Source organism: Natronococcus roseus, from assembly GCF_043677095.1.
Classification (GTDB): domain Archaea; phylum Halobacteriota; class Halobacteria; order Halobacteriales; family Natrialbaceae; genus Natronococcus; species Natronococcus roseus.
The window spans coordinates 56,630-439,642 of sequence record NZ_JBHLJR010000005.1 but is presented as its reverse complement, the minus strand read 5'-3'; the positions used below and the strand labels follow the sequence as shown (position 1 = coordinate 439,642).

Here is a 383,013-nt window from a genome sequence, read left to right as displayed (position 1 = left end):
TTCAGAGAGGCCACCGATATTGGAATGATCGCGGTTCGATTCCGCGAATCGGCGTTCAGGCGGCCACAGCGGCGGGGTCCCTCCCGTACCCATCCCGAACACGGAAGATAAGCCCGCCTGCGTTTCGGGGAGTACTGGAGTGGGCGACCCTCTGGGAAATCCGATTCGCCGCCACCACTCATACTCTTAGAGCCCGCACAGCAACCGCTGTGTGGGCTTTCCGTATTTATGCCCCTATCGCGACAGAAACGTCTCTGTAGAGCATAGCAAGTATTCAACACCCATCAGACCATCAAACATATTTGGGCCCGTTCTTATGCGAGACCGGTGAGATAGTCGTACATATGTCGAACTCACCGAACCACGACGTTGCCTCCGTTTTTGAACTGTTGTCGCGCTCCCGATGTCGGTACACCGCCTGTTACTTTTTGCAAAACCAGCACACGTCGATCGAGCAGTTGAGCCGTCAAATTACCGCCTGGGAACGGGAGTGTCCGCCGGACGCGGTAAGCGAAGCGGAGCGTCATCGTGTGAGGACGTCGCTGATACATCACCATCTTCCCCGACTCACCGAGCACGGACTCGTCGAGTACGATCGCCGAAGCGGGGACGTTACGAGCACGGCGACGTTCGAGTCGATGCGCGATGAGATTCGGCGGGTGCGCACGCTCGACGATGGACCGGTTCCCGACGAGGAACCGGTCGATTCGGTCCTCTACGCGGAACCGCTAACGGAAGGATCACCGACTCCGAGCGAGTGACGACCGTCGCTCGGAGCAACGCGACTGCCGAAGACGGTGAGTCAGATTCGAACCGTCTCGAGCGCGTTCGGCGATCGGCACTGGTCGGCGCAGTCGCTCGAAAGAACTGAGCTGTCGCCCGGAACACTAACGTCCAGCGTCATTCCGTGGCGGCATGCCGCGTCGGCTGGCTAACCCTCGTGCCGGGCGGGGGACTCGGTCCCCAGACGTGACGGGAATCCGTCACGGTCGAGATGTCACGTGCCCGGGTTCGCCGTACTGTCATCGCACCCGAATGGGTTCGCTCGGACGGGGACTAAAGGCACGTATTTCTGCTAGATTGCTGGGGCGTTTAAGTCTTGTTTGCGGCTCCTGTTGGCGGGCGCTGGTTAATTCGGTTTCGAGACGGGCGCATTGAGAGCGGTTACCCGTCTCCCTCCGGAATGTTGTACGTACTCGGATCCGATTCCGGCGGAATTCCGGATCCGTCGCCCGGCTGTTCGGCGAGGTAGGAGAACTCGCCCTTGCTGTCCGGGGCAGCCCCCTGCGTCCACGGTGCTTCCGGATCCGACTGTGGGTCCCGCCTGGTCGACATGAACGAGTAGTTGACCTCCTGGTTTTCCTCTTCCTGCGGGAAACTCGCCGGAACTGGAACCGGGTCCTCGAGCGACTCGAGCGCGGCGAGCCACTGGTTCTGGTGCATCGTGTCCCGCGCGATGAGATACGAAAGCATGTCCTGCATCCCGGGGTCGTCGGTATACTCGTAGAGACGGGTTGCAAGGGTACGTCCGGTCCCTTCGGCCATCACGTTCGCGTAGAGGTCGCCTGCGAGATTTCCGGAGGCAACCACGTAGCCGCCGGAGAACGGAACGCCGTTGCTGTCGACGGGCATCGCCGACTGGCCTGCCGAGAGGAACTGGCGCGGGTTTTGTCCGGTCATCGATGCGGCGGTCGATGCGACGTCTTCGGCGTCCTCGCTCATCCGTTTGGACGAGCCGCGGAGGTTCTTCGTGATGGCCGTCGCGAGCATTTCGATGTGGCCGAGTTCCTCGGTTGCGGTCTCCATCAGTAGGTTTCGGTACTCCTCGTACTCCTCCGGGAGCGCCCACGCTTGGAACATGTACTGCATCGCGACGCGCATCTCGCCTTCCTGCCCGCCGATCGCCTGCTGGAGCAGTTTCGCGAAGTGCGGGTCCGGTTCGTCGACGGTAACCTCGTACTGGAGCTCAGGTTCGTGAAAGAACATCCACCAATCGGGGCCACAGCGATCGAAATAAAACTGGTACTTGAATGGATAGCTGATACGTTGGTCCTTGTAGCCGCATGGCGAACGATTATCCATCCGTTGGTGATGCTACTGTGGACGTGAATTCGATACACCGACACGGTACTCGATCGATGTCGCGGCGGGCATTCGCCAGGTACGGTGTCCTCATAGCGGGACTCATCACCGGCGGCTCGGGGACGGCCGCGGGGACGCCCCGAGAGAACGCAGCGTCCGAACGGAGCGAGATCGAAGAGGGAGTAATGGCTCCCTACCAGGTCGTGCCCGAATCCCAGGTGACGGTCGTCGAGCCCGATATCGGGTGGCGGCCGCGGGGACTCGAGTCCCACGAAGCTTACGTGATCAGCTACGACCACGCCCCGTCGTTGCGAGCGGTCCTGTTGACCGATCGTCCGCTTCGCGCGGATCGGTCGCTGACGATCGGCGAGACGCGAGAAGCGGTGACGGAGACGAATCGGTCCCTCGTTGCCGTCGGTCTCGAGGCCTGATACGACTGTCGGAGGACAGTTCCGGGACAGTCACGAACGGAACGCGGTTGGATCGGAAAACGGGAACGGCAATCCGTACGGACGGTTCCGTCCTCGGGTGCGGCGGGCCGATCGGCGGTCGCTCGTCGTCGGGACCGACTCGAGGAGTCGATCGCCGCTCAGTAGAAGTACTCGTCCTCGGAGAGCTGGACGTACCGTCCGTCGCGGTAGGAGAACTTGCGTTTCTTGTAGGCCGCGAGCAGTTTCGTCGCGCCGATACCGGCGGAGTAGGTCTGCTCGAGGATCGCCGTATCCGTGCCGGAGCCCTGCATCCCGTTGATGACTTCGAACGCCCGGTCCCAGTCGTCGGGCTCGTACTCGGCGACGATGTCGGCGAAGGCGACGTTACGAATGATCTCGTCGCCGATGGCGCGTTTCCAGACCTCGTTGTAGTTCTCGAGCGAGTCGGTCGCGGCGAGACGTCCGGCGATCTTGCCCGTCCGCACGGCGACGTGGTAGCCGCCCTCGTGGAACGCCGACGTGGTGCCCATCGCGCCGCCGGCGACGGCGATGTTCGCGCCGACTGGCGAGTCGATCGGCCGCGTCGAGGAGATCGGGTACGTCTCCGTCCCTCTCGATTTCCCGCGGTCTTCGACGATCGGAATGTCCTCCTCGATGTCGTACTCGTCGCCGTACTCCTGTTCGAGCAGCCGACGGATGTACTCGGCTCCCGACGGGAGCTGTTCGTCGGTCGGTTCCAGCAATGCGTAGGCAGCGGGGTCGGAAACGTCCTCGAGGGTCATCCCGATCGGCATCGTCAGGCCGACTCGGGCGACGGTACCGTCGTTTGGGAACACCCACGGGTAGGCGGTTTCGCCCGGCATGTACCCCCACCAGAACTTGAGTCGATCCTCCTCGAACAGTTCGGGGGGAAACTCCCGGTACTCCTGGTAGGCGATGTGATTCGCCTCCGGCGGCGAGAGGTGGTCCGAGACGCTCCGTCCGGGCGGGGTGAACTGGTCCAGCGCCTCGAGGGTGATCCGTCGCTGCGGGCCGTCCGCGAGGACGACGTACTGAGCCTCGAGCTGGTCGCCGTTCGAGAGGGTCAGCGTGTGGGTCGGTCCCTTCGGGCTCGAGGCGCGTAGATCGGTCTCGAGGGATTTGACGCCGGTTCCGACCCGGAGGTCGGCGCCGGCGTCCGCGGCACGCTCGTGGAGCCAGTCGTCCATCCGGGCGCGGTGGAAGGTGTACCCGAACCTGGGGTAGTCAGCCTCCATCCCCGTCGTCGTCAGTTCGAGCTGGCTCGACGGTCCGACGAATTCGGTGGTCTCGAGTTCCTGGTGGATGACGTCGTCGGGAATCTCCCGATAGTCGAAGTCCATGATGTCGATCCAGTAGTCGAGCATGCCGGCCGCGTCGGTCGAGTCCGGGCCGAGTTCGTCACGGTCCTCCCGCGGGACACCCTGTTCGAACAGCACCGTCTCGGCGCCGTGTGCGGCGGCTCGCTCCGCCGCACAGGCGCCTGCGGGGCCGCCGCCGACGATCGCGACGTCAACGCGTTCCATACTTCGTTGGGACTGGACGGGCCGTATTAAACTGTCTGAAGTTCGGATCGACCACCGGCGGCGGTACTCCCCGCGAACTGAACGCTTTTGGGGACACCGCTCGAGGCACCGGATATGCCCGCTACCGACGAGACGGATCTGCTCGTCCTGCGCAAGGGAACTCACGGAACGCCGATCGAACGGTACGCCGAGACGCTCCGGGATCGGCTTCCCGACCGAACCGTCGAACTCGCCCGCACGCCGACTGCCGAGCGCGAACTGATCGAGGACGCCCGCTTCGTCACCGGGATGACCCTCGAGGAGGAGCTGCTCGAGGTCGCCGAGGAGCTCGAGGTCTTCGCCTGCGCCTACGCGGGGACCGGCCATTTGCCACTCGACCGACTCCGAGAACGCGGCGTCAGGGTGACCAACGCCTCGGGCGTCCACGGGCCGAACATGGGCGAACACGTCCTCGGTGCGATCTTGCACTTCACACGCCGGTTCCACGTCGCCGAGCGCAGGCAGCGCCGACGGGAGTGGCGCCACTACCAGGCCCACGAGCTCCAGGGGTCGACGGTCACTATCGTCGGTCTGGGCGCGATCGGACGGGCGACCGCCGAGCGCCTCGAGCCGTTCGACGTCGAGACGATCGGCGTCCGCTACAGCCCGGAGAAGGGCGGCCCCACCGACGAGGTCGTCGGTTTCGACGACGAGCCGTTCGAGGACGCGCTCGCCCGGACCGACTACCTCGTGCTCGCCTGTCCGCTCACCGACCTCACGCGGGGGTTGATCGACCGCGAGGTCATGATCACGCTCGATCCCGGGGCCGTGATCGTCAACGTCGCCCGGGGGCCGGTGATCGACACCGACGCGCTCGTGGAGGCGCTACGCTCGAGCTGGATCCGTGGGGCCTCGCTCGACGTTACGGATCCGGAGCCGCTGCCCGAGGACCACCCGTTGTGGAACGTCGGGAACGTCCAGATAACGCCCCACAACGCCGGGCAGACGCCCCAGTACTACGATCGGCTGGCCGACATCGTCGCGGAGAACGTTCGCCGGTTCGACGACGGTGACGACGAACTCCGGAACCAGGTCGTTCCCTGACACGGTTTACTCTACGTCGTTTCCGATGCAACCACGATCCGGGAAGCGGTTGCGCCGATATATCGGTACATGATTCGGCTCGAAGCGCTCGCGAGTTCCAACTGTAGCTTTTTGACTCGTGGGCACCCAGATCGGGTATGGGATCCCGACCAATGGAACTGACTCGATTTCCGACAACCCGTCCGGAACGGAGGGAGCATCGATGACGCTAACGTTCGATGGGACGGTGATCGTCCCCGCGGCGGATCCGGACGACGGCGAACGGACTGCCCGGGCGCTGCAGGGGCACCTCGAGCCGTCGAGCACGGTGATCGCCGTCAACGTCATCGAGAAAGCGGGTGGCGGGATCGACAAGGCACCGATGGAACAGCGCGAGGATCACGCCGGCGACATCTTCGAGCGGATCAGGAGCGTCCTCGACGAGTCCCCCGCCGCGGTCGAGACGGAGGTACTGTACGGCACCGACGTCGTCGAGCGGATTTTCGAGGCTGCCCGCGAGGAGCAAGCTGACGCCGTCGTGTTCAACGCTCGAGAGGGCAACCGGATCGCGGAGTTTCTCACGGGCAACGTGGCGAGACGGCTGGTCAAGGAGGCGTCCGTCCCGGTCGTTGCCCTCCCACAGACGGAACCCTGACCGTCGACGGCGCCTACTCGTCGATTTGGGTCAGCCGACCCAGAAGCCAAGATCCGTTTTCACCGAGAGAGACGGCGTTCGAACCGGAACCGACGTCGACCACGTTAGTCTCGACCAGTTTCGGAAGGTGAACGTGGTGAAGCGAGAACCGAACGCGACGACGCGTTCCGATAACTACGTCGCCGACGCTGGCGACCGACCTGCTCTCGGAGCCGTCCTCCGCAAGCACCACGTGGTCTACGAGGTCGTCTACCGAAACCGGCGCGTCGGATTCCGCGAGGCGCCGGAGGACGAGACGCCGGCGCCGGTTCGCGAGGAGGTCGAACGTCGCACCCGTCTCGTCGGCGGCTTCGGTCGACGGAGCGGTCAACGACTCCGGATCGGAGATGGCGGGAAGCATCGTTCGTTGGTGGGGTCGTCCGTACTTTTGCGCCGCGCCAAACTGTGATGGAGGGGCGCCGCAACTCCGGATTCAGGTCGGTCGCTGCAGATACGTGGTACGAACGGAAACTACAGAAACAGGACGTCGGCCGGCGACCGGGCTACAGGTAGCCGTTCTCGAGCAGCAGTTCGCCGTTCAACACACTCGCACCCGCGGCGCCGCGGATCGTGTTGTGCGCGAGACAGTTGTACTGCAGGCCGAACGACGACTCGCGGAGCCCGCCCGCGGCGACGGCCATCCCGTCGCCAAGCGAACGGTCGAGGCGGGGCTGTGGGCGGTCGGGCTCGTCGAAGACGTGGATGAGTTGGTCGGGCGAGGAGCGAAGCTCGAGTGAGGGGTAGGAAGCCATCGCGTCGGCCGCGTCCTCGGCCGAGAGCTCCTCCGCGGTCTCGACCCAGACGTTCTCGAGGTGGCCGTCGATCGTCGGGATGCGGTTACAGGAGGCGGCGACCTCGACGCCGTCGTGGCTGAGTTCGGCGCCGTCGAACTCGCCGAGCAGCTTGCGGGACTCGGTCTCGAGTTTGTCTTCCTCGCTGCCGATGTAGGGAATCGCGTTGTCGATGATCTCCATCGAGGAGACGCCGTCGTAGCCAGCGCCGGAGACGGCCTGCAGCGTCGCGACGTGGACTTTCTCGAGGCCGTAGTCGGCAAGCGCCGCAAGGGTGGGGACGAAGGTGATCGTCGAGCAGTTGGGGTTTTTGACCATCGCACCGTCCCAGCCGCGCTCGTCGCGCTGGACCTCGAGCAGGTCGAGGTGGTCGGCGTTGACCTCCGGGATCACGAGCGGAACGTCGTCGGCCATCCGCGCGTTCGAGGAGTTCGAGGACATGACGTACCCCGCCTCGCAGAACGCGGGCTCGACCTCGCTCCCGACGCTCGAGGGGAGCGACGAGAACAGCAGGTCGACATCGTCGGGGACCTCGTCGGGATCGGTCGCCGAGACGACCGTCTCGGCGACGTCCTCGGGGATGGGGCCCTCGACGCGCCACTTTGCGGCCTGCCGATAGCTCTTGCCGGCGCTTTCCTCGCTCGCGGTTAGTGCAGCGATCTCGAAGTCGGGATGCGGGTCGAGAAGCTGAATCAGTCGCTGTCCGACGGCTCCAGTCGCGCCGAGTACGCCAACTCGTACTGCCATTTTCCCGTCTCTCGGGGTCGTATCCGCAAAACGGTTTGGATTTCCGCGGCTGCTGCCGTCGGTCGGAGGCTGTCGGCTCGTAGACGGCCGTATAGAAGAGATTAAGAAAACGGAGTCGGTCATATCGACTGATGCAGTACTACCGACGCCGACGCGACGCAGGTACCGCAACGGCAGCGTCCCCCACCCTCCGCTCGGGGTGGTCGCAGTGACGAACTCGACGGCCGGTCTCGGCGACCTCGGCCTGTTCGAGACCCGCTTTAGCACCGGCGCGACGGTCGTCGCGGTGCTCGCTGTGGTGCTTGGGATCGCCCTCGGCGTGATGGGATACCAGGAGATGAGCCTCCCGCTCGCCGGAGAGCTCTCGATCATCACCGGAATGGTCGGGCTACTGTTCGGACTCTTCTTCGGGATCGTCGCGTTCGTCGCCGCGGCCTACATGGACTCGGGCTACGGCGACGACCACGGGCACTGAACTGCTCCTCGAACCGACTCCACTCTTCGACCGACGCGACGCTATCGACTCTCGTCTCCGATTTTCCGGGTAAGAACTCGAGTTATGCCGCTGTTTCGGCGCCTTTCTTCCGTGTGACGTAGCCGGCGATCCGGTTGCGGACGCCCTTGGATTCGACGTTCGTCAGCTTCGTGACGCTGTCCTTGTTCTGTTCGAAGTCGGTCGTGAACGCCTCCGGGTACCGCTCCAGCAGGAGGTTCCCGGTCTTCTTGACGTAGGCCGGTTTGATTGCCATACAGGTGGCTTTCCCGAGCGCGCCCTAAAGCCATTCGTTCTTCGGCGGCGTAGCGGGTGTGCCACGAGCGACGACACCGGATCCGTCGTCACCACTCGGCGTGTTCGCGCACGCGCTCGAGAGCTTCGCGCTCGCGGGGGCTCCCCGCGCGGTCGACGACCGAGGCGTAGTACTCCAGTCGCTCCCGGAGCGCCTCCTGGTCGTACGCCGGCACGCCCAGACGGGAGGCGGCGACGGTCGCCTCGATCACGGCGCCGAACCCGCGATCGATCGTCGTCACCGTCTCCGCGACGACGTCGGTCTCGAGGGGCCGGAGCGTCCACTCCTCCCACTCGGTTTCCCCTTCGGTTCCCGAGTCGACCCGCTCGACCGCGACGCGTACCCAGGCGTTCGCCGACTCGAGGAGCGGGTCGTCGAACTCGCTGATCGAGAGCGCGGCGTCGGCGAACGCGACGGGGTCGACGGTGAACTGGACGTAGCCCTCGCCCTGCCGGTGGAAGTTCCGTCTAGTTCGGGTGTTTCCCCACGTCGTCGCGGTAACCCGATCGCCGTCCCCGTCGGCGAACAGCCCGAGCGGGGCGGCGTTCCAGCGGTCGTTCGGTCCGAGCGTCGTTACGATCGACTCCGTGACGCCCGCAAGCGAGACGGGCCACTCGACGGTATCGGGATCGGCGCTTGCGTTCGTACTCGCATTCGCGGTTCGGTCCGAGTGCTCGGTCACAGTGTCACCGTTTCGTGCTCGAGGGCGATGAACAGTCCGGCGGCGGTCAGATCGGCCGTCGTCCCCGGATTAATCCCGCTGTCGACGAGTTCGTCGGCGAACGCCTCGACCGTCTCGCGATCGGTCTCGAGCGCGTCGCGCTCGACCAGGGCAGCCGCTCGCTCGGTCACCTCGGCCGCGACGGCCTCGCCGCTGCGGTTCGCGACGAGCGTGTCGGGTCGCTCCGCGAGCAGAGAGAGAAAGACCGCGGCGGTTCGCTCGAGGATCGGCCCCTTTGCGTCGGCGAGCCGTTCTGCTGCCGCGAAGGAGCGTTCGAACCCGGTGACCCACTCGCGGGCGACGTCGTCGCCAGGGACGCTACGGTCCATCACGTCGAGCAGCGTGAGCCCGCGCTCCTCGAGGATCGGAACCGCGGCCGCGCCGCGTCGAACGTCGAGCGGAGCCATCCCTTCGGGCGGATCGGCGACGAAGACGTCGACGTGTTCGAACGACCGGTAGAACGCGGCCGCGTCGGCGACGGTCGTCCCCTCGAGGACGCCCTCGACGACGGGCTGGGAGAGGTCGTCGCGGGCCGCCCGCACGAGCGGGACGAGCAATAGCAGTGCGCCGAACTGGGTGTTGCCCCCCTCCTGGACGGCCATTCCCTCGACGGCCCGCTCGAAAGCGGGACCGACGGCCGCGCCGTTCGCGGCCAGTTCGAGCCCGTCGCGGGCGCCGACGGCTCCCGCGAGGAAGTGTTCGAACCGCAGGTCCTCGAGATCGCGGTGGCGATCGACGTTGCCCGGTTTGGGCGTCCCCGCGACCTCGAGCAACAGTGCGAGTTCGGCGGTGCGATCGGGCGCGGCTCCGTACATACGGTCGTCTACGGTAGCCCGGGATAGAAGTACGTCCCTTTCGTCGCTGCGAGAACGATCTCGGCTCGGAGCCGCGAGCGACTACGACGGCCGAACGGCGGTAAACTTCCCGTCTCTGTCCACGTAGATCGTTTCCCCGTCGACGACGGCGTCGATCGGGAACCCGTCGCTCCAGTGGGCGTTGTCGAACGCGAACGTCCAGCGCTCGCTCCCGTCCTCGAGATCGAAGCCGACGAGTTCGTCGGGCGAGGATCGGCCGCGACGGCTGTGGGCGATGACCACGAGATCGCCGACGATCGTCGGCTTGCCGTAGGCGTGGGTCTCCCGATCGTTCCACGGCGCGTCCGCGCCGGTGCTCGAGAGCGTGTATCGGCCGTGAGTGACCGCCGTGTCGCCGACGGCCGCGCTGTCGAAGGCGTCGCTGACGGTCTCGACGACCTCTCGTGAGCCGACGTCGAAGACGTCGACTCCCTCCTCGGTGGGGGTTTCGACGAACAGGGCGTCTTCGGTGGCCGCCAGCCCGCTCGCGGTACGGCCCGATTCCAGATGATCCGTCCACAGGACCTCGCCCGTCGTCGGATCGAGCGCCGCGAGCCCGTCCGCACTCGCGCCGGACTCACTTCGTCGCTTGTCGAGCAGCACCCAGACCGTTCCGTCGGCGACGGCCACTGTTCCGTTCCTCGAGTGGAACCCGTAGGCACCCTTGCCGGCCTCGGTCTCGACGTCGACCGTCTCGTGCTCCCAGCGGAGCGATCCGTCAGTCGCGTCGTACGCGCGAAGCGTTCCCTCGACGCTCACGTAAACCGTTTCGAAGGCGACGACGGGCGAGGAGACCAACTCGGCGTCGTCGAACCCTTCGCTCCAGCGAACCTCGCCGGTTTCGGCCTCGAGCGACGCGACACCTTCGCCCGCGACGTAGACGCTGTCGTCGGCGACTGCCGGGGTTCCGGACGCCTCGATCGCGTCGGCCGTCCACCGGAGGCTGCCGTCCGCGGCGTCCAGCGAGTGGATCTCACCGTCGGTCTGCAGGAAGACCGCACCCTCGACGACCGAAGCCGGACCGCTGTGTTCGTACTGCCAGGCGATCGCATCAGGTCGTCCGATCCCGTCGCTCGAGGGGACGTGTCGACAGTTTCCGATCGTCCCACCGTGTGAGGACCAGCCCTTCGGTTCGGATTGGTCGGGGGTTACGGGGACGTCGGGGGATTCGTTCGCGCTACTCGTTCCGACTGCTGCGAGGGCGGTTCCGGTTGCGAGCGCTGCACTCGAGACCATCACCGATCGTCTATTCCATTCACCCATACAGACTTTCACATTTTCCAACTATATGTCCTTTGTGGAATTCTGAAATTACAATATAACTTGACTGTATGGTGGATAGGAAAATGGCTGCAAGTCCGTTTGCCCGCGGCTTCGGGCTGAACGCCGGCTCAGGAGTCGGGGCCGTCGGTCGTCTCGTCGTCCCGGTGTTGGATCAGTGCCTCCTCGATCGTCAGTTCGCCCGCAGCAACTCGCCGGGCCAAGACCTCGTCGATCGCTCGGTTCGTCTCGCTGTGCTCGCGGGCCCGATCCTTGATCATCTGCAGCTCGCCCGCGGTCGGTTCGATCTCTCGACGTTCGACCGGCTCACCCTCGAGACGGGCGATGTTCACGGCCGCGAGCACGTCGCCCATTCCGCGCGCGCCGGTACCGAGGTAGGGCGTCGTTCCCGTCTCGTCGACGAGTTCGACGCGGACGTCCTCGAGGTCGTTAATCAGCGTCGAACTCTGGAGCCGAGCGCCGTCGCCGATCCGAACGACGGGCGAGGCGGCCTCGGCAACCTCCCGCTGAATGGCGTCGACGGCGTCGGAGAGCGGGACCTGGAACGCGGCGACGACCATCTCGCCCGCCAGCACGGCGATGCCGGGTTTCCGTCCGGGGTCGACACCGACGATCGTTCGGCCGCCCTCGCCGCGGGCGGTCGTCAGCGCTTGATCGACCGCCCGGCGAGGTGCGTCCGGGTCCGCGACGACCGTCTTCACGTTCGGGAACGTCTCGGCGTAGTCGGCGCCGGTGACGACGACGGTCGTCTCCTCCGGCAGCGGCTCGTCGGGTTCGACGGTCGTAAACGCGGCGCCGCGTTCGCGCAGCTCGTTGACGACGCCGTGGTACACCTCGAAGTCTGACGTGGCGACGACGATCACGCTCTCCCTTGGATGCCGATTCGAATAAACGTACGCGAACCACCGCCGACCGGGGCGGATTTCATGAGGTTTTTGCGCGGTGGCGAGCAATATCGCCCGTGAACGACGAGCCGATTCCGACCGGTTGTGGGCCGATCGACGAGCTGCTGGGCAATGGGTTCGAGCGCGGGACCGTCACGCAGCTGTACGGGCCGCCGGCCGCCGGCAAGACGAACCTCGCGCTGTCGGCTGCGGTCGAGACCGCTGTCGCGGGCGAGACGGCCGTCTACATCGACACCGAGGGACTCTCGATCGACCGCTTCGAGCAGTTGCTCTCCGCGAGGGTCGACGAAGCCGAGGACGTCGAACGCGTCGCCTCCCGGATCGTCGTCGAGGAGGCGCTCGATTTCGAACAACAGGAGGAGGCCGTCCGGGACGCCGAGGAGTTCGCCGACCGCGCCTCGTTGATCGTCCTGGACAGCGCGACCGGCTTCTACCGCCTCGAGCGAACCGGCGAAGGCGACGACGGCGAGGCACTGCGCGGGGTCGCCCGCCAGATCACCCACCTGCTCTCGCTGGCGCGCAAACACGACCTGGCGGTCGTGCTCACGAACCAGGTCTTCTCGGACCCCGATAGCGATCGAACCCGTCCGCTCGGGGGCAACACCTTGGAGCACTGGACGGGCACCGTGCTCCGGATCGAGCGCTTTCGGGGTGGCAACCGCCGGGCGACCCTCGAGAAACACCGCTCGAAGGCCGTCGGCGACTCGGTCCAGTTCCGGATTACGGAAACGGGCCTCGAGGGCGGGGACGGCGACGGGCTTCGCTGAGCCTACGAAGACCGCGAGCGGTTCCGTGCCCGGTCTCGCCCCGCGGCTCGAGCGGGTATCGGTTCGGGACCGAGAACCGGCCAGCCAGCGTCAGGCTTGACTGCGACGGAATCCAGCCACGAGGACCCGCGAACTCCTGTAGAGGACGACGACTCCGGCACCCCCGACCAGGAGCCCGAGCGCGACGATGCCCCAGCCGAATCCGCCCAGCGCTGCCGACAGCCCCGCCCACGCGGCGACCGCCAGCGCGGCGAACGCGAACGCCGTCAACAGCGCGTACCGAACGAGCGCGACGCGGGGCGACCCCCGCCCGAGCGCCTCGAGGCCGCCCAAGTGGACGGCAGCGGCCTCGACGGCGATCTGGAGCCCGATGGCTATCGATACCGCGACCACCAGGAACCCGGCAGCCGGAGGGAGCTGGTCGACGCCGGCGAGCTCGAGGACGCGGCCGACGACGAAACTCAGCACCGTCATCGAAGCCGCCATCGCCGGGATTCCGATCAGCACCGCAGCACCGAGGTAGACGAGACTCGGAACCACCAGCGAACGTCGTTCGATTGACATACGATCAGTCGTTCGTGTCCTCGCAAAAGATTGTCGGTCACCGAGGAATAGTAGATAGCGAAGAGATAATCACTACCATAGTTAGCTGCCAAGAGCAGTGTGCTGAATACGGAGAAGGCAGTCCTCAGAATTGACTAGCCCGTATCAGTCCCTTCAATCACGATATCGGAACGATAGTGTTTATATTCCAGAAAATATACGGTACAAGAATCCATGGGTGAGCATCACTGTACAGATTGTGATATCGAAAACGAGAATCAGTCTACTGGCGAATTGTCGGATCAGTAGTGAATATCTGCCAGTACAGTATCAATCTGTGCTTGGAAATCGCATACGATGGTCCATTCATACATTCGGCCTGTTCCATCTAACCTATCAAAGAGAGAAGTACTTTGCATCCAACTGTAGATTTCGTGCTCGTCTTTTTGCGGATACGCCCGCTTCATAAGGTATGTTTTCTGTCGATACCGCCGGTACTCGCGGATAATGGCCTGCTCCCATGTAACGCCACCTGCATCGTCTTCGATAATCGGAACAATTGCATCTGCGTGGTCTGCTATTACTTTGAACTTACTGTGACCTTCAAGATCGGTATCTGACGTGCTAAGGAATTCATCCATACGAACCGCTGCATAGTCTGCCACGTCCCACGAATGCGCCGCGTCCTGAAAATCATCGATTCGGTCTTCTCGTTCATCTCCAAAATTTCCGAGAACGAAGATGAGGCCATCATATTGAGGACGAATGGAGTGTAGTTCGGAATCTAGTTTATTAACAGCCTGCCGCTCAACAGGAGTGAGCCCCTCGAGCCCCAATCCAGGGTGATTAATTCCGTTCATTACGCGTGACCTAGCGACCCGGTAATAAAAGACTTATGACTGGATCCACACAGAACAATGTGGTTCCTACCACAACACTTTTCTCTGAGGCTGTTATATCTCAGGACAGATATGGGAGACAACACACTGTCACTACCAATGGATGCCTGTAGACGACGAACGCTAGTATCGATTCGCAGTTGACCAGTTCGTTAAATATACCCGTTCCACACGGCGAGCTGCATACCGAATACCATCAAGACGACCAATTCCCAACGATTACGTTGGGACAGAAAGTCGGCGGAAACGCCGACAAAGCCCATGTATAAGCACAAACGCGACGAAACAGAACCAACCGAGAACACAACGCACGACCTTGATAGCGGTCCGAAGGGGAATCGTGATGCAGAATTAGCCGGCCAGCGACGTGAATTGCTCAACCTCGTCACCCAAGAAACAAGATTTGAAATCATTCAGAATATTGTGGGACACCCTGCACAGCTCCCGACACTCAAAGAGCTTGACTACTTCATGCCGGGGGTCTCGAAGAGCACTATTCGGAATCACCTAGAGCGACTCGTCAAGCGCGGGGTTGTCGAGCAGGTAGAATTACCTAAAGATGATCGAACGCGTGATTTGCCGCATGTGTTCTATGGATTGACTGAGGAAGGTCGGGAAATCCTTGAAACAGCCGACTTACTCCGTGCAGAACGGAGTTTGCAAGAGACTACAATGAAGACACAGCTCACGCCAGGTGTAGAGAAATATATGGAAGCACCACGTCCGGAGTGGATACCCGCTCGACCTATAGATACTGAGGAGTTGGAATAGCCAACATATCCACCTTTTTATGAGAGAGCGAGCATCACGGTAGAGAGAATCGGAAAACCCCTATATCAAGACTGAGGGGAAGATGATGTAATTAACCGATTGATGTCGGGTATCATATGATGCTTCATGCTTTCCTTTGCTTAGAGTATGGTGCGACCCAACTGTATGCAGAAATTCTCCAATAGTTACTTCGAACTTGTGCACGACTTCATATGAGAGGTGCGCTGTACATCCAGCACGCCCCCCTTCCTATATCATCGGTGGTTGAAATAACAGCGTTGGGTACGCTTTCGTAACGAATCAACCAGCCCGGACTCATCACTAAGACCGAATAACAAAACTACCGAGAACCCTCGCGTTTGCGACGCGAGACCCTGCTTGTCGACGGTAGGGCGACAAAAAAGCCGTATACGGAAACGGCGCGGTCGGACCGGTTTACAGCTCGTTGAGCTTCCGCAGTAGCTGGCCGCGGTACTCCTCGTCGTTGGTGACGCCCTTCAGCTCGAGGACGTTCCGCTCGAGCTTATCGAGCGCGACGCGGAAGCCGTTCTCGGCGCCGTACCCCTCGCCGGTGCCGGCGACCTGCCCCTTGTTGGTCCGCAGGCGGATCTGGCACTGCACCAGGGGGGTCCCCCGGAGCTTCTCCTTGTGCTCGGAGAACCGGACGTGGGCGTGCATCACCTGCATGTCGGCGTACTTGTCGGCGACGTCCTGGATGCTCTCGGTGATCCCCTCGCGGGTGATCGTATCGAGCATCGAAATGTTGGTGATCTGGACGTCCATGTGCTCCTCCTCGGTGAAGGTGAGCGCCCGCAGCACGTCGGTCTTGGTGATGACGCCGATGACGACGCGGTCGTCGTCCTCCGGAGTGACCATCAGGCCCGCGTAGTCGTCGTCGAGCATGGTCTCGACGGCCTCCTTCGCGGTTTTGTCGAGGGAGGTTGTCCGGACGGGACTGTTCATGATGTCGTAGATCGGAACGTCGAGCATCCGGTCGGTGTCGCCGACGCGGTCGCCGACCGTCGTCTTGTTGTTCTCCCGGATGACGAAGTCGGCGATGTCGTGGGTCGTGACGACGCCCGTCAGGAAGCCGTTCTCGTTCAGAATGGGAAGCCGCGAGATGCTGTGTTCCCGCAGGTGGTTGATCGCCTTGCCGATGCCGTCTTTCTCCTGGAGCGTTACGGGGTCGGAGGTGTAGATGTCGTCGACGGTGAGCGCGTCGAGATTCTCGAGAACTGCCTCCAGGATCGCGTCGTCGGTGATGACGCCCCACAGCTCCTCGTTCTCGAAGACGGGTGCGACCTTCGAGTTGCTCTCGATGAGCATCCGGGCGGTCTCCCGGACGTTTTCCTGGCGGTCGATCTTCGGTGCCGGCGAGTTTCGGCTCGGTTTGATCAGTGCCGCGACCTTCGCGTCGTCCTCGACGTGGGACTGGAGGACCTCGCGCTCGCTGAGGACGCCCTCGTACTCCCCGTCGTTGGTGACGATGATCCCCTTCGGGTTGCCGTCCTCGAACGTCGAACGGACCTTACCCATCCGCGTGCCAACGTCGACTTCGATAAACTCCTTCGTCGCGATATCAGCGATATTCATCGTTCGAGTCGTCCTACTCACGCCGGCGTATTTAACGTACTGCACGGTGCTGCCGGCTGGGATCATGGCCACCATTCTTTGACCCACCCTCCGTATTCGGCCCATGGCACCCGATATCAGCGTCTTCGGACGGTACACCTACCTCGCGACCGAGCTGTTCTGGGGCGCGATCGCGTTCCTCCTGCTCCGTCGCGCGAACGCGCTCCGGCGGGCGGGCGCGACGATCCTCGCGCTGTACCCGATCGCTTACGTCTGGGACCGTTACACCCTCGCCGTCGGCGTCTTCGACATCAAGCTCCGGACCGGGATCGACGTCGCCGGCATCCCGCTCGAGGAACACCTCTTCATGGCGGTCGTGCCGGGGCTCGTGATCGCCTTCCACGAGACGCTGTTCGGCTCGGAGTAGGTACCACCTACAGGGTATGTGCAACCGCGAAGCTCTTGGTTCCCTACCACTTGAAGTGGAACGATGGGAAACCGCCGCTCCGCGAGTCCGACCGCGGAGCAAGGAGAGACCGACCGAGGGCTGCTGCGCGGACTGGTCAGGTTCGCCGTCGTCGCGGCGCTGCTCGGTGCGATCGTGCTGGCCGGCGCCGCGTACGGGCCGGCGCTCGTCGACGACCTCGAGCAGTTCGACGACGTCGACGAGATCGAGGTTGGAACGCAGCCCTCGCCGAGTTCGGAGCCGCCGCCGACGGACGAACGTGATCCCGAGACGACGGACCCGAACGACCCGAACGAATCGAGCTACGAGACCGACGTCGAGACCGTCGTCTCCGACGACGTCGAGGACTTCGTCCACGCCGAGGTCAACGACCGGCGGGCCGAACACGACCTCGAGTCGATCGAGTGGGACGGCACCGTCGCCTCGGTCTCGCGAGCCCATAGCGGGGATATGGCCGAGCGGGAGTACTTCTCGCACACGAACCCCGACGGCGACCAGCCCTACGACCGGTTCAGCGACGTCGAGGACTACTGCCAGGGGTACGGCGAGAACATCGCGATGACCTGGATCGACAGACCGGTCGAACAGTCGGGCGACGACGGCACCGTCGAACACCAGACCGCAGAGGGGCTCGCCGAGGGCCTGGTCAACCAGTGGATGAACTCCACTGACCACCGCGAGGCAATCCTGGAGGAGAACGTCCCCTACGGCTGGGACCGCGGCGGCGTCGGCGTCTACGTCGCCGACGACGGCCAGGTGTTCGCGACGCACAACTTCTGTCACGAGTGGTAGCTCCCGCGGCAAGTCCCACACTCTTGGCGTTCCCGTCCGTAGCACGGCTATGGACACGACGCGGCTCTCGACGGTCCTGCTCTCGATCTACCGGACCGCACAGGACCGAGAGATTACCTTTCTCGCGGCCGGCTTCGCCTACTACGCGTTCGTCTCGCTGATCCCGATGGTGCTGCTTGCCCTCGTCGTCGGCTCGCTGTTCGGCGGCGAGGACGCCGCCGAGCGGCTGGTGCTGGTCACCGGAGACCTCCTCCCGCCGGCCGGCGAGGACCTGGTCGCGGAGGCGCTGACGACGGAGTCGGGACGCAGCCAGGCGACGGTCGTCGCGCTCGCGATCGCCTCCTGGGGCGCCCTCAAGGTCTTTCGCGGACTCAGTCGGGCGTTCGACATGGTCTACGACGAGGTCGCCGACGACACGTTCCTCGACGAGGTGCGGGACGGGTTCACGGTGATCCTGGCCGGCACCGGCGCGATCGTGTTGATGATCGTCATCGGAGCGATGCTGGGGATCGCCGCGGACGTGATCCCGCTGGCGGGTCTCGCGAGCTGGATCACGCTGCTGGCCGGTCTGTTTCTGGTCTTCCTACCGATCTACTACGTCCTCCCTCCGATCTCGGTTACGGTTCGGGAGATCCTCCCCGGGACGGTCGTCGCCGCCGTCGGCTGGACGATCCTGCAGGTCGGCTTCCAGCTCTACGCCGCCAACGCCGCCCAGTACGCGGCCTACGGCGCGGTCGGCGCGGTCATCCTCTTCGTTACCTGGCTCTACTTCGCCGGCATCCTGATCCTCCTGGGGGCGGTGGTCAACGTCGTCCTCTCGAGCCCGACTCTGGCCGAGGAAGGAGAGGTGCCGGACCCCCTCTGAACGAGAGCCGGCGCGAGATCCCCGTCCCACCTCGAGCGAAAGCAAAGCGGACTCGAGCGCCCACACTAGCCGACCAGCGTGATGAGCACGAACAGGCTGGCGACGGAGGCGACCGTCGTCGCGAAGACGTTCAGCGAGGCGAACTCGGCGTCGCCGCCGAGCTCGTTCGCGTAGACGTACGTCGACACCGCGGTCGGCATCCCGAGCATCACGACACCCGCGGTGAAGGTGGCGCCGTCGACGGCGAGCAGCGAGAACACCGCCCACGCGAGCAGCGGCATACAACACAGCTTCAGCGCGACGACCGAGCCGACGGCCTCGAGGTCGACGGCGTCGGCGTCGATCTGCAGGGCGGCGCCGACGCACAGCAGCGCCAGCGGGAGCGCGAGCGATCCGAGCGCGTCGAGGCCGACGACGACACCTCCCGGGAACGTCACGCCGACCGAACCCACCGCGAGGCCGGCGACCAGCGCGAGCAACACCGGGTTCGTCGCGAGGTTCCGGAGTTCGCGACCGATCGCGGCCTCGGCCGCCCCGAACGCGCTGAGCACGACGATCGTCAGCGGCAGCTGGACGAGAGTGACGAACCCCAAAATCACGCTCGCGATGGCGGTGACCTGCGCGTCGAACGTCGCCGCGACGAGCGGGACCCCGAGGTAGCCGAGGTTCGAGTGGTACGACTGGATGATCGCAACGCTCTGTCGGTCGGTCGGGAGTCGGTTCCGGTAGGCGACCCAGGCGATGGCACCCGTCGCGAAGAGCACGACGAGCGACCCGACGAACAGCTCCGCCGAGAGCAGGTCGCCGATCGACTGGTCGTAGGTCGCGACGAACACCAGCGCCGGGAGAGCGACGTAGTAGGCCGTCGCGTTGAGCCGGGCGGTTCTGGCGGCGTTCAACGCGCCCGAGGACCGAAGCCCGGTCCCGACCAGCAACACCGCGAGCATCGCCAGCAGCCGACCGAGAACCTCCATACGCGCTCGAGTCGATCCCGACTTTTCTACCGTTCGATCCCGGTTCGGGTCGGTCCGTATGACGGACCGTTGTCGTTCGGTACCGGTGATCGCTGTCCCCGGCCGAGCGATCACCGGGAAACCGCTCCACCGATCCGTATCAGCTCGTTCGGAGGAACTGGTCCTCGTACGCCGGCTCGTCCGCCCGGAGGTGACACAGTGCGAGCGACCGCGGCGGCAGGGATGCGAACCGCTCCGCGACCGTCGAGAGTGCGGCGTCCAAGCCGATCTCGTCCTCCCGAACCGCGAGCGTCACGAGCAGGTCTGCGGAATCGGCGCGCGTTTCGAGGGTCGATTCCAGCTGGTCCCACGAACCGACCGACCGGAACTCGGCGCGGACGTCGATCTCGACGAGATCGAAGAGCGTCCGGTAGTGATCGACGTTCCGTTCGAAGACGTACACCGTGACCGGAAGCTCGAGCCGCGCCGACAGCTGCTTGAGGTTGTAGACGGCCTCGTAGAACCCCCCGTGGTGGTCGACGTGTTGGGGGATCACCAGCCGGAGACGGGCGAGCTCCGACGGCTGGCGAGCGAGTCGGAACAGGTAGATCGGCATCGATGTTCGGGCAACGAGCTCGGTGGCCGTCTCACCGTCCGTCGCTTCGTTAGCCCTGAGGTCCCACTCGGGTACCAGCAGATCGGTGTTTAGCTCCGGTGGGGCTCGCACGATCTCGGCGGTGAGGTCGCCGTTCTCGACCGATTCGGTCCTGACCGCAGTGTGCGCCGCGATCCCGGACTCGGCGATTCGATCGGTAATCGACGGTCGGTCGCGTTCGCGTTCGTCGCCGCCCCCCTCGCTACCGGTCAACAGGAGGGTAAGCGGCTTGTTCCCGTATCGGTGTTTGAGCGCGCACGCGACGGTCACAAGCCAAAGCACGTGGTCGTCGTCGCCGTCTACCGGAAGCAGTATCCTCGGGTCGATCGTCCTGTCCTCGCTCGTCTCGGCTCGTTCGAGGAACGGAAGGCCACTCGAGCTGCCGTCGGCGTCGCCGTCGGACGACGATTCGGCTGTCGACTCGCGACTGCGGCCGCGGCCGCGCCGCCGGGACAGCACCCAGTAGCCGATGACTGTGGCGAGAACGACGCCGGTCACAACGGCGACGACGACAGACGGTGTTGTCTCTATCATCGGTTTCGTTCCGAAAGGGGCGCGATCGACCGCCTTCGAACTCACATTACTCGAGGGTGGTCCTCGCGCAGATTGACATCCTCCTCCGCCTGAAGACGGAGGAATCCCGAGGTTGGGATATTAGGGTTTGCAGTCCACCACCTCTGCCCGAGGTTGGAATCCTCGGGAGAGGTCATAGAGGTGGACTGCTGGCTGTGCCAACCAACCGGTACTCCTATCTCCACCCAAATCGGGTGCAGACTCGGAGTTACTTTCGTTGATGTCGAGACGGATGTTCTCCGCCCCGTTCACGTCCGCGTTGAACGCTGCATCACAGTCCTCACACACGTACAACCCGCGTTCAACACGCTGACTGTCGTTTTCTCTACCGCAGGCGCAACACGTCTTGCTCGTGTCGCGTTCGGACACTTCCACGACCTCGATTCCCTCGACCTTCGCCTTGTATTCGAGAATCGAGGTAAATCGGTCAAACGCCCACCCGTGCAGGTCGAGGTTGCCATGTTTGCCCCAGTTCTTCGACTCGCTGTTCTCGTCCTCGCGGACGCCTTCCAAATCCCCGACGTTAATCTGGCCAACAGCCTTCTCGACACACCGCTGGACGATGTGTTTCGCTAAGGAGTGGAAAAAGTGAGTGCGACGTTCCGACCACTTCGCGTGGAAACGTGTGGCTCGTTCACCACCGCTGTCGTCGCACTTGGCGATTTCCTTCGGGAAGTAGTAGCCGTCCTGTTTCAAGCGGTTGCCGGGGTACAGGTCGGCGTCCTCGGTGCTGTACGCGACGGCGGCGAAGTTGCTGATGCCGAGGTCGATACCCGCTGTCTCGTCGCCGGGAGCGTTGGGAGTCTCGATCTCGTCCTTGCAGACGAGGTGTAACTCCCATCTCCCCTTTGCTTGGTCGTAGACGGCGCGGACTTGTTGCAGGTTTTCAACCTCGACGTCGGGGCGCGTCTCGTACTCGACAAGAATGTACTCCCACGCTTTCGGATGTTCCTTGTGATTCGCCCCTTTTGAAAGGCGAACACGATTGTTTTTGGTGTCGTGGCGGATGCCGTTTTGTTTCCACGTCACCGTGCTTCGTGGGTGTTCTTCGTGGACGCGGCGGCCCTCGTCGTTGTAGTAGTTTTCTTTGCGGTAGCCGGGCGGATTGTCCCTGTCATCGTCACTGGCGTACCACGAGTTGAAAGCTTCAGCGAGTTCCTCCAGAACCCGCTGACTGGACTGTGAGTGCAGTCCCTTGTACTTTGGATGGGTCTTCAACTCGTCTTTTAGCTCCTCGTGGTCGGGAATCTCGCCTGTCTCCTCCCAGACTTCTCGGGAGTGATAGTTGGCGACGTTCCAGAGCTTGCTGGCACTCCACCCGTGACGGTCGAGCGACTCCTCAACCTGTGAGTGGTTGCGGATTTTCGCTCGATAGGTGCGGTGGACTTCCAGCATTCTGAACGTCTGTATAATCGCTTATAGTCGCTTCTCTTGAAAAATTTCGGATTGGGAAGGGTGGAATATCCAGCGGTGCTATCGACGGTGGACTGTGGAATGGGTTGTCGGATTCATCCCGCGCCTAAAGGCACGGGTATTCTCCTTGCTTTTTATAAGCGTACCCACTCACGCCTCGAGAAGCCGCTGAAACCGTCGCTGGTGGGCACAGATCGCGAGAACGCCGAACCCGAGCAGGCCGAGCTGGAGGGGCTCGATTCGAACGACCACCGTCGCGACGCCGAGCGGAAGCGGCGGCGAGTCGATCACCCAGTCGGGAACCTGGGCAGACCAGAACAGAAGTCCCGCACCGAGCGCGAGCAGGAGTCCCGCACCGAGCGCGGCCAGTCGATCGGGATCGGCCGACCGGGACCGACACGCTGCCTGCTCGAGGGCGAGCTGAGCCGCGAGAACGGCTCCCAGGAATCCCGTCGCGACGATCGGTCCTGCCGGCGAACCGACGGTTTCGGCGAGCAACAACCAGCAGATCCAGCCGGCGGTCGCCACGAGCGAGAGTCCGAGCCACCGCGGTCCGCGGCGGAGCCGCCGGCTGCCGACGACGGCGGCGACGACCCGTGCCCGCAGGAGCGCTCCGCCGACCAGCACGACGACTCCGATCAGCGCCGTCGTCACGGTCCGCGAACCGACCGCGAGGACGAACCAGACGCCGACCGAGACGGCCTCGACTGCCCCGGCCGAGAGGGCGGCGGTCGCACCGAGGACGTGCTGGCGTCTCGTTCGTCCGAGGACGTCCGGCTGTCGGAGCACGCTCATACACTACCGTTCGACGGCATCCGTTTCGTTATGCGATCGTTATTTTCGGTTTCGGGGGACTGTTACTGCCCCCGTTTACTGGGCCGAACGTGTTCGGCAATCTTCTCGAATAGCCGGCGAATTCTACTCCTTGTGGTCCGTTACTCCCCTGCACGATAGGTCGATTCGTTGGATAAACCTATGTATCGTGATGTAGTTGGCCGGTGTATGGAAGAGACCGAATCTGATAGGACGATGTCGGAACTCGTCGTCAAGGAACTGGTCGAGCAGGGACTCGACTCCTCGATGCGAGACTCCATTCTCGAGGCCGTCGAGGAGTCCGAGGGCGACACCGGCGGCTCGCGCAACCTGCCGATCGCGGGTGCGCTGGTCGGCGTCGGCGCCGCGCTCGGCTACCTCGCGGGCCGAGAGTCGACCGACCTCGAGGACGTCTCCCTCGAGGACGTCGAGGAGCCCGAGATCATCGACGACGTGACGGGCGGCGACGAGGACGAGGACGCCGAGAGCGAGTCCGAGGAAGCCGAGGCCGAAGCAGCCGAGGCGGAAACCGAGACCGAAGCCGACGTCGAGGACGGCGGCTCGTCGGGTATACTCGGTCGACTGCTGCTGGCCGTCGGCCTGCTCGTCGGTCTCGCCGTTCTGCGCCGGCGCTTCGGCGGCGACGCCGACGAGGAGTGGGAGCCGATCGAGGAGTTCGAGCCGGCGACCGAGATCGACGCCGACGAGGACGACGAGTTCGAGGGTGTCGACGAGGACGAGGAGCTCGAGGCCGAGACCGACGACTCCGAAGAGTAGATCCCACACCGCTTTCTTCACCGTTTTCGCTCCCGATAGCGACGCCGTCCGACGAAGGAGCTAAGGGGGCGACGCCGACACACTCCAGTCGATGGAGACGACTCACCGCGTCGTCGTCGGCGACGCTCGCGAGCTCTCGCAGGTAGACGACGACTCCGTCGAACTCGTCGTCACGTCCCCGCCGTACCCGATGATCGAGATGTGGGACGAGCTGTTCGCCGACCTCGACCCGTCGATCGGAGACGCCCTCGAGGACGGCGACGGCCGAGCCGCCTTCGACGCGATGCACGCCCAGCTCGAGCCCGTCTGGGACGAACTCGAACGCGTCCTCGTCGACGGCGGCATCGCCTGTATCAACGTCGGGGACGCGACCCGAACGGTCGACGGCAGCTTTCGAGTGTACCCCAACCACGCCCGCGTGCTCGAGGCGTTCGAGTCCCGCGGGTTCGATCCGCTGCCGGACGTGCTCTGGCGCAAGCCGGCAAACAGCGCGGCCAAGTTCATGGGCAGCGGGATGATCCCGCCCAACGCCTACGTCACCCTCGAGCACGAGTACGTGCTGATCTTTCGCAACGGCGGCGACAGCCGTTCGTTCGAACCCGGCGCCGACCGCCGGTACGAGGCAGCCTACTTCTGGGAGGAGCGAAACCGCTGGTTCACCGACGTCTGGACCGACGTCCGCGGCGAGCTCCAGGCTCTCGAGGACGACCACGAGGAGCTCCGGGCGCGGTCGGCGTCTTACCCCCTCGAGATCCCCTACCGGCTGATCTGTATGTACTCGGCGTACGGCGACACCGTCCTCGACCCGTTCTGGGGAACGGGAACGACCTCGCTGGCGGCGCTCTGTGCCGGCCGAAGCTCGATCGGCTACGAACTCGAGGAGGCCTTCCGCGAGGTCTTCGCAGACCGAGTCGAAAGCGCGTCAGCGCTCTCACGGACGATCGGGCGACGACGCCTCGAGCGCCACCGCGAGTTCGTCGAGGGGCGTCGAGCCGAGGGCGAAGAGCCGTCCTACGACGCCGTCCACTACGAGACGCCCGTGATGACGAAGATGGAACGCGAGATCCGCTTTCGGGAAGTCAGCGGGATCGACACCCTGGAATCGGACGACGGCTACCGTGCCGTTCACGAACCGCTCGCGCTCGAGTAGTGCCGGCAACCCGGGCGACGCATCCGGGACCACCAGCGTTTTGCATGGGGACCACACCCATACGATCGATGGATACCGACGTCGATCCGGACCGATTCGACTCGAGACGCTCGACGGCCTACGCCAACCGCGGGATGGTCGCGACCAGCCAGCCCCTCGCCGCGGAGGCGGGCCTGTCGATCCTCCGAGAGGGCGGCAACGCCTTCGACGCCGCGGTCGCGACCGCGGCCGCACTCAACGTCGTCGAGCCGACCTCTACGGGACTGGGCGGGGACGTCTTCGCGCTGTATCGCACCGCCGACGGCGAGGTCGGCGCGATGCGTTCCTGTGGCCCCGCCCCCGCCGAGGCGACGATCGAGAACGTCCGAGGTGCCCTCGAGGATGCCGACGATATCTCGGAGTACTACCCCGAATCCCGTGGGTACGCCGTCGATGGCGATTCCGATGGAGCGGACCTCGAGATGCCGTTTCTCGGTCCCCACGCCGTGACCGTTCCCGGGACGGCCCGCGGGTGGGAGGCCACCGTCGAGGAGCTGGGGACGCTCTCGCTCGCGGAGGCGCTCGAGCCCGCGATTCACTACGCGACGGAGGGGTATCCCGTCTCACCGATCATCGCGGGCCACTGGGCGGGCGCCGAGGAGCTCTTCACCGACGAGCACGCCCGCGAGGCGTACCTCTTCGACGACGAGGCGCCCGACGTCGGCCAGACGGTCACGCTGCCGCGACTGGGCGACTCCCTGAAACAAATCGCCGAGGAGGGCGCCGACGCCTTCTACGAGGGTGAGATCGCCGACGAGATCGTCGAGGAGATCCAGTCCGCTGGCGGCTTCATGACCCACGAGGACCTCGAGGAGTTCTCGCCGGAGTTCGTCGAGCCCGTCAGCACGACCTACAACGGAGTTGAGGTGTACGAACTCCCGCCGAACAACCAGGGACTGGTCGCCCTCGAGGCGCTGAACATCGCCGAGGAGATCGGCGCGGGCGAATACGACTACGACTCGCCCGAGCGCGTCCACGCCTTCGCCGAGGCGATGAAGCTCGCGTTCGTCGACGGCCACCACTACATCACGGATCCCGAGTTCGAGGAGGCCCCGCCGTTGGCCTCGAAGGAGTACGCCCGCGAGCGCGCCGCGGCGATCGGCGACTCGCCGATCCAGGATCCTGAAGTCGGCGTGCCGACGAAGGCGGCCGAGGACGCCGACACCGTCCTGCTCACGGTCGGCGACGAAGAGGGGAACCTCGTCTCGTACATCAACTCCCGCTTCGCCGGGTTCGGCAGCGGCCTGGTCGCGGGCGACACCGGGATCGCGCTCCAGAACCGCGGGGCCTCGTTCTCGCTGGATCCCGACCATCCCAACAGCCTCGAACCCGGCAAGCGTCCCTTCCACACGCTGGTCCCCGCCGTCGCGAAGCTCGACGAGGACGACTGGCTCGCCTTCGGCGTCATGGGCGGCTACATGCAGCCCCAGGGCCACGTCCAGGTACTCTCGAATCTCGTCGACTACGGGATGGATCTCCAGGAGGCCCTCGATCGCCCGCGCTGGCGCTACCGCGAGGACGGCAGTCTGGGGATCGAGGAACGGCTGTCCGGCGCCGCGAAGCTCGCCCGCAAGGGCCACGACGTCGGCGTCCTCCCGCCCGTAATGTTCGGCGGCGCACAGGCCGTTCGGCGACGTGGTGAGACGCTCTCGGGCGCGACCGAGCCGCGCAAGGACGGAACGCCGATCGGCTACTGAGTCGTCTCCGCCCGTTTCGTGGACGAACCCACCGCCCCCTCCCGGTTGAACCGTCGCGACGTTTTTATCCGCGCCGACCCCAGCGAGGGTATGGATGCCGGACTCGAGGTCGACGGGGCGAGACCGGTCCGCGTGCTTGTCGTCGGCACCGAACCCTGGGCCGAGACGGCGACGACCACTCTCGAGGATCGGGACGGGTTTCGGACGATCACGGGGGGTGGATCTGCGACCGTACTCGAGCGACCCGACACCGTCGACTGCGTCCTGACGAACGATCGAACCGCCGTTCGGGAGATCGACGGCAGACACCCCATCGTCTACGTCGCCGACGACGTCCTCGAGGCCGACGTCGAGGGGGTACTCGCCGACGGTGCGACCGACGTCATTGATTCACGAACGAGCGAGCGGTCGGCGCTGCTCGAGCGCCGGCTCCGACTGGTGGCGCCGGACTCGCCGGACCGGGTACCAACCGACCAGGGAAAGGCGTGGCACCGATCGCTGCTCGAGTGTTCGTCGGACCTGTTGCTCGTCTTCGACCCGTCGGGACGACTCACCTACACCGGCCCCGGAATCGAGCGCGTCACCGGCCTCGAGCCGTCCGAGTTCGGGAGCGCCCGGCTGTTCGAGGGGATTCATCCCGAGGATAGGGCAGCCGTCGACGATTCCCTCGACACTGTCCGGACCGATCCGCCGGGCGAAACGCGAACCGTCACCTATCGCTATCGCGGCGAGGACGGCTGGCGCGTTCACGAGGCAGTTCTGACGAACCGCCTCGAGGATCCCGCCGTCGGCGGCGTGGTCGCGTCGATACGGGACGTCACCCGTTCCCGCCCCCTCGAACGGGAGCTCTCCGAGTCGTTCGAACGGGTCAGCGACGCCTTCTACGCGCTCGATACGGACTGGCGGTTCACCTACGTCAACGGTCGGGCCGAGGAGCTACTGGGCCGGCCGCGATCGGAGCTGCTCGGCGCCGACGTTCGGGAGCTGTTCCCCCACGGGTTCCGCTCGGAGCTGTTCGATCGGTTCGCCGACGCGATGGAGCACCAGGAACGAGTCTCGTGGGAACGGTACTCCGAGTCGCTTGGGGTCTGGATGGAGATCCACGCTTACCCCTCTGAAACCGGCCTCTCGGTGTACTTCAGGGATATCACCGATCGGATCGAGCGCGAGCAGGAACTGGCCGAGCGGACCGAACGGCTGCGGATGGTCGTCGAGAACGCGCCGGTCATTCATTACGTCATCGACGCCGAGGGGACGATCACGCTCTCGGAAGGGCGGGGGCTCGAGAACATCGGCTTCGAGGCGACCGACGCCGTCGGCGACTCGTTCTTCGAGCTCTTCGAGGAGTATCCTGCGATCCGAGCCGACGCCCGCGCGGCTCTCGAGGGCGAGTCCGTCCACGGCCAGCGTCGGATCCTCGATCGGGTCTTCGATTCGTGGTACCGGCCGATCGTCGAGGACGGCGAGGTCACACGGGTGATCGGCGTTGCGATCGACGTGACAGAACGCGTGCAGTACCGGGAGGCGTTAAGCACCCTTCACGAGGCGACCAGCCACTTACTGACCGTCGATTCGAAGGACGACGCCTGCGAGTACATCGTCGCCGTCGCCGACGACGTCCTCGATCTCGACAGCATCGTCTTCCGGTTCGACGAACAGCGCAACGAGCTCGAGCCGGCCGCGTACTCGAGCGATCTCGAGCGAGCGATCGGGACGCCACCGCGTTTCGGGCCCGGCGAGGGGATCACGTGGGAGACGTTCGCCACCGGCACGCCGTCGGTCTTCGAGGACGTTCGAGAGTCGGAACGGGTCTACGACGAGTCGACGAACGTCAGGAGCGGCCTCTACATTCCCCTCGGCGAGCACGGCGTCTTCGCCGCGGTGTCGACCGCAGCCGACCAGTACGACGAGGACACCGTCGAGCTGGTGAAGCTGTTCGCGACGACGGCGAAGGCGGCGCTCGACCGGATCGGCCGCACCCGCCGGCTCCACGAGAACGAACGGGAGCTGAAGCAACAGAACCGGTACCTCGAGCGGGTAAACGAGTCGAAGCAGATCCGCCAGGATATCGAGGAACACCTGCTGCGGGCCGATTCCCGCGAGGCCATCGAGCGCGGGATCTGTACCACACTCGCCGAGACCGAGCACTGCTCGTTCGCCTGGATCGGCGAGCCCGATCCGAGCGGCAGCCGGATCAGACCGCGGAGTCATGCCGGGCTCGACCGGGGCTATCTCGAGGCGGTCACGGCGACCGCCGTCGACGACTCCGCCGCGGAGCCGGCCGGCCGAGCCGTCCGAACCCGCCGTCCGGTCGCCGTCGACAACGTCGCCGACAGCGTGGGGGACGGGACGTGGCGAACCGACGCGCTCTCGAGGAGCTTTCAGTCGGTGATCTCGGTCCCGCTCGTCTACGACGGGCACCTATACGGCGTCCTCTCGGCGTACGGCGACGACCCGAACGCCCTCGACGACCCGTTCGGGTCGATGCTCGCGGATCTCGGCGACAGCATCGCGTACACGATCGACGCCATCAAGCGAAAGAACGCGCTGCTCGAGGAGCGCGTCACGGAGGTCGAACTCGAGATCGGGGCCGAGTCGCCGCTGTGTCGGTTCGCGGACCGACTCGACCGCCGCGTCGCGTTCGAGGGAGCGACGCTACAGGATGACGGCAGCGCGCTCGCGTTCGTCTCCCTCGAGCCCCCCATCGACGGCGCGGATATCGACGCGTCCGTTGACGGGATCGACGACCCGGCCGTGCTCACCGACTCGGATCAACAGACGCTCGTTCAGCTCCGGATAACGGGGCCGTTTCTCGGCAGGATCGTCGCCGACCACGGCGCCACGCTGCGGGAACTCGTCAGCGACGACTCGGGTCACCGGGCGGTCGTCGACCTCCCGGCCGGGCTCGAGCTTCGGACGGTGCTGTCCGATATCACCCGTCGCGGCCTCTCGGCATCGATGGTCGCTCGCCGTGATCGGCCGTCCGGGGACGGTGCCTCGCTCGGGGGACCGGCTCGGAAGGCGTTGCTCGACCAGCTCACGGCTCGACAGCAGGAGGTCGTTCGAACGGCGTACCACAGCGGATTCTTCGAGTGGCCCCGGCGGACGACGGGCGAGGCCGTCGCGGACTCGCTTTCGATCTCTCCGCCGGCGTTTCACAAACACGTCCGCTCCGCCGAACGGAAGCTCTTCGCGACGCTGTTCGAGGGCGTGACGATCGACGGTTAATCAGTTAACCCCGACGGTCGGCCGTCGTTACACGGTTAACGAGCAGACTCTTTGCTCTCAGTCGAGAAGAGTCGACGACGACTCATAGTGGGGTACCATGACTGAAACGACACCGCAACCGCTCTCCGAATCGACAAACGACTGCTACGTCGTCCAGTACGACCGACTCGACACCAGCCCGCTCAGCGTCACGATCGCCGAGGCGGTCGCGACCTACCGCGGGACCGACGCGACGGAGCTCGAGCCGCTGCACTACGCCGTCAACGCCGACGCACTCGAGCAACTGTTCGAGCCGCGAGCCGACGGCCTCCGGACCGGCGGTTCGGTAACCTTCGAGTACAGCGACTGTTTGGTCACCGTTACGGCCGACGGAGAGATCCGAATTACGACCGCGTAAGCTCACAGTTCCCGACACTTCAGATGCGAGTGGTACGGCGTACTATGGTGTATAAACACATTATATTGTAATTATTCGTCCCCCGGAAGAGCTATACCTGCTCGATCGGAAGGGCCGATACCATGTCAGACCACACCACCCAGACCATGAAAGACGTCAGTCACACGCCGCCCGCCGGCGAGTCCGTGACGAACGTCTGGAACCGCGGCCGAGACGACGACGAGTAATCGGTCCCTTCTCGCGGTCGCTCCCAGTTCACTCGAGTCGCGACTTCTCGAATCGTTTCCTCGAGCGGAGCTACCCAATAGTACTCGACTTGGACGTAAACAGGAGGGTCGGAACGAGCGTCACCTTACACGCCGTGCAGCCCCGACCAGGTGGACGGTTCCGCCGGCCCGATATCTGTTTTGTGGTTTGCGGTCGCTCGAGATCGCTCGGAACGGTATCGACCGTCGGCTCGAGGCCGTCAGCGCGCTCGAGTTCGTCCGGATTCCCTTCGTGCCTAACCGCTTTGCCACTGTTTGCAGCCATTGTTCCCTCCGCAGACGACACCGACAACCTCGGCGGTTGTCTCGAGGATAGACCCGTCTTACGCTTTCGATCCTAAGAAAGCGCGAGCTACTGCTGTAGAACAGGTCCTTCGGGAAAACAGCGAGCCGAATTGAATCGGCTGCATCCTTCCTTGTCACACGCTCCCTGCAGAAAATAATGTGGAGGGTTCCGGCATAAGCTTTGTCACTCGATCATACCGGCCTCCCGGTCTCGAGGAACACTGCACGAAACCTCGTAGAGCGGTACCGCTTCTGAAGCGGAGCGGTAGCTCTACCGAAATATGTAGTAGCTGATACGACGGCCTGTTCCTCGTTCAACACATGCAGATATGCCATCAGATAGTGCCGTGAGGTTGTTTTTCGTAGTATATCGGAGGTGTCGAAGCATCGGTCACCACAGAAGGAGCAAGCCGGCGAGAAGGAGTGCCAGCTTCAGCGACGCGAACGCCGCCTCGTACCCCTCGAGCAGCGACTGGACGCGCGCCGAGTCGTGTTCGACCGCCGTCAGTATCGAAAACTGGATCAAACACGCCGCTGCGAGCCAGTTCGTGGCCGCGACCGAGAGGCCGTACGCGAGTGCCAGCATCGCCACGAACAGGCTGAGAACGCGACCGAGTTCCATACGGTACCTCAGGGTACACCCGGTCTTGGTGGTTCTGATCGGTACACTACCCGTAGTGGACAGCCCGATTCGTCGGTCGTTCACCGAAAGTAGACACCGCATCTCTTGATAGCAAGGCAGCTGCCCTCGCGTCATGATCTCATCGTGTTAACCCTTGCCGCGTCCGTCGCTCGTGGATTCCGGGAACTCATCAACACCGTCGCGCTCGAGCTCGAGGGAACTCTAATCGAGGCGGTAGTCGTCGGTCACATCGAGGCGCGACAGTCAGTTCTGACACCGCTGGGGCCAGAAATCAGAACGTCCGATGCTCGAGGAGAGTTGTTGTGAATCGCCGGAGCGACTGCTCGGTTTCGGCTTCCCGAGACAGGGGTCGGGCGGCAAGAAGGATGGTCGAAGACTCGAGTATCGACGATTATACCGTTCGGATTTGTACGATGAATTAAAGACGTTGCTTGTAATTCCGAATGGTAGCTGCGATAAGAGGGTGTACAGGAGATTAAGTACTGTGACAAATTCTAAATTACCAAAAGGGCTATGCGAACTGGTTTTCCAGTGAAATAGCTGCAGTCTCTACTTCGAATATTTTCGAGCCAGTGAAGACAGATAATGGTAATTCCCGCCCCTCTGCTGCATACTTTTCTTGCCAGAGTTCGGCCAATGCTTTCAAATCCGCTGCCCTCACCAACCGGATATCAGTTCCAACTTGCATTTCTAATTGTAATGCGTTCGATGGTGCTTTGTCCGTAAACTCAGGGGCAATAATGAGGAACCACTCTACATTGTGCTGCTGACTTTTCGTGTCAATATAGTTCTTAATCTTACTCCGCGTATCGCTTCCTAAAGCAAACTTTTGGCGGCGACGTTTATTATCCCAGAGAAGCCACTGGTTGTCCTGTTCGATCTCACCATCTGCAACCACGCCAGTCGCCTGTTGTCCAAGTTGATTTGTCTCCTCAAGATTGAATACTTCTCGGAAGATCTCCCCAGTTGCATCCTCAAAGAGTATATCTAGCTTTTCTGAAAGGTCATCAGCATCGATGAGATCCTGAAGCTGCGGAGGAACCTCAGTAACGGCACCATCTGCAATATCTTCATACGAATTTAAATACAAATCAATCTTCTCGTCCTCACCCTCAACCGAATTTTGAGACAACTCAAAGTACTCAATAATTGCAGAAACCATTTCGTCTGTCTTCAGCTTATGTGCATCGAGGCCATACTGATCGACGATATCTTTGAGATCATCCTTCGGAACTACTTCCCTCAATAACTCACTCGGATAGATATTCGCCTGAATAATATTCTCCCGACGGTTCTCATTTTTGCCGTAGTTTTTCCCTCTGATATCGAATTCCTCGCGAGCCTCAATCAGAATCGACTGACGGTCGAAGACATCGAGAGTCCTGAGCATCTGGCGGTAGTTCTCGTCGGACATTTCGTAGTACAACCAGTCTCGGATTTCGTCAGCATAATCTTCAGGGATTCCGACGAGTTCATCGTAATTAGGATCCCCAACCTCATAGATGAGTGCTTGCTCCTGGAGTGACCAAACTCCTTTCTCAATAGTATCATGGGCGTGTTCAGGACTGTCAGATCGTGTTACTTTTGGAAACCGGTCAAGTGCAGACAGTCGCTGGAAGAAATCAAGCCAAGTGTAGTACTCATGCTTGACATCTGTTGCGTTGTTATGAACTTCGAAATAACTGAACACCATATGGAGTTCAGAATCGTCGATTTGGTTCTCATAATCGACAGCAGCTTGCGCAAGGTGAAGGAGATCATCAGCTTCGGAAAATGAGTCCTCGTCATAGGACTGAATGAGGTCCCGTTGCCAATTTTGAACAGCGTCTATCAACTCTGCCTTTTCCATGTTGTACTCAGGCTGCTGGATGAGTTGTCTGAGAATACCATACCGGATAACGAGGGCTTGGTATGGCGAATTATTGATTTCGCTGAGTCTCGGGGGAGTGAAGTTGTTGAGTTCTTGTCTGAGGCGCTCTTCAGCGGCGAGCGCTGGAACATATTCTTTTAGATACAACTCTCTATCAGAAAACCCATTGTGCTTGAACTCTTCTGGATTAAAGTTATCAGTTTTAGATTTAGTATTATCGTTAATAAACCGTTTCCGTTCATAGCTATTCCAACTCCGATCAATTAGCTCGTATAGCTTCATCTGTTTTGATTGGTTATTGTTGGGTATACTTCAATATAGGTGCACAACTAGCTATCAATGCACCCCTATGATGTATGAATTTTACACTCTGTAGTCTATTATAAAGTGTTGCCTTTTGTTGAGCGTCGTGTTTTGTTACTCGTGTTCTATACTGAACTCGAACTCTACGACCAATACTACATAAAGAAACGGCGCTGCCAGCTACTGCTCCTCAGCCGGCTGGGAACCGGCCAGTAGTCGGTCCGTGTCCAACACTGCGGACAGTCCTGCTCGTGCGGATTTCGTCAATGTTTATCGCCGACTGGCCGTACTCGCAACACTTGACCTCGCTAGTTGATTTCCCTTCCCGGAATCCGTCGTTGGAGACCGTCGTTTCGCTTTTGATGATCGGTACTCGGTTTCGTGGGCAGGTGCATCGCGCATGCCAGAGCCCCTCTGGTTTATGATTAACACTACAGGAATTCGAGGAATAATCGCAAACACCCGTGTCTCGAAATGTTTTATGCGAAAATGTAAAGAATTAGCTAGGTGACTGAGGAGGGTTTCGAACCGCCGGAAGAGCTTCGCTCTTCCGTGCCCTCGATCGTTCGCTCCGCTCACTCTCGAGGACCTACGGGTTCTCTGCCTCCCCGGACACTTTCGGCGTTGCCACTCGTCTTCGACGAGTGTCTTTTTTGAAAAGTGCCCGGGGAGGGCTCCGAACCCTCGATCTCCGCATGTCCCAGGTCCGAGGCTCGGCAGTCCTCTAAAGGGACACGGAGGCTTCCAAGGCGGAACCGCACCGAATCTCTGAACCCTATGAGTGCGGCGCTATGTCCAGCTAAGCCACCCGGGCTCGTTTTTGAGTAGTGCGGTCTGTTTCTTTAACCTTCCCTTTCGCGTCGGCCGTGCAAGCAGAACCCACGCATTTATCACCGAATCTACCCAACGCCGGATATGACCGTTCCCGTCATCGTTCGATCCGATCTCGGCGACGAGGAGGTCCAGACACGGGTCTCGCTCGGCGGTGACGACGAGCTCTTCGTCGCGGACTCGAGCAGTATCGTCTACCGCGCGGAGGGGTTGCTAACCGACGAGTCGACCGAGGAACTCACCTACGACGCAAACCGGCTCACCGTCTCGGAGGGGCGCCGAAAGACGTCACTCGCCCTCGAGTACCCCCTGTCCGGCACTGCCGAGGTCACTGTTCCCGCGAGCAAGACCGACGACGTTCTCCGACCGGTGCTGGCGGGCGTGTTGCGAGCCAACGACGTTATCGACCCCGACGAGTCGCTCATCGAGGTCTACCGGTTCAGCGAACTCACCCTGATCCTGACCGACCGGCGGCTGATCGAACACGTCGGCACGGCAGTCTGGGACGAGGGGTACGAGGCCTACCACTTCCGGGACGTGACGAACCTCTCGTTCGAGGAGGGCGACGTCGCGACCCGTATCGTCCTCGAGGTCGACGGGCGCCCCCAGCGGATCAAGGCGCCCAACGACGCGGCCGACGACCTCCGCGAGCGACTCAAGCGGGCGCTGGTCGCCTACTACGAGCGCACGTCGGAACCCGTCTCCGAGGAACCGGACCCGCTCGAGGAGTCCCAGGAACGTGGCGAAGAGCCGACCGAACCGCCCTCCCGGTCGAGGCGAGCCGTCCGTTCGGAGCCGGCGCGAGCCGACGGCCAGCGGGCCGCCGTCGAGTCGCGACCGCCGATGGCCGGAACCGCCGACGGCGCGACGGCCGACGCCACCCAGAACGTCGCGCGGGCGGCAGTCGCCGACTCCACCGGCTCCGACGGCGACGATGCGGCGAGTCAGGAGGTCCTCGACCGACTCGAGGCTCTCGAGGACGCCATCGAGCGCCAGAGCGAACGGCTCGAGGCCCAACAGCAGACGATCGAGCGACTCATCGACGAACTTCGTCAGGGACGATAGCGGGCTACTCTCGGCCCGTCACCTTCCGAATACAGGAGGAGCCGTACGGACCGAGTTCGCCGCTCTCGAGGTCGATAAAGTAGCCCGTCGAGAGCCCCGATCCGCAGCGCCGACAGGAGAACTCGCCCTCTTTCGTGATCACGTCTTGATCGAACCGCACGTACTGGCGGCTCTTCGGTCGGACGATTCCGTCCTCTCGCTCGATGATCCCGCGAAGTTCGGCCTCGTCGAGGATCGTCCGGGCGACCGTCGGATCCGTGGTGACGGTCTCGATCCGGTCGACGACGTCCGGTAGGGGCAGCGATTCGTGCTCGAGTCGCTCGAGCAGCGCCAGCCCGAGTTCGACGCGGTCGTCGGTCGGATCGACCGCACGCTCGTCGCCGTTCATCGCCGAACACTGGCCTGCCGGAGCGAATAAACGTTGTGTTGAGGCGGGTTTCGGATACTCTCCTTCACCTCGAGCGTACGCAGGAGTCCGGAGGTGCTACCGAAGTGGCTGCGATGGACTATCGAAACGGATCGCTACAGTCGATGACGACGCCGTGTTGGGGACAGACGTACTTGCAGTGGCGCTTGAACATCGGCGCCTCGCAGTGCGGACAGGTGGGGGCGCCCGCGGCTCCGCTCGTCGGCTCCGAACTCCCGGCGTCGTCGCTCATACGGACTCGTTGGCTCGACTCCCTCAAGTAGCTCCCGCTCACTCGGAACAGGCGGCGATCCGGCGCACCCGCTGTGCCATCGCCGGCCTCGTAACGGCGCGGATGAGCGTCGTCGCCGGCCGATACGTGACCTCCCCCTCGCTGGACTTGGTCGCGGTCAGCGGCCACAGTCCGGGCGCGTGGAAGGTGAGCTGACAGCGTCCCGTCTCGTCGGTTCGGACGGCCTTGCGTCGGCTGGAGACGGTGGCGCCCTCGATCGGGTTCTGCAGTCGGTCCCGAACGCGGACCGTCACGGGTTCGCCGAGCAGTACCTCGTCGGTGTCGACCTCGAGGACGAGCGATCGCGTCGTTTGCATGCTGAACGTTCGCACGCCACGATAAAAATGGTATCACCTGAACATGATGGGGTACAAGGTCGTTCGCTCGGGCTTGCGAGAAGTCGAAACGGCGACCGCGCTCAGCTACCGCCCGTCAGCACTCGCTCCAGCCACAGGACTCGCAGGTCTTGCAGCCTTCGGAGTAGTACAGCGACAGCGAGCCACACTCGGGACACTCGGGGGACTCGCCGGCGTCGATGAGATCCTGGATCGCATCATCGTCGTCGGCCGACGCGCCGGCGGCGGCCGCGCCGCCGTCGGTCTTCGGTCCGTCGACGACGTCCGCATCCGCGTCGGCCGCGTCCTCTAAGGTCTGCTGGGTCGGGTACGGTTTGTCGATTTCCTCCTCGAGGTAGCGGCGCATCGCGGTGCCGATGGCGTCAGGGATCGACTGGATCTGCTCGCCCTTGTCCCAGGCCACTTTGGGGCTTCGGGTGCCACAGAGTTCGTCGACGATCTCTTCGGGGTCGACGCCCGAGCGAAGCGAGGTCGAGATGACCTTCGCCAGCGCCTCGGTAAAGGAGTTCGTAAAGCCGCCGGAGTGGCCGATGTTCGCGAACAGCTCGAACGGCTGGCCCGTCTCGGGGTCCTCGTTGATGGTGACGTAGACCTTCCCGTAACCGGTGTCGATGCGCTGGCTGACGCCGTGGAGGGCGTCGGGTCGCTCGCGCTTCTCGGTGAAGTCGACCTGGACGGGCTCGCGGTCGTCCGCCTCGTCGACCAGCGAACCGACGTCGTCCTCGAGGATCTCCTGGACGTTCTCGCTCTCGAGGAACGCCTCGAGGCCGCCGAAGATCTCGTCGATCTGCTCGACGAGCGCCTCGGCTGCCTCGGTCTCGTCGGCGAAGTCGGCATTGTCCGCGCGCGTGGTCAGTACCTGCTTGCTACGAGTGCCGTCGCGGTAGTAGGTGACGCCCTTGCCGCCGTGCTCGTAGATGTACTCGAAGACGTCCTTGGCGTCCTCGAGCGTGGAGTCGCTGGGCGCGTTGACCGTCTTCGAGATCGCGGAGTCGACGCCGGCCTGACAGGCGACCTGCACGCCCGCGTGTGCCTTCGCGGAGAGATCGCCGGTCGTGACGAACAGTTCGCCGATCGCGTCGGGCACCGTCGAGAGCCCCTCGACGCCGTTGAACTGGTTGGTCGCCATCTGCTCCTGGGCCTCCTCCTTGACCGCGTCGACGTCGATACCGTTGTCCTCCAGCACCCGGAGGAAGTAGTCGTCGAACTCGACGAGCATCTCGTCGCCCTGAACGTCGTCGGAGACGTTCTTGTAGTAGGCGACGTTGTAGATCGGCTCGCAGCCGCCGGTGGTGTTGCCGACCATGCTCGTGGTGCCCGTCGGCGCGATGGTCGTCGTGTTGTGGTTGCGGATCGGGAACCCGTCGGCCCAGTCGTCGGCGTCCTCGCCGGTCTGGTGTTCGAACCACTCGCGGTACTCCGTCGGGTTCGCGTACTTGGACTCGTCCCACTCCTCGAAGCTGCCTCGCTGCTCGGCGAGTTCGTGGGAGGTCCACTTCGAGGTGTGGTTGATGTGGGTCATCAGCTGGCGGGCGACCTCGTTCGAGGTCTCGCTGCCGTACTCCATGCCCAGCTGGATGTACAGCTGGGCGAGGCCCATGATGCCCAGGCCGATCTTGCGCATCTCCCGGACCTTCTGTTCGATCTTCTCGACCGGGAAGTCGCTCATCGTGACGACGTTCTCGAGGAAGCGCGTCCCCATCTCGATGCGACGGTCGAACTCCTCGAAGTCGACGGCTTCCTCGAGGAAGGCCTCGACGGCCGCCTCGAGGTCGTCGTACTCGTCGCCGTGTTCGTCGTACCAGACGCGCCAGTCCGGCGCCTCGAGATCCGCGAGCGTCGAGAGGTTGATGTGCCCGAGGTTACAGGCCTCGTACTCCTCGAGTGGCTGTTCGCCACAGGGGTTCGTCGCGAGGATGCGGTGGTCGGGGTGTTTCTCGACGTCGAAGGAGTGCTGTTTGTTCACTCGCTCGAGGTAGATCACGCCGGGCTCGCCGTTCTCGTGGGCGCCCTCGACGATGTCGTCCCACAGCTCCTCGGCGGGAATCGACAGCTCCTCGCCGACCTCGACGTACTCGCCGAGGCCGAACATCTCGTAGAGCTCCTTCGTCTCCGCGGTCGCGACGTGGGGCTCCTCAGTACGGGGGTTGGTGAACGTGAACTCCTCGCCGTTCTGCAGGGCCTCCATGAAGTCGTCCGTGACGCCGACCGAGATATTGAAGTTCGAGAGGTGGCCCTCGACGGCGTTGCGAAGGTGTTTGGGAACGCGACCCTCGTCGTCGATCAGTTCGCGGGCCTCCTCGAGGGCCGCCTGGAAGGAGGTGTGGGTGTAGTCGTCGGGGTCGTTCAACCGCAGCGTCTCGGCCAGGGAGACGTCCTTGTTCTTGGCGTGGATGAACTGGATGACGTCCGGGTGGGAGACGCGCATGACGCCCATCTGGGCGCCCCGTCGGGCGCCGCCCTGGGCGATCGTCTCGCACATCTGGTCGTAGGTGCGCATGAACGTGATCGGGCCGCTGGCGATGCCGCCGGTACTTCCGACCGCGTCGCCGTAGGGGCGAAGCCGCCAGAAGGCATACCCCATGCCGCCGCCACTCTGAAACACCTGAGCGGCCTCTTTAGCGGTCTGGTGGATGTCGTCAATGTCGTCCTCGGGGGAGTCGACGAAACACGCCGAGAGCTGCTGGAGCTCGTCGCCCGCGTTCATCAGGGTCGGCGAGTTCGGCATGAAGTCGAGGTTCGCCATCATCTCCTGGAACTCCTCGGCGACGTCCTCGACGTGTGCACGGACCTCCTCGGGCAGTTCGGGAACGACGGTGTCGTAGGCGAACTTGTTAACGTTGTAGATAGAGAGCGCGGCTTCGGCCTCGTCGTCCGCCGTGGTGCCCGCCCCGAAGACCTCAGCGGCGAGTTCGTCCCGCCGCGGGTGGTCGGGCTTGAGCTGGTCGGGCGTAACCGTAATCTCGAGGTCGCGTTTTTCGGCCTCGAAGACGGCCTCCGCGAGCGCGATGTTCTTGCCGACGCGGTCGAACAGGTCCTCCTGGCTCTCGACGAGTTCGCCGTCGGCGTCCTTGCGGAGGTATCGGGCGGGGAGAATGTTGTCGTAGGCGTTGGCGGTCAGGCGCTCCTCGAGGGTATCCCCCTCGGTGCGCTTGATCGGGAGGGTGAGCTCCTCCGCGGAGAGGTCGGATTCGCTCATGCGCGGGTCACCTCGAGGGTAGCCCGCCGACGCGTGCAGATTCCGTCGCGGGTTCGGGTCCTGGCGTGGGTCATTTCTAACGAAGGTTCGATATTCATGCTTTCCTCATAAACATACTGTTCTACCTCTACCTATGTTGAGGTAGTACAAGTGTGGTTGTTTAGATGTTACTATGGGATAGGGCTTCTTTCGCTCCAACTGGGGCGATATTATTGTCGTTAGTGGATACGAGGTGGACGGTCTTAACAGTTGGCGGACGCCTCTAGTAATTTAGATGACATCCGTGATACTACCGTGAATCACAATGGCAAAACGGAAGTTGACCGGGATTCCGTAGCTGCCACTTGGCCCTCTTGTTCTCAGGATCGATATTATTGGTCCTTGATAGCGGTGAAAAAGCCACTTCCAATATTTTGCAAACTTTAATACACTGGGTTTGTGTACCCTAAATCACGCCACCACTCATTGTAGTGTGTGGCAAAATATCAGAATGTCGCTCCGACTGTGATCGCAGTCAGGAACGATGTTCGAGTACCAGTGCGGCTAACCATAGAATCACTGCGAGGGGGATAAGAAGGATCCCGACCCACTCACCAAAGTAGACGAGGTCCGCGACACCGCCCCACGCGAAGATCTGTGGTACTTCCCTTACGATTATTATTCACCTCCGCCTTCTTCCTGACACGCTTGCTATATTCACGGTCAGTCATTTGTGGCGAAAGTTCGGTATTCATGCTTTCCTCATAAACATACTGTTCTACTTCCACCTGTGTTGAAGTAGTGAAGCCTAGATTGTATACGCACCTGTAATACAGGTGGCTGACAAGCGAAACGGTTCTTGAGTATCTATTATTAATCACCTCGCCAGCGGTCTCATCATTTTCAGAGTAGGCTAAGAAGGATTTTCACACGGTATTTATCTTAATTGAACCTGCTGTTCTACGCTGCCGAACACTAATCAAATACAAGAACTGTATTGTCTGGTACTCATTCAATATATCCAGAAAGACTACATAGTTGCCGTGCGGGGTGGAACGTATGCTCGATCCACTGACGTCCAGCACGGGCTTGCTCGCCCTGGCCGCCCTCGCCCTCGTCCTGGTTACGATCCTCGCTGTTCGAGTCGCGATCAAACTCGCCGTCCGCGTCGGCCTCGTCGCCGGCGTCGCCCTCGCGGGGCTCTACACCGTCGGCGTTATCGGATAAGGTACCGGTAGTTACGCGACGGTACCAGAAAGCGGTAGCTACGGATTCGACGGTTCTGCTCAGGCTGGCAACACGGAATTGCCACGCCCTCCCCACCCGATTCACTCGGTCGCGTTGCTCCCTCGTTCATCCCTCGCGACGGCTTCGGCGAACGGCTCGCAGATTGCTCACGGTTCCCTGCAGTCACCGTTCGCTTTCCGAGGCGCTCATGCTATTCGCGCCTCGCTCTGCTCGCCGTCCGCCAGCGCGCGCCACCGCAACGCAGGTCGCTCGGTCGGGAGTAACAGACCGTCGCGTCGAGTATAGCCGAACCGATCTCGTCACAGCCCCTCGAGGAAGTTCTCGATCACGTCGTGACCGACGGCCGTGAGCACGCTCTCGGGGTGGAACTGCACGCACTCGATCGGGTGCTCGCGGTGGCGCACGCCCATGACCAGCTCGGTACCGTCGTGGTCGGCCGTCGCCGTCACCTCGAGGCAGTCGGGTACCTCCGTTGCGACCAGCGAGTGGTAGCGGCCGGCCCGGAACCCCTGCTCGAGGCCGGCGTAGACGCCCTCGCCGTCGTGATCGACCGCCCAGGCCTTGCCGTGGACCGGGTCGGGCGCGCGGCCGACCGAGCCCCCGTAGGCGTAGACGGCCGCCTCGAGGCCGAGACACACTCCGAGCGTCGGTACCTCGGGGCTGACCTCCCGGAGGACGGCCGTCGAGACGCCGACGTCGCGGTCGTTCTTCGGGTGACCCGGGCCGGGGCTGACGATGATTCCGTCGGGGTCGACGGCCCGGACGTCCTCGAGCGAGGCCGTATTCTTGCGCACCTCGGTCTCGGTGCCGGGCTGCTGGCTGACGTACTCGACGAGGTTGTACGTAAACGAGTCGTAGTTGTCGATCACGAGGACCCGGACGGGCTCTCCCTCCGACTCGCGTTCATCCGCAGTCCCGGTCGCGCTCATTGCCCCACCTCTGGGGTGGCCTCGGTCCGTTCGTCCTCGATCTTCTCGAGGGCGGCCAGCACGCCGCCCATCTTCTTCTCGGTCTCCTCGTACTCGGCGGTCGGGTCGCTGTCGGCGACCAGCCCGGCGCCGGCCTGGACGGTGATTCGATCGCGGTCGCCGTCGGCTCGCGGGTTCCCCGCTCGCTTATCCGCGGCGCGTGGCGCCGCGCTCTTCTCGACGGTGGCGGTCCGAATGACGATCGCGAAGTCGGCGTCGCCCGTCCAGGAGTAGTAGCCAACTCCGCCGCCGTACAGCCCGCGGGGTTCGGCCTCGAGGTCGTCGATGATCTCCATCGCGCGGATCTTCGGCGCGCCCGAGAGGGTGCCCGCGGGGAAGGCGGCACGGGTCGCGTCGAACGCGTCGGGGGACGCGGTCGCCCGGGCTGTCGAACGTGGTTCGGCAACGTCCGCGTCCTCCGCTAGCTGGCCCGTCACCGTCGACTCGATGTGCTGAACGTGGCTGTACTTCAGGACGTTCATGAACTCGTCGACCCGCACCGATCCGGGCTCGGCGACCCGGCGCACGTCGTTGCGCGCCAGATCGACCAGCATCGTGTGCTCGGCGCGTTCCTTCTCGTCGGCCAGCATCTCGCCGGCTAGTCGGCGGTCCTCGACGGGGCCCGACCCGCGGTCGCAGGTGCCCGCGATCGGGTTCGACATGATCTCGCGCCCGCGCACCGAGACCAGCGTCTCCGGGCTCGCGCCGACGACGGTCAGGTCGTCGTGCTCGAGCAGGTACATGTACGGCGAGGGGTTGATCTCCCGCATCGCCTCGTAGAAGCCGATCGGGTCGACCTCGCCGTACAGCTCCCGGGTCCGTGAAATGACGCCCTGGTAGATGTCGCCGTCAAGGACGTGCTCCTTCGCGCGGCGGACGCTCTCCTCGTACGCCTCGCGCGAGCCCGCCCGCTCGTCCTCGCGAACGAACCCACCCGCGTCCGGCTCCGGGGCCTCGCCGAGGGTCCCGGCGACGTCGGCAGCCTCCGCGAGCAGTTCGTCGTAGACCGCGTCGGGATCGTCGCCGTCCTCGAGAACGGGCGTGAACACGAGCGAGACCGTTCCGTCGCGCTCGTCGAACGCGAGCGTCTTCGTCGTCAGGACGAACTGCGCGTCCGGAAAGCGCGAGTCGGGGCGCTCGCAGCCGACCTCCTCGAGCCAGAGGTCGTAGACGGCGTCGTAGGCGAGAAAGCCGACCAGCCCGCCCTCCAGGTGCTGGCGGTCGTGCTCCGGGAAGTTCTCGAGTCGGACGTCCGGCAGGGCGGCCCGGAGGGTGTCGACCGTATCCCCGTCGGGATCGCTCTCGAGGGACTCGAGCGGCGGGTTCGCCGAGAGGGCCTCGACCGACGCCCCCTCGGGCCCGACGGTGACGACGGCCTCGGGATCGTAGCCGACGTAGGAGTACCGGGCGTGGCGATCCGCTCGGGTGGCGTTGGGTCGGAAGGCGCCGTCGGGATCGCTCGAGGCGGTCTTTTCGGCGCTCTCGAGCAGGAAGGCGTACGGCGAGCGCTCGCGGTCGCTTCCCGCCGAACGGCCGGTCAGGGCCGCGTACGCGGCGAGCGGCGACGTCTCGACCTCGAGTTCGGCGACGGCCCGGACGACGACGGGACGGGACTCGCCGGCCTCGACGTGCTCCCGGAACGCCTCGCGGTCGATGTCGAGTGCGACCGATCCAGTTGTCGCTCGTTCGTCGTCGCTCATGATCGGAGGATCGGCGCGGTCGCAGTCTTCGCTCGTTCGACGAATGTCCGAATCGCCTCGGGATCCGTTCGCCCCTCGGCGTTCTCGATCCCGCTCGCGACGTCGACGGCGAACGGGTCGACCGCCCGAACCGCCTCGGCGACGTTCTCGGGGGTCAGCCCGCCGGCGAGCACGAGCGGGGAGTCGAGGTCCGCCGCGAGTTCGCGGGTCAGTTCCCAGTCGTGAGTCTCGCCGGTGCCACCGCCGCCCTCGGCCGCGGGGGTGTCGACGAGCAGCCCGTCGGCGACCGCGTCGTACGCCTCTGCGGTCGCCGCGTCGCTCTCTCCGGCCTCGAGGACGACGAGCACCGTCGCGTCGACAGCCTCGCGGACCGAGGCCACCTCGTCGGGCTCGAGCGTCCCGTGAAGCTGGACGGCGTCGGCGCCGACGCGCTCGACCAGCTCGATCGCCGCCTCGGGCGTCTCGGGCATCGTCACGAGCACGGTCGTCACGAACGGCGGCGCGGCCGCGGCGAGGGAACGCGCGCGCTCGGGCTCGATCTCGCGGTGGGTGTCGACGGGGACCTCGGAGATGAGCCCGACGGCGTCGGCGCCCGCCTCGACGGCCGCCTCGAGGTCGCCCTCGCAGGTGGTGCCACAGGCCTTCACCCGCGTCATCGTCCCTCCTGGGTCGGCGTCCGGGTTCGGTTCTGCGCACAGAGGTCCTCGAGCTTGGCCGCGGCGTCTCCAGCGTCGATAGCCGCGCGGGCCGCGTCGACACCCGCGGCCAGCGAGTCGACCTCGCCCGTGACGTAGACGGCCGCGCCGGCGTTCGCGAGGATCACGTCCCGCTTCGCACCGCCCACGTCGCCCTCGACGATGCCGCGCATGTCGGCCGCGTTCTCGGTCGGCGAGCCGCCCGCGATCTCCTCGATGGCGCGTTCCTCGAGTCCGAGGTCGGCCGGCTCGAGGACGTACTCCTCGACGTCGGTTCCCTCGACCTCCGCGACCTTCGTTCGGTCGTGGATCGCGATCTCGTCGGTGCCCGCGCCGTGGACGACTAGCGCGCGCTCGACGTCCATGCGCGAGAGGGCGTCGGCGAGCACCGGGACGAGGTCGGGATCGTAGACGCCGACGACCTGCGCGTCGGCGCCCGCAGGGTTGGTCAGCGGCCCGAGGACGTTAAACAGCGTCCGCATGCCGAGTTCCTTGCGCGGACCGATGACGGCCTTCATCGCCGGGTGGAAGACGGGCGCGAGCATGAAGCCGATCCCGTCGCGCTCGATGGCGTCCTCGACGGCCGGCGGTTCGGCCTCGATCTCGACGCCGACCTCCTCGAGCACGTCCGCGCTCCCAGACGACGACGAGACGGAGTAGTTGCCGTGTTTGGCGACTGGAACGCCGGCGCCGGCGGCGACGATCGCGCTCGTCGTCGAGACGTTGATTGTGTCGTAGTCGTCCCCGCCCGTGCCGCAGGTGTCGACCAGCGGCGTCCGGGCAGGATCGATCGTCAGCGCGGCCTCGCGCATCCCCTGGGCGAAACCCGCGATCTCGGCCTCGGTCTCGCCTTTCGCCCGCAGCGCCGCCAGCAGCGCGCCGATCTGGGCGTCGGTCGCCCCCTCGAAAACGGCCGTCGAGGCCGCTCGAGCCTCCTTCTGTGTGAGATCCTCCCCGTCGGCCACCCGTTCGATGAACTCCTGCATAGTGAACACCAATGTACGTAGTTGTCTTACAATGACCAAATAAGTACACTAACTTAAGCGTGTCGCCGGACCGTGGGGCCGAGTTACGCACAGCGGACGATTCGAAACCTTCAATTACGGTGGCGGGCAACGAACGAGTGCAGGCGAGGTGGCGCCCGACGCCACGGACGCGAAACCAGGCGGGTTGGTGGTCTAGTCTGGTTATGACACCTCCTTGACATGGAGGAGGCCGGCAGTTCAAATCTGCCCCAACCCATTTCTGACGAACTAACACGACGAACGCAGTGAGGAGTGCGTTCGCCAGAAATTGGTAGGCAGTTTGAACCAGGGAGTGAAGCGAACGAAGTGAGCGGAACGACCGTGGTTCAAATCTGCCCCAGCTCCTCGTTGGTAGACTGACAAGCGACGCGTGAAGCGATCTACTACCGCACGACCCTCTCTCACCGAGACTCGAGCGCCCGTCGTTCGAGCCATCACCACTCGAGTCCCTTCCCTTCGATCGAGAACCGTCCCCAAACCCGTCCGCTCACGGTCGCTCCCGCCGATATTGTGTTTCATGGCCAACACTTTTCCACGGCATCGGACTAGAACGGAACGGTATGAGCACTAAATCCGCAAGTCCCACGGACTACGGCCTCGGCGGCAGCACGAACTGGCTGCTCGGCGGCGCGATCGGAGGTGTAGTCGGGTCGTTGCTCTTCGGCGTCCTGCTGTGGGTCGTCGATCCGGCGATCGTCACCGACACTATCCCCGGGATCTACGGCTTCGATCCCGACGGTGCGACGCTCGGCTGGGTGTTCCACCTGTTCCACGGACTCGTCCTCGGGCTCGTGTTCGGGTTCCTGATCTCGCGCGAACTGATCCTCGGTACGATCACCGCGGACACCCAGTTCGACGTCCTCGAGGAGACCGGCCTGACGGTGCGGTTCGTCCTCGCCGGCTTCGTCTACGGACTGGCGGTGTGGGCGCTGCTCCCGGTCATTGCGGGTACCGTCCTGATCTCGATCGGGGGCGCCGACCCCGTCTTCCCCGCGATCGCCGTCGAGACTCTCGTCGGCCACCTGCTGTACGGTTCCCTGCTCGGGGCGCTGTTCTCGGTGTTCGTCGACACCGAATCGTCCGCCGAGGACGTCGAAACGCCGTTCGACGACGCGTCCGACGCCTAGCGCTCGAGGCGTGCGATCGTTTCCCCGTCCCGTTTTTCGACCTCGACTAACCCGTCATCCGCGAGATCCGACAGGAGCCCCTCGAGCCACTCCCGGCCGTACTCTCCGTTGGGAGCGTAGTCGACCCGGATCCGGTGGCCGAGCGCGTCGAGCCCGAGTTCGTCGTACTCCCGCAGCGTTCCGATGACCCGTCCGCGGAACTGCCGACGGCTCCCCTCGAAGCTGGGCTGGGTCGGCACGTCGGGTGCCGTGAAATCCCCGGTCTCGTAGGCCGAACACCACTCCCGCCAGGGACAGCCGACCTCGTCACAACGGGGCGTCTGCCGGCAGGCGACCCCGCCGAGTTCCATAACGGCGTTGTTCCAGACCCTCGAGCGTCCCGCGGGCATGAGTTCGTTCGCCCGCTCCTCGAAGGCCGAATCGTCGTCGGGGACGTCGAAGGCCCGATAGAGGACGCGTTTGACGTTGGTGTCGACGACCGCGTTCCCGCTGTTGAACGCAAAGCTCGCGACGGCGTTCGCGGTGTAGGGACCGACCCCCATCAGCTCCTGGAGCTCGGCTGGCGTCTCCGGAAACTCGCCGCCGTACTCCGCCTCGACCTGCCCGGCGGCTTCGTGGAGGTACTTCGCGCGGTTGTTGTAGCCGAGGCTGTGGTCGGTCCAGAAGCCGACGACGTCGGCCCGATCCGCGGCCGCCAGCTCGGCGGTCGTCGGCCAGCGCTCGAGGAAGTCCTCCCAGGCGTCGACGACCCGGTCGAGCTGGGTCTGCTGGCTCATCACCTCGCTGACGAGGATCTCGTAGGCGTCGTCGGTCTCCCGCCAGGGGTACGACCGGTGGTCGGCCTCGTACCACGCGATCAGCGACTCGCGGACTGGCTCGAGATCGTCGGGTACCGACGGCTCGTCGGCCCCGGAGTCGACGTCGGCGTCGGCATCACTCATCGGCCGTTCTAGCGACTCCCCCGGCTTACGTCTACTGAATCGGCCTGCGATTCGAACGCGCTCGAGGAGCCTCGTCGGACGAGCACGAAAGGTCTATCCGCTCCGAATGAGTCCGCTCCCGTATGAGTCTCGACGATCTCAACGACGACGTACAGGAGTCCTACGCCGACGTCGGCGACGAGCTGACGGTCACGCTCGATCGCGAAACGAGAAACGAACTCGCCCTGCTCGAGTCGGCTCTCGAGCCCGAGGCGACCGACGAACTCGTCCGCCGGGCGATCCACATGCTGTTCCAGACGACCGTCGAGAGCGGGAAACTCGACTTCCAGCTGCGCTCGGGCTACGACGTCACCTACGACGAGTACCTCTCCGGGATGACCTACGACGAGATGACCGGCGCCGACCAGTACCCGAGCATGGACGACGAGCGACGCTACCAGTTCTAACCGACGAGCGCGAGCGGCGGCCTCAGTTCTTCGGGGCCGGAAGCCTAACGGAGAACGTCGACCCCTCGCCGGGCTCGGAGTCGACCCGGATCTCCCCGCCGTGGCGCTCGACGATCCGCTGACAGAGCGCGAGTCCGATCCCGGGTCCAGCGTGGTCGTCGACGGGGTGGAGCCGTTCGAACACTTCGAAGACCCGATCGGATTCGCCGTCGGGGATCCCGATTCCCTCGTCGCTGACCGAGACGATCCACGTCTCGCCGTTCCGTTCGGCCTCGACCTCGATCTTCGGGGGCGTCTCGCCGCTGTACTCGATCGCGTTCTCGAGCAGATTCTGGAACAGCTGTCGGAGCTGGCTGGCGTCACCCTCGACGCGGGGCAAGGAGCCGACCGAAAGCACCGCGTCGCTTTCCTCGAGCCGGAGCCGGAGGTCGTCGCGTACGTCCTCGAGGACGTCCTCCAGGTCGACGGGCTCGAGGGGCTGGCCCTGGTTTTCGACCCGGGAGTACGCGAGTAGCCCGTCGATCATCTCGCGCATTCGGTCGGCGCCGTCGACGGCAAACGCGAGGAACTCCCGTCCGTCCTCGTCGAACGCCGTGGCGTAACGGTCTTCGATCAGTCGAAGGTAGCTCGAGACCATCCGTAACGGCTCCTGGAGGTCGTGAGACGCCGCGTAGGCGAACTGCTCTAAGCGCTCGTTCGACTTCTCGAGGCGGTGGTTGGATCGCTCGAGGCGCTCGTTCGTCCGCGCGAGTTGCGCGTTCGTCTCCTCGAGGCGCTGCTGGTAGCGCTTGCGCTCGGTGACGTCGATGATAACGCCCTCGAGGGTCTCGACGACGCCGTCCTCGACGACCGCTCGCCCCGTTTCCTTGACCCACCGTTTCGCTCCGCTCGCGGTCTCGATTCGGTAGGTCATCGAGAACGGCTTCCGATCGGAGACGTTCGCCTGGATCCGCTCCCAGAGCTCCCCGCGATCCGTCGAGCTGACGACGTCGGTGCCCCACTGTACGTCCCCCCGCTCGAGCGTCGTCGAGCTGTAGCCGGTCAGTTCCTCGCAGCCCTCGCTGACGAACTCCATCGGCCAGCCGCGCTCGTTCCGACAGCGGTAGACCATCCCCGGGACGTTACTCATCAGCCTGGAGAGCTCCCGCTCCCGATCGCGGAGCTCCTGTTCGACCCTGCGCTGGTCGGTGACGTCGCTCGCGATCCCGACGATCCGATCGACGGTGCCGTTCTCGTCGCGGATCGGCACGGCGCGATCCCGAACCCAGCGGACCTCGCCGTCCGGTCGAACGACGCGGTACTCCTCGTCGTACGTTCCCTCGCGCTGTTCGGACAACGCCTCGCGGACGCGGTCCCTGTCCTCGGGGTGGATCGCGTCGACGAACGACGACGGGTCCTCGTACAGCGAGTCGCGGTCCCGACCCCAGACCTCCTCGTAGGCCGGATTCACGTAGAACATCTCCGCTTTCTCGGGGCTGCTCAGCCAGACCACCTCCGCCACGTTCTCCGTGACCTGGCGGAACTTCGCCTCGCTCTCCCGGAGGTCGGTTTCGATCCGCTTTCGCTCGGTGATGTCGACGAACGAAAACACTGCCCCCGATATCTCGCCGTCCTCACGCAGTGGCGTCCCGCTCACCGAGAGCCAGATCCGTCGTCCGTCGGCACGCTCGAGCCCGATCTCGAGGTCGTGGATCGTCTCGCCGTCGGAAAAGACCCGTCGGGTCGGAATCTCGTCGGGTGAAAACGGCTCTCCGTCAGGTTTCACGGGATCGAGGCCGGCCGTTCCGCCGGCGAGGTCCTCGAGCTCGTCGGCCGCGTACCCCGTGATCCCCTCGGCTCGTCGGTTCATCCGCTCGAACGAGCCGTCGGGGCCGAGCGTGACGATTCCGGTCGGATTCGTCTCGATGATCCGGTCAGTGAGATCACGCTCCTCGCGCAGGCGCCGTTCCCGTGCTTTCTGCTCCGAGATATCCCGGAAGTACACTGACAGCCCCGTCTCCGAGGGGTAGACGTGGATCTCGAACCAAGTCTCGAGCGGTTCGGGGTAGTAGAGTTCGAACGAGGACGCCTCCTGGCGCTCCATGGCGCGTTCGTACTCCGTGCGGAGTTTCGAGTCGGCGGCCCACTCGAAGACGTCCCAGACGCGCTCGCCGACCAGTCCTCGACCCGTGACATCGATCAGCTCCGCCGCGCGCTCGTTGACGTGCGTGAACCGCCACTCGGCGTCGAGCGCGTAGAAGGCGTCGGTCACCCGGTCCAGTATCTCCTCGAACTCGGTCTCGATTCGTTTCCGGTCGGTGACGTCGGTCAGCGCAAAGACCACGCCGGGACGGTCCATGCCGTCTGTTCGCAACGGCGCAGCGTCGACCGAGAGCCAGACTCGCGTTCCGTCCGGGCGGGTCGCGCCGAGCTCCACGTCGGTGACCGGTTCGCCGGTCTCAAGGACCCAGTCGAACGGGAAGTCGTCGGTCGAGATCGGCTCCCCGTTCGCGTCGACGAGCCCCCAGCGCGGGTCGTCGTGGGCGACGTCGGCGATCTCTGTACGACTCCGTTCGAGAATCTCCTCCGCTCGCTCGTTCGCGAACTGCAGCGTTCCGTCGGCGTCGACGACCGTGACCCCGACGGGGCTCCGTTCCAGAAACTCCCCCTTGCGGGTCCACTCCCCGCCGAGTTCGACGTCCGCGTCGTCGGACGCGGACTCGAGCGCGCCAGCGAGGACGTTCGCGATCGTCCGCAGGGTCGCGGCGTCGTCCGCATCGAACGCGTTCGGTGCCGCGGCGCGAACCTCGAGGACGCCCCAGGGGTCGTCGGTGCCGACGGGCGCCCAGAGCCCGCTCCGGACGTCGCGCTCGAGCAGCCGATCTGGCCACTCGGGTTCGCGACCCGCTCGCAGCTCGTCGACGGCGACGGGCTCGCCGCGGGCGATCGCCCGTCCGACGGGCGAGTCCTCGGGGTCGATCGCGACCGTCGCCGACGCGGCGCCGTCGCTCGTTCCCGTGCTCCGGCGACATACCGCACGGTCGCCGCGGGGGAGCCGCTCGAAGACCAGACAGGCGTCGGCCTCAAGGGCCCCCGTGGTGGCGTCGACGACCGCGTCCAGCAGCTCCTCGGCGCCCTCGATCCGGAGCGCCAGCTCGGACAGCTCCGCGACGATCGCCTGCGGGCTCGAGCGGTCGGTGAACGCTGCGTCGTCTCGGGACGAACTCATTCCGAACTCATCGTTGCTTCGGACGGATAAGGAGGATGGCCAGTTCTCAGTCGTCGATCAGCGCCGCACTCGAGAGCGCCTCGTCGATGTCGGCCTCGGCCATCTTCTCGATCAGGGCGTCGACGACCTCCTCGCGTTTGCCCTTGACGAACTTGATCGAGCCGACGACGAGGTGGCCGCCGCCGGAGACGCCACCGCCGGGGATCTCCTCCTCGAGCTCCGAGACCATGTTCGGGATGTCGAGGCGAACGCCGTCCGAGCGCAGGACGGCGAAGTCGGGACCGTAGCCGACCGTGATCACGGGGTCGCCGGTCTCCTCGATCTTTCGGTCGTGGATCTCGCCGGTGGTCTTGCCCGGCGCGGGGTAGGTAAAGCGGTGGGCGTAGTTCTCGACGTCGATCCCGTAGAGGTGGGCGCCGTTGTCCAGCTCCTCGTGTTCGACGTGGGGCATGGCGGCCTCGAGCTGTTCGTCGACCTCCCCGCGGGCGCGGTCGGCGAAGAACGACACCAGCTCGCGGTGGCGCTCCTCGTCGTCGGAGTCAACCTGGAGCAGGTCCTGGATCAGCTGATCGCCGGAGTTGTACCGAAGCCAGAAGGCGGCGTAGTCTAGGGCCTCGCTGACGTCCTTGAGCCGCTCCTCGTCGTACCCCTCCTCGGCGGCAAGGGCGAGGTAGTCGTCCATCGCGTCGGCCTTCGAGCGATCGGAGAGACCGGCGACGGCGGGGATGTGACGGAGCTCGTCGGTCATCTCGGGGTAGATCATCCGGGCGAGTTCGACACAGAGCATCCCCGTCGTGATGCGGTAGTCCTCGTCGTGGAGGTAGGGGTTGACGTGGGCGTCGAGCAGTCCGCCGACCGCGTCGGGATCCGGGTGGTGGTGGTCGAGCGCGACGATGGGGATGTCGTAGTGGGCCAGCGTCTCGTAGGCCGGGACGTCCTCGGCCGTCGAGCCGTTGTCGAGCATCAACAGGAGCGGAAGCTGCTGGCCGTGTTTCTCGCGGTCCTCGAGCGCGAAGTTCAGATCGCGCGTGGCGTCTTCCATCTCGTAGAACGGCGCCTTCGCGGGCAGGCGTTTGATGAGGTGTCGGGGGGCGTCCTCGTCCTCGTGGACCTCGCTGATAAACCGCTCGAGGGCGATCTGGACGGGGACGGCGGCGCACATCCCGTCGCCGTCGGCGTGGTGGCGCACCCGGATGGGGCGTCCCTCGAGAACGGTTTGGCGAAGCAGCGTCGCGACCTCCTGTAGGTTCGGACGGAGCTTCTCGAAGGCGGGCCAGTCGATCAGCGGCTCGACGTCGTGGGGCTCGGCGCGTTCCTCGAGGGCGGCCTCGAGTCGCTCGCGGGCTTCCTCGGCGTCCTCGCCCTCGAGCTTCGAGAGGCCGTCGACCTCGATCTGAACCGACCCCTCGCGGTGTTCGGGCATCCCCGTGACGCGGACGACGTCGCCGACCTCGATGGAGGGGTAGGCGCGGACGCCCGCTTCTTCGAAGGCGGCACAGGGAACGACGCCCTGCTCGTCGGCGACGTGGAAGATCGTCGGGCCGCCGGTCTGTTTGACCTGGACGATCTCGCCCTCGACGTGGATCTGGTCGCCGACATTGGCCTCGAGGCGGTCGGTACCGGTCAGCGAGTACTCCCGGGAGACCGACTCGAGGGTGTACTCCTCGACGTCGACGGGTTCGAACGCTATGTCGCCGTTCTCGCGGATCGATTCGAGCTCGACGACGAGCTCGTCGCCGACGGCGTAGGTGCCCTCGAGGACGGACTCGTGGACGAGTCCGGAGATCGAATCCGAGAGGTCGACGAAGACGCCGTAGTCGACGATACCGTTGATCTCGGCCAGATACGGCCGGTCCTGTTCGAGGTCGTCTGCGGTGCAGTCGGCAGCGAGATCGTAGACGACGGAATCCCCGTCGTCCGCGCCGGAGTCTCCGGCGGGCTCAACAGTCATCGTTGCCCGTTGTTTGGGACGGGCGCGTATAACCCTTGTTAAGCCTGCCGACCCGCTGGGTGGCCTTTCGGAACGTTTAGCAACCGGAAGCCCGGAGGGAGGGGTATGGGGCTGTTCGACGCGCTGTTTCGCTCGAGCGAGGTTCTCGGCATCGCCGAGGAGACCCTCGAGTTCGCCATCGAGTCCTCCGAGGCGGCCCACCCGGACGAGTATATGGGCTTTCTGCGGGGTACCGAGGCTCGCGAGCTCGGACTCGAGCAAAGCGGGCTCATTATTACGGACGTACTCGTCGTGCCGGGAACCGAATCGAACAGCGTCAGCGCGACGGTCCGGACGAGCCAGATCCCCAACGACGTGAAAGCGCTGGGGAGCGTCCACTCCCATCCTAACGGCGTGCTCCGTCCCAGCGGCGCGGACCTGGAGACGTTCGGCCGGGGGAGCGTTCACGTCATCATCGGCGCTCCCTACCGCCGAAGCGACTGGAAAGCGTTCGACTCCCAGGGACGACCGACGACGCTGAACGTGATCGACGTTGAACTTCCGGAAAGCGACGAGTTCTTCGACTTCACACAGGCCGATATCGACGAGGACCTCCAATGACTCCCAACGCGACTTGCTCGCTCGAGGCGACCGACGAGTCGGACTCCGATCGACGACCGGTGACGGCGACGGCGGAGGCGCGATCATCGACATGAGCCGCGGCCGAACCGTCATCGCGCAGGGAACGTTCGACATCCTCCATCCGGGACACGTCCACTACCTCGAGGAGGCCGCCGCCATGGGCGACGAGCTGTACGTGATCGTCGCCCGGAAGGCCAACGTCGATCACAAGGAGGCGCCCGTCTGTCCGGCGAGCCAGCGACGGGACGTCGTCGGCGCGCTCGAGGCCGTCGACGAGGCCCTCCTGGGCCACGAGGAGGACATCTTCGTCCCGATCGAGGAGATTGATCCCGATGTGATCGCACTCGGCCACGACCAGCACCACGACGCCGACGCGATCCGAACGGCGCTCGAGGGACGCGGCGTCGACTGCGAGGTTCGTCGAGCGAGCGCGCGCGAGCCGGCGGCCGACGACGAGATCCTGTCGACGCGGCTGATTATCGATCGAATACTTGAACGCCGCGGCTGAGCCCGCTCGCGGGGAGGGAGCGATAGTTAGCTAACCGCCGATGTGGAAAATATATCTACGGTGAAAAACGTAGGTGGAGGCAATATAATCCCCTTCTTTCCGACGCAGAGCCAACCGGCGTCGACGAAACGGTCGGTAGCTCGCGTCTCCGGCGTTCGGGCCCATTTGGGTGAGACAAATCTTGCCTCTTCCTACGGCCCATGTTTCGGAATTCTCGGGGTAGAGGGCCTGAAACCCGCAAACTTTTGAGGGCGGAGTACGGAGTATGTCGGTATGCAGACGAACTCCACTCGCAGGCGGTTTCTGGCGGGAAGCACGACTGCGGGAATCGTCGCCGTAGCGGGCTGTCTCAGCGAGACGGACGGCGACGAGAGCGACGACCCGAACGGTGACGACGCCGACGATCACGACGGCGACGACGCCGAGGACACCGACGACGCGACCGACTACGCTGACGCCGAGTACGAGGTCTGGGCACTCGATCAGGGGACCGACAACATCCACATCTACGAACCCGGCGAGGGCGACGCCGAGTTCGATCTGAAGACGACTGTCGACCTGAACGAGCTCGAGGGCGTCCCGGAGGAGGGCGTCGTCCCGCACATGATCGACTTCAGCTCGGACTACGAGTACGCCGCCATCGCGTGTACGGCCGGCCAGCGCGTTCTCGTCTTCCGAACCGAGGGCTGCGAGCTCGTCGGCAACGTCGAGACCGGCCCCGGTTCGCACATGGCGATCTTCTCGCCCGACGACGAGTACATCCACGTCGACGTGATCGACGAGGAGGCGGTCGCTCGCGTCGATGCCGACCTCGAGAACGAGTCCTTCGAGGAGGTCGACCGCCTCGAACTGGCCGAGGACGAGACGGTCCAGGAGGCCGGCATCGAGTCCGCGAACCCGATCTGTCACCAGTTCGATGGGCAGGGACGATCGCTCCACACGCTCGGCCCGAGCTACCACGACGCCGGCGTCGTCATCGTCGACCACGACAGTTTCGAGGTCGAACGGGCCTACTCCGGCGACGAACTACCGGCTAACTGTGGAACCATGCCCCACTTCGAGGACGGGAAGTTCTACCTCACCGCCGGGCTGCCGTCGGATCCCGACGAGGGCGAGGACGGCGTCGGCAAGTACTACGTCTACGACGTCGAGGAGGACGAGATCATCGTCGACGGCGAGAGCACGGAGGGCGTCGACGCCCACGGCTTCTGGTTCACTCCCGACGGCGAGGAGCTGTGGGTGCTGAACCGCGAGACCAACGACGGCGTCATCGTCGATCCGGAGACCGACGAGGTCGTCGAAGAGATCGAGGCCTTCGGGCCCGCCCAATCCGACGATCCCGAGGATCGCGACGCACCCGACATCATGTGGTCCTCGCCGGACGGCGAGTACATGTTCGTCACCCTGCGCGGTCCCGTCCCGCTGTCGGGCGACCCCCACGCCGCGACCGGCGTCACGCCAGGTTTCTCGGTGCTCGATATCGAGAGCCGCGAGATCGTCGACGTTGTCGAGCCGGATCCGATCGACGACTACGAGGAGGAGGAGCTGCAGGCCGCACGAGACGAGGAGGACGACGCGCCCGCGATTCCGGACTTCCACGGGCTCGGCGTTCGCGTGTTCGGTGACGGCGACGGCGAGATTCCGAACTCGCCGCCGTTCTGATCGGCACCGCTAATTTTTGCTGACGCAGGACGGCGGGAGCCGTATCGAGTCCACCGTATGGCCGGTCTCGACGAAGTGGTCGATCGCCTTCCGCGAGACCTCCTGCTGGGTGTCCCCGTCGTCCGTACTCGCCCGCCAGTCACACTCGAGACAGTACTTGTGCATTCCTCGCCCTGTTCGGTAGTCGGGGACGGGTCCGGGAAAGACCCGTGCAGGAAATCGAAGGGAGGCTACTCCCGCTTGACGCCGGGGTTGGTCACGGCGCCGTTCGACGCCGAGTCGAAGTCGCGGCCGTACTTCGCCAGCACGCCGGCGTCGTAGGCCGGCTCGGGCTGGTCCCACTCTTCTCGTCGAGCCTCGAGTTCCTCGTCGCTGGCGTCGACTGCGAGGGTCCGCTCCGGAATGTCAATGATGACCTCGTCGCCGTCCTCGAGCAGGCCGATCGGGCCGCCGACGGCGGCCTCGGGCGCGACGTGGCCGATCATCGGACCCCGCGTCGCACCGGAGAACCGGCCGTCGGTGATCAGCGCGACGTCGTCTTCGTGGCCGGCGCCGACGACCGCGGCGGTGACGCCGAGCATCTCGCGCATCCCCGGTCCGCCCTGGGGACCCTCGTTGCGGATGACGATCACGTCGCCGCTCTCGATGTCGCCCTCCTGGACGTACCGCATGGCCTCCTCTTCGGTCTCGAAGATCCGGGCGGGACCCTCGTGGTGGAACTGGTCCTCGCCGGTCGCCTTGAGGACGGCGCCGCCGGGGGCGAGATTGCCCGTCAGGATCTTGATCGCGCCCTCCTCCTGTTTGGGCTCGTCGACGGTGTAGAGGAAGTCGGCCTCGATCTCCTCGTCGGCTGGGAGCTCGCGCTCGGCTTCGAGATGCTCGAGCTCCTCGGCGATCGTTCGCCCCGTGACGGTCATGGCGTCGCCGTGGATCAGGTTCGCCTCGAGCAGTCGCCGGACGACGATCGGCACGCCACCGAGCTCGTGGAGGTCGTTCATCACGCTGTTGCCGCCGGGCTGAAGGTCGGCGATCTTCGGCGTGCGCCGGGAGATCTCGTCGAAATCCTCGATCTCGAGGTCGATCCCGGCCTCGCGAGCGAGCGCCAGCAGGTGGAGGACGCCGTTGGTCGAGCCCCCGATCGCGGTCTGGAGCGCGATGGCGTTCTCGAAGGACTCGCGGGTGAGGATGTCGGAGGGACGGCGGTCGGCCTCGACGACCTCGACGGCGAGTTCGCCCGCGCGCTCGGCGACGTCGTAGCGCTCCTCGTCCTCCGCGGGCGGGGAGGCGCTGCCCAGCGGGGCGAGGCCGAGGGCCTCCGAAACCGAGGCCATCGTGTTCGCGGTGAACATCCCGCCACAGGAGCCGGCGCCGGGACAGGCGCTGCGCTCGAGATCGTCTAACTCCTCGGCGTCCATCTCGCCGGTGCCGTAGGCGCCGACGCCCTCGAAGACCTGAACGATGGTGACGTCACGGCCCTCGTGCTCGCCGGGCATGATCGACCCGCCGTAGAGGAACACGGAGGGGAGATCGGTTCGGATCGCGGCCATCATCATGCCGGGCATGTTCTTGTCGCAGCCCCCGATTGTGACGAGCCCGTCCATGCGCTCGCCGAAGCTGACGAGTTCGACGCTGTCGGCGATCAGCTCCCGGGAGATCAGCGACGCCTTCATCCCCTCGGTCCCCATCGAGATCGCGTCCGAAATCGTGATCGTGCCGAACTCGATGGGCATCCCGCCGGCGGTGTCGGCGCTCTCGAGGGCCGAGTCGGCGACGTCGTCGAGGTGAACGTTACACGGCGTGATGTCCGCGGCCGGGTTCGCCACGCCGATCATCGGCGAGGAGAGGTCCTCGTCGTCGAACCCCATCGCGCGAAACATCGCGCGGTGGGGGGCCTTCTCGGCGCCCTCCGTGACCTCGCGGCTCTGGAGGCGCTCGTCTTTCCCGTGGTCGAACCGATCGTCGCTGCTCATGGTCGGCCCTTGTCTCGAGGGGACATAAGTCACGCCTTCTCCTCAAGGGTTGCTGGCGATCGGGTGCCGGCTCCCGGGTTCGGTCGTCGGTCATACTGTCGGGCGGAAGTCAGAGAGAAGTCGATCGCGAGTTCGCGGCCGTTGCCTCGGGAAACGGCCACAGCTGAGCGATCGATCTTCGAATAGTTCCGTCCGACAGTATCAGTGGCTCGGAGTCTCGAACCGGGTAGCCGCCTTCCGAAGCGCCTCCCGAGTGTCGATGCTCTCGAAGGTATCCCCGCTCACACTCTCGAGTTCGCCCTCGTCGACGACGACAGTGTCGAGTTCTTCCAGGGCCGCGAGGATCCGCCCGTCCTCGCCCTCGAGGGCGTCGGCGCAGGCCCGGGCCATCGGCTCGGTTCGGTAGACCGCCTGGGTCGTCTGGTACCAGCCGTCATCGAGCTCGACGAGCGCCCCGTCGCGGCCCTCGGCGCGGTCGGCCAGCGCCTCGAGCAGGGTAGGGTCGACGAACGGCATATCACAGGCCACGACCGCGGCGTACTCTCGGGTGGCCGTCTCGAGCCCGACGGCGATCCCCGCGAGGGGTCCGCGATCGGGTTCGGGATCGGTCGCGAACGCGACGGGCTCGGGGAAGTCGACCATCGCCGCCTCGATCGCCTCGCGCTGGTCCTCGCGACAGTTGATTACGAGTTCGTCACAGACCGTCGCGAGCCGATCGGCGACCCGCCTGATCATCGGCGTTCCCGCGAGCTCCGCTACTGCCTTGTCGTCCTCGCCGAACCGGGTCGAGTAGCCGCCCGCGAGGACGACCCCCGACAGTGATCGCTGGGAGTGGGAACTCATAGTCGGCGCTTGGAGTGGGGAGCCGTAATACCTGTCGGGGACGATGCGAAACCGACCGTTCGTCCGATCCGCTGCCCGTACCGGATGCTAGCTGAGGAACATAGATAATAATTACACACAAATCATGAACCAGTGATCACAGCAACATTTACCCCCCGAACCCGTGGCAAGTACTGTGGAGACAGATACCAAATGTCAATGAACGCTGTCGTCTATCAGGGACCGCACGAGGTAGCCGTCGAGGAAGTCGACGAGCCGGAGATCCAGCATCCGAACGACGTGATGGTCGACATCACGACGACCTGTATCTGCGGGTCGGACCTCCACATGTACGAGGGCCGAACCGCAGCCGAGGAGGGGATCGTTTTCGGCCACGAGAATATGGGGATCGTCAGCGAGGTCGGCGACGCCGTCTCGACCCTCGAGGAGGGCGACCGCGTCGTCATGCCCTTTAACGTCGCCTGTGGCTTCTGTCAGAACTGCGAGGACGGCTACACGGGCTTCTGTACGAACGTCAACCCGGGCTTTGCCGGCGGCGCCTACGGCTACGTCGCGATGGGGCCGTACAAGGGCGGCCAGGCCGAGAAACTTCGGGTCCCGTACGCCGACTTCAACGCCCTGAAACTGCCCGAGGGAGACGAACACGAGGACTCGTTCGCCTTGCTCGCCGACATCTTCCCGACGGGGTGGCACGGCACCCGACTGGCGGACCTCCAGCCCGGCGAGTCGATCGCCATCTACGGCGCCGGCCCCGTCGGTCTGATGGCCGCCTACAGCGCGAAGATCCAGGGTGCCTCGGAGATCTACGTCGTCGATCGGGTGCCGAGCCGCCTCGAGATGGCGGAAGACCACTGCGACGCTCACGCGATCAACTTCGAGGAGGGCGACCCCGTCGACCAGATCGTTGAGGCACACGGCGACCAGGTCGACAAGGGCGTCGACGCCGTCGGCTACCAGGCGATCGACCCCGAGACGGATCCGGGGGACGACGCCTACGACCCCGCCCGCGAGAACCCCGCGGTCGTGCTCAACCAGCTGATCCAGACCGTGCGGCCGACGGGACAGCTTGGCATCCCGGGACTGTACGTCCCCTCCGATCCCGGCGGACCCGACGAGATGGCCCAGCAGGGCCGACTCGGTATCGACTTCGGGAAGCTCTTCGAGAAAGGTCACAAGTTCGGTACCGGCCAGTGTAACGTCAAGCAGTACAACCGCCAGCTCCGCGACATGATCATCGAGGGGCGGGCCGACCCCAGCTGGGTCGTCTCCCACCGGGTCGACCTCGAGGAGGCCCCCGAAATGTACGAGCGCTTCGACGACCGCGAGGAGGGCGTCATCAAGGTCCTGCTCGAGCCCTGAAGCCGACGGTCGCCGACGATTTTTGCGCGATCTCCGCCCGAGAGCGTGCCGGCTACGGAGTTTTACCGCTTCGCTGCCTACCCCAGTTGTTCATGCAGTACGCCGACCTCGTCGAGTCCTATCGCCGCATCGACGCGACCGCCTCGACCGACGAGAAGACCGCGATCGTCGCCGAAACGCTCGCGGACGCAGCGACCGACGAGCTCGAGATGCTCCTGCCGCTGTTTCGCGGGAAGGTAACGCCGGCGTACGAGGGGGCCGATCTCGGTATCTCCTCGAGTCTCACCCTAGAGGCGATCCGCAAGGCGACCGGCGTCGCCGAATCCGAGATCCGAACGACGTGGCGCGAGACCGGGGACCTCGGCACTGCCGCCGCCGAAGCCGTCGCAAACCAGACCCAGCAGACGCTGTTTTCGGCCGAGCTGACCGTCGGATCGGTCTTCGAGACGCTGCGGGACCTCCTCGAGTACGAGGGCGAGGGCAGCCAACAGCGCCGTATCGACGCCGTCGCGAAGCTGCTCTCGAACGCCGAGCCCGAGGAGGCGCGCTACGTCGTTCGCACCGTTCTGGGCCATCTCCGGATCGGCATCGGCGAGGGGACGATCCGGGACGCACTCGCTCGGGCCGAACTCGACGGGAGCGACGAGGCGACCGACGCCGTCGAGTACGCCTACCAGCTCACGAACGACTACCCGCTGGTCGCCCGAACGGCCCGCGAGTCGGGCGTCGACGGCCTCCGTGACCTCGAGATCGAGCTGTTCCGGCCGCTGCAGGTGATGCTCGCCGATTCGGCCGACAGCGTCGAGGACGGGATCGACGCGGTTGCGACGAGCGACGGGCCGCTGCTGGCCGAGTACAAGTACGACGGCGTCAGGGTTCAGATCCACAAGGACGGCGACGAGGTGCGGGCGTTCACCCGGCGTCTCGAGGAGATCACCGAGCAGTTTCCCGACGTCGTCGAGAGCGTCCGTACGCGCGTGGCCGCCGAGCGCTGCATCCTCGAGGGCGAGATCGTCGGCTACGATCCCGACGCCGGGGCGCTGACGCCGTTCCAGGAGCTCTCGACCCGGATCACACGCGAACACGATATCGAGGCGGCAGCCGAGGAGACGCCGGTCGTCGTCTACCTCTTCGACCTGCTCTCGCTCGAGGGCGAGTCGCTGCTCGAGGAATCGCTCGAGGAGCGCCTCGCTCGCCTCGATTCCGTCCTCGAGCCCGAGGAGTGGGCGATCGAACCGGCACAGCACGTTCGCTTCGATCGCGCGGATCCCGAGCCGGCCCGCGAGCTCTACGCGGACGCCCTCGCCGCCGGCCACGAGGGGCTGATGTGCAAGAACCTCGAGGTTCCGTACCAGCCGGGTCGGCGCGTCGGCTACATGCTGAAGGTCAAGCCGACGATGGAGCCCCTCGACGTCGTCGTCACCCGCGGAAAGTACAGCGAGGGCCGCCGAAAGGGCAAACTCGGTCGGCTCTACCTCGCCTGTCGCGACGCCGAACGCGACGAACTCAGCGAGGTCGGCCGGCTGGCGACGGGGTACACCGACGACCAGCTCGCCGCCCTCACCGACGCGCTCGAGCCGCTGATCACCGGGACCGACGGCCGCGACGTGAGGGTTCGTCCGGAGGTCGTCCTCGAGGTCGAGTACGAGGAGATCCAGTCCTCGCCGACGTACGACTCGGGCTACGCGCTGCGGTTCCCCCGATTCGTGCGCCGGCGGGAGGATCTCTCGGTGTCGGACGTCGACACGCTCGAGCGGGTCGAGACGCTGTTCGAGACGCAGTAGCGACTCGTCATCCCTCGACCGAGACTGTTTCACTTTCACTACGGTTGGCGACGGTTTATCCGACCGTCGCCCGTTACTACGAGACGTCCCAGTTCGACGGCAAACGACCGGTCCCGACGCGGAATTCGGGATTACTGTATCGCCGGACCGAGTGGCAACGCTCGCGCCCACTACGTCCGCAACGCCCCATCACGAGTCGTCGACGACGGCGACCGAAGGACCGCCGATGCCGTGATCTCACACCTCAAAATGAACGAGTTCGACCCCAATCCGACCGACCGTATCGACACCGCCGCTCCGAACCGCCGCCCGCTCGCGGGCCGCGAAACGCGGGTCCACGACGACCATCCGTTCGGAGCTGAGCGCTATAGTAACAACTGAAACGGTTTGCACACCGATCGCACAGCAGTCGTGCGATCGGGTGCGCACTGACTTTCAGTGGCTACTATAGTGTCCGACCTCGGCATCGTTCTGATCGTCGTCGGCCTCTGTCTGATGCTCGCGTCCGGACTGCTCGCGCCGGTTATTAGATCCGGCTTCGCGCACGGCTCCGGAGGCGTCGACCGGTGACCGTCGGCTGGTGTTCGCCGCTCGGCGGCCCTCGCTACGACGGACCGGGGGTCGGCGAAACAGCACGCGAGGACCGCCGTCTCGAGGGTCGTGACCGAGAGCCGTCGACGAATCGAAGACACGTTGTGGATGTGGACGTCGCGACCGAGTGCAAGCACGCCGCCCATCATCGTCTCGGCCGTACTGCGGAATAGCACATGCGTCGAGTTCGCCTCGGAGACGGGATCCGGTTCGATCTGACGAACGGCGAGACCGTCGTCTGCGACGGCGAGCGCTCGAGCGACGGGATTCGCGTGCTGAGTCACGCCCACGGCGATCACCTCTACCGGGAGGATCCTGGGGCGGTGATCTGTTCGGACGTGACGGCGGCGCTCGCGCGGACTCGACGCGAGGACACCCCGCTCGAGCGGACGACCCACTCCGCCGTCGACCTTCACGACGCCGGCCACGTCCCCGGCTCGCGCGCGACTCACATCACGGACCCGGACGGGACGACCTACTGTTACACCGGCGACTGCTCGACGCGAGACCGGTTCTACCTCGAGGGGTTCGATCCCGACGCCGTCGACGCCGACGTGCTCGTGATCGAGGCGACCTACGGCGAGCCGGAGTACGTCCTGCCGCCCCAGGAGACCGTCGAGGCCGAGATCGTCGACTGGCTCGAGGACACCGCAGATCGTCCGGTGCTCCTGTTCGGGTACACGCTCGGCCGGGCCCAGGAACTGCAGCTTTTGGTGAATCGATCCTCGCGGGATCGGCTGTTCGTCACGCGGGCGACCGAGCGGATCAACGCGGTCGTCGAGGAGCACTACGACGTCGACTTCGATACACGGCGCTACCGCGACGAGACGGAACTCGGCGCCGACGACGCGCTGGTCCGCGACGCCGACGCGATCAAGGCCGGGTTTTCCGGGTGGGCGATCAACGACAGCTTCCGGTACCGCGGCGACTACGACGTGACGTTCCCGCTGTCCGACCACTGCGATTTCACCGAACTCGTCGACGTCGTTCGCGGCGTCGACCCCGACGTGGTCTACACTCAGCACGGCTCCGCCGCGGCGCTCGCGACCCACCTCGAGACGGTCGAGGGCTACGAGGCGTACCCGCTGGTCCGCAACCAGCGCTCGCTCGGTGACTTCTGAGTCGGTCGGAAAGCTGACGTCGGTCTCGGACGCTACCGCCGGAGCCAGACTCGCGGATGGTCCTCGCGGAGGTGGTCCTGGTACCGTTCGATCAGGGCGGGGTAGGCGTCGTCGACGGCGTGCCACTCGCAGTGCTCGCAGGTTCGCTCGACGACGTCGGTCGTGCTGGCGACGTAGGCGCCGTTTCGCTTCGTGTTCATTGTCGGTGATCCGGCGGCGGGCCGTCGGATACCCGCCCTCGACGACGCACCGTCATGGGTCTGTTGGATCGAGAGCCGTTTTCAGTGCCGTTGATACGTCTTCACGCCGACAACGGAAAGGCGTATGTCGGCGTCGGTACTACCCGTCACCGTGTGCAAGTACTGTAACTACTCGTTCACCGACGGCTGGGGCCAGCTGCTCGAGTACGACGACGTCTACCAGAACGCCCTCCCCGAGTCGGTGACGACCCAGTCGACACACGGGTTTCACGAGTCCTGGGACGAGCTCAGCGACGAGCTCGAGTCATAGCGGGAACGGGTCGGCCCAGCTCTCGGCCCCGTCGCGTTCGTCCGGATCGACCAGCATCGCCTCGAGCTCCTCGCGAATCCGCTCCTCGCCCATCTCGCGGCCGATGAACACGAGCTGCGTTCGCCGGTCGTCGTCGGGTCGCCACTCGCCGATCGGTCCCGCCTGCACCGCGGGACCGGCCTGACTGAGCCCGATCACCTCCTCGCGGCCGGCGACGTGACAGACCCCCTTCGCGCGGATGATCGAGCCGTCCCACTCCTCGAGCCACTCGCCGAGCTCGTCGGGTCGGAACGGGTCGTCGGCCCGGAAGACGAACGAGGAGACGCCATGGAGGTCGGCGGCGGAGTGGCCAGGGCCGTGCTCGTGACTCCCGTGACCGTGACCTTCGCCGCGCAGCTCGCGTTTCCACCCCTGCGAGCGCTTCGCGTCCTCGAAGTCGAACCTCCCCGTCCCCAGCACGAGGTCGGGATCGATCTCGGAATACGTCGTTCGCACCCGTTCGGCCCGCGGCTGAAGCCGATCGACGACGGTTTCGATCTCCTCGAGGACGTCGTCGGGAACCATGTCGGTCTTGTTCAACAGGAGGACGTCACAGAACTCGATTCCCTCGACAAGCACCTCACTCAGTGGCCGCTCCTCGTCGGGTTGGGCACCCTCGGGGAGCGTCGCGCCCGCGTCGAACTCCTTCCAGAAACCGTAGGTGTCGAGGACGGTGACCATCGTATCGAGGCGAAACTGCTCAGTCGGATCGATCTCGCTTTCCTCGGTGCCCTCGAGAAAGACCCGCGCCACCGGAATCGGTTCGCTGATCCCCGACGATTCGACCAGCAGGTAGTCGAACTCGCGGCTCTCGGCGAGCCGGCGGGCCTCCTCGAGCAGGTCGCCCTGCAGCCGACAACAGATACAGCCGTTCGAGAGGTCGATCACCCCCTCCTCCTCGTTCTCGCGGGCGATCAGGTCCGCATCGATGTTCACCTCGCCCATGTCGTTGACGATCACCGCGATCTCGTGCCCCGCCTCGTTCGTGAGCAGGTGGTTGACGAGCGTCGTCTTGCCGGCTCCGAGATAGCCGCTGACGATCGTTACCGGGATCCGATCGTCGTCTGGTCCTGTCATAGCGTACCGTACAGCACGGAAGCCGGCTACTAAACGCCCTTGGGTCGGGCTCGGTCCGATCCGACTGCCGTCGCGATTTCGGCACGTATCGAGACGAGGAACGACACACTGTCGTATATTCGGAAGAACGGAACCCGACGGCACCTACTGAGTTTACCCGAGTGCTCCGGAGGGATCTGGCGGCCCCGGTTGTCGACACGTACGCGAGGGTACCGCCCGTTTCGTCACCGCGGGACGACGTACTGCTAATATAACTGTTCTTTATGCTCGGCGTCGCGTGCTGTGGTATGCAACCGTCCGTCCGTACGACGCAGGACAGCACTCGAAACACACAGCAACCGGGCGGGAGCGCCGTGCCGATCGGTCGGGAGGACTGCGATGGGCGATAACTGCCTGTCGGCCGTCGGCGACCGCGTCCTCCTCGGTCGCCTCGACCACCCGCGAACCGATCGGGCTCGACGAATCGCCGTCGTCGGCGACCCACACGTCGCGACTCGAGCGTCGGGGACCTACCGCGTCTTTCACCGGACCGAGCAGCGACTTCGGGCCGTGATCGACGACGTCAACGATCGGGACGTCGATCTCGTGGTGTTCCCCGGCGATCTCACGAAGGACGGCGAGCCGTGGAACTACGACCGGATCGACGTCCTCCTCGAGGACCTTACGGTACCCTTTCTGGCGACGCCGGGCAACCACGACCTCCGGAAGCAGGGAGACGACCACCGCTGTCCGTCGACGGCGACGTTCGCGGAACGGTACGCCGGGGGGTCGCTTCCGGCCCGCTACGATCTCGACGGGCTCAATCTCTTCGTCCTGAACAGCGCAGCCGGCCGGAACGGGCCGTACACCGAGACCCACCGCGGTCGGATCTCCGACGACCAGCTCGAGTGGCTCGACGAGGGGCTTCGGGACGCGTCGACGCCCGTCGTCGTCTGCCATCACAACCCGATCCCGCTGGTCAGCGAACCGCTCTGTGAGACCGACACCTGGAAGTGGTTCACGATGAGCGAACGGGATCGATTCCAGTCGATCCTCGAGACCCACGGTGTCGGACTCGTCGTCTCCGGTCACCACCACCTGCCGTCGCTCGTGAAACGCGGTGGCGTCCGACAGCTCATCGCCCCGGCGGTTGCCTCCTACCCGCAGGCGTACTGTCTGCTCGAGATCGATGCGACCGGGACGAACGTCTGGCTGATCTCTCACGCCGACGAGACGGGGCGGGACGAGGCCTACCGGCTCATGACCGAAGGGCCGGCGTTTCGCCGGACGCTGCTGGGGATCACCGAGACGACGATCCAGGATGCACCGATGCTGTACGAGCCGCCGCGGATCGCCGGGGCGCCGCTGACGGACTGATCGCTGCGAACGCGGATCAACTCGAGTCCGTCGTCCGTGTCTGTACGCTACGGCCGTCGAGGAAGTGTTTCGGGATGGGGCCCGCACCGAACGAGGGACGACTCTCCGCCGAGACCCCTCACGCGTCGATCGTCGACTCGGCCATCACGTCGACGACGTTGCCGGCGATCGCGGCCGTTCGACGAACGCTCTCGAGAGCCGTTCCGTAGGCGTACGCGTCCGGATCGGTACTCTCGCGGAGCGTCGCGTCCAGTTCGTCGACCGTCTCGGAGACCTCGTCGACAGTTGCCGTCACGTGTCCGATCTCCCCGGCGAGTGCGAGTTCGAGCGCTCGTCGCGCGTTCGCCCCCGCGAGCTCGAGCGGATTCCCGACGTCCTCGATCAGCGGCCCGGACTGCTGTACGGCGACGCTCGCGATCCGCTCGGCGTGGTCGGCGACGCGTTCGAGCTGTCGGGCGATTCGATAGTCGCGAAACGCCGAGGTCCGGTCGGTGCCGAGCCGGTTGATCTCGTGGACGTCCTCGAGCCCGCGGTGAAAGCCCCGGCTCACGAACGCGAACAGCCGGTCGACCTCGTCGTCCCGATCGATCACTCGGCGGGCGAGTTCCTCGTCGTTCCGGGTCAGCGCATCGAGGGCGTCGGCGTGCATCTCGAGGGCGAGCTGCCGCGTCTGGAGGAGGGTCTGTGGCAGCGAGACGTCGTCGACGTCGAGCAGGTCCTGGACGACGAGTCGGTCGCCGGTATCCTCGAGGATCTCGACGCCGACGAGACGCCCGACCGTCCGGTCGAGGTCGCGTCGCCGCTCGGGATCGAGTCCGTCGGAACCGACGACGGTGATCCGATCGCAGCCGACGGCGTACGCCGCGCGGACGCGTCGAACGATCGTCTCGTCGCCGACTGCCGTCGCGTCGATCGTCGCACACCGATCCTGGTCCGGGATCGACTCGGCGGAGGCGACGACGCGATCCTCGTGGGGATACAGGTGCATCGACATCCCCGACTCGAGGTCCTGTTCGAGCGCCCACTCCTTGGGCAGCGAGACGACGAACGTGGAGTTGCCGGCCAGCTGGACCTTCCGTTCGACGGGGTCCCAGCCGGTCGTCGATCGATACTGGCTCATCAGTAGATCAGTTCGTCGTCGTTGTCGACCATGTACAGCGTTCGCGCGGCGATGTTGACCGCGTGGTCGCCGACGCGCTCGAGGTCCCGGATCGTCAACAGCGTCCGGGAGACGTCCTCGAGCAGCGACTCGTCGCCGACCTCCGTCGCGAGGAGATCCTCGACGACGAGCTCACTCGCCCGCTTACAGCGCGCGTCGACCTCGTCGTCGGTCGCCGCGACGTCGTACGTCGACGGGGCGTCGTCGGTCGTGTAGGCCTCGACGGCGTCCTCGACCATCCCGACCGTCTGCTCGCCGATCGCCGAGATATCGATATCCGGATACCGGCTCCCCTGGCCGCGGTCGGCGTACTCGGCGATGTTTACGGCGAGGTCGCCGATCCGCTCGAGATCGGTGATGATCTTGAACGACGCGGCGATAAATCGCAGATCTCCCGCAACGGGCTGTTGGAGCGCGATCAGCTCGATGCAGCGTTGCTCGAGCTCGAGGTACAGCTCGTTGAGCTCGTGGTCGCCCTCGATGACGTTCTCGGCGAGGTTGGCGTCCCGCCGTTCGTAGGCCTCGAGCGCCCGCCGGAGACGGTGGCAGGCGAGGTCGGACATCTCAACGACGTTCGTGCGAAGCGCCTCGAGCTGGCGCTGGTAATCCGTTCGTGACATGGTTAGCCGAACTTGCCGGTGATGTAGTCTTCGACCCGTTCGTCCGCCGGATCCTCGAAGATCGTCGCGGTGTCGTCGAACTCGACGAGCTCCCCGCCGGTGAGGAAGACGGCCGTCTTATCGGAGATGCGGGCCGCCTGTTGCATGTTGTGGGTGACGATGATGACGGTGTACTCCTCGACGAGTTCGTCGATGAGGTCCTCGACTTTCGACGCGGCGACGGGATCGAGCGCCGACGTCGGTTCGTCCATCAGGAGAACTTCCGGGTCCGGAGCGATCGCGCGAGCGATACAGAGCCGTTGTTGCTGGCCGCCGGAGAGGTCGAGCCCGCTCGAGTCGAGCTGGTCGTTCACCTCGTCCCAGAGGGCTGCACCGCGCAGCGCTTGCTCGACGCGCTCGTCGACGTCCTCGGTCTTTCCCTGGACGTTCAGCCCGTAGGCCACGTTGTCCCGGATCGATTTCGGGAAGGGATTCGGCTTCTGGAAGACCATCCCGATCTTCCGGCGCAGCGCGACGGGATCGACGTCGTCGTCGTAGACGTTCTTGTCGTGGAAGTCGAGTTCGCCGCTGACGCGACAGGCGTCGATCTGGTCGTTCATCCGGTTGACACACCGAAGGAACGTCGACTTTCCACAGCCGGAGGGACCAATGATCGCGGTCACCTGCCGTTCGGGAATCTCGATATCGATTCCGTCTAAGGCCTGCTCGTCGCCGTAGTAGACGTCGAGATCGGTGGCCTCGACGACGGTTTCGTTGGCCGTCATCTGCTCGTGAGTTCTGTCAACCGATACCTCCGTCGAGATCAGTGACTCGGTGTCGCTCGTGGTGTTGCTTGCCATGTTAGTAGCTCCGTTCGTATCGGTTTCGCACGAAGAACGCGACGCCGTACATCGCGAGGAGGATCGTCATCAGCACGGCGATCCCCATCGCGGCGAGGTACTGCAGTTCGATCTCGGGCAGGAACGCCCACTCGTAGATCTGGGTCGGCATCGCACCGAAGCGGTCGAACGGACCGGGGTAGTGTCGCATCCCCCAGACGGTTCCGACCATGAGCAGTGGTGCCGTCTCGCCGATCGCTCGAGCGAGCGCCAGAATCGTTCCGGTGACGATGCCGGGCATCGCCGATGGGAGGACGACGCCGCGAACCGTCTGCCACGGGGTCGCTCCCGTCGCTAGCGAGCCGTTTCGCATGCCGTCCGGCACGGCACGGAGGGCCTCCTGGCTCGCGACGATAACGATCGGCGTCACGAGCAACGCGAGTGCCAGCGCACCGGCGATCAGGATCGGTCCCAGCCGCATCGCGTTCACGAAGACGCCCAGCGCCAACAGCCCGTAGACGACCGAGGGAACGCCGGCGAGGTTGGTCAGGTTCGCCTCGATCAGCCGCGTGGTTCGGGTATCGGGCGCGTACTCCTCCAGGTAGACGGCGGTTCCGACGCCGAGGAAGAACGAGAAGAACAACGTGAACACGAGCAGCCACGCCGACCCGATCATCGCACCGAGGAAGCCGGCGTTAGCCCAGTCGCTCGAGCCCGCCTGAGTGAGGAACGTCCCGATATCGATTTCGAAGACGACGACGCCGATCAGCGTGTCGAGGACGACGTCGGCGATGAGCAAGGCGAGCATAACCACGCCGAACAGCGACGCGCCGACGAGGGTGATGTGGAAGAGTCGATTCTTCCGTTTCACCCAGCGCAGATCGACGTCGCTCATCCACTCGCGGACGTTCCCTCGTTCGGTGTCGGTACTCATCGGTACTCCTCCCGGTAGCTTCGTTTCACGTAGTCGTTTACGAGGTTCGCTGCGAGCGTCATGATGAACAACGCCAGACCGACCGCGAACAGGGACTGGTACTCGACCGATCCGACAAGCATCGTCGACCGGGTCGAGTCGACCATGAACGCGGTCATCGTCTGGATCTCGGCGAACGGGTTCGCGGTCAGTCGCGGCGTGACGCCCGCCGCGAGCGCGACGGCCATCGTTTCGCCGATGGCTCGAGACACCGCGAGAATGTACGACGCCATCACGCCCGAGATCGACGCCGGCAATACGACGCTCGTCGAGACCGTGTACTTCGATGCGCCGAGCGCGTACGCCCCGTTTCGTAACTCGTCGGGAACCGACGACATCGCGTCCTCGGAGATCGACGCGACCATCGGAATCGTCATGATGCCGACGACGATCGCTCCCGAAAGTGCGCTGAATCGGCCGACGTCCTGTCCGAGTGCAGCCGCGAGCGGTCCGACGATGTTCGGGGTAATGAACGTCAGCGCGAAGAATCCGTAGACGATCGTCGGCACGCCGGCTAGCACCTCGAGCGTCGGCTTGAGGTACTTACGGGTCCCCGGCCGAGCGTACTCCGAGAGGTACAGCGCCGTCGCGGTTCCGATCGGGATCGAGACGAACGCCGCGCCGACGGTGATCAGCAGCGTTCCGGCGACCAGCGGCAGGACGCCGAAGCGCGGATCGTCAGCGTGGGACGGTCGCCACTCCGTGTCGAGCAGGAACTCGGTGATCGCGACGCGCTGTTCCGGAACGAGGCTGAACTCGGTTACGAGGCCGACGAGCCACTCGTGAAAGCGCACGTCGTAGAAGAAGTGAAACGCGTTGTCGAACAGGACGGCGAAGATCGCCACCGTCGTCAACACGGTGACACTCGTACACCCGAACAGGAGTCGGCGAACGCGGCGGTTTCGACGCCTGTCGGCGTCGGCACCGTCGTCGATGATCTCCGAATCCGGGCCTGTTTCTGTGCTCATTCTGACTCAGGTAGTTACTCGTCGGCTTCGTCCCCGTCGTCGGCGTCCTCGACGTCGAACTCTTCCTCGCCGGGCTCGCCGCCCAGTTCCTGGAAGTAGCCGACGCCGCCCCAGCCGAAGGCGTACTGATTGTCGGCGATCCCCTCCATGATCGAGTCGGTGTGGGTGTGGGCGCTGTAGTCCGTCCGGATGGAGCCGACCTCGCCGTTGATCTCCTCGGTGAAGTAGTCGAAGGTCCCCGAGTCGCTGTCGCGGCCCCAGAGTTCGATCTCCTCGTCGGGGTAGTCGTCGTCGAGGTCGCTCCACATGTCGACGTCGGACTCGTACTGCCAGATCGCGTGGAGCTCGTCGAGCGAGACTTCCTCCATCCAGTCGTTTTCGCCGTGTTTGACGACCGAGAGTCCGTCCCAGCCGATCTCGTAGGAGCTGTACTCGACGCCGTTTTCCTCGGCGAGCTCCGCCTCCTCGTCCATGATCTCGCGGCTCGCGCTCTGGACGTCGGAGTCGCCCTCCGCGAACGCCTCGAACCCCGCACCGGTCCCCTCGGGATCGACGTAGATGTTCGCGTCGGGGTACTCCGCTTCGAAGGATTCGCCCGCTGCGTCCGTTACCGGTGCGACGGTGTTGCTGCCCGAGCAGTCGATGTCGTCGTCGACCGCGTCCCCGTCGGGTTCGATACCGAGGTCGTCGAGGACGGCCTGGAACTCCTCTTTGTTCTCGTCGCGGACCTCGTCCGTCGCCGCGTAGTATCCGGTGTCGCGGGAGAAGTCGTGTTGCCCCTCGAAGTAGTGCTGTACGAACGCCGCGAGCGTATCCGGCTTCTCTTCTAAGCTCGCGTGGTTCACGTAGATAAACAGCGGGCGCGTCAGCGGCGAGTAGACGCCGCTCTCGATGTTGTCCTCTGTCGGGTGGTAGTACTCGCCGTCCTCGTCGCTCTCGACGGCGACCGTCGCGATCGTCGCGTCGGTTTCCGCCGCATCCTCGAGAAACGCCGTACACCCCGCGAGGCTCGCGAGCCCTGCCGCACCCGCGCCGGCCAGGAACGTTCGTCGCGATTTACCCCCGATTCGCTCGGTTGCGGACTGTTTGTCCGTCATCAGGTAGACGATCCGATGGAACGTATAAAGACGATGCTAATATCTATATAGCACAGCGAGTACCTCAATAGAGCACTCTATAGCCGAGCATAGATCGCCGTCGATGTTCACCGTCTTACCCCGAGACTACGACCTCGCACAGAATAGCCCCACAACCGCTCTAACTGCCTTCCCGGACGGAGCGATCGGCGACTAAATCGGTGGCCCTCGGACACTCGAGTGGCGTTACAGCTCTAGAGAGGGACCCCGTACCCGACCACACCGGTATTGTCTACTATATATCCATACGTTATTCACGGTATTAGTACAGTGAGGTATGATATAGTCGGGAGTTCGCTCCTCCTTTCTCGACCGGACTACTGCACCTCGAGACAATCTCTATAGACACAGTCAGATTTATAGTGTGGTCGCCAGAATCGGATCAGTATGGAGACGCGCAAGATCCAGGTGACCGGGGGCTCGACCTACACCGTTTCGTTGCCGAAGACGTGGGCGACGGCGAACGACGTCAGCAGCGGGATGTCCGTCGAGATCTACGCCGAGAACGACACGCTCCTGATCACCCCGCAGAACGACGTCGACCATCAGGAGGGAACCCTCGAGGTCGCCTCGCTCGACGACGAGCAGTTAAAACGGGCGGTCCTCACGATGTACGTCAGCGGCTTCGACGTCATCCGTCTGGAGGCCGGACGGATCACGACCGAGCAACGACGGGCGATCCGCAGTGCGATCCAGGGACTGATCGGGGTCGAGGTCGTCGAGGAGCAAAGCGGCTGTGTCGTCATCCAGGATCTGCTCGACTCCGCGGAGCTGTCGATCGTCAACGCCGTCTCCCGAATGCGCCTGATCGCCTCCTCGATGCTTTCCGACGCCCTCACGGCCCTGGTCGAGAACGACGACGACGTCGCCCAGGACGTCATCGAGCGCGACGACGACGTCGACCGGCTCTTTCTGGTCGTCTCGCGGATCTTCCGGGCGACGCTTCGCTCGCCCGGGGCCGCCGAGGGGCTCGGCGTCTCCCGCGAGGACTGTTTCGACTACCACTCGAGCGCTCGCCAGCTCGAGCGCGTCGCCGACCACGCCGTCAAGATCGCCTGGCTGGCGCTCAGACTCGAGGAGGTCCCCGAGGACGTCGCGGACGCGCTGTTGGCCCTCCACGAGGATGCGGCGGCGATCATCGAGCGGTCGATGGACGCGCTGTTCGCCGAGGGGAGCGACGAGGCCACCAGGAACGGCCACCGCGCGCTCGAGGCCGTTCCGGAGATCGACGAACACACACGTCACGTCGACGAGCTCCTCCGTGATCTCGATCCCGTGCAGGCCCAGTCGCTCGGCCTGGTGCTCGACTCGCTCTCGCGCAGCGCCGACTACGGTGGTAACATCGCCGAGACGGCCCTGCAGAAGGCCGCGCCCCGCCCCTGATCGACCGCCAGCAAGCGAGCGTCGTCGATCGTTGCCAGCGTCGAAACCCCCTTCCCGGACGGATTCCTACGGCGAGAACAGATGACTACGGCGACCGTCAGCGCGGGTGCGCGCCTCCACTTCGGCTTTCAGAACCTCTCGCTCGCCCGACGACGCCTCTACGGCGGTATCGGGGTCGGCCTCGAGCGACCGCGGGTGACCGTCACTGCCGAACCCGCCCCGACGGTCGCGGCCTCGGACTCGCTCCTCGAGCAGTACGCCCGTCGGACCGTCGACGTTCTGGCGGTTCCGGGCGTCGACGTCGTCCTCGAGGAGCGACTCCCTCGCCACGTCGGCCTGGGCAGCGGCACTCAGCTCGCACTCGCCGTGCTCGCGGCGACCGCACGGGCCCACGGCCTCGAGCCCCGGGTTCGGGAGCTGGCGCCCGCGATGGGTCGGGGCGGCCGCAGCGGAATCGGCGTCGCGACGTTCGAGGGCGGCGGGTTCGTCGTCGACGCGGGCCACCCGACCAGTCGGTTCACGACCGACCCGCCCGCGGAGGGCGACTGGACGGTCCCCCCGGTCGTCGCCCGCCACGACCTGCCCGAGGAGTGGCGCTTTCTGATCGTCGTCCCCGACGCCGACCCCGGACGCAGCGGCGAGAACGAGGACGCCAGCATGCGCGCTGTCGTCGAGCGAGCCGATCCCGCCGTCGCCGACGAGCTCGCGGGCGTGGTCACCCGCAAGCTTCTGCCCGCCGCGGCCGAGGGCCGCCTCGAGGCGTTCGGCGAGGCGGTCGCCGAGATCGGCCGCAAGAACGGCGCCTGGTACGCCGACGCCCAGGGCGGAGTGTTCCGCCCGCCCGCGGGCGAGCTCGTCGCGACCCTCGAGGACTGTCCCGTCCTCACGGGCGTCGGCCAGTCCTCGTGGGGGCCGGTCGTCTACGGGCTGACCGACGCCGACCACGCGACGGAGGCCAGGGGCGCGGCCCAGGACGCGCTCGAGGACCGCGGGCTCGGCGGCGAGGTCGTGCTCTCGGCTGCCGCGAGCGGGGGAGCGACTGCCGACCTCGAGACCGGTCGGACGTAAACGAGGCCGACGGGTCGGCTCGGAACGTCCCTGCTGTCCGCTCGAGCAGGCCATCTGAGTCCTTCTCGGTAGTTGGGAGGGAAGCGTCCGATGCCGTCGATCTCGTCCTCGAGACCACCGAACGACACGGAACGAGTAGCGGAGTTAGGCAACGGCTGAACCGGTCTCTCTCGGTTTTCGTTCCGTTGAAACGGACCGAAACAATGATTCCGATATAGTTGCGAGTAGCGCTATGGAAGACCAGCGACGGGACCGGCTCCTCCCTGACGATGGGGGGCTCGGCTACACTCTCAGGAGGCTTCCAGTCCAAGTCTACTGGCGTCTTGCCCCGCGGTACGCCCGGCTCCGTCGCGACCACGACGTCGATCGGTACGCGGCCCCGACCGATCCCTACCGGGTGATCCGGATCGACCCCGACCGGATCGTCCGCCACACGAACCGACCGTACCCACCCTGGGAGGGTACCGTCGACCGCTGTGGAAGCGTCGCCCGCGGCGACTGGGACCGCCCGAGCGAGGACTACCGCAAACCCCCCAGGTTCGAGGACCGCCTCGAGTTCGAGGCGTTCCGCGCCCACTTCGAGGATGGAATCCCCTGGGCGGAGACGGCCTACATCGGGGACAAAGCCGAACGGGTCGAGGCCGGCGAGAAGGAGAGCCGGTACGGCGACACGCTGGAGGAGATCGTCGACTTCTACCGGGGGTACGACGCCCTCTACGAGTCGATCGCGAGCGAGGGCTACCGCTCACAGCGGGAGCTGCTCGCCCGCGGCGAGGAACGAAAACGGTTCCTGACGGCGATCGGCAACGAGGTCGCGATCGACGTCGCCCGCGACGGCGAGCCGCTGTTCGTCGACGGCTCCCACCGGCTCTCGATCGCGAAGCTGCTCGAGCTCGACGCGATCCCGGTCGTCTGCTACTACCGCCACGCCGACTGGATGCGCGTTCGGGAGGCGGTCCATGCGGCCGATTCGCCCGCAGACCTCGACGAGGACCGCCGCCGACTGCTCGCCGTCGACCACTTCGATCTTCGGGACCTCGCTCCCCCGACGTAGCCCTCCCCGTCGCTGTCGCGGTTCCGTGGTTTTCGCCGGTCGAGGGAGTACCGTTGGGAGGACGAGCGAGGGAGTTTTGTCGCTGTGCGTGCGTACCTGGGGACATGCAGTTTTGCGACGACTGCGGTTCGATGATGAAAGCCGACGGCGACCGCATGATCTGTTCGAACTGCGGCGCCTCGAGCGAGCGCGACCGCGAGGCCGAAAGCGAGTTCGTCACGACCGAGTCCCAGACCGACGGCGAGATAATCGAGTCCAGCGAGGACGCGAACTTCGAGGGCAAGCCCAAGGCGACCGACGTCGTCTGCGACGAGTGTGGCACCCAGGAGGCGTGGTACACGCTCAAGCAGACCGCCTCCGCCGACGAGCCGCCGACCCGATTCTTCAAGTGTACCGAGTGTGGCCACCGCTGGCGCGGGTACAACTGAGCGCTTACTTCCAGACCAGTCCCTCGACGGTCGCCGTCAACACCGTCTCTCCCGCGTCGTTCTCGCAGTCGACGGCTGCCACGAGGTCGTACCGATCCTCGAGTTCCTCGTAGCTCCACGTACAGACGATCCGTTCCTCGGTGTACACCGGTCGGCGGAACTCGAAGCTCATCGAGGAGGCCAACACCTCGAGGTCGCCCCCGATCTTCGTCGGCACCGTCGCCGTCAGCAGGCCGTGGATCAGCAGCCGTCCCTCCTCGTCGGGTTCGATGTGACGCGGTTGGGTGCCCCGCGAGAGCTCGGCGAACTGCCGAACCTCCTCGGTCGTGAACGTGCGCTCGAACCCGTGAGTCTCGTCCTCGGTCGGTCGGTGCATACGGTCTCGTTTCACACCCCGACGCGATCCACCTCGAGCTTTCGGCCGCGTCTCGAGTCCGCCCTCGGAGGCAATACTCGTCCACTCCCTCGCCAACCGATTCGAATAAAGATCCTAATACAGACCCTATCCGATTGGAGATACTACACCAGTGGTACGGCACACCAGAATATTGATTATTTGTAAACGGTTAGCATTATATTCTTTAGACTGATGTGGATATACCATGTACCACGAAACGTTCGACTGCGTTCCGCGCGGATTCCACGACGGACTGTTACTCGAGTCGGATCGAGAAACGAGGGTGGACCCCGACCGTCCCGACGATCCGAACCTCGAGGTGCGCGTCTGAGATGTCCGGCGGCGAGCCGTCCGACCCGGCCGCGGCCGACGTCCGCGGCGGACCCGAGCGGGCCCTCTCGGTGCTGACGTTCGGCTACTTCGTCGGGTTCGCCGGCGTCGTCGTCTACGGCCCCGTCGCCTCGGAGTTTCAGGACGTGCTCGGACTGTCCGGGCTCCTGCTCGGGCTGCTCGTCGCCGCGCCGCAGCTGACGGGGTCGCTGCTGCGGATCCCCTTCAGCGCGTGGGCCGACAGCGTCGGCGCAAAGAAACCCTTCAGCGTCCTCCTCGGACTCTCGGTCGTCGGGATGGGCGGGCTGCTCGCGATCCTGGTGTCGGCCTACCCAGACGGGTTGACGCTCGCCCACTACCCGCTGATCTTCCTGTTCGGCTCGCTGAGCGGCTGCGGTATCGCCGCCTTCTCGGTGGGGATCACGGACACCGCCTACTGGTACAGCTCGGAGCGACGCGGGACGATGCTTGCGCTGTTCGCCGGCCTCGGCACCACTTCGCCGGGACTGTTCACCATCGTCTCCCCGGTCGCCCTGCTGGCGCTCGGGCTGACGGGGACGTACGCCGCCTGGTTCGTCTTCCTCCTCGTGGGGACGACCGTCTTCGTCGTCTTCGCCGTCGACTCGCCGTACTTCCAGTACCGCAAGCGCGGGCTCGAGGAGGCCGAAGCCAAGAGGCGCGCTCGGGACGCCGGCCAGGAGCTGTTCCCGACTGGCGACGCGATGGCCTCCATTCGGAAAGCGGCGACCATCCCCCGCTCGTGGCTGCTGACCGCGATGTTCTTCGTCTCCTTCGGCGGCTACCTTGCGCTCACGACCTGGTTCCCCTCCTACTGGAGCAACTTCCACGGGCTGGACCTCCGCACGGCCGGCGTCGTCACCGCGCTCACCTTCACCCTTCTGTCGGCGCTGTTCCGGGCCGCCGGCGGGGCGGTCAGTGACCGGATCGGCGGCGAGGTGACGACCGTCGCAAGCTTCGGCCTGGTCGTGCTCTCGACGGTGGCGCTCATGGGCACCGGCAACCTCTACGTCGCGATCCTCGCAACCGTCGTTCTCGGTGCTGGGCTGGGGATCGCCAGCGCGGCGATCTACCAGCTCCTCCCGCGGTACGTCCCCGAGGCCGTCGGCGGCGCCTCGGGACTCGTCGGGGGGCTCGGCGGCTTCGGCGGGTTCGTCGTCCCGCCGCTGCTGGGGCTGTTCGTCGACGTCCAGGGCGTAAGCGGGTACGCGACCGGGTTCGTCGTTTACTTCGTACTCGGGCTCGGCGCCCTCGCCATCGCCGTCTCGCTGTACCGCTCGGAGCCGACGACCGTTCCGACGGAGACGCCCGCCCCGGCGGGCGACTGAGCGCTCGAGCGCGATCCCAACTACTCGAGTCGCTCCCGAACGAGGGGCGCAACGTTCACAACCGTCCGCCCGAACTCTCGAGTGAATGGCAGACGGGCCGCGACTTCCCGGCGTCGAGGACGACGAAGACGATGAGGACCCCATAATCCTTCACGTCGACGCCGACTGCTTCTACGCCGCCTGCGAGCGACTGCGCGAGCCCGAACTCGAGGACGACCCCGTCGTCGTCGGGATGGGGTACGAGCCCGGCGAGACGAACGGGGCCGTCGCCACCGCCAGCTACGAGGCCCGCGAGTTCGGCGTCGAGAGCGCGCAGGCGATCTCGACGGCCCTCGAGCGACTCCCCCGACGCGCCGCTCTCGACCCTGACGCCGCGGATCACGACCCCGAACTCGTCGAGTCGGAAACGGGCCACTACCGCACTGTCGACCTGGACTACTACGAGTCCGTCGCGAACGAGGTCCAGGAGATCCTCCACGACTGCGCCGACGTCGTCCGCGAGGTGAGCATCGACGAGGCCTACCTCGAGGTCACCGACCGCACCGCCTGGGAGGTCGCCGACGGCTTCGCCCGCCACGTCAAGGACCGCATCCGCCGCGAGGTCGGCATCGTCGTCAGCGTCGGCGCGGCGCCGACGATGAGCGCGGCCAAGATCGCCAGCGACTTCGACAAACCCGACGGGCTGACCGTCGTCCGCCCCGGCGAACTCCGCGAGTTTCTGGCCCCGCTCGAGGTCGACCTGCTCCACGGCGTCGGCCCCGTCACCGCCCGCGAGCTGCGGGAGATGGGCCTCGAGACCGCCGGCGATGTCGCCGCGGCCGACCCCGAACCGCTGGTCGAACGCTTCGGCGAGCGGGGCCGGGAGCTGTACGACCGCGCCCGCGGGGACGACGACCGCCGCGTCGAACCGAAGGGTGACCCCAAGAGCTTCTCGCGGGAGTCGGCGTTCGCCGAGCCCGTCAGCGAGCCGGCACCGAAGTACGAACAGATCGAGACGCTGGCGGCCGCGGTCGCGGACCGCGCCCGGCGAGAGGGCGCCCTGTACCGGACCGTCGGCGTCAAAGCCGTCGAGCCCCCCTTTGAGGTCAACACGCGCGAGCGATCGCTGCCCGGCCCGATCGACGAGCCGGAACTGGTCGAACGCATCGCTCGAGAGCTATTCGCTGAGTTCGAACGAGAGCCGGTCAGAAAGGTCGGCGTCAGGGTCGCAAACCTCGAGTTCGCCGCGGCCGATCAGACCAGTCTCGACGGCTGGGCGGGGACCCCCGATACCGAAGCCGAACCAGTTGACGGAACCGGTGCCGACCGGGACGGCGATCCGAACCACGGGGAGGGCCAGTCCTCGCTCGAGGACTTCTGACTATCCCACGAGCGTCGCGACGCCCTTCGTCTGGCGGTAGTCCCGCCCGAGGATCGCCTCGAGGCGCGCGACGAGCGCCTCCCGTTCGGTATCCTCCCACTCGCCGGGCTCCCTGATCGGGACGACCAGAAAGCCCCGCCCGCGGATCTCCGTGGCGTGGAGTGCAGACATCTCGAGGTCGATCCGGTCGCGCTGGGTGGTGTACCCCTCGAGGACGCGGTCGGTTGCGCGCTCGCCGACGGGCATCAGGATGTGGGCGTTGATCGCGCGCAACTCGGCGTCGAAGTAGCGCTCGAGGTCGTCGTACTCCCGATCGGTGGGCGTTTCGCCGGCCGGCAGCGTACACATGTGGACGTAGCTGGCGAAGAGGTTCTCGAAGACGGGTTCGTCCCGCGGGCCGCTCTCGAAGCCGACCTCGCGGAGAACCGCCCGCAGCGGCTCGACCTCGGGGGCGCCGAAGGGGACGCCCGCGTCGGCGCCGCCGTGGACGCCGGGGTGGTCGCCGATCAGGTGAAAGTCCGCGTTGGCGTCGCCGTAGCCGAAGACGGCGGCTCGATCGCCGGGCGGGCTCCGGTCGAAGGGCGGTCGCATGCCGAACGGGTTGCTCGTCCTGTCGGTGACGTTTTGCACGCCCCGAACTGAGGGGGTCGGCTCCCATAACGACCGCGGTTGGACGCGAGCGACTCGAGGCGTTCGGGGGAGAATTTATCAACGATCGGGAACCAGTTATCCCGGATGTACCAGTACGGTCACTACGGCGCCGCCCTGCTCGCGTACGCGCCGATCGGCGCCGTCGTCGCGCTCGCCGGCTTCGAGGCCGTGGCGATCGTCGGCGGACTCGTCTGCGTCTCGCTGTCGACGCTGCCCGACGTCGATCACCGACTGCCGTTCGTTGCACACCGCGGCCCGACCCACACCCTCGTCTTCGCGGCGCTGGTCGGGGCCGCCCTCGCCGCGGCCGCGGCCGTCCTCGTCGAGGCTGCGTCGCCGCTGATCGACGTCGCGTTCGTCGGCTTTGCCTTTCTTATTGGGACGCTCTCGATCGGCTCGCACCTGCTCGCCGACGCGCTGACGCCGATGGGAATCAGGCCGTTCTGGCCCGTCTCGAGGCGACGGTACACGCTGAACGTGACGCCCGCGAAGAGCCCGGTGGCGAACTACGCGTTGCTTCTCGTCGGCGTCGCGGCGACGGCCGGGGCTGTGGGAATCGTGGTCACGGCCGGATAGCAGTAAACGGTCGTACTCAGTTCTCTATTTGGCAGTCCGGTGAAAATCGCATTACGCATCGGTCAAGCAGGAATCGGCTCGGTTCAGCGACCTCTCCTGTGGTGGCGCGCGCTGTCGGCCGACCGAGCCCGAGCGAGGGCGGACGGCGACGTTGGGCGAGGGACGAACGAGCGGAGCGCGGCGCGACGCGCCGCGGACAGGTGAACGGCCAGCGGCCGTGAACCCACAAGCGAGTGAGTCGGCTGGGGAGGGCGTGGCGATCCGTGTGTTCGTGTGACAGGAGCTGTTCTCCGGAGTGAGTATCGCGAAAGCCCCTGGTCCGCTCGCCTCTCGAGCGCGCCAGCCCCTCTCACTCCCACCCGGGGGTGGTTGACCGGTACTGCAGACTCGACATCGGACGTTCCACTCGCAGCCCGCGTGTAACGGCCGATCGACTCACTTTCAGAGAACGGATCGAACAACGAACCCGTCTTCCCACCGACCGAGAAGCAAAGGAGAGCGATCAGGCGTCTCGAGTGCCGGTCGCGGATCGGCTCCGCCAGATTCCGACGGCGAAGGCGACCAGCAACGCGAGCGCGGCGACGAGGTAGAGGTCGTCCAGCAGCGGGCTGTAGGTCATTACGGCTTGACGGCCGAGGTAGGTGACCACGAGCGCCAGCACGGCCGACACCGAGAGCAGCCCCAGCAGCGGGGCGTCGTCGAAGCGCCACCGGCCGACCAGGACGGCGATGATCACCGACGCCAGCAGGGCGAGGGTGACGCCGTACTGGAGCAGCTGAACCGTCGGCGAGTAGCTCGAGACGAGGCTCAGGTCGGTCGGACTGAGCGCGACGTGGGCGGGCAGGGCGAGAAGGCCGAGCCCGAGCGCACCGGTAACGTGGCCGGCTCGCAGCGAGGCCGACCAGACGAGCGCGGTCGCGACGACGAACATCGAGAAGATCAGGACTGCGGTCCAAAAGTGCAGCGAGAGGATGTCCATCGTGTACTGGGTGACCGTCTCCCGGCCCAGAACGACCTGGATCGGCGTCAGGATCATCCCGCCGACGACCAGCGCCGTGACGCGTTTGTCGATCGACGGTGAGCGCCAGGCCGCGACCGCCGAGCCGATGATGGCGAAGCCGGCGAACATCGCGACGAAGCGGTGGAACCACTCGTAGAAACTCGGCAGGTTCGCGGGCAGGAGGTTGTACGGGCCGGCGTCACACTGGGGCCAGTTCGCCTCGCAGGCCAGTCCCGCACCGGTGGCTTTCGCCGCGACGCCGAGCAGGATCGTCGCCGCGACCAGCGCGAGCGTCGCCGCGAGCAGGTGTGGGAAGCCAACGCGAGCGATCAACGAGCGAAATCGGAGACCGGGAGTGTGGCTGTGGGTCGACACGGGCGTTCTGGCGAGGGTTAGGACCACCCGTATTTAGATTGTCCGAGTCGAGCCCGGTTCCGGGCGGATTCGCACCGTTCGTCCGACTCGAGCCGAACCGGTTCGTCGCATTCAAGGCTCGCCCTCACCAGCGCCCGGCATGGACAAACGCGACCGACTCGAGCGCTACCTCGAGGCCCGCGACCTCGACTCGATCTGGTTCGCCCGGCCGAACGCCTTCGCCTGGCTCACGGGCGGGAGCAACGTCGTCGACCGCGAGGGCGACGCCGGCGTCGCGGCCGTCGGCTTCGAGGGCGAGTTCCACGTCGTGACGAACAACATCGAGGCTGCCCGCATCGAAGCCGAGGAGCTGCCCGACCTCGACCGCGAGACGGTGACGGTCGAGCAGTTCCCCTGGCACGCGTCGTCGCTCCCCGAGGCCATCGCGGATCGGACCGGGGGCGAGCGCGCGGCCGCGGACATCGACGTCCCGGGACTCGAGGGCGTCGACCCGACCGAGCTCCGACAGCCCCTGACCGAGCGCGACCACGAGCGCTACCGCGAGCTCGGCCGGGAGACGGCGACGGTCCTCGAGTCGGTCTGTCGGGAGCTCGAGCCCGCCGACACCGAGCGCGAGGTCGTCTCGGCGCTGCGGGTCGGGCTCTCGGCCCGCGGGATCGAGTCGCCCGTCGCCCTCGCCGGCGGGAGCGAGCGCGCCCAGCAGTACCGTCACTACACGCCTACCGAGGCCGAACTCGGCGACTACGCGCTGGTTTCGGCGACGGCCGAACGGGGCGGCTTGCACGCCAGCTGTACCCGCGCCGTCGCCTTCGATCCACCCGACTGGCTCGGAGAGCGCCACCGGGCCGCGGCTCGCGTCGAGGCGACGGCGCTTGCGGCGACCCGGGAGGCCGCGACGAACGGCGGCACGGCCGGCAACGTCTTCGATTCGATCCGCGAGGCCTACGCCGCGGTCGGCCACGACGGCGAGTGGGAGCGCCACCACCAGGGCGGGGCCGCCGGCTTCGCCGGCCGCGAGTGGATCGCGACGCCGGACCACGGGGCATCGGTCCGGTCGCCGATGGCCTACGCCTGGAACCCGACGGTACAGGGCGCGAAAAGCGAGGACACCGCGCTCGTTACCGATACCGAGATCGAGGTGCTGACCGAGACTGGCGAATGGCCGACGCTCACTGCGACGGCCGTCGATCGATCGTTCGAACTCGAGCGGCCCGCGGTACTCGGACTCGAGGAGTAGATTGCTACCGGTCCGACTCCGGCTCGTCGTCGTCCGATTCGCCGCTGTCGATGTCCATGTCGTCCTCGAGGGCCATCGGATCGACGTCGTCGTCGGTCGACGTCGCATCGGTGTCGTCGACGGTGATCGTGACGGGCTCGAGGTCCTCCTCGAACCCGTCCTCGGCGTGTCGGTCGAGGACTCGATCGAGCGTGAAGATGGTGTTGAGCTCGTGCTGGACCTGGTCGACGACGCCGCCGACCAGCTCGCTGGGCTGGATCGCCGTGTACTCGTAGGGGTTGTTGCCGGCCCCCTCGCTCTCGCGTTTCTCCCGGCTGACGCGCTCCTCGTCGTGAAGCTCCGCCAGCGCCTCCCGGACGGTGCTCGGGTAGAGCCCGGTCCCCTTCGCGACCTCCTCGGAGGTGCTGCCCGGGTTCGCCAGCAAGTGGACGTAGATCTTCGCGCGCGTCTCCGTGTCGAGGATCCACGAGAGCAGATCGACGATCCGCTGGTCGACCTCCTCGACGGTCGGGGGGCGTTCGGTGCCCGTCCCGTCGGCCTCGAGTCGTTCGTCGTCCCCGCCCCCCTCGTCCTGGCGGTCGTCGGTGTCGTCTGAAGCCATGTCCCTCTCGTGGAGGACGAGGCCACCTGTATGGTTAAACCTTTGTGGAGATTCGGTTCCCGACTTCGCGTCGCTCAGACGCGCGTTTCGAGCAGCTTCTCCTCGTCGTCGATTCGGCGGTTGTGCAGCGCCCGCCCGCTCGAGCGATCGAAGAGATGGATCGCGGACTCGGGCAGTCGGGCGGCGTAGCGCTCGTCAGCTTGAACGTGGCGCATCCCGTCGACGATCGCGTTGATCGACAGCTCGCTCCCCTCGAACGTCGCCAGCAGGTTGTTCTCGTTACCCATCGGCTCGACGACGTCGACCGTGACCGGGAACGCGTGGTCGTCGGTCGCCTCGTCGAGAATCTCGACGTCCTCCGGGCGAACGCCGAGAACGAGTTCGGTCTCGCCCTCGAGCTCCTCCCGGATCGACGCCGAGAGCGGGTACGACAGCTCCGTTCCCTCGAGGACGAGCTCGTCGCCCTCGAGGGTCGCGTCGAAGAAGTTCATCGATGGTTCGCCGATGAAGCCGGCGACGAACAGGTTCCGCGGACGGTGGTAACACTCGAGCGGCGTCGCGACCTGCTGCAGTTTCCCGCCGTCGAGGATGGCGATCCGATCGCCCATCGTCATCGCCTCGGTCTGGTCGTGGGTGACGTACACCGTGGTCACGTCGAGGTCGTTCTGCAGGCGCTGAAGCTCCATGCGCATCCCCGCTCGGAGCTTCGCGTCGAGGTTGCTGAGCGGTTCGTCCATCAGGAACACCGACGGATCCCGGACGATCGCCCGCCCCAGCGCGACCCGCTGTTGCTGGCCGCCCGAGAGTTCTCCGGGCTTTCGATCGAGCAGCTCCTCGATCTCGAGCAGTTCGGCGGTGCGCTCGACGGAGTCGTCCATCGTCTCGGTGTCGAGGTCGGTCGACTCCTCGAGGCCGAAGCGCATGTTCTCCCGGACGGTCATGTGGGGGTACAGCGCGTAGCTCTGGAACACCATCGCGATGTCCCGTCGCTGGGCCGGCACGTCGTTGATGATTTCGTCGTCGATCGCGATCGCGCCCTCGGAGATCGTCTCGAGGCCCGCGACCATCCGCAGCGTCGTCGACTTGCCACAGCCGGAGGGACCGACGAGGACGAGGAACTCGCCGTCGTCGATCTCGATCGATACGTCGTCGACCGCGACGATCTCGTCGTCGCCGTCTGCGAAGCGCTTCGTTACGTTTTCGAGCGTGAGAGTTGCCATTGGTAGTGAGTGTGTCGTGGTCGTCTACGATGCACCGGTGATCCCCTTCGCGAACTGCCGTCCGAAGACGACGTAGATGAGGATCGTCGGCAGAGCGGCGATGAAGGCGCCCGCCATCTGGATGTTGTACTCCTGAGCCATCGATCCCTGGAGCTCGTTTAGCGACTGGGTCACGACGTAGTTCGACCGCGAGGTGACGAGCACCAGCGCGAACAGCAGATCGTTCCAGACCTGCGTGAACTGGTAGATCAGCGTCACGGCGAACATCGGCATCGACAGCGGGAGGACGATCCGCTTGTAGATCCCGAAGGCGCTGGCGCCGTCGATCTTCGCCGCCTCGATCATCTCGTCGTCGAGCGTCTTGTAGTAGGATCGGAACAGGATCGTACAGATCGGGATCCCGTAGGCGGTGTGGGTGACCGTCAGCTCGATCAAGTCCGCTCGGTTCGCGAGAAACGGCGCGAACGCGAGCAGCCCCGCGAGGTCGACGGCCGACCAGAACTGCCGTAGCGGCACCAGCACCGACTGATAGGGCAGGAAGACCCCAGCCAGAAAGAGCACGAGGATTCCGATCTGCCCCCGCCAGGACAGCTTCGTCAGCCCGTAGGCCGCGAGGCTACCCAGCAGCGCCGACAGGATCGTCGCCGGAACGACGAACAGCAGGCTGTTGACGAGCCCGCCCTGCATCGTCGCAAAGGCCAGCTCCCAGGGCTCGAGGGTGAACCACTCGGGGGTCGGCGGCGCCAGCGGCGTCGTCTGGACGAACCCCGTCTGGGTCTTGAACGCCGTCGTCAGCCCGCCCCACAGCGGGGAGAGGTAGAACGCGATCAGACCCAGCAACACCGCGTACAGCGCGGCTCGCTGGCTATCGATCGTCTCGAGAGTCGTCGCGAGTCGGCCCTCGCTCGAGGCCGATTCGGATCGCTCGGCAGCGGTCATCGGTGGTCACCCCCGCGACCGGGTTCGGTCGTTCGACTCCGTCGCACGGATCGTCCCGTATATCGTTTCATCAGAGATCACCTCGCTTGTACTGCATGTAGAGGTACGGAGCGACGACCGACAGCGCCATCAGGAAGAGGACGGTCGCGACCGCCGCGCCGTAGGCCCACTCGGTTCGCGAGAACGCGACCCGGAACATCATCACCGCGAGGATGTCCGCGGATCGCCCGGGCGTGTCGCCGAACATCACGAAGATGAAGTCGAACGCCTTCAGCGCGAACACCATCAACACGACCGCGGCGGAGGTCGTCGACGCGCTGAGCTGGGGGACGATCACGCGGCGGTACATCCGCAGCGAACTCGCACCGTCGACCTTCGCGGCCTCGTAGTGGGCGTCGGGGATCGCCCGCAGCCCCGCGAGGTAGACGACCATCGCGTAGCCGCTGAACTGCCAGGTCAGCGCGAAGATGATCGCCGCCAGCCTGGTCGTCGGATTGCCGATCCAGTCCATCGTCAGGAAGTCGAGCCCGATCGTACTGAGGAAGACGTTGATCGTCCCCGTCGAGGGGTTGTACATCCACGACCAGAAGATCGCCGTGACGACGAACGACAGCGCCATCGGTAGCAGGTAGATCGTCCGGAACGTGTTCTCGAAGCGGATGTTCTGGTCGACCAGGATCGCCAGCACGAGTCCGATCGCCAGCGAGACGACCGTGAATGCGACCAGCAGGACGACCGTGTTCCGAAACGCCGCGATAAACGAGGGGTCGTCCGGCATCTGTCTGTACATCTCGAGCGAGAGGCTCGTGTAGTCGGGCTGGGCGAGCCCGCTCCAGTCGGTCAGCGAGATGAGCAGGTTCCAGCTGACCGCGCCGTAGACGAACAGTCCGACCAGCAGCGCCGGCGGCAGCCAGAACGGAAGCGCCTGTACGGCGTCGCTGTGGCGCAGCCGCGAGGTCCTGCTTCCGCGACTCGAGGTCGTCCCCCCGTCCGCCCTGAGCGTCCGCTCGTCGTCTTCGGAGCCGTCCGTCCGTCCGCGGCGAATACGATCGAGTAGCCGACGTATATCAAATCCCATAAAATATCGTCGTGACTCCTCAGAAGATTCCGATCAGATCCTCGGTGGTCTCCTCGGGATCCCAGTTGTCGGTAAACACCGCGAACGCCTCCTCGACCTCGCTGGCCTGTCCCGGCTCGAGCCCGCTCCCGTGGGAGATCGACGTCACCTGCTCGTCGGAGTCCTCGAAGTCGTCCATCTGGTCCTGGAGGAACGGCGGGAACTCGTCGGTCGGGACATCGGTTCGTGGCGGGATCGACCCCTTCGGCGGGTTGAACCGCTCCTGGGCGTCGACGGTCGAGCAGTACTCGATCCACGCCTCGGTCGCGTCGGGCGAGGGGTTGTTCGCCGGCATGACGAACGAGTCCATCACCATCGTGTACACCTCCTCGGTGCCGGGGAACGGGATGTAGTCCCAGTCCTCGCCGTACTCGAAGTCGTCGGCGCCCTGGTACTCGCCGGCCGCCCAGTCGCCGTTGTGGTGGAAGGCGGCGTCGCCGGTGATCACGTCGGCGTTGGCCTCGTCCCACGAGACCGTGCCGGCGTCCTCGTTGTAGTACTCGCTGGTCTCCTCGACGAGTGCGAGCGACTCCTCGATCTCGGCCTCGAGTTCGGCCGCCTCGCCGTCGAGGAACTGCTGGAAGGCGTCGACGCCGTGTTGGCCGGTGAACACGACCTCCCAGAGCTGGAGCACGCCCCAGGGCTCCTGGGTCTGCTGGGTGAGCCCGACGTAGCCCGCGTCGTCGGCCGCCTCGAGCGCCTCGAGGAACGCTTCCGGGCTGTCGACTCCCTCGGGATCGACGCCAGAGTCCTCGAGCACCTCGACGTTGTAGAAGACGTTGTTCAGGCGGTGGATGTTGATGGGTACCGCCACGATGTCGTCCTCCGGACTGGAGACCTCGAGAACGCTCTCGAGGTACTCCTCTTCAGCCCCGTCTTCCCACAGCTCGCCGACCGGCTCGAGCGCCCCCTCGTCCGTGTAGGTTCGAAGCGCCTCCCCGGGCCAGATCTGGAACGTTCCCGGCGGATCCTCGTCGAGCACCCGGGTCTGGATCTCGGCGTCGATGGCCGCGCCGGCCCCACCCGGCGCCGGGTTCGACTCGACCGTGTACTCCGTCTCCGATTCGAAGCCGTCGACCAGCGCCTCGAAGGCCTCCTCCTCGCCGCCGGCAGTCCACCAGTGGACGACCTCGAGGTCGCCGTCGTCGTCCCCGTTCCCGTTTCCGTTCCCCTCGTCGTCGATCTCGTCCGGATCCTCGTCCTCGGCGCACCCTGCCAAGGCCGTCACACCGGCTGCACCTGTCGCTAGCAGATACTTGCGTCGTGTAACTGTCGTTCTGCTTACCATGACCTATTACAGGTAGTGTTTCCATGCCTAATAAACTTACTTATCTTTAACTCAAGATTGAGTAGCTCTCCGCTATCCTTCGATATTGGCCGTTTGAGCTGCAGGTCTTCAGACGAGGCGGGATCGGGAGCACGGAATCAATCCCGATTCACGCTCCGACGGGTTCCTCGATCCGAAGGTGGAGAAGGGAACGCGAAACGTGGTTATCGCTGCTGGAAAAGCGCGAGTAGATTCCTAGCTGTCGCGGACTTTTCGCTATCGTCGGGACGAGAGACCGGAACCGCCCGACTCTCCGAGATCCCCTCGGTCTGTCCGATCGTAAGCGTCGCCGTTCGGTCGCCGACGGACAGTTCGTACTCGCCAGCCTCGACGACCTTCGGCTCCGTTCCGGGTACGTCACCCGGAACGACCTCGAGCGTCGAGAGGTCGAGTTCGACCGTAACAACCTCGGAATCTCCCGCATCGACCTGCACCCGTTCGAATCCGACGAGGCGTCGGTGGGGTTGGAGAACGGAACCGTACGACTCCGTGTTGTACACTTCGACGACATGTTCGCCGTCCGTATCGCCCGCGTTTTCGACGGTCACTTCGGCCGCAACGGTCGGTTTCGACGAGGGAGAATCAACCGTGCTCGTCGAGAGGGAGAGTCCCGAGTACTCCCAGTCAGTGTAGGAGAGCCCGTGTCCGAACTCGTACTGGACCATGCCGTCCTCGGCGCCGACGGACTGACGGGGCGGGTAGTCGTCGTAAAACAGCGGCGTGAATCCGACGTTCGACTCCCACGTGAACGGCAGCTTGCCCGACGGGTTGTACTCGCCGAACAGGACGTCAGCGACGGCAACACCGGTATCGCTTCCGGGCTGTCCGGCGAACAGGATCGAATCGAGGTGCTGGAACGTTTCGTCCGTTCCTCGCGGGCTCCCGGCTAAGATGACGCCGACGAGCGGTACCTCATCCTCGAGTTCGTCCGCAAGCAGCGCAACGAGTTCCTGCTGTGCTTCCGGAAGCCGCATCCGGTCGCGGTCACCGAATCCTTCGTTGTGGGGTCCCTCGCCGAGGACAACGATGGCGGCACCGGTCGTCTCTGCAGCATCACTGATCGCGTCCGATTGTTCGTCAGTGAGATCGAACCGTCCGTTCTCGAAGTCCTGAACGGTGCCGTACGGATCCGCCTCGAACGACGTTGGAACGTGGGTGAACCGATCGCCGAGCCGGTCGGAGAGTTTGCCCGCAATCGTGTTCTGGCGCGGTCGCGGGCCGTCTTCGGTCGGTTCGCCTTCCTCGACGCCCTGCCAGCCAAGCGTCCAGCCGCCGTGTTGCATCAAGAACCGGTTCTCGGTACCGTTATCGATACCCGGACCGGTAAGCAGCACCTCCTCACTGCCGTCGAGCGGAAGCGTTCCGTCATCGTTCTCGAGCAGGACCACTGACTCCTTCGCGAGCTGTTCGGAGATGTCCTGTGCGCCGCCGACGAGAGCTTCGATTTCGGTTTCGTCGGTGTACGGTTCCTCGAGAAGTCCGACGTCACGTTTCAGCTCGAGGATTCGTCGCACCGATTCGTCGATACGCTGTTCGTCGATCTCGCCGTCCTCGACGAGTTCGATCGTCGTGTCGATGAACCGCGTCGGCGGGGTATCGGCGCCGCACATACACATGTCGATCCCCGCTTCCAGTCCGCCCCTGACGGCGCGTCGCCAGCCGTCCTCGGTGTCGGGTGCGTACTCGTGGTTCGAGATCTTTCGCTCGAAGTCGTCCCAGTCGGTGAGGATGACGCCATCGAACTCGTAGTGTTCTCGGAGAACCGTCGTGAGCAGCCACCCGGAAGCGTGTGCGGGTTTTCCGTTGACGGCACCGCTGTTTACCATCACGGTCTTTGCCTCTTCGAGCGCGCGTTCCTGGGGCGGGAACTGTCTCGTACGAAGGTCACGAAGCGACGTTCGAACGTGCGCTCGGTCGTTGCCGATGTTCGGCGTCCCGTAGCCGCTGAAGTGTTTGACCGTCGCCGCAACTCGGTCGTGGCACTCGAATCCGCGGGCACGAACACGCGCCATCTCCCCGAGAAGCATCGCATCCTCGCTGTGTCCCTCGAAAAACCGCCCCCAGCGCATATCCCGAAGAAGGTCGGCAGTCGGGCCGAAGTTCCAGTGACCACCCATCGCGGCGACCGACTCGCCGGTGTGCGTCGCAGCGGCTTCGACCAGTTCCAAGTCACGCGTCGCGCCCATGTTGAGTCGCTGTGGGAAGCTCGTACAGCCGTCGAGGAAGCAGTTCCCGTGCAGGGCATCGCCGCCCCAGATGAACGGTACGCCGTGGTCCGTGTTCTCGACGTTGTACTCCTGGAGGTCGTTGAGTCCGCTCACGAACTCCGTTCCATCCCGGGTCGGTCCCCACGATCCGCCGTGTAGGATCGACCCGATGTAGTGCTCGCTGAACAGATCACCGATCGTCTCGACGTCGTCGTGCGTTGTGAACGCTTCCTCCGGATCGAGCCCTTCCCCGTCCTCGCCGAGCGCGACCTGGGTCATCTGTCCGACTTTTTCGGCGAGGCTCATCTGCTGGACAAGTGTCTCGATCTCCCGGTTTCCCTCGTCCGCTCCGACGGTGTTTGCACCGGCTCCCACCGCCGCTGTCGTTGCTCCGGTTGCTTTCAGGAACGTTCGTCTCGACGTATCCGCCTTCGCTCGCTCGTGATCCTCGTTTCGATCAGTCGACATGCGACCTATGATAACTTACAACAGTATAAATAATCTTTTACGGAATAATCAAATAGTACCGATATAGTTACCAGTTGAATTCTTTTCCGAACGGAAATTCACATATGGACGGCTGACGGTAGCTTCCGAAATCACTCGTAAAGCTTCTCTTGACACCCCCTCAGCTGTCAGGAGCGGTACCGGTAGTGACTGTTCAACCCGACGGCACGGCACCACCGGTCGATTCGCCGCGCGGCCGTGACCGATCGATCTCGACTCGTGACGGTCACCGGTGCTGAGAGTTCGGTCGCGGAAGACGTAAACCGAATCGCGCTCGAGACCAGCGTGGATGGACGACGCACTGCGGTACCCGCTTCGCGGCGAGCACGGCGAGAAGGCGCTGCTCGTCGCCTGGCTCTGCGTGTTCGTCCACTCGATCGCCGTCCCCGTCCTCGCGCTCGTCCCGCTGGCGGGGTATCTCGTCTCGGTGTTCGCCGCGGCGCCCGATCCGGATCCCCCCTCGGCGCTCGAGCGGGGCGTCCTCTCCCGTGGCGTCGGCGCGGCCGTGCTCGGACTCGCCTACCTCGCCGCGCCGCTGCTCGCCGCGGGCGTGACGTTCCGATTGTTGCTCGAGACGACGCGAGCGCCGACGGGCGGCGACGCCGTCGTCGTGCTGGCCGGTTCGACGGCCGTGCTGTTCGCCCTCGCGGTCGCCGGCTACCTATTCCCGATCGGGATCGGAAACTACGCCCGTACGGGTTCGCTCCGGGCCGGCTTCGGCGGCCTCGGCGACGCGGCGGGCAACGCCGCCTACTTCGTCGGCTGGTGTTCCGGAGCGATCGCCTTCCTGCTCGGAATCGCCCTCTCGAGCGCGCTCGTCGAGATGGGCGGACTCTCGCTCGTCGTCGGCTCGCTGGTCGGCGCCTACGCGACGCTGGTCGCGACGCGACGGATCGCGCGGGGGTACGTCGCCGCGGTGGAGTGATCGGCCCGTCGCCTCGTTTTCCCTTTCCTCTACTCGAGCCCGTCGTCCTCGAGCGCACCCATTGCGAGCCAGGCGTTCGTCAGCGGGTGGTAGCCCGGCTCGACGGCCGTCCCGCGGTTCGGGTCGTCGCGCTCGTGGTCGCGGGTCAGGCGCTCGTACCAGTTACCGTACTTCGGGTTCCGGAGGTGCTCGAGCGAGTATTCCCAGAGGCGGTCGTACCAGTCGGCGTAGGCGTCGTCGTGGCGGCTCAACAGGGCGCTCGCGCCGATGGCCTCCGTGTGGACCCAGCCGTACTTGTCGGGGACGATCGGCTCGCCGTCGGCCTCGACCGTGTAGTAGAGCCCGCCGTGCTCGTCGTCCCAGCCGAGGTCGATCGCGGCGTCGAACAGTTCGATTGCCCGCTCGAGGAGCCACGCCTCGGACCGGTGGTCGGCGAGCAGGGCGAGGAGCTTCGCCCACTCGGCGTGGTGGCCGGGCTGGTAGCCCGGCGGGCGAAACTGGTGGCGCGGGCTGTCCTCGTTGTACGAGAGGTCGGGCTCCCACGCCTCGGTGTAGTGTTCCCACAGCAGGCCGTCGGTCGCGCTCGTCACCTCGCGGGTAAAGCAGTCGGCGACGGTGTAGGCGCGCTCGAGGAAGCGATCCTCGCCCGTCGCCTCGTAGGCCGCGAGCAGCGCCTCGCAGGCGTGCATGTTCGCGTTCTGGCCCCGATAGCTCGCGAGCTCCCAGTCGGGCGAGGCCCGGTCGGCGTACAGGCCGTGTTCGGGCTCCCAGAACCGCTCCTCGAGGACGGCAAAGGCGCGCTCGAGTTCACCCCGTCCGCCGGGAATCCCGGCCTGGTGGGCCCTGGCTCCGGCCAGCAGCGCGAACGCGTGGCCGTAGCAGTACCGCGTTCGGTCGGTCGGCTCGCGGCCCTCGAGCAGCCAGTCGTACCCCTCGCGGTCGGCGTCCCAGTGGGCCGTCGAGAGGAATCGGAGGCCGTGTTCGGCGGCGTAGCGACACCAGTCGGGACCGTCGGCGAGGACACCCAGGCTGAAGTTGTGGACGCCCCGGGCGGTCGCGACGAGGTGTCTCGTCTGCGAATCGTAGACGTGGCCGTCGCGTTCGTCGAGCTGGGCGACGTAGCCTCCGACCGACGTATCGATGCAGGCCGGGTAGTAGAAGTTCAGGACGTCCCGAAACTGGTGGCGAAGCCCCGTTCGGGTCCGGTAGACGTTCATGGCTGGTCGTATCCGACGGGATCATATAGTGATTCGGTCGACCGACCGTGACCGACAGACGAGTGACATCGAGGAGCGACTCGTTTCGATCGACACGGCAAACACGAGCGAGGTGACGGCCACCGCTGCTACTCCTCGAGGAGTGCCAGTATCCGGGTGACGTAGGGGCTGTCGTCCCAGCTTCGGTGCGAGCCGATCGCGCCGATTAGCATTCTCGCCTCGCCGTGGTTCAGATGGCCGTTCCGAACGTAGTCACGGACGGGTCGCGGCGTCGGGACGATGCGCGGCCCGTCGAGGACCGCGTGGATGAGCGGGAAGTTCGTCCCCCCGAACTCGTCGGTCAGAAAGCCGTCGACGCCGAGCGCGTTCGCGAGAGCGATCCCGTCGGTCTCGCCGTCGTCGAGGCCGAACGTCGGCCGTGAGTCCGCGGCATCGGAGCGTTCGTAGGGGTCCTCGACCGAGTAGTGGTCGCGGGCCGCGAGGACGTTGCTCGCAGCGGCGCCGTGGACGTCCCGATACTGCGCAATATCGCGGAGTTCCGTGATCACCTCCGGCGGCACGAACACCTCACACGACGTGAGGAGGCACTGGAGCGGGTCCGGGGCCGTATCGGTGTCGTAGTCCGCGTCGGCGCGGGGCACGGCGAGACTGACGAGCGCGCTGGTATCGGCGACGACCGTTCGGAGCCGCGGCCGGCCGCTCATCGATCGTCGTCCGCGGGATCGATCGTCACCGCGTCGCCGTCGTAGACGTCGACGTCGTCGGGAGCAGCGAGATCGAGCGGTTCGTCCTCGAGGTCGGCTTTGAGGAGTCGGAGTCGCTGGGCGGTCTCGGCGCCGACCAGCTGTTTGACCGTCTCGAACTCGAGCCGGTCGTCGTAGTACTTCCTCGCGACCAGCTCCTGAAACGTCTCGCTGTCCGCGGTCTCCTCGATGTACTGACGGATGGCCTCGACGAGGAGATCCGTTCGGTCCGTCTCGAAGAGTTCCGCGATCGCGTCGAGCCGGTCGACGAGGTACTCCGGCGACTGGAAGTGGACGCGTCGGGGATCGTCGCTCGCACTCATGTTATGTGCAACTTTTGCACATGGGTCGATAACCCTTTCGGTGCTTGTGCAACGTTTGCACATTCGATCCGAACACCCGCCGTCGAACGTATCGATCTTCCGTACTATGCGTTCCGTCGTCGACGATGGTACGGACCGATGGTTTCGAGCCGCTCGCGTGGCAGATACCGTTCGTTCCGATCGGCACCCTCGGAGACGACAGCTCGAGGAACGGCCGTCGGGTTCTTGGCGTCGCCCCTCGAGCGCCCACCTTCTTTAGGACCCCCTGAGTGGTCGGACACATGGAGTTCGGCATCATCGGTACGGCGGGAATCGCGCGGAAGTCGGTGCTGCCCGCGATCGAAGCGAGCGAGCACGCCGTCGGCGCGATCGCCTCGCGCGACGACGATCGAGCGCGGGCGTTCGCCGACGAGTTCGACGTTCCCCGGAGCTACGGCGCGTACGAGGACCTGCTCGAGGACGGCGGGATCGACGCCGTCTATATTCCTCTGCCGAACACCGCCCACGCCGAGTGGACGATCCGAGCCGCGGACGCCGGCCTGGACGTGCTCTGCGAGAAGCCGCTGGCAGTCGACGCCGACCAGGCCCGCGACGTCGCCGCCCACTGCGAGGATCGCGGCGTCACGCTGATGGAGGCGTTCATGTACCGCTACCACCCGCGAACCGAGCGCGCGATCGAACTCGCCCGCGAGGAACTTACGGACATCCGCTCGGTCTCGGCCGCGTTCAAGTTCCCGCTGTTCGACGATCCCGACAACGTCCGCCTCGATCCCGACCTCGCGGGCGGCTCGCTGATGGACGTCGGCTGCTACGCCGTCTCGGCCGCCCGCCAGTTCCTCGGCGAGCCCGACCGGGTCTACGCCCACACCCACGACTCCCGGGCTGTGGGCGTCGACACTGAACTCGCCGGCATCCTCGAGTACGACGACGGCGCCTCGGCTCGGATCGCCTCCGGGTTCGACACGCAGAAAGTACAGCGCTACCGCGTCGAGGCCGCAAACGGCTGGCTCGAGGTCGCGGACGCTTTCGACGCACCCCTCGAGGAACCGCTCGAGCTGGAGTACCGGATCGACGGCCGTCACGCCGTCGAGACGTTCGATCCCGTGGATCACTACCGCCTGCAGGTCGAGCGGTTCGCCGACTGCGTCGAATCGGGTGCGCGGCCCCGGACCGACGCCGACGAGGCGATCGCGAACATGCGGGTGATCGATGGGCTCTACGAGAGCGCCGAGCGCGGGGAGCTCCGGGCGCTCCCCTGAGAGAACTCAGTGCGTCTCGAGCAACAGTGACTCACAGAGGGCGTCGGTTCCCTCCTCCTCGCGCAGCCGGCGCTGCCGTTCGGCGCCGCTCTCGCGCTCGTAGATCTCGCGGATCCCGTCGATCCCCAGCCGTTCGCACTCCCGGTCGACGAGCTCGCCGAGGTCGACGGTTCCCTCGAGGTCACGGTCGATGAGGGAGACGTCCTGGCCGTGGCGGATCGCGCGCCACTTGTTCTCGTCGAGCAGTTCCCGGCGGTGCTGGTGGCCGGGGGTCCCGTCCTCGTACTCCTCGGCGAGGACCTCGACTAACGCGCGGGCGTACTCGACGAACGCCATCACGATGTCGGGGTCGGCCTGGCCGTCCGGCGTCCGCAGCTCGACGGTGCCGTGGGCCGTGTGGGGCCGAACGTCGTACCAGAGCTCGCCCCGGTCGGCGATGGCGTCCGTCTCGAGCATCCGTCGTTCGAACCGGTCGAAGTCGTCGAAGTCTTCGAAGTGGGTCGGCATTCCCGTGTTCGGTAGCGCCTCGAAAATCTTCGCGCGAGCGGACTGAAGCCCGGTGTCGAACCCGTTCCAGTACGGCGAGTTTGACGAGAGCGCGAGCAGGATCGGCACGTACCAGCGCAACTCGTTGGCGATCCAGACCGCCTTATCGGCGTCGTCGACGCCGACGTGGACGTGGACGCCAGCGGTCGTGTTGCGGTGCTGGGGGTACTGGATCCGGTCGAGCTGGGAGCGGTATCGGGGTTTCTCGGCGTGCTCGAGTTCGCGCCACTTCGCCAGGGGGTGCAGTCCCGCCGCGGCGATCCGATAGCCGTGGGTCTCGGCGTGGTCGGCCAACGCCTCTCGAACCGAAAGCAGCGAGTCGCGGGCGTCGCTCGGTTCCTCGATCAGCGGGGTCTGGCTCTCGATGACGAACTTGAACAGCTCGTGGTCGAGCCGTCCCTCGAGGATCTCGGGCGGATCGTGCTCGTAGACGAGGTCGTCGGTGCCGCTCGTCGGGCGGCCCCGTTCGTCGACGACGTAGAACTCCTCCTCGATCCCGAGGGTACCCATGCGCGTAAACGATTCCGGCGACCCGCGTTCCATTGGCTCCCGTTTTCGGCCGCGGCGATAAATACCGTTTGGACTTGGCGGGACGGTGGAAACGCGCCGCCGAAGCCCTAGTCGTCGGCCGGCGTCGCTCCGGCCGCACCGCCGGCTGCCGGTTCGCCGAGCATCTCCCGGAGGTCGGCCTCGGGCTCGCCGATCGGCCGCAGGCCGAACTCCTCGTGGAGCAGTTCGACGTTCGACTCGGTGAGAAACTCCGGCACCGTCGGCCCCAGCCGGATATCCTCGACGCCGAGGTAGAGCAGCCCCAGCAGGACGGCGATCGCCTTCTGCTCGAACCACGACAGCACCACCGACAGCGGGAGGTCGTTGACCCCGCAGTCGAACGCATCGGCGAGCGCGCCCGCGATCTTGACCGTCGAAATCGAGTTGTTACACTGGCCGAGATCGACGTAGCGGGGAATCTCGGTGCCGGGAACGGTCCCCATCTCGAGGTCGTTGAACCGGAACTTGCCACAGGAGGTCGTCAGCACGACGCAGTCGTCGGGGATCCCCTTGACGAGTTCGCGGTAGTAGTCCCGCCCGGGCGTCGGCCCGTCACAGCCCGCGACGACGAAAAAGCGCCGGAGCTTGCCGGACTCGACGGCGTCGACGATCTCGTCTACCCGGTCGAGGACGGGCTCGTGGTGGAACCCGGTCGTGACGGTCTCGTCGCTCTCCCAGTCGACCGCCGGCAGCTCATTGGCCCTCTCGATGACGGGTTCGAACGCGTAGTCGTCGATCGACTCGACGCCCTCGAGTCCGGTCAGCCCCGTCGTGAAAAAGCGGTCGCGGTACTCCTCCGTCGGCGGCTGGACGCAGTTGGTCGTGCCGACGATCGCGCCGGGAAAGTCCTGGAAGAGGAGTCGCTGATCGTGCCAGGCGCCGCCGACGTTGCCCTTCAGGTGGTCGAACGCCGCGAGCTCGGGGTAGCCGTGGGCCGGCAGCATCTCCGAGTGGGTGTAGACGTTGATCGGCTCGTCCTCGGTCTGCTCGAGCAGTTTCTTCAGTCCGTAGAGGTCGTGGCCCGTGACGAGGATCGACTTCCCCTCGACGGCGTTCTGGGAGACCTCGGTCGGCTCCGGAACGCCGAGTTCGGTCGTGTGGGCCTCGTCGAGCAGTTCCATCACGTCGACGGCGGCTTTCCCGGACCGCATCGCGAGGTCGACGTGGTCCTCCGTGTCGAAGTTGACGTTGGTCAGCGTCGAGTACAGCGCCTCGTGGACGAGGGCGTCGACGTCGGGATCGCGGTAGCCCATGTCGCGGGCGTGGGTCGCGTACGCCGAGATCCCCTTGAGTCCGTAGACGACGAGTTCCTGGAGCCCGTTGATGTCGGGCTCCTTGCCGCAGACGCCCCGAACCGTACAGCCACCCTCGGGCGTTTGCTCGCACTGGTTGCAGTCCATACTCGAGTTACGAAACGGCGACCACATAACAGCCGAGCGCGATTCCCGCGGGCTCGTAAGACCCGCAAAACGGGTTCGGGTTGGAGTTTATGTACCCACGTTATGACGGTCAGCGAAAGCGGACCGATCGGCCGTCGAACACCTCTCCTACGAACGCGATCCGACCCGACTACCGCGGGCGCGCGACGATCCCGAGGTGGTCCGCGTGGTAGTCGTCGAGCCGACGATACTCGAGAACGTCGTACCCCTCGGACAGCTCGTCGCGGACGTCGGCGAAGACGTCGCCGGGCTCGCGAGTCACGTCCTCGCTTCGAGCCTTGACCGCGAGCACCAGTCGGCCGTCGTCGGCGAGAAACCGTCGGTTCTCGAGGGCGACCCGTGCCTGGCCACGGGTCGCGACGTCCTGGATGAGGACGTCGACGTCGCTCTCGACGACGTGAGCGTACGTCTCGGGTTTCCGGGCGTCCTTGAGCAGCGGAAAGAGGCGGGAGCGGGAGTCGGCGGTCTCGAGGAGGTCCCGAACGGGCCGAGCCGCGAACTCGACGGCGTAGGTCGGGCCCGCGACGTCGGCGACGTGGCTGACGGTCGTGCCGCTGGCGGCGCCGAGATAGAGCACCGTCTCCTCGTCGCCGCCCGCGAGGCCGGTGTCCATCCCGAGCTCGAGCATCGCGCCGAGCTTCGACCGGTTCGGGTTCCAGGCGCGCCACTCGCCGTCGGTGGGCTCGCCGTAGACGGGCTCACCCCGCGTCGCGAGCTGTTCCTCACCGTCGAACTGACGGCGTTCGACGCCCGCGGGAAGCTCGTCGCTCACTCGTCGTCACCCCCGCTCTCGCCGCTTTCGTCATCGGCGGTTCGGGACTGAATCGTCTCGATACGCTCCTCGAGTTCGGCCTCGAGTTCGGGCTTGCGCTCGCCCGAGTAGTGATCGACGCGGGCCGCGATCGAGAGTTTGCCCGCGACCGCCCGCGCCGCGGAGCCCCGCTCGTCGGGGTGGGTGCCCCGTACCGCGTCGTGGGTGTAGATGATCCCGTGTTTCGGCGAAGAAGCGTGGCCCCGGAGGTGGGCGAAGAGGGCGTCCTCGGCGCCCAGCACCTGGACGGTTCCGCTGGGTTTCTTCGCGAGGGGCTCGAGGCCGCCGGCCAGCGAGATCAGCCGGGCCGCAAGCACGGGGCCGGCCAGCGCCGCGAGATTGGGGGCGACGGTCGGCGTCTCACGCTCGACGTACTCGCGGAGCGCCTCGGCCTCGTCGGCCAGCGAAACGACGCGCTCGGCTAGCGAACGAACCCGCTCGTGGTCGACGTCGCGCTCGGCGTCCTCGCCGGCGATCGCTCGAGCGTAGTCGACGCCCGATCCCGCGTCGGGATCGATCGTTCCCGCCCACTCGGCGAGTCGCTCGGCGAGTTCGTTCGCGGTTCTGGTACAGTCGTCCATCGTCCGCACCGCGTGGACGAGCTGTCGATCGTCGGCTCGTTCGGCTCGCTCGACAGCCTCGCGAGTCGCTGCCGTCGTCGCCTCCTTGAGCCGGTCGTAGTACTCCGCCTCGTCGCTCGCGAATCCCGCCCCGACCGCCAGGTTCGGCCAGTCTGCGGGCTCGGCGGCCGACCCGTCCGCGATCGCGACAGCCGCGCTCTCGCGGTCGCCGGCCTCGAGGTCGGCGAACCAGCCGCCGTCCGCGGGTGTCTCCTCGGTCATACCTCTCCTTGCATCTCGCGGCCGTAAGTCGTTCCCGATCCCGTGACGGGTGTCCGTCGACGAACCCGTTACCCCTCCCGATCGTCGATCCTGTCTATCGGGTCGGTCGCGTTCGCCTCCGGCAGGATATCCCCGAGCGCGGCGCCGAAGGCGCCGGCCGTCCAGATGACGGTGATCCGGCCGACCGCCTCCGCGGTCGTCGGCTCCCCCTCGAAAATTCGCCCCCACATGATCATCAACCCCGTCACTGTGACGAGCGACACACCCAGAATCCCGATTAGGCGGCGGGGAACGAACCCGAAGATCGGGTCCGCCACGCCGACGTCGCGGATGTCGGTCCAGTAGATCAGGGCGGTCGTAAGCAGCCCGACGAACAACACGTTCGAGATCAGGAAGATCGGGACCTCCGAGACGGTGGCCCCGGCGAGGTACTCGGCGATCTCGAAGACGCCGTCCTCGACGAGCAACGGGAGCGAGAGGAGGACGCTGCCGACGAACGCCTCGGCCATGTCGCGGGTCGTGTAGCGCTTGATGCCGTTCTCGACCGTGTAGGCACCCGGTACGCGGTGGGCGGCGTGGATTGCCTTTCGAACCTTTTTGCGCTCGTCCGGATTGTCGACGTACTCCTCGAGCTCCTCTAACTGCTCGACGAGCCGCTCGAGTTCCGGGTCCGTCGGGCGTTCCTCGGGCTCCGACGACTCCGTTCCGTCGACTCGGGTTCGGGACTCTCGATCGCGCATTCGAGACGAACGTCCGACGGTGGAAGCAAAAGGACGTCGACTCCGCGGGGGAGCGGTCGCAACCGCTCGTCGACCGTCAGACGCCGAACGCCGCCCGGAGCATGTCGCGGCTTCCGGGACCGAGGCCGACGGCGACGACGGCGACCAACAGTAGGTACGCGAACTGCGGACTCTCCTCGAAGATCTCCTCGTTGAACAGCCAGATGATGAACACGGGCGCGGCGAGCTTCAGGAGCGCGAAGGGCCACGCGCTGCCGATAACCTCCGCACTCTGGGGGAGCAACGCACTGGTGTACGTGACGATCGCGTCGTTGACGGGGTGTTTCGGCGTGTAGGTCATCCCCCAGACGTGCGACCAGTCGAGCATCAGCTGGTTCGCGAAGCCGTCGACGGCGTGGGCCCAGATGATGACGATCCCCATGTACCGGGTGCCTGCGTTCAGATCGGGCGCGAACCGCTCGATCCCGAGCCAGACCAGCGCGGTCGAGACGGTGGCGGCCGTAAGCACGATCGCCGGGATCGACGGGTAGAACGTCGAGTACGGCTGCGTCGCCGCGGTGTATCCGAGGAAGCCGAGCGTCGCCGCGAGCGCGACGGCGCCGACCCCGAACAGCGGGTACTCGTAGCCCGAGACGTACTCCCTCCGCTCGAGCCAGACCCCGGCGACGATCGCGACCAGCGCGACCAGGAAGACCGTGACGTAGATCAGCGGGCTGATCAGAAAGCCCGACCACGGCAGCTCGATCGCCAGCTCACCCGTGTCGCGGTAGGCCGCGACGTTCGCGTCCTCGACGGTTCGCAGGGCGCCGCCGAACAGCATGAACGGGAACAGCGCGAAGAAGCCCGCCCGGTAGCGCTCGATCTCGAGCCAGTCGATGATGAAGTAGATCCCGATCAACAACAACAGGAGCGTCGGGATGTAGCCGGCGTACGAGATCGCCGTGTAGCCGGGCTCTGCGGTCGGCCCGGCGTTGGCGCCGGCCTCGTTACAGGGTAGTTCGGCGCCGTCGGCCCACGCGACGCAGTTCCAGCCGTGAGCGTCGGCGACGACTGGCCCCCAGTAGTACTGCCAGATGAGATCGACGTACACTCGCTGTGGAAACGCCACCGCGAGGGCGACGACGGCGACAGCGAGCACGACGACGGTCGCGGCCCAGATTTTGACGGGCCCGAACCGTTCGATGTACTCGTCCATACCCGATACCCGTGGGAGCGACCGCTTACCGTTTCCGGTTTGCACTCCGAGAAAAACCGCCCGGCTACGGGTCGATCGCTCGCGCGGCCTCGAGCAGCTCGTCGTGAACCGCGCCGTTCGAGGCGACCAGCCCCTCGCTGTCGTGGCGCCAGCGCTCGCCCTCGAGATCGGTCACCTGCCCTCCGGCCTGGCGGATCGCATGGACCCCCGCGACGGTGTCCCACGGGTTCGCCCGCAGGTTCGTCGTGATCCCCTCGAGGGCGCCCGAAGCGACCATCGCGAGGCCGAGCTGGGCGCAGCCGAACCGCCGCATATCGCCGAATCGGGTGACGATCTCCCGGTTCGCCGCGGCGTACTGGTCGCGGTGGTCGAAGTCCCACCAGAACGTCGGCGAGACCGTCGCGGCCTCGGGGTCGGCACAGTCGCTGACCGCGATCGGCTCGTCGTTCCGGAACGCTCCCTCGGGACCGCTTCGGTACTCGTCCTCGAGGGCCGGACACACGATCGCCGCGCCGACGGGTTCGCCGTCGACGACCGCCGCGACGGCGGTCCCGAACGCCCGGATCCCCCGAACGAAGTTGTTCGTCCCGTCGATGGGGTCGACGATCCAGGCCGGACCCGACTTCGGAACCGCCTTTAGCTCGTCGTCCTCCTCGCCGACGACGGGATCGTCGGGGTAGGTCTCGCGGATCGCCTCGATCACCGCGACCTGGGCCTCGCGGTCGGCCCGCGTAACGACGTCGGTCTTGCCGTTTTTCGTCTCGACGTCCAGGCTCGTGCGAAACGCGTCGCCGGCGATCGCGGCGCCCGCTCGAGCCGCGCGGACGGCGGTGTCGGCCCGTCGGTCGAGTTCGTCGGAGTCACTCATTGGGCAGTCTCCGTGCTCGACGTCAAAAAGGGATCACGTTTCGACCCGCCCCTCGGCTCGAGTCGGCGTCCGTGGAGCGACGGTTCTCAAGGGGAACTGACCGCAACTACCGCAGTAGATGTTGCACAAGTTCGTTATTCAGAAATCACGTGAAATTCGCGTTAGGTATAGACGAGGGGGACTACGTATCAGTTCGGTCCGGCCACTCTTTCTGCGGAGGCACGCGCTGTCGGCCGGCCGAGCGTAGCGAGGGCGGTCGAGGATATCGTGCGAGGGATGAGCGAACGAGCACAGCGAGTGAACGAATCGGTTGGGGAGGGTGTGGCGATCCCCTGTGTTCGTGCGAGCAACGTCTGCTTCTATCGGTATTACCGCGAAAGCCCCTGCCGTTCTCGGGCGTTCTGACTCGCTGCGCGCGCTCCCTGCAGTCGCGTGCTTGCGTCGTCGGAACGCCCGAGAACGCCAGCCCCTTTCAGTCCCACCCGTGGTGGTTGGTCGGCACTGCAGATTCAACGCCAAACCGTACAGTGGCTACTCGTCGGTTGTGTTGCGTAGAAGTTTGCGAGGGCAAGAGACTCGCTCTTGCCGCACTGGTTGCCAGTGCGAGGGGAGGGAATCGAACCACGGTCGCAGGAAACCTGCTCCCTGATTCGATCCCTCCTGCATCTCGCTCCGTGCGATTTTGCACTTTGCTGCGATGCGAGGGGAGGGGATCGAACCCACGAACGTCTACACGAGCGGATCTTGAGTCCGCCGCCGTTGACCGCTTGGCTACCCTCGCACGCAGTCGACGGTTCGTAGCTGTCGTATGAATACCCTGCGGTTTCGTCTACACCTCGAGCCGGCGCTCGAGGCTGCTTCGCTCCGCTGATCTCCCGCCGAGAGGCTCGAGGAGGTGTCGCGCGCCGCAGTTGTGACACGCGTATCCCCCGTCGACGTGGGCGAAGAGGCGCTCGCCACAGCTCAGACAGCGTCCGTCCGAGTGCTTCATTGGCGTGACAGTCTTCCCCTCGGGGAATAAGCATTCCGACAACGGATTGCGGTTCTGGCGGAAGCGAACAGCCGTCGAGCGAAACGCACGGGACCCTCGAGCCCGAACGGTCACGCGATGGGAGTCGAACCGCTCGCGGACCGCACCCGACCGACGACCGACCACCGATGACCGACCACACCCGAGACTACACGGTCGCGCCGCCGATTTCGGGCTCGCCGACGGGGTGGGATCCCGACCGCGGGTCGTCCAACGGCTGGGAGCACGGCACGCTCCGGCGGGCCGTCGTCCACGGCGTGCGCCTGTTCAACGACGGCGAATTCCACGAGTCCCACGACTGCTTCGAGCTCGAGTGGTACAACTACGGGCGCGGGACGACCGAGAGCGCGTTTCTCCACGGGATGGTCCAGGTCGCCGCCGGCGCCTACAAGCGCGCCGACTTCGGGGACGACGGCGGGATGCGCAGCCTGTTCCGGACGGCGCTGCAGTACCTCGAGGACGTTCCCGACGACTACTACGGCGTCGACGTTCTCGAGGTCCGGGAGACCATGGCGGCGGCCCTCGAGGATCCGACGCGGATCGACGGCTGGCGGATCCCGCTGGACGGCGAGCGACCGACCGCGCGGGCGATCGATCGGGAGTACGCGGCCGACCTCGAGAACGGGCCCTGACGACCGCGTCGATAGCTCGAGACGGCGCGAGCGCTATCGGACCGAATCACATTTGAAGCCGAAGTTCGTACGACTGGTAATGAAAGTTGCACAGCTCGGGACAGGAACGCCCGAGATAGCGGTCGTTGCGGGAATCCACGGCGACGAACCCTGCGGGGTTCGCGCCGTCGAGCAGTTGCTCGACGAGAACCCGACCGTCGAGCGTCCGGTCAAGCTCGTGGTCGCCAACGAGAAGGCCCTCGAGCGGCAGGTCCGGTTCGTCGACGAAGATCTCAACCGGGCGTTTCCGGGCGATTCGGACGCCACTACTCACGAGGGACGACTCGCCGACGAGCTCGTCGACGAGCTGTCGGGCTGTTTCACGTTCTCGATGCACTCCACGCAGAGCCACGCCGAACCGTTCGCGATCGTCAACCAGGTCGACGAGCGGGCGAAGTCGATCTGTCCGCAGCTGCCCGTTCAGGCGATGGTCGAGACTAGCGAGTTCGCCGAGGGACGGCTGTTCTCCGAGATCGAAACCGTCGAGGTCGAGTGCGGGCTCCAGGGGTCGGAGACGGCGGCCCAGAACGCGCTTCGTCTCACCCGGTCGTTCCTGACGGCCGTCGACGCGCTGCCGGGCGATACGGTCGGGCGCGACCTGCCGGTCTACCGGCTGGTCGACTCGATCCCGAAGGGTGAGGCCGACAGCTACGAGGTGTTCGTCGACAACTTCACCGAGATCGAGCCGGGCGATCCGTTCGCCGCCGCCGACGGCGACACGCAGGTCGCGACCGAGTCGTTCTACCCCGTTCTCATGTCCTCCTACGGCTACCGCGACGTCTTCGGCTACGCCGCCGAGAAGCTCGATGTCGTGACGACCTCGAGCGCGGCCGATTGACGACCGGTCTCTACACGTGGACACGGGAGGTTCATCGGCTACCGGCTCGAGCATCGGTTTTCGGCTCGAGTCAGTCCGCGAAGCTCCGAGATACGCACAAGTTTCCCCGAGTGAGGAGGATTGATGCCTCGCCGTCCCCTTCGAGCGTACATGACAGCGACAGCACTCCTCGCGGTCGCGTTCGGGGAGCTGTTCCCGAACGGGATCAGCCACTACGCGATCGGGGGTCTCCTCGTGGGGCTCGGTACCGTCGTCATCTATCTCGGCACCGGTATCGCCGCCGGCGCGAGCACGTTCCTCGAGTCGACGCTCTCGTACGTCTCGAACCTCTCGCGATTCCAGCGGTACGTCCCATCGCGGGACTGGCGGGTCGTCTTCACGCTGGGGATCGTCGCCGGCGCGGCGATCTACGCCGTCACGTTCCAGTCCGGACTGATCTCGAGTTCGCTCCACCAGCCCGCGACGACCGGCCAACTCTACGATGTCGGCGGGCTGACGCTGTGGATGACCGAGGTTCAGCCCTGGCGGCTGTTCGTCGGGGGGATCCTCATCGGGATCGGCACCCGCGTCGGCAAGGGCTGTACGTCGGGTCACGGCGTCTGCGGCGTCGGATCGGCCTCGAGCGCCTCCCTCGTCGGCGTCGCGACGTTCCTGCTGATCGCGATCGGGGTCGCCCAGCTGGTGCAGGCGCTGGGGGTGAGTCCCTGATGAGCGGGATTCGAGCCGTGCGAGAATCCCGGAGACGCGAGCGGCGAGCGAAGCGAACCGCGAGCGACGAACGGGGGTGCCAGCGATGAGCGCCGACCACGAGCAACACCCGCTGTTCATGCCGCTGGTGTTCGTCGGCGGACTGATCTTCGGGTTCGGGCTCGGGTTCAGCCACATGGCCCAGCCCGAGATCGTGCTGAACTTCCTGCAGTTCGAGGACTTCGGGCTGCTGTTCGTCATGGGCGGGGCGGCGGTCGTTACCGGGATTACGTTCTTCGGCATCACGTACGTTCGAAGCAGCGCACCGTTTACTGGCGCACCCTACGCCCGTCGGCTGAAGACCCTCGACCGAAACGTCGTCCTCGGCGGCGGCATCTTCGGCGTCGGCTGGGGGCTCTCCGGGATCTGTCCCGGCGCGGCCTACGCCAGCCTCGGTGTCGGGAACGTCGCGATCCTCTACGGGATCGTCGGCATGTTCCTCGGCGCCTACGTTCAGGGCTACTGGCGGTCGGCCCGGGCTGAGGGCGACGCCCCGGCGTCGACGGCCGACTGACGACGGCGGTTCGAACCGCGGCCCGATAACCGGGGACGTAAGGTCTATCCGCGTCACGGCCGTAGCCGGAGTATGGACTTTCCACCGAACCAGGGGCTCGATCAGGACGAAGTCGACGAACAGGTCGCCGACGTGCTCGAGGAAAACGAGGTCGTCCTCTTCATGAAGGGGACGGAGCTGATGCCACAGTGTGGCTACTCCCGCCGAGCGCTCGGGCTGATCGACCAGTACCGCGACGACTACGAGACCGTCGACGTCCTCGACTCGCTCGACGAGTACCGAGCGGCCCTCGAGGACCACAGTGGCTGGGAGACGATCCCACAGACGTTCGTCGACGGGGAGTTCGTCGGCGGCTCGGACATCCTCGCCGAACTCGAGGAGCGCGGCGAACTGGCCGAGACGCTCGAGGCCGACGAATAACTAGCGGCGAGACCGAATTGAATTTATTCCTTTTCGAAATACCCGAATTTAATAGCAGGTCATATAAGCCACGCGACCGTACTGGGTACCAGCGACCGCTCCACACCTTCCCACTATGTCCACAGAGGAATCCAGACACGTATATCGGCTGCATTCGACCCTCGAACTGCCCCTCGAAGACCTCCACGACCACATCGACGAGGCGACGTACCCCGACGGGGTCTCGGACGTCGAGATCACGCGGCGAAACAACACGCTCATCCTGAAGGCCGTCGCCGAGGACGAGACGGTAAGCAAGTACACGCCGACCGCCCAGCTCAAGGCCAGCGTCACCGAGAACCGGGTCTACGAGGAAGATCCCGACGAGCGACACAACTCCTTTCGCTGGGACGAGGACGAGGAGGACGAGATCGAGTCCGAACTCGTCGAGTTCGCCGCGTTCAAGGGCGACCGCGAGACCGTCCTTCAGAACTCCCTGCTGCAGTACGAGATGTTCCTCGTTCTCTGTGAGATCGCCGAGGCCGCCGAGAAGGGCACCCTGACGGCGATCGCCGAGTTCGACGGCGAGCTCGAGGCGACCCGGATCGTCGAGGGCGAGCCCCGGCCGGCCGACATCGAGGTCGTCGAGGGGCCCCGAGATCACAGCTCGAGCCAGGGCGGCGTCAACTGGCGGGACAACAAGTTCATCAGCGACTGAGGCTCCGCAGGAATTCGTCCGCAGACGAAGCGAGACTAACTCCTCGTATCGACCACCGGTCGGTCGTACAGGGTTTCCGTCCACCTACTCTGTACGGATCGTGCTCTTCTCGAGCACTGCTTACGCCACAGCTACCGAACCGGACCGATCCGGCAGGGGCTGAGTCCTGTGGTCAGTCTGCCTCGATACCCCGCTCTCCTAACTGGGTCTTCTTCCCCGCAACTAGTAATCAGTCAGGTTTGCAAGCTGTTAACATAAACCGACCGAGAAGCTGTTCCGACCATGGATCAATCGGAGTCCGAGACGATCGCCCGAGTAGATACGTTTGCTCAGCAGGCTCGCCGACGTGCGAAGACCGAACGGGCAGCGGTCGAGTGGGCAATCGACGAACTCGGGTCCGAGATCACGATACAGGGGATCGACATCGATCCGCTCCTCGAGAAGGCAGAGCAGAGCCGTGAGAGTTTGCCAGATCGTCATCGGCGAGCCTACGACGCGATGGTTGAGACCTTCGACGTCGATCTCGATATCTACGAGGTGTACGTCTTTGCGTACCCGGAACTCTGCGGAGCGCTCAGTAACGACGGATCCGAAGGTGGTGGAGGCGGGTGTGCGAACGTACTCGTTGAGCCGTCGATAGCGACGTCCGATGCATCCAGACCCGACGCTCCGGCAACGGGCCCGCTCGTACTCAAGAACCGGGATATCACCGGACGGGGACTGCGACCGAAGTCGATTATCGAACAGCCACCGATAGACGACTATCACGGGTTTCTATCGGTCGACTCCTGCGGAACGGTCTCGATTTTCAAGGGCGTCAACGATCGAGGACTGGTCGTCGCGAATACGAACATCGACCGAGAGCAAGACGACGTTGACCGAGAACTACAGATCCGGAACGGGACCATCGTTCGCAGGATACTGGAGGAGTGTGCGACCGTCACAGAGGCCCGAACGCTACTCGAGTCGATTCCGACGTATCGACTGATGGGGCAAACGCTGTTTCTCGCCGACGAGGACGACGGTGTGATACTCGAGATCGACCCGATCGCGGAGGAAACCGCTGTCGAGGCCGGGCCTGTCGCAACGCGAACAAACCACTTCGTCCTCTCGGAGTCACCTGCAACTGAGAGTTCGACGGCACGTCTGAATCGGCTGTCGTCCCTACTCGAAGACGCCGATAGAATCGGGAGGGACGAGCTGTGGCGGTTCGCTCGGGATCATGTGAACGGGCCAGGTGACGACTCGATCTGTCGGCATCCCGAACCCGAAACGGACGAACCGAACGGCTTCGGACAACTGACAACCGCGAGTTCGGCAGTGTTCGAGGGCGGCTCTCCGGAGATCGAAGTCACGATCGGGAATCCATGCACGGCGGACCGCGTGCGGTGTTCGCTCGGTGGTGAGGTTCCGAGTGACCTTCGAACGGGGCGTCAGTGGCTCGCTCGGCGGTAGTCGCCTCGTGATGGGAACCATTCGAATTCAGCACGAAGATCGGCCGAGAGCGATCCGGAGTCGATGTACGTTCCCGGAACCGACTGTTTGTCGACGACCTACCCGACGCGAAAAAACACGACACGTTCAGCAGCGGCTGAGCCTCCCGGCAGCGCGAGCGTCTCGAGACCCGACTGACGGCAGCGATTTCCGTTCCGTCCCCGTACTCCGCGTATGGACGATCCGAGCAGCTACGGGATCGTCGGCCGACTCGCGCTCGCGGCGTTCGTCACCGTCGCGCCGACGATCCTCTTTCTCGGGCTGGTGCGGGGGTTAGAGCGACTGCAAAACGACGCGCTCGTCTTCGAGTTGCGTCGGCAGGGAACCCTCGAGCCGTCGCCGAACGACGACGTTCTCGCCGTGCTGGCAAACGGGCTCGAGTTCGACCGCGCCGACGGCTCGGGGCCGCGGTGTCCGACCTGCGGAGAACCGAACGGTGCCGACGAGCAGTGCTGCGGGGAGTGTCTGGCTCAGTTCTCGAACTCCTGACGGTCGAGTTCAGGAAATCGGTTCGAACCGGTGGAGGACGGCGGTGTTCTCGTCGTCCCACTCGGTGCCGTGGGTGCGTTCGATCCGCCGCTTGTAGGCCTCGAGATCCGACCACCCCTCCGCGCGGGCGTCCTCGTCGGTCAGATCGCCGAGCCGCCGTTCCGTCACCTCGACGAGTTCGAAGGTCGTCCCCTCGATCTCGAAGCTGTCGCCCTCCGCGGCGTGTTTGTCCCCGCGGTGGAGCTGGGTGATCTCGCCCTCGAGAGCGCTCGTTCGAAGCCGTTCGGCGGGCAGGAGGTCGCTCACGTCGATCGTTCCCATGGACGGACGTTCGGTCGCCGACGAACAACGGTATCGGTGACGCGAGTGTCCTACAGGCTGACCGGTTCCCCGTCGACGTACACCGTCTCGGGGTCTCGAACCGTCTCGATGTCCTCGCAGGGATCGCCGACGAGCGCGAGAACGTCCCCGCGGTTGCCGACCTCGAGCGTGCCGATATCGTCCGCAGGAACGGTTTCGGCGGCGACCCGGGTCGCAGCCTGGAGCGCCTCGTGCTCGCTCATGCCGACCTCCTCGACGAACAGCTCGAGTTCGAGGGCGTTCTCGCCGTGAGGGACCAGTTCGGGGCCGAGGAAGTCCGTCCCCGTCGCGATCGGGACGCCTGCCTCGTAGGCGCGTTCGACGGAGTCGAAGTGCGCTTTGCTGGCCTCCCGGGCCTTCTCGAGGCCGTAGTCGGGAACGCCGTGATCGCTTCCGTGCTCGAGCAAGCGATCCATGATCGACAGCGTGGGGACGAAGATCGCCCCCGTCTCGGCGAACAGCTCGAGACACTCCTCGTCGACCCAGAACCCGTGCTCGATGGTGTCGACGCCGTTTCGGAGCGCGGCCTTGATCCCGGGCGCGCCCTGGGCGTGGGAGGCAACCGGGATCCCGACCCGGTGGGCCTCCTCGACGAACGCCCGGATCTCGGCGTCGGTGAACTGGCTCTGGTCGGGAGTGTCCTTTTCGCTCAACACCCCGCCGGTCGTCATGATCTTGATGACGTCGACGCCGTCGCGGATCCGCTTGCGGGCCTCCTTGCGACACTCGTCGGCGCCGTCGGCCAGCGTCGCCAGCGAGCCGTCGCCGCTCGCGGCCCACTCGTAGGGGAGAAAGTGCGAGTCGCCGTGCCCGCCGGTCTGGCTGATGCTTTGCCCGCTCGTGAACACCCTCGGCCCCGGAATCGCGCCCTCGGCGACGGCCCCGCGAAGCCCGAGTCCGGTCGACGAGCCGACGTCTCGGACGGCGGTAAAGCCCGCCACCAGCAGCGACCGGAGGTCCGCGGTCGCCCGTGCAGTCCCCAGCTCCGAGGATTCGGTGGCCCAGACGAGCGGGTTCATCTCCCGGGTTCCCTGCAGGTGAACGTGGGCGTCGATCAGACCCGGAGTAACGGTGGGGTAGCTGTCGTGGGCGGCCGCCGACGGCACGGCGACGTCCTCCTGTGTCCCGACGGCGTCGATCCGCCCCTCGTCGTCGACGACGAGCCGTCCGTCCGACAGCGGCGGCTCGTCACGGCCCGTCACGACCACGTCCGCGTCGATAACTCGCATATCAAGACGTTCACAGCGGGGGCGGTTAGCAGTTGTGCGTTATCGCCCTTCTCCCTCGAGGGGATCTCGAGCGAGGACGGTCGGCCCGTCGTCCGTAGAACCGTTCGATGAGGGCGGGTCGTCTCGAGCGAGCGAGGCACCGAGCATCCGACCGAACTCCGAGTCGCCCTCGAACAGGAGTCGCACGGTCTCGCCGTCGACCGTGGCGATCGTCAGCTCGGTCGCGCGGGTTCGCGAGAGTCCGACGCCGTCGAACGCGGCGACGAACCGGGGCGTGCAGGCGAGGTTCCCCAGCCCGGCGACCGTCGCGGCCGCGAGTAGCGAGGGGGAGATCGAAGAGACGAAGGCCGCGAGTACGGCGATCGACAGGAGGAGAAAACCGCCGGCACCGATCAGGAACTGACGGACAGTCTGCTCGAGCCCAGTCATCGTGCGAACACGACGAGTCGCCGCGAGCGTCGTCGCGGCAACCGCCGCGAGCGCGGTCGTGAGCGCGCCGCCGATCGGTCCGACGCCGGCGGCGACACCGACCGCGACGAGGACGCCGATCGTCGCGAGAAGCGCTCCGACGGCCCCGACCAGGAGCGCGTCGTCCGTCCGGTAGCGGTACTGCCACCGGCGTCGGGGTCGGCTCCGGACCGAGCTAACGAACTCGTATCTGATGTCGGTGAGCGCGCCTCCCGCCGAGACACAGAGCACGCGCCGGTCGGTGAGGCCGACGGCTACCGGCTCGGATCCGGGCTCTCCGGGGAACGAACCGGTAGCGAGCGCCCGAACCGATTCGCCGTCGACGAGGTGTCTCGCGAGTCGGTCTTCGGCGAACGTCATCGACTCACCGTGTGAGGGGAACCGACAAAGTAAGCCACACCTTTCCTCGAGCGAGCGACGGTTTCGGAACCGAGCGGGGCCGGTCCGCGGTACGATCGGACGTGATCACGCCGTCGATCCTGACAAACGCTGTCGGGCGGTTTTCTGCTGGTAGTCGTTCATTATCCTCACCGTCATCGACACGGCTCTCGGACGAGACTCGGCGTACGGGATTTCGGTTCCGGCGGCGTCTACTCCCGTCCTACCTTTTTCCAGGGGGAGTCACCTTGCCGCGCCGGGGTCGTCGCGACGACGACGCGACGGCCACAGGAATCCCGGAACCGCCCGGACGAGCCGCGGGAGGGTCCCCAGCGAGAACAGGCCGAACTGCGAGAGGAGGCCGAGCGCGACCAGCGCCAGAAACAGCGGCGAGGTGACGTCGAACAGCAGCGGCTCGAGCGCCAGCGTCTCTCCCGCGGCGAGCACGGCGTCGGGGGTGAGCGACTGCGAGGCGAGCGCGGCGCCGACGACTGCAGTGATCGCGGCGGTCACCCACCGCGTCAGCACCAGCCCGAGCACCGCGGCGACGAGGCCGACCGCGACCGCAAGCCCCCACTCGAGGGGCCAGCCGCTCTCGGGGGCGAGTGCGGCGATCGCGGCGAGCGTGAGGGACGACCCGACGACGAACCCCAGAAGCGAGACGGCTGCCGACAGGACGAGGTAGCTCCCGAGACCGCCGACGATCGCGCCGAGTGCGGCGGCCGTTCCCGCGGCCGCGACGCCTTCGAGTCCAAGCGCGGCTCCGACCGCGGGGCCGACCAGATACCCGCCGCCGGCGCCCGCGGCGAGTCCGAGGGCGACGACGCCGTACACGGAGAGGGCGGTGCCGGAGAGCAGGAGGGCGATCCCGGCGAGGACGAACGCGACGGCGACCGCATCGATCATGCTGAGTATTCTCGAGCCCGGATAAATAAACGATTTGTTCACTCGTCGACAGCCGACCTGTCCGGTAGCCTCTAGCGTCCGGAGTTCCGTCAGAGGTTTCCGGTCCCACAAACGGTTTAACCCTCCTAATTATATCTAATTACAGTACGATGACCGAGAACTTCCCCGACTACGTCGACGTAAACTACGACGACGGCGAGGGCCAGGATCCCGAGGACTACCCGCACATCAACGACAAGATCGAGAAGGCCGTCGAGGTCACCCGACAGGGTCTCGAGCAGTACGAGAACCCCGCGGTGATGTGGACCGGCGGGAAGGACTCGACGCTCGTGCTGTACTTCGTCAAGGAGGTCGCCGAGCGGTACGACCTCGAGGTACCCCCCGCGATCTTCATCGACCACTACCAGCACTTCGACGAGATCCACGACTTCGTCGATGACTGGGCCGACCGATGGGATCTCGAAGTCATCTACGCGCGAAACGAGAACGTCGGCGACTACGTCGACGAGCACGGCCTCGAGCCCGGCGACGAGATCGAGATCGAGGAGCTCTCCGAGCAGAACCGCCACCACGTCCGGAACCTGCTCGAGTACGAGGAGGACACGTTCCCGTTCCTGCTCGACACCTACGTCGGCAACCACCTGCTGAAGACGGTCGCCCTGAACAACGCCTTGGAGGAACACAACATCGACGGCATCCTCTCGGGCGTCCGCTGGGACGAACAGGAGGCTCGCGCGGACGAGACGTTCTTCTCGCCGCGTCACGACCCCGACATCTACCCGCCCCACGACCGCGTCCAGCCCATCCTGCAGTTCGAGGAGGCCGCCGTCTGGGAGGCGTTCTGGAACTTCGTGGTGCCGGACACCGTCGCGGAGTTCCCCGACGAGGGCTACGTCCCCGAGGACAAGGACGACCTGCCGGAGGGCCTCGAGCCCCGCGACACGCCCGTCTCGCCGAAGTACTGGGAAGGGTTCCGATCGCTGGGTAGCGAGATCAGCACCGAGAAGACCGAGGACGACCCCGCCTGGCTGCAGGACCTCGAGGGGACGACCGAGCGCGCGGGCCGCGCCCAGGACAAGGAGGACCTGATGGAGCGTCTTCGCGATCTCGGCTATATGTAGGCGCGGTCACGGTCGAGTAGCGCCTCGAAACGGACTTTTCTTTCGACGCGATCGATGCCCCGGCAGTGCGTTTCATGCGTTCCCGTCGCGTCGATACCTCGATGACCGACGAAGACTCGAGAGCCATCGACGACGCGCACCGATCCCGTCCCGCGACCGAGGCGAGCTACGGAATCCCCGACGACGGCGACGAGCTGGTCCCCTGGACGTTCGTCGGCGAGACGCTAGCCGACGACCGGTCGTACTGGATCACGACCGTTCGCCCGGACGGATTTCCGCACGTCAGGCCGACCTGGGGCGTCTGGGTCGACGGGGCCTTCCACTGCGGGGGTGGGGAGGGGACCCGGTGGGTGCGCAATCTTGCGAAAACCGACGCCATCGTCGTCCACCGCGAGGACGCCGCGGAAGTCGTCATCCTCGAGGGCCGGGCCGAACGACTCGACGAGGAGACGGCCGACGCCGACCTCCTCGAGCGACTCGACGGGGCCTACGAGGAGAAGTACAACGTTCGGCACGGAACGCCGTTCTTCCGGGTCCGACCGGACGTCGTATTCGCGTGGTCAGACTTTCCGACGGACGCGACCCGCTGGACGTTCGAGGAGGAACCCTGAAACGACGATTCCGGCTACTTTGTCGCCCGGTACTGGCCGTGTTTGATCCCGATCAGCAGCATGATGCCGCCGAAGACCACCATCGACGGGACGACCATCATCAGGATATCGTCGGTCGTCATCATGTCCGAGGCGATCATCCCGACCGCGCCGAGCGTGATCAGCGCGATAAACGTCGCCGCCGTGGTTGGCAGATCGAACTCCATACGTAATCGTGGGACGGCGAACCCCCAAAGGGTATCGGAAACCGGCAGTTCGCTCGGCCTGACGCTCGAGCTGGGCCGAACGTATTCGGATCCGACAGCTCCGCCGAGCCACACGGCTCCGGAGATGGACGCGTTTCGGACCCCCTACGTCTCGAGGTCCGTCTCCAGCCCGTGTGCCGCTTCGACGAGCTCCCGCAGGCGTTCGACGAACCGAGCGGCGGGCGCGCCGTCGACGACGTCGTGGTCGACCGTCACGGTGAGATCGAGGAGCTCTCGAGACACGACCTCTCCGTCCACGAACCTCGGCTTGCGCTCGATGCCGCCGACGGTGAGCTGGAGCGCGTAGTTCGTCGGACTGATTCCCCAGCCGCCACCGGTACCGAACATGCCGATCGAGGTCACCGCGACGGTGCCGGCGACGCGCTTCCAGCGTCGGGGAAAAGTCCGGGGAAGCCGCCAGAACAGCCGTCGGACGGGACCCGGGAGTCGCAGTCCCGCGGTCGACAGCCCGCGCTGTCGTCCCGCGTTCGGATCCGTCTGGGCCGCTCGGATCTCGTCGTGAATCGACTCGAGCGAGCGTCGGTTCGCCGCCCTGAGAACGTGGGGAACGCCGATCCGTTCGCCGTCGACCTCCCGCTCGATCAGGACGTTCACGTCGACGTCCTCGAATCGGACGAGCCGTCCCCGCCAGTCGCGGTAGGTCTGGACGCGAGGATGGTCGTCGATCGCTCGAGCGAGACTGAAGACGAGAAATGCGGTGAACGACCGTCGCGTTCCAGTGTGCTCCTCGAGGTCGCGAATGCGCCGTCGAGCCTCGGTCACGTCGAGTTCGACGAGCCCGTGAACGACGCTCCGTCGGCCGGCAGTTCGCATGTAGTCGACGGTGCCGCGTCGCTGCAAGGGGAAGGGTTCGATCGTTGCGTCGCTCTCGTCCATAGTCGCCCCACCACGAGGACGACCATCCCGCTTTGCGCGCCGGGCCGATCAGTTCGACGGACGCACCAGGTTCGCCAGCGCGACCGCAAGTCCCAGCAGCCACCCCAGCGGGAACGCGATCGCGACCCACATCGCCGCGTAGGCCGCGCCAGCGAGTTCGAAGTTCGCCCGGAGCAGTTCGTTGATCCCGCCGACGGCCAGCGGCCCCTCGAGCAGCTGCACCGCGAACGCGTAGCTGGGCTCGAGGACGACACCCTCGAGCGACGGGGTCACGAGCGCGGCGACGACCGGGGGGAGACAGAGCGCGGTCAGCGCGAACGGGTACGCGAGCAGGACCGAGACGGATCGGCCGCCGACCCGCGAGCAGCCGGCCGAAAGCGCCGTCGCTCCCGTCGCGACTGCACTGGCTGCGGCAACTGCGAGGACAGCATCGGGCTCGAGCTGAAGGTGGGCGACGGCCGTCAGCCCGCCCCACGCGAGGACGGCGAGGCCGGTGACGCCGGCGACGCCGAGCCGGGTTCGGGTCGAGTCGAGTTTCGCCGCGTAGTAGCGGGTCGCGAGGCCGAGGACGGTGAGCGGGTAGGCGACGAGCAGACCGAGCGCGCCGAGGACGCCCCAGCCGTAGTAGCGGAGCTGCTGGGAGGTCGTCTCGGGGGTCCACCGACCCATGACGGCGTGGCCGCGGCCGCGCTGTCTGGGAAACCGAAGCGCCATCCAGCCGACGTGGAGCCGCCGAACGTCGGTCGCGATCTCGCCGAGGACGCCGGCGTCACCCCTCCGTGTGCGGGTTGCCATAGCGCCTGCGACGGCTCGAAAAGTGGTAAGCTTTCTTCCTATTCAGGAATTCGAACTGGTCGAGCCGGCAGCGCTCGAGTCAGTTCCAGGGGGCGAACTCGGGGTCGACCTCGCGGCTGACGTCGTCGACGTTGTCGATCGTGTCGACGTCGGAGCGGTCGAGCTCGACCATTAGCGACTCCCAGTTGTCCTCGAGGTGGTCCTCGCCGGTCGCCTTCGGGATCGCGGTGACGCCCTTCTCGCGCAGCCAGGCGAGGCTGACCTGGGCCTCGCTGACGCTGTGTCGGGCCGCGACGTTCTGGATCCCCTCGTGGTTGAACACCTGGCCGCGGGCCAGCGGCGAGTAGGCGACGACGTCGACATCGTACTGCTGACAGCGCTCGCGCAGGTCCGGCTGAGGGAGCAGCGGGTGGAGTTCGATCTGGTTGGCCGCGATCGGCGCGTCGCAGACGTCGATCGCCGCCTCGAGATCCTCGGCCATGAAGTTGCTGACGCCGACGTTCTCGATCAGTCCCTCGTCGTACAGCTCCGAGAACGCCGAGAGGGTCTCCTCGGGCTCGTACGCCCCGGCGGGCCAGTGAACGTACAGCATGTCGAGGGAGTCGACCCCGAGGCGGTCCATGCTCTCTCGAGCGGTCTCCTTGACGTCCTCGTAGCCGAGGTTGTCGGTCCAGATCTTCGTCGCGAGGAAGACCTCCTCGCGGTCGACGTCGGCGCTGGCGATCCCCTCGCCAACGGCCTCCTCGTTGTCGTAGGCCTGTGCCGTGTCGATGTGTCGGTACCCTTGCTCGAGGGCGTTCCGGACGCTCTCGGCGCACTGTTCGGGGTCGTCGTTCTCCCAGGTACCGAGGCCGAGCATCGGCAGGCCGTTCGACGTCGTCGGACAGAAGTCGGGAGCGATTTCGTCTACCATGTCCGAAGGATTCGTCAGGACCCGAAAAGGGGTTGGGATTGCGTGAGCAAGACGGGTAGCCCGACGTGCTACCCTGCCGCATAGTAGCAACTCATAGCGTGGGTCTGCGTTCAGGGGAGCCCTGAGGCAGCAGTTACGTATAGCGAACTTTTTTATCGGGGTCCTCCCTCGTTCGCTGCGCTCACTCGGTCGAACCTCGCCAAAAAACTTCGATGAAAAAAGGCCGCCGTCACGGGGTTTCACCCCGCTCCGGCGGTGAATCGCTCGCGGTGCTCGCGAACACCTCCGTAGCACTGATCGTTCCATTCGCACGTGCTACGTAACGATTCGCCCGATCCAGACCGAGTCCAGAGACCGCGATGCTGCACCGACAACCTCCGCTCGAGTCGCGCGCTACTGGTACATCCGCAGCGGCTGGGCCTGGGAGCTCTCCTCCTGGCTCAACTGTTGCATCTGGCGGGCGAACTGCTCGCGCTTCTCCCGGATCTCCTCGGCCCGGTCGACCAGCTCCGCCACGTCGATCGAGACGTCCGCGATCGGCGCGATCCCCTCCTCGAGCAGGACGGTCGCCGCCTCGGGGTCGGGAAACTGCGGGCTCGAGTCGACGATCAGCCCCAGACTGTCCTCGCCGCTCTGTGCGGCGCGGTCGAGCAACGCCCCAGTGGGTCCGCTGACGACGCCGTCCTCCGGCGGCGTCGCGATCCCGTGGTCCTCGAGCGTCTCGAGTTGGGATCCGGTGGCGACCCCGTACAGCGAGGGGGGCTCCTCGCGTTCAGCGGGAAGCCCGCTGAGGTAGATCGGCCGCACCTCCCGGGCGGCGATCCAGCTCGAGACGCAGTTCGCGACGCTGCCGACGGCCGGCGAACCGATCGGCACGTCACTCTGCAGCGCGATCAGGTCGTGAGCCTCGCTGGCGTAGAGCCGAACGGGCGGGCGTACCCGGCCGTCGCCGGCCCGGTAGGTCCCGACGCGGGGCAGCCCCTCACAGTCGACGCTGGCGTAGTACTCCATCTCGAGCTCGCGAATGAGGTGGTCGGTCGCGATCTTGCCGACGAGGCCGACGCCGGGAAACCCCTCGACGAACGTCGGCTCTTCGAGCGATACCTCGGAGTCCCGTATCTGAATCCCTGCCATGTGCTGACAATCGCGGGTGAGCGACATAAAGACGGTGCCGACGTGGGCGGCGCTTCGAAACCCACAAACAACGGGCTCCCGAATCCACGGGCAATGGAGCCACTCGAGCGGTACCGGCCGATCGTCGACGACTTCGAGGCGTTTCTCGCCGCCTGCGAGCGCCCGCTTGGCAACGCGGTCCGGGTGAACACGATCAAGGCCTCGGCCGACCGGGCGACGACCGCCCTCGAGGAGGAGGGCGTCGGCTACGAGGGTGCCGACTGGAACCCTCGAGTGCTGCGCCTCGAGACGGACTCGCCGGGCTCGACGTGGTCGTCGTTTCACGGATTTACCCACGGCCAGGAGGAGGTGTCGGCGGTTCCCGCGACCGTGCTCGAGCCTGAACCCGGCGAGCGGGTCTGGGACTGCTGTGCGGCCCCCGGCGGGAAGGCGACCCAGCTCGCGGCGCTGATGGACGACCGGGGGACCGTCGTCGCCAACGACAGCAATCTCGGGCGGATCTCGGCGCTGCGATTCAACGCCGAACGGCTCGGTGCGACGAGCCTCGCGGTCACGAACGACGACGCCCGCAACTACTCCCTCGAGCGGTTCGACTTCGAGGAGTTCGATCGCAGCCTCGTCGACGCCCCCTGTTCCTGCGAGGGGACGATCCGGAAGAACCCCGACGCGCTCGACGGCTGGTCGGAGGGCTACCTCGACGAAGTCTCGGGGATCCAGAAGGGGATTCTCGGGCGCGCCGTGCAAGCGACGCGGGAGGGCGGCACCGTCGTCTACTCGACGTGTACGTTCGCCCCCGAGGAGAACGAGGCGGTCGTCCAGCACGTCCTCGAGCGCGAGGACTGTCGGGTCGTCGACTTCGACCTCGGTCTCGAGCACTCGCCCGGACTCACCGAGTGGGACGGCGAGGAGTACAACGGGAGCCTCGAGCAGGCCGCGCGGATCTACCCCCACCAGAACGACACCGGCGGCTTCTTCGTCGCGAAACTGGAGGTGACCGCCTGATGGGTGATGACGCCTCGGACGGCACGAGTGCGGGCGACCTCGAGCAAAACGACGGCCAGCGCTTCGGCCGGCTGCCCGAAACCGCCGCGGAGCGGACCGTCGAGGGCCGAGCCAGCCGCGAGGAGGTCGTCGACTACTTCGCGGACCGCTTTGCGATCCCACCCGAGACGTTCGACGACTACACCTTCTGGGAGAAAGGGGCCGGCAAGATCTGGATCTACGGCGGCGACGCCCCTTCGCCGATCACTATCGAGGCGATCGGCATGACCTGTCTGCGAACCCGACAGGAGCACTGGAAGCCGACGACGGACTTCGTCCAGCGCTTCGGCAGGGAGGCCGGCGAGTGCGTGATCGAACTCGAGTCAGAGGAAGCACGGGCGTTCGCCGCGGGCGAGGATCAGGCCCTCGAGCGCTGGGACGGCGACTGGGGGTATCTGATCGCCGCCCATCGGATCGCGGGCGCGATCGAGCCGATCGGCGTCGGCCTCTACGTCCACGGCGAGTTGCGCTCGATGGTACCGAAAGGGCGCCAGCGGGAGCTGTGAAACGGTTGTAGGATCGGTGTCGTTCCGCTCGCACCGAGGGCGATTCTACAACCGAAAAGGGTTGTTAACCGAGATACAACCAGTACGTATCGTATTTCCAGACGTAGCCGAATATAATCGTCAGCGCTCGACGAGCGTCCCGCCCGCGAGACCCTCCCACTCGACGCGGTAGCCGAGTTTCGAGAGCACCGCGCTCGAGTCCCCGATCCCGTAGGATTCGAGCGTCGCCTCCGCCTCCGACAGCGACGAGCCGGCCTCGAGCTCCTCGCCGAGTTCCTCGAGCACCGACGGTCGAACCAGCGTTCGGCCGACCACTTCGTGCTCGGGGAAGGCGACGTCGGCCAGCGCGTCCTCGCTGACGCCGCGGTCGGCGGCCAGCGCCTCGAGGGTGCGGACGTCCGCGTCGGGTCGCAGCTCCTCGGGCAAGGCGGCCGCGCTGTCGGCGACGAGCTGGCGCTCGTACTCCCGGAGGACGTCGCGGACGTCCTTCAGCCGAACGCTGCCGGAGTAGGGGATCGCCCGGAAGTCCCGCGCCGAGATTTCCTCGCCGACGCCAAGCGACTCGTCGACGGCGACGACCAGCTCGACGTCCTCGAGTTCCGAGAGCTGGCCGAGCTTCTTTTCGACGTACTCGGGCGTCCAGAAGCCCATGATCTCGAAGAAGACCCGAAAGTCGCCGTGCGAGTAGTCGAACGCGAAGTCGGGGATCATCACTCGCGTTCCGGTCTCGAGCGGCTCGGGTTCGCGGACGAGCTCCCAGTCGAGCTCGAGGCTCGAGAAGCGCCCGGCGAAGTCGGCTTCGACGCCGCTGTCGAAGGAGACGTCGGCGACGGGCTCGGCGTCGGGCACCCGCACGGGATCGGCCTCGGAGAGCTCGAGGGTGCGTTCGGTGCCCCGGTCGTCGATCGTCGCCTCGAGGCGCCACTCGCTCGCTTTCGCGACCGTCCGCAGGAGGCGGGCGAACCGAGTCCCGTACCGACGGGTCGCGCGAAAGAGGTGGGTTGGACCCGTGACGACGACCTCGCGGTCGCTCAGATCCGTTTCGTTCGCGTCGTCCGTCTTCCGGATCTCGTACATCAGCCGAAGCCGCTTGATCGCCGAGACGAGCGCCTTCGGATCGCTCGACCTGACTCGTAACCCGGTGGCGTCGAACAGCGCCGTCTGGGCCAGCGAGAGGTTGTACTGGGCGACGAGGTTGTCTGGACCCCACCGCGGCTCGACCGCCGTGAGGACCTGCCGCTCCTCGAGGTCGGCGTACAGCGCCCGCTCGAGGACGTCGCTCGAGAGTCCGAGCCCGTCGGCCGCGCGGGCGAGCGCCGTCTCGCGCTCCTCGCCGGTGACGACGCCGACGGCCTCGGCCGCCTCGAACGCCGCCTTCCGTGCGCGTTCGGGTTCGATCGTCGCGTCGGTCTCGAAGCTCGCGTCGCGCTCGAGCAAGGCCGAAAAGCCCCGGACGAGCTTGAAGTGGTCGGCGTCGCGCTCGAGATCGGTCAGGGCGTCCTCGAGCTCCCCGCGGGTGTGGCCGACGTGACCCTGGTAGGTACCGACGACGCGGGCCGCGAGGGGACGGTGCTCGCGGCTCGCGAACTGCGGGTGGTACCCGCCGCCGGCTCTCGAGACGCGAAGCAGATCCTTCGTCAGCATCTGTCTCGAGTCGGTGTGCCGAACGCAAAAGTGGACCGACCGCGGGGATCGCGCGTTCGGATGGGCTACTGTCGGTCAGTTCCGGTGCGACCGCGATCAGCCCTGCAGTCACACCGGGAACTCGGTACAGCGGTCCGTCTCAGTCGTCAGCGGCCGACGCGTCGCCCGCGCTTGGCTCGGGAACGTCGGCGACGTCGGTGCCGGTGCTCGAGGTGGCGACCGTGACGGCGACGATCGCGGCGATACAGATCGGCCAGACGAACAGCGAGTAGTGTTCGGGCGTGATCCACCCCGCGCCGAACGTCGCCACCAGGCCGGTGACGATTCCGGCCAGGACGGCTTCGCCGGTCGTCCGCTCCCAGAACAGCATGAACAGCAGCGGGAGCCCGAACGTCGCGCCGAGCCCGACGTACGCGAACTCGATGATCTCGAAGATCGTTCCGGGCTGGACGAACGCGAGCGCGACGCCGCCCAGCGCCAGGACGCCGACGGTACCTCGCCCGAGCAGGATGAGTTGGGCCGGGCTCGCGTTCGGGTCGATCTTCTCCTCGTAGAACCGGGTGAAGTCGGAGGAGGCGACCAGCAGCATCGAGTCCGACGTCGAGAGGATCGCGGAGACGATCGCCGCGAGCAGGACGCCCGCGATCAGCTCCGGGAAGAAGTCGACGATGGCCATCATCGCGACGTTCTCGGGGTTGTCGACGGAGCCGTAGAGGACGCGGCCGGCGGCGCCGATCAGCAGCGGCACCGTCAGTCGGAGCGACTGGAAGGAGACGGAGATGACCGACGCGGGGCTGAGCAGCCGCTCCGAGCGGATCGCCTGGAGTCGCATCAGCGAGTGAGGTTGGCCGATGGTCCCGAACGCAAACGTCACCAGCCCGAGCGCCGAGAGCAGGAACGCCTGTCCAGCCAGCCCGGCGGACATCTCGAGCAGCGCCGCGTCCTCGACGGCCGCCGCCTCCGTGACGAACGCCGACCAGCCGCCGATCTCGGCGATCATCAACACCGGTAGCGTCACCGCGGCGACGAAGATGAGGATCCCCTGGAAGACGTCGGTCCAGATGGAGGCGTTAAACCCGCCGAGCATCGTGTACAGGCCGACGATGACGCCGCCGACGGTGATCGCGACCGCGTAGTCGATACCGATCCCGGTGTCCATCGCCTCGCCGACGGCGATGATCTGGGCGCCGACGTAGGCGCCCATAAACAGCAGGATCGAAACCGTCGCGACCACCCGAACGTACGTGCTGATCCTGGCGTCCTCGACCGCGAGCGAGAGGTGGTCGGCGATCGTGATGCTGCCCAGCTCCTCGGACTGGCGGCGAAACCGCGAGCCGACGTAGCGGTACATGAAGACGATGATGAAGATCATCGTGATCGAGAACCACAGGCCGTGGATTCCGGTCAGAAAGCCCATCCCGACCCAGGCGAAAAAGGTCCAGCCGCTGGCGACGGAGGACACTTCCGAGATCGCGACCGGCCAGGCCCCGACGTCCCGATCCGCGAGAAGGTACTCGGAAAGCCGATTCGTCTCGGTCGTCACGAAGAAGTACGCCCCGATCGCCAGCAGGATGAGCAGGTATACGCCGAAGGTGAGCTGGATCGTCGAGACCATCTCACCGCCTCCCCAGAACGGAGACGTAGCCGTCGTTGGTCGTTCGATCGATCCAGTACAGCACGAGCGTCGCGATCGGGAGCGCCACCATCACGAACAGCGCGATCGCGGTCCCCGTCGGTACTCCCAGCACCATGGGTGAAGATGGCACACAGCGACGGTATATAGCTATCGACTCGTCTGGAGTCGGGCGATATCGTCTCGAGTCCCGATCGCCTCGGAGTCCGGGAGCAAGCGCCCTCGCCTGAGGGTACAGGCCGGCTCGTTATGCCCGTGCCAGTCCCACTACGGGACGATGACTGGGAAACACACGTGGGCGATTCCGGAGGGGTACATCCCCGAGGAGAGCACCGGCCCCGAGCCCGAAATGGAGAGCCACGAGACCGTCTGCGTCCTGAACACGAACGACGAAGAAGCGACGATCGAACTCACGTGCTACTTCACCGACCGCGAACCCGTCGGTCCCTACGAACTGACCGTCCCCGCCGAGCGAACCCGTCACTTCCGGTTCAACGACCTCGAGGATCCCAAGCCGGTACCGAGGGGCGAGGACTTCGCGAGCGTGCTCGAGTCCGACGTACCGGTGGTCTGCCAGCACACCCGACTGGACTCGCGCCAGGCCGAGAACGCGCTGCTCACGACGATCGCACACCCCGGGGAGTAACTCGGTTCCGATCCCGAGACGCGATCGACTCGCACTCTCACCCGACGGGCGGCGCCGCGGGAGCGTCTCACTCCCCGCGCCGATTGCGCGCCGCCCACGGGCGGAGGATCGCGTAGACGGTTTCGGTCGTCGGAACCGCAACCCCGTGCTCCCGTCCCTTCCGGACGACCGCTCCGTGAAGCGCCTCGAGCTCCATCGGCTTCTCGCGGGTCATGTCGTAGTGTAACGACGAGTACGAGTCGTCGTCGAGCTCCGCCGCGAACGCCATCCAGCGCGAGACCGCGTCGTCGGGAAGGTCGACGCCGGCCGCCCGGCCGACGCTGCACACCTCCTCGACGATCCGCCGGTAGGCGTCCCACGACTCCGGCGTCTCCCGGATCTCGCCAAGCGGCAGCCGGACCGCCGCGGTCATCCCCGCCTGGGCGCAGATGAACGCGGCCTTCTCCCAGAGAGCCGTTCGGATCGCCGTCGAGAGCTCAGCGTCCATCCCGTCGGCGCGCTCGCAGAACTCGAGGAACCGCTCCGCCCGATCGCTGCGCGTTCCGTCCAGCTCGCCGAAGGTGATGGCGGCCGGACCGCCCGTCTGTTCGATCACGCCGGGCTCGGCGATCGTCGAGAACACGTACGCGACGCCGCCCATGACGCGATCCTCGCCGATTACGTCGGCGAGTCGCTCCTCGTTGTCGACGCCGTTCTGGAGCGAGATAACGGCCGTGTCCTCGTCGAGTAACGGCTCGAGCTCCCGGGCGGCCGCGGCCGTGTCGAAGGACTTCACGGCGAACAGGACGTAGTCACAGACTCCGATCGACGCGGGATCGTCGGTCGCCGAGAGGTCGGCCTCGAAGTCGCCGCGGACGCTGTCGACATGAAGGCCGTCCCGCTGGAGTGCCTCGAGGTGGGTTCCTCGAGCGACGAGGTGGACGTCCGCACCCGCGCGGGCGAGCCGACCGCCGAAGTACGCGCCGACGCCGCCCGCGCCGTAGACCGCGATCTTCACGCGAGACCGACCCCCCGCTGACGCTCGAGTGTTTCGTCGTCTCTCATCGTTCGGCGTTCGGTGCGGCCGGTGTTATACGTTGCCGGATCGCGCTGAGGTCGAACCGCGATCAGTCCCGACGCCTTCGGGAAGTCCGCTCCTCGGCGGTCTCGCCCGCGACGACCTCGTACAGCAGCGCCCGACCGCCGTCTGCCTTCGGGCGCAGGATCCGGCCCAGCCGCTGGGTGAACTCCCGTTCGCTGCCGCTGCCCGAGAGCACGACCGCGACGTTCGCGTCGGGGACGTCGACGCCCTCGTCCAGCACGTTCGAGGTCGCGATTCGCGTGTACGTTCCCTCGCGGAACCGCTCTAAGATCTCCCGGCGCTCCGCGGTCCCGGTCTGGTGGGTGATCGTCGGGATCAGGAACCGCTCGCTGACGTCGTACGCGAGGTCGTTGAACGCCGTGAAGACGATGATCCGCTCGCCGCGGTGGTCCTCGAGGATCCCCTCGAGGGCGTCGATCTTGGCCTGGCTGCCGTAGGTAATCTCGCGGGCACGCTGGCGCGCGAGCAGCGCCTCGCGGGCCTCGGGGTCCGACCCCGAGCGCTTGACGAGCTCTTGGTAATCCGAGCCGCTGGAAAACTGGATGTTCGACTTCGCCAGATAGTCCGCGAACACCTCCTGATTGCGGTCGTAGGCCTCGCGTTCCTCCGACGTGAGCGATACCTCGAGCCGTTTCACGTCGTAGGGCGCCAGGTGATCGCCCGCCAGCTCGTCGGGCGAGATTCGGTAGACCCGCGGGCCGACGACGTCCTCGATGATCTCGTGGGCGCCGTCGGGCCGTTCGAACGTCGCGGTCAGCCCCAGTCGCGCGGGCGCGGCGAGCAGGCGGGCGATCTCGCGGTAGCCCTCGCCGCCGAGGTGGTGGACCTCGTCAAAGACCACCAGCCCGAACCGATCGCCCACCGAGTCGGCCTTGAGGTAGGCCGAGTCGTACGTCGAGACGGTGATCGGCTCGAGTCGCTGCTCGCCCCCACCGAAGCGACCGATCTCGCGGTCGAACTCCCGCTCGAGCTCTCGTTGCCACTGCTCGAGCAGGTCGATCGTCGGGACGACCACGAGCGTCGGGGTCGCGAGGCGCTCGATCGCTTTCAGCGCGATGACGGTCTTCCCGCTGCCGGTGGGGAGCTCGAGGACGCCCGCGGGGGCGCGGTCGACGGGGAGTGTTCCGTCGGGTTCGAGGCCCGCCCAGCGGTCGGTCTCGAGCCAGGCCGACAGCGCCTCCTGCTGGTACTCGCGGAGTTCGTAGGCCGAGCGAAGTTCCGAGAGGCGGTCGGTTTCGAGCACCCGATCCCGAACGGCAACGTCCTCGAGCGCCAGCGCCGCCCGAAGCGGCGCGTACCGCAGGGCGGGAACGCGTCGGCCGCCCGATCTGGGATCCGACTCGAGTTCGGGAACCCGATCTCGTAGCGCCGACGCGAGTTCCGGAGTCGGTCCCTCGAGACGGACGGTACCGTCCTCGTACCGGAGCTCGATGGCCGCTTCCTCGACCGTCGGTGTCACGCCGAACACTGCGGTCGGCGGGCACATATATCGTCGGATCGCGCCCCGTCGAGTCCGGATCTCAACCCTTTTACCGCCGCTGGTCGTTGACCCGATCATGAGCGAAGACGAGGGCACGAACGCGTCAGCCCAGGGTGTCCCGTCCGAGGATCGACCCGACGACGGCGACGGCGTCGAGACCGACGCGGGCGACGAATCGGACGCGGAACCGACCGATCCGGAGCCGGAGACGGCCGGCGAGGAGAGCGAAGCCGACGAGGAAACCGTCGAGCAGCTCCGCGCCGAGCTCGAGGAGGCCGAGGCCGAGATCGAGGACCTCGAGAGTCGCCTCAAGCGCAAGCAGGCGGACTTCCAGAACTACAAGAAGCGCGCGAAAAAGCGCCAGGAGCAGATGAAAGACCGCGCGACCGAGGATCTGGTCGAGCGACTCGTCGGCGTCCGGGACAACCTCAAGCGCGCGCTCGAGGAGGACAGCGACGACGTCGAGAGCCTTCGGGAGGGCGTCGAAATGACGATGCGGGAGTTCGACCGCGTCCTCGCCGACGAGGACGTCTCCGAGATCGACCCCGAGCCCGGAACCGAGACCGACCCCCAGCGCCACGAGGTCATGATGCAGGTCGACAGCGACCAGCCCGAGGGGACCGTCGCCGACGTCTATACGCCGGGCTACGAGATGGGCGAGAAGGTCATCCAGAACGCCCAGGTGACGGTGTCGAACGGCGAACTCGAGGCCGCCGAAGACGGGGACGCTACGGAGTAATTCCTCGAGGCGCGAAGCAGCGTACCTGTTCTGTCTGCGAAACTGACCTCAGCACTACACCTGGGAATTGTTATTCGTGGTAGTAGCACGGAGCACAGCTGCGCTATCCGCTCCGCGAACCGACGCTGGACGAACCGACCGAAGACCTGCTCACGTGTCGTCACCCGTGGTATACGAAGAGGGTGCCACGGAGTAAACGATGAAACCGATAGCCGTGGCCCCAAAGATCATCCAAACCGGTCCGACAGTTCCGACGGAGACCGAAATGGCTAACAGAGCCAGTGCGACAGCGATTATCGCGGCCCGAATCGCACGCAGGTGTGCACCGAGTAGTGCATCGTCCATATCCCGTTCCGCTCCCGGATGGTAATATGTTTTATAGGGTTGCGGAGGGCGGATCGGAATCCCGAGTGAGTCGCTTGTACCGTGTGCTTGGCACCCTTCGACGACCGGGCACCGGCTCATGCAGTACCCACGTGGCGTACAGCGAGTCGGATCGTTCGGAGGTGGACCCGCAACTGGGTCCGGGAACCTCGCCTCACCTACCGGCGTGGAAACGGCCGAACGAAACGGAGTGCGGTGCTATCTATAGTAGCCGCTGAAATCAATGCACACCCGATTGCGCGGAGGCTGTACGATTGCTGTGTAATCGTTTCAGTTGTTACTAGAGGGGAACGTCTTCCCGCGCGCTGTGTTGTGCTGGACAGTACGATCGGCGACGCGAGAACACCGCGGGACGACTTCCCGTCGTAGCTCTACCTTGTAGCCAGAGGCACTTAAGTCGAGGATGGCGAGCGGCGGCACTCGAGGCAACTCACTCGAGCGAAGCGAGAGTGCCGTCACGGTCCCGCGGGCCCGTAGATCCCGTCGGCCTCCCCGCTCGGTCCGTCGCGAGGGCTCGTTCCGAGGAACGGACAGTAGCCGAACGAAAAGTCAGTATCCAGCTCGAGAGCTCTCCTCCCACCGTATCTGATGTAATCCAAAGTGCGCTCGATCGCTGTGATAAGCTTTAAACCAAAGTGAGCATTACCCGTCTCGTAATGACGAGCAACAAGATTCTCGGTATCGACCTCGGTACCACGAACAGCGCGTTCGCGGTCATGGAAGGAGGCGATCCGGAGATCATCGCCAACGGCGAAGGCGAACGGACGACGCCGTCGGTCGTCGCGTTCAACGACGACGAGCGACTCGTCGGCAAACCGGCCAAGAACCAGGCCGTCCAGAACCCCGATCGGACGATCCAGTCGATCAAGCGCCACATGGGCGAGGAGGACTACACCGTCGAGGTGGACGACGAGGAGTACACGCCCGAGGAGATCTCGGCGATGATCCTCCAGAAGATCAAACGCGACGCCGAGGAGTATCTCGGCGACGACGTCGAGAAGGCCGTCATCACGGTGCCGGCCTACTTCAACGACAAGCAGCGCCAGGCGACGAAAGACGCCGGCGAGATCGCCGGCTTCGACGTCGAGCGTATCGTCAACGAGCCCACTGCGGCGTCGATGGCCTACGGTCTCGACGACGAGTCCGACCAGACCGTCCTCGTCTACGACCTCGGTGGTGGCACCTTCGACGTCTCCATTCTCGATCTGGGCGGCGGCGTCTACGAGGTCGTCGCGACCAACGGGGACAACGACCTCGGGGGCGACGACTGGGACGAGGCGATCATCGACTACCTCGCCGAGGAGTTCGAGGCCGAGCACGGGATCGACCTCCGCGAGGACCGCCAGGCCCTCCAGCGGCTGAAAGACGCCGCAGAGGAGGCCAAGATCGAACTCTCCTCGCGCAAGGAGACCGACATCAACCTGCCGTTTATCACCGCGACCGACGACGGCCCCGTCCACCTCGAGGACTCCCTGACCCGGGCGAAGTTCGAGAGCCTCACCGAGGACCTCATCGAGCGCACCGTCGAGCCGACCGAGCAGGCCCTCGAGGACGCCGGCTACGACGAGGGCGACATCGACGAGGTCCTCCTCGTCGGTGGCTCGACCCGGATGCCCCAGGTCAGCGAGAAGGTCGAGGAGCTCACCGGCCAGGAGCCCCAGAAGAACGTCAACCCCGACGAGGCCGTCGCGCTGGGCGCGGCGATCCAGGGCGGCGTGCTCTCGGGCGACGTCGACGACATCGTCCTGCTCGACGTCACCCCGCTGTCGCTGGGGATCGAGGTCAAGGGCGGCCTCTTCGAGCGCCTGATCGAGAAGAACACGACCATTCCGACCGAGGAGTCGAAGGTGTTCACCACCGCGGCGGACAACCAGACTTCCGTGCAGGTCCGGGTCTTCCAGGGCGAACGCGAGATCGCCGAGGAGAACGAACTGCTCGGCGAGTTCCACCTCACCGGCATCCCGCCGGCGCCCGCGGGAACGCCCCAGATCGAGGTCACCTTCTCGCTCGACGAGAACGGGATCGTCAACGTCTCCGCCGAGGACCAGGGCTCCGGCGAGAGCGAGGAGATCACCATCGAGGGCGGCGTCGGCCTCTCCGACGATGAGATCGAAGAGATGCAGGAGGAGGCCGAGCAACACGCCGAGGAAGACGAGAAGAAGCGCCAGCGCATCGAGGCCCGTAACGAGGCCGAGGCGACGATCCAGCGCGCCGAGAAGCTCTTAGAGGAGAACGACGACCAGATCGACGACGACGTCCGCGCCGATATCGAGGCGGCGATCGAGGACCTAGAGGAGACGGTCGACGACGACGATGCGGACGCCGAGGACCTCGAGGACGCGACCCAGGAGCTCAGCACCGAGCTTCAGGAAATCGGCAAGCAGATGTACCAGCAGCAGGCCGGCGCGGCGGGTGCCGGCGGTGCGGCTGGCGGCGCCGCTGGCGGTGCGGCAGGTGCCGGACCCGGCGGCATGGGTGACATGGGCGGCGCTGCCGGTCCCGGCGGCGCTGCCGGTGGCGACGACGACGAGGAGTACGTCGATGCCGACTTCGAGGACGTTGAGAACGACGTCGACGAAGACGAGGACTGAGAGGACGAGTCTTCGTCTGCCCGCGAATCTTCGATTCGCGCTGTCGACGAGGACGACGAGAACTAACAGGACGAGCCGTCAACTAACCGCTGTAGTCGGGCCGCAAGCGCTGCGTGTTTCCGGTATTTTTCATCGAAGTTTTTGCGCGAGTGGTTCGCCCGCGGCGAACCCGACGCGGAAAAGTTCGGAACGGTCGTTTCAAGTGTCTCAACCGAGTACCGCCCACAACGAATGAGCGAGGATTTCTACGACGTTCTCGGCGTGAGTCGCGACGCGTCCGCCGACGAGATCAAGAGCGCCTACCGGGAGAAGGCCACGGAGTACCACCCGGACGTCAGCGACGATCCCGACGCCGAGGAGAAGTTCAAGAAGATCCAGAAGGCAAAGCAGGTGCTGACCGACGAGGAGAAGCGCGAGGCCTACGACCGAATGGGCCACGACCGCTACGAGCAGGCCGAAAAGCACGGCTACGACGCCGGCGGCGGCGGTGCCGGCGGAATGGGGGGCGACCCGTTCGGCGGCATGGGCGGCGGAATGGGTGGCGGCGGTCTCGGCGACATCTTCGAGCAGGTCTTCGGCGGCGGCGGCGGTCGCGGTCGCCAGCGCCCGCGCAAGGGCCGCGACCTGCGAACCGAACTCGAGATCACGCTCGAGGAGGCCTACGAGGGCGTCGAGAAGCAGTTCACGGTCGAGCGGCCCGAGGCCTGCGACACCTGCGACGGCGAGGGTCACCCGCCGAGCGCCGACGCCCAGACCTGCCCCGAGTGTCAGGGGCGGGGCCAGGTGACGCAGGTCCAGCAGACGCCGCTGGGCCGGGTCCAGCAGACGACCGCCTGTCCGCGCTGTGAGGGCGAGGGAACGCTGTACTCGGAGACCTGCGGCGACTGTCGCGGCGAGGGGTACGTCCGCGGCGAGGCGAGCCTAACCGTCGAGGTGCCCGCGGGGATCCAGAGCGGCCAGACCCTCCGGATGGAACGAGAGGGGTCGCCCAGTCCCGAGGGCGGTCCGCGCGGCGACCTGCTGATCGACGTTGCCGTCGCCGAGCACGACGAGTTCGAGCGCGAGGGCGACGACCTGCGCCACCGGTTCCCCATCTCGTTCCCGCAGGCGACGTTCGGCGACACGGTCCAGGTGCCGACGCTCGACGGCAGCGTCGAGTTCGACGTTCCCGAGGGCACCCAGAGCGGGGAGACGTTCCGCCTGCAGGGGAAGGGAATGCCCCGCCTGCGCGGTCGCGGCCACGGCGACCTCTACGTCAAGGTCCAGATCGTCACCCCCGACTCGCTCAACGAGGAACAGCGCGACGCCCTCGAGGCGTTCGCCGAGGCCGGTGGCGACGAGATCGAAGTCAACGAGGGGTTCTTCGAGAAGATCAAGCGAGCGTTCTGAGCGGGCTCTCGATGACGACCGTTCGGCTCGGAAGATAGTCTCGAACGCTATCAGTGCGAGTTTTCCCGAATCGTGATGTACGTGAACGCGCCATGTCCGAACAGATACTCTTGCTGGCGGGCGATTTCGTCGAGGACTACGAAGTGATGGTCCCGTTTCAGGCGCTCCAGGCCGTGGGTCACGACGTCCACGCGGTCTGTCCCGAGAAGGACGCGGGCGACCAGTGTCCGACGGCGATCCACGACTTCGAGGGCGATCAGACCTACACCGAGAAGCCGGGGCACAACTTCGAGCTGACCCACGAGTTCGACGCGGTCGAACCGAGCGACTACGACGCGCTCGTCGTTCCCGGCGGCCGCGCGCCCGAGTACCTCCGGACCTACGACGAGGTCCTCGAGACGGTTCGGCACTTCTTCGAGGAAGAGAAACCCGTCGCCTCGCTGTGTCACGGGCTCCAGATACTCGCAGCGGCGGACGTCCTCGAGGGCCGGACCTGCACGGCCTATCCCGCCCTCGAGGCCGATATGCGCCAGGCCGGCGCGGAGTGGGAAGAGGGCGTCGCGCGGGACGGCAACCTCGTGACCGCTCAGGCCTGGCCCGACCACCCCGAGTGGCTCGCGGCGTTTCTCGACCTGATCGGGACCGACCTCGAGCAGCCGGCGGAGGCGGCCGACGACTGACGCCCGCGAGTCGGCGCGCTTTTTTGCGATCGGCCCTCACTCGAGGGTATGAACGCCGCGACAGTCGACGACCTGCTCGCGCGAGAGCGACGCGGCGACCGGACGGCGCTGGTCGACGCGACCGGGCGCGAGTATGACCGCCACTGGCTGTGTACCTCCTCCTGGAAGGCCGGCAACTTCCTTCGTCACTCGGGGGTTCGCGAGGGCGTCACCGTCGGCGTCGTCGGCGAGGGACCCCTCTCGCTGCTCGCCTTCTTCGGCACGACCCTGCTCGAGGGGACCACGCGGTTCGATCCGTCGACCGACCTCGCCGACGACGAGCGGTTCCGAGCCCTCGTCGCGCCGACCGACGAGGGAGACGCCTACGAGCTGCCGCCGGGAGCCCAGCGGGTCTACTACGGCGACCAGCCCGACCAGCCGGGCGTCCATCACTTCGACGCCGGGCTCTGGAGCGAGAACCCCTCCTTTCCCCCGCTCTCGGTCGATCCCGGAACGGCCCTCGTCACCGATGGCGAGCGGACGCTGACCCACGGCGAGGCCCTCGAGGCGGCCCGTGGGGTCGTGGAGGAACACGACCTCGAGGCCGACGATCGGATCGTCGTCCGGGCGCCGCTGTCGAATCCTGGAACCGTCGTTGCCGGCGTGCTCGCGCCGCTGCTGATCGAGGGGACGATCGTTCTCACCGACGGGACCGAGAGCGACCGCGGGAAACGCGGGGAGGTCGCCGTCTCGAGCGATCCCGCCCCCGAGCCGGCCCGGATCGACGTCGAGAGAATCGACTACTGATATCGGAACGCACCGCCCCTTGCACAACCGTTTACTGGCTCTCCGTAGTAGGTCCGGTCATGCCAGACGTAGCCATCGTCGGCGGCGGTACAGCCGGACTGAGTGCGGCGCTTTTCACCGCGAAAAACGGCCTCGAGACGGCGGTCTTCGACACCGACGAGACGTGGATGCACAAGGCCCACCTGTTCAACTACCCGGGAATTCGCAGCATCAGCGGTAGCGAGTTCATGTCGGTTACTCGGGGCCAGGTTCAGGATCGGGGTGCTGACCTCCACATGACCGAGGAGGTGACCGACGTCGAGGAAACCGACGACGGGTTCCGAATCGAGACCGCCGACAGCGAGTACGAGGCGACGTACGTCGTGCTCGCGACCGGCGCCGACCGATCGATCGCCGAGGAGATCGGCTGCGAGTTCGACGACGACGATACCGTCGACGTCAATCTCAGCATGGAGACGAGCGTCGAGAACTGCTACGCGACGGGCGCGATGGTTCGCGCCGAGGAGTGGCAGGCCGTCATCGCCGCGGGCGACGGCGGCGCCGCGGCGCTCGCCATCCTCAGCGCCGAGAAGGGCGAACACTACCACGACTTCGACACGCCTGGCGACGTTCCGACGTTCGAATCGGAGTAGCCGCAATCCACCCTGCGTGTTCGTGGTCGGCGATTATTCGGGGGCGAGCGCTTTGACGTAGTATGAGCATCGACACACTCGAGGGGCTGTTCGTCTACAAACTCCGCCAGCAGTACTACGTCGAACGGGAACTCGTCGAGACCCTCGACGAGCTGGCGACGAGCGCGAACAACGGGCGGCTGCGTCAGAGCTTCGCCGACCACCGCGAGGAGACTCGAACCCAGGTCGAGCGACTCGAGGCCGTTTTCGAGGCGCTAGACGTCCAGGCGGAGACCCGGGAGGCGCCGATCCTCGACGCGATCGACGCCCAGCGGCGCGGCTTCGAGGCCCAGATCGACGACGAGGACCTGCTCGACACCGTCTACCTCAACGTCGGGCTGATGACCGAACGGGTCGAGATGACGACCTACGAGGGGCTGTCGATGCTCGCGACCGAACTCGGGCTCGACGAGACGGTCAGGGAGCCACTCGAGGCGAACTACGACGAGGAGCAGTCGACTCACGGCGAACTCGACACGCTGGCGGCCGCCTCGGAGATGAAGTCGCTATGGGATCGGTTGACGCCGTCGTAAGGGGTCTCGGCGGCTATCTCAGCCTCGCTCCGCGAGCCAGTCGGCGATCCGGGGCCATCCTCGCTCGTGGGCGACGTCCGCCACGGAGAGCCCGACGTGGCCGGTCGGGAGCTCGACGATCTCGGCCTCGTCACTTCCGATCGCCTCGAGAAACGGAACGCTCGCCTCCCGGGGGACGAACGTATCGTCCTCGCCGAGGACCAGCAGGGTCGGCGCGTCGATCGCCGACAGCTCGACCCGTCGACCGCCGAGCTCGAGCTCGTTCTCGATCAGTCGGTTCTCGAGGAGCAGGTCCCCGACGAACTCGCGGTAGAGCCGCGCCGGAATGTCGGGGCCGCCCTCGACCCACTCGAGTTTCCGTCCCTGTTCCTCGACGGACGCGGAATCCTCCAGTCGGTCCCAGAGTCGAAGCGGCGCGGTGACGGTGTACTCGACCGGCTTCCGGCACGCGAGGCCGACCTCGAGCAGCGGCGTCGGAACGGCGTCGAACACCCTCGCGATCCGCTCGTGATCGTGTCCAGCGGCGAGCGTCCGAAACAGCTCGAGATCGTCCCCGGCACGGAAGTCGATCGGCGGTCCCTGGAGGACGCGATCCGGAAACAGGGCGGCGTAGGCGACGACGGCGGGACGGACGTCGAGTAGCCGAGCAGGTGGACCGACTCGGTCCCCTCGCGCTCGCGGACGGCGTCGACGCAGTTCGCGAGAAACCGGGTCACGTAATCCTCGAGTCCGAGCGAGCGATCGATCGGCGAGGGATCCCCCCAGTCGACGACGTAGACGGGGATCCCGCGCTCGAGGAACCGGCCGACGACGCTTCGTTGCGGCGAGAAATTGAGGATTGACGGATCGTTGATGAACGCGTAGGCGACTACTACTGGCGTCGCGTCGGTCGGCCGTTCCGGATCGTACCATCGGAGTCGAACCAGGTGTTCCTCGTAGACCACGTCGTACGGCGTCTCACCCGGTTCGGCCGCGGCGAGTTGGAGCGTTCGATACGGCGCCTGTCCGAGCTTCCGAGGGGTTCGGACGGCTCAGTTCGTGAGCTGACGCGAGCACTGGAGGGGATCCATCTGTCGTCCGTACTCGAACGATCTACACGCTTGAGCCGCATCCTTGCAGGGTTCGACGCTTCGGAGTCGCGTCGTGGCTAATCCCCGGAGCGCGGGCGACCGGGGCTCGAGGCGGGCGGGGACGACCCGGTCGGCGGCTCGACGACTCCACTCTCACGCCGAAGCCGTCGCTCGGCGCGTCCGGCGAGGTTTTTCAGCAGGATGCGACCCGAAAACGAGAGCCTGTGGCGCAGTTTCCGGTAGTAGACCTCGCCCAGCTCGGCCTCGGGGACGGTCGTCGGCTCGAACGTCGGATCCCGAAGATTGGCGACGCCCTCGCTCAGCAGCGAGATCTGTCGGCTCACGGCGCGGTCGAAGACGTCCCACAGCGTGGCGCAGTCGTCGATCGCGACGTCGTCGTACGCGACGATCTCGCCGCCGTCGATCGATTCGTTCAGCCGCTGGAGCGTGGCGCCACACCGGTCCCGCCCGTCGTGAAACACCGCCGGTGGCCCCATCCCCCGGTAGGATCGAATGTCGGCGGGGTGGAAGCTCAAGACGCCGAATTCGGGTGCCTCGAGGATCGGGCCGCGAACGAGTCCGAAGCCGAAAAGCACCAGCGCGTCACACTCCTCGGCGACGCGGTCGACGACGTCGTCCGGGAACTCGTACCAGGCGCCGTCGGTTTCGGGCTCACACCGGACGTGGTCGGCGTCGGCGAGGACGGCGAGGTTCTCGACCGACCGGCGCCGCCAGAGCGGGCGCTCCTCGCCGATCAGCTTGGCGAGGTTGCGCTCCGCGAGCACGAGCGCCCACGCCCGCTGGCGCTCGAGCAGGTCGACGAACTGTCGGGCGTCCGCTAGCCCGATTCGGTTTCGCGTGTTCCACGCCTCGGGGTCGCCGTCGGCTTTCTCCTCGTTCGTGACGACCAGCGACACCGCCACGTCGTGGTCGGCTTGCAGCCGCTCGAGGGCGCGGACCTGCCACTCGTTGAGGTACGGATCGGCCAGGACCCCGATCGTCTTCGGCCCGGATCGTGTCATGGTACGTTCGTCCGCCCGTCTCCCCCTTAGTTACAGTCCCCGTGCGTTCGGTTACGGGCTCCGAACAGGGGCGGAAACCGGCTCGATACGAACTCGCCGCTGGTGTCCGAAGAGAGGAAAAGACGACGCCGACTACGACTCCGAGAGCAGTTCCTCGACGTACTGCTGTTCCCACTCTCGACGCGCCTCGAGTTCGCGCTTGCCCCGTCGCGTGACGGTGTAGAAGTTCGTCCGTCGGTCGACCTGCCCCTTCTCGACGAGTCCCTTGTCGACGAGCGTGTCGAGGTTCGGGTAGAGCCGCCCGTGGTGGATATCCTTCTCGTAGTACTCCTCGAGTTCCTCCTGGATCGCTAGCCCGTGGGGCTCGTCCTCGCCCTCGATGACGTACAGGAGGTCCCGCTGAAAGCCGGTTAAGTCATACATGTTTCCTCGATTGAGCTATTGATATAATACGATATCGGAATCGACCGATTTCGAATTGGGTCAGCAGTGCTCTCGACCGGACGGTCCAGAACGACGATCACCTCGTGAGGTCCACGTCGGTACCACGACATTCGGGACAGATTCGTTCGCCCCCGACTCTCGGATCCCCGTCGCGAATCCGCCAGTTGAGTTCGTTTGCGCCCCCGCTCCAGCGGCAGGTTCGACACTCGGATTGCATCGGCTTCGGTACGTCGTGTGAGGTGATACCTCTTTTCACACGATGGCGAACCGGTAGTCGGATCGAGACGAACTCGCGAGACGACTCTCACGGGTGCAAGCATCGAGCGCGCACACGGCGAACGGTCGGAACGGACGAACCGGCGACGCCCCCGCAGTGGCGTTGCGGTCGAACGAAACGGGACGGTACCGGGAACCGCTCACTCGGTCGTTGCGTACGGATCAGTCGGTCCGCTCTCCAGTACTTCGAACGACGTCCCCCCGCAGGAACACTGGCGGACACCGATCGGTTCGATCGCTCCGCCGTCCGACTGCCGGACTGCGAATACGTTTCCACACTTCGTACACGTTCCAGCAGCCCTGGTTTTGGACGCCATACACGTTGCATCACCATCAAGTAACATAAGGCGTCCGTGAATACAACCGTAGTACTCGAGTTGTTACTACGGGTGTAACAACTACGTCGTTCGGCGGGCAGATGGCGCGGTCGCGTTCGACTCTCCCTGTCGTCGGATCCGTATAGAGAGGGACGGACGGCGAGGGCAAGCCGGGTCGGTTGAGCCACGCCTCCAGTGGCCACTGAACGTCGTTGCACGCCCGCTCACGAGAGGACGCTCGGGGATCGGGCCGTTTTCGGTCTCCGGGCGCTGTCCGTGGGCAGTGTAAAAAGCGTTCCAGCCGTAGCTGTAGCGGCCGAACGCGCCGAGAAACCGCGCGAGGTGAAGTCCCGCTTCAACTCGCTCCGTGTGGTTCGTATCTGGTTCGTGGTGCGAGGTCGGTGGGATCGAGGGTGAAGGCATGACCTCTGACCGTTAGGGCAGTTCGAATAACTCCCCCACCGACCACCTGGTTCTACTTAGGGTGGTTACAATAATCTTTTTATTAGTTAGGTGTAATAAGAAGTTGCGAGCTGCGACTAAACATACTAGAGGGACCGCCGTTCAACTGCGGACCGATATGTCTCGCGTCAGAGCCACGGATCGGTACGGACGTTTCGACGAACCGACGATCCAGTCGCTCGAGGCGTGAGGTCGGACGCTTCGAAAGAGCAGCGATGGGGGGGAGGGGAGTGGCCGAGGAAACTCACGAGCGATGCCTGTCAGAGGCAGTATTCCACCGGCCATTTCACAAAATAACATACTGGAATAAATACTTTCTGCCCGGAGATACTGACGGTGGACATCGTCTGGAGCGGCGCTATGCTGCCGGGAACGATGCTCGAGACGACGTGAATCTCGAAGAACCGTGGCGAAAGACTGCCTGGCGTCGTCCGGGTTTCGTTCGTCGCGATCGTCTCCGGGTCGGGGCTCGTGATCGTGATGCAACGTTTCGGGCGAATCGGAGCGGAGAACGCGGGCTGTGCGGCGAAGTCGACGGCAACCCAGAGGACACGGCCCCCGTCACCGTAACTCGAGTTCGAACCCCCACGTTCCGTGCTCGCCGTACTCGTGTGCCGCTCGATACGTCCCGGGGTCCGGACACGAGTCCGTCAGCTCCTCGTCGACCGGCGCAATCGCGTACCGCTGTTCGATGGCGTCGCCCGGCTCGAGAACGGTCTCCACTTCGACGTCGTCGCGTGCGATCCGTCGCTCCAGTCGAGCACAGCCCTCCTCGTCGAGCAGGGCGGCGTCGACTTCGTCCGCCAGCCCGATCTCGAACGAGAGCGGATCGATGTCGTCGTCCACCGACGCGAGCGAGAGCGTTATTGCCGGATCAGTTTCGCTCGCGTCGGTCGCCTCACCGAGACAGCCGCTGCCGGACAGCCCGAGCGCGGTGCCGACGCCGGCGAGGACCGTCCGTCTGTTCATGGCCGATATCTGGCAAGTACGGATAAATCCCTTCTTCAAAGTGAAACGGCTGTTTCACTCTTCGGTTCGTCCACTGGGTCGCTCTCGAACGACCCGAACCGTCTCGTCGCGTCGCTCGTGAAAGACCGCGACGCAGTCGGGCGCTCGGTCGTCGAGTTCGATCTCGAGGACGTACTCGACGACGCCGAGACACTGCACGCAAAAGCTGTCCGGTTCGTCGACACCGATCGTTACCTCGAGTGTGTCGCGCTCGTACGAAACCGACTCGAGGACGAGCGCGTGACAGGGCGTCGGCGTTCGGATAACTCCCTCGAGGACGAGCGTGCCCCCGTCGAGCCGAGCCGTCGCCGCGTCGTCCTCGTCGCTCGCACAGCGCTGCTCGCGGCGCTCGATCGACGCCGTCGCGTCGTCCTCTCGGGCGACGACCGCGCCGAACCCGGTCGCGAGCCCGCCCAGCAGCGTTCGCCGTCGCATACTGTACCCGCCTACGGCGCGGGATAAATCGCTTTGCCGTCGTCGGGGGTCGCGCCCGGGGTCGCCCTCGATCTACCGGAGTCGGTGGATCACGCGCAGCAGAATCGAGGTCGCCGTCCCGATCCCGGGGATCCGCGTCGAGAGCGCGGCTGCAGCGAGCAACAGCAGCGCGCTCTTCGGTCGCCCGCGGGCGAACGCGAGCCCCGCGTCGATCACCGTCGAGACGATACTGAGCTTGTTCGCCGACGAGCCGCCGAAACCGCCGTTGCTGGTGTTTGTGGACATCGTACCCCTCGTAGGGGCGCCACGAGGAAATAGTACGCCCCTGAACCTCCAGGCGGAGACCGGACGGCTGGCCGACGCTTCGGTCGCTTTCGCCGAATCCGCTCGCTCCGGTGCATCGATCCAAGTCCGACCCCACGTCGGCACGCCTATTACTGTCCGACGCCGCGTTGGGAGTAGATGAGCGAACCAGCGGAGACCGTCGGATTCCTGGTCGCCGGCGAGCCCTCGCCGGAACAGCGCGCCGCCCTCGAGTGGTGTGCGGCGGCCGGGATCGACGTCGAGACGATCTCACTCGCGGCCGTCGCCGGAGGCGACGGCCGGCTCGCGGCGTACGACGTCCTCTGGTGGCACCGCGCCAAGCCGGCCGACGACGCCGTCGCCGAGGACGCAAGCGTCCCGATCGAGGCGTTTCTCACGGACGGCGGCGGACTCTTGCTGTCCCTGCGGGCGCTCGAGGCCGTCCCCGCGCTCGGGATCGATTCGGTCGGCCCCGACGCCGCGGGAACGGAGGAAGGGACGACGGGCCTGCTCGTGAAGTCGCTGCGCGCCGACCGTCCCGTCTTCGAGGGACTCGAGGGGCTGCGGGTGCCGACCGCCTCGCCGGAGGCCGAGCAGCCGTTCGCGCGCTACCAGGGGATCCTCCCGCATCGGGGTGCCGTCCTCGCGAGCACGCTCCGAACCGACGGGGAACGGCCCCACGAGACCGCGCTGCTCGGCTGGCGGATCGGCGACGGCGACGTCGCCGGGCTCGGAACGGGAGTTCGCTTCGACGGCCCCGTCCCCGTCCCCGAGGCGGCCGCCCGAAACCGGGACCGCCTGCTCCGGAACCTCCTCGCGGTGCTCGGTGGGGGGGATCGACTCCTCGAGCACGATCCCAAGGGAACCCCCGCGCTGTCGGCCGACCGCAAGCGGTTGGCCGACGACCACCACCGACCCCGGTATCACGTCTCGCCGCCGGGCAACTGGCTCAATGATCCGAACGGACTGATCAAGTGGAACGGAACGTACCACGCCTTCTACCAGTACAATCCCGGCGGTCCCCACCACGGCACGATCCACTGGGGCCACGCGGTAAGCGAGGATCTGGTGACCTGGGAGGACCGCCCGGTCGCGCTGACGCCCTCGCCCGACGGACCGGACCGCGACGGCTGCTGGTCGGGCTGTGCGGTCGACGTCGACGGCACCCCGCAGATCCTTTACACCGGGGGCCGGGACGACGTCCAGCTCCCCTGTCTGGCAACCGCAACCGACGACGAGCTGACGGGCTGGGAGAAGTCCCCGGAGAACCCGGTCATCAAGTCGGTCCCCGTCGAGCCGCGGCTTCGCTCGAGCGACCACTGGCGCGCGGAGTTTCGCGATCACAACGTCTGGCTCGAGGGCGGCGTCTGGCACCACCTCATCGGCTCCGGCATTGAGGACGGAGGCGGGACGGCGCTGCTGTACACCAGCGAGGACGACGACTTCACCGACTGGACCTACGAGGGGCCGATCCTCTCGGGTGAGGCCGAGACGGACGGCGTGATCTGGGAGTGTCCGGAGCTGCTCGACCTCGGCGAGAAACGGCTGCTGCACGTCTCGAACTACGAGGAGGTCCGGTACTACCTGGGCGAGTACGCCGACGGCTCGCTCGAGGTCGAACGAACGGGACTGCTCGACCACGGCGCGTTCTACGCGCCCCAGTCGCTGCGCGACGACGGCGGCCGGTGGCTCACCTGGGGGTGGATCAAACCCGATCGGAGCCCCGAGGCCCAGTGGGACGCGGGCTGGTCGGGCACCCTCTCGCTGCCCCGCGAGATCGACCTCGACGAGGCGGGTCGGCTCCGACAGCGCCCCGCGGCCGAGCTGACCGCGCTCCGGGAGGAGCGCGGCTACGACGGCTCCCCGGCCCTCACGGACGAACGCCACGACCTTCCCCTCGACAGTCGGTCGTTCGAGCTCCGGGCCGAGATCCGACTCGACGACGCCGACGAGTGCGGGCTCGTCGTGCGGGGATCGCCCGACGGCGAGGAGGAAACTCTGCTGCGGTACACCCGCGAGAGCGACCTCGTCGTCGACCGGTCGGCGTCGACGACCGACCACCGGGCCTCGAGCGAGCCGATCTCGATGCCTGTCACGCCGGTCGACGAGAGCCTGTCGCTGCGGCTGTTCGTCGACGGCTCGGTCCTCGAGGTGTTCGCCAACGAACGCCACTGCCTGACGACGCGGATCTTCCCGACCCGACCCGACAGCGACGGCATCGCGCTGTACGCCGTCGACGGACGGGCCGTTTTCGAGGATCTCGAGGTGTGGACGATGGGATCGGCCTGGCCGGACGTCGGGGCCGAATCGGAGCGGGAGTCGGAGCGCCCGGTCGGTCCGGAGAACTAGTACTCGCCGCCGCCGTCCCCGCCGCGGTAGGAAGCGAGTAGCGAGGGGAGTTCCTCGCGGGGCAGCGGCAGGTGGCCGTGATCCAGCACGCCGAGCACCCGCGTCTCGGCGCCGTCGACGCCCAGCCGAACCGTCGGGGCGAGGGTGCCCCCGAACCGACGCTGCTGTTCGTCGTCGGGCAGATGCGCGACGTCGTCCAGCGAGAGCCCGCGCAGGTCGTAGTAGTTGAAGAAGCTGCTGACGAGGATCTCCTCGCGGTGGGGATAGGCCAGCCAGGAGTAGGTCTGGAACGGCGCGCTCTCCGGATTGGTGAGCACGAGCCCCGACTCGTTCAGCGGGACGTACTCGCCGTGCAGCGAGTCCGCGACGAACCCGTACAGCGCGTCGTACCCCTCGAGCCCCTCGGCGAAGGTGTGCTCGTGACTCGAGAGGAAGAGGTAGTAGCGACCGTCCTGGACGACGACGTGCGGACGCTCGAGCTCCTGGTTCGTCCCGACGCCCTCGAGGATCGGCGACTCGAGTTCCCACTCGGTCGGATCGCCCGACGGCGAGACGGCAATCCCGACGCTGCCGTTGAAATTGAGGTGTTCGGGGTCGGCGTCGTACCGGTCGCTCTCGAGTTCGGGATCGGGAACCGGCGTGTTGGCCTCGAACAGCAGGCAGGTCTCGCCCGTCGCGGGATCCTCGAAGAACCAGGGGTCGCGGAACGTGTAGATCATCCCCCGGGATTGCTCCTCGCGCTCGTACTCGGTGCCGTCGGGCTCGAGCAGGATCTCGTGGTCGAACGGCCCCGAGATCTCGAGGCCGTCGTCGTCGTCGGCCTCGACGGTCCCCCCTGACCCGACGGCGAGGCGCTGGGTGTAGGTGAGGTCGGTCTCGTCACGGGTTCCCGAGGCGGTGTAGTAGAGGTACAGCCGGCCGTCGTCCGCCGCGGCCCCGCGACGGTCGTACAGCGCCGAGCCGGCCCACTGGCGCGAGCCGAACGCGGCGCCCTCCTCGAAGACCCTGCCGCCGCAGGTCCACTCCCGGCCGTCCCGCGAGTAGAAGTACCGGATCGTCGCCACGTCGTGGCGCTTGCCCGGCAGGAGGTCGGCCGGCGCCGTCAGCGAGAAGATCACGCGGTAGCCGTCGATCTCGGCGATCGTTCCGTCGCGGTTTCGAAGGAGCCAGGTGTCCCAGATGTGCAGGTCCGGATCGATATCCTCGGCGGGCGGGTAGACGACCGGCGCGAGCGTCTCCTCGCTGCGCCGGATCGCGGCCGCCTGCGAGCGCGTCCACCGCGAGATCGTCCGCTTCTCACGAGCGGACCGTGGGTCGTCGTGCATGCCGTAGCGTCCGCGAGCACGGTAGAAAAACGATGTGAACTCCGGCCGTTCTCGAGCCAGCCTACTGGTTGTCGAGTTCCGACTCCTCGCCGGGCGTCTCGGCGTCGTCCCGCGGCACGTCGATGCTGTCCGGGCTCTGGCCCATATCCTCGCCCTCCTGGATCGCCTTGGCCTCCTGTTCCATCTCCTCGACGTTCATCTCGAGCTCCTCGTCGATCTCGCCGAGGATCTCGCTGATGTCGTCGAGGCCGATCAGCTCGCGAGTTTCGTCGTCGAAATCGAGGCTCTCGAGCTGGCCGTCCTGTTGCTGGACGTCGCTCCCCGAGAGATGCTTGCCGTAGCGTCCGACCATCGACGTGAGCTCCTGGGGCATGACGAACGTCGTCGACTCGCTCCGGCCGATCCGTTCGAGCGTCTCCATTCCCTGATCGATGATGGCGCGTTCGCCCATCGATTCGGCGGATTTCGCCCGCAGGACCGTCGAAATCGAGTCACCCTGCGCCTCGAGGATCTGGCTCTGCTTCTCGCCCTGGGCGCGGATGATGTTCGACTGCTTCTCACCTTCGGCCTTCTCGACGGCGCTGCGGCGTTCACCCTGTGCCTCGAGGATCATCGCGCGACGTTTCCGTTCGGCGGAGGTCTGCTGTTCCATCGCGCCCTTGACGTCCGGCGAGGGCGTGACCTCGCGGACCTCGACGCTCTCGACGCGGATCCCCCACTCGTCGGTGGGTTCGTCGAGCTCCTGGCGGATTCGCTCGTTGATCATCTCCCGGCGGCTGAGCGTGTCGTCGAGCTCCATGTCGCCCAGGACCGCACGCAGCGTCGTCTGGGCGAGGTTCGAGACGGCGTTCTTGTAGTCGTCGACCTCGAGGAACGCCCGCTTTGCGTCCATCACGCGGATGTAGACGACGGCGTCCGCAGTAACGGGCGAGTTGTCCCGGGTGATCGCCTCCTGGGTCGGCACGTCGATCGTCTGGGTCCGCATGTCGAACGTGTAAACCCGCGAGACGAACGGCGGCACGATGTTCAACCCCGGCTGAAGCAACTTGCGGTACTCTCCGAAGACGGTCAGTGCACCCCTGTTGTAGGCGTCGACGATCTCGACCATCTGCCAGACCGTGATGGCCGCGACCGCGAGCACGAGGGCCCCGATGAATAGCATCGGATCGATCCCGGGATCCTCGAGCTGTAGGACTGTCGCCACCAGTTCGTTCATACTCGAATCAGGGGTTCCGTTCGAATAACTCTTCGTTCAGGAATATGTGAGAGAGTACCACTTTCCGGACGAGCTTGCCGGTATCGTCCGATTTCCACCGGCGGATCCGAGTCGCGAACCGGCGCGGGTCACTCCTCGGTAGTCGTCCCGCTCGCACGCAGGACGTTCGCTCGAGTTCGGCTCGACCCGTAGCCGACGCCGCGCCTTGGGAAGCAGGCACAACCCTTTCCGGTAGCGCTACCGTTGCTGGACGTATGAACGAACGGCTACTGGTTCCGATCGACGACTCGGATCCCGCTCGAGCGGCCCTCGAGGAGGCGACGGAACTGTTTGATCCCAAAGAGATCGTCCTGTTGCACGTTCTCGAGCTGGACGAGGTCACCTACGGCGCGGCCGGCGCCGCGGCGGACGGCATTCGGGAGGAACGCGAGGAGGAAGCCCGGGAGCTGTTCGACGACGCGCGGCGAACGCTCGGCGACGACGTCTCCGTCGAGACGGTGCTCGAGACGGGCGATCCGTCGTCGGTGATCGTCGACGTCGCCGAGTCCACGAACGTGGATCACGTCGTCATGGGGAGCCACGGACGGTCGGGACTCTCCGGAATCCTGGTCGGCAGCGTCGCCAAGAACGTCATCGGGAACTCGCCGGTCTCGGTGACGATCTCGCGACCGTAGCGATCGGTTCCGCCCTGTCGATCCTCGTTTTCGCTTCGCCTCGGCCCGATGGCGGCTGTCGGACCGACGCGCGCTCGTTCGAACGCCAACCGGCTCGCTCGAGAGCCCGCTCGTTTCTCGGCTCGTCGAAACGGTACCGTCTGGATCGTCCGAAACGATCGGCGATCGGTCCGCCGATTCAGTGCATCGCGGACTCGTCGATCTCCTCGGCGGGTTCGGGACCGAAGAACTTCAGCAGGACCGAGACGCCGACGCAGATCGCGCTCAGTCCGGCGATCACGACGAACCCTCGAGCGTAGCCGATCTCGCCGTAAATGTCCACAAACACGCCGAGGATCGGAAGCACGAGGAGGGTTCCGGCGCCGCCGATGCCCCCGATCCAGCCGGAGGCGCCGCCGACGGCGTCCGGCACGTATTTCGGGACGAGTTCGAACACCGCGGCGTTCGCGACGCCCATCCCGGTACCCAGTACCATCATCCCGACGAAGGCGGGGATTACGGCCTGGGAGACGGTGGCGATACCGGCGCCGATCACCATCACGGCGAAGCTGACGGCGGCGACGTTCTCGCCGCCGAACCGGTCGCTCAGGCTGCCGCCGGGAATTCTGACCAGCGAGCCGTAGACGACGAAGACACCGGCGAACAGCCCAGCCATCGAGAGCGTCATTCCGTGAAAGAGGTTCCAGTACGTCGGGTACCACGTCGTCAGCGCGGTGAAGCCGCCCCCGTAGGAGACGGTGTAGAGGAAGACGAGCACCCAGGTCCAGCGGTTCGTCGAGGACTCCTTCAGCGAGTCCCAGGTGCCGCCGCCAGGGAAGACCTCCTGGCCCATGTCCTCGGCGACGCTCTGTGCTCGGTCGCTGTCGAGTCCCCTGTCCAGAAGCTGGAAGTAGTACGGGTTCGCGCCGTAAACGAAGTACAGTGCGGTCGCGGCGAGCATGAAGACGAGCCAGCTCGAGTACGCGAGCGCCAGTCCCGCGACGCCGATGAGGAAGGGGATGACGGAGTTGATGATCCCCGGACCGATGTTCCCGGCGCCGCCGAAGACGCCCATCGCGAACCCCTGTTCGTCCTCGGGGAACCAGTAGGAGGTCTGGGCGATGCCGACCGAGAACGTCGCGCTGCCGGCGCCCGCCAGAATCCCGAATACGAGCAGCGGGACGTAGAGGTGGGAGCCGAAGTTGTCGGGGTAGAACAGAAACAGCGTCGCGACCAGTCCCACGAACCCGACGAGCGTCATTCCCAGAAGGATGAGAATGGGCTTTCGCGCACCGATGTCGTCGACCCAGGCGCCGAAGGGCACCCGGAGCACTACCTTGCTGATGTGGGGCGACGACAGCAGCAGTCCCAGCAGCGCCCCGGAGATCCCGAGCGCCTCCTGGAACGTCGGTCCCGCCACGCCGTAGAAGGCGATCGTGGTGAGTCCGGCGAAAAACGACAGCGTCGCCATGATCAATCCCCGTCTGGGACTCCCGGAGAGATCGTACTCGTCACTGTGTTCCGCGTCCTGAGTCATATGCGCACACAAAATTGTCTGCATAAGAACAATTCTCTGCCTTCACGACAAAGCACCCTTAGTGGGGGTAGGAGCTCTAAGAATTGCAGTCAGGATATTGGGTCGTCTAAATTTATCTGCTCGAGTATAATTTTCGGTTGCTCCCGGAGCGGCCGACGAGAGCAGGTGAGCACCCTTAAGAGCCGCCGGAAACAGGGTTCGCGTATGCAACCGCGCGACCTGTCCGACCACGTCGCCTACGAGGCGGGGCGAGGCATCGAGGAGGTCGCCCGCGAACTCGGGCGCGACCCCTCGGAGTTCATCAAACTCGCCTCGAACGAGAACCCCCACGGTCCCTCCCCCGCGGCCGCCGACGCCGTCCGGGAGGCGGCCGGGAGCATGAGCTCCTACCCCAAATCCGCCCACACCGACCTCGCCGACGCCGTCGCCGACCGCTGGGCCGTCGACTCCGCGCAGGTCTGGCTCGCAAACGGCGGCGACGGCGCGATCGACTACCTCTCGAGAGCCACCCTCGAGCCGGGCGACGACGTGCTCGTCCCCTCGCCGGGCTTTGCCTACTACGGGATGAGCGCCCGTTTCCATCACGGCGACGTCAGAGAGTACTCCCTCGAGCGCGAGGCCGACTTCGCTCAGACGCCCGAGACGGTGCTCTCGGCGTACGACGGCGAGCGGATCATCTACCTCACGAGCCCGCACAACCCCTCGGGGTCGACGATCGAACTGGCGGACGTCGAGGAGATCGCCGAACAGACCGGCGAGGACACCCTCGTCGTCGTCGACGAGGCCTACGGCGAGTTCGCCGACGTCGACAGTGCCGTGGCGCTGCTCGAGGGCCGGAACGGGTTCGAGGCCCGCGACGACGTCGCCGTCCTGCGGACGTTCTCGAAGGCCTACGGCCTCGCCGGGGTTCGACTCGGGTACGCGATCGTTCCCGACGAGTGGGCCGACGCCTACGCCCGGGTGAACACCCCCTTCGCGGCCAGCGAGATCGCCTGCCGTGCAGGGCTGGCGGCGATCGACGACGACGAACACGTCGAGCGAACCGTCGCGACGGCCCGGGACTCCCGCGAGTACATGCGCGATCATCTCGACGCGCGAGTCTGGCCCAGCGAGGGCAACTTCGCGCTCGCGGCGGTCGGCGACGCGACGGCCGTCGCCGAGGAGCTCCAGGAGCGCGGCGTCATCGTCCGGGACTGCTCGAGCTTCGGCCTGCCGGGCTGTATCCGGATCACCTGCGGCACCGAACGCGAAACCGAACGCGCCGTCGAGACGGTAAACGCCGTCCTCGAGGACCTAGAACTCGAGCGAGAACCGGAGGTGACCGACGCGTGAGGATCGCCGTCACCGGGACACCGGGAACGGGGAAGACCACCGCGACGGAGCTGCTCGAGGAACGGCTCGCTGACGGCGAGTCGGCGATCGAGGACGACGCCCTCGAGGTGATCCACCTCAACGAGACCCTCGAGAAGGAGGAACTCTACACCGCGATCGACCCCGATCGCGAGAGCAAGATCGCTGACCTCGACGCGCTGGCCGACCGCCTCGCCGACTACGAGCGCGCAGTGACCGAGTCCCACCTGGCACACCACTTCGAGGCGGATCGCGTCGTCGTCCTGCGTTGTGAACCGTCGGCGCTGAAGGAGCGCCTGCTCGAGCGCGGCGAGAGCGAGGCCAAGGCGACCGAGAACGCCGAGAGCGAAGCGCTGGACGTCGTCCTCGCGGAGGCGGTCGAAGAGCACGGCCTCGAGTCGGTCTACGAGATCGACACGAGCGACCGCGATCCCGAGGCGGTCGCGGCCGACCTCGAGGCCGTCGTCGCGGGCGACCGGGAGCCAAGCGCCGGCGAGGTCGACTTTGTGGGGTACCTCGAATGACGCTGGATCAGCTCCGTCCGTACGTCTCCGGAATTCTGGACCCGTTCGTCGAGGGGTTCGACCGGCTGGGAATGACGCCCAACGGCGTCAGCCTGCTGGCGTTCGGGATGGCGGTGCTGGCGGCGCTCGCTTTCATGCTCGGCGGGCGGGTGGCGCCGATCTGGTTCGTCGCGGCCGCGATACTGGTCTTTCTGAACGGCTGGCTCGACGTCATCGACGGGGCCCTCGCCCGCGAACAGAACGTCGCCTCCGCGGGCGGGGACCTGCTCGATCACGTCATCGACCGCTACGCAGACATCGTCATCATCGGCGGGCTGGCGGCCGGCGTCGAAAGCTACTTTTTGGGCTTTCTGGCGGTGACGGGCGTCGTGATGACCTCCTATCTCGGCACGCAGGCCCAGGCGGTCGGCCTCGATCGGGTCTACGGCGGGCTCATCGGCCGCGCGGACCGGCTGGTGATCATCGGCCTCGTCGGTTTCCTCGCCTACCCGATATCGGGCATCTACGGCGGACTCACGCTGATCGGCTGGCTGCTGGTCTTCCTCGCGGTCGTCGGCCACATCACCGCGCTCCAGCGCTTTTACTACGCCTGGATCGCCCTCGAGTAACCGTCCCGCTCGGCGCCGACTGCGGGGGACTGGGACCGCGCCGCATGGTTTATCACGTCCCGCGATATAGGTTCGGACATGGTTCAATGCGAGATGTGTGGCACCGAGACGTCGTCTCCGAAGACGATCAAGGTCGAGGGTGCGAAGCTGGACGTGTGTTCGAACTGTACGGAGTTCGGGACGGAGGTGAAACAGCCCAGTAGCTCGAGCTCCTCCACGAAGTACTCGACCAGTTCGAGCTCCTCGAGTTCGAGCTCCGGCGGGGCCACGAGCGGCGGGTCGACGTCCTCGAGTTCCGGCGGCTCGCGCCGCCAGGACATGTTCGACGACATGGACGAGCTGGCGACCGACTACGACGACCGCGTCCGCAACGCTCGCGAGGAGAAGGGACTGAGCCAGTCCGAACTGGCGAACGAGCTCAACGAGAAGGCCAGCCTCGTCCGGAAGATCGAGCGGGGTGATACGCTTCCCAGCGACAGCGTGCAGTCGAAACTCGAGAGCCACCTCGGGATCGAACTGAGCGCCGAGGGCGGCTCCGCGGAGGACTCGGAGTGGTCGGGCGGTTCGGCGTCGGGGAGCTACACCCTCGGCGACGTCGTCAAGCGCAAGGACTGAGACGGCCTGCTGTAGGCCAGTTCCGGCGAACCCGACGGGGTTCGGGTTCGCCGGCATACCTTACGGCGGGTCGTCCGATCGCGACCGACTCGCAAGCTATTTCTCTCCAGCGGGGGGCGTCTCTCGTATGTTCGTTCTCGTCAACCTCAAGACCTACCCGTGCGATCCGATCGAGGTCGCGGAAGCCGTCCGCGACGTCGACGACCGAACCGACGCCCGACTGGCCGTTGCGCCCCAGGCCGCTCACCTCGAGCGCGTCGCCGAGACGGGCGTCGAGACCTGGGTCCAGCACGTCGATCCGATCGATCACGGCAGCAACACCGGTCACACGCTCGCCGAGTCGGTCGCCGACGCGGGCGCCGACGGCACGCTGATCAACCACTCCGAGCAGCGCCTGAAGCTGGCCGATATCGACGGCTCCGTTCGCGCGGCCGGACGCGCCGGCCTCGAGACGGTCGTCTGTGCGAACAACCCGGCCCAGATCGGCGCCGCGGCGGCGCTCGGCCCCGACGCAGTCGCCGTCGAGCCGCCGGAACTCATCGGCACCGGCACCCCCGTCAGCCAGGCCGACCCCGACGTCGTCGAGGACGCCGTCGACGCCGCCGAGAACGTCGACGACGACGTCGCCGTGCTCTGTGGTGCGGGTATCAGCACCGGCGACGACGTCGTCGCGGCGGGCGACCTCGGCGCCGAAGGGGTCCTGCTGGCAAGCGGGGTCGCGAAGGCCGACGACCCGACCGCGGCCCTCGAGGACCTCGTCGAACCGCTGTAGCGGGAATCGTTTTTACGGATACCGGCCCAACCCGGAGGTATGTCACCGGATCACGCCGTCGCTGTCGCGCTCGAGAACCGACTGATGAGCAACGGGATTTACCTCACCGACGTCTCCTGGCCCGACGGCGGCGGTGACGAGGCGCCTCCCGACGGCGCGGCGCTCGACCTCGAGTACGAGACCGTCGCCGAGGCGCCGTTCGTGACGACCGACGAGGTGAGCTCCGTCGTCCGGATGCTGCTCGCGATCGCCGAGGAGCGAGACTGGACGCCCGGGCGGCTCGAGGTGACCTCGCGCTCGACCGACGGCGAGTTGCGGGGGCGCTGGCACGTCGAGGGGGAGTGGTTTGCGGGACTCGACGACGAGCTCTCGGAGGTGGAGTTCTCCCAGCGCGTGCTCGGAACGGTCACCGGGCCACCCGAGGCCGAGTAACCGCGTTCCGGCCCCGTGAGAACGAACCGAGACACCGATATGGACGCAGTCGCGAGAGTCGGGCATGGACACACCGGCCCGCTCGTCCGCGTTCTCGATCGACCGGGAGGGGCTTGCGCTCGGCGCGGTCGATCTCGCCTTGCTCGCCGCGATCATCGTCGTCGGCCAGCTGAGCCACGGCGTCGACCCGGTCGGGGAGCCGCTGACCGCCCTCGAGACGGTCGTCCCCTTCGCCGTCGGTTGGCTCGCGATGGCCCCGCTGGCGGGGCTGTACGCGCCCGGGGTCGCCGCCTCGCCCGCTCACACTGTCCGTCTGACCACGGTCGCCTGGGTCGCGGCGGCGAACGTCGGCCTGATCCTGCGGGCGTCGGCGCTGTTCGACGGCGGCGCAGTCTGGCCGTTCCCGCTCGTAATGACCGGGTTCGGTCTACTCGCTCTCGTCGGCTGGCGCGGGGCCTACGCGGTCTACGCCCGCTCCCGCCGCTGACCGCACCGAAACGGTTCCGCCCGACGACTCCGAACGCTGACCCTCCACCGGGACTCTCAGAAACCGAATAGGATGTTTTCTTGCTGATACGCCCCGTAGATAATATAATCATCGATCGTGTTCTTCCCCCGTTCGACGACCGACGAGCGCAGAGCGCCTCTATCGGGCTATTTTTTGGGCTTCAGCCGGTATATAGTCGGCGCGCTGTGAGGGATGGCTCCCTATCAAACCGATGGTTTCGCGCCTCAGAACATCGATATAAATTTCCCATAAGTTATGAAAATGGTTCCTCACTAATACGAGTTAGAAATAGGTCCGGTATCAGCTAATTATGGGAAACACTTATACCACTATTCCGCATAGTATAGAATACATTATGACTGGATACTACGACATTGTTCTCGGCCTCATCCCAGTCGCACTGCTCGGCATCACCGCTGCACTGACGTTCGTCGGTCTGTCAGTGACGGCGGCGATACCGGCCGGAGCGTTCGCCGCGATGGTGCTCATGGGCCACGCAATGTTCGTCAACACGCCAGTCGACTCGACGGAGGAGGTCCAGTCAGCGCCCCAGCCGCTCAACGCGGACTGAATCCGATCTCGAGCCGGTATCCCTTTCTCACTTCCCGCTGTTTTTCCCGGTGTGACCGACACCCTGTTTCTGACGAGCGAGGACGTCGACGGCCTCGCGACGCCAGCCGAGTACGTCGACGCCGTCCGCGAGGGGTACCGACAGCGCGGCGAGGGCGCCCCCGCCCAGCCCAGATCGAAGCTCGTTCGCGACGAGCCCGCGGGAATGCTCACCGGCTACACCGCCATCCTCCCCGACAGCGGCGTCATGGGTGGATACACGTACAGCGCCGGGTTCGGCGCCGAGGACGCCTGGTTCGTGTTGCCGCTGTTCGACGCCGACAGCGGGGCACCGCTGGCGCTGTTCGACGGTGCGAGCCTGAACCCGTTCAAGACCGGCGCGGCCGGCGCCGTCGGGGTCGACGCCCTCGCCCGCGAGGACGCCGACACGCTCGGGATCGTCGGCAGCGGCGCGCAGGCACGCGGCCAGCTGCGGGCGACGGCGACCGTCCGCGAGCTCGCCGACGTGCGGGTCTACTCGCCGACGGCCGAGAACCGCGAGGCGTTCGCGGCCGACTTCGACGCCGAGCTCGCGGCCGACGTCCGGGCGGTCACCTCGAGCGCCGACGCGGTCGCCGGTGCGGATATCGTCATCACGGCGACGCGGGCGAGCGAACCGGTGTTCGACGGGGACGACCTCGAACCCGGAACCCACGTCACGGCGATGGGCCAGTACGGGACCGACAGCCGCGAGCTGGATACGACGACGATCGAGCGGGCGACGTACGTTCCCGACCTCCGGGAGCGAGCGACCTACGACGCCGGCGCCTTCCTCGCGGCGCTAGAGGCCGGCGTCGTCGGCGAGGACGACGTCCACGCCGAACTCGGCGAGGTCGTCGCCGGCGTCACACCCGGGCGGACGAGCGACGAGGAGATCACCGTCTTCGACAGCGGCGGCACCGGGGTCGAGACGGTCGCAGCGGCGAACATGCTCTACGAGCGCGCGAGCGAGGAGGGGCTCGGCACGGAGATTCCGTTCGCGCCGGCCAGCGAGGCGCTGACGGGCGACTGATCCCGGCCTCGTGCTGTGACGAACGGTTTCGAGATCTGTCGGTATCGATCGGTTACGAATCGTTGCCGACGGTGATAGAATATATGGCGCTGCTACCGCCAGCTAACGTTAAATTGCCGGTGTAATTCCTGCGAAACCGTAGGGGCGTTCAAACGTTTCGATCCCTTACGGCGCCCCATGTCCCGCGCGGCCGAGCTCGCCGCGGTTCTCGAGACCCGCGACTCGCTTGCGATCGTCTGTCACGACAATCCCGATCCCGACTGTCTGGCCAGCGCGCTGGCTCTCGAGGCGATCGCCGACCACGCGGGCGTCGGCGACGTAGCGATCGCCTACGGCGGCGACATCTCCCACCAGCAAAACCGCGCGTTCGTCTCGGTCCTCGAGCTCTCGCTGCGAACCCTCGACGAGACCGAACTCGACGACTACGACGCCGTCGCGTTCGTCGACCACTCCCAGCCCGGGGCCAACACCGAGCTGCCGGAGACGTTCCGTCCGGATATCGTCGTCGACCACCACCCCGGCGACCCGATCGAGGCCGAGTTCGTCGACGTCCGCGTCGAATACGGCGCGACGGCGACGATCTTCGTCGAGTACCTCGCCGACCTCGGAATCGAGCCGACCCCCCGGCTGGCCTCGGCGTTGCTGTTCGCGCTCCACCGGGAGCGGCTCGACTTCGTTCGCAGTCCGACCCGCCGCGAGTACGAGGCCGCGCTCGCGGTCTACCCGGAGGCCGAGCTCGAGGCGCTCGACCAGCTGTACGGCAGCGCCTTCTCCGCGGCGACGCTCGACGCCATCGGTCGGGCGATCGCGACCCGCCAGCGCCAGGGGTCGTCGATGGTCGCCACCGTCGGCCGGACCGCCGAAACGGACGCGCTGCCACAGGCCGCGGACTACCTGCTCAACCTCGAGGACGTCGACACCGTGTTGGTCTACGGCGTCGTCGGCGACGCGATCCGGCTGAGCGCCCGGTCGATCGATCCCGAGATCGACATCGGCGAGGCGCTCGAGGCGGGCTTCGACGAGCTTGGCTCCGCCGGCGGCCACCACGACATGGCCGGCGGTCGGATCGAGCTGGCGGCGATCGTCGACGACGTCGATCCCGAGGCCAGAGATCTGCTGACCATCGTCGGGAGCCGGCTCCCGGACCGGTTCTTCGAGGCACTCGAGGGCGGGAGTTGAGCGTCACTCGATGTCGATGGCGTGCGAGTCCTCGCCGGGCTCGAGCTTGGGAAGGCGGATCGTCAACACGCCGTTGTTGACCGTCGCCTCGATCCCGTCGGCGTCGACGGGCTCGGGAAACGTGAGCTGGCGGCTGAACGACTCGAGTTCGCGCTCGCGACGGAGGTAGCTGTCGTCACGTCCGTCGGTCGTCCCGTGTTCGCGCTCGCCGCTGATGTAGAGGGTCTCGCCCGAGAGCCGACTATCCAGATCCTCGGATTCGTAGCCGGGAACGTCGACGGTGACGACGAACTCGTCGTCGTGATCGGCGAGGTCGAGCGTGGTCGTTCCGCTGCCGAACGCGAACTGCTCGCCCCGCTCGCTCTCCCAGTCTCTGGCAGCCTCCTCGAACTGGCGGTTCAGTCGGTCGAACAGTTCCTCGAGGTGGTCGAAGGGATTTCGTCGGCCGGCCATAGCAGTTCGACCCACTACCGGGGTCCTCGAAAAAGCCATTCACGGGTATCGGAACTGTCACCGACTCGGACGTGTCGGTTCGCGAACGCGGCAGCATCCAGGCTCGTCGTTTTCCGTCTTCCGACCCTCGCTTCGGGTATGACGAAAGCGCTGTTCGTTGTCAGCGAGGAAGGCTACTGGGGCGAGGAATGCATCGAGCCGCTCGAGACGCTCTCGGACGCCGGCGTCGAGATCACCGTCGCGACGCCGTCGGGCGGACCGCCCGAACTCGACGAGACCTCCGCCGACCCCGACGAGGTCGGGGAGGAGACCGCCGAGCACGTCCGGGAGGTCCACGAGAGCGACGAGCGCCTGAACGATCCGATCCCGACCGCGCAAGCCGACGGCGAGGCCTACGACGCCGTCGTCTTCCCGGGCGGCCACGGCACCGAGTGGGACGTCAACCAGGACAGCGACGCCCGCCGGCTCCTCCGTGAGGCCGTCGAGGGCGACGACGGGACGGCGCTGGTCGTCTGTCACGCCGTCGGCATGCTCGGGTTCGCCCGCGACAGCCAGGGCGCCTTTATCGTCAACGGCCGCGAGGTTACCGGCTTCCCCAACGAGTGGGAGGAAGACATCCTCGACGAGAACGACGTGATGCCGGACGGCCGCAAGCTCCCCTACTGGGTCGCCGACGAGGTCGAGGCCGCGGGCGGCGAGTTCGATCCCGAACTCGACGCCGACACGAGCGTCACCGTCGACGGCGACCTGCTGACGGCCCGCGGCCCCGAGTCCTCAAGCGCCGCGGCCGAGGCGCTGCTCGAGGAGCTCGACCTGTAGACCGGAACCGGGCCAGTTATCCCTCCGGATTGCCGAGTTCGGGTGTGACCGCCGACCCGACGCCGCCCGAGCGAACGACCGAGCTGCGGAGCGAGAGCTACCGGATCACCGTCGACGACGGCCGGGACTCGTTTTTCGCCCTGAGTATCGAAGACGCCGAAAACGAGGAGGCGTGGCTCATGTCCGACACCGTCTACGCCCTCGAGAGCATGCGGTAGCCGGTCCGGCACCGGCTTCCCCGTGGCGAATCAGTCCCTTTTTACCCCGCGCCGGGGAACGGCCACTATGAGCTTCGAGAAAGACGACGACGTCGTTCTACACGACGAGCACAGCGAGTTCGACGGCGAGACCGGCACCGTCACCCAGACGATGGAGTCGATGTTCGGCGACGTCACCTACACGATCAGCTTCGAGGACGGCCAGGAGACCGGCGTCCCCGAGGACTCCCTCGAGGCGGCCGACGGCGCCGACGAGGACGACGAGGAGTAACCCCGACCGAGGCGACCCGACGGTCGCCCGCTCGTTCCGAACCAGCGATCCGCACTGTATCCGCAGATGCCACAGATACCCCTTCACTACGTCGACTTGCGGGCGTTTTGCTACGCCACCGAGGACGAGAAACGCGTCGAGCAGGCGCTTCGGACCTTCCTCCCCGAGGAGTTCGAGATCGAACGCGTCGAGAGCGAGGGCCACTACGGCGACCGCATCCTGGTGCTGTCGGCCCGCGTCGAGAACGCCGACGACGTGCGCCACGTCCTCTCGCGGCTCGCCGACCTCGAGGACCTCGACGGCCTCCTCGGCGAGCTCGACGACCGCGTCACCGAGAACACCGAGCTCTTCTTGCGACTGGACAAGCAGGCCGCCTTCGGCGAGGAGGTCCGCCTCGGCGAGGGGATCACCTTCCGCGCGAAGGTCGAAGCCTACCCCGCCAAGAAGGACCAGGCCGTCGACAACGCCGAGGAGGTCCTCGAGCGACTGCGAGACGGGGAGTAGCCCTCGAGCGTAGCGTTCCGTCCGCCTGCCGACGCGAAACGGGAGCGCCCGTGCTGTAGCGCTTCGAACCCACCGATCAGCCCGTGAGCACGACATGATAGCGGTGTCAGTCGAGACGGCCGTCGAGATCGCGACGACGATCTTCGTCCTCGCGACGATGTTCTCGATCGGGATGGAGCTGTCGCTCGATCAGTTACTGGCCGCGCTCCGCAAGCGGCGACTGATGGCGAAATCGCTGGTCGTCAATCTCGTGGCGATCCCGGTACTCGCGTACCTGCTCGTCCGTCCGCTTTCCGTGGAGGCGGGGTACGCGGCGGGGATCGTGCTGATCGCCGTGGCTCCCGGCGCCCCTTTCGGGCCGAAGTTCGCCGAAATAGCGAACGGTGACATCGAGTTTGCCAGCGGCCTGATGGCGGTTCTCGGAATCGTCTCGGTCGTGACGATACCCGTCAGCCTGGCGCTGCTTCTGCCCGGAAACGTTGCCGTCGATCCGCTCGCGATCGGGTGGATGATCTTCGGTATTCAGCTCCTCCCGCTGCTGGCGGGAATGGGGCTCGACGTCCGGTACTCCGCCGTGACAAAATGGCTGTACCCGCCGGTACAACGGCTCTCCGATCTCTCGTTTCTCTTCTTGCTCGTCCTCCTGTTGGCTGCCTATAGCAACGAGATGGTCTCGCTCGTCGGCACGGGAACGCTGTTCGTTTCGGTCGTCATCATCGCCGTGTCGCTACTGCTCGGGTACGTACTCGGTGGACCGGGACGGAACACGCGGGAAGTGTTGGCGACGACGACCGCCGCCCGAAACGCTGCGATCGCGCTCTTCATCGCGACGACCAGCTTTTCCGATCCCGACGTGCTGATGGTCGTGCTGGCGTTTTCGTTTATCGGCGTCGTTCTCTCGGGACTCCTCGCCGGAAGGTGGAGGCGACTAACAACGTGATCCCAGAGCGTCTCGAGATCCGCTTTTCGAGTCCGGTCCGGGAGCCGATTCCTGTCACGTCCGCCCGTCTCCGTGAGGAATCGACCGATCTGACCCGCGACCTGGACCGGGTCAGGTACGGAGCGTGTGCGACTATTCGCTGGTACCTGTATCCCGGCACGATCCGGCGTCGTCCCGCGGTCGCTCCGGAAATGACTTACAGCAGACCGTACGACGATCCGGTATGCACGTTTCCGTCGTCGGTGAGGATCCCGTTCGCGACGCCGTCGAGACCGCGCTCGAGGACGTCGACGTCTCGGTCCGTTCGACCGGACCGGCAGCCCTCGAGGACGCCCGTTTTGCCGTCGTCAGCGACGTCGCCGGCGCGGCGACGTTCGAGCGAGCGAACGAGGCGGCGCTGGCGGGGGGGACCCCCTGGATCGCCGTCGAGATCGGTGGCGTCGGCGGCCACCCGATCGCGGAACTGGACGCCGCCGTCTCCGGGTTCGCCCCCGCGACGGGCTGTTTCGACTGTCTTCGCGCCCGCGTCGACTCACACCGCGAGTCCGCTGGGGACGAGCCCAGCGCCGACTCGAGCGCCGCTCGCTTCGCCGGCGCGCTCGCGGGTCGGGAGTGCGTACGGGTGCTGTCGGGCGAGGAGCGGTCGGTCATCGGCCACGTCGTCGAGGTCCCCCACAGCCGACGACGCGTCCTCCCGGTGCCGGGCTGTGACTGCGGCGGCGAACGGGATCGCTCCCTCGGGCGCGACGACGAGTCGTTCGATCTCGCACACGCCGTCGAGCACGCCGATCAGGCGATCGACGACCGGGTCGGGATCGTCAGCACGATCGGCGAGGTCGAGTCGTTCCCCGCGCCGTACTACCTCGCGACGACGGCCGACACGAGCGGGTACAGCGACGCCAGCGCGGCCAACCAGGCCGCGGGCGTCGACCCCGACTGGAACGCGGCGCTGATGAAGGCCGTCGGCGAGGGCCTCGAGCGCTACTGTGCCGGCGTCTACCGGGATCGCGAGTTCGAACACGCGAGCGAGGCCGATCTCGAGCGAGCGGTCTCGCCGACCGATCTCGTTCGACCTGACGACGCCCCCGAGTACGATCCCGACGAGGAGCACCGCTGGGTCGAGGGCGAGAGCCTCGAGACGGGCGACCGGACCTTTCTGCCGGCCGCGGCCGTCCAGTTCCCCCAGCCCGGCGAGCGACTCGTCCCCGCGATCACGACCGGTCTCGGGCTCGGTTCCTCGACGGTCGACGCCCTGCTGTCGGGGCTGACCGAAGTCCTCGAGCGCGACGCGACGATGCTGGCCTGGTACTCGACGTTCGAGCCACTGGGGCTCGCCGTCGAGAGCGAGACGTTCGCGGATCTCGAGCGCCGCGCGGCGAGTGAGGGACTCGCGGTGACGCCGATGCTCGTCACCCAGGACGTCGACGTCCCCGTGGTCGCGGTGGCGGTCCACCGCGAGTCCGCAGACGGCGACGGCGAGACGGAGTGGCCGGCGTTCGCCGCGGGCTCGGCGGCCGGGCTCGATGCCACCGAGGCGGCGACGGCGGCGCTGGCGGAGGCGCTACAGAACTGGATGGAGCTGCGCGGACTCGGCCGCGAGGAGGCGGCGGAGGCCTCGGCCGCGATCGGCGAGTACGCCTCGTTCCCCGAGCCCGCGCGGGCGTTCGTCGACGTCGACCGGACGGTTCCCGCGGCGAGCGTCGGGCCCGATCCGGTTCCGACCGGCCGCGAGGCACTCGAGGAACTCGTCGCACGAACGGTCGACGCCGGACTGGAACCTCGCGCAGCGCGGCTGACGACCCGCGACGTCGAGGGGCTGGGCTTCGAGGGCGTGCGAGTCGTCGTCCCCGGCGCCCAGCCGCTGTTCACCCGGGAGCCGTTCTTCGGCGAGCGCGCCCGGGCGGTGCCGGCCGAGCTCGGGTTCGAGCCCGCACTCGAGCGGCCGTTCCACCCCTACCCCTGATCCGCGTCGTCGTCGCCTTCGGAGCCGTCGTCGTGTTCCTCCTCGAGTTCCTCCTGTTCCTCCTCGGCTTCCGCCTCGTCCTCGGTGATCTCGAGTTCGATCTCGTCCTCGTAGAGGCTGATCAACACGAGGTCCGTTTCGTCGGTGATCGTCCCCATCTCCACCAGATCGTCGACCTCGTCGTCGCCGTGTCGGGTGACGCGGAACTGCTGATCTTCGCCCTCGATGTGAGGTGGAGCGACGCGCTCGCCGGGCGTGATAGTGAACGCTTCCTCGTAGCTCTCCCGGCCGTTGCCTCGAGCCACGGCGTCGAGGCTCACGTCGTACGGGTGATCCCCGTCGTTGGTGATCTCGACCGGAACCGGGCTCTGGAGGCTCCCCGTGAAGTGGTCCTGGACGCCGTCGATACAGCCCGCGAGACCGACGAGCGCGACGGTCCCGGCGGACTGCAGTACCCTGCGGCGGTTCACGCTCGATTCTCGGGGCCGAGCGACCGTCAGTATTACTTTTCGGCCCCGCTGTGAGCGGCTCCTTTCGAGGAGCGGCGACGGAGTTTAACATGTTAACGATCACCTACTCGGCAATCTATTGTGTGTAATAGGACGATGATTTGTGATAGAAAGCGACGGGTCGGCCGAGCGCGGCCGGTCCCGAGGGGACGCCGCGGGGGACGCGGGCAACGCGTCGAAACCGTCGGCGGGCGGCCGGACCGACGACTCGAGCGAGGGGTGAGCGACCGATGACGCGGAACACGACGATGACGGTGATCGGCGTGCTCTCGGTGGTCGCACTCGTCACGGCGGCGCTGGGACTGTACCGCGTGTTCTCGTTTGTCGGTGCGGCGACCATCCTGGCGGTGTTCGCGGTCGCGACGATCGAACGCAACGGGTCCGAACTCGATCTCGCGCCCTACACCGGACTGATCGGCATCCTCGGCGCGTTCTTCGTCGCTGGCCTGGCCGGAATCTGGCTAACCTGGGAGCCCGGCGTCACCGACTACAGCTACGTGCTGGGCGTACCGACGTCGACGCTGATCTACTTCGGGTTCATCTGGCTGTTACCCCTGACCTGTGCGGTCTACTACTCGCTGCTGTTCGATCGAGTCGCAAGCGAGGAGATCGTCGAGGGCATCCTCGAGGACGCCCGTAAGGCCCAACGGGGCGAGTCGCTCCCGCTGGCGTCCGAACAGCCCGAGAACACCCTCGAGGCGACCGACGGAGGTGAGCGGACCGATGAGTAGCGTCCTCGGAGCCGCCGGAACCGTCCTTCAGCAGGACGGGATCCCCGTCGCGGACGATCCGATCATCCTCGGCTTCGGCGCGGCGTACCTGCTGATCGTCCTCCTGATCGGTATCTGGGGCTGGATGCGAACGGAGTCGACCAGCGACTTCCTGATCACGGGCAAGAGCATCGGCACCTGGGTCCTCGCGCTGACGGCGTTCTCGGTGATCCAGTCCGGGTTCGGTTTCATCGGCGGTCCCGAACTTGTCTACGAGTTCGGGACGACCGCGCTGTGGATCTTCTTTACCGCGCCGCTTGGCTTCCTGCTGACGTGGGCCGTCCTGGCAAAGCGGATGCGCCTGCTCGCCGACATCCGGAACGTGTTGACCCTGCCCGACGCGATGTACGTCCGCTACGAGAGCGACTGGGTTCGCGGGCTCAGCGGCGTCGCCGTCGCGCTCGGCGTCGTCGCCTATCTGGCGGTCAATCTGGCGGCGCTGCAGTTCGTCATGCGGGCGATCTTCGGTATCCCCGTGCTGTGGGGCCTGTTCGGGGGCGCGCTAATCCTGCTGCTGTACTGTATGCTCGGCGGGATGATCGCGGGCGTCTGGACGGACTTCCTGCAGGCGATCACGATGGTCGTCGGCGCCGTGTTCGTCTTCGCGTACGCGATCTCGTTCGGGGGCGGGATGGAGAACATCTCCCAGAACCTGGCGAGCACCGATCCGAACCTCATCTCGCCGTTCGGCGCGATGGGCGGTGCGACGACCGCCGTGCTCGTCGGCATCGCCTGGTGGGTGCTGTTCTCCGTCGGTGCGGCCGGCCAGCCTCACCTGATCACGAAGTTCTACATGAGCCGCAACCTCACGATCCTCAAGTGGGGCGCACCGATCGCGGCGATCTCCTACGCGATCTCGAGCCTGATCGCCTTTTCGGCCGGCCTCTCGATGCGCGCGATGGTCGAGGCCGGCCAGCGCGAGGCGACGTTCTCGGCCTCGGAGGTCGGCCCCGTCTTCGTGCTCGATCACACCGGAAGCATCGTCGCCGGGCTGATCCTCGCGGCGCTTCTGGCGGCGATCATGTCGACCAGCGACTCGTTCCTGAACATCGGCGCGGCCGCGATCTCGCGGGACATTCCGCGGGCGCTCGGTCGGCCGATCACCGATCCGAAGACCGAACTCCGCGTCACCCAGGCCGCACTCGCGGGGCTGACGGTGCTGTCGACGATCGTCGTCTTCTACTCCGACGCGCTGGTCGGCATCCTCGGCGCGATCAGCTGGGGCTTCTTCGCCGCCGCGTTCGTCCCGGTAGCCGTCTTCGGGTTGAACTGGAAGGGGGCGACCAAAGAGGGGGCGATCGCCGCCCTCGTGGTCGGGATGAGCTACAACATCATCTACAACGTCGTACCTGAGGCCGCGGCGATCGTCGATGCGGGCTGGCTCAACTGGGTCAGCGAGAACGTCGTGATGGCGACCTACCCGTACCCGCCGGAGGTCCCCGCGGAGGCGATCTCGCTGCTCGTGACGATGGCCGTCTTCGTCTTCGTCTCGATCGCCACCCAGAAGGGACGTGAACTGCCCGCCGACCTGCACGCCCTGTTCGAACGGTGATGACCGCGACCGAGGAACCGATCGCGAGACTCACCCACTGGATCCGCCAGCGCCCGAACTCGATCGAGTTCTGGGAGCTGGTGGTCACCGACGAGCGGCTGTTCTGCTGTTTCGTCGGCGAATCCTACCGCTCGATGCTGCTGCGGGCCGACATGGGCGAACGCGGCCGCGCGCTCGTCGCCGACAGCGCGCCCGCGGAACTCGAGTCCCTCGAGGAGCGGAACTTCTCGGTTCCCCTCGAGGCCGTCGGGGGAATCCGGCTCGTCACGGGAACGCGGTTCCGGCGAGCGAAACTCGAGATCGAGTGGGACGACACGGACGCCCCCTACGACGACGGGATGACGCTGATGGCGTCGAGCGGAGCCGAGTCCCAGGCCGACGTCGTCGCCGGCTTCGAGGACGAGCCGTCACTCGAGGACGTCGATCTCGAGGTCGAACGACGGGGCTGGTTCTAGGACCGCGTTTTGCTCGAACGGATGACTTTTCACGTCGACCCGTGAGGGATCGTGTATGTCCACGGGTGCGACGACGACCGTCGAGATCGACACGACACTGTTTATCACCGTCTCCGGGCCACCGGGCTGTGGCGCGACGACGCTCTGTGAGCGCCTCTCGGATGCGATCGGCTGTCCGTACGTCTCCGGCGGGGACATCTTCCGCGAACTCGCCGAGGACCGCGACATGAGCCTCAACCAGCTAACGGCGAAGGCGGAGGCGTCGGGCGATATCGATCGGGCGCTCGATCGACGGCTGCAGTCGATCGCCGAGAAGTGGGGCACCGCGAACAAACCCTTCATCCTCGAGTCCCGGCTCGCGGGCTGGATCGCGGGCGAGCGCGCCGATCTTCGGATCTGGCTCGACGCCCCCGAGGACGTCCGCCTCGAGCGCATCGAGGATCGTCTCGAGACAGAAGCCGAGATGCGGGTCCGGGAGGTCAGCGAGGCGGGCCGCTACGAGTCGTACTACGAGATCGACATCGACGAGCGAGAGTTCTACGATCTGCAGCTCAACACCGCCCGCTGGGGGAAAGAGGGCGTGTTCCAGATCGTCCGGGCGGCACTCGAGGAGTACGATCCGGACGCCGATACGGGGGCGTTTCCGACGCCGGCGCTGGACCCGTAGTCCGTTCGAACACCTCGAGGACGAAGAGCGAGCCAGCACTGTACTGAACGGCCTAGACGAAAACGCTCGCCACGTTACATAGCGGATGCGAATGGAACGACCAGTGCTACGGAGGTGTTCGCGAGCACCGCGAGCGATTCACCGCCGGAGCGGGGTGAAACCCCGCGACGGCGGCCTTTTTCATCGAAGTTTTTTGGCGGGGTTCGACCGAGTGAGCGCAGCGAACGAGGGAGGACCCCGATAAAAAAGTTCGCTGTACGTATCGGCCCCCGAGGACCGACCGTCCACCGGAACGTGGACGGTTCCAATCGTCCGAACCGAATTACCACGAGTTTGGGATCGTCTCGCTCCCTTCGTCGGTGCGCGACACAACCTGTCGGGGCTCGAGCGCTCCTCGTTCGAACGCGACGAGGCCGACCCGGCGGGCACGTTCGGCGGTAGTTCTTTCATGACATCCGCTCTCGTACGACACGAATGACGTACTTCGTCACGCTCGAGGGGGGGACCTACGAGGAGGCACGCGAGTCGTTCTCGTGGGACGTCCCCGACGGGTTCAACGCGGCCGTCGACCTAGTGGGAAAACACGACGACGGCGACCGAGTCGCCCTCCACCAGGCCTTCCCCGACGGGCGACGCGAGCGCTACAGCTTCGACGACCTCGATCGGCGCTCGAGCGCCGTCGCGAACGCCCTCGAGTCGCTGGGACTGGGGTTCGGCGATCGGGTCGCGGTCGTCGTCCCGCAGAAGCCGGCGAACGTCCTGACCCACCTCGCGTGCTGGAAGCTCGGTGCGGTCTCGTTGCCGCTGTCGGTGCTGTTCGGTACCGACGCGCTACGCTACCGGCTGACCGACAGCGAGGCTCGGATCGCGGTCGTCGACGTCTCCCAGTGGGAGACGATCCGCGAGGTCGCGCCCGACTGTCCCGACCTCGAGGCCGTCCTGGTGGTCGACGGCGAGCCCGAGATCGAGGGCGGGACGGTCGGCGACGCGTCGGTCTCCCGATTCGAGACGGCGATCGACTGGCGGGACGACGAGTACGAGGTCGCGGAGACGGACGTCGACACGCCCGCGATCGTCATGTACACCAGCGGGAGCACCGGGAAGCCGAAGGGAGTGCTCCACACGCACGGCGTCTGGCTGGGCCACTGTCCCGCCTTCTCGATGTACTTCGAGCGCGACCTCGAGGGCACGTACTGGACGCCCGCCGACTGGGCCTGGATCGGCGCGCTGGGGGATCTGGTCTTTCCGGCCTGGCACTACGGCCAGCCCGTCGTCGGCTATCCGATGGGATCGTTCGACCCCGAGACCGCGTTCGAACTGCTCGCGGAGTTCGACGTCACCGGTTCCTTCCTCCCGCCGACGGCGATCCGGATGCTGATGGACGTCGCTGATCCCGCCGAGCACTACGAGCTCTCCCTGCGGGCGATCTGTTCGGGCGGCGAGCCGCTCACCCCGGAGATCCTCGAGTGGGCCGAGGCCGAACTCGAGGGAACGGTCGTCAACGAGCTGTACGGACAGACGGAGGCGAACCTCCTAGTGACGAACTGCCGGGAGTGGTTCCCCGCGAAAGCGGGCAGCATGGGGAAACCGGTGCCCGGTCACGAGGTCGCGGTGCTCGACCCCGAGACGGCTGAGCGAGTCGAGCCGGGCTCGGTCGGCGAGATCGCGGTCCGGCGGGACGACGACCCTGTCGTCTTCACGGAGTACTGGAACGACCCCGAGAAGACCGCGGCCGCGACGCTCGAGCGGGGCGACGACGGCGACCAGCGCGGCGACGGCCATCGCAATGTGGTGCGGTCCGAATCGGACGGGACGGCCGAGGGCGAGACCTGGCATTTGACCGGCGACCTCGCCGAGCGCGACGCGGAGAGGTACCTCTGGTTCAAATCGCGCGACGACGACCTCATCATCACCAGCGGCTACCGGGTCGGCCCCCGAGAGGTCGAGGAGGCGATCCTCGAGCACCCGTCGGTCGCGCAGGTCGGCGTCGTCGGGGTGGCTGACGACCGTCGCGGCGAGATCATCAAGGCCGTCGTCCAGCCCGGGGCGGGGATGGCGGGATCCGAGGAGCTACGCGAGGAGATCCGCGAGCTGGTTCGGGACCGATTGGCCGACTACGAGTATCCACGAGAGATCGAGTTCCGCGAGGAGTTACCGCAGACGACGACGGGAAAGATTCGACGGTCGGAGCTCGAGGAGACGTAGCACGGCAGCGGTCGTGCGGGTGGCTCGAGTGCGGGGCGACGCGCCGCGAGAGTCGGCTTACTCGTTGGGCGAGTAGTTCGGCGCCTCGTCGGTGATGACGACGTCGTGCGCGTGGCTCTCGGCCTGGCCGGCCGAGGAGACCCGGACGAACTCGCTGCGCTCTTTGAAGTCGGGTACCGTCGCGGCGCCGACGTAGCCCATGCCGGACTGCATGCCGCCCGCGAGCTGGTGGAGCTCGGACTTGAGGGTGCCCTTGTACGGCGTCGCGGCCTCGACGCCCTCGGGGACGTAGTCGTCTTCCTCCTCGGGCTCTTCTTTGAGGTAGCGGTCGGCGTCGCCGGATTTCATCGCGCCGACGGATCCCATGCCGCGGTACTGCTTGTACTTCTTGCCGTTCATCGTCACGACGCGGCCGGGGGCCTCGTCGGTGCCGGCGAAATAGGAGCCGAGCATGACGGCGTCGGCGCCCGCGGCGATCGCCTTGATCGCGTCGCCGGAGTAGCGGATGCCGCCGTCCGCGATGACGGGGACGCCGTGTTCGCTCGCGACGTCTGCAACCTGGGCGACCGCGGTGATCTGGGGCATGCCGGCGCCGGAGACGACTCGCGTGGTACAGATGGAACCGGGGCCGATGCCGACCTTGATCCCGTCGGCGAACTCGACCAGTTCCTCGGCGGCCTCGCGGGTGCCGACGTTGCCGACGACGACGTCGGCCTCGACGGATTCGCTGATCTCGCGGGCGCCCTCGATGACGTTGCGGTTGTGCGCGTGGGCGGTGTCGATAAACAGGATGTCGGCGTCGGCCTCGTCGGCGGCCTCGGCGCGATCGCGCTCGAAGGGGCTGACGGCGACGCCACAGCACAGCTGGCCGTCCTCGTCGCGGACGGCCTCCTTGTACTCGCGGCGCTGGAGGATCCCCTGCATCGTTACCAGTCCGACGAGGAGGTTCTCGTCGTCGACGACGGGGACGCGCTCGATCTTGTGCTCGTACATCAGCTCGAACGCGTCGCGGGGGTCGACGTCCTCGTGGACCGTAATGACCTCGTCGGTCATCGCCTCGGTGACGGGGTCGTCCTCGTTGACCTCGAGGTGGGGCCGGATGTCCGTACTCGAGATGATGCCCAGTACTTCCCCGCGCGTGTTGACGACGGGGGCGCCGCCGACGCCCTGGCGGGCCATCTGATCGTCGATCTCGCGGACGGTCATCTCGGGGTCGGCCGTGACGACGTCCTCGTAGGGGATGACGAGTTCGTCGGCGCGCTTGACGCGGCCGATCTCCTCGACCATCTCGTCGACGTTCATGTTCCGGTGGATGACGCCGAGGCCGCCGTGGCGGGCCATCGCGATGGCCATGCCGCTCTCGGTGACGGTGTCCATCGCGGCCGACAGAATGGGGACCGAGAGCTCCACGGAGCGGGAGACGTGCGAGGAGAGATCGGCGTCGTCCGGTTCGACGCGGCTCTCCTTGGGACGGAGGAGGACGTCGTCGAACGTTAGCGCTTCCGGTACCTGGAGTTTCGAGGAGTACGGCTCGTGCTCGGGAGCGTCGTTCGCCATGTAAACTGTCCGAAAGCGTCGGCAAAAAGCGTTGCGAGACCGGGGCGGGGTTGTCAACGGCTGCCGGTGGCGGTGAGCGGTGATTCAGGCCGGCGAATCGCCACACGGCGTGTAGAACCACACAGTCCGGGAACGTGCACCACACATTCAGATCAGTTCATCTTTGTCAGGATCTGGGCGTTATTGGCTGAGATACGCCGAGTTGTGCAATCGCTTCTCACGCAACGTTTATTGACGGGCCAGTAGACCGTACGTGTATGAACGCTGTGAGTTTCAACAGCTCCCGACCCGTTGGCCAGACGAGCGCTGCCGCCGTCGCCACCAAAATTTTCGGGAACTTTACAGCTAAACTCACAGCGCGGGGCCTCTCGATGGACTGGCTCGCCACGCCCTCGTGGCACTCCCGTTCACACCACCCATCGGCCTCGGGTCACGGCCATCGAACCTAAGCGATGAGCACGTCCCAACACCCGATCGCCCTCCGGCTCGAGAACCGGGTGGGCGGCGATACGAAGCTGTTAGCGCTGGTAATGATGCTCCCGCTGATCGACGGGATCTTCCCGGCGTTGATCCTCGCGGGAGCGCTCGACGACCCCCTCGGAGCGGTGCAGATCGGCCTGCTGATCTTCGGAGGCAGCGCCACCGTCGCCGTGATCCTCGCCGAGATGAGCGGGACGCCCCGCGAGCAGATCAAGATCGTCCTGCTGGTCGGCGTTCCGCTGATCCTGCTGGCGGCGGTGCAGGCCGCGCTGGCGCCGGCGATCGACACCGTGCTCAACGAGGCCGTCTTCGAGCGGTTCGCGGCGGTCGTCATCCTCGCGATCGCGGCCAAAACCGCGAGCGCGACGATCGGCGAGTACCTGCCAAGTCCCGCAGTGATCGTCGGACTGGGCCTGCTGGCGAGCCTCGAGCCCTCCGGTGCGGCGTTCGTCGTCATGGACGACCCCGCGCTGGTCGCGAACGCGACGCTCGCGGCCGTCGTCGGCGTCGCCTTCGCGCTGGGGGTCGCCATCAGCGGCCCGTACCTGCGCGAGTACATGGACATCGACCGGTTCCGCTTCGGCAGCGCCGTCGCGCTGGGCCTGCTGCCCCTGTCGCTTTTGGGGATGGCCTTCGGCCAGGCCCCGCTGGCGGCGCTGCTGGTCGCGGCGGTCTTCGCGATCGACATCCCGCTCGAGCGCGACGACGAGTCGTCCTCGCAGTCGACCTCGAGCTCGAGCGAGAGTTCGCCGCGGTTCTCGAGCCCGTCGCCCTCCCCGTCGCCGTCGGCCGAATCGGCGCCCGCGGTCGGCACCGGGCCGCTGTTCAACCCCGGGGGCTCGAGTTCGAGTCCGGGTTCGTCGACGTCGACCGACGGCGGCCAGGACCGGTCGGCCGCAGAGTCCGTCGACGAGGACTCGGATGAGGATTCGCTCGAGGACGACGACAGTCCGTTCGACGACGACGAGGAGGAGCGCGCCCCCTGGCTCTGAATCGGGGGACGGAGCGCCCGAATCGAAACCACTTTAGGGCGGATCGCCCAACGTAGACTCGAGGGGTCGTGGCCAAGCCAGGCATGGCGACTGACTCCAGAGGCACCGCGCCCGGGACGACACTCCAGACTGATATACTGATCGGACACCTGATCAGTGTCCGTGTGATGACCCTCTGGAGTTCCGAGGCGCGCCGGAGATATCAGTCGATCGGGGGTTCAAATCCCTCCGACCCCATACCTCTGCGCCGAACAAACTCGTGAGGCGCAGGTATGTAATTCGGAGGATTTGAAGCAGGGAGCAGCTTTGCTGCGACCGTGGTTCAAATCCCTCCGACCCCATTCCTCTGCCGCGAGCAAATTCGCGAGCGGCAGGTATGGACGAGGAGGGTTTGAACGAGACCGAGGTTCTGCGAACGCAGTGAGCAGGTTCTCGGGCGTTGTTCAAATCCCTCCGACCCCCCGTTTCTACTTGTTTTGATTGTATCGTTTCCATGATTAGTGAGATGACTTGGAACACTTGATGAATTAAAGAGGAAAACGATAAGGATCGATCAAACGGTTAGCCACAACACTGGGATTCTTAACTCTATGACTTAATTTCTAGTTAGTGTAAAATTATTGGGATTTTCCATATGCCTTCGGAGAAACAGAACCACTTGTCATTGAGTCGATTTCCCAAAGGAACAATACGAATAGGGTTAACACAAAAATATGAGCTTAAATGAGGAACAGACGGAGACCTTGCTTGAATGGGCGCTTCAGTGGCAAGAATTTAATTCAAAAAGTAAATCCAGCAAAAAGTCTGATTTCGAGAGGCATAAACAAAATTACGCCTTTCGTAAATTAGCAGAGGAAACTTTTCCAATTCATGAGATGAAAGTTGACCCAAGGGATATCAATCAAGATTTGATGGGTATTATTCAGGACCTTTCATTTGAAAGAGAAGGCGCATTTGAGGACTGGGAACCGCATTATCCAGTTGAAAAAAGCATCGACGAAGATGGTCTGGTCCCTACTTATAAGTCGAAAGTGACAACTATAGTAAGGGATATCGGAAAGAGTGATAAATTATCCACAGAATTCTATTTCCCATTGAATATATTAGTAGACCAAGATGTGGATGAAATAGATGTATATGATTTTAAATTCTTTCGAATATCTAAGTCAGATTGGTCGGATAAAATTCAAGAATTTATAGAACATCCACACACATCTAATGCAGGATATGTGATGTCTCTTTGCGAAAATAAGGATCTTACGTATTGGAAGGCAGAGATTGAGTCAAAAGGCCCACGTTATGCTTCTGAGAAATTTAAGACCAGTAGCAATCTATTTTGTGCAAAAGTGAACTATTGTCTTTATTTATGGAATACCGAGTTAAAGGGTGCATCTCAGTGGTCGACAATTTCAGAACCATTTGCAGCACTTATCGCTATCAACGAACGACCAGAAGAAGTAGCGATTGTCGACCGTGATCCAAAAGATTCGGTTAGCATTGAATGGAGTGATCCAAACTTCAATAACAATTATCAAGAGTTGCCATTATTTGAATATGATTCAGAAGGAATAGAGGATGTCTTCCAAAATGCATTACTGGAGTATCAAAGAGCTATGACAGAGACAGATAGACATAGTTCTTTTATGACTTTCTGGCGCTGTATTGAGGGGCTCTCCCGCGCTGGAAGGGGAGAGAAAGGAGAGATCATAGATAGAGCAAAATGGGCACTCAAAAACGTGAAAGAGAATAATAACCATGAGTTTATTGAAGAAATAGCAGACCAAATGTACGATAGTCGAAATAACTGGGTTCATGAACCAAATTGGGATAATATTTGGATGGCCCATGAATATGTGGCAAAGTACCTAACTGATGCCATGATACAAATTTATGCTGAGAATCTGGGTGACAAAAACGAAGATGTTGTAAGAAATATATTTGACTTATCGACGATGGAAGAGCCACAGAGAGATGAAAAATACAAAGAAGCAATTTATAGACAGGAGGCAATAGAAGAATTACGTCAAATAGAATCTGCTGAATGATTTTTCTCACCTTGTTCGCACTATTCGACAGATCCTCGAGCACGACGCCCCAATGCTCTCGAGGAATACAGTGAGACCGACGCGAAGGTCGGCAGCAAGCCAAAATAGTGGCCAGTTGCCTGTATCTGACTATCCGACAGCCTTCTGTTCAAATCACCCCCAACCATTTGCGACCAGCGATGGAATCTGGAAGTATGGCCCTCACGGTCGACGACTTCGAGGAGTTCATGATCGACGATCCGGAGGACAACGAAACGGTTCCGCTGGGCGATGCCCTCAGCGAACTGACCGTCGATGCCGAAACCGATGCCGTTGAAGATGTCCGGGACGTTCGCGAGCAGCTGTAAAGCTCTTTCTCGAGACGAATGCGGTTGTAGACCCGCGACACCGTCTTCCGTTGCATTTCGTAGCTCTGCCTGTCGGTCCCGCTTGCAACTGACGAGAACTTGTCGCTGGTAGGCAGCTTCGGCCGCTGGCTGTGCTCGAGCAAAGTGCCCCTCACCCACAATCTCGACCTCGAGCACACAACCAAAAACACTGAACACACCCACGACCAGCAAACAGGCATGAGCTGGGACGTCGACTACGAGAACGAGGACTCGATCGCGCTGGCCCACGAGGACGGCTTCGTGCTCTTCGCCAAGCGGGGGATGGACCAGGGCGACCACACGAACTGGACCCTCGAGCTGACCGACACCGACGACGGGACCGAGTTAGTCCAGGAGACCCACCGGATCTCCAACGAGCAACACCTCTGGTCGGTGATCGAGAAGTACACCGATCTGTACCCCGCCTAGAGAGGACTCTCGAGCCCGGCGGACGAACGACGACGACTCTCAGTAGTGCGCTTTGTCGATCACTTTTTGTGGAGCGACGGACGCGACGCTCGCAGACCGAGTGATCCGACGGGAATACCGCCTCGAGGAAAGCCGAACGTCGGTATGGGTTCTAGGAACGCCCGTTCCAACCACCAGCATAGGGTGTCATAGAACTGTTCTCACACCTCTCCTCGACTATCTGATAGATGGTACGGATAGGCGGAGGCGGTACTACTGCGGTAGCGTCACAAGCGCAGCACCCGCGAGCGACCAGCGGGAGCGAGCGACCTTTTTAGCGTAGATTTTTGCGCCGAGCGGTTCCGAACGCAGTGAGGAATCCCGAGGCGGAAAAAGGTACGTGGGCAGATCTACATAGCGGTTGGGTCACTGAAAGAAGGATGAGAGTAATCCCATGAGAATCGTTCTATGACACGCTCACCAACAACTTTTTGCGACCAACGGCGCAATCACAGGGTATGAGCCTCACCGCCGACGACTTCGCCGAGTTCACGGCCGAGGACCCGGAAGACGACGAGGGGGTTCCGCTGGGGGACGCCCTCGAGGAGCTGGCCGTCGACGTCGAGGCCGACGGCGTGGGAGACGTCCGGGACGTTCGCGAGCGACTCTGAAGCTCTTTCTCGAGATGCGATCGTAAACCAGCAGCGCCGGCCGCTCTCGCGTCTCGTAGCCCTGCTTGTCGGTCCCACCCGCAACTGACGACGATTTGTCGCTGATGGGCGGCTTCGGCCGTTGGCTATGCTCGAGCGGAGTAGTTCCTCGAGTTCGACCTCGAGCGACGATCCACGAAAGAACCACTCCTCGAGCACACTGCCTCCCCGAGAATCAGTCCGCGTCGACGGAGACGCGCTCGACGTTCGTCGACCCGCAGCGGGAACAGCGCTGCTCGGGCGACTCGGTCAGGATGGAGCCACAGTCCTTGCAGGTGCCGCGGGTCGTATCGCCGACCCGGGTTCCACAGAGCGAACAGACCCGTCTGGTTCCCCGGAACTGGGCGCCGCAGTCCCGACACGCGTAGACGCTTTTCATGACTGACTACAGTGACATTCGGTGTCTCGACACAAGGACGTTTCGTCCGCCCATTCACTCGTTCAACACAGTTTTTATTTCCTAATACTTCAAACGTGATGGAGGTCTGAAAATTGCAGAGAGTTTATGTTTGGCGCGATAGAATTACTGCTGAGATGGCGCCATCAACTCGTCGGGGGACCGAAACCACGGCCGCCGACTCGAGTCGGTACGAGGCGGTCGCCGACCTCGCACAGCGGGCCCTCGCGGACGACGACCTCGAGACGATTCTGCAGGAGACGACGGGCGCCGTCGCCACCGTGATCGACGCCCGATCGCTGGCTGTCCTCGAGCGGCTTCCGGGGGGGAGCCGCGCGACGATCCGCAGCCACGTCGGCCGCCACCCGGGCGGAGACGAGGCCGGCACGGTTCCCGCGACGGCCGAGAGCTGGGTCGGGACGGTCCTCGAGCGAGGAGCCGTTACCGTCGACGACCACCGAACGAGCGACGTCAACCCTCCCACGAAACGCGAGCCGGGAAGCAGCGTCGGGATCCGAATCGACGCCGACGGCGAGGCCTGGGGCGTTCTCGAAGCCCACGCGGCCGACCCCGAGGCGTTCGGCGACGGCGACGTCGCCTTCCTCGAGCGTATCGCCGACGTGCTCGAGACCGCGCTCGAGGCGGACTCGAGGCGACGGCGGCCGAACGCCGACTCGAGGACCGGGGGCGGACGAGTCCTCCGCGCGATCGAGACCGCACGGGAGGGGATCGGCGTCCTCGAGTCCGGCGGCGAGTTCGCGTACGTCAACGAGGCTTACGCCGAGCTGTACGGCTACGAGCCCGCGACGATGCGGGGGATGCACTGGGAGGAGGTCCACCCGCCGGGGATGATCAGGCGGATCTACCGGAAGGTGTTCCCGCAGCTCTCGACGACCGGCGTCTGGGCCGGGCAGACGGTCGGGCTGCAAAGCGACGGAACCCGGTTTCTCAAGGAACACAGCCTCTCCTCGACGGCCGACGGCGGGATGGTGTCGATCGTCCGGGACGTCGTCGAGCGCCGACGACTCGAGTCCGAGTTCGAGGAGATCTACAGCCGGATCACCGACGCGGTGATCGGGCTCGACGTCGACTGGACGTTCACCCACGTCAACGACCGCGCCGCGGAGCTGATCGGAATCGAGGATCGGGAGCTGCTTGGCCGCTCGTTCTGGACGGTGTTTCCGGACGTCGACGAGACGTTCGAGGCGGAGTTTCGAACCGCGATGGAGGGCCAGGAGCCGACGTCATTCGAGGCGTACGTGCCGGTTCTCGAGTCGTGGCTCGAGGTCAGCGTCTACCCCTCCGAGACGGGACTCTCGATCTACCTCCGAGATATCACCGACCGCAAGACCGCCGAGCGCGAGCTTCGGGAGAGCAACTGGGCGCTCCGGCAGCTGTACGAGATCACCGCCGATCCGGAGCGATCGTTCGAGGAGAAGGTCACCGAGCTGCTCGAGCTCGGTCGCGAACGGCTCGGCCTCGAGGTCGGGTTCGTCGCCAGCGTCGACACCGAGGCGGGTCAGTTCGAGGTCGTCCACGCCACGGCGGACGACCGGGTTCGACCGGGGAAGACGGCGCCGCTGTCGGAGACCTACTGCCGGCAGACGATCGAGACGATGGAGCCGTTCGTCCTCACCGACGCGCCCGCCGAGGGGTGGGCCGACGACCGGGCGTACCGGCGGTGGGGGTTCGACACCTACGTCGGCTGTGAGATCCCGGCGGGCGACGGCACCCGGACGGTCTGTTTCGCCGCCGACGACGCCCGATCGGAGCCGCTGACGCCCGCCGAGCGAGGGTTCGTCGAACTCGCGGCCCAGTGGCTCAGCTACGAACTCGAGCGCCGCCACCACCAGACCGAACTCGAGGAGCTCGTCGGCGAGCTGGAGGCCTCGAACGAGCGCTTAGAGCAGTTCGCCTACGCCGCCAGTCACGACCTCCAGGAGCCCCTGCGGATGGTCACGAGCTACCTGCGGCTGATCGAGGACCGCTACGGCGACGAGCTCGACGAGGACGCCGAGGAGTTCCTCGAGTACGCCGTCGACGGCGCCGACCGCATGCGCGAGATGATCGAGGGGCTGCTCGAGTACTCCCGGGTCGACACCCGCGGGGACTCGTTCGAGACCGTCGACCTCGAGTGCGTTCTCGAGGCGGTCCGATCCGACATCCGCGTCCAGATCGCGGAGTCAGACGCCGAGATCACCGCCTCGCCGCTGCCCCGCGTTCGGGGTGATTCCGGGCAGCTGCGCCAGCTCTTCCAGAACCTCCTGAGCAACGCGATCAAGTACAGCGGCGACGACCCGCCCAGAATCGACGTCTCGGCCGAGCGCTCGCGGGCCGACGGCTACTGGCGGGTCGCCGTTCGCGACGAGGGCGTCGGGATCGATCCCGAGGAGAGCGAGCGGATCTTCGACGTGTTCCAGCGCCTGCACGGCCACGACGAGCCGGGAGCCGGGATCGGGCTCGCGCTCTGTCAGCGGATCGTCGAACGCCACGACGGCGAGATCCGGGTCGACTCCGAGCCGGGCGAGGGGTCGACGTTTACCGTGACGCTGCCACCCGCCGGGAACGCGAGGGTCGAATCGTAGCCGTCTGTCGCCGGGTTTTTATTACGGTTCGTCGAACCCGAGGCTATGAGCCGAGATACCGTTCGACTCAGCTGGAACGAGGACGAGACCGTCGCGACGCTGACCGTCGATCGTCCCGAGGCGCTCAACGCCCTGAACGTCGAAACCCTCGAGGGGATCGGCGACGCTATCGACGAGGCCGAAGACGAGGGCGCGCGGGCCCTCGTCCTGACGGGGGCCGGCGACGACGCGTTCATCGCCGGTGCCGACATCAGCTACATGCAGGACCTCTCGAGCCCGGAGGCCCAGGCCTGGGGCGAGCTCGGCCACTCGGTCGCCGACGCCCTCGAGACGTTCCCGGCGCCGACGATCGCGGCGATCAACGGCTACGCCTTCGGCGGGGGCTGCGAGATGGCGCTGGCCTGTGACCTGCGGGTCGCGAGCGAGTCGGCGCTGATCGGCAACACCGAGATCGACCTCGGAATCATTCCGGGCTGGGGCGGTACCCAGCGTCTGCCCCGGCTGGTCGGCGACGAGGCGGCGCGGCGCCTGATCTTCCTCGGCGAGCGACTCGACGCCGAGAGCGCGGCCGAACTCGGTCTCGTCGGCGAGGTCGTCACCGACGACGAACTCGAGTCGACCGTGGCCGAACTGGCCGAGCGCCTCGCGGCGAAACCCGCTGACGCCATGCTGGCCGCCAAGCAGTCGGTCAACCAGTTCGGCGAGGGGTCGCGCTCGAGCGGGCTGGCCTACGAGCAACGCGCGTTCGCGAGCCTCTTCGGCACGCCCGACCAGCGCGAGGGGATGGCGGCGTTCCTCGAGGACCGGGAGCCGGAGTTCGAGTAACGCGACGTCGCCCGGAGGCGCCGAGCCGGACGCCTCGTGGGACGATTCTGCCGTTCTCCGGACCCGAGCGACACAGCGTCGCTTCTCGCAGCCTCGAGAGCCTTCCTTTTCGGATGCGGGTTGGGTTGCAAGCACATGACGGGATGAGCGTTAGGGACCGCATCGTCGAACGCGGCCGTGTACGCTATCACCTCGAGAGGCGGGAAACGCCGCCCGCGGTCCCCGCCTCCTCGGAGAGTATGCGCACTTCATCCACCGATGACAGCCAACAATCCATCTGACACCGACCGAGCGGAGGATCGAGCCGACAAGACGCCGGACGATGCGACTGCGAACCCGACTCGAGCCGACGGCTCGGGATCCACGGGGACGAGCGACGACGCCGGCGGCGAGGTAGACGAGAACAGCAAACACGACCAGCTCGAGGAGGTCCGAGAGAACCCCGAGGGCGAGCACCTGACGAGCGACCACGGCGTCAAGATCAGCGACACCGACAACTCCCTGAAGGCGGGCGAGCGGGGCCCGACGATCATGGAGGACTTCCACTTCCGGGAGAAGATGACCCAGTTCGACCACGAGTCGATCCCGGAACGGGTCGTCCACGCCCGCGGAACGGGTGCCCACGGCTACTTCCAGCCCTACGAGGACCCCGACCTCGGCGAATACGACGATATTTCCGAGCTGACGAAGGCGGGCCTCTTCCAGGATCCCGATCAGAAGACGCCCGTGTTTACGCGGTTCTCGACGGTCGTCGGCTCGCGGGGCTCGTCCGACACCGTCCGAGACGTCCGCGGGTTCGCGACGAAGTTCTACACCGAGGAGGGCAACTGGGACCTCGTCGGGAACAACATGCCGCCCTTTTTCATCCAGGACGCGATGGAGTTCCCCGACCTGGTTCACGCGATCAAACCCGAGCCCGATAACGGCATTCCCCAGGCGTCGGCGGCCCACGACACGTTCTGGGACTTCGCCTCGCTGAAACCCGAGATCACGCATATGATCATGTGGGTGCTCTCCGGGCGGGCGCTGCCGCGAGCCTACCGCATGATGCAGGGTTTCGGCGTCCACACCTTCCGGCTGGTCAACGACGACGGCGAGTCGGTGTTCGTCAAGTTCCACTGGACGCCCAAGCTCGGCACCCACCAGCTCGTCTGGGACGAGACGACGAAGCTCTGGGGCAAGAGCTCCGATTTCAACCGCAAGGGGCTCTACGACGTCATCGAGGAGGGGTACGACCCCGAGTGGGAGCTGGGCGTCCAGATCTTCGACGAGGAGCAGGCCGAGGAGTTCGACTTCGACGTCCTCGACCCGACGAAGATCGTCCCCGAGACCGAGGTTCCGGTCCGACCGATCGGGAAGATGGTGCTCAACGAGACCCCCGACAACTTCTTTGCGGAGGTCGAGCAGGTCGCGTTCCACCCGGGTAACGTCGTCCCCGGGATCGACTTCTCGAACGACCCGCTCCTGCAGGGTCGGCTGTTCTCCTACCAGGACACCCAGCTCAACCGCTTCGGCGGCGCCAACTGGGACGAGATCCCGATCAACCGACCGATCGCCGAGCGACACAACAACCAGCGCGCCGGCTTCATGCGCCAGGAGATCAACGAGGGCAAGGTCTCCTACAAGCCGAACTCGATCGGCGACGACGATCCACAGGAGGCGCCCGCCGAGGAGGGCGGGTACGAACACTACGCCGAGAAGGTCGACGGCCAGAAGATCCGCAACCGCAGCGATAGCTTCGAGGACCACTTCACGCAGGCCCGGCTGTTCTGGAACTCCATGTCCGAGCCCGAAAAACAGAACATCGTCGACGCCGCCCACTTCGAACTCGGCAAGGTCGAACGCGTGGAGATCCGCGAGCGGATGGTCTACGACCTCTTCAACAACGTCGACCACGAGTTCGCCACACGCGTCGCCGAGGGGATCGGCATCGAGCCACCCGAGGAGCCCGGCGACCAGATGCCGACCCACGACCGGGAGGACCCCTCCCTGAGCATGGAGAACCGGACCCCGGACACGATCGAGACCCGCAAGATCGCGATGTTACTCGACGACGGGTTCGACGACGAACACGTCGAGACACTCCGGTCGGCACTCGAGGAGGAGGGCGCTCGAGTCAAGGTCATCTCGAAAGTCCTCGGGGAGAAGTCCGGCGCCGACGGCGAGACGGTCGAGCCGGACAAACACCACGTCGCGGCGGCCTCCGTCTCGTTCGACGCGGTCGTGATCCCCGGCGGCGAGGAGAGCGTCGACGCGATGCGCGGACAGGGCGACCCGAAGCACTTCGTCGCGGAGGCGTTCAAGCACTACAAGCCGATCGCCGCGGTCGGCGAGGGAACGGCGCTGTTCGAGGACGTCGACCTGCCGGAGACCGAGATCGCCGACGAGGGCGAACTCGTCTCGGACGCCGGCGTCGTCACCTGCCGCAGCGACGACCTCGAGTCGTTCGCCGAGACGTTCGTCGACGCGATCGCCCAGCACCGCCACTGGGACCGCGATCCCGAGGAAGTTCCGGCCTGAGACGTCGCGGGGCCAACGTCGCGACATCAGCCGGCCGACACCCGCTGGATCGTCGGAGCGAACGGCGACCGATTCGCGGCAGTCACCACGAGTGACAAGTTACGAACTCGCTCGTCGGTCTTTTGTAGGCATCGTCGCAATACGTGCGACTATAATTAGAAGAGTGTCCACTCGTATCCCCGATTCGAACGGATATCGCACCAACACGTAGGTTTAATAATCGATAGGTGGGAAAACGAACGTCGGCGTCGACGCCGACCGACAGCGCACTCGGCCGTGAGTGCCGGTGGATGACTCATGCTCGACTCGCCGTCGGCGATCACTCGTGGCTGTGTGATCGCGTTGTCGCGCGATCGGGCCGCGGCTCTGCCCCGGCCGGGCCCGTCATCGCTTGCTGACTACTCCTCCAGCGATCGATCCGTCCGAGAGCTCCGCGGATCGTACTCCTCGAGGGAGTCCCGAAGCGCCCGGTGGGCGTGAAAGGCGACGGAGAAGTCCTGCGGACTGGGGATCGTACAGGCGAGCCAGCCGACCGTCGCCGCCGTGACGACGGGCGGCCCCTCGGTCGCGTACCCCGTCGCGGAGAGGCCGAGCGCCGGCAGGGCGAGGGCAAGCGGCGCGAGCGCCGCCGCTCGGAGAACCCAGTGCGACTCGGTTCCGGTCGGTCGCGGCTGGACGACCGCCCAGGGACGGCTTCGAAGGAGGCCGACGAGACCGCGCTCGCGGTTCGGGAGGTACGAGATCGTGTAGTCGACCGCACCGAACCGGAGGACGAACGCGTGGGACCACTCGTGGGCGACCAGTCCGACCGCGACCGTCAGTGCAAGTACGCTACAGGCGACGAGAAGTTCCACCCCAACCATCGTCACCTATCGCGGACGGCCCATCCCTCGAGCGGTCGAATCGGCGGTTGCTTCGCTCGTTTCTTGTCCAGAGTCGTTCTTCGAATCCATCTGTCGACGTACTGCGTAGCAGGTCTGCCAACTGTTAAGTGTTTTGGGGTGGTGAACCATACCATGGTACTCAGCGAACCCCTCGAGTTCGGGCACGACGACCGAAAACGGATCTACGAGTTCGTCGAACGCCACGGGGCCGTCGATCCGCTCGAGGCCCAGGAGGAACTCGGTATCGAGCCGGGCGGCTTCCGCCACCACGTCGCGATCTTAAAGCGCGACGGCCGCCTCGAGGAGAAAGACGGTACTCTCCGGGTGACGATCGACGCCGGCGCCGAGGAGGAGTACCGTTCCGAGGACCTCGAGTTCCACATCCGACCGGCCAGACAGGAGGACCTCGCGGGGATCGTCGGCGCAATCCGGCAGGTCGCCGAGGAGCGAACGTACATCGAGGCCGAGAGCGTCGCCGACGAGGTCGACCACGAGGAGGCCCTGCTCAGGCACAACGAACTGGAGTCGCGAATGTTCTTCGTCGCGACCGTCGACGACGACGTGGTCGGCTGGGTCCACCTCCACGCGCCGGAGCTCGAGAAACTGAGCCACACCGCTGAACTCACCGTCGGCGTCCTCGACGGCTACCACGGTCACGGCATCGGCTCACACTTGCTCGCTCGCGGCCTCGAGTGGGCGGGAACGAACGGCTACGAGAAGGTCTATCAGAGCGTCCCCTCGACCAACGAGGACGCCATCGCGTTTCTCGAGACCCACGACTGGGAGACCGAGGCGGTCCGCGAGAACCACTACAAGCTCAACGGCCACTACGTCGACGAGGTCATGATGGCCGTCGAGCTCTGAGAACGACGAATCGATCGGCCCCGATCAGGCCGGACTGCTGTCGCTTTCGGCGACCTCGAAGAGGTTACCGTACCCCTCGTCGGTCGGAAGCTGCGTTCTCACGTCCTCGAGCGCGTCGCCGGTGACGGCTTCCTCGAGAACGTCGACGACGACGCGGGCGTGGAAGGCGGCATCGGCATCGTCCGCGCCGTCGATCTCCTCCCGGTCGCCGACGCGGTCGACGAACTCGCCGTGGTCGAACCGCTCGACGTCGTCGACCTCCTCGAGGAACCGGGCGAGTTCGTCGGGGAGCTGTGCGCCTACGTTCTCGGCCTGGCCGGGGTCGACGCGCTCGGAGAGCGTCGTTAACGTCGCTCGAGAGATGCTCAGTGCGGCTTCACGGGAGTCGAGCTGTGCTCGCTGCTGGACCTCGCCGATGAAGTCGTCGTACTGCATATCCGCGGATTGATTGGCCGTCACAAAGAGCCTGCAGCCTTCAGTTGAAGGCGGTCCGGACCGCCCTCGAGGGCGTCGTCGAGAGCCGCCGGAGGACCGGAATCGAAAGACAGTTTGAACGGACGGTGCTACGGGGAGGCATGCTCTCGATCGCGCTTGCCGGGAAGCCAAACGCCGGCAAGTCCACGTTCTACACCGCGGCGACGATGGCGGAGGTCGACGTCGCCAACTATCCCTTTACGACGATCGACGCCAACCGGGGCGTGAGCTACGTCCGCACGGCGTGTCCCTGTCTCGAGCGCGACGAGCGCTGTAACGCCGACAACTGCGAGGACGGCAAGCGCTACGTCCCGATCGAGCTGATCGACGTCGCCGGGCTCGTTCCCGGCGCCCACGAGGGGAAGGGGCTCGGCAACCAGTTTCTGGACGAACTCACGAACGCCGACGTGATCGTCAACGTGATCGACGCCTCCGGCGGCACCAACGAGAAGGGCGAACCCGTCGACATCGGCGAGCACGATCCCCTCGAGGACATCGACTTCGTCGAGGAGGAGATGGACCTCTGGCTGGCCGACATCGTCGACCGCAACTGGGAGTCGATCGAACGCCAGTCGCGCTCGCCCGGCTTCGACGTCGACGACGCCCTCGCCGAGATGCTCACCGGGTTCGGCGCCTCGCCGACCGACGTCGCCCGCACCCTGCGGGAGATCGACTACCCCGAGGACCCCCGCGAGTGGACCGACGACCACCGCGAGGCGCTGGCCCGCGAGATCCGCCAGCGAACCAAGCCGATCGTCGTCGCCGCGAACAAGATCGACGTCGCTCCCGAGGAGAACGTCGAGAAGCTGCTCGAGCTCGACAAACCCGTGATCCCCACGACAGCGGAAGGCGAACTCGCCCTCCGCCGGGCCGCCGAGAACGGCCTCGTCGACTACGACTCCGGCGACGACACCCTCGAGGTCGGCGCCGACGTCAGCGACGCCCAGCGCGAGGCCCTCGAGGGACTGGCCGACACGATGGCCGAGTACGACGGCACCGGCGTCCAGGGAGCGCTCGACTACGCGGTCTACGACCTGCTCGAGCACCTCACCGCCTACCCCGTCGAGGACGCCGCGAAGTGGTCCGACGGCAGCGGGAACGTGCTTCCCGACGCCCATCTGCTTCCCCAGGGATCGACGCCCGTCGATCTCGCCTACGCCGTCCACTCCGACATCGGCGACGGCTACCTCCACGCCGTCGACGCGAAATCGAGTCGCGAGGTCGGCGAGGGGTACGAGCTCGAGGAGGGCGACGTAATCAAGATCGTGAGCACGAATTAGTAACAGCCAGTCACGCAGAGACTGTGTTTTCATCAGTGCTTGGAGCGGTCAGAGCGACAGGCATCCTTGTCCTCATTCCAGTGGCTGTGCGTAGTCGACCTGCTTCGGCTGGAAGCCCGCATCGCGATAGAAGCGACGTGCACCCTCGTTTTGCCACTCGCAGGAGACTTTGAGATGGTCACAGCCGCGCTCTCGAGCGAGTTCTTTCACGCGCTCGAGGACCGCCGCGCCGTGGCCCCGATTCCGACAGTCGTCGTCGATAGCGAGGTTCACGATCCGGAGGTACTGCGAGTACTGCCGCGACGGATGTCGGCCCTCGCGAAGCGTGACGAAGCCGATCGTCTCGCCGTCACGGATGACGAGGTAGTCGGTGACGTCTTCGTGGTCGAGGTGGGAACGAAAGCCGTCTTCGGCGGTCTCCGCGGTCGTGCCCACGTCGAGTTCGTTCAGTTCCGAGTGCTCCGCCATCGCTTCCGCGAGGTCGTACCAGCGATCGGCGAGCGCCTCGAGGTCGTCCGCGGTGGCTTCCACGAGTTTCATACGGGAACACTCCGCGGCTCGGTTGTCAACGTTCGGTCGGCGTGTCTCGCTCTGGCAGGCCCCTCTATTGTGCTCCGAACGCTCCGTGGGCCCGTGTCGAACGGCGATCCGAAAGCAACGGTCTCGTCTTCGGCCGACTACCCTGCCAGTTGCAATAGCGCCCCGAGACAGACGAGTACCGCTCCGAGCACGGTCAACCCGATTCCGACGCCGTTCGGAACCGAGTCGGCAGGGTCGTCCGAAAACAGGAGCTGCGACGCGGCGAAGAGAAACAGTCCGCCACCGCCGACCGCCATCAGTCCCGCTCCGACGCTCGAGCCGTCGGTGACGATCATCGAGAGACCCATGGCTGCGACGACACCGCCGACGACGCCGTTCGACAGGTGGTACAGCGTCGCTCGGTCCATAGCGTTCGTTTTTACTGACACGTATTAGCACCTTCGGTGGTGGAGGGGTCGTCGAACTCGAGCCGACCCCATCAGTTACCATCGAAAAGCGCTTTCGGCGTTCGCTCGAGTGCCCCACACGATGACCAGCGAGAGGGCAAAGATGCTCGCGGGCGAGCTGTACGATCCGACCGCTCCCGAACTCGAGGCCGAGCGCAAGCGGGCCCGCGAACTGACGCGGGAGTACGATCGGACGGCGCCCGACGAGGACGGTCGACGACGGGAGCTGCTCGAGGACGTGCTCGGCTCCCGCGGCGAGGCGTGTACCATCGAGCCGTCGTTTCGCTGCGACTACGGCTCGAACATCCACGTCGGCGAGGGATTCTTCGCAAACTTCGACTGCGTCTTCCTGGACGTCTGCCGGATCGAGATCGGTCGGAACTGTCTGATCGGGCCGGGCGTTCACATCTATACGGCGACGCACCCGCTCGAGGCCGACGAACGGGCCGAGGGCCTCGAGTACGGGAAGCCGGTGACGATCGGCGACGACGTCTGGATCGGCGGGCGGGCCGTAATCAACCCAGGTGTAACGATCGGCGACGACGTCGTCGTCGGCTCCGGCGCCGTCGTCACCGAGGACGTCCCGCAGGGAGTCGTCGTCCAGGGCAACCCCGCGACGGTCGTTCGGGAGCTCGAGTCGGCGGACTGATCGCCCGGCCGCGGTCGGTTCCCGATGGCCGGCCGCCTCGGCGACGAGTTCGACGCGAATGCCTCGAGAACGGTCGTCACTCTTTCACCGGCTGCACGATCGTCAATCGCTGGCAGTTCGTCACCGGATAGCTTTCTGAGGGGTCCGCGCGTATCTATCCCCATGACAGCTAGTACCCAGGATTCGCCGGAGTGGCGCCTCGTCGGCGAGTTCATCGAGGCGTGTAACTGCTCGGTTCCGTGTCAGTGTCTGTGGTACGAGCTCCCCGACGACGACAGGTGCACGTTCGCCGGCTTCTGGACCATCGAGGAGGGAACGTACGGCGACGTCTCGCTCGACGGACTGGGCGCGGGAATGCTCGTCTGGGAGGACGGCGTCCTCCTCGAGGGCGGCTGGCACGTCGTCCTCGTGCTCGACGAGGCCGCCGACGACGAGCAGGCCGAGGCGCTCGAGGCGATCTTCTCCGGGCAGGCGGGCGGGCTGTTCGAGGCCGCCGCCCCGCTGATCGAGACGGTCGAGGACAGCGTCGCGGTCCCGTTCTCGTACTCGACGGCCGACGGCCACCGCTCGTTCAGCGCCGGCGACATTGTCACGATCGAGACCGACGAGAGCGCCGGCTTCGGCGACCAGCAGGGGTCGGTCTTCCCCCACCCGTTCGTCCCGCCCGAGGAGCGTGCGAACACCGGGAAGACGACCGACGCGACCGTCGACTACGACGACGACTTCTCGTGGGACGTCGGCGGCAACAACTCCTACTTCGGGCCGTTCGAGATGGCCAACAGCTGACCGCCTTCCACTACTGTGCCAGCATGACCACTCGAGACTCCGTTCGGCAGCGACCCGCGGTCCGACGGATACCGACGGTCACGATCGTCGTCTGCGGTATCGCACTCCTCGCCTGGGTCGCGATCCTCCGGCAGTGGCTACCGATGCCGGGCGGGGAGATGGGGATGGAGATGCGGATGTCGGATCCCGGCGTTCCGGAGGCGATGGCGCTCGAGGGCGGTCCCGTCGGAATCGCGCTCTACCTGGTCGTGTGGGGGACCATGATGATCGCCATGATGTACCCCTCCTCGGTGCCGCTGTTTCGCCTGTACGACGGGACGCTCCGGGAGGTCTCGAGAACCGCCCGACTCGCCCGACTGGGAGCCCTGGTCGGGACCTACACGCTCGTCTGGACGCTCACCGGGCTGGTCCCGCTGGCGGTCAACGCGGTCGTCCCGATCGCGCCGCTTGCCACCGACCACGGCTCGCTCCTGTTCGGGGGCGTGCTCGTCCTGCTCGGCGGCTACCAGCTCTCGACCTACAAGTACCGCTGTCTGGACCGCTGCCGATCGCCGTTCGGGTTCCTGCTGACGTACCACCGCCCCGGAATCGTCGGCGCCGCGAGAATGGGCTGGGAGTTCAGCCGCTTCTGCGTCGGCTGTTGCTGGGCGCTGTTCGCCCTCATGGTCGTCGCCGGCTCGATGAACGTCCTCTGGATGGCCGGTATCGCGGTCATGCTCTCGCTCGAGCGAACCGTCCCCTGGGGGCCACAACTGGCGAGGGCGGTCGGCGCGGTCGCGGCGGTTGGCGGCGTCGCAGTGCTCGCGGTCGCGACCGTGTAGCCGGTCGCCGCGAGGGACGAGCAGCCGACCGCCCGGCTACCCGACGCCCCCGACGAACAGCCGCAGCCCGAGCCCGATCAACACGAGCCCCGAGAGCCACTGCACGCCGGTGGCGAGGCGCGGTCGGGTGGTCAGCAGCGTCCGGACGCCGCTCGAGGCGAGCGCGACCGTTCCCAGGTAGGCCATCGTCAACAGCGCGTAGATCCCGCCGAGGACGGACAGCTGCGTCGGGACGTGGCTCGCACCGTCGACGAACTGCGGGAGGAAGGCGAGGAAGAACAGCGCGACCTGCGGGTTGGCGACGTTGACGATGACGGCCTCCCTGAAGGGGTTTTCCTCGACGGCGGCTTCGTCACCCTCCGCCAGGAGCTCCGTCTCGCGGATCGTCCGAACGCCGAGGTAGACCAGGTACCCAGCACCGACGTAGGTGACGGCGGCGAAGGCGACCTCGGAGGCTCGAAAGACCGCCGCGAGCCCCACGGCCGCCGCGAGCGTGTGGATGAGGACGCCGACGCTGATCCCCGCGGCGGAGGCCAGGCCGCTCTCGCGGCCGTCGCCGACGCTTCTGGTCAGCACGTAGACGGTGTCGGGGCCGGGCGAGAGGATCATCGCTCCCGCCGCGAGGAGATACACTGCCAGCAGCGCCGGATCGAGCAGGACGGTTCGGAGCGCCTCGAGCACCGCGTCTCACACCCCGCGTGCGCTCGAGTCGGGAAGTCGTCTCGCGGTCACTGTCGGATCAGTTCGTGGTCGGCGATAAAAGGGACGGGGATCCGTCTCGCTGGGGGTCACCAGAACCGGGCCAGCGGTTCGAACCAGACCGCGGCGACGAGCACGGCGAGGAAGACGTACGATCCCCGGATGAGAAGCATGGTCGCCAGCTTCGGCGGCGCGCGGTGGGCGACGACGGCGACGGCGGCGAACGCGAGGGCGGCCAGCACCGCGGAGGGCGGAAACACCCGCGCGGTGGCGAAGGCGACGACGACGAGCAGGGCCGTGACCATGAGGCCGTAGGCGACGGTGTAGGCCCGGTCCGGGCCGACGGCGACCGCGACGGTCCGTTTGCGGATCGAGCGGTCGTAGTCGTAGTCCGTGGCGTCGTCGATGACCTTGATCCCCGAGAGCAACACGAGAAACACCGCGGCGAAGCCGATCGGAACCAGCGCGAACGTCCCTGCCTGGACGTAGAACCCGCCGAGAAGCGAGAGCGCGATCCCGAGCGGGTAGCCCGTCGTCGCCGTCACGGGATTCATGTCAAGCTGTGGCGCGTGGTAGTAGGCGATCACCCACGCCGGGATCGTGAGGGCGGCGGCGACCCAGTCGACAAGCACGAACAGCGCAACCGTACAGAGGGCGAACGTCGCCGTCGAGACGGCCAGTCCGAGCCGGCAGCCGCGTTCGGTCAGCGGGTGGTCGTCGTCCTCGCCGCGGACGTAGAAGTCGACGTAGCCGTCCTTGACGTGGGCCGTGTAGACCGCCGCGAACATCGCGACGACGTGCAGCGTCGCGACTCCCGGCGCGAACGATTCGGCCAGCACCGCCCCGAACAGCGAGGCGGCAAGCGGCGGGAGCATAAATACGGGATGGACCTGCGACCAGAACGCTCGAGCCGTCGCCCCGACGCCGGCCCCGTGTCTCGCGAGGGACATGGTTCGGGTGACGACGGTCCGACGTAAAATACCGCGGGTAGCGGGGAGTTTGCGTGGCTCTCGAGGGCGACCGACTACTCGGGGAGGTACGCGATCCCGTCGGGATGGAGCTCCGCGTCGTAGCGTTCGGTCTCCGCCCAGCTCTCGCAGTCGATCACGGAGACGTCGTTGGTCTTGTTGTTGGCGACGAACGCCCGGTCCCCGTCGGGCGCGAAGACGGTGCCGCCGGGCCAGATCCCGACCGGAACGCGGGCGATCTCCCACGGCCGTTGCTCGCCGTCGCGGACGTGTTCGGTGTCGAGAAGGGAGACGTCGTTCGACTCGCGGTTCGGCACGAGAACGTGGCGCCCGTCGGGCGAGGGGACGACGCGAATCGGCGTCTCGCCGAGCAGCGCGCGGTTGGTCTGCTCGAAGCTCTCGGGGTCGAGCACCGACAGCATCCCGTCCTCCTGGTTGGCGACGAGCAGCCCGGCCTCGGGGTGGACCGCGATCCCCTCGGGCTCCTCGCCGACGATCGGGTCCGCGAGGATCCGACGCTCCTCGCAGTCGATCGCGGTGACGTTCCCGCTGCCGATGTTGGCGACGAACGCCCGCTCCTCGTCGGGCGTCAGCGCCACCATGTGCGATTTGTCCTGGTGGGTCGGGAAGTGATCGACGATCTCGTTCGTCCCGCAGTCGAGGACGTAAACGCGGCTGCTGTAGGTCGAGGCCAGCCACAGCTCGCCCGCGGACTCGCGGACCGCCAGTCCGTGGGGGAAGTCGAAGCCCTCGTGTTCGATCTCGGCGGTTCGTTCCCAGCTCTCGGAATCGAACGCGAGTAACGCGTCGCCCAGCGAGCAGGTGACGTACGCCGTCTCGCCGTCGGGACCGACGGCGATCTCGTGGGGGTTGAACTCGGTCTCGAGGACCCGCTCGGTCTCGCCGGTGTCGGCGTCGATGACGGACATCGTGTCCGAATCCTTGTTCAGAACCAGCAGCTGATCGCTCATACGCGACCCTCTCGTCGCCCGATCCCTAACGGTCCGAGAACCGGCAAACGAATCGCGGACCGGGTGGCCGGGGGACACAGTTTCATGACCCGCCGGGACCCACGGGAGAGCATGACGGACGGATACACCGGGGCCGACCTCTTCGTCGACGCCCTCGAGACCTACGGCGTCGACTACGTCTTTGGCAACCCCGGCACGACGGAGCTGCCGATCGTCGACGCGATCGGCGAGAGCGACCTCGAGTACGTGCTGGGCCTCCACGAGGACGTCGCGGTCGGGATGGCCGGCGGCTACGCCCAGACCAGACGCTACCACGCCCACCACGACGAGTCGATCACGCCCGTCGGGGTGGCGAACCTCCACATCGCGCCCGGACTGGCCCACGGCCTCGGCAACCTCTACGCCGCGAAGATCACCGGCGCGCCGCTGGTCGTGACAGCGGGCAACCACAGCACCGACTTCCGTCACGAGGAGCCGATCCTGTCGGGGGATCTCGCGGAGATGGGCAAGGAGTTCTGCAAGTGGTCCGACGAGGTCTTAGACGTCGAGGCGCTGCCGACGATGCTCCGGCGGGCGTTCCGCGTCGCGATGACGCCGCCGACCGGGCCCGTCTTCCTCGCACTCCCGCTGGACGTCACGCTCGAGGAGACCGACGCCGAACCGGAGCGGCTCGGACCGATTCCGAACGCCGGGGGCGGCGATCCGGGCCAGCTCGAGCGCGCGGCCGACCTGCTCGCCGAGGCCGACGACCCGGTGATGGTCGTCGGCGACGAGGTCGCCCGCTCGGGCGCCGATGCCGTCGCGGCCGCGGTCGACCTCGCCGAAGCTGCGGGGGCCCGCGTCCACGGTGAGATCCTCTCCTGCGAGGTCGACTTCCCGACAGACCACGACCAGTGGGTCTCCCACATTCCGCCGGACGAGGAGCTCGCTGCGATGCTGATGGACAGCGACACCCTGGCGTTCGTCGGCTGCTCGACGAACACTACCCTGACTCGCCACGAGGAGGCGCTGGTCGACCCCGAGACGACGTGCATCCACGTCGGCCCCGACGCCTGGGAGCTCGGCAAGAACCAGCCCGCCGACGCCGCGGTGATCGGCGATCCCGGACTCGCCCTCGAGGGGCTCACCGAGCGCGTCCGCAAGCGACTCCCGGAGGAGGTAGTCGAAGAGCGCCTCGAGCGCGTCGCCGCGGTCAAGGAGATGGTCGAGGCGCAAGTCTCGCAGATGGGCGAGGACGAAGCGCCGGGCGATCCGCGGGCCTCGAAGGCCGAACTAGTCGACGCGATGGAACGGGTCGCGGGCGACGCCTACGTCGTCGACGAGGGGATCACCTCGAAGTACGCCATGCTCACGCGCTGGGATCTCGCTCCCGAGCAGTACATCTCGAACAAGGGCGGCGGGCTCGGCTACGGGCTGCCGGCCTCCGTGGGCGCGGCGCTGGCCGAGAGCCAGCGCGCCGAGCCCCGCGACGTGGTCGGCTTCATCGGCGACGGCTCCTATCTGTACTACCCCAACGCCGTCTACAGCGCGGCCCGCTACGATCTCGACCTCACCGTCGTCGTCCCCGACAACCGCAACTACCGCATCCTGAAGGACAACACGCTCAAGATCATGGGCGGCGAGGAGGACGACTACGAGTTTACCGGGATGGACTTCGAGCCACCGGTCGACATCCCGAAGAACGCCGAGAGCCACGGCGCCCGCGGCCACCTCGTCGAGACGCCCGACGAGATCGAGGGGACGCTCGAGGACGCCCTCGCTCGCGATGGACCCGACGTGCTGGACGTGCTGGTCCACGACTGACCGACGTCGGTCGGGCCGTCAGTCGTCCTGCGGACACGTTTCGCTCGTTCCGAGCGCGGTGCTGAGACGATCCGAATCGATCCGCATTAGTAGGGTGAAACAGTCGCTTTCGCCCCAGTCGTCGACGAGTTCCTCGACGTCGCTCGTCGAGTACGTCGTTTCGAGCGAGCCGACGTCCGTTCGGACGTCGACCGTGTAGTGGACGCGGTCGCCCATCCAGGACTCGCGAATGCTCGTCTCGTCGGACACGTCGGCCCCGACCTCTCGCGTTCGATACCCCTCGAGCTCGTGGTCGGCCTCGTACTCCAGCTCGTCGGCTCGGCGAATCGTCACCGTCGCCGTCACGTCCTCCTCGAGGTAGTTGACGAGTTGCACTTCGCCGAGCCCGACCTGCGGACCGTCATCGTCGGCGACACATCCAGCGAGTGCCGTCGTTGCTGCACCGATCGATCCCAGCAGGGCGCGACGACTCGGGGTACGAGCGACCATACCGAAACAGGATAGCTAACCGACAAGTATCTTCGGGAACGGAGTGCTCATCCGTTCCCCTCTTTCCGACCCCGGGACGATCTTTTTCGGTTTCACCCACCCCCGTCGAACCGGATGCGCGCTGACTCGGTGCATCGCGTCGAGCGCGCCAGCGGTCGTCCATCTCCGTGTCGTCGCACAGCTCGAGAACGCGCTCTCTCGCGAGGGATCGGACGTGCTCGACGTGCTAGTTCACGACTGATACGGTTTGCTGTAACGATTTACCGGCGAAACCGCGAACCAGTTTTCGGCTGCTCCGGAACTGACGTACCGTAGTCCGTCTCAAGCGGAGACTGTGAGGGCTCCAATTTTCCGTCTCGGGCGAGCGCGTCGAACGCCCGCGAGTCAACGCGATGTGAATTGGTACCAGAAGAGTATTAACCCATATTATCCTAACGAATTTATCCATCCGTAATGGTAGGGGAGTCACCGGAGAGTACTGAGAAAGAGCGGGAAACTGCAAGAGATGAAATGAGCCGCTGGAGCCGGGTGCTTTCCGTACCGGAGAGCAGACGTGTCCTGCTTGCCCTCGGGGGGCTCTACGTCGCACTCGCTGTTTGGTGGGCAGTTTCACAGGTGGTTCCGGGAACCTCAGTTGCAACTATTCTGGTCGTCTCTTCGTTTATCGGCGGATCGGGAATCGTCCTTCTTTGGGGTGGGTACCGGTTGCCACAGATGGATATCCACTCGACGTGTTACCCCGCTGTCGCAGGGAGATGTGTCACCGGACTCGGGATAATGCTCGGTATTCTAACGTTGTATCATCTCCAGCCGGACACTGGTCTTACCAACCCGGAACGTTCGCTCCCCGTTCTTACCGGGTTCGGTAGCGTCGCCGGCTTCGGTGTTGGAGTGTACGATGCGCAGGCCAAAACGCGCGCCCGAGAACTCACACTCCAAAACCGGAAGCTTCAGCGAACGCAAGAGCGCCTCGAAGAATCGAACGAACGACTCGAGCAGTTCGCGTACGCCGCCTCTCACGACCTGCAGGAGCCCCTGCGGATGGTTTCGAGCTACCTGCAACTCCTCGAAAGTCGGCACGGCGATGCGTTCGACGAAGAGAGTGAAGAGTTCCTCGAGTACGCGATCGACGGCTCGGAGCGAATGACAGAGATTATCGACGGGTTGCTCGAATATTCCCGCGTGGAAACACAGGGAGAAACGTTCGAACCGGTTGATCTCGACGAGATCTGTGCCGAGGCGTGTCAAAACCTCGAGCTACAGATCGACGAAACTGACGCCGTCATCAACAGCGGGGAACTCCCTCGCGTCGAAGGCGATGCGAGGCAACTCCGGCAGGTCTTCCAGAATCTCGTCGCTAACGCGATCGAATACAGCGGAGACGCGCCCCCACGGGTCGACATCTTTGCCGAACGTGATGGCGAGGAGTGGATCATCTCCGTCCGTGATAGCGGCCTCGGAATCCCCACGGAGGATCAGGATCGCATCTTCGAGGTGTTCGAGCGACTCCACGGTCACGAGGAAGGGACGGGAACCGGAATCGGACTCGCACTCTGTAGCCGGATCATCGAGCGTCACAACGGCGAAATATGGGTCGAATCGGAACCCGGCGAGGAGACGACGTTTTCGTTTGCTTTGCCAGCAACGTCGACGCAAACGGAGACTACAGCAGCAGTGGCCGAGCCACTGTAACTGCCTTCGCGTTCACTCGTTGCCCTCCAGATCGTCGTTCTCACAAACCCGCACTTCCGTCGCGGTTTCCGGAAAGATCTTCCCCGGATTCAGCGTCCCCGTCGGATCGAGCGCATCCTTGACCCGGCGCATCGCCTCGACCGCGCCGGCGCCGTGCTCGGCCTCGAGGTACTCCCGTTTCCCCTGGCCGATGCCGTGCTCTCCAGTCGCGGTGCCGCCGAACTCGAGCGCGCGGTCGACGATCTCGGCGTAGACCGCCTCCCCGAGGTCGACGTGTTCGGGATCGTCCCGGTCGACGAGCACGGAGTAGTGGAGGTTGCCGTCGCCCGCGTGGCCGAAACAGGGGATCAGCAGGTCGTGCTCGTCGGCGAGGCGTCTCGTTTCGCGGACGATCTCGGGGTAGGCGCTGATCGGCACGGTCACGTCGCCGGGATGGAGCGGCTCGAGGTCGGCGTCGTACGTCGCCACGGCGTAGGCCAGCTCCCGGCGAGCCTGCCAGAGTTCGTCCATCTCCGCGTCGTCGTCGCTCGTCTCGAATCGGGCGACGTCTCGGTCCTCGAATATCGTCCGACAGAGCTCGATCTCCTGCTCGACACCGTGGTTGGCGTGGAACTCGAGGAAGACCATCGGCGCGTCGGGCAGATCGGTGCCGAGGTAGGCGTTGGCCATCCGCGCGCTCAGTCCGTCGACGAGCTCGATCCGGGCGACGTCGACCTCGGTTCGGACGGCCTCGGAGACGGCCGCCGTCGCGTCCTCGAGCGTCTCGAAGATCGCTCGACCGCCGCGGATCTGCGCGGGTCGGCCGGCGAGCTCGAGCGTCGCCTCGGTGACGACCGCGAGCGTCCCCTCACTGCCGACGAGCAACTCGGTGAGGTTGTAGCCGCTCGAGGTCTTGACCGCCCGCGATCCCGTCCGCACCACGGTCCCGTCGGCCAGCACGGCCTCGAGCCCGAGCACCCAGTCGGCGACCTCGCCGTAGCGGACGGTCTGCATTCCGCTGGCGTCGGTCGCGATCATCCCGCCGATCGTCGAGATGTCGCCCGAGGAGGGCAGTGGCGGGAAGAAGAGGCCGTCGCTCGCGACATACTCGTCGACCGCGGAGCCGATGACCCCCGGCCCGACGTCGATCTGAAAGTCGTCGGGTCGGTAGTCGCGAACGTCGTCCATCCGAGTGAGATCGAGGCTGATCCCCCCGCGAGCGGGGACGGCGTTGCCTTCGAGGCCCGTCCCTGCGGCGTAGGGGGTCACGGGAACGCCGCGATCGGTCGCCGCCGCCAGCACCGCCGAGACGTCGTCGGTGCGCTCGGGCCAGACGACGGCGTCGGGTCGGACGCCTTCGCCCAGCTGCTCGGCGCCCCAGTCGGCGGCGTGGCTGTCGCGCCGCCCGTCGGCGACGGAGTGCTGGTCGTCCGCGAGGGGGAGATCCTCGAGGAACGAGCAGTCATGTGTCATACGGCCACATTCTTTACCGTCGGTATCAACGTTGTCCCCGTCTCCGCGACGGTCCCGGGCTCCGGAGTTCACCCGGGACAACGGTCACGGCGCTCGAGCCCGTCCGCCCGAACGTGACCGATTCCGAGGACTCCCTCGAGGGCCGGCTCGCGGCGCTTCGCGACCACCTCGAGGCGACGGCCGAGCTGCCGATCGATCCGCGGACGAACCGCTGGCTCGGCGAGGCCGAGGCCGTCGCCCGGGACGCGACCGCAGACGACATCGATCCGGAGACGGCCAGAAAGCGCGTCCGGCAGGTCCAGCGGTTGCTCTCGGCGGCCGACGACCCCGACCACGAGGACGCGGTCGCCCACCTCGAGGCGGCTCGGGTGCTGTGCGATCGGATTCTCGAGTGACGCCCGGACTTGCGGCTGTGCCGTTCGCTCGAGCGCACGCGGGATCGGCTTGCGGGTGGCGCAGGCGAAGGTGACGCAGGGGACGATGTGCTCGAGCCGCAGCTGGTCGAGGGGACGGCGGACTCGAGCCCGCCGTCACTCGTGGGGCCACGAGTCGATCTCGTCGTCGTAGTTGCCCGGCGCGATCGGCCCCTCGAGCAGCGGGTCGTCGGTCTCGACCATCCACTCGTAGAGCCGCCTCGAGAGCTCCGTGCGAACGTCCTGGTACCGGGGCTCGAGCGCGACGTTCTCGTCTTCCTGCGGGGTGGCCCGGAGGTCGTACAGCTCCTCGTAGGGGCGAAACGGCGCGCTGTAGGCCTCGCGGACCTCGCGGCCGGCCTCGCTGGCGAAGACGTCCCGGGCGAGATACACCTGCGGGAGCTGCCAGAAGTTCCGGACGTACTTGTACCGCTCCGTCCGGACCGCCCGCACCGGGTTGTACTCGTCGTGCCAGGTCATCTCGGCGAAGAGGTGCTCGTGGGGCTCGTACTCGCCGTCGGTCACGAGCGGGAGGACGCTCCGCCCGTTCAGGTCGTCGGGAACCTCGAGACCGATCAGCTCGAGTATCGTCGGCAACACGTCGACGTTGCCGAGCAGCTCTTCGTACCGTTCCCCACCGTCGATCACGCCGGGATAGGACACCACCAGCGCGGCCTCGAGGCCGGCATCGTAACAGCTCCCCTTCGCCCGGGGGAAGGCCAGGCCGTGTTCGGTCGTGAAGATCACGAGCGTCTCGTCGGCAAGACCCGCGTCCTCGAGGGCCGTCAGAATCGTTCCGACGCCGTCGTCGATGGCGGTCACCATCCCGCGCATCTCGGCGAGATCCTGGCGAATGCCCCGCCGGTCGGGCAGGTACGGCAGCGGCCGCACGTCGTCGGGGTCGTCGGCGTCGTAGTGGTCGGCGTCGAAGCCGAATCGTCCCGTCTTCTCCTCGACGCGGTGGCACTCGAAGAAGCCGACCGACGCGAAGAAGGGGTCCTCGAATCCCCCCCGCTCGAGGAAGGAGGCGACGACCGCGGAGACGTTTCGCGCCCGGTTGGCCTGGTGGACCGACGGCGAGACGCCGGGGTAGAGGTTCCCCTCCGAGTGGATGTGGTCGTAGCCGAGCGTGTCGGTGTCCTGGGAGATGTGCTGGAGGCCGAACAGGTGGGTCTCGTAGCCCGCGTCGCTGAGGTAGTGGGGGATAATCCGCTCGCCATCCTCGAGCTCCCAGTGGGTGTGGGCCAGTCCCATGAGCCCGTTGACGTGCGGATAGCGCCCCGTCATGAGACTGCCGCGACTCGGCGTACACTGCGGCGCCGTCACGAAGTGGTTCTCGAACAGTGCGCCGTCGGCCGCGAGCCGGTCGATCGCGGGCGTCTCGACGTCGACGCCGTAACAGCCCAGGTACCGGCCGAGGTCGTGGCAGTGGATCAGGAGGACGTCCGGTCTGGCTCCCATAGGAGCCGCGCTACCACGAGGTCGGGGATAAGTACTCGAGGGCTACACCCCCCAAGGATTCGAACGCCTCGCGGGATCCGTTAAGCCAATCCGTACCGCGGTCGACGGTGACACGTATGAGACGACAACGGAGGCGAGCGGCGTGAACGCGCGGCTGGACCTGCTGGTGCGACTCGGCGACTACGACCGACCCCAGGACGTCGCCGACCGCGCCGTCCGGGCCGAGGAGCTTGGATTCGACCGGATCACGACGGGCGAGACGACCGGCTGGAACATCGTCCCGGCGCTGACGCTGATCGCCGACCGAACCGACGAACTCGGAATCTCGAACGACGTCATCTCGCCGTTCGGACGGTCGCCGGCGATGCTCGCCCAGACCGCGCTGGCACTGCATGACGCCTCGGACGGACGGTATCGGCTCGGGCTCGGCCCGAGTTCGCCCGCGATCACCGAACACTGGCACGGCAAGTCCTTCGAGCGACCGCTGCGGCGCACGCGGGAGGCGATCGAGATCGTCCGAGCGGTGTACGAAGAGGGCACCCCAGCTTACGAGGGGGAGATCTTCGATATCGCCGGGCTCAACTACGAGCGAGACGTCCCCGAGAATCCGCCGCCGATCGACCTCGCCACCCTCGGTCCGACGGCGACCGAGATGGCCGGCCGGTTCGGCGACGGCTGGGCGCCACAGCTGTTCACGAAATCGGGCCTCGAGGATCGGCTCGAGGATCTCCACCGTGGCGCCGAACTCGCCGGGAAGGACCCCGCGGAGCTGCGCGTGAGCCCGATCGTCCGCGGGGTCGCCGCCGAGGACCGCGAGCGGGCTCGCGAACGCGCCCGCAAGACGATCGCGTTCATGCTCGGCGCGTACGGTCCCTACTACGGCGACTCCGTGGCCGAGCAGGGCTACCCCGACGTCGTCGCGGACATCCGCGAGGCCTGGCAGGATCGGGATACGGAGGCGATGGCCGCGCGGCTCCCCGACGAGGTGCTCGACGAGCTGGCGCCCGCCGGCACCCCCGAGGAGGTCCGCGAGTGGGTCGCCGACTACGCCGAGATCGACGGCGTCGACGCCGTCCGGATCGGGTTTGTCGACGGGATGAACGAGGCGGACAAGGAGACGACGATGGAAGCTGTCTCGGAACTGGTCTGAGGGGCCTCACCGTCGGCGGCGGGCGCGAACGGAGACGCTCCCGACGCCGTACTGCTGGCAGACGCCTCGAGCCCGGTCCGAGACGAACTCGTACCAGGGGTTCTCCCTGATCGTCACGTCGTCGAACCCGGCGGCCTCGAGCAGGCCGGCGTAGTCGTCGCTCCGGATCGCGCCGCCGATGCCCGCGGCCCACAGCCCGGGATCGGTCCTGATCCGTTCGGGGAGCCGACGCTCGGCGACGAGCTCGGAGACCGCCAGCCGACCCCCCGGACGGAGGACGCGGCCAGCCTCCGCGAGGGCTCGCTCCGGCCTCGGCGAGAGCGAGAGCGCACCGTTCGACAGGACGACGTCGACCGCCCCGTCCTCGAGCGGGAGCGCCTCGGCCGTCGCCCGCCAGAGGGAGACGTTCGCGGCGCCGACGTCCTCGCGACACCGACGCGCGTTCGCCAGCTGCTCGGGGACGGGATCGACGCCGATCACGCGGCCGCTGTCGCCGACCCGCGCGGCGGCGACGAGCGCGTCCGTTCCGGAGCCACAGCCGAACTCGAGGACGACGTCACCGGCGTCGAGGTCGGCCAGATCGAGGTGGTAACCGACGCCGGTAAAGGAGTCGAGGGCTGCGGCCGGGAGCCGACCGATCTCCGCCGGCAGGTAGCCGAGCCGGGACGCCAGCTCTCGGCCCGTCGGGAACTGCAGGTCGCCACCCTCGTTCGATGTGTTCGCGACGATTTGGTAGACGGCCGCGATCTCGCGTCGCAGCTCCCGCTCGTCGGTCGCGACGGTCGAACGATCGGTTCGCGACCGTCGCCGATCGGCCCGGACTCGAGCGCGTTGCCACTCGAGAACGGACACGCGATCGACGGCGGTTGTGACTGACGATCGATCGCTCATCCCGTTCGGATACGCTCGCACGTGTCATGTACGTAACTGGTGGCGGTCGATCGTCGGCCGGCACCGTTGCAGCCGGTGACCGGTTGTCGACCGTTGCGAACGGGGCTGATCCGGTCCGTACCCGATTCATCGGCCCCGGTTCGTGCGGACCGCGAACGCGCGGTCGTCGCTACTCGGCGGGCGTTTCGACCGCGAGCGGACGCGCCTCCCGACGGTACCCCTCGTAGGTCGAGACGGCCCACTCGCGGATCGTCGGATCGTCGGTGTCGACGAACGCCCGGACGGTCCCGCTGTCGGGGTGGTAGCCGCAGATCCCGACCCGCTCGTCGAAGAGGCTGAGTCCGTACTCGGGCAGCTCCTCGTGGATCAACACGGTGAGGTTGCCACTCGCCAGGGTTCGCGCCGACTGCTCGGGGTAGGTCCTTTGGATGTAGCTGACGACCGACGGCGGGTCGATGACCTCCGCCGCCATCCCGTCGACGACCTGTCCACAGAGCTCGTCCCGGCAGGGCTCGAGCAGCGCCAGCTCGAAGCCGACGAACCGGAACCGGTCGGTCTCTCGGAGCAGGGAGATGAATCGGTTGACCGGGCGGTACGGGTCGTCGACGGTGGGGATCGTGACGACTGCCTCCGAGAACGACTCGAGGGGAAGCCGCCGGACCTCGTCCGGAAACCAGACCCAGATCCCCCGGAGTTTCCGCTCGGTTTCGACGCGATCGAGCAGCTCCCGCATCCCCGCCGCAACGAACGCGCCGAGCGGCGTCGTCTCGTAGCAGTGATCGGTTCGGGCGATCCAGCCGCGATCCTCAAGCGCCCGCAGGGTACGGCCGATCGTCGACCGCGAGACCCCGGTCAGCTCGCGGAGATCGGCCCGCGTTCGCGGCCGCTCCGCCAGCGCGACGAGCGCGGTCGTTCGATGGTGCGATCGCGTGAGATACGCCACGTCGTCGATCGAGTCCGGGTGCACACTCACCCCCGTTTCCGTCCCGCGGTCGCCGCGCTCGCTGTGGTTCGGAACCATGTCACTCGTACGCACGCAGTAGTAATAGTAGTAGGGTCGGATCCGCACCGAAGCCGATCGAGTTACGGCTCGAGGACGAGCTTGCCGAAGAAACTGTCCTCCATCACGTCGCGCTGGGCCTGGGCGGCCTCCTCGAGGCCGTACGTGCGGTCGATCTCGACGGAGAGGCGACCGCGCTCCATGAGGTCGGCGACCCCCCGCAGCGGAACCCGGAGATCCGGCGTGTTGAACATCGTCATGAACTGGTAGCTGACGTCCGCCGAACGGGCTGCACCGACGCTGGTAAAGCCCGGATCGGGGTCGTTCTCGCCGATGCCGACGACCCGACAGCCCGTCGCCGCGACCTCGGCGTCGAACTGGAGGTAGTCGTCGAGCCGGTGGTCGAGGATCGCGTCGACGCCGCCGTCGCTCGCCTCGAGGACGGCGTCGGCGAGGTCGTCGCGCGAGTAGTCGAGGGCGGTGTCGGCGCCCAGCTCCTCGAGGGTGTCGTGGTGTTGCTCGGAGGCGGTCGTCACGACCCGTGCGCTGACGGCGTCGCCGATCTGGACGGCGACGTGGCCGACGCCGCCGGAGCCGCCGTGGACGAGACAGGCCTCGGCCGGCTCGAGGTCGGCGTGGTCGATCAGCGCGCGCCAGGCGGTGACGCCGACGACGCCCGCCGCCCCCGCCTCGCGGGCGTCGACGCCGTCGGGCAGGTGAACGACGCGGTCGGTCGGCACCGTCGCGTACTCCGCGTAGCCGCCCTGGAACGAGCCGTTGCCGATCCCGGTGCCGTAGACGCGGTCGCCCGCCTCGAAGCCGTCCGCGCTCGAGCCGGTTTCGGCGACGACGCCCGCGAAGTCCACGCCCGGCGTGAACGGGGGTCCGAGGGGCTCGTAGGACCCCTCGCGAAAGTAGGTGTCGACGGGGTTGACCCCGGCAGCCTCGATCTCGAGCAGGAGCTCGTCGGCCGCTGGCTCGGGTCGGTCGATCTCCTCGACCTGCAGTACGTCCGGTCCGCCGTGTTCCGAGAGTCGTACAGCGCGCATGACGTACGGGGACACGAAGCGTGCCATTATAAACGTGGAGATCGGCCGCGGCGGTTGCCGGTGAGAGAATCACCATGTTGAAACCATCGAGCCCCTTACAGAGATTACAGGCGAAAGCCCACGGCTTTAGCCGTGGGATGAAGCCGTCACTGCTGAACCAATCCACGCTCCCCCAGCAGGCTGGATATTCCACGCCAAATTTTTATTATCATAGAACAGTAAATTACACGTGTAATGGTCGAGGGGAGCGTAGAAACAACATTCCGCAATCCCAGCCGTTCTCGCCGTCAAGAGTGGCAACGCGCCACCCATATCTTCCGCGAGTGTAAACAATGGCTCGTGGACGGTTGGGAAGACGGTTCGCTCTCCTCGTCCGTCACAACTGGCAACATCGACAATCCACTCTACTCAGCACTCCAAAACCAAGCTATTCGCTCTGCTAAAAGTGACTACGACGACGAACCCATAGAGTACACGGGCGAGCAACCCATCGAAGTCAACAACCAAAACTGGGAAATTCATACAACGGAAAACGATTCTGTTGTCATCGGGTTCCCGTGTATCAGTGATTGGTGGTACACGCCAATTCACGTCCACAACAGCATCGAAGAACCTGTTCAAGCCTTACTTGATGGCACCGCTGAGAAGACGAAACTCAGCGTCTGGCGCGAAGGCAATGATTGGCATTGCTCGTTCACCGTCAAATATGACGAGGAACAAGCAGGCGGGGAAACACCCATTGGAATTGACGTTGGGCACAACTACATCCTCGCGGCCACGCCAGATGACCCGAGTGCTGAGTCGTTCCTTGTGAGCGGCAAGGAGTACAAGTTTGTCAGGCGGTACTACCGTTCCCTTCGTGATTCGCTACAGGAAACGGGTGCGCTTCGCGCACGTAACCACGTTGGTAACAAGGAGTACCGCCGCATCCAAGACGCTAATCACACCCTCTCAAAGAAATTAGTCGAGTACGCCAGTCAGTTCGAGAATCCCGTCATCAAACTCGAAGACCTCGAAAACATTCGTAACGGTAGCGAGTGGAACGGTATTCACTCGTGGCCGTTCTACGAACTCCAGCAATTCATCACGTACAAGGCTGAAAAGGAAGGTATTCGGGTTGAGAAAGTTGACCCTGAGAACACGAGTCAGGAGTGTAGTCAGTGTGGTGAACTCGTGGGTCGTGAGGGGAGCAAGTTCGAGTGTTCGCACTGCGGGTACGTTCGACACGCAGATTTGAACGCGGCTGAAAACATTAGCAAACGAGAGGGTGAACCATGCACGGCGTAACACTTTGGGTGACGCGAACCGTGCGGCCCAGCACGCTAAAGAACGTGCCGACCGCGAAGCGGTCGCCTGCCACGTGCAGGTGGGAAGGCTCGTTTGACCGAGCTACACGCGCTGCAAAGCACGCTCGTGGTAATAATCGAGCGGCGACCTGTGAGGCTGGCCACGTGAAAGCGTATTTGAGCTGCCGAGGAAACGCGCAGCCTTAATATCCCCATCGGGGAATCCCACGGCTTCAGCCGTGGGAGGAGGTCAACCGCACTCGATTCCGGCGGGCCCGTTCGGTCGAGGACGACCCGCGTCGGCATCCCGTCCGGTGTACCCGATGATCGAACTCCAGTGGCTCGTCGCTGCCGTGGTCGTCGTCCCGCTCGGAGCCGCGGCGCTCTCCGTGCTCGCAAGCGGTCGGCTCGCCGAGGCCGGGTGGTCGATCGCCGCGGCGTCGCTGTCGGTGACGTTCGTCCTCTCGGTCGTGCTGGCGGTCGCGCTCGTCACCGGCGAACCGATCCAGTACCGGCTCTCGTCGGATCGCCTCGGCTACGCCACGGAGCTGCAGGCCGACGGCTTCTCGGGCGTGATCGTCCTGCTTGACTCGCTGGTCGCGCTCGGCGCGCTCGCCTACACTCGAACGGCGGGTCCTCGGGGGAACACCTTTTACGGGGGATACCTGGCGATCGTCGCGGGCGTGATCGGTGTCACCTTGACGGGCGATCTGTTCGTGCTGTCCCTCTTCTTGCTGTTGCTCGGGCTCTCGACGGTCGCCCTCGTCGACGCGACGGGAACCGGGTGGGACAGCGACGTGACCCGTCGGTACGTCGTGCTGTGGACCCTCGGCGTCGGCGTCTACCTGGCGGGGGTCGCCGTCGCGGTCGTCGCGACGGGAACGGCGAACATGGCGCTGCTGGCCGAGCGGCTCCCCGCGGTCGGCTACGCCGACCCGCTGGTCGTCGCCTCGTTTCTCCTGATGGCCGTCGGCCTCGGGATCAGCATCGGCCTCTTCCCGTTTCACACCTGGCTCGTCGACGCCCACGGCGTCGCCCCCGACGCCCTGAGCGCGCTGATCTCGGGCGTGATCCCCGCCGCGGCCGTCTACGCCTTCTCGCGGGTCCTCTTTACCGTCTACACGACCGACTTCCTCGCGGCCAACCCGATCCTCGTCGACGGGATCCTGGCGGTTTCGCTTGCGACGATGCTGCTCGGCAACCTGCTTGCGGCGGTCCACCGGGGGATCAAGGACGTCCTCGCGTACTCGACGATCTCTCAGGCCGGCCTCGTCGTCGCGGGCTTTGCGATCGCCAACGAGGACGCGATCTTCGGCTCGATCCTGCAGCTGTTCGGCCACGGGATCGTCAAGGGGGCGCTCTGTCTCGTCGCCGGCATCTTCGCGCTCCGCTTCGAGGCCCGCTCGCTCGAGGAGTACGCGGGCCTCGCGAACGAGGCGCCGCTGCTGGGGGCGACGTTCGCGCTGCTGGGGATCGCGATGATCGGCCTCCCCCCGACGGTCGGCTTCGTCGGCAAGTGGTACATCGCGCTGGGAGCGATCCAGCACGGGATGTGGCTCGTCGCGGCGCTGGTCGTCGTCAGCACGCTGTTGACGCTCGCCTACGTCGTCCCCTTCATCAGCCGCCTCTACTTTCATCCGTTCGAGGGCCCGCGGAACACGGAGGCCCGGGTCACGGTCGGAACGGTCGCCGTCGTCGTCGCAGCGACCGCCGTCGCGCTCGCGATGGGCGTGAGCTCGGGGTGGATCGAGGGCCTCCTTGCGACGGCGATCGAGGAATTCGCCTCCTGACACCATGCACGGAACACACACGCGACACCGACGCCGGAGGTGCGAGCCCCGATGAGCGACGGCGCCGCGGAGGTCGCGACGCTGCGTCCGTTCCTCGCCGTCCTCGTCCCCGCGCTGGTCGTGGTCGCCGTCGCGCTCGCCGACGAGCGACCGACCCTTCGCGAGGGAGTGAGCCTCGTCGGCTCGCTCGCCACCTTCGCCGTCGTCGCGAGCATGCTCCCTGGCGTCCTCGAGGGTCGGGTCTACGTTACCCACCTCGGCACGTTCGCCACCGGGATCGAGTTCGCGTTCCGGGCCGATCCGCTCGGGATGCTGTTCGGCGTCGTCGCGAGCGCCCTCTGGATCCCGACGGCGATCTACAGCGCGGGCTACCTGCGGGGCCACGAGAAAGCGCATCAGACCCGCTTTTTCGCCGCGCTGGCGCTGAGCATCGCCGCGGCGATGGGCGTCGCCTTCGCCGCGAACCTGCTCGTGCTCGTGTTGTTCTACGAGCTGATGACGATCGGCACCTACCCGCTCGTCGCCCACGACGGCACCGAGCGGGCCCGACAGGTCGGCTACAAGTACCTCGCGTACGTCCTCGGCGGGGGCACCCTCGCGGTCGGCGGCACGCTGCTCGTCTTCTGGCTGGCCGGTACCGCGACGTTCGCGCCCGGCGGGATCGACGCGTTCGCGGACGCGGCGGGCGAGAATCCCTGGCTTGCCCGGATCGCCTTCGGACTCCTGGCCGCGGGCTTCGGCGTCAAGGCTGCGATCATGCCGTTGCACGGCTGGCTGCCGAGCGCGATGGTCGCGCCCACACCCGTTTCGGGGCTGCTCCACGCCGTCGCGGTCGTCAAGTCCGGGGCGTTCGCGCTCGCCCGCGTCGTCCTCGAGGTGTACGGCCCGGCGACGACGGAGGCCCTCGGGCTCGCGGCGCCGCTGGCCGGCGTGGCGGCCGCGACGATCCTCCTGGGGAGCCTGCTCGCGCTGCGCCAGGACGACCTGAAGCGACGGCTCGCGTACTCGACGATCGCACAGCTCTCGTTCATCGTCCTCGGCATCGCGCTGCTGACCCCGTCGGCGGTCGTCGGCGGGCTGGTCCACCTGCCGGTCCACGCCGTCGGGAAGCTCACCCTCTTTTTCTGTGCCGGCGCGCTGGCCGTCGAGTGCGGGACCAAGAAGGTAAGCGAGATGGCGGGGATCGGGCGCCGGATGCCCCTGACGATGGTCGCCTTCGCCGTCGGGGCCGCCAGCCTGGCGAGCATCCCGCTGTTCGCCGGGTTCGTCAGCAAGTGGCACCTCCTGTTGGGTAGCGCCGAGGCGGACAACGGGGTCGTGCTCGCGCTGTTCGTCGTCTCGGGCGGGCTCAACGTCGCCTACTTCTGGCCGATCGTCTACGCCGCGTTCTTCGAGGACGCGGACCCCGACCCGAAACCGATCGTCGAGGAACCGATGGGCGGAACCCGGACCGACGGCGGGGCCAAATCCGAGCCGACGGACGCATCGACGGCCGCCATCCGGGCACAGGGTGACGGCGGCCCCACCGTCGGAGCCGAGTGGGAGCGCCGCACCCCGACGGGCGCCGAGACGACGTGGCTCCTGTTGGGTCCGATCCTCGCGGTGGGCGCGCTCGTCGTCGCGGTCGGGATCGCCGCCGACTGGCTGTTCGTCCTCGAGGCCGCCCGCATGGCCGCCGAGAGCGCGGGGGTGAGTCGCCCGTGATCGGGAGCGGTTCCGACGCGCTGCTTTCGGTCCAGCCGCTGGCGATCGTCGTCCTCGCCACAGTGCTGGTTCCGTTCTGCTCGCGACGGCTCGCGCACGTCCTCGGAGCCGTCGGGCTCGGCCTCGTCGCGGCGTGGACGCTGCTCGTCCCCGACGGGACCGGGCCGACGGTGCCGTTCCTCGGGCTCGAACTCGTCCTCGTGAGCGTCGACGACGCCTCGCGGCTCGTCGGGCTGGCGCTCTCTGCGTTCGGGGCGCTGGCGGTCGGATACGCGTTCGTCGTCGGTACCGACACCCGTCACCTCCTGATCGCGCTGGCGTACGCCGGAGTCTCGCTGTGGACCGTCTTCGTCGGCGACTGGCTCGCGCTCGCGCTCGGCTGGGAGCTGATGGCCGTCGCGAGCACGCTGCTGGTGTGGTACCACGGCGGCGAGGCGGTGCGGGCGGGGTATCGCTACGCGCTGGTCCACGCCGTCGGCGGCGGCCTGTTGCTGGTCGGCGTCGCCCTCCACTGGGTCGCCGTCGGCCCCTCGGCGACCGCGCTGCAGTACGATGGAACGGGGATCAGTCCGGGACTAGCCGCGGTCGCGGTCGGCCTCGCCGTCGGCGTCAACGCCGCCCTGATCGGCGTCCACGTCTGGCTGCCCCGAACGTACGCCGCACCACACGTCGCGACGTCGGTGATCCTCTCGGCGTACACGACGAAGGTCGCGGTGTACGCGGCCTACCGGGCGTTCCCCGAGGGAAACCTCGTCCTCGCGTCCGTCGGCGCCGCGATGACCGTCTACGGTGCGGCCTACGCCCTCGCACAGAAGGACATGCGCAAACTGCTCGCCTACCACATCCAGGCTCAGGTCGGCTACATGCTCGCCGGGATCGGACTGGGCTCGGCGCTGGGGGTCGCGGGCGGCTTTGGCCACCTGTTCAACAACGTCCTCTACAAGGGGCTGCTGTTCATGGTCGCGGGCTTCGTCGTCGTCCGTACGGGAAAGAACAAGCTCGACGATTTCGGCGCGCTCGGGCGGGCGACTCCCCTGCTGTTCGCGACCTTCCTCGTCGCCGCGCTCTCGATCACCGGCGTCCCCGGCTTCAACGGGTTCGTCACGAAGGGGATGGTCCTCGACGCGGCCGCCGAGGCCAACGCGACCCTCCTCGAGGCCCTGCTGCTGGCCGGGGCCGTCGGGACGTTCGTCTCGTTCATGAAGTTCGGCTACTACGCCTTCCTCGAGGGCGAGCACGCCTCGATCCCCGACCTGTCGCCGGCCGATCTCGCGGTTTCGGCGCCGATCGCGGTCGCCTGCGTCCTGCTGGGCGTGTTCTACCCGGTACTGTTCGCGCTCCTGCCGGCGACCGACGCCTGGAGCACGGACCCCTACTCGGCGGCCCACCTCTACAAGGCCGTCGTGCTCGCGGGCGGCAGCCTCGTCGCGTTCGTCGTCGCGAAACCGCTGTTCGGCCGCGTCGCTGGAGGGAAGGACGTCGACGAACTTCGGGATCCGCTCGTCTTCTACGGTACCGGCGCCGTCACGGACGTCCTCGTACGGAGTTACGGGTGGGTCGACGAGCAGGTCGCTCGCGCGGCTGCGGCCGTCGTCGTCGCGGTTCGGAACCCGGAACGGACGGTTTTGGCCGCTCTTCCGGACTCGCTGGAGGACCGCTACCGGGACTGGGCTCGGCAGACGTGGGACGAGTCGGGGCTGAAGACGACCGTCGCGCTCGTGTTCGTGGCGCTCGTGATCGTGCTGGTGGTCGGACTGACGTTTTAGATGTGGACCCGACGACACGCCGAGTGGTTATATTCCGCCCAGCGGCACACCTCGTATGACCGGAAGCGGTACCGTCGAACCTGTTTTCACTGCGCCGGAAGCCGAGGGGGAGACGGGGGAACGAACCGCCGTCGAAGCGGTCGCCGGGCGGGGGACTTCGCGGCGATCGCTACTTCAGCGAACTCGAGACCGAAACGTTCGTCGAGTGGGAGTCGGACGAGGAGCGCCACGACGGGTACGACCTCACGCTGATCGAACGCGAGGCCGTGACGGAGATCGGACGTGAAATGGGGATCGAACTCGAGCCGAGCGAACATCGACGGACCGTCGAGACGCGCGACGTCGCGCCCAACCATCTCGGCGGGCGGCGGTTCCGGGTACAGGCGCTCGTTCACCGGGGCGGGCTCCGGCCGGACGTGCTCGAGGACGGGACGGTTCGATCCGGAGACGTCGTCGAACCGCTCGAGTGAGTCATACCTCTGGGCCGGAACGTCGCGAAGAACCCCGGCACGAGGGCCGCAATCTCTCTCTCTACGAGGTGCTCCCGGCGGCTGACGCCAACTGTCCGCGACGAAGGTTTCGGCGTTCACGCCGGGCGAGGATGTTACCGTACTAGGTGGGCGTCGACTACAGCTTGTGCGCGATCTTCTCGACGGCGACGACCAATCGGTGGAGCAGGAAGTACAGATACACGAAGAGGCCGACAACGGCGACGACGAGGAGTCCGAGCAGGAGCTGTCCGGTCACCAAGCCGTATGCGAGACTCGCGAGCGCGAGGACGGCAAACCCGACCCCCACTGGAGCAGGGAGTTCCGTCCGAGTAGCGCCAGTATTCATGAAGCCGATGTTCTACCGGGAGTGCAAGTGTTTTCCTCACCGCAACCCTCACCGCAGATTGGCCGTCGACCGCGTTCTCACACACGCTGCCGTTTTTCGCCCGACATCTGCGTGACCTCGAGGACGCTCTCCGCTGCTACCGAACCGCCCGCGTCGCGTCGTCGATAATCTCGAGAGCCTCCTTTAGCTCCGCCGTCCCCGTGGCGTATGAGAGGCGGGCGTACCCCTCGCCGTTGGCGCCGAAGGCGCCGCCGGGGACGACGATCACGTCCCGCTCGAGCACTTCGTCGCACCAGCCCTCGGGCACCTTCGGCATGACGTAGAACGCTCCCGACGGCGTGGGAACCTCGAGGCCGGCGTCCTCGAGACCGTCGACGACCAGATCGCGGCGCTCCTCGAAGGCCGCGACCATCTCCTCGACGGGATCTTGGGGACCGGTCAGGGCGGCCTCGGCGGCGTACTGGGCGGGCGCGGAGGCGCAGGCCTGTGCGTACTGGTGGACTCGCAGCATCCGTTCGATCCGACGGTTGGAGCCGAGGACCCAGCCCAGCCGCCAGCCCGTCATCGAGTAGGTCTTCGAGCAGGCGCTGACGACCACGACGTTGTCGCTCTCGGCGAACTCGAGGGGCGAGCGGTGTTCGCCCTCGAAGACGATCCGTTCGTACACCTCGTCGGAGAGACAGAGGACGTCGTGTTCGTCCGCGATGCGGGCGAACTCGCGCATGTCCTCCTCGCTCTGGACGGCACCCGTCGGGTTCGCGGGGCTGTTGACGACGAACGCGGCGGTCTCGTCGGTGATCGCCGCCTCGACCGTCGCGGGGTCGAGGGTGAGGTCGTCGCGCAGGCCGACGGGTTTGGGCGTCCCGCCCGCGATGTGGGTCAGGGCGTCGTAGGAGACGAACCCGGGATCGGGGAAGATGACCTCCTCGTCGGGGTCGACGTGGGCCTCGAGCGCGAGGTGCAGCGCCTCGCTCCCGCCGGAGGTGGCGATGACCTCGGCGGGATCGACCTCGAGTCCGAACTCCCGGTCGTAGTTCTCGGCGATCGCCTCCCGGAGCGATCGGGTTCCCTTGTTCGACGTGTAGGCGTCGGTCCGCTCGGCCTCGATCGCCTCGATCGCCCCCCGCCGGGCGTGGTCGGGCGTCGGAAAGTCCGGCTGGCCGATTCCGAGGTTGATCGCGTCCTCGCCGGCGGCCTCGAACACTTCCCGAATGCCGCTGATCGACACCTGCTCGACCCGGGCTGCAAACTCCGTCATAGCTACACCGGTGTTGCCGACCCCGATAACTCTTGATGTGTTCCACGCTCGACCGCGAGGGCGACTTCCCCGAGGGTGGAATCTATTTGTTCCGACTGGTGGTGAGACCCCACGCCATGTACGAGACGATCCTCGTCGCGACGGACGGCAGCGACCCGGCGAGCCGCGCGGTCGATTACGCAGTCGATCTCGCGTCGACGTTCGACGCCGACCTCCACGGGATCTCCGTCGTCGACACGTACCGGTACGGCGACTCGATGCTGTCGGGCGATCGGACGATGGTCGACGAGCTGCGGGATCACGCCGAAAGCGTGCTCGAGGAGCTCGAGGACCGTACCGATCGCGAGATGACGACGGAGCTCCGGCGAGGGCGGCCCCACGAGGAGATCGCCGACTACGCCGCGGCGATCGACGCGGATCTGGTCGTGCTCGGCAACCGCGGGCTGGGCGCCGGCGGCGAGATCGGGAGCAGCGCCGAACGACTCGTCAGGGGCGTCGACCGACCGGTGCTGACGGCCTGACCCGGACGCGAACCGTTAGGCGTCCGGCGATCCAATCGTCGCTCGAATGAGCCAGAACGACGGTTCCGACGCGCCGAACCGATCGATCCTCGTCCCGACCGACGGCAGCGACGCCGCCGAGGCCGCCCTCGAGCGAGCGCTCCGCTTCGCTGACTGCGAGGGGGCGACCGTCCACGTGCTCTCGGTGGTCGACACGACGGCGAACCCGATGCGCTTCGGCGTCGCGGAGGTCGCTGACCTCGACCGGGCGCGGACGGAGCTCGTCGACGGTATCGTCGACGCCTGCGGCGGCCGAACGTCGGGGTTCGAGGTTCGAGGGGCGGTCCGTCGCGGCCGTCCGACGGCGACGATCCTCGAGTACGCCGAGGAGCACGGGATCGACCTGCTCGTCGTCGGCCGAACGGGCCGGGGCGGCGTCGCCGCCGCGCTCCTGGGAAGCACAGCTGACCGACTGGTGCGCCAGGCGTCGATCCCCGTCGTGGTCGTTCCGAACGGCGACGGGTGCGACGACCGATCCCGCGGAGCCGAGTAGCTTTATTCCGCTCCGCGGTGTACGGCCGTCGACTCGCCGCCTGGAGCCCGCCGGCTCGAGGCGATCCAGGGCACCCAACTCATGAACTACAAGGAATTCGTCGGTCAGGTCCAGCACAGACTCGAGTACGCACAGTTCGGCCAGGCCGTCCGGGCGACGCGGGCGGTGCTGACGACGCTCGGCGAGCGGCTCCCGGAGGGGGAGGCGACCGATCTCGCCAGTCCGCTCCCGATGGAGATCGACCGCTACCTGAGCGAGGCCGAACACGGCCAGCGCTTCGACTACCACGAGTTCCTCGATCGGGTCGCCGAGCGCGAGAGCGTCGATCGGGCGGACGCGAACTACCACGCCCAGCAGCTGCTCGCGGTCGTCGCCGAGGACGTCCCGCCCGGAAACATCGAGAAGGTTCGCAACGGACTCCCCGAGGACTTCGACCCGCTGTTCGAGCTGATCGGGGCTCCGGAGGAGTGATCGACGACTCGCAGCGGTCGATCGCTCGCGTCTCCCGGTCGGGTCGAGACGCGCGACTCGAGGGCGTTTCGGCGTCGGCCGCGAGAGCGCGGATCAGGCGGGCGCCCCGCGAACCAGCGTGACCGTCCGCGGCGAGCGGCGGGCGACCCGCTCGGCGACCGACCCCGTGAACAGCCGGGCCGCGAGCGAGCGGCCGTGGCTCCCCATGACGAGCTGATCGTAGCCGCCCGACTCGGCGTACTCGACGATCTCCCTCGCGGGCGCTCCGGGCGCGGTCTCAGTCTCGAGCGTCGCCCCGCGTTCGTCGGCCAGCGTCGCCGCCGACTCGAGGATTTCCTCGGCTCGACTCTCGCGGTCCTCGAGGACCGCCTCTAGGTACGTTCCCTCGACCGCCGATCGCGGCCGATCGAACGGGAGATCCAGCGCGTGGAAGGCGGTGTGGGAGGCGTCGGGAAACGTCTCGAGGGCGTCGGCGAGCGCGGCCTCGGCCTGCTCGGAGCCGTCGAGGGGGACCAAGATCTCGCCGGGAAGCTCCCGGTCCCGGATCGCCGCGGTCGTCTCGGGGACGACCGTCGTCGAGACCGACGATCGGCGGACGACGGCCTCGCTCACGCGGCCGAGGAAGGGACGGGTGATCGGCGACTGACCGTGGCTGCCGAGGACGACGTGGTCCGCGCCCTTCTCGTCGGCGACCGCGAGGATCTCGGTGTGGGGCGTGCCCGTTCGGAGCTCGGTCCGGAGTTCGCGACCGTACTCGTCGGCGCGGTCGGCCGCGCGCTCGAGAACCCGCTCTCCCCGCTCCTGTGCGCGCTCGGCGGTCGGTTCCGACGATCCGACGGTCGCCGTGTGATCGTGTGCGGGGTCGGCGACGAACAGCGCGGTCGGCGACGCGTCCGGAAACGATGCGAGGCAGTACTCCAGCCCGGCGAACCCCCGGTCCGATCCGTCGACGGGGACGAGGACGTCGTATGACATGGTTGTGGTGAAGTCGGGCGTCGGCCCGCTCGGACTCGTTTCCCACGCCGACGGAAATAAAAACGACGGGCGAGTCGATCGCCGCGCCAGCGGAACTATGGGGCCGGCGGTCCCTGATCCGATATGGAGCTCGGCCTCACCGTCGGCGACTCGCTCGAGCGCGCCGACCGAACGATCGACGGCTTCGACCTGCTCGAGCTGTCGATCGGCGAAGGGACGGACCCAAACGGGATCGACACCGACCGCCTCGAGGGGCTCCTCGAGCGGGAGGACGCCGACCTCTGCGTCCACCTGCCGTTCAAGCAGGTCGTCGTGACGCCCGTCGACGGGATCAACGACGCGATCCTCGACTATCAGCGGGAGCTGCTCGAGTGGGCGGGATCGGTCGGCGCCGAGAAGGCGGTTCTCCACGGGACGGCACGGAACCCACACGACACGGACCTCCGGCCGGTGTTCGCCGAACAGCTTGCGGCCATCGCCGACGCCGGCGCCGACGCGGGCGTCGAACTCGTCGTCGAAAACGTCGGCCACCAGAAGCGTGGCCTGCCGCTGTCGGTGCTCGGCGATCTGGCCCGCGAGACCGACACCGCGGTCTGTTTCGACGTCGGCCACGCCTACATGGAGGACGGCAACGACGGAGTCAAGCGCTTCCTCTCGCGGTACGGCGACCTCGTCTCTCACCTGCACGTCCACGACGCCCGCAGTCGGGGCGACACCCACCTCCCGCTGGGGGCCGGCGAGATCGACTACGGAATCGTTGCCGATCGACTCGAGGGGTTCGACGGCACCGTCGCGATCGAGGTCTTCACCGACGACGTCCCGCTGCTGTGCGACACCGCCGAGCGGGTTCGGGGACACCTCGAGGGCTGATCGGGTCACACTCGAGCCTGCGGCGGAGACTGAGCGGTAGTTTGAACAGTTCAGGGGCAGAACAGTCGGTGATGGACTCATCGAGCGACTCGAGCGCCCTCCTCTTGCTCGCCGGAAGCCTGCTCGCGGTCGCGTTCGTTTACGGCGTGTTAGTACCGAGCGACGTCCTCGGCGGCGACGGCTCGCAGGTGGTGCTGTACGTCGTCGTCGGCTGGGTGCCGTTCACGCTCGTCTTCTACGCGCTAGGACGCGGGTTCTCCTCGCCGGAGGCGCTGCCGAGCATGCGCAGCGCCGACGCCGGGCTCGCGCTCGTGCTCGTCTTGCTCCTGCTCAGCCTCGGCCTCGAGGCCTGGGGGATCTCGCCCGAACAGCTACCGGAGGCGTACGTCCTGCAGGCGGTCGGGATCTTCGTCGGCCTCGCGCTGTTCGGCTGGGGGATCGGCCGTCGCTCGCGGGCGATCGGTCACCGGGCCGACTCCTGATCCTCGCCGACGACGAGGACATCGACGTCACCCTCTCTGATGACGCCGTCGGTGACGCTGCCCAGCATCATCCGGCTGACCCCGCCCCGTCCCCGGGTTCCCATGACGACGGCGTCCGCGTCGACCTCGTCGGCGTAGTCGAGAAGCTCCCGGACCGGAACGCCCTCGCGGATCTCGGTCTCGACCTCGAGGCCGCGCTCCCGGGCTCGCTCGGCGAGCCGCGCGACGAACTCCTCGGCCCGCTCGGCGAACGCGTCGGCGGCGCTGGCGTCGTCGCCGGGGAGCCGAACGGAACCCAGCGGTCCCTGCTCGACGACACAGACGACGTGGACTGCGGCGTCGGTCGTCTCTGCGAGGTCGAACGCCCGCTCGGCGGCGTCCTCGGCGTACTCGCTGCCATCAGTGGGAACCAGAATCCGATCGTACATGTCCGTCCGTTCTCCCGCGGACTGGATAAGTCCGGGTGGCGTCGGCGAGCGCCGAGAACCGCGAGCGAGCCGTCGGCCCGCGGCTCACCGCCGCGCCCGAACGTACTGGACGGTCGCGGCGACCGCGGCGAGCAACGATGGGAGCTCGTAGGGTTGGGCGTGCAGCGTCAACACCGCTGTCGCGACGAACAGCGCGCCCGCGAGGACGGCGTACCCGACCGCGGGATCGCTCCCGCTGGGTGGACCGACGGGGTCGGTCCTGACGACGAGTTCGCCCCGCTCGAGCTGGCCGAAGACGGAATCGAACCGGGCTGGCGCCCGCGCAAGGACGGGTGCCGACTCGCGCAGGTCGGTTCGAGTCTCCGCGAGCAGCGCCTCGAGCTCGCTCTCGATGAACCCGTGGTCGACGAGAAACGACCGCGTCGCTCCGAGGAAGTCGAACTCGGGGTCGAGGCTCCGACAGACCCCCTCGCCGACGGTGCCTACCCTGACGAGCAACATCACGTTCGGCGGGATCCGGAACGGAAAGTCCCGCAGCATCGACAGCAACTCGGTGATGATCGCCCGCCAGGTAATCTCCGAACGCCCCTCGAGGTTCTCGATCACCAGCTCGAGGACCCGCCGAACCGCGACCCGGTCGACGGTCGGCTCGAGCACCTCGAGCGCGATGAGCGTGTTCAACAGGCCGTCGACGTCCCGGCGAACGAGCGTGCGGTACAGGTTCGTGATGTCCTCCTGTTCCTGAGGGGTGAGCCGCTGGCTCATCCCGTAGTCGTAGATGACGAGTCGCCCGTCGCCGGTTATCGCGAGGTTCCCCGGGTGCGGATCGGCGTGAAACACGCCGTCGACCAGCCCCATCTTCAGGTAGGTCCGGGCGATCAGGGTGGCCATCTCGGTCGGGTCGGTGTCGGCCGCGGCGAGGGCGTCCTCGTTGGTGATCTTCCGTCCCTCGACGAACTCCATGGCGATCACCCGCTCTGAACACAGTTCGTCGTACGTGTCGGGAACGACGACCCGGTCGTCGTCGGCGAAGTTCTCGCCGATCTCGTCCATGATCGCGGCCTCGCGCTCGAAGTCCAGTTCCTCGAGGATGATCGCCTCGAAGTCGTCGGCGACGTTCTCCAGCGAGTAGCGCTGGCGCTCGTCGGCGAACGTCGCGAGCAGCGGCACGAACCCCCTGATGACCCGCAGGTCGCGCTCGATCATCGAGACCAGCTCCGGTCGGCGGACCTTCAGCGCGATCCGCTCCCCCTCGTACGCCGCGGTGTAGACGAACGCGAGCGAGCCGCCCGCGACGGGCTCGAGGGTCTCGAGGTCGAGGTCGTCGCCCAGTTCCGCCTCGAGGACGGCCATCGGGTCCCCACCCGTGTTCTCGGGTACCTCGTCTTGCAAGCCCGAAAAGACCTCGACGTACGTCGGGGGGACGACGTCCGGACGCGTCGACAGCACCTGGCCGACCTTGATGAACGCGGGGCCGAGATCGAGCATCGTCTCGGTGAGGCGTTCGGCCCGCTCGCGGTGGGTCGCCGTCGACACCCGACGCGGTGGCCCGAACAGGAGAAACCGGCGCCGGTCCCGGAGCAGGGCGAGCGCGACGGGGAGAAATCGGAGCAACACCTGAGCGTACCGCAGGTAGTAGCCGTAGCCGTTCATCGCTCGAGGGCGGCGTTGGCGGCGATCGTCTCCCTGTCCATAGCGGGGGTTCGGCTCCCGGTCACAAATACGTCGGCACCCTGGCAATCCGGGCGGCGGTTGCACGAACGATCCCTTTCGCTCTTTCCCAGCTTCTTGGAAGTCGTGGGTGGGAATATAGTGCTCGCTCGCGTTCGATCGAGTATGTACGATCGACTCCTGTTGCCGACCGACATGAGCGCCGGCATCGACGACGCCATCGACCACGCGATCGACGCGGCACAGCGGTACGACGCCGAACTCCACGTCCTGTACGTCGTCGACACCGACGCCTACAGCTCGTATCCCGGCGACGAGTACGTCCACGAGTTCGAGGGCTTAGAGAGCGCCTTGGAGCAGGCCGGCACCGACGCCGTCGAGGCGATCACCGAGGAAGCCGAAGCGGCCGGGCTCGAGACGACCGAGATCGTACGCCACGGCGTCCCCCACGAGGAGATCCTCAGGTACGGCGACGAGGCCGACGTCGGACTCACGGTGGTCGGCTCGAAGAACCGCTCGGGCGAGTACCGACGGCTGCTCGGGAGTGTTGCCGAACGGGTCGTAAACCTGTCCGAACGGCCGGTGACGGTCGTCAAGTCCCCGGTCGACGAGTAGCGGACCGCGTCCCTCTCAGTAGCTAGTCACACGGTTTCTTGATGCAGGTTATCGCGTGAAAATCGCGTTACGCATAGCAACCTCTTTTACCGGGGGCATCGGCTGGCGTCTGCGACGCCAGCCTCAACCCCCGGCAAAACCCGTTGATGCCAAAAGGCCGCCGTCGCGGGGTTTCATCCCGCTCCGGCGGTGAACCGCTCGCTTCGCTCGCGGATGCTCGGCATTTTCCGCAGTGTTCCATTCGCCCCCTCTACGCAACACAACGAAACCGCGGTCCCAATTACTGCTATCGACCGTCGCTCAAGGGACGAGCCGCGAAAGTGACCCCGTTTTTCTCGCTCGGTTGCCGAGCCGAACGCTTAGGAGCCGTCGAGCCGACGATCAGGTATATGGATCACGAACGGCTCAGGGACGAAATTCCGGCCCTCGAGCGCGCCAGCTACTTCAACACCGGTGCGGGCGGCCCCAGCCCGCGGCGGGTCGTCGAGGCCGCCGAGTCCGCACTCGAGTCCCACGAGTACGAGGCGCCCGTCGAGGAGGGGATGTACGTCGCCGCGGGCGAGAGCCACGACGCGACGAAGCCCGCGGTCGCCGACCTGCTGGGGGCGAGCGAGGCCGAGGTCGCGCTCACCCAGAGCACAACGGATGGGATCAACCGCATCGCCGGCGCGATCGACTGGGACGCCGAGGACGTCGTCGTCCGGACCGACCTCGAACACCCCGCGGGGATCCTCCCCTGGCGCCGCCTCGAGCGCGAGTACGGCGTCGAGGTGCGCGTCCTCGAGACCGAGAACGGACGGGTCGACCTCGAGGACGTCAAGACCGCCCTCGAGGGCGCGACGCTGTTCGAGTTCAGCTCGATCACCTGGACCCACGGCACTCGGCTTCCGGTCCGCGAACTCGTCGATATCGCCCGGGACGCGGGTGCAGCGACGCTCGTCGACGCCGTCCAGTCGCCCGGTCAGACCCCCGTCAACGTCAGCGAGTGGGGCGCCGACTTCGTCGTCGGCGCGGGCCACAAGTGGCTGCTGGGCCCCTTCGGCGCCGGTTTCCTCTACGTTCGGGAGGGCGTCGAGGCAGACTACGCGCCGAGCGCGATCGGCTACCGCAGCGTCGTCGACCCGAACGCGCCCGACTACGAGTACGCGCCCGGCGCTGGCCGGTTCGAGGTCGGGACGACGAGTCCCGCGACCGACGCGGGACTCCGGCAGGCGATCGACCTCCACCAGGAACTCGGCGCCGACGCCATCGAGTCGCGCATCGAGACGCTGACCGATCGCCTCAAGGACGGGCTCTCCGACGAGCGCCTGCTGAGCCCGCGTTCGTTCGAGTCTGGGCTCGTCACCGCCGACGTCGACGACCCCGAGGCGACCGTCGAACGGCTCGCCAGCGAGGATATCGTCGTCCGCTCGCTGCCGTACCCCGACGCGATCCGGATCTCGGTTCACGCGTTCAACACCCGAGACGAGATCGATCAGCTGCTCGAGGCGCTGTAGCGCTCACTTGACGTCGGGGTCGCGAGCGACGACGACGGGCGTCGGCGACCGACGGACGACGTTCTCTGCAACGCTGCCGAGTAACACCCGCGTGATCCCCTCGCGGCCGTGACTGCCCATGACGATCGCGTCGTACCCCTCCTCCTCCTCGGCGTACTCGACGATCCGGTCGTCCGGCTTCCCGGCGAGGATCTCGGTCTCGAGGTCCCGGCCGCGGTCGGCCGCCAGCTCCCGGGCGGGTTCGAGGAGTTCGTCGGCGTACTCGCGGGCCTTCTCCGTGACCGGTGGTCTGACCCCGGGACCCTCGAAGGTGCCCCAGTACCCCTCCGGGATCTGGATGACGTGGAGGGCGGTGACGTCGGCGTCGGGGAACGTCTCGAAGGCGAACTCGAGGGCGTACCCTGCGGGCTCGGAGCCGTCGTAGGGGACGAGGATGCGGTCGCTCATAGCGGGAGTATTCCGACGGCTCGCATAATGATATCCACCGTCGTCGGCGCTGACACCTCGATTCGACCGCGGAGCCGGCGGTCAGCGTCCGAGGCGCGATCCGAGCCGCCGCAGCCTCGAGGGGACGGGATCGTGGCGCTTCGCGAGCACGACGGTTCCGGCCGCGTGGCGACCGACCGCCTCGGAGATCGTTCCCAGGAGCTTTCGCTGGACGAGTCCGCCGCGGGAGACGCCCAGCACGGTGAGGTCGTGCTCGGTCGTCCGGTCGGTGATCGTCCCCGCGACGTCGTCGGCCTCGACCAGTTCGCGCTCGACCGACGGAACGCCCTCGAAGGCTCCTGCGGTCTCGGCGAGGACGGCTCGTGCCTCCTCCCGGGAGAGTTCGGGCTCGTCGGACTCGAGAACGTGCAACAGCGTTACGTCGGCGTCGTTCGCGCGGGCGACCGAGGCGGCCGCCTCGGCTGCGAACGCGTCGTGGGGGCCGCCGACGACCGGGACGAGCACCGACTCGACGTCGCCGGTCGGCGTCTTGATCCGCTTGACGAGGACGTCACAGCCGGCGTCCCCAAGGACCTTATCGAGGTGGCTGCCCAGGATGACGTCCCGTCGGGGCGGTCGACCGCGCCACCCCAGCAGGATCGCGTCGACGTCGTGCTTGTCGACCGCGCCGACGATCCCCGTAGCCACGCCGCGGGCCATCCGGATGCGCCTGTCGACGGGGATGCCCCGGGACTCGACGCACGCCGCGGCCTCCTCGAGCATCGCCTCGGTCTCGTCCTCGAGGAGGTATCGCCGTCCGTCCTGCAGCGACAGCTGGGCGGGAACCTCGAGGACGTACACCAGTAGGATGCGGGAGGAGCGGTCGGTCGCGATGTCGATCGCGGTGTCGAGCTGGCGGTCCGCGGTTTCGGCGTTCGCGACCGGGACGAGCAGGGTCCCGTCGACGTCCGTGGTGTGGTTCGTCGTTGCCATGGTCGACTCACCGAACGATCGTCACCGGAACCGGTGCCCGGCGTGTCACCGTCTCGGCGACGCTCCCGATGAGGATCCGCGAGATGCCCGAGCGCCCGTGGCTGCCGATGACGACGTGGTCGACGTCCTCGGTCTCCGCGTACTCGAGGATCGTCCGGGAGGCGCCGCCGGTCTCGACGGCGGTCTCGAGCTCGGTCGTCTCCAGAACGCCCGCTTCGCGGAGCCGCTCGCGGGCCTCCTCGCAGATCTCCTCGCCGCGTTCGCGTGCGCGGTCGAACGCCACGGGGTCGTAGTAGCCGCCCTCGGCGCCCGCGTACGAGCCCGCGGAGGGGTCGACGACGTGCAGGGCGGTGATCCGACTGCCCTCGTAGTTCTCGGCGGCGTGCTCGAGTGCGGCCCACGAGGGCTCCGACCCGTCCAGCGGAACCAAGATGTGTCGTGCCATACGAGGGTCGACGCGATCGGGACATAAAGCGTTCAGTGGTAATTCTCGACGGCGCGGAACGGCCGACACCGCACCCAGGAGTCGTGGACGGAAGCGTCGCGTTCGCACCGATGCTTCGTATCTGGTGCGGTGACACTCGCTCTCCCGTGAATTACCATTATATAACGTTCCGGTGTAGGTGTGACGATGTTCGACAGGATCCTCGTTCCGGTGGACGGCTCCGATCACTCCCGGCGCGCGCTACAGGTCGCGGCGACCGAGTTCGAGACGAACGAGATCGTCGTCTTGCACGTGCTCGACCCGTTTCGCGCCGCCTCGACGACGGAAGAGGCGGTCTGGAACGACGAGTACATGGATGAGCGCGAACGCGAGGCCGAGGCGTTACTCGAGGAGTACGCCGAGTTCGGGGCCGAGTTCGACGTTCCGGTCAGGACGGAACTCGCCCGCGGTTCGCCCGCGCGGGCGATCGTCGGCGCCGTCGACGACCTCGACGTCGACCACATCGTCGTCGGGAGCCAGGGTCGATCGGGGATCGGCCGCGTGCTACTCGGCAGTGTGGCCGAAACCGTCTCGAGGCGGGCGCCCGTCTCCGTGACGATCGTTCGCCCCGAGAAGTAGCGCGGGATCCTCCCGCTTCGCCGCGACCGTAGAGCTACGGTTCCGACGGGACCTCCTTGCGTCCGGACAGCGTCTCGGGATCGAGCTGAAAGTCCCGAAACTGAAGCTCCTCGCGGGACCGCTCGAAGACGTCGATCTCGGGGATCTCGATCCCCCACATCCCCTGGACGGTCGTCGAGTCGTACGACGTCTCCTCGACGGGCTCGAGCCGACCCGTCGCGACGGCGCTGCGCCAGCCGTCGTCGGTTTCCGCGTACGTGACGAACGACACCGGTCGGTCGACGAGCTCGGTCTTCCGACTCTCCGGCGGCAGCGAGAGGCGGAAGTAGAACGCCTCGATATCGGCGTTGTACCCGTAGGAGACGGGTATCGATGCCGGCGCGGTGTCGGCGTCGGCGCCGAAGGAGATGACGCCCGTTCCGCCCCGTCCGAGGAACGCCTCGAGCGCCGACCCGCTCAGCCGGTGCCAGCGTGAGTCGCGCATACTCCGACGAACGGCTCGAGGCCGCAAAACACCTCGCTCCGGGAATAGTGACTGTATTGGCAACGAGAACGCGCCCTCGAGCATCAATACCCGTGCGGTGGTGTGACGGGTATGACGTTCGTCGTCCCGTTCGACGGTTCCGAGCTCGCGGCGGCCGCGCTCGTCCGTGCACTCGAGTACGGACGCGCCCTGGAGGAAGACGTCGTCGCGGTCAGCGTCGTCCCCGAGCGCAACCGCTACGCCAGGGAGAAGGGGTGGATCGCCGACGAGGAGCCGTTCGATCCCGAGCGGATCGTCGCGACCCTGCGAGACCACGTCCGCAAGCTGGCCCCGGAAACGTCGTTCGACGCCGAGCGAATTCGGGAGTTCCCGCCCGAGGATCGACTGGCCACCCACATCGAGCGGCTGGTCCTCGAGCACGACCCGAGCGTCGTCTTCCTCGGCAGCGACAACGTCGGCCGCGTCGTGACGCCGCTGACGAGCGTCGGCGTCCACCTCGCGGCCGAGGACGCTTACGACGTGTTCGTCGTTCGTTACCCCTCGCCGCCGACGGTCGCGGGGATCGATCCCCACGAATCGTTCTACGAAGAATCCTGATCCGTGATCGACCGCACGGTCAACATCGTCACGTTCGCAGACGGAACCACGCGCTGAGGGACGCTGCCGTCGGCCAGTCGCTCGAGGGTCGACCTGCTCTCGATTCCCACCACGAGCAGGTCGGCGCGCTCGCGGCGTCAACGCACGGTCAACACCGGACAGTGCGCCCGTCGCAGGACGCGATCGGTGGTGCTTCCCAGCAGGTCGCCGGTGGCTCCGCCTCGCCCCCGCGTTCCCATCGCGATCAGGTCGCCCTCGAGCCCGTCGGCGTACTCGAGCAGTTCCTCGTCGGGAACCCCCCGGAGGACGTCGGTCTTCACCGACAGGCCGCGCTCGCGGGCGTCCTCGGCGACCGCCTCGACGGCGTTTTGCCCGCCCTGTTTCAGCAGGCCGACCATACTCCGGGAGGTCTCCTCGAGGTCGTAGCTGGTGGTGTCGACCACGTAGGGAACGTAGACGGACGCGCCGTAGGTCTCGGCGAACTCGAGGCCGCGCTCGGCGGCGCGTTCGGCGGCGTCGCTGCCGTCGGTGGGTATCACGACGCGGTCGTACGAGATCTCGTCGACGGCCGGTGTGTCGCCCTCGAGTCGAACCGCGATCACGGGACGATCGGCCCGGGCGACCACGCGCTCGGTCGTGCTCCCGAGCCCGACGGACGGACCGTCTCGGGTGCGGGTTCCCATCACGATCAGGTCGACGCCCTCGCGCTCGGCGTACTCGAGGACGAGTTCGTGGGGAGTTCCCTCCCGGACGGCCCGCGTCGTCTCGACGTCGAGCTCCGCCGCGCGTTCCTGAACGCGCGCGGTTGCCTGCCGCCCGCGCTTCTCGGCCCGCCCTCGGAGTTCGTCGCGCGCTTGCTGGTCGAGGCCCACGGGTTCGGCGCCGGTTTCGACGACCGAGAGGACGTGGACCGTCGCGTCGAACCGTCGAGCGAACTCGAGCGTGCGGTCGATTACACCGTCGGCGTCGCCACCGTCGTCGATTGGGAGGAGTATCGTCGAGTACATCTGGATCGTCGCAGGGTACGCGATCGACCAACAAGAAAGGTTGCCGAGCGAGCGACGGGCGTTCCGCCCCGGACTATTTGCTTCGCGGCCGCGTCAGTACCCGCAGTCATGACCGCTCCCAGGTTCGGCCACGTCGGCTCTCGAGACCTCGCGCTGTTTACCGATCGGTACGAGCTGACGATGATGCAGGGATACCGCGACGCGAACCACGACCGGCTCGCGACGTTCTCGGTGTACTTCCGATCGCTGCCGCCGGATCGCGGCTACGCCGTCGCCGCGGGACTCGAGCAGGTGCTGGCGGCCCTCGAGGAACTCGAGTTCGACGCCGACGCGCTGGCGTTTCTCGCCGACCAGGGGTTCGACGACGCGTTCCTCGCCGAACTGGAGTCGTTCTCGTTCAGCGGCGAGCTCCGCGCGGTTCCGGAGGGAACGCTCGTCTTCCCGAACGAACCCCTCCTCGAGGTGACGGCGCCGATCCTCGAGGCACAACTGCTCGAGACGCTGGTGCTCAACCAGGTCGGCTACCAGACGCTCGTAGCGACGAAGGCCGCGCGGATGGCCGACGTCGTTGCCCGCCACGGCAACGGCCAGACGCTGGTCGACTTCGGTTCACGGCGAGCCCACGGCGTCGACGCGGGGCTCAAAGCCGCCAGGGCCGCGTCCGTCGGCGGGTTCGACGGCAGTTCGAACCTGCTGGCCGGGGAACGGTTCGGGGTGCCGACGTACGGAACGATGGCCCACTCGTGGGTCCAGAGCTTCGAGACCGAACGGGCGTCGTTCGAGGCGTTCGCCGACAGCTACGGCGACGACGCGATCTACCTCGTCGACACCTACGACACGGTCAGGGGAGCCGAACGCGCGGTCGCCGTCGCCGACGAGCGCGGCGTTCGGCTGGGCGGAGTGCGCCTCGACTCGGGGGATCTGATCGAACTCTCGAAGGCGGTCGACGACGTCGTCGGCGACGCCGGCATCGTCGTCTCCTCGAGCGTCGACGAGTTCTTCCTCCGGGAGTTTTTCGACGCGGGCGGCGTCGCGACCGCGTTCGGTCCCGGGACGGCGCTGACGACGAGCGGGGACGCTCCCAGCAGCGGCGTCGTCTACAAGCTCACTGCGGTCGAACGGGACGGCGACCTCGAGCCGAGCATGAAGCTCTCGCCGGGGAAGGTGACCTACCCGGGACGGAAGCAGATCTACCGCGTCGAACGGGACGGCTCGTTCGTTCGGGACGTCCTCGCGACACGCGGGGAGTCGATCGACGGTCGGCCGCTGCTCGAGACGGTCGTCGAGAACGGCTCGCTCGTCGCCAACCCGCCCGCCCTCTCCGCCGTCCGCGAGCGAACCCGGAGTCAGCTCGAGCGTCTCCCCGAACGCCACCGTCGGGTCTCCGAACCCGACGCCTACGAGGTCCGGATCAGCGACGGGCTCGAGCGCCTCAGGCGAGAGACGGAACGAGAGATCGCGGACCGAGAGCGGCGAGAGTGAACGTGCGACGAAACTCCGACGCAACCAGTCGGTAATCGGTCAATTCAGAGCAGTACGTATTACATACATATGTGCGTAAGGGACAGCTATCGGATTCCGGCTGTTCCCCCGCGATCGAGGACGGATGCCGGGAACGGTTTCTCGGCCCGGTAATCGAACGGGAGCGTACCGATCGGCTGGTCGCCGACGCGGATCGGTCTCGGGAAGCGGCGGGTGGACGAAGAGCGCGTCGCAGACGAACGCCATCGCGGTCAGCGCCCCGAACAACACTCCAAAATGGAACGCGACCGGGGTGAGCAGACCGACCAGTACGCCGCCCACCAGACAGACGACGATGCTGCCGAGGAGTTCGTCGTAGTAGTCGGCCATCGGTGCTCACCTCGTCTAGGGAAACGGGACGTCGGGAGATAACAGCCACCACAGATTCTCATCGGCCGGGAACGGGAGGTCGAGTTTCGGTCCCGAAAGCCCCGTTGATCGGCTCGAGGCGACGTCGGCTACTCCGTTTCGATCTCGATGTCGCCGACCTGCGTCGATTCGTGGTACGTACAGATGTACGTCGTCATCTCCTCGGTTGCAGTGACGCCCTCGAGCGTCGTCTCCTCGCCCTCTTCTTCGACGTCGTCGCTCTGGTAGTCGTCGACGATCTCGCCATCCTCGTCTCGAATCTCCAGGTTGTGGAGGATCCCGTCGGCGTTGACCCACCTGAAGTCGTACTCCTGGCCCTCGATGAGGGTGATCGTCGGGTTGTCCTCGCCGTCGATGAACTCCGGCTCGAGCCCGGTCCAGGCCTCGACCCGTCCCTCGAAGGCGAACTCGTCGACGTCCCCCCAGTCCTCGTCGGCCGTCTCCTCCTCCGGTTCCGCGTCCTCGTCATCGGTCGGCTCCTCCTCGCCGTCGTCGTTGCCACAGCCCGCGAGGAACACGACGGTCGACGCGCCCGCGAGTCGTAACAGGTCCCTCCGTGCGGTCTCGGTCATCGGATCGTCGCTACACCGAAGGGTGTAGTAAACACCGTTCGCGACGGCGATGATAGTCGCGAGCGATCGGTAGTCACCGGTCCTGTCGCGTGCGAGTCGTCACCGATCGGCGCGTTTCCCGACGGAACCGGACTACGAAAGGGTCCGTCCGCCCGTCTTGCGGCCGGTGAGCTCCGCGATCTCGAGTTCGTACACCGACCACTCGAGGGCCTCGAGATCCTCGTCGAAGATCCGTGGCTTTCCGAACCGCTCGATCATCGTCGCCTCGTCGAACGCCTCGCTCTCCCGGTCGGTCAGCTCGCGGATCGGCCCGAGCGCGACGATGCTCCAGGAGCCGTCGGGCGGTTCGACGGCGTACAGCAAGAGGCAGGCCTCGGTCGTCGCCTCGAGATAGGACAGCTTCGTGCTCGCGCCGTCGTCGGTGAGTCGGACGTACAGCGCCCCGTCGTCGTAGTAACAGCCGACGGGGATCGCGTAGGCCGATCCCTCACTCGCCAGCGCGAGCACGCCGGTGTCGGTCGTCTCGAGGGCCTCGAGGAGTTCGGTCTCGTCCATTCCGAACGTGTACACGTACCCGATCCGATCGAGGGACATATTCTGGTCCTACGCGCGGACAGGGTATGAATCGTCACCCCCTCACCATCGGGGCTTTTCGATCGGCTGTGGGGCGTCGTCCGGACGTTCCGCCGACGGTCGATCAACCGTCCCTCCAGCCGAGCGAACCGCGCCGACGTTGAGCGCCGTGATCACGTCGGTCCGCGTGACCAGTCCCGCGAGCCGCCCGCGGTCGTCGAGGACGACGAGGCGGCCGATGTCGTTTCGCTGCAGCGAGACGAGCGCCTCCCAGGCCTCCTCGGTCGGCGAGAGCGTCTCGAGGTCGGTCGCCATCGCATCCCGGACCGTCCGCGAGTCGCGCTCGCTGGGCGGGACCGTCCGGGCGTCCTCGAGGGTGACGACGCCGGCGATCGAACCGTTCTCGACGACCGGAAACCCCGTGTGCCGGTGTTTCATCATCGCGTCGAGCAGTTCGGCGATCGTCGTCTCCGGGGAGACGGTGTCGAGTTCGTCGACCGGCGTCATCACGTCCGCGACGGTGATCCCCTCGATGGCGGCCTGAATCGCGGTCTGGCGGGCCTCTCCGGTCGCCGCGATGTAGATGAAGAAGGCGATCGCGATCAGGAAGACGTTGAACGCGAGCAGGCCGAACAGCCCCAACAGGAGGGCGAACGTCTTTCCGACCTGTGCGGCCTGTGCCGTCGCGACGGTGAACGGGCGATTCCGTCCCAGGATCGCCCGGAGGACCCGTCCGCCGTCCATCGGAAACCCCGGAAGCATCTTGAACGCCGCGAGGACGACGTTGATCGCCGCCAGATACGCGAAGACGAACTGCGCGGTCTCGAGGGTCGCCGGAACGACGAGGACGAGCGCGTAGAACCCGACACCGAGGCCGACGCTGACGATCGGCCCGGCGATCGCGATCGCCAGCTCCTGGCGCCAGTTCGTCGGCTGCTCGGAGAGCTGTGCGACGCCGCCGAGCAGCCAGAGCGTAATCGAGTCGATCGGGAACCCGTAGCGGATCGCGACGACCGAGTGCCCCAGCTCGTGTGCCAGGACGCTCGCGAACAGGCCGATCGCCGCGGCCGCGCCGAGCAGCCACGGCGTCGAGCCCGTCGAGACTGCCTCGAGAGCGATCTCCGTGCCGAGTAGCCCGTTGAGTACGGGCACGAGATCGCCGATCTGGATCGCGATGAGCCACGCGAACGCCGGCAGGATCAACAGGAAGGTGACGTCCAGCTTGATCGGGATCCCCAGCAGCGAGCCGATCCTGAAGCTCCTGAACAGAGGCTCGGTACGGCTCGAGCGACCTTAGCTCACCACCTCACTCGAGTAGTTCGAGCCAAACGATCGGGACGATCCGCTCGACGTCCTACAGATCCGAACGCCGGAACACCAGCTGGCTGACGCCGAGCAACGCGACGGTCATCACGACGAGGACGCCGACGCCGACGAGGTCGTACGTGCCCTCGAGCAGGATCTCGTTGGGGTCGTAGTACCGCATCGGAGCGATCGCGCCGAGCTCCTCGTAGTCGGTTTCGGCGAGCAGCGACTCGAGGAGAAACAGCGCGAACGTGACGCCGAGCGCGACGCGCTGGGCGATCCCGACGCGGTCGAAGACGACCGAGCACAGCAGTCCGATCCCGGCGCAGGCAAAGAGGTACGGAATCGACAGCAGGTGGGCAGCGAGGACGTCGGCGACCGCCAGCGGCTCGTCGATCAGCCGGGCGCCGAGGAGGATAACGGGCGGCGTGAGGAGGTTGACGACGAGGATCGGCACCGAGAGGGCGGCGAACTTCTCGGCGACGAGCCGGGCGCGGGAGATCGGCATCGCCAGCAGGGTGTCCATCCGCCCCCGATCGACGTCGTCGGCGATCGCGCCCGCGGCCGCGTAGGCGACGTACAACCCGAGCAGGATGATCCAGCCGAACGTGTAGAGTTCGAAGGCGAGAAACCCCTCGAGGGAGGCCATCGTCTCGATGCGGAACAGCTGAAGCATCTCCTGGGGGTAGGCCTCGAGCAGCTCGTCCCCGTCGAGGGCGTCGCTAAAGGAAGGGTAGACCCAGATGACCAGCGCCGCCAGCAGCGCCATCCCGACCGAGAGGTAGACGCTGCCCTTGAGCCGGTTTCGACCCTCGTAACGCGCGATCTCAAACATCCTCCTCACCTCCGTAGAACCGCATGAAGACGTCCTCGAGGGGCGCTTCCTCGATCGCGAGGTCGATCAGCTCGTCGTCGGCGAGCCGGGGGAGCAGGGCGTTGATGTCGCCGGTGAAGGTGAAGACGCACTCGGTGAACGCCGTCGACGGATCGGTCCCCTCGTGGCTGTCGGAGACGCTCGTCTCGAGGTCGTGGACGCCCTCGAGGTCGAGGGCGTCGATCGGGATCGGGTCGGCGCTGCGGATCCGGACCACCTTCCCGCTGCGTCGCAACAGCGCGTCGACGGGTTCGATGGTGACGAGTTTGCCCTCGCGGATGATCCCGACTCGATCGCAGAGCCGCCGGACCTCGCTCAGGTTGTGCGAGGAGAAAAACACCGTCACGCCCCGCTGGCGTTCGGCCCGGAGGAAGTCGGCGAAGCGCTGGCGAATCAGCGGATCCAGGCCGTTGGTCGGCTCGTCTAAGATCACCAGGTCTGGGTCGTGCATAAACGCCGTCACGATCCCGAGCTTCCGGGCGTTTCCCTGCGAGTACTCCCGAATTCGGCGCTCGACCGGCGGATCGAACAGCTCGAGCAGTTCCTCGCGCCTGCTGTCGCCCTTGATCGAGGCGTGGAGGTCGAGGACGTCGGTACCGGTCTGTTGTTCGTCGAACCCGGGTTCGTCCGAGAGGTAGCCGATCCGCCGTTTGGCCTCGAGCAGCGAGCGCTCCTCGCGAACGTCCTCGCCGAGCACGCGGGCCGTTCCCGACGTCGGCGAGATGAATCCGAGAAGCATCCTGATCGTCGTCGTCTTCCCCGCGCCGTTCGGCCCGAGAAAGCCGAATATCTCGCCGCGCTCGACGGCGAACTCAAGCGAGTCGTTCGCGACGACCTCGCCGTAGTCCTTGGTGAGCCCCTCGAGTTCGATCACAGCCATGCCGAACGTTACAGGGGACGTGGATATAGGAGTAGCTGAACAGTCGTCGACTCTGGACGAACGACCGTCGTCGCTCGCGAGCACGAAAGGAGGAGACGCCGCCGTGGAGAGTTCTACTCGAGGGAGACGGTTCCATCCGATCGACCCGTCACGTCGTAGCCTCGGTACCGGAACCGCAGTCGGCCGTTTCGCGACGCGTTCGGGGTCGTCGGGGCGAAGCGTTCGTCGATCGCGGTCGGATCCACGCCGTCGTACAGCGGGGGCTCGAGCTCGACGGGGTCGACCCCTTCCGCGTTCGCGACGGCCTTGACGACGCGGAGGCTGGGACTTCCCGGCGAGGAGTGTGCCGATCCGGACACGTCAGATCAACAGCTGGACATCCGACTCGGCCATGTGTTGCAGCGCCGTCGCCGCGCCGACGCCGGTCGTCACGCCGTCGTAGAAGTCGTCCTCATCGTACTCCATCAGCTCGACGGTCATCTGGCAGGCCTGCAGTTCGACGCCGCTCTCGAGGGAGACGTCGATCAGCTCCTCGATCGTCGCCGTCCCGTTGTCGTCGATTCGCTTTCGCATCATCCGGGTCGCCATCGAGTCCATCCCCGGCAGTGCCGCGAGGGCGTTCGGCATCGGCATGTTGGGGTTGCCGAGCGCGCTCAGCTTGAGCTTCTTCGACTTCTCCTCGTGGAGGATGTCGAGTCCCCAGAACGTGTGGAAGACGATGACCTCCCAGCCGAAGGCGGCCGCCGTGCTCGCGAGGATCAGCGGCGGGTACGCCATGTCGAGCGACCCCTTCGTCGCGACGATCGTCATCTTCTTGCGATCGTCACCGAGTTCGGTCTCGAGGCCAGCGATCTTCTCCTCGAGCTCCGCGATTCGCGCCTCGAGCTCGGCCTCGCTCATCGACTCGCCGTCGCCGGTCGGTGTTTGGGTCTCCGTGCTCATCTCAGGCCGTCTTCTCCACGTAGTGGATGTACAGGTCCTCGTCCTCGACCTGCTCGAGGAGCTCGACGCCGTCGGTCCCCTCGGCCCAGCCTCGGATGTCGCTCATGCTGCCCGAGTCGGTCGCGACGACTTCGAGGACGTCGCCCGCCTCGAGGCCGTCGATCGCCTGTTTGGTCTTGACGATGGGCATCGGGCAGGACTGTCCTTTCACGTCGAGGGTCTCGGTTGCGGTGGGTGTAGAACTCATAGTAATCCTTGTGCTCTATATTGGAGCTATCGCACAATATCCGCTGCGAGCATAAAAGCGTATCGATGATTGCACAACTCTCGAACATCCCGGCGACCGAACCGAACTACAGATACCGTTATTTAGATCTCTAATACGCGCATCAGAGGTACAGCTCGTTTGTGCTCGAGCCCTCTATATTGCGTCTTATGGGAAATATTACGCAAACCCTTATGTGGGTGTGGCCAGTACTCCGGAGTAGAGTATGGACGACATGGACTTTCCAACGCCGGATTCGTCGGTCGAGTCGGTCACGGCGAGCGAGCTGAAGGCTCGCGTCGACGCCGGCGAGGCGGTGACGCTTCTCGATTCGCGAATGCGCTCGGACTACGAGGAGTGGCGCATCGACGGCGACACCGTCGAGTCGGTCAACGTTCCCTACTTCGAGTTCCTCGACGAGGAGATCGACGAGGACGTCCTCGCGACGATCCCCGACGACCGCGAGGTGACGGTCCTCTGTGCGAAAGGCGGCGCCAGCGAGTTCGTCGCGGGCGCGCTGAAGGATCGTGGCTACGACGTGAACCACCTCGAGGAGGGGATGAACGGCTGGGCGCGGCTCTACGACGCCGTCGAGGTCGAACGCTACGAGGGAAGCGGAACGCTGCTGCAGTACCAGCGTCCCTCGACGGGCTGTCTCGGTTACCTCGTCTACGACGACGGTGAGGCCGCCGTCATCGATCCGCTGCGCGCGTTCACCGACCGCTATCTCGAGGACGCCGCGGAACTGAGTTCCGCGAGCCCTGTCTCGCAGGCTCAACAGGATGCGGCCGAACTCGGCGTCGACCTCGAGTACGCCATCGACACGCACGTCCACGCAGACCACGTCTCGGGCGTTCGCGAGCTCGCCGAGGAGGGCGTCGAGGGCGTTATCCCTGCGGCGTCGGTCGACCGCGGCGTCACCTACGCCAACGAGATGACGCTGGCCGAAGATGGCGACGAGTTCCAGGTCGGTGACGTGACGATCGAGACGGTCTACACGCCCGGCCACACCTCCGGGATGACCTCCTTCTTGATCGACGGCGAGTTGCTCGCGACGGGCGACACCCTCTTCGTCGAGAGCGTCGCCCGCCCCGACTTAGAGGAGGGTGCCGAGGGTGCCGAGGACGCCTCGAGACAGCTCCACGAGACGCTCCAGGAGCGTATCCTCTCGCTGCCCGACGAAACCCTGATCGGCGGTGCCCACTTCAGCGACGCGGCACTCCCCGCCGAGGACGGCACCTACACCGCGCCGATCGGCGAGCTTCGAGAGAAGATGGCCGCGCTGACGATGAACGAAGCCGAGTTCGTCGAGCTGGTCCTCTCGGACATGCCGCCTCGCCCCGCGAACCACGAGGCGATCATCGCGACGAACCTCGGTCAGGAGGAGACCGACGACGAGGAGGCGTTCGAACTCGAGCTCGGCCCGAACAACTGCGCCGCCAGTCGGGACTCGCTGGCGGATCACTAACCCCATCGAGTAGCCGAATGGGACCTGAACTCATCGCACCCGCGCTGTACGAGACCCTGTTTCCAGCCGGGATCAGTCGCTACGCCGTCGGGGGGCTGCTCGTCGGCCTCGGCGCCGTCGTCATCTACCTCGGCACCGGCATCGCCGCCGGCGCGAGCACGTTCCTCGAGTCGACGCTGTCGTACGTCTCGGACCAGTCGCGGTTCCAGCGCTACCGCGCTTCGCGGGACTGGCGGGTCGTCTTCACCCTGGGGATCGTCGCCGGCGCGGCGCTCTACGCGCTGACGTTCCAGTCCGGGCTCGTCTCGAGCGGGCTCTACCAGTCCGGGACGACCGGCGAGCTCCGTGAGGTCGGCGGATTCACGATCTGGCTCACCGACGTCCAGCCCTGGCGGCTGTTCCTCGGCGGGATCCTCGTCGGAATCGGCACCCGGATCGGCAAGGGCTGTACGTCGGGTCACGGTGTCTGCGGCGTCGGCTCGGCCTCGAAGACCTCGATCGTGGGCGTGATCACGTTCCTGGCGGTCGCGATCGGAACGGCACAGGTCGTGATGGCACTGGGGGTGAGTCCGTGAGCGAGATTCTCGGGCGAGAATCTCGGAAACGCGAACGGGGAGGATTGCGAGGATGAGCGGAAGCGAATCCTCGAATAGCGAACGGCGACCGGCGGGGGCCGTGAGCGATCGACCCGTGAGCGGAGACCGACGTCCCCTGTTCATGCCGCTGATCTTCGTCGGCGGCCTGATCTTCGGCTTCGGGCTCGGCTTCAGCCACATGGCCCGCCCCGAGGTCGTCCTGAACTTCCTGCAGTTCGAGGACTTCGGACTGCTATTCGTCATGGGCGGCGCGGCGGTCGTCTCCGGCCTGGCGTTCACGCTCGTGCCGCGACTCCGCGAGCGGGCGCCGCTGACCGGAGCCGCCTACGGCCGTCGGCTGAAGTCGTTCGACCGCAACGTCCTGATCGGCGGCGGAATCTTCGGCGTCGGCTGGGGCCTCTCGGGGATCTGTCCCGGCGCGGCCTACGCCAGCCTCGGCGTCGGCAACGTCACGATCCTGTGGGCGCTGGCGGGGATGTTCGTCGGCGCCTACGTCCAGGGCGTCTGGCGCAGCCAGCGTGCCGCCTCCGGAACCACCTCCGCGGGCGCCGACTGACCGCCCCTCGCTCGACGACACGCGACTGCCGAGCGACGCGTCTCGAAGGGGCGCCATCGCCCTGTTTCGCAACTATTAGGCGCTCGAGAACCCAACTTCCAGTCATGGAAGAGCTATTCCTCCGGGCGGCACGTGGCGAGCGGACCGAACGCCCGCCGGTGTGGATGATGCGACAGGCAGGTCGGTATCTCCCGGAGTATCGCGAACTACGCGAGGACTACTCGTTTCTCGAGGCGATCTCGACGCCCGAAATCGCGACCGAGATCACCCTCCAGCCCTGGGAGCGGTTTCGGCCCGACGGCATCGTCATGTACTCGGACATTCTCACCGTCCTCGAGCCGCTCGGCTTCTCGTATCACCTCGAGTCCGGCGTCGGCCCGGTCGTCGAGAACCCCGTCGAGTCCCCGGCCGACACCCAGAGAGAACGGGGCGACGTCGAGGAGGAACTGTGGTACGTCGGCGAGCTCCTCGAGCGACTGAGCGACGAACTCGGCGAGCAAGCGGCGGTGCTGGGATTTACCGGAGGGCCGTTCACGCTCGCGGCCTACGTCTGCGAGGGAACCCCCTCGCGGTCGTTCATGGACGTCCGCCGATTGCGCGCGGAGCACCCGGAGGCGTTCGAGCGCCTGCTCCGGGCGTTTACCGACATCATCGTCGACTACGTCCGTTTCCAGGTCGAATCGGGTGCGGACGCGATCCAGCTGTTCGACACCTACGGCGGGCTGCTCTCCCCCGCGGACTACCGGCGATTCCTCCTCCCCCTTCACCGAGAGATCGTCGACGCGGTCGACGTCCCCACGATCGTCTTCGTCCGCAACGTCAGCGGCAACCTCGACCTGCTCGAGGACACCGGCGCGGACGTGGTCAGCCTCGACTGGACGGTCGAACTCGAGGAGGCCCGGGAGGAACTCGGCGACGTGGCGATCCAGGGGAACCTCGACCCGGCGTTGCTATACGGCGACCCCGAGAACGTCAGGGAGCGGACTCGAGACGTTATCGCGGCCGCAGGCGACGCGGGGCACATTCTGAACCTGGGCCACGGCGTCGACCGCGACGTCCCCGTCGAGAACGTCGAGGCGTTCTTCGAGGCGGCGAAATCGGTCTCGCGCGAAAAGTAGCGGACGTCCCGAGATCGAGGGTGATACGGAAGCCACCCTCGGGATCGGAACTCGCGGATCGACGACCCAACCGCCGTCCGCCCGTAGATCTCCGATCGATCACTCTCGCTCGAGTACGGCGGGGACGTCTCCGAACCCGCCGCCATCGTACCGATACGCCGTCCACCCGACGTTTCTGGCGCCGTCGGTATCCGTCTCGTCATCCCCGATCATCGCGTAGGCATCGGCCGGAAGACGCCGTTCGGCGGCCCGATACGGGGCCGCGTTCGGTTTGTGCGCGCCGGCCTCGTAGGACGCCACGACCGCGTCGAAGTACTGCTCGAGATCGTGCTCGCGGAGTTTGTACCGCTGCCACTCGGGGACGCCGTTCGTGAGTACGCCGAGCGAGTCGTCTGCCGACAGTCTCTCGAGGTCGCGGTGCGCTCCCTCCGGAGGAGTACAGGCACGAGCCTCCCGCCGACGAAGTTCTTCGGTGAGTTGATCCGCCCTCGAACAGCCGGTGACGCTGGCGAACGCTCGCCTCACCGGATTCGGCTCGTGGGCCTCGAACGACTCGTAGAAGGCGTCGTTGTACTGCTCGATCCACTCCGCTCGTACCTCGCTTGCCACCGTTTCGAACGTCTCAGCCAGGATCTCGCGATAGCCGCGGCGCCACTCGAGCAGCGTTCCGTCGAGGTCGAAGAGTATCGCCCTCGTTGTCATCTCGTCGAGCTACAACGGCATGGCTGATGGGCGTTCTCCTGTACTCACCGACCGCCACTCGAAAGAGGGACGCTACTACTCCCGGACGCGAGGGATCCTGCACGTCTCCTGACCCGCTTGGGCAACGAACGACTGTGAGCTCGGTCCCACGTTCCAACCGGACTCCTTGGAAACCGGCGACTCTCGGACTCGATAGCAGTACTCGAGCGAGTCCTACAGAGAACGCAGGAGAGAGCCCACGACTTTAGTCGTGGGGTGAATCCGTCACTGCTGAATCAAACCACGGTATCCGCCTGCGGGATGTCCCACGCTACAGATCATCTTCTTCGATCCGCTTCATACCCTGTACCAGCAATCCCTTCCACGTCAGTCCGTGCTTGTCCTTGAGCCGCTGCATTTTCTCATACTGCTCGTCGTCGTCGACCTCGATGTGGATGTTGTTGGTCATAACGTAATAGATAAAACATAGATATTTATATCTGTAGGGTGAATGAGAGAACAGCGATGAAGCGCACCAACACGTTCGCCGTACGCCCGCTCTCACCTACTGGAGAGCAACTGCTACGGGACCTGTTGGATGCGTCTGCCGCACTCTGGAACGAAACCAACTACGAACGCCTCATCCGATACGAAGACGAAGTCGGATACGAGAATGAAGACGTGTGGGACGCTGACACCGGCAGTCTCGAAGGGAAATACAAAGATATTCTCGGCGCGTCCACCGCCCAACAAGTGATTCGCAAAAACAGCGAAGCGTGGCGCGGCTTCTTCGAAAACAAGAAGAAATACCACGACGACTCCGATACCTCGATCACGGATAACCCCACTCCACCGGGGTTCTGGGGCAACAAAGATGATGGTCGAAAACTCCACACTGTCATCCGCAACACGTCGTACACTGTCGAATGGGGCGAGCGATCCCGGCTCGAAATACTGGTCGGGTCCAAGTTGAAAGACCGGTACGATCACACTGGGCGTCTCCGACTGGAACTCGCTGGTGAGCCGAACTGGCCCGAGTACGAAAAACAGGGCCGGTTGGACCTGTGGTACGACGAGACCGACAGCACCTTCAGAGCTTCGCAGCCCGTGACTGTTTCTGATGATGCACGGGCAACTCCACTGGCTGATGAAACAGCCGCTCTGGACATCGGTGCCAACAACCTCGTCGCCTGCACTACGGCAACCGGTTCACAATACCTGTACTGCGGCTCCCATCCGTTCGAACGGTTCCGTGAAACGACCGAACGAATCGCAGAGTTGCAGGCGAAAATCGACGACCAGCGGCGAACAAGTGAGCGGATTGACCACTTGTACGATACGATGTACGGGCGTCGTGACCACGCCTAAGACGCACTCGTCCGCGACCTCGTCGAGCGCCTGTACGACGAGGGCGTTTCAACCGTGTATGTCGGCGACATCAAAGATGTGTTGAAGACGCACTGGATGCCTGAGGTAAACGCAAAGACGCACAATTTCTGGGCGTACCGTCGGTTCATCGACCGCCTCGACTGTGTCTGTGAAGAGTATGGGATCGAGGTTGTCGAAGAATCCGAGTCGTGGACGACCCAAGAGTGTCCAGAGTGTGGCGAACGTGAAGAGACGGAGCGGAACGGCGACTTGTTCCGCTGTGTTTGTAGGTTTGAGGGACACGCCGATCTAAAGGCGAGTCAACTGTTCCTCGAACGCGAGACTGGTATGAAAGCCGGGCTGATGGCCCAGCCCGTGTGCTTCGAGTGGGACGACCACGACTGGTCAGAGAGATCATACTCTCCCGCGAGGGCAAGTCCCAAAGAAGATCACACAGACCGGAGTACCCGCCGTACGGTGGGAAAAGTTGCCTCCGTGGAGTCGGCATAATCCGACATCCCGACGGAGGAATCCCACGACTTCAGTCGTGGGAGGAGGTCAATGCGGCGGCAGTCCCGCGTTGTAACAGTACGTGCCCGGCTCGGGCCGACACTCGCACTGCCGGAGCTGGTAGTACGACGGCTCGAAGCCCGAGAGGAACGGCTCGACGGTGTCGGCGAGCAGCGTCGCGAACCGCGGATCGTCGTGGGGAACCGGAACCCGGTGGAGCTCGAGGCCGACGTCGGCGGCGTCCTCGCGCAGGTCGATATCGAGTTCGACGAGCGTCTCGGACTGCTCGTGCATGAAGCTCATCGGCTCGACGACGACGCGTTCGGCCTCATCCTCGAGGCCCTCGACGACGTCTTCGGTCTCGGGCTCGGTCCACTCGATCCCCCGGTTGGCGTGGTTCTGGTAGCCGATCTCGTAGTCGTCGATCCCGATCATGTCGGCGATCGCCGACGCGTGTTCCTCGACGTACTGGTCGTACCGGCTCCCCTCCTCGAGGTACTTCTTCGGGGTTCCGTGTGCCGAGAAGACGAACGCGGTGTCGGGGTCCTGGAGGTCGACGCCCTCCTCCTCGACGAACCCGCGGATTCCCTCGGCCCGGAGTCGGTTGTAGGCGGGGACCCGGTGCCAGCCGGTAATCGCCGTGAACTCCGGCTCGTACTCCTCGCGGTCCTCGATCGCCGACTCGAGCGAGTCGATCGCTGAGACCGTCGTCGAGGGACCACACAGCGGGTAGATCGGGACGGCGACGACCGAGTCGATCCCGTCGTCGGCCAGCGTGGCCGGGAGGTCGGTGATCAGCGGCTCCATGAACTGCATCGCGTGGTAGAGCTCGACCTCGTGGCCCCGCTCGGTCAGGGCGTCCTCGAGGGCGTCGGCCTGGGTGCCCGCCTGCTCCTGCAGCGGCGAGCCGCCGATCTCCTCGTACTCCTCCATCAGGCTCGGCAGCCGTCGCTCGGCCAGCTCCCGCGAGCGCTCCCGGGCGGCCTCCTCGGAGTCGGCCTCCTCCAGATCAGCGTTGTCGAAGAAGATCCGGGTGAGGTACTCGAGCACCGCGTCGCGGTCCGGTGCGGCCGGTTCGCCGAAGTTCAGCAGGACGACGCCGGTTGTCATAGCCGGCCGTTAGGACGGTGCCGGTATAGGCACTTCGAAGCCGGAACCCGCGGACGCCCGCTGGATCCCCTCACGCCCGGATCGACCCCTCATTCGACGGGTGTCGCCTCGCCGGCGAGCTCGTCGGCGATCGCCGTCGCGGTTCGGATGCGTCCGGGAATTCCGGGTCGGCCGACGAAGTTCGTACAGAGGTGGATCCCGTCGGGAAGCTCGAGGTCGTCGGTCGCCGTCCACGAGCGGTCGTACGCCGGCATCCCGGGCTCCCAGCGGTGGACGTGGATCGGCGTCGCCGGGGCGCCGGTGATGCGCTCGAACTCGGCGGCGCCGACCCGACCCAGCTCCTCGTCGTCGGCCTCGGCGAGCGCCGGGTAGCTCAGCGGGTCGATGTAGCACGTGAAGAGCCCGTCCCGGTCGAGGAAGCTCGAGTTCCAGGTCAGCCCGCTGATCCGGACGTCCGACCCCGGCGGGACGAGCGTCCCGATCCCGGTGCCGTCGAACGCAGACTCGAGAAAGACCATCCCGATCGGGTTGTAGTTGAACCGGCGCAGCGTCGCCTCCAGGCCGGAATCGACCGGCGCGAGCAACTCGGCGCAGGTCTCGGCGGGCGCCGTCAGGACGACCTCGTCGACGCGCTCGCTTCCGCCGGCGGTGTGGAGTTCGTACCCGTCCGCTCGCTCGCGGATCGATTCGACGGGCGTCTCGAGGTGGATCGAGTCGGCGTGGGCCTCGTACAGGCCGTTCGTCAGCTCGCCCAGTCCGTCCTCGAAGGTACACATCGGCGGGGTGTCGCGATCCTCGAGCAGCTTCCTGGCGACCCACAGGAGGACGCTTCGCTCGATGCCGGCCTTCTCGAGGACGCGCCCGAGTGAGTACTCCACGAGCATGTCTCGAGGGTCGGTCCCGTACAGCCCGCTGTACAGCGGTCCGAGGTACCGTCGCGCCGCCTGCGTCCCGAACGTTCGAACCAGGTAGCCGTCGACGGTCTCGTTCGGCCGCGGCGGCCCCGTCAGGGGCTCGAGGAGCATCCGGAGCTTGCCGGTTGGGGTGAGCAGGTCGGTCGTCAGCGCCTCGCGAACCGACAGCGGTGCCACCTTCAGCTCGCCGTCGTGATAGACGTAGATCGGCTGCTCGTCGTCGCCGAACTCCAGCCGATCGCGGAGCCCGAGGTCGTCGACCATCGACTCGAGCCCCGGCGTCAGCCGGAGCCGCTGCGGTCCCAGCTCGACGACGTGGTCACCCACGCGTCGGCTTCGTACGACTCCGCCGGGTTCCTCGCGCGCCTCGAACGCCGTCACGTCGATGTCTCGCTTCTCGAGCGCGTGAACGAGCGAGAGCCCCGAGATCCCAGCTCCGACGATACCGACCTTCATCATCCGTCCTTTCGAGCGGAGCCTTTTCGGTGTATCGTCACGCAGCCGACGCTGTCACGCGGTCGCTCGCTCCGGTAGTATAGTAGCAACTGAAACTGTTTGCACACCGACCATACAGCCATCGTGCGATCGGGTGCGCACTGACTTTCAGTGTCTACTATAGCTAACCGTGTCGCTCGATCAGCGATTCGAGCGTCGCCCGGTCTTGCGCCCCGAGCAGTCGCTCGACCGGTTCGCCGTCGACGTACAGCACCAGGGTCGGAATGCTCCGGGCGCCGAGTTGTTGGGCCAGCCGCTGATGGGCGTCGACGTCGACTTTCGCGACGGCGGCGGCGGTTTCGGCGGCCAGCGACTCGATCGTCGGCTCGAGCATCTTGCAGGGGCCACACCAGTCGGCGTAGCAGTCGACGAGGACGACGTCGTGGCTGTCGACGACGTCCTGGAGGTGTCCCTGCCCCTCGATCGCGATCGGCTCGGCCGGCGTCTCCGTTCCGTCTTCGGTCAGGTCGCCGCCGTTCTCGAGGCGACGCTGCAGTTCCCGTTTCTTCCGTTCGCGGATCTGCGCTCGATCGTCGTCGGCAGTGTCGCTCATCGTCGAACGACGGTACGCGCTCGTCGGACATAACAGATCTGTATGTATGGAGCAATACGTGGGGTTCGTAACCGACTTTCGGCCGGCGATGACTTCTCGCTCCGCCGTAATCAGCACTCCTCAAGACGGCTTCTTCGATACTTCCGGCTTGCTGGGAACGTACGACTATGCCTATACACCACAATATCGTACGTTCGAACGTGATCAAGCCATGACGACCGCACGCGAACGGTTCGGACGGGCCGTATCGGCGCTCGTGGCGACCCTCGCCGTCCTCGTCGGCATGACGGGAACCGCCGTCGCGCAGGGCCACGGCGGAACGATGGGCGGCTGGGGAAGCTGGGGCTGGCTGTTCTGGCCGCTGCTGGCGGTCGGTCTGCTCGCACTCGCGGCCGCCTGGACCGCGAGCCGTGACGGCGGTTCGACCGCACGCGACCGAACCGGGACCTCGGACCGGGCGCTCGAGGAACTCCGCGAACGCTACGCTCGCGGGGACATCGCCGAGGAGGAGTTCGAGCGACGGCGACGGACGCTCCGGAGGGACGGGGAGTGACGACGATCGAAGCCACCGCCGTCCCGCCCCGAAAACGTCGCCGTGAGTCGTCCGCTGACGAATACTTATTCGATCGACGGTACGAGTAGTAGTATGCAGACGTCCTCGAACGCGGCATCGATCGGGTCCGACCGGTCGCCGGCACCGACGGAGCGACCGATCGTCCGGCGACAGGCGGCGTTCGTCGTGCTCACCTTTCTCGGGATGGGAGGCGGGCTGCTCGGCGGGTGGTTCGGCGCACCGGAGCCGGTCGTCTGGGGCAGCTACGCGGTCGCCTACGTTTTCGGCGGCTGGTACGGACTCAAAGAGAGCATCAGGGCCATCCGAGAGCCCGCAGTGGAGATCGACCTGCTGATGATCCTCGCGGCGCTCGGCGCGCTGTTCATCGGCGCACCCTTCGAGGGCGCGATGTTGCTGTTTCTGTTCTCGCTGTCGGGCGTCTTGGAGGAGTACGCGATCGGCCGCTCCCGAACGGCGATCAGGTCGCTCATCGAGATGCGCCCGGAGTCGGCCCGGATCCTCCGCGACGGCCAGGAAGCGACGACGCCGATCGGCGACGTCGAGATCGGCGACGTGTTCGTCGTTCGTCCCGGTGACCGGCTGCCCCTAGACGGCGTCGTCGAGTCCGGCGAGAGCACGGTCGACCAGTCCTCGCTCACCGGCGAATCGGTGCCGGTGACGAAAGAACCCGGCGACGAGGTGTTCAGCGGGACGATCAACGAGACGGGAAGTCTCGAGGTGAGAGTCACCCGCAAAGCGGAGGAGTCGGCGATCTCCCGGCTCATCAACATGGTCGAGCGGGCCCAGGAGAAGCGGGCACCGACCCAGCAGCTCATCGACCGCTTCGAACAGCCCTACGTGATGAGCGTCCTCGCGATGACGGCGGTTGCGGTCGCGCTCCCGATAACAGTGCTGAACCACTCGTTCGAACCGACGTTCTACCGCGCGATGACGCTCATGGTCGCGGCCTCGCCCTGCGCGGTCATCATCTCGACGCCGGCGGCGGTGCTCTCGGCGATCTCGGCCGGCGGCCGACAGGGTGTCCTGTTCAAGGGCGGCGAGCACATCGAGACAGCGGGCAACGTCGACGCCGTCGCCTTCGACAAGACCGGGACTCTGACGGAGGGCAACACCCGGCTGACCGACGTGAGCGCTCGAGGCACCGTCTCCGGCGACGGCGGATCGGTCCGCGGCGAACTGGTCGCCGGGGAGTCACTAACCGACGAGCAGCTGCTCGCCATCGCGGCCGCGGTGCAGTCCCGGTCCGAGCACCACCTCGCCGAGGCGACCGTCGAGGCCGCCCGAGAGCGCGGCCTCGAGCTCCCCGCCGCGACCGAGTTCGAGGCGGTCGTCGGCAAGGGCGTCCGCGCGACCGTCGAGGGGCGGACGCTCCACATCGGGAACCCACGGTACGTCCGGACCGAACTCGAGGGACGATCGGTCGACGGGCTCGAGACCGGCCTCGAGGCCGTTCGCGACCTCGAGCACGGCGGAAAGACGAGCGTCCTCGTCGTCGAGGAAACCGACGATCGCCTGCGGGTGCTCGGCTGGCTCGCCTTCAGCGATACGATCCGGGCCGACGCGGCCGAGACCATCGAACGGCTCCGCGAGCGCGGCGTCGAACAGATCGTTATGCTCACGGGCGACAACGAACGGGTCGCCCAGTACATCGCCGAGGAGCTCGGCATCGACGAGGTGTACGCGGAGCTCCTTCCCGAGGAGAAAGTCGACCACATCGAGGCGCTCCAGGGGCGCCACGAGGCCGTCGCGATGGTCGGCGACGGGGTCAACGACGCGCCCGCGCTCGCGACGGCCGACATCAGCATCGGGATGGGTGGTGCGGGAACCGACGTGGCCCTCGAGACGGCCGACATCGTGCTCATGTCGGACAGGCTCGATCGGCTGCCGTACGCGTTCGCGCTCAGCAAGGAGACGCGGCGAACGCTGTACGTCAACTTCGCCATCGCGTTCGGCGCGATCGCGATCATGATCGTGGCGATCCTCACGGCCGGAATCCCGCTGCCGGTTGCCGTGGTCGGCCACGAAGGTTCGACCGTGCTGGTCAGCCTGATCGGGTTGCGGCTGCTCCGGTTCGACGGCTGAGAGGGCTGTCGACGCGCTACGCTCGTTCTCGATCGGGCCGTTGCAGCCCCTCGATCGGGCTCTCCGTTCGAACGACCGCCTCGAGCCCATTCCTCCCGGATCGCTCCTCGAACTCCCGAAGGGGAGATCGCGCGTTGGGCGGTTCGCCGCGGTAGCCGGCGACTTGCCACCCGCGGCCGTCAGTTCAATCGCCTCGGTGAGCCGGTTCCTGATCCGGGAGATTGGCGTTCCCTCGAGTCCACTCTGCGGCGAATCACGCTCGGGAAGCGCTTACGACCGCAGCCCTTACCCACGACCGCTACGAGCTGAAAGCCGTGGGATTCCGGGCGTCGGAGGGTAACTCTTGATCGAGTCCCACAATTCTAACGGGTAACCTTTCGGAACGCCGTCGAGCGGTTTCGGCAAAGACGCTAGCGCTCGAAACGGCAAACTTAACGGCGCACGAAGTAGTTCCTCGACTTTGTACAATATTCGCACAACCCTTATACCGACGGGGATCCTACCTCGAGGCAGTAATGGCAAACTCGATGGCGGAACAACTCCAGCAGGACATGCAGTGCGAGGGGCTGCTCGAGTGCATCCACGGTCTCAAACAGCTCGACAAGGACTGCTTCCGAGCGCTCGTCGAGAGCGAGGAGCCGCTGACGATCGACGAAGTCGCCGAGCGAGTCGACCGCGAGCGCTCGACGGCGTACCGAGCGATCCAGCGGCTGCTCCAGAGCGGGTTCATCCAGAAGGAGCAGGTCAACTACGACCAGGGCGGCTACTACCACGTCTACTACCCGACCGACCCGACCCAGATCGCAAACGACATGCAGCGGATGTTGAACGACTGGTACGCGAAGATGGGCCAGCTCATCCAGGAGTTCGAGGACAAGTACGAGGGTGTCGAGGACGGGACGCCAGCGGTCGAGGACACGCGAGCCTAAGCCTCACCGACCCGTATCGTACTTGTACGTCGCTGTATCCGGGTCGATACCGAAGTCCTCGGCGCTCTCGTCGTCGTCCTCCTCTTCGGGCTGTTCCGTCGCTTGCTTGAACGCCTCCCGGAGTCGTTCCGGCATCCGGAACCGCTCGACCTCGATCGCTAACGGCACCGCTTCGGGATCGATCCGCTCGCGCTTTTCGGTGTGGCGCTTCTCGAGCGGCGCGGGCAACTGCTCGGCGTCGATCCGATGGAAGCCGAACCGGGCGAGGTAGGCGCTCTCGCCGGTCAGCGCGTAGACGGTATCGAACCCCTCGTCGCCGGCGTACTCGAGCAGCCGTTCGACGACGTGGGCGCCGACCCCCTGGTCGCGCCACCCCTCGAGGACGCCGATGCTGGTCAGCTCGCAGACCTCGTTCGGTCCCTCCTCGGGGTCGGTCCTGTGGATCCGAATCCGTCCGAACCCCGCCTTCTGGCCGGAGACCTCGTCGACGGCGACCACGTAGTCGCGGGAGCGAAACGCCGTGTCGTCAAGCCCCATCGACTCGATGTGGTCGAGCAGCCAGACCTCCTCCCTGTTTTTGGCGTCTCGGACGTACATGATCGAACCTAGGCCATCTGCTACCAAAAGGGTTTGTGGGTCTCCGATGCGATCACGGGAACGACACGTCGGAGACGGCTCGAGTCAGTGATCCACGGTACAATAGGTAGCTTAGCTACTTCACCTATTGGAGCTATGTAAGCTATTGTAGCGAAGTCGGTAGGGTTATGTGCCTCTCATTAGCTGTGTCCAGTATCCGCTGAGAGTGACATTCACGGACGAGTAGGGAGCTCTCATTCAGTGGATGGGAATACACCATGACAGACGAGCCACGCGCGGTAAGCGTAGTCATCTTGAAAGGCGGTGTCGGAAAGTCGACGACCTCGATCAACCTCGCACGGCAGCTCGCGGAGCGCGGATCGACGCTGTTCGTCGATCTGGACCCGAACGGACACGCGACGAACGGCCTCGGGTTCGAGGAGGCCTACCACAGCGAGACGGATCTCGGAAACGTCATCCTGGAGGGCGACGCTACGCCCCACGACATCATCCGGCAGACGGAGTACGGGTTCGACCTGCTTCCCTCCTCGGACTCCCTCGAGGACGTCGAGACCGAACTGGCGGGCGCGATGCAGGGGTCGGCCCGCGTCAAATCCAAGATCGTCGACCCCCTGCTGGGCGAGGCCTACGACTACGTCGTCTTCGACTGCCCGGCCTATCCCGGGATGCTCAACAACAACGCCCTGGTCGCGACGGGCAACGTCGTGATCCCGATCGAGCCCGGCTCGAGCGCGATCGGCGGCTACAAACGGACGATGGAGCGGCTGATCGAGCCCGCCCGCGAGTACATCGACGTCGAGGTCCTCGCGATCGTTCCGAACAAACTCGAGGACCGCATCGACCAGCGCACCGAGGCCCGGGAGCTGCTCGAGAGCCTGAACACGGCCGAACACGAGGTCAATCCCGGCCAGCCGCTGCCGGAGGTCGTCCCCGAGTTCGCCCGGATCACCGCCGACGAGTTCGAGCGCATCGACGCCGGCGAGCTCGAGCCCCCGAAGCCGGGCATTCGCCACCGGGCGGCGCTGTCCCGATCGCTGAGCCACGAACAGCCCCTCCAGGACTACGCGCCCGACTCCGACCAGATCGCCCCCTACGAGGAGCTCGCCGAGATCGTCGCGAGCGGAGGTGTCCATCGATGAGCAACCCGTTCGACGACCTCGAGGCCGAGACCGCCGAGTCGCCGAACGTCGAAGACGACGAGGAGACAGTCGAAACCGCGTTCGTCGACGAGGAGTCGGTCGAATCCGAGGATGCCAAGGACTCGGGTTCGGTCGAATCGACGCCCGCCGAAAGCGGCCCCGCCTTCGAGTACGACGCGGTCCGCCAGCGCCCGCTGTACGCCCGCGGCGAGACCTGGGACGCCTTCGAGAAGAAGCTCCGGACGACGATCACGCCGACGCTGGCCCGCGAGGACGTCGTCGACGAGGAAACCCGCGAGATCCACGACGCGGTGCTCCGACTGGCGACCGAGGAGCCCGAACGGATCGCCGAACTGGTGCTCGAGGCCCGCCGGGAGGAGTAGCGCCGTAACGGTCCGTCTCGATCGCGTCGGTATTTTCGGTGCAGTAGTAGCTGGGAACGCGGGTTCTGAGACGTCGAAGAGGCCACCTCCGTCCTCTTCGCCGTTCTGCCTTGCAACGTCCACGCTCAGCGATTTTTCGACCCCCCCTGTACGCCCTCTATGAGCCGTTTTGACAGTATCCGAACGATCGCCTCGCGAGCGAGCGACGAACACATCACGTTCTACGCTTCCAGTATCGCGTACTATGCGTTCTTTTCGATCATCCCGTTGCTACTGCTAACGCTGGCGATCGGATCGTTCGTCGGCGAGGAAGCGTTCGCCGAGCGAATCATCGCGACGGTCGAAGAGCATCTCTCGGCGTCCGGCCGCGAGATCGTGAGTCAAACGCTCGAGAACCAATCAGGACAGGTCGGCGCGTCGATCGTCGGCGTTCTCGGATTGGCGTGGTCGGCGGTCAAAGTCGTTCGAGCGATCGACATGGCGTTCGACGAGGTCTACGCCGCGGACGTGGAAACCCCGTTCACACGGCAGATTATCGACGGACTCGTCGTGTTGGGGCTGGTCGGCGTCGGCGTAACGCTCATGATCGGAGCTGGAACGTTCATTAGTCAGCCGACGATGGTCGAGCTTCCGTACGTCGATATCGTCGGCTGGACCGTTTTGGTAGTTGGACTCACGATCGTGTTTCTCCCGGTGTATTACGTCATGCCACCCCAGCAGATGAGTCTCGCCGCAGCGCTGCCGGGAACGCTCGTCGTTTCCGTCGGGTGGCTGTTTCTCCAGGCCGGGTTCCAGCTGTACAGCAGATATGCCACCGGGTTCGAGGCGTACGGAGTCATCGGCGGCGTCTTGCTGTTCCTCACGTGGTTGTACTTCGCCAGTACCCTCCTTCTCCTCGGAGCGGTCGTCAATGCGGTCCTCGAACAGGACCTCAGGCGAACGTCTCCGGCCTGAGGTCGGGAGACGCCGGCGTGACGTACGGAGCTCCGTTCGAACCGGGAGAGACACGCCTCGTCCGGGTGTGCGGCCGTTCCAGGGCGGTGTTCGGAGATCGCACGCTGCCCGAAGCGCGAGCTACTCGCCCTCGTGCTCGAGCGTCGGCGCCGGCCTCGAACGCCCGTCCCGAACGCCGTCGGCCTCGTCGGTGTAGACCCCGTGTTCTCGCGGATAGTCCGCGTGGAGGTCCTCGCTGTAGACGTGGACCATCTCGGTGTCGGGGCCCTCGTCCATCGACTGACTGGTTGGGGGCGTCGTCTCGCCCGGTTCGGGACGGCCCTCGGGTTTCGGAATTTCGATCCGCTCGCGGAGGTCGGCCTCGACGTCCATCGCCAGCGTCGTCCCGAGTCGCAGGCTCTCGAGCAGCCGCCGCGAGGTGTCCTCGGTGAGGTACTCGCAGGCCGCCCGCACCTCGCCGGCCTCGAACAGTTTCCGAGCGTTCGTCTCGACGGCGTCCCGTTCCGCGAGCACCTCCCGCTCGAAGCCCTCGATGGCGCCCACCACGTCGGCGTAGAACGCCTCCGGATCGGCGGACGTGAAGTACAGCAGACGCTTGAATTCTCGGGTCGCGTACCGGGTGGCCTCCTGGAGCTTCCACTCCTCGTCGAGGAAGTTCGCGGCCGAGTTCGTGGTGAGATACCGGTGCTGGCGGAACTCGGGCGGGACCGACTCGACGCCGACGGGAATCGGGACGTACGGCGTCGTCGCGGCGCTCGTGACGGCGGTCCACAGCGTCTGGAGCTCCTCTCGAGTGTCGGGCCGCAGGTGGGCGACCTGGCCGTAGCCCGCGTGGTCGGTCGACCAGCGGGGATCCCGCACCAGCGCGAGCATGTCCTCGAGGCTGACCGGCGCCAGCTCCCGGAGCTCCGCTTCCCGTTCGGGCGGATAGCGTGCGGCCTGGTAGAACTCCGGCGCGTCGTACTCGTCGGCCTCGGCGGGGAACTCTCCCAGGCCGTAGACCTCGAACAGGTCGAGGGTGTCGCCCTCGCCGTCCCACCACCCCTGCTCTTCCGCGAACTCGACCAGCCGATCCGAGCCGATAAAGTCGGGATCGTCCTCGTGGTCGACCGGGAACTCGCGGATGTAGCCGAAATAGGACACCCGCACCTCGTCGGCGCCGAGCCGTTCGGCCGCCCAGAGATCGCCGTCTGGGTGGGCGAAGTTGATGAACACCCACCCCTCGTCCTCGTCGGCGAACAGGTGGGAGTTCCCGCCGTAGGTCGAGTAGCCGTGTTCGTCCATCAGCCCGCCGACGACCTCGACGGCCTCGCGGGCGCTCGAGGCCCGCTCCATCGCCGCCTTCGCGAGGTCGGAGTACTGGGGTCCAGTCTGGGGCGCCTCCTCCTCGGCCAGCTCGACGAGTTCGGCCCGCGAGGGCGACCAGATATCGCGGGCGGCGACGCCGTGCTCGTTGAGCCCGCCGTTGGTCAGCGGCGGCGGGAACCCCGCCCATTCGGAGTACATCGAGGCGACGTACTTGTTCGTCTCCGAGGCCTGCGGGATCTCGGTCAGCTCGCCGGGGATGTCGGCGTCCTCGGTGACGCCGACGGTCACCGTCGCATCCTCGGCGTGGTCCTGGCGGGGAACGATCTCGAGCCAGTGGCTCGAGGGCTCGTGGCCGAATCCCCCAAGCAGCGTCGAGCCGTCCTCGGTGAGCTCGCTGCCGACGTAGAAGCCGATGCTCTTCCCGTCGAGCGAGTGGGGGTCGCTCGGGCCCTCGAGGCCGGCATCCTCGACGCCGAACCCGCCTTCGCCCCGCCCGGCGCCGGCGAACAGCGCCGCGCTCACGCCCAGTGCTCCGAACCCGCGTCTCGAAAGTCGTCTCTTAGTCACGTACTGTCACTCCGTCGAGTACGTTCGACGAACCTCTCGATAATAGTTAGCAATGATAAGGAAAGGAGAACGTACTGCTCCGAACCGACGGACGAGCCCCGGGAAAGCTGACGGTCGGACGGATCCGTCGCGAGTGTCGGTTTCCGAGGAATCGTTACGATAGTTCATTTCAACTTAACTATGAGTCTTATGCGCGGCGATCCGCTCGCCCGAGACAGAATGCCACGAGAGAGTTGGGCGAGCCGGGCCGGGTTCATCCTGGCCGCAGTCGGGAGCGCGATCGGACTGGGGAACATCTGGCGGTTCCCGTGGGTGACCGCCGAGAACGGTGGGAGCGCCTTTCTGCTGTTGTACCTGCTCATCGTCCTTTTCGTCGGCGTTCCCGGGCTACTGGCCGCGTTCGTGATCGGCCGGCGCTCGAACCGGAACCCGGTCGGGGCGTTTAGATCGCTCGCGGGATCGCGGGCCTGGACGGCGCTCGGCGTGCTCTGTGTCGTCACCGCGATCCTGCTAATGTCGTTCTACAGCGTCGTCGGCGGGTGGATCCTCCGGTACTTCCTCGAGAGCGCGACCGGGGCGTACTTCGCCGATCCCGGGGCCCACTTCGAGACGATCAGCTACGGGGCCGAGGCGTTCGCCTACCAGCTCGCCGTCCTCGCGGCCACCGCGCTGATCGTCACCGCGGGTATCAGACGCGGCATCGAGGCGACGACGAAGCTGATGATGCCCGGCGTCGTCGTCCTGCTGATCGCTTTGGCCGTCTGGGCGGCCCGCCAGCCCGGCGCCGCGGCGGGGTACGAGTTCTACCTCGGGTTCGACGGAGCCTACCCTGCGGAGAACTTCCTGTCGGTGCTCGGATCGGCCGCCGGCCAGGCGCTGTTTACCCTCTCGATCGGCGGCGGGACGATGATCACCTACGCATCCTACGTCGACGACGACCGATCGCTGCCGCTCGACGCCTCGGCCATCGCCGTCCTCAACCTCGGTATCGGCGTGCTGGCCGGACTCGTGCTCTTTCCGCTGCTGTTTTCCTTCGCCGCCGGGCCGACCGAGGGCGGTCCCGGCGCCCTGTTCGTCGGCATGGCCGGTGCGTTCGCGAGCCTTCCCGGCGGGCGGATTCTCGGCCTGATCTTCTTCCTCGTCGTGTTGCTCGCGGCGCTGACCAGCCTGATCAGCATGCTCGAGATCCCGGTTTCGTTCCTGGTCGACGAGTTCGACCTCGAGCGCTCGACCGCGACTCGCGGACTGTTCGCCCTGGTCGCGGTCACCGGCGGCGTAAACGCGTTCAGTCCGGTCGTGTTTACGCTGTTCGCTGACCACCTCGTCGATCTGCTCCTGGTGCTCGGGCTGACCGGGTTCATGGTCTACACCGCCTGGGTCCTCGGACCGGAAGCGGTCGAGGAGCTCCGTAACGGTGCGGGGCCGATCTCGAGCCCGCTCGTGGTTCCCTGCGGTACGCGATCGGGACCGTCTTCCCGGCGTTTCTACTCTTTACGTTCTACGCCGACGTCTCGATCCTGGTCGGGCTCTCCATGGGGACGGAGCTACTGCTGGTCGTGACGCTGGCGACGGTAGTTCCGTTCGTCCTCCTGGCTCGCCGTTCCCACTCCGGGAACCACGGTCGACCGACTGAGAGCGCGGACTGACGATCAGTCAGTCGCTTCCGCGACCTGTTTCTCGCGTGGCGGTTCGACGACGTGTCGGTCGGGCAGATCCGGTTCGGGTTCCCGGCCGACCGTAAAGAACCGCTCGGTGCGAGTCAGCTCCTCGGAGGCCGGGCTCGGTTTCGTCATCCGTTCGTACTCGACGGCGACGCCCTCGGAGTCGGCCGAGATGCGGACGGCCGGCAGCTGGTAGGACGGGTAAAACACCGGCGGGAGGAGCCCGATGATTCCGTCCCGGCGGTGGAGTCGCTTGAGCCAGGTTCCGGTGTTGACCAGCAGTCCGCCGTCGACCTCGCGGACGCCCGGTCGGTGGGTGTGCCCGTAGCAGAAGATCGTCGTTCCCGGCTGCTCGGAGAAGATCTCCCGGGCAGCGCTCTCGTAGGGCCGCTGGGGATCGACGGTGAGTTCGGTCTCGAAGACCCCGAAGCGGTCGACGGTCTTCCGGATATCCCGGCGAATGAAGTACAGCGGGATCCCGACGAGCGTCAGCAGCCCGCCGACGGTGACGTTTAACGCGAGAAAGAACCAGGCCGCCGTCCCGGCAGCACCGAACTGGCCGAGGAAGGCTTCGGTTCGGTCGACGGGCATCGACCAGATCCCCGCGAGATCGAGCCCCGCGAGCACCGCGAGGATGACGCTGATGTTGAACAGTAACAGGAACGGGAACATCGAGTACCGCAACAGCGGGTTCATCTCCCGATAGAAGTACTTCGAGAGGAGCCAGACGGGCATCCGTTCGGTCGGGGTCACCGCCTGGACGTCTTTCATCCAGTTGTACCGTCCCCGATCGGAGAGCTGGCCCGCTCGGCTCGTGACGAGGGTGTTGTAGTAGTAGCCGAGCGGCGTCGCGTGGGGGTTGCCCCAGTCCTCGATCCGGTTGTTGGCGTCGTGCTGGTGGCCGTGCTCGAAGTGGATCGCCTGGTCGCCGATCTCCCGGCTGATCCATCGGTCCTGGACAAGCTCGACGTTGTACTCGGCGAAACGCTCGACGTACTCGTCGTAGGCTGCCAGCTCGTGGTCGTGGTTGCCCGGCAACAGCGTGATCGGCACGTTCTCGCCGGTCGCCCGGAACTGTTCGAACAGCGTCGGATAGGTGCGCTCGAGCACCTCGAACTTCTCGATCCCCTCGACGGTCGTAAACTCCCAGAGCCCGAACGCGTCGCCGTTGATGATCAGCTCGGCGTTCTCGTCGGTCTCCTCGAGTCGCTCGAGGAACTCGAGCAGTTCGTCGAGAAACTCGACGTCCTCGAGCTGTTCGTCGCCGCCGATGTGGAGGTCGCTGATCACGTAGTAGACCCGATCACCGGTCTCGGTGGCCATCATCTTCACACCTCGTCGCGGTCGCAAAAGTTTTGTCGTCCGTCGCTCCTCGTGGGCTACCCCCGTCCCCTGTCTCAGAGGGAGGCGGACGCGACCGGAGCGGTCGTCGGTAGTCTCGTTTGCCCTTCCATCTAGGTGACAACGGAATAATATAACTTTGTGAACGCCTCAATCCGTGAAGATCGTAACTAACGATAATACAGTTTAGTCGATTGGTCCAACCGGCATGTTCGACAGTTCACGGCGGGACGTCCTGAAGTACAGCGGGGTCGCGGCCGTCGCGGCCGGCGGGGTCGGAACCGGAACGGTAAGCGGGGGCGAGGGAGCGACGGACGACGACGGTAACGGCGTTCCGGGCACCCTCGAGCGACTCGGCCACGACTTCCTCGAGAACCCGCCCGGAATATATACCTACGGCGCGGTACGCGACGATGGGAAGTACGCCGTAATGGGCGGCTACTACGGTGAGGGCGGGAGTTTCCTCGTCGACCTCTCGGATCTGGAGAACCCCGAGCAGGCCCACCGGGTCCCCTCGGCCAACACGAACCGCCAGAACGACGTGAAGTTCGACCCCCGCGACGGGCTCTACTACCGGACCCTCGAGCCCAACGTCGACGACGCCGAGATGGGATTTCAGGTGATCGACTACGGCTACGACGTCGGAACCGTCGAGGAGCCCGAGACCGTCGCCACCGTCGAGACGCCCCGAACCGGCGTCCACAAGCTCGAGGAACACCCCGAGGAGCCCATTCTGTACCCGATCGACAAGGACGGCGAAGAACCGGGCATCCTCATCTACGACGTGAGCGATCCGACCGAGCCCGAGCACCTCTCGGAGTTCGGCCCCGACGGCTACTGTCACGACCTCGAGGTCGACCCCCACCGGGACCTCATCCACGCCGCTTACATCGGGGGCGACTTCGTCGGCTACGTCATCTTCGACGTTAGCGACCCCTACGAGCCCGAGGAACTCTCGCGGATCGACTACGCCGAGTTGCCCGACTACGAGGAAATCGGCGAACCGGGATTCCAGAGCTGCCACCAGGCGAGTTTCGACCCCGAGCGCGACCTCGCGGTGGTCGGCGACGAGATCGGGTCGGGGATTCCGGGCGGCAAGCACGTCTACGACATCGGCTGGGACGAGGGCTCGCCCGAGGATCCGATCCACATCGGCTTCACTCACTCGCCGAACGCGAGAGAGCAGGGCGAGGACGAACCGTTCTTCTGGACGACCCACTTCCACAACGTCGTCCCCTGTGCGGGCGGGATCACGCTGCTGGTTGACGGCGGCTACCACGAGGGCGTCTGGGTCGCCGACATTACCGATCCGCGGAACCCGACTCACGCCCAGAGCTACCCGACCCACGAGGATGAGGATCTGATCCCCCAGCTCGGAAGCGGGCCCGTCGTCGACATGCTCGATGCGGTCCATCCGCCGTTCGTCTGGTCGATCGAGTACAACGAGGCCAGGAACTTCGTCTTCGCCAGCGACTCGCTGACCGGCGCGTACACGTTCGAGCTCTCGCCCGAGCGCTTCGAGTTCCGAACGATCCTCGAGGAGATCAAACACACCTACGAGCCCCGCGACGAGGTCGGCGCGGACGGGCTCGAGCTGGCCCACCACTACCATGCCGAGCACGCGACGGTGCCAAACACTGGCGGCGAGGAGATGACCGAGGAGGCCCTCGCCGAGGTCGAGGCCGTCGCCGAGGAGGAGGGCGTCGAAGTCGAGGAGTTCGAGATGGCTCACCACTGATCGCCGACGGACGGATTCGATACGACTCCCGAGCGGTGGGCGCGCTACAGGCGAGATAGCAAGCCCAACATCTACCGGGTAACGCGAGCTATCACCGGTATGGTCAGAATCTCGACGATCGTCATCGTACTCGCGATCGTGCTCGGTATCGGCCTCCTGCCGATCCCCGTCATCCCCGGCGTGGGGATCCTCGTCGGCCTCACGGGGATCGTGCTGGGAATTATCCTGCGGTTGCTCGGGTACTAGCTCGGCGGTACAACGTCCCGACCCCCGATCCTAACGACGCCCGTTTTTCGCACCGACTCGTTCGAAGCAGCCGTCGGCTCGAGCGCTCGGCGCTGCTCTCCGAGGTGCCGAACGATCGGGCGACTCAGTGCTCGACGAATTCGAGCAGGATCCCGCCCGTGTCCTTCGGGTGCAAGAACGCGACCGTGTGGCCCCACGCGCCGGGACGGGGCTGCTCGTCGACGAGGGCGACGTCGTGCTCGCGGGCGCGCTCGAGCGCCGCCTCGATGTCGTCGGTCGCGAGCGCGAGGTGGTGGATCCCCGGTCCGTTCGACTCGAGGTAGTCGGCGATCGTCCCCTCCTCGACGGGCTCGAGCAGCTCGAGGTAGCCGTTCCCGCAGTCGAGGAAGACGACCTCCATCCCGTCGAACGTCTCCTCGTGAACGGTCTCGAGGCCGAACAGCTCGCCGTACAGCGCCGCAAGCTCCGCGGCGTCGTCGGTTGCGATCCCCGCGTGGTCGATGTGCATCGGGAGGCGGGTTCGAGCCCGCGGGGCCTGAGTGTTGTCCTTCCGGCGACGATCTCGTGCGGTTTACCGGACGTCGTTTCCGGCGCAACCGCGACCCGAGCGGTGGTTGCGCCGGTAAACCGCTACAGCAATCCCTATCACTCGCCGACGGCCGGAAGGGTGAACGAAAACGTCGATCCCTCACCGGGTTCGGATTCCACCCGGATCTCGCCGCCGTGGCGCTCGACGATCCGTTCGCAGAGCGCGAGTCCGATCCCGGTACCGTCGTGGTCGCCGCGACCGTGCAGCCGCTGGAACATCTCGAAGATCTGCTCGCGCTCGTCGGCCGGAATGCCGATCCCCTCGTCGCGAACCGAGAGCTCCCACTGTGAGCCGCGTCGTTCTGCCGAGACGTGGATTCGGGGCGGGCCGTGGCTGTACTCGATCGCGTTGTCCAGCAGGTTCTGGAACACCTGTCGGAGCTGGCTCTCGTCGCCCTCGACGGTCGGCAGGGGATCGGCGGTGACCTCGGCGTTCGTCGCCGCGATTCGCATCTCGAGATCCGATCGGACGTCCTCGAGGACGGCGTCGAGATCCACCGGCTCCAGCGGATCGCCCCGCGTCTTCACCCGGGCGTAGGCGAGCAGGCCGTCGATCATGTTGCGCATCCGTTCGGCTCCCTCGAGGGCAAAGGCGAGGAACTCCCGGCCGTCCCCGTCGAGGTCGTCCGCGTACCGCCGTTCGATGAGCTGGAGGTAGCTCGAGACCATCCGAAGGGGCTCCTGAAGGTCGTGGGAGGCGGCGTAGGCGAACTGCTCCAGACGTCGGGTTTCGGCCCGGAGCTCGTCGATGTACTCCCGGCGCTCGAAGTGAAACTTCGCGAGCGTCGCGAGCGTGTCGATCAGCTCCTGTTCCTCGTCGATAAACGCGTTCGTCTCCTCCTCGGACGGAGGGGCCGTGAACCCGACGTCGATCGTGATCGGCGTTCCGTTGGCCGTGCTCGCACGGGAGGTGATCATCCGTTCGAACGATTCGTTCGTTCCGGTTACGGCCTCCCGGTTTCCGAACGAGATCCGCGCGGCGGTTCGCTCGGGGAACCGGAACGACTGCGGGAGTTGCGCGACGAACTCCTCGAGCAGCTCCTCGACCGGTCGGTCGCCGGTCTCGAGCAGATTCGTGGCGAGCTTGACGGCCGTGAGCTCCTTCTCGCGCTCCTCGAGTTCCCGCTTTCGTCGCTCCGCCAGCTCCTTGAGGTCGGTAATGTCGGTCGCGGTGACGACGACCTGCTCGGGCGGTCCCTCGTCGGTGCCGATCGGCGTGGCGTTTATCGAGAGCCACGTCCGTCCGCCGTCGCCCCGGTCCAGACGGATCTCCCGATCGTACACGGGCTCGCCCGTTTCGAAGACGCGGCTTGCGGGTCGTTCCTCGACGGACAGCAGCCGACCGTCTCGGTCGTACATGTCCCGTTGACCCGCGGTGTACTCCCCGCTTTCCGCCGGGGGTACGTCGAGCAGGGTGGCCATCCGTTCGTTCGCCCGGCTGGTCGACCCGTCGGGGTTGACGACCGCGATGCCGACCGGGCTCGTCTCGAGGATCCGCTCGACTAGGTCGCGCTCGCGCTGGAGCTGCTGCTCTCGCTCCCGTCGCTCGGTCATGTCGCGGGTGACCTTCGCGTACCCCTGGAGTTCGCCGTCCTCTCTGATCGCCGTGAGCGTCACGCTCGCCCAGAACGTCGAGCCGTCCGCGCGGACGCGCCAGCCCTCGTCCTCGGAGGTCCCCTCCGTCCTGGCCTGTTTCAAGTTCCGCGCCGGAACGTCGGCCGCTCGATCGGCGTCGGTGTAGAATACCGAGAAGTGCTCGCCGCGGATCTCCGACGCGTCGTACCCCTTGATCCGTTTCGCCCCCTCGTTCCAGCTCCGTACCCGTCCCTCGGGGTCGAGCATGAAGATGGCGTACTCGTCGACTGCGGTGACCAGCGATTCGAACCGCCGCTCGCTCTCGCGGCGCGCCCGCTGTGACTCCTTTCGATCGGTGATATCGTAGTACAGCTCGACGCGACCGCCGGCGTACCGACCGGACTCGATCGGCTTGCTCCGGTGCTCGAGCCAGCGCCCCTCGCGCCCGGGGCCGGGCGTCACTCGGCACTCGAACTGCTCGACTGAGCTGTTGTCGTCGTACGTGGCCAGGACGGTTTCCGCGAACCCCTCCGGATCGGAGAGTCGGTCGCGGATCGTCTCCCCGATGACCGCTCGCTTGCTCCGCCCGATGACGTCGTTTCGCTCGATCCCGAAGTACCGCTCGACGGTTTCGTCGGCCCAGACGACGTCGAACGACTCGTCGAGGACGAACACCCCGACGTCGGCCTCGTCGATAACCGACGAGATCGAGTCGTACGTCTCCCAGACGGAGGTCGGCTGATCGCGTTCGCGGTCGGGTGTCTCGCGGACGACGCCGGCAACGCCCTCGAACTCGCCGTCCTCCTCGAGGACGCTGAACCTGACCTCACAGGGGAGGCTGTCACCGTCGGCGGTCTCGATCGCGAGATCGAACGTCGCCTCGGCGTCCTCGACGGTCTCGAGGCGCTCGTGGAGTTCCCGCTCGAAACGGGCGGTATCGTACTCGTCGAAAACGACCGAGACGTGCTCACCGAGCAGCTCCTCGCGGTCGTACCCTGTCCACCCGAGAACGGTGTCGTTGACCGCGACGAACCGGTTGTCGGCGTCGAGCTGATAGATGCCGTCGCCGATCGCGTTCACTACTGTTCGATACTGCTCCGGCGAGACTCCTCCGGCCGTGCTCTCCCGATCCGCCTCGTCAGGTGCCCCCACACCATCGCACATATGCGTTCAGTAACGGGTGAGTCGGATAAGTTCTTGCACGACCGTCAGTCGAAGCCGAGCTTGGATGCGATTCTCGCGGTGAGACGCGGATCCGTCAGCTCGAACACCGTCCGCATCTCCTCGCCCGAGAGCTCGAAGTCGAAAACCTCGGCGTTCGCCTCGAGGTGATCGCGACTCGAGGCCTTCGGGATCGCCGCCACGGCGGGCTGTTGGGCGAGCCACCGGAGCGCGACCTGGGATGCCGACTTGCCGTGTCGCTCGCCGATCTCCGCGAGGCGCTCGTCGCCGACGACGGCCCCTTCGGCCAGCGGGCTGTAGGCGGTCAGGCAGACGTCGTTGTCGACGCAGTACGAGAGCAGCTCGTCCTGTCGGTGGTAGGGGTGGTACTTCACCTGGTTGGCGACGATCGGCGTCGCCGACAGCTCCCGAGCGCGCTCGAGCTGGGCGACCGAGAAGTTGCTGACGCCGATATGGTCGACCCGACCCTCCTCCTGGAGGTCGTTCATCGCGTCCAGCGTCTCCTCGAGGGGCGTGTGGTCGCGGGGCGCGTGGATCAGGAGGAGATCGACCGTCTCGACGCCCAGTCGCTCGAGGCTCCGGCGGGTCGACTCGAGGACGGCATCGCGAGCGAGGTTGTCCGTATCGACCTTGGTCACGACGAAGACGTCCTCGCGGGGGACGTCGCTCGCCGCGAGCGCGTCGCCGACCGCGTCCTCGTTGTCGTACATCTGGGCGGTGTCGAGGTGGCGGTAGCCGACCTCGAGGGCGGCCGCGACCGCCCGCCGGCACTCGTCGCCGGTCATCCGTGCCGTCCCGAATCCGAGCGCCGGAATCGCCGCGTTTCCGGCGTCGATAGTGTGGCTGTCGGTCACGCCGGTTCGTTCGATACCGACGGGCTTCAGTCCTTCCCGCTCGCCCGCGAAACCGGTCTCGAGGTCGTCTCCTCGGCCGTGTCGACCTCGGTACGAGAGTTTAGCTTTCCATCCTAGACACCTAGTTTCGAGCCTAGTCGTAACCCTTTAGGAATATATAGTTGGCTAGCTTCAACCCTCGAAAAGGTTTTATGGACGGTCGTGCAGGAACGTGCTATGGTTGGAACCGAGGTACCGTGCGTCCCCAAGGTCTGTGCGTACATCACCCGCAACGATCGCGAACTGCTCACGTTCGAGGCGAACGGTCACGACGGCCTCCAGGTCCCCAAGGGGACGATCGAACCCGGCGAATCACCTCTCGAGGCGCTCCGCCGGGAGGTCAGAGAGGAGAGCGGGCTCACCGAGTTTGAGTCGGTCGGACGTCTGGCAGACGACGTCTGGGTACGTCGGCTCTCGCCGCCGAAGCTCTACCGTCGTCACTTCTTTCACGTCTCCGTCGAGGAGGACCGAGACGCCTGGACCCACGTCGTCACCGGCGAGGGCGAAGAGCGCGGGATGGAGTTCGAGTACACCTGGCGGGAGCTCCCGACCGACCGGGAGTTTGCCCTCTCGCTCGACGACTACGTCGACCGACTCGAGCCGGTCGCGCTCCATCGGGTGACGCTCGAGTCGGCTTAGACCGCGCTGCCGGGCTGGTACTCGCCGAACTCCTCGCGCAGGACGTTACAGATCTCGCCGACCGTCGCGTACGCCTTGACTGCGTCGACGATGTGCGGCATGACGTTCTGTCCGCCGCGTGCGGCGTCCCGTAGCGACTCGAGGGCCGCGTCGACGGCTTCGTCGTCCCGGTTCTCGCGGACCGACTCGAGTCGGTCGACCTGTCGTCGTTCGTCCTCCTCGGTGACCTCCTCGACGTCCATCTCTGGGTCCTCGTCGACTTCGAACTCGTTGACGCCGACGATGACCCGCTCTTTCTCCTCGATCTCCTTCTGGCGGTCGAAGGCCGTATCCTGGATCTGGCGCTGGACCCACTGCTGGTCGACGGCCTCGAGCATCCCGCCGCGCTCGTCGACCTCCTCGAGGATCTCGTAGGCGTCGTCCTCGACGTCGTCGGTCAGGGACTCGACGTAGTAGCTGCCCGCGAGCGGATCGATCGTGTCGGCCGCGCCGGACTCGTGGGCGAGGATCTGCTGGGTCCGCAGCGCGGTCCGCACCGACTCCTCGGTCGGCAGGGCGAGCGCCTCGTCTTTCCCGTTGGTGTGCAGCGACTGAGTGCCGCCAAGCACCGCCGCGAGCGCCTGGTAGGCCACCCGAACGACGTTGTTCTCGATCTGCTGGGCGGTGAGCATCGAGCCCGCGGTCTGGGTGTGGAACTTCAGCTGCTTCGATTTCGGGTCGTCGGCGTCGAAGCGCTCCTCCATGATGTCGTGCCACATCCGTCGCGCGGCGCGGAACTTCGCGACCTCCTCGAAGATGTTGTTGTGCCCGTTGAAAAAGAAGGAGAGCCGGGGTGCGAAGTCGTCGACATCGAGACCGGCCTCGAGCGCGGCCTCGACGTACTGAATGCCGTTGCCGAGGGTGAAGGCGAGCTCCTGGGCCGCCGTGGAGCCGGCCTCGCGGATGTGGTAGCCCGAGATCGAGATCGTGTTGAACTTCGGGGTCTCTGCGGCACAGAACTCGAAGATGTCCGTGATGATCCGCATCGACGGCTCGGGCGGGTAGATGTAGGTGTTGCGCGCGATGTACTCCTTCAGGAGGTCGTTCTGAATCGTCCCTCGAAGCTCCGCGCGGTCGACGCCCTGCTGGTCGCCCACCGCGATGTACATCGCCAACAGCACGGACGCGGGCGCGTTGATCGTCATCGAGGTCGAGACCTCGTCCAGGGGGATGCCGTCGAAGACGGTCTCCATGTCCGCCAGCGAGTCGATCGCGACGCCGGCCTTGCCGACCTCGCCGGCGGCCATCGCGTCGTCCGAATCGTACCCCATCTGGGTCGGCAGGTCGAACGCCATCGAGAGCCCGGTCTGGCCCTGGTCGAGCAGGTAGTGGTAGCGCTCGTTGGTGTCCTCGGGCGTCGAAAAGCCGGCGTACTGGCGCATCGTCCACAGTCGACCTCTGTACCCGGTGGAGTACACCCCGCGCGTGTACGGCGGCTCGCCGGGGTTGCCCAGATCCTCCCCGTAATCGAGATCGTCGACGTCAGCGGGGGTGTAGAGGCGGTCGACCTCCTGGCCGCCCGTGTCGGTCGTAAACCGATCCTTGCGCTCGCCGAAGCGCTCGAGCACCGGCTCGACCTCCTCCTCGTGCCACTGCTCGTGGCTCTCGCGGATCTCCTCGAGTTCATCGGGATCGAACATTATCGTTACCGTCGGTCGGCGTCGGCTTCAACCTTTTCGAGTTGCGACCGAGAAGAGATCGTCCGAAGTCGGAAACTGAAGCGATTACGGCGTCGAATACGCGGTCGACTCAGATCACGTCGACGTCGTCGATGTCCGGATCACCGCCTCCGGTAAGCGCCGTTCGGTAGGACGCGTCGATCACGCCGTTTCTGAGCGTGACGTCGGAGCGCCGAACGCTGACGCACCCACCGCCGGCGGTGGTGATGTCCTCGACGTCGAAGTCCTCGATCGTCAGTCCGCGGTTGTTCGTGCTGCTGGTCTCCGTACAGCGGATCGCCGGAGCCTCGACGTCGGACCCGCAGAACAGGTCGAGCCCCTTGATGTGCCCGCCGTCGGCGTCGCTGTTGACCCTGACGATGTCGTTCTGGGCGTCGGTGCCGTCGATCTCGATCCGTTCGGCGATCGCCTCGCCGCCGTTGAGCCAGAGGCCGGCTCCGGGGTAGGTCTGGTCCGAGCCCCCGTCGAGGAGGATCTTGCAATCGCGGGCCTCGTCCGCGGCGCCGATCCGGATGTTCCCGTTCCCGCAGTTGACCGCCATGCTGTGCTCGACGAAGTTTTCACCCTCGCTGTTTCGAACGTAGAGGCCGTTGTCGACGTAGTCCTCGACGTAACAGCGGTCCCAGATGTTGATCCCTTCGTGCGGCGGGTCGGCGCTGCAGCCGATCGAGTGACCGACCGACGGCTCGTCCGGGTCGGTGACCTCGCCGTCGGGGAGCCCGAAGTTGCGGATCAGCGAGAGCGCGTTCGGATCGCGGGTGTTGATCATACAGGTGTACCGGTCACCGCCCTGTGGACCGTGTCGCCAGCGCTCGCCCACGAGCTCGACGTTGTCGAGTAGACAGCGACCGACGTGTGCGCTGATTAGCCCGGCGTCTCGCTCCCGCTCGTCGTCGATATCGACGTCGAGGTTCCGGAGCGCGACGTGTTTCGGCGGGTTGTCGGTCGCCCATCGACCGAACAGGAACGCGATGTCGACACCGTGGTCGCGGACTTCGAGCGTCGCCCGCGGCTCGCCCCGGATCTCGAGGAACTCGACCGGGTCCAAGACCGCGAACTCGGTGTTCCAGGTGTAGCGTCCCATCGGCAGCACGAACTCGTGGTTGACCGTGTTTTGGGAGTCGATATACGAGAGGATCTCCGCCGCCAGATCGCCGCTCTCGTTGATCGAGGACTCGTCGGCCACGTTGACCGTCGTTACGTCGTCGGGACGAGTCATCAGGTCCGCCATGAGTCCGTTGGTCGCCGGCGTCGGAGCCGACTCCGGCTCCGGCTCCGGCTCGTGTTCCTGCGGCTCGGTCGGCTCGATCCGCTCGAGACAGTAGCGGTAGCTCTCGGACTCGTAGTCGCCGCCGTAGATCCCGTGTGTCGCCTCGAGGAAATCGCTCTCGATCGGATACTCGATCGCGGTTCGGCCGCGAACGTAGCTCTCGCCGTCGGCGTCGAGGAGGACGCTGTAGGCTTCGTCGGCCTCGAGTTCACCGTTGAGTACGAACGAGTCGCCGGCCTCGAGATCGCCGATCGAGCGCTCGTCGAGCACGTCGCCGCCGTCGTCGGTGAGGTACGCCGTCGTGACGCCGTCGGTCTCCGCCGAGAGCCGACACTCGAGCGCGTCGACGCTCTCGGTCGCGACCAGTCGGACGCCGGAGCGGTCGTCCAGCGAGCTCCAGGACTGTCCTTCCTCGTCGTCGCCGAGTTCGAGCGCGGGAACCTCCGGTTCGGTCGGCTCGCTCTCGGTCTCGTCCGACGAGGCCGAGCCGCCCTCGACGACGATCCGGTCGAGACAGTACCGGTAGTCCTCCGACTGAACGTAGCCGCCGTAGATCCCGTCGGTCACCTCGAGGAGGTCGCCGTCGATCGGGTAGTCAGCCCCGGCTCGGCCGCGGACGTAAGTGTCACCCGCCGCGTCACAGACGACCCAGCAGACGTCGTCGGCTTCGAGGTCGACGTCGAAGGCGAACGTGTCGCCCGCCTCGAGGTCAGCGATCGACCGCTCGTCGAGGATATCGTCCTCGGAAGGGGTGGCCGTCGTCACGTCGTCGGTCGTGAGGTACGCCGTCGTGACACCCTCGGTTTCGGCCGAGAGCCGACACTCGATGCGATCGAGGTCGTCGCTCGCCCGGATACGAACGCCCGAGGGGCTGTCGAGGGAATCCCTGGACTGGCCCTCCTCGTCGTCGCCGAGATCGATCGTCTCGACCTCGGGTTCGGATTCGGGCTCGGATTCGGATTCCTCGTCGTCCTCAATCGGCACCTCGTACTCCCGCTCGGCGCCGATCCGCTCGACGCAGTAGCGGTAGCTCTCGGACTCGTACTCGCCGCCGTAGATCCCGTGGGTAACCACCAGCAGGTCGTCCTCGAGGGGGTAGTCGGCCGCGGCCCGGCCGCGAACGTAGCTCTCGCCGTCGGCGTCGAGCAGGATACGGTAGGCCTCGTCGGCTTCGAGGTCGGCGTCGAAGGCGAACGTGTCGCCCGCCTCGAGATCGTCGACCGACTGTTCCTCGAGCACCGATCCCGAGTCGTCGGTCAGTGCCGCCGTCGTGACGCCGTCGGTTTCGGCCGAGAGCTGACCCGTTACCGTCGAGAGGTCCTCTTCGGCCCGGAACCGAACGCCGGAGCGGCGGTCCAGCGTACTCCAGGACTGGCCCTCCTCGTCGCTCCTGAGGTCGAGTTCGGTTTCTTCGGTCTCGGTCTCGTAGCCACCCGAGCCCGTGCTCTCGACGGAGAGCCGATCGAGACAGTAGCGGTAGCTGTCGGTCTCGAGGTAGCCGCCGTAGATCCCGTCGGTGACCGAAAGCAGGTCGTCCTCGAGGGGGTAGTCGGCCGCGGCTCGGCCGCGGGCGTAGCTCTCGCCGTCGGCGTCGCAGACGATCCAGTACGCCTCGCCGGCGTCGAGATCGGTTTCAAGAGAAAACGTCTCGCCGGCTTCGAGGTCGTCGATCGATCGTTCCTCGAGGGTATCGCCGTCGTCGTCGGTGAGGTACGCCGTCGTCACGTCCTCGGTCTCCGCCGAGAGTCGGCCCGTTACCGTCGAGAGGTCCTCCTCGGCCCGGAACCGAACGCCGGACGGCTGATCCAGCGATCCCCAGGACTGGGCCTCCTCGTCGTCGCCGAGATCGATCGTACTCTCCGCCGAGTCGGACTCCTCGGGTTCGGACTCCTCGGGCTCGCTCGGTTCGGAGTCGGCGATCGAAACGGTGATTCGATCGACGCAGTAGCGGTAACTCTCGGACTCGTAGTCGCCGCTGTAGATCCCCTGGGTCGCCTCCAAGACGGCGCTCTCGAGCGGGTAGTCGGCCGCAGTTCGACCGCGGACGTAGCTCTCGCCGTCGGCGTCGAGAAGAATCCCGTAGGCCTCGCCGGCTTCGAGGTCGGCGTCGAAGGCGAACGTATCGCCCGCCTCGAGATCGTCGACCGACTGCTCCTCGAGGACGTCGCCGTCGCCGTCGGTCAGTGCCGCCGTCGTGACGCCGTCGGTCTCCGAGGAGAGTCGACACGTGACGTCGTCGACGGCCTCGTCGACTCGGAACCGGACGCCGGAGGGCTCGTCGAGCGAACTCCAGGCCTGGCCCTCCTCGTCGCTTCCAAGGTCGAGCGTGTCCGTCTCCGGGTCCTCGTCCGTCGACTCGGTCTCGCTTTCGAAGCTGGTCTCCGGAACCGTTCCGGCGTCAGCGGGCCCGATCCTGTCGATACAGTACCGGTAGCTGTCGGAGAGCTGGCCGCTGCCGTAGATTCCATCGGTGACCGAAAGCGACTCCGACTCGAACGGGTAATCGACCGCGGCCCGCCCGCGAACGTAGCTCCGCCCCCGGGCGTCGAAGACGACCCGGTAGGTCTCGTCGGCCTCGAGTTCCGTTTCGAAGGCCACGGTGTCGCCCGCCTCGAGGACCGCGATCGTCTGTCGCTCGATGACGTCCCCCGAATCGGTAGTCAGATACCCGGTAACGAGCCCTTCCGACCGCTCCGAGAGTCGACACTCGAGGCCGTCGACGCGCTCGGTCGTCTGCAGTCGAACGCCCGAACGGTCGTTCAGTGATCCCCAGGACTGTCCCTCGTCGTCGGTCTCGAGGTCGATCGCGTCCTCACGTTCCGCGCTTTGCACCGGCCCGACTCGATCGATACAGTATCGGTAGCTGGTCGACTCCGCACCGTCTCCGCTGAATATCCCGTTCGTGACCGTCAACAGGTCGTTCTCGATGGGGTACTCGACCTCGGCTCGTCCACGGACGAAGTCCCGTCCGCGGGCGTCGCAGACGACCCAGTAGGTTTCGTTAGCTTCGAGTCGAGCGTCGAAGGCGAACGTCTCTCCCGGGTCGAGCGCCGCGATCGTTCGTCGCTCGAGAACTGTTCCGGAATCCGTGGTTAGATAAGCCGTGACGAGTCCCTCGCTCTTTTCGGAGATCCGGCACTCGAGGCCGTCGAGACTCTCGGCGGGAACGAACGTGAACCCGGATCGGTTGCTCTGGTTGTGCTGTGCTTCGTCGTCGCTGTCGAGATCGAGCGTTTCTGCGGCGCTATCGATCCCGTCCCCATCGACGTCGGCGGTTCGGTTGTGTACTTGTGGTGTCATCGTTTCGCGTTTTCGCTTCCGTTGGTCGTGTGTAGTAATTTCGAGCTGCTGTCCTTCCTTGATCTTAGTCGGCTCAGGCTGGTTTCAGATTTTGTTGGTCGTTTTAGATATAATATAACTGCAGCAATATAAACATTCAGGAAATAAATACAATCAGGATGGAGAAACTATCGTCTACGAAGACAAGGTAATTACGTGATATGTATAAGTCTTCTAGAAGCGCCGTCGGTACGGGCCGATACGTCCGACTTGGCAGTTCGGCGCTTCGACAACCCGTCCGAATCAGACGAACGCGAGCGGAAACATGACGAGTACGCCGACGGCGGCGCCGGCCGCCAGTTCGGGTTTCCCTCCTCGTGGCAGTTCCTCGCCGATCGCCAGCGCCTCCGGGACGAACTCCGTGAGAACGAGGTAGATCATCGCCCCCGCGGCGAAGCCGAACCCGAACGGAAGAAACTCTCGGGCGACCTGGACGAACCCGAACGCGAGGACGGCCCCGATCGGTTGCGGAAGGCTCGAGAAGATCGCCCACCAGACCACCTTCCAGTTCGCCACCCCGAGTGACTTCAGCGGGATCGAAATTGCGGTCCCCTCGGGAACGTTGTGGATCGAGATCGCGACCGTCATGAACACCGCCAGCAGCGGGACTGTAAAGCCGAGCAGGGAAACGCCTCCCTCGAGGCCGAGATCGGCGAAGGAGACGCCGACGGCGATCCCCTCAGGGAAGCTGTGGACTGTCAACACCCCCAGGATGAGAACGAGTTTCCTGAAGTCGGCCTCCTCGTACTCGTGGGGGTCGATGTCGGCGTCGACGATGACGTCCTTGGCGAGGACGACGAGGACGACCCCCGCGGCGACGCCGACGGAAATCTCGAGGGGCGTCCCCGCCGCGAGCCCCTCCTCGAGGAGGCCGAAGATCGACGCCGAGACCATGATTCCGGACGAAAAGCCCCAGAGAACGACGTTCCGTCGGTCACTGATCTCGTCGAGGAAAAAAAGGGAACCGCGCCGAGGCCGGTTGCTAACGCGGTGACCAGCCCCGCGACGAACACCAGCGCGAGGTTCTCGGGGGGGACCATTCGGGCGAAGTATCGCTTCGGGACCGATTATCGCTCGATCGTCCGGACCGACACCACCGGAACCGGCGCGGTGCCGATCACCCGCTGGGAGACGCTTCCGGCGACGACTCGATCGAGTCCCGAGCGACTCTCCGTGCCGACGACGACGAGGTCGACGTCGCGCTCGTCGGCGTAGGCGACGATCTCCCGATGGGGAACGCCCCGCTCGATCGCGCGCTCGGTCTCGAGGCCGCGCTCGCTCGCCCGTTCGGCGATCGCGCTCGTCGAACGTTCACCGATCTCCTCGAGCGCTTCGAGAACGATGCTCGTATGGGAGTGCACGTCGTCGACGACGGACACCGCGTGGACGCGCGAGTCGTAGGCCGCCGCGAGCTCGAGGCCCCGATCGACGGCCGCCTCCACTCCCGGTCGGCCGTCGGTCGCGATGAGTACGTCGTCGATCGTCCCGGCCGGCTCGGAGACGGTCGCGTTGACGGTCAACACCGGACATCGCGCTTCGCGAACGACCGCGATCGCGACGCTGCCCATGAGCCAGCGCTCCAGTCCGGTTCGGCCGTGGGTTCCCATGACGATCAGCTCGACGTCGCACTCGTCGGCGCACTCGAGCAGCTCCCGTCTGGGCCGACCGGAGCGAACGCTCGTCTCGACGGTGAGACCCCGGTCGTGACAGTCACGTTCGACGCGCTCGACGTACGTCCGGTGGCGCTCGTGGACCGACTCGTCGTCGACGTCCGCCCGGTCGACGACCGAGACGACGTGAACGGTCGCCTCGAGCCGTTCGGCGATCTCGAGTCCGCGGTCGGCGGCGGTCGCCGCGATATCGCTGCCGTCCGTTGCGACGAGAATCTCCCCGTACATCGCAGAGGAGTACGGTTGCAACTCCTATGAACGTGGGGTAGAGTACCACGAACTCTGTCGTTTGTCCGGCTGCTCAGTCGGTGTCTCGAGTTCGGCAGCGACCGGAGCGCCGACGAAACGCTCGAGACGCGTCGCTCGTGGGGCCAGCCGTCGTCGAAAAATCGTCGTCGAAACCGCGGCCGTCAGTAGAACTCGCGGACGAGGTCCATCGCGTCCTCGGGGGCGCCGTCGGGAATCTCGGACATGTCCTCGGTGACGCCGTGTTGTTCGTTGTACGGCACCGAGTTCTCGTTCTGGTACATCACGCCCTGGTACTCCTTCTCGCTGTCGAGGATGACCTCCTTCGCGGCCTCGTAGTCGTTCGGGTCGTGGTCCTCGTCCTCTTGGAGGTCGACCAGCGAGTCGCGGAAGTAGTCGTAGGTGTCGACGTCGTTGAACGTCACGCACGGACTGAACACGTTGACGAAGCCGAACCCGTCGTGTTCGATCGCCTTCTGGACGATCTCCTGGTGGCGCAGGGCGTCGGACGCAAACGACTGCGCGATGAAGGAGGCCCCGGAGGCCAGCGCGAGCGCGAGCGGGTTGACAGGGGGCTGTTTGGGGCCCTCGGGGGTCGTCGAGGTCTCGAAGTCCGACCGCGAGGTCGGCGAGGCCTGGCCCTTCGTGAGCCCGTAGATGCGGTTGTCCATGACGACGTAGCTCATGTCGACGTTCCGGCGGACGGCGTGGACGAAGTGGCCGGCGCCGATCGAGTAGCCGTCGCCGTCACCGCCGGCGACCATCACTTCGATATCGGGCCGGGACATCTTGACTCCCTGTCCGACTGGGAGTGCGCGGCCGTGAACGCCGTGGAGGGCGTAGCTGTGCATGTAGGTCCCGATCTTGCCGGAACAGCCGATCCCGGCGACGACGAACGTGTTGTCGGGGTCGTTGCCGGTCTCGGCCAGTGCTTTCATCATGCCGTTCATCGTCCCGAAGTCGCCGCATCCGGGACACCAGGTCGGCTGCTTGTCGGATTTAAAGTCTGTGAATCTAACGTCGGAGCTCATTGTGCGGGCACCTCCTCGGTGAGTTTGGTCGTAATCTCTTCGGCCAGCTCGTCCGCCTTGAAGCGGACGCCGGTGTACTTGTTGATGCGTTTCACGCGGGTGAGGACGTCGTGTTCGATCACGTCCGCGAACTGGCCCGTCGCGTTACACTCGACGACGATCGTCTCCTCGGCGGCCTCGATCTCGTCGGAGAGGTCGGGTCGCGGGAAGATGTAGGGGACCGAGATGACGCGGACGTCGACGTCTTCGTCCTCGAGGTACTCGAGGGCTTCGACCAGCGCACCCTCGTTCGACCCCCAGGAGAGGACGAGGTTCTCCGCATCGGGGTTGCCGAACTCGCGGTACTCCCACTCCTCCTCGTTCTTTGCGGTCTCGACCTTGCGGTTTCGCTTGTCGACCTGCTGGACGCGAACCTCGGTCTCCTCGGTTCGGCGGCCGAGCTCGTCGTGCTCGAGACCCGTACTCATATGGGCGCCGTCGGTCGTCCCGGGGATGGACCGCGGGCTGACGCCGTCCTCGGTCGCAGCGTGTGCACGGAAGCGACCCTGGCTGTCGAGCCACTCCTGGACCTCGTCGTCGTCGACGAGTTTGCCGCGGTCGATCTCGACGGCGTCCATGTCGAACGCTTCCGGCGGGAACGTCTGCTCGGTGACCGACATCGCCAGGTCGGAGACGAGGAAGACGGGCGTGTTGTACTTCTCGGCGAGGTTGAACGCCTCGATCGTCTTCCAGAAGCACTCGGTGATCGAAGTGGGCGCGACGACGAAGCGGGGAATCTCGCCGTGGCCGCCGTACAGGGCCATGTTCAGATCGCCCTGCTCCTGTTTGGTCGGCATCCCCGTCGAGGGACCCGATCGCATGACGTCACAGATGACCATCGGCGTCTCGCTGGTCGCGATCAGGCCGAACGTCTCGGTCATCAGGTCGATTCCGGCGCCGGAGGTCGCGGTCATCGAGCGCGCACCCGCGCGGGCGGCGCCGAGCGACATGTTGATCGCCGAAAGCTCGTCCTCGGCCTGGACGACGTGGCCGCCGTACTCCTCGATCCGCCCCGTCAGGTACTCCATTATCGAGGTCGCGGGCGTGATCGGGTAGCCCGCGTAGAAGCGGCAGCCGGCGGCGATCGCACCCATGCCGATCGCCTCGTTGCCGTTAAGCAGGACGTAGTCGTTGTCGGTCGTCTCCATGTCGTAGCCGAGATCCTCGACCTCGTAGTTCTCCTGAACGTACTCCTGGCCCAGGCGGGCGGCCTCCTTGTTGTTCTCGACGATCTGGGTCCCCTTGCCGCCGAAGCGCTTCTCGAGGGACTCGTCTAAGTACTCGACGTCGAAGCCGGTGATCTCGCAGGCGGCACCGAGCGCGACGATGTTGCGCATGATCGCCCCGCCGGCGTCCTCGGCCAGGGACTTCAGCGGGACGTCGATCCCCCTCATCTCCTCGGGAATTTCGGCGTCCCAGGAGCGTTCGCCGTCGTAGATGATCGCGCTGCCGTCGTGGAGTTCGTCGAGATTCTCGTCGATCGTTCGCTGTGTGAGCGCGACGAGGATGTCGAGTCGGTCGACGACGCTCTGGACCTCGTCGACGGACGTTCGGATCTTGTAGGCCGTGTAGCCGCCACGGATCCGAGACGCGAAGTCCTTCGAGGTGAATACGTGTCGCCCGGCACGCGAGAGCGCTTGAGCGAAGATTTTACCCGTGGAGTCGATGCCGTCGCCAGCCTCGCCTCCGATCGCCCAGTTGAGGTCCGCTGCCATGTTATGCAGCACCTTGCTCCCAGTAAATGAAAAGGCTTCTGAAAGCCCTCATAGAGGCTTACTCGAGCGTGAGTATATCCGCGAGTCGGGCTCTCGCGACCGATCGGAACGGAACCGCTTTTCACCCTGCCCCCGGAGTGAACGACCATGGAAGGGACGCCAGTCGCCGTCGACGCCGTACGCGAGGTCGGCTCCGAAACCGTCGCGCTCGAACTCGAGACCCCCGACGGGTTCGACGCGCTCCCGGGGCAGTTCGTCCTGCTCCGGGCCGTGCCGGGAGTCGACGACCAGCAGGCCGATCACGACGAGGACGACGTCGTCGCGCGCCACTACACGCTCTCGTCGGCCTCGGTCGAGGACACGTTCGAACTCACCGTCGGCGTCGATCCCGACGGCGACCTCTCGCCGTGGCTCGCCGCCCTCGAGCCGGGCGCCGTCGTCCACGTCGAGGGCCCGTTCGGCGAGATTACCTACGAGCAAGACCGCGATATCGTCGCGATCGCCGGCGGCCCCGGCGTCGGCCCCGCGGTCTCGATCGCCGAGGCCGCCCACGACGCGGGCCACGACGCCGTCGTCGTCTACCAGGACGACGAACCGGCCCACGTCGACCGCCTCGAGACCCTCGAGGACGCCGGTGCGACGGTCCTCTTCATCGACGAGGGCGACGAGGAGCGCCTGCACGAGGCGATCGAGGACCACCTCGAGGACGGCCAGCTCTACGCCTTCGGCTTCCACGACTTCGTTACCTTCGTCGCCGAGACGATCGACGACGCGGGCGGCGATTCCGACGAGGCGCTGATCGAGAACTTCGGATAAGTTCTCTCGAAGCCGGTGGCGTCGTCTTCGTCGATCGGTCGCTTCGCCCTCAGACTCGGTCGGTCTGCGCGAGGGAGATGCCTCTCGCGATTACGTACAGTAATACGTTGGCGCCGCCGACAACGAGCAGGAAGGACCCGACGTATCGAGAGCCGAGACCGACTACGCTGTCCGAATCGACGAACGCGTAGTAGGCCAGCGGAACGACGGCGATCACTGACCAGATCGCCAACAGTTGGACTATTTCGACGCTCTCGCTCAACATCTCGGGTACGGTTATCTCTGCTCGAGCCATATGGATTCCAAACTATCCTCGCTATCGGTCACTAGCGTACCGAGGTCGGCATCGAACGGGTCCTTGAGTTGCCGCTTTCGCTCCGCCTGTTGCTTCTCGTAGCTCTCTCCGGGAGCGCCCTTTCCGCTCGGTAACTCGAACTCGCACGGGTTCGATCCGGCAAGTTCCACCGTTCGCTTTCGGTTGCCTTGCGGGTTATCCCGACCGTCTCCTCGCCCGTGATCGTCTTCCGCCGCCGCAACTCCGAGACTGTCGAGAGAGACCGATCCTGCAGTTGCTCGGTGTACGGTGTGTCGTCGATATGTCCGTTCATCGGTAGCCACCATACAACTTTCACTCTATCTGATATTTACACTAACTGATGACAATTTAAATAAGATAGCATAGATACAACGAGCCGATCTCGCAGCCAGCGTCTCGCTGAATCAACCGAAATCCCTCGATCGATCCCTCTTCGAGCCGGCTGGTCAAGCCAGCGGTATCCCGGCGGACCCGATCAACGAGGCTCGCCACGAAGATACTCGATTGCCCGTTCGACGAGCCTCTCGGTCGCCTCTTCGGTGAGGGTTCCGGCGTGGGTCGAGATCGCTTCGTGTTTCAGTGTCGCGATGTTCCACGGCGTTGCATACGATCGACGCGGTAGTTCTCCCTCGAGAAAGCGCCCGTCGGTAAGCTCGACCGCGGCCGACCGCGGTGTCGTCGTCAGCGGAATCGCAGTGTACTCCTCGCCGTAGAAGGGATGGGCTTCGGTCGAAACCAGCACGAACGGACGCTTGCTTCGAGGCCCGACGAGATCGGCGCTAACGACGACGGCACCGCGCGGGAAGGGATCGCTCATTCGTCCCGATCGCGAAGGTCTTCGACGTCCTCGTCCCAGTCGGGGTTGTTCGCGTACCAATCGTCCGACTGTCGATCCGCAATCGCCTCCAGACTGACGTGCATGCCCCGATAGGCCGCGATTCGTTCGTCCGAGGCCGCTGCCCACTGATCGCCCTTGTGACGGACGAGTCCGTGGTCTTCGAGGCGGAGCAGGGTCGGGCTGACGCTTCCTCGAGCGACTCCGGTGGCCTCGTGAATCTCCTTCGGTGTGAACCCGTACTCGGGGTTTTCGAGCAGAAACGTGAGGATCCGGTTCGCGTTGGTCCCCTCGCCGAGGTCGATCTGGTGCTCGTCCGGATCGTATTCGTCGAATCGTACTGGCATGAGCGGTATCGCCGTACTATTCGATTGTATCTGCACAGTATTAGACCTACTGGGCAGTACGGGCGACCGCTCGGTTCAGAGAACGTCGTACCGACTTTTCCTCACTCGTCTCGAAGCCGCTCGAGCCGCCCCACGCTGTCTGCATCCCCGGGACCCTTGTCCGAGCGCACGCCGACGAACCGGGGGAATCGCAGGGCGTAACCCGACGAGTACGTCGGCGAGGACTGGATCTCCTCGTAGCCGACCTCGAAGGCGACTGTGGGCTCGAGTTCGACGGTCTGGCCGTCCTCGCTCGCGATGTGGGGCTCGAGCAGTTCGGTCAGCTCCGCGAGCTTTTCGTCCGTAATGCCGGTCGCGACCTTGCCGACCGTCTCGAGCGCGTCACCGTTTCGCACCGACAGCTCGAACGTACCCAGAAACGTCGCCCGCCGTCCCTCGCCCCATTCTGCGCCCGTGACGACGCAGTCCAGCGTCTCGACGTCGGGCTTCCGTTTGCGCCAGTGTTTCCCGCGACGCCCCGGCGAGTACGTCGACTCGAGGTTCTTGAGCATGATCCCCTCGTGGCCCGCCTCGAGGGCGTCGGCGTCGATCCGTTCGATCTCCTCGGGGTGGTCGGTGCGCCACAGCAGGGAGAGCCCCTCGACCTCGTCGGGCTCCTGGCCGGGCTCCTCGCGAAGGACGGCCTCGAGGCGGTCGTGGCGGGTCGCCAGCGGTTCCTCGAGGAGGTCCTCGCCGTCTACGTGCAGGCAGTCGAAGAAGACGGGCCGCACGGCGACGTCCTCGCGGGCCTTCGCGACGTCGTGTTTGCGACGGAAGCGCTTGAGCACCTCCTGGAACGGCAGCGGGGAGCCGTCGTCGTTGATCGCGACGACCTCGCCGTCGAGGATGACGGGTTCGGCGAGACGGTCGTCGGCGAACTCGACGACCTCGGGGAGCGCGTCGGTGACGTCCTCCATGTTTCTCGAGAAGACCCGCGTTTCGCCCGCCGACCCGTTCGGGGAAGTCGCGTCCGCGTCGTCGACCGCCACGCCGCCCGGATCGTGGTGCAGTTGCACCCTGGCACCGTCGTACTTCCATTCGACGCCGGCCTCGTCCCAGTCCTCGAGCGCGTCCGTGACGGTGCCGGCCTGGGCGAGCATCGCCTGGACCGGGCGGCCGACCTCGAGGGCCATCGCGTCGAGTCCCTCACGGCTGTCCTCGAGGGCGACGCGAGCGACCTCGCCGTAGTCGTTCGAGACCTGCAGTGCGCGCTCGACGGACTCGACGGAGACATCGAACGCCTCGCTAATCGCGTCCCTGACCGTCCCCTCGCCGACGCCGATTCGCATCTCCGAGAGCACGAGGCGGGCGAGGTAGCGGGCTTCCTCGCTCGAGCACCGGTTGAACAGGCCAAACAGCAGGTCGACCTTACGGTCCTGGCTGCCCGACCCCTCCGCGGCCGCCAGGTCGTGCAAGGTCTCGTCGACTTCCAGGACCGTGAGGTCGTCGCCCCCGTTCGCGTCGTCGCCGCTACCGCCGCCCGCGAACGCGCCCAGCCCCCGCTGGCCGCCGAACTCGTAGCTCGCGGCCACGTCGCCGATCTCGCCGACCTCGGCGAGGCGGTCCTCGACGTCGTCGGGGGAGACGTTCGTCCCCGCCGCACGGGCGATCGCCTCGTAACAGGCGCTGGGTCCGATGTCGAGCGTTCTCGAGGTCCAGGCGGGAAAGACCCGCCCCTGGACGTAGCGGGCGACGATCTCGACGGTCCGCGAGTCGTCCCCGTCGGCCGCGTCCTCGAGCAGGGTCGCGACGCGGGCGACGATCTCGAGGTCCGCGGGCTCGGCTTCGATCGCGGCGGCTCGGTCGGCGAACGTGGCGAACTCCATCGGCGGTGTGTAGCCGTCCGCGGGTGTAAAACCGTTCGGAGACGGGGCGGTCTCGATGGCGTGCTTTCAAGACAGTCGGGCGCGGACACGGGTGTATGCCATCAGGAGAGGCGGAGCTCGCGGCGCGGGTCGCGGACGTGCTGTCCGTCGACGCCGACGAGTTTCGCGACCGAGCCGAGGCCGACGCCGAGGTGATCAAGGAGGCCGTCGAGGAGGGCGTCTTCGACAACCCGCAGGCGATCGTCGGGTTCGAGTACGAGTTCTACGCCGTCAAATCCGACGACTGCACGCTTCGGCGGGTGCCCCGTCGGCTGCTCGAGCTGATCGGCTTCGAGAAGGAACTCGGCCTGCACAACGCCGAGATGACGACCAGTCCCCAGCCCCTGAGCGCGTACGGCCTGGTTGCCCAGGAGGCCGAGATCAAGGCGCGCCTACAGACCGCGCTTCGAGTGACCCGCTCGGAGGGGATGCGGCTGGTGAGCGACTCGCTGTGGACGATCCCGCCGGAGGGCGAGGACGCGGCGACCTACCTCACCGATAGCATCGAGCAGACGATCACGGATCCCGACGGCACCGAGCGACTGATCCGGGTCGCGACGAACATGAGCGATTCGGGTCGCTACCACGCGATGGCGAACACGAGCGGAGCCGACACCGCGGGGATGCGTATCGAGGCGCCGAACGTCTCCCTGCAGGCCGACACGGTCATGCCCGAGAGCCTGATCACGTCGATCCAGCCCCACTACCAGGTCGCCCACGCGCCCGACCTGCCGCTGTACTTCAACTACGCGCTGCGCGTCGCCGGCCCGCTGCTCGCGCTGGGGGTCAACTCGCCCTTTTTCCCGCCGGATCTGTACGACGACGATGCGACGGCCGAGGACGTCCTCGCGGACGGCTGGATGGAACACCGAATCAGCGTCTTCGAGACGGTGCTCAACGACCCCTCGACGGGCGAGGGGAAAGTCCGGTTCCCGAAGGATCTCGGGAGCGTCGACGAGGCAATCGATCGCATCGCGGCCGACGACACCATCGTCCCGATGCCCGTCGACGACGGCGAGCGCTTCGACGACAGCTTCTCGCACTTCCGACGCAAGCACGGCACCTACTGGCGGTGGGTTCGCCCGGTGTTCGGCGGGCCGACTCGCTCGGCCGCCAACGCCCGCATCGAGTTCCGCCCCGTCGCCGCCCAGCCCACAGTCAGAGATTCGATCGCGTTTCTCGCGGCGTTTGCCGGCCTGCTCGAGAGCCTGACCCGTCTCGAGCATCCGATCGTCGAACTCGACTGGGAGGTCGCCCGCGAGAACTTCTACGCCGCGATGCGCGAGGGGTTCGACGCCGAACTAACCTGGATCACCAACGACGGGCGGGAGACCACGGATCGGCTCGAGCTCTACGAGGACCTGCTGGCCCACGCCGAGGACGGGCTCACGAACCGCGGGCTCACCGAGGAGGAGGCCGCGAAGTACCTCTACCCGCTCCGGCGGCGGGTTCGCCAGAAGATGACCCCCGCTCGCTGGAAACACGATCGGGTCCGGGAGGCGGTCGACGACGGCGCCGACCTCGAGGCGGCGATCGAATCGATGCAACAGCGCTACGTCGAGAACCAGTCCGAAACCCTTCTCGAGGGAAGCTTCGCCGACTGGTTCGTCGACCGGTAGCGTCCTCGAGGGGGCAGTTACGGATGGGTTTCGCAGGACGTATATTCCGGCGTGACTCTCACCTGCAACGTTTTTATCACTTCGAGTGTATTCTCGCGTATGAACCGACGACGCTACCTCGCGGGAACCGGATCGGTGGTCGCGGTCGGAACGGCCGGCGGCTACGCGGTCGGGCGCGCGAACGGAGACGACGAGGCAGACGCCGAGTCGACCGAGACGGAGAGCGACGGGGAGTCGACCCCGGACGAATCGGAGGAAGAACCCGCCGCGGACGACGAGGAACCCTCCATCCGAACCATCCTTCACCTGACCAGCGGCGACGAGGGGGACCACGACCGGGCGCTGACAAACCTGGAGAACCTGCTGGCCGACGAGACGACCGACACCGACGCGGTCGAGTTCGTCGTCAACGGGCCGGCGATCTCGATCTACGTCGCCGACGAGACCGACCACGCCGATCGGATCCGAACCCTTGCTGAGGACGGCGTCGCGTTCACGGGCTGTGCGAACTCCCTCGAGGGGTTCGGGATCGACGAGTCGGAACTGCTCGAGGAGGCGACGATCGTTCCCGCCTCTGTCGGCGAGATCGCGAAACTCCAGGCGGAGGGGTACGGCTATATCAAGGTTCCCTGAGTCGCGGTTCGGCTCCATAGCTCGAGCGCGACGTCGCCGTCGGATAGTCACGCCTTGCCGCTTTCCCCACCCCCGAGTGGCGGGTCGACGTAGCGCCGTTCATGCCACCGACGGAGATTCCACAGCCCGGACTCGGAACCTCGGGCCACGAGGGCGAGTCCTGTACCGAGGCCGTTCTGACTGCACTCGAGGCCGGCTACCGCCACATCGACACGGCACAGATGTACGACAACGAGGCCGCAGTCGGGCGGGCGCTCGAGGAGAGCGACGTCGACCGCGAGGACGTCTTCCTCGCGACGAAGGTCCACCCCGAGAACCTCGCACGCGAGGACGTGATCGAGACGACCGAGGAGAGCCTCGAGCGCTTGGGCGTCGAGTCGGTCGACCTGCTGTACGTCCACTGGCCGACGAGCGCGTACGATCCCCAGGAGACGCTGCCGGCGTTCGACGAGGTCCGCGACCGCGGCTGGACCGACCACGTCGGCGTCAGCAACTTTACGATCGACCTCCTCGAGGAGGCACTGGAGATCCTCGAGGCCCCGGTCCTCGCCAACCAGGTCGAACTCCACCCGCGGCTCCAGCAGGATGACCTCGTTTCGTTCGCGCGCGATCGGGACGTGACGACGGTGGCGTACTGCCCCATCGCGAAAGCCGAGGTCAACGAGACCGACGAACTGCAGGAGATCGCAAATGCCCACGACGTGAGCCCGGTTCAGGTCGCACTGGCCTGGCACTACGGGCGGGAGGGGGTCGTCCCGATCCCGAAGGGGACCGGCGACCACATCCGCGAGAACTACGACGCCCTCGACCTCGAGCTGACCGACGACCAGCTCGAGCGCATCGCCGACCTCGATCGCGGCGAGCGACTGGTCGACCCCGACGAGGCGGCCTGGAACCGGTAGCGACGCTGTCGATTTCGAGAACTCAGTCGGTCAGTACGCGTGCGAAAGGAACCGTCGACGATACGTCTGCAGTGCGTATGGATCGTCCGGCGTTGTGCCTGCAGTACCGATCAACCACCGCGGGGTGGGACTGAAAGGGGCTGGCGGTCTCGACCGTTCCGACGACGCAAGCACGCGACTGCACGGAGCGCGCACAGCGAGTCAGAACGGTCGAGAACGCCAGGGGCTTTCGCGGTAGTGACGACGAGTAGCAGTCCTGCTCGCACGAACACAAGGGATCGCACGCCCTCCCCAGCCGATTTCTGCTCACGGGCTATCAGCCCGTCTGCTCACGGGTCACAGACCCGTTCGCATGGTATGCGAGACCGGAGGTCTCGCACTATTCGCACGGTCCGCGGAACCTACGGTTCCGCGCTACGCTCGCTCCGCTGTCGCTCGCTCATCCACTGGAAGACGCAGCGCGTCTTCCAAGCCGTTCGCTCGCATAGCTCGCGAAGACCTCACGCAACATCGTCGACCGTCCTCACTGACGTTCAGACGGTCGACAGCACGCGCCTCCGCAGAAAGAGTGGTCGGACCGGAGTGACACGTAGTCCACCCGTACGTACCGTTCTCGCCGGCGAATCTGTGAGCTGTTCGACGGAACCCTCATTCCCCTGGCCACGCGGGGTCGCAACACATTAGGCGCCCTCGCTCGAGACTCCCGCGTATGGTCACGTTTCTCTCCGGGGGGACCGGAACGCCGAAGCTGCTCGACGGCCTCGAGGCCGCGTTCTCGCCGGCGGAGACGACCGTCGTCGCCAACACCGGGGACGACATCGAGCTCGGCGGACTGTTCGTCTCGCCGGACGTCGACACCGTCCTCTTCCAGGGCGGTGACGTCCTCGATCGCGAGACGTGGTGGGGGATCGAGGACGACAGCCACGAGACGAACGCCGAACTGATGGCGCTCGCCGACGCCGCGGGACTGCCGACGGGGCCGCAGTACCTCGCCGACGACCGACAGACCGCAGGCCGCGAGCTCGCGAACTGGCGGCGCTTCTCGGGGGTCGCCGAGTTCATGACGATCGGCGACCGGGACCGAGCCGTCCACATCACGCGGACGAGCCTTCTCGATCAGGGGCACTCGCTGAGCGAGGCGACCGAAACGCTCGCCGACGCCTTTGACCTCGAGTTCGACCTGCTGCCGATGAGCGACGATCCCGTCGCGAGCATCGTCCACACCCCCGACGGCCCGATGCACTTCCAGGAGTACTGGGTCGCCGAGCGCGGCGCGCCGATTGTCGAGGACGTCGAGTTCCGGGGTGCCGAGAGCGCCGCCCCCGCTCCCGGCGTGCTCGAGGCCCTGTCCGAGCCCGTCGTTCTCGGCCCCTCCAATCCCGTCACCAGCGTCGGGCCGATGCTCGCCGTGCCGGGGATCGCCGACGCGCTCGCGGAGACGACCGTCGTCGCCGTCTCGCCGTTCCTCGGGGACGAGGCGTTCTCGGGGCCCGCCGCGGAGCTGATGGACGCGGTCGGCTACGAGCCCGGCACCGCGGGGCTGGCCGAGGCCTACCCCTTCGCCGACGCGTTCGTACTCGACGAGGACGACGGGACGAGCCTCGAGGCACCGACGGTCCGGACCGACATCCGAATCGACGACTCGAGCGACGCCGAGCGCGTGATCGGCGCGGTCGAGGACGCCCTCGAGCGGGTGCGCTGAGATGTTCGAGCCACCGCTCGCGCTGGCGAGTCTCAGCGGGGAGGCCGACGCCGACTGGGCCCGTGCCGGCGCCGACTACGCGGGCGCCGCGTTCCTCGGCGGGATCGCCCTCGATGCGGAGTCGAGGGCCGCGGCCCGCGAGATGGTCCGCGACCGCGACCGAACCGAATTTCTCCCCGAAGACCCACTCGCGTTCGTCGACCACGAGTTGGCTGCCCTCGAGGACGTCCCGATCCGTCCAGGATTCAACGTTCGCAGCGCGACTCCGGGACCGGTCGTCGACGCGGCGCGAGTCTGTCGGGATCGGGGGGCCGTCCTCGAGATCAACGCTCACTGTCGCCAGGACGAGCTCTGTGGCGTCGGCTGCGGCGAGACGCTGTTGCGGGACAGCGAACGGCTCCGCGAGTACGTCGCCCGCGCGACCGAGACGGGAGCGCCCGTCGGGGTCAAGGTCCGCGCGGAGGTTCCGGGGGTCGACCTGCCCGCGCTCGCAACCGAACTCGAGGACGCGGGCGCGTCGTTCGTCCACGTCGACGCGATGGACACGGAGTCGGTGATCGCAGCGGTCGTCGCGGCGACCGACCTGTACGTAATCGCGAACAACGGCGTCCGCGACGACGAGACGGTTCGGGAGTACGCGGCCTACGGCGCCGACGCGGTCAGCGTCGGCCGTCCCAGCGACGACCCCGCCGTCCTCGAGCGCGTCCGCGGAGCGGTCGATCGACGCTTCGACGATTGATCGAGCATCGGTGTCGGTGATAGCGCTCCGAAATCGCCGGTCGCGATTCGCACCTTTTTTCGATCGATTATTCGGTGGTTACTATGGCGATTTGGGACCGAAGAGTCTCCACCGACCCGGATAGTTCGATCCGCGCTATTCGACCATGTATTGAGGTATTTATCCATAATACAATTGTACACAACTGTTGTGTATAGAATAAGTTCTCCAGTAGTAACCTGATAGCAATAGTCGTCTCGACGGGAGGGTGTGTATGGCAAACTGGCGTCGTCGATCGGTGCTGTCGACCGGTGTAGCGCTCGCGGCTGGAGGCGTGCTGGCCTCCACCGGAACGGCCGAGACGGAGTTCGAGGGAACGACGAGTTCCGAAGCGGACGGGTGGTCGTCCTACCGCGGAAACGCGGGAAACACCGCGTTCGTGCCAGCGGACGGTGCGTTCCCCGAACCCGGGACGATCGCCTGGACGTACGACCGGGCGGGCGACCTCGCGGCCGTCGACGGAGCGGTCTACCTCCGAACCGGGACGGACGTCCACGCGCTCGAGGACAGTGATGGATCGGTAGCCTGGACCGCGGAGGGGCTCGGCGCCGCCGGAACCCCGGCCGTTGCCGGCGACACCGTCTACGTCGGCGGCGAGGGGCTCACGGCCCTGGACGCCGCCAGTGGCGAGGTGCGGTGGACGACCGCTCTCGAGGGCGGGGAGTCGACGTCCCCGACGGTCGCCGACGGGACCGTCTACCTCGTCGCCGACGGGGAACTGCTCGCGGTCGACGCGGCCGACGGCGACGTCGAGTGGCGCCGCGAGTCGGTCGTCCTCGAGCGAGAGGCCGAGTCCGGGACGTCCGAGGTCGACGACGCGACCGTCTCCGTCGCAGCCGTCCCCCTCGCGGTCGCGAACGGGTCGGTGTACGCGGCCGTCGGCGACGGAATCGGCGTCGACGGCACCGCCGGCTTCGCCGCCTTCGACGCGGAAACCGGCGAGATCCGGTGGACCTACTGGGAGCAGTGGCGATGGGATCCCCACGGATACGTGGTGGCGACCGCCGACAGGGTCTACACCGGCTCGATCGCCGACGACGACACCTTTCCGATACTCGACGCCGACACCGGCGCGGAAGTCGAGCGGCTCACGTTCAGGTTCCCGCCCGCGATGACCGACGAGACGCGTGTAACGGCGGACCGACACGGATTCTCGAGCGCCGACCACGAGGCGACCGAGAACTGGAGCGAGGGCGGCGGAACGGACGCCTGGCGGCTTCCGGTGATCGTCGGCGAGACGCTCATCGTCCCCTACTATCCGGGCGACGACCACGTGAACGCGCTGTACGGGTTCGACCTCGAGGACGGCACCGAGCAGTGGACGTTCACCCACGACGACCTCGATATCGGCGATCTCTCGGACTGGTACGCCGCCAGCGAGGACACCGTCTACGTCGCCGCGAGCGGAGACGCAGGCGACGAACGGCTGGTAGCCGTCCGCTCCGGATCCGATGGCGAGGACGAAGGAGACGAGACAGAGGAAGACGAGGGGACGCAGGAAAGCGACGGCGACGAGGAGGCCGAAGACGAGGAGACGGACGACGAAGCCGAGGCGGAGGAAAGGGATGACGAGAACGAAGACGAGGGGAACGACTCGGACGACTCGAGCGACGACGAGAACGAGGAGCCCGCCAGCGACGACGGCGGGAACGAGGAAAGCGGAGACGACTCGAGTGACGATAGCGGGAACGAGGAGCCCGCCAGCGACGACGGAAACGATTCCGCCGACGAGTCCGAGAGCGACGACACTGGTGGCCAGGACGGCTCCGACGAGGACGGAAGCGACGGTTCGGACGGCGACGATGGGGCTGCTGATTCGGAGAGCGACGACCTCGAGGAGACGACCGACGGTGCCGATAGCTCCGAAACCGACGACGGCTACACCGGTGAGGAGACGGACGGTGACACCGACGGGAACGCCACTTCCGACTCCGACGGAACCGACGACGACGGAGTGACGGACGACGACGAAACCGATGCCGGAGCGACGGACGACACGACCACAGGTGATGACGAGGTGACGGCCGACGGCTCGGACAACGGGACTCGAGAAACCGAGGAGAACAGCTCCGCGAGTAGCCGGGACGGCGACGAAGTCGACGAGCCGGACGACGGTGACTCCGCCGACGAGGACGACGACATCGAGGAGATGCCCGGCTTTACCACCGGGGCCGGGATCGCCGGTGGCGCCCTCGGCCTCGAGTGGCTGCGCCGACGCGCGAGCGTCGACGAGGACGACCTCGAGTAACTCGAGTTCTCGTACTGTCTGCTGTACGTCAGTTCCGGTGGGACCGCGATTCAGTCTGCGGTCCCACCGGCAACTCGGTACAGCAAACCGTATCACTCGACGGTGACGCTCTTCGCGAGGTTACGCGGTCTGTCGATCGATCGACCCAGTCGGTTGGCGACCCAGTAGGCGAGCAGCTGCAGCTGGACGTTCGCCAGGATCGGGTAGAACCGCCAGTGGGTCTCGGGCACCGAGAGGACGTGATCGGCGTGGCCCGCGACCGCGTCCGGATCGTCCGTCACCGCGACGATCGGCGCCCCTCGAGCCTCGACCTCCGTGACGTTGCCGAGCATTCGGTCGGTGTTCTTCCGGCCGTTGACGAGCGCGACCACCGGCGTCGCCTCGCTCACGAGCGCGAGGGGCCCGTGTTTGAGCTCGCCCGCGGGGAACCCCTCTGCGTGCTCGTACGTGATCTCCTTCATCTTGAGCGCGCCCTCGAGGGCGACCGGCGCCTCGTACCCCCGGCCGATGAAGAAGTAGGCGTCGGCACCGACGTACTCCTCGGCGACGGCGCGAGCGTTCGAGGTGTCGAGGATCGACTGAATCTCGTCGGGAAGCTCGCGAAGCGCCTCGACGAACCGCCGCGAGCACTCACCGGTGAGCGCGCTCGAGAGCGTCGCCAGGGCGACCTGCTGGGAGGTAAACGTCTTCGTCGCGGCGACGCCGATCTCCGGCCCCGCGCGGATGTACATCGTGCGATCGGCCTCCCGCGCGGCCGAACTGCCGACGACGTTCGTGACGGCGAGCGTTTGCGCACCGACCCCGTTCGCGGTCCGGAGCGCGCGCAGAGTATCGGCCGTCTCCCCGCTCTGGGTGACGCCGACGACCAGCGTCTCGTCGTCGACTGGGAGCCGCTCGACATCGTACTCGCTCGCGAGAAACGCCGTCGCCCGAACGTCTCGCTCGCGGAACAGCCGTGCACCGTACAGGGAGGCGTGATAGGACGTGCCACAGGCGACGAACTGCACGTCGGTCGGCCGCGCGAGGCCGTCGAGCTCCTCGATCGCGATCGACCCCTCGAGCGGTCGGAGCCGTCCGCGGAGACACTCCCGGATCGACCGGGGCTGTTCGTAGATCTCCTTCAACATGTAGTGGTCGTAGCCGCTCTTGCCGGCATCCTCGGGATCCCAGTCGACGGTTTCGACCGAGACGTTCACGAGCGCGCCCCGCTCGTCCCGGACCTCGATCCCGCTGGGTCTGATCGTCGCGAACTGTCCGTCCTCGAGGTAGACGACCTCGTCGGTGTACTCGAGGAAGGCGGGAACGTCGCTGGCCAGCAGCGCACAGCCGTCGTCGACGCCGAGCACGAGCGGCGACTGGTATCGGGTCGCGTACACCTCCTTTCGGCCGTGAAACACCGCTGCGACGGCGTAGCTCCCCTCGAGGCGCTCGATCGCCTGCCGGAACGCAGCATCCTCGTCGGCACCGTACTCGAGGGCCGTCTCGATCAGGTGAGGGATGACCTCGGTGTCGGTCTCGCTGTCGAAGACGTGACCGGCCTCCTCGAGTTCGCCGCGAAGCTCGCGGTAGTTCTCGACGATTCCGTTGTGGACGACCGCGACGCGACCCTCGCAGTCGGTGTGCGGGTGTGCGTTCTCGTCGGACGGCGGTCCGTGCGTGCTCCAGCGGGTGTGGCCGATCCCCGCCAGGGCGTCGACGGTTCCGTCCGGGAGCGTCTCCTCGAGCGTCTCGAGTTCGCCCTTCCGTTTGTAGACCGAGACCGACGGCTCCGCGATCGCGATCCCCGCCGAATCGTAGCCGCGGTACTCCAGTTTCGAGAGTCCGCTCGAGAGGACCTCGACGACGCTCCTGTCCGCCTCTCCACCCGCGTATCCGATGATGCCACACATCAGGAACGCACCTCCGTTCCGCCGGCGAGCGTTCCGCGGACTGTCGTCCCGGTCTGGATGTCCGTTTCGGGCCCGACGAGTGCCCCGGGAACGTAGTCGACGCCGCCGCGGTCGACAACGCGGTCGGCCAGTAGCGCGCCGAGGTCTTCGTCCTCGTAGACGGTGTCTCCGACGCGAACGTCCCCCGGGCCGCCCGGAATCGTCGATCCCGGGCCGATCTCGACGCCGGTCCCGGTGACGCACTCGATGACGGTCGCGTTGGCGCCGATCGTGGTATCGTCGTCGACGACGCTACGCTCGAGGACGGCGTTCGAACCGACGGCCACGTTCTCCCCGAGGCAGACGTACGGTCCGACGACGGCCCCGGGTCCGATCGCGCAGTCCCGATCGATCACGACGGGACCGCGGACGACTGCGTCGTCGTGGATCGTCGCCTCGCGGCCGCTGATCTCCGGATCGCCGTTGACGAACCCCGTCTCGAACAGTTCGGCGGAGACGTCGAGGAGATCCCATGGGTAGGTCGCGTCGACCCACAGCCCCTCGGAGACGGCCCCGCGAACGGCTTCGCCGTCGTCGACGAGCGCCGAGAGGCCGTCGACGAGGTGGCGCTCGCCGTCCCGCGGCTCCGTCGCTCGCACGGCGTCGAACGCAGCCGACTCGAGGACGTATACGCCGGCGTTGAGCAGGTATTCGTCGTCACTTTGCGGATTCTCGGTGAGACGGGTCACGCGTCCGTCGTCGACGAGAGCACCGCCGTACGGTTGGACGGTCGCTCGCCGCAACAGCGCGACCGTCGCGACGGCGTCCGAATCGTGTGCGGCCAGAACGTCGCCGACGATGAGACTGGTGACGATCTGATCCCCGTTGATCACCAGACAGGGTTTCTCGACGCGGGATTCGGCTTCGAGCACCGCGTGGCCGGTTCCGAGCTGCTTCTCCTGGAGAACGTAGCTGATCGGCACGTTCCGGTACGTCGAGCCGAAGTACGACTGAACGCGATCGCGTCGGTAGCCGACGACGACGACGAGTTCCGAGATTCCAGCGTCGATGAGCTGATTGAAGACGTGCTCGAGGATCGGTTTCGTCGCCGCCGGGAGCATCGGCTTGGGGCGGTTCCGTGTCAGCGGACGGAGACGGGTTCCCTCTCCGGCGGCCAGGACGATCGCGGAGCGTTCGGACATATCCCATTCCCTGGAGAACGGGACTCTTGGCTATCATCGACCGTCTCGTCACTCCAACGGACAATATACTGAATGAACTCTACCCTGTATCGATATAACCGAGGAAATAGTTTCTTTCGGAACGACAGATCGCGGGGGCGAGAGACACCCTCCTTGCCGTCGTGACGGGACGCTCGCGCTCTCAGCGGTTCGTCTACTCTCCGGATCTACAGTCCGGCTAGTAATCTCCTCCTGTCCAACGATCGGTTCTCGTCGTCGGTTCGTTCAGACGACCGTCGATCCCGAAGACTCAGTCCGATCGCTGATCGACTGTCGGTTTCAGCCCCGTCGACAGATCGACGTGGATATACTCGTCGTCATCCACCTGCACTGTCAGCAGATCCGGGTCGTTTCCCGAGAGAGCGTGGACGTCACTGATCGTCCCTTCTCTGTAATCGAGTTCGTCCGACTGAGATGTCCGGTCGACGTACGGGACCACGACGCGCTCGCCCAGAAGTTCGTGGTCGTCATCGCGCTGGGCCGCGCGAAGCCGATACCGTAGCGGCGAGGTCGTTGCGGCGAGGGCGACCCGTCCTACGCAGAGCACGCAGCAGTCGGCTACCCGTCCGTGGTAACAGCCATCACGGTGAGCCGGGGCGTGGAGCTTTCCTTGCGGGCCTCGCTCGAGAACCATGTCTATTTCAAATAGAGGTACTGATAAATATAAGCTATCCACCAGAATTAAACATTCTGAGAAGCGTTTATATAGAGTGAAGCTGCGAGTAGCTCTTTCAAACCGTCACAAGAACGGATGCGACCGAGGCGCTAGCTCGACGCCTTTTCGCAAACGAGAATGTTCCGATAGCTTAGTGTCGGGAACCGTGTACAGATGTGATCGAACAGATCTCCAGGAAGGGACAGCGTGGTGTCTACGCCACAGCCGACGACTCGGTCTACCCTGAAACCGTGTCGTTCGAGGGTCTCTCGAAACGGACCGAGGGTCATGACGTTCGTTCGCTCCGCTGTCATCTCCGATCCCGAGCCGCGTTCGGAGTAACAGCAGTCGAACTCCGGGCGGAGCGAGTACGGCATTCGCCCGGCCAGCAACGCGAGACGGTTGTGAAGCGACGCCAGGTTCGGGAGCGAGACGACGAACGTTCCGTCCGCTTTCAACACGCGGTGAATCTCCCGGAAATAGTGGGTATCGTTCTCGATGTAATCGAACACCTCGCCGGAGTGGACGCTGTCGAAGGTTCCGCTCTCGAACGGTATTTTCTCGCGGTCGATGTCGAGTACCACGCCGTTCACGCCGTGGTTTCGGGCCGCTCTGATATTCGATTGGGAAACATCGACTCCGCAAATATCGGTCGCTCCGCACGCGTTCCCGATTCGGACCGTGAGCGACCCGTCTCCACACCCGACGTCCAGGAGTCGATCGAAGCTATACTCGGAGTAAACCGCATGCAGTCTCGACCCGCGGTTCGTTCGGGTTGCGTGCGCAGATCTGTCTTCTCTGAAGATCATCTCCTGAGAAGCGTATCCGAAACACGTTCTTAACTGTGTCACACCGATCCACACCGTAATCCGATCGATATACGGGATACAGCTCGTCGACTGCACTACGTCCTCCATCGGGACAGAGGAATCGTCGAGTTGCCGTCGCTGATTCGTTCTCGCGTGAGCAACGTAATTCGCGATGTCGGACGGCTACAGAGGGGTTAACAAAGCGTCTTCCGGTCCCGGGGTCGGTACTCATGAGCGTACTCGAGAGCCTGCTTTCCGACCGCCGTCGGCCGGCAACATCGGACGTCGACGCGGCCTCGGCGACCGAGTCGTCGGTCACCAACGTCCTCTCGTTTGATCTCGAACACTGGTACACTGCCACCCTACTTCGCGACGAGGTCCGTGCACCGACCGGCCGGCTCGAGGAGTCGGTCCGTCTCGTTTGCGAACTCCTCGATGCCCGCGACGTCCGGGCGACGTTCTTCGTCGTCGGCCAAGTCGCAGCCGAGTATCCCGAACTCGTCCGAGCCCTCGCCGAGGACGGGCACGAGATCGCGACCCACGGTCACACCCACACGCCGCTGTTCGAGCTCACGCCCGGCGAGTTCGAAGCCGAACTGGCTGACAGCGCCGACGCGATCGGCGAGGCGACCGGAACCCGTCCGATCGGCTTTCGCGCCCCGAATTTCTCGATAACGCCGAAGACTCGATGGGCGTTCGACGTTCTCTCGGAGTCGGACCTTCAATACGATTCGAGCGTCTTTCCGGTTCGGACGCCGATGTACGGCGTCTCGAGTGCGCCGGTCCGACCGTACCGCGTCGCCGTCGACGACCCGTTCTCGGTAACGGCAACAGGAACCGATCTACTCGAGTTTCCCCTGGCGACGTTTCATCCGACGTTACGAATCCCGACCGCGGGTGGCTTTTACGCCCGTCTACAACCGACGTGGCTGCTACGACGCGGGATCCGGAACCTCAACCGACGCGGGATTCCCGCGACGCTGTACTTTCATCCGTGGGAGTTCAACCCTGCCGTCGAGACGATCGAGCCGCCGGGACACAAACGACTTGTCAGCTTTCACGGTATCGACACGCTGGCGGGAAAACTCGACTCGCTGCTGGCGTTGTTCGAGTTCGACACCCTCGAGCAGCGGCTGGACGACTACGATGGCAGGTCCACGAGTCGGGAGAGGCGGAACCGAACCAGTGGATGAACTGCACCGGAATCACGACGCGGTCGTCGTCGCCGATGGCTCGCCTTCGATCGCCGCAATCGTTCGACTCGCTGTCGGCCGCACAGTTCGGCTCCGGACCGTCAGTCGTCTTTGCTCGGGGCCGGAAGGGATCGGTTCGATCTAAGCAGTGCGAGTCCCCGCTCGATCTCGCTTCGCCGAATCGCACCGGTCAGCACACATATCCCGACGAACAGCACGGCGCCGAGGGGCGGAACGACGACGAGTGCGAACAGTCCGGGAACGATCGCCGCCAGTCCGCCGATCGCGAGGCTTCCGAGCACACAGACGAGCGCGAACCGGAGGAAACCGACGTCCCGAAACGGGTCGTACCCCATCTCTCGAGCGATCGCGGTCTGTGCGACCGGCAACATGCTGTAGCCGATCGTCGTCGCGACCGCGGCCCCGAGGATACCAAATCTCGGGATCAACAGAGCGTTCAACGCAACGTTTCCAACCGCAACGATTCCGGTCGCGATGATGAGCGGGCGCACCTCTCCTTTCGCCTGCGTGATAACCAGCATCGGCCGTGCGGCCGCGAACCCGATCGTCCCGGGGATCAGTATGAGAAGCGGGAGTATCGTCGGCTCGAACTCCGCTCCGAAGTACAGCGGCACGAACGGATCGGCGAGTGCGGCCAGACCGATTCCCAACAGCGTGCTGAACAGGAGGATGTACCGCGTCGTTCGCGAGGCGATACGGTTGATCTCGTCGAGATCGTTCCGCCGCCAGTGATCGGAGACCGACTGGATGAGCACGTCCTGGACCGACTGCGGGACGAGCCACAGAAATCCGACCAGTACAAGCGCCGCTTTGTAGAAGCCGATCTGTGACTCCGGAACGAACACCGTAGCCATGAGGACGTCGATGTGGTAGAGCGACGTGAGCAGGAAGATGAAGACGATCGATTCGTTGTTGAACGTAAGCAGTTCCCGCCGCGGGAAGTCCTGTGCGGCCGATCGAACTACTGCGCCGAGCTCGAGACGTTTTTCGACGTAGTACAGGCCGATGGCGAACCCCACGAGGCTGGCGATCACGTGGGCCGACACCACACCGGTAACCCCGTAGCCGAACCACGCGAGCCCGATCGCCAGCGCCGCGAACAGTCCTTCGTAGCAGACGCGGATCGGTTCGGAGAGCCGCTCGAGTTGCAGTCCCATCAGCGATCGGAGGACGTACTCGCGGGCCTGCAACGCGATCAGGTAGGCGCCGATGAGATAGAAGTACGTCCTGTACTCCGGTCCCAGTACGCCGTCGATGAGACCGCTGGCCGCGACGAGCATGAAAATCGACGCGCCGATAACCGAAAGGAAGAGACCGAGGCGGAAGTAGTAGGCGAACACCTGCGACTTCCACCCCGGGAACTCCCGGGACTCGCTCAGATACTTCTTCGCTCCGCTGTTTACGCCCGACGTGATGAGTATCTCGGTGATGCTGAACACCGCAATAACCGTCGCATACACCCCGTAGCTCGATGCGCCGAGGAGACGCGTCAACGCCGGGGCCGTGATCGCTCCGAAGATCACCAACAGTAGCTTCGCGGACATAACGGACGCGAACGCAGACGTGAACGATCGCGTCATCGGAGTCGGTGATGGATCGTTCTCAGAGACTCGACGCGCTCCCCGATCTGGACCTGGTGGGACGGTTCCATCAGATCGGACAGTTCGTCGACCGTTCGCCGGACCGCCCGTGTTCGACGATCCCGACTCGTTCCGGTATGGAGCGCGAGCGCCGTAGTAATCACGTCACGGTGTGACTCGTTCTGAAAGTAGTTCTGAAGGGTTAATTCCCGTTCTCGGCGCACCGCGTCACCGACGACGCCTCGAATTGCCCGATCGAGTGCGAGTCGTGGATGGGTCCCGAGGGATCCGGTTCGACCGGTGCCGTAATCCTCGAGGTGCCGGTCATAGCGCTCGAGAAAGACGCGGTTCGCGATCACCTGCCAGTACCTCTCGTAGCCATCGGCCGCGTTCAGTATCTCGGTACTGTCGGTCAGGTATGCGCGACAGTCCACGGACGATCGCTCCGACCGTAGCTCGGTCACCTTCCCATCGCGGTGCTCCGCGGGAGCGATTCGGACGGTAGTAAGTTCGTCGCCGACGCCCTCGAGTTCGAGCGCGAGCGTCCAGTCGGGTTGTCCGTCGGTGCACATCAACCAGTTTCCCAGACTGTAAACGATCGGTGAGCCGTCGTGGTGCTCCCACCCCTGGGGAGTGTGAGGGTGGTGACCGACGACCACATCGGCTCCGGCGTCGACCAACGATCGAAGGTGTCGACGCCACGACGGCGGCGGGAGCGGAACGTACTCGATACCCCCGTGAACGGATAACACGACGACGTCGAACGCTTTCGAGGCACGCTCAATGCGACCACGAATTCCCGGGGCGCGGATCCACCCCGTACCCGGTTCGCCGCGGGTCGCAACCCCGAACTCCCGTTCGCACAGCGAAAAGAGCGCGATCGTGACGTCGCCGACCGATAGCTCAAGCGGCTCGATCGCGTCGGCCTCCGTTCGTCCCCATCCGACCGTCCGGAGACCCGCCTCGTTGCAGACGTCGATCGTCCGTCGTACGCCGTCGACGCCGTAGTCCATCGCGTGGTTGTTGGCGAGCGAGACCGCATCGAATCCGCACTCGCTGAGCATCCGTGGCGTGTGGTCGTCGATCGAAAGCGCCGGCCCGTACTTCGGGATCGGGTCCCCGACGGGAATCGGTGCCTCCAGGTTCGCAACGGCGAGACTGTTCGATTCGATCCGTTCTCGGAACGAGCGATCGATCGGCCGATTCGTCCACCAGTCCGAGGCGAGCTGGCAATCGCCGGCGAAAAAAAGCGACCAGGAGTCGGTCGCGGATCCGGTGATCGACGGGAGAGCTGATCGGATATCCATAGGGTTCCCCACCCACGACCAACCATTTACCCTTTGGCGTGGTAGGAGGGCCAATGGTAGGGATTTGTGGCAGTTTCGGTAGCGGCCGGTCCAGCATCGAACCCCTCGCCGACGCACTCTTGCAGTACGAAAGTGAAGACGTGACCCGGTACGATGGCGACGACGCGTCCGTCCACGTCGCCCTCCACGCCGAACACGACCAGCCCGCACGCGCGGCCGGAGGGGACGTTCTGCTCTGGGTGTGGGGAGAACTGTACGGATTCGACGGACCGGACGGGTACGTCCCCCGAACCAGGGCGGCACCGAACCGATCGGACGCCGAGTACTGTGCCGAGTTGTACGATCGGTACGGTCTCGGGTTCGTTCACGGGTTGAACAGCGAGTTCGCCGGCATCGTCTACGACCGCCGCGATCGGACGGTTTCGCTGTTCGTCGACCGACTCAGCTCGAGACCGCTGTTTTATGCGCGAACCGAGGACGGGGGGCTCGTCGTCTCGACGCTCGTGCAGTCGGTCGCCGACCACCCGGCCGTCGGAACGGCTCTGGATCTCGAGGCGCTCTGTGAGTTCTTCGCGTTCGAGCGAGTGTTGGGCGTGAAAACGCCGTTCGAAGGAATCGAGAGTGTTCATCCCGGCTCGGTGCTTACGTACGACGTTTCCGGCGATACGTACACAACGGATACCTACTGGCGGCCGGAGTACAGGCCCCGCGAGCGACCGTATTCGCAAGTGGTCGACGAGTTCATTACTCTCTTCGAACGAGTAATGGGGGAGCGAATCGATGACGACGAACGGTACGGACTCCTGTTGAGCGGCGGAAGTGACTCACGCCTGCTGCTGGCCGCCCTCAAGGACGCGACCGACGTCGTCTGTTATCACATGAACGAGTATCCAAACGCCGAGGCGACGGCCGCGCGTCGAGTCGCCGACACCGCGGGCGTCGAGTTCGAGTTCCTCCGGCGTGGAACCGACTATCAGGCGGCGCTCCTCGAGCGGAGCGCACCGCGGTCGAACTTCGCCAGCTGGTTCGATCAGGCGCACACCGCTGGGTTCTCGGAGCGACTCCGCGACGAGCAGGATATCCTTTTGACCGGGCTCTACGCTGACACGCTCCTGAACGGGTTCTTCACACCTCAGCGCACGATCGAGCTCCCCGCTCTCGGCTGGGAGGTAGAGCTGCCGTACGAGACCGACGTCCATACCGTTCGCGAACTCGCCGATCGGCTCGTGGCGATCGACAGAGGGACGGGGATCCCGGAGTTCGTAACGGTAGAGACGACGCCCGAAGCCTGTATCGCGAACAATCTCAAGCTGAAAGGGAACACTGTCACCTCTCACGGTGTTGAGTATCCGTCCTTAACGAAGCTGGTGGAGTACCAGAACTACCCTCTCTCGAGCGACGGAGCGTTCCTGATGTACGAGACCCTCTACCGGACGCTCCCGACGCGGGATCCCTTCCTCGACAACCGGCTCGTCGAGTTCGCGCTTCGGCTCCCGACGTCGGTCCTCTTCCGCCGGAATCTCGTCAACGATGGGCTCACGCGGCTCGCCCCGGATCTCGCGGCCGTTCCGCATCCCGAAACGGGGATCGGGCTCCAGCACCCGTGGGTGATGGAGTATCTCCTGACGTACGTCACCGGCCTGCGAGACGAACTGTTCGCGTCCGAACCCCATCCCGGGCCGTGGACGAATCGAGCCGTGGCGATTCGGGAGAGCGACTTCGTCATCGAGACCATCCGGCGACACGAGTCGACGATTCGGAACTGTCCGTTCCTCGATTACGACGGGATCGTCGAGTGCTACCGCGAGCACCTCGCCGGTGCCGACAGGATGCCGGCGCTGTATCCGCTGGTAACGATCCTTGAGGCGCCGGCGTTGAGACGGCGCCTCGCACGACCGAGTGTCGAGCCGCTTCCTATGGATCCGACGGGTAACTGATCGCTACTCCCCCTCGGGTTTATGCACACCTTCGTGGTCCGTGCGCTATGCCCGTTCGATCGGCTGTCGTCGGCTGTGGAATCGCCGGTGAGATTCACGCGGATCTGCTCGACCTCCATCCGTCCGCGGAACTCGTCGCACTCTGTGATACGGACGTCGACCGATTGCGGGCGGTCGAGATCGACTCGCCGGCGACGAGGTACGCGGATCTCGAGCGTCTGCTCGAGGACGAGACGCTCGACTCGGTTCACGTCTGTACGCCGGTCCACACCCACGCCCCGATCGCGACCAGGACGCTCGAGGAAGGAATCGCGACGCTCATCGAGAAGCCGGCGGCACCGAGTACGGAGGCCGTCGAAGAGATGATCGACGCCGCGAAGCGAAACGAGACGCCGGTGTCGGTCGTTCACGACCGCAAGTTCTCGCCGGAGATTCAGCGGGCGCGGCGGAAGGTTCGACGCGGAGAGATCGGGGACGTGGTTTCGGTGACCATGCTGTACTCCGAGCCGCTGGATCTCTACGAGCCGACCCGCGGCGACTGGGTGTTCGATCTTCCTGGCGCCGAGATCGGCGAGGGACTCGTCCACCAGGTGTATCTACCGCTGACGTTCGTCGACGGTCTCGGCGACATCGCCTGCGTCTCGAAACAGAACTTCGCCGGGTACGACGACTCGATCGATTTCGACGGCGTCGCCATCGAAATGACCGATTCGCCGGGAACTCGGCTCATCACGACGAAAGTAAGTACGAACGCCGTACCGAAACACGCACTCGAGATCCACGGCACCGACGGGGAGCTGGTCGTCGACTTCCGGCGATACGGCGTCTTCGTCAATCGAGATCACCCGTTCGATCCCACGCCCGCAACGGTGCTGCTCGGCAACCTGGATCTGGCCGCACAGCTGCTTGGAAACCTCGCACGAAACGTCCTGACGTACGGCAACCTCCTCCGACTTCGCCGGAAGGGTGAGGTCAGAGGCTGGGCGAACACGGGTCACTACCACCAGGTCGACGCCTACCTCGAGTCACTCGAGGCTGGCGTCCAGCCGCCGGTGCCCCTGGAGGACGCCAGAGATACGATCAGAGTGCTCGAGGCCGTCGGGTCGCGGACCGGACCCTCGGTCAACGCGTAGCCTCTCGCAGCCGGCTGGCGATCGAGGTCGCGCGACCGACGGCGTTCTTGCGCTGGTAGCGGACGTACTCCCGCCAGTCGGGAGCGGTGTAAACCGGTCCGAGCGGTTCTATCGGCTCCGGTTCGAACGAGTCGTCCTGCAACCGCTCGACGCCGGTCGCCAGGAAGCCGATCGAACGGGTACAGAGCCGGCGGTGTACCTCCCGCCAGGTGGTCGCGTCGCTCACGTCGATCTCGTCGTAGACGACGATCCGACCGCCGTCGAGCTCCTCGGTGAGCTGCTGTAACATCAGTCCGGCGGTCTCCCGGCCGTGCATGAACTCCCAGAATCCCGGGGGGCCGCCCCGGTACTCGCGGGGATCGTCGTGGTGGTAGCTCACCACGCCGTGCGTCGTCGCGGTGAGGACGTCACCTTTGACGATCCCGAACCCTCGTCGGAAGACCAGGTCGGCGCGTTCACCGATCCGTTCGACGACGTCGTCGGGTAGCGCGACGCCGAACTCCCCGACGGGCTCCGGAACGCAGTAGATCCGAGGGGCGTTCTCCAGCCCGTCGATCTCGCGTATCGGTCGCTCGCGTCGGTACGCCGGAACCCCCGCGATCGCGTCGAGAATCGCCCGTCCGCCGATGATGCGCGCCCAGTGGGGCTTTTCGCGAACGCGACGGAGGAGATCGATCGGCGATCCGTCAGGTCGATCGTCGACGACGGCGAGGACGACCTCCGCGTTCGTCTCCGCGACCATCCGTTCGATCGCCCGGGCGGCCCACTCGGTCGTCGACTCGCCGTCGAACAGGATACAGACGCGAAGCGGGTCGTCAGTTCCGGTGGTCATGATCGCGCCGTCTGGACGGTGTCTGACCGTCGAAGCTCGATCTCACCGTTTCGGGTCGCTTCCGCGATCTGTTCGGTTTCGGGACGCCGTAGGTGGCCGTTCATGAGCACCACGCCCAACCACGGTGGCGCAATTAAATCCCTGCTGCCCGATTGCCCCGTTGTATCGGATTACCCGCGTTTCGAACGGCCAATCGGACGTTTCGCCGTTAACCGAGTTCGTGGACGGTACCGTCCGGATCCTTGTACTCAACCCGCTCGTCGGTCTCGTCGAAGTACAGCGTGTCGTCGGGCGCCGCCGTGTCGTCCTCGTACTTGGCGAGGGTCCTGAGGTCGCTCCCCTCGAGATCGACGTACCCCTCCCCGGTCGAGAGGGTCGGGTTCTCGGCGGCGTCGAGGAACTGCTGGGACCCCTCCGTTCGGACGAGCCGCCGGTTTCCTTCGAAGTCGACGTGAACGATCTCGCCCTCGTTGTCGTGTTCGATCGTCTGCCCCTCGACGAACGGCCGCTCCTCGTCGCTCGAGATCGTCTCGAATGTGTTCCGTCCCCAGTCGAGGTTCTCGCCGCTGACGATCCGTACGTCGTCTCCGTCGAACTCCTCGATCGTGTTTCCCTCGAACCGGACGCTTGCGGCGTTATCGACGCTGATCCCGTCGCCGGAACCGTCGACGCCGCGGAACCAGCAGGCGGCGACAACTCCTCCCTCGTATCCCTGCCCCTCCGACCGGTCGCCGAGCACGAAGCCGTGACCGCGCGCGTTCTCGACACCACAGTTGAGAACCAGATTGTTGAATCCGTCCCGGACGCGAAACGCGGCGTCGTCGGTTTCGTCTGCAGTGCAGTTGATGAGCGTCGAGAGGTGGAGCGCGTCGGCGTCGAGAATCCCACTGCCGCGCTCGTCGCCGGTCCCGGTAACGCGGCAGTTTAGCATCGTCCCCCAGGCCGGATTGACCTCGCCGGAGCGGTCGATCCGAACGAGGTAGCCGCCGACGTTCCGTGCCGTGAGATGGAACAGCCTGAAGTTGTGGATCGTCTCGCCGACGAGCACGTCCCCGCCGACGTCTCGGCAGGAAACGTTCTCGAACCGGGCGTACGGCGCGTACGTCCCGAGGTCGAACACCGCTGCGCCGTCCGTTCCGTTCCCGTCGACGTGTAGGTCGAGGACGGCGAGGCTCTTGATGCCCGACTCCGGAAGCGAGACGACGGCGTCGTCGGTTTCCCGCCTGATCGTCGTTCCCGCCGCCCCGACGTCGCCGGTCAGCGCTTCGGGCGATCGGTGGCCGCTCCCTCGAACCGTCACGTTGTCGTAGGGAACCTCCAGCGACTCGTCCGCCTCGTAGACGCCTCGGCGAAGCTGCACCGTCACCCCGGGTTCGTCGATCGCGTCGTTGATCCCCGCGACGCCGTCTTCCGGTGCCGGCGTTCGGACTGTGTTCACCGACTCGCTCTCGAGCGAGGAAAACTGCGGCTCCGGCCCCGACGTGACGGCGGGTCGCCACTCCGAGCCGTCGCCGAGAAAGACGTTCTCCGTGTCCGTGGCGAAGAACTTCGTTCCGGGCTCCGGCTCGTACGTCTCGAGATTCGTCTCGGTGTCGCGAATTTCGACGTCGGCGTCGATCGTTCGAAAATTCTCGTTCAGTAGCGTATCCCAGTCTCGCGTTCCCCTCTCGGGGGTGTGGTAGTCGTGATTGTCTGTCATTGAATTTCGTCCTCCGTACCGCCGCAGTGGGTAATGGGTGGCCGGCCTACGGGGAGCGCCCAGATCAATGTACGCGACACTTCGTGGCGTCAACGGGCCGTTTCCGGCCGACGTTCGGACTATTGACCGTCGGACCGCGTGCCGCCGTAGCCGTACTCCCCGTAGCTCTGTACGTCGTCCTCGAGCGACCCTGAGTCGTCGGCTCGCATCTCGACCGCAATCGCCTCGCCGCCGTAGCTGAACCGGACCGGTCCCGGACCCAGTAACGCGACGGAACCGGCGCCGATCACCGCTCCGCCCAACGCGACGGTACACAGGATCGCCCGACGGGAGATCGGCCCGGACCGTGAGCTCCCCTCGGTCCGCTTTCGAAGAGTCATAGCCCTCCCGTCCCGTGCGGTGACACGTTGACCTGGGTGGAGGCGTCGATTCGACCGTCGGCAGCGGCCGTTGATTCCCCGGTCACGGTTCCGATCCTGCGTTCGCGTCCGTTCGGTGCTCGTAGATCTGCATCTCCCCGTTGTCGTAGACCAGCTCCGTCGACTCGAGGTCGGCGATCGCGGATTGTTCTCGCTCGGTCAGCTCGCCGATCGTGGGATCGTCGTTGACCGCCCGTTCCCTGATAACTACGTAGCCGTCTTCGAACGGCGGAGTGTGGTCCGGCGTATCGGCAAAGAGGTGGGTCTTCGTCTCTCCATAGTCGGGCGGAACGACGGCCCTGAACAGCTGATTCGTTCGCCTGTCGGTGTAGACGTCGACCGAATCCCCTCCGGTTTCGGCGGCTGGCTCGAGCGACTCGCGCTGTTCGAGCCACTCGAGGGCCTCGATCTCCTCGTCGGTGTATGCGAAGTCGGAAACCTCATCGTCGAACGTGAAATCGGTAGGTTGGCCGACGAGCTGGGGAACGGCGCCGACGTTGATGGAAAAAATCACCAACAGCAGCGCCACGATCGGTCCCCATTCGACGGATCGTCGGACGCCCCGGAGAGCGGAGTAGAGCGTCCCGTAGCCGAGAACGACGAACGGCCCGAGAACGAGCATCGTAATCTGGAAGACGCGGTCGGCATCGAGATCGTGGATCGCGACGGCCGAGACGCCGAGGAAGAAGTACAGCGGGATCGCGAGACAGACCAGCGAACTCGCCGCGGCCGAGGACGCGCCGCGCCACAGTTCCGCCCGGGTCCGACTCAGCAGCCCGATACCGGCGAGAGCGATTACACCGGCGTAGAGGTACGTCATTAGCCGCTCGAGCTCGGTCTGTTGTTGTCGGACCATTCCGGCGCCGGAGCCGCCGGAGAGGTACTCGAACTCAAGCGCGACGAGGTGCGAAACCTGTTCGAGAATCGACTCCGGGAGCGCCGCCAGCATCGCTATCAGCGGCGGAGAGATCGTCCAGTACCATCCGATCGCGAGCGCGAACAGGACGCCGACGAACGGAAGGGTGATCGTCCGCTCGGTCCGACGCCGGTCGATACTGGGCGAGAGACGGATCAGCACCGCACAGCCGGCCAGTCCGATGATAAACAGAAACGACGTCGCGTAGTGGGAGATGATCATCCCGAAGCCGAACAGGAGCGCGAACGTCGTTGCCCGCGGACCCGAGCGGTCGCTCACGAGCGCGAGAAGCAAGAGCGCGACGAAAAGTTCCGAGACGTGCTCCTTGCCGGGAGTGAAGTAGAACGTACCGTGATAGAACAGGAAAAAGAGACTCCCGAAGTACGCGGGAGCCGTTCCGAACGGATCGCGAACGAGGTAGTACACTGCGACGGGGAGCAACGCGACCAAACACGAGTAGACGACGGTAAACACGAACGTGAGATCGACACCCATGACCGTCGAGAAAACGGTCGGTGCCACGGTGACGAGTGGGACGGACGCGTTTTCTCCCGCAAAATCGACGGTCCAGTGGCCGATTTCCTGGTAGTGGGTTGCGAGATAGTAGTGGAGCTGCACGTCGGCGCCGACCAGCGACGGGGTGGCCAAGTTCCGGTGAAGCAGCGTCGAGAGGGCGATGGAGCCGATAGCGATCGGGTACCGTCGGCTCGGAATAACTCGGTACGAGAGAACGGCGACGCCGATCGCGACCGCGAGGACGTACATAAGCAAATTCTGTCGGTAGACGGCCCACGCGTGAGCGGCCGCGACGGCAAGCCCCGGCAGCGCGCCGAACAGGACGACGGTCGAGACGTCCCCTCGAGTGATCGAGAGTGGCGGGAGACAGATCGATCGGTGGCCGTACGTCGATACTGCGGCCAGTCCGAGGATCGCGAGGGTCAACGCGACGGGAAAGACGGGCTGGGACAGCGGCTGAACGAAGCGACCCACCGTCCACTCGAGTCCCACGATCAAGACGGAGACGAAGACGAGACCGAGTCCGACCGCGTACAACACGAACTCGCCGAACCCGTCCGTTCGGTCGAACAGCCCGTAGACGAAGATTCCGGGTACGATCGTGAGCAACACTACGCCGACGATCGACTGGACGACGAGGACGCGGTCGTCGACCGCCGTCCCGAGAACGCTCGCCCAGTAGACGCTCACCAGCACGACGACCGCGGCAGTGGCGGAGTGTCCCGGGAGCACGGTCGCTCCGTCGGATCCCAGATCGGCGACGACGCGTGCCGCCCGCGGATGAAGTGTCCCCGAGTCGTCGGTTTCGGTTCCATCTGTCATTTGAAAACTAGACGCCGAAGCGGATCGGGTCTCACTTTCAGGTCCTATCGATCCCTCCCGTGATGAATCTGATCTCACTACAGCCTGTACTACAGGCGCCCGTGAACGATCCGTTCGAACGACTCCTACCCAACTACCGATTTACCGACGTGAACGATCGACACGGCCCGACGGAAGTTCGTCCCACCCGGATTTACCGGGTGAACTACCGTCGGATATATGATGAGATCTGTCGGAAGCCCCGGCATGCAGGTCGAACGCGTTCACGATTCGGATCGGTGGAACCGGTTCGTCACTCGACACTCGGGACCGGTCTTCGATCTGTGGGAGTGGGGACGACTCTGCGAGCGGTACGGTCACGACGTTACGTATCTCGGTGCGGCCGAGGACGGTGACCTCTGTGGCGTCGTTCCCCTCGTTCACATGCGGAGTCGCGTCCTCGGCGATAAACTCGTCTCGATGCCCTACAGCGAGTACGGCTCTATCGTCCTCGCGTCGGAGGCGCCGCCCGAGACGACGAGCCGGCTGCTCGCGAGCGTTCGCGAGATGGCCGACGAGTTGGACGTCGCGTTCGTCAGCCTCCGCGGTCGTGATTTGACGAACGCCCCGACGGCCGGATTCGAACGGAAGCGTCGGTTCGTCACCTTCGAGATCGGGCTCGAGGACGGCGATTCCGACGCCGTCTGGGACGCGCTGGACAGCTCCCGTCGGGGACACGTTCGGACCGGACGGGAGAACGGTCTCACGGTGCGGCAAGCGACGTCGATCGAGGATCTACGCCGCTACTACGGCCTCTACCTCGACAACATGCAGAATTTCGGGACGCCCCCCCACTCGTTCGGCTTCTTCGAACAGCTGTGGTCGGAGTTCGGCGATCGGATGGACATCGACCTCGCCGAACACGACGGCTCGCTCGTCAACGGACAGATCGTGTTGTTCTCGAGAGACACCTGTTTCCACTGGGGGGCCGTCTCCGACCATGCACACCGCGACCTTCAGGGTGGAAGCCTACTCTTGTGGGATTCCCTCGAGCGGGCTGCCGAGGAGGACTACTCGAGTTACTCGCTCGGCCGGACGCGAGAGGGGACCGGCGTGTACTCCTTCAAGAAGAGCTGGGGGGGCAAGAAAGTCTGGTTCGACGACTACCACTACTTCCCGAGCGGAACGGTCACGCTTCCGAACCCGGACGACGAGACCTACGATCGACTCTCGGACACGTGGCAGCGACTCCCGAGACGGGCGACGAAGTGGATCGGACCGTCGATCCGGAAGAACATCAGTCTCTGATGGGCCGTTCACCCCGCACGCTGCTTCCGAACCGTCGAACTCGTCGGCCGACCTTCCGTAGCGCATCAAGCGCGAGCGAGCCGAGCAAAAACAGGGGCGTTCCGACCAACCCGGCTACCGGATACGGCGAAACGCCGATCTGGAGCGATCGGCGAAAGTACGCGAGCGCTCGCCGGTAACCGCCACGTCTGTGGTGGTAAAACCCTGTTAGAAAGTACATGTGCTTGTAGAAGATATACACGTACGGCCTCGCCTCGGGGATGCGATCGTCGACGAGGGACACGTACCGCTTTCCGCTCCGAAGGTAGAGCGCGGGATCGTCGATCGTCGTCGAGAGACTGCGCTCGTGGTATCGCACGTCGAACGTATCTTGCGTGAAACAGACGCCGGCGGTCGACGCCTCGAGCGCGAAGAGGTGATCCTCCCAACGCTCGAGGTCCTCGTCGAATCGCGTCTCGACCTGTTCGGTGTCGACGACGACTGAGGACATGATCTCGTTGAGTCCGCCGACGAACAGTTCATAGACGAAATCGTCCCGGGTCATCTTCGGCGCGTCCAGACAAAGTCCAGCACCCGTCGTTCGCATTCGTCGGAGCTGTTTCGACAATTTCTTTTCGCGCCAGAGATCGTCCGCGTCGAGGAAGGCGACGTACCGACAGGTCGCTCGCTCGAGACCGACGTTTCTGGCCGCTGCGGGCCCGTGCTCTCCCGGATCGCGTACGACGATGATCTCGGTCGGAACCGATTGTGTGGCCGCGGATCGCTTCGCGTCCTCGAGCATCTCGACCGGCGTGTACGTCGGGCCGAACGGAATAACGACGGAAACCGCGGGTTCCGTATGAGTCATTGCTGTGGCAGTGGTTCGTGGACGCCCCGGGATCATTTTGTTAGTTCGTCTAATACTCCGTGTAATCGGGCGTATACGCCGCCGAACCCGTTCGTAAACCGGCGCCGACTCGCACGGGTTGGCTCCGCAACGGCACGATACCGCATCCGGTTCCACGAGAAACTCCCGCCCCGCTCGCAACCGTCGATCGGGCGGAAAGCGCGATCCGAACGGTGTCGATTAACTAAGGGCCGCGGTCCGGTACCTCGAACCGATGAACCGAGCGGACCGACGTCGCGCCATCGTTCGGGAACGCGGTCGGCGCCTCTGTGACGGGTTGTTTCGTCGGACGGGACTGAAGCGACGGTGCCGTCCGAAGGGCGTTCGCTGTCCGATCGTCCTCTATCACGGCGTTACGGACGAACCAGGACCGTGGGACGTTACGCCGTCCCAGTTTCGTCGTCACGTCGACTGGCTGTCGGCGACGTTCGATCTGCTTCCGATCTCGAGGGCGATCGAGTGCTGGCGGAACGGGACGTTGCCCGCCCGCCCCGCAGTTATCACCTTCGACGACGGACTCGCGTCGACGATCGAATACGCCCTTCCGGTTCTGGAGGAGTACGGGATAACCGCGACCCACTACGTCATCCCGGGATTACTCGGCGAGCGCTTCGAGAGTAAGCCCGTGATGACACGAGACGACGCCGTCGGCCTCTACGATCAGGGACAGGAGATCGGCGCTCACTCCATGACCCACCCGGACCTAACCGTCCTTTCGGAATCGCGACTGCGAGCGGAGTTCGTCGAATCGCGACGTGCACTGGCGGTGCTCGTCGACGACCCTCCCCGCAGCTTCGCGTACCCGTCCGGCGCTTTCGACCGACGCGTCGCGAGTGCCGCCGCCGAAGCGGGATTCGAGACCGCGACGACGGTCGTCGCGTCCGACGTCGTCGACTTCGACCGCCCGTTTACGATTCCGCGCATCACCGTCATGCGCACACACGATCTCGAAACCCTCGAGTCGCTGGTATCCGGTAGCAGACGGTGGCAGAGGGTAGTTTCGTAGGCACTCTTCGCTCCGGCGAGGTCCGTCGACGTCGACGACGGTCTCGAAGCGACCTCTCTCCATTCTCCTGACCGGTCAAACGGTGAGGAGAGCGCTTTCATTACGCTTCGGGTCGAGAGGCAACCCCATGAGCTGCCGGAGAAGTCGCCGTCGAATCGTCCGTTTGACGAACGGTATCTGTCCGTCGACCGAGTTCGAGTTTGCGCGGAAAACCGGGTCGGCGGGGAGAAGCTGACTATGTCGGGCGCCCACAGATACGTACTGGAGTACCTGCTGAACGAACTCTCGGCGAAACCGAAATCGGAGCCGGCGGGTTCCCGCCCGTGGGACGGGGAACCGTTGCCGATCTCCGTCTGTCTCACGACGAAAAACAACGCGGACACGGTCCGACGGTGTCTAGAGAGCGTGGCCGAGTGGACCGACGAAATCGTCGTCGTCGACAGCAACAGCGAAGACGGCACGGTGGCCATCTGCGAGGAGTACGGGGCGTCCGTCTACCAGCGGGAGTTTCGGAGCTTTGCGCAGATCAAGATGGAGTCGGTGTCGCTGGCGACGAACGATTGGGTGCTCGTTCTGGACGCCGACGAGGAGGTTCCGCCGAACCTCCGAGATGAGATTGCGAGTTCGTTCGGAACTCCCGGAATCGTCGCGTTCTATATCGAGAAACAGGAGCATATGATGGGTGCTCGAACGCGCCAGCACCACGTCGAACGGCCGTACCTCGCGAAAAAGGACGTCCTCTACTACCAACAGGAGTATATCTGGGAGCGATTGTCGGTCGCGAAACCGTACGCGGATCGAACGAGGCCTCTTCGAAACCGCATCGAACACTATCGCTTCGAGCGCGCCTCGGAGATGGAGGAGAAGATCCGGCAGTACAGCGCCCTCGAAGCCCTCCAAGTCGTGGAAAATGGCGACGAGAGCGGGTTCGTCCGGTTCTTCGTCCGCGGACTTGTCGTCGCCGCGGACCGCCTCGTCCTCAACAAGGCGGCCCTCGACGGGTACCGCGGGTTCTTTCTCGCATTTTTGGAGTTCTATCAGTTGGTCATCGCGTACGTCAAAGTGCAGGATATCTACCGCCTTCAAGAGAAGTATCCGGATCAGTGGAAGGAGATCTGGACGAGCGAGGAGTGTCGACGGTAACTCCGCGGTTTCGAACTATAGTAGCCACTGAAAGTCAGTGCGCACCCGATCGCACGACTGCTGTGCGATCGATGTCCAAACAGTTTCAGTTGTTACTATAGCTGTCGAAGGGCCTTCTCCGGCGGCGCGCTCGAGCGGTTGGCGTCACCCTCCCGAGCCGCGATGGAGCTTAAATACGATGATGAGCACGGCCGTGAGAGCGGCGACGACGCCGAGCCAGCTACAGGCTGCGGCGAAGAGGAGCATCACCGTCCACACGAGTCCGATCTCGAGGTAGTTCAGAACCAGCAGGAAGCCAAACCAGATCGCGAACAGGACGGTTACGAACCCCGGGAGTCCGAGGCTAAGAAGGGGGTGTTGATACATCACCGTCTTCGTGATATTCTCGACCAACGTCACGCCATGCGTGAACGGGTTCTGGCTGCTCGAGTTCTCGACGTCGTACGTGATCGTCGTCGCGACCTCCTCGATCTCGTACCCGCAGTTCCTGGCGTGATAGAGGATATCCGTGCTCGCGCCCATCTGGGTTTCGAGACTGCGATCCCCGCTGAGCGACCGCACCGCCCGGTCGCTGTAGGCGCGAAAACCGCTCTGGGTATCCGTGATGCGACGCCCCGGTCGAACGTAGCCGAGGCTCAGGTTCGTAAGAACGTTCACCGTCCGGACTCCGAACCGACGAACCGGCGAGATATCCGTTGTCGCTCCGTCGGCGAACCGGCTGCCGATAACGATGTCGGCGGTCCGGTCCTCGAGCGCTCCACGGAGTACCGGAATATCCGCCGGATCGTGCTGGCCGTCGCCGTCGATCGTTACGAGGGAGTCGGCTCCGAGACGGGCCGCCTCGTCGAACGCCGTCTTGAGCGCCGCGCCGTACCCGCGGTTGTAGTCGTGCTGTACGACCGTCGCCCCGGCCTCTCGCGCTCGATCCACGGTGTCATCAGCGCTTCCGTCGTCGATTACGAGAACGCGGTCCGCGTGGGGGCCCGCCTCCTCGACGACGCTCGCGATCTCGCCGGCCTCGTTGTACGCCGGCACGGCGACGATTGCTTCTCCCGACTCCGCGCTCGTTGAGTTCCGCTCGAGGACCGAAACGTCTGCCGGAGCGGTCGCACCGTCCGATTCGCCGAACAGCCCCTCATCGGGAAAGACGACTTGCGAATATCCTCGTCGCTCGGCGACGACGCTGAGTACGTCTCGAACTACCTCCTCCTCGAGTTCGATGTCGGTTCCGAGATCCACAACCTCCGCACCGACGGCTCGGGCGACGTTCGCCAGCTCGGGGGAGCGGGCACTCGAGAGCGCGACGAGAACGTCCTTTCCCTCGGCCTTCGCTCGTTGGATCCGACCGATCCCGTCGAGCGATCCGTCCGTCTCAGTCGGCACCGCGACGACGCCAACAACTTCGTCGCTCCGTCGGTCGGGAATCGTATTTACGTTCGTACTTCGGGAGTGCTGACTTTGTTCGCCCATTCTCTGTCTCTCGTTTCCGGTGGTTCGACGGGTGTGCTTCCGCTCCGGTCGTTTCCCCGAAGTCGCCGTCGTCACCTCGAAGTCGCCGAGTTTCAAATCCACGGAACGCCGGAGGAACACCGTTACGGACGACGGTGCTCCCGAAAAAGAGCCGATATCGTTTCAGTCGACTACGTCTAATTGAACCGAACGGAACGCGCTCGGAGCAAGAGTGACCGACAGTGATCGGCGGTACAAGCCCGACCGCGGACGATAACGGGAGCTTCGGCTCATCGTCGTCCGGCCTGCGAGAGATTGCCGGCGGCATTACTCTTCCCCGTTCTCGTGAGCTCGGTCTCGACGATCCGACAGTTCCGCCGACGGTCACACGAATAGTCAATTAGAGGGGGTAATCGCCAACTGCTACCGGTTGTACGATCTCTCGAGAGAAACGGTCGGTCGAGCGGCGCGGAGTCGGTCCACCGATCGAACGGGTCGTCGGATCGAGGACGCGACAAGCTACGCGACGTCGACGGTATCCGTGCCACTCGAAAGCGCGACGTGTGCGTCCGCCGAGTCGGGCGACGGCTCCGCGGGAACCTCGTCGGAATACAGCAGCCAAACGATCCGATCCGCCACGTCGGTCGTCTCGAGGTCGTACTCGAGCACCCCGGACTCACCGCCGCCGACCGCGACGTCGAACTGCTCGAGTTCGCGCTCCCCGTCGACAGCTCCGTCCTCGAGTTCCTGCTCGAGCGCGACGACGGTGTACGTCCGCTCCTCGTCGGCGTGGTTGTCGACGCCGATCACGACCGACTCGGTCGTTCCGGGCTCGAGTTCCGCTCCGTCGGTCAGCAGCTCTTCCTCCGAATCGAGCAGCGAGATCGCCGCGGAGCCGTCGTCGTCCTCGCCGATCGACGGCCCGTAGCCGTGGTGGTCGGCAACTGCGAACCCGACCGCGCCGACGGCGACCGCGACGGCGACCGTAAGCGAGAGCGTCAGCGCGAGGTCGCGAGACCCGTTCGGTCGAACCGCCGCGACTCCACGCCGTCCCCACTTCCGGTAGGGAACCCGGAACCGCTCGTCGGGTCGCACGGCCAGCCGTCGCCGCGTCGCGAGACCCGCCACCGCGACGGTAAGAACCGACACTCCGACCAGCATCGGCTCGAGCCGGATTCCCCACGGCGTCGCGTTCAGCGCCAGGCCGACGGCGGGAACGACGATTACGCTCGAGACGACCGACAGCGAGAGCCGATCGACGCCGTCGACGTCGTCCCGTCTCGGAAACAGCGCGGCGACGACGACATAGCCGGGAACGAGCAACAGGAAGGCGAGCCCGAGCGGAACTCGAGCCGGCGTCTCGCGAATCACCGGAGCGAACGCCGCGACGGTGACCAGTCCGGTCACCGCCAGCGCGACGGCGAGATCGGCCGGGAGCCGTCGAACCGAGCCGAGCGGACCGTTCGAACCCATCGTTCGTGCCCTCCTGCAGTCGCCGCATAAAGCCCGCCAGTCGTCGTTCCAAACGGTCACGGTACCGTGAACGAATCGTCGGGTCGTTCCTCGTCGTACGCGGTCGAACCGCTCCGGCTGCTCCCGCTCTCGCGGATGACAGTGCCGGTTGTGGTCAGGGGAAGCTGACGGCAACCCGACAGCCGTTCGAGAACTGACCGAACGGTGGGAAATCGCGTATTGCTCCGTTCGCCTCGAGGAAATACCGCGTTTCGGCCCCACAGTTTCAAACACCCCTTCGCCGTACGTTGAGCGGGTGAATGCCGTGACGACCGACCTGGACGACGACGCCTCAGTGGTTCGCCGGGAGTCGTCGACGACGCTCGCTGCGAACGAGCGACCGCTCGAGGCGTCCCTTCAGCGCGAATCCGACGACAGCCGACACCGCGGTCGAAACGGAGCCGTCGTCGGGTTCGCCCTCGTCGGGGCGCTCGCGTTCGTCGCCGGCCTCGTGATAGCGGACGGTAGAGCGGTGCTGTTTGCGCTCGCCGGCGTCGGCGGATTCGCCGCCGCGCTCGCGTACGGGCTGGAGCCGGAACGCACCGTGGAAGCGCGGGACGCGACGCGGGTGTACAAGACGAGCGCGACCAACCTCTCCCGACTTACGGAGGCGGTCGGCGCCACCGCGGAGCGACGCTACGCTCCGGTTTCAGGGAGCGACCCGGACGGAGTTCGGCTGGTCGTTCCCCTCGCCGACCCCCCTCGAGGGGCAGACCCGGTCGCCGGGGACGGGGGCGACGCCGACGAACCAACCCTGTCGCTCGAGCCCGTCGGCGCGCCGTTCGTGGCCGAACTCGAACGGTCGCTCGAGAACGGGCTCGCGACCGAACCAGAGCGGCTGGCCGAGCAGCTGACCGACGCACTCGTCCACCGGTTCGAGTTCGTCTCCGGCGCGGCGCCGTCGGTCGACCCAGCGGAGGGCCGACTGGAGGTCGCGGTCGCGGACGACGTCTTCGGGCCCGCCGATCGATTCGACCACCCGGTCGTCTCGACTTTGGCCTGCGGGCTCGCCATCGGTCTCGAGCGACCGATCGAAGCGACGGTCCTCGAGGAGCGAACGTCCGGGAGACGGCTCGTGACCTGCCGGTGGGAGGCGAAGGACGGCACGGATGCGGCCGATCCCGACGGATGATCCCGCCCGTCGCCAGGCGGTTCGTCGCCGGCGAGACCGAGGCCGAGGCTCTCGAGCGCGTTCGCCGCCTAAACGAGCGGGGGATTCGAGGGATGGTCAATCGGTTGGGAACCCACCACGACGATCCCGAGCGCGTGCGCGCCGACGCGGCGGCCTACCGCGAACTGGTCGCGGGGATCGGTGACACGGGACTCGAGGGATCGGTGTCGGTCAAACCCTCCCAGCTCGGGCTCGACCTCGGCGAGATGCGGTTTCGACGATCGCTCGAGTCGATCCTCGAGGTCGCAAGCGAGCGCGACGTCGCCGTCTGGCTGGATATGGAAGAACGGACGACGACGGACGCGACCCTCGACGCCTTCGAGGCGTTCGCTCCCCGATACGGCGACGCGCAACTGGGTGTCTGTCTGCAGGCGAACCTGAAGCGGACCCCGGCCGACCTCGAGCGCCTCGCCGGCGTGCCCGGACGGGTCCGCCTCGTTCGGGGCGGGGCCTACGACGAACCGCGCTCGGTCGCCTACCGCGATCCCGAACGGATGGATCGGGCCTACCGGGACGTCCTCGAGCGGGCGCTCGCGACTCTCGAGGGACCGATCGCCGTCGCGACCCACGATCTCTCGATCCTCGAGTACGCCGACGGACTGAGCGAGCGCCACGGGACGGCCCTCGAGATCCAGATGCTGATGGGCGTCCGACCGACGGTCCAGCGGGAGCTGGCGACCGAGTACGACGTCAGCCAGTACGTTCCCTACGGCACCCGCTGGAAGCGGTACTTCCTGAATCGGCTGACCGAGACCGACCACACCCTCCGGTTCGCGCTGCGAGCGCTGCTCGATCGGTCCGCTTGACCGATCGAGGCGCCGTCGAAACTTTTGTAATAGGATGTCATAGAACGGTTCTCGCGCCTACTGTGTGGGCGTCCTGATTCGAGAAGTACAGGTGAAGCAGATATCACGGCCAGCATCCGCGAGCGAAGCGAGCGGTTCTCCGCCGAAGCGGGCGAAGCCCGCGGAGGCGGCTTTTTAGCGTAGATTTTTGGAGGAGTGGTGAGCGAGCAACGCGAGCGAACCCGACGAGAAAAAGGTACGTGTGCACTCGCTACGTATCGGTCAGTTCACCGAAGGTGTGGATGGCATCACTACCGTGGGAAGAGTTCTACGACGCCCTCTTTGTAACCCCAATCACTCCTGGAGCTTCGGCAGCCGATCGACGACGACGAACAGCCGCCGCTCGAGCCCCCGCGGGAGGACGCCGATCCCGTCGACGAGCTCCGCGAGCTCTTCGCGGGTGAGCGCGCCGGTGACGACCGCGAGCGTCGCGTACGCGAGCGCGCCGAACGGCGGGACGACGACGAGAGCCAGCAGCGACGAGGGGAGGGCGACCGCAAGCGGAACAATGAGCGCGGCCGTCCCAACTGTCGAGGCGAGGATCGGTTTCGATCGAACGCCCTCGAGCGGCCGATACCCCATGTGGCGGGCGGCGAGCGACTGGAAGACGACGAGGCTGCCGTAGCCGATCGAGGTGGCGACGGCCGCCCCGGCCATCCCGTAGGCGGGGATCAGCGCCAGGTTGAGCGCGAGGTTGACCAGCGAGCAGGCACCCGTCGCCGCCAGCAGCGGTCGCAGCGAGCGCCGACCCTGGTTGATCGCCAGCGTCGGCCGCGCGACGGCGAAGCCGACGACGCCGGGCAGCAACAACAGCAGGGGCAGCACCGACGGCTCGAACGCCGAACCGAGGTAGAGCGGGACGAAGTCGGCGGCCAGCGCGGCGACCCCGACCGCGAGCAGGGCCGTGAGGAGGAGGACGTACCGGGTGGCTCGCTCGGCTTGGTGCTGGATCGCCCCGAGGTCGCCCGCGGCCCACCGACTCGAGATCCGCTGGAGGAGCACGAGCTGGACCGCGGTCGGGGCGAGCCAGAGGAACTCGGCGATCGAGAGCGCCCCTCGGTAGTAGCCGACGGTCTCGTCGGTCGTCCACAGCTGCAGGAGGACGACGTCGACGTGGTACAGCGAGTTCAGGAAGAGGAAAAAGAGGATCGTACTTCCTAGGTAGGCGATGATCCCTCGCCGTGGAAGGTCGACGCTCGGGGGCGAGACGAGCGAGCGCAGCGGGATGGTCTGTGCGATGACCGCCAGCGCCAGCACGAACACCACGACGCTGGCGATGATGTGCCCGAGGAGCACTCCCTCCACGCCGAAGCCCAGATAGACGAGCCCCAGCGCCGCGACGACGAACAGCGTCTTCTCGAGGATCTTCAGCGGCTCCGATCGGGACTCGCGCTCGAGACCCATCAGCGTCCGCAGGTTGTGGTAGGCGAGCTGGCTGGCGAGGGCGTACCCGCCCAGCAGGTAGAACAGCGAGGTGAACGGCGGACCGAAGAGGCGGGCGGCGAGGCCGGACCACGCGGCGAGCCAGAAGGCGACCCCGACGAGGACGCCGAGGGCCAGCGCCGGCCGAAACACGTAGCCGTAGACCGCGGCCCGCCAGGCGGGATCCGAGCGCTCGGAGATGTACTTGCGAACCGCGTCGCTCGTCCCCCCGACGATCACGACGTTGACGATGCCGAAGATCGAGAGCGCGAGCGCGTACCGACCGTACTCCGTCGGCCCGAGCAGCCTGACCAGCGCGGGCGTGAACAGAAAGCCCGCGAGGACGACGAACAGCTTCGCGCCGACGACCGACCGCACCGCCGAGGCGAGCGAGTCAGCCATGCTGATTCGCCCGAACGAACGCCGCCGACACGGGTCGTTCGGGGGCCCGTCGGATCAGTCCCACGTCGGCGAGCCAAAGCGCCAGTAGAGCGTTCGCCCGAGGTTCAGCGCCGACAGCGCCGGGGACGGCCGCCCCCGTTCCCACAGCAACAGCGGGATCGGCCGGGCACCGAAGCGTTCCTTGAAACCGAAGACGCCGTTCCTGAAGTCGGGCGTCGACCCCCGGAGCTCGTAGGTCTCGTACCCTCGCTCGATCGCCCGCCCGATCGCGTGCTCGTGAAGCAGCTCCGGCGCGTGGTACTCGAAGTGCTCCCTGGTGACGGCGGTGTAGAGATGCTGGACCGCCGACTGCTCGTCGTCCTCCAGAAAGAGGTACATCCCGCGACGGTCGCCGTCGGCCCGCAGCGAGAGGATCGTGATCCGATCCGCGAACCTCTCGAGCGCGGCCAGAAACGAGTAGGGGACGGCGTCCATCCCGACTCGGTCCATCACCCGCGCGTAGTCGTCGTAGAAGTCCGCCAGCACGGCGGGCGTCACGGGCTCCTCGCGGATCTCGTGGTCGGACTCGCGGCCGCGTCGGATACCGCGACGGCGCTCGCCGTCCATCCCCTCGAGGATCGCGTCCCAGCCGCGGGTGAGGTCCAGCGCGAACCGACAGGAGTGGACGGCGACGTCGTACCCCCGTTCCCGAAGCACGTTCTGGTAGCGTACGTACCCCTCGTCGTAGGTCCGGAACCGGTTGAAGAAGACCCGTCCGTCGCAGCGCTCGGCGACGCCGGCGAGCAGCAACTCGAGCGCCCGCTCCTCGTCGGCGACGGCGATCGGCCCGCCGTAACCCGGCTCGATCGACGTCAGCTGCGCGACGGGGCCGAGCCGGGTGACGAAGTTCGGGAGGACGGCGATCGGATTGCCCTTCTTCGAGACGAGGACGTGTCTCGGCTCGTAGTCGAGCCCCTCCTCGATCGCCCGGAGCCACTCGTAGCGATGGAAGACACAGCCCAGCTCCGATCCCTCGACGACGTGATTCCACTGGTTGCGGTTCGCTTCCTCGATACTGTCTATGTGTTCGACTTCGAGACTCATGCGAACATCGGCGTGTTCGTCCGATCCCACCGGCCGCCGGCAAGTAGCTTCGGAGCGTCCGTCGAACACGGTCGCGTTTCTCGACCCCGCTGGGGACGGTAACAGTTCGTTGTGCTGACGCAATCGAGGTCACGGCGGGAACCCGAGGCGATCTCCCGCGCTCGAGCCGATCGACGAGAGCGGCGGCGGCCCGTCGAACTCGGGCGCGAAGACGGCGATCCGATCGGCGTCTCCGTACCCGTTCGCGAGCAGCGCCGCGTTGTCCTCGCGCTCGAGCCCGCCGTTGGTCGCGATCGTCGCGTCGCCGACGACGATCGCGGTTCCCTCGCCGACGTTCTCGACGGTCGCGACGGGACGCGGACCGAGGACGTCGTCCTCGCCGCGGCTCGCGTCGGGGCCGTCCGCGAGGTAGCTCGAGTCGCTCGTCGTCGCGAGGACCGTTGCGCCGTTCGGCTCGAGGGCCGTCGCCCGGTCGAGGCCCAGCCGATCGACTCCCGCAGTCAACTCGTGGTCGGCCGTCTCGGTCGAGATCGGCATCGCGGGGCCGCGGTGGTGGTGGCGGTCGTCGCGGAGAGTTCCGTCCTCGAGGCGGGTCTCAGCGCCGACCGACGCGAGGAACTCGTTCGCCGCCGGGTCGTCGGCGAGGACGATCAGCGTTCCGCCCTCGCGGACGAACGACGCGGCGCCATCGGCCGTTTCCTCGTCGCTCTCGGCGTCGAGGACGACGATCGCGGCGTCGTCGATCTCGAGCGCGTCGTAGCTACCGACGGCCGCGTACTCGCGGTCGGGATCGCCCTCGAGGGCCTGCCGGAGCTCGCTGGTGCCCTCGCTCCCGAGGTTGTACGGGTCGTAGGCGCCGCTCGAGGTCGCGCCGAACCAGCCGATCGCGAGGACGACGACGGCGGCGAACGCGAGCAGGGCGAGCCGTGACCGTTCGAGGGATTGGGAGTCGGTCACGGAACCACCCCCGGCGCGAGCAACTCGAGCGTGCGGGCGGCGACGACGGCCGCGGCCGCGAGGAGTCCGACCGGCAGGAGCCAGCGCGGGCGCCAGCGCGGCTCGACCTCGCGGGAAATCAACAGCTCGTCGAGGACGACGCTCCCGAGGACCGCGAGCAGGACGTACGCGCCGAGGGAGAACGCTCCCGAGAGAAGGAGGGCCAGCAGCGCTCCGAGCAGCCAGGCCAGCTGCAGTCGGAGGTATCGACGTCGGCGCGGGGTCGTCATCGGCCATCCGTCCACGCCGAGGGGTGTAAATCCGCTCGACGATTTCGGGCTCGAGGACGCGGTAATACGACGTTGTTTCCGGCCGGCTCAGGTGGTGGGACGAGAGATGACCGAGTGCCCTCAGGCGTGAAACGACACCGAACCGGAGTCGTAGACCCGATCACGGTCCTCGAGTCCCTCCCGCGGAAGCTCGGCCTCGTCGACGTACGCCGAGAACTGCAGCGGGCGGTCCTCGAGCTCGCCCTCCCGCAGGAGGACGGCGTCGTGCTCGTCGAACATGGCGTCGCCCTCGGCGGCGTCGACCACCGTACACGGCGCCCCGAGGCGTTCGCCCATGTATCGACAGCTGACCCGATCGGTGCCGAACTCGCCCCGATAGCCGTCGTCGATCGCTTCGAACGACTGTCGCTCCTCGTCTTCGAGGGAGAAGGTGTAGAACGGCCGTTCGACGACGGGATTGTCGGAGGCGGTGAAGTCGTTCGAAACCGCCGTGAAGGTAAACAGCGAGAGGACGACGAGCAGGGCCAGCAGGGTTACGAGACCGCCCCGATGGACGAGTTCGTACAGTCCGTACCCGCCCGTCAGCGCGACGAACGCGAACCCGTAGTGGCCGAACCGGTCGACGTTGACTCCCGCGAGCGCGTCGAGCAAGAGGAGCGGACCGGGGAAGACGAGCGGAACGAGTGCGACGGTGACGAGCCCGATCGCCAGCAGGTGCGGGCTCCGCGGTCGGCCGCCGTCGCTCGCGATCGCGGCACTCGAGGGGTCGTCCTCGCTCGCGTCGATTCCTCGAGAGCGGCGCTCGAGCAGGAACAGAAAGCCGAGGACGACGAAAAAGAGGGCGAACCCGTAGGGGACGTAGTTCGCGACCTCGACCCAGGGGCTGGCGATTACGCCCTCCGGGACCGCCGATTCGGAGGGATCGAACAGGACCGACTCGATCGTCCCCGCGAGCCGCGCGACAAGCCCCTCCGCGGCGTACAGCCAGTAGAGGCTCGTCGCCAGCACCGACACCGCGAGGACGTAGGCGTCGACGAGCGGGTCGGCCCGACCGGTCGCGCGCTCGGCCAGCGCGACGAGGGCGAGGATCGCCAGCACGAACGGGATCGTCACGGGGTGGGCGACGACGATAGCGACGACGAGCCCGACGGTCAGCAGCCTCGTTCCGGCGGTCGGCGGGCTCGCGAGCGCGACCAGCAGCGCGAGCAGGAAAATCGACGTCGCGCTGCGGGGGATCGAGTACATCCCGTAGAACAGGTACAGCGGGAACGCGATCGCCACCAGCGACGCCAGCAGACCGAACCGCTCGTCGGGGTGGAGCCGACGGGCGAGCCCGAAGACGAGCCCGATCCCCGCCGCGAACAGTCCGCCCGACAGGAGGTACGTAGTCGTGTGGGCCGCGACGCCCTCGCCCAGCAGGAGCGAGCCGAACGCGGCGTAGACGTGCCAGAGCTGGAACGACTCGTACCCCGGCAGCAGGGTCGACGTCCGCCCGGTCTCGAGGATCGTCTCGGTCATCGCGGTGTGGGCCGAGAGGTCGGTGTGGCCGACGAAGAAGTCGTAGTTCAGCGTGACGCTGAAGACGACCAGCAGGAGGGCGACGACCAGGTGGTAGAGCCCGATCGCGCGGCTCGCCCGCCCCGGCGGAGTCGTCACGATAAGCAGGAAACAGAGGCCGTAGAGGACGGCGACGCCCGCGTAGAAGCCGTACGGTCGGACCTCCGTTGCGACCAGCATAATCACGAGCGCGCCGACCAGGAGGTGAAACGCCGTCGACGGGAGGCGCCAGTCAACCCGGATCGGCACCGTCTCGCTGACGCCCGCGGAACTGCCACGAACCCGACGGGCGACCAGTGGCGCCGCGAGCAGCGGGACGGCGACGTACAGCCCCAGGATCGACAGGTTCGACAGCCCGAGCGCGAGCGGGATCCCGACGCCCAGCACGGCCGCTGCGACGAGCGCGGCCGAGAGCAGCCGAACCGGATCGAGGACGCTCCGGCTCATTCCGTCCTCCGATCCCGGCCGGAAGCCGGGCCGAGCGATTCCGTCTGGCGGTGGGACACGGTCGAGCGGCGGCTACGCGAACCACCGCGAAAAACGTTACAGGACGTTCGGCAGAATCGACAGCTTGTGGCGACGTAATCGGGTGCTGTCCCGTGATCATCAGCGCGATCCGGCGGAGGAACGCGTCCCGCCGCCGTCGATCGATAACTCGCGGTTACCACGTTCGATCGGGCGCAGTTCCCGCCCTCGAGCGGCGACAATATCGCGCTTCCCCGTGCGACGGTGCCGAACGCTATAGCATCGTCGTCCCGTCTCGCGAGCGATGGATCGGCGAACCGTCCTGCGAACGAGCGGCGCCGTCGCCGCGGCGGTGTTGCTGGCGGGGTGTCCGACCGACGACCCCGAGGACCCCGACGAACCGGACGGGCCGGAGGAGACGGAACCGGACGAACCACCTGAGGACGAGGAGCCGGAGGAGACCGTCGGGTTCGAGGACTCGCTCGAGGACCGCGTCGACGAGGACGACGAGAGCGTCGAGTTCGTCGGGCTCGAGTACGACGCGCTCGAGGCGCCGACCGAGGCCTATCGGGTCTGGTCGGGCGAGCCGACGGCGTTCTCGTTCGTCGACAACCACACCTTCGAGGGGGAGCGGGCGCTTCGCTGCGAGATCCCTCGCGGCGAGAGCAACGGGAGCAACGCCGCCTACTGGTTCCCCGCGAACGGCTACGGCCAGCCCCTCGAGGTTCGACAGCGGGCGATGATCCGACTGGGCGAGGACTGGACGATGGAGCCGAGCGACGTCTGTCGGTTCTGGGCGCTCGGGCTGAACACGGAGGCGGGGGAGCACGGGTCGGGCGGTCGCGGACGGCCCTCGGGTACCGACGGCTGGTCGAGCATGCTCGCGATCACGAACCGGGAGGGACGGTCGGCCGACGAGTACAAGCTCGCGGCCTACACCTACCACCTCGATCAGCCCTCGACCAGCGGCGAGTTCGAACTGACCGACGCCCGGCTGCCGGCCGACGAGTGGATCGCCCTCGAGACCGAGGTCGCGATGAACGCGGTCGCGGACGGCGAGGCGCTCGCCGACGGCGAGGCCCGGTGCTGGATCGACGGCGACCTCGCCTACGAGCGAACGGACTTCCGCTGGACGACGGTCGAGGAGCAGGCCGTCGAGTACGCCGGCCCGCTGGTGCGCTACGGCGGGAGCGAGACCGCGCCCGCGGACCTGTCGATCTACTACGACGAACACGAGCTGCTCGCGGCGGGGATCCCCGAGATTCCGCCCTACGACCAGCACCCGCACTTCGAGGATCCGGCGAACATGGACGCCTACGACGGGCGAGTAACGTACGCCAACGGCGCGGAGCGCGCGACCTACCGGCTGTTCGTCGACGGGACCCTCGTCCACACCGACTGGAGCAACGCCGACGGCCACCAGGCGACCTACAACGCGACCGTCGAGATCACACCCGCCGAGGAGTCCGAGAGCGGGTACGCGACCGCCGAGGCGACGGCCGAACCCGAGACCGTCGACGGCTACCTCTTCGACGGCGAGGTCGTCGGCCTCGAGGCCGACCCCCCGCCCGACGAGCTGTGGGTCGGCGGCGACGAGGTCGATCCCGGCGACTACCCCGACGAGCCTAGCGACGGGTGAACGCGACCATTTCGCGGTCGCCGGATCGACCCGCCTCGGCGGTCCCGGTCGGGAGTCGCTCGAGGAGGGCCGCCGGCGGCGTCAGCCACGCGCGGAGGTCCGAGCGATCGACGTTCCAGGGAACTCCCGGCCTCGTGACCGCGCGCACGCACTCGAGCAGTCGCTCCGCCTCCCGATTGCGGGCGTAGTAGTACAGCTCCCGGAGCGGGAACGTCATCTCCCCCGTCGGCTCCGGCGAGCGCTCGGGGAGGCGGTCCTCGAGCCCGAGCGTCGCCGCGACCAGCCGCGAGGCGAACCGGTAGCCGTGGGCGCTGGCCAGCGCGTAGGACGCCCAGAACTTCGGGTTGATCTCCATGAGGACGACCTCGCCGTCCGCGCGGCGCTTGCACTCGACGAGGGCGACGCCGTCCCACTCGAGCTCCCGGAGCAGGTCGCTCGCCGCCGACTCGAGATCGGGGTCCCGACGCAGCCGGAGGTGCGTACCGCTCCCGCCGCGGCGGGGGACCGACCGCAGCTCCTCGTGAGCCATCCGCAGTTCGACCGTCCCGCCCCTGCAGAACAGCCCGCAGCCGTCGGTCACACTCGAGCCGTCGATCGACTCCTGGACGAGCACCTCGCCGGTCGGCGACGCCTCCTCGAGGCGGTCGTAGACCTCCCAGAACCGGGTCGGATCGGCGACGCGGGCCGTCGTCTCGCCCCCGCCGCCGGCCTCCCGCCGCGCTTTGCAGAAGATCGGGAACTCGAGGGCCTCGAGCGCGCCCCGCTCCCGTCCCTCGGCGTCGAGGGTCTCGACGAGGCTCGAGTAGTCGATCGGAACGTCGATTCCGACCCGTTCGGCCAGGGCCATCGTCGCCGTCTTGTCGGCGGCGGTCTCGAAGGCGTCTGGATCGGGAAGACACGCCGCTGTGGAGTCGGGAAGTTCATCGCGGGCGGACTGGAGGGCAGCGGCCGATTCGTATCCGACTGGAAGCACGAGTTGCGGGCGGGTCGCCTCGAGGACGGCCCACAGCGCCTCGATGTAGTCCGGATCGTCGGGCGAGGGGATCGTGACTGCGACGTCGCAGTACCGCGACCGGCAGAGACGGCTGTACCGGGAGGTCCCGGCGCCGACGATCGTCGCCTCGAGATCGCTCGAGAGTTCGCCGGCGATCGTCAGCGAGGTTGGATAGTCTCCGTCGAGGACCAGCACTCGCGGCCCCGGTGGCATAGGTCGAGGGCGACGGCCACGGGGAAAGCGGTCCCGATCGTCACAGCTTCGGTCGGCGGGTAATCCCGTTTTTCTCGCCGTCGTCGGTTCGGCGAGCGATCGCGATCACCCGTCCCGCCGTGTCTAACTCGTGATTGACCGCGGTGAACCGCGTGTTGTTCGGCGTAACGAACGATTGGGACCGGAGTATCTACGCGGTCGGATCCGGTCAAACCTAACACAGGATCCGGCCAGTCAGAATCAGTTTCGGATTTTATTACAGTCTTTCGAAAGGGAAAATTGATAACCGTCGTTTCCCGTTTCCCGACCGCATGGAACGACAGCACCCGGCTCGAGACCGAACCGACGAGACGCGTAACGACGGATTTCGCGGGCGTAACGGCGAGGTTCTCGGCCGGCGATCGTACCTCGGACTCGCTGGCGGGACACTGGCCGCGCTCGGCGTCGGTACCGGCGCGGGCGCGAGCGGGACCGCGGCAGCCGAAACCGACTCGCGGGTGATCGACGTCGACTACGACGAGTACGCGAGTCCGGGGGAGGTGTACGACGTCAACGACGTCCGGGGATCGCACGAACCGGAGTTCGTCGCGGATCGGGCGACGAGCAACGAGCGCTCGCTGCGAACGGAGTTCACCGGCGACTCGAAGATCGCGAACTGCGAGTACCGCCTCCCCGACCACGTCGGCGGACAACAGGACGAGATCTACACCCGGTTTACCGTCTACCCCGAGGGGTTCGATCTGGGCGCCGACGACACGGTTCGGATGTTCTGGGCGCCGCTGACCAACGGCGGGGGCTCCTCGGGCGGCGGCGCGGCCGACGGGCAGAACGGCTGGTCGAACGCGATCGGATTCGCCAACCGGAACGACTCGCCCGCGCCGGAGGGGTACAAGTTCTTCTCGTACTCCTATCACATGGACGGCTCGGGCGACTTTCAGATGACCGACGCCGTCGTCGAGATGGACGACTGGAACGAGATCGAGTGTTACGTCGAGACGAACTCCTACGACGGCGGAACCGCTGAGGCCGACGGGACGATGCGCTACTGGGTCAACGGCGAGCTCGCGTTCGAGGACACCTCGATGCGCTTCACCGCGAGCGACGACAACCGCATCGAGGCTGTCGGCCCGCTGGGCTACATCGTCGGCAGCGGCGGCGGTGCGCTCTACTACGGCGAACACCAGCTCGGCCTCGGAACGGGCCGCGAGGAGGCTCGAGCGCGACTCGAGTAACAGGTTTCGTTATTCAGAATATCTTGTGAAACGGCTGTTATTAAGATAGGCGTATGGAACGGAGAGGAATACGCCGAGCGAAGCGAGGCGTTTCACCGACGGCGAGCCCCGTGGGCGAGCCGTCGGCCTTTTTTCATCGAAGTTTTTTGCCGGGGGTTGAGGCTGACGCCTCGGCGTCAGCCGATGCCCTCGGTAAAAAAGTTCGCTGTACGTAACGAATTGTCCACTTCGGATCCACTCTCCGTGCTGATCGACGTAGCCGGACTACTTTTTCCGCTGTTACACGACCAGCGAGCCCGCCAGCCCGAGCAGCGCCACGCCGAGGGCGAACTTGAGCCGGCCCGGCTCGGTCCGGTGGGCGACCCACCAGCCGATCCCGACGCCGGCGAGGTAGGCCAGCGTGATCGGAACGAACAGCGAGGTGACGATCGCGTCCAGCAGCAGGTAGTTGACGGCCGTAAACAGCGCCGTCGCGACGACGACGACCTGCGTGATCGCGATGGTCGCGAGCATCGGCACGCCCACCAGCACCAGCGCGGGCGCCGACAGCGCTGCCCCGCCGATCCCCAGCAGGCCGCCCGCGACGCCGATCACGAGCCCGACGGCGACGAAGCCGACGGTGTCCCACCCGCCCCGACCGAGTTCGACGCGCGGCTCGAGGTCGTGGTACTCCCGATACAGGATCGTGGCGCCGACGACGGCGAGCAGTCCGGAGAGGAGGAGGCCGTACAGCGCCCGCGAGAGGTAGGCGTTGGCCTGTACGCCCACCCAGGTGCCCGCCGCGGCGGCCGCGCTGACGACGCCCGCGATCCACCAGTCGATCTCGCCCGAGCGGGCGTAGATGAGGCTGCCCAGCAACGCGCCGATCGTGAAGACGGCGCTCGAGGTGCCCGCGACCTCGGCGCTCGAGAGCGGCGTCGTGAGGTAGAGCCCGGTGACGATGAGGATGCCCCCGGGGCCGATCGTGGCGACGATGATTCCGCCGAGGAAGGCCAGGGCGACCAGCGCGACCAGCACTTCGGTAGCGACGACCACGTGTCTCGGTCGGCCGTACTCGGCAGACGTGGGTAGGGGTTGGCCTTGCTTGGCAACGGTCGGCCGAGGGTATGTTCGGGCGGCTCCGGCAGGGGTGTGTGCGGTCGGTTCCGTCGGTGGCGGAACGACCAGCCTAGTAGAACAACGCCGGCAGCGCGAGCGCGACGCCGTTCGTCCAGCCGAAGCCGAACTGCAGCGGGTACTCCCCGCCTCCGCCGGCGCCGGAACCGGTGCCGTCGGTGACGTCGTACTTCTCGAGCATCAGTCCGCTGCGATCGAAGACGTCGCGGTTGAGGTCGAGCCACCGGCCGGCGATCGTCTCCGCCAGCTCGTCGTAGCCGTACTGCCGGAGGCCCACGGCCGCCATCCAGTGCAGCGGCGCCCAGCCGTTCGGATAGTCCCACTGTTCGCCCGACGCCGTCAACGTCGTCACCAGCCCGCCCGAGTGGAGAAAGCGCTCCTCGAGGTGGGCCGCGACCGCGGCCGCCTGCTGATCCGTCGCCAGCCCGCAAAACAGCGGGACGACGGCCGCCAGCGACCAGCTGTCGGTTCGTCGCTCCTCGGTCCAGCAGTAGTCGAAATAAAAGCCCGCCTCGTCGTCCCAGCAGTAGGCGTCGATCGCCCGGCGTCGCTCGTATGCGGCTCGAGCGTAGCGGTCCGCCCGATCGGGGTTGCCGGCGCCTCGCTCCCACCGCGCGAGTTTGTCCTCCATCGCGTAACACAGCGCGTTCAGATCGACCGGGAGCAGCTCCGTCGTCCGGATCGATGTCAGGTCGTCCTCGTCGGCGAGCCACCGGCTGCTGAAGTCCCAGCCCGACTCGCAGGCGGCCCGGACGTCACGGTAGAGCCGCCGCTCCTCCCGATCGGCCTCCTCTGCAAGGGCGACGTCCTCACGATAGGACTCCTCGCGCGGAGCGGCGCGGTCGTCCCAATACCGGTTGAGCGCTCCCTCGTCGGTCCGAACGACGCGACGGGTCGCGCGGTCGTCTGCCGTCGCGGTCTTGGTGCCGTCCATCCAGAACTCGTGTTCGCGTCGCAGCGCCGGGAGGTAGGGTTCGATCGATTCGAGCCCGCGCTCGCTCTCGAGAATGTCGAGAAGGTGACAGAACATCGGCGGGTTCGATCGGCTCGAGTAGTAGAGGCGATTCCCGTTCGGGACGCAGCCGTACTCCTCGATGAGCGCCGCGTTGTTCTTGGCAAGTTCGTCGATGAGGTCGATCCGGCCCGTCACGGCGAGTCCGGTCGCGGCGAAGTACGTATCCCAGTAGTAGCTCTCCCGGAACCGTCCGCCGGGGATCACGTACCGGCCCGGCACCGAGAGCAGCGTGCTCCGCTCGGACTCCTCGCTGGGCTGTCGAATGAGGTGTTTCCACAGCTCGTCGATGTAGCGCTCCATCGAGATCCTCGAGGGGTCGGCGGCGGTGACGGGATCCTCCGGGTGTCTGAAGCTGTCGGCGACGAACGTCTCGAGGTCGAACTCCGGTTCGGTTCGTTCGCGCTCGAAGCGGTCCCTGATCGCCTCGACCTCGTTCTCGGGAATCGTATCGACGAACGTCTTCGAGTCGTCAAACGTCTCCGAGAGTTGCACCCGCTCGAAGAGCTCGCCGGCGAGTTGGGGATACGACGCGAACGAGGACATGTTTGTTACTATTGTAGTAATTCGTTTCAATCTATCGTGTTCCGCTCGAGGAAATACCCGCCGGTCGCTCCAACGGCACCGCACCGATGCGAGCGACGTCACTACCCCGAGGCGCTGTCGCCGCGTCATTCCTCCCGAAATCTCCGAACGATCGGTGACGACACTCTCGTTCCGTTCGACGTCCGATGGGGGTACCGGTTACTGCCGTGACGACGCCTCCCGCCGGGCCTCGAGCAGCTCGTAACACTCCCGACAGGGGCCGATCCAGGCCCCCATCGCCTTCGCCTCGCGGATCAGTCGCTCGTAGAGCGTTCGGTAGCCCGGAAACTCGTCCTCGTTCATGTACCGGGGGTGCCAGAGCACGGTCATCACGGCGCCGTGGTCGTGGGCCTCCTCGAGCAGCCGTCGACACTCCCGCCAGGCCCACTCGAGGGAGGGCGCCGAGGGGAGCAGCGCCCGCTCCATCAGCGTCAGCGGGAAGACGACGAACGAGTCGTCGAACGGTCGTAACACGTCGTAGCGTCCGTCGAACCCGTAGCGCGTGCTCGAGCCGTAGCTGGCGTCGTACTCGAGGCCGATCGCGCGGTGGTGGGCCCAGCTGCGCCGGCCGACTAGGTTCAGGTAGTGTTGACGGCCGCCGACCACGCTTCCCTCCAGAATGCCCTCGAGCGTGCGTTTCTCCGCTCGCAGCCGCTCCCGGTCGTCCGCGGACTCATAGGAGCCGTGCAGCCCGACCTCCCAGCCTCCGCGCTCGAGGGTTCGGAAGACCTCGGCGAGCTCCGGATCCGTGGGGTCGTACCGCCCCGCATAGAGCGTCCAGCTCTCCGGCCGGAGCCACTCCCGCGGGGACCGATCCAACAGCGACTGCTCGTCGAGGACGTACCACGACGAGCGGACGTCGAGTTCGTCCTCGAGGGCCATCAACTCCTCGAACTGCCAGTAGGGTCGGTCGCCGGTAACGAGCGAGCGCAGGTGCGAGGGGTCGCGCTCGAGGACGGCGTAGTACGGCGCCTGGTAGGTCTTGTACACTCGATCGACGTCGTGGGTGAGACAGAGCGCAAACTCCCCCGGAACGGCCGTGTCGGTCACCGCTGGATCACCTCCGGGACAACCGATTCAGTCATCGTCGGACCACTTCCGGAACGACTGGTGCCGCCGGCTCCGTCGATTGCCCGTCCCGGACGGCGTCCTCGACGGCGCCGACGATGACGTCGGTCGTGTCGACCGTCTCCTCGAGGACTCGCCGTCGTCGACGCGTCCAGGTCGACTCGCGGATCCGAAGCAACTCCCGCGCGTGCGAGAGAACCTCGATCGGACGAACGTCCGCAGAGAGCCACCGCAGCAGCCGGTACCGCGCCTCGAGCTCCTCGAGAACGCCCGCCCGGAGCCCCGAGACGTAGATCGCGGGCGTCCCGAGCAGCGCGCTCTCGGTCGCCATCGTCGCGCCCTCGCCGAGAAACAGGTCGGCTCGAGCGAGGAGGTCGTGGATCCGGTCGGGGGCGATCGCGAGTCGACGGGTCTCGAGGGACGGCGGCAGCCGACCCTCCGCGGTGACGCGAACGGTCGCGCCGAAGCGCTCGAGGCCGGCGATCACCCGCTCGAGGTCGGACAGCCCGCTCCGGCCGACGTCGTGGGCGGCCGTCCAGGAGACGAGCCGGACCACGACGAGCGGCTCCTCGTCGCCGATCCCGGCCAGCCCGACGGGAGCGGGAGCGAACCGACCGGGCCGGAGGTACGCCAGCTCGTGGTAGCCGGGGTATCGGCGGTGGTGGGCACCGTACTCGTCCCAGAACGCCGTCGGCGTGTAGAGCCGATCGGCCAGCGGGAGCGAGACGGCGTTTTGCACCGCCGCGTGCTCGGTGTCGGTAAAGAGGATTCCCTCGCAGTCGGCGAGCCTCGCCGCGTGGGCCACCGCCGGCTCGCCGATCCCGACGATCGCGGCGGGCTCGAGACGGCGAACGCGGCGAATGATCTCGTACTCGTAGCGGGGCTGAACCGAGAGCAGTCCCAGCGGCGACTCGACGGAGCCGGCGATCCGCCGATGGGCGATGCCGTAGCGCTCGAGCAGTTCGCGGGCCAACTCGCGCTCCCGAACGAGAACGCGGACGTCGTACCCCCGCTCGCGTAGCTCGCCGATCGCGTGTCTGAAGAAGTGGACGTGGGCGGGGTGTTGGATCGTGACGACGACGCGCTCGCTCATCGAAGCACCTCCAGGGGCGCGTTCAGGCGCTTCTCGAGGCGAGCCGCAAGCGCCAACAGCGCCGTCCCCGCGATCGCCAGGAACGCAGCGCGTCCGAGCGCGACCGAACCCCGACCGCTGGCGCGCGATCGACGACCGAGAACCCACCGCACCCCCTCGAGGGCGCTCCCGCCGAGGGCGAACGCACCGAGCGCGTACGACAGCGAGACGGGGTGTCGCTTCCGGAACGGGTACCGCCTCGCGAGTCGCCGGACGAACGTGCGAACGAGCAGCGCCGACACCGTCGGCACGTACGTCGCGTACGCGATCGACGACTCCTCGTCGCCGTACCGGGCGGGGATCGGGACGTCGGCGACGCGAAGCCCCGCGGCGTTACACCGGGCGAGCAGGTCGTTGGGGTAGCCGTACCGATCGTAGACCGCGTCGAGGTCGAGCGCGTCGAGCGCGCGCCGGGAGATCGCGGCGTACCCGTTCTGCGGGTCGCCGATCCGCCAGTACCCCGAAGCGACTCGAGTCAGAAGGGTCAGGATCGCGTTCCCGACCAGCCGGAACCGGGGCATCTCCGCCCTGTAGACGCCGTCGGTCAGCCGGTTCCCCTTCGCGTAGTCGGCCTCGCCGTCGACGATCGGGTCCAGCAGCGCGGGCAGGTACGCGGGATCCATCTGACCGTCCCCGGCCATCACCGCGGTCACGTCGATCCCGTCGGCGACCGCCCGGCGGTACCCCGTCGCGATCGCGGCGCCGACGCCGCGGTTTCGCTCGTGACGGATCGGAACGATCCGCCGCCCGAACGCCGCGTCGTTGGCGACAAGCGTGCCCCGACCACGATCGGCCGCCGCGTCGCGGTTGAGTCGGGTCGCGCGATCGGTGATCTCAAGCCAGGTGCGGTCCCTCGAGCGATCGTCGACCGCGTAGACCCGATCGACGTAGTCGGGGATCGTCTCGAGAACCTCGCCGACGAACCCCGCCTCGTCGTACGCCGGGACGACGACGCCGATCGTTCGCCCGCCGTACATCAGCCCGCCCCTCGCCGGTTTCGGCGCCGCGACCGATCGCGTGTCTGCGGATCAGTCATGGAGCACCTCCAGATCGGCTCGCGGTCGTTCGGGACGTTCCCCTGCCTCGATACGCCGTGCGATCTCGAGGGCAGCGAGCCCGTCATCGATCGTCACCTCGGGGGTCGACCCCGTCCGGACAACCTCGAGAAACGACGCGAGTTCGTTTCGAAGGGGTTCGTCGTTCGGAACCCGTACCCGTTCGATCAGGCTCTCGTGTCTGAACCGGACCCCCTCCGCGCGCTCGACGTACTCGGGGACCGACCGCCGGTGGATCTCGATCGACTGCTCGAGGTAGTCGACCGCGACGAGACACTCCTCGGCGGTGATCTCGAGGGTCCGGACCTTCCGCTGAGTCAGCCGGCTCGCGGTCAGCGACGCCATCGCCTCGGGAAACTCGAGGAGGGCACCGGCGTGGCGGTTTCCGGCGGCGCCACAACCGGTGACGTCGACGGGCTCCTCGCCGAGCAAGGCGAGGACGACGTCGATGTCGTGGATCATCAGGTCGAGGACGGCGCTGTCCTCGATCCGCCGAGCGGGCGGTGGGCCGAGTCGGCGAGCAGTGAGGGCGACGACCGACAGCCCCCCGACGATCTCGGCGAGCGTTTCGACGGCCGGATTGAACCGCTCGACGTGACCGACCTGAACGGGGACGTCCGCCGCGTCGGCTCTCGCGAGGAGTTCCTGGCCCGTCTCGGGATCGGCGACGACCGGTTTCTCGACGAGAATCGGGACTCCCGCCTCGAGACAGGTCGTCGCGACCGAGTGGTGGTGGGCCGTCGGAACCGCAACCGAGACGGCGTCGACCCGCTCGAGCAGCGCCTCGAGACCGACAGCGACGGTTCCGTGGCGCTCGGCGACGGTCCTCGCTCGCTCGGCGTCGACGTCGAAGACGCCGACGAGGGTCGCCCCCTCGAGGTCGTCGTACACCCGGGCGTGGTGTTGGCCCATCGTGCCGACGCCGATTACGCCGACGGCGAGCGGGCGTTCAGCCGTCATCGGACGCGATCACCTCCGTCAGGTAGTCGAGGCCGGCCTCCGAGCGCGTCGGGTGGACGGAAAGTGAGAACCGCGATCCGTCGTGGATACGCCGGCGGACGTTCGAACTGCGGCCGGTCGGCCCCCGTCGGAACGTTCGTTCGCGGATCGGCACGAGGCGGCCGATCTGGGACCGATCGCCGTCAGCGACATCGTCGCAGACGATCGTTCCCGGTCCAACGACCGGATCGGCCCCGACTCTCGACGGCTGAGAGCCGGCGCGGTACGTGCAGACGACCATCCTGGTGGGCAACGCTCGCTTGCTTTGTGATCCCTCGCTCATGTTCTCTCGCCATGGGTAGAGGGTTTCAAAAGCCGAAACGATCGTTCCGGGCGTTAACACGCTCGATTCTGGCACAACGAGTCACTGTGTCTCGGTCGCCGGCGTGGCGCCGCTCACGGCGCGGGGGTCCCGTGGTCGGCGACCGCTCGAGGACGGTCGCGGGTCGTTCCGGCGACGCGACGTCTCGGTTTCGGTCCGAAAACCACCAGTAGGTATCGAAGAGGCGGTCGCAACCGGCAGTATCGATAGATCGGCGATCGACCGCCCGATTTCGAATTTCGGTATTACTCCTGGTGGGGAGGTCAGAACTCGCCGTTTCGAGACCGCAGCGGGACCGAAACGGTTCCGACGACCCGACCGACTCGGTCGGTGCAGTCACACTCCAGCCACGCTGCTCGTCGGCCGGCCGAAACCGTTACTGCGAGGGAGTCGACGAGCGGTACGTACGCACGATCGAGAGGATACCTCGCACCGTTCGGTGGCCTGCTGTTCACGGCGTTTGCCGACTCGGCTGCCGGGGCTCCCGTGGGACGACAGTGGCGTTCGGCTATCGTACTCACCACTCGAGTGCGAGCAGCTACCGATTCGTCGGTATCGATCACCGTCCCGTCGATCGGGAACTCGTCCTCTCGGCGGTCGAAGTCTCGGGCTCGAGGACGGGCGGTGATTCGGCGGCGGGCACTTCTCATCGACACCCGTCGGACGAACTCCCGCTCGTCGCGAGTGGATCGCGACGAGCTGTCGGTACACGGGACCGTCGTCGAAACCACGTCGGTCACACTCGATTACCTGAACGGTTACGGAACAATCTATCGTTTGAAATAACATACGGTATAGTTGACTAGTTATATGTTACACACTCTCTTATGACACGCCGTGACATATACACGTCGTTGAACTCCGAACTGTAGGCGACGTTGAGGCGCTAATCGACTCTTCCCGTAAAGTACGCCCTCACTCTCCGTCTGATTCGCTCACTGCCGTTGGCAGTCGAGAGGAGAGAGTCGGCACGGTGGCCGAATCCTCCCGTGAAACGGCCTTTTTCGGTGTCGGTACACTACTCGCTCAGTCCGAGGAGTCTCGTGTTTCCGTTTCGAACGCAGTATAGTATAATAGTCCGCTCGATGAAACTCCGGAGTTCTTTCCTAGAAACCAAGACCGTTTCCGCCCCTCAAAGGGAGGCTTGTCATACAGTATATTGGACCACTGTTGAAACGATGGTCGTGGTTTAATACGGGCACCATAGACGGCCAAAACGAGCACTCACGGGGAGGTGGTGATACACGCCCTGAACTACGGGGCGCCACCAAGAGTCGAAGCCACTGGCGACGCCATCCACCCCTACGTGCTCGGAGAAGAAAAAATGAGCGACAAAGAAAAATACTCACGACGAGGCGTTACGGCACTTGTGGCAGGACTGCTCTTCACCGGATCCGCCGGAACTGCTGCAGCTAGCAAGAACGGAAAAGGCCGAGGTAACGGAAAAGGCCGAGGTAACGGAAAAGGCCGAGGTAACGGAAAAGGCCGAGGTAACGGAAAAGGCCGAGGTAACGGAAAAGGCCGAGGTAACGGAAAAGGCCGAGGTAACGGAAAAGGCCGAGGTAACGGAAAAGGCCAAGATCGCGGAAAAGGCCGAGATCGCGGAAAAGGCCGAGATCGCCGAGGACACCGGGGCCACGGCCAGCGACAGAGCCAGAACGTGCGCCAATCTAACGAGGCGTACAACAGCGGCAACGCCAAAGCGTCGGCGGGCAAGGGTGGAGATGCCTACGCCGAAGGCTCCAACGTCCAGGAGAACTGGAACGAACAGCGCCAGCGCGGCCGCCGCGGTCGCGGACGAGGAGGCGGCCAGCAGCAACACCAGAACGTGCACCAGTCCAACAAGGCGGTCAACAGCGGCAACGCCAAAGCGTCGGCAAGTAAGGGCGGAAAGGCGACGGCTATAGGCAACAACGAGCAGTACAACTCGAACTCCCAGAGCCAGCGCTAACGCGAGCAACCGAGATGTAATCGACCTCTCGGCCGGGTGATGGAATCGCTATTCGTTCCGGTCGCTTTTTTGAATCGATCCCGAGCAGGTACGTCTACGTCGGCCGCCGAATCTCCGAGCGGTCTCGCCAAGCGAGATGGGAGAGAGTTTCAACGGCTACTATAACGACGTCGCCGCGGACCCACGAACAGGATCGGTTGCAAGCCCGTCGATTTCGACGTAACGGTACCCGGATTCGCGTCTCAGTACCTTGTCTCTCACACTCCCGTGAGCCAGTCTCGGATCGTGTCGCCGGTGTCGTCCCGTCGAAAACACCCGGCCGTCGGACTGGACAACAGTAGCGGCCCAGGGATATGTCACGAGAGTCAATGTGTTTCGGGCCGCTCGCCGGCCAGTAGCAAGTCGTTGTCTCTCCCTACCGGCGGTCGGCAGTTCGTTCGAGCGTTCAAGTTGCGACTACCGGTGAAACGATTTCGGCTGTTCAAACCGAATCGGGTCGATCGACGAACTAGCGAGGTTCCGATCGAGAGCGCTCGATGGAGACGGAACCGATACGACTCGGCGGAAAGCGAGCGGGATACTCCTCGGACTGGAAGCTCCTGCTGACGTTCCGGGGAGCGGTACCACTCGTAGCCGTCCGAGAGACGGCGAACGACCAGCAGTCACAGATTACACCATGACCGAAACCGAATTTCCCTGGGGAACGGTAACCCACGAGACCGAGTCGAAAACCGGAGAAACGACCGTCGAGATAACCGTCGAGTCCGAAGACAGCGTCTCGGTCGCGACGATCGCAGCTCCCGACGCGACGAACGTCTTCCTCGACGGGAACGGCCCGAGTGACGACGAGCGAGACCTCGAGGCGGAGACGTTCCAGTGGGGGGCAGTGACTTACGAGAGCGATCCCGACGCCGGCGCAACCGACGTCAAAGTGATCGTCGACGCCGAAGACGACATCGACCTCTCGGTGACCACGATTTCCGACGGCGCCGAGTCGACCTCGAGGTCGACCGTCCGGACCGACGACTTCGGTGACCAGTTCTCGGACACCGCAAGTACGGCCGTCTCCCAATCCAGCAGCACGTCGGTCACCCGTTCGACGAACGTGTCACGATCTTCGAACGTCTCGCAGTCTTCGAATGTCTCACAGTCGACGAACGTCTCGCAGTCTTCGACCACGTCGTCCGGAGACGACCGGGACGATCCGACCTCGATCCCGATCGACGACACCGGCGACGAGGACGAGTGAACCGTCCGCCCTACTCGCCCAGGATCGCTGTCGTTCGCTCCTCGAGGATTGGAAGAAAGTTTCTATCGAAGGCGCTCGAAGCGGTCGACCGCGAACGAATCGGCGGCGGACGCCGTCTCGTCAACGCTCGGTCTCTTCGTCCAGGAGTGCGGATTCGGCGCGGCGAGCGACCTCCCGAACCGGGAGGCCGCTCTCTCGAGCCACTCGCGCCGCGTCGTCGTACTCGGCGCTGACGTCGTAGATATCACCGTCGGCGTCGCTCGCGAGTTTGACTGTCACCTCGTAGCTCCCGCCCTCGAGCTCGAGTTCGACGGTCTCGAACTCCCGGTCGGCGATCCAGCGGTGGGTCGCGCCCGCCTCCCTGATCCCGAGGGTGCCGGTCTCCTCGGCTAGCGTTCGCGCAACTCGCTTTCGGTCCTCGGGTTTGCAGATCACCTTCACGAGATGGCCGGGTCGGGACTTCTTCATCGTCACCGGGACGATCGTAACATCGCGCGCGCCCGCGTCCGCGAGCGTCTCCTGAAGACCGCCGAGCACCTCCGGCGTCGCGTCGTCGAGGTTCGTCTCGAGGACGGCAATGTCGTCGCGGACGAGTTCGCTGCCGCCGTCACCCACCAGCACTCGAAGCACGTTCGGATGTGGATCGAGATCGTAGCCGCCGGCACCGTACCCGGCGGACTCGAGCTCCAGTGCGGGCAGCGACTCCACGCCGTCGGCGAGGTGACCCAGAATCGCCGCCCCGGTCGGCGTCAGCAGTTCGGCGTCGACGGGACCACCCTGCAGCGACCAGTCGGCTTGCTCGGTGATTTCGACGACTGCAGGGGTGGGGACGGGGTACTCGCCGTGACTCATGCCGACGCTGCCGCCGCCGGTCGACAGCGGGGTCGTGACGATTCGCTCGGGCTCGAGGTCGTGAACGAGCGCGACCGCACCGACGACGTCGGCGATGGCGTCGTCGGCGCCGACCTCGTGGAAGTGGATTTCCTCGAGGGATTCGCCGTGGACGCTCGCCTCGGCCTCGCTGAGCAGCTCGAAGATCGCGAGGGCATCGCGTTCGATCGCGTCGTCGAGACCCATTCCCTCGACGATCCTACGGACCTCGAGGTAGCTGCGGTGGGGGCCGTGGCCCTCGGCTGGAACCGCGTCGCTCGAGTCGTCGTGGTCGTGAACGTGGCCGTGGCCATGCTGATCCGGATCGTTATCGTCGTGGTCGTGGGCGTGTCCGTAGCCGTGGGATTCCGAGTCTCCTCGATCGTGATCGTGGACGTGACCGTGGCTCCCCTCGTGAGAACCCGAGTCGGATCCCTCGTCGGCATCTGTCAGCACGACGTCGACGGTCGTCGCCGCGATCCCGCACTTGACGGCGTCGTCGATCCGGTACTCGAGGTCGAGTTCGTTCGTGACGGGCTCGAGGGCGGCCGGATCGGCGCCGGCGTCGAGCAACGCGGCGAGGAGCATGTCGCCGCTTGCACCCAGTCGGCCGTCGAACGCGAGCGTGTGCATACTCGTAGGGGCGGCTGGCGCGGGCAAAAAGCCACCCTCTTTGCGGGCGGAAGGGGCGCCCGCGACCGAAGGCGGTACCTCTATGTGTCTTGCCACCTCAGTTAGATGTGGTGACAACTAGCACGGTGTGGGTTCACGGTAGCAAAAAGCCTATCCGGTACCGAATCGGAATCACTGACATCGCCGTCCATCCCGAATCATGAACGAAGTCCAACTGGAGGTTGCGAAAGCGTACCCGAACGACTCGGGTCGCGGTATCGCCCGACTCGACCCGGACACGCTGTTACATCTAAAGCTGAGTCCGGGCGACATCATCGAGATCGAAGGCGCGGATACGACCGCCGCGAAGGTGTGGCGTGCGGATCGACAGGACTGGAACACGGACACCGTCCGGATCGACGGCTTCACCCGACAGAACGCCGACGTCGGTATCGGCGAGCGAGTGACGATCCGGAAGGCCGAGGCGACGAAGGCCGACGAACTCGTCCTCGCACCGCCCGAGGAGGCGTCGGTCCAGTTCGGTTCCGACGCCGCCGGCATGGTCAAACGCCAGATCCTCAAGCGCCCGGTCGTCGGCCGCGACATCGTCCCCGTGATGAGCTCGACGAACCACCCCTTCATGCGCTCGCCCGGCCAGGCGATCCCGCTGATCGCCGTCGAGACTGAGCCCGAGGGTGTGGTTTTGATCACCGAAGACACCGACGTCGAACTCCGCGAGGAACCCATCAGCGGTTTCGAAAAGACCGGCGGCGGGATCACCTACGAGGACATCGGGGGCCTGCAAGACGAGATCCAGCGGGTCCGCGAGATGGTCGAGCTGCCGATGAAACATCCCCAGATCTTCAAGAAGCTGGGGATCGAGCCGCCACAGGGCGTGTTGCTACACGGCCCGCCCGGCACGGGGAAGACCCTGCTCGCCAAAGCGGTGGCCAACGAGACCTCGGCGAGTTTCTTCTCCATCGCCGGACCGGAGATCATCTCGAAGTACTACGGGGAAAGCGAACAGCAGCTCAGGGAGATCTTCGAGGACGCAAGCGAGGAGTCGCCCGCGATCATCTTCATCGACGAACTCGACTCCATCGCACCCAAACGGGAGGACGTGACCGGCGAGGTCGAGCGCCGGGTCGTCGCCCAGCTGCTGACGATGATGGACGGCCTCGAGGCCCGCGGCCAGGTGATCGTCATCGCCGCGACCAACCGGGTCGACAGCGTCGACCCCGCCCTGCGTCGGCCGGGTCGGTTCGACCGCGAGATCGAGATCGGCGTCCCCGACGAGGTAGGTCGCGAGGAGATCCTCCAGATCCACACGCGCGGGATGCCGCTGTCGGACGACGTGGATCTGGCCCACATGGCCGACGAAACCCACGGCTTCGTCGGCGCCGACATCGAGAGTCTGACCAAGGAGGCCGCGATGAAGGCCCTGCGCCGATACCTCCCGGAGATCGACCTGGACGAGGAGGACATTCCGCCGAGTCTGATCGACCGGATGATCGTCAAGCGCCAGGACTTCCGCGGCGCCCTGAACGAGGTCGAGCCCTCGGCGATGCGGGAGGTGCTCGTCGAGCTGCCGAAGATCTCCTGGGACGACGTCGGCGGACTCCACACCGCGAAGGAGCAGGTCCAGGAGTCCGTCGAGTGGCCGCTGAACAACCCCGAGCGGTTCGAGCGACTGGGGATCGATCCGCCGGCGGGCGTCCTGCTGTACGGACCGCCGGGCACCGGGAAGACGCTGATGGCGAAAGCCGTCGCCAACGAGACCAACGCCAACTTCATCTCGGTCCGGGGCCCACAGCTGCTCAGCAAGTGGGTCGGCGAGTCCGAGAAGGCGATCCGCCAGACCTTCCGCAAAGCGCGGCAGGTGTCGCCGACGGTGATCTTCTTCGACGAGCTCGACGCGCTGGCGCCCGGCCGCGGCGGCGAGACCGGGTCGAACGTCTCCGAACGGGTCGTCAATCAACTCCTCACGGAACTCGACGGCCTCGAGGAGATGGAGAACGTGATGGTCATCGGCGCGACCAACCGACCCGACATGATCGACCCCGCTCTGTTGCGCTCGGGGCGGTTCGACCGGCTGGTGATGATCGGCGAGCCCGACATCGAGGGTCGCGAACGGATCCTCGACATCCACACCGAGGGGACGCCGATGGCCGCGGACGTCAACCTCCAGGAGATCGCCGAGATCACCGACGGCTACGTCGGCAGCGACCTCGAGTCGATCGCCCGCGAGGCCGCCATCGAGGCGCTCCGGGAGGACCACGAGGCCGACACCGTCGAGATGCGTCACTTCCGGCAGGCCATGGAGAACGTCCGCCCGACGATCACCGACGACATCCTCGACTACTACGAGCGGATCGAGGAGGAGTTCCAGGGCGGCTCGAGCGGCCCGGATCCGACCGGTCGCCGCGGCAGCCGGATCGGGTTCCAGTAGCGACTCGACCTCCCTTCTGCTGACGATAGGGTTCGATTTACGCTCCGTTCGATCGCTACCGGCTCGGTTTCCGAACGGTTTCGTTCCCGCGACGACGCCGCGCCGCCAGGCGGTTCGGACGGTTCGATGTTCGTTTCCGGTGGTTCGATCGATCGTTCGCTCGGCCAAACAGCTGGAACCCCTAGCTACACAGTCATATTCTCGAGCCGTGGCTCTGAGGGCGCGTTGCGGGCGCAACCGCTCTCACCGACCGCGAGTCCGCGTTCGGTTCGGTTCAGTTCGACCCTTATTCGGATGAACCGTCCACAACCGATCGAAACGGTCGCGCCGATATATGTGACGCCGAGTGGGAACGCGAGTCGTGGTCAGGTGTTTCGATGGCTAACTCTTCAACGACTCACGACTCCCGCGCCGAGGGACGGGACGGCGATCGGCTCCTCGAGCGACTCGCCCCCCACGTCGCCGACTCCGTTCGGAAGGCCGGCTTCTGGTCGGCGATCGTGCTCCCCTTTCTGTACGTCCCGCTGCTGGCGACCGGCCTGTCGACGGCGACCGAGACCGCCACGTTTCTGGCCCTGCTCGGGCTCAACCTCGCCGCGCTCTACGTCGGCCACGCGTACGGTCGGTAGGGCGCGCCGTTAGCTCGATCCCCACCGCCTGACCGCGGCGACCTCCTGGCCGATCGCACGACGCTTCACGAGGACGAACCCGCAGGCGATCAGCGCGAACCCGGCAATCGTCGCCGCATCGATCACCTCGCCGAGGTACAGCCAGCCGACGATCGCCGTGAACACCGGGGCGACGTAGGAGACCATGTTGATCTCGACGGCGCCGAGTCGCTCGAGCAGATCGAAGTACAGCAGAAAGCCGAGCGCGCTCGCGACGATCGAGAGGTACGCGAGCGCCCCGATCGCCTCGAGATCGGTCCAGGTGGCCGGCTCGATCGGCTCGCGGAGGCCGAGGCTCACGAGGTGCATCAGGGCTGCCCCGCCGAGCATCGACCAGGCCTCCATCGTCTCGATCGGCAGATCGGCCTCGAGCCGCCTCGTGAGGACGCTGCCGAGCGCGAACGCCGCGGCCGCACAGAACACCAGCAGCTTCGCGACGGCGTCGGTCGCGAACAGGTTCGACGGGTCGGGCTGGACGACGACGCCGACCCCGACGAGGCCGACGCAGACGCCGGCGACGCCGACGGGCGACAGCGCATCGGACGGAACGAGCGCCCGCGCGAACCCGGTCGTCAACACCGGGGAGAGGCTCACCAGCACCGCCGCGGCGGCGGCGGTCGTGTGCTGCTGGCCGACGAAGAGAAAGACGTGGTAGGCGCCGATCAACAGCGCCGCGCCGACCGCGACGGTCGCCCACTCCTCGCGCCCGGTGGGTCGCCAGTGATCGACGGCGTAGATCGCGTACGCGAGCATCGCTACACCCGCGACGTCGTAGCGAAGCGCCGCGAACAACACCGGCGGAAAGTGATCGAGCCCCGCGCTGATCGCGACGAACGAACTACCCCAGGCAGCGGCGAGAACCAAGAAGAGAGCGAGGTTTCGGTAGCGGCTCACGGTCACCGTTTCGCGGGCGACCTGCTATGCGTTTCGAATCTACAGCAGCGGCTTCTCGCGGATCTCCGGCTCCGACTCGGTCTGCTTGAACTGCTCGAGCAGCGGCCGGATGTCGTCGAACCCCTCCGTCAGGACGATATCGCCGCTTCGGAGGTCGTAGTCGAGGATACCGTAATCGGCCAGCCGCGGGAGGTGATTGTGGATCAGCGAGACGTATACGCGCTGTCTGTCCTCCGAGTCGACCGAACCGCCCTCGCCGCGCTCCCAGGCGGCGATCTCGGAGACGACGTCCTCGAGGTTCCCCCGCCGCGTCTCGGCTAGCTGGTAGAGGAGGTACCGACGCTCGGACTCGGCCAGCAGCGAACAGGCAGCTTCCATGCGAGATGGGGTCTGCGTCATATCTGAGGGAAGCCGCCGTTTGTAATTACACCTGCTGCCAAAACGGTTTGGGCCGAGCGAGTGATGCTCTCGCATTCGGCTGCTCGAAAAAAAGGTGGACGGCCGACTACCGCTCCGGTGCGGGCGCCTCGCGTCGCCCGGCCTCCTCGTCGTAGAGGTGGCAGGCGACGGGATGGTCATCGGCCTCGAGGGCCGGATTCCGCCGCTCGCAGACGCTCTCGTACTCCTCGCGGAGCCGCTCGGCTGCCTCCTCCCAGTCGCCGACCGCGACCGACGCCAGCGCGTCCTCGACGACCCCGTCGTGTCGCGGCGGAAGCTCGGTCTCGAGCAGTCGCCCCTTCAGCGCCATCGCGAACGCGTCGGCGTCGGCCGCGGCGACGGTCCCGTCCTCGAGGTCGAACTCGTCCTCGTCGCCGACGGTCTCGAGGGAGATATCGCGGCTCTCGACGCGCTCGCGGAGCGTCATCAGCTCGCGGAAGGTCTCCTGGTCGATCTCGAGGTCCGCGGGCGGAATCACCTTCGGACACCGGGTCCGGAATCGACAGCCACTCGGCGGATCCCGCGGCGAGGGAACGTCCCCGGAGAGGGTTTCGCGCTCGCGGTCGCGCTCGTCGGTTGAGGCTCGCGGCACGCTGTCGAGCAACGCCCGTGTGTAGGGGTGTTTCGGGTCCTCGAACAGCTCATCGACGGGACCGATCTCGACGATCTCGCCGAGGTACATCACGGCGACCCGGTCACAGACGTGACGGATCACCGAGAGATCGTGGCTGATCAGCAGGTAAGTGAGATCGAACTCCGTCTGCAGATCGTTGAGCAGGTTCAGCACCTGCGCCTGGACCGAGACGTCCAGCGCCGACGTCGGCTCGTCGAGCACCATGAACTCCGGCTCGAGCGCGAGCGCCCGGGCAATGCCGATGCGCTGGCGCTGGCCGCCCGAGAACTCGTGAGGGTAGCGATCGAGCTGGTCGACCGAGAGCCCGACCCGCTCGAGGAGGTCCCGCGCGCGGTCGAGTCGGAGCTGCTTCGTCGAACGGCCGACCGAAACGTGGACTTCGATCCCGTCGCCGCGCTCGACGTCGATCGAGAGATCCTCGGCGACCTCCGCGACGGCGCCCTCGGCTTCGGCGACGCCCCGCTCGTCGGGGTCGACGTCGCCCGCGACGTCGCTCGAGCGGACGGTAACGTGGACCGTCGCGACCCCGTCGACCGGCGAAACGAGCTTGTCGACGTCGTCGGCGACGGTCACCGAGACGATATCCGCGGAGATCCCGTCGGTTCGCAACTCGGCGCGGCTCTCGACGTCGGCGTCGGTCCAGGGCCAGTCGTGGATCTCGAGGGGCTGGGTGACGATTCCGCCGATCGTCATCCGGGGATCCAGACTCGAGAACGGGTCCTGAAAGACGACCTGGGCGTTCCGCCGGAACTCGGTCAGCGACTTGCCCTCGAGGTCGTAGACACTGCTTCCGTCGAAAGCGACGTCGCCGTCGGTCGGCTCCTGGAGGCGAAGGACGGTCTCGCCCGTGGTCGATTTCCCACAGCCGGACTCGCCGACGAGCCCGAGCGTTTCGCCGGGTCGGATGTCGAAGCTCACGCCGTCGACGGCCCGGACGGGAACCGGATCGTCGCCGAGCAGTCGATCGAGGACGGAGTCGTTCTCCCAGAAGTACTTCTGGAGCCCGTCGACGCGGACGAGGGGATCGTCGGCGCTCATCGGCGCTCACCTCCCGATCCCTCAATGGTCGACTCTGCCCGCTCGGGCTGGACGTCGTCCTCGAACCCGTCGGGATCGGCGTGTTTGTCGACCGCCGTTCGGTCGTCCTTCCCGAAGTAGTCGGCCGGCAGTGCGCGCGCCTCGGTGTACTCCCGGGTCGCGAGCACGCAGCGCACCTCATGTTCCGCGCTTCCGGCGCCGTCGTACTCCGGCGGGTGGGAGAGACAGTCCTCCATCGCCTTCGGACAGCGATCCACGAAGTAACACCGATCGGGCATCTCGTGGTCGAGCAGGCTCGGCACGTTGCCCGGAATCGGCTCGAGACGGCCTCCCGCTCCCTCCAGGTCCGGAATCGACCCCAACAGCCCCTCGGTGTAGGGGTGGACGTGGTCGTCGAAGACGTCCTCGAGCGTGCCCCGCTCGACGATCTCGCCGGCGTACATGACGCCGACGCGGTTGCACATTCGGGCGACAACGCCCAGGTTGTGCGTGATCAGCAGGATCGTCATGCCGGTCTCTTCCTGCAGGTCGTCGAGCAGATCGAGCACCTGGGCCTGGATCGTCACGTCGAGCGCCGTCGTCGGCTCGTCGGCAACCAGGATATCGGGTTCGCCGGCTAACGCCTGAGCGATCATCGCCCGCTGGAGCATCCCCCCGGAGTACTCGTGGGGGTACTCGTCGGCCCGTTCGACGGGGTCAGGGATACCGACTAGCTCGAGCAGCTCGATCGCCCGCTCGCGGCTGGCCTCGCTGACGTACTTCTTCGAGGGTAACACGGTCGACAGCATCAGCGTGCCAAGCGAGTACTCCTGGGTCTTCGCCCGCGTCGACCGGGGGTTCGCGCTCGCCCGCTGTTGGACCTCGACGGCCTCGGCGATCTGCTCGCCGACGGTGAGACTCGGATTGAAGCTGCTTTCGGGATCCTGGAAGATCATGCTGAACGACGAGCCCCGAAGCGACCGCCGGACCCGCTTTGGCACCTCGAGTAAGTTCACGAACGAGCCGTCGACGGCCTCGGGGTGGTCGTCGGCGACCGCGTCGGCGAGGTCGGGTTCGTTGAACCAGATCTCACCCTCGGTGATCTCGCCCGGCGATTCGATGAGGTCGATCACCGATCGGGCGGTCACGCTCTTCCCGCTGCCGCTCTCGCCGACGATCCCGACCACCTCGCCCCGTTCGATCCGGAGGTCGAGGTCCGAGACCGCGTTTACCTGTCCCTGTTCCGTGAAGAATCGCGTCGACAGTCCGTTTACGCGGAGAATATCCTCTGTCATGTTAGGCACCCCCTCCTTCGCCCTCGATGTTCGGATCCAGCGAGTCCCGGAGCCAGTCACCGAGGAGGTTGATACTGATCACCGACAGCACGATCCCGATCCCGGGGACCGTCGAGACCCACCAGGCCGTTCGGAGGTAGTCCTGGCCCTGCTGGATCTCGTACCCCCACGAGAGGGTCGTCCCTGAAAAGCCCAGGTACGACAGCGAGCTCTCGAGGATGATGACCGCCGCGACCTGGATCGTCGCGAGGACGATCACCGGCGTCAGGCTGTTCGGTAGCACGTGTTTGAGCAGGATCGTCGCGTTGCTCGCCCCGAGGCTGCGGGCGGCCTTGACGTACTCCTCGTTGCGGATCGCCATCGCCTCCCCGCGGGCGACCCGGGCGAACCACACCCAGGTGACGAGCCCGACCACGACGGTTATCGTCCCGGGCAATATCGTCGCCGAGGGCATCCCCTCGGCGAAGCCGGCTGCGACGATCGGATCGGGGATCGGTATCGACAGCGAGCCGAAGACGCCGATCAGCGCGAGCGCCAACACCAGCGACGGGAACGCGAGCATGACGTCGGCGACCCGCATCATCGCGTCGTCGACCCGTCCGCCGTAGTATCCCGACACCAGCCCGAACGGGACGCCCATCGCCACCGCGAGCCCGGTGCCGAGTATGCCCACGAGTAGGGAGGTGCGGGCGCCGTACAGGAGCCGCGAGAAGACGTCCTGTCCGACGTTGTTCGTCCCGAGGTAGTGGTCGCTCGAGTACTCGACGGAGTAGGGCTCGCGCTCGCCGTCGACGACCTCGTAGGAGTCGTAACTGATCCCCATCGGCGGGTAGGAGTTGCCGTCGTCGAAGTGGCCCGTCGTGTTCGGGTTGTGCGTCGCGAGGACGGGAGCGAAAAGCGCCATCAACACGACAACGACGAGGATCGCGAGTCCGATTTTCGGCAGCAGGTTTCGCCGGAACTCCTGTCTGAGGTTGGATTTGATTCGGTCCGAAATCATTCGTCTAGCACCCGCGGGTTGAGTTTCGCGTAGATCGCGTCGACGCCGATATTGATGACCACGAAGCTAACACCGATGAAGATGATGATGCCCTGAATGAGCGGCCAGTCCAGGTTATGTATCGCGTTGATGAGCCGCAGCCCGAGGCCGGGCCAGGAGAAGACGGTCTCCGTGACGACCGCGCCGCCGATCAGCTGGCCGAGCTGCAGTCCCAACACGGTGATGATCGGGATCATCGTGTTCCGGAGGACGTGTTTGTACCGGACCAGCGTCTCCGGAATGCCCTTCGCCTCGGTCGCGGTCACGTACGGTTTCCCGTACTCGTCGAGCATGCCGCTTCTGGTCAGCCGGGTGATCAACGCGGTGAAGTACGTTCCCAGGGTGACCGCCGGGAGGATGATGTGGTGGAGCCAGGTGAGCAGATCGCCGACGTAAAACGTCGTCAGGAACATCCACAAGGCGTCGTGGAACGCCACCGGGCGACGGCCCGTCGGGAACACGTCCAGCTGAACGGCCAGCAGCAGGATCAACATGATCCCCAGCCAGAAGTTCGGCGTACTGATCCCCAGGAGCGAGAACGACGTCGCACCGTAGTCGGCGGGCTCGTTGCGACGGGTCCCGCTGATGACGCCGAGCGGGATCGCAATCACGAGCGCGACGATCGTCGCTGCGATCGCAAGCTCTAGCGTTGCGGGAACGCGCTCTATGACCATCGTCGAGACCGGTCGGCTCGCCTGGTAGGAGTAGCCCAGATCACCAACTAGTAGGTCCTGCAAGTAGTCGGCGTACTGTACGTAGATCGGTTGATCCAGTCCGAGTTCCTGTCGGATCTGTTCACGGGTTGCCTGGTCGACGGCCGGGTCGACGATCAGGTTGACCGGGTCGCCGGGTGTCACTGCCCGGAGCCCGAACAACACCGTCACGACCCCCCAGACGACGAGGATCCCCTGCAAGGTTCGCTTGAGCAAGAATTTTCCAAAAGCCATTGGTATGTCGATCGAACGCTGTTAGACGTATCGGTAGCCGAATTTTTTGCCAGGAGTATGTGGTTCTTCCGGAATAGCGATCTGAAACGTTTCCACCCCTCCCTTCGGAGTCTCAGCTATCGAGCTCCCAGAGGTAGATGCTCTCGTCGGTCCGGGGCTCCCACTCGAGGTCCTCGCGGACCCCGTAGACGCTGTCCTGGGAGTGGAGGAACACCCACGGCGCCTCCTCCCGGAGCTCCTCGTTGATCTCCTGGAGCTGCTGTTCGCGTTCGTCCTCGTCCTCGATCGTCTGGCTCTCGAGGATCGCCTCGGAGATCTCCTCGTTGCGAAGCGTCTCCTGTGGTGCCTCCTCGACGAAGAACGGTGCGAGCCCGTAGTCGGAGTCGCCCGTGATGACGCCCCAGCCGATCAGGAAGAACGGCATCTCCTCGTCGTCGTAGCCGGCGCTGTTGGCGTCGGAGATATCCGGAAACGGCGCGGTGTCGAAGGTACAGTCGACGTTGTCGAGCTGGTCGATCTGGTCGGCAGCCATCTGGGCGACGTCGGCGTCGTTGAGGTACCGGCCCTCCGGGGAGTACAGCGTGATCTCCTCGCCCGCGTAGCCGCTCTCCTCGACCAGCTCCTCGGCCTGCTCTATGTCCTGCTCGTAGGTGTCGAGGTCCGGGTTGTGGCCGAACACACCATCGGGAATCGGCTGGGTCATCGCCTCGCCGTACCCGCCCAGCGCGTCGGAGATGATTCCCTCGTTGTCGACGGCGTAGTTCATCGCCTGGCGGAACTCGGTGCTGTCGAACGGCTCGACGCCCGATTTCATCACGAGGAAGACGTTCCGGAGGCTGGTCTCTTCGCGAATCTCGACGCCGTCGGCGTCGTCGACGCCCGGCACGTCCTCGGGAATGATGTTGTCGACGATGTCGCTCTCGCCGGTTTCCAGCGCGTTCGCGCGACCGCTGGACTCGCCGTCCTGGTTGAAGACGACCCGTTCGAGGGTCGCTTCGTCACCCCAGTAGTCCTCGAACGGCTCGAGAACGACCTGGACGTCCGGCTCGTACTCGACGACCTCGTAGGGACCGGTGCCGTTGAACGCCTCCTCGTCGTCGCCGGCGACCGGCTGTTCTTGCTCCTCGATCCACTCCTGGTTGACGACGCGGCCGTAGTTCGCGTACTCGAACTCCGCCAGCGACGGCGCGACGTCGTGTTCCAGGAGGACGGTCGTGTCGTCGAGCGCCTCCGCGTTGTCGATCGCGCCCAGCCCGGCCGCCTGGTCGCTCTCGATACCGAGCTCGGGGTCGATCATCCGGTTGAACGTGTAGGCGACGTCCTCGGCGGTCATCTCGTCGCCGTTGTGGAAGACGACGTCGTCGCGCAGCGTGAGTTCGGCGCCGTCGTCGGTGTCCTCCCACTCCTCGACGACCCGGGATTCGAACTCGAACTCCGGCGTCACGTTGAACAGCGGCTCGTAGACGGGGTCGAGGACGTTGAAGTACGGTCCCGTGATGTGGTCGTTCGGATCCGGATTCTCGATGATCTCCCCCTGCGTGATCACGATCTCGTCTAGGTCGTCGTCGTCGTCGCCCTCGGGGTCGTCGAGACAGCCCGCGATGGCGCCCAGACCAGCCGTTGCACCGATTACGCCGGTGGCCTTCAGCACGGATCGCCGACCGGAATACAGGTTGTCAGCACCCTTCATACTCTATGAAATAGGTGTATGTAATATAAAGGTTGGTTGTTTGTTACGCGGTTTTGGACCAGATCCGTGCAGGTATCGACAGTAAGAAGCCATACTGTACAACTATTTACAACCAGACTCGAGTTTGTAGCGATCGCTCGACTGCTCTGGCTGATACCGGCCACAAGTTTAAGTGAGCTAGATGACCTACATCCAGTATGGCCGCTCACGGCCGGTCTGCCCTGCGGGACCTGTTCGACGAGTCGCCCACGCCCCACATCGCCCACCCTCCACGAACCCACCATCGCGACTTCTACGTCGCTACCGATGGGTCCTTTCGCGAGTCGGGCGGTGGCCTGGGCGCCGTCATCGAAACGCGCGACGGCACCCGCGTCGCTCGGATCGCGACCGCGGACGCGCCGCCGGACAACAACGTCGCCGAGTACCGAGCGCTACATCTCGGCCTCGACGTGCTGGCGGCTCGAGCCCCGGCGGACGCTCGGGTCGGCGTTCTCATCGATCACGATGCCCTCGCCAGCAACGTCAACAACACCGTCCTCGCCATCGGTCATCCCGACCGGAAGCCACCACAGCCGATCTCGGTGCCGACGGCTACCCGGTATCACTGGCGCGGGATTCAAGCACGACTCAACGGCTTCGCGGAGATCCGCGCCGCACGGATCGACAGCGATCAGAACCCCGCTCATCCGCTCGCGAACGCGCCGGCACAGTACCAGCACGTCAACCGCGAACCCGATCGCTGCGTTCTCCCCGAACCGCCCGAGGCGACCGCGCCGACCGAGTTCCCGCCGCCCTCGCGGGCCGACCGCAACGGCGGAGGCCGCGCCTCGGACTGAGTCCGACCGGAACCGCCATCGTTTTTCCGTCCCTCGAGAGAGTCGTCCTCGATGAGTCTTCGCGTCGCCGTCGCAGCCCCCTTCATCCAGCACGGAACCGACCGCCTGCAGGAACACGCCGTCGTCGTCGCGCTCTCGCTGGATCGCGACTGGTTCTCGCCCGACCAGGCGAAGCGGCTGATCGACGTCGCGACCCAGGAGGGGCTGCTCGACCACGAGGACGGCGACCTCGTCGCCGCCTTCGACCCCACCGACGTTCGGATCCCCGAGGAGTTCGTCCCCGACGAGGATCTGCTCCGGGAACGGTCGGCGTTCGAGCGGGTTCTCGACGGCCTCGTCGCCGAGGGCGTCGAGAAACACGAGGCGGTCGGCGCGATAAACGGCCTGCAGGGGGAGCTGGGGGTGACGATCGAGACCGCGGCCGTCGTCTACGCTCGCCGCCGGGGGATCGACGTCTCCGAACTCGTCCCGGTCGCTCGCTCGGCGCTGATCGAAGAGCGTTAGGTCGCCGACGACCGACCTCGGCCATGGTCGAGGAACGAACCACCGACGGCCGACGGATCGCCGAACTGCTCGCCTCGGAGCTCGACGGACGCGAGGACGGGGCGCTCGAGACCGTCTCGGTCACGGACGCAGACCGGAACGTCGAGCCGTCGGCCGACGGCGCGCGGGCGTACGACCTCGTCGCCGGAACGGAGGCCGACCGCATCGCCCGGGTGTTCATCCACCCGGATCGGCTCCGCCTCGAGTTCGAGCGCGGGCAGGAGCTCGCGGCCGAGACGGCGACGGGCCTCGAGTTGCGCGTCCGACCGAAAGCATCGAAACCGCCGAAGACGCTGGTGTTCGTCGAGAACGGCGCCGCGGTAAAACGAGCGACCGACGTCGTCGACGCCGTCGTCGCGGACGGCTAACGCTCCTCGAGCGCTACGATCCGATCGTCGAGTTCGTCCCCTCGAGCGCGGCGACCGCCTCGGGGACCGCCGTCGCGACGGCCTCCTGTTCGACGTGAGCGGCCGCACGCGGGTCGGGTTCAGGGCCGTCCTCGAGCAGGATCTGGATCGCGGTCATCCCGGCTCCGGTCGCACCCTCGACGTCGGCCTCGACCTCGTCGCCGACGTACACCGTCCGTTCGGGATCGACGGCGAGCTCGTCCGCGATCGCCTCGAACGCGCGAGGATCGGGTTTGCCCGCCTCGAGCTCGCCGGTTACCAGCGCCGCGTCGAAGGCGTCCTCCCAGCCGAGCGTCGTCAGCTTGTCCCGCTGGGCGCGGACGGGACCGTTCGTCAGCAGTCCGATCCGGTAGCGCTCGTGTAGCGTCGCGAGCATGGACTCGACGCCCGGCAGGGGCTCGAGGTCGGCGGCGATCTCCTCGCGGTAGGCCGCGGCGACCTCGGCCGGCTCGGCATCGGTCTCCCGGTCCTCGAGCAGCTCGGTGAAGATCGGCTCCCGGGTTTCCTGCGTGAGGTTCCGGCGATGGGCCTCGAGGTAGTCGGCTCGGGACAGTTCGGGCGCGCCGGCGGCGTCGGTCGCCGCCTCGAGGATCGTCGTCCGATCCCGCTGGGGAACCGCGAGCGTGTAATCGAGGTCGAAGACGACCGCCTGTAACATATCCGACCGAAGGGGTTCGACTCGTTTGAAGCTACCGTTCGGTCGGAGCCCGCCGGGGCGGCGCGAAAGGCCGGATTTACTAGCGGGTCCGCCGTATCGACGACTATGCTCGACTCAGTTGCCGTCGCCGATCTCGTTCGAAACCTCGGAATGTACGCCGTCGGGGTCGGACTCGCCGTGTTCGGAGCGCTCGCGCTCGCCGACGCAATAGAGCTGTCCGTACTCCTCGCGATGGTGCTGTTCGTCGGCGGGCTCGCGCTCGTCGTCGTCGTCCACGAGTATCTGGGTGGTCCCATCTGAGGACGCTGGCGGACTCCTGTACGACGGTTCCGGAGCGATCGTAACAGCCACGTGACCGCTCCGAGAACCCGTTCAGTAAACCGTCTCAGCCGTCGCCGAATTGCGTGGCGAACCCGTAGCGCTCGAGGGTGGCGAGGGTGTCACGGTGTTGTTCTCGGAGCGTCTCCCGCGAGCGCTCGTCCGCGACCACCGTCTCGACGGTCTCGACGAGCTGATCCGCCGCGAGGACGTTCGGAACGTTGACGAACGTCGCCCCCTCATCGAGCAGTTCGCGGCCCTCCTGCGAGGTTTCGGCCCGGAGGATCGTATCGCAGTCCGCCTGGACGAGGATCGCCTCCGAAACCGGCCGGTGCTCGACGGTCGAGACGACGAGCGACGCCGCGTCGACGTTGGCTTTCTGCCAGGGGTACCGGGCCATCGCGTCGCCGAGCACGTAGTTGCGGCACTCGGCGCGGAGGTCGTCCCAGACGACCGGGTCGTTCTCGATGACGACGTACTCTGCGTCGATCCGTTCGAACGTCTCGACGAGCCACCGGCCCTGGCGTCCGTAGCCGACGAGGACGATGTGACCCTCGAGCCCGCTTTTGACGGAGCTGCGCTCGTCGATCTTTCTGGTCTGGCGCCTGCCAACGAATCGGTTAACGATCCTCTCGTAGACGTCGTCCTCGTAGCGTCTGGCGACGGAAGTGAGGATCATCGTGATCGCCGCGGCGAGGATGATCGCGTCGAACAGGGTCGGGGCGATGGTTCCGAGGAGCAGCGCCTGGATCGCGATGACCAGCGAGAGTTCGCTGACCTGGTTCAGGGTCGAGCTAGCGAGATAGCCGGTGCGAGCGTCGTATCCCTCGTACGTGAAGGCGAGCATGAGGACGATCGGATTGACGACGAGCACGAGACCGACGAGCGCGAGCGCGATCGTCGCCATCTCCACGGTGGGAAACTGGACGAGCGCGCCCACGGTGACGAAGAAGATGGCGACGAAGAAGTCTCTGATCGAGCTGATCCCGTTTCGGACGCCGAGCGATTCGGCGCCCTCGCTACGGACGGCGATCCCGGCCGCGAACGCGCCGACGACGATCGAGATACCGACGTACTCCGCGGCGGCGATGAAGCCGATGAGGATCGAGATACTCCCCATCAGGACGAGTTCCTCGACGCCGTCGGCCAGCCGAATCAGGAGCGGGAACCCGTGGCGGTAGATGAGCAGCCCCGCGACCAGAAACAGGACGCCGTACCCGATCTGTGACGTGACGACGTCCGCGGTGAACACCTCGGCCGAGAGGATCAGGATGAGCCCGACCGCGACGAGGTCGTCGAAGAAATGGACCGAGTTGGCGAGACGTCCGTGGACGAGGTTGTTGCGGATCTCCGTCTCGAGCAGTCCGGCGCCGACGATCGTCGAGCTCAGCGTCGCCGCGGCGCTGAAGTAGATCGCGTTTCGCACGGGGTCGTCGAAGCCGAACCAGGTGCTGAACAGGTATCCGATCCCGAGCGCGATCGGCGCGACGACGACCAGCAGCGTGATCGCCGCCCCCTCGCCGTCCCTGATGACCGATCGGAGCGCGTCGAACTCGACGCGGATGCCGAAGACGAACACCAGGAAGGCGATCCCCCACTGAGCGAGCTCGACGAGATCTGTCTGTTCGATCGCGACCACTCCCATCTCGCCGACGAAGCCGACGATCAGGCCCGCGATGATGTAAAACGGGATCGGTGAGAGCCCGAAGTGGTTCGCAAACAGCAACAGGATCCCGGCGGTAACGAAGACGACCGAGAGGGCGATGACCAGCTCAGCCATCGGATTCACCTCCGCTCTCGGCTCGCGCCGATTCCGGTCGCAGTTCGTCCGTTTCGATACGCCCCTCGCGTCGAATCCGCTCGATGTCTTGCTCGATGGCGTCCATGAAGGCTGCTCGGTCGGTGACGTACTGCTCGAGGAACTCGCTCAGCTTCTCGGCGGTCAGGTACGTGCTCATGATGACGTACGCCGCACCGCGGTCGTAGAGGTCGCGGGCGTCGTCGATCCGCTCGGCCTCGACGAACACCGTCGCGTCGTCCGGAGCTTCGTCGAGGACGGCCTTGTTGACGTCGACCTGAACGCTCGAGCTCAGGACGAAGCTCGCGTTCTTTAAGTTCGCCGCCTTTCGGACCTCGCCGTGGCGGAAGTCGCCGAAGATGTGGTCGTAGCGTCCCTCCCGCTCGATCTCGTCGATGTGTTCGGTCTTGCGATCGATGACGACGACGGTCCCGTACCGCTCCTCGAGGACCGGAAGCGCTCGCTCGGTGACCTCGTCGTAGCCGATCGCGATGGCGTGGTTCTTGTACTCTGCAAGGTCGGTGTCGATCTTCTCCTCGGACTCGAACCGACTGAACCACGGCTTCACCCAGCGGTAGATCGTGTGGTTGTACGAGATGATGTATGTGGAGACGCTCATCGTCAGCAGCGCCATCAGACTCAGGTAGCCCAGCACGTCGGAGCCGATGTACCCCTGCGTAAAGGCGAGCGCGCCGACGACGAGCGAGAACTCGCTGACCTGAACCATGTTGATCGAGCCCAGGAACGAGGTCTCGACGCTGAAGCCCTCGCGGTCGATGAGGTAGAACATGATCCAGAAGTTGCCGACCATCAAGACGATCGACGCGATGATCGCCTCCTGCCAGTAGGCCAGCAGGGCGCCGACACCCTCGATCTGGAGCCCGATGCTCGCGAAGAACACGAGGATGAAGAAGTCCGTAATCGGGGTAATCCGATCCTCGAGTTCCTTGCTGTAGGGGAGCTGTGCGAGGCTGATCCCCGCCAGGAACGCGCCGACCTCGACGGAGAGATCGAACCCTTCCGCGATCGCGATGAAGAGAAACGCCCACGCGATCGCGACGATCAGGAAGACGTCCTTGTTGTTGGCGATCCGCCGGAAGACCCGCGGCAGGAGGTAGCGCGAGGATGCGATCGAGAAGAGGCCGATAAAGCCCATCATGACGAAGATGACGGCGAGCGTCGTGGCGATCTCGCCCGCGTTGTCGAGCGAGTCGGCGCTGAAAAGCGCCAGCACGACGACGAGGTAAATGTCCTGAACGATGAGCACCCCGACGTCGATCTTTCCGGGTAGCGACGTGATCTCGTCCTTGTCGGTGAGCACCTTGACGATGATCGGCGTCGCGCCGAAGACGGTCGCCAGCGCGATGACGAGCACCTCGGTCGTGCCGAAGCCGAGGACGAGCGCGACCAGGAACGCGAGCGCGGTCTGGAGCACCGTCTGTCCGATCGCGACGTTCGTGATCGGACGGAGGATCTCCCGGATGTCCTCGAAGCGCATCTTCATCCCCAGCAAGAACAGCAGAAAGCCGAGTCCGAGTTCGGCCATCAGGTCGACGAGCCCCTCGTCGGTGACGACGTCGAACATCACCGGACCGAGGATAATTCCGGTCAGAATGTAGGCGATGATCGTCGGCTGGCCCGTCTGCCGGGCGATCAGTCCGACGGCTGTGGCGACGACGATGATGATAGCGAAGTCGGCGGCGAGCGCGATCTCACTCATTTCGGGCCACGTCGTCTCCGTGTTTGCGCAGTCCGGTTTTATGTATTGCGTTCCGGCCGTGCAACCAGCCTGGGGGCGATCCAGTCCGCGGACGTTCGGCCCTGGTCGACCGGAATCGGCCGCAGCTACCCGGCGAGCCCCTCGATGAGGAACTCCGCCGAGGTGAGGTTCGTCGCGATCGCCGTGTCGTGGACGTCACAGATCCGCAACAGCGCAGAGATGTCGGGCTCGTGGGGCTGGGCACGAAGCGGATCGCGCAGGAAGACGATCCCGTCGAGCCTGCCCTCGGCGACCTCCGAGCCGATCATCAGGTCGCCGCCGAGCGGTCCCGACTGCTTGCGCTCGATCTCGAGGTCGGTTTCCTCCATCAGGCGCTTTCCGGTCGTCCCGGTCGCCATCAGCTCGTACTCCCGGAGCTGGTCCTCGTGGGTCTGTGCGAACTCGATCAGATCCGACTTCTTTTCGTCGTGGGCGATGAGCGCGACGCGCGTCATACATCTCCCTTCTCGTAGAGCCAGATAATCCTAGGTGCGGCGGGAACGGAAGCGCTTTTGTCAGCGGGTCCCAGGACTCTCGACCATGACAGCTCTCGACGCACACCACGTCGGTATCACCGTCGACGACCTCGAGGAGACGCTCCCGTTCTACCGCGACGCCCTCGGATTCGAGGTACTCGACCGGTTCTCGGTCGAGGGCGAGGCCTTTGCCGACGCCGTCGGCGTCGACGGCGCGGGCGCCGACTTCGTCCACCTCGACGCGAACGGCGTCCGCCTCGAGCTCGTCGAGTACGACCCCGAAGCCGACCCCCGACCGACGCCGGAGCTCAACGAGCCCGGCGCGACCCACGTCGGGCTCGCAGTCGGGGACCTCGAGGCGTTCTACGCCGACCTGCCCGAGGACGTGCCGACGATCAGCGAGCCCCGGACCACCGCGAGCGGGACGTCGATCTGTTTTCTGCGGGATCCGGAGGGAAACCTCGTCGAAGTACTGGAAACGTAACGGCAGAAGAGGAGTTCAGCTCAGGACGTACCGGAGCTTGGGGAAGCGCTCGACGAGCGCCTCGCCGCCGACCTGGATCCGCGCGATGTAGCGGTCCAGGCCGAGGATCCGGCCGGCGCCGAAGGCCGCGATAGCCAGGAAGACGACGGCGTAGATTAGCGTGTAGTCGAACGCTGCGAGCCAGGCGCCCTCCCAGCCGCCGAGGTAGAACATGCTCATCTGGATGGCTCCCCCCAGGGCGGCCAGCCGGACGAACGCGCCCGCGATCAGCGCCACGCCGATCAGTACCTGCGTGACCGGGACGACGACGTTGATAACCTCGAGCAACATCGCGTTGCCCGCCATCGCGGCGTACAGCCCGCTGACGGGACTTGCGGGGTCGACGCCCTGGACCAGGAAGCCGCTCGCGTCGAACGCTTCGCCGCTGACGAACGCGAACTTCCCCAGCCCGGCGAACAGCATCATTCCCCCCATGACGGCCCGTAGTGCGACGACGAACCACGCGCTAAGCGCGTGGGGTTCGCCGACGAGGTCGATCCCCCCGTATCGGCTTTCGAGCCGGTTTCGAGTTGTCGTGGACATTGTCGGTCACCTTTACAGTTTACCGTAGACCACCCACCATCATATATCGGGAACTCAATTCTCACGGCCGGGGAAATCCACTGAAAGTTTAGAGTTGTTTTCGCCCGGCGATCCTTTCTCGGCGATCGCTCTCGAGGATGGCAATCTTTTCGACCGACCCGACCCACGTTCGGGCATGAACTTCTTCGATCGCCTGCGCGACCGCATCCGAACGGTCGACAGCGTCGTCTCGGTCGGGCTCGATCCCGACCCCTCGAGAATTCCCGATCACCTCGCCGAACACGACCTCCCGCGGTGGGCGTTCAACCGGCGGATCATCGACGCCACGCACGAGCACGCGGCCGTGTTCAAACCGAACGCGGCGTTCTACGAGGATCCCGACGGCTGGCGCGCCTTAGAGGAGACGATCGCCTACGCCCACGGAAAGGGCGTTCCCGTCCTGCTCGACGCCAAGCGAGCCGACATCGGAAACACGACCCGGCAGTACGCCGAGTTGCTCGAGCACGCGGACGCAATCACCGTGAACCCCTACATGGGTCGGGACTCGCTCCAGCCGTTTCTGGCCGACGAGGAGGCGGGCGTGTTCGTCCTCTGTCGCACGTCGAACCCGGGCGGGGAGGACCTCCAGGACCTCGAGCTCGCGAGCGGCGAGGCCGTCTACGAGCGCGTGGCCGCGCTCGCGGACCTCTGGAACGAGAACGACAACGTCGGCCTCGTGGTGGGTGCGACCAAACCCGAAGAGCTCGAGGAACTTCGCGAGCAGGTTCCCGATCTTCCATTTCTCGTGCCGGGAATCGGCGCCCAGGGCGGCGACGCCGAGGCGGCCGTGGAGTACGGACTCGCCGACGGCGTCGGGCTGGTCAACTCCTCGCGCGGAATCATCTTCGCGGGCGAGGATCGTGGCGAAGACTTTGCCAACGCCAGCGGACAGGCGGCAAAACGGCTCAAGAAGCGGCTGAACCGGTACCGCGACACGTAATTTCTACGCCGTCCGCTCGTCGGCGTCATCCTCGCAGGTCGGCGAGACGATCCGTCCGGCGACCATGCTGTCGACGACCCGGCCGACGATTTCGACCTCGACGGGCTCTCGAGGCGGTCGCTCCTCGAGTTTCTCCAGCCCCTCGACGACGGCGACGTCCATCGGGCTGGCGTCGGAGGGGTGGGTGGCGACGAGGGTTCCGTCTCGCCGCTCGAGCTCGAGACGGAACCGCTCGCCGACGGCGAGCGACTCGCCCAGCAGATCGCGGATCGACGTCATCGACGGTCACCCATCCGTCTCAGAACCGGTGGACGTCGACGTCGTCGGACTGACGGTCGGGCTGGCCCTGGGCCACGCAGTCGGCACACAGCCCCGGTCCCGGCTCGTAGTGTTGCTCGCAGGCGAGCGTCCCGCAGTTGGCACACCGCTCCTGAGCCGGTTTCGACTCACAGATCTGGCAGAGGCCACTGATGCTCATACCGAACGGTACGGGCTCGAGCGGCTTGAAAGGGAACCCGGCAACGCCCGCTCGATCGATCCGGTCCCGGCGGACGGCGACCGTCGATCACGCGCTTCCGATCTCGAGTTCGTAGCAGCGCTCGAGCAGCGCCTCGAGTTCGTCGCTGGGTGCCGACCGTCTGACGGTCCCGCTCCGTCGGTCGTACTCGATCAGTCGCCGGTCTGCCAGCTTCGGCAGGTGGACGTGGTAGAGGTCGATCAGCACCGACTCGCGGTCGTCGACCGAAACTCGCTCGGCGGGAACCGACGCCTCCCGGGCGGCGATCGTCGTCGCCAGCGACTCGATGCTTGCGACCTCCGTCTCGGAAAGATAGTAGAGCATGTCGCGGCGCCGTCGGTTACTGAGAAGGGAGAGAAACTCGTCCATCGACGACCGTTGCTCGCCGACGGTGGGTAGTTCGACGCTCGATTCGGCCGTCGTACCGTGGTCCTCTCCGTCTTCCGAGCGATAGTCGACCATATATCTGTACGGTCTCGATCGACGTTAATAAACTTGCTAGAGAGCTGCTACGCCACAACGTACGAAATCAATACAAAAACTATCTGGGAAAATTAAATAAATTTGTCTATTTTCATATTGATCTTATTCTCAGATTCTGCATAACATCCGCGAGTTTTTCCTAAGCGACCGTCGTACCCCGTGACGGATGACGAACGACCGATCCCGGAACAACGCCGGAGTTGACGGGAGAGACGAAACAGCCGCCGGGATCCAGTCTCGTCCGAGTATCTCGATCGTCGAACGGGTCGCGGACGGAACCGATCGGTCCCCCCTCGAGTTGCCGCCGCTGAACGAGACGGTAGACGTCGACGCGCTCGACCGACTGCTCGAAGCCGACGATCCGGACAGTCCGTGGCCGACCGTCGTCTTCCGGTACGCGAACCGTCGGATTCGGGCGACCGCCGACGGAGTGATCGAACTCACGAACCCGGACGAGACCGACGTCTCCGCCATCGACGAGTGGACTCACGTCTCGATCGTCGCGGAACCCGGCGAGCGAGCCGTCGCAGTACGCATCGCGTCGGCCATCGCGAGTCGATCCGGCCGGGACCGGGACCGAGTACGGACGGCGATCGAAGACGTGATCGATCCGGACGCACTGGCACGCCTCAGCCAGCAGCGGGAGAACGGGATCTCGCGCCCCGGCGCGACGGTCTTGTTCTCGGTGCTCGGCCACGACGTCGTCGTCGACCCCGGTGGGACGGTCAGCGTCGGCTCCACGCTCGGACGGCTGAAGCGAACGGGCGGGAACGTGCTGATCGCCGGGGGCGTCCCCGACGACCTCGTCGACGTCGCCAGCGCGAACCTCCTCGGCGATCCCGACCGACACCGCCGTCACCTCTTCGCGCTGCTCGATCGCGACCGACGGGTCGTCTCCGATCGGCTGGCGCCGAGCGATATCGCGTCGGCACAGATCGTCGACTACGCGATGACCGCACGTTCGGTCGCGTCGGCGGGAGCGCCCGTCACCGACGCGGTCGCCGTCGTCGACGAACCCGCCGATCTCGACGAACTCGAGGCGACGGTCGACGCACGGATCCGCGCGTTCGGAACCGAGACACCCCTCTGCGAACCCGGGGACCTCCGGCTCTGTATCGACTCGCTGCGGCCGATGCTCGACGAGCGCGGAACCGACGGCACCGTCGCCCTCCTCGAGCCGATCTGCGAGGCGGTCCGGGACGTCTCGGGACTCGGTCACTACGTGTTACCGGTCGACCGCGACGAGCCCCTCGTCGACGCCCTCGAATCGCTGTTCGACGCAACCGTCGAACTTCGCGTCGGCGACTGCGGTCCCCAGCAGCGCTGGCACCTCCACGAAAGCGGGTATACGACCGACTGGATCGGACTCGCCCGATCCGGCGAGCGATGACCGCCGATCCGAGGTTCCAGCCGTTCGACGACGGCGCCGGGCTCACCGTCGTCGATCCGATCGAGAACAGACAGTGTCCGTTCCGAACCGACGACCCGGTCTCGCCCCGGTCGATCGAACCCTCCGGATTCTCCCGTCCCGTCGACGGCGCCGTCGAGCTGACGACTTCCGAACTGGTCTTTCCGTACGTCGTCCCCGTGTACGTCCGCGACCCGACCGGCGAGATGTTGCTCGAGACCGACTCCTGTGCCTACGAACGGCTCCCCGAGGACGAGTACGTCCTCGAGCTGATGGCCCCGATCCAGCTCTACGTGCGCGTCCGAAGCTCGGTGACGATCGCGTCGGCCGACGACCGGCTGGCGTTCGACTTCGGCGAGTCGACGACGGTGCGTCTCGGGGCGCGGTCGCGACATGAACGTCCCGCCGCCACGGTTACGACGACGGCCGAGCCGGCGGACCTGGCGCGTGCCGTCTCGACGTTCGGCTCGGCGTTGAAGACCCACAGCTGCGATCGCTCGCTGCCGTCGCTTCGGGGCCACCCGCCCCGACTGGAGCTGGGATCGGCGGTTCGAATTCCGTCGGCGGCCGAAGCGCCCGACTCCGGCGTCCGCCTCGTCGTCCCCCCGGATCGGTCGGCGATCTACGCCGCCAGCCCGCTTGCGTACTACCTCGCGGCGACGGTCGAAACCGGAACGGACCCGCGGATCGAAACCGAGGACGGATTCGTCTATGCGCTCGGGAAAACGACCGACGCAGTCGTCAGATCGATCGAACGCGCGCTCAAGCAGGTGTTCTTCGTCGACTGCGTGGCTCGAACGGAGGGGCTCTATCGGGTCGACCTCCACGAGCGCGACCGGTTCGAGGAGCGGTTCGACCTCGCGCTCGGCGAGCTGTACGAGGCCGATCTCGCCGATCGGCTCGAACCCGTCCTCTCGATTCCGTACGACTCGCTCGCGGACCTCCTGCCGCGGTGGAACCTCGTTACGCACGCGACGGCCGAGCCGGGGAACGCGACCGTGCTGCCCTACCTCGCCGATGTGCTATCGATCGTGCGACCGGCACCCGAAGATCGATCCGGGACCGACCCGACCCGGCCCACGGCACTCGCGATAGACGAGTTCACGCGCTCTCGCGCGGGAGTCGACCGCGGGGCGGAGTTTTCGTACGTCTCCCCGCCGTCGACCGACGCCTTCGGCCAGGCGTGGCTGGGCGAGGGCGTCCCGATCGGCGCGACCAAGCTCCTGCGAAGCGCCTTCGAGAACGGGCTCGAGCGCTCGTCCCCGGGCGACGCCGTCGAGGTAGCGATCGTCTGCAACGACCCCGAGATGGCCGCGGAGTTCGATACGACCGATGGCACCCTCTACGGGGAGCGCGAGAAGCTCCCGTTCGAAGTGACGGTACACAGATCCGTCTCCGCCGAGGAGCTCCGGGAGCTGTTCGCGGCTGAGATCGACTTCCTCCACTACGTCGGCCACGTCGAGGACGGCGCGTTCGTCTGTTCGGACGGCCCGCTCGAGGCGCGAGCGCTGGCCGACGTCGGCGTCGACGCCTTCCTGATCAACGGCTGTCGCTCCTACGACGTCGGCGTTCGCGTGATCGAACGGGGCGGCGTCGGCGGCGTCGTCACGCTCAGCGACGTCGGCAACCGGGACGCGATCGCCGTCGGCCGGCTCGTCGCGCGGCTGTTGAACAACGGGTTCTCGATCCGGGACGCGACCTCGATCGCCCGCAGTCAGCGCCTCGTCGGCAACCAGTACACCGTCGTCGGCGACGGGAGCGTTACCGTCGGTCAGGCCGGCAGTGGGGTCCCGAATACCGCCCGAGTCGAACCGATCGGGGACGGCGAGCGCCGGCTTCGACTCGAGCTTCACCACGTCGATAGCGGACCCGGCGCCCAGTACGTCCCCTACATCGACGGCGTCGACCGACACTTCCTCGCGGGCACCGAACTCCCGCCGATAGTGGTCTCCAATGGGGCGCTCTCGCGGTTTCTCAGGCTTGCGGAGATCCCGGTTCGCTGGGACGAAGAATGGTACTGGTCGACGGACGATCGGTTCGTCGAGTAAGGACGGCCTACCAGGTGCCGCCGCCGTTGCCGGCGATTCCGACGTCCGCCGCGGCCGTTCCGACCTGCGAGAGCAGGAGACAGGCCGCGAACAGGGCGCCGATCAGTCGTGGGTGCTCCGCGAGGAACGTTCGTAACGTGTCGTTGTTCGAGGACATCGCGTCGAACGATACCGCTTCACGAGGAATAGCTATTAGTCGGTTAACTATGCCCGGCTCGAAAGTCGTTGTTCCGGAACCGGTCGCACGCTCGATCGAGAGTAGACGACTGTTACCGACCCGCGGGCGGAGTTAATCAGCCATTGTGACCGACGAAACGGGCCCGCCGTCGGCCGCGCCGCCCGTCGACCAACAGAGTCCCGTGCTAACACGTCTCTCCGCCGGGAAGTTTTTATCGGCTCGCCAGCTACCCCCACCTATGAGCCGTGACCGGGTCCTCCTCGAACGGGCCCTGGACCGTGGCGAACAGGACGGCGGAAGCGTCGAGTTCAAGGAACGGCTCCTCCGGGACGTCCACCTCGAGGGCGGACGCCGGGAGAGTCTGGCCGCACAGCTTCGACACCGCCTGCTGTCGGGTGACGGCGAGGCGACGTACGTCGTCGGCGTCACCGACGACGGCGGGCTCGCCGGCATCGACCACGACACCTTCTCGGAGTCGATGGACGTCCTCTCCCTGCTCGCCGAGGAGGCCGACGCCCACATCGACGACGTCCAGACCTGGGGCGTCGAGGGGGGACTCGTCGGCGTCGCGCAGGTCCGGGACGGATCGATCCTCGAGACCGACGACGAACACCTCGTCGTCGGAACCGCCGGCCACGTCGACCACGGCAAGAGCACGCTGGTCGGGTCGCTCGTCACCGGCACCGCGGACGACGGCGACGGGGCGACCCGAGCGTACCTCGACGTCCAGCCCCACGAGGTCGAACGCGGGCTCTCGGCGGATCTCTCCTACGCCGTCTACGGCTTCGACGCCGACGGTCCGGTCCGGGTTCGCAACCCCGATCGCAAGGCCGACCGCGCGAAGGTCGTCGAGGAGGCCGATCGGCTCGTCTCGTTCGTCGACACCGTCGGGCACGAGCCCTGGCTGCGAACGACGATCCGCGGGCTCGTCGGCCAGAAACTCGACTACGGGCTACTCGTCGTCGCCGCCGACGACGGGCCGACCCAGACGACTCGCGAACATCTCGGCGTCCTGCTGGCGACGGAGCTCCCGACGATCGTTGCGATCACGAAGACCGACGCCGTCTCCGACGAGCGGTGCGAGGAGGTCGAACGCGAGGTCGAACGCCTCCTCCGGGACGTCGACAAGTCGCCGCTGCGGGTCGCTCGCCACGGCGTCGACGCCGCCGTAGAGGAGATCAGCGAGCGCGTCGTCCCGATCGTGACGACCAGCGCGATCACGATGGACGGGCTCGACACGCTCGACGAGCTGTTCGACCGACTGCCGAAGACCTCCCAGGACGCCGGGGAGTTCCGGATGTACGTCGACCGGAGTTACTCCGTTACCGGCGTCGGCGCCGTGGCGTCTGGCACCGTCATGTCCGGCGAGGTCGAGGCCGGCGACGAACTCCTGCTCGGGCCGATGCCCGACGGGCGCTTCCAGGAGGTGGAGGTCCGCTCGATCGAGATGCACTACCACCGAGTCGACCAGGCCAGCGCCGGCCGGATCGTCGGGATCGCGCTCAAGGGCGTCAAGGAGAGCGCGATCGAGCGCGGAATGGTGTTGCTCCCCCGCGAGGCCGACCCCGAACCCGTCCGCGAGTTCGAGGCCGAAGTGATGGTGTTGAACCACCCCACCAGGATCGGCGACGGCTACGAACCGGTCGTCCACCTCGAGACGATCGGCGAGGCCGCCTCCTTCTCGCCCGAGAACGGACGGCTGCTGCCGGGCGACACCGGCGAAACCACGGTCCGGTTCAAGTTCCGTCCGTACCTGATCGAGGAGGGCCAGAAGTTCGTCTTCCGGGAGGGACGAAGCAAGGGCGTCGGTACCGTCACCGACGTCCGCCCGGCCGACTAATCGGTTCCCTGCCGGTCGCAAGCAGCAACGGCGCTACCGCCAGGGCGGGGACTGCAGCTCGGCCACCGACTCGAGAACGTAGCTCGGCCGTGGCTCCGGATTCGTCGTTTTCGTTCCTCGAGGAACCCACACCGAATCGAGCCCCGCGGCTCGAGCGCCGGCGACGTCGGACGAGAGGGAGTTCCCGATGTACACCGCCCGCTCCGGGCTCGAGTCGAGTTCGTCGAGGGCGACCGAGAACGGCTCGGGATCGGGTTTCGGCGCGGTGTCCTCCCCCGCGAACACGGTCGTCTCGAACGCGCGATCGAGCCCGGTCGCCTCGAGTTTCTGTCGTTGCATCGCTGACAGCCCGTTCGTAATCAGCCCCAGCCTGTACTCGTCGGCCAGCGCCTCCAGCGTCGCGGTCGCCCCCGGGAGCGCCTCGACGTTGCGCTGGTCGCGTTCCTCGCGGAACTCGCGGGCGACCGCGACGCCGTCCGCGCGATCGTGGCCCGCCTCGACGGCCAGATCGCCGAAACACCGCTCGTGGAAGTCGGCGAAGCCGTCGGTCCGTTCCAAGTACTCCCGGTACCGATCGTAGTAGGTCGCCGGCTCGAAGACGGGGCCGACGCCCGCCCGCTCGAACGCGAGCTCGAGCACCTCGTCGGCGCCGCGACGATACCGACAGAGGGTGTCGTCGAGATCGAAAAGAACGGTGTCGATCGAATCGCTCATCGATCGTCGGAAGGTGCGATCGGAAGAAAAATCGGTCGATCGCCGGTGACCCTCGGACCGGCCTACAGGCCGAACGACTCCGCGAGGAGCTCCTCGTCAGTCTCGCCGTGGCTGTAGGTCGGTCCGCCGAGTACGTCGACGGTGACCGCCGCGGGCGCGAACAGATCCGCGGGAACCTCCTCGAACTGCCAGTCGAGGTCGTCGAACACCTCGGCGAACGGACGGCCGTGTGCGTCAGCGGCGGTCGAGGGAATCGAGTCGAAGACGTCGTCGTCCTTCCGGACCGTCAGGTGGGCCCGGCCGCCGTAGGCCAGCGCGTCGTTCGTCCGGGCGATCGCGGTCTGTTCGTCGCCCGCGATCGGCGCGACCGGCGCTCGCCCCGTCGCGGAGACGATATCGTTCGGGTCGTAGCCGAGCTCCGTCAGTCGGTAGGTCGCGAGCTCGGCCGCACGAGCGGCCGACGTAATACTTCCCGCGAGACTCGCCGTCCGGTAGGCCAGCAGGAAGACGCTGCTCGGTTCGACCTCCGCGAGCTCCGCGACCTGTTCTGCGGCCGACGCCGGCGGCAGCTCGTCGCTCTCGACGGCCAGCGCGGTCAGATCGAACGCGTCCGTATACCCAACCTTTCGAAACTCCTCTTCGCGCGCGACGAGTGCGCGTGCGGGTCCGCTCCCGAGTCCCTCGAAGTCCTCGGTCGCGAGCTCCCAGCCGGCCTTCTGCGAACACAGAAGCGCGAGTGCCGGCTGATCGGTCGTCAGCTCCACGTAGGGAATCGACGTGCCGTCGACCTCGCCCAGCAGATGGCTCGGCGTGGCCATCCCCGCGGTCTGGATCTCCGTCAGCAGCAATCCGGCTTCGACTCCGCCGTCGAACTCGACGCCGAAGTCGAGCACGGTCGCCTCGTTCTCGAGGTCGAACCCGCCGATGTTCAGCTCCTCGGCGTAGTCGAGGGCTTCGTCGACCAGCTCGATCGCCATCCGGTTGAGACTCTCCATACCCTTCCTCTAGCGTCTGGCGTAAAACAGTTTGTCAGTTCGGTCCCTCGACCGTCGTCGCGGGAATCCACACCGGCTGCTGTCTGTCGTTACGACGGACCGTCTCAGGCGTCAGCCTCGTACCCCGCGTCCTCGATCGCGCTCCCGATCGCGTCGACGGTCGTTCCCTCGTCGTGTTCGACGCGAACCTCGTTGGCCTCGTGGTTCGCGGTGGCCGACGACACGCCCTCGAGCGCCTCGAGGGCGTCGGTGACGTTCTCCTCGCAGCCGCTACAGGACATCCCGCGTACGTCGATGGTCGTCTGTTCCATACTCCCGATCGCGACTCGGGACAGTTCGGTCTTCCGCATTGGTCGGCCGGGTACCAGCCACCGACTCGTGGTTTGATATGCGTTCCCGCAGTCGGTTCGAGCATGTACACGGTTCTGGTTCCGGTCGACGGCGACGACGACCGGGTCGACGAACAGCTCGAGGCCGTCCGCGAGCTGGCTGCGGGGGACGAATCGGTTGCCGTCGACGTACTCCACGCGCGAGAGGAACTCGACTTCTCGGCCGAGAACGTCGACGACGTCGCCGTCGGCACGCTCGAGGAAGGGTTGGTGGACCTCGATGGGCTCCCGGAGACGGTCTCGAGAATCGCTACGGCGCTGCGGGAGGCGGGGATCGAGACCGACGTCCACGCGGCGACCGGCCGTCCCGAGCCGTCGATCCTCGACGCGGCCGAGCGCTTCGACGCGGACCTGCTCGTACTCGGCGCTCGCCGTCGATCGCCCGTCGGCAAGGCGGTGTTCGGAAGCGTCGCCCAGTCGGTGCTACTCGAGACGAACCGCCCGGTGATGGTCGTTCCGACCTGACCGTACTATCGGTCGCTCGAGGCCGAACGGCCGAGGGCCTTCTCGACGGCCTCGACCTTCTCCGAGGCGGCGGCGTCGCGGGTTCGCTTGTCGTCGATCTTCAACACGGTGCTCACCCGATCGCCGTCGACGGCCTCGTGAGCGGCCTGGGCGGCCGCGAACAGTTCGTCGGTCGAGTCGGCCTCGATCACCGTCCCCATCGGGTTCGTCTCGTAGCCGACGTCGTACTCCTCGAGGGCCTCGACGGCCTTCGCCACTTCGTCGGCCATACTGTCTTCGGTTACCGGTGCGACGCTGAGTAGTGCAACGACGGTCATACTCGACACTGTCCAGACTGCCGTCCGTAAATCCGATCCCTGCAGACGACGCTCGACGCACTCTCGGGCTCGAGAAAAACAGCCGACGAACTCGAGGAGAGGTTATCGACGGGGTCCCGGCCGACGGGTTTCGGCGGGCGGGTAGATGACGATGTCGCCGTTGGCGTAGACGTACACCTCGTGCTCGAGGGCCGTGAAGGCGATGTGGCCGCTGGTGCGCTCGGTGCCGTCGGCCTTCGGCCGGAAGATCCGATCGAGGGCGTCGGGATCGATACTGTCGTACAGCGAGAACTCCCCCTGGGAGACGTCCGTGTCCGCGATCGACGCGAGCGCGTGGACGATCGTCGCGGTCAGCGTCGCCGTGTCGTCTTCGTCGTAGTGGAAGACATAGCGGTCCTCGCCCTGTTCGTACCGGAGTTCGTCGCTCTCGTCTCTTGATGTGGACTCGGTTTGCATGGGAACCTGTTCGTTCGGCTGTTCGGTGGTGGTATCGTCCCGGAGTATAAAAGCTACTCGCCGTCGGAAACGCTTCTCGGAACCGACAGTCGCGGGCGTTGATCGCTTCGACGGGCGACGCCGATACGCCGTGATCGGATGCGCTCGACGACCGCACTCGCATCGCCCGACTCCAGGTCAGAACGACTCGTGGGGCCACTCCTCGCGCTCGCCCAGCGCCGGCGGGGTTCGGTCGCTGTACCCCTTCCGTCCGATCGCCCGATCGCCGACGGTGTTGAAGACGGCGACCCGCGCGTCCGCGGCGGACTCGAATCGCTCGTCGGGGACCAGCTCGAACAGCTCGCGCAGCGTCTGCTCGCCGTTCGGGAGCTCCAGTACCGCGTCGCCGTAACGCTCGACCAGTTCGTCGCTCGTCGCCGGATACTGATGCTCCTCGAGTTCGCGAGCGAGCGGTCCGAACTCGACACCCAGCTCTCTCGTTCGCTCGTCGTCTGGTCCGATCATCCCGGGTTCGACGCCGCCGCGAACCAACTTAAAGCCGGCCAGTGGTTTCACGTCGGCAGGGAGCGCGACTGCGGTTCATCTCGAGTTACTCGCGCCAATCGACGGTTGGCAACTCGCCGTCGAACCGTGCGACTCGAGGACGAACGGTTTCCAAAAACTCGGAACGGAGGACTCGGTCGTGAAAGCGCGGGGTTCTCGAGGGATCGGGTCTCGGAGTTCTCGAGGCGTTTCTGGAAGCCGTGTGCTGGCTGGGATTTGAACAACGCGAAGACGGTCGCCTCGCTTCGCTCGGCGCTGCGACTTCTCTCGTTCAAATCCAGATTCGATTGCTGTCGCTCACGATTTTGTTCGCGACAGAAATGCGCTGGCTGGGATTTGAACCCAGGTTGTGACCATGGCAAGGTCACGTGATACCACTACACTACCAGCGCCCTGTTACAGTTTTACGTCTCTCGAGTGAATTGATAAGGGTTACGAATCGCTCGACTCGAGCCCGGATCTGACCGTTCGCCCGACCCCACCCGATAGCCGACACCGTCACTTCGTCAGGATACTCGAGTGGCTCGAGGTGTTCGTCGTAGAAGTGTGCTGGCTGGGATTTGAACCACGGCCAGACGTGCTCGCTGCGCTGCGCGCGACTGGCCTGCTTCAAATCTAGTGCGATTTTCACTGAACAGCCGACTCGCTTCGCTCACGGCTTCGCCGTTCGCAATACCGTGGCGCTACGCGCCACGCGACGCTCGTCGTTGTTGTTCAGTGAAAATGCGCTGGCTGGGATTTGAACAACGCGAAGACGGTCGCCTTGCTTCGCTCGGCGCTGCGACTTCTCTCGTTCAAATCCGAGAACGATTTCTCCGACTACGAATACTCGCACTGCTACGCAGTGCTCGCGGTGTTGTAGTCGGAGAAATGCGCTGGCTGGGATTTGAACCCAGGTTGTGACCATGGCAAGGTCACGTGATACCACTACACTACCAGCGCCCTATTGCACTCTTATCTATCTCTGGTAACTGTATAAGGATTGCGAATCGGACGGTGTGTGTCCCGTCCAGCCGTACCAAACGCCGATCGCTCGCCGCCCCGTACCGACCGTCTCCCGCGGCCTCGAGCGTGCGTCCGCAGGGGAAACGCGTTAGTACCCGTGACAGTGTGGCTCGAGGACCCGTATGCGTCGAATTCTCACCTGTGAGCCGTTCACAGCCGGGATCGAATCCGCTACCCTTTTAAGACTTTGTCGGCAAGACATCGCTACAGTCTAGTGACGCGGCGCCGAAGCGTGGGCATGACCGTCAGCGTGCTCGTGCCGTCGTCGCTCACCCGCGAAGCCGAGGACAAACGCGAGGCAACTCGCAAGCTCGGATACGTCGCCCGCGCGGCGACCGTGTTCCGGGCGGATCGGCTCGTCGTCTTCCCTGACCGGGAGGGCGAACGCGGGCGATTCGGCGGCGAGTTCGTCGACACCGTCTTGCGGTACGCGACGACGCCCCCCTACCTCCGAAACGAGGCCTGGGGGATGCGCGACGAACTCGAGTACGCGGGCATCCTGCCCCCGCTCCGCGCCGTGTCACAGACCGGCTCCGAATCGAACGGTTCGGGGTCGTCAAGACAAGGAATCGTGACCGAGGTCGGACCTGATCAACGCGTGCGGGTCAATTGCGGCTTGCAACACCCGATCTCCCTCAACGTGCCTCCCGGTATGGAGCTCGAGGAGGGGGAGCGCGTGACCGTCAGGATCTCTTCGCGACGACCGGTCCGGGCGAAACTCGAGGACGAGCCCCTCCCGGGGCTCGACGTCGAGCGGACGGGCCTCCAGGCAGCACTCGGCCGTGAGGACGCCGGCGTCCGCATCGCAGCCTCCCGATTCGGTGCAGAACTCACCGTCGGGCGGCTGGGGACGCTGGCCGGACGCCGCGAGCGCGACGGGATGACCGTCGTCTTCGGGGCACCCGAGAGAGGGCTGCCGGACATCCTCGGAATGGACGAGGAGGCCGTCGACGCGCTGTCCCATTGGGACGGCGTCGACGGTGACGGAGTCGAACCCATCGATCCGGGGTTCGACCTCTGGCTGAATACGGTTCCGGACCAGGGAAGCGACGTGGTGCGAACGGAAGAGGCTCTGTTCGCCACGCTCGCATCCCTCACTCTCAGAGAGTGATAGAATGCCACAACCAAATTCACCACGCAAAGGCTCACTCGGGTTCGGCCCACGACAGCGCGCCTCTTCGGAGGTTCCGCGCTTTAACTCGTGGCCGGACGACGACGGACAGCCGACGCTCCAGGGTTTCGCGGGCTACAAGGCCGGCATGACCCACGTCGTGATGGTCGACGACGAAGCGAACTCGCCGACCGAGGGGATGGAAGAGACCGTCCCCGTCACGATCGTGGAGACGCCGCCGATGCGCGCGGTCGCCCTGCGTGCGTACGAGGACACACCGTACGGAAAGAAACCGATCACCGAGGTCTGGACCGACGAGTTCGTTCCCGAACTCGACCGCGTTCTGGACCTTCCCGGTGACGACTACGACACCGACGCGGCCGAAGACGAGCTTCGAGAGCTGCTCGAGGCCGGCCGCGTCGACGACGTTCGCGTCATCACGCACACGGTGCCTTCGGCGGTACCATCGGTACCGAAGAAGAAACCGGACGTGATGGAGACGCGCGTCGGCGGCGGCTCGGTCGACGAGCGCGTCGACTTCGCGCTCGAACTGATCGCCGACGGCGGGGAACACGTCATGAACGACACGTTCCGCGCCGGCGAGTACGTCGACGCGAGCGGCGTCACGAAGGGGAAAGGGACCCAGGGTCCCGTCAAGCGATGGGGCGTCCAGAAGCGCAAGGGCAAACACGCCCGGCAGGGCTGGCGACGCCGCATCGGCAACCTCGGCCCCTGGAACCCCTCCCGCGTCCGCTCGACGGTCCCCCAGCAGGGGCAGACCGGCTACCACCAGCGGACGGAACTGAACAAGCGCCTCGTCGACATCGGCGACGGCGCCGACGCGACGGTCGACGGCGGCTTCGTCAACTACGGCGAGGTCGACGGACCGCACGCGTTGATCAAGGGCTCGCTCCCCGGGCCGAACAAGCGTCTCGTACGCTTCCGCCCGGCGATCCGACCCGGAGACCAGCCGCGCCTCGATCCCGAGGTCCGGTTCGTCTCCACCGCATCCAACCAGGGATAACACATGGACGCAACAGTACGCAACCTGGACGGCTCGGACGCGGACACGATCGAGCTCCCGGCGGTCTTCGAGACCCAGTACCGCCCGGACCTGATCGCCCGTGCCGTTCGCGCCGCCCAGGCCAACCGAAAACAGGACTACGGCGCCGACGAGTTCGCCGGCATGCGAACGCCGGCCGAATCGTTCGGTAGCGGCCGCGGGATGGCCCACGTCCCCCGACAGAACGGACGCGCTCGACGCGTTCCCCAGACCGTCAAGGGACGAAAGGGACACCCGCCGAAAGCCGAGAAGGACTGGACCGAATCGATCAACACGAAAGAGAAGAAGCTGGCCGTCCGCAGCGCCATCGCCGCGACGACCGACGCCGAGCTCGTCGCCGACCGTGGCCACGAGTTCGACGCGGACGTCGAGGCACCGATCGTCGTCAGCGACGAGTTCGAGGACCTCCAGAAGACGAAGGAGGTCGTCGAGTTCCTCGAGGCCGCCGGTCTCGCCGACGACGTCGAGCGAGCCGACGAGGGTCGCAGCGTGCGCTCGGGTCGCGGAAAGACCCGCGGACGCAAGTACAAACAGCCCAAGTCGATCCTCTTCGTCACCTCCAGTGAGTCCGGCCCGTCCCGTGCGGCCCGGAATCTCGCCGGCGCGGACGTCACGACGGCCGCGGAGGTCAACGCGGAGGATCTCGCGCCGGGCACCCAGCCCGGACGGCTGACCGTTTGGACCGAGAGCGCACTCGAGGAGGTGGCCGACCGATGAGCGGAGCGATCGACCACCCGCTCGTGACGGAGAAGGCGATGAACGACATGGACTTCGAGAACAAGCTCCAGTTCGTCGCCAACCCCGACGCCACCAAACCCGAGATCCGAGAGGAAGTCGAGCGGCGCTTCGAGGTCTCGGTCGACAGCGTCAACACACAGATGACGATGAACGGGAAGAAGAAAGCAACCGTCAAACTCTCCGAGGACGACGACGCCCAGGAAGTCGCCTCGCGTATCGGGGTGTTCTAACAATGGGACGACGAATTCAGGGACAACGACGCGGTCGCGGAACCCCGACGTTCCGTGCCCCGTCGCACCGATACAAGGCGAAGCTCGACCACAAGAAAGAGGAAGACGACGACGTGATCCGCGGGACCGTCGTAGACATCGAACACGACCCCGCTCGCTCGGCGCCCGTCGCGGCCATCGAGTTCGAGGACGGCGACCAGCGCCTCGTACTGGCCCCGGAAGGGATCACCGTCGGCGAGGAGATCCAGGTCGGCGTCTCGGCGGAGATCAAGCCCGGCAACACGATGCCGCTGGCCGAGATTCCGGAGGGAGTTCCGGTCTGTAACATCGAGGCCAACCCCGGCGACGGCGGTCGATTCGCCCGCGCCTCGGGTGTCAACGCGGACCTGATCACCCACGACCGCAACGCCGCGGTCATCCAGCTTCCAAGCGGCGAGGTCAAGCGCCTCGATCCGCAGTGTCGTGCCACCATCGGCGTCGTCGCCGGTGGCGGACGCACGGAGAAGCCGATGGTCAAGGCCGGAAACAAGTATCACAAGATGAAAGCCCGGGGTACCAAGTGGCCCCGCGTCCGCGGTGTTGCGATGAACGCGATCGACCACCCGTTCGGTGGCGGTGGCCGACAGCACCCCGGCAAACCGAAGTCCGTCTCGCGGGATGCCCCGCCGGGACGGAAGGTCGGTGACATCTCCTCGCGCCGTACCGGCCGAGGTGGAAACAAATGAGTCAGGAGTACAGAACCGGCCGCGAAGGTGAGTTTACCTACCGCGGTCACACGCTCGAGGAGCTGCAGGAGATGGAGCTCGACGAGGTTGTGGAACTGCTGCCCGCACGCAAGCGGCGAAGTATCACGCGCGGACTTTCCGTCGAGCAGGAGAAGCTGCTCGAGAAGGCCCGCGGGAAAGGCGAGGAAGAGACCGCCAACGCGCCGATCCGGACGCACCTGCGCGACATGCCGGTGCTGCCGGAGTTCGTCGGACTGACCTTCTCCGTGTACAACGGACAGTCCTTCGAGCGCGTTCGCGTCGAACCCGAGATGATCGGACACTATCTCGGCGAGTTCCAGCTGACCCGCACCTCCGTCGAGCACGGACAGGCGGGTATCGGCGCGACTCGATCGTCGAAGTTCGTCCCACTGAAGTGATCATCGTATGGGAATCAACTACTCAGTCGACGCGGATCCGGACTCCACCGCGAAAGCGATGCTCCGGGAGCGTCACATGAGCCACAAGCACAGCAAGGAGGTCGCCCGCGAGATCAAGGGCCGAACCGTCGCGGACGCCCAGGCGTACCTTCAGGACGTGATCGACGAGGAGCAGTCGGTACCCTTTAAATCCCACAACTCCGGTGCGGGTCACCGCTCGGACGTTGAGGGCTGGGACGCCGGCAAGTACCCCGAGAAGGTCTCGGGCGAGTTCCTCGATCTGCTCGAGAACGTCGAATCCAACGCCGACCACCAGGGTTTCGACGGCGCTTCGATGGAGATCGTTCACATCGCCGCCCACAAGGTCGGCGAGTCCGTCGGCCGCAAGCCCCGCGCGATGGGGCGTGCGACCGCCTGGAACACGCCGGAGGTCGACGTTGAGATCGTCGTCGAGGAAGTCGACGAGAACGAGGAGGATGAGAACTAATGGCTGACGAACACCAGTTCATCGAAAACGGCCTGCAGCGGTCCCAGATCGACGAGTTCTTCGAAGAAGAGCTCGGCCGCGCGGGCTACGGCGGTATGGACGTCGCCAAGACGCCGATGGGTACCCAGATCGTTCTCAAGGCCGAGAAGCCAGGGATGGTCATCGGCAAGGGCGGCGAGAACATCCGGAAGGTCACGACGGCTCTCGAGGAGAAGTTCAACCTCGAGGACCCCCAGATCGACGTCCAGGAGGTCGACGAACCCGACCTCAACGCACGGATCGTCGCGGACCGACTGGCCAACGCACTCGAGCGTGGCTGGTACTTCCGGAAGGCCGGACACACGACGATCGACCGGATCATGGATTCGGGCGCGCTCGGCGCAGAGATCGTCCTCTCCGGGAAGGTCACGGGCGCTCGCTCGCGTGTCGAGAAGTTCAACCGCGGCTACATCAAGCACAACGGCGAGCCCGCCGAAGAGGTCGTCGACCACGGCCAGGGCGTCGCGGTCATGAAACTCGGCACGATCGGCGTCGACGTGAAGATCATCCCGCCGGGTGCCAAACTCCCCGACGACTTCCAGGTCCACGACGAGATGGACCCCGAAGAGGTCGTCCCCGACGCCGTCGAGGCCAACGAGGCCGAGGGCGTCGAGGAGCTGCTCGAGGGCGAGCCCGAGGAGGCCGAGGCCGCCGAGGAAGGCGCCGAAGCCCCCGCCGAGGACGCCGTCGAGCCCGAGCCCGAGGAAGAGGACATCGAAGAGGTCATCGAAGCGGAGGTCGACGCTGCCGAGGACGACGATGTCGACATCCCCGACGAGGCCCCGGTCGAGGAGGACCTCGACGAGCTCGAGGAGGACGTCGAAGCCGAGGCCGAGGAGCTGATGGCCGAGATGGACGACGAGGCAGAGGACGCCTCGGAAGAGGCGGACGAAGACGAGGGAGGTGACGCCTGATGGCGATCCTCCACGTCGAAGAGGTTCGCGACATGACCGCCGCCGAACGCGAGGCCGAACTCGAGGAGCTCGAGACCGAGCTGCTCAACCAGAAGTCCGTCCTCGCGGCCGGTGGCGCCCCGGAGAACCCGGGTCGAATCGGCGAACTGAGTCGCACCATCGCTCGGATCAAGACGATCCAGCGAGAGGAAGGCGACTTGGACGAAGGCGACGAATAACAGATACACAATGGCACTGACACCCGAAACGCTGCCCCGACACGAACTCAACGGCCTGCCCGTCCGTGTCGTCGAGAGTGACGACGCCTCGCGGGTCGGTCTCGAGGGACGGGTCGTCATCGAGACGACCAACACGCTCTCCGTCGAGATTCGAGAGCAGGGCGCGTCTCGGGTCGTGATGGTGCCGAAGTCGGGCTCGACGTTCGAGTTCGCGATCACAGATGACGCCGCCGACGCCGCGAAGGCGTCGGGGACCGCGTCCAAACTGGCCGATGCTAAACCCGAGTCGACGGAGACACTCTCCACCGGCTCGGACTGCGCTGGCGAGGACGTGGCCTACGTTACGGTCGATGGCTCGCGACTGCTCTCACAACCCGCCCGACGCACGGAAACGAATGGTGACTCACCATGGCAATAGGATTAGACGTTGAAACCCCTCCGGAACCGGAAAACCCGGAGGAATACGACTACGAGAAGTGTCCGTTCTACGGCGAACTCTCCGTTCGAGGTCAGATCCTCGAGGGGACCGTCATCTCGACGGACATGGACAAGACCGTGGTCGTCGAACGAGAGTACGACGTGGCGGTTCCGAAGTACGACCGCCAGATGAAGCGTCGCTCGCGCATCCCGGCCCACGTACCGGGCGTGCTCGAGCCGCTCTCGGTCGGTGACACGGTCAAGATCGCAGAGACCCGACCACTGTCGAAGACGAAATCGCACGTGGTCGTCGAAGTAACCGAAGAGGCAACCGCGGAGGACATCGCCGCGCTCACCCGTCAGGCCGAGCCTGACCGTGAGCTTTCCAGCAGCGATGTCACCGAGGGTTCCGAAGAGGAAGCCGTCGAGGGTGATCAGTGATGGAGGCGATGAAAGCCGACGTCACCCAGGGACTCAAGAAGGGGTCGCTGGTCACGTGTGCCGACAACACCGGCGCACGCGAGCTGAAGGTCATCAGCGTCTCGGGCTACCAGGGCACCAAGAACCGCCAGCCGAAGGCGGGACTCGGTGACAAGGTGACCGTTTCGGTCACGAAGGGTACCCCCGAGATGCGCCGCCAGGTCCTCGAGGCCGTCATCGTCCGCCAGCGGAAGTCGATTCGCCGGCCCGACGGGACGCGCGTGAAGTTCGAGGACAACGCGGCGGTCATCATCGACGAGAACGAAGAGCCCCGCGGGACGGAGATCAAGGGCCCGATCGCTCGCGAAGTCGCCGAACGCTTCGGCGCGATCGCCTCGACCGCAACGATGATCGTCTGAGTATGAGCAAACAACCACACAAACAGCGAACGCAGACGGAGCGTGCACCGCTGCACAAGCGACAGAAGCAGCTTCACGCGACGCTCTCGGATGACCTCCGCGAGGAGTACGACACGCGACGGACCCGCGTCAACGCGGGCGACACCGTCGAAGTCATGCGCGGTGACCACGCCGGCGAGACCGGCGAGGTCCTTCGCGCGATCCTCGAGGACGGCACGATCCACGTCGAGGACGTGACCATCGAGACGGCCGACGGCGAGGAAGTCCCGCGGCCGCTCGACCCGTCGAACGTCCGAGTCACGGACCTCGACCTCGAGGACGAGCGCCGCGAGGCGCGCCTCGAGGGCGACGCGAACGAAGACGACGACGAAGGTGATAGCGAATGACGAAACATCAGAAACGACTGTCCGTACCGAAGTCCTGGCCAGTCGAGCGAAAGACCGACGTCTTCACGGTCAAGGCCGACTCCGGCCCGCACGGTGAGGCCGGCGTTCCGCTCGTCGTCCTGCTTCGGGACGTGCTCGGCTACGTCGACTCGAAGAAGGAAGCGCGGTACGCCCTCTCGCAGGACTCGATCCTGATCAACGGGGAACCGATCAACGACGAACAGCGCCCGATCGGCATGTTCGACATCGTTGCGTTCCCCGGTCGAGAGGAGTACTACCGGGTCTTCCCCGACGAGGGCGGCCGACTCGCCCTGACCGAGATCGACGCCGACGCCGCCGACAGCCGTCTCGGCAAGATCGAGGGCAAGCGTCAGGTCCCGGGTGGCGACACCCAGCTGACGCTGCACGACGGAACGAACATCCTCGCCGAGGAAAGCGAGTACAGCACGAACGACTCGGTCGTCGTCGACAACGACGACAAGTCGGTCGTCGCACACTTCCCCTACGAGGAGGGTGCACTCGTCACAGCCATTAGCGGCAACCACGGCGGAAAGATCGGCGAGGTCACCGAGATCGACGTCACCCCCGGCAGCGGATCGAACATCGTCACCGTCGAGGCCGACGACGGCGAGTTCGAAACCGTCGAGGAGTACGTCGTCGTGATCGACGAGAACTTCACCGACGAGGACGGTGATGACGATGAGTAGTGAAGCCGAGGGCGAGTTCCACGAGATGCGCGAGCCCCGCGTCGAAAAGGTCGTCGTCCACATGGGCGTCGGCCGCGGTGGTCGCGAACTCGGCAAGGCCGAGGACATCATCGAGGAGGTCACGGACCAGCAGAGCGTCCGGACCCAGGCCAAACGGACCGAGCCCGACTTCGGCATCCGACAGGGCGATCCGATCGGCACGAAGGTCACCCTCCGCGGCGAGGACGCGGCCGAGTTCCTCGAGACCGCCCTGCCGCTGGCGACGCTGGCCGAGAACCAGTTCGACAACACTGGAAACTTCAGCTTCGGGGTCGAGGAACACACCGAGTTCCCGAGCCAGGAGTACGACCCGAACGTCGGGATCTACGGGATGGACGTTACCGTCAACCTCGTCCGCCCGGGCTATCGCATCGCCAAGCGCAACAAGGTGACCCGATCGATCCCGTCGAAGCACCGACTTACCCCCGAGGACGCGATTCAGTACCTCGAGGCGAACTTCGACGTCAACGTAGAGGAGTCCACGGATGAGTGAAAGCGACGTAGAAAACGACCAGACGGGCGAGCACGCGGCAAAGCGCACCGGCCAGATCGAAGAGTGCCAGCGCTGTGGCCGCAAACAGGGACTCGTCGGCAAGTACGACATCAACCTCTGTCGACAGTGTTTCCGAGAGATCGCCCGCGACATGGGATTCAGGAAGTACCGATAACATGACCGGAAACGACCCACTCAGCAACGCGCTCTCGGGCATCGACAACGCCGAGAGCGTCGGGAAACTGAGCCACGAGGTAACGCCCGCTTCGAACGAGATCGGCAGCGTGCTCGAGGTCTTCTACGACCGCGGGTACATCGACGGCTTCGAGTTCGTCGACGACGGTAAGGCCGGTCAGTTCGATGTCGAACTGAAAGGAGCGATCAACGAGTGTGGCCCCGTCAAGCCCCGCTACGCCGCCGGTGCCGAGGACTTCGAGAAATGGGAGAAGCGATACCTCCCGGCTCGAGACTTCGGTGCGCTCGTCGTCACGACGAGCAGCGGCATCATGAGCCATTACGAGGCTCGTGAGCAGGGGATCGGCGGCCAGGTGATCGCATACGTCTACTAACAATGCGAGTCGAACTGGAAATCCCCGAAAACGTAACTGTCGAGGTAGATCATCTCGACGTGACCGTCGACGGACCCGAGGGCGCCGTGAGCCGGCGTCTCTGGTACCCCGACGTGACCGTCGAAGCGGAAGACGACCAGGTGGTCATCGAAAGTGGAGCCGAGGACGCGAAGACGAACGCGACCGTCGGCACCTTCGAGAGCCATCTGAACAACGCGTTCCACGGCGTGACCGAGGGCTGGGAGTACAAGATGGAGGTCTTCTACTCTCACTTCCCGATGCAGGTCCGCGTGGAGGGCGACGACGTCGTCATCGAGAACTTCCTCGGCGAGAAGGCACCGCGACGCACGACCATCCACGGTGAGACCGACGTCTCCGTCGACGACGAACGGCTCGTCCTCTCCGGTCCGAACAAGGAGGACGTCGGCCAGACGGCGGCGGACATCGAGCAGCTGACCCGAGTCAGCGGCAAGGACACCCGCGTCTTCCAGGACGGGGTCTACATCACCGAGAAACCCGCGAAAGGAGGTGCCTGATAGATGGCTGACGACGAACCAGAGACCGAGACCGAGGACGCCACGGCCGAAGCCGAAGAGGGTCCGCAGGATCTCGAGGACATCAGCGGCGTCGGCGCAAGCAAGGCCGACGCGCTCCGCGACGCCGGCTTCGAGACGATCGACGACGTCAAGGAGGCCGACCAGGAGGACCTGGCGGAAGCCGACGGCGTCGGAAACGCACTCGCGGCTCGTATCAAGGCCGACGTCGGCGACCTCGAGGTAACCGAGGAGACCGAGGCCGAGATCGAAGACGAAGGTGTCGAAGAGGAAGAAGCGCCCGAAGAGGACGTCGAGACCGAACTGCAGCCCCGCGGGCTGACCGAGAAGACGCCCGAGCTCTCCGAGGACGAGCAGCGGCTGCTCACCCGACGCAAGCAGGCGGGCAAACCGCAGTTCAATCGACAGGACTACCACAAGAAAAAGCGGACGCCAGAATCCTGGCGCCGTCCCCGCGGCCAGCTCTCGAAGCAGCGCCGCGGCATCAAGGGCAAGGGCCCGAAGGTCCAGGCCGGCTACCGAACCCCCGAAGCGGTTCGTGGCAAACACCCGAGCGGATTCGACGAGGTCTACGTCGAGAACACGGACGACCTCGAGGGTGTCGACGGCGACACGGAGGCAGTCCGCATCTCCTCCTCGGTCGGCGCGCGCAAGCGCGAGCGCATCGAGGAGCAGGCCGAGGATCAGGGCGTTCGCGTCCTGAACCCGACCTACGAGGAAGTCGAGGTGGAATCCAATGACTGATCTCTCCGCACAGAAGCGACTGGCGGCCGACGTCCTCGACGTCGGCAAGAACCGCGTCTGGATCGACCCGGACGCCCAGGGAGACATCGCCGAGGCGATCACCCGCGACGAGATCCGCGAACTCGTCGAGGACGGCCGCATTCAGGCCAAAAACGCCCGCGGCAACTCCCGAGGCCGCGCCCGCGAGCGCAACGCGAAACGCGCCTACGGCCACCGCAAGGGCCAGGGCAAGCGCAAGGGCAAGAAGGGCGCCCGCCAGAGCGAGAAGGACGAGTGGCAGGACAAGATTCGTGCACAGCGACGGAAGCTGCGCGAACTCCGCGACAAGGGCGAGATCACGCCCACGCAGTACCGCGAGCTCTACAAGAAGGCTGGCGGTGGCGAGTTCCGTAGCGTCCGCTACCTGTTGAACTACATCGACGAAAACTACGGTGACCAATAATGGCGACAGGACCACGATACAACGTTCCAATGCGCCGTCGCCGTGAGGTCCGGACGGACTACCATCAGAGGTTGCGCCTGCTGAAATCGGATAAGCCACGTCTCGTTGCTCGGAAGAGCAACAAGCACACTACGGCGCAGCTGATCGTTCCCGGCCCACAGGGCGACGAAACGCTTGCGAGCGCACACTCGAGCGATCTCGAGGAGTACGGTTGGGAAGCACCCACGAGCAACATCTCCGCGGCCTATCTGACCGGCCTGCTGGCCGGAAAGCGGGCCGTCGACGCCGGCCTCGAGGAAGCGGTCCTCGACATCGGCCTCAACAAGGCGACACCGGGCAACAAGGTGTTCGCCGTCCAGGAGGGGGCGATCGACGCCGGCCTCGAGATCCCGCACAACGATAGCGTGCTCGCGGACTGGTCGCGTACCCGCGGCGAGCATATCGCCGAGTACGCCGAACAGCTGGACGAGCCGCTGTACGGCGGCGAGTTCGACGCGACAGAGCTACCAGAACACTTCGACGAGGTACGAGAGGCGATTCTCGAATGAGTGGAAACAACTACAACGACGGTGGATGGGAACCCGTCACCCGTCTCGGCCGAATGGTCCAGGAGGGCGAAATCGACACGATGGAAGACGCCCTCAACTCGGGCCTCCCGCTGAAGGAGCCCGAGATCGTCGACCAGCTCCTCCCCGGACTGGACGACGAAGTGCTGGACATCAACATGGTCCAGCGGATGACCGACTCCGGACGGCGCGTGAAGTTCCGCTGTGTCTGTGCAGTCGGCGACCGCAACGGCTTCGTCGGCTACGCGGAAGGCCGCGACGACCAGGTCGGGTCCGCCATCCAGAAGGCGATCGGTATCGCGAAGCTGAACATCATCAAGGTGCCCCGCGGATCGGGTTCCTGGGAGGACCGCTCGGATCGGCCACACTCGCTGACCCGACAGACGACCGGCAAGGCCGGCTCCGTCGAGGTCGAGCTCATCCCCGCCCCCGAGGGGCTGGGACTGGCCGCCAGCGACACGGTTCGCGCCGTCCTCGAGCTGGCCGGCATCGAGAACGCCTGGACGAAGAGCCACGGCAACACGCGAACGACGGTCAACCTCGCGAAGGCGACGTTCAACGCGCTCGAGAACGCCTCCCAGTCGCGCTATCCGAGCGCCCGGGGCCAGGACGAAGCGGAGGTGGCTGACCAATGAGAGCGGTCGTACAGGTACGCGGCGAGGTCAACCGCAACACCGACATCCAGGATACCCTGGAGATGCTCAACATCCACAGCGTCAACCACTGCGCGCTCGTCCCCGAGACGGACACGTACAACGGGATGGTCGCCAAGGTCAACGACTACGTCGCGATCGGCGAACCCGATCAGGACGTCCTCGAGACCGTACTCGCAAAGCGCGCGGAACCGCTCGAGGGACGGCAGGCAGACGTCGACGAGGAGTGGCTCGCCGAGAACACCGCATACGACGACTTCGGTGCGCTCGCCGAGGCGCTGCTCGCCGAGGAGACGACCCTTCGCGAGGAGGGGCTCTCCCCGACGCTGCGTCTCCACCCCCCGCGTGGCGGTCACGAGGGGATCAAGAAGCCGACCGCGGAGGGCGGCCAACTCGGAAAACATACAACCGAGGAGATTAATCAACTGTTAGAATCGATGCGATAAACCATGACGAGTAAAAAACGACGCCAGCGCGGATCCCGGACGCACAGCGGCGGCTCCCACAAGAACCGCCGAGGAGCCGGCCATCGCGGCGGACGCGGACGTGCCGGCCGCAGCAAACACGAGTTCCACAACTACGAACCGAAGGGCAAACACGGCTTCAACCGACCGGACGAGCTTCAGGCCGACGTCGCCGAGATCGACGTCCAGAAGCTCGACGAGGACGCAGTTCTCTACGCCGCCGAGGGTGAGGCCGAAGAGACCGACGACGGCTACCGACTCGACGCGCGCGACGTCGTCGATAGCGGCCACGACGTCGACATCGTGAAGGTACTTGGCTCCGGCCAGGTCCGGAACACACTCGAGGTCACGGCGGACGCCTTCTCGGCGGCCGCTCAGGCAAAGCTCGAGGACGCCGGCGGGAAGGCGGTGCTCTCCGAGCGAGCCCAGGAGGAAGCCGAAGCCGAGGCCGAAGCTGAGGCCGAGGACGACACCGACGACGAGTCAGAACAGGTCGAGGACTAACGCATGGGATGGAAGGAAGCCGCTGAACCGGTTCTGACACGGATGCCGACGGTACGTCGTCCGGAGGGGCACGTCCCCTTCAAGCGAAAGCTGGCGTGGACGGCCGGCATCCTCGTGTTGTACTTTTTCCTGACGAACATCGCCCTGCTTGGGATGCAGGCCGATGGTGCGACCGACCTCTTCGGAGAGTTCCGTGCGATCCTCGCCGGTGAGCACGGCTCGTTGCTCCAGGTCGGTATCGGTCCGATCGTTACGGCAAGCATCGTGATGCAGCTACTGGGCGGAGCGAACCTCCTGGGTCTCGACACCGACGACCCGCGGGATCAGGTTCTCTACCAGGGGCTCCAGAAGCTTCTGGTCATCATCATGACGGCGCTAACCGCGCTGCCGATGGTGTTTGCCGGCGGCTTCCTCCCGGTTCAGCAGTCGCTGTCGCTTGGCGGGCTCACGTTCGATAGCACGCAGCTTCAGGTGCTGATGTTCCTCCAGATCTTCATGGGCGGGGTACTCATCCTGTACATGGACGAGGTCGTCAGCAAATGGGGCGTCGGCAGCGGGATCGGCCTGTTCATCATCGCCGGCGTGAGCCAGCGACTGGTCACCGGATTTATCCAGCCCGCGGAGGGCGGGTTCTTCTACGACTGGTACCAGATCATCTTCGGCGACGTCGATCTCGCCGGGGATACGCTGAACACGCTGTTGCTCGGCGAGGGCCAGATCATCGCCCTCATGACGACGATTTTGATCTTCGGGATCGTCGTCTACGCCGAGTCCGTTCGGGTCGAAATTCCGCTCAGTCACGCCCGCGTGAAGGGCGCCCGCGGTCGCTTCCCCGTGAAGCTCATCTACGCGAGCGTCCTGCCGATGATCCTCGTTCGGGCGCTGCAGGCGAACATCCAGTTCATGGGTCAGATCCTCGACCGAACGTGGGCCGGCATGCCCGCCGTCCTCGGCCAGTACAACGCGCAGGGAGAGCCCGTCAGCGGGTTCTTCTACTACACCGCGCCGATCTACTCGCCGGAAGACTGGATGTGGTGGACCGGTGAGGTGGCCCAGGCGACGTGGATGGTCCTGGTTCGAATCTCCGTCGACCTGACGTTCATGGTCGTCGGCGGGGCGATCTTCGCCATCTTCTGGGTCGAGACGACGAACATGGGCCCCGACGCGACGGCCCGACAGATCCAAAACTCCGGGATGCAGATCCCCGGGTTCCGACAGAACGTCGGCGTCATCGAGAAGGTCATGGAGCGGTACATCCCGCAGGTGACCGTCATCGGCGGCGCCCTGGTCGGACTGCTCGCCGTCTGGGCGAACATGCTGGGCACCATCGGCGCCGTCACCGGGACGGGGCTGCTGCTCGCGGTCTCGATCACGTACAAACTGTACGAGGAGATCGCCGAGGAGCAGATGATGGAGATGCATCCGATGATGCGCCAGATGTTCGGCCGCGAAGACTAGCGGTTCGGTTCTTTTTGCTGCGCTCGAGTACGGGACACACTCCATCGCTCGAGACGTGTTGCGTTCTCCGGATGCGCCTCGTGGGTCTCACGTGGAGACGTGTACGGAGCCGGGCTCCGTCTGTCGGTATCAGTTGCAGAATGCGGAGCACTCGTGAGAGCGCTCTCACGGACACTCGAGCGTGATCTGGGACGACTACCGTCGGTCGCGAGTGAGGCGGCGAGAGAGCGTCTCCCGATCGGAACGATCTAGGGACAGTCGAGACCCGAGCCGGGCCGCGAGCTCTCGAGGGGACCACCATCTGCATCGAGCGGGATCAAGGACGGATCGGCTCGCTCCTCGGCGAGAAGCTGCTGTCGCACCGAGATGGGTGCCTGAACCACGCCAGTCCGAACAACAGGGCCAAACCTTCGAGCGTATCGAACGGCGACGAGGCGCGATCCTCGCCGTCTACAGGCGGAGGCTAGCTGACTGCGTTGGATCGTCCGGACGCCACCGTCTTCCGTGACCGAAGTGGGGTCCCGATCCACCAAGTCCGCGAACCCGTCGGTCTCGCTCGGTGACGGAGCGCCGCCGAGACCTCGACTCACTCGGTCTCGAGGGGGTTCAGCGTGCAGACTCAGTTCGCCCTCGAGATCGGCACGGGTAGGGCTGGAGGAAACCGCGTCTCGAGTGGCTGCTCGACGGACTGCCGATCTATCGGAGGCATCGAAACAAGTTCCGCGCCGCTCACACTCGAGCAGGAGTGCGATGACTTGTGACGACCAGTACAGGGCAGCGATCGGCGATCCGGCAAGAACCGTCCGCGCGGCGGTGTCGGCCGAGTTCGAGGGAGCCGACGCTGGCCGAGCGTGGCGTCGAAAGAGAAGGCCGAGAATCGCTTACTGAATCGAGTAACCCGCGGCGATGGTCAGCAGGAAGACCATGAACACGGCGACCCCCATCATGTAGGTGATCGCGCGAGGCTCCTCGATCAGGTGCTGGTAGTAGGCGGCAATCAGCAACACCTTGATTACGGCCAGGATGATCGTCCCGCCGATCGCGGCGGCCTCCGGGAATATTTCGGGGAACTGAAAGAAGACGAACTTTCCGGTACCCAACACCAGCAGTACGACGTAAATGAGGGTGTACGTACGAACGTCGGCCATTGGTGAGCAATGAGTGTGTGGACCACTTATACCTTCCTCATGCGGGCGGTGGAGGACGAACTCGAGGCGGACGAGGCGATCACGTTCGGTCGGTTCGCCCGTCTCGGGTCGAACAGGAACGCGACGGTGGGCGCTTCGATTCCGCCCGTGAACCACCGCGGGGGTGACGAGGTCTGACAACGGGACTTCTCACTCCGGAGGCCGTCGACGCCGACGAGTCGGGGCGGGACACTCTGAAGGATCGGTCTCTCGAGTTCCACCCCGATTCGACGGGCCGAACCAGAAGGCTCGTCGTAGCGACGCCGTTGTCGGTAGGACGACGCGTCAGAGATAGCGGACGGCCCGAGGACCGAGATCGGCCCACACCGCGAGCGATCGGCGATTCGAGCGAAGCGCACTCGGTCGGTGTCACAGCGCTCGAACGAACGTATCGTCCGGCAGCAGGATCGACGAAACGGCGGACGGTCGCGGAGCTCACGCGGGTGGTGAGCGATTAAAAACGGATCGCGTTCTCAAACAGGGTCGATGTAGCGGCGAACCGCTACATCAGGTAGAACAGCGGGAAGAGGATGACCCAGACGATGTCGACGAAGTGCCAGTAGAGTCCGAAGAACTCCACCGGCCGGTGGTCCTCGAGGTAGGCGTCGATCGACCAGATGCGGTAGATCATGAAGATGGCGATCAGCAGCCCGAGGATCACGTGCAGGGCGTGTAACCCCGTCGTGACGAAGTAGATGGAGTGCTCGATGCTGGTCCACCAGTATTCGTCGATCTGGAACTTGTAGGCGTACTCGTAGGCCTTCACGCTCATGAACGTGAGCCCGAGCGCGAGGGTCGCTCCCAGCGTCGCGAGTAGCCCCCGCTTGTTCTTGCGTTCGGCCATCACCAGCGCGAGGATGACCGTGAAGCTCGAGGTCAGCAGGACGTAGGTGTTCAGCAGGCCGGGCCAGGAGGCGAACGGAACCGTCTCCCAGTCGCCCCAGCCGGTGTGAAGGCGCATGAACACGAACGCGCCGATCGCGGCGCCGAAGACGACGACGTCGGACGCTAGGAACACCCAGACGCCGAGCTTCGTGTTGCCGACGCCTTCGAACGGCCAGCGCTCGGCGATCTGCATCTCGGGGGCCTCGAACCGCTCGACGCCGAACTTGAACAGCGTGTACGCCATGAGCGCCAGCCCGAGCGCCGTGATCACGGGATACATGATGTTCGGCTCGGCTGCCGTCCCGGTGAGACCCTCGGGCGGAGCGTCGGTTCCCTCGGCGAACTCGACCATGTACGGGGTCAGCCCCGTCAGGCCGAGGAAGAAGACGAACGTACCGGCGCCGATGCCGAGCGGCCAGATGCTGGCGTGGTCAGCGTGTTCCTCCTCGTGGGTTCCCTCGGTCTTGGCGACCGTTCCCTGACCGTATTCGGACCCGCCGTCGGGGACGGCCTTCGAGTCCTCGACGAACTCGAGGGAGCCCGAGGCGTAGCTGGGACGGCCGTCCCAGTTCTCGAGCGGCGGGGGCGAGGGGATCGCCCACTCGGCCGTGCGGGAGAACTCCCAGGGGTTCTCGGGCGCTCGCGGACCGGCGACGAAGCTGTGTGCGAGCGTCGCGAGGACGAGCAACACACCGGCGCCGAGGACGAACGCACCGACGGTCGCGACCTGGTGATAGATCTCGACGCCCTCGGCGAAGTGGAAGACGCGCCGCGGCGTCTCCCAGGCGAGGAACATCGGGAAGTACAGCAGGTTGAAACCGATGAAGTACACCGCGAAGCTGAGCTTGCCCAGCGTCTCGGAGTACATCTTCCCGGTGATCTTCGGCCACCAGTAGTAGAGGCCGCCGATCAGCGCCGTCACGCCGGAGACCATCACGTAGTGGAAGTGCGCGACGACCCAGTAGGTGCCACGGAACTCGTAGTCGAGCACGACGGCACCCAGGAACACCCCGGTGATTCCGCCCAGGATGAACAGGACGAGCGCACCGAGGCTGAAGAGGAACGGGGTCGTAAACCGCACCCGTCCCTTGACCATCGTGTAGATCAGCGCGAAGACCATCAGGTCGAACGGCAACGATATCCCGATGGTCGTCGCCATCATCAGCGTCTTGATCTCCAGGTTGATGGTCGTCAGGAACATGTGGTGCATCCAGACCAGGAACGACTGGACCGCGACGAGGACCATCGAGATGATGACCCACTTGCGGCCGACGAGTCGTCGTCCCGTGAAGGTCTGGAACGTCTCGAACATGATCCCCAGCGCGGGGAAGAAGACGATGTACACCTCCGGGTGTCCGAAGAACCAGAACAGGTGTGCCCACAGCAGTCCCGACCCCTGATCGGTCGCGAAGTACTGCGTCAGGAACAGTCGGTCGATAGAGAGCAGCAGTAGCGCGGCCAGCAGCGCCGCGAACGCGAACAGCATCATCCAGACGGTCAGCAGCCACGACCACGTGAACAGCGGCATGTTCCACAGGCCGAGTCCCTCCGCGCGTGCGCGGTGGATCGTCACGAGGAAGTTGACCGTCCCGATCGTGATCGAGAAGACGAACATCATCAACGCGAGGATGGTCGCGTTGCCACCGGTCGTCGCCTCGAGTGCGGGCGTGTATGTCGGCACGTTCAGCGGTGCGTACATCGTCCAGCCGCCCGAGAACGAGCCGCCCTGGAAGAACGAGATCCCGAACAGGATGCCCGAGAACAGGTAAAACCAGTAGCTCAGGGCGTTCAGTCGCGGGAACGCCAGGTCCTTCGCCCCGATCTGTAGCGGGACGAGGTAGTTCGCGAATCCGGACGCGATCGGCGAGAGGAACCAGAACACCATCAGCAGTCCGTGGGTCGACACTGCCTGGTTGAACTGGCTGTCCGTCAGCAGTCCGGTTCCGCCGCTCTCCCAGAGATGTGCACGGAACAGCAACGCCAGGAGACCGCCCAGCAGCAGGAAGAACAGGGCCGTTGCGATGTAGAGGATCCCGACGTCCTTGTGATTGGTCGTGACGAGCCAGCGTTTGACCGACGTCATCGGCGGCAGATCACCCATCAGTCGTCACCTCCGTCGTCTTCCTCGTCGTCTTCGTCCTCGGTCTCTTCTTCCTCATCGTCCTCGTCGTCACCGTTCTCGTCGGCTTCGTCGTCGTCACCGTTTTCTTCGTCGTCAGCCTCGTCATCACCGTTTTCGTCCTCCGCTTCCTCGTCGTCGCCGTTCTCGTCATCGTCCGGCGCTTCGTCCTCGAGGAACTCCTCGAACTCCTCTTCCTCGACGACCTCGAGGGTGCCGTCCATCGCGGTGTGCTGGTCGCCGCAGAGTTCGAAGCACTCGATCGTGTGGGTCTCACCGGCCTCCTCGGTCATGAACCACGTCTCGTCCTGTTCGCCGGGAATCGCGTCGGCTTTCACGCGCATATCGGAGATGCCGAACGTGTGCCAGACGTCACCGCCGGTGACGTTGATCCACACGGGCGTATCCTCCGGAACGGTCATGGTATTGGTCGTCTCGGCTCCGTTCTCGTACTCGAAGTGCCAGGAGAAACCGTCACCCTCGACGTCAATCTCGATAGCGTCGTCCTGTGGGATGTCGTCACCCGGATCCTCGACGTACAACAGCATTCCGTACGTCCAGATCACGAGCGAGATCACGACGATCGCGCTCAGACCGAACGATAGGAACAGTTTCTTGCCGCCCTCTCCACCCGTCGGTAACTCCCCGAGTACTGGCGTGTCCTCGTCGGACGCCTTCGCGGCGCCGTCACGATACTTGTACGCGTTGTACAACGTGTACGCGACGACGACGACGCCGATGAGCGTTCCGAGTCCGAGAAAGACCAGGAAAATCTGCTCGAAGACGTCAACGCGCGTTTGCACTTCCAGGGGAATTGTAGCTGTGCTGAAGATTGTGTTCACCTCGTTTGAAGACTGCTTATATGTCGGTCGATGGTTTCCGTGGGCACTTATCTATTTGGAAACGCACCCGGGTAATTCGCGTTGCGACGCGCTGTCGGGTGGATATTGCCGCCCTCGACCGACCCGCTCGACCGTTTCCATGTCGATCCATCACGAGCCAGTTGGAGTGGGGGACCTTTTTTCTGTCGCTTGTGTCCCTCACTCATAGACAGCCGTCTGATAGGACCGATCGAACGAACGAACAGGTTCGGGCGAAGCGGGTTCAGTCCCGCCGTTCGCCAAGGACTCGCTCGCGAAGCGACCGCGAACTCTCCTTCTCCGCGAGCAGAACCGGGACGTCGAGGTCGGTCGCCGTGTCGAAGACGAGCGATCCGCGCACGAGTCGGGAGAGTACGCCGCGTCTGGTCGCACCGAGGATCACCAGCGAGTGGTCGGCGGCGGCGCGCTCGATCGCCGCTCCGACGTTCCCGGAGTCGTCGACGATGTGCGTGGTTTCCTCGAGCCCCTGCTCGGCGGCCCACTCCTCGAGGAAGGCTTCCCCTTCCTCACGCTCGTCGGGATCGTCGACGACGTGGAGCAGGCTGATCTCGCTGCCGTACTCCGCCTGAAGTGCGCGCGCGACGGCGGCGCTGACCTCCGAGCCGCCTCCGCCCGCCGTCGGGACGAGGATCCGGTCGGCCGTCACTTCCTCGCCGTCGAGGATGACGAAGTCACACGGCAGGTCGTGTGTGAGCTCGTCGAGCGGACGCTCGACGCGACCCTCGCCGACGGTCGATCGACCCCAGCCCATGACGACGGTGTCGACGTCGTACGTTCCGGCGGCGTCGAACACCTCCTCGAAGGACCGGTGGGAGACGATCGTTCTCGTCTCGACGTCGGCGTCGAACGTCTCGGCGGACGCCTCCGCGTCGGCCAGCAGTCGCTCGGACTCGGCGCTGATCTGATCGATCTGTTCGGCACCCTTCTGCAGGGGCGTCTGGTCGGGCACCTGAACGATGTGGGTCGCGAGGACGGACCCACCCTTCGCTTGTGCGATGGCGCTACCGAGCGTGATCAGCGCCTGCTCGGTGCGCGGGTTTGCGATGGCGACCATCACGCGGGGGCCCGATTCGCCGTCGCCGATCGGCTTCACCGCGGTCGCCGCGGACACCGCCGGTTCGGGCATCTCGTCGGATCGGTCGAGGATGTAGGTGGTGAGGATCCCCTCCCGATCGGTTTTGGTACGTGCGTAGAAGAAATACCAGAGCACGGCGAAGACGACGAACAGACCGCTGATCGCAGTCGCCAGAGGATCCATAAAGTAGATCAGCGCGAGCGAGAGCACGAAGCCCGCGATCGGGGTGAACGGGTAAAACGGTACCTCGAAGTCGGGGTCGTACTCCGGCACGTCGGCCTCGCGGAACACGATCAGCGAGGCGTTGATCAACGCGTAGACGACCAAGTGGAGGACGCTGGCGGCACTCGAGAGGATCTCGACGGTCTCGCCGAGCGCGATGATGAAGACGATAATCATCAACCCCGTCAGCGCGATCGAGCGGTACGGCGTCGCGTAGTTGGGGTGGATCTCGTTGAGCCAGTCGGTGACGATCTTGTCCCGGCCCATCGCGAAGTTGATCCGGGCCGAGGCCAGAATCGAGGCGTTCGCGCTCGAGGCCGTCGCCAACAGCGCAGCGATCGTGATCGAAGTGACCCCGATGCCAAGGATCGGGATCTCGAAGCCGACGACCGCGAACTCGTAGTCGAAGACGGTCTCGGCCGCGTAGGTCATCGGTGCGTTCTCGGCCTGCTCGACGAAGAACTCGCTGTGGGGGATCAGCCCCATCAGGAGACCGACGAGGATCGTGTAGATGGTCATCACGATCACGACGCTGCCGACGATCGCGATCGGAAGGTTCCGGCCGGGATTTTTCAGCTCTTCCCCGATCGTCGCGATCTTCGCGTAGCCCAGATAGGAGACGAACACGAGCGCGGCGCCCGGAAGGATCGCGCCCGTTCCCTCGGGGGTCAGTCCGCCCTCGGCGGTGACCGTCGCCCAGTCGAACGAGAAGAAGCCGACGAACGCGAAGATCGTCAGGATGCCGAGCAACAGCGTGACGATCACCGTCTGAATGCTACCGGTTTCTTTGGCGCCGATGTAGTTGATACCGACGAAGATCGCACCGGCGATGACCGCGCCGATCTGGATCTCGTTCAACGTGAACGGACCGAGCGCGATCGTCGGCAACAGCGAGACGGTTCCGAGAACGGGTAACGAGACGACGACGCCGTCCAGAAGGTCGGCGAGGTAACCGCCGAACCCGATCGAGTAGAACGCGCTGGCGAAGGCGAGTCCGATCCAGTCGCCCATACCCGAGATCGAGCCGAACAGCGGTCCGAGCGCGCGGTTGATGTAGTAGTAGGCGCCGCCGGCTTTCGGCATCGCCGTCCCGAGTTCGCTCACCGAGAGGGCGTTGATCAGCGCGATCAGTCCGCCGATAATGAACGAGACGACGACGGCGGGTCCGGCTTCCTGGGCTGCGATCCCCGGCAGGACGAAGATCCCCGCGCCGATCATCGTCCCGATACCGATGGTCAGTGCCGAGAGCAGTCCGAGGTCCTTTGCGAGTTCCTCGTCACTCATCGACCGTCCACCTCGAGCGACAGCCGGTCTCGCGGAGTCCACGACCGTCGTCGATCGGAGGTCGGGATCCACACTCCGGCTGCAGCACTTAGGACACCTCCTCCGATCGTCCCTCTCGCAAACGGACCGGTTCGGCCGAAGATACGTGGGTAACCGTGCCGGACGATGGGTGCATACTCGGGTGAAGTTACCTAATCGGTATAAGTTGGCCGGAATCGATCGCGGTACGTTTCGCCACGTTCACTCGGGTTTCCGTCTCGGAATCGTTCACCTGCTCGAATCCGAACGCAGCGTCGACGACGGGGGTACTGTCATACGGGCTACTGTGAGTCATTTCCGGGGCAACCGCAACCCGGTCGGCGGTTGCCCCGGAAACGCGGTACGGCAATCCGTATCAATCACCAGCGACGTCGTCCTCTCGTAGCGGGAGGACCAAAACGGGAACGGCCGTGTTCGAGATGAGATTGTCGGTGACGCTACCGGTGACGAGTTTCACCCACCGACTCGCACCCCGCGGGGTGAACACGATGGCGGTGGCGCCCAGTTCCCGCGAACCGTCGGCGATCGTCTTCCCGACGTTTCGGCCGTACAGGGTTCGTCGTCCCACCAGACCAGGGCCTCGTCCCAGCACGTCGAGAAAGGCCCGATAGGCGTTCTCGGCGAACTCCTCTCGTTGCTCGAGCGACGCCTTGTCGGGGACGCCTTCCCCCTTGGGAACGACGTGAACGACGATTATTTCGGAATCCGGATCGAGGTATGATCGGACAGCTCGGGCGGTCTGGCGCGCGTCGGCCGGATCCGCGATCGGAACCAGTACTGTCTCGAAGAGTTCGTCGACCATACGACGTCTTGGGAACGATCGGTCAAATAGTATCGACACTACTGGTACCACGAACGATCGCTTCAGTCGTGGCAAGCGACGAGTTCGGTCGTCGGACGACGTCAGCGCTTCTCGTCTTCCTCGAGCGTCGTCGTGACGCCGGTTTCGGACGACGGGTCGTCTCGCTCGCCGGAGCCAACGAACCGACTGAGCACGCCGCGGTCGTGTTTTTTCTCCGCGAGAAGCACCGAACACTCGACCTCGTCGAGCACGTCGAGCACCAACGACCCGCGGACCAGCCGGGAGAGGACTCCTTTCTCCGTGGCTCCGATGATCAGCAGCGTCGCCTCCTCCGCGGCCCGCCCGATACTCTCTTCGACGTCGCCGCTTTCGACCCGTCGCTCGGCGTCGGACAGGCCGTGTTCCGTGGCCCATTCCGTGAGGAACGTCCGGCCCGCGTCCTCGTCGGCGGCGACGTGCAGGAGGGTTACCTCGGCGTCGAACTCCGCCTCGAGCATCCGGGCGACCGCAGCCGAGAGGTCGGAGTCCGGACCGCCAGCGGTCGGGACCAGGATTCTCGACGGATCGAACCCGCGGTCGCGGAACACGAGGAAGTCACACGGCAACGAGTGGGCCAGTTCGTCGATCATCGGCTCGGCGCGTCCCGGCGCTCCGTGGGACTCCGGCCCCCACCCCATAACGGTGATGTCGGCACCGTAGGTATCCGCCGCGTTGAACACCTCCTCGAAGGCACGGTGTGAGAGGACGACGTGCGTCTCCACCTCGACGCCGAACGTTTCCGAGTCGTCTTGGGCCCGATCGAGCAGGTCGTGGGCCGCGTTGTGGGCCCCCCGATCTCGAGCGGCCTCCAGGGACGTCTGGTCGGGGACGTTCGCGACGTTGACCACGACGACCGTCCCGTCGTGCTGGTTTGCGATGGCCGACGCGAGCGTGATGAGGTGTTTCTCGGTCGCAGGATTCGACAACGGGACCATCACGCGGTAGTCGTCGCCCTCGGGCTGAA

General features: G+C 65.8%; 377 protein-coding genes, 6 tRNA genes, 1 rRNA gene and 6 pseudogenes (1 of these 390 running past the window's edge). 190 read left to right on the top strand and 200 right to left on the bottom strand.

The annotated features are described in order from the left end of the window. Positions 1–55 precede the first annotated feature (55 nt). Positions 56–177 (top strand): 5S ribosomal RNA (gene rrf, locus ACFEMD_RS16225). Positions 178–344: 167 nt separating this feature from the next. Continuing rightward, positions 345–761: a DUF7344 domain-containing protein gene (locus ACFEMD_RS22075; RefSeq protein WP_449560125.1), complete on the top strand. Its 417-nt coding sequence runs from the start codon at positions 345–347 to the stop codon at positions 759–761. Between the two features lie 403 nt (positions 762–1,164). On the opposite strand, the gene ACFEMD_RS16215 is transcribed toward ACFEMD_RS22075, so the two are convergent. Beyond that, positions 1,165–1,986 carry a manganese catalase family protein gene (locus ACFEMD_RS16215; RefSeq protein WP_394742247.1) on the bottom strand — a complete coding sequence of 274 codons (822 nt, stop codon included), beginning with the start codon at positions 1,984–1,986 and terminating at the stop codon, positions 1,165–1,167. A gap of 152 nt (positions 1,987–2,138) precedes the next feature. Between ACFEMD_RS16215 and ACFEMD_RS16210 the strand changes: the two genes are divergently transcribed. Next, entirely contained in the window at positions 2,139–2,513 is a 375-nt protein-coding gene (locus tag ACFEMD_RS16210; RefSeq protein ID WP_394742246.1) for a hypothetical protein, read from the top strand. Between the two features lie 158 nt (positions 2,514–2,671). Here the strand turns inward: ACFEMD_RS16210 and ACFEMD_RS16205 are convergent, their stop codons facing one another. Next, positions 2,672–4,057 (bottom strand): NAD(P)/FAD-dependent oxidoreductase, encoded by a 1,386-nt coding sequence (locus tag ACFEMD_RS16205; protein WP_394742245.1) that lies wholly within the window; start codon positions 4,055–4,057, stop codon positions 2,672–2,674. A gap of 114 nt (positions 4,058–4,171) precedes the next feature. Here ACFEMD_RS16205 and ACFEMD_RS16200 point away from each other — a divergent pair, with 114 nt between their 5' ends. Both ACFEMD_RS16200 and ACFEMD_RS16195 read left to right on the top strand, forming a co-directional pair. Then, on the top strand, positions 4,172–5,140 hold the full coding sequence (locus ACFEMD_RS16200; RefSeq protein WP_394742244.1) for a D-2-hydroxyacid dehydrogenase: 969 nt from the start codon (positions 4,172–4,174) through the stop codon (positions 5,138–5,140). A gap of 202 nt (positions 5,141–5,342) precedes the next feature. After that, positions 5,343–5,774 carry a universal stress protein gene (locus ACFEMD_RS16195; protein WP_394742243.1) on the top strand — a complete coding sequence of 144 codons (432 nt, stop codon included), beginning with the start codon at positions 5,343–5,345 and terminating at the stop codon, positions 5,772–5,774. Between the two features lie 13 nt (positions 5,775–5,787). On the opposite strand, the gene ACFEMD_RS16190 is transcribed toward ACFEMD_RS16195, so the two are convergent. Together ACFEMD_RS16190 and asd are read right to left on the bottom strand one after the other, a co-directional pair. Beyond that, positions 5,788–6,174, bottom strand: coding sequence for a DUF7344 domain-containing protein (locus ACFEMD_RS16190; RefSeq protein ID WP_394742242.1), 387 nt, complete (start codon positions 6,172–6,174; stop codon positions 5,788–5,790). 142 nt (positions 6,175–6,316) lie between these two features. Continuing rightward, a complete protein-coding gene (asd, locus tag ACFEMD_RS16185; protein WP_394742241.1) occupies positions 6,317–7,351 on the bottom strand; it encodes an aspartate-semialdehyde dehydrogenase in 1,035 nt (344 codons plus the stop codon). A gap of 208 nt (positions 7,352–7,559) precedes the next feature. On the opposite strand from asd, the gene ACFEMD_RS16180 reads away from it, so the two are divergent. Then, a complete protein-coding gene (locus ACFEMD_RS16180) occupies positions 7,560–7,826 on the top strand; it encodes a hypothetical protein (RefSeq protein ID WP_394742240.1) in 267 nt (88 codons plus the stop codon). An 82-nt stretch (positions 7,827–7,908) separates the two neighbouring features. On the opposite strand, the gene ACFEMD_RS16175 is transcribed toward ACFEMD_RS16180, so the two are convergent. The 5 genes from ACFEMD_RS16175 to ACFEMD_RS16155 form a co-directional block, all read right to left on the bottom strand. After that, positions 7,909–8,100 carry a 30S ribosomal protein S17e gene (locus ACFEMD_RS16175; protein WP_394742239.1) on the bottom strand — a complete coding sequence of 64 codons (192 nt, stop codon included), beginning with the start codon at positions 8,098–8,100 and terminating at the stop codon, positions 7,909–7,911. 88 nt (positions 8,101–8,188) lie between these two features. Then, positions 8,189–8,821 (bottom strand): DUF447 domain-containing protein, encoded by a 633-nt coding sequence (locus ACFEMD_RS16170; protein ID WP_394742237.1) that lies wholly within the window; start codon positions 8,819–8,821, stop codon positions 8,189–8,191. Next, entirely contained in the window at positions 8,818–9,675 is an 858-nt protein-coding gene (locus tag ACFEMD_RS16165) for a triphosphoribosyl-dephospho-CoA synthase (RefSeq protein ID WP_394742236.1), read from the bottom strand. Before ACFEMD_RS16165 ends, ACFEMD_RS16170 begins: the two co-directional genes overlap by 4 nt. Before the next feature lie 81 nt (positions 9,676–9,756). Then, positions 9,757–10,977 carry a PQQ-binding-like beta-propeller repeat protein gene (locus tag ACFEMD_RS16160; RefSeq protein WP_394742235.1) on the bottom strand — a complete coding sequence of 407 codons (1,221 nt, stop codon included), beginning with the start codon at positions 10,975–10,977 and terminating at the stop codon, positions 9,757–9,759. Between the two features lie 128 nt (positions 10,978–11,105). Beyond that, positions 11,106–11,858, bottom strand: a complete 753-nt coding sequence (locus ACFEMD_RS16155; protein WP_394742233.1) for a hypothetical protein — start codon at positions 11,856–11,858, stop codon at positions 11,106–11,108. 98 nt (positions 11,859–11,956) lie between these two features. Here ACFEMD_RS16155 and radB point away from each other — a divergent pair, with 98 nt between their 5' ends. After that, on the top strand, positions 11,957–12,667 hold the full coding sequence (radB, locus tag ACFEMD_RS16150; RefSeq protein WP_394742232.1) for a DNA repair and recombination protein RadB: 711 nt from the start codon (positions 11,957–11,959) through the stop codon (positions 12,665–12,667). Positions 12,668–12,757: 90 nt separating this feature from the next. On the opposite strand, the gene ACFEMD_RS16145 is transcribed toward radB, so the two are convergent. Then, a complete protein-coding gene (locus ACFEMD_RS16145; protein ID WP_394742230.1) occupies positions 12,758–13,231 on the bottom strand; it encodes a hypothetical protein in 474 nt (157 codons plus the stop codon). Positions 13,232–13,512: 281 nt separating this feature from the next. Then, positions 13,513–14,070, bottom strand: coding sequence for a hypothetical protein (locus ACFEMD_RS16140; RefSeq protein ID WP_394742229.1), 558 nt, complete (start codon positions 14,068–14,070; stop codon positions 13,513–13,515). A gap of 300 nt (positions 14,071–14,370) precedes the next feature. Between ACFEMD_RS16140 and ACFEMD_RS16135 the strand changes: the two genes are divergently transcribed. Continuing rightward, positions 14,371–14,880 (top strand): helix-turn-helix domain-containing protein, encoded by a 510-nt coding sequence (locus tag ACFEMD_RS16135; protein WP_394742228.1) that lies wholly within the window; start codon positions 14,371–14,373, stop codon positions 14,878–14,880. A gap of 435 nt (positions 14,881–15,315) precedes the next feature. On the opposite strand, the gene ACFEMD_RS16130 is transcribed toward ACFEMD_RS16135, so the two are convergent. Beyond that, positions 15,316–16,473 carry a CBS domain-containing protein gene (locus ACFEMD_RS16130; protein ID WP_394742226.1) on the bottom strand — a complete coding sequence of 386 codons (1,158 nt, stop codon included), beginning with the start codon at positions 16,471–16,473 and terminating at the stop codon, positions 15,316–15,318. 103 nt (positions 16,474–16,576) lie between these two features. Between ACFEMD_RS16130 and ACFEMD_RS16125 the strand changes: the two genes are divergently transcribed. The 3 genes from ACFEMD_RS16125 to ACFEMD_RS16115 all read left to right on the top strand — a co-directional run bounded on the left by ACFEMD_RS16125 (position 16,577) and on the right by ACFEMD_RS16115 (position 18,575). Further along, complete coding sequence (locus ACFEMD_RS16125; protein WP_005559758.1) at positions 16,577–16,879, top strand: lycopene cyclase domain-containing protein; 303 nt, start codon at positions 16,577–16,579, stop codon at positions 16,877–16,879. A gap of 63 nt (positions 16,880–16,942) precedes the next feature. Then, complete coding sequence (locus tag ACFEMD_RS16120; RefSeq protein ID WP_394742225.1) at positions 16,943–17,710, top strand: CAP domain-containing protein; 768 nt, start codon at positions 16,943–16,945, stop codon at positions 17,708–17,710. A gap of 49 nt (positions 17,711–17,759) precedes the next feature. Next, positions 17,760–18,575: a YihY/virulence factor BrkB family protein gene (locus ACFEMD_RS16115; RefSeq protein WP_394742224.1), complete on the top strand. Its 816-nt coding sequence runs from the start codon at positions 17,760–17,762 to the stop codon at positions 18,573–18,575. Positions 18,576–18,640: 65 nt separating this feature from the next. Here ACFEMD_RS16115 and ACFEMD_RS16110 read toward each other — a convergent pair whose 3' ends face one another. The 4 genes from ACFEMD_RS16110 to ACFEMD_RS16095 form a co-directional block, all read right to left on the bottom strand. Continuing rightward, a complete protein-coding gene (locus tag ACFEMD_RS16110; RefSeq protein ID WP_394742223.1) occupies positions 18,641–19,549 on the bottom strand; it encodes an AEC family transporter in 909 nt (302 codons plus the stop codon). Positions 19,550–19,688: 139 nt separating this feature from the next. Next, positions 19,689–20,717: a sodium:proton exchanger gene (locus tag ACFEMD_RS16105; protein WP_394742221.1), complete on the bottom strand. Its 1,029-nt coding sequence runs from the start codon at positions 20,715–20,717 to the stop codon at positions 19,689–19,691. Positions 20,718–20,837: 120 nt separating this feature from the next. After that, positions 20,838–22,151, bottom strand: coding sequence for an RNA-guided endonuclease InsQ/TnpB family protein (locus ACFEMD_RS16100; protein ID WP_394742220.1), 1,314 nt, complete (start codon positions 22,149–22,151; stop codon positions 20,838–20,840). A 168-nt stretch (positions 22,152–22,319) separates the two neighbouring features. Next, positions 22,320–22,964: a hypothetical protein gene (locus tag ACFEMD_RS16095; RefSeq protein ID WP_394742218.1), complete on the bottom strand. Its 645-nt coding sequence runs from the start codon at positions 22,962–22,964 to the stop codon at positions 22,320–22,322. A 207-nt stretch (positions 22,965–23,171) separates the two neighbouring features. On the opposite strand from ACFEMD_RS16095, the gene ACFEMD_RS16090 reads away from it, so the two are divergent. The 5 genes from ACFEMD_RS16090 to ACFEMD_RS16070 all read left to right on the top strand — a co-directional run bounded on the left by ACFEMD_RS16090 (position 23,172) and on the right by ACFEMD_RS16070 (position 30,270). Next, complete coding sequence (locus ACFEMD_RS16090) at positions 23,172–23,759, top strand: hypothetical protein (RefSeq protein WP_394742216.1); 588 nt, start codon at positions 23,172–23,174, stop codon at positions 23,757–23,759. A 91-nt stretch (positions 23,760–23,850) separates the two neighbouring features. Then, positions 23,851–24,909: a DNA-methyltransferase gene (locus ACFEMD_RS16085; protein WP_394742214.1), complete on the top strand. Its 1,059-nt coding sequence runs from the start codon at positions 23,851–23,853 to the stop codon at positions 24,907–24,909. Between the two features lie 68 nt (positions 24,910–24,977). Next, positions 24,978–26,645 (top strand): gamma-glutamyltransferase, encoded by a 1,668-nt coding sequence (gene ggt, locus ACFEMD_RS16080; RefSeq protein WP_394742212.1) that lies wholly within the window; start codon positions 24,978–24,980, stop codon positions 26,643–26,645. A 90-nt stretch (positions 26,646–26,735) separates the two neighbouring features. Beyond that, positions 26,736–29,873 carry a PAS domain S-box protein gene (locus ACFEMD_RS16075; RefSeq protein WP_394742211.1) on the top strand — a complete coding sequence of 1,046 codons (3,138 nt, stop codon included), beginning with the start codon at positions 26,736–26,738 and terminating at the stop codon, positions 29,871–29,873. A gap of 97 nt (positions 29,874–29,970) precedes the next feature. Beyond that, positions 29,971–30,270: a HalOD1 output domain-containing protein gene (locus ACFEMD_RS16070; protein ID WP_394742209.1), complete on the top strand. Its 300-nt coding sequence runs from the start codon at positions 29,971–29,973 to the stop codon at positions 30,268–30,270. Positions 30,271–31,212: 942 nt separating this feature from the next. On the opposite strand, the gene ACFEMD_RS16065 is transcribed toward ACFEMD_RS16070, so the two are convergent. The 3 genes from ACFEMD_RS16065 to ACFEMD_RS16055 all read right to left on the bottom strand — a co-directional run bounded on the left by ACFEMD_RS16065 (position 31,213) and on the right by ACFEMD_RS16055 (position 34,451). Beyond that, a complete protein-coding gene (locus ACFEMD_RS16065) occupies positions 31,213–31,443 on the bottom strand; it encodes a hypothetical protein (protein ID WP_394742207.1) in 231 nt (76 codons plus the stop codon). Between the two features lie 532 nt (positions 31,444–31,975). Further along, complete coding sequence (locus ACFEMD_RS16060) at positions 31,976–33,616, bottom strand: hypothetical protein (RefSeq protein WP_394742205.1); 1,641 nt, start codon at positions 33,614–33,616, stop codon at positions 31,976–31,978. Positions 33,617–34,298: 682 nt separating this feature from the next. Then, positions 34,299–34,451 (bottom strand) — tRNA-Met (locus ACFEMD_RS16055). 101 nt (positions 34,452–34,552) lie between these two features. Here ACFEMD_RS16055 and ACFEMD_RS16050 point away from each other — a divergent pair. Next, complete coding sequence (locus tag ACFEMD_RS16050) at positions 34,553–35,533, top strand: DUF7115 domain-containing protein (RefSeq protein WP_394742203.1); 981 nt, start codon at positions 34,553–34,555, stop codon at positions 35,531–35,533. A gap of 4 nt (positions 35,534–35,537) precedes the next feature. Here ACFEMD_RS16050 and ACFEMD_RS16045 read toward each other — a convergent pair whose 3' ends face one another. The 4 genes from ACFEMD_RS16045 to ACFEMD_RS16030 form a co-directional block, all read right to left on the bottom strand. After that, positions 35,538–35,921: a DUF5830 family protein gene (locus ACFEMD_RS16045; protein WP_394742201.1), complete on the bottom strand. Its 384-nt coding sequence runs from the start codon at positions 35,919–35,921 to the stop codon at positions 35,538–35,540. Between the two features lie 118 nt (positions 35,922–36,039). Beyond that, complete coding sequence (locus tag ACFEMD_RS16040; protein ID WP_394742199.1) at positions 36,040–36,192, bottom strand: HVO_2523 family zinc finger protein; 153 nt, start codon at positions 36,190–36,192, stop codon at positions 36,040–36,042. A 38-nt stretch (positions 36,193–36,230) separates the two neighbouring features. Next, entirely contained in the window at positions 36,231–36,548 is a 318-nt protein-coding gene (locus tag ACFEMD_RS16035) for a peptidase associated/transthyretin-like domain-containing protein (protein ID WP_394742197.1), read from the bottom strand. A 115-nt stretch (positions 36,549–36,663) separates the two neighbouring features. Continuing rightward, entirely contained in the window at positions 36,664–39,786 is a 3,123-nt protein-coding gene (locus ACFEMD_RS16030; RefSeq protein ID WP_394742195.1) for an adenosylcobalamin-dependent ribonucleoside-diphosphate reductase, read from the bottom strand. A gap of 1,038 nt (positions 39,787–40,824) precedes the next feature. On the opposite strand from ACFEMD_RS16030, the gene ACFEMD_RS16025 reads away from it, so the two are divergent. Then, positions 40,825–40,992 (top strand): hypothetical protein, encoded by a 168-nt coding sequence (locus ACFEMD_RS16025; protein ID WP_394742193.1) that lies wholly within the window; start codon positions 40,825–40,827, stop codon positions 40,990–40,992. A gap of 320 nt (positions 40,993–41,312) precedes the next feature. Here ACFEMD_RS16025 and trpG read toward each other — a convergent pair whose 3' ends face one another. From trpG to trpD, 4 genes are read right to left on the bottom strand one after another with little or no spacing between them, the layout of a single operon-like run. Further along, entirely contained in the window at positions 41,313–41,942 is a 630-nt protein-coding gene (trpG, locus tag ACFEMD_RS16020; protein ID WP_394742191.1) for an anthranilate synthase component II, read from the bottom strand. Next, positions 41,939–43,681, bottom strand: a complete 1,743-nt coding sequence (trpE, locus tag ACFEMD_RS16015; RefSeq protein ID WP_394742189.1) for an anthranilate synthase component I — start codon at positions 43,679–43,681, stop codon at positions 41,939–41,941. The genes trpG and trpE overlap by 4 nt, the downstream gene beginning before the upstream one ends. Further along, entirely contained in the window at positions 43,678–44,337 is a 660-nt protein-coding gene (locus ACFEMD_RS16010) for a phosphoribosylanthranilate isomerase (protein ID WP_394742187.1), read from the bottom strand. The genes trpE and ACFEMD_RS16010 overlap by 4 nt, the downstream gene beginning before the upstream one ends. Then, positions 44,334–45,362 (bottom strand): anthranilate phosphoribosyltransferase, encoded by a 1,029-nt coding sequence (gene trpD, locus ACFEMD_RS16005; protein WP_394742185.1) that lies wholly within the window; start codon positions 45,360–45,362, stop codon positions 44,334–44,336. Before trpD ends, ACFEMD_RS16010 begins: the two co-directional genes overlap by 4 nt. Before the next feature lie 181 nt (positions 45,363–45,543). Between trpD and ACFEMD_RS16000 the strand changes: the two genes are divergently transcribed. Together ACFEMD_RS16000 and ACFEMD_RS15995 are read left to right on the top strand one after the other, a co-directional pair. Then, a tRNA-Val gene (locus tag ACFEMD_RS16000) sits at positions 45,544–45,618 on the top strand. 343 nt (positions 45,619–45,961) lie between these two features. Continuing rightward, positions 45,962–46,528: a hypothetical protein gene (locus ACFEMD_RS15995; protein WP_394742184.1), complete on the top strand. Its 567-nt coding sequence runs from the start codon at positions 45,962–45,964 to the stop codon at positions 46,526–46,528. On the opposite strand, the gene ACFEMD_RS15990 is transcribed toward ACFEMD_RS15995, so the two are convergent. Next, positions 46,525–47,469 (bottom strand): HhH-GPD family protein, encoded by a 945-nt coding sequence (locus tag ACFEMD_RS15990; protein WP_394742182.1) that lies wholly within the window; start codon positions 47,467–47,469, stop codon positions 46,525–46,527. The two genes, ACFEMD_RS15995 and ACFEMD_RS15990, sit on opposite strands and share 4 nt — an antisense overlap. Positions 47,470–47,591: 122 nt before the next feature. Here ACFEMD_RS15990 and ACFEMD_RS15985 point away from each other — a divergent pair, with 122 nt between their 5' ends. Continuing rightward, positions 47,592–47,915: a hypothetical protein gene (locus tag ACFEMD_RS15985; protein WP_394742181.1), complete on the top strand. Its 324-nt coding sequence runs from the start codon at positions 47,592–47,594 to the stop codon at positions 47,913–47,915. Positions 47,916–47,937: 22 nt separating this feature from the next. Here ACFEMD_RS15985 and ACFEMD_RS15980 read toward each other — a convergent pair whose 3' ends face one another. Then, a complete protein-coding gene (locus ACFEMD_RS15980; RefSeq protein WP_394742178.1) occupies positions 47,938–51,123 on the bottom strand; it encodes a PAS domain S-box protein in 3,186 nt (1,061 codons plus the stop codon). Between the two features lie 46 nt (positions 51,124–51,169). Next, entirely contained in the window at positions 51,170–53,074 is a 1,905-nt protein-coding gene (locus ACFEMD_RS15975) for a DHH family phosphoesterase (protein WP_394742176.1), read from the bottom strand. Between the two features lie 105 nt (positions 53,075–53,179). Here ACFEMD_RS15975 and ACFEMD_RS15970 point away from each other — a divergent pair, with 105 nt between their 5' ends. The 3 genes from ACFEMD_RS15970 to ACFEMD_RS15960 all read left to right on the top strand — a co-directional run bounded on the left by ACFEMD_RS15970 (position 53,180) and on the right by ACFEMD_RS15960 (position 55,865). Further along, positions 53,180–53,674 (top strand): Mov34/MPN/PAD-1 family protein, encoded by a 495-nt coding sequence (locus ACFEMD_RS15970; RefSeq protein WP_394742174.1) that lies wholly within the window; start codon positions 53,180–53,182, stop codon positions 53,672–53,674. Between the two features lie 91 nt (positions 53,675–53,765). Then, positions 53,766–54,203, top strand: a complete 438-nt coding sequence (locus ACFEMD_RS15965) for an adenylyltransferase/cytidyltransferase family protein (protein WP_394742172.1) — start codon at positions 53,766–53,768, stop codon at positions 54,201–54,203. Between the two features lie 273 nt (positions 54,204–54,476). Then, the gene (locus ACFEMD_RS15960) at positions 54,477–55,865 is read left to right on the top strand and encodes a YncE family protein (RefSeq protein WP_394742170.1); all 1,389 of its coding nucleotides are present in this window, start codon (positions 54,477–54,479) and stop codon (positions 55,863–55,865) included. 9 nt (positions 55,866–55,874) lie between these two features. Here ACFEMD_RS15960 and ACFEMD_RS15955 read toward each other — a convergent pair whose 3' ends face one another. From ACFEMD_RS15955 to mobA, 3 genes are all read right to left on the bottom strand, one after another. Next, entirely contained in the window at positions 55,875–56,030 is a 156-nt protein-coding gene (locus ACFEMD_RS15955; protein WP_394742168.1) for a hypothetical protein, read from the bottom strand. A 65-nt stretch (positions 56,031–56,095) separates the two neighbouring features. Further along, positions 56,096–57,835: a dihydroxy-acid dehydratase gene (ilvD, locus tag ACFEMD_RS15950; protein ID WP_394742165.1), complete on the bottom strand. Its 1,740-nt coding sequence runs from the start codon at positions 57,833–57,835 to the stop codon at positions 56,096–56,098. Positions 57,836–58,036: 201 nt separating this feature from the next. Next, complete coding sequence (gene mobA / locus ACFEMD_RS15945) at positions 58,037–58,678, bottom strand: molybdenum cofactor guanylyltransferase (RefSeq protein ID WP_394742163.1); 642 nt, start codon at positions 58,676–58,678, stop codon at positions 58,037–58,039. A 198-nt stretch (positions 58,679–58,876) separates the two neighbouring features. Here mobA and ACFEMD_RS15940 point away from each other — a divergent pair, with 198 nt between their 5' ends. The 4 genes from ACFEMD_RS15940 to ACFEMD_RS15925 all read left to right on the top strand — a co-directional run bounded on the left by ACFEMD_RS15940 (position 58,877) and on the right by ACFEMD_RS15925 (position 63,533). After that, positions 58,877–60,037 carry a glutathione-independent formaldehyde dehydrogenase gene (locus ACFEMD_RS15940; protein ID WP_394742258.1) on the top strand — a complete coding sequence of 387 codons (1,161 nt, stop codon included), beginning with the start codon at positions 58,877–58,879 and terminating at the stop codon, positions 60,035–60,037. Positions 60,038–60,129: 92 nt separating this feature from the next. Further along, positions 60,130–61,821: an ATP-dependent DNA ligase gene (locus ACFEMD_RS15935; RefSeq protein ID WP_394742161.1), complete on the top strand. Its 1,692-nt coding sequence runs from the start codon at positions 60,130–60,132 to the stop codon at positions 61,819–61,821. A gap of 438 nt (positions 61,822–62,259) precedes the next feature. Then, complete coding sequence (locus tag ACFEMD_RS15930) at positions 62,260–62,391, top strand: hypothetical protein (RefSeq protein WP_394742159.1); 132 nt, start codon at positions 62,260–62,262, stop codon at positions 62,389–62,391. A gap of 197 nt (positions 62,392–62,588) precedes the next feature. Then, entirely contained in the window at positions 62,589–63,533 is a 945-nt protein-coding gene (locus ACFEMD_RS15925) for an MBL fold metallo-hydrolase (RefSeq protein ID WP_394742157.1), read from the top strand. Between the two features lie 32 nt (positions 63,534–63,565). Here the strand turns inward: ACFEMD_RS15925 and ACFEMD_RS15920 are convergent, their stop codons facing one another. Then, on the bottom strand, positions 63,566–63,733 hold the full coding sequence (locus ACFEMD_RS15920; protein ID WP_394742156.1) for a hypothetical protein: 168 nt from the start codon (positions 63,731–63,733) through the stop codon (positions 63,566–63,568). 151 nt (positions 63,734–63,884) lie between these two features. On the opposite strand from ACFEMD_RS15920, the gene ACFEMD_RS15915 reads away from it, so the two are divergent. After that, positions 63,885–64,043: a hypothetical protein gene (locus ACFEMD_RS15915; protein ID WP_169331752.1), complete on the top strand. Its 159-nt coding sequence runs from the start codon at positions 63,885–63,887 to the stop codon at positions 64,041–64,043. Here the strand turns inward: ACFEMD_RS15915 and ACFEMD_RS15910 are convergent. Further along, positions 64,038–65,159: a CobW family GTP-binding protein gene (locus ACFEMD_RS15910; RefSeq protein WP_394742154.1), complete on the bottom strand. Its 1,122-nt coding sequence runs from the start codon at positions 65,157–65,159 to the stop codon at positions 64,038–64,040. The genes ACFEMD_RS15915 and ACFEMD_RS15910 overlap by 6 nt on opposite strands. A gap of 378 nt (positions 65,160–65,537) precedes the next feature. On the opposite strand from ACFEMD_RS15910, the gene ACFEMD_RS15905 reads away from it, so the two are divergent. After that, on the top strand, positions 65,538–66,515 hold the full coding sequence (locus ACFEMD_RS15905) for a metallophosphoesterase family protein (RefSeq protein WP_394742152.1): 978 nt from the start codon (positions 65,538–65,540) through the stop codon (positions 66,513–66,515). 118 nt (positions 66,516–66,633) lie between these two features. On the opposite strand, the gene ACFEMD_RS15900 is transcribed toward ACFEMD_RS15905, so the two are convergent. From ACFEMD_RS15900 to ACFEMD_RS15875, 6 genes are read right to left on the bottom strand one after another with little or no spacing between them, the layout of a single operon-like run. Then, positions 66,634–67,635: a PhoU domain-containing protein gene (locus ACFEMD_RS15900; RefSeq protein ID WP_394742149.1), complete on the bottom strand. Its 1,002-nt coding sequence runs from the start codon at positions 67,633–67,635 to the stop codon at positions 66,634–66,636. Next, positions 67,635–68,294 carry a phosphate signaling complex protein PhoU gene (gene phoU / locus ACFEMD_RS15895; RefSeq protein ID WP_394742148.1) on the bottom strand — a complete coding sequence of 220 codons (660 nt, stop codon included), beginning with the start codon at positions 68,292–68,294 and terminating at the stop codon, positions 67,635–67,637. The genes ACFEMD_RS15900 and phoU overlap by 1 nt, the downstream gene beginning before the upstream one ends. A 2-nt stretch (positions 68,295–68,296) precedes the next feature. Continuing rightward, positions 68,297–69,133: a phosphate ABC transporter ATP-binding protein PstB gene (gene pstB / locus ACFEMD_RS15890; protein WP_394742146.1), complete on the bottom strand. Its 837-nt coding sequence runs from the start codon at positions 69,131–69,133 to the stop codon at positions 68,297–68,299. A 1-nt stretch (position 69,134) separates the two neighbouring features. After that, positions 69,135–70,046 carry a phosphate ABC transporter permease PstA gene (gene pstA, locus ACFEMD_RS15885; RefSeq protein WP_394742145.1) on the bottom strand — a complete coding sequence of 304 codons (912 nt, stop codon included), beginning with the start codon at positions 70,044–70,046 and terminating at the stop codon, positions 69,135–69,137. Then, positions 70,043–71,053: a phosphate ABC transporter permease subunit PstC gene (gene pstC, locus ACFEMD_RS15880; protein ID WP_394742144.1), complete on the bottom strand. Its 1,011-nt coding sequence runs from the start codon at positions 71,051–71,053 to the stop codon at positions 70,043–70,045. The genes pstA and pstC overlap by 4 nt, the downstream gene beginning before the upstream one ends. A 14-nt stretch (positions 71,054–71,067) precedes the next feature. Further along, positions 71,068–72,150 (bottom strand): substrate-binding domain-containing protein, encoded by a 1,083-nt coding sequence (locus ACFEMD_RS15875; RefSeq protein ID WP_394742143.1) that lies wholly within the window; start codon positions 72,148–72,150, stop codon positions 71,068–71,070. Positions 72,151–72,576: 426 nt separating this feature from the next. Here ACFEMD_RS15875 and ACFEMD_RS15870 point away from each other — a divergent pair, with 426 nt between their 5' ends. From ACFEMD_RS15870 to ACFEMD_RS15855, 4 genes are all read left to right on the top strand, one after another. After that, a complete protein-coding gene (locus ACFEMD_RS15870) occupies positions 72,577–73,572 on the top strand; it encodes a PhoU domain-containing protein (protein WP_394742141.1) in 996 nt (331 codons plus the stop codon). Positions 73,573–73,653: 81 nt separating this feature from the next. Further along, the gene (locus tag ACFEMD_RS15865; RefSeq protein WP_394742140.1) at positions 73,654–74,640 is read left to right on the top strand and encodes a beta-ribofuranosylaminobenzene 5'-phosphate synthase family protein; all 987 of its coding nucleotides are present in this window, start codon (positions 73,654–73,656) and stop codon (positions 74,638–74,640) included. Positions 74,641–74,872: 232 nt separating this feature from the next. Beyond that, positions 74,873–75,694, top strand: coding sequence for a hypothetical protein (locus tag ACFEMD_RS15860; RefSeq protein ID WP_394742139.1), 822 nt, complete (start codon positions 74,873–74,875; stop codon positions 75,692–75,694). A 104-nt stretch (positions 75,695–75,798) separates the two neighbouring features. Next, entirely contained in the window at positions 75,799–76,122 is a 324-nt protein-coding gene (locus ACFEMD_RS15855; RefSeq protein ID WP_394742138.1) for a transcription factor S, read from the top strand. Between the two features lie 4 nt (positions 76,123–76,126). Here the strand turns inward: ACFEMD_RS15855 and ACFEMD_RS15850 are convergent, their stop codons facing one another. After that, entirely contained in the window at positions 76,127–76,498 is a 372-nt protein-coding gene (locus ACFEMD_RS15850; RefSeq protein WP_394742137.1) for a hotdog family protein, read from the bottom strand. Between the two features lie 226 nt (positions 76,499–76,724). Here ACFEMD_RS15850 and ACFEMD_RS15845 point away from each other — a divergent pair, with 226 nt between their 5' ends. The 3 genes from ACFEMD_RS15845 (at position 76,725) to ACFEMD_RS15835 (ending at position 79,555) form a co-directional block, all read left to right on the top strand. Then, positions 76,725–76,850, top strand: a complete 126-nt coding sequence (locus ACFEMD_RS15845) for a hypothetical protein (protein WP_394742136.1) — start codon at positions 76,725–76,727, stop codon at positions 76,848–76,850. A 1-nt stretch (position 76,851) separates the two neighbouring features. Continuing rightward, positions 76,852–78,195 (top strand): MFS transporter, encoded by a 1,344-nt coding sequence (locus tag ACFEMD_RS15840; RefSeq protein WP_394742135.1) that lies wholly within the window; start codon positions 76,852–76,854, stop codon positions 78,193–78,195. Between the two features lie 85 nt (positions 78,196–78,280). After that, on the top strand, positions 78,281–79,555 hold the full coding sequence (locus ACFEMD_RS15835) for a DNA polymerase Y family protein (protein ID WP_394742133.1): 1,275 nt from the start codon (positions 78,281–78,283) through the stop codon (positions 79,553–79,555). Here the strand turns inward: ACFEMD_RS15835 and ACFEMD_RS15830 are convergent, their stop codons facing one another. Continuing rightward, entirely contained in the window at positions 79,556–80,185 is a 630-nt protein-coding gene (locus ACFEMD_RS15830; RefSeq protein ID WP_394742132.1) for a uracil-DNA glycosylase family protein, read from the bottom strand. A 105-nt stretch (positions 80,186–80,290) separates the two neighbouring features. Here ACFEMD_RS15830 and ACFEMD_RS15825 point away from each other — a divergent pair, with 105 nt between their 5' ends. After that, positions 80,291–80,782: a metal-dependent hydrolase gene (locus tag ACFEMD_RS15825; protein ID WP_394742131.1), complete on the top strand. Its 492-nt coding sequence runs from the start codon at positions 80,291–80,293 to the stop codon at positions 80,780–80,782. A 502-nt stretch (positions 80,783–81,284) separates the two neighbouring features. Here ACFEMD_RS15825 and ACFEMD_RS15820 read toward each other — a convergent pair. Continuing rightward, the gene (locus ACFEMD_RS15820; protein WP_394742130.1) at positions 81,285–82,157 is read right to left on the bottom strand and encodes a COX15/CtaA family protein; all 873 of its coding nucleotides are present in this window, start codon (positions 82,155–82,157) and stop codon (positions 81,285–81,287) included. Between the two features lie 139 nt (positions 82,158–82,296). Between ACFEMD_RS15820 and ACFEMD_RS15815 the strand changes: the two genes are divergently transcribed. Further along, on the top strand, positions 82,297–83,394 hold the full coding sequence (locus ACFEMD_RS15815) for a M24 family metallopeptidase (protein WP_394742129.1): 1,098 nt from the start codon (positions 82,297–82,299) through the stop codon (positions 83,392–83,394). A 4-nt stretch (positions 83,395–83,398) separates the two neighbouring features. Here ACFEMD_RS15815 and ACFEMD_RS15810 read toward each other — a convergent pair whose 3' ends face one another. The 6 genes from ACFEMD_RS15810 to ACFEMD_RS15785 all read right to left on the bottom strand — a co-directional run bounded on the left by ACFEMD_RS15810 (position 83,399) and on the right by ACFEMD_RS15785 (position 91,273). Then, entirely contained in the window at positions 83,399–83,995 is a 597-nt protein-coding gene (locus tag ACFEMD_RS15810) for a helix-turn-helix domain-containing protein (RefSeq protein WP_394742128.1), read from the bottom strand. Between the two features lie 74 nt (positions 83,996–84,069). Then, positions 84,070–85,215 carry an ABC transporter ATP-binding protein gene (locus ACFEMD_RS15805; protein ID WP_394742126.1) on the bottom strand — a complete coding sequence of 382 codons (1,146 nt, stop codon included), beginning with the start codon at positions 85,213–85,215 and terminating at the stop codon, positions 84,070–84,072. A gap of 24 nt (positions 85,216–85,239) precedes the next feature. Then, complete coding sequence (locus ACFEMD_RS15800) at positions 85,240–86,154, bottom strand: carbohydrate ABC transporter permease (protein ID WP_394742124.1); 915 nt, start codon at positions 86,152–86,154, stop codon at positions 85,240–85,242. 70 nt (positions 86,155–86,224) lie between these two features. Next, the gene (locus tag ACFEMD_RS15795; protein ID WP_394742122.1) at positions 86,225–87,232 is read right to left on the bottom strand and encodes a carbohydrate ABC transporter permease; all 1,008 of its coding nucleotides are present in this window, start codon (positions 87,230–87,232) and stop codon (positions 86,225–86,227) included. A gap of 19 nt (positions 87,233–87,251) precedes the next feature. Beyond that, positions 87,252–88,559 (bottom strand): ABC transporter substrate-binding protein, encoded by a 1,308-nt coding sequence (locus tag ACFEMD_RS15790; RefSeq protein ID WP_394742120.1) that lies wholly within the window; start codon positions 88,557–88,559, stop codon positions 87,252–87,254. Between the two features lie 203 nt (positions 88,560–88,762). Continuing rightward, positions 88,763–91,273: a glycoside hydrolase family 3 protein gene (locus ACFEMD_RS15785; RefSeq protein WP_394742119.1), complete on the bottom strand. Its 2,511-nt coding sequence runs from the start codon at positions 91,271–91,273 to the stop codon at positions 88,763–88,765. A 328-nt stretch (positions 91,274–91,601) separates the two neighbouring features. On the opposite strand from ACFEMD_RS15785, the gene ACFEMD_RS15780 reads away from it, so the two are divergent. Next, positions 91,602–92,237 (top strand): DUF4013 domain-containing protein, encoded by a 636-nt coding sequence (locus ACFEMD_RS15780; RefSeq protein ID WP_394742118.1) that lies wholly within the window; start codon positions 91,602–91,604, stop codon positions 92,235–92,237. A gap of 29 nt (positions 92,238–92,266) precedes the next feature. On the opposite strand, the gene ACFEMD_RS15775 is transcribed toward ACFEMD_RS15780, so the two are convergent. The 3 genes from ACFEMD_RS15775 to ACFEMD_RS15765 all read right to left on the bottom strand — a co-directional run bounded on the left by ACFEMD_RS15775 (position 92,267) and on the right by ACFEMD_RS15765 (position 94,520). Next, positions 92,267–93,454 carry an AGE family epimerase/isomerase gene (locus tag ACFEMD_RS15775; protein ID WP_394742116.1) on the bottom strand — a complete coding sequence of 396 codons (1,188 nt, stop codon included), beginning with the start codon at positions 93,452–93,454 and terminating at the stop codon, positions 92,267–92,269. 128 nt (positions 93,455–93,582) lie between these two features. Then, positions 93,583–94,158: a hypothetical protein gene (locus ACFEMD_RS15770; RefSeq protein WP_394742114.1), complete on the bottom strand. Its 576-nt coding sequence runs from the start codon at positions 94,156–94,158 to the stop codon at positions 93,583–93,585. After that, complete coding sequence (locus tag ACFEMD_RS15765; protein WP_394742112.1) at positions 94,155–94,520, bottom strand: hypothetical protein; 366 nt, start codon at positions 94,518–94,520, stop codon at positions 94,155–94,157. Before ACFEMD_RS15765 ends, ACFEMD_RS15770 begins: the two co-directional genes overlap by 4 nt. Positions 94,521–94,801: 281 nt before the next feature. Between ACFEMD_RS15765 and ACFEMD_RS15760 the strand changes: the two genes are divergently transcribed. Then, positions 94,802–95,779, top strand: a complete 978-nt coding sequence (locus ACFEMD_RS15760; RefSeq protein WP_394742110.1) for a Gfo/Idh/MocA family protein — start codon at positions 94,802–94,804, stop codon at positions 95,777–95,779. Positions 95,780–95,785: 6 nt separating this feature from the next. On the opposite strand, the gene ACFEMD_RS15755 is transcribed toward ACFEMD_RS15760, so the two are convergent. The 9 genes from ACFEMD_RS15755 to ACFEMD_RS15715 form a co-directional block, all read right to left on the bottom strand. Beyond that, a complete protein-coding gene (locus ACFEMD_RS15755; protein WP_394742108.1) occupies positions 95,786–96,868 on the bottom strand; it encodes a glutamate--cysteine ligase in 1,083 nt (360 codons plus the stop codon). Positions 96,869–96,942: 74 nt separating this feature from the next. Then, the gene (gene hcp, locus ACFEMD_RS15750; RefSeq protein ID WP_394742107.1) at positions 96,943–98,274 is read right to left on the bottom strand and encodes a hydroxylamine reductase; all 1,332 of its coding nucleotides are present in this window, start codon (positions 98,272–98,274) and stop codon (positions 96,943–96,945) included. 169 nt (positions 98,275–98,443) lie between these two features. After that, positions 98,444–99,085: a fibrillarin-like rRNA/tRNA 2'-O-methyltransferase gene (locus ACFEMD_RS15745; protein ID WP_394742105.1), complete on the bottom strand. Its 642-nt coding sequence runs from the start codon at positions 99,083–99,085 to the stop codon at positions 98,444–98,446. Continuing rightward, entirely contained in the window at positions 99,082–99,966 is an 885-nt protein-coding gene (locus ACFEMD_RS15740) for an NOP5/NOP56 family protein (protein WP_394742104.1), read from the bottom strand. The genes ACFEMD_RS15745 and ACFEMD_RS15740 overlap by 4 nt, the downstream gene beginning before the upstream one ends. A 68-nt stretch (positions 99,967–100,034) precedes the next feature. Continuing rightward, positions 100,035–100,706 carry a DUF2391 domain-containing protein gene (locus ACFEMD_RS15735; RefSeq protein WP_394742102.1) on the bottom strand — a complete coding sequence of 224 codons (672 nt, stop codon included), beginning with the start codon at positions 100,704–100,706 and terminating at the stop codon, positions 100,035–100,037. 76 nt (positions 100,707–100,782) lie between these two features. Then, entirely contained in the window at positions 100,783–101,901 is a 1,119-nt protein-coding gene (locus ACFEMD_RS15730; protein WP_394742100.1) for a DUF63 family protein, read from the bottom strand. Positions 101,902–101,965: 64 nt separating this feature from the next. Beyond that, the gene (locus tag ACFEMD_RS15725) at positions 101,966–102,769 is read right to left on the bottom strand and encodes an inositol monophosphatase family protein (protein WP_394742098.1); all 804 of its coding nucleotides are present in this window, start codon (positions 102,767–102,769) and stop codon (positions 101,966–101,968) included. Positions 102,770–103,467: 698 nt separating this feature from the next. Further along, positions 103,468–103,550, bottom strand: a tRNA-Leu gene (locus ACFEMD_RS15720). Positions 103,551–103,598: 48 nt separating this feature from the next. Further along, a complete protein-coding gene (locus tag ACFEMD_RS15715; RefSeq protein WP_394742096.1) occupies positions 103,599–103,760 on the bottom strand; it encodes a hypothetical protein in 162 nt (53 codons plus the stop codon). 167 nt (positions 103,761–103,927) lie between these two features. On the opposite strand from ACFEMD_RS15715, the gene ACFEMD_RS15710 reads away from it, so the two are divergent. From ACFEMD_RS15710 to ACFEMD_RS15675, 8 genes are all read left to right on the top strand, one after another. Further along, entirely contained in the window at positions 103,928–104,431 is a 504-nt protein-coding gene (locus tag ACFEMD_RS15710; protein WP_394742094.1) for a DUF309 domain-containing protein, read from the top strand. Positions 104,432–104,510: 79 nt separating this feature from the next. Then, complete coding sequence (locus tag ACFEMD_RS15705; protein WP_394742093.1) at positions 104,511–105,308, top strand: M14 family metallopeptidase; 798 nt, start codon at positions 104,511–104,513, stop codon at positions 105,306–105,308. Positions 105,309–105,458: 150 nt separating this feature from the next. Beyond that, positions 105,459–106,016, top strand: a complete 558-nt coding sequence (locus ACFEMD_RS15700; RefSeq protein ID WP_394742091.1) for a YeeE/YedE family protein — start codon at positions 105,459–105,461, stop codon at positions 106,014–106,016. An 85-nt stretch (positions 106,017–106,101) separates the two neighbouring features. Continuing rightward, positions 106,102–106,569 (top strand): DUF6691 family protein, encoded by a 468-nt coding sequence (locus ACFEMD_RS15695; RefSeq protein WP_394742088.1) that lies wholly within the window; start codon positions 106,102–106,104, stop codon positions 106,567–106,569. A gap of 72 nt (positions 106,570–106,641) precedes the next feature. Beyond that, positions 106,642–106,989 carry a glutaredoxin family protein gene (locus tag ACFEMD_RS15690; RefSeq protein ID WP_394742086.1) on the top strand — a complete coding sequence of 116 codons (348 nt, stop codon included), beginning with the start codon at positions 106,642–106,644 and terminating at the stop codon, positions 106,987–106,989. A gap of 115 nt (positions 106,990–107,104) precedes the next feature. After that, complete coding sequence (locus tag ACFEMD_RS15685) at positions 107,105–107,686, top strand: DUF7110 family protein (RefSeq protein WP_278292685.1); 582 nt, start codon at positions 107,105–107,107, stop codon at positions 107,684–107,686. A gap of 282 nt (positions 107,687–107,968) precedes the next feature. After that, positions 107,969–109,141, top strand: coding sequence for a C45 family autoproteolytic acyltransferase/hydolase (locus ACFEMD_RS15680; RefSeq protein WP_394742084.1), 1,173 nt, complete (start codon positions 107,969–107,971; stop codon positions 109,139–109,141). 213 nt (positions 109,142–109,354) lie between these two features. Then, positions 109,355–109,669: a zinc ribbon domain-containing protein gene (locus ACFEMD_RS15675; protein ID WP_394742082.1), complete on the top strand. Its 315-nt coding sequence runs from the start codon at positions 109,355–109,357 to the stop codon at positions 109,667–109,669. A 9-nt stretch (positions 109,670–109,678) separates the two neighbouring features. On the opposite strand, the gene ACFEMD_RS15670 is transcribed toward ACFEMD_RS15675, so the two are convergent. The 4 genes from ACFEMD_RS15670 to ACFEMD_RS15655 form a co-directional block, all read right to left on the bottom strand. Beyond that, positions 109,679–109,990: an ASCH domain-containing protein gene (locus ACFEMD_RS15670; RefSeq protein WP_394742080.1), complete on the bottom strand. Its 312-nt coding sequence runs from the start codon at positions 109,988–109,990 to the stop codon at positions 109,679–109,681. Positions 109,991–110,040: 50 nt separating this feature from the next. Further along, positions 110,041–111,258: a metal-dependent hydrolase family protein gene (locus ACFEMD_RS15665; RefSeq protein ID WP_394742078.1), complete on the bottom strand. Its 1,218-nt coding sequence runs from the start codon at positions 111,256–111,258 to the stop codon at positions 110,041–110,043. Positions 111,259–111,297: 39 nt separating this feature from the next. Then, a complete protein-coding gene (locus ACFEMD_RS15660) occupies positions 111,298–112,086 on the bottom strand; it encodes a hypothetical protein (RefSeq protein ID WP_394742076.1) in 789 nt (262 codons plus the stop codon). Between the two features lie 261 nt (positions 112,087–112,347). Next, positions 112,348–113,010 carry a phosphate ABC transporter permease gene (locus ACFEMD_RS15655; RefSeq protein WP_394742074.1) on the bottom strand — a complete coding sequence of 221 codons (663 nt, stop codon included), beginning with the start codon at positions 113,008–113,010 and terminating at the stop codon, positions 112,348–112,350. A gap of 149 nt (positions 113,011–113,159) precedes the next feature. On the opposite strand from ACFEMD_RS15655, the gene ACFEMD_RS15650 reads away from it, so the two are divergent. Both ACFEMD_RS15650 and ACFEMD_RS15645 read left to right on the top strand, forming a co-directional pair. After that, the gene (locus ACFEMD_RS15650) at positions 113,160–114,131 is read left to right on the top strand and encodes a phosphoadenosine phosphosulfate reductase family protein (RefSeq protein ID WP_394742073.1); all 972 of its coding nucleotides are present in this window, start codon (positions 113,160–113,162) and stop codon (positions 114,129–114,131) included. Between the two features lie 101 nt (positions 114,132–114,232). Continuing rightward, positions 114,233–114,742 carry a pyridoxamine 5'-phosphate oxidase family protein gene (locus tag ACFEMD_RS15645; protein WP_394742071.1) on the top strand — a complete coding sequence of 170 codons (510 nt, stop codon included), beginning with the start codon at positions 114,233–114,235 and terminating at the stop codon, positions 114,740–114,742. Between the two features lie 14 nt (positions 114,743–114,756). Here ACFEMD_RS15645 and ACFEMD_RS15640 read toward each other — a convergent pair whose 3' ends face one another. The 5 genes from ACFEMD_RS15640 to ACFEMD_RS15620 all read right to left on the bottom strand — a co-directional run bounded on the left by ACFEMD_RS15640 (position 114,757) and on the right by ACFEMD_RS15620 (position 118,726). After that, complete coding sequence (locus ACFEMD_RS15640) at positions 114,757–114,948, bottom strand: DUF7333 family protein (protein WP_394742069.1); 192 nt, start codon at positions 114,946–114,948, stop codon at positions 114,757–114,759. Between the two features lie 144 nt (positions 114,949–115,092). Further along, positions 115,093–115,884, bottom strand: a complete 792-nt coding sequence (locus tag ACFEMD_RS15635) for a 2-oxo acid dehydrogenase subunit E2 (RefSeq protein WP_394742067.1) — start codon at positions 115,882–115,884, stop codon at positions 115,093–115,095. A 48-nt stretch (positions 115,885–115,932) separates the two neighbouring features. Continuing rightward, positions 115,933–116,679, bottom strand: a complete 747-nt coding sequence (locus tag ACFEMD_RS15630) for a hypothetical protein (protein WP_394742065.1) — start codon at positions 116,677–116,679, stop codon at positions 115,933–115,935. Between the two features lie 79 nt (positions 116,680–116,758). Then, positions 116,759–117,592: an aldo/keto reductase gene (locus tag ACFEMD_RS15625; protein ID WP_394742063.1), complete on the bottom strand. Its 834-nt coding sequence runs from the start codon at positions 117,590–117,592 to the stop codon at positions 116,759–116,761. A gap of 393 nt (positions 117,593–117,985) precedes the next feature. Continuing rightward, positions 117,986–118,726: a proteasome assembly chaperone family protein gene (locus ACFEMD_RS15620; RefSeq protein WP_394742062.1), complete on the bottom strand. Its 741-nt coding sequence runs from the start codon at positions 118,724–118,726 to the stop codon at positions 117,986–117,988. A gap of 93 nt (positions 118,727–118,819) precedes the next feature. Here ACFEMD_RS15620 and ACFEMD_RS15615 point away from each other — a divergent pair, with 93 nt between their 5' ends. Together ACFEMD_RS15615 and ACFEMD_RS15610 are read left to right on the top strand one after the other, a co-directional pair. Continuing rightward, positions 118,820–119,728, top strand: a complete 909-nt coding sequence (locus ACFEMD_RS15615) for an RsmB/NOP family class I SAM-dependent RNA methyltransferase (protein ID WP_394742061.1) — start codon at positions 118,820–118,822, stop codon at positions 119,726–119,728. Beyond that, a complete protein-coding gene (locus ACFEMD_RS15610) occupies positions 119,728–120,273 on the top strand; it encodes a DUF7122 family protein (RefSeq protein WP_394742060.1) in 546 nt (181 codons plus the stop codon). The genes ACFEMD_RS15615 and ACFEMD_RS15610 overlap by 1 nt, the downstream gene beginning before the upstream one ends. Before the next feature lie 120 nt (positions 120,274–120,393). On the opposite strand, the gene ACFEMD_RS15605 is transcribed toward ACFEMD_RS15610, so the two are convergent. The 3 genes from ACFEMD_RS15605 to ACFEMD_RS15595 all read right to left on the bottom strand — a co-directional run bounded on the left by ACFEMD_RS15605 (position 120,394) and on the right by ACFEMD_RS15595 (position 123,668). After that, positions 120,394–121,917, bottom strand: a complete 1,524-nt coding sequence (locus tag ACFEMD_RS15605; RefSeq protein WP_394742059.1) for a DUF790 family protein — start codon at positions 121,915–121,917, stop codon at positions 120,394–120,396. 139 nt (positions 121,918–122,056) lie between these two features. Continuing rightward, a complete protein-coding gene (locus ACFEMD_RS15600; protein WP_394742058.1) occupies positions 122,057–123,532 on the bottom strand; it encodes a sodium/proline symporter in 1,476 nt (491 codons plus the stop codon). Position 123,533: 1 nt separating this feature from the next. Continuing rightward, entirely contained in the window at positions 123,534–123,668 is a 135-nt protein-coding gene (locus ACFEMD_RS15595; RefSeq protein WP_394742056.1) for a hypothetical protein, read from the bottom strand. A gap of 159 nt (positions 123,669–123,827) precedes the next feature. On the opposite strand from ACFEMD_RS15595, the gene ACFEMD_RS15590 reads away from it, so the two are divergent. Continuing rightward, on the top strand, positions 123,828–124,196 hold the full coding sequence (locus ACFEMD_RS15590; protein WP_394742054.1) for a sensory rhodopsin transducer: 369 nt from the start codon (positions 123,828–123,830) through the stop codon (positions 124,194–124,196). A 67-nt stretch (positions 124,197–124,263) separates the two neighbouring features. On the opposite strand, the gene ACFEMD_RS15585 is transcribed toward ACFEMD_RS15590, so the two are convergent. Together ACFEMD_RS15585 and ACFEMD_RS15580 are read right to left on the bottom strand one after the other, a co-directional pair. Beyond that, positions 124,264–125,193, bottom strand: a complete 930-nt coding sequence (locus tag ACFEMD_RS15585; RefSeq protein WP_394742052.1) for a 2-dehydropantoate 2-reductase — start codon at positions 125,191–125,193, stop codon at positions 124,264–124,266. A gap of 109 nt (positions 125,194–125,302) precedes the next feature. Continuing rightward, entirely contained in the window at positions 125,303–126,763 is a 1,461-nt protein-coding gene (locus ACFEMD_RS15580) for a DEAD/DEAH box helicase (protein WP_394742050.1), read from the bottom strand. 70 nt (positions 126,764–126,833) lie between these two features. On the opposite strand from ACFEMD_RS15580, the gene ACFEMD_RS15575 reads away from it, so the two are divergent. The 7 genes from ACFEMD_RS15575 to ACFEMD_RS15545 all read left to right on the top strand — a co-directional run bounded on the left by ACFEMD_RS15575 (position 126,834) and on the right by ACFEMD_RS15545 (position 134,530). After that, complete coding sequence (locus ACFEMD_RS15575) at positions 126,834–127,496, top strand: nucleotide exchange factor GrpE (RefSeq protein WP_394742049.1); 663 nt, start codon at positions 126,834–126,836, stop codon at positions 127,494–127,496. Between the two features lie 1,040 nt (positions 127,497–128,536). Then, the gene (dnaK, locus tag ACFEMD_RS15570; protein ID WP_394742047.1) at positions 128,537–130,471 is read left to right on the top strand and encodes a molecular chaperone DnaK; all 1,935 of its coding nucleotides are present in this window, start codon (positions 128,537–128,539) and stop codon (positions 130,469–130,471) included. Between the two features lie 231 nt (positions 130,472–130,702). Beyond that, the gene (gene dnaJ / locus ACFEMD_RS15565; protein ID WP_394742046.1) at positions 130,703–131,860 is read left to right on the top strand and encodes a molecular chaperone DnaJ; all 1,158 of its coding nucleotides are present in this window, start codon (positions 130,703–130,705) and stop codon (positions 131,858–131,860) included. A 92-nt stretch (positions 131,861–131,952) separates the two neighbouring features. After that, entirely contained in the window at positions 131,953–132,540 is a 588-nt protein-coding gene (locus ACFEMD_RS15560) for a DJ-1/PfpI family protein (protein ID WP_394742045.1), read from the top strand. A gap of 48 nt (positions 132,541–132,588) precedes the next feature. Beyond that, positions 132,589–133,326 carry a hypothetical protein gene (locus tag ACFEMD_RS15555; RefSeq protein ID WP_394742043.1) on the top strand — a complete coding sequence of 246 codons (738 nt, stop codon included), beginning with the start codon at positions 132,589–132,591 and terminating at the stop codon, positions 133,324–133,326. 59 nt (positions 133,327–133,385) lie between these two features. After that, entirely contained in the window at positions 133,386–133,958 is a 573-nt protein-coding gene (locus tag ACFEMD_RS15550; protein WP_394742041.1) for an NAD(P)/FAD-dependent oxidoreductase, read from the top strand. Positions 133,959–134,020: 62 nt separating this feature from the next. Then, the gene (locus tag ACFEMD_RS15545; protein ID WP_394742039.1) at positions 134,021–134,530 is read left to right on the top strand and encodes a YciE/YciF ferroxidase family protein; all 510 of its coding nucleotides are present in this window, start codon (positions 134,021–134,023) and stop codon (positions 134,528–134,530) included. A gap of 18 nt (positions 134,531–134,548) precedes the next feature. Here ACFEMD_RS15545 and ACFEMD_RS15540 read toward each other — a convergent pair whose 3' ends face one another. Continuing rightward, positions 134,549–135,022: a hypothetical protein gene (locus ACFEMD_RS15540; protein ID WP_394742037.1), complete on the bottom strand. Its 474-nt coding sequence runs from the start codon at positions 135,020–135,022 to the stop codon at positions 134,549–134,551. 21 nt (positions 135,023–135,043) lie between these two features. Between ACFEMD_RS15540 and ACFEMD_RS15535 the strand changes: the two genes are divergently transcribed. Then, positions 135,044–135,172: a hypothetical protein gene (locus ACFEMD_RS15535; protein ID WP_394742034.1), complete on the top strand. Its 129-nt coding sequence runs from the start codon at positions 135,044–135,046 to the stop codon at positions 135,170–135,172. A gap of 8 nt (positions 135,173–135,180) precedes the next feature. Continuing rightward, positions 135,181–135,372 carry a hypothetical protein gene (locus ACFEMD_RS15530; RefSeq protein ID WP_394742032.1) on the top strand — a complete coding sequence of 64 codons (192 nt, stop codon included), beginning with the start codon at positions 135,181–135,183 and terminating at the stop codon, positions 135,370–135,372. A 305-nt stretch (positions 135,373–135,677) separates the two neighbouring features. On the opposite strand, the gene ACFEMD_RS15525 is transcribed toward ACFEMD_RS15530, so the two are convergent. From ACFEMD_RS15525 to ACFEMD_RS15505, 5 genes are all read right to left on the bottom strand, one after another. Then, positions 135,678–136,622 (bottom strand): formyltransferase family protein, encoded by a 945-nt coding sequence (locus ACFEMD_RS15525; RefSeq protein WP_394742030.1) that lies wholly within the window; start codon positions 136,620–136,622, stop codon positions 135,678–135,680. Positions 136,623–136,754: 132 nt separating this feature from the next. Continuing rightward, positions 136,755–137,045, bottom strand: coding sequence for a PadR family transcriptional regulator (locus ACFEMD_RS15520; RefSeq protein WP_005559536.1), 291 nt, complete (start codon positions 137,043–137,045; stop codon positions 136,755–136,757). 1,637 nt (positions 137,046–138,682) lie between these two features. Continuing rightward, positions 138,683–139,090 carry a hypothetical protein gene (locus tag ACFEMD_RS15515; protein WP_394742028.1) on the bottom strand — a complete coding sequence of 136 codons (408 nt, stop codon included), beginning with the start codon at positions 139,088–139,090 and terminating at the stop codon, positions 138,683–138,685. Positions 139,091–139,144: 54 nt separating this feature from the next. Next, entirely contained in the window at positions 139,145–139,564 is a 420-nt protein-coding gene (locus ACFEMD_RS15510; RefSeq protein WP_394742026.1) for a hypothetical protein, read from the bottom strand. A gap of 72 nt (positions 139,565–139,636) precedes the next feature. Beyond that, positions 139,637–139,849, bottom strand: a complete 213-nt coding sequence (locus ACFEMD_RS15505) for a hypothetical protein (protein ID WP_278292737.1) — start codon at positions 139,847–139,849, stop codon at positions 139,637–139,639. A 177-nt stretch (positions 139,850–140,026) separates the two neighbouring features. On the opposite strand from ACFEMD_RS15505, the gene ACFEMD_RS15500 reads away from it, so the two are divergent. Beyond that, positions 140,027–142,216, top strand: a complete 2,190-nt coding sequence (locus tag ACFEMD_RS15500; protein WP_394742024.1) for a GH32 C-terminal domain-containing protein — start codon at positions 140,027–140,029, stop codon at positions 142,214–142,216. On the opposite strand, the gene ACFEMD_RS15495 is transcribed toward ACFEMD_RS15500, so the two are convergent. Continuing rightward, positions 142,213–143,541, bottom strand: a complete 1,329-nt coding sequence (locus ACFEMD_RS15495) for a glycoside hydrolase family 68 protein (RefSeq protein WP_394742023.1) — start codon at positions 143,539–143,541, stop codon at positions 142,213–142,215. The genes ACFEMD_RS15500 and ACFEMD_RS15495 overlap by 4 nt on opposite strands. A gap of 61 nt (positions 143,542–143,602) precedes the next feature. Beyond that, positions 143,603–144,757, bottom strand: coding sequence for an SPFH domain-containing protein (locus ACFEMD_RS15490; RefSeq protein WP_394742020.1), 1,155 nt, complete (start codon positions 144,755–144,757; stop codon positions 143,603–143,605). A 254-nt stretch (positions 144,758–145,011) separates the two neighbouring features. On the opposite strand from ACFEMD_RS15490, the gene ACFEMD_RS15485 reads away from it, so the two are divergent. Further along, positions 145,012–145,431, top strand: a complete 420-nt coding sequence (locus tag ACFEMD_RS15485; protein WP_394742018.1) for a universal stress protein — start codon at positions 145,012–145,014, stop codon at positions 145,429–145,431. 178 nt (positions 145,432–145,609) lie between these two features. Here ACFEMD_RS15485 and ACFEMD_RS15480 read toward each other — a convergent pair whose 3' ends face one another. After that, positions 145,610–146,947 (bottom strand): MFS transporter, encoded by a 1,338-nt coding sequence (locus ACFEMD_RS15480; protein ID WP_394742017.1) that lies wholly within the window; start codon positions 146,945–146,947, stop codon positions 145,610–145,612. Between the two features lie 204 nt (positions 146,948–147,151). On the opposite strand from ACFEMD_RS15480, the gene hisC reads away from it, so the two are divergent. The 10 genes from hisC (at position 147,152) to ACFEMD_RS15430 (ending at position 154,556) form a co-directional block, all read left to right on the top strand. Continuing rightward, positions 147,152–148,279: a histidinol-phosphate transaminase gene (gene hisC / locus ACFEMD_RS15475; RefSeq protein WP_394742016.1), complete on the top strand. Its 1,128-nt coding sequence runs from the start codon at positions 147,152–147,154 to the stop codon at positions 148,277–148,279. Then, a complete protein-coding gene (locus ACFEMD_RS15470) occupies positions 148,276–148,821 on the top strand; it encodes an adenylate kinase family protein (protein ID WP_394742015.1) in 546 nt (181 codons plus the stop codon). The genes hisC and ACFEMD_RS15470 overlap by 4 nt, the downstream gene beginning before the upstream one ends. Beyond that, on the top strand, positions 148,818–149,429 hold the full coding sequence (locus ACFEMD_RS15465; protein ID WP_394742014.1) for a CDP-alcohol phosphatidyltransferase family protein: 612 nt from the start codon (positions 148,818–148,820) through the stop codon (positions 149,427–149,429). Before ACFEMD_RS15470 ends, ACFEMD_RS15465 begins: the two co-directional genes overlap by 4 nt. 78 nt (positions 149,430–149,507) lie before the next feature. Next, the gene (locus tag ACFEMD_RS15460) at positions 149,508–150,044 is read left to right on the top strand and encodes a multiprotein bridging factor aMBF1 (protein WP_394742013.1); all 537 of its coding nucleotides are present in this window, start codon (positions 149,508–149,510) and stop codon (positions 150,042–150,044) included. Between the two features lie 127 nt (positions 150,045–150,171). Continuing rightward, positions 150,172–150,816 (top strand): triose-phosphate isomerase, encoded by a 645-nt coding sequence (gene tpiA / locus ACFEMD_RS15455; protein WP_394742012.1) that lies wholly within the window; start codon positions 150,172–150,174, stop codon positions 150,814–150,816. A gap of 39 nt (positions 150,817–150,855) precedes the next feature. Continuing rightward, complete coding sequence (locus ACFEMD_RS15450) at positions 150,856–151,248, top strand: hypothetical protein (protein WP_394742011.1); 393 nt, start codon at positions 150,856–150,858, stop codon at positions 151,246–151,248. 64 nt (positions 151,249–151,312) lie between these two features. Next, entirely contained in the window at positions 151,313–151,735 is a 423-nt protein-coding gene (locus tag ACFEMD_RS15445; protein ID WP_394742010.1) for a DUF3054 domain-containing protein, read from the top strand. A 376-nt stretch (positions 151,736–152,111) separates the two neighbouring features. Continuing rightward, entirely contained in the window at positions 152,112–152,327 is a 216-nt protein-coding gene (locus ACFEMD_RS15440) for a hypothetical protein (protein ID WP_394742007.1), read from the top strand. Positions 152,328–152,378: 51 nt separating this feature from the next. Beyond that, entirely contained in the window at positions 152,379–153,377 is a 999-nt protein-coding gene (locus ACFEMD_RS15435) for an ornithine cyclodeaminase family protein (RefSeq protein WP_394742006.1), read from the top strand. A gap of 177 nt (positions 153,378–153,554) precedes the next feature. Further along, complete coding sequence (locus ACFEMD_RS15430; protein ID WP_394742005.1) at positions 153,555–154,556, top strand: DHH family phosphoesterase; 1,002 nt, start codon at positions 153,555–153,557, stop codon at positions 154,554–154,556. Positions 154,557–154,559: 3 nt separating this feature from the next. Here ACFEMD_RS15430 and ACFEMD_RS15425 read toward each other — a convergent pair whose 3' ends face one another. Further along, entirely contained in the window at positions 154,560–155,009 is a 450-nt protein-coding gene (locus ACFEMD_RS15425) for an Hsp20/alpha crystallin family protein (protein WP_394742004.1), read from the bottom strand. Positions 155,010–155,147: 138 nt separating this feature from the next. Here ACFEMD_RS15425 and ACFEMD_RS15420 point away from each other — a divergent pair, with 138 nt between their 5' ends. The 6 genes from ACFEMD_RS15420 (at position 155,148) to ACFEMD_RS15395 (ending at position 159,724) form a co-directional block, all read left to right on the top strand. Then, complete coding sequence (locus tag ACFEMD_RS15420; protein ID WP_394742002.1) at positions 155,148–155,828, top strand: DJ-1/PfpI family protein; 681 nt, start codon at positions 155,148–155,150, stop codon at positions 155,826–155,828. A 44-nt stretch (positions 155,829–155,872) separates the two neighbouring features. After that, complete coding sequence (locus tag ACFEMD_RS15415) at positions 155,873–156,046, top strand: hypothetical protein (RefSeq protein WP_394742000.1); 174 nt, start codon at positions 155,873–155,875, stop codon at positions 156,044–156,046. A 67-nt stretch (positions 156,047–156,113) separates the two neighbouring features. Continuing rightward, positions 156,114–156,317 (top strand): DUF1918 domain-containing protein, encoded by a 204-nt coding sequence (locus tag ACFEMD_RS15410; protein ID WP_394741999.1) that lies wholly within the window; start codon positions 156,114–156,116, stop codon positions 156,315–156,317. A gap of 66 nt (positions 156,318–156,383) precedes the next feature. After that, complete coding sequence (locus ACFEMD_RS15405) at positions 156,384–156,821, top strand: RNA-binding protein (protein WP_394741998.1); 438 nt, start codon at positions 156,384–156,386, stop codon at positions 156,819–156,821. Positions 156,822–156,915: 94 nt separating this feature from the next. Next, the gene (locus ACFEMD_RS15400; RefSeq protein WP_394741997.1) at positions 156,916–157,761 is read left to right on the top strand and encodes a bile acid:sodium symporter family protein; all 846 of its coding nucleotides are present in this window, start codon (positions 156,916–156,918) and stop codon (positions 157,759–157,761) included. Between the two features lie 223 nt (positions 157,762–157,984). After that, positions 157,985–159,724: a YcaO-like family protein gene (locus ACFEMD_RS15395; RefSeq protein ID WP_394741996.1), complete on the top strand. Its 1,740-nt coding sequence runs from the start codon at positions 157,985–157,987 to the stop codon at positions 159,722–159,724. Here ACFEMD_RS15395 and ACFEMD_RS15390 read toward each other — a convergent pair. Further along, positions 159,715–160,194, bottom strand: a complete 480-nt coding sequence (locus ACFEMD_RS15390; protein WP_394741994.1) for a hypothetical protein — start codon at positions 160,192–160,194, stop codon at positions 159,715–159,717. The genes ACFEMD_RS15395 and ACFEMD_RS15390 overlap by 10 nt on opposite strands. A gap of 269 nt (positions 160,195–160,463) precedes the next feature. Between ACFEMD_RS15390 and ACFEMD_RS15385 the strand changes: the two genes are divergently transcribed. The 5 genes from ACFEMD_RS15385 to ACFEMD_RS15365 all read left to right on the top strand — a co-directional run bounded on the left by ACFEMD_RS15385 (position 160,464) and on the right by ACFEMD_RS15365 (position 165,882). Beyond that, a complete protein-coding gene (locus tag ACFEMD_RS15385) occupies positions 160,464–160,964 on the top strand; it encodes a hypothetical protein (RefSeq protein ID WP_394741992.1) in 501 nt (166 codons plus the stop codon). Next, entirely contained in the window at positions 160,957–162,555 is a 1,599-nt protein-coding gene (locus ACFEMD_RS15380) for a sodium/proline symporter (RefSeq protein WP_394741990.1), read from the top strand. The genes ACFEMD_RS15385 and ACFEMD_RS15380 overlap by 8 nt, the downstream gene beginning before the upstream one ends. After that, complete coding sequence (locus ACFEMD_RS15375) at positions 162,555–163,010, top strand: hypothetical protein (protein WP_394741988.1); 456 nt, start codon at positions 162,555–162,557, stop codon at positions 163,008–163,010. The genes ACFEMD_RS15380 and ACFEMD_RS15375 overlap by 1 nt, the downstream gene beginning before the upstream one ends. A 55-nt stretch (positions 163,011–163,065) precedes the next feature. Further along, positions 163,066–163,677, top strand: a complete 612-nt coding sequence (gene cmk / locus ACFEMD_RS15370) for a (d)CMP kinase (RefSeq protein WP_394741987.1) — start codon at positions 163,066–163,068, stop codon at positions 163,675–163,677. 474 nt (positions 163,678–164,151) lie between these two features. After that, complete coding sequence (locus tag ACFEMD_RS15365; RefSeq protein ID WP_394741986.1) at positions 164,152–165,882, top strand: AMP-binding protein; 1,731 nt, start codon at positions 164,152–164,154, stop codon at positions 165,880–165,882. Positions 165,883–165,939: 57 nt separating this feature from the next. On the opposite strand, the gene guaB is transcribed toward ACFEMD_RS15365, so the two are convergent. Continuing rightward, complete coding sequence (guaB, locus tag ACFEMD_RS15360) at positions 165,940–167,439, bottom strand: IMP dehydrogenase (RefSeq protein WP_394741985.1); 1,500 nt, start codon at positions 167,437–167,439, stop codon at positions 165,940–165,942. A 452-nt stretch (positions 167,440–167,891) separates the two neighbouring features. On the opposite strand from guaB, the gene ACFEMD_RS15355 reads away from it, so the two are divergent. The 6 genes from ACFEMD_RS15355 to ACFEMD_RS15330 all read left to right on the top strand — a co-directional run bounded on the left by ACFEMD_RS15355 (position 167,892) and on the right by ACFEMD_RS15330 (position 172,403). Further along, a complete protein-coding gene (locus ACFEMD_RS15355) occupies positions 167,892–168,911 on the top strand; it encodes a DUF5794 domain-containing protein (protein ID WP_394741984.1) in 1,020 nt (339 codons plus the stop codon). A gap of 62 nt (positions 168,912–168,973) precedes the next feature. After that, a tRNA-Trp gene (locus ACFEMD_RS15350) sits at positions 168,974–169,148 on the top strand. A gap of 476 nt (positions 169,149–169,624) precedes the next feature. Further along, positions 169,625–170,956, top strand: coding sequence for a hypothetical protein (locus ACFEMD_RS15345; RefSeq protein ID WP_394741983.1), 1,332 nt, complete (start codon positions 169,625–169,627; stop codon positions 170,954–170,956). Between the two features lie 194 nt (positions 170,957–171,150). Next, positions 171,151–171,303 carry a hypothetical protein gene (locus ACFEMD_RS15340; RefSeq protein ID WP_394741982.1) on the top strand — a complete coding sequence of 51 codons (153 nt, stop codon included), beginning with the start codon at positions 171,151–171,153 and terminating at the stop codon, positions 171,301–171,303. Between the two features lie 219 nt (positions 171,304–171,522). Continuing rightward, positions 171,523–171,753, top strand: a complete 231-nt coding sequence (locus ACFEMD_RS15335; RefSeq protein WP_005559483.1) for a hypothetical protein — start codon at positions 171,523–171,525, stop codon at positions 171,751–171,753. A 497-nt stretch (positions 171,754–172,250) separates the two neighbouring features. After that, positions 172,251–172,403 carry a hypothetical protein gene (locus ACFEMD_RS15330; RefSeq protein WP_394741981.1) on the top strand — a complete coding sequence of 51 codons (153 nt, stop codon included), beginning with the start codon at positions 172,251–172,253 and terminating at the stop codon, positions 172,401–172,403. A gap of 214 nt (positions 172,404–172,617) precedes the next feature. Here ACFEMD_RS15330 and ACFEMD_RS15325 read toward each other — a convergent pair whose 3' ends face one another. Then, on the bottom strand, positions 172,618–172,821 hold the full coding sequence (locus ACFEMD_RS15325) for a hypothetical protein (RefSeq protein WP_394741980.1): 204 nt from the start codon (positions 172,819–172,821) through the stop codon (positions 172,618–172,620). A gap of 155 nt (positions 172,822–172,976) precedes the next feature. Here ACFEMD_RS15325 and ACFEMD_RS15320 point away from each other — a divergent pair, with 155 nt between their 5' ends. From ACFEMD_RS15320 to ACFEMD_RS15310, 3 genes are all read left to right on the top strand, one after another. Continuing rightward, positions 172,977–175,424: an ATP-binding protein gene (locus ACFEMD_RS15320; RefSeq protein ID WP_394741978.1), complete on the top strand. Its 2,448-nt coding sequence runs from the start codon at positions 172,977–172,979 to the stop codon at positions 175,422–175,424. 45 nt (positions 175,425–175,469) lie between these two features. Beyond that, a complete protein-coding gene (locus ACFEMD_RS15315) occupies positions 175,470–176,249 on the top strand; it encodes an enoyl-CoA hydratase/isomerase family protein (RefSeq protein ID WP_394741977.1) in 780 nt (259 codons plus the stop codon). Between the two features lie 258 nt (positions 176,250–176,507). Further along, positions 176,508–178,769, top strand: a complete 2,262-nt coding sequence (locus ACFEMD_RS15310; RefSeq protein WP_394741975.1) for a catalase — start codon at positions 176,508–176,510, stop codon at positions 178,767–178,769. Between the two features lie 398 nt (positions 178,770–179,167). On the opposite strand, the gene ACFEMD_RS15305 is transcribed toward ACFEMD_RS15310, so the two are convergent. Continuing rightward, positions 179,168–179,632 carry a hypothetical protein gene (locus ACFEMD_RS15305; protein ID WP_394741973.1) on the bottom strand — a complete coding sequence of 155 codons (465 nt, stop codon included), beginning with the start codon at positions 179,630–179,632 and terminating at the stop codon, positions 179,168–179,170. A gap of 153 nt (positions 179,633–179,785) precedes the next feature. Between ACFEMD_RS15305 and ACFEMD_RS15300 the strand changes: the two genes are divergently transcribed. Further along, positions 179,786–180,517, top strand: a complete 732-nt coding sequence (locus tag ACFEMD_RS15300; RefSeq protein WP_394741972.1) for a GNAT family N-acetyltransferase — start codon at positions 179,786–179,788, stop codon at positions 180,515–180,517. A gap of 24 nt (positions 180,518–180,541) precedes the next feature. Here ACFEMD_RS15300 and ACFEMD_RS15295 read toward each other — a convergent pair whose 3' ends face one another. Continuing rightward, complete coding sequence (locus ACFEMD_RS15295; protein ID WP_394741971.1) at positions 180,542–180,952, bottom strand: DUF2267 domain-containing protein; 411 nt, start codon at positions 180,950–180,952, stop codon at positions 180,542–180,544. A gap of 140 nt (positions 180,953–181,092) precedes the next feature. Between ACFEMD_RS15295 and ACFEMD_RS15290 the strand changes: the two genes are divergently transcribed. After that, positions 181,093–182,271 carry a redox-regulated ATPase YchF gene (locus ACFEMD_RS15290; RefSeq protein ID WP_394741970.1) on the top strand — a complete coding sequence of 393 codons (1,179 nt, stop codon included), beginning with the start codon at positions 181,093–181,095 and terminating at the stop codon, positions 182,269–182,271. 72 nt (positions 182,272–182,343) lie between these two features. Here ACFEMD_RS15290 and ACFEMD_RS15285 read toward each other — a convergent pair whose 3' ends face one another. Then, positions 182,344–182,811, bottom strand: a complete 468-nt coding sequence (locus tag ACFEMD_RS15285; RefSeq protein ID WP_394741968.1) for a GNAT family N-acetyltransferase — start codon at positions 182,809–182,811, stop codon at positions 182,344–182,346. Between the two features lie 137 nt (positions 182,812–182,948). Beyond that, a complete protein-coding gene (locus ACFEMD_RS15280; RefSeq protein ID WP_394741966.1) occupies positions 182,949–183,218 on the bottom strand; it encodes a hypothetical protein in 270 nt (89 codons plus the stop codon). Between the two features lie 121 nt (positions 183,219–183,339). Between ACFEMD_RS15280 and ACFEMD_RS15275 the strand changes: the two genes are divergently transcribed. The 3 genes from ACFEMD_RS15275 (at position 183,340) to ACFEMD_RS15265 (ending at position 185,513) form a co-directional block, all read left to right on the top strand. After that, positions 183,340–183,906, top strand: coding sequence for a sugar O-acetyltransferase (locus ACFEMD_RS15275; RefSeq protein WP_394741963.1), 567 nt, complete (start codon positions 183,340–183,342; stop codon positions 183,904–183,906). A 162-nt stretch (positions 183,907–184,068) separates the two neighbouring features. Then, entirely contained in the window at positions 184,069–184,692 is a 624-nt protein-coding gene (locus ACFEMD_RS15270) for a DUF1326 domain-containing protein (protein ID WP_394741961.1), read from the top strand. 23 nt (positions 184,693–184,715) lie between these two features. Further along, positions 184,716–185,513 (top strand): DUF2182 domain-containing protein, encoded by a 798-nt coding sequence (locus ACFEMD_RS15265; RefSeq protein WP_394741959.1) that lies wholly within the window; start codon positions 184,716–184,718, stop codon positions 185,511–185,513. Positions 185,514–185,549: 36 nt separating this feature from the next. Here the strand turns inward: ACFEMD_RS15265 and ACFEMD_RS15260 are convergent, their stop codons facing one another. The 3 genes from ACFEMD_RS15260 to ACFEMD_RS15250 all read right to left on the bottom strand — a co-directional run bounded on the left by ACFEMD_RS15260 (position 185,550) and on the right by ACFEMD_RS15250 (position 188,151). Next, positions 185,550–186,194 carry a LysE family translocator gene (locus ACFEMD_RS15260; RefSeq protein WP_394741957.1) on the bottom strand — a complete coding sequence of 215 codons (645 nt, stop codon included), beginning with the start codon at positions 186,192–186,194 and terminating at the stop codon, positions 185,550–185,552. 107 nt (positions 186,195–186,301) lie between these two features. Beyond that, complete coding sequence (locus ACFEMD_RS15255; protein ID WP_394741955.1) at positions 186,302–187,162, bottom strand: UbiA family prenyltransferase; 861 nt, start codon at positions 187,160–187,162, stop codon at positions 186,302–186,304. A gap of 74 nt (positions 187,163–187,236) precedes the next feature. After that, positions 187,237–188,151 (bottom strand): beta-propeller fold lactonase family protein, encoded by a 915-nt coding sequence (locus ACFEMD_RS15250; protein WP_394741953.1) that lies wholly within the window; start codon positions 188,149–188,151, stop codon positions 187,237–187,239. A gap of 111 nt (positions 188,152–188,262) precedes the next feature. Between ACFEMD_RS15250 and ACFEMD_RS15245 the strand changes: the two genes are divergently transcribed. Continuing rightward, a complete protein-coding gene (locus ACFEMD_RS15245) occupies positions 188,263–189,954 on the top strand; it encodes a thiamine pyrophosphate-binding protein (RefSeq protein WP_394741952.1) in 1,692 nt (563 codons plus the stop codon). An 18-nt stretch (positions 189,955–189,972) separates the two neighbouring features. Here ACFEMD_RS15245 and ACFEMD_RS15240 read toward each other — a convergent pair whose 3' ends face one another. After that, entirely contained in the window at positions 189,973–190,443 is a 471-nt protein-coding gene (locus ACFEMD_RS15240) for a hypothetical protein (RefSeq protein ID WP_394741951.1), read from the bottom strand. Positions 190,444–190,953: 510 nt separating this feature from the next. Here ACFEMD_RS15240 and ACFEMD_RS15235 point away from each other — a divergent pair. Beyond that, positions 190,954–192,135, top strand: coding sequence for a sensor histidine kinase (locus tag ACFEMD_RS15235; RefSeq protein WP_394742257.1), 1,182 nt, complete (start codon positions 190,954–190,956; stop codon positions 192,133–192,135). Between the two features lie 12 nt (positions 192,136–192,147). Here ACFEMD_RS15235 and ACFEMD_RS15230 read toward each other — a convergent pair whose 3' ends face one another. Then, complete coding sequence (locus ACFEMD_RS15230) at positions 192,148–193,587, bottom strand: FAD-binding oxidoreductase (protein WP_394741950.1); 1,440 nt, start codon at positions 193,585–193,587, stop codon at positions 192,148–192,150. Positions 193,588–193,700: 113 nt separating this feature from the next. Between ACFEMD_RS15230 and ACFEMD_RS15225 the strand changes: the two genes are divergently transcribed. Then, positions 193,701–193,982, top strand: a complete 282-nt coding sequence (locus ACFEMD_RS15225; RefSeq protein ID WP_394741949.1) for a hypothetical protein — start codon at positions 193,701–193,703, stop codon at positions 193,980–193,982. Positions 193,983–194,117: 135 nt separating this feature from the next. Here ACFEMD_RS15225 and ACFEMD_RS15220 read toward each other — a convergent pair whose 3' ends face one another. Then, positions 194,118–195,461 (bottom strand): sulfatase family protein, encoded by a 1,344-nt coding sequence (locus ACFEMD_RS15220; protein ID WP_394741948.1) that lies wholly within the window; start codon positions 195,459–195,461, stop codon positions 194,118–194,120. A gap of 142 nt (positions 195,462–195,603) precedes the next feature. Between ACFEMD_RS15220 and ACFEMD_RS15215 the strand changes: the two genes are divergently transcribed. After that, on the top strand, positions 195,604–196,611 hold the full coding sequence (locus tag ACFEMD_RS15215) for a TIGR04024 family LLM class F420-dependent oxidoreductase (RefSeq protein WP_394741947.1): 1,008 nt from the start codon (positions 195,604–195,606) through the stop codon (positions 196,609–196,611). A gap of 6 nt (positions 196,612–196,617) precedes the next feature. On the opposite strand, the gene ACFEMD_RS15210 is transcribed toward ACFEMD_RS15215, so the two are convergent. The 3 genes from ACFEMD_RS15210 to ACFEMD_RS15200 form a co-directional block, all read right to left on the bottom strand. Continuing rightward, positions 196,618–197,502 carry a methyltransferase domain-containing protein gene (locus ACFEMD_RS15210; RefSeq protein WP_394741945.1) on the bottom strand — a complete coding sequence of 295 codons (885 nt, stop codon included), beginning with the start codon at positions 197,500–197,502 and terminating at the stop codon, positions 196,618–196,620. 169 nt (positions 197,503–197,671) lie between these two features. Then, positions 197,672–198,523, bottom strand: coding sequence for a helix-turn-helix transcriptional regulator (locus ACFEMD_RS15205; RefSeq protein ID WP_394741944.1), 852 nt, complete (start codon positions 198,521–198,523; stop codon positions 197,672–197,674). A gap of 62 nt (positions 198,524–198,585) precedes the next feature. Beyond that, positions 198,586–199,551 (bottom strand): NADPH:quinone reductase, encoded by a 966-nt coding sequence (locus ACFEMD_RS15200; RefSeq protein WP_394741942.1) that lies wholly within the window; start codon positions 199,549–199,551, stop codon positions 198,586–198,588. A gap of 234 nt (positions 199,552–199,785) precedes the next feature. Here ACFEMD_RS15200 and ACFEMD_RS15195 point away from each other — a divergent pair, with 234 nt between their 5' ends. The 5 genes and pseudogenes from ACFEMD_RS15195 (at position 199,786) to ACFEMD_RS15175 (ending at position 206,567) form a co-directional block, all read left to right on the top strand. Continuing rightward, positions 199,786–200,838, top strand: a complete 1,053-nt coding sequence (locus tag ACFEMD_RS15195) for an RNA-guided endonuclease InsQ/TnpB family protein (RefSeq protein ID WP_394741940.1) — start codon at positions 199,786–199,788, stop codon at positions 200,836–200,838. A 322-nt stretch (positions 200,839–201,160) separates the two neighbouring features. Next, positions 201,161–202,627, top strand: a complete 1,467-nt coding sequence (locus ACFEMD_RS15190) for a proton-conducting transporter transmembrane domain-containing protein (protein WP_394741939.1) — start codon at positions 201,161–201,163, stop codon at positions 202,625–202,627. Positions 202,628–202,678: 51 nt separating this feature from the next. After that, the gene (locus tag ACFEMD_RS15185; RefSeq protein ID WP_394741937.1) at positions 202,679–204,331 is read left to right on the top strand and encodes a proton-conducting transporter transmembrane domain-containing protein; all 1,653 of its coding nucleotides are present in this window, start codon (positions 202,679–202,681) and stop codon (positions 204,329–204,331) included. Beyond that, the gene (locus tag ACFEMD_RS15180) at positions 204,328–206,097 is read left to right on the top strand and encodes a proton-conducting transporter transmembrane domain-containing protein (RefSeq protein ID WP_394741936.1); all 1,770 of its coding nucleotides are present in this window, start codon (positions 204,328–204,330) and stop codon (positions 206,095–206,097) included. The genes ACFEMD_RS15185 and ACFEMD_RS15180 overlap by 4 nt, the downstream gene beginning before the upstream one ends. 55 nt (positions 206,098–206,152) lie before the next feature. Then, a pseudogene (locus tag ACFEMD_RS15175) lies at positions 206,153–206,567 on the top strand (MOSC domain-containing protein). 157 nt (positions 206,568–206,724) lie between these two features. On the opposite strand, the gene ACFEMD_RS15170 reads toward ACFEMD_RS15175, so the two are convergent. Together ACFEMD_RS15170 and ACFEMD_RS15165 are read right to left on the bottom strand one after the other, a co-directional pair. Beyond that, positions 206,725–206,934 (bottom strand): hypothetical protein, encoded by a 210-nt coding sequence (locus ACFEMD_RS15170; RefSeq protein ID WP_394741935.1) that lies wholly within the window; start codon positions 206,932–206,934, stop codon positions 206,725–206,727. Positions 206,935–207,070: 136 nt separating this feature from the next. Beyond that, complete coding sequence (locus ACFEMD_RS15165) at positions 207,071–208,192, bottom strand: pyridoxal phosphate-dependent aminotransferase (protein ID WP_394741934.1); 1,122 nt, start codon at positions 208,190–208,192, stop codon at positions 207,071–207,073. A gap of 116 nt (positions 208,193–208,308) precedes the next feature. On the opposite strand from ACFEMD_RS15165, the gene ACFEMD_RS15160 reads away from it, so the two are divergent. The 3 genes from ACFEMD_RS15160 (at position 208,309) to ACFEMD_RS15150 (ending at position 209,716) form a co-directional block, all read left to right on the top strand. Continuing rightward, positions 208,309–208,713, top strand: coding sequence for a universal stress protein (locus tag ACFEMD_RS15160; RefSeq protein ID WP_394742255.1), 405 nt, complete (start codon positions 208,309–208,311; stop codon positions 208,711–208,713). Positions 208,714–208,759: 46 nt separating this feature from the next. Then, entirely contained in the window at positions 208,760–209,245 is a 486-nt protein-coding gene (locus ACFEMD_RS15155) for a universal stress protein (protein ID WP_394741931.1), read from the top strand. Positions 209,246–209,326: 81 nt separating this feature from the next. Next, the gene (locus ACFEMD_RS15150) at positions 209,327–209,716 is read left to right on the top strand and encodes a DUF2267 domain-containing protein (RefSeq protein WP_394741929.1); all 390 of its coding nucleotides are present in this window, start codon (positions 209,327–209,329) and stop codon (positions 209,714–209,716) included. Between the two features lie 93 nt (positions 209,717–209,809). Here the strand turns inward: ACFEMD_RS15150 and ACFEMD_RS15145 are convergent, their stop codons facing one another. Beyond that, positions 209,810–210,691, bottom strand: a complete 882-nt coding sequence (locus ACFEMD_RS15145) for a universal stress protein (RefSeq protein WP_394741928.1) — start codon at positions 210,689–210,691, stop codon at positions 209,810–209,812. Between the two features lie 123 nt (positions 210,692–210,814). Between ACFEMD_RS15145 and ACFEMD_RS15140 the strand changes: the two genes are divergently transcribed. Both ACFEMD_RS15140 and ACFEMD_RS15135 read left to right on the top strand, forming a co-directional pair. Next, positions 210,815–211,561 carry a sugar phosphate isomerase/epimerase family protein gene (locus tag ACFEMD_RS15140; RefSeq protein ID WP_394741927.1) on the top strand — a complete coding sequence of 249 codons (747 nt, stop codon included), beginning with the start codon at positions 210,815–210,817 and terminating at the stop codon, positions 211,559–211,561. A 71-nt stretch (positions 211,562–211,632) separates the two neighbouring features. Then, positions 211,633–212,043 (top strand): hypothetical protein, encoded by a 411-nt coding sequence (locus ACFEMD_RS15135; protein WP_394741926.1) that lies wholly within the window; start codon positions 211,633–211,635, stop codon positions 212,041–212,043. On the opposite strand, the gene ACFEMD_RS15130 is transcribed toward ACFEMD_RS15135, so the two are convergent. Together ACFEMD_RS15130 and ACFEMD_RS15125 are read right to left on the bottom strand one after the other, a co-directional pair. Further along, positions 212,025–212,471 carry a universal stress protein gene (locus tag ACFEMD_RS15130; protein WP_394741924.1) on the bottom strand — a complete coding sequence of 149 codons (447 nt, stop codon included), beginning with the start codon at positions 212,469–212,471 and terminating at the stop codon, positions 212,025–212,027. The two genes, ACFEMD_RS15135 and ACFEMD_RS15130, sit on opposite strands and share 19 nt — an antisense overlap. 84 nt (positions 212,472–212,555) lie before the next feature. Then, positions 212,556–214,124, bottom strand: coding sequence for an ABC1 kinase family protein (locus ACFEMD_RS15125; protein WP_394741923.1), 1,569 nt, complete (start codon positions 214,122–214,124; stop codon positions 212,556–212,558). Positions 214,125–214,307: 183 nt separating this feature from the next. Here ACFEMD_RS15125 and ACFEMD_RS15120 point away from each other — a divergent pair, with 183 nt between their 5' ends. Then, a complete protein-coding gene (locus ACFEMD_RS15120; RefSeq protein ID WP_394741922.1) occupies positions 214,308–214,757 on the top strand; it encodes a universal stress protein in 450 nt (149 codons plus the stop codon). A gap of 389 nt (positions 214,758–215,146) precedes the next feature. Beyond that, entirely contained in the window at positions 215,147–216,253 is a 1,107-nt protein-coding gene (locus ACFEMD_RS15115; RefSeq protein ID WP_394741919.1) for an aminotransferase class V-fold PLP-dependent enzyme, read from the top strand. 3 nt (positions 216,254–216,256) lie between these two features. Here ACFEMD_RS15115 and ACFEMD_RS15110 read toward each other — a convergent pair whose 3' ends face one another. The 3 genes from ACFEMD_RS15110 to ACFEMD_RS15100 form a co-directional block, all read right to left on the bottom strand. After that, positions 216,257–216,700, bottom strand: coding sequence for a universal stress protein (locus ACFEMD_RS15110; protein WP_394741918.1), 444 nt, complete (start codon positions 216,698–216,700; stop codon positions 216,257–216,259). Between the two features lie 81 nt (positions 216,701–216,781). After that, positions 216,782–217,672, bottom strand: coding sequence for a universal stress protein (locus tag ACFEMD_RS15105; protein WP_394741917.1), 891 nt, complete (start codon positions 217,670–217,672; stop codon positions 216,782–216,784). A 7-nt stretch (positions 217,673–217,679) separates the two neighbouring features. Then, positions 217,680–218,117, bottom strand: a complete 438-nt coding sequence (locus ACFEMD_RS15100) for a universal stress protein (RefSeq protein WP_394741915.1) — start codon at positions 218,115–218,117, stop codon at positions 217,680–217,682. A gap of 186 nt (positions 218,118–218,303) precedes the next feature. Here ACFEMD_RS15100 and ACFEMD_RS15095 point away from each other — a divergent pair, with 186 nt between their 5' ends. After that, positions 218,304–218,735: a universal stress protein gene (locus ACFEMD_RS15095; protein ID WP_394741914.1), complete on the top strand. Its 432-nt coding sequence runs from the start codon at positions 218,304–218,306 to the stop codon at positions 218,733–218,735. A gap of 34 nt (positions 218,736–218,769) precedes the next feature. On the opposite strand, the gene ACFEMD_RS15090 is transcribed toward ACFEMD_RS15095, so the two are convergent. Further along, complete coding sequence (locus tag ACFEMD_RS15090) at positions 218,770–219,219, bottom strand: pyridoxamine 5'-phosphate oxidase family protein (protein WP_394741912.1); 450 nt, start codon at positions 219,217–219,219, stop codon at positions 218,770–218,772. A 111-nt stretch (positions 219,220–219,330) separates the two neighbouring features. Here ACFEMD_RS15090 and ACFEMD_RS15085 point away from each other — a divergent pair, with 111 nt between their 5' ends. Beyond that, positions 219,331–219,816, top strand: a complete 486-nt coding sequence (locus ACFEMD_RS15085) for a universal stress protein (RefSeq protein ID WP_394741911.1) — start codon at positions 219,331–219,333, stop codon at positions 219,814–219,816. Here ACFEMD_RS15085 and ACFEMD_RS15080 read toward each other — a convergent pair. Next, positions 219,801–220,823, bottom strand: a pseudogene (locus tag ACFEMD_RS15080) (universal stress protein). The gene ACFEMD_RS15085 and the pseudogene ACFEMD_RS15080 overlap by 16 nt on opposite strands. Positions 220,824–220,931: 108 nt before the next feature. On the opposite strand from ACFEMD_RS15080, the gene ACFEMD_RS15075 reads away from it, so the two are divergent. Then, complete coding sequence (locus ACFEMD_RS15075) at positions 220,932–222,305, top strand: nicotinate phosphoribosyltransferase (RefSeq protein ID WP_394741910.1); 1,374 nt, start codon at positions 220,932–220,934, stop codon at positions 222,303–222,305. Positions 222,306–222,344: 39 nt separating this feature from the next. Here ACFEMD_RS15075 and ACFEMD_RS15070 read toward each other — a convergent pair whose 3' ends face one another. The 9 genes from ACFEMD_RS15070 to ACFEMD_RS15030 form a co-directional block, all read right to left on the bottom strand. Continuing rightward, positions 222,345–222,674 (bottom strand): hypothetical protein, encoded by a 330-nt coding sequence (locus tag ACFEMD_RS15070; protein ID WP_394741908.1) that lies wholly within the window; start codon positions 222,672–222,674, stop codon positions 222,345–222,347. A 128-nt stretch (positions 222,675–222,802) separates the two neighbouring features. Further along, on the bottom strand, positions 222,803–223,285 hold the full coding sequence (locus tag ACFEMD_RS15065) for a PKD domain-containing protein (protein ID WP_394741907.1): 483 nt from the start codon (positions 223,283–223,285) through the stop codon (positions 222,803–222,805). Positions 223,286–223,417: 132 nt separating this feature from the next. Further along, a complete protein-coding gene (locus ACFEMD_RS15060; RefSeq protein WP_394741905.1) occupies positions 223,418–223,879 on the bottom strand; it encodes a pyridoxamine 5'-phosphate oxidase family protein in 462 nt (153 codons plus the stop codon). 42 nt (positions 223,880–223,921) lie between these two features. Further along, positions 223,922–225,127 carry a CBS domain-containing protein gene (locus tag ACFEMD_RS15055; protein WP_394742254.1) on the bottom strand — a complete coding sequence of 402 codons (1,206 nt, stop codon included), beginning with the start codon at positions 225,125–225,127 and terminating at the stop codon, positions 223,922–223,924. Between the two features lie 85 nt (positions 225,128–225,212). Further along, positions 225,213–225,998 (bottom strand): ABC transporter permease, encoded by a 786-nt coding sequence (locus ACFEMD_RS15050; protein WP_394741903.1) that lies wholly within the window; start codon positions 225,996–225,998, stop codon positions 225,213–225,215. Then, a complete protein-coding gene (locus ACFEMD_RS15045; protein WP_394741901.1) occupies positions 225,991–226,917 on the bottom strand; it encodes an ABC transporter ATP-binding protein in 927 nt (308 codons plus the stop codon). The genes ACFEMD_RS15050 and ACFEMD_RS15045 overlap by 8 nt, the downstream gene beginning before the upstream one ends. 113 nt (positions 226,918–227,030) lie before the next feature. Beyond that, a complete protein-coding gene (locus tag ACFEMD_RS15040) occupies positions 227,031–227,276 on the bottom strand; it encodes a HalOD1 output domain-containing protein (protein WP_394741899.1) in 246 nt (81 codons plus the stop codon). Between the two features lies 1 nt (position 227,277). After that, positions 227,278–227,859, bottom strand: coding sequence for a DsrE/DsrF/DrsH-like family protein (locus tag ACFEMD_RS15035; protein WP_394741897.1), 582 nt, complete (start codon positions 227,857–227,859; stop codon positions 227,278–227,280). A 1-nt stretch (position 227,860) separates the two neighbouring features. Then, positions 227,861–228,106 carry a sulfurtransferase TusA family protein gene (locus ACFEMD_RS15030; RefSeq protein WP_394741896.1) on the bottom strand — a complete coding sequence of 82 codons (246 nt, stop codon included), beginning with the start codon at positions 228,104–228,106 and terminating at the stop codon, positions 227,861–227,863. 244 nt (positions 228,107–228,350) lie between these two features. Between ACFEMD_RS15030 and ACFEMD_RS15025 the strand changes: the two genes are divergently transcribed. The 4 genes from ACFEMD_RS15025 (at position 228,351) to hemE (ending at position 231,862) form a co-directional block, all read left to right on the top strand. Beyond that, entirely contained in the window at positions 228,351–229,592 is a 1,242-nt protein-coding gene (locus ACFEMD_RS15025; RefSeq protein WP_394741895.1) for an MBL fold metallo-hydrolase, read from the top strand. 17 nt (positions 229,593–229,609) lie between these two features. Further along, entirely contained in the window at positions 229,610–230,167 is a 558-nt protein-coding gene (locus ACFEMD_RS15020; RefSeq protein ID WP_394741894.1) for a YeeE/YedE family protein, read from the top strand. Between the two features lie 142 nt (positions 230,168–230,309). Beyond that, entirely contained in the window at positions 230,310–230,744 is a 435-nt protein-coding gene (locus tag ACFEMD_RS15015) for a DUF6691 family protein (RefSeq protein ID WP_394742253.1), read from the top strand. 104 nt (positions 230,745–230,848) lie between these two features. Beyond that, positions 230,849–231,862: a uroporphyrinogen decarboxylase gene (gene hemE / locus ACFEMD_RS15010; RefSeq protein WP_394741893.1), complete on the top strand. Its 1,014-nt coding sequence runs from the start codon at positions 230,849–230,851 to the stop codon at positions 231,860–231,862. A gap of 99 nt (positions 231,863–231,961) precedes the next feature. On the opposite strand, the gene ACFEMD_RS15005 is transcribed toward hemE, so the two are convergent. Both ACFEMD_RS15005 and ACFEMD_RS15000 read right to left on the bottom strand, forming a co-directional pair. Beyond that, positions 231,962–232,564, bottom strand: coding sequence for an HAD family hydrolase (locus ACFEMD_RS15005; protein ID WP_394741892.1), 603 nt, complete (start codon positions 232,562–232,564; stop codon positions 231,962–231,964). 310 nt (positions 232,565–232,874) lie between these two features. Continuing rightward, positions 232,875–233,012: a hypothetical protein gene (locus ACFEMD_RS15000; protein WP_276255537.1), complete on the bottom strand. Its 138-nt coding sequence runs from the start codon at positions 233,010–233,012 to the stop codon at positions 232,875–232,877. Positions 233,013–233,068: 56 nt separating this feature from the next. On the opposite strand from ACFEMD_RS15000, the pseudogene ACFEMD_RS14995 reads away from it, so the two are divergent. Next, positions 233,069–234,421 (top strand): annotated as a pseudogene (locus ACFEMD_RS14995) (RNA-guided endonuclease InsQ/TnpB family protein). Positions 234,422–234,469: 48 nt separating this feature from the next. Here the strand turns inward: ACFEMD_RS14995 and hemH are convergent. The 3 genes from hemH to trxA form a co-directional block, all read right to left on the bottom strand. Next, positions 234,470–235,531: a ferrochelatase gene (hemH, locus tag ACFEMD_RS14990; protein ID WP_394741891.1), complete on the bottom strand. Its 1,062-nt coding sequence runs from the start codon at positions 235,529–235,531 to the stop codon at positions 234,470–234,472. An 89-nt stretch (positions 235,532–235,620) separates the two neighbouring features. Continuing rightward, a complete protein-coding gene (gene hemG, locus ACFEMD_RS14985) occupies positions 235,621–236,901 on the bottom strand; it encodes a protoporphyrinogen oxidase (RefSeq protein WP_394741890.1) in 1,281 nt (426 codons plus the stop codon). A gap of 163 nt (positions 236,902–237,064) precedes the next feature. After that, a complete protein-coding gene (trxA, locus tag ACFEMD_RS14980) occupies positions 237,065–237,493 on the bottom strand; it encodes a thioredoxin (protein ID WP_394741887.1) in 429 nt (142 codons plus the stop codon). A 211-nt stretch (positions 237,494–237,704) separates the two neighbouring features. Between trxA and ACFEMD_RS14975 the strand changes: the two genes are divergently transcribed. The 3 genes from ACFEMD_RS14975 (at position 237,705) to ACFEMD_RS14965 (ending at position 241,078) form a co-directional block, all read left to right on the top strand. After that, complete coding sequence (locus ACFEMD_RS14975) at positions 237,705–238,046, top strand: SHOCT domain-containing protein (protein ID WP_394741886.1); 342 nt, start codon at positions 237,705–237,707, stop codon at positions 238,044–238,046. 93 nt (positions 238,047–238,139) lie between these two features. Next, positions 238,140–240,149: a heavy metal translocating P-type ATPase gene (locus ACFEMD_RS14970; protein WP_394741885.1), complete on the top strand. Its 2,010-nt coding sequence runs from the start codon at positions 238,140–238,142 to the stop codon at positions 240,147–240,149. 515 nt (positions 240,150–240,664) lie between these two features. Beyond that, on the top strand, positions 240,665–241,078 hold the full coding sequence (locus tag ACFEMD_RS14965; RefSeq protein WP_005559330.1) for a helix-turn-helix domain-containing protein: 414 nt from the start codon (positions 240,665–240,667) through the stop codon (positions 241,076–241,078). Positions 241,079–241,081: 3 nt separating this feature from the next. Here ACFEMD_RS14965 and ACFEMD_RS14960 read toward each other — a convergent pair whose 3' ends face one another. Beyond that, positions 241,082–241,675, bottom strand: a complete 594-nt coding sequence (locus ACFEMD_RS14960) for a GNAT family N-acetyltransferase (RefSeq protein ID WP_394741884.1) — start codon at positions 241,673–241,675, stop codon at positions 241,082–241,084. Positions 241,676–241,932: 257 nt separating this feature from the next. Here ACFEMD_RS14960 and ACFEMD_RS14955 point away from each other — a divergent pair, with 257 nt between their 5' ends. The 3 genes from ACFEMD_RS14955 to ACFEMD_RS14945 all read left to right on the top strand — a co-directional run bounded on the left by ACFEMD_RS14955 (position 241,933) and on the right by ACFEMD_RS14945 (position 244,151). Beyond that, positions 241,933–242,814 carry a ParA family protein gene (locus ACFEMD_RS14955; RefSeq protein WP_394741882.1) on the top strand — a complete coding sequence of 294 codons (882 nt, stop codon included), beginning with the start codon at positions 241,933–241,935 and terminating at the stop codon, positions 242,812–242,814. Then, on the top strand, positions 242,811–243,197 hold the full coding sequence (locus tag ACFEMD_RS14950) for a hypothetical protein (protein WP_394741881.1): 387 nt from the start codon (positions 242,811–242,813) through the stop codon (positions 243,195–243,197). The genes ACFEMD_RS14955 and ACFEMD_RS14950 overlap by 4 nt, the downstream gene beginning before the upstream one ends. Positions 243,198–243,356: 159 nt before the next feature. After that, a complete protein-coding gene (locus tag ACFEMD_RS14945) occupies positions 243,357–244,151 on the top strand; it encodes a YihY/virulence factor BrkB family protein (protein ID WP_394741880.1) in 795 nt (264 codons plus the stop codon). Positions 244,152–244,271: 120 nt separating this feature from the next. On the opposite strand, the gene ACFEMD_RS14940 is transcribed toward ACFEMD_RS14945, so the two are convergent. Further along, positions 244,272–246,026, bottom strand: a complete 1,755-nt coding sequence (locus ACFEMD_RS14940) for a C69 family dipeptidase (RefSeq protein ID WP_394741879.1) — start codon at positions 246,024–246,026, stop codon at positions 244,272–244,274. A 219-nt stretch (positions 246,027–246,245) separates the two neighbouring features. Here ACFEMD_RS14940 and ACFEMD_RS14935 point away from each other — a divergent pair. Then, positions 246,246–247,672: pseudogene (locus tag ACFEMD_RS14935) on the top strand (sodium-dependent transporter). Positions 247,673–247,675: 3 nt separating this feature from the next. Here the strand turns inward: ACFEMD_RS14935 and ACFEMD_RS14930 are convergent. Next, positions 247,676–249,010 carry a metallophosphoesterase gene (locus ACFEMD_RS14930; protein ID WP_394741878.1) on the bottom strand — a complete coding sequence of 445 codons (1,335 nt, stop codon included), beginning with the start codon at positions 249,008–249,010 and terminating at the stop codon, positions 247,676–247,678. A 226-nt stretch (positions 249,011–249,236) separates the two neighbouring features. Here ACFEMD_RS14930 and ACFEMD_RS14925 point away from each other — a divergent pair, with 226 nt between their 5' ends. Both ACFEMD_RS14925 and ACFEMD_RS14920 read left to right on the top strand, forming a co-directional pair. After that, the gene (locus ACFEMD_RS14925; RefSeq protein WP_394741877.1) at positions 249,237–250,766 is read left to right on the top strand and encodes an LVIVD repeat-containing protein; all 1,530 of its coding nucleotides are present in this window, start codon (positions 249,237–249,239) and stop codon (positions 250,764–250,766) included. 99 nt (positions 250,767–250,865) lie between these two features. Next, positions 250,866–251,012, top strand: a complete 147-nt coding sequence (locus ACFEMD_RS14920) for a hypothetical protein (protein WP_278293320.1) — start codon at positions 250,866–250,868, stop codon at positions 251,010–251,012. Between the two features lie 124 nt (positions 251,013–251,136). On the opposite strand, the gene mce is transcribed toward ACFEMD_RS14920, so the two are convergent. The 3 genes from mce to ACFEMD_RS14905 form a co-directional block, all read right to left on the bottom strand. After that, positions 251,137–251,520 carry a methylmalonyl-CoA epimerase gene (gene mce, locus ACFEMD_RS14915; protein ID WP_394741875.1) on the bottom strand — a complete coding sequence of 128 codons (384 nt, stop codon included), beginning with the start codon at positions 251,518–251,520 and terminating at the stop codon, positions 251,137–251,139. 137 nt (positions 251,521–251,657) lie between these two features. After that, positions 251,658–254,339, bottom strand: a complete 2,682-nt coding sequence (locus ACFEMD_RS14910; RefSeq protein WP_394741874.1) for a PAS domain-containing sensor histidine kinase — start codon at positions 254,337–254,339, stop codon at positions 251,658–251,660. Between the two features lie 44 nt (positions 254,340–254,383). Then, the gene (locus ACFEMD_RS14905) at positions 254,384–255,211 is read right to left on the bottom strand and encodes an aldo/keto reductase (RefSeq protein ID WP_394741872.1); all 828 of its coding nucleotides are present in this window, start codon (positions 255,209–255,211) and stop codon (positions 254,384–254,386) included. Positions 255,212–255,427: 216 nt separating this feature from the next. Between ACFEMD_RS14905 and ACFEMD_RS14900 the strand changes: the two genes are divergently transcribed. Continuing rightward, on the top strand, positions 255,428–255,889 hold the full coding sequence (locus tag ACFEMD_RS14900) for an NUDIX hydrolase (RefSeq protein ID WP_394741871.1): 462 nt from the start codon (positions 255,428–255,430) through the stop codon (positions 255,887–255,889). On the opposite strand, the gene ACFEMD_RS14895 is transcribed toward ACFEMD_RS14900, so the two are convergent. The 6 genes and pseudogenes from ACFEMD_RS14895 to ACFEMD_RS14870 all read right to left on the bottom strand — a co-directional run bounded on the left by ACFEMD_RS14895 (position 255,886) and on the right by ACFEMD_RS14870 (position 266,917). Continuing rightward, a complete protein-coding gene (locus tag ACFEMD_RS14895; protein WP_394741870.1) occupies positions 255,886–257,568 on the bottom strand; it encodes an acyl-CoA mutase large subunit family protein in 1,683 nt (560 codons plus the stop codon). The two genes, ACFEMD_RS14900 and ACFEMD_RS14895, sit on opposite strands and share 4 nt — an antisense overlap. Positions 257,569–257,677: 109 nt before the next feature. Beyond that, entirely contained in the window at positions 257,678–262,177 is a 4,500-nt protein-coding gene (locus tag ACFEMD_RS14890) for a hypothetical protein (RefSeq protein WP_394741869.1), read from the bottom strand. Between the two features lie 282 nt (positions 262,178–262,459). After that, positions 262,460–263,256: pseudogene (locus ACFEMD_RS14885) on the bottom strand (ZIP family metal transporter). A 27-nt stretch (positions 263,257–263,283) separates the two neighbouring features. Further along, entirely contained in the window at positions 263,284–264,114 is an 831-nt protein-coding gene (locus ACFEMD_RS14880) for a universal stress protein (RefSeq protein WP_394741868.1), read from the bottom strand. Between the two features lie 182 nt (positions 264,115–264,296). Then, entirely contained in the window at positions 264,297–265,163 is an 867-nt protein-coding gene (locus ACFEMD_RS14875; RefSeq protein ID WP_394741865.1) for a 2-oxoacid:ferredoxin oxidoreductase subunit beta, read from the bottom strand. After that, complete coding sequence (locus ACFEMD_RS14870) at positions 265,160–266,917, bottom strand: 2-oxoacid:acceptor oxidoreductase subunit alpha (protein ID WP_394741864.1); 1,758 nt, start codon at positions 266,915–266,917, stop codon at positions 265,160–265,162. The genes ACFEMD_RS14875 and ACFEMD_RS14870 overlap by 4 nt, the downstream gene beginning before the upstream one ends. Before the next feature lie 147 nt (positions 266,918–267,064). On the opposite strand from ACFEMD_RS14870, the gene ACFEMD_RS14865 reads away from it, so the two are divergent. After that, the gene (locus ACFEMD_RS14865) at positions 267,065–267,733 is read left to right on the top strand and encodes an FAD-dependent oxidoreductase (protein ID WP_394741863.1); all 669 of its coding nucleotides are present in this window, start codon (positions 267,065–267,067) and stop codon (positions 267,731–267,733) included. Positions 267,734–267,782: 49 nt separating this feature from the next. On the opposite strand, the gene ACFEMD_RS14860 is transcribed toward ACFEMD_RS14865, so the two are convergent. From ACFEMD_RS14860 to ligA, 4 genes are all read right to left on the bottom strand, one after another. Beyond that, positions 267,783–268,028 carry a hypothetical protein gene (locus ACFEMD_RS14860; RefSeq protein WP_394741862.1) on the bottom strand — a complete coding sequence of 82 codons (246 nt, stop codon included), beginning with the start codon at positions 268,026–268,028 and terminating at the stop codon, positions 267,783–267,785. A 496-nt stretch (positions 268,029–268,524) separates the two neighbouring features. After that, the gene (locus ACFEMD_RS14855) at positions 268,525–268,866 is read right to left on the bottom strand and encodes a hypothetical protein (RefSeq protein ID WP_394741861.1); all 342 of its coding nucleotides are present in this window, start codon (positions 268,864–268,866) and stop codon (positions 268,525–268,527) included. Next, positions 268,863–269,231 carry a MarR family transcriptional regulator gene (locus ACFEMD_RS14850; RefSeq protein ID WP_394741860.1) on the bottom strand — a complete coding sequence of 123 codons (369 nt, stop codon included), beginning with the start codon at positions 269,229–269,231 and terminating at the stop codon, positions 268,863–268,865. Before ACFEMD_RS14850 ends, ACFEMD_RS14855 begins: the two co-directional genes overlap by 4 nt. A gap of 101 nt (positions 269,232–269,332) precedes the next feature. Beyond that, positions 269,333–271,096 carry an ATP-dependent DNA ligase LigA gene (ligA, locus tag ACFEMD_RS14845; RefSeq protein ID WP_394741859.1) on the bottom strand — a complete coding sequence of 588 codons (1,764 nt, stop codon included), beginning with the start codon at positions 271,094–271,096 and terminating at the stop codon, positions 269,333–269,335. 95 nt (positions 271,097–271,191) lie between these two features. On the opposite strand from ligA, the gene ACFEMD_RS14840 reads away from it, so the two are divergent. The 6 genes from ACFEMD_RS14840 to ACFEMD_RS14815 all read left to right on the top strand — a co-directional run bounded on the left by ACFEMD_RS14840 (position 271,192) and on the right by ACFEMD_RS14815 (position 279,017). After that, the gene (locus ACFEMD_RS14840) at positions 271,192–272,754 is read left to right on the top strand and encodes a hypothetical protein (protein WP_394741858.1); all 1,563 of its coding nucleotides are present in this window, start codon (positions 271,192–271,194) and stop codon (positions 272,752–272,754) included. Positions 272,755–272,853: 99 nt separating this feature from the next. After that, entirely contained in the window at positions 272,854–273,387 is a 534-nt protein-coding gene (locus tag ACFEMD_RS14835) for a DsrE family protein (RefSeq protein WP_394741856.1), read from the top strand. Positions 273,388–273,488: 101 nt separating this feature from the next. Beyond that, positions 273,489–274,289 carry an aldo/keto reductase gene (locus ACFEMD_RS14830; protein ID WP_394741854.1) on the top strand — a complete coding sequence of 267 codons (801 nt, stop codon included), beginning with the start codon at positions 273,489–273,491 and terminating at the stop codon, positions 274,287–274,289. Positions 274,290–274,998: 709 nt separating this feature from the next. Beyond that, the gene (gene cofD / locus ACFEMD_RS14825) at positions 274,999–275,991 is read left to right on the top strand and encodes a 2-phospho-L-lactate transferase (protein WP_394741853.1); all 993 of its coding nucleotides are present in this window, start codon (positions 274,999–275,001) and stop codon (positions 275,989–275,991) included. Between the two features lies 1 nt (position 275,992). Beyond that, a complete protein-coding gene (locus ACFEMD_RS14820; RefSeq protein ID WP_394741852.1) occupies positions 275,993–276,730 on the top strand; it encodes a tRNA-dihydrouridine synthase in 738 nt (245 codons plus the stop codon). 253 nt (positions 276,731–276,983) lie between these two features. Continuing rightward, entirely contained in the window at positions 276,984–279,017 is a 2,034-nt protein-coding gene (locus ACFEMD_RS14815; RefSeq protein WP_394741851.1) for a PQQ-binding-like beta-propeller repeat protein, read from the top strand. Between the two features lie 92 nt (positions 279,018–279,109). Here ACFEMD_RS14815 and glmS read toward each other — a convergent pair whose 3' ends face one another. From glmS to ACFEMD_RS14795, 4 genes are all read right to left on the bottom strand, one after another. Then, positions 279,110–280,906, bottom strand: coding sequence for a glutamine--fructose-6-phosphate transaminase (isomerizing) (gene glmS, locus ACFEMD_RS14810; RefSeq protein WP_394741850.1), 1,797 nt, complete (start codon positions 280,904–280,906; stop codon positions 279,110–279,112). Then, on the bottom strand, positions 280,906–282,087 hold the full coding sequence (locus ACFEMD_RS14805; RefSeq protein WP_394741849.1) for a sugar phosphate nucleotidyltransferase: 1,182 nt from the start codon (positions 282,085–282,087) through the stop codon (positions 280,906–280,908). Before ACFEMD_RS14805 ends, glmS begins: the two co-directional genes overlap by 1 nt. Before the next feature lie 289 nt (positions 282,088–282,376). Further along, positions 282,377–282,760 carry a hypothetical protein gene (locus tag ACFEMD_RS14800; RefSeq protein WP_394741847.1) on the bottom strand — a complete coding sequence of 128 codons (384 nt, stop codon included), beginning with the start codon at positions 282,758–282,760 and terminating at the stop codon, positions 282,377–282,379. 131 nt (positions 282,761–282,891) lie between these two features. Continuing rightward, positions 282,892–283,590, bottom strand: a complete 699-nt coding sequence (locus ACFEMD_RS14795; RefSeq protein ID WP_394741846.1) for a class I SAM-dependent methyltransferase — start codon at positions 283,588–283,590, stop codon at positions 282,892–282,894. 230 nt (positions 283,591–283,820) lie between these two features. On the opposite strand from ACFEMD_RS14795, the gene ACFEMD_RS14790 reads away from it, so the two are divergent. Beyond that, positions 283,821–284,783 (top strand): polysaccharide deacetylase family protein, encoded by a 963-nt coding sequence (locus ACFEMD_RS14790; RefSeq protein WP_394741844.1) that lies wholly within the window; start codon positions 283,821–283,823, stop codon positions 284,781–284,783. Positions 284,784–284,884: 101 nt separating this feature from the next. Here ACFEMD_RS14790 and ACFEMD_RS14785 read toward each other — a convergent pair whose 3' ends face one another. Together ACFEMD_RS14785 and ACFEMD_RS14780 are read right to left on the bottom strand one after the other, a co-directional pair. After that, the gene (locus tag ACFEMD_RS14785) at positions 284,885–286,348 is read right to left on the bottom strand and encodes an oligosaccharide flippase family protein (RefSeq protein ID WP_394741843.1); all 1,464 of its coding nucleotides are present in this window, start codon (positions 286,346–286,348) and stop codon (positions 284,885–284,887) included. A 32-nt stretch (positions 286,349–286,380) separates the two neighbouring features. Further along, positions 286,381–287,691: a CapA family protein gene (locus tag ACFEMD_RS14780; protein WP_394741841.1), complete on the bottom strand. Its 1,311-nt coding sequence runs from the start codon at positions 287,689–287,691 to the stop codon at positions 286,381–286,383. Positions 287,692–287,744: 53 nt separating this feature from the next. Between ACFEMD_RS14780 and ACFEMD_RS14775 the strand changes: the two genes are divergently transcribed. Together ACFEMD_RS14775 and ACFEMD_RS14770 are read left to right on the top strand one after the other, a co-directional pair. Beyond that, complete coding sequence (locus tag ACFEMD_RS14775; RefSeq protein ID WP_394741840.1) at positions 287,745–289,628, top strand: asparagine synthase-related protein; 1,884 nt, start codon at positions 287,745–287,747, stop codon at positions 289,626–289,628. Between the two features lie 47 nt (positions 289,629–289,675). Further along, positions 289,676–290,761: a Gfo/Idh/MocA family protein gene (locus tag ACFEMD_RS14770; RefSeq protein WP_394741839.1), complete on the top strand. Its 1,086-nt coding sequence runs from the start codon at positions 289,676–289,678 to the stop codon at positions 290,759–290,761. Here the strand turns inward: ACFEMD_RS14770 and ACFEMD_RS14765 are convergent. The 4 genes from ACFEMD_RS14765 to ACFEMD_RS14750 form a co-directional block, all read right to left on the bottom strand. Beyond that, positions 290,751–291,593, bottom strand: a complete 843-nt coding sequence (locus ACFEMD_RS14765; protein WP_394741838.1) for a formyltransferase family protein — start codon at positions 291,591–291,593, stop codon at positions 290,751–290,753. The two genes, ACFEMD_RS14770 and ACFEMD_RS14765, sit on opposite strands and share 11 nt — an antisense overlap. A gap of 208 nt (positions 291,594–291,801) precedes the next feature. Then, a complete protein-coding gene (locus ACFEMD_RS14760; protein ID WP_394741837.1) occupies positions 291,802–293,292 on the bottom strand; it encodes a right-handed parallel beta-helix repeat-containing protein in 1,491 nt (496 codons plus the stop codon). Positions 293,293–293,411: 119 nt separating this feature from the next. Next, positions 293,412–293,672: a hypothetical protein gene (locus ACFEMD_RS14755; protein ID WP_394741836.1), complete on the bottom strand. Its 261-nt coding sequence runs from the start codon at positions 293,670–293,672 to the stop codon at positions 293,412–293,414. An 82-nt stretch (positions 293,673–293,754) separates the two neighbouring features. Further along, positions 293,755–295,965: a DUF2206 domain-containing protein gene (locus ACFEMD_RS14750; RefSeq protein WP_394741834.1), complete on the bottom strand. Its 2,211-nt coding sequence runs from the start codon at positions 295,963–295,965 to the stop codon at positions 293,755–293,757. Between the two features lie 222 nt (positions 295,966–296,187). On the opposite strand from ACFEMD_RS14750, the gene ACFEMD_RS14745 reads away from it, so the two are divergent. Beyond that, on the top strand, positions 296,188–297,252 hold the full coding sequence (locus tag ACFEMD_RS14745; protein WP_394741833.1) for a lipid II:glycine glycyltransferase FemX: 1,065 nt from the start codon (positions 296,188–296,190) through the stop codon (positions 297,250–297,252). Here ACFEMD_RS14745 and ACFEMD_RS14740 read toward each other — a convergent pair. Then, complete coding sequence (locus tag ACFEMD_RS14740) at positions 297,242–298,099, bottom strand: glycosyltransferase family 2 protein (RefSeq protein ID WP_394741831.1); 858 nt, start codon at positions 298,097–298,099, stop codon at positions 297,242–297,244. The two genes, ACFEMD_RS14745 and ACFEMD_RS14740, sit on opposite strands and share 11 nt — an antisense overlap. A 253-nt stretch (positions 298,100–298,352) precedes the next feature. On the opposite strand from ACFEMD_RS14740, the gene ACFEMD_RS14735 reads away from it, so the two are divergent. Next, positions 298,353–299,144 (top strand): polysaccharide deacetylase family protein, encoded by a 792-nt coding sequence (locus ACFEMD_RS14735; protein ID WP_394741830.1) that lies wholly within the window; start codon positions 298,353–298,355, stop codon positions 299,142–299,144. Between the two features lie 237 nt (positions 299,145–299,381). Further along, a pseudogene (locus tag ACFEMD_RS14730) lies at positions 299,382–299,783 on the top strand (glycosyltransferase family 2 protein); the annotation flags it as partial. 648 nt (positions 299,784–300,431) lie between these two features. Here the strand turns inward: ACFEMD_RS14730 and ACFEMD_RS14725 are convergent. Both ACFEMD_RS14725 and ACFEMD_RS14720 read right to left on the bottom strand, forming a co-directional pair. Next, positions 300,432–301,670 (bottom strand): glycosyltransferase family 2 protein, encoded by a 1,239-nt coding sequence (locus tag ACFEMD_RS14725; RefSeq protein ID WP_394741829.1) that lies wholly within the window; start codon positions 301,668–301,670, stop codon positions 300,432–300,434. A 585-nt stretch (positions 301,671–302,255) separates the two neighbouring features. Next, positions 302,256–303,209: a DUF1616 domain-containing protein gene (locus tag ACFEMD_RS14720; protein WP_394741826.1), complete on the bottom strand. Its 954-nt coding sequence runs from the start codon at positions 303,207–303,209 to the stop codon at positions 302,256–302,258. Between the two features lie 304 nt (positions 303,210–303,513). Here ACFEMD_RS14720 and ACFEMD_RS14715 point away from each other — a divergent pair, with 304 nt between their 5' ends. Together ACFEMD_RS14715 and ACFEMD_RS14710 are read left to right on the top strand one after the other, a co-directional pair. Then, complete coding sequence (locus ACFEMD_RS14715) at positions 303,514–304,380, top strand: hypothetical protein (RefSeq protein ID WP_394741825.1); 867 nt, start codon at positions 303,514–303,516, stop codon at positions 304,378–304,380. After that, entirely contained in the window at positions 304,377–305,225 is an 849-nt protein-coding gene (locus ACFEMD_RS14710; RefSeq protein ID WP_394741823.1) for a proline dehydrogenase family protein, read from the top strand. Before ACFEMD_RS14715 ends, ACFEMD_RS14710 begins: the two co-directional genes overlap by 4 nt. Positions 305,226–305,558: 333 nt before the next feature. On the opposite strand, the gene ACFEMD_RS14705 is transcribed toward ACFEMD_RS14710, so the two are convergent. The 5 genes from ACFEMD_RS14705 to ACFEMD_RS14685 form a co-directional block, all read right to left on the bottom strand. Continuing rightward, positions 305,559–307,088: an oligosaccharide flippase family protein gene (locus tag ACFEMD_RS14705; protein WP_394741822.1), complete on the bottom strand. Its 1,530-nt coding sequence runs from the start codon at positions 307,086–307,088 to the stop codon at positions 305,559–305,561. 54 nt (positions 307,089–307,142) lie between these two features. After that, positions 307,143–308,171: a peptidoglycan bridge formation glycyltransferase FemA/FemB family protein gene (locus ACFEMD_RS14700; protein ID WP_394741821.1), complete on the bottom strand. Its 1,029-nt coding sequence runs from the start codon at positions 308,169–308,171 to the stop codon at positions 307,143–307,145. A gap of 129 nt (positions 308,172–308,300) precedes the next feature. Further along, complete coding sequence (locus tag ACFEMD_RS14695; protein WP_394741819.1) at positions 308,301–309,128, bottom strand: DUF4350 domain-containing protein; 828 nt, start codon at positions 309,126–309,128, stop codon at positions 308,301–308,303. Further along, on the bottom strand, positions 309,125–309,397 hold the full coding sequence (locus ACFEMD_RS14690) for a hypothetical protein (protein ID WP_394741816.1): 273 nt from the start codon (positions 309,395–309,397) through the stop codon (positions 309,125–309,127). The genes ACFEMD_RS14695 and ACFEMD_RS14690 overlap by 4 nt, the downstream gene beginning before the upstream one ends. Positions 309,398–309,517: 120 nt before the next feature. Next, complete coding sequence (locus ACFEMD_RS14685; RefSeq protein WP_394741815.1) at positions 309,518–311,401, bottom strand: hypothetical protein; 1,884 nt, start codon at positions 311,399–311,401, stop codon at positions 309,518–309,520. A gap of 322 nt (positions 311,402–311,723) precedes the next feature. On the opposite strand from ACFEMD_RS14685, the gene ACFEMD_RS14680 reads away from it, so the two are divergent. After that, positions 311,724–313,058, top strand: coding sequence for a hypothetical protein (locus ACFEMD_RS14680; protein WP_394741814.1), 1,335 nt, complete (start codon positions 311,724–311,726; stop codon positions 313,056–313,058). Here ACFEMD_RS14680 and ACFEMD_RS14675 read toward each other — a convergent pair. Next, positions 313,045–314,265, bottom strand: coding sequence for an ATP-dependent carboxylate-amine ligase (locus tag ACFEMD_RS14675; RefSeq protein ID WP_394741812.1), 1,221 nt, complete (start codon positions 314,263–314,265; stop codon positions 313,045–313,047). The genes ACFEMD_RS14680 and ACFEMD_RS14675 overlap by 14 nt on opposite strands. Positions 314,266–314,576: 311 nt before the next feature. Between ACFEMD_RS14675 and ACFEMD_RS14670 the strand changes: the two genes are divergently transcribed. Then, a complete protein-coding gene (locus ACFEMD_RS14670; RefSeq protein WP_394741811.1) occupies positions 314,577–315,497 on the top strand; it encodes a hypothetical protein in 921 nt (306 codons plus the stop codon). A 279-nt stretch (positions 315,498–315,776) separates the two neighbouring features. On the opposite strand, the gene ACFEMD_RS14665 is transcribed toward ACFEMD_RS14670, so the two are convergent. The 8 genes from ACFEMD_RS14665 to ACFEMD_RS14630 all read right to left on the bottom strand — a co-directional run bounded on the left by ACFEMD_RS14665 (position 315,777) and on the right by ACFEMD_RS14630 (position 324,620). Beyond that, positions 315,777–316,532, bottom strand: coding sequence for a sulfite exporter TauE/SafE family protein (locus tag ACFEMD_RS14665; protein WP_394741809.1), 756 nt, complete (start codon positions 316,530–316,532; stop codon positions 315,777–315,779). A 133-nt stretch (positions 316,533–316,665) separates the two neighbouring features. Further along, on the bottom strand, positions 316,666–318,171 hold the full coding sequence (gene treF / locus ACFEMD_RS14660) for an alpha,alpha-trehalase TreF (RefSeq protein WP_394741808.1): 1,506 nt from the start codon (positions 318,169–318,171) through the stop codon (positions 316,666–316,668). 198 nt (positions 318,172–318,369) lie between these two features. Next, positions 318,370–319,260: a polysaccharide deacetylase family protein gene (locus ACFEMD_RS14655; protein WP_394741805.1), complete on the bottom strand. Its 891-nt coding sequence runs from the start codon at positions 319,258–319,260 to the stop codon at positions 318,370–318,372. 31 nt (positions 319,261–319,291) lie between these two features. Beyond that, complete coding sequence (locus ACFEMD_RS14650; protein WP_394741803.1) at positions 319,292–320,371, bottom strand: DUF354 domain-containing protein; 1,080 nt, start codon at positions 320,369–320,371, stop codon at positions 319,292–319,294. Next, positions 320,368–321,387: a glycosyltransferase family 2 protein gene (locus ACFEMD_RS14645; RefSeq protein WP_394741801.1), complete on the bottom strand. Its 1,020-nt coding sequence runs from the start codon at positions 321,385–321,387 to the stop codon at positions 320,368–320,370. The genes ACFEMD_RS14650 and ACFEMD_RS14645 overlap by 4 nt, the downstream gene beginning before the upstream one ends. 51 nt (positions 321,388–321,438) lie before the next feature. After that, a complete protein-coding gene (locus ACFEMD_RS14640; RefSeq protein WP_394741800.1) occupies positions 321,439–322,425 on the bottom strand; it encodes a Gfo/Idh/MocA family oxidoreductase in 987 nt (328 codons plus the stop codon). Next, positions 322,415–322,747 (bottom strand): hypothetical protein, encoded by a 333-nt coding sequence (locus tag ACFEMD_RS14635; protein ID WP_394741799.1) that lies wholly within the window; start codon positions 322,745–322,747, stop codon positions 322,415–322,417. The genes ACFEMD_RS14640 and ACFEMD_RS14635 overlap by 11 nt, the downstream gene beginning before the upstream one ends. A gap of 1,384 nt (positions 322,748–324,131) precedes the next feature. Continuing rightward, positions 324,132–324,620: a hypothetical protein gene (locus ACFEMD_RS14630; protein ID WP_394741798.1), complete on the bottom strand. Its 489-nt coding sequence runs from the start codon at positions 324,618–324,620 to the stop codon at positions 324,132–324,134. 793 nt (positions 324,621–325,413) lie between these two features. Here ACFEMD_RS14630 and ACFEMD_RS14625 point away from each other — a divergent pair. Further along, positions 325,414–325,986 (top strand): hypothetical protein, encoded by a 573-nt coding sequence (locus tag ACFEMD_RS14625; protein WP_394741797.1) that lies wholly within the window; start codon positions 325,414–325,416, stop codon positions 325,984–325,986. 120 nt (positions 325,987–326,106) lie between these two features. Here the strand turns inward: ACFEMD_RS14625 and larC are convergent, their stop codons facing one another. Then, complete coding sequence (larC, locus tag ACFEMD_RS14620) at positions 326,107–327,489, bottom strand: nickel pincer cofactor biosynthesis protein LarC (RefSeq protein ID WP_394741794.1); 1,383 nt, start codon at positions 327,487–327,489, stop codon at positions 326,107–326,109. Between the two features lie 199 nt (positions 327,490–327,688). On the opposite strand from larC, the gene ACFEMD_RS14615 reads away from it, so the two are divergent. Then, a complete protein-coding gene (locus ACFEMD_RS14615; RefSeq protein ID WP_394741793.1) occupies positions 327,689–329,917 on the top strand; it encodes a CDC48 family AAA ATPase in 2,229 nt (742 codons plus the stop codon). A 377-nt stretch (positions 329,918–330,294) separates the two neighbouring features. Next, positions 330,295–330,546 carry a hypothetical protein gene (locus ACFEMD_RS14610; protein ID WP_394741791.1) on the top strand — a complete coding sequence of 84 codons (252 nt, stop codon included), beginning with the start codon at positions 330,295–330,297 and terminating at the stop codon, positions 330,544–330,546. A 9-nt stretch (positions 330,547–330,555) separates the two neighbouring features. On the opposite strand, the gene ACFEMD_RS14605 is transcribed toward ACFEMD_RS14610, so the two are convergent. The 7 genes from ACFEMD_RS14605 to ACFEMD_RS14575 all read right to left on the bottom strand — a co-directional run bounded on the left by ACFEMD_RS14605 (position 330,556) and on the right by ACFEMD_RS14575 (position 338,539). Further along, positions 330,556–331,479, bottom strand: a complete 924-nt coding sequence (locus tag ACFEMD_RS14605; protein ID WP_394741790.1) for a DMT family transporter — start codon at positions 331,477–331,479, stop codon at positions 330,556–330,558. 39 nt (positions 331,480–331,518) lie between these two features. Continuing rightward, a complete protein-coding gene (locus ACFEMD_RS14600; protein ID WP_394741789.1) occupies positions 331,519–331,878 on the bottom strand; it encodes a DUF7344 domain-containing protein in 360 nt (119 codons plus the stop codon). 106 nt (positions 331,879–331,984) lie between these two features. Continuing rightward, positions 331,985–333,589 (bottom strand): ABC transporter ATP-binding protein, encoded by a 1,605-nt coding sequence (locus ACFEMD_RS14595; protein ID WP_394741788.1) that lies wholly within the window; start codon positions 333,587–333,589, stop codon positions 331,985–331,987. Next, positions 333,586–334,863: an ABC transporter ATP-binding protein gene (locus ACFEMD_RS14590; protein WP_394741787.1), complete on the bottom strand. Its 1,278-nt coding sequence runs from the start codon at positions 334,861–334,863 to the stop codon at positions 333,586–333,588. Before ACFEMD_RS14590 ends, ACFEMD_RS14595 begins: the two co-directional genes overlap by 4 nt. A 1-nt stretch (position 334,864) precedes the next feature. Beyond that, the gene (locus tag ACFEMD_RS14585; protein ID WP_394741785.1) at positions 334,865–335,863 is read right to left on the bottom strand and encodes an ABC transporter permease; all 999 of its coding nucleotides are present in this window, start codon (positions 335,861–335,863) and stop codon (positions 334,865–334,867) included. Next, positions 335,860–336,849: an ABC transporter permease gene (locus ACFEMD_RS14580; RefSeq protein WP_394741784.1), complete on the bottom strand. Its 990-nt coding sequence runs from the start codon at positions 336,847–336,849 to the stop codon at positions 335,860–335,862. Before ACFEMD_RS14580 ends, ACFEMD_RS14585 begins: the two co-directional genes overlap by 4 nt. A gap of 112 nt (positions 336,850–336,961) precedes the next feature. Next, on the bottom strand, positions 336,962–338,539 hold the full coding sequence (locus ACFEMD_RS14575) for an ABC transporter substrate-binding protein (RefSeq protein ID WP_394741782.1): 1,578 nt from the start codon (positions 338,537–338,539) through the stop codon (positions 336,962–336,964). Positions 338,540–338,736: 197 nt separating this feature from the next. On the opposite strand from ACFEMD_RS14575, the gene ACFEMD_RS14570 reads away from it, so the two are divergent. The 3 genes from ACFEMD_RS14570 to ACFEMD_RS14560 are packed head-to-tail and all read left to right on the top strand — an operon-like array spanning position 338,737 to position 340,286. Next, positions 338,737–339,375, top strand: coding sequence for a hypothetical protein (locus ACFEMD_RS14570; RefSeq protein WP_005559299.1), 639 nt, complete (start codon positions 338,737–338,739; stop codon positions 339,373–339,375). 51 nt (positions 339,376–339,426) lie between these two features. Then, positions 339,427–339,879 carry a DUF2240 family protein gene (locus ACFEMD_RS14565; RefSeq protein WP_005559297.1) on the top strand — a complete coding sequence of 151 codons (453 nt, stop codon included), beginning with the start codon at positions 339,427–339,429 and terminating at the stop codon, positions 339,877–339,879. A gap of 23 nt (positions 339,880–339,902) precedes the next feature. After that, a complete protein-coding gene (locus tag ACFEMD_RS14560) occupies positions 339,903–340,286 on the top strand; it encodes a hypothetical protein (RefSeq protein WP_394741781.1) in 384 nt (127 codons plus the stop codon). Between the two features lie 13 nt (positions 340,287–340,299). Here the strand turns inward: ACFEMD_RS14560 and ACFEMD_RS14555 are convergent, their stop codons facing one another. After that, entirely contained in the window at positions 340,300–340,983 is a 684-nt protein-coding gene (locus ACFEMD_RS14555) for an HAD family hydrolase (protein WP_394741780.1), read from the bottom strand. A 105-nt stretch (positions 340,984–341,088) separates the two neighbouring features. Here ACFEMD_RS14555 and ACFEMD_RS14550 point away from each other — a divergent pair, with 105 nt between their 5' ends. After that, positions 341,089–341,283, top strand: a complete 195-nt coding sequence (locus ACFEMD_RS14550) for a hypothetical protein (protein WP_394741778.1) — start codon at positions 341,089–341,091, stop codon at positions 341,281–341,283. Positions 341,284–341,368: 85 nt separating this feature from the next. On the opposite strand, the gene ACFEMD_RS14545 is transcribed toward ACFEMD_RS14550, so the two are convergent. From ACFEMD_RS14545 to ACFEMD_RS14535, 3 genes are all read right to left on the bottom strand, one after another. Continuing rightward, positions 341,369–343,081, bottom strand: coding sequence for a cation:proton antiporter domain-containing protein (locus ACFEMD_RS14545; RefSeq protein ID WP_394741776.1), 1,713 nt, complete (start codon positions 343,079–343,081; stop codon positions 341,369–341,371). Continuing rightward, complete coding sequence (locus ACFEMD_RS14540) at positions 343,074–344,819, bottom strand: cation:proton antiporter (protein ID WP_394741774.1); 1,746 nt, start codon at positions 344,817–344,819, stop codon at positions 343,074–343,076. Before ACFEMD_RS14540 ends, ACFEMD_RS14545 begins: the two co-directional genes overlap by 8 nt. Before the next feature lie 125 nt (positions 344,820–344,944). Further along, the gene (locus ACFEMD_RS14535; protein ID WP_394741772.1) at positions 344,945–345,313 is read right to left on the bottom strand and encodes a methylglyoxal synthase; all 369 of its coding nucleotides are present in this window, start codon (positions 345,311–345,313) and stop codon (positions 344,945–344,947) included. A gap of 85 nt (positions 345,314–345,398) precedes the next feature. Here ACFEMD_RS14535 and ACFEMD_RS14530 point away from each other — a divergent pair, with 85 nt between their 5' ends. Next, positions 345,399–345,818, top strand: coding sequence for a VOC family protein (locus ACFEMD_RS14530; protein WP_394741771.1), 420 nt, complete (start codon positions 345,399–345,401; stop codon positions 345,816–345,818). A gap of 15 nt (positions 345,819–345,833) precedes the next feature. On the opposite strand, the gene ACFEMD_RS14525 is transcribed toward ACFEMD_RS14530, so the two are convergent. Next, positions 345,834–346,400, bottom strand: coding sequence for a DoxX family protein (locus tag ACFEMD_RS14525; RefSeq protein ID WP_394741770.1), 567 nt, complete (start codon positions 346,398–346,400; stop codon positions 345,834–345,836). A gap of 175 nt (positions 346,401–346,575) precedes the next feature. On the opposite strand from ACFEMD_RS14525, the gene pyrF reads away from it, so the two are divergent. Beyond that, positions 346,576–347,379, top strand: a complete 804-nt coding sequence (pyrF, locus tag ACFEMD_RS14520; RefSeq protein WP_394741769.1) for an orotidine-5'-phosphate decarboxylase — start codon at positions 346,576–346,578, stop codon at positions 347,377–347,379. Positions 347,380–347,382: 3 nt separating this feature from the next. On the opposite strand, the gene ACFEMD_RS14515 is transcribed toward pyrF, so the two are convergent. The 3 genes from ACFEMD_RS14515 to ACFEMD_RS14505 all read right to left on the bottom strand — a co-directional run bounded on the left by ACFEMD_RS14515 (position 347,383) and on the right by ACFEMD_RS14505 (position 348,358). Then, on the bottom strand, positions 347,383–347,658 hold the full coding sequence (locus ACFEMD_RS14515) for a hypothetical protein (RefSeq protein ID WP_394741767.1): 276 nt from the start codon (positions 347,656–347,658) through the stop codon (positions 347,383–347,385). Positions 347,659–347,677: 19 nt separating this feature from the next. Continuing rightward, on the bottom strand, positions 347,678–347,857 hold the full coding sequence (locus ACFEMD_RS14510) for a hypothetical protein (protein WP_394741765.1): 180 nt from the start codon (positions 347,855–347,857) through the stop codon (positions 347,678–347,680). A gap of 87 nt (positions 347,858–347,944) precedes the next feature. Further along, on the bottom strand, positions 347,945–348,358 hold the full coding sequence (locus ACFEMD_RS14505; RefSeq protein WP_394741764.1) for a DUF7344 domain-containing protein: 414 nt from the start codon (positions 348,356–348,358) through the stop codon (positions 347,945–347,947). Between the two features lie 187 nt (positions 348,359–348,545). On the opposite strand from ACFEMD_RS14505, the gene ACFEMD_RS14500 reads away from it, so the two are divergent. Together ACFEMD_RS14500 and ACFEMD_RS14495 are read left to right on the top strand one after the other, a co-directional pair. Further along, positions 348,546–349,769, top strand: a complete 1,224-nt coding sequence (locus ACFEMD_RS14500) for a DUF7504 family protein (RefSeq protein ID WP_394741762.1) — start codon at positions 348,546–348,548, stop codon at positions 349,767–349,769. Continuing rightward, positions 349,766–351,835 (top strand): hypothetical protein, encoded by a 2,070-nt coding sequence (locus ACFEMD_RS14495; protein ID WP_394741761.1) that lies wholly within the window; start codon positions 349,766–349,768, stop codon positions 351,833–351,835. Before ACFEMD_RS14500 ends, ACFEMD_RS14495 begins: the two co-directional genes overlap by 4 nt. A gap of 7 nt (positions 351,836–351,842) precedes the next feature. Here ACFEMD_RS14495 and ACFEMD_RS14490 read toward each other — a convergent pair whose 3' ends face one another. Then, positions 351,843–351,992, bottom strand: a complete 150-nt coding sequence (locus tag ACFEMD_RS14490; RefSeq protein WP_169331751.1) for a DUF7503 family protein — start codon at positions 351,990–351,992, stop codon at positions 351,843–351,845. 259 nt (positions 351,993–352,251) lie between these two features. Between ACFEMD_RS14490 and ACFEMD_RS14485 the strand changes: the two genes are divergently transcribed. Beyond that, entirely contained in the window at positions 352,252–353,853 is a 1,602-nt protein-coding gene (locus tag ACFEMD_RS14485) for a GTPBP1 family GTP-binding protein (protein ID WP_394741760.1), read from the top strand. A gap of 33 nt (positions 353,854–353,886) precedes the next feature. Here the strand turns inward: ACFEMD_RS14485 and ACFEMD_RS14480 are convergent, their stop codons facing one another. The 3 genes from ACFEMD_RS14480 to ACFEMD_RS14470 form a co-directional block, all read right to left on the bottom strand. Beyond that, positions 353,887–354,567 carry an HAD family hydrolase gene (locus ACFEMD_RS14480; protein ID WP_394741759.1) on the bottom strand — a complete coding sequence of 227 codons (681 nt, stop codon included), beginning with the start codon at positions 354,565–354,567 and terminating at the stop codon, positions 353,887–353,889. 62 nt (positions 354,568–354,629) lie between these two features. Then, a complete protein-coding gene (mch, locus tag ACFEMD_RS14475; protein WP_394741758.1) occupies positions 354,630–355,562 on the bottom strand; it encodes a methenyltetrahydromethanopterin cyclohydrolase in 933 nt (310 codons plus the stop codon). A gap of 104 nt (positions 355,563–355,666) precedes the next feature. Then, complete coding sequence (locus ACFEMD_RS14470) at positions 355,667–355,873, bottom strand: heavy-metal-associated domain-containing protein (protein WP_394741755.1); 207 nt, start codon at positions 355,871–355,873, stop codon at positions 355,667–355,669. A 102-nt stretch (positions 355,874–355,975) separates the two neighbouring features. On the opposite strand from ACFEMD_RS14470, the gene ACFEMD_RS14465 reads away from it, so the two are divergent. Beyond that, positions 355,976–356,416, top strand: coding sequence for a universal stress protein (locus ACFEMD_RS14465; protein ID WP_394741753.1), 441 nt, complete (start codon positions 355,976–355,978; stop codon positions 356,414–356,416). Positions 356,417–356,421: 5 nt separating this feature from the next. Here the strand turns inward: ACFEMD_RS14465 and ACFEMD_RS14460 are convergent, their stop codons facing one another. The 5 genes from ACFEMD_RS14460 to ACFEMD_RS14440 form a co-directional block, all read right to left on the bottom strand. Beyond that, entirely contained in the window at positions 356,422–356,733 is a 312-nt protein-coding gene (locus ACFEMD_RS14460; RefSeq protein WP_394741752.1) for an MTH1187 family thiamine-binding protein, read from the bottom strand. A 102-nt stretch (positions 356,734–356,835) separates the two neighbouring features. Further along, on the bottom strand, positions 356,836–357,189 hold the full coding sequence (locus ACFEMD_RS14455) for a HalOD1 output domain-containing protein (protein ID WP_394741751.1): 354 nt from the start codon (positions 357,187–357,189) through the stop codon (positions 356,836–356,838). A gap of 177 nt (positions 357,190–357,366) precedes the next feature. Beyond that, positions 357,367–357,693 carry a DUF5789 family protein gene (locus ACFEMD_RS14450; protein WP_394741750.1) on the bottom strand — a complete coding sequence of 109 codons (327 nt, stop codon included), beginning with the start codon at positions 357,691–357,693 and terminating at the stop codon, positions 357,367–357,369. A gap of 360 nt (positions 357,694–358,053) precedes the next feature. Further along, positions 358,054–358,124: transfer RNA gene (locus ACFEMD_RS14445), tRNA-Gly, on the bottom strand. Positions 358,125–358,603: 479 nt separating this feature from the next. Next, positions 358,604–358,674 (bottom strand) — tRNA-Gly (locus ACFEMD_RS14440). 301 nt (positions 358,675–358,975) lie between these two features. Between ACFEMD_RS14440 and ACFEMD_RS14435 the strand changes: the two genes are divergently transcribed. The 25 genes from ACFEMD_RS14435 to secY are packed head-to-tail and all read left to right on the top strand — an operon-like array spanning position 358,976 to position 373,516. Then, a complete protein-coding gene (locus ACFEMD_RS14435) occupies positions 358,976–359,848 on the top strand; it encodes a putative RNA uridine N3 methyltransferase (RefSeq protein WP_394741748.1) in 873 nt (290 codons plus the stop codon). A 4-nt stretch (positions 359,849–359,852) separates the two neighbouring features. Then, a complete protein-coding gene (locus ACFEMD_RS14430) occupies positions 359,853–360,872 on the top strand; it encodes a 50S ribosomal protein L3 (protein WP_394741746.1) in 1,020 nt (339 codons plus the stop codon). A gap of 3 nt (positions 360,873–360,875) precedes the next feature. Then, positions 360,876–361,628, top strand: a complete 753-nt coding sequence (rpl4p, locus tag ACFEMD_RS14425; RefSeq protein WP_278292946.1) for a 50S ribosomal protein L4 — start codon at positions 360,876–360,878, stop codon at positions 361,626–361,628. Then, complete coding sequence (locus ACFEMD_RS14420) at positions 361,625–361,879, top strand: 50S ribosomal protein L23 (protein WP_005559266.1); 255 nt, start codon at positions 361,625–361,627, stop codon at positions 361,877–361,879. Before rpl4p ends, ACFEMD_RS14420 begins: the two co-directional genes overlap by 4 nt. Positions 361,880–361,881: 2 nt before the next feature. Next, positions 361,882–362,604: a 50S ribosomal protein L2 gene (locus ACFEMD_RS14415; protein WP_005559265.1), complete on the top strand. Its 723-nt coding sequence runs from the start codon at positions 361,882–361,884 to the stop codon at positions 362,602–362,604. Continuing rightward, entirely contained in the window at positions 362,601–363,023 is a 423-nt protein-coding gene (locus tag ACFEMD_RS14410; protein WP_005559264.1) for a 30S ribosomal protein S19, read from the top strand. The genes ACFEMD_RS14415 and ACFEMD_RS14410 overlap by 4 nt, the downstream gene beginning before the upstream one ends. Positions 363,024–363,030: 7 nt before the next feature. Further along, positions 363,031–363,510, top strand: a complete 480-nt coding sequence (locus ACFEMD_RS14405) for a 50S ribosomal protein L22 (protein WP_394741744.1) — start codon at positions 363,031–363,033, stop codon at positions 363,508–363,510. Beyond that, positions 363,510–364,463: a 30S ribosomal protein S3 gene (locus tag ACFEMD_RS14400; protein WP_394741742.1), complete on the top strand. Its 954-nt coding sequence runs from the start codon at positions 363,510–363,512 to the stop codon at positions 364,461–364,463. Before ACFEMD_RS14405 ends, ACFEMD_RS14400 begins: the two co-directional genes overlap by 1 nt. After that, the gene (gene rpmC, locus ACFEMD_RS14395) at positions 364,463–364,681 is read left to right on the top strand and encodes a 50S ribosomal protein L29 (RefSeq protein ID WP_394741741.1); all 219 of its coding nucleotides are present in this window, start codon (positions 364,463–364,465) and stop codon (positions 364,679–364,681) included. Before ACFEMD_RS14400 ends, rpmC begins: the two co-directional genes overlap by 1 nt. A 10-nt stretch (positions 364,682–364,691) precedes the next feature. Next, positions 364,692–365,099, top strand: coding sequence for a ribonuclease P protein component 1 (locus ACFEMD_RS14390; RefSeq protein WP_394741739.1), 408 nt, complete (start codon positions 364,692–364,694; stop codon positions 365,097–365,099). Next, positions 365,090–365,539 carry a 30S ribosomal protein S17 gene (locus ACFEMD_RS14385; RefSeq protein ID WP_394741738.1) on the top strand — a complete coding sequence of 150 codons (450 nt, stop codon included), beginning with the start codon at positions 365,090–365,092 and terminating at the stop codon, positions 365,537–365,539. Before ACFEMD_RS14390 ends, ACFEMD_RS14385 begins: the two co-directional genes overlap by 10 nt. Then, positions 365,539–365,937 carry a 50S ribosomal protein L14 gene (locus ACFEMD_RS14380; RefSeq protein ID WP_005559258.1) on the top strand — a complete coding sequence of 133 codons (399 nt, stop codon included), beginning with the start codon at positions 365,539–365,541 and terminating at the stop codon, positions 365,935–365,937. Before ACFEMD_RS14385 ends, ACFEMD_RS14380 begins: the two co-directional genes overlap by 1 nt. A gap of 2 nt (positions 365,938–365,939) precedes the next feature. Beyond that, positions 365,940–366,323, top strand: coding sequence for a 50S ribosomal protein L24 (gene rplX, locus ACFEMD_RS14375; RefSeq protein WP_005559254.1), 384 nt, complete (start codon positions 365,940–365,942; stop codon positions 366,321–366,323). Continuing rightward, a complete protein-coding gene (locus ACFEMD_RS14370; protein ID WP_394741735.1) occupies positions 366,320–367,030 on the top strand; it encodes a 30S ribosomal protein S4e in 711 nt (236 codons plus the stop codon). The genes rplX and ACFEMD_RS14370 overlap by 4 nt, the downstream gene beginning before the upstream one ends. Continuing rightward, complete coding sequence (locus ACFEMD_RS14365) at positions 367,023–367,562, top strand: 50S ribosomal protein L5 (protein ID WP_005559250.1); 540 nt, start codon at positions 367,023–367,025, stop codon at positions 367,560–367,562. The genes ACFEMD_RS14370 and ACFEMD_RS14365 overlap by 8 nt, the downstream gene beginning before the upstream one ends. Then, positions 367,555–367,737 carry a 30S ribosomal protein S14 gene (locus ACFEMD_RS14360; protein ID WP_005559248.1) on the top strand — a complete coding sequence of 61 codons (183 nt, stop codon included), beginning with the start codon at positions 367,555–367,557 and terminating at the stop codon, positions 367,735–367,737. Before ACFEMD_RS14365 ends, ACFEMD_RS14360 begins: the two co-directional genes overlap by 8 nt. Before the next feature lies 1 nt (position 367,738). Next, complete coding sequence (locus ACFEMD_RS14355) at positions 367,739–368,131, top strand: 30S ribosomal protein S8 (RefSeq protein ID WP_005559246.1); 393 nt, start codon at positions 367,739–367,741, stop codon at positions 368,129–368,131. Positions 368,132–368,133: 2 nt separating this feature from the next. Further along, positions 368,134–368,667, top strand: coding sequence for a 50S ribosomal protein L6 (locus tag ACFEMD_RS14350; RefSeq protein WP_005559244.1), 534 nt, complete (start codon positions 368,134–368,136; stop codon positions 368,665–368,667). Positions 368,668–368,670: 3 nt separating this feature from the next. Further along, complete coding sequence (locus tag ACFEMD_RS14345; protein ID WP_394741734.1) at positions 368,671–369,429, top strand: 50S ribosomal protein L32e; 759 nt, start codon at positions 368,671–368,673, stop codon at positions 369,427–369,429. Further along, on the top strand, positions 369,422–369,871 hold the full coding sequence (locus ACFEMD_RS14340) for a 50S ribosomal protein L19e (RefSeq protein WP_278292959.1): 450 nt from the start codon (positions 369,422–369,424) through the stop codon (positions 369,869–369,871). The genes ACFEMD_RS14345 and ACFEMD_RS14340 overlap by 8 nt, the downstream gene beginning before the upstream one ends. Beyond that, positions 369,871–370,419: a 50S ribosomal protein L18 gene (locus tag ACFEMD_RS14335; RefSeq protein ID WP_005559238.1), complete on the top strand. Its 549-nt coding sequence runs from the start codon at positions 369,871–369,873 to the stop codon at positions 370,417–370,419. The genes ACFEMD_RS14340 and ACFEMD_RS14335 overlap by 1 nt, the downstream gene beginning before the upstream one ends. Continuing rightward, positions 370,416–371,072, top strand: a complete 657-nt coding sequence (locus ACFEMD_RS14330) for a 30S ribosomal protein S5 (RefSeq protein WP_005559234.1) — start codon at positions 370,416–370,418, stop codon at positions 371,070–371,072. The genes ACFEMD_RS14335 and ACFEMD_RS14330 overlap by 4 nt, the downstream gene beginning before the upstream one ends. After that, positions 371,069–371,536, top strand: a complete 468-nt coding sequence (gene rpmD / locus ACFEMD_RS14325; protein WP_394741732.1) for a 50S ribosomal protein L30 — start codon at positions 371,069–371,071, stop codon at positions 371,534–371,536. Before ACFEMD_RS14330 ends, rpmD begins: the two co-directional genes overlap by 4 nt. Before the next feature lie 3 nt (positions 371,537–371,539). Further along, positions 371,540–372,058: an uL15m family ribosomal protein gene (locus ACFEMD_RS14320; RefSeq protein ID WP_394741731.1), complete on the top strand. Its 519-nt coding sequence runs from the start codon at positions 371,540–371,542 to the stop codon at positions 372,056–372,058. A gap of 3 nt (positions 372,059–372,061) precedes the next feature. Further along, the gene (gene secY, locus ACFEMD_RS14315; RefSeq protein WP_394741730.1) at positions 372,062–373,516 is read left to right on the top strand and encodes a preprotein translocase subunit SecY; all 1,455 of its coding nucleotides are present in this window, start codon (positions 372,062–372,064) and stop codon (positions 373,514–373,516) included. An 881-nt stretch (positions 373,517–374,397) separates the two neighbouring features. Here the strand turns inward: secY and ACFEMD_RS14310 are convergent. After that, on the bottom strand, positions 374,398–374,664 hold the full coding sequence (locus tag ACFEMD_RS14310) for a cytochrome C oxidase subunit IV family protein (protein WP_005559220.1): 267 nt from the start codon (positions 374,662–374,664) through the stop codon (positions 374,398–374,400). Between the two features lie 9 nt (positions 374,665–374,673). On the opposite strand from ACFEMD_RS14310, the gene ACFEMD_RS14305 reads away from it, so the two are divergent. Further along, complete coding sequence (locus ACFEMD_RS14305) at positions 374,674–374,841, top strand: hypothetical protein (RefSeq protein WP_394741728.1); 168 nt, start codon at positions 374,674–374,676, stop codon at positions 374,839–374,841. 364 nt (positions 374,842–375,205) lie between these two features. On the opposite strand, the gene ACFEMD_RS14300 is transcribed toward ACFEMD_RS14305, so the two are convergent. The 5 genes from ACFEMD_RS14300 to ACFEMD_RS14280 all read right to left on the bottom strand — a co-directional run. Next, on the bottom strand, positions 375,206–377,689 hold the full coding sequence (locus ACFEMD_RS14300; protein ID WP_394741727.1) for a cbb3-type cytochrome c oxidase subunit I: 2,484 nt from the start codon (positions 377,687–377,689) through the stop codon (positions 375,206–375,208). Then, entirely contained in the window at positions 377,689–378,516 is an 828-nt protein-coding gene (gene coxB / locus ACFEMD_RS14295; RefSeq protein WP_394742252.1) for a cytochrome c oxidase subunit II, read from the bottom strand. Before coxB ends, ACFEMD_RS14300 begins: the two co-directional genes overlap by 1 nt. A 295-nt stretch (positions 378,517–378,811) precedes the next feature. Then, the gene (locus ACFEMD_RS14290; protein ID WP_394741726.1) at positions 378,812–381,169 is read right to left on the bottom strand and encodes an amino acid permease; all 2,358 of its coding nucleotides are present in this window, start codon (positions 381,167–381,169) and stop codon (positions 378,812–378,814) included. A gap of 394 nt (positions 381,170–381,563) precedes the next feature. After that, a complete protein-coding gene (locus ACFEMD_RS14285) occupies positions 381,564–382,010 on the bottom strand; it encodes a universal stress protein (RefSeq protein ID WP_394741723.1) in 447 nt (148 codons plus the stop codon). A gap of 101 nt (positions 382,011–382,111) precedes the next feature. Next, positions 382,112–383,013, bottom strand: the final stretch of a protein-coding gene (locus ACFEMD_RS14280) for an amino acid permease (RefSeq protein ID WP_394741722.1). Its footprint extends 1,420 nt past the window's final position; only the last 902 of its 2,322 coding nucleotides appear in the window; its start codon lies off the right edge, out of view; the stop codon is at positions 382,112–382,114.

Bases quoted from the DNA above. Each gene is read 5' to 3' on its own strand.
- ACFEMD_RS22075 (WP_449560125.1), top strand. From the start codon at position 345: ATGTCGAACTCACCGAACCACGACGTTGCCTCCGTTTTTGAACTGTTG.
- ACFEMD_RS16215 (WP_394742247.1), bottom strand. From the start codon at position 1,986: ATGTTCTTTCACGAACCTGAGCTCCAGTACGAGGTTACCGTCGACGAA.
- ACFEMD_RS16210 (WP_394742246.1), top strand. From the start codon at position 2,139: ATGTCGCGGCGGGCATTCGCCAGGTACGGTGTCCTCATAGCGGGACTC.
- ACFEMD_RS16205 (WP_394742245.1), bottom strand. From the start codon at position 4,057: ATGGAACGCGTTGACGTCGCGATCGTCGGCGGCGGCCCCGCAGGCGCC.
- ACFEMD_RS16200 (WP_394742244.1), top strand. From the start codon at position 4,172: ATGCCCGCTACCGACGAGACGGATCTGCTCGTCCTGCGCAAGGGAACT.
- ACFEMD_RS16195 (WP_394742243.1), top strand. From the start codon at position 5,343: ATGACGCTAACGTTCGATGGGACGGTGATCGTCCCCGCGGCGGATCCG.
- ACFEMD_RS16190 (WP_394742242.1), bottom strand. From the start codon at position 6,174: ATGCTTCCCGCCATCTCCGATCCGGAGTCGTTGACCGCTCCGTCGACC.
- asd (WP_394742241.1), bottom strand. From the start codon at position 7,351: ATGGCAGTACGAGTTGGCGTACTCGGCGCGACTGGAGCCGTCGGACAG.
- ACFEMD_RS16175 (WP_394742239.1), bottom strand. From the start codon at position 8,100: ATGGCAATCAAACCGGCCTACGTCAAGAAGACCGGGAACCTCCTGCTG.
- ACFEMD_RS16165 (WP_394742236.1), bottom strand. From the start codon at position 9,675: ATGTACGGAGCCGCGCCCGATCGCACCGCCGAACTCGCACTGTTGCTC.
- ACFEMD_RS16160 (WP_394742235.1), bottom strand. From the start codon at position 10,977: ATGGGTGAATGGAATAGACGATCGGTGATGGTCTCGAGTGCAGCGCTC.
- ACFEMD_RS16145 (WP_394742230.1), bottom strand. From the start codon at position 13,231: ATGTCAATCGAACGACGTTCGCTGGTGGTTCCGAGTCTCGTCTACCTC.
- ACFEMD_RS16140 (WP_394742229.1), bottom strand. From the start codon at position 14,070: ATGAACGGAATTAATCACCCTGGATTGGGGCTCGAGGGGCTCACTCCT.
- ACFEMD_RS16135 (WP_394742228.1), top strand. From the start codon at position 14,371: ATGTATAAGCACAAACGCGACGAAACAGAACCAACCGAGAACACAACG.
- ACFEMD_RS16130 (WP_394742226.1), bottom strand. From the start codon at position 16,473: ATGAATATCGCTGATATCGCGACGAAGGAGTTTATCGAAGTCGACGTT.
- ACFEMD_RS16125 (WP_005559758.1), top strand. From the start codon at position 16,577: ATGGCACCCGATATCAGCGTCTTCGGACGGTACACCTACCTCGCGACC.
- ACFEMD_RS16120 (WP_394742225.1), top strand. From the start codon at position 16,943: ATGGGAAACCGCCGCTCCGCGAGTCCGACCGCGGAGCAAGGAGAGACC.
- ACFEMD_RS16115 (WP_394742224.1), top strand. From the start codon at position 17,760: ATGGACACGACGCGGCTCTCGACGGTCCTGCTCTCGATCTACCGGACC.
- ACFEMD_RS16110 (WP_394742223.1), bottom strand. From the start codon at position 19,549: ATGGAGGTTCTCGGTCGGCTGCTGGCGATGCTCGCGGTGTTGCTGGTC.
- ACFEMD_RS16105 (WP_394742221.1), bottom strand. From the start codon at position 20,717: ATGATAGAGACAACACCGTCTGTCGTCGTCGCCGTTGTGACCGGCGTC.
- ACFEMD_RS16100 (WP_394742220.1), bottom strand. From the start codon at position 22,151: ATGCTGGAAGTCCACCGCACCTATCGAGCGAAAATCCGCAACCACTCA.
- ACFEMD_RS16095 (WP_394742218.1), bottom strand. From the start codon at position 22,964: ATGAGCGTGCTCCGACAGCCGGACGTCCTCGGACGAACGAGACGCCAG.
- ACFEMD_RS16090 (WP_394742216.1), top strand. From the start codon at position 23,172: ATGGAAGAGACCGAATCTGATAGGACGATGTCGGAACTCGTCGTCAAG.
- ACFEMD_RS16085 (WP_394742214.1), top strand. From the start codon at position 23,851: ATGGAGACGACTCACCGCGTCGTCGTCGGCGACGCTCGCGAGCTCTCG.
- ggt (WP_394742212.1), top strand. From the start codon at position 24,978: ATGGATACCGACGTCGATCCGGACCGATTCGACTCGAGACGCTCGACG.
- ACFEMD_RS16075 (WP_394742211.1), top strand. From the start codon at position 26,736: ATGGATGCCGGACTCGAGGTCGACGGGGCGAGACCGGTCCGCGTGCTT.
- ACFEMD_RS16070 (WP_394742209.1), top strand. From the start codon at position 29,971: ATGACTGAAACGACACCGCAACCGCTCTCCGAATCGACAAACGACTGC.
- ACFEMD_RS16065 (WP_394742207.1), bottom strand. From the start codon at position 31,443: ATGGAACTCGGTCGCGTTCTCAGCCTGTTCGTGGCGATGCTGGCACTC.
- ACFEMD_RS16060 (WP_394742205.1), bottom strand. From the start codon at position 33,616: ATGAAGCTATACGAGCTAATTGATCGGAGTTGGAATAGCTATGAACGG.
- ACFEMD_RS16050 (WP_394742203.1), top strand. From the start codon at position 34,553: ATGACCGTTCCCGTCATCGTTCGATCCGATCTCGGCGACGAGGAGGTC.
- ACFEMD_RS16045 (WP_394742201.1), bottom strand. From the start codon at position 35,921: ATGAACGGCGACGAGCGTGCGGTCGATCCGACCGACGACCGCGTCGAA.
- ACFEMD_RS16040 (WP_394742199.1), bottom strand. From the start codon at position 36,192: ATGAGCGACGACGCCGGGAGTTCGGAGCCGACGAGCGGAGCCGCGGGC.
- ACFEMD_RS16035 (WP_394742197.1), bottom strand. From the start codon at position 36,548: ATGCAAACGACGCGATCGCTCGTCCTCGAGGTCGACACCGACGAGGTA.
- ACFEMD_RS16030 (WP_394742195.1), bottom strand. From the start codon at position 39,786: ATGAGCGAATCCGACCTCTCCGCGGAGGAGCTCACCCTCCCGATCAAG.
- ACFEMD_RS16025 (WP_394742193.1), top strand. From the start codon at position 40,825: ATGCTCGATCCACTGACGTCCAGCACGGGCTTGCTCGCCCTGGCCGCC.
- trpG (WP_394742191.1), bottom strand. From the start codon at position 41,942: ATGAGCGCGACCGGGACTGCGGATGAACGCGAGTCGGAGGGAGAGCCC.
- trpE (WP_394742189.1), bottom strand. From the start codon at position 43,681: ATGAGCGACGACGAACGAGCGACAACTGGATCGGTCGCACTCGACATC.
- ACFEMD_RS16010 (WP_394742187.1), bottom strand. From the start codon at position 44,337: ATGACGCGGGTGAAGGCCTGTGGCACCACCTGCGAGGGCGACCTCGAG.
- trpD (WP_394742185.1), bottom strand. From the start codon at position 45,362: ATGCAGGAGTTCATCGAACGGGTGGCCGACGGGGAGGATCTCACACAG.
- ACFEMD_RS15995 (WP_394742184.1), top strand. From the start codon at position 45,962: ATGAGCACTAAATCCGCAAGTCCCACGGACTACGGCCTCGGCGGCAGC.
- ACFEMD_RS15990 (WP_394742182.1), bottom strand. From the start codon at position 47,469: ATGAGTGATGCCGACGCCGACGTCGACTCCGGGGCCGACGAGCCGTCG.
- ACFEMD_RS15985 (WP_394742181.1), top strand. From the start codon at position 47,592: ATGAGTCTCGACGATCTCAACGACGACGTACAGGAGTCCTACGCCGAC.
- ACFEMD_RS15980 (WP_394742178.1), bottom strand. From the start codon at position 51,123: ATGAGTTCGTCCCGAGACGACGCAGCGTTCACCGACCGCTCGAGCCCG.
- ACFEMD_RS15975 (WP_394742176.1), bottom strand. From the start codon at position 53,074: ATGACTGTTGAGCCCGCCGGAGACTCCGGCGCGGACGACGGGGATTCC.
- ACFEMD_RS15970 (WP_394742174.1), top strand. From the start codon at position 53,180: ATGGGGCTGTTCGACGCGCTGTTTCGCTCGAGCGAGGTTCTCGGCATC.
- ACFEMD_RS15965 (WP_394742172.1), top strand. From the start codon at position 53,766: ATGAGCCGCGGCCGAACCGTCATCGCGCAGGGAACGTTCGACATCCTC.
- ACFEMD_RS15960 (WP_394742170.1), top strand. From the start codon at position 54,477: ATGCAGACGAACTCCACTCGCAGGCGGTTTCTGGCGGGAAGCACGACT.
- ACFEMD_RS15955 (WP_394742168.1), bottom strand. From the start codon at position 56,030: ATGCACAAGTACTGTCTCGAGTGTGACTGGCGGGCGAGTACGGACGAC.
- ilvD (WP_394742165.1), bottom strand. From the start codon at position 57,835: ATGAGCAGCGACGATCGGTTCGACCACGGGAAAGACGAGCGCCTCCAG.
- mobA (WP_394742163.1), bottom strand. From the start codon at position 58,678: ATGAGTTCCCACTCCCAGCGATCACTGTCGGGGGTCGTCCTCGCGGGC.
- ACFEMD_RS15940 (WP_394742258.1), top strand. From the start codon at position 58,877: ATGAACGCTGTCGTCTATCAGGGACCGCACGAGGTAGCCGTCGAGGAA.
- ACFEMD_RS15935 (WP_394742161.1), top strand. From the start codon at position 60,130: ATGCAGTACGCCGACCTCGTCGAGTCCTATCGCCGCATCGACGCGACC.
- ACFEMD_RS15925 (WP_394742157.1), top strand. From the start codon at position 62,589: ATGCGTCGAGTTCGCCTCGGAGACGGGATCCGGTTCGATCTGACGAAC.
- ACFEMD_RS15920 (WP_394742156.1), bottom strand. From the start codon at position 63,733: ATGAACACGAAGCGAAACGGCGCCTACGTCGCCAGCACGACCGACGTC.
- ACFEMD_RS15910 (WP_394742154.1), bottom strand. From the start codon at position 65,159: ATGACAGGACCAGACGACGATCGGATCCCGGTAACGATCGTCAGCGGC.
- ACFEMD_RS15905 (WP_394742152.1), top strand. From the start codon at position 65,538: ATGGGCGATAACTGCCTGTCGGCCGTCGGCGACCGCGTCCTCCTCGGT.
- ACFEMD_RS15900 (WP_394742149.1), bottom strand. From the start codon at position 67,635: ATGAGCCAGTATCGATCGACGACCGGCTGGGACCCCGTCGAACGGAAG.
- phoU (WP_394742148.1), bottom strand. From the start codon at position 68,294: ATGTCACGAACGGATTACCAGCGCCAGCTCGAGGCGCTTCGCACGAAC.
- pstB (WP_394742146.1), bottom strand. From the start codon at position 69,133: ATGGCAAGCAACACCACGAGCGACACCGAGTCACTGATCTCGACGGAG.
- pstA (WP_394742145.1), bottom strand. From the start codon at position 70,046: ATGAGTACCGACACCGAACGAGGGAACGTCCGCGAGTGGATGAGCGAC.
- pstC (WP_394742144.1), bottom strand. From the start codon at position 71,053: ATGAGCACAGAAACAGGCCCGGATTCGGAGATCATCGACGACGGTGCC.
- ACFEMD_RS15875 (WP_394742143.1), bottom strand. From the start codon at position 72,150: ATGACGGACAAACAGTCCGCAACCGAGCGAATCGGGGGTAAATCGCGA.
- ACFEMD_RS15870 (WP_394742141.1), top strand. From the start codon at position 72,577: ATGGAGACGCGCAAGATCCAGGTGACCGGGGGCTCGACCTACACCGTT.
- ACFEMD_RS15865 (WP_394742140.1), top strand. From the start codon at position 73,654: ATGACTACGGCGACCGTCAGCGCGGGTGCGCGCCTCCACTTCGGCTTT.
- ACFEMD_RS15860 (WP_394742139.1), top strand. From the start codon at position 74,873: ATGGAAGACCAGCGACGGGACCGGCTCCTCCCTGACGATGGGGGGCTC.
- ACFEMD_RS15855 (WP_394742138.1), top strand. From the start codon at position 75,799: ATGCAGTTTTGCGACGACTGCGGTTCGATGATGAAAGCCGACGGCGAC.
- ACFEMD_RS15850 (WP_394742137.1), bottom strand. From the start codon at position 76,498: ATGCACCGACCGACCGAGGACGAGACTCACGGGTTCGAGCGCACGTTC.
- ACFEMD_RS15845 (WP_394742136.1), top strand. From the start codon at position 76,725: ATGTACCACGAAACGTTCGACTGCGTTCCGCGCGGATTCCACGACGGA.
- ACFEMD_RS15840 (WP_394742135.1), top strand. From the start codon at position 76,852: ATGTCCGGCGGCGAGCCGTCCGACCCGGCCGCGGCCGACGTCCGCGGC.
- ACFEMD_RS15835 (WP_394742133.1), top strand. From the start codon at position 78,281: ATGGCAGACGGGCCGCGACTTCCCGGCGTCGAGGACGACGAAGACGAT.
- ACFEMD_RS15825 (WP_394742131.1), top strand. From the start codon at position 80,291: ATGTACCAGTACGGTCACTACGGCGCCGCCCTGCTCGCGTACGCGCCG.
- ACFEMD_RS15815 (WP_394742129.1), top strand. From the start codon at position 82,297: ATGGACAAACGCGACCGACTCGAGCGCTACCTCGAGGCCCGCGACCTC.
- ACFEMD_RS15810 (WP_394742128.1), bottom strand. From the start codon at position 83,995: ATGGCTTCAGACGACACCGACGACCGCCAGGACGAGGGGGGCGGGGAC.
- ACFEMD_RS15805 (WP_394742126.1), bottom strand. From the start codon at position 85,215: ATGGCAACTCTCACGCTCGAAAACGTAACGAAGCGCTTCGCAGACGGC.
- ACFEMD_RS15800 (WP_394742124.1), bottom strand. From the start codon at position 86,154: ATGACCGCTGCCGAGCGATCCGAATCGGCCTCGAGCGAGGGCCGACTC.
- ACFEMD_RS15795 (WP_394742122.1), bottom strand. From the start codon at position 87,232: ATGGGATTTGATATACGTCGGCTACTCGATCGTATTCGCCGCGGACGG.
- ACFEMD_RS15790 (WP_394742120.1), bottom strand. From the start codon at position 88,559: ATGGTAAGCAGAACGACAGTTACACGACGCAAGTATCTGCTAGCGACA.
- ACFEMD_RS15785 (WP_394742119.1), bottom strand. From the start codon at position 91,273: ATGTCGACTGATCGAAACGAGGATCACGAGCGAGCGAAGGCGGATACG.
- ACFEMD_RS15780 (WP_394742118.1), top strand. From the start codon at position 91,602: ATGGACGACGCACTGCGGTACCCGCTTCGCGGCGAGCACGGCGAGAAG.
- ACFEMD_RS15775 (WP_394742116.1), bottom strand. From the start codon at position 93,454: ATGAACGTCTACCGGACCCGAACGGGGCTTCGCCACCAGTTTCGGGAC.
- ACFEMD_RS15770 (WP_394742114.1), bottom strand. From the start codon at position 94,158: ATGAGCGGCCGGCCGCGGCTCCGAACGGTCGTCGCCGATACCAGCGCG.
- ACFEMD_RS15765 (WP_394742112.1), bottom strand. From the start codon at position 94,520: ATGAGTGCGAGCGACGATCCCCGACGCGTCCACTTCCAGTCGCCGGAG.
- ACFEMD_RS15760 (WP_394742110.1), top strand. From the start codon at position 94,802: ATGGAGTTCGGCATCATCGGTACGGCGGGAATCGCGCGGAAGTCGGTG.
- ACFEMD_RS15755 (WP_394742108.1), bottom strand. From the start codon at position 96,868: ATGGAACGCGGGTCGCCGGAATCGTTTACGCGCATGGGTACCCTCGGG.
- hcp (WP_394742107.1), bottom strand. From the start codon at position 98,274: ATGGACTGCAACCAGTGCGAGCAAACGCCCGAGGGTGGCTGTACGGTT.
- ACFEMD_RS15740 (WP_394742104.1), bottom strand. From the start codon at position 99,966: ATGACCGAGGAGACACCCGCGGACGGCGGCTGGTTCGCCGACCTCGAG.
- ACFEMD_RS15735 (WP_394742102.1), bottom strand. From the start codon at position 100,706: ATGCGCGATCGAGAGTCCCGAACCCGAGTCGACGGAACGGAGTCGTCG.
- ACFEMD_RS15730 (WP_394742100.1), bottom strand. From the start codon at position 101,901: ATGGACGAGTACATCGAACGGTTCGGGCCCGTCAAAATCTGGGCCGCG.
- ACFEMD_RS15725 (WP_394742098.1), bottom strand. From the start codon at position 102,769: ATGAGTGACTCCGACGAACTCGACCGACGGGCCGACACCGCCGTCCGC.
- ACFEMD_RS15715 (WP_394742096.1), bottom strand. From the start codon at position 103,760: ATGAAGCACTCGGACGGACGCTGTCTGAGCTGTGGCGAGCGCCTCTTC.
- ACFEMD_RS15710 (WP_394742094.1), top strand. From the start codon at position 103,928: ATGACCGACCACACCCGAGACTACACGGTCGCGCCGCCGATTTCGGGC.
- ACFEMD_RS15705 (WP_394742093.1), top strand. From the start codon at position 104,511: ATGAAAGTTGCACAGCTCGGGACAGGAACGCCCGAGATAGCGGTCGTT.
- ACFEMD_RS15700 (WP_394742091.1), top strand. From the start codon at position 105,459: ATGACAGCGACAGCACTCCTCGCGGTCGCGTTCGGGGAGCTGTTCCCG.
- ACFEMD_RS15695 (WP_394742088.1), top strand. From the start codon at position 106,102: ATGAGCGCCGACCACGAGCAACACCCGCTGTTCATGCCGCTGGTGTTC.
- ACFEMD_RS15690 (WP_394742086.1), top strand. From the start codon at position 106,642: ATGGACTTTCCACCGAACCAGGGGCTCGATCAGGACGAAGTCGACGAA.
- ACFEMD_RS15685 (WP_278292685.1), top strand. From the start codon at position 107,105: ATGTCCACAGAGGAATCCAGACACGTATATCGGCTGCATTCGACCCTC.
- ACFEMD_RS15680 (WP_394742084.1), top strand. From the start codon at position 107,969: ATGGATCAATCGGAGTCCGAGACGATCGCCCGAGTAGATACGTTTGCT.
- ACFEMD_RS15675 (WP_394742082.1), top strand. From the start codon at position 109,355: ATGGACGATCCGAGCAGCTACGGGATCGTCGGCCGACTCGCGCTCGCG.
- ACFEMD_RS15670 (WP_394742080.1), bottom strand. From the start codon at position 109,990: ATGGGAACGATCGACGTGAGCGACCTCCTGCCCGCCGAACGGCTTCGA.
- ACFEMD_RS15665 (WP_394742078.1), bottom strand. From the start codon at position 111,258: ATGCGAGTTATCGACGCGGACGTGGTCGTGACGGGCCGTGACGAGCCG.
- ACFEMD_RS15660 (WP_394742076.1), bottom strand. From the start codon at position 112,086: ATGACGTTCGCCGAAGACCGACTCGCGAGACACCTCGTCGACGGCGAA.
- ACFEMD_RS15655 (WP_394742074.1), bottom strand. From the start codon at position 113,010: ATGATCGATGCGGTCGCCGTCGCGTTCGTCCTCGCCGGGATCGCCCTC.
- ACFEMD_RS15650 (WP_394742073.1), top strand. From the start codon at position 113,160: ATGACCGAGAACTTCCCCGACTACGTCGACGTAAACTACGACGACGGC.
- ACFEMD_RS15645 (WP_394742071.1), top strand. From the start codon at position 114,233: ATGACCGACGAAGACTCGAGAGCCATCGACGACGCGCACCGATCCCGT.
- ACFEMD_RS15640 (WP_394742069.1), bottom strand. From the start codon at position 114,948: ATGGAGTTCGATCTGCCAACCACGGCGGCGACGTTTATCGCGCTGATC.
- ACFEMD_RS15635 (WP_394742067.1), bottom strand. From the start codon at position 115,884: ATGGACGAGAGCGACGCAACGATCGAACCCTTCCCCTTGCAGCGACGC.
- ACFEMD_RS15630 (WP_394742065.1), bottom strand. From the start codon at position 116,679: ATGGCAACCCGCACACGGAGGGGTGACGCCGGCGTCCTCGGCGAGATC.
- ACFEMD_RS15625 (WP_394742063.1), bottom strand. From the start codon at position 117,592: ATGGTAGACGAAATCGCTCCCGACTTCTGTCCGACGACGTCGAACGGC.
- ACFEMD_RS15620 (WP_394742062.1), bottom strand. From the start codon at position 118,726: ATGGCAGGGATTCAGATACGGGACTCCGAGGTATCGCTCGAAGAGCCG.
- ACFEMD_RS15615 (WP_394742061.1), top strand. From the start codon at position 118,820: ATGGAGCCACTCGAGCGGTACCGGCCGATCGTCGACGACTTCGAGGCG.
- ACFEMD_RS15610 (WP_394742060.1), top strand. From the start codon at position 119,728: ATGGGTGATGACGCCTCGGACGGCACGAGTGCGGGCGACCTCGAGCAA.
- ACFEMD_RS15605 (WP_394742059.1), bottom strand. From the start codon at position 121,917: ATGCTGACGAAGGATCTGCTTCGCGTCTCGAGAGCCGGCGGCGGGTAC.
- ACFEMD_RS15600 (WP_394742058.1), bottom strand. From the start codon at position 123,532: ATGGTCTCGACGATCCAGCTCACCTTCGGCGTATACCTGCTCATCCTG.
- ACFEMD_RS15595 (WP_394742056.1), bottom strand. From the start codon at position 123,668: ATGGTGCTGGGAGTACCGACGGGGACCGCGATCGCGCTGTTCGTGATG.
- ACFEMD_RS15590 (WP_394742054.1), top strand. From the start codon at position 123,828: ATGACTGGGAAACACACGTGGGCGATTCCGGAGGGGTACATCCCCGAG.
- ACFEMD_RS15580 (WP_394742050.1), bottom strand. From the start codon at position 126,763: ATGTGCCCGCCGACCGCAGTGTTCGGCGTGACACCGACGGTCGAGGAA.
- ACFEMD_RS15575 (WP_394742049.1), top strand. From the start codon at position 126,834: ATGAGCGAAGACGAGGGCACGAACGCGTCAGCCCAGGGTGTCCCGTCC.
- dnaK (WP_394742047.1), top strand. From the start codon at position 128,537: ATGACGAGCAACAAGATTCTCGGTATCGACCTCGGTACCACGAACAGC.
- dnaJ (WP_394742046.1), top strand. From the start codon at position 130,703: ATGAGCGAGGATTTCTACGACGTTCTCGGCGTGAGTCGCGACGCGTCC.
- ACFEMD_RS15560 (WP_394742045.1), top strand. From the start codon at position 131,953: ATGTCCGAACAGATACTCTTGCTGGCGGGCGATTTCGTCGAGGACTAC.
- ACFEMD_RS15555 (WP_394742043.1), top strand. From the start codon at position 132,589: ATGAACGCCGCGACAGTCGACGACCTGCTCGCGCGAGAGCGACGCGGC.
- ACFEMD_RS15550 (WP_394742041.1), top strand. From the start codon at position 133,386: ATGCCAGACGTAGCCATCGTCGGCGGCGGTACAGCCGGACTGAGTGCG.
- ACFEMD_RS15545 (WP_394742039.1), top strand. From the start codon at position 134,021: ATGAGCATCGACACACTCGAGGGGCTGTTCGTCTACAAACTCCGCCAG.
- ACFEMD_RS15525 (WP_394742030.1), bottom strand. From the start codon at position 136,622: ATGACACGATCCGGGCCGAAGACGATCGGGGTCCTGGCCGATCCGTAC.
- ACFEMD_RS15520 (WP_005559536.1), bottom strand. From the start codon at position 137,045: ATGTATGACTTAACCGGCTTTCAGCGGGACCTCCTGTACGTCATCGAG.
- ACFEMD_RS15515 (WP_394742028.1), bottom strand. From the start codon at position 139,090: ATGAACAGACGGACGGTCCTCGCCGGCGTCGGCACCGCGCTCGGGCTG.
- ACFEMD_RS15510 (WP_394742026.1), bottom strand. From the start codon at position 139,564: ATGCGACGGCGAACGCTGCTGGGCGGGCTCGCGACCGGGTTCGGCGCG.
- ACFEMD_RS15505 (WP_278292737.1), bottom strand. From the start codon at position 139,849: ATGTCCACAAACACCAGCAACGGCGGTTTCGGCGGCTCGTCGGCGAAC.
- ACFEMD_RS15500 (WP_394742024.1), top strand. From the start codon at position 140,027: ATGAGCGAACCAGCGGAGACCGTCGGATTCCTGGTCGCCGGCGAGCCC.
- ACFEMD_RS15495 (WP_394742023.1), bottom strand. From the start codon at position 143,541: ATGCACGACGACCCACGGTCCGCTCGTGAGAAGCGGACGATCTCGCGG.
- ACFEMD_RS15490 (WP_394742020.1), bottom strand. From the start codon at position 144,757: ATGAACGAACTGGTGGCGACAGTCCTACAGCTCGAGGATCCCGGGATC.
- ACFEMD_RS15485 (WP_394742018.1), top strand. From the start codon at position 145,012: ATGAACGAACGGCTACTGGTTCCGATCGACGACTCGGATCCCGCTCGA.
- ACFEMD_RS15480 (WP_394742017.1), bottom strand. From the start codon at position 146,947: ATGACTCAGGACGCGGAACACAGTGACGAGTACGATCTCTCCGGGAGT.
- hisC (WP_394742016.1), top strand. From the start codon at position 147,152: ATGCAACCGCGCGACCTGTCCGACCACGTCGCCTACGAGGCGGGGCGA.
- ACFEMD_RS15465 (WP_394742014.1), top strand. From the start codon at position 148,818: ATGACGCTGGATCAGCTCCGTCCGTACGTCTCCGGAATTCTGGACCCG.
- ACFEMD_RS15460 (WP_394742013.1), top strand. From the start codon at position 149,508: ATGGTTCAATGCGAGATGTGTGGCACCGAGACGTCGTCTCCGAAGACG.
- tpiA (WP_394742012.1), top strand. From the start codon at position 150,172: ATGTTCGTTCTCGTCAACCTCAAGACCTACCCGTGCGATCCGATCGAG.
- ACFEMD_RS15450 (WP_394742011.1), top strand. From the start codon at position 150,856: ATGTCACCGGATCACGCCGTCGCTGTCGCGCTCGAGAACCGACTGATG.
- ACFEMD_RS15445 (WP_394742010.1), top strand. From the start codon at position 151,313: ATGGACACACCGGCCCGCTCGTCCGCGTTCTCGATCGACCGGGAGGGG.
- ACFEMD_RS15440 (WP_394742007.1), top strand. From the start codon at position 152,112: ATGACTGGATACTACGACATTGTTCTCGGCCTCATCCCAGTCGCACTG.
- ACFEMD_RS15430 (WP_394742005.1), top strand. From the start codon at position 153,555: ATGTCCCGCGCGGCCGAGCTCGCCGCGGTTCTCGAGACCCGCGACTCG.
- ACFEMD_RS15425 (WP_394742004.1), bottom strand. From the start codon at position 155,009: ATGGCCGGCCGACGAAATCCCTTCGACCACCTCGAGGAACTGTTCGAC.
- ACFEMD_RS15420 (WP_394742002.1), top strand. From the start codon at position 155,148: ATGACGAAAGCGCTGTTCGTTGTCAGCGAGGAAGGCTACTGGGGCGAG.
- ACFEMD_RS15410 (WP_394741999.1), top strand. From the start codon at position 156,114: ATGAGCTTCGAGAAAGACGACGACGTCGTTCTACACGACGAGCACAGC.
- ACFEMD_RS15405 (WP_394741998.1), top strand. From the start codon at position 156,384: ATGCCACAGATACCCCTTCACTACGTCGACTTGCGGGCGTTTTGCTAC.
- ACFEMD_RS15400 (WP_394741997.1), top strand. From the start codon at position 156,916: ATGATAGCGGTGTCAGTCGAGACGGCCGTCGAGATCGCGACGACGATC.
- ACFEMD_RS15395 (WP_394741996.1), top strand. From the start codon at position 157,985: ATGCACGTTTCCGTCGTCGGTGAGGATCCCGTTCGCGACGCCGTCGAG.
- ACFEMD_RS15385 (WP_394741992.1), top strand. From the start codon at position 160,464: ATGACGCGGAACACGACGATGACGGTGATCGGCGTGCTCTCGGTGGTC.
- ACFEMD_RS15380 (WP_394741990.1), top strand. From the start codon at position 160,957: ATGAGTAGCGTCCTCGGAGCCGCCGGAACCGTCCTTCAGCAGGACGGG.
- ACFEMD_RS15375 (WP_394741988.1), top strand. From the start codon at position 162,555: ATGACCGCGACCGAGGAACCGATCGCGAGACTCACCCACTGGATCCGC.
- cmk (WP_394741987.1), top strand. From the start codon at position 163,066: ATGTCCACGGGTGCGACGACGACCGTCGAGATCGACACGACACTGTTT.
- ACFEMD_RS15365 (WP_394741986.1), top strand. From the start codon at position 164,152: ATGACGTACTTCGTCACGCTCGAGGGGGGGACCTACGAGGAGGCACGC.
- guaB (WP_394741985.1), bottom strand. From the start codon at position 167,439: ATGGCGAACGACGCTCCCGAGCACGAGCCGTACTCCTCGAAACTCCAG.
- ACFEMD_RS15355 (WP_394741984.1), top strand. From the start codon at position 167,892: ATGAGCACGTCCCAACACCCGATCGCCCTCCGGCTCGAGAACCGGGTG.
- ACFEMD_RS15345 (WP_394741983.1), top strand. From the start codon at position 169,625: ATGAGCTTAAATGAGGAACAGACGGAGACCTTGCTTGAATGGGCGCTT.
- ACFEMD_RS15340 (WP_394741982.1), top strand. From the start codon at position 171,151: ATGGCCCTCACGGTCGACGACTTCGAGGAGTTCATGATCGACGATCCG.
- ACFEMD_RS15335 (WP_005559483.1), top strand. From the start codon at position 171,523: ATGAGCTGGGACGTCGACTACGAGAACGAGGACTCGATCGCGCTGGCC.
- ACFEMD_RS15330 (WP_394741981.1), top strand. From the start codon at position 172,251: ATGAGCCTCACCGCCGACGACTTCGCCGAGTTCACGGCCGAGGACCCG.
- ACFEMD_RS15325 (WP_394741980.1), bottom strand. From the start codon at position 172,821: ATGAAAAGCGTCTACGCGTGTCGGGACTGCGGCGCCCAGTTCCGGGGA.
- ACFEMD_RS15320 (WP_394741978.1), top strand. From the start codon at position 172,977: ATGGCGCCATCAACTCGTCGGGGGACCGAAACCACGGCCGCCGACTCG.
- ACFEMD_RS15315 (WP_394741977.1), top strand. From the start codon at position 175,470: ATGAGCCGAGATACCGTTCGACTCAGCTGGAACGAGGACGAGACCGTC.
- ACFEMD_RS15310 (WP_394741975.1), top strand. From the start codon at position 176,508: ATGACAGCCAACAATCCATCTGACACCGACCGAGCGGAGGATCGAGCC.
- ACFEMD_RS15305 (WP_394741973.1), bottom strand. From the start codon at position 179,632: ATGGTTGGGGTGGAACTTCTCGTCGCCTGTAGCGTACTTGCACTGACG.
- ACFEMD_RS15300 (WP_394741972.1), top strand. From the start codon at position 179,786: ATGGTACTCAGCGAACCCCTCGAGTTCGGGCACGACGACCGAAAACGG.
- ACFEMD_RS15295 (WP_394741971.1), bottom strand. From the start codon at position 180,952: ATGCAGTACGACGACTTCATCGGCGAGGTCCAGCAGCGAGCACAGCTC.
- ACFEMD_RS15290 (WP_394741970.1), top strand. From the start codon at position 181,093: ATGCTCTCGATCGCGCTTGCCGGGAAGCCAAACGCCGGCAAGTCCACG.
- ACFEMD_RS15285 (WP_394741968.1), bottom strand. From the start codon at position 182,811: ATGAAACTCGTGGAAGCCACCGCGGACGACCTCGAGGCGCTCGCCGAT.
- ACFEMD_RS15280 (WP_394741966.1), bottom strand. From the start codon at position 183,218: ATGGACCGAGCGACGCTGTACCACCTGTCGAACGGCGTCGTCGGCGGT.
- ACFEMD_RS15275 (WP_394741963.1), top strand. From the start codon at position 183,340: ATGACCAGCGAGAGGGCAAAGATGCTCGCGGGCGAGCTGTACGATCCG.
- ACFEMD_RS15270 (WP_394741961.1), top strand. From the start codon at position 184,069: ATGACAGCTAGTACCCAGGATTCGCCGGAGTGGCGCCTCGTCGGCGAG.
- ACFEMD_RS15265 (WP_394741959.1), top strand. From the start codon at position 184,716: ATGACCACTCGAGACTCCGTTCGGCAGCGACCCGCGGTCCGACGGATA.
- ACFEMD_RS15255 (WP_394741955.1), bottom strand. From the start codon at position 187,162: ATGTCCCTCGCGAGACACGGGGCCGGCGTCGGGGCGACGGCTCGAGCG.
- ACFEMD_RS15250 (WP_394741953.1), bottom strand. From the start codon at position 188,151: ATGAGCGATCAGCTGCTGGTTCTGAACAAGGATTCGGACACGATGTCC.
- ACFEMD_RS15245 (WP_394741952.1), top strand. From the start codon at position 188,263: ATGACGGACGGATACACCGGGGCCGACCTCTTCGTCGACGCCCTCGAG.
- ACFEMD_RS15240 (WP_394741951.1), bottom strand. From the start codon at position 190,443: ATGGTCGCTCGTACCCCGAGTCGTCGCGCCCTGCTGGGATCGATCGGT.
- ACFEMD_RS15235 (WP_394742257.1), top strand. From the start codon at position 190,954: ATGAGCCGCTGGAGCCGGGTGCTTTCCGTACCGGAGAGCAGACGTGTC.
- ACFEMD_RS15230 (WP_394741950.1), bottom strand. From the start codon at position 193,587: ATGACACATGACTGCTCGTTCCTCGAGGATCTCCCCCTCGCGGACGAC.
- ACFEMD_RS15220 (WP_394741948.1), bottom strand. From the start codon at position 195,461: ATGGGAGCCAGACCGGACGTCCTCCTGATCCACTGCCACGACCTCGGC.
- ACFEMD_RS15210 (WP_394741945.1), bottom strand. From the start codon at position 197,502: ATGAGCGATCGATCGTCAGTCACAACCGCCGTCGATCGCGTGTCCGTT.
- ACFEMD_RS15205 (WP_394741944.1), bottom strand. From the start codon at position 198,523: ATGGTTCCGAACCACAGCGAGCGCGGCGACCGCGGGACGGAAACGGGG.
- ACFEMD_RS15200 (WP_394741942.1), bottom strand. From the start codon at position 199,551: ATGCGCGCTGTACGACTCTCGGAACACGGCGGACCGGACGTACTGCAG.
- ACFEMD_RS15195 (WP_394741940.1), top strand. From the start codon at position 199,786: ATGGTCGAGGGGAGCGTAGAAACAACATTCCGCAATCCCAGCCGTTCT.
- ACFEMD_RS15190 (WP_394741939.1), top strand. From the start codon at position 201,161: ATGATCGAACTCCAGTGGCTCGTCGCTGCCGTGGTCGTCGTCCCGCTC.
- ACFEMD_RS15185 (WP_394741937.1), top strand. From the start codon at position 202,679: ATGAGCGACGGCGCCGCGGAGGTCGCGACGCTGCGTCCGTTCCTCGCC.
- ACFEMD_RS15170 (WP_394741935.1), bottom strand. From the start codon at position 206,934: ATGAATACTGGCGCTACTCGGACGGAACTCCCTGCTCCAGTGGGGGTC.
- ACFEMD_RS15165 (WP_394741934.1), bottom strand. From the start codon at position 208,192: ATGACGGAGTTTGCAGCCCGGGTCGAGCAGGTGTCGATCAGCGGCATT.
- ACFEMD_RS15160 (WP_394742255.1), top strand. From the start codon at position 208,309: ATGTACGAGACGATCCTCGTCGCGACGGACGGCAGCGACCCGGCGAGC.
- ACFEMD_RS15155 (WP_394741931.1), top strand. From the start codon at position 208,760: ATGAGCCAGAACGACGGTTCCGACGCGCCGAACCGATCGATCCTCGTC.
- ACFEMD_RS15150 (WP_394741929.1), top strand. From the start codon at position 209,327: ATGAACTACAAGGAATTCGTCGGTCAGGTCCAGCACAGACTCGAGTAC.
- ACFEMD_RS15145 (WP_394741928.1), bottom strand. From the start codon at position 210,691: ATGTCATACGACGTCCTCGTCCCCGTCGACGGATCGGACCGGGGGTTC.
- ACFEMD_RS15140 (WP_394741927.1), top strand. From the start codon at position 210,815: ATGGAGCTCGGCCTCACCGTCGGCGACTCGCTCGAGCGCGCCGACCGA.
- ACFEMD_RS15135 (WP_394741926.1), top strand. From the start codon at position 211,633: ATGGACTCATCGAGCGACTCGAGCGCCCTCCTCTTGCTCGCCGGAAGC.
- ACFEMD_RS15130 (WP_394741924.1), bottom strand. From the start codon at position 212,471: ATGTACGATCGGATTCTGGTTCCCACTGATGGCAGCGAGTACGCCGAG.
- ACFEMD_RS15125 (WP_394741923.1), bottom strand. From the start codon at position 214,124: ATGAACGGCTACGGCTACTACCTGCGGTACGCTCAGGTGTTGCTCCGA.
- ACFEMD_RS15120 (WP_394741922.1), top strand. From the start codon at position 214,308: ATGTACGATCGACTCCTGTTGCCGACCGACATGAGCGCCGGCATCGAC.
- ACFEMD_RS15115 (WP_394741919.1), top strand. From the start codon at position 215,147: ATGGATCACGAACGGCTCAGGGACGAAATTCCGGCCCTCGAGCGCGCC.
- ACFEMD_RS15110 (WP_394741918.1), bottom strand. From the start codon at position 216,700: ATGAGCGACCGCATCCTCGTCCCCTACGACGGCTCCGAGCCCGCAGGG.
- ACFEMD_RS15105 (WP_394741917.1), bottom strand. From the start codon at position 217,672: ATGGCAACGACGAACCACACCACGGACGTCGACGGGACCCTGCTCGTC.
- ACFEMD_RS15100 (WP_394741915.1), bottom strand. From the start codon at position 218,117: ATGGCACGACACATCTTGGTTCCGCTGGACGGGTCGGAGCCCTCGTGG.
- ACFEMD_RS15095 (WP_394741914.1), top strand. From the start codon at position 218,304: ATGTTCGACAGGATCCTCGTTCCGGTGGACGGCTCCGATCACTCCCGG.
- ACFEMD_RS15090 (WP_394741912.1), bottom strand. From the start codon at position 219,219: ATGCGCGACTCACGCTGGCACCGGCTGAGCGGGTCGGCGCTCGAGGCG.
- ACFEMD_RS15085 (WP_394741911.1), top strand. From the start codon at position 219,331: ATGACGTTCGTCGTCCCGTTCGACGGTTCCGAGCTCGCGGCGGCCGCG.
- ACFEMD_RS15075 (WP_394741910.1), top strand. From the start codon at position 220,932: ATGACCGCTCCCAGGTTCGGCCACGTCGGCTCTCGAGACCTCGCGCTG.
- ACFEMD_RS15070 (WP_394741908.1), bottom strand. From the start codon at position 222,674: ATGGCCGACTACTACGACGAACTCCTCGGCAGCATCGTCGTCTGTCTG.
- ACFEMD_RS15065 (WP_394741907.1), bottom strand. From the start codon at position 223,285: ATGACCGAGACCGCACGGAGGGACCTGTTACGACTCGCGGGCGCGTCG.
- ACFEMD_RS15060 (WP_394741905.1), bottom strand. From the start codon at position 223,879: ATGTCCCTCGATCGGATCGGGTACGTGTACACGTTCGGAATGGACGAG.
- ACFEMD_RS15050 (WP_394741903.1), bottom strand. From the start codon at position 225,998: ATGTTTGAGATCGCGCGTTACGAGGGTCGAAACCGGCTCAAGGGCAGC.
- ACFEMD_RS15045 (WP_394741901.1), bottom strand. From the start codon at position 226,917: ATGGCTGTGATCGAACTCGAGGGGCTCACCAAGGACTACGGCGAGGTC.
- ACFEMD_RS15035 (WP_394741897.1), bottom strand. From the start codon at position 227,859: ATGAGCACGGAGACCCAAACACCGACCGGCGACGGCGAGTCGATGAGC.
- ACFEMD_RS15030 (WP_394741896.1), bottom strand. From the start codon at position 228,106: ATGAGTTCTACACCCACCGCAACCGAGACCCTCGACGTGAAAGGACAG.
- ACFEMD_RS15025 (WP_394741895.1), top strand. From the start codon at position 228,351: ATGGACGACATGGACTTTCCAACGCCGGATTCGTCGGTCGAGTCGGTC.
- ACFEMD_RS15020 (WP_394741894.1), top strand. From the start codon at position 229,610: ATGGGACCTGAACTCATCGCACCCGCGCTGTACGAGACCCTGTTTCCA.
- ACFEMD_RS15015 (WP_394742253.1), top strand. From the start codon at position 230,310: ATGCCGCTGATCTTCGTCGGCGGCCTGATCTTCGGCTTCGGGCTCGGC.
- hemE (WP_394741893.1), top strand. From the start codon at position 230,849: ATGGAAGAGCTATTCCTCCGGGCGGCACGTGGCGAGCGGACCGAACGC.
- ACFEMD_RS15005 (WP_394741892.1), bottom strand. From the start codon at position 232,564: ATGACAACGAGGGCGATACTCTTCGACCTCGACGGAACGCTGCTCGAG.
- ACFEMD_RS15000 (WP_276255537.1), bottom strand. From the start codon at position 233,012: ATGACCAACAACATCCACATCGAGGTCGACGACGACGAGCAGTATGAG.
- hemH (WP_394741891.1), bottom strand. From the start codon at position 235,531: ATGACAACCGGCGTCGTCCTGCTGAACTTCGGCGAACCGGCCGCACCG.
- hemG (WP_394741890.1), bottom strand. From the start codon at position 236,901: ATGAAGGTCGGTATCGTCGGAGCTGGGATCTCGGGGCTCTCGCTCGTT.
- trxA (WP_394741887.1), bottom strand. From the start codon at position 237,493: ATGAGCGACACTGCCGACGACGATCGAGCGCAGATCCGCGAACGGAAG.
- ACFEMD_RS14975 (WP_394741886.1), top strand. From the start codon at position 237,705: ATGACGACCGCACGCGAACGGTTCGGACGGGCCGTATCGGCGCTCGTG.
- ACFEMD_RS14970 (WP_394741885.1), top strand. From the start codon at position 238,140: ATGCAGACGTCCTCGAACGCGGCATCGATCGGGTCCGACCGGTCGCCG.
- ACFEMD_RS14965 (WP_005559330.1), top strand. From the start codon at position 240,665: ATGGCAAACTCGATGGCGGAACAACTCCAGCAGGACATGCAGTGCGAG.
- ACFEMD_RS14960 (WP_394741884.1), bottom strand. From the start codon at position 241,675: ATGTACGTCCGAGACGCCAAAAACAGGGAGGAGGTCTGGCTGCTCGAC.
- ACFEMD_RS14955 (WP_394741882.1), top strand. From the start codon at position 241,933: ATGACAGACGAGCCACGCGCGGTAAGCGTAGTCATCTTGAAAGGCGGT.
- ACFEMD_RS14950 (WP_394741881.1), top strand. From the start codon at position 242,811: ATGAGCAACCCGTTCGACGACCTCGAGGCCGAGACCGCCGAGTCGCCG.
- ACFEMD_RS14945 (WP_394741880.1), top strand. From the start codon at position 243,357: ATGAGCCGTTTTGACAGTATCCGAACGATCGCCTCGCGAGCGAGCGAC.
- ACFEMD_RS14930 (WP_394741878.1), bottom strand. From the start codon at position 249,010: ATGGCCACCGAGACCGGTGATCGGGTCTACTACGTGATCAGCGACCTC.
- ACFEMD_RS14925 (WP_394741877.1), top strand. From the start codon at position 249,237: ATGTTCGACAGTTCACGGCGGGACGTCCTGAAGTACAGCGGGGTCGCG.
- ACFEMD_RS14920 (WP_278293320.1), top strand. From the start codon at position 250,866: ATGGTCAGAATCTCGACGATCGTCATCGTACTCGCGATCGTGCTCGGT.
- mce (WP_394741875.1), bottom strand. From the start codon at position 251,520: ATGCACATCGACCACGCGGGGATCGCAACCGACGACGCCGCGGAGCTT.
- ACFEMD_RS14910 (WP_394741874.1), bottom strand. From the start codon at position 254,339: ATGTGCGATGGTGTGGGGGCACCTGACGAGGCGGATCGGGAGAGCACG.
- ACFEMD_RS14900 (WP_394741871.1), top strand. From the start codon at position 255,428: ATGGTTGGAACCGAGGTACCGTGCGTCCCCAAGGTCTGTGCGTACATC.
- ACFEMD_RS14895 (WP_394741870.1), bottom strand. From the start codon at position 257,568: ATGTTCGATCCCGATGAACTCGAGGAGATCCGCGAGAGCCACGAGCAG.
- ACFEMD_RS14890 (WP_394741869.1), bottom strand. From the start codon at position 262,177: ATGACACCACAAGTACACAACCGAACCGCCGACGTCGATGGGGACGGG.
- ACFEMD_RS14880 (WP_394741868.1), bottom strand. From the start codon at position 264,114: ATGTACGGGGAGATTCTCGTCGCAACGGACGGCAGCGATATCGCGGCG.
- ACFEMD_RS14875 (WP_394741865.1), bottom strand. From the start codon at position 265,163: ATGAGCTCCGACGTTAGATTCACAGACTTTAAATCCGACAAGCAGCCG.
- ACFEMD_RS14870 (WP_394741864.1), bottom strand. From the start codon at position 266,917: ATGGCAGCGGACCTCAACTGGGCGATCGGAGGCGAGGCTGGCGACGGC.
- ACFEMD_RS14865 (WP_394741863.1), top strand. From the start codon at position 267,065: ATGGAAGGGACGCCAGTCGCCGTCGACGCCGTACGCGAGGTCGGCTCC.
- ACFEMD_RS14860 (WP_394741862.1), bottom strand. From the start codon at position 268,028: ATGGCTCGAGCAGAGATAACCGTACCCGAGATGTTGAGCGAGAGCGTC.
- ACFEMD_RS14855 (WP_394741861.1), bottom strand. From the start codon at position 268,866: ATGAGCGATCCCTTCCCGCGCGGTGCCGTCGTCGTTAGCGCCGATCTC.
- ACFEMD_RS14850 (WP_394741860.1), bottom strand. From the start codon at position 269,231: ATGCCAGTACGATTCGACGAATACGATCCGGACGAGCACCAGATCGAC.
- ligA (WP_394741859.1), bottom strand. From the start codon at position 271,096: ATGGAGTTCGCCACGTTCGCCGACCGAGCCGCCGCGATCGAAGCCGAG.
- ACFEMD_RS14840 (WP_394741858.1), top strand. From the start codon at position 271,192: ATGCCATCAGGAGAGGCGGAGCTCGCGGCGCGGGTCGCGGACGTGCTG.
- ACFEMD_RS14835 (WP_394741856.1), top strand. From the start codon at position 272,854: ATGAACCGACGACGCTACCTCGCGGGAACCGGATCGGTGGTCGCGGTC.
- ACFEMD_RS14830 (WP_394741854.1), top strand. From the start codon at position 273,489: ATGCCACCGACGGAGATTCCACAGCCCGGACTCGGAACCTCGGGCCAC.
- cofD (WP_394741853.1), top strand. From the start codon at position 274,999: ATGGTCACGTTTCTCTCCGGGGGGACCGGAACGCCGAAGCTGCTCGAC.
- ACFEMD_RS14820 (WP_394741852.1), top strand. From the start codon at position 275,993: ATGTTCGAGCCACCGCTCGCGCTGGCGAGTCTCAGCGGGGAGGCCGAC.
- ACFEMD_RS14815 (WP_394741851.1), top strand. From the start codon at position 276,984: ATGGCAAACTGGCGTCGTCGATCGGTGCTGTCGACCGGTGTAGCGCTC.
- glmS (WP_394741850.1), bottom strand. From the start codon at position 280,906: ATGTGTGGCATCATCGGATACGCGGGTGGAGAGGCGGACAGGAGCGTC.
- ACFEMD_RS14805 (WP_394741849.1), bottom strand. From the start codon at position 282,087: ATGTCCGAACGCTCCGCGATCGTCCTGGCCGCCGGAGAGGGAACCCGT.
- ACFEMD_RS14800 (WP_394741847.1), bottom strand. From the start codon at position 282,760: ATGGTTCTCGAGCGAGGCCCGCAAGGAAAGCTCCACGCCCCGGCTCAC.
- ACFEMD_RS14795 (WP_394741846.1), bottom strand. From the start codon at position 283,590: ATGATCTTCAGAGAAGACAGATCTGCGCACGCAACCCGAACGAACCGC.
- ACFEMD_RS14790 (WP_394741844.1), top strand. From the start codon at position 283,821: ATGAGCGTACTCGAGAGCCTGCTTTCCGACCGCCGTCGGCCGGCAACA.
- ACFEMD_RS14785 (WP_394741843.1), bottom strand. From the start codon at position 286,348: ATGTCCGCGAAGCTACTGTTGGTGATCTTCGGAGCGATCACGGCCCCG.
- ACFEMD_RS14780 (WP_394741841.1), bottom strand. From the start codon at position 287,691: ATGGATATCCGATCAGCTCTCCCGTCGATCACCGGATCCGCGACCGAC.
- ACFEMD_RS14775 (WP_394741840.1), top strand. From the start codon at position 287,745: ATGGTAGGGATTTGTGGCAGTTTCGGTAGCGGCCGGTCCAGCATCGAA.
- ACFEMD_RS14770 (WP_394741839.1), top strand. From the start codon at position 289,676: ATGCCCGTTCGATCGGCTGTCGTCGGCTGTGGAATCGCCGGTGAGATT.
- ACFEMD_RS14765 (WP_394741838.1), bottom strand. From the start codon at position 291,593: ATGACCACCGGAACTGACGACCCGCTTCGCGTCTGTATCCTGTTCGAC.
- ACFEMD_RS14760 (WP_394741837.1), bottom strand. From the start codon at position 293,292: ATGACAGACAATCACGACTACCACACCCCCGAGAGGGGAACGCGAGAC.
- ACFEMD_RS14755 (WP_394741836.1), bottom strand. From the start codon at position 293,672: ATGACTCTTCGAAAGCGGACCGAGGGGAGCTCACGGTCCGGGCCGATC.
- ACFEMD_RS14750 (WP_394741834.1), bottom strand. From the start codon at position 295,965: ATGACAGATGGAACCGAAACCGACGACTCGGGGACACTTCATCCGCGG.
- ACFEMD_RS14745 (WP_394741833.1), top strand. From the start codon at position 296,188: ATGAGATCTGTCGGAAGCCCCGGCATGCAGGTCGAACGCGTTCACGAT.
- ACFEMD_RS14740 (WP_394741831.1), bottom strand. From the start codon at position 298,099: ATGACTCATACGGAACCCGCGGTTTCCGTCGTTATTCCGTTCGGCCCG.
- ACFEMD_RS14735 (WP_394741830.1), top strand. From the start codon at position 298,353: ATGAACCGAGCGGACCGACGTCGCGCCATCGTTCGGGAACGCGGTCGG.
- ACFEMD_RS14720 (WP_394741826.1), bottom strand. From the start codon at position 303,209: ATGGGTTCGAACGGTCCGCTCGGCTCGGTTCGACGGCTCCCGGCCGAT.
- ACFEMD_RS14710 (WP_394741823.1), top strand. From the start codon at position 304,377: ATGATCCCGCCCGTCGCCAGGCGGTTCGTCGCCGGCGAGACCGAGGCC.
- ACFEMD_RS14705 (WP_394741822.1), bottom strand. From the start codon at position 307,088: ATGGCTGACTCGCTCGCCTCGGCGGTGCGGTCGGTCGTCGGCGCGAAG.
- ACFEMD_RS14700 (WP_394741821.1), bottom strand. From the start codon at position 308,171: ATGAGTCTCGAAGTCGAACACATAGACAGTATCGAGGAAGCGAACCGC.
- ACFEMD_RS14690 (WP_394741816.1), bottom strand. From the start codon at position 309,397: ATGACGACCCCGCGCCGACGTCGATACCTCCGACTGCAGCTGGCCTGG.
- ACFEMD_RS14685 (WP_394741815.1), bottom strand. From the start codon at position 311,401: ATGAGCCGGAGCGTCCTCGATCCGGTTCGGCTGCTCTCGGCCGCGCTC.
- ACFEMD_RS14680 (WP_394741814.1), top strand. From the start codon at position 311,724: ATGGATCGGCGAACCGTCCTGCGAACGAGCGGCGCCGTCGCCGCGGCG.
- ACFEMD_RS14675 (WP_394741812.1), bottom strand. From the start codon at position 314,265: ATGCCACCGGGGCCGCGAGTGCTGGTCCTCGACGGAGACTATCCAACC.
- ACFEMD_RS14670 (WP_394741811.1), top strand. From the start codon at position 314,577: ATGGAACGACAGCACCCGGCTCGAGACCGAACCGACGAGACGCGTAAC.
- treF (WP_394741808.1), bottom strand. From the start codon at position 318,171: ATGTCCTCGTTCGCGTCGTATCCCCAACTCGCCGGCGAGCTCTTCGAG.
- ACFEMD_RS14650 (WP_394741803.1), bottom strand. From the start codon at position 320,371: ATGAGCGAGCGCGTCGTCGTCACGATCCAACACCCCGCCCACGTCCAC.
- ACFEMD_RS14645 (WP_394741801.1), bottom strand. From the start codon at position 321,387: ATGTACGGCGGGCGAACGATCGGCGTCGTCGTCCCGGCGTACGACGAG.
- ACFEMD_RS14640 (WP_394741800.1), bottom strand. From the start codon at position 322,425: ATGACGGCTGAACGCCCGCTCGCCGTCGGCGTAATCGGCGTCGGCACG.
- ACFEMD_RS14635 (WP_394741799.1), bottom strand. From the start codon at position 322,747: ATGAGCGAGGGATCACAAAGCAAGCGAGCGTTGCCCACCAGGATGGTC.
- ACFEMD_RS14625 (WP_394741797.1), top strand. From the start codon at position 325,414: ATGACCGAAACCGAATTTCCCTGGGGAACGGTAACCCACGAGACCGAG.
- larC (WP_394741794.1), bottom strand. From the start codon at position 327,489: ATGCACACGCTCGCGTTCGACGGCCGACTGGGTGCAAGCGGCGACATG.
- ACFEMD_RS14615 (WP_394741793.1), top strand. From the start codon at position 327,689: ATGAACGAAGTCCAACTGGAGGTTGCGAAAGCGTACCCGAACGACTCG.
- ACFEMD_RS14610 (WP_394741791.1), top strand. From the start codon at position 330,295: ATGGCTAACTCTTCAACGACTCACGACTCCCGCGCCGAGGGACGGGAC.
- ACFEMD_RS14600 (WP_394741789.1), bottom strand. From the start codon at position 331,878: ATGACGCAGACCCCATCTCGCATGGAAGCTGCCTGTTCGCTGCTGGCC.
- ACFEMD_RS14595 (WP_394741788.1), bottom strand. From the start codon at position 333,589: ATGAGCGCCGACGATCCCCTCGTCCGCGTCGACGGGCTCCAGAAGTAC.
- ACFEMD_RS14590 (WP_394741787.1), bottom strand. From the start codon at position 334,863: ATGACAGAGGATATTCTCCGCGTAAACGGACTGTCGACGCGATTCTTC.
- ACFEMD_RS14585 (WP_394741785.1), bottom strand. From the start codon at position 335,863: ATGATTTCGGACCGAATCAAATCCAACCTCAGACAGGAGTTCCGGCGA.
- ACFEMD_RS14580 (WP_394741784.1), bottom strand. From the start codon at position 336,849: ATGGCTTTTGGAAAATTCTTGCTCAAGCGAACCTTGCAGGGGATCCTC.
- ACFEMD_RS14575 (WP_394741782.1), bottom strand. From the start codon at position 338,539: ATGAAGGGTGCTGACAACCTGTATTCCGGTCGGCGATCCGTGCTGAAG.
- ACFEMD_RS14570 (WP_005559299.1), top strand. From the start codon at position 338,737: ATGGCCGCTCACGGCCGGTCTGCCCTGCGGGACCTGTTCGACGAGTCG.
- ACFEMD_RS14565 (WP_005559297.1), top strand. From the start codon at position 339,427: ATGAGTCTTCGCGTCGCCGTCGCAGCCCCCTTCATCCAGCACGGAACC.
- ACFEMD_RS14560 (WP_394741781.1), top strand. From the start codon at position 339,903: ATGGTCGAGGAACGAACCACCGACGGCCGACGGATCGCCGAACTGCTC.
- ACFEMD_RS14555 (WP_394741780.1), bottom strand. From the start codon at position 340,983: ATGTTACAGGCGGTCGTCTTCGACCTCGATTACACGCTCGCGGTTCCC.
- ACFEMD_RS14550 (WP_394741778.1), top strand. From the start codon at position 341,089: ATGCTCGACTCAGTTGCCGTCGCCGATCTCGTTCGAAACCTCGGAATG.
- ACFEMD_RS14545 (WP_394741776.1), bottom strand. From the start codon at position 343,081: ATGGCTGAGCTGGTCATCGCCCTCTCGGTCGTCTTCGTTACCGCCGGG.
- ACFEMD_RS14540 (WP_394741774.1), bottom strand. From the start codon at position 344,819: ATGAGTGAGATCGCGCTCGCCGCCGACTTCGCTATCATCATCGTCGTC.
- ACFEMD_RS14535 (WP_394741772.1), bottom strand. From the start codon at position 345,313: ATGACGCGCGTCGCGCTCATCGCCCACGACGAAAAGAAGTCGGATCTG.
- ACFEMD_RS14530 (WP_394741771.1), top strand. From the start codon at position 345,399: ATGACAGCTCTCGACGCACACCACGTCGGTATCACCGTCGACGACCTC.
- ACFEMD_RS14525 (WP_394741770.1), bottom strand. From the start codon at position 346,400: ATGTCCACGACAACTCGAAACCGGCTCGAAAGCCGATACGGGGGGATC.
- pyrF (WP_394741769.1), top strand. From the start codon at position 346,576: ATGAACTTCTTCGATCGCCTGCGCGACCGCATCCGAACGGTCGACAGC.
- ACFEMD_RS14515 (WP_394741767.1), bottom strand. From the start codon at position 347,658: ATGACGTCGATCCGCGATCTGCTGGGCGAGTCGCTCGCCGTCGGCGAG.
- ACFEMD_RS14510 (WP_394741765.1), bottom strand. From the start codon at position 347,857: ATGAGCATCAGTGGCCTCTGCCAGATCTGTGAGTCGAAACCGGCTCAG.
- ACFEMD_RS14505 (WP_394741764.1), bottom strand. From the start codon at position 348,358: ATGGTCGACTATCGCTCGGAAGACGGAGAGGACCACGGTACGACGGCC.
- ACFEMD_RS14500 (WP_394741762.1), top strand. From the start codon at position 348,546: ATGACGAACGACCGATCCCGGAACAACGCCGGAGTTGACGGGAGAGAC.
- ACFEMD_RS14495 (WP_394741761.1), top strand. From the start codon at position 349,766: ATGACCGCCGATCCGAGGTTCCAGCCGTTCGACGACGGCGCCGGGCTC.
- ACFEMD_RS14490 (WP_169331751.1), bottom strand. From the start codon at position 351,992: ATGTCCTCGAACAACGACACGTTACGAACGTTCCTCGCGGAGCACCCA.
- ACFEMD_RS14485 (WP_394741760.1), top strand. From the start codon at position 352,252: ATGAGCCGTGACCGGGTCCTCCTCGAACGGGCCCTGGACCGTGGCGAA.
- ACFEMD_RS14480 (WP_394741759.1), bottom strand. From the start codon at position 354,567: ATGAGCGATTCGATCGACACCGTTCTTTTCGATCTCGACGACACCCTC.
- mch (WP_394741758.1), bottom strand. From the start codon at position 355,562: ATGGAGAGTCTCAACCGGATGGCGATCGAGCTGGTCGACGAAGCCCTC.
- ACFEMD_RS14470 (WP_394741755.1), bottom strand. From the start codon at position 355,873: ATGGAACAGACGACCATCGACGTACGCGGGATGTCCTGTAGCGGCTGC.
- ACFEMD_RS14465 (WP_394741753.1), top strand. From the start codon at position 355,976: ATGTACACGGTTCTGGTTCCGGTCGACGGCGACGACGACCGGGTCGAC.
- ACFEMD_RS14460 (WP_394741752.1), bottom strand. From the start codon at position 356,733: ATGACCGTCGTTGCACTACTCAGCGTCGCACCGGTAACCGAAGACAGT.
- ACFEMD_RS14455 (WP_394741751.1), bottom strand. From the start codon at position 357,189: ATGCAAACCGAGTCCACATCAAGAGACGAGAGCGACGAACTCCGGTAC.
- ACFEMD_RS14450 (WP_394741750.1), bottom strand. From the start codon at position 357,693: ATGATCGGACCAGACGACGAGCGAACGAGAGAGCTGGGTGTCGAGTTC.
- ACFEMD_RS14435 (WP_394741748.1), top strand. From the start codon at position 358,976: ATGACCGTCAGCGTGCTCGTGCCGTCGTCGCTCACCCGCGAAGCCGAG.
- ACFEMD_RS14430 (WP_394741746.1), top strand. From the start codon at position 359,853: ATGCCACAACCAAATTCACCACGCAAAGGCTCACTCGGGTTCGGCCCA.
- rpl4p (WP_278292946.1), top strand. From the start codon at position 360,876: ATGGACGCAACAGTACGCAACCTGGACGGCTCGGACGCGGACACGATC.
- ACFEMD_RS14420 (WP_005559266.1), top strand. From the start codon at position 361,625: ATGAGCGGAGCGATCGACCACCCGCTCGTGACGGAGAAGGCGATGAAC.
- ACFEMD_RS14415 (WP_005559265.1), top strand. From the start codon at position 361,882: ATGGGACGACGAATTCAGGGACAACGACGCGGTCGCGGAACCCCGACG.
- ACFEMD_RS14410 (WP_005559264.1), top strand. From the start codon at position 362,601: ATGAGTCAGGAGTACAGAACCGGCCGCGAAGGTGAGTTTACCTACCGC.
- ACFEMD_RS14405 (WP_394741744.1), top strand. From the start codon at position 363,031: ATGGGAATCAACTACTCAGTCGACGCGGATCCGGACTCCACCGCGAAA.
- ACFEMD_RS14400 (WP_394741742.1), top strand. From the start codon at position 363,510: ATGGCTGACGAACACCAGTTCATCGAAAACGGCCTGCAGCGGTCCCAG.
- rpmC (WP_394741741.1), top strand. From the start codon at position 364,463: ATGGCGATCCTCCACGTCGAAGAGGTTCGCGACATGACCGCCGCCGAA.
- ACFEMD_RS14390 (WP_394741739.1), top strand. From the start codon at position 364,692: ATGGCACTGACACCCGAAACGCTGCCCCGACACGAACTCAACGGCCTG.
- ACFEMD_RS14385 (WP_394741738.1), top strand. From the start codon at position 365,090: ATGGCAATAGGATTAGACGTTGAAACCCCTCCGGAACCGGAAAACCCG.
- ACFEMD_RS14380 (WP_005559258.1), top strand. From the start codon at position 365,539: ATGGAGGCGATGAAAGCCGACGTCACCCAGGGACTCAAGAAGGGGTCG.
- rplX (WP_005559254.1), top strand. From the start codon at position 365,940: ATGAGCAAACAACCACACAAACAGCGAACGCAGACGGAGCGTGCACCG.
- ACFEMD_RS14370 (WP_394741735.1), top strand. From the start codon at position 366,320: ATGACGAAACATCAGAAACGACTGTCCGTACCGAAGTCCTGGCCAGTC.
- ACFEMD_RS14365 (WP_005559250.1), top strand. From the start codon at position 367,023: ATGAGTAGTGAAGCCGAGGGCGAGTTCCACGAGATGCGCGAGCCCCGC.
- ACFEMD_RS14360 (WP_005559248.1), top strand. From the start codon at position 367,555: ATGAGTGAAAGCGACGTAGAAAACGACCAGACGGGCGAGCACGCGGCA.
- ACFEMD_RS14355 (WP_005559246.1), top strand. From the start codon at position 367,739: ATGACCGGAAACGACCCACTCAGCAACGCGCTCTCGGGCATCGACAAC.
- ACFEMD_RS14350 (WP_005559244.1), top strand. From the start codon at position 368,134: ATGCGAGTCGAACTGGAAATCCCCGAAAACGTAACTGTCGAGGTAGAT.
- ACFEMD_RS14345 (WP_394741734.1), top strand. From the start codon at position 368,671: ATGGCTGACGACGAACCAGAGACCGAGACCGAGGACGCCACGGCCGAA.
- ACFEMD_RS14340 (WP_278292959.1), top strand. From the start codon at position 369,422: ATGACTGATCTCTCCGCACAGAAGCGACTGGCGGCCGACGTCCTCGAC.
- ACFEMD_RS14335 (WP_005559238.1), top strand. From the start codon at position 369,871: ATGGCGACAGGACCACGATACAACGTTCCAATGCGCCGTCGCCGTGAG.
- ACFEMD_RS14330 (WP_005559234.1), top strand. From the start codon at position 370,416: ATGAGTGGAAACAACTACAACGACGGTGGATGGGAACCCGTCACCCGT.
- rpmD (WP_394741732.1), top strand. From the start codon at position 371,069: ATGAGAGCGGTCGTACAGGTACGCGGCGAGGTCAACCGCAACACCGAC.
- ACFEMD_RS14320 (WP_394741731.1), top strand. From the start codon at position 371,540: ATGACGAGTAAAAAACGACGCCAGCGCGGATCCCGGACGCACAGCGGC.
- secY (WP_394741730.1), top strand. From the start codon at position 372,062: ATGGGATGGAAGGAAGCCGCTGAACCGGTTCTGACACGGATGCCGACG.
- ACFEMD_RS14310 (WP_005559220.1), bottom strand. From the start codon at position 374,664: ATGGCCGACGTTCGTACGTACACCCTCATTTACGTCGTACTGCTGGTG.
- ACFEMD_RS14305 (WP_394741728.1), top strand. From the start codon at position 374,674: ATGAGTGTGTGGACCACTTATACCTTCCTCATGCGGGCGGTGGAGGAC.
- ACFEMD_RS14300 (WP_394741727.1), bottom strand. From the start codon at position 377,689: ATGGGTGATCTGCCGCCGATGACGTCGGTCAAACGCTGGCTCGTCACG.
- ACFEMD_RS14290 (WP_394741726.1), bottom strand. From the start codon at position 381,169: ATGAGTGACGAGGAACTCGCAAAGGACCTCGGACTGCTCTCGGCACTG.
- ACFEMD_RS14285 (WP_394741723.1), bottom strand. From the start codon at position 382,010: ATGGTCGACGAACTCTTCGAGACAGTACTGGTTCCGATCGCGGATCCG.